This window comes from Nguyenibacter vanlangensis (assembly GCF_038719015.1).
GTDB classification, from domain to species: Bacteria; Pseudomonadota; Alphaproteobacteria; order Acetobacterales; family Acetobacteraceae; genus Gluconacetobacter; species Gluconacetobacter vanlangensis.
Map to the genome: position 1 here is coordinate 2,138,309 of NZ_CP152276.1, position 461,373 is coordinate 2,599,681.

Genomic DNA, 461,373 nt, shown 5'->3' on the forward strand with positions numbered 1-461,373 from the left:
CAGGTCTGTGTGGCGTCGGTGCGTGATGCAAAATGTTCCCGGCGCCACACTTTCTTTTCTTCCGCCCGCGTTACAGCCGCCACAGCAGCGGGGTATGCGACAGGAAGATCACCCCCAGACCGGCGACGAACAGCGTCTTGAGCGCCAGCGGGCCGCCTGCCTCGACCAGTGCGTCCAGGGTCGCGATCCGCATGAACGGATCGACCGGCGGCACGGGCCGGCCGCGCGCGTCGAGCGGCATGGGGCCGGCGGCGCGCACCTGCCATTCCTGGCGCTGGCGGGCCTGCTCGGCGGACGAGATCCGGGCCCGGGCATAGAGCGCATCGACATAGCGATCCAGATCGTCGATCGGGTACAGCGGCGTTCGCCCCAGCCGCCGTGTCGGGCGCGGCCCGGCCTTCAGCATGCCCAGGGCGCGCAGGCGGCGCGCCGGAATCCCCAGATGGGATGCGGCGTCGCGCAGCGGCAGCAGCCGCCGCATCGGAAAGAGGTGGACGGTCGCCGTGCCGTCGTCGGCGTCATCCAGAGGGGTGCGGCCGGTCATGCCCCAACGATGTTGCGGCGAGGCGCGCAAAGTCAATCACAACCTGCCGGGCCGTGCGATGCGCCGTGCATAAGCCTTATGCTTATGCTTTAGCGGCAGATGTGCCGGTTGCCGTCCGCCCCGATATAGGTGCCGGTCAGCGGCTCGAAACAGGCGCTCATCACGCAGCTATTGCCGGAGGCCAGCGGTGCGGGATTGATCCGTGCCGCCACCGCCATGTCCTCGCGCGCCGCGGCGCCGCATAAGGGCGTATCGGCCGGCGCCGACGGGTCATTGACCAGTTGCGCCGCGTTCGCCGGGGGCGGTTCCTCGCCGGTGACGCCGGGCGCGAATTGCAGCGGTGGCCGGCGCGTCGCTGTCGGCGCGGAGCGGGCCACGGGCTGAGGCTGCGCCGCGCAGCCGGCCAGCGCCAGCATCGCGGCTCCGCCCAACAGCCGCGCCCAGAAGCGCCAGGGGAAGCGCAGGGGGGAGCGCACGGAAAGGGGCCGGGGCGCTGCGTTCATGACTGCATCCTTTGTGTCCTCTTGTGTCCTCTGCCGATCTGGCGTCGCGCGATCAGATATCCAATGTTCCTAGATATCCAATGTCCCCTGGCCGTCCCTGGCCGGCCGTTCGGCCCGGACCGGCACCTCGGCATCCGCGAAGGTCAGGACCAGGCGGCCGCCCGGCCGTACCTCGCCCGCGCGCGTCACGGGCGTGCCGGCCGGGTCGCGCACCAGCACATAGCCGCGTTGCAGCACCGCCATCGGCGACAGCGATTCGAGCCGTCCCTCCAGGCCCGTCAGGTGGGCCCGCCGCTCGCGCAGCATGGCGGCCAGCGGCGCCGGCGACAGTCGGGCCCGGTCGGCCCGCGACCGTCCGTCGCGCAGCGCGTGGCGCAGGCCCGATTCCAGCCGGCTGGCCAGCAGGTCCAGCCGCGCCCGCGCCGGGCCGGTCAGCAGCGCCGGCGCGGGCAGCGCCCGCCCGGCCGCCAGCAGCGCCGCCCGTCGCCGCTCGACCAGGGCCGGCAGCGCCAGGCCCAGCCGGTGTCCGCGATCGTCCAGCCGCATCCGCGCGGTGCCCAGCAGCGACGGCAGGTCCGGCAGCCGGCCCGCCGTGCGGTCCAGGCGCAGGCGCAGCATCTGCGTCAGTCGCGCCAGCCCGCTGGTCAGCCGCGCGCCCCGGTGCGCCAGGTCGGCGACCAGTTCCGCCCGGGCCGGCGCCGCCAGTTCGGCCGCCGCCGTGGGCGTCGGCGCCCGCCGGTCGGACACGAAATCGATCAGGGTGGTATCGGTCTCGTGCCCCACGGCGGAGATCAGCGGAATCCGGCACGCGGCCGCCGCGCGCAGCACGTCTTCGTCGTTGAAGGCCATCAGGTCCTCGAGCGACCCGCCGCCCCGCGCGACGATCAGCACGTCGGGCCGCGGGATGCGTCCCTGTCCGTCGATCGCGTCGAACCCGGCGATCGCCGCGGCGATCCGGGCCGCCGCGCCCTCGCCCTGCACCGGCACGGGCCAGACCAGCAGCGGCAGCGGGAAGCGCCGGGCGATGGTGGTGCGGATGTCGTGCAGCACCGCCCCCTGCGCCGAGGTCACGACCCCGATCACCGACGGCAGGAACGGCAGGGGCCGCTTGCGCCCGGCGTCGAACAGCCCCTCGGCCGCCAGTTTCTGGCGCAGCCCCTCGATGCGCGCCAGCAGCGCACCCTCGCCCGCGTAATCCAGCCGGTCGATGATCAGTTGATAGGACGAGCGTTCGCCGTAGGACGAGATCTTGCCGGTGGCCACGACCTCGACGCCGTTCTCGGGCTTCAGCCCCAGGCGCGCGACCGAGCCGCGCCAGACCACGGCGGCGATCTTGCCGCCCTCGTCCTTCAGCGAGAAATAGAGATGGCCTGACGGGTAGCGCTTGAATTCGGTGATCTCGCCGCGCACCCGCACCCGGCCGAACGTGCCCTCGAGCGTGCGGCGGATCGCCCCCGAGATTTCGGAGACCGTGTATTCCGGCACGTTGCCCGGTCCTGCATGACCAGGTCCCGCGTTACCGGGTGTGGGGCCCTGCCCTGGGTCGCGAAGCGTTTCGTCCATCGGGCCAAGGTATGATAGAGACGGCCCGGCCGAAAGGGCGTGGATCGAAACTGGGAGCGAATGAATGCGGGTTCTGCTGGTCGGATCGGGCGGACGGGAACATGCCATGGCGGCGGCGATCGCGCGCTCGCCCAGGCTGGACGCCCTGTTCATCGCCCCCGGCAACCCGGGCACCGCCGCCCTGGGCACCAACGTGGCGATCGCCGCCGACGACGTGCCGGCCCTGGTCGCCCTGGCCCGGGCCGAGCGGATCGACCTGGTCGTACCAGGCCCCGAGGCGCCGCTGGTCGCGGGCCTGGCCGATGCCTGCGCCGCCGCCGGCATCCCCTGCGCCGGGCCCAGCCTGGCCGCCGCGGCGTTGGAGGGCAGCAAGAGCTTCACCAAGGAAATCTGTGACGCCGCGCGCATTCCGACCGCGAAATGGGAACGGTTCGACGCCATCGCGCCGGCGCTGGAGTTCGTCCGCCGCCGGGGCGCGCCGATCGTGATCAAGGCCGACGGCCTGGCGGCCGGCAAGGGCGTGGTGGTGGCGCAGAGTGTGGCCGAGGCCGAGGACGCCATCCGCGCGATGATGGAGGACGAGACCCTGGGCGCGGCCGGCCGGTCGGTGGTGATCGAGGAATGCCTGACCGGCGACGAGGTGTCGCTGTTCGCCTTCTGCGCCGGGGAAACCGCCGTGCTGATCGGCGCGGCGCAGGACCACAAGCGCATCGGCGAGGGCGATACCGGCCCCAATACCGGCGGCATGGGCGCGGTCTCGCCGCCCGCCGGATTCGACCGCGCGACGCAGGACGCGGCGCTGGACCTGCTGGTCCGCCCCATGCTGGCGGAGATGGTCCGCCGTGGCACGCCCTTTCGCGGCGTGATCTTCGCCGGGCTGATGCTGACCGAGGACGGGCCGAAACTGATCGAATACAATGTGCGCTTCGGCGACCCCGAGGCCCAGGCGCTGCTGATCCGGCTGCAATCCGATCTGCTGCCGGCCCTGGCGTCGGTCGCCGACGGCACGCTGGATGCCGCCGACATCCGCTTCTCGGACGAGCATTCCGTCAGCATCGTGCTGGCCGCGCGCGGCTATCCCGGCCGGCCGGCCGCCGGCGGGGTGATCGAGGATATCGAAGCCGCCGCGGCGCTGCCCGGCGTCGCCGTCTTCCATGCCGGCACCCGGCGGGACGATGCGGGCCGGCTGGTCGCGGCCGGCGGCCGTGTCCTGACCGTGTGCGCCACGGGGGCGACGTTGCAGGAGGCCCGCGCGCGTGCCTATGGCGGCGTGGCGCGGATCCGCTGGCCGGATGCGGTCTGGCGCCGCGACATCGGCGTGCGCGCCCTGCGCGCGGGCGGCTGACGCCGGCCCGGCTGCGCCGCGATGGCCGGGATTGGGGAACAGGCGTGATTCGATCCGGCCGGCCGGTCCGCGCGGGCGATCGGTTCGGGCCGGGCGTGCATGGAAGGCGCAATCGCCGGGTCATGTCCCGTCGCCGGCACCGGCCCAGCGCTGGCGCGACGAAAACGTCCCGGCCCGCGCCGCAGCAAGCTGGCCGCTCTCGCGAACAGGGTGATTTTATCACCCCCCGAAGTGGTCGCGGTAATCGCCCGGTGTTGTCGACAGACAACGAAGAAAACCACGCCGAAGGGTTTCCTCTGAACCGAATCCGCACCGTTCGGCGATACGTTTGATGGGGGCGGTTTCGGCCAGCAGGCGACAGGCAGCCTCCACGCGCAATTCCTCGACAGCCCGCAATGGTGTCCGGCCCGTGGCCCGGACATAGTGTCGGCTGAAACTGCGTTCGCTCATGCCTGCCTGTTCAGCCAGGCGTGATAATGTCAGGTCGCTGGCGAGATTCGTCGCCATCCAGCTATGCAGAGTATCGAACCTGCCTCCGCCCATCTGCAGGGCGAGCAGTGTGCTGAACTGGGCCTGGCCACCAGGGCGTTTGAGAAACACGACCAGATCTCGTGCCACCGCCAGCGCGACATCGCGTCCAAGGTCGGATTCCACCTGAGCCAGGGCTAGATCGATCCCGGCCGTAACGCCGGCCGACGTCCATGTCGTGCCGTCCCGAATGAAAATCGGATCGGGCTCGACGCTTATGGCGGGAAAGCGCTGGGCCAGTTCGGCGCAGCGCGACCAATGCGTGACGGCACGCCTGTTGTCGAGCAATCCTGCCTCCGCCAATAGAAAGGCGCCCGTGCAGATCGAGGCCACGCGCCGGGCCGCTTGTGCGCGATTGCGCAGCCAGTTCACCAGAATGGGGTTGGCGGCGGCCTCATTCACACCGATCCCGCCTGCGACCAGGAGCGTGTCGACGGGCAGGGTCATGGGCGGCAACGGTTGCGCCACCAACCCCAGTCCGGAGGAACTGGTCACGACCGATTGCGCCGCGATCATGACCGGGGCGTAAAAAGCGGCCGCACGGCCGGAATGTCTGACGGCGATATTCGCGGATCCAAAGACCTGAAGCGGACCGGTGACGTCGAGCAGTTGCACGTTCGGAAAGGCCAGGATCTCGACACGGCGAGGGAAGTTTGGCGGAAAATGAGGATCATCTGGCATGGCCGCCAGATCCTGCACCGGTAGAGTGATTTCATTCAACCATAGAAAGACATGATCACCATGGCGCTGCGTATTGGATTGATGCTGTTTCCACGGGTACAGCAACTGGATCTGACCGGACCCTATGAAGTTTTTGCCATGCTTCCGGATTGCCAAGTCGATCTGGTGGCGCGAACCATGCAGCCGGTGGCGACCGCAACCGGGCTGACCCTGATGCCGACGACAACATTTGAGACGTGTGGTGCCTATGACGTCCTGTGCGTGCCGGGCGGGGTGGGAATTACACCGCTGCTGAAAGATGGGGATGCCTTGGATTTCGTGCGACGACAGGCTGGGACGGCACGCTATGTCACGTCCGTCTGCACCGGTGCGCTATTGCTGGGTGCTGCGGGATTACTGCGCGGGCGGCGCGCCACGACGCATTGGAATGCGCTGGATCTGCTGCCGCTCTATGGAGCCGAGGCCGTTCGTGAACGGGTCGTGCAGGACGGGAACCTGATTACGGGAGGCGGGGTAACGGCGGGGATCGATTTCGCGCTGACGCTGGCGGGAGAAATTTTCGGACATGAGGCCGCGCAGGCCGTTCAGTTGCAGTTGGAATATGCCCCGGCTCCCCCATACAATGCCGGGACGCCGGACGGTGCGCCCCTGACGGTGGTGGCGAAGGTTCGTGCGCGACTGGAGGGGGTACGGGCGGAACGAGAAGATATCGTGCGACGGAAGCGTCGGCTGACAGATATCATTGAATAGATATTGTTCATTACGTCTTTGCATATGAGGTGTTTACCGCTTTCGCCACCATCAAGAACGCCAGAAGGTCCGCAACGGCCAGACAAGCCACCCCGATTGTCGACGCAGCAAGTTGCGTCACCGGAAAGCAGGAGGTCGAGAGCGAACCCGACAATTGGATGACCAGATATGCGCTCTCACCCGTTGGGCGGGATGAATGCCCAAGAGGCCGGGCGGCCGGACCAAAAGAATGGTCTCGCAACAGAAACGGCCACACTCGACCTCCGGAACGAACACCGACCGGTCCCGACATCTGAAAGCCGGACGGCGTTCGAACTGGGCCATGGGCAAAGGGTCAGAACGCCAGGGACAGCGTCCCGGTTACGTTGAAGCGCGGATAGAGGTAATAGGTCGGCGAACCGCTGGCGGCAATCATGCTGCCACGAACGCCGCGGGTAGCGATGGCATTATTGTCCAGCCCGTTGACGCCAGTGCGAACGAACCCGCCGCCCAGATTGTTGAAGTTCAGCCGGAACGTCGGCGCCTTGACGAACCCGAAGGACGGGAAATGATAACCGATCGCCAGCGAGTCCGTGACGAAACCCGGCATCTTCTCGTCATTCATGAAGGTCGCGTACTGAGAGGACGTGTAATGAACGCCGACATTCCCGAAGAATTTTCCATCGTCATAGGTCAGCCCGAAATTCGCCAGTACGTGCGGCGCCTGGACCGCCGTCTTGCCCCTGGTGGGCAGGTAGTCGGCAATCGTCTGGCCGTTCGCGAGCACCCCTGTCGCCGGCAAATTGGAATCCATGGTCGCGTCGAGATATTCGACCGACGCATAGGGGCTCCAGTGATGGAACGGATGCCCCGCAATCATCGCATCGAAGCCGCGCGCCGTCTGGTTGCCAGCGTTGATCGTGGAACCGATGGACTGGTTGTTCACATAGACGTTTGTCGAAACCAGGCGTTCGGTGATCGCATAGTTGAAGAATTCCAGGTCGGTCATGAAATAACGGTTGTCGTAGCGCCAGCCCAGCTCTTCCTTGATGGAATATTGCGGCTTCGCGTTATAGGGATTCCCGATATATTTGCCGGTTTGCGCATCGAAGACCTGTGACAGCGATCCTGGATCCGGCATGCGATAATCGCCTTCGGCGTTCACATAGATCTGGTTATGCGTGTCGATCTGATAACCGATGGAAAGCTGCGGCAGCGGCACGACGAAATTGCTCTGGACCATCGGCGCCGTGGACGCGAAATTCTGGCTCCAGCGGTTGATCATCGAGACCTTGAAGCCCGCAGTCACCACAAGCTTCTTGTTGAAGAATTTGGACGTATCCTGAAGGAACAGGGAATGATTCTTCCATCCGGAATCACCCTGGTAAGGCATATACCGGGAGCCGTCCTGAAAGAGCCCGGTGGACGCCGCATACGGGAACGGCTGCTGCCCGGTCGCGGACAGGACCGAATAGCGATTGACGACCTGGTTGTCCTGATAGTCGAACCAGTATCCGAGTTCGATGTGATGCTGCTTGCCGATATCGTAGTTGAGCTTGGCGACGGCCCCCGCATGCGGACGGAAGACGCTGTAATAGGACGCAGCCGGCACATGGCCGCTCAAGGCATTCCCATCCGCCCCCAGCGTCACGGGCGTGACGTCGGCGTTAAACAACGTGCCGTTGTAGGTGTAGCCGCCGTTATAGACGTAATAGGGCTTGAAATCGAACGAGAAATTATATGGCAGATGCAGGTGGACCGGCGTCGTGATGAAGACCTGGTCCCACATATTTCCATCAAGGCCGCCGTACGTCGAAGGATTCGACGGATCGTAGGTCGCCTGGTAGTTGTAGGTTCCAAGCCCGTGCTTCTTGTTGAAGAACTGGCTGGCCGTCGGGTAGAGAGGCGCCGCGGTGAACTGATGATTCCAGGAGACGAAAACGTTGACGGAGGACCCGTCATCGAAATCCTTCACCGCGCCGAAATCGAGATGACGCCGCGCGTTCGTCCAGGGACCGGTCCAGTTCCGGGCATGCTCATGCGAGAACGAGAAATAGCCACGAATACCGCTATTGCCGATGTCACCGCTTTCGACGCGCATGAATTCACGCGACAGATTGTTCGTGCCGTACGAAAAATCCATCAGGCCACCGAACTTATGTCCGGGCGTATAGGTCTGCGCATCCATGACGCCGACCGCGGCAGACGTTACGGGCAGTTCGATCGCGGCCGACCCCGGGGTCACCGTAACATGATCCAGATCTTCGGAATCGACATTCTGGTTCAGATAATAAGCGGTTGCGACGGGAACACCGTTGAGCAGGATGCCCATGTCGGAATCGGTCAGGCTGCGGCTGTTGATCTGTCCACCCAGAATACCCGAGGAATCGACGGTCGAGACACTGATGCTCGGCAGATTCTTGACAAGGTCCAGTGCCGTATTCGTCGGACTCTGCATTTCGATATACTGCTTGGTCACGGTCTGCACCGAATGCGGCGCGGTTTCGTGACGCATCATGCCGCCGCCGCCGGAATGGAAGGCGGAAACACTGATTTCTTCTCCGGGCTTGGGCGCCGGCGCCGAGGGTGCGTTCTTATGCGCACTTATCGCAGCAAATCGCCGCGCCTGAGGCGCGTCCGCCTGCGACGCCACAGGCAACATAACGGCACAACCTCCCAGCATTGTTGCCGCGAGCAAGCACACACGAAATCTCTGATCCACCACTCTATCCCCCGTATTTCAAGATTTCAGAGCGCAGCCCAGTGATGCGCCCCGCATGCAAGAAGCTGCCCCGACCACCCCCCGGTCGATCGGTAGCAGTGCCCCTGGGGGGTTATCGCATCCGACGCGATTGCGACTTTTCCCAGTGCTTGCACCATTGGATCACCAGCGCGACAAAGAATCACACGGTGCGGCATCGAAATATGCTGACGTGGAGATGAATTTAGAAGCAGAAAAAACTCAGCGAACCGTTGCGTTAAATGCTACGCCTCTGCGTTTCCGCCGCGCCCGGATTCGCCTAAGACGTCGCGACAGAGTGTTGCAACGATCTGTCGCAAAGGACGCCCGGAAGGGATTATCCCCCGAGCGATGATCGACGCGGGATGAATCGAATGGATCAAGTCGAACAGCATTCCACTACCAACGCCTGGTTGAACCGGACCTTTCGTTTGCCGGCACGCCGCACGGCGGCAATTTTCCCGAATCCATCCCCACGGCATTCATTTCGCCATCCGTGCCCTCATCGCGCGCATCGGTATGGCGAGGCGGCCTGGCTGCTCCCTTGCATCAGGCCTTGCATTCGGGTCATTGTCGGGTCGTTCGACCCGGATGGTTGATCGGCGTTCGGTGCGGCCGGATATCAAACAAAACGAGGTCAAGGGGCCGACGGGACATGATCACGATAGCGCTCCCAATGATCGAGTATTTCCGCGACCACCGGCGCGCCGGCCCGTTCATTGTTGTCGAACGCGACCGCCTGGCCCGGTCCCTCGTCCCCCATGGATTGGGTTACGTCGGTCCCCGGTGGCGGCATGGAGAAATTGGAGCCCGATCGCAGCACCATGATCCGGTTCGCATCCACGAAGCCCAGTGAGGCCAGGGTGCGCATTTCACCCTGACGGGTCTGGCTTTCCTCGTTCGTCATCACGAACAGGCCCTGCCCCTTCGTCCAGAGCTTCACCCAGTTCTCGGCCCAGCGATTGCGCGGCGCGCCGTGCCAGTAGCGTTTCGCCCCCAGCGTCTCGCCCATCAGGACGGATGGCGGCTTCTGCGCCGCCGGGAAGCCCACCCAAGCCTTGCGACGTACCGCGACCTCCGGATCGTCGCTCAGCACGACGGTGCGGCTGATCCGATAGGCCCAGCGTGCCAGCCCCTGGTTCAGCGGATAGGCCTTGCTCAGTTCCGCGACATCGGTCACCGACCCGTAATGGTTGGGATTCGCGGGCAACGTGTCGGGGCGCGAGGCGCCTATCGCATACAGCCCATAGGGCCAGTCCTTCGGGATCGTGCGGTCGTCGATCTCTCGCAGCGCGTCGCCGTCGACCACCCAGCGCGCCCAGGCGACACTGCCGACAGAGGCGACATTCGGATCGACGCCCGAAATCCCGGTGAACAGCCAATAGGTGTGATGAAAGTCGAAGCGTGGATCCAGAACGAATGCCACAAGGTCCATCACCCCATGGCGCAGGACGACTCCATACAGCCCCGCCTTGTTGCGTCGAACGACATCTGGCGCACCCCGGACCGATACCCTCTCGTCAAGGTGTTCCCGCTCCACCCAATTCTGATACTCGCCCGGCGCGTCGCCGCGATCCGCGCCGTTCTCCCAGTTGGCAACGACAACGAACTTCACCTCCTCCGCCGCGTGCGCCGGGGCCGGGGCCGGGGCCGGGGCCGGGGCCGGGGCCGGGGCCGGGGCCGCGCAGGCTGACAAACCCGCCGCTCCTGCAAGAAGGACGGAGGCGAATCGCGTCACGTACCACCCGCTCCGATCTTGTTTGCTCATACGATATTCCGCTTCGTTTTTCCAGATTTTTCATCGCGATGGCGCACTGATGACGCATCAACAGGCGACGAAAAAAGCGTGATGCGCCCCATCAGTCCCCCGCGACCACGGCAGATCCGCAGAGCAGTGCTAGTGACTGTATGACAACATAAAATCGCCGATATCGAACCGCTCGTCCAACACAAAGAAAGTGACAGGTCGTTGCATTTTTGTCGACGCCGGCGCAACCGCCAGTTCGCCTTGACGTTTCTTGATAAAATCCGTCAAGCTGGAATTCGAAACGTGCCGCGTTAAGCCACATACCGTGAACAAGGGTCTCATTAACCAGTCCGATGCCCACTATAAAAACCAGACCACCCGGCAGTCGTAACGCGAGCCGAATTTTTACGTTGTCCCGCTTTTCGATTTATTTCGAGATGGTGGCACAAACGGGTTCCATTCGACAGGCCGCGAGTGCGCTGAACGTCTCGGCATCGGCGGTCAATCGACAGATTCTGGCTGTGGAACAGGAGATGCGGCTCCTGCTGTTTCACCGGCATAGTGCGGGCCTGACCCTGACGGCAGCCGGGGAGTTGCTGCTGGCGGCGATCATGTCGGGAAAACGCGATTTCGAATCGTTCCGCACGCGCCTCGAAGATTTATCCGGTCTTCGCCGCGGCCTGGTGGAAATGGCTGTGGTCGAAGCCGTCAGCGATCGTTTCATTCCGGAAATTCTTCTGGAGGTCCACAAACTCTATCCCCGTGTCGAATTCAACATCCGGACACTGGATATCGCGGAAATCTGGGAAGCGGTCACCAGTAACGAAGTGGATTTCGGCATCTCAATCCGCAAAGGCGCATCGAAGAAGGTCCATACAGTCGCCACCCTCAATTCACCCGTCGGTCTGGTCGTGCGATCCGACCATCCGCTCGCCGACCTGCGGGAAACCAGACTAAGCCATGCGGTGGGATTGAAACTCATTCTTCCCAGCGGCACCTTGGCAATCGGCGCCAATATTCGCGAAACCCTGGCGCGGCATAGCGTCAACCTGCACGCTGCGATCACCAGCAACCGTATCGTCAGCATCAAGTCGCTCGTCAGAAGCGGCCTGGGAGCAGGCCTCCTGACGCTTGCCGACGTCATGAACGAAGTGAAGGCCGGAGAATTCAGCTTCGTCCGGTTGATCGATACCGGCATCACACCCCTGAATTTCTCTCTCTTCTACCATGTCCAACGTAGCATTTCTCCTGCCGCGCAGACGGTGATCGACTTGATCTCGGATAAATTCAACTCAATCCTCGACGATACGGATCAGACGTAACTGCCTCGATCGAGTGCATCGGCACCAAGAAAGGTCGCTCGGGGAAATGCGCAATCGCCTGGCGCAGGATTGGAAACGCCCGCCACGTGAATGGGCCGAGGCCAAAACGTAGTTCGCCATCATCTTCGGCGAATGCTTCACCCTCTGAGTGAAACAGGCCCTGCGCAAAATCCTGGATAAGCTCGAACATGTTTGGAAAAACAGGGACAGGCGATTTTTCGGGCGAGAAAAATGTGTCCTCCACAGCCTGGATCACCGACCGGCCACACCGAAAACCTCGATCTCGGACTTATACCGGTCTCTTGTCCGAGGCGTGATTGCGCATAGCGCATGAGATTCCCCGTTATCTGGTCCCAGTCAAGCGCCTCGCCCGTTCAGACATGGAAGGTTGGACGGATCGTGTTCGGGTTATCCAAGCTCACCGTCATGACGTCGAGTTCACCAGGGGTATCGTCCCGGCGATAGGCCGGAGGGGACCCGCACCGGTCGCTGAAGCTGCGGGTGACGCCGGGTTGAGAGAGGACGACTCGTCACCTGGGTCTGTGAACGAAGAGTCAACTCTGTTGGTACGACGCACGCAATTCGGTGGCAAGGCTTTCAACCGCCAGATCACGGTCTCCGCCCGAACCAAACACCAGCCCGATCGGTAATGATGGAAGGATCGGCACTCCTGCGTCATCATCGAGAACCCGTATATCCTTGGGAATGGAGCAAAGAGGCAATGGAGAAATTGCCAGGCCAGCCCTGACGACCGCAATGAGGCTGGAAATACTCGGGCTGGAATAGGCAATGCGATAGGGACGGCCAGTATGTCCCCAAGCATCCAGTGCCATAGCCCTGCCGATGCAACCTGGCTGGAACAGAGCCAAAGGCACCGTCGGCTGTTCATGAAGAGCATGTTTGGTTGCGCATATCCACCGCATGGGCTCCTTCCGGAGCACTTCCACGCCATGATCGGATCCCGTCGTCGTAACGATGCCGATATCGATCTTTCGGTCGCGTGCCAGTCGGGACAAAGTCCCGCTCGGCTCGCACACGACATCGACCTGCGTATGGGGGAATCTATTCGAGAATGATTCAAGAGCAGAGCCGAGACGATCGCCAACATAATCCTCCGGCACGCCCAATTTTATTTTCGCGGTGCAGGATTTTATCCTCATTTGCATCGCAGCTTCTTCCTGCAAGGTCAGAATCCTGCGCGCATAGGACAGCAGGATTTCACCTCGTTCCGTCAGGATCATACAGCGTCCTGTTTTCCGGAAGAGCGGTGGTTGGCCCACCATCTCCTCGAGTTTTCTCACCTGCATGCTTACGGCGGACAACGTTCGACCGACGCGGTCGGCGGCGGCCGAAAACGAACCGGTTTCCGCAATGGCGACCAGCGTCGCCAGAAGCTGACTTTCAAAGGCGTCCTTCATCAAGGTCCCTTCCCCGAATGCTCCAATTCTATTGAACGAAACGGTTCAAGCCAATTCGATTGTTTATCTACCATCCGGTATCGAAACATAGGGAAGTCATGCGACACCCCTGGCCAGCCTGTCTTCATACGTAAAAACCCCATAGAGAGGAACGTACCATGTCGAATATGCACCATTTTCGGGATACAGACGACAGGACATTCAAGGCGTTTCCGGGTGGCAATTTCTTCAAGGCGAACGCCTCGAACGTTTCAAACGAAATCGTTTGAACGGATGAAGGTGCTCGCCTAAATAATAGTTTAGAGCATTTTCACTGAAACAATACTATCGTGATCCAGAGGGTAACCATGACGGGAACAGGCGACGGAAATGACCTGACATTGAGAGGCGTCTGCATTCTGGTTCTTGTATCATTCATCTGGGGCCTGAACTTTGTCGTCATTCATCTTGGCTTGAGGCATTTTCCACCGCTGTTGTTTTCCGCGCTTCGTTTTTTGTTTTGCGCGCTGCCATGGATTTTTATTGTTCCGAAGCCAAAGATATCGCTGCGATCTCTACTTTCTCTCGGAATTGTTCTTGGAATACTTGTATTCGTGGGACTTTTCGTGGGAATGCATGAAGGCGTCCCAGCAGGAATTGCGTCATTAACGATGCAGGCTCAGGTCTTTTTCACCGTAATTCTCGGGAAATTCTTTCTATCTGAAAAACCCGGACCACTACAGATCCTGTCAGTGTTTATCGGCATGTTCGCCATCTTCGCGATGATCGTTATCCAGGGGACTGTCGGGACCTATGACGGGATAGTTCTGGTACTCGGTGGCGCTTTGTCATGGGGCGTGGCCAACATCATGATGAAGAAACTTCCCCGGGTGAATATGCTCGGTCTGATGGTATGGATCAGCCTGATCCCGCCCGTTCCCTTGTTTCTGATGTCGATCGCCGTCGACGGATGGCCGACGGTTGCGGCCTCACTGAGAGCTTTTGACGCATCCGGCTTCATGGCAGTCGCCTATACCGGCCTGCTATCCACGATATTTGCATATGGAATGTGGGGAAGCATGCTGCAGCGTTTTCCGACCACGTCTGTTGCTCCCTTCGCGCTCCTCGTGCCTGTTTTTGCACTTCTGACAGCCTATCTGTTCCTGGGTGAACATTATACGGCAGTACAACTCTGCGCATCTGCCGTGATCATCGGTGCGCTTGCAGCGAACATCTGGCACAAGAAAATTGAGAAAGCTATTTTAAATAAAAAATTTCCAAAAAATATCATAGATACTGAAACGGCGGGTCATGTAAAATAGATAAAAATCATACATGCGGAATTATATTTCGTTCATCGCTATATCAAGTTTCTTCGTTTGTGGATTTTTTAATCCTGCGCATGGAGGTTCTTGGGATCAATGGTATACAGGATCGTTATTGTCGCCGTCCGGAGCCCTGTTTCATAAAGGTGACATAGCGATAGAGCCGTATTTTTCTATCCAATTGTCAAGCGTATATTTTGACAATACAGGCGGAAGACAAAATGCTGGCAGCCATTCCCAACGTATCTTAAACAATACGCTCTACAAATACGCCATTACCGACAACCTGAGTATACAGACCATACCAGAAATCGCGCTCCGGCAGTCAGACGGAACGCACCGTCATACTGGTTTGTCCCTGGGGGATATGCCTGTCGACGCAGTTTTGAGGTTTCTCGATATCAGGCATGGGATTCTGCATCCGGCTTTCAATCTTTTTATGGGAGTCGGTTTTCCAACGGGACAATATGACAGATTGCGCTCCGCGAGCTTCGCGACCGGGAGCGGAACCTATGTTGCGCGTTTCGCCTTGACGGAACAATCGGCTTATCGCCTGACCGCCAGGCACGAATTACGCATCAGAATGTGGTTGAACCTGCGCCAGCCGCTTGATCGCGTACGGACCAATGATCTGTCCTCTTATGGATCACAGTCCAGTCATGTTATTGTCGGCATGACGGCCGAAGCCGGCGTGTCAGGAGAATTGGCCTTGACGCGACAGTTCGTTCTTGCGTTCGATATCGCTCGTGATTTCTCGGCATCGTCGGTCGTTTGCGCCGACACAACCGATTTTCAGAATCCTGCGCGGCGTCTTCCCCCATCGGTATCGTGGAATATCGCGCCCGCCATTGAATATAACTGGTCATCCCGCTTTGGGATCATCATGGGGTTTTCCGCCACCGTGGCTGGCCGTAATGCCGCCGCGACGATGGTTCCTCAGTTCGCCTTCAACGCTTTCTTTTGACGCTACGGCCTTTTGCCGGGTTCGGCATTCCTCGACCAGAAGCGGAAGGCGGTCCCTCCTGTCTATACCGGACTCTCATTCGGTGCATGATCGCACATAGCTTATAAGCTCCCCCGTTATCTGGTCCCAGTCAAGCGCCTCGCCCGTCCAGACATGGAAGGTTGGACGGATCGTGTTCGGGTTATCCAAGCTCACCGTCATGACGTCGAGTTCGCCAGGGGTATCGTCCCGGCGATAGGTCAAAGGGGACCCGCACCGGCCGCAGAAGCTGCGGGTAACGCCGGGTGACGATATATAGTCGATTGGTGCGCCGCTTGTGTAGCGAAAGCCGGCGGACGGGACGCTGACGAAGGGAAGCCGGGGTGCCGACGCGGCACGCCGGCAGGTCTCGCAATGGCAGATGCCGCTGCTGAGCGGTTCACCCTCAGCGATATAGCGTACGGCTCCGCAAAGACATCCACCCTTCATCTGTCCCTCCTGCGCTGACCAGTTCGCCCATTCGTGCGATCGACCTTTGTCATCGATGAGCATGAATCGTTACAGCCGAAACCGCCACCTCAATTTCCAAGCGGACTCTCCGTCGGGCTATGGGCTCGGGCCGAGTGCCCCGTTCGCACGTGGCTATCCGGCCGAGATCAACCTTGAAAATCGCTTGGCCGGCGGCCGCAACCAGGTGGTTTGCGGCGCCGCGGCATCGGCGAGCGCGTCCTGCGCGCGCGGCTGACGCCGGCCCGGACACCTATTGCGCGTCCAGGGCCTGGGTCAGGTATTGCTCGACCTGGCGCGTCGCGCCTGGACTGGCGATTTCCAGGAATGTCACGCCCTCGATAATGGACAGCAATGCCGCCGGCCGTTCCGGATGGGCGGGATCGGGGACCAGGCGTGACTCGATCCAGGTCAGCCAGTCCGAGACCGCCTTCTGCGCGATCGTACCGTACGGCGCCTCGCCGGCCGCCGTGCGGGCGATCAGTTCGGTCCAGACGCGCATATAGGGGGCGACCGCCGGATCGCGTCCCATCGCCAGCACCTGCGCGACGAAACGTCCCGGCGGCAGGCGCGGGCCGTCGCTATATCTGCCCAGCAAGGATCGGAATTTTTCTCCGACCCTGGCCAGGGTCTCGATGACCAGCGCCTCCTTGGTCCCGAAATAATAGAGCAGCATGCGGTCGCTGGTCTGCAACTGCCTGGCCAGGCCGCGCAGGCCCATATTGCCCAGCCCGTTCTGCAAAATCAGTTCGGCTGCCTGGCCAGCCAATGTCGCGCGCCGCGACGCCTTGTCGCCAGGGGCCGCATCATCCGTCATCAAAATCTGTTGAATCCTCGCCGCAAGGAGATTGTAGCACCCGCTTCATTTCGATAATGTAGCACCCGCTTCATACGGAAGGAAAACAAGGATGCTACGCTTTAGCCAGCTTATCACATGTTCCCTGGTGGCTTTCCTTTTCTGGGCCCTGGCAGCCTGGTACGTGCATGCCGTTCCCCGCAGCCTGACGGGCCTGCGCGGCGATATCGGCTTCCTGACCAGCATTCCGGTCGCGCTGTGCTGTGTCTGGCTGATCTGTCGCCTGGCGCGTCTTCAGGGCAATCAGATCCTGGCCGGCTGCGTCGTGGTGATGGCCGATGCCATGCTGTATGATGCGATCGCCCTGCGGTGGTTTCCCTTCATCTATGCCAGCAGCGACCAGGCCTGCCGTCTCGCTTCCGCATGGCTGCTCTGGGGATACGGCATCAGCGCATGGGGTGCCCTGCTGTTCGCAAACCGCTTCGGCACAATATCCAGGGCGTGACGCCCGCCTGCTCGCCCCGGTTATCGGCGGCCGGGGCCGGCCTGCGGTGCCCTGTTGTTTCTTACTGTCCGGTTCCGGACAGCGCGATGAGTAATTTCCATAAAATTCTTTCCATAACAACACGTTAGAAAATTTCTGTCCGGATGTTACACTCGTCGCAAGGTCATCCGGAAAGGATCTGCGATGTTCGCGAACATGCTGCTGACGTTCGGGCGCCAGTTGCAGCGTCACCGGCTCTATACCGTGCTCAATGTGCTGGGACTGGCCTGCGGCATCGCGACGTTCCTGACGCTGGCCCTGATCGTCCGGTACGAAACATCCTTCGATACCGCCCTTCCCGATGCGCGGCATCTCTACCGGCTGGACATGTCCTGGCACCCCGCCGGTCGTGCGCCGTCCGAAAATCCGGGCAGCAGCTTTGTGCCCTATCCGTTTCTGCAGCAGGATTTTCCCGCCATCGCGCACGCGGTCCGCGTGCTTTCCGCGTCCATGCCCGTCCGGGTCGGGCAGCAACTGGCGGCCGAAACCGTCACCATGACCGATCCGGATTTCTTCTCGGTCTTCGCGCTGCCGATCGTTGCCGGGCCGGCCCGCGGCCGGCATCTGGACGGCCCGAGCATGATCGTCATTCCGGCGCGGATCGCGCGCCGATATTTCGGCACCGTCCAGGCCGTCGGCCGGCAGATGCAGATCGACAACGACCATACGCCCTCGACCGTCACCGCGGTCTATGCCGACCCGCCCCCGAACAGCAGCGTCGATTTCGGCATCCTGACCGTCTTTCCGTCGCAGCAGTACGCAACGCTGCCCTTTACCAACTGGGGCAGCCAGTGGGGCGCGATCTGGATCAGGGTCGACGATCCCGCCGCCGTCGCCGCCATCGGCGTGGGCCTGCATGACTATGTCGCCCGCCACCCGGTCCATCTGCCCGCGACGGCCCTGGCGCAGGATTTCGCGGGGGCGGGCCTGACGCTGGTCGGCCTGCCGGACGTCCATTTTCATGACGCCGCGATCACCGGCAGCGGGACCAGCCGCCAGCTTGTCACCATTCTCGAACTGGTGGGCATCGCGGCGCTTGCGACCGCCATCGTGAATTACGTCAACCTGGCGACCGCCCGCGCCGGCATGCGGGCGCGCGAGGTCGCGATCCGCAAGGTCATGGGCGCGTCACGCGGCGCGCTGGTCCTGCAATTCATGGGCGAGGCCCTGGCCCTGGTCGCGTGTTCCGCCCTCGTCGGGCTGGCCATGGTCGAGGTCGGCCTTGCCTGGATCGACACGCTCAGCGGCTGGACGGTGGCGTTGGACATGTCCTTCGTGCTGCCGCTGATCGTCCTGATCGTTCTGGCGGTGGGGCTGGTGGCCGGTCTCTATCCCGCGCTGGTCCTGGCCGCGTTCCGCCCTGCCCCGGTCCTGGCCGCCAGCCGCACGCCGGCCGGCGGCCGGCGTGCGGCCCTTGTCCGGAACATGCTGGTGGTGCTGCAATTCAGTTTCGCGATCGTCCTGGCGATCTGCACCCTTGTCATGACCCGCCAGGCCGCCTTCGTGCGCGATGCCCAGCGCGGCCTGCGCCAGGAGGGCGTCATCGTCATTCCAGCCCTGGACGACGACAGCCTGCGCCAGCGGCAGGCCGACATCGTCGACCGGCTGCGCCAGGTGCCGGGCGTGGTCTCGGCCACGCGGTCGGACATGTTTCCGCACCATCTGTCCGATTCCGACAATTGGTACCGCGATGGATCGGCCAGCCGCTTTTCGGCGAACTGGGGGTATGCCACGCCCGATTATTTCGCGACCTATCATATGCGCCTGCTGGCCGGCCGTCTGTTCGACGCGGCCCATGGCGACGATTACCCGGACACGGGCAAGAGCGGCGATGCGATCCGCAATATCGTCATCAGCCGCCTGGCCGCGCATGATTTCGGCTTCGCCACGCCGGATCAGGCCATCGGCCGGCTGGTGCGCGAGGAAGGGACGGGCCGTCCGTACCGGGTCATCGGCGTGATCGACGATGTACGCTTCAACGACATGCACAGCCCGGTCGAGGCGCTGATCTTCATTGGTACGCGCCGGCCGATCGATTATGTGGCGGCCAGCATCCGCTATGCCGGCATGCCCCAGCCCGTCGCGATGCGGCGGCTGCGCGCCGCCTGGCGGGCGATCGCGCCCGATGTCCCGTTCGACGGCACCGGCGTCCCGGATATTTTCGCCGCCGATTACCGGGCGGACCTGAATCACGGCAGGCTGTTCGCGATCGGCGCCGCCATCGCGATCCTGATCGCCTGTCTGGGACTTTACGGATTGTCGGCGTTCACCCTGTCGCGCCGGAGGCATGAAATCGCCATCCGCAAGGTCATGGGCGCCCGCGCGCGCGACATCCTGCTGCTGCTGAGCGGGCAATTCATCCGGCCGGTCCTGCTGGCCAACCTGATCGCATGGCCCATCGCCTGGGTGCTGATGCGCGTCTGGCTGGCCGGGTTCGATCAGCGGATCGCACTGGCGCCCGGATTCTTCATAGCCGTCGGCCTGGCCGCCGCGGCAATGGCCCTCATCACCGTGATCGGCCAAACCTTGCGCGTGGCCGGCGCCGAGCCCGCGCGGGCCCTTCGGCAGAATTAGAGCGGATTCCGTTCGAACGGACTCGTTCGAGCGGTGAAGAGGCTCGATCAAACAATAACCTGGAGCGTTCCACCGAACCGATGTTCGGTGGAACGCTCCAGGTCAGATCGCCGGCAGGCGCGCGTCCATCGCCGGGTTGAAGGAGAAATCGCAGGCGCGGGTCCAGTCCGCGTCCGGCGGCAGCAGGCCGGCGGCGACCAGGAAGTCGCGCACCGCGCGGCAGCGGGCCGGCGCCATCGGGCCGATCGGCGTGCCGGCGGCGCCGAAGACCCCCAGCGACAGGAAGATCCCGCGCGACCACAGGATCTGCGCCTCGGACATCATCGGGTTGGCCTTGCGGATCGCGTCATTGGCGGGCGACGGATCATGGGCCAGCCAGTCGGCCCAGCCGCGCATGCTGGCGCGCAGGAACCGGGCGATCGCATCGCGCCTGGTCCCCAGCACCGCCTCGGTGGTCACCAGCGCGTTGCCGTAATTTTCGACGGTGTAATCGGCCAGCATGAAGAATTTATACGGGATGCCCTTCTGCTGCACCGCATAGGGTTCCGAGGTGGCGAAAGCCTGGATCGCCACCCCCGGGTCCAGCACGAAGGGCCGGATGTCATAGGCGTAGGGCCGCACCTGCCCGTCATCGAACCCGAAGCGCCGGCGCAGATAGGGCCATACCGCGGCGCGTACCTCGGTGCTGAGCAGGATCGTGTGGCCGCGCAGGTCCTCCAGCCGGCCGATATCGGCGTGGGCCAGCAGCCCGCCCAGCGATTTCTGGAAGGTCGTGGCGACGGCGGTCATCGGCATGCCGCGGCTGCGCGCGGTCATCGCCTCGTCCGCGCCGCCGATGATCATGTCGTAATGCCCGGCCAGCAGCAATTGCGCGCCGTTGACCTGCGGGCCGCCGGCCTCCATCGTCACGTCCAGCCCCTCGGCGGCGTAGAACCCCTTGGCCGCCGCCTGGTAGAACCCCGCATGTTCGGCCTGCGCGTACCAGTTCGTCAGGAACCGGAACGGCTGGGCCGCCGCGCGGGCCCGTCCGCCCAGCAGGCCGGCGGCGCCGATGCCGGCCATCATGTCCCTGCGCCCGATCCAGCCGCCTGCCATCGTCATGCCTCCACCCGCCCGGCGGATCGTAACGTATTGGCAACAGCATGCAAGCGCATCCTCGGGGCCGGCCGGTTTCAGCCGCCCAGCGGGAAATGGCAGGCGACCGACCGGCCGGCGACCGTGCGCAGGGCCGGCGGTTCCGTCCGGCAGCGATCCTGCGCGATCGGGCAGCGCGTGTTGAAGCGGCAGCCGGGCGGCGGCGACACCGGGCTGGGCACGTCGCCGCGCAGGGGCGGCGCGTGGCCGCCCGCGCGTGTCGTTGCCCCAGGGGACGCTTCAGGGAACGCCACCATGGGAACCGCCGCCAGCAGGGCCGCCGTGTAGGGATGCGCCGGCGTGTGAAGCACCGTGTCGGCAGGACCGATTTCGACGATCGCCCCCAGATACATCACCGCGACGCGGGTCGAGATCTGCCGCACCACCGCCAGGTCATGCGCGATGAAGACGTAGGTCAGGCCCAGCCGGTCGCGCAGGTCGGCGAACAAATTGACGATCTGCGCCTGGATCGACACGTCCAGGGCCGAAACGGGCTCGTCCGCCACCACCAGCCGGGGGGACAGCGCCAGGGCGCGGGCGATATTGATGCGCTGCCGCTGGCCGCCCGAGAATTCGTGCGGATAGCGGGCCAGCGCCGCCTGCGGCAGGCCCACCAGCTCCATCAGCTCGGCCAGCCGGGCGGCGATTTCGGCCGCGCCGCGCCGGCGTCCGTCGGGCGTGCGGTGCACGCGCAGCGGCTCGGCGATCAGGTCGCCCGCGCGCCGGCGCGGGTTGAGCGCGGCCTGGGAATCCTGGAACACCATCTGCATGCCCTGCCGCAGCGGGCGCAGCGCGCGCTCGGGCAGGGCCGTGATGTCGGTGCCGTCGAACAGGACCTGCCCCGCCGTGGGGCGCGCCAGCCGCAGCAGGCACCGCCCCAGCGTCGATTTGCCGCAGCCGGATTCGCCGACCAGCCCCAGCACCTCGCCGGGCTGTACCGCCAGCGACACCCCATCCAACGCGCGCAGCATCTGCCCGCGCCCGACGCGATAGGCCATGTGCAGGCCGCGCGCCGCGATCAGCGGGGCCGTGGCCGGTGGAACGGCCGTCATGCGTGCGCCTCCATGACCGGCCGTGGCGGCAGGGGACGGCCTTCGGCCGGCAGCACGCAGGCCACGTCCTGCATGCCGCAGGCCGCCAGCGGGGGGCGGACGGCGCAGGCGGCATGGGCATGGGAACAGCGCGGCGCGAAGGCGCAGCCGGCCGGCCGGTCGGCGGGCACAGGCGGCGCCCCCTGGATCGAGGGCAGGCGCGGCGGGCGCGGGCCGTGCAGCGGCGGGATCGAATCCAGCAATGCCGCGGTATAAGGGTGGCCGGGTCGGGCGAGGACCGCATCGGTCGGCCCACGCTCGGCGACCCTGCCGGCATACATCACCATCATGCGGTCGCAGGTTTCGGCCACCACGCCCATGTCGTGGGTGATCAGCAGCACCGACGAGCCGTATTCCCGCCGCAGGGTGCGCAGCAGGTCGAGGATCTGCGCCTGCACCGTCACGTCCAGCGCGGTGGTCGGTTCGTCGGCGATCAGCAGCGCCGGGTTGCAGGACAGCGCCATGGCGATCATCGCCCGCTGGCGCAGGCCGCCCGACAATTGGTGCGGATAGCGCCCGGCCACCCGTTCCGGGTCCGGCACGCCCATGTCGCCCAGCAGGCGGATGGTGCGCGCCCGGGCCGCGTGCCGGCCGATCCGCTGGTGGGCGCGGATCTGCTCGTCGATCTGCCAGCCGACGGTATAGACGGGGGTGAAGGCCGTCATCGGGTCCTGGAAGATCATTGCGATGTCGCGGCCGCGCAGGGCGCGGAAGGCGCGCTGCGGCAGGCCCACCAGTTCGCGGCCCTTGAAGCGCGCCGAGCCGGTAACACGCGCGCCCGGCGCGTCGATCAGGCCCATCAGCGCCAGCGCGGTCATGCTCTTGCCCGATCCGGACTCGCCGACGATGCCCAATATTTCCCGCGCGCCCAGCGTGAACGACACGGAATCGATCACGTCGACCATGCGCCCGCCGACGGGCAGCGCCACCGTCAGGTCGCGGACCGACAGCAGAATGTCGGGATCGGCGTCCATCGCGCGCTCTCGCGCGTCAGTGTCCATCGCGCGCCCTCGCGCGTCAGTAACCATCACGCACCCTCGGGTCCAGCAGCAGATAGAGCAGATCGACCACCGCGTTGGCGATGACGACGAACACCGCCGAATACATCACCGTCGCCATGATCAGCGGCAGGTCCAGGTTGGCCAGCGCCTGATAGGTCAGCCGCCCGACCCCCTGCAGGCCGAACACCACTTCGGTCAGCAGGGCGCCGCCGCCGACCAGTTGCGCGAAATCCAGCCCGAACAGGGACACGAAGCTGATCATCGACGTCCGCAGCCCGTGCGCCAGCAGGACCCGCGCCGGCGACAGGCCCTTGGCGCGCGCGGTGCGCATGAAATCCTCGGCCTGCGTCGCGACCAGGTCGGCGCGCAGCACGCGGCTGTAGAGGCCGACGAACAGCACCGCCAGGGTGATCCATGGCAGCACCAGCGCGCGGAACCAGCCCAGCGGATCCTGGCTGAACGGCACGTAGCCCAGCCCCGGCACCCAGGAGAACAGCCAGGTTTCGTGATAGCGGCTCTGGGTGACCAGGTTCACCACCTGCCCCAGCCAGAAGACCGGGATCGAGATCCCCACCAGCCCCAGCATCATCAGGCCGCGATCGACCCAGCCGCCGCGCAGGGCGGCCGCGAGCGTGCCCATCGCCACCGACGCCGCCACCCAGATCACCGCGGCGCCCGAGACCAGCGACAGGGTCACAGGCGCGGCCTGCAGCACTTCCGGCACCACTTTCTCGCCCCGGTTGACGTAGGAGGTCAGGTCGCGGGTGACGAACAGTTTTTCCATCATCCGCCAGTACTGGACGGGCAAGGGCCGGTCGAAGCCGTATTCGACGCGCACCCGCGCCATCGTTTCGGGCGATGCGTTGCGCCCGGCGATGCGCGCCGTGGGGTCCGACCCCGGGGTGGCGAAGAAGACCAGGAAGATCAGCACGGAAATGCCGAACAGCACGAACAGCGTCTGGCCCAGCCGCCGTACGATCGCCATCGCCATCAGCCGCCCCCCCGGCCGGCATCGCGGACGTCCAGCGCATCGCGCATGCCGTCGCCCAGGACGTTCAGCGCCAGCACCACGGCGACGATCGCCAACCCCGGCGCGACGGCCACCATCGGGCGGGTGTAGATCAGCCCCTCGCCGTCCTGGATGATCGTCCCCCACGACGCCGCCGGCGCCTGCACCCCGATCGACAGGAAGGACAGGGCCGATTCCGCCATCAGCGCCAGCGCCATCACCAGCGGCGCCAGCACCACCAGCGTGCCGGCGACGTTGGGCAGGATGTCGCGCAGCACGATGCGATGGGCCGGCACCCCCAGCCCCCGCGCGGCGGTCACGAATTCCGCGCGGCGCAGCGCCATCACCCGCCCGCGCACCGGCCGCGCGACATAGGGCACGTAGACCAGTGCGATGATGCAGATGGGAATCAGCACGTTGTCGCTGGCGATCGTCACCGGCCCCAGGCGCAGCCCCTGGCTGACGGTGACGATGGAGAGCGAGATGGCGAACAGATAGACCGGCACCGCCCACATGATGTCCATCAGGCGCGACAGCACCGCATCGACCACCCCGCCGGCATAGCCCGCGACGATGCCCACCGCCGCCGCCAGCCCGATGCACAGCATGGCGGCGCAGAGGGAGATCAGCAGCGAATTGCGTCCGCCATAGAGCAGCCGCGCCGCCACGTCGCGCCCCTGGCTGTCGGCCCCCAGCAGGTCGGCCGACATGCGCCAGGTCGGGCCGATCGGCGACAGGCCCAGATGCAGCGGGTTGTCGTTGGGCTGCATGATGTCGACCTGCCGCCCGTCCAGCAGCAGCGTGCCGGCGACGTTGGAGGTGAACGGATCGGTGTGCGCCAGGTAGCGGGCGTAGAGCGGTGCGGCCAGGCAGGCCAGGCCGATCGCCAGCAGCACCGCCAGCGAGAGCATCGCCGCGCGGTTGCGCGCCAGGGCGCGCCCCGCCCGCCGCCACGGGCCCGAGGAGCGTGCGGCGAAAGGCTCCGGGAATTGCTGGGGGAATTGCTCCGCGAATGGCGCCGGGGCGTGCTTTGGCGCGTCGTTCATCGCACCCATACCCGTGAAAACAGAAGATGGTACAAGGTGGTATAGAAATATCCCCCGACACGCTTCGAGACAAGGTCGATATAGTTGATGCGGATGATCGGCGCCGCCGGCGCGTCCCGGTCGACCAGGCGCCCGGCCTGTGTCCACAGGGCGGCGGCTTCGGCCGGGTCGGAGGTCTGTTTGGCCCGGTCCATCACCGCCTGCACCCGGGCATTGCAATAGCCCGCGATATTGATCGAATTGTCGCTGCCGGGATGGAAATTCTCGCAACCGAACAGGTCGTCGAGGAAATTCGAGGCCGAGGGATAATCCGCGAACCAGTCGGAGATGCTGATCTGCACGTGGTTGGCGGTGTTCTGGATGTAGCTGAACTGCATGCCGTGCGCCAATGTCTTGACGCTGGCGCGATAGCCGATGGATTGCAGCATGTTGCGCAGCCACACGCCCATGCTCATGTCGATCGCGGTGTTTTCCGCCACCACCGTGACGGCCTGGCCGGCCGTGCCGCTCTGCGCCACCAGGGCGCGGGCCCGCGCCAGGTCCGGCCCCCGCCAGGACGGGGCCGGATCGTCGGGGTCGGCCCCGGCGGTATAGGCGCAGTCGGACAGCGCGCCGGGAATGCCCGGCGGTACCATGCCGCAGAGCGGCCCGGCCACCGCCGCCCCGCCATACAGGATGGTCATGGCCCGCCGGTCCAGCGCGTAGGACACCGCCTGCCGTGCCAGGGGGTTGTCGAAGGGCGGGATGTTCACGTTCATGGGCGCGTAATAGATGCCGTAGAGCGGGCGGATATGGACCTGCGCCGTATGGCGCGCGCCCAGCTCGCCCAGCCGGTCCAGCGGCTTCATGTCGAACATCCAGTCATATTGGCCGTTTTCCACCGCCGTGACCTCGGCCTCGTCCGGCAGGCCGAAATCGTACTGGATCCGGTCGGCGAACCCGTCGGGCTGGGCGTCGGCGCTCCAGACCCGGAAATGGGGATTGCGCACCAGCACGGCGCCCCGGTCCGGGTCGTAGGACGCGAACATGTACGGGCCGGTGGTCGGGGCCGGCACATTGCCCAGATCATGGCCGGGGGTCGCGGCCGGCAGGATCACCGCGTGGGGAAAGGCCAGCTTCTGCAGGAATTCCGCGTCGGGCTGGCGCAGGTGGAAGACCACGCTGCGCGTCGCGTCATCGGTTTCGAGCCCGCCTTGCAAGGTGCAGTGCGCCGGATCGCGCAGACACTGATCGCCGCCGATGATCGCGCCGTAGAACGCCCCCGCCGTCGGGCTGCCCACCCGGAACAGCCGGCGGAACGATGCCGCGACGTCCGCCACCGTGATCGGCTGCCCGTCGGAGAAATGCAGGCCGGCCCGCAGGGTGAAGCGCCAGGTGCGACCGCCATCCTCGGGCGCCGGCACGCGCTCGGCCAGGTCGGCCACCACCGTGTTGCCGGCTTCGCCATCCGCCTTGCGGAAGGTCAGCAGCCCGTCATACAGCACATAGAAAAGCTGTGCGTATTGCGACGTGTAGTTGATCTGCGGATCGACGGTGCCGCCCGAGGACGAGGCGGTCAGCCGCAGGGTGCCGCCCCGGTGCGGGCTGCCCAGGGTGATGCCGTCTCCGACGGTGGGGGGAGCCGTCTGGGCACGCGCCGCGCCGCACGCCGCCCCCGCCAGCAACGCCCCCACCAGCAACGCCCCGGCCGCGGCCAGGCACCGCGCGCGCGCGCCTGCCACTCTTATTGCGTCGCCATCAGGCTGCGCAGGCGGTCGGCGATCTGGCCGGCGGTGGCCGTGGCCTCGACCGTCCCGGCATAGCGGCCCTCGGGCGACATGATGACGATGCGCGGTGACGGCTCCATGGCGTAGTCGCCGTTGGTGCCTGGGTGCCGGACATAGGGGGCATGGTATTCGGCCGTCACGGCCTTGATCATGTTCGGCGCGCCGGTGAGCGCGATGATGTGCGGCCCGAAGCGCAGCGTGTAGGCCCGCAGCAGTTCGGCCGTATCGCGCATCGGATCGACCGAGATGAACAGCGGCGCCACCAGCCGCGCCTGCGCGCCCATCAGGTCCATCGCCCCGGCCATCGCGTGCAGCGTCGCCCCGCATTGCGTGTCCGGGCAATGGGTGTAGCCGAAATAGACCAGCATCCAGCGGCCCAGGAAATCGGTATCCGCCACTTCGCCGTCGGCGGCGCTGATCAGACGGAACGACCCGCCGATCTCGTTGCCGTAGGTCGAGAGGATCGGGCCCATCCGGTCCATGATCCGAAAGGTGCCGTACCCGCCCACCACCGCGGCCAGCGCGATGACGCCCCCTATGATCAGCCGCCGCCTGTCCCTGTCCTGCATCAATGCGCGTCCGCCCAATTCGCTCCGGCCCCGGTCTCGACCACCAGCGGCACCGTCAGGCTGGCCGCCGATTCCATGACCTGTTTCACCAGGGCGCCCAGCGTTTCCTGCTGGTCCGCCCGGACCTCGAACAGAAGTTCGTCATGGACCTGCAGCAGCAGCCGCCCGTCCAGGCTGGCCGCCGCCAGCGCCTGCGGCAGCCGGACCATCGCGCGCTTGATGATGTCGGCCGCCCCGCCCTGCAGCGGCGCGTTGATCGCCTGCCGCTCGGCATAGGCGCGGCGCGCCGCGTTCTTCTCGGCGATGCCCGGCACCCAGCAGCGCCGCCCGAACGGGGTGGTGACATAGCCCTGGCGCCGTGCCTCGTCCTTGATCCGTTCCATATAGTCGCGAATGCCCGGATAGCGCGCGAAATAGGCATCGATATAGGAGCGCGCCTCGCCCGGCGGAATACCGAGCTGCCGCCCCAGCCCGAACGCGCTGATGCCGTAGATGATGCCGAAATTGATCGCCTTGGCCCGGCGGCGGGTCAGGGGGTCCATGCCTTCGATCGGGATGCCGAACACCTCGGAGGCGGTGCGGGCATGGATGTCCTGCCCCAGCGCGAAAGCCTCGCGCAACGCGGGGATGTTGGCCACGTGGGCCAGCAGCCGCAATTCGATCTGCGAATAATCGGCCGACAGCAGCACCTGCCCCGGTCCGGCGACGAAGGCGCGGCGGATGCGGCCGCCTTCCTCGGTCCGGATGGGGATGTTCTGCAGGTTCGGCTCGTTGGATGAAAGCCGCCCGGTCGAGGTGATGGCCATCTGGAACGAGGTATGCACGCGCGCCGTCCCGGGGTCCGCCTGGCCCACCAGCGCGTCGGCATAGGTCGATTTCAGCTTGGCGAGCTGCCGCCAGGCCAGGATCCGCCCCGGCAGGTCGTGCCCCTGGTCGGACAGATCCTGCAGGACCGACGAATCGGTGCCCCAGGCGCCGGATTTCATCCGCTTGCCGCCCGGCAGTCCCATCTCGTCGAACAGGATCTCGCCGAGCTGCTTGGGCGAGCCGACATTGAACGGCCGGCCGGCCAGGCGGTGGATCTCGGTCTCCATCTCGGCCATGCGGGCGGCGAAATCGGCCGACAGGCGGCGCAGTTCGGCCACGTCGATGGCGATGCCGGTCCGTTCCATGTCCGCCAGCACCGCCACCAGCGGCCGTTCCAGTGCCTCGTACAACGCCAGCGAGCGGTGGATGCGCAATTGCGGCCGCAGCGCCAGCCACAGGCGCAGGGTCACGTCCGCGTCCTCGGCGGCATAGGCGGTGGCCCGGGCCAGGTCGACCCGGGCGAAGGGGATGCGGTTGCGCCCGGTGCCCGTTACCGCGTCATAGGGGATCGGGGCGTGACCCAGGTACAGGCGCGACAATTCGTCCATGCCCTGGCCGTGCTTGCCGGCGAACTGGGCGTAGGCGATCAGCATCGTATCGTCGACCGGCGCCGGCTGCGGCGCGCCCGCGCGGGTCAGCACCAGCAGGTCGAACTTGGCGTTCTGGAAGATCTTGAGCACCGACGGGTCCGCCAGCAGCGGCCCCAGCAGCGCCAGCACCAGGCCGGCGGGCAACTGCACCGCCGCCGGGTCCTGCGCGCCGTCCTCGGGCAGCAATTGCGGCTCGGCCTGGTGCGCCAGGGGGATGTAGCAGGCGCGGCCGGGCGCCACCGCCAGCGAAATCCCCACCAGCCCGGCGCGCAGCGGGTCCAGCCCGTCGGTTTCGGTATCCAGCGCGCAGAAGCCGGCGGCGCGCGCCTCGGCCAGCCAGCGTTCCAGCGCCTCGGCGCTGGTCACCGTCTCGTACGGTCCATAGGGCGCCTGGTCGGGCGCCGCGTCCGCAGAGACAGGAGATGAAGCGGAAGAGGATGCCGGAGAAGAGACTAGACTGGGGGCGGGCGCCGGTATCGCCACGCCGACCGCGGCCGCCGAGTCCTTGACCCCCATCCGGTGCAGGATGGAGCGGAACCCCATCCTTTGCAGCCATTCCCCCAGCAGCGCCTCGTCCGGTTCGCGGCAGATCAGCGCGTCCAGCGGCAATGGGCAGGGCGCGTCGGCGCGCAGGGTCACCAGGTCGCGCGACAGCCGGGCCTTGTCGGCATATTCGATCAGGTTGTCGCGGCGCCTGGACGGCTTCATCGCCGCCGCCCCCGCCAGGATCGCGTCCAGCGAGCCATATTCCGCGATCAGCGCCGAGGCGGTCTTGGGCCCGATCCCCGGCACGCCCGGCACGTTGTCGACCGAATCGCCGATCAGCGCCTGCACGTCGATCACCTTGTCCGGGGTCACGCCGAACTTGGCCTCGACCTCCTTCAGCCCGATCGGTTTTTGGCGGATCGGGTCCATCATTTCCACCCCGGGGCGGATGAGCTGCATCAGGTCCTTGTCGGACGACACGACGGTGCAGCGTCCGCCGGCCTCGGTCACGTGCCGGGCATAGGCGGCGATCAGGTCGTCGGCCTCCCAGCCCGGTTCCTCGATCCCCGGCACGCCGAATGCCGCCGTCGCGGCGCGCACCAGGCCGAATTGCGGACGCAGATCCTCGGGCGGTTCGGGGCGGTGGGCCTTGTACTGGTCGTAGATTTCGTTGCGGAAGGTCTTCCGCCCCGCGTCGAAGATCACCGCCAGGTGCGTGCCCGCATGGTCGCGCAGCAGGCGCGCCAGCATGTTGGTGAAGCCGAACACCGCGTTGACGGGCGTGCCGTCGGGCGCGGTCATCGGCGGCAGGGCATGATAGGCGCGGAAGATGAACCCCGATCCGTCGACCAGGATCAGGTGAATCGGGGCGTTGTCGGACATCGTCGTTCGATCAGTGCGCGGCCTCGTCCACCGCGTCGGGATTCAGCACGAACAGGCGCGAGCAATAGGGGCAGAACGTCTGGTGGGCGGCGATGCGCAGCCACACGCGCGGATGGCCCAGCGCCCCCGCGCCCCCGTCGCAGGCCGGGGTGCGGGACTGCACGATCACGGTTTCGACATGCCCCAGTTGGGGCGTCGGCGTCGGATACTGGGTCTGGACCTGCATGATGTTCGCTCCGCCTGTTCTCGTGGCCGATGGCCAGGATGGTCGGGGGATGATACGCAGGATCGCCGTGCTTTCAAACCTCCGCCTGTCACCCCTGCTTCATGCGTCTTTCCGGCTCGGCCTTCTGGCCGCGGTCCTGGCCGGCTGCGCGCTGCGCGACCCGCCCACCCCGGTCCCGCCCGCGCGATGGGCGGCGGACGGGCGCCTGGTCCCGCCCGACCTTGTCCTGGTCCTGGCCGACGGGACGCGCGCGCCCACCCGGCTGTGGCGGGCGCGGGGCCCCGAGCGGGCGGTCGTTCTGGCGCTGCACGGATTCGATGACAGCCGCGACGCCTGGGAGCCGGCCGGACCGGCCCTCGCCGCGCGGGGCATCACCGTCTATGCCCCCGACCTGCGGGGTTTCGGCGGCATGCCCGATCGCGGCGCGTGGGCCGGCGCCGGGCAACTGGTCCGCGACGCGGCGGACGAGGCCCGCCTGGTCGCCGCCCGCCATCCGGGCGTGCCGCTCTATCTGATGGGCGAGAGCATGGGCGGCGCGGTGCTGGTGTGCCTGATGGCGCAGCCCGGCGCGCCGCATGTCGCCGGCACGATCCTGCTGGCCCCGGCGGTGTGGAGGCTGGGCATGGGGACCCGCGCCACGCTGGATCTTTTCGCCGCCGTCGCGCCGTCCTGGCGGGTCACCGGGCATGAATTGCCGGTCCATGTGGTGGCGGGGGACGACATGGCGGCGATGCGCCGCCTGTATTTCGACCCGCTGACCCTGCGCGCGACGCGGATGCCGGCCCTGTCCGGCCTGGCGTCGCTGATGGACCGGGCCGCCGATGCGGCCCCCCGGCTGCGCGGGCCGGCGCTGCTGCTCTATGGCGGGCGCGACCAGTTGGTCCCGCCCGCCGCCATGGCGGCGCTGTGGCGCGGCCTGCCCGCCGCGGTCCGGCGCGACTACCTGCCCGGCGGCTATCACCTGCTGCTGCGCAGCCGCACGCGCGATGCCGCGCTGGCCGACATCGCGCAATGGATCGCCGATCCCGACCGATGGCTGCCCTCGGGCGGCGACGCGGCCCCCGGCCTGGCCGACCTGGCCGGGGAATAAGCCTGGCGAAAATAAATCCCCGGCAGGTCTGGCGCCGGAAAACAACTCGGGCTATGGAGGCGTCTCTGGACTCGTAGCTCAGCTGGATAGAGCGTCGCCCTCCGAAGGCGAAGGTCGAAGGTTCGAATCCTTTCGAGTCCGCCACATATCCTTAAAAAATAGCAGAAAACAGCCACTTTTTTAGAAGTGACGATTTCTTACCCATGACAAAACCCACGATAGCGCATGATACGCTGGGGGTGCTTCAGACTGGGTGAGAGACGATTCGCGCCATTCGCCATCGGGACGGCGGGCATCTGGCAGAAGGATCAGACGGGGTAGCAGCGCGTCGTGCAGCAGGACGCTGGGGTCGCGCAGTTCCAGAACGATATTCCGTTCCTGACTGGTCAGGGTCATGTCCTGCATCCGGTCGGGAACGCGCGCATCTGTTCGTTCATAACGCGCCCTCCCGCCGCTCCAGGCGGACGGTCAGCCGTCCGAGCCGGGCCGCCGCTCGGATTGCCCACGCAGACAGCGGGATCAAGACGAACAGGGCCGCATGGCGCATGAGGCCGCGGATCATGGCTTCGCTCCGGGGTGGGGGTGAGGAAGATCTTGTAACGCTTCGGGGCATGCCCAGACGCATAGAGACAGATCGATAAGGCTTGAATATGCCCTGGAGTGCATATATGTTCCCGCCATGGTCTGGTTGGTCGAGCATACTGATGAGTTCGAAGATTGGTTTGCTTCTCTGACCGAGACTGAGCGCGAGGACGTATACGCGTCAGGGCTGCTTCTTGAGGAGCGAGGTCCGAGTCTGCGACATCCAATGTCGTCAGGTATCAGCGGGTCTCGTCATAGTCATATGCGTGAATTACGGATTCAGAGCGGTGGTAGGCCCATTCGGATATTCTATGCGTTCGATCCCCGCCGTGCCGCTATCCTTCTGATTGGAGGAGATAAAACTGGTGATGACCGCTTTTACGAGCGAATGACGCCAATAGCCGATGATCTATACGACACGCACCTTGCAACCCTCAGACAGGAGAAGCTGATATGACAGATCGCAAAACACTGGCCTCTCTTGGGGCGAAGATGTCGCCGGCGTCTCGGGTACGGGCCGAAGTCAAGGCAAAGGCAATGTCCGATGCCATGGACCTTGCCGAACTTCGGCGCGCTCATGTCATGTCACAAAAGCAGATCGCGGAGCTTCTGGGGGTCAACCAGGCATCTGTCGCCAAGATGGAAAAGCGCGCCGACATGTATATCAGCACGCTGCGCAGCTATATCGAGGCGATGGGGGGTGAACTTCAAATCGTCGCAAGGTTTCCTGACCATGCGGTGCCGATCAAAAGCTTTGCGGAGATCGGCGCCGAGGCGGAGACGTGTCCCGCTTAATCAACTGGACACCTCCAAAAAACCCGTTTTGTTTCTACGGAGGATGATAGATTCCGTCTGGGGCGCTTTGCCCATCCCGAATGGGTTGGATATTTTTTGACGACTGGAGGCTGGCTGGGCTCTTTCAGGTTGTCAGGGCGCTTGTCCTGTGCAGCCAGACAGCGCGGTTCATGTTGTAGACCAAGTTGACCATACCAATCTTCACCGTTGCCCAGGCGAGGTCGATCGTTCGCACGACGAGCCCCATCGGCCCTTTTTCAAAGGCGAAGGCATGCTCGACGCCAGAACGGACCTTCGACTTGCGGCCGTTGGCGCGAGCAATATGTCGCGGCAGGGCCTTCCCTGCCTGCCTTTTGCGGTGGATGCGCGAGCGCAGGCCAAGCGGGTATTTGCCTTTACAGTGATTGAAGCGAAGAACTGCACATGCGGGCGATGACATCCATGAGCCAGGCAACACGTCACTATGATGAGCTTCTGGCTCGGCATTATTCATGGATGAGCGGTCTGACCCTGAATGCAAAAATTGACGAACAGAAATTACTTCTCGCCGAAGCGGGGTTGGATGACGGTCCGAAGGACATAGCCGTCGATCTTGGATGCGGCCCTGGCTATCAATCATTCGCTCTCGCGCGCCTCGGCTACAAGACCGTCATTGCGGTCGATGCGAGCAATGCCCTGCTGGCGGAACTGGAAGCGGCACGGGCCGATGAGCCTATTCGAACGGTTCTTGCCGATCTTCGTAATTTTCCAACGTGCGTTGAAAGCGGCTCTGTGAATGCCATCATTTGCATGGGCGATACTCTGACGCATCTGGATGAGCGGTCCGATGTGACGAAACTCTACCGGGACGCCTATGCGGCACTGGCACCCGGTGGGCGCTTCGTTCTGACCTTTCGTGATCTCTCGCATGAACGCGAAGGGCTCGATCGCTTTCTGCCTGTTCGGGCCGACGAGCGGCGCATCATGACATGCTTTCTGGAATACGAAGCCGACCATGTCGTTGTGAACGACCTGATCCACGTTCGCGACGGCGAAGGATGGACCTTCGAAAAAAGCCGCTATCGGAAGTTGCGGCTTGCCCCGGCGGAGCAGGCTGCCGAACTGGAGCGAATTGGCTTTACGGTCGATTGCGACCGGCAGGCTGGCGGACTGCACATGATTTCTGCCCGAAAGCCATAAAGAGTTCCGGCTGGAACCCCAGTTTTCAGGCTGCCCATTATGTAGCCGTCCACCACGACAGCACGATCATGGCTTCCTGAGCGACGAATTCTCGACGCTCTGATCCGATGGCGCAATTTACGATCTACCGGAACCCCGGACGTAACCGGGACATCTCGTTCGTCGTCCAGATCCAGAGCACTCGCCTGGACCGCAGCGTGGGCCGGGTCGTCATGCCACTCGTCAGACGGTCCGGCAGCGCGCCGCCGGACCGTCTTCTGCATGTCGAGGGAGAGGACATCTTCGCCAATCCGTTCGACCAAGGCCCGCTTCGAAGGTCGGAACGGGTTTTTTAGATTAAGTCCCCGCATAGCAGATCCCTCTTGCAGGATATTAAGAAATTACGCATATTATGAATATTCTGATTACCGGAGGGGGTGATGAGGGAGTTCACAGCAGGAGATCTCACGCGCAGCACGGGTGACCTGTTCGAAGCGGCGACGATCGCCCCAGTGGCGATTACCAAACATCGGAAGCCGCGCTATGTCATCATGTCGATGGAATGCTACAAGAGTCTGACGCAAGGCGTGAGCCGCCAAACTGCGCTGAGCGTAGCTGATATGCCGGACGATCTGGGTGCCCTTTGGGATAAGGGCGTCAAGGATCATTTTGATGGCCGGTGATTTTCCAAAGTCCGGTCAAATCATCGATTATCACTATCTTTGGCTATGGCAGGCCGACCGGGGCGAGACGGAAGGCCGGAAAAAGAGACCGAGTTGCGTGGTTCTGGTCGTCGCAGATCGGGATGGTAATCACGTGCTGTTTATTGCACCGATTACCAGCAAGGAGCCTTCCCTGGAGCGGAAAGCTATCGCGATACCAGAAACCGAGGCACGTCGCGCTAATCTCGATACCCACATCCCCCTATGGGTCATGGTCGATGAGATGAATGCCGACGTGCAGGAATTTTCTTATACATTGGAAGATCGGACGCCCCGCGGGCAATTCAGTTCAGCGTTCACGGATCAAATTATTCGAGGTGTGCAAGCGGTGCGCGCTGGCGGGGGATTGCGCGTCTCAAAACGAACGTGATCGCGCCGAAGCGCAACAAAGGTGAAGAAAAAGCCTATCGTTCTCCCCTTTGGCCCGAGTGACCCGGAAGATGGGGCTGTGGCCCTGGAGGGGATGGAGCGTGGCCAGCGCGCCCGGCTGATCCGCATAACGCGGACTGGCCTGGGTCTGACGCAGGCCGCATTTGCCGAACGTTTCCGCGTGCCGGCGGACGCCCTGCGCGATTGGGAGCGGGCCCGAGCCACGCCTGCCGATTTCGCCATTGCCTATTCGCCATTGCCTATGTGCGGGTGATCGGACAGTTTCCGGATATCGTTGCGGAGGCGGTGGCCTGATGCCAAGCCGGGGCCGGCGGGTGTGTCATGGCGGATCGGTCCGGCCGGGCAGGCGGCAGGTGGCGAAATAGCCGCGTTTCTCGTCGTCGCGATAGGCGGCCAGCAGGCAGCAGACGATCGACAGGCCCAGCGTCACGAAATAGGCGATCGAGCAGGGTACGCCCGGCAGCACCGGAGCGGGTGTGCCCAGCGACAGATAGACCGGCGGCAGCAGGGCGGCGGCGACGTTGCCGGCCATCCAGGCGACGATCGGCAGGGCGCGGGGGCGCGGCGGGGTCATGAGGCGTCTCCATGGGCCAGGGTGGCGGGCGCGGCCTGGCCGGGGGCGGCGTCCGCATCCGCCCGCGGCTGGCCGGTGCCGGCGAACAGCAGGGCGACGCGGCGGGTTTCGGCCGTCCGCTGCGGGACCAGCAGCGACAGGGCGGCATAGGTGGCGGCATTGACCGCAAGGCCGATCACGCCGGAACTCAGTCCCCAGAACCAGCCGGTGGCCGCATGGAGCACCGTTTCCAGCAGGATGGCGGTCAGAAAGCCCGCGATCATTCCGGCGATGCCGGCGGCGGCGGTGCCGCGCCGCCAGAACAGGCCGCCATATTGCGCCACCGCGACCTGGATGATGCCCTGATAGGACAGCAGCGCCAGCACCGACAGGTGCGCGATGGGCAGGCAGGCGATGCCCGCCGCCAGCGCGGTGGCGACGACCATGGTCCCCTTGGCCGTCAGGATCGACGTTCGGTAGGGCAAGACGCGGCCCGCGCCGACGATGTCGTTGGCCACCTGGGTGCCCATCGCCTGGATGATCGCATCCACCCCGCCCATCGTCGCCGCCAGCATCACCGTGCCGGCCAGGCCCAGCCCGACCGGCCCGGCCGCAAGGCCGGCAACCGTGAACCAGGCCATGTCCGGATCGGCATGCAGCGCCGGCAACCCGGCCGCCATCAGCCCCAGCACCACGAGCGCCATCGAGAACAGCAGCGACAGCGGCGCGCTGAACACGCCCGCGCGCAGCATGCTGCGCACGCTGTCGGCGGTGTAGAGCCGCACGAAGATCGGCGGCCAGCACCAGCCGCCGATCGAGCCGGTCAGGATCATCGAAAACAGCGTCAGTGGACCGCCGACCGCCCCCGTACCCATGCTCGTGCTCGTGCCCGGCACGCCGAGCAGCCGGGCGGGCAGGTGGCCGGGAGAGACCCCCTGCCCGGCCAGCCAGGCGATCAGCCCCAGGATCAGCGCGGTGCCGCCGACATAGGCGACCAGCCCCTGATACATGTCGGAAATGACCAGCCCGCGCATGCCCATGCGGATGGTCCAGACCTGCCGCACCAGGATCAGCGCCACGCCGCAGGCCACGGACTGGCCGGGCGTCAGCGCGCCCAGGGACAGGGCGGCGAACATCGCCCCCAGGCTTTTGAAGCCCAGCACCAGCCAGGGCAGGATCGAGATGACGCTGATGACCGACGACGTCACCGCCAGCGCCGTGGAATCATAGCGCAGCCGCAGCAGGTCGGCCTGGGTCTTCAGGTCGTTCGCCGCCCCCCACAGCCAGACCCGCCGTGCCATCACATACATCAGCATCACGGTCAGCAGGCTGTAGATCGGCATGTAGAAGGCCACCACCCCGCTGCCCAGCGCCATGCCGGTCAGCGACAGCAGCAGGCCGCCGGGCCACCAACTGTTCAGAAAGGACATGGATTGCAGCCACGCACCGTAGGACCGGCCGCCCACCGCGTAGTCCGAGAACGACCGGTCCCTGCGGAAGCTGGCCTGCAGCAGCACCACCAGCCCGGCGCAGAACAGCCCGACGATTCCGAACGCGATTCCCATCCGCCTTTCTCCCTATCTTGCGCGGTCTGTCTTGCGCGATCCCCTGTCAGGCCGCCAGGCGTTCGACGATCCGCGAGGGTGTGCTGCGTCCCGCGACCAGCAGCGCCTCGAGGGTTTGGCAGACGCGCATGACCGTCACGTCGTCCTGCCAGCGGCCGGCGACCTGCAGGCCGATCGGCAGGCCCGTGGCCGAGAAGCCGGCGGGGATCGAGGCCGCCGGCTGGCCGGTCATGTTATAGAGGAAGGCGAACCCGCCCCATTCCAGCCAGTCGGGCCACGAGGCGTCGGGCACGGTCCGGCCGGCGGCGAAGGGCAGCACCGACACGCTGGGCGACAGCACCACGTCCACCGCACCATGGACGCGCGCGGCGTCCTGCCGGTAGGCGATGCGGCGCATCTGCGCGTCGATCAGCGTGCCGGTCGGGATTTCCGCGCCCTTGAAGGCCTCGGCGCGGAATTCGGGATCGACCAGTTCCAGCCGTTCGGGCGGCAGGCGGCGCAGCGCCTGCCAGGCGCCGGCCTGCCACAGCGTGCGGTAGGTGGGGCGCCAATCCTCGAAATCCGGCACCGGCACCAGGGTCGCGCCCGCTTGTTCGGCCAGGACGGCCGCGGCGCGGAAGGTCGCGCGGATTTCGGGATCGACGGGCAGGCAGCCGAAATCCTCGGCCACGCCGATGCGCAGGCCGGACAGCGGCAGCGGACCGGCCGCGAAGGCGCCGGGCGGGGCCGGCGGGAAGCTGTACGGGTCCTTGGGATCGTAGCCTTCGATCACCGACAGCATCAGGGCCGCGTCGGCGACCGAGCGCGCCATCGGTCCGTAATGCGCCATGTCGGAATAATGCGGCGCAATGGGCCATTGCGGCACCCGGCCGAAGGTCGCCTTCAGGCCGAAGACGCCGCTGAAGCTGGCGGGGACGCGCACCGACCCGCCGCCGTCGCTGCCCAGCGCCAGCGGCCCGCAGCCCGACGCCAGGGCCGCACCGGCCCCGCCGCTGCTGCCGCCGGGGGTGACCGCCGGATCGTGGGCATTGCGGGTAATGCCGGTCAGCGGGCTGTCGGTCACGGCCTTCCACCCGCCCTCGCACGTCGTGGTGCAGGCATAGATCACCGCGCCCGCCGCCCGCAGCCGCGCCACCGACGGCGCGTCCTCCTGCGCCGCCTGCTGGCCGATCGACAGGCGCGAACCGCGCCCCAGCACCCAGCCGCGCGTCATCGCGGTGTCCTTGATCGACACCGGCACGCCCTCCAGCGGCCGGGGCGGCAGGCCGGCGCGCCAGGCCCGTTCCGAGACCGCGGCGGCCGCCAGGGCGGCATCGGCGTCGATGCGCACGAAGGGGTTGAGCACGCCCTGCATGGCGGCGGCGCGATCCAGCACCGCGCGCGTGACCTCGACCGGCGAGAGCGTGCCGGCCGCATACAGCGCAAGGAGGTCGGTGGCGGTGAGATCGCAGAGATCGGCCGTCATGTCGGTCATCGTGCCATTTCCTTGAGGCAGGCATCCAGTGCGATGCGCAGTGCGGCGACGATGGCGTCGACCCCGTCGCGGTCGATGATCATCGGCGGACAGAAAGCCAGCGCGTCGCCCATGGCGCGGGAGATCACGCCCGCCTGCTGCAGGTGCAGCACGGCACGGCGGCCCAGCGCGCCGGGCGGCCACGCGCCGTCGCCCGCGACGCGCGCGGGCGTCAGTTCCACCGCGGCGATCAGCCCCACGCCCCGGACCTCGTCCACCAGCGGGTGGCCGGCCAGGCCGGCCAGGCGGTCCTGCATCCAGGCGCCGACCTCGGCGGCATGGGCCACCAGGCCGCGTTCCTGGATGATGCGCAGCGTCTCGATCGCCACGGCGGCGGCGACGGGGTGGCCGCCGCCGGTGAAGCCGTGGCCGAACGTGCCGATGGCGTGCGTCTGGTCGGCGATCGGCTCGAACACCCGCTCGTTCAGCAGGATGGCGGAAATCGGCAGGTAGGACGACGAAAGCTGCTTGGACAGCACCATCACGTCCGGACGGATGTCGTACGTCTCGCAGCCGAACATCCGGCCGGTGCGGCCGAAGCCGCAGATGACCTCGTCGGCCACCAGCAGGATGTCGTGGCGCGCCAGCACGGCCTGGATCTTCTGCCAATAGGTGCGGGGCGGCACGAGGACGCCGCCGGCGCCCATCACCGGTTCGCCGAAGAAGGCGGCGATCGTCTCGGGCCCCTCGCGCAGGATCAGATCCTCGAGTTCCTGCGCCAGCCGGGTGGCGAAATCCTCCTCGCTTTCGCCCGGCCGGGCGTTGCGGCGGTAATGCGGCGCGGTCAGGTGCAGGAAGCCGGGCAGCGGCAGGTCGAAGGCGGTGTGGTTGGCGGGGATGCCGGTGAGGCTGCCGGCGGCGACGGTGATGCCGTGATAGGCGCGGTGGCGGCTGATGATCTTCTTGCGCCGGGTCTGGCCCAGCGCGTTGGCGCGATACCACAGCATCTTGATGACGGTGTCGTTGGCCTCGGATCCCGAATTGGTGAAGAACGCCTTGCTCATCGGCACGGGCGCCATCGTCACCAGGCGCTCCGCCAGATCGACCATCGGGCCGTGCCCCTTCTGGCCGAAGGGATGGTAGTAGGGCAGACGCGCCATCTGCCGGGTCGCGGCCTCGACCAGGCGCGGCTCGCTGAAGCCCAGCCCGACGCTCCACAGTCCGGCCATCGCCTCGATATAGCGGTTGCCGGCCAGGTCATAGACATGGATGCCCTCGCCCCGGTCGATGATGAGCGAGCCGCTTTGCAGATTCGCGCGGGCGTCCGTCAGCGGATGCATGACGTAGCGCGCGTCGCGCATTTCAGTTGTCGTGAAATCCTGTGTCATGGAGAGGATACTTCCTGATTTTTTTCAGAACCCGATGGTGACGGCGCCGGCGATCGCGAAGCCGCCGCCGATCTGGTAGGTCGGGCTCTTGCCCGCGATGGTGGTGCCGTACAGCCCTTTCATGGTGCGGGCGTTGGAGGTCAGGCCGGCCGCCTGGGCATAATAGATGTTGTTGCCGATATTCATCAGATTGAGCTGGATCTGCGGCCGGTACAACGCGGTATGGGCGACATGCAGGGTGGGCATCCGGTAGCCGAGCGTGATGTCGGAGGTCAGATAGCCCGGCATGCTCTCGTCATTCATGAAGGTGCTGTAGCGGCGGCCGATATAGTTCAGGTTGAAATTCCCGAAATACGTTCCGTCGTCGTAGGCCAGCCCGATCGCGCCGGTGAAGCTGGGCGTGTTCACCGCCGTCTTGCCCGCCGTGGGCAGCAGGTCGTTGCCGACCCTGAAATCATTGTCGGTCGTGGCATGGACGTACGAGCCCGAGGCATAGGGGCTGAAAAAATGCCACGGACGCAGCCCGACTTCGAGCTGCGCGCCGCGGATCGTCTGGCCGCCCAGGATGATCGGCGCCGTCACCAGCGACCCGCCGACGAAGGCCGTCGACAGCACGTCGTGATTGACCATGTTGTAGTTGAACAGCGCCGCCGACAGATGGACCAGCCCGTTATGGCGGTAGCCCAGTTCCTCGCCGATCGCGTATTCAGATTTCATGTTCTGCGGATGGCCCTGGATCGGGATGGGCGAGGCCGCGTCGTAGATGTCGATATAGGCTTCGCTGCGGTCGGGCGCCTTGAAGCTGGTGGTGCCGTTGACGTAGATCTGGTCGTCGGGCGTGATGTCGAAGCTGGCCGAGAGCTGGGGCAGCGGTTCGACATAGTTCGCGCCGTTCTTGTAGGTCGCGGCGCCCGGGATCAGGTTGCTGACCCAGCGCTGGATCATCACCGCCTTGAAGCCCGCGTTCATCTTCAGCCGGCCGCCCAGGGCATTGTAGGCGTCTTCGAGGAACAGGGCGTTGGTCTGCTGGCGGAACACGATGTCCCAGCCCGACATCACCTGGCCGTCGGCGGTGGTGACGCCGTAGCGCCCCCAGGCATTGGCCGGCAGGCCCTGCGCGCTGGTCGCGGCGTAGTTGGCGCGCTCGGGCATGTCCAGATAGGCGTACCAGTAGCCGGCGCGCAGCGTGTTGTGGCCGTGCGTCCAGGCCAGGTCGGTCATCAGGCTGAGCGTGCGCTGGTGCTGCGGGTCGACGACCTCGACCGTCTGCCGGCCGTTGGCGGCGACGTCGGGCAGGCTGAGCGGCCCCGCCAGTCGCGTGCCGTAATAGCTGTGATCCTGGCTGATGGTCTCGCCATAGTTGGTCCATTTGTCCCAACTGATGAAATAGGGCGTGACCGACAATTTCAGCCCGCTGCCCAAATTGAGACGGACCGGGGCGACGATGGCCAGCACATCGTTGCGCAGCCGCGACAACTGCCAGTAGCTGCCGACGCCGGGCGTGTAGTCGGCATTGTAGTAGAGTGCGGAGGTGCCCAGCTTCTCGAACGCCGCCTTGGTGGGGGTGGCCGCGCCGTTGGCGTTGATGCCGCCGGCGATGTAATGGCCCCACAGGAAAGTCAGGCCGGCGCTGTTGCCGTCGCCCCATTCCTTGATCGCCTTGGCGTCCACATGGTGGCGGGTCAGCGATCCGGGCGTCTGCCAGAACCGGTTGTAGCTCCAGGAATAGGACATGAAGGCGCGGATGCCGGTATGGCCGATCTCGCCGGTGTCGATGCGGGCGAATTCCTTCTTCATGTTCCAGGTGCCGTAGCTGGATTCCAGCAGGCCGCCGAATTTCCGTGCCGGGTCGCGCAGGGTGGTGCGGATCTCGGCGCCCACGGAATAATAGGCCGGACTGCTGATGTCGGGCGATCCCTGGGTCAGGGCCACCGACGACACGTTTTCCATGTCCGGGCTGCCGCCGATCGCGTCGGGGCTGAGATAGACGCCGTCGGTCAGGGGAATGCCTTCCACCAGATAGCCGACCTGCGTGTAGTTCAGGCCGCGCACGACGATCCCGCGCGAAATCTGGCCGTACGGATCGGACCGCGCGTAGGACACGCCCGGCATGCTGGCCAGCATCGCCTGGACGGTGGTGTTGGCCGGTTTCTTGGCGATGAAGTCGCGCGTGACCTCGCTGCGGGATTTCGGCGCGGTCTGCACCGGCATCATGCCGCCGCCCGGCGTGGTGTTGCGCACGCCGGTGGGGGTGGTGATGCCGCCGGTGACGGAAATGCTCTCGCCAGCCGGGACGGGGCGGGCGGCGGGATGAGTGGCTGGATGGGCGGGCGGCGCGGCGTGGTGCGCCTGCGGCGTCGTCGAGGTCGGGGGCGGGGTCGCGGCCCGGCCATCCGGCGCGGGCGACCAGGCGCCGGCACAGGCGATGAAGGTTCCGGAAATCAGCGCTCGTCGTCGTGGAATGGTCGGCAATCGCATGATGGTGACCTCCGGTGGCGAAATGTCCGGCCACATGTCCGGCCTGGACTGGGGATATTTCAGGATATATTTGATAAATGTATTTAAATTTACATTATTGCGTAAATTTATCGGTAAATTCAGGCGACGAATGAGTTTTTTACTTCATTACGATGAACGATATCACCCTACCGAAACGTTCCGGAAGCGACTTTTTCTTCGCGTGTGGAAACCTGAAGTTTCCACACGCGGTGCAGGGCTGCCCGGCCTGTTTTTTTTCGAGGCCGGTTCGGTCGCGCCGGGTGGGATCGACGGTCAGGCGCGTGTTCAGTCGCGGTAATCGGGCTGGTCGCGGTCCAGCTTGCGCCGCAGCGCCGTCCAGACCAGTTGTCCCTTGTCGGCCTCGTTCGCGAACTGGGCGTAGGTGCGGGCCAGCGTCGCGGGGCTGGGCAGGCTGAGCGGCGCGCCGGTCGATTGCGCGGCGATCTGGATGCGGCAGGCCTGTTCCAGATAGTACATGCGATAGAATGCCTCGGCCACCGTACTGCCGATGGTCAGCAGCCCGTGGCTTCCCAGGATCATCGCCGTGTGGTGGCCCAGGTCGCGGACCAGCCGCTCGCGCTCGCTGAGATTGTCGTCGGCGGCGATGCCTTCGTAGGCATGGAAGGCGACATGGCCGGTGAATTCCATGCTGATCTGGTTCAGCGGCAGGATGCCCTGGGTCTGCGCCGCGACCGCCATGCCGGCCAGGGTGTGGGTATGCATCACGCAGGCCGCATCGTGCCGCACGCGATGGATGGCGGAATGGATGACGAAGCCCGCCGGGTTGACGGAGCCGGCGGCCGGCTGGGTCGGATGGCCGTCGGCATCGACCTCGACCAGCGAACTGGCGGTGATCTCCTCGAAGAGATACCCGTACGGGTTGACCAGGAATCGGTTGCCCGCGCCCGGCAGGCGGACCGACAGGTGGGTGTAGATCAGGTCGCTCATGCCGAAGAGGGCGATCAGCCGGTAGGCCGCCGCCAGGTCTTCACGCAGATCTCGGTCGTTCATGGTGTGGTCTCGGTCCGCCGGAAGGGAAGCAGGGATGCCGGCCGGCAGCGTAACGGACGGATGGCGGGACGTGAAAGCGACTTCCTGTTCGCGGGTGGGCACCGTGGGTTTCCAATCGCTTTACAGGAGCCGGGCCGGCCCCGTAGGATTCCGCCAGGATGTCGGATGGGTTTTATCGTGTCGATGAAGAAACGGCTCTCCCTTCCGCCCTTCGGGGCGCTGCGCGCCTTCGAGGCCTATGGCCGCGCCGGCGGCGTACGCAAGGCGGCCGAGCATCTGGGCGTCAGCCACACGATCGTCGGGCGGCATCTGCGCACGCTGGAGGATTGGGTCGGCGTGGCGCTGATCGACCGTGCCGGCGGCACGCTGACGCAAAAAGGCCATGCCTATCACAAGGACATCACCGACGCGCTGGACCGCCTGTCCAGGGCCACCGAGCGGCTGCGCCCGCGGATGGACGATGCGGTGCGCATCAGTTGCGTGTCGGGCTTCGCCTCGCTGTGGCTGGCGGCGCGGGTGGGGGCGTTCCGGCGCAGCGAACCGTCGGTCAACCTGATGGTGCGGCCCTTCGACCGTATTCCGGATTTCGACCGTGACGATCTGCATGCCGACATCCGCTATCTGCGCGACGAGGAGCTGGATGCGTTTCCCGCCGGTTGCAAGAAAATGCAACTGGCGCGGCCGCCGATGTTCCCGGTCGCCAGCCCCGCGCTGGCGGCCGAGGTGTCGGGCCGGGTGCGAAGCATCACCGACCTGCTGACCGAGCCGCTGATCGAGGCCGAAGACAGCCAGGAATGGCATCTGTTCCTGGCCGGCCACAAGGTCAGCCCGGCCTCGTTCGTCCCGTTCGGCCGGCTGGGCCATGCCAGCGTCACCCTGGCGGCCGCGCGCCACGGCCAGGGGATTTCCCTGGCCAACATCTTCCTGGCGTCCGACGATCTGGAACGCGGGACGCTGGTCCGGGTCACGGTGCCGGGACAGGCATTCGATCGGGTCTTCATCGGCGGCTATTACCTGATCGCGCCGGAAAACAACTGGAACCGGCCCCAATTCGCCCGTTTCCGCAACTGGCTGACCGCCGAGGTCGCGTCGTTTCTGGACCGCCATGCGCCGTAGCGTCGGCAGGGCCGCCGCGCGCAATGAACCGCAGACCGGTCCGGAATCGACGCTCGCCACCTCCTCAACGCGATGATGATCTCCGACATACCGAAAATATCGCTTTCGCTGCCGACCCGTTGGCCGCGCGCCATGCGGCCGGGCGGGATCGTCGGCCCGACCGGCGGCGCGCTTGCCCTGCTGCTGGTCGCGCTTGTGCTTCGCTGGCCGACATTCGGGGATCCGATGCTGGGGTGGGACGAGGAATTCTACCTGTTCGTCGGCGGCAGGATGCTGCATGGCGACATCCCGTATGTCGATATCTGGGACAGGAAGCCCATCGGGCTCTTTGCCATCTACGCGTTCTTTCATCTGTTCGGGCCATGGCGGGTCTGGGCCTATCAGATCGGCGCGCTGCTGTGCGTCTGGCTGACCGCGATGCTGGTCACGCGCATGGCGCGCCATGTCGCCCCGCCGGCGGGCGCGTTCATCGCCGGGCTGCTCTATATCGCCTGGCTGAACCAGGCGGGGGGACATGGCGGGCAGTCGTCGGTTTTCTACACGCCGCTGGTTGCCGCGGCCATGGCATGCATCCTGGACCGGCTGCCCAGGCTGGGCAGCGATGCGGCATTGCTGCGGCGCACCGGGGTGCAGGCCATGGGCCTGTTGGGGATGGCGATCCAGATCAAATATACGGTGATCGGAGAAGGCGTATTCGCCGGTCTTCTCCTTCTTGGCCAGAGTGGGCTCGGCCAGAGCGGGCTCGGCCAGAGCGGGCGGGACGTCCGGACCATCCTGAAAAACGGGTCGCTGTGGGTTTTTGTGGCGCTTTTCCCCACGCTGGCGGTCTTCGGCCTCTATGCCCTGGCGGGGCATGGGCGCGCATGGTGGTTCGCCAACATCGATTCCATCTTCCTTCGCGCCGCGCCGGATCCGCGCCGATATGTTCCGGAACTGGCCGGCACGATCGTCGTCCTGGCGCCGATTTTCCTGGCCTTCATGCTGGGCTGGCTGTCGGGCGTCGGCGCGATGAAGAACCCGCGGGACATGGCGTTCCTGCGCCGATGGACCCTGGCCGCCCTTGCAAGTTTCCTTCTGTTCAAGGCGCGTTTCGTCCATTACAGCCTGCCCCTGTTCGCCCCGCTGGCCGTGGCGGCGGCGCCGTTGTGGTTCCGGCGATCGGGGCGGATCGCGCTGCTGCTGCTGCTTGGATGGGCCATCCTGCAGGGCGAGCGGACCGTCTGGCTGAATTTCGGCCGGGTGGACGACGCCGCGCTCATGAACCGGATCATCGAGACGGTTTCCCATCCGGCGGGAGAATGCGTGTTCGTCTATCAGGGGCCGCAAGCCGTGTACGACCGGGTGCCCTGGTGCGGGCTGACCACCCATCCTTTCATGGGGCATCTGTCGGACATCGAGGAAGCGCATGCCACCGGCATCGACGTATCGTCGGAACTGCGGCGCATTCTGGCGGCGCGGCCGGGCTATATCCTGCTGATGCAACATGCGCCTGCCGGACGGATCCCGGAATCGGAACGCATCGTCCATGACGCCCTCGGGGCGGGTTACGTTGCGGTCCGATATGTCCCGGCCGCGCGCGGCCTGGTGATTTTCGAGCGCAGGGATCTGCTTTCGGAGGGGGCGTCAATCCCGCGCGGCGCGATGCCGCCGGCGGAGAGAGGCGCCACTCTTCATGAGAACCGATCGGCGCAGCACGACAGGACAGAATAGGACTGGCGCAATCCGTCCGGCGGTTTTACGAAAATTCATCCTTCCACCCATGCCCGGCGGCCGGTCGCGGCGTTATCGTGCCGCACCCGGAGAGGACTCTGCCCATGGATCGCCTGATCGCCCTGATCACCAGCCTGCTGCTGGGCCTGTTCGGCCTGATCGTCACCGCCATCGCGATGATCGAGCATGTGGTCCGCCAGATCCTGGCCGGCATGGGCATCTTGGGCGAGTTGCAGACGGCGTTGCTGGTGATCCTGCTGGTGGCGCTGATCGTCGGGGCGTTCCGCGTCTTCGGCGGTGTCTTCTCGATCCTGATCGGGACGGTCCTGGTCTTGATCCTGCTGCACGCGCTGCTGGGCGTCGCGGGCGTTCCGCTGCGCTGACGCCGGCGAAACCTCGCATCCGGGCTGCGGCCTTCGCGCGTGCGGCTCAACGCGGCCGGCGAAACGCCACAAGCCGGGACAATTCCTGGGACATGCCGCGGACCGAGGCCATGCAGCGCGGCCATGCCGGTCCCTTGCGCACCGGGCCCCGCGCCGGCCCGCCATGCGGCGTGATGCGCACCGGGCCGTTTCCCGCCAGGCCGCGTCTCTCCATGGCGCCGCCCAAGGTTCCCCCCTGGGCTCCCCCCTGGCGGGCCATCCGGTTCGCGCACCATTCATCGACCAGGATATGACCGATGATTTCCGCGGCGTGAGTCATTGGTTGCAGCCCTCCCTTGCCGGGGTACGGCGGAACAACCGTCAGGCAGGGGCACGGTTCCGCGGCCAGACGGGGAAAAACGCGCTATCCGTGATGCTCGCCATGGCCGCCGCCCCCATGTTCGCCGCCGCCATGGCCGCCGCCGCCAGGCGGGCCCCCATGGAAACCGCCCGGCGGGGGACCGCCATGGAAACCGCCGCCCGGCGGCGGCCCACCGTGAAACGCACCCGGGGGCGGGCCGCCATGAAACGCGCCGGGAGGCGGTCCGCCGTGAAATCCGCCCTGCGGTCCCGGATGGGGGGCCGGTCCGTGGAATTCTGGTCCGTGGAATTCCGGGCCGCGCATTTCGGGTCGGTGCATTTCGGGCCCGCGTTCGGGCCCCCGCATTTCGGGCCCGTGCATCTCGGGACCGCGCATTTCGGGGCCCCGCATCTCGGGTCTGCGCATTTCGGGCCCGCGGAAGCCCGGACCGGGCGGGGGCCGTCCGCCGCCCCAGCGATCATGGCCCCAGCGATCATGGTCCGAATACCAGGGGCGGCCGCGATAATGGGCGCCCCAATAGCTGCCGAACGCGAAACCGAACAGCGGCAGCCCCAGCATCGGGCCATAGGTCAGCAAGGGGCCGGGTGCGTTATTGTAGAGGATCTGCAACCGGCTGGCCGGCGCCCAGCCCCGATAGGGGCCTTCGGCGACGTCGCACCAGCCCCAATCCGGTTCGCAACCGTAGATCTCGACCGGCGCGCCGGGCGGCAACGACCCCACCAGCGGATAATCGGGGGACGGACCGGCGAAGATGTCGGTGCCGCCGACGACGACCCCGGGCGCCGCCTCGGCCGGGGCGGCCATGCAGGCCCCCACCGCCAGAACGGCCGCCACGATTTTCATGTGCTTGTTCATCCGAACCCGCCGCCTCGTTCCCATCGATGTTCCAACGCCGTCCTTGTATCCCGCCGCAGGAATCCCGGAGAGCGGCAGGCCGTCAGGACAGTCTTTCAACCAGGACATTGTTTTATCTGGGCCGGCTATACGGAGAAAATATGGCCGACCGCGCCGCTTTCCAATGGCCGGGCCCGATTTTCCCGCCCGCGGCAAAGGGCCCGCCGCATCGTCCCTGCCCCGGCATCTTTACAGTGCCGGAAGCGCGATGATTAAGTGGGCGTATCCCTGACGCGAACGTGATGGAATCGCCATGAAGCCCGCACGCCCCCCGCGCGCGCGACGCCGCCGCGCGCGCCTCGGCCTCGCCTGTGCCATCGGATGGGCCGGCCTGTCGCTTCCGCCGCCGTCCAGGGCGGCCGATGCGCGGCCGGCCGGCGTCTTCGTGCCCGGCGCGGCCGACCGCGCCTTCGTCGACGATCTGGAGCACCGGACATTCACCTGGTTCTGGGATGCCGCGGACCCGCAAAACGGGCTGATCCCGGATCATTATCCCTCGCCCGATCGCTTCGCCAGCATTGCCGCGGTCGGGTTTGGGCTGACGGCCTATGGAATCGGGGCCGAGCGCGGCTATGTCACCCGCGCGCAGGCGGTGGCGCGCACGCTGGCCACCCTGCGCTTCTTCGCCGCCGCGCCGCAGAACGCGACCGAGGATGGGGCCGCCGGCTATCGCGGCTTCTATTACCATTTCCTCGATCCGCGGCGGGGCGTGCGCTTTGCCCGCTGGTCGGAACTGTCCAGCGTGGACACCACGCTGCTGCTGGGCGGCGTGCTGTTCGCCCAGTCCTATTACGACCGCGACACGCCGCCCGAGCGCGCGATCCGGCGCCTGGCCGACCGGCTGTACCGGCGGGTGGACTGGGCCTGGATGCGCAGGCGCGCGCCCCTGCTGGCCATGGGCTGGACGCCGTCGGGCCGGTTCCTGCGCAATGACTGGGACGGCTATAACGAGGGCATGCTGATCTATCTGCTGGCCCTGGCCTCGCCCACCCATCCGGTGCCAGCCGGCACGTGGCAGGCCTGGACCGGCACCTATGCGCGGCAATGGGGGCGTTTCCAGGGGCAGACCCTGCTGAACTTCGCCCCGCTGTTCGGCCATCAATACAGCGAATCCTGGATCGATTTCCGCGGCATCCGCGATGGGTGGAGCCGCGACCACGATCTGGATTATTTCGAGAACAGCCGCCGCGCGACCTATGCCCAGCGGGCCTATGCCCAGGCCAATCCCGGCGGCTGGCGCGATTACGGCCCCGACATCTGGGGGCTGACCGCATGCAACGGGCCGGGCATCGCGACCCGGACGGTCGACGGGCGCAGCCGCAGCTTCCTGGCCTATAGCGCCCGGGGCGCCGGGCGGGACTATGTCTCGGACGACGGCACCATCGCCCCCACTGCGGCCGGCGGGTCGATCGCCTTCGCCCCGGAAATCGCCCTGCCGGCGCTGGAGGCGATGAAAGCGCGCTATGGCACGCGCGTCTATGACCGCTATGGCTTCGTCGACGCGTTCAATCCCAGCTTCGCCGGCGGCGCGCCGCACGGCGCATCGCCCGGCAGCGCATCTTTCTGGGCGGATACCGAACAATTCGGCATCGACCAGGGGCCCATCCTGCTGATGATCGAGAACTGGCGCAGCGGCCTGGTCTGGACCACGATGAAGAAGAACCCCTATATCCGCGCCGGGCTGATCCGCGCGGGCTTTACCGGCGGCTGGCTGGACGGGTTGCAACGCCAGGCGCGCGGCGACGTGTCCGCCCATGGTCATGGTTAGGATCGGACGCGCCGCCGACCGGCCGGAATTCAGAACACGTGGTACAGGATCGCGACGCAGAGCGCATAGAGCAGCACCCAGGCGACGGCGGTCGAAAACGCGACCACCCAGTAGAGCAGGTCGAAATCCTGACGGTGCCGGGGCCTGTGGCCAGGCATGGCGGCCTCCGACATCACCAAGCCTGTCCGAAAAGCAGGACGGTGGCGTACAGGGCGAGAACGAGGGCGAGCCCCACGACCATCACGGTCCAGTATCCAAGATCATGGGCGGGACGCGCGGGCGGTTTCGGCCCATGGACATTCAGGTGGAACATGGCTGCCTCCAGCTTCAGAAGGCCATGTCATGGAGATGGGTGCGGCGCATGGCCCGGCAATCGGGCGCCGCATCACATCCTGACGATCCGCGCGGCGGGACGGCCGGCCGGCGCGACATCCCCTTGCCGGGGGCGGCCGCGGACTGGCATGGTCGGTCGTCAACACCGTAGAGGATTGTTCCACATGGGATTCCGTCCGTTCCTGGCCGCGCTTTCGGTCGCCGTCCTGATGGGCGCGGCGGCCGCACCCGTCTCGGCCGCCACGCCCTGCCGCGACGCGAAGGGCAAGTTCATCACCTGTCCCAAGCCTAAGCCCGAGAAATGCCGCGATGCCAAGGGCAAGTTCACGAAATGCCCGCCCCCCGCCGCCACGCATTGACACGAGCCGCCTGACGGACGGATGGCCCGGGCCGCGCGCCCGCCGCGATCCGTCCGTCCCTATCGGGATCGCATGCCGGGACGGGGCGCGCCCGGAGCCAAACCGACGGCCCGGGTGACGCCGTTGGCGATTACCCCGGATTCCAGATAGAGGCGGCGGTAGGACGCCCCGGCATGGGGATGGACTGCCCGCCAGACGCCCAGCAGATCCACCATCCCGCACGCCAGCGCCACCAGCGCCAGCCCACCCAGGCGCCCGCGCGCGGCACGCGCCGTGCCTGCCGGCGGCGGGATCGGCATCCCGGAATTTTCAGACAAGCAGGTGCCCCCCTTGCAGCCAGTTCTCGGCCAGGGCGGCGTCCAGGATCAGGCACAGCAGGATCAGCGGCCGGCGCCAGCGGGGCGGGGCGGCGCAGGCCAGGCGCACCAGCAGGATCATGGCGAACGGATTGGCCAGGACGATGCGATGGATCGACATGATGCTGCCGCTGCATGCCAGCAGGAAGGTCGCCAGCACGATCGCGGCCTCCATCCGCCAGCGGATGCGAAATCCCCAGATGATCAGGGCGATTTCCAGCAATGCGGCGATGGCAAGATGCACCCAGCGCCCGCGGGTAAATCCCTTCCAGATCCACAGGACCGGCAGGCGCCATTGATGCCCCCACGCCGCCTGCACATGCGCGAATGCCAGCCCGTCGCCCAGCATCCGGTCCAGGAACAGGATATAGAGCGCCAGCCCGGCCCCGCCCGCCGCGACCACCGCCGCGCCTTCCAGCAGCCGCACCGGCCGGGCGGCCGGCGCGCCGCCGGGAATGGGCGTGCGGGCCAGGCCGTGAAACAGGCCGGCGATCAGCACGCAGATCACCCCGGTCGGGCGGGTCAGGCACAGCGCCGCCGCCAGCAGGGCCGCGCCCAGGCACCATCCCCGCGCCAGCGCCATCACGCACCCCAGCAGCAGGACGGCATAGAGACATTCGGTATAAGGCAGCCGGAACCACAGCCCCGTCGGCAGGACCATCAGCATCGCGATCCGGAATGCCCGGTCGGCCCGGTCGCCGCCGCAGCGCTGGCGCAGATAGGCGGCGGCCAGGGCGACCAGGACCGGAAACAGCGCGGCATTGATGGCGACCCCGGCCGCATGCGCCCCCAGCCCGCTTGCATCCATGACCGCGCGCAGCAGCAGGGGGTAGAGCGGAAAGAAGGCCCAGGCCGCCTGTCCGAGATCCGCCGCGTCCGTGCGGGGCGCGACGCCATAGCCGCGGGTCGCGATCTGTTCGTACCACAGGCAATCCCAATGACACAGGCCGCCTGCCAGCCCGCCCAGCGGCCAGGCCAGTATCGCGAGCGCCAGCAGCAGCATGCCATGCTGCGCCATGATGCCGGCGAACTCGCGCTGCGGCACTCCGACCGCAGGCATGCGCGGCCGTCCGATGACCTCTTCCGTCACATCCTCTTCCCTGCAATCCGGTATCGTGGGCATCATCCGACGCCGCGCGCGTCACGTCCAGCCGCGGCGCCGGCTTTGCCGCGCTTCATAAAACCGTCGCATTTGCCGTCCATGGTGGTCAGGAACCATGACGGAACGAAGGACAGACGCGATGCGGACCATGCGGCACACCCCCCAGGATCACGCCCGGACGGCCGAAACGGGCGACGATGCGCAGTGCCAGGGCTATCCGCCGGTTGCGGATTCGCTGGGGTTCGAAACCGTGCCGCTGGGCGATCCGACCCGCTTTTCCCATCGCCTGACGGAAGAATAAGGAATCGGGCCGGGGATCATGGCGGGATCGTGATTCCGGGGATGCTGGACGGCCGGGATGGCCGGCACCATGTGCATTGCGCAGCAAGGAGGGTGCCATGTCATCCAAAGGCCATCCGCACAAACATGCTCCGGGCCGTCACAAGGCGCCGCATTACGGAGCCGCCCATTACACCAAGACCTCGTCCAAACCGGTCGCCGCCCGCATGCCGGACCAGCGCGAGCCCGCGCCCGCCGGACGCGGCGCCAAGCCGGGCCCCGAGCGCGGCCAGTGATAATCAAGTGCCGGCGACAGAAGTGAGGGAGCGGCCCGTCATGTCATGACGGCGCCGCAACGTGGCGTCGGATCGGAGGGCGCGCCGCCTGCAGGACCAGTCACGGCGAACAGCGACTGCGACCGCGACAGGCTTGTGGGCATGGCAGGATTTGTGCAGCCAGGGCGGAAAAACTGCCGCGGTGAATCTCGTGCATGCTCGCCGCCAGGACCCGGTTGACCGGACGGCGGCGATAGAGATCGGTGTTCGGCAGCGGGGGCGTCATGCTGCCTGCTCTGTCGCACGCGATATCGGGCCGGGCAGCAATCCGTTCGCGAAACGTGGCGGCAAGGACTAGCCGTTCAGCATCTCGTTCTTCGCCGCCGCGCTGGCCGACTGGATGAGATGAACGATTTCCAGCGATCCTTCGCGAGGCTATGCCGGCACGCTCGGCTGGGATGTCGACAAGAATACCAAGCTGTATCTGAGTGCATTCGATTCCGGTCCGGAATCGCCCGCGCTGTCCTATACGATGAATTATTCGCTGAAGAATTCGCCGCCAATTTCCAGGGGGCTCGGCCTATCTGTTCGGCCTGGACGTCACGCTGTAAGCCTCTTCCGGCCGGGTTCGCCCGGCCGGACCCTCCGGCCCCGGGGCGAGGCGCGCCGGCGGCTGGGAAGCGGGCCGGGGATGGAGGGAAGAACGGCGTTTTTCCGCCGTCCGGATCAGTGTATGAAGGGCCTTCCCTCGGCACTGCACCGGAACCCGGCCTTCATGCATCTTTTCAATCGTTCCCTCGGCGGCATCTATAAACTGTTCGACGGCTTCGAAATCTTCGTCAATCTGGTCCTGACCTTCCTGATCATCGTCATCACCTCGGCATCGCTGTACCACCTGGTGATCGAGGTCTTCGTCCTGTTGTTCGGGCGGGCGGAGAATACGACGTCGATCGACCTGATCCAGGGCATATTCGGCATGTTCTTCACCGTGCTGATCGCGATGGAATTCAAGCATTCCATCATCACCACGTCCGACCTGCACCCGGCCGGACCGGCCCGCATGCGCTCGGTGATCCTGATCGGCCTGCTGGCGACGGTGCGCAAATTCATCGTCGCCGATCTGCAGCAGGTCAATGCGATGGACCTCTTCGCGCTTTCCGGCGCGGTGCTGTCGCTCGGCAGCGTCTATTACCTCATCCGGCGCTCCGACACCCCGCCGCAAGGGGCGAAGCGGGCGATTCTTTCGCCCGATGCGGACCATGCCGCCTGACGGATTATCGGCGAACGCAATGCCCCCTCGGCCCCGTCACCGCAGTCCGGTCACCTCAGTCCGGCCGCCGCAGCCCGGTCACCGGGAGGGGGCATATCCGTCTCAACTCTGCGCGAGAGCATGGACGCCGGCCGCCATGCTTCCCAAGTCGGCATCAGTTTCTCGATGTGGGAAGCATCCATGCTCATCCATCAAAAGCCCGTCCCAGCAGAGGCGACCGAACTGGTGCGGCAGCACGGCAGCGAAGCCATCCTGCTGGCCAAGACCCATCTGATTGAAGCCGAGGAGATCGGAGACGACGAGCACGTGGCCTATTGGAAGAACGTGCTGGAAGCGATGCAGACGATCCTGGACGAACGCAAGCCCCATTAGCCGCGGCCGCCGTTCCGGGCCTGATCATTTCCGGGTCTGGCTACTCTGGGCCTGTATTTTTCGGGCCTGTATTTTTCGTTCCGCCGGCGCCAGAATGGCCGCATGAGACGGAATGTCGATATTATTCCACAGGCTGGGGCCCCGCGAGGCTGGGCGGCCGGCCCGCGCCGCGCCACGCTGCTGCTTGGCGTCCTGCTCGCCATGCCGCTGGGCGCCTGCCAGCATGCGGGCCCGTCGCGCCATCGCCACCGCATGATGGCCCACACCCGACCGGGTGCGGACGCCTGTGCCAGATCGGGGGGCCGGCTGGTCGTCCGCACCAGTCCGGGCCAGCAGACCGGTCTCTGCCGGCTGCCGGACGGCAGCACGACCGAGGAATGGGCCTATTTCCCGGGATCGGGCAGCATGCGGTAACAGGGACGACGGCAGGATGGCCGGACGTGCGATGCCCGGACGTGCGATGCCTCTGCGCTCAACGCCCGTGCCAATGCGGGTCCCGCCAGCCGCGGGGGCCTTCGTCGTGCCAGCCGCCATGGCCATGCCAGCCCCGCCAGTAGCCGCGCTCGTCATACCAGCCGCGATGCCCGCCATAGGCGCCGTAATACCACCCCGAGTTCCATCCGGCGGGGCGATAACCGTAATCGCCGTCATCGCCATAGGTCACGCATCCCGCCATGGCCAGGACGGCCACCGCGGCAAGCGCCGTCCGCATCACCGACATGCGCGTTCTCCCTTCGTCCGTGCGCAACGCCGCGTCGCCCATCGGGTTCGTGCCGCGGCCACGGACGAAACCCGGCCGATCCGGGGGGCCCGGGGTCAATCCACCCCGACCATGACGTCCGACGCCTTGACGATGGCCGTTGCCGCCATCCCCATGCCGAGGCCGAGTTCGTCGACGGCCTCATTCGTGATCGACGCCATCACCACCGCGCCGCCGGGCAGCGCGATCGACACATGGGCCGTCGTCGCCCCCTTGTGGATTTCGATGATCGTGCCTTTCAACTGGTTTCGCGCGCTGATTTTCATACTGCCTCCATGATTTTTTTTGACCCCGGCCGCGCCGTGCGGACCGGCGGGGCATCAGCGATCCCGGGCCGGCGGCATGAGCGGGGTACGCCGCCCCACCCAGCGCCAGACGGGCTGCCCCTTGCCCGGGGTCTTGAACAGATCGCTGACCGCCCAATAAAGACGCTGGCCATGGCGGCCGATGAACGGCAGGGCGAGCGGGTCGCCGCCGGCCCAGGGCAGAAACGGATTGGAGCGGCTATAGGCCCAGATCGAGACGCGCACGGTGCTGCGGTCGGTCGTGCTGCGGCGATGGATGCCGCTTGTATCCGCGACCACCAGCGTGTTCGCCGCGACGGGCAGTTTCCGTGCGTCCGGATATCCGAGCCTGCGAATTTCGGCTTCCGAAATGCGAAACGATCCTTCGGCCGTCAGCCGATCGCCGGCATGGCGCGCCGTGCAGGACACGCGGCGTTCCCAGGCCAGCTTGCGCCGGTTGGCGCGATGCGAGCCCGGCACGTAGGCGAACGGCGCGGCGTCGTCATCCACGTCCTGCAGGAAGAACCAGGACTTCACGGTGGGATGGAACGTGTCGGTATGAAAGAAGGACTGAACGTCCTGCGCGCCCCCCGGTGCGAACTGGCTGAAGACGCTCTGCACGTAGAGCGACGGGCGCCGGCGGAACGAGCCGACATAGTTGATCAGGCCGCGATAGGCGGAGCCCTGCAGGACGGCGCGGGCGACGGGCAGCCTGTCCAGGGTCGGGCCGTCGAGGGCAATCAGGCGGGTCAGGGTATCGCCATTCACCGACTCGCGCGCCGGGACGTCGAGCGCCATGATTTCGTTCCGCAAAGCCTGAAAGGTTGCGGGGTCGAGGAAATCCCGCTTCACGATAAAGCCGTCGCGTTCAAAGGCGGCGCGGTCCTCGTCGGACAGCAATCCGGCGAGGCTGCGGCGGCGCATCGCGCCCAGCCTGGCCGCGAGCATGCGACGTCCGATGTGCAGGCCGCGGCGGTTGAGGGTCCGGCTGCCGATGACCGGGTTGGTGTTGAAGGCTTTCGACGCGCTGAAGACGGCCAGCGCATGGAACGGCAGCAGCAGCCTGCCGGCCCAGGATGGCCGGGCATTCCGGACCGGCGATGCGGGCGCGGACTGTTCAGAACCGAAACGAAGAGCCGCTGCATTCTGGCCCATGCCCGCTTGTCTCCTTCAGCCATGACGGTCCTGATGCAACGGGATCAGCAAAGCCGATCGACGCAGGAGCGACAAGGCCTTCTGCCGCGCCGTACATCACAGGTTCGTTCTTCGCCGAAGATCGTGCCGTCCGGACCGCATGCGGCGGGCGCGACGGACGCCGTCTGGCCAAGTTGTCCGACCGGATTTAGGGTGGGCCCGCCGGGGGTGAGGGAAGGACATTCCGACGTGAAACGTGCTTCGTTCCTTGCGATCGCCTTGCTGGCCGTGTCCGGCTGTTCTCATCCGATCGACCGGCGGGACGATCCGCGTGCCGCCCTGTTTCGGAACGTAGGCGTCCCCCCGTTTATGGGCGCGCCGGACGAAACGCCGAATGACGCCAGGATGCATGGGCAGATGACGATGGGCGTCACCTCAAGCCGAGGCCGTGGTGTCGTGCCGATGAGTTCGGCCAACGTGACCAATGTGCTGCCGGGCGTAAGCATCGGTGGTGCGTCATGGGGGATGTAGGACGCGAAAACGGCGACGGTGGGGACCCGTGAAGCCGGCGTACCGTCGTGCGACATGAACCGCCTTCGCGGCAGTCCCGCAGCCAGTCCGGGCATTTCGATCGCCGATGAAAAATAATACGAACACAGAATGAATTAATAAAAATACAAATATTCCGATCGTATCAATGTCGTTAAAAATGAGTAATCTTCCGGTCGGGCAATCTCGCCCGAAGAAGAGATTACGCAAATGTCAACAAAACTTCGTCCATTTCTGGATGCGATTGAAATAAATCATGGTCAAAAAATAGATATTGGCCGCTTCTTTCTAAAACTTTGCGAATCTGCACGTCAGTTGGGCATATCATGGCATATGGGACGCGATTTCGATCGCATGGCAGAAGTCAATCGAATGCATCAGGATACATGGGAGCCGCTTTCACCCATTTATGATCCTGAACTATCCGATATCAATCCGGATAATGTCGTCTATATCGAGGGCCAAGCCGAGGGCGATCCGGTCGTGACGTTGATTCTGCGCCGCTATGATTGGCCAACGAGCACATTGCGGGAGGAATGGGAATCGGGCCGCCTTGCCTATCGCGACCCGGGCACGCAGATGGGTCCGCATGAAAAATGGATCGCGGATGCGCCAATAGCTGCCGAAATTAGCGGGCGAGTCGTCTTCGCCGGTGGTCTTTGGTGTCACCCCAGCTTTCGCCGCAAGCGGCTTCCGGTTCTGACCATTGCCATGATGCGCAGTATTTCGCTTGCGGTTTGGAAGCCGGATTTTACCATCGGTATGGTAGAGCGCGGTCCATTGACACGCACCCTTCTGCCTTTATACGGCAACCCGGCCGTTCAAGGCGGTATGCAAATCATCGGCGCCTGGCGTACCTTCGACTGCAATCTGATCTGGGAAACACCAGATATATTGATCCGCCATATCCGGAATCACTCAATGCATGCGAACCAGCCTGAGTAATGGAACGGAACTGACGAAAATGTCAGATGCGCTCGTCCGCCACGGTAAGAGCAGCCGTTCGTAGCGGGACCAGAACCTGGAGCCATCGGGGTGTGTCACAAGTGCCTCGATGAGTTCCAGGCGAGGGGCCTGGCTGTGCGCCACACCGAAATAGCTGCGGGTGGCGGGAAGGATATATGCGCTGTCGGGCAGGTCCCGTACATCTCGGCCAAGCAGGCTTTCATAAGAAACTTCGCCATATTTCCCGTATGTCTGCGGCCATGCCTCAATCAGGCAGCGGTCTTGTCCCGGCATCCACGCAACTGCCCCGCTTCCGAACGCCGGGTTGGCGGCAATCCTGGAGATGCTCCGCGCGTTGGTATAACGCTTCGCCTCTTTCCAGATTGCAAATGCCGCCTGCATGCTTGCACGCTTCGAATCCCGGAGTCGGTCCAGGGATAGATTCACAATGGTAGGCGATCCGGGCGATTCCTCTTCATCAGGCGTTGCGATCTGGAGTGCCCGGAGGCGGGCGACGGCATCGTTGAGGTTGTGAAGAACTTCCAGCGGCGCGAATAACGTACCGGCGCGTTCGAGGACGATGCGCGGCGGTGCGTGATAGAGGATAATCTCGAGTACGCGTTGCAGACAGGCTGCCGGGAACAACGCTGGCTGAAAGCGGATACGTGTATAACGTGCGAATGTCGCTATGGCTGCGAATCCGAGATTCCGTATAGAATACGAAACCAGGTCACAATCGTGTCCAAAATACCCAAGGTATCCAAATAATTCATTGCTATTCGGATACCATATCCTTCCATCAGGGCCGATCAGAATTTCCATATTGCGTCACTTTTGCACTATACCAATTTTTAATATGACACACGCATTCCGTTTTTGGAAGTGATATCGTTCACATTTCACATTTCTCAATTTTCCATTACTTTCTGAACGTTGGCGGCAGGACGGGCATGAAGGCCGCCGAGGCTTTGCAGGGAGTAGATGGCACACCAGGCTCCGTCGGCATTGACGGCGGGATTTCGTGCCGCGCGCCCTGACATCACCTTTCGCTATTGTGGCGGCACTGGAATGCGACTGCTTGATCAGGTTCAATGCGGTCAATGCTGCGCGACAATCAGGATCGTTGCGCGCGGAAACGATGCCAACACGCGTCTCACGGCGGCTGTGGCCAGAAACAAGGCATCTAAGGCGTTCGGCAGGCTTTACCGAGCGCCTAGTCTTCAGCGATGAAGCCGCTCGGTCCCGCGCGGTTTTCGCAGGAGCGCATTCATGAAGCAACTCAAGGATTTGGCCATCGAAGCCCACGGGGGCCTCGATCGCTGGCGGCAATTCGAGCAGGTTTCCGCCGATCTCATACAAGGGGGCGCCCTATGGCCCTTGAAGGGTCAGGCGCTCACCCTCGAGCACACGAACGTCACAGTGGGTCTCGGGAGAGAGTGGGCATCGCATGCTCCGTTCGGCGCAGGCAACCGACGCTCCCGCTTTGAGCCGGGCCGCGTTGCCCTGGAAGCCGGGAACGGAACAGTGCTCGAAGAATTGCTTGAGCCGCGGGCAAGCTTCGCCGGCCATACACTGCAAACGCCGTGGACGGAGCTGCAACTCGCCTATTTTGCCGGCTGCGCCATGTGGACCTATCTGAACACGCCGTTCCTGCTCGCCTGGCCGGGCGTTGAGACGGAGGAACTGGAGCCCTGGCCCGCCGACGGTGGCGACTGGCGTCGCCTTGCGGTACGATTTCCCGCCGGAATCGCAACGCATAGCACTGTGCAGACACTCTACTTCGACGGCGAAGGGCTGCTGAAGCGCCACGATTACGACGTCGAGATTGCCGGCAACACGCCCGGCGCGCATCTCATCGAAAACTATACGGAAGTTTCCGGCATCAAATTCCCGACGAAGCGCCGGATCTATGCCCGTCAGCCGGACGGCAGTTTCAGCGCCGAGCCGCTCGTCGTTTCGATCGATCTCTCCAATATCCGGCTCAGTTAGCCATTGGCCTTTCGAGACCGGACTCAATGGCGGGAGGCGGTCCGATGGGCCGATGGCGGACGGTTTTCGTGAGTCGCCCCCCTCATGCGGGCATGCCATGGCCGGAATGACGGCATCTCCGTTCTGCCAGATCCCGGTCCCCGCCCATGATCCATCTGTCTTCCTTCAGGAAAGTAACGTCATGAAAGCTGTCGGCTTCCGCACCCCGCTTTCGATCGATGATCCGGCTTCGCTCTCCGATATCGATCTCCCTCGGCCGGAACCCACCGGGCGGGATATTCTGGTCAAGGCCGAAGCCGTCTCGGTGAATCCGGTCGACACCAAGGTCCGGATGCGAGCCCAGGCGGAACCCGGACCGTGGAAGGTGCTCGGCTGGGATGCCGCCGGCACAATCGAGGCGGTGGGGTCCGAGGCGACCTTGTTCACGCCGGGGGATGCGGTGTTCTACGCCGGGGCGATCGGACGGCCGGGAACGAACGCGGAGTTTCACCTGGTCGATGAGCGCATCGTGGGCAGGAAGCCCGCGTCGCTTGGCCTCGCGGAAGCCGCGGCACTGCCGTTGACCGCCATCACGGCCTGGGAGGCCTTGTTCGATCGGCTCGATATTCGCAAAGCCGTAGCGGGCGCTGCGAATGCCCTTCTGATCATCGGTGGCGCCGGCGGCGTCGGGTCGATCGCGACGCAGTTCGCGCGCCAGCTCACCAACGTTACGGTGATCACAACAGCCTCGCGGCCGGAAACGGCCGAGTGGAGCCGCACTCTCGGCGCACACCATGTCGTCGATCATTCGAAGCCGCTCTCGGCGGAGATCGAGAGACTGGGAATCGGGCAGCCTGCCTTCGTATTCTCGACCACCAACACCGGCCAGCATCTCGCCGAGATCGCCAAGCTCATCGCGCCGCAGGGCCGCTTCGCCCTCATCGACGATCCAGAGTCGGTCGAAGTGTCGCTCTTCAAGCCGAAGAGCGTGTCGACGCACTGGGAGTTCATGTTCACCCGCTCGATGTTTGGAACGGACGACATTGCGGAACAGGGAGCGCTCCTCAACGAAGTCGCGAGGCTGGTCGATGCCGGTACCCTGAAGACCACGCTGGCCGAGAGCTTCGGGGTCATTTCGGCCGAGAACCTTCGCCGCGCCCATGCGCTGATCGAGAGCGGACGCGCCAGGGGCAAGATCGTACTGGCGGGCTGGCCGCCCTCGCGTGAGTGCTGAAGAGAGAGCGTCATCCGACCGGATGCACTCATTCGGTCGGATCAAGACGCTCGATGAAACAATGAGCCGGAGCCATATCCGTGAACCGGCGTGAACGGATATGGCTCCAGAAGGCGGCACGAGGAGCGCGCTTCGAGATCGGTGCTTCTCCAGGCGCCGGCTAAAGCGTGGCGAGCGGTCCGGCGTCATTGCGGATGGCTCTCGGAACGTCCCCATGCACCCGGACGAATGCCAAGCGCATCCGCTCCCGGTTCGCAAATCCCACCTCGCGGGCGATGACCTCGATCGGCAACCGGCTCTGTTCCAGCATCAACCGCGCAGCTTCGACCCGCAGCGCTTCGACCGCCTTCGCCGGCGTGGTGCCGGTTGCCGACCGAAACAGCCGCGTGAACTGCCGGGGACTGAGGCACGCGGCCTCAGCGAGGTCGTCGATCGTCAGGCTCGCGGCCAGATTCTGACGGGCGTAGTTCAGCGCACGCTGGACTCTGTCCTCGTTGCCGCCGAGATCCAGCAAGGTGGAATGCTGCGACTGTCCGCCGGAGCGGCGATGGTACATGACCATGCCCTTCCCAACCGAACGCGCGACATCGGGGCCATGGTCACGCTCGATCATGCCCACGACAAGGTCCGTTCCCGCCGACATGCCGGCCGATGTCCAGATCGGTCCGTCGGCGATAAAGATCTTGTCCATATCGACCTCGCAACTGGGGAAACGATCCTGCAGCGTCTGCGCGTAACGCCAATGGGTCGTGGCGCGCCGACCGTTCAGCAGACCGGCATCGCCCAGAACGAACGAGCCCAGGCAGATGGCGGCAACCCGTCGCGCGTCGCGGGCGGCCGCGCGAAGCAGCCGCACCAGCCCCGGCGACGACGTCGGTATCTCGAGGCCCGCGGCGACGATCAGCGTGTCATAGGGCGCATCGTCGAATGGCTCCGTCATGACCTGGATACCGAACGACGAGGCGATCACCCCCCCTTCTTCCGAGAGGACGCGCATGTCGTAGAGCCTTTCGCCGGCCTGCTTGTTGGCGACATCGAACGCCGCGACGGCGCCGAAGCAGACGGGTTGGAAACCCGGGCAAAGGACAAGGCCGATCTTCATGCTTTCTCCGCGACGGCTGCTGCCCGTCCAAATAGGTGTTCGAACGGCGTTTCGCCATGTTCATGGCCGGAATGACGGCATCTACGTCCTGTCAGCCCCGGATAACCACTGATAGGGCTCTGACAGATTTTTCAGATGCCGGAGCTTTCATGTCGAGCCACCCGATAACATACACCGCCGTTCAGGCCATCGCGCCCGGTCAGCTCGAATTGACCCAGAAGCCGATCAGCGCGCCCGGCACCGGACAAGTGCGCATCCGGGTGCAAGCCTGCGGGGTCTGCCATTCCGACGCGGCGACGGTCGAGGGAGCTTTCCCGATCGCATGGCCGCGCGTTCCGGGCCATGAGGCCGTGGGCGTCATCGATGCGATCGGCAGCAATGTCGAAGGTTGGGCGCCGGGGCAACGCGTCGGTGTCGGCTTTCTTGGCGGGAGCTGCGGCCATTGCGGCGAATGTCGCCGTGGCGACCTCGTCAATTGCCGAAACCAGGAGTTCACCGGCATCCACCATGACGGCGGCTACGCGCAATATATGATCGCGCGAGCCAGCGGATTGGTGTCGATCCCGGATAGCCTCTCATCCGAGGAGGCTGCGCCGCTGCTCTGCGCCGGCCTCACCACCTTCAGTGCCTTGCGCAATTCTCAGGCGCGCGCGGGCGATCTCGTGGCCATAATCGGCATAGGCGGACTGGGCCATCTCGCGGTGCAATTCGCCCGGCGGATGGGGTTCGAGGTGGTCGCCATTGGCCGCGGGCCGGACAAGGGCGGGCTCGCCACGAAGCTGGGCGCCCACCATTACATCGACAGCTCGGCGGTCGCGATCGCGACCGCGCTGCAGGAACTGGGAGGCGCCCATCTTGTCGTCGCGACGGCATCGGGCGGCACGGTGGTCGCGGAGGCCGTGAAGGGGCTTCGTCCGCGCGGCCGCATCATCGCGCTCGGCGCATCCTCCGAACCCGTACAGGTTGCGACCTCGGACCTCCTGTTCGGGGGGCGGTCTATCGAAGGTGCGCTGACCGGCGATCCCGCGACGGCGGACACCACGTTGCGCTTCAGTTCGCTGGCTGGCGTAGCGGCCATGATCGAGACGATCCCCTTGGAACGCGCGCCGGAGGCCTATCGCAGGATGATGGCGGGCGAAGCCCGTTTCCGTATCGTTCTCACCATGTAGATACGCCGCCGATCGGCCGGATCGACTCTGCATCGAGCGGTGCAGTTCACGAAGGAACAATCATGTCGCTTGAAACCGCAAGAACAGAATATCTGGACGCCGACAATGTCCGCTTTGCCTTCCGCCGGCTCGGCCCGACGGCGGGGACACCGCTCGTCCTGCTGCAGCACTTCACCGGGACGATGGATGCCTGGGATCCGGCAGTGGTCAACAGCCTCGCGGAAACGCGGCCAGTCATTGTGTTCAACAATCTCGGCATTGGCACCTCGACCGGCCGGACACCCGACACTGTTGAACAGATGGCGGCGGATGCCGAGGCGTTCATCCGTGGCCTTGGCCTGCCTCTGGTCGACCTTCTCGGCTTTTCCCTCGGAGGCATGCTCGCCCAGGTCCTGGCCGCGCGGCATCCTGGCCTGATCCGCAGGATCATCATCGTCGGCGCGGCGCCGCGTGGCGGCGAGGAACATCTGCTCGCCGTGGTGGAGGATGCGTTCGCAAAGGCCGCGCCGGATGTGCGTTTGCCCCTGTTTTTCACGCCCACCGAAGAAAGCCAGCGCGCCGGCCGGGCGTTCGTGGCACGCGCCACGGCACGTTCGGAGGAGCGTGATCCGGACAGCGGCGACGCTGTCAGCGCACCACAGGCCAAGGCGATCATCGGATGGTGTGCCCGCAAGGACGAGGGCGAGGCGACGCTTCGCGCCGTCGCGCAGCCCGCGCTGATCGTCCACGGCAGCGACGACACCATGTTTCCCAGCATCAACGCCTACAACATGTTCAAGGCGATGGGGAATGCGCAGCTCATCATCTATCCGGACTCCGGCCACGGCGCCTTGTTCCGATATCCCGCGAGGTTCGTCGCCCATTGCCGAACTTTCCTGGACGAGTAAGGGGAGCGCTGGCGGCGACTGAGGGTGACTTTTCCCGAGACGATCGTTGGTGTGGATCTCTCGGATTATCGCTTCGAATAACGCCCATTCGCAAAATGGACTGGTTCCAACGGCGGCGGCCTGGTCAAGACGAAATCCGCAGAACTTGTCCGGTGTATCAACCCTCTCGCGAAGCGCGGTCGTGATCGCGTTCCGGCGGCGGCGACAGCGCGGGAATGAAGCCTGTGAGGCAAGAACGATGAGCGAACATTACGACCTGATCGTGATCGGCAGTGGGGAAGGCGGAAAATATCTCGCCTGGACCCTGGCTGGGCAGGGACAGAAAGTGGTCGTGGTTGAACGGCGGTGGATCGGCGGATCGTGCCCGAACACCAATTGCCTGCCCAGCAAGAATGAAATCTGGAGTGCGGAGACGGCGCATAGCGTGCGCCATTCGGCGCAGATGGGCATAGGCGTGGAGTCGATGACGGTGGACATGCGCCGTGTTGTCGAACGGAAGCGCGAGATGGTTCGCGGCTTGATCGACATGCATCTCGATCTCTTCCGGAGCAGCGGGGCCGAGCTGGCGATGGGGCACGCGCAGCTTACTGGTCCACGCCGGGTCCGCGTCGAATTGAATGACGGCGGCAGGCGAGATCTGACGGCGGAGAAGATTGTGCTCAATCTCGGAACGAGCGCGGAAATTCCTGCCGTTCCGGGTCTCGCCGAAGCCATGCCCATGACCCATGTGGAAATCCTCGAACTCGACGCCTTGCCCCGGCATCTCCTCATCATTGGCGCCGGGTATGTCGGGCTCGAGTTGGGCCAAGCCTATCGTCGTTTCGGCGCCGAGGTTACGCTGCTTGAGACGGGAAGCCAGATTGCGTCACGCGAGGATGCCGATGTGAGCGGCGAACTGCGTCGCCTGCTGGAGGCCGAGGGCATCATCATCCACACCGGCGTGAATATCCGCTCCGTCAGAGGGCGCTCAGGTGATGCCGTCGAGGTGAGCGTTGCGAATGAGGACGCGGAATGGTCGATCGGCGCTTCGCATATCCTGGTGGCCGCCGGGCGGCGCCCCAATACGCGCGGGATCGGTCTGGAAGAGGCTGGTGTCGCACTCACGCCGCGCGGCATGATCGCCGTTGATGAACGGCTGGAGACCACGACACCGGGCATTTGGGCCATCGGCGAATGCGCAGGCAGCCCAGCTTTCACCCATGCATCACTCGACGATTTTCGCATTATACGGGATAACCTCGCGGGAGGGAATCGATCCACACGCGATCGCCTCATGCCTTATTGCCTGTTCACCGATCCGCCGCTCGGCCGCACGGGACTGACCGAAACGGAGGCAAAGGCACTAGGACATGATGTGCGTGTCGCGAAGTTGCCGATGGCGCGCGTGCTTCGTAGCCGCACCACGGGTCGCCGTGACGGCTTCATGAAGGCAATCATAGGCCCGGACGATCGCCTTCTCGGCTTCGCGATGCTCGGCGCCGAAGGTGGAGAAGTGATGGCAGCGGTTCATGTCGCAATGCTCGCTGGGCTACCCTACACGGCAATACGGGACGCGATTATCGCACACCCGACGAATGCCGAAGGACTTAACGCGCTCTTCAGTGCTGTTCCCAGGGCTTGAGCAGTGGCGTACCGAGGCGCCGCGTCGGTGCGCCCGCGACGCGATGGGCGTCCTGATGACGCTGTGTAACGCAGTCGCCAAGGTGGGCAGTAAGAGGGGTGTCGATCGAGACAGATCGATAACCACTGATTTTATTGATGAGTTTTCTGAAAATTGGTGGAAGGGGTTGGATTCGAACCAACGTAGGCGCACGCCAGCGGATTTACAGTCCGAGCTTTTGGGGCGCAGAAAGCCGCCATTTTTATATTTCTAATTTTAAATCAATGACTTAAATTCGGCATGACTCGGCTTAATTCGGCAGAAATTGGCACAAGCCGGGGGGCGATTGGCACAAATTGGCACAAAAAATGGCACCGGACGCCAGCGGACTTCGCCCAATTTTCACATTATCGTGAACGCCATTTCAACAGGTATATCGACGGCATCCGGTCAGGTCAGTCCGATGTCGTCGGTTTAATTCCGCAAAAGGCGGCATTTCCCGTTGCCTTTCGTCTCGATGTGGGCTACTGAAATTATTGACGTTTAGGCCGTGCGAACGGTCCGACGCTTGAGCAAGACGTGAACAGGGAAAGCCGGGTGAAAACCCCCGTGCGAGCCCATGTCCCCCTGGCAGACGGTATTGGGGGCTGGGAGTGGGATGGTGGCGACCGTCATGACCGGTCGATAACGCAGCCAGCATCGCCTATAGACTGAAGGCCGCTCAAGCCTCTCGGACACACCTTCTCTGAAAGGAGGGTGGTTCGCCATGCGTATCACGACCACTCTTGACCCCATTGTTCTGACAGAACGTCAAGCCGCCGCCCGCTTGGGCTTAAGCGCGGATTATCTTTATCGACTCCGAGTCGATGGGCCACGCCGCCGTTCGTCCGCCGAACAGCCCCTTCCCCCTGGCCCGACATATCTCCGAATCGGCAGACGAATCGTCTATCGCCCTGCCGACCTAGACGCGTGGTTGGCCGCTCTGGCGGACGGCTCAGTCTACGCGCGGCAGTCGCGCGGTCGAGGCAGGCCGAGGAAGTCCGAATTCGCCGCGCGCCAACAACAGGCGGAGGGCTGAACGATGGCACGCAACCTGCCGCGCACAAGCCCGCACCCATGCCGACAGAGGGCACCCCCCCCCCGAGGCCACAGGTCGCGATTACGTAATCGCGACCTGACGACAGGGCGGTCAATCGAACAGCAAATCAGCAATAAGCCCGCTGTCACCGGCAGCGGGCAACGGGAAAGGTGTATCTAGTGAGCAAGAATAGCTTTCGCATCATTCGAGCAATTGCACTCGATGTTGTTAACGCTGTTGTTAACGTTGTCGTCGGCATCTGCGTCATGTGCGTTGTTCTTCCAATCCTGGCCTTAATCGGATGGTTGACTAAGGACTGGGCTCAACAGCACATGCCCACATCTGGACTGTTCAGTGTCCTGTTTAGGAACTTTCCGCCGGAAGCCTTTGTGCCGTTTCTAATCGTCGTGCTCGCATGCTGCATTTTTTCTTGTGCGAGCAAATTGTTAAGGGCGCGCGTTTGCGCGCAATGCCCCAATCGAATCAGGGAGAACTGAACCATGGGTGCGCAACTGACAGCCGAAGAAATCCGTAGCGTCTCCGACCGCCTGGCCGGAGCCCTGGACTACAGAATTGACATTCGGGACATCGTGCAGGACGACGGAACACCACTGCACGCAGCGGCGACGTTCCCTGTCGGCACACGCCACGAAGAAACATTCGCGTTCAGTGCGGCGGTCGGCGGCGTTCTGGTGAACGGAAGAATGCTCGCGAACGATACCGGCTTCGCTCTTCTTGATGGCGCATGGCGGGCGACGTGCGGCGGGAGAGAAGTCGAACAGAAGGTTGCAGGGACCGGAACAATTGAAGATGCCGAATGGGTGCCGGTGGACTTACACCACCTGCACGGACGGGCGGGCAAGGAGGTGCGGGAATGGCTGGTTTCCGAGGCCGTCAGGTATCTCATCGAGACGCTAGATGCGGAACTTGCCAACCTCGCCTGACACCCAGCAAGCTAGGGTTAAGCGCCCTGGCTAACCCTGCCAGTCAGAAATCATCACAGGAACAGCACGGGAACGTTGAAATCATGCATCCCATGACTGTTCAATATAGAGAAAGCCCGCCCTTCCGGTCATCGGTCCAGCAAGACCTACGGAAAGAGCGGGCTTCAAAGAAGCGCGACGACGACGACGCGATGAGCAGAAGATAACCCCGCCATCGGCCGGCTTTCAACACTCATCGCACCAACGATGGGTGTTTTTTTATGGGTGCGGACAGACGGCAGTTTTGGGTCGATGCGGAGGACCGGCAGCGGTTCGCATCGACCCATGCCGTCCAGGCTCCTGAAATCGAGATTGCCGGCTTTGCTCACAGTCAGGAAAGCGCGACGACCCGCGACATTGATTTGGCGAGACGCATCAAAGAGAAGACCGGCTTTTCATTATTCGCGAGCAACCCTGCCGCAGTTTTCGACGCGGCAAGCATATCGCCATCAAAAATACCGGTATCCGCGCTTCTCGTGCGAAGCCGACTTTTTGAGACGCAAGCGGTGCGCGAAGCGGCGGACTGGGGAAAATGGTTCTCGGCATACTGCTCCGGGAACGAGCGAGCGCGCCGCAACATCAAGCACATTCAGATTCGCATGACGGCAGTTGACCATGCACGTCATTCGGATGGTGTGCATGAAGTCAGACGCTTGCGGGCAGAAGGAAATCGAAATTACGGCTGCATGAAGCAGGCGCTCGACGACATGCGCAGGAAGAGCAAGTTGCTGCATGGCATCGTGTTCCCGCAATATTGCGGGACACACGACGTTTTGGAAAAAGGCGGCTGGATTGTTAAGCGGCATTACCATATCGGCATCGATATCGACATGAGCGAATTGTATACGCCTGAAGATTTTCAATTCATTCTGAACAAAATCAATAAGTATTTGGCCGCCAGAGGTTTTGAAGTTTACGTCCCCGAAAGTGAAGAAGACGAAGAAGAACAGGATGACGGGCGCGCAGGAAAGTATGCCTCGCCGAAGGTGAAGAAATGCGAAGACCTGGACCCCGAAGCTCTTCTTATTTATCATCTGGAAACAAGACAATGTAAGAATCTATACGTGCCAATCGGTGATTATAAGTGCTGGCGGGCAGAAATGAACGACGGCGGGTTTCGGCCAAAATATGGAAAGGGTGGCACCAGCATTGAAATGCAGCCATTGCAGACCCGCGCGCCGAAGACATCATGCCGCCAGCCCGCTGCCCGCGCACTTGTTCACTATCGCGGCGACGGGTCGGAGTTAAGAACGAATCTCATCATCGCGAACAACGGCGGCGTCGGCCTGAACCCCGCCGCGATTGAGGGGTGCGACCTAGACGACGATATCAAGCGCGCCCGCCATCTCGCCGACCAGTCCGTGGGGACGGCAATCCGGCGGTCGGGCGACGATGCGAAGACCGCGCTGGCGGACTGGCTTCGGTCACGTCTACCCAAATCTTATAACAACTCAGGAAATGGTAACGCATGCTGTCCTATCCGTGAAGCTGTCCGCTCCCGGCCTTATGACGTCGCGCAAGTCATGAATGAAGCCCATGGCTATCTACCCGGTATCGTTCGGGCCGTCTCGACCGGCCGCCCAGCAGACGTGAGGGAGCGGCTGGCGGAGGTCGTCCAGGCAGCGCGGCGACGCTGGGCCTTCATCTCATATGTGCGCGAACTGGCGACCGGAGAGACAGAAAAAGAGGCGGTAGACTGCGGAATATCGAGAGAGACGGAGAACGAATGGAGGAAGCGGGCTGGGCAGGTGCTTGATGAAATCATCAATCCGCCGGTCCCTGCCAAGGCCGCCCGGCCTGCTTGTCTGCGCCTGTCGCCCAGGACACCGGCAGACCAGCCGAGCGCAGCGATAAACGAACGCGCCGCGAGCAGCCCGAACGCCGAAGGCGGCGGGAATGATGCAGGCACATGGGCGCGGGTAATCGCCGACCAGCGGGCCGAGCATTCCGCCACCATCGCCGCCCGCCCAGCACCAGCACCGACAGAACTAATCGCAGCATATCGCAAGATGGCGAGCAGGGATTGTCGGGTCGGGTCGAGCGATTGGATGCGCATGCTCTCAGAAGAGACGGAGGCGTTCGAACGAGCCGAAGCAGCATGCCGAGCAGCGAACGACGACGTGCTTTTGAGCGAACTCATGTTCGAGCGCCGGAAGAGCAAGCAAGCGCGACAAGGGTGATGATGAGCAGGAATTCATTTGCAAAGTACAAATAAAAATTCACCTATAAATTGATAAAATCGAGTTTACGCAAAGTTTGCTGTACCAAATTCTATAGAATTTGGTATAATGACATCAGGACAGGACGAACGGGACTTTCCTCGTATCGTTTTCTGTACCGTAACTTCGGGGGCAATTATGATGAGTGAAGCCGAGACTGGTGCGAGAATAAGGCATCACATCAATGAAGCCTGGGTGGTGCTGATGGGGAAAAAGAAGGTGGATTACGGCATGATGAATCATCACGTGGAGCATCACAAGCAGATTGCGGGGGCAATCGCGAGGGACGCGCTGGTGTCGAAGATTGGTCCGGAACGCTTGCAAGAGTGGAAAGACGCGGGAATGGACGCTCTCTCTGCAAGAGAGGACATTGGCAGGACGGCGGACATTGAACAGGAGTTGATAGAAGATGACTGCCCCATGACCGGAGCGCAAAGGCGGGAATGGCGTGAGGATTTGAGAAAAGCGAGAGATGAATACGAGACAAAAAAAGAGCATCTTCGAAATTTGAGGCTAGGCGTGGAAGGTGCCTTCGCGGGATATGGGGTGGATATTGTGGGGTGGGGATTGGGATTCATGTTGAAAGTAGCGGAGGTTAAATTAGAAGAAACGGAGGTAAAAATACGCGTGCTTGCGAATGAGTTTTGTGGCAATCCAAAAGAAGAAGATTTGGACCCCCTCGTAAGTGAGTCTAATAGGAGGAAGGTTGAACTAGACGTTCTGAAAGAAATTGCAGACGAGCGCGAGGAATATTATTTCTTTCCGAATTTCAGGCCGCAGTATGATGAGGATTGACATGACAACATACGGATATGCCCGCGTCAGCACGCCCCGTCAGAACATTACCCCGCAAGTAAAAGCCTTGCGGGCGGCTGGCATCCCGAAAGACCGCATCTTTCAAGACAAATCGACCGGACGCGTTGTGAACCGTCCGGGCCTGAACGGGCTTCTTGCCGCCATTCAGCCGGGCGACATCGTGATGTGTTGGAAAGTGGACCGCCTCGGGCGCACATTCATCGAATGCGCCCAGGTTGCCGCCCGACTGATGGAATGTAAGGTAAATATCAAGGCCCTGACCGGCGGTGCTGACTCAAGCACCCCGGAAGGCCGATTCATGCTGCATGCCCTGCTAGCCGTCGCCGAACTCGAAACAGAACTTCGGGCCGAACGCCAGGCCGCCGGGCTTGAAGACGCCCGCGAGAAGCGCGCAAAGGCAGGCCGTCAAGGCGTCGGGGGTGGCAGACGCCCGACGCTGACATCCCGCCAGCGACAGCATGCAATGCAGATGCGGGCGGAGGGCCGGTCTATCACCGAAATCCAGCGACTTTTCAATGTCAGCCGAGGCGTCGCCCAGCGTGCCGCAGCAGGCCGGGAAACGACGCTTGATGACGAGGACTTCAAGACGCCCGCAGACCGGGAGCGCCTGCGCCGGGCTAACGCGATGCTCGACCGGCTGGAACCTCGGCAGATTGACATTGAAGATGCAATCCGGGCGGCATGAGAATCGGCTTGACTCTTTGTTTACGTACATTTACCGTATGTGTACGTAACCAAAGCGCAGGTGTCCAATGCCTCCAAAGTCAGAACGATTTGAACTCCGCCTAGATGAGTCATTCCTTGCACGGGTAGACGCCTGGCGGCTTTCCCGACCAAGCGAACCATCGAGAGCCGAAGCCGTGAGGTCTTTGGTTGAAATGGGTCTTCAATCATATTCTGCGGATAACATGAACTTTTCCAGTCCGGAAAAGCTAATGACCGTGATGTTGGCTGAAATTCACCGAGCGGTTGTGAAAAAACCCGAGATTGACCCTACCTTCATCATCGAAGCCTTGTGCGGCGCAGATTACTGGGCAATTCCTTTCAGGTATTCGGGGATTTTCCCACCGAATAGCTGCCCTCCGGAAGTCGTAAAGGAGGTCATCGACATTCTGGACATGTGTGACTTTCTAGAGAGTAGCATCCAAAACCTTCCCGAAGGAGAGATGAGGCGTCTAGATGAGCATTTCTCTTATGACTTTGACAAGATATTCGTTGGTTTCGACGGCAATAACGAACATTGGCATATGGGCGTCGTCAGAATGCTTACAGGCCAACTGGAGCGCTTTTCCCGTTTCAAAGACAGGGAACTCAATAGTCATTCTCCGATAACACTTGAAAGATATCGGCGCATGTTTTCGGTATTTGCCCCCCTGCGCCTCGAAAGTATGGGAAGACGGCTTTCTTTCCAGGCACTCGAACGTATTCTAGAGGCTGGCTATGGCAGAACCGTCAAAGGTTGACCGCGTTACCCCCACATACCACATATCCCCAGCGGCTCCCTTGGCTACGCTCAAAGACGCCCTTCCGCCGCTGGGGATATGCTCCGGCTACGCCTACGGCCCTGGCGGGCTGGAATGCGGGGACAACGCTACCCGCTATGTGCCGGGACAACGCAACGCATCCGCGATGCGAAAGGAAGTCAGCAAGCTGACTATTTATCATCGTCTTCACGAGCCGGGCCAGTGCCATTCCTTGCCTTTGCGAACGGTGATTTCCTTCAGCCTTTCGACGGTATCGCGTCCAGCGACGACATATGCTAGCCAGAGCATGTCGAACGCGGCCTCTGAATGTCGGCCAGCTTTTGAGTTCTTCTGTATACGCGACATCAGTGCAGTCGTGTCGTCTGTTGCGACTTCACCCGTAATCACGGCCATGAACTCATCCGTTGCGTCAACTCCATTGTGAAACAGCCGCGTCCACGGTCCGTCAGGCGTCGGGATTACCACGCCATCTGCGCTCAAGCCGTAAACGATTGAGTCTGTATTTAAGCCGCCCGCTCTAATACTGACCGTGCGAAGTTCCCCTTTCTCGTGGACTTGCGGCCGGGAGAGCTTCGCGAATCTTATCCAGTCCAGCGCATCGACCCACTCGCCAGCACTATTCTTGAAGAACAGTGTCGGAATGTCACCGTTCATCCCGCGCATTTCTTCTTTTGTCTCAATCACGCTAAATCTCCCACATCCAGTTCCCCCCAGCCGCCCTCCGCAAAATCCGGCAAGTCCGGCCTGTCTTCCTCGCCAGCCACGTCCACCCCGCCTTCCCGCGCCACCGCATCGAGAGCCCGCAGCACATCCGCCATCACGTCCCCGGCGGTCCGCGCAACCGACGCCCGCACCGCATCATCACACCGAAACCGCACCACGCCGCCCGCGCTGGCCGAGAACAGCGCGGGCAGAATCTCCGGGTCCGCCCCCGGCCAGCCCTTTCCCAGCACAATCGCGAACTCACGATGCGCACCGGCATACAGAACCCCGATTGCGTGCGGCCGGCACAGCGCGTCATCGGCCCATATTTCCAAGAAAATGACGCCACCCGCACCCGGCGGCAGACGGAAATCATGGCGGGGGCGACGGGTTGCGCGCAGTCGTCCGACCGCCGCACTGTCGAACGTCAGCGTTTCCGATGCCTGCCGGGCGGCCTGCTGGACGGCATCGACCAGACCGGTTGCGGCGCAGGGATACAGAAGCGGAGGCGGGCCGGACTTGAGAGAATCAAGCATTCTGCTTCTCACGTGCAACCGCATCCAGCGCCCGCAGAGCGTCGCCCAGCAGGCCGCCGGCTTGTGTGAATGTTCGCCAATCGCCGCCCCTGTCCCTGTCTTCTGCAAGCCTCATTCCACCGGCGTGGTATTCGATGCGGAACAATGCAGGTAACAGATGTGGGTCGCGCCCTGGCCAGCCGCGACCTTCTGTGATGGAGAACATATTGTGGTTGCAATTATATAAAATCCCAACGGTCTCGAACGGGTGGCGTGCGTTGTTGCTCCAAATTTCCAAATAGATGATGGCTGCACCGGAAGGCAGGAGGAAATCCCGGCGTGGGCGGCGGACTGTGCGCAGTCGGCGGATTTTTCCCTCTCCGAACTCATGCGTTTCAGTCACCAGCCGGGCGGCCTTCGTTGTGCCATCTTGCAACAGCTCTTCCCAATGGGTGTGGGCGTGGGCGGGGTCAATCAGCGGCAATCGGCCTTTCTTGATTGTATCGAGCATTGTCATGCGCCGTCCCCTTCCTTGTCATTTCATGAATTATAGTACGCCCGACATGCCATCCGTATGAGAAATCGGCCACGCGCGCTATGCAATCGACCGGATATAGGCCGGCAATTCCACGTTTCTCTATCGTATTTCATACCGGTATCATGCCGTCATCATCACGGCATGCTCACCGCCTGGGCTTGTCGCCCTGGCGGTTGCGCAAGGGCACCCGGCAGGGCGGCGAACCGCCCCGCGTGGCGCGGGTCAGGACGACACTGGGCGTTCGGTCGTCGCCATCCCGCCGCCAGCCCCGCCAGCGCCTTGGCCGCCTTCTTCACTGCCACCCTTTCCGCCCGCACCTTTCTCGCCAACTTTCGCAATACCGTGCCCAGCGCCGCCAGCCGTCCGCCCCACGACCCCGCCGACAAAGTGAGAAGGACTTTCGGTGCGCAGGCTGTCAGAAGCCCATCCGATGATTTTTCCCGCCAGTTCCGGCATGCTGGTCATCAAGCGCAAGCTTGCGGTCGTAATTTTCCACGTCATCCATGCCTCCAAAACCAGCATTACGACCGCCCCGATAATGCCCGGTCCGCTGTCCGCAGTCCCCGCCAGCGCCGCCACGGAGAACGAGCGAGACACCAGCCAGACGCCCGCGTTCATGACTTGCAGCGAGAGAATCAGGCCGAAAACGGTCAGGGGGATTCTCAAGAACAGCGATAGGAGCAGCACATATCCGGACTTCTGCTGTTCGTTGATGAATTCCGACCCATCCATGCGAACGTGCATGAATGCCCAGACGGGTAACACCATGAACGCTTCAACGACGGTAATCAGAATACCGATTGATGCGAACGTAAACTCAACGAACGGCATCATGGGAATAATGTAGGCATGCTCAACACCGACCAGCAGCAGCATGCCGAGAACAATGCCGACGAACGACAGCGGACCAGACGCGACCGCCCCCGCAAGCGCCCCCGCCCCAGCAGGCCCGCCGAGCATGGTGCCCGCCGCCAGCCCGCCCAGGATGACGACCGAAATCGTGTTCAGCACCTCGTTTCCGAAGTCGGCAAGCTGCTGGATAGGCGAACCGTTAGCCGGGTTGATGCCAACTAAGTATTTGTTTCCTATACTAAAAATCTTGTCGAACAGCCATTTTTGGACCCCATGCAGGCTTGCCGTGCTGCCTTGGGTCGAGCCAGCCAGGGCGGCATTCCGCAGGTCCGCAGTGTCGTCGCTGGCGTTCCACTGAATCGTCAGGGGCTGCAAGATGGATTCACCGGCCCTCACGTAGTTCCCGGCATAACTCCATGTTTTCAGGTCGATATGCTCCGACCTGTCAGTGTTCGACATTGGAGGAATGGACACTTGCGGAATATCCGACGCAAGCGAGTATGCGGCGGATTGAAGACGCGCGATGGACATATAGAACATGCCTGCCGTCAGCCACCCATATTTGTTGCCGTCATTCAGAAATGAAGAAACATTACTATTAGTTCCGCCCTGAACATCAATCAATACCTGTCCGTCCGCCTGAAATTCGGTATCAAGGGTGGACTTAGCATCGCTAATTGACTGTATGAAGGCCGTCCGGGCGACATCCGGTATTTGATTCGTCGGCATTTGGCCTTCGTAATTCGCGGGGTTTTTCTGATAGTCGATGAACTGTGCGATGCCCCGGCTGATAGCCGACCGCGCTTGTTCAATCGCGGCAAGCCGGGATTTATCGAACGCCGTAACCGTAGAATCGCCACCGCTGCCGACCGCGAACGTCCCCGAAATCGTGCCGCACACACCGTAATTCCATGTGATGAGATGCCGGTTTGACTGCGCGGAAGACGTCAGATTACCGCCGGTAAACCGGGCGGCCATCGAGTTATACAGATTGCCCAGCGATACCTCGATATTTTCGCCTGTTGTGCCCCCGACCGTCTCGCCCGGCATCGTGGTCGGCAGGTCGAACAGCGGGCCGGTCAGTGCGCCATCGGAAATCAGGGCTTGTCTGCATAGTTCTGCTTCCGTGAAATCGCGCACCAATGCCCCGGTAGCGGGCAGCGGAGGCGCATTCAGAGACGGAGCGACGAGGCCGGTTGAATACGTGGACCAGACGAGATTCCCCAGCGAGCCGCCGTAAAGAGCGACATAGATTACAAGGACTTGTGCGAGACAGACCCCCTTCGCAGCCGGTGCCAGCATCCCGAACCCGAAGCAGAGCCGCAACGGAGCCCACACGGTATGCCAGTTCTGCCCGAGAATCGTGCCTTCATGAGCCGTTGCGACGGTGCCCGAGATGGCGTGCCAGGACAGCATCGCCACGGCGACCGCCGACAGGACGGCGAGGAACCCGCCCGAGGCAGCAAACAACCCCTGCGCCGCCTGGCTTGCGTTGCCATTCAGCGGTCCGACGCCCGGGAAAATGGATTCCAAACTTTGCCGCCACCAGTCGCTTGCGCATGGCGCGGTCAGGGCTTGCGTCAAAAGGGTCCCCGAGGCGCTGCATGTCGCCTCGTCTGCCGTAATCGACGCGGCCGCATGCGCCAGGGCCGGGAACGCGGCGAAAAGGATGGCGATGGAGACAAATTTTTTCATGACTTATTGCTCCGAAATTTTGGCAGCATGTCGGTTCCTAGATACGACCGGAACGACATCAGCGAGCGCGTCCGAAACTGATAGTTTGCAAAGCCGCTTTTGAGCGCCTGGACAGAGCAATAAAGACAAGCCGAGGCCGCGATGATGGCGGTGCTGTAATCGCCGTCACCAGCGCGCGCGCCGCAAAGCCCGAGAAGCGGAAATACGGGCGCAGCAGATAGCCAGAACAGCCACGCCGAAACACGCGTTCTGCGCTCAATTTCGGGGGCACTAATAGCATAGACGCGCGCCGCAACTTTGAACCGTTCGGCAGGGTCATTTGATTCTGTCGGCAGGGTTTGAACCGGCTGCTTTTTGAACATGCTATTGAAGCGTAAAACGGGACCCACGACTTGTCTTTTTATCGCGCCCGCTGACGCAAGAATATCGTCCGCGCCCGTCAGGAATTTCAGATTGAATCGCATCGTCGTCGTCCCCTTTCCTCAGTCCACGATTTCGATGGACGGCATGGCCGGTTCCGGCACTGCGACGATGGACGGTTTCGGCACACGGACCGCATCGGCAACGCGCCTGCCGGAGAGCGTGAAAAGAATGGCGTCAACATCACTCTCCCGGACGATGTAAGCGCGCAGGAAATCGACCACGGCAGAAGCATGATTTCCGTTGCTGTCGTCGTCACAGAATTCGACAATCCCGCGACCGAGCGCACACAACGCCTGTGCTTCGATATTGCGTTTTTCGGCCTTCTTCTTCTTCGTCATGGCGCGCTTGATTTTTTGGACTGCCAGCCGTTCCCGCGCGAGGCGTTCTTGGGCCTTTTTCAGTTCCGTTTCGAGTGAATCAATGTCAGCCATTTTGACCCCCTGTTTGATGATATTTTCAGGGGTAAGCGTACCGTAACCGCATGAAAGAAATCACGTTTTCCGAAAGAAATCTGTACCCATATGCCTGCCGCCATGCTATAAGGGTGTCATCTATTCAATGCCCTGTCGGCATTGATATGCTCGATTATACATTCGCTTCGCGAACGTCATCTCGTAGAGGTCTTCATGTCTGAATATCGTGAACCCCGCCGCGTCAAAGTCGCAAAGGTCCTCTCCTGGCTACCGACCGCCTTTGTTGGCATGGGCCTTTCTGTCGGCGTTGCGTCCGGTGCTGACCTTGCTTGCGCGCTTGCGCTCCCGGTCGGGCTCTATGGCGGTTCAGCTATCATGCGGCACGCAATTCGCACGGGCCGTTTTCAGCCGAAAGCATGAGCCGTGACCCATGAGCAGCACCGCACTCGCACAGACGGAGATTGTTGACCGCCGGATTCATCTGAATTTCGGCATTGCGAATGTCGGCGCTGTGCTGAAAGCGGCTGCATATAATCTGTGCGGAACTATCAAAGACCGGCTGACCGACCAGACCTTCGATTTCAGCCGGAAAGCCCCCGAACACTACGACCATTTTGCGCTATTTCCTGCGCACATTCAGCCGACCGAAAACCTGACTGACCCTGCGCAATTCTGGCGCAATGCAGAGGCCGCAGAGAAGCGGGCTGACGGGCAGGTGGCGAGGCAGGTGCTTCTATCTATTCCGCGAGGACTTCCGAGAGAGCATCACCGCGAATATCTGACCCACATTCTGTCCCCGCTCATTGAAGCCGGGATGGCCGCCCACGCCGACCTTCACGACCCCGGAGCGCGGGACGGAGGCGAGCAGTCGCATGCGCATATAATGCTGACTCTGCGCCGTATGAACGCGGACGGGTCTTTTGATAGCAAAAAAGCAAGGGATTGGAACGCTCTTTTCTTAGCTGGCAAGGGCCGAAAAATGCGCGCGCAGTTCGAGCAGCGCGGCAACCGCTGGCTTGCGGAAAACGGCTACAATATCCGCCTTCGCATCCGTTCAAATGAGGAACTAGACGGCCCCGACGCCCTGCCGCCAGAACCCCAGGTCAGCAGAGCGGAAATCGAGACAACGAAGCGCACACCGGGTAACCCATCTCCGGCAATAATTTCTCTCGAAAAACACCGCGAATTGCATCGGCGCGCAGTAGAATCACAGAGAGCCGTTCGCACGCTTTCTGCCGAGATTGTCAGTCTGGAAACCCAGCGTCAGGAACGCCAGCGGCCCCAACATCAACAACAGGGAGCGCACACGATGGCGAAGACACGAAACGGCTGGCCCGGCGGCACGGACGGCTATGCCGCACTACCGGACAATTTGAAAGCATCCGCGCAGAAATCATATGACCGCTGGCGGGCAAAGCAGATTGAAGAAGGCAAAGATGAGGCAAGCATTTTCAGCCTGCCTGATTACGTCGATTTCGTGCAGGGGCGCCGCCGCGAGGATATGGGCTGGCGCTTCGAACGTCCTGGCGAAAACGCAAACGCAGTCCGCAGCGACAGCGAACCCCCAGCGGCACCCGAAGCCGACATGCCGGACGATGACGGCTGGGACCGCGCAACCCGGTTCCGTGCCCGGCTGCTGGCTGGTCACTACAAGATTTCCGAAAGCAGCCTGACCCCGGCCCAGGTGGCCGCCATCAGCAACATTCGTCTAGACCGCAAGCGCGGCGTGGCGACCATCGAACTCAACAACGGCGACACATTCGAGGATTTCGGAGACCGCATCGTCAGCGCCCGCGACCCCAGCCCCGAGACCGCTTCGCAGCTTGCGGCGGCGGCCCAACGTCATGGCTGGTCGAATGTCCAGTTGACTGGCACCCCGGCGTATCGGGACGAGGTGGCGATTGCCCTGTCGCTGCTGGAACCGCCGGTCGGACACGATTGGGAACTGTCGGAAGCGGCGCAAAAACGGCTGGAAACTGCGCTTGCTGAGCGTCTGGCGGCGGTCGAGAACACGAATGCAATCCGTCCGGTTGAGACCATGACGAACGAGATTAGGCCGGTTGTTGCGCCGGTTGTCGAGGTTGCTGATGTTGCACCTGTGCCGGAATCGGTGGCCGAGCCTGCGCCGGTTGCGGAGGTCGAGCCTGCGCCAACGCCGGTTGAGCCTGCGCCGGAACCGGTGGCCGAGGAAATCGCGACTGATATGCCGGAACCAGCGCCCACCGCCCAGGTGGTCGAGCCTGTGCCGCCCGTTCGCACAGTGTTCGTCACAAGCCCGCGCGATGCCGGGCAGGATTACGATATGGCGGTCATGCGGACGCGACTTGCATCCGACGCACCGAAAATGGCCGCGCTGGACGACGAGGCGCTTGAAAACCGCCTGAAATCATCGTTCCCGCACTATAATCAGACCGGTGACACCGAAGCCGACGCCGCCGCCCGCATCTCTGCCGTCGCGGCATGGCGGGCAGCACAGCAAGCAAAGAAGGAAGCGAAAAATGCGAACGATGAGACGACTGCACAACGCAATGACACTCTCAATCCCGGCGCTGATGGCGCTGTCCATCGGCCTGCCGGTGTCCATGCATCCGGTCAAGGTGGCGCACATGCTGGCGCAGGAATGGGCGATGTTCGACCGCAGCGGTCTGCCCATGATGTTCGTGATGACGCTGGGGCTGGCGGCGCTGATGCACTTCGCCCGGCAGCGGCTGGACGCACGGGCAAACAGGTAATTCTGCGCAAATTGGCAGAAATCCAGCGAGAATACCGGGCAGCGACAGCCGGTGTCCCCGGCATCGACGACATGATTAAGTCGCAGGTCGAGGCGCTGGACGAGGAAATCCGGACGCGCAGGGAGAAGGGACAGCGGCTTGCCGACGACGCTTTTGCGGCGGACACGGCGGCTTTCGGGGACAGCACGAGATACCGCCCCATCAAGCGGTGGCTGGCCAGGAACGAGGCGAGGAAGGCGGGGGCCAAGGGGGCGGAAGAGCGGATTACGGCGGAAAATTTGGAAGCCGGGCGTCCCGAAATCATCGCGGAAGCGCGGCGGATGGCGTCGGAAGAACGCGGAAAACTACTCATTGCCGCGATGAACAAGACGCCGGGACTCAAGGAATCCGTGGAATCTGCTGTCGCCATCACGGGGGCGTTGCAAGCGCGGGATGAGGCAACGGCACTGGCCCTTGAGACAGGGGACTTTGCGGCGGTCACGGCGGCGGCGCAGGAGTGGCGGCAGGCGCAGCATCAGGCAGGCGAACTCGCGCGGAAAATCGAAGCGATTGACCAGAATATTGAGTCCGCGAAAAATGATGCAGCCGTCGCAAGGGAGAAGTGGAACGAGGCAGCAGGTGATGCGGGCCGGCTCAGGAGCCCGCTTGACGGTGCATTCGCGCCGTTCGAGCGCCGCAGACTCATCAAGGCTGAAAAAGAAGCCAGCAAAGTCGAGGGGGCGGCGAGAAGGGCGGCAAGCGAACTGGCGCAGAACCGGGAACAGGCCGTTGCCGACGCAAAGGCCGAAGCCCCGACAGTCATGACGCGCGAGCGGAGGGAGGCCGCATTCCGGGCTGAAATCCTGCGCGCAGAACGGCAGCGGGAAGAAGACCGGAAGCGCAAGGCGGCACTTGAGGCCCAGCAGGGACAGGACAGACCGGCTCACGCGCCGGATTGACGCGCCGGGCCACGGTCAGCAACTAAGCAAAGGTCGGGAAATCGTCGTGGTTCCCGGCCTTTTCTGTATGTTCCGGTTCCGACGCCGCCGCTTCCATCATCGCCGCCAACAAAGCCGCCCGGCCTCGCAGCAGGTCGAACGCCGGGCCAACGCTGATTTTCACTATCCGTCCATCGTCCCGCACGACTGGTGCCAGCGCAGCGAACAGGGCTTCATCCGCCGCCGCAGAACCTTCAACCTCACGCAGCACCCCGGGCATCGCGGCCAGCCGTGCCGCTGCCGCCCGGACATCAGGGCGCTCATCAAATTTAGCAGTTTTCCGCGCCCGGCGGCGATTCATGGTTTCGACGCTGGCGAACTCGGAACGCATCAGCTTATCGCGCCCGGTCGCACGCCAGACCCGCAAATCGTGCCGTGCCGCAGCGATGGCCTTGACCTTCGCTTTGCTTGTCTTGGTCCATCGAAACCAGCCATCTGGAAGGGCCTTCGCCCGGCGGACAGCTTCCTTCAGTTCCGCCGTCCGGGCTGCTTCCTTCATTTCCATCGCATCGAAATCGACTTCTGTGCGGACCGGACGCTTTGCCAACAGCGATTTGTCGGCACTCTCTATCTCGCGCAGGTCAGCGGCAAGCCGACGCATCAGCCGACGCCAGAACGCGGCATCATTCAGATATTGCAGCCGCACACTGTCCGAAATCTCTTTGCCCATGGCAGAAAACTCCCGGTTTTCCGCCAATTATCGCACATGAGACAGTAAGAAAGCCCGTTTTGCGGATGGCGACCGACATGGAGAAAACATGGAGGAAGAATTAACAATGTTCCATTTTGTGGAGTGGTCAGCCGGGTGCGTCGAGGGTCGGGCTTCATGAATTCATGAACGCAGTCATAAATTGCGTCATGTAACTCATAAATCATCATGCCAGATTTCATAAATTATATTGCATGGCGGTAACCATCTATTCTTCACACGTCTTTCTGTGTGTTTGACCGTTCGGATGGGTCGTACTAGCCTGTTCTTATCGCAACCAAGGAGGACGGGCGATGACTGAGGAAGAGATTTGTTTCGTTGCGGACGGCAGCGCGACTTTTTACGCGGAAATTCGGGTTCTGAGACCGGAACCAAAGGTGTTCTCCGGCTTCGAGCTTTGGTTTAACGAGATGCCGCGCGGCCCGCTGCATCGCGAGATTGAAGAGAGGGCGGCGGCCGGAGCGGACGAGGCCGAGCTTGCGCGCTGGCTTGAAAAGCGATTGAACGACGAAAAGCTTGTCGTTTGCATCACCTTCGAGCGCGACAAGTATGCGCCAGAGGACGGAGTGGCGGTCTTTGCCGACATTGCGAGAATCGATGGGATGATTCCGGAACTAGCTGACGCCTGATGAGGATGCCGGGGCGCTATGCCCTGGCCTTCCTTTCTGCCCGTCGCCGTCGCAGTTCAGCGGCCTGGGCGGCGGGCGTCGGGTTATAATATGTTTCGTGCAGGACACGCAGGGTTTTGTGTCCAGTTAGTTTCGCCAGCTCCATCGCTCCCTGATGGTCCTGCGCCAAATCTGTAATCGCGATATGACGCAAGTCATGGAAAGTGATAGCCCGCTTCATCCCGCTTTTCATTGCGCGCTTCACAGCAGCAGCAAAGGCGTTGCTCAACATGCTTTCGGTGAATCCGCCGTCTTCCCCCATTTTTTCAGGGTCGCCGAACAGCCAGTCACCGGGCACCACGGACATGGCTTTCATAGCCGCCACCAGGACCGCTTCGGCTTCAACGGTCAGGGGCACGTCGCGCGGACGAATCGTGCCGCCTCTGGTGTTTTTCGTTTCGGGCAGGTGGATGTGTGTTTTGTGTATGTGGTGCCGCTGAACGCGACGAATTTCACCGGCTCGCATCGCGGTTTCCATCGCAATCAGCACACAGTGAATGAGGTATTCCGGTCCTTCACGGCACGCGGTCAGCATTGCCGCCGCATCGCCAGCCGATAGCGTGACGTGCCGGGGTGGACGGGGCGGGGGTAAGCTGACAAGGCGGCAGGGATTTGGAATGTCGAGATGGAGTTGCGTCCGGGCTTTCGAGAATGCGGACGAAAGGACTGCGACGGCATTGCGGACGGTGGAGGGGGCGGACCCGGTCTTGACGCGCGCATCAATCCAGCCCTGAATTTGCTCCGGCATGATGGATGCCATCGGATATGACTGCCAGTCGGTCAGTCCACGCCAAATCCGCAGCCTGGACGCCTCTTTGTGCCCGCCTTTCTTCCGTGGCATGACGTTCTTCTCGTAGTGGTCAAGGCCATCTGCGAATGTGAATGCCTTGAGTCGCTGACTGTCTTCCCAGGTTCCGCCCTTGATGCGCTCAGCGGCCTTTACACGGGCGGCGATGGCATCTTCGAGTGTTTCTTCAGTCCCGTTCGCGTAGATACCGCGAATTCGGACGCGCCATTGCCACTGTCTGGGGCCACGATATGCGATGCCGGGCGGGAGAGATTTTGTCGTTTTCTGTGCCATTTTCTGTGCCAATCAGACAGCCGATAACTGGCCAGCGTTGGCACAAATTGGCACAAAAAATAAGAGGTATTTTCCCAGGGCCACTTTGGCCTACCATCGTAAACTCGCAGGAAACTGCCGTTTTTTTGATGGTGGAAGGGGTTGGATTCGAACCAACGTAGGCGCACGCCAGCGGATTTACAGTCCGCCCCCTTTAGCCACTCGGGCACCCTTCCGTGTTGGAAAGGGTGGTTAAGGCCATTCGGCCGGCATGTCAACGCCCTGTTGTCATGCCCTGTCGCCATGGCGTGACGCGGGCGGTGGTTCGGCCTATATCGGGCCATGCGCAGCCGCCCTCCGCGTCGTCCGGACGCCCGTCCCGCCAGCCGCCCGCCTGCCCGGGCGGAGAATCCCGCCGCCAGCATGCCCGCCGACCGTCCGGCGCGGCCCAGGGGCGGCGCGCCGCGCGTCGGCACGCCGCCGCGCGGGACCTACTGGCTTTATGGCCTGCATCCGGCGCTGGCGGCCCTGGGCAACCCGGAACGCCGGATCCGGCAGATCCTGGCGACCGAGGAGGGCGAGGCCGCGTTGCGGGCGCGCCTGACCGCCCCGTTGCCGATGCAGCCCCAGCGGACCGACCGCACGCGGCTGGAGGCCCTGTGCGGCCGCGATGCCGTGCATCAGGGGATTGCCGTCCTGACCGATGCGCTGCCCTCGCTGGCGATCGAGGACGTGACCGGGCGCCCCGGGCCGGTGCTGGTGCTGGACCAGGTGACCGATCCGCGCAATGTCGGCGCGATCCTGCGCTCGGCCGCCGCGTTCGGCGCCGCCGCCGTGGTGGTGATGGAGCGCAACGCCCCGGACGAAACCGGCGCGCTGGCCAAGGCCGCGTCGGGCGCGCTGGAAATCGTGCCGCTGCTGCGGGTGGTCAATCTGGCCCGCACGCTGGAGACGCTGAAAACCCTGGGCTTCTGGGTCGTCGGGCTGGATGCGGGGGGCGGCGTCCTGAACGGCGCGGCCTTCGGACAGCGGCGGGTGGCGCTGGTCCTGGGGGCCGAGGGGGACGGGCTGCGCCGGCTGACCCGCGAACATTGCGACGAGATCGCGGGCCTGGCGATGCCGGGCGAGATGGAAAGCCTGAACGTCTCGAACGCCGCCGCCGTGGCCCTGTATGAACTGATCCGCGCGCCGTGACAGGGACGCCCACGCATGTCGAGGAGCACGCCATGCCATCGCTGACCGGCAGTTGCCTGTGCGGCGCCGTCACCTATCGCATCGACGGCGCGCCGCTGGATTTCGTGCTGTGCCATTGCACGCGCTGCCGCAAGACCACCGGCGCCGCCTTCGCCGCCAACCTGATCGCCCGCCCCGACGACCTGACCTGGACCGCCGGGCAGCGCGACGTCGCGCGCTGGGACCTGCCCACCGCCCGCAGCTTCGCCACCGCGACCTGCCGCATCTGCGGCACCCCGGTCCCCCACGCGACGCGCAACGGGCAATTGATGATCGTCCCGGCCGGCACGCTGAACGGCGAGCCGCCCCTGGCGCCCCGCCGGCAGATCTTCACCGGATCGAAAGCCGGGTGGTGCATCGCTGTGCCCGGCCTGCCGGCGGAGCCGTAGCTGCCACGGAGCGAGGAACGAACGGATGTTCAGCCACATCACCATCGGCGTCAGCGACGTCGGCCGCGCGGCCTTGTTCTATGACGCCTTCCTGGCGCCCCTAGTGTCCCGATTCCGAAATTCGCAAGCGAATTTCGGAATCGAAAAGACACTAGAATCAATATTTTAGTGGCCTGCTGATCCGAGAAATTCTCATAAGAATTTCTCGGGCAGGACACTAGGCATCACCCGCGTGTGGACGGCCGAGGACGGCACCTTCGCCTGCTGGCGCAAGGGGCATGACGGCCCGGCGCTTTTCGTCTGCCGGCCCTTCGACGACCGGCCGGCCGCGCCGGGCAACGGCTGGATGTGTGCGCTGAACGCCGAGAGCCGCGACGCAGTTCACGCCGCCTGGGACGCCGCGATGGCGTTCGGCGGCACCGACGAGGGTGCGCCCGGGCCGCGCCCGCACTACGGGCCGACCTATTTCGGCGCCTATGTCCGCGATCCGGACGGCAACAAGCTGTATGTCGTCTGCCGCGCCCCGTAGGGCGTCTTCAGTGGTTTGTCTTGCCCTGGGTCATCCTGCCTTGAGTGACCTGTTCGAACCCGTAGCCCAGGGCGAGCAGCAGCGCCTCGGACCAGGCGGGCCCGATGAAGGACAGGCCGACCGGCAGGCCGCGCACCCGCCCCATTGGCACGCTGAGATGCGGATAGCCCGCCACCGCCGCCAGCGATCCGGCCCCCGTGCCGTCGCCGGGCCGGTCGCCCAGCACCGGGTCGGTCAGCCAGGCCGGCCCGGTGGTCGGCGCCACCAGCGCGTCCAGCCGGTCATGCGCCAGCATCGCATCGATCCCCTGCGCCCCGGCCAGGCGGTGCGCGGTCTGCCGCGCGGCCTGATAGACGGGGTCGGCCAGGCTGGGCGCCTGCGCCGCCTTTTCCAGCAGATCCTGCCCGAACCACGGCATTTCGCGGTCGGCATGCGCGCGGTCGAAGGCGATCAGCGCCGGCAGGTCGCGCACCGTCACCGCCGGCGGCGTCCGCGCCAGATAGGCGTTCAGCCCCACGCGGAATTCCGTCAGCATCGCCGCCATCTCGACCGCGTCGATCGGCTTGCTGTCGAAGGCCGGGATGTCCACCAGCACCGCCCCGCCGGCGCGCAGCCGCGCCAGCGCCGCGTCGAACAGGGCGCGCACGTCCGGATTGTCGCCCTGGGCGAAGCGCATGACGCCGATCCGCCGGCCGGCCAGCGCCCCGGGCCGCAGCCCGGCCAGGTAGTCCGTCCGATGCCGGTCCGCCGGCAGGGTGGCGGGATCGTCCGGATCGGTCCCCGCCATGACGCCCAGCAGCAGCGCCGCGTCGCGCACGTCGCGCGTCATCGGGCCCGCCGTGTCCTGGCTCGCGGAAATCGGCACGATGCGGCTGCGCGACACCAGCCCGACCGTCGGTTTCAGCCCGACGATGCCGTTGACCGAGGCCGGACAGGTGATCGAACCGTCGGTTTCGGTGCCGATCGCCGCCGCCGCCAGCCCCGCCGCCACCGCCACCCCGCTGCCCGCGCTGGAGCCGCAGGCCGTGCGCGCCAGGTCGTAGGGGTTGCGCGTCAGGCCGCCCACCGCGCTCCATCCGCTGCTGGAATGGGCGGAGCGGAAATTGGCCCATTCCGACAGGTTGGTCTTGCCCAGCACGATCGCCCCGGCGGCGCGCAGCCGCGCCACGACCGGCGCGTCGCGATGGCTGACATTGCCTGCCAGGGCCAGCGAGCCCGCCGTGGTGGGCAGGTTCTCGCGCGTTTCGATATTGTCCTTGACCAGGATCGGCAGGCCGTAGAGCGGCCCGCGCACCCCGCGCGTCCGCGCCAGGGCGGCGGCCTGGGCCGGGGCGTCGGGATTGACCGCCAGCACGGCGTGCAGCCCGCCCCGCCCGCCATCCAGCCGCGCGATCCGGCCGCGATAATCCCGCACCAGCGCCTCGGGCGACAGCCGCCCGGCGCGCATCGCCGCCACCAGCGCCGAGGCGCTGCCGGATGCCGAAGGCACGGCGGGGGCGGGTCCGTGCGCCAGGGCCGGCCCGGCCGCCGCCAGCATCAGCAGCCCCCCGACCAGCCCGTATCCTGCCCCGCCTTTGCCCGTCCGCCCGGCCAATGTCGCCTCCATTCCCGTTTTCACCACAGACTGTTACGGCCCCGGCCCGATCTGGCAAGAGGGCGGATCTGGCAAGGAGCGGGCCGGCCAATCGACGGGCTGATAAAAAAGCCTGGGTCCGCGGGGCGGAACCCAGGCTTGACGCGATGCCGGCGGAGCCGGTTCGGGTCAGTGCGCCGTCATGGTGGCAGGCGTCATGGCGGCCGGCGCCATTGCGGCGGTTCCGACCTTGGGCGCCGCCGATCCGGCCAGGTCGTCGTACGGCGTTTCGTCCCGCACGCCGGCGATGCCGCCGGCCGGGGCGGGATGGCGCAACCCGTCATATTGCAGGATCGAGAAGCTCATGGTCTGGTCGGGCGTCGGCAGCAGCCTGTCGTTCCAGCCGCCGCCCAGCGCGCGGATCAGCCCCACCTGCGCCTGGAAATAGCGCGTGGCGACCTGCACCTGCGAGATCTGGGCGTCCAGCGCCGCTTCCTGCGCGATGATCGCGTCCAGGTAGGGCGACAGCCCGCCCTTGTACAGGGTCATGGTCATGTTCTGCATGTCCAGCGCCGCCGAGACCGCCGCCTTCAACCGATCGGTCTCGGCCCAGAGGCGGCTGGTGCGCGACAGCCCGTCCTCGACCTCGCGGAATGCCGACAGCACCGTGGCGCGGTAATGATCGCGCATCTCGCGGTAGCCGGCCCAGGAGGACTGCAACGCGGCCCGGCGCAGCCCGCCCTCGAAGATCGGCATCGAGGCCGAGGCCCCGTAGGACCACATGCTGTTCGCCAGGTTGGCCAGGTCGAACCCGTTGGCGTCGAACCCGCCATTCGCGCTGAGCGCGATATGCGGATAGAACGCCGCGCGCGCCACGCCGATCATCCGGTTGGCCTGCGCCATCTCGCGCTCGGACGACGCGATGTCGGGCCGGCGCTGCAGCAGGTCGGACGGCACGCCGGTCGGAATCGCCGCCCGGGCGAAATCCAGCCGGTCGGACGGGGCGATATGGAAGCCGGACGGCGCGCTGTTGGTCAGCACGGCGATCGCGTGCTCGGTCACCTCGCGCTGGGCCAGGATATCCAGCTCGGCCGCCTGGGTGACGTAGAGCCGGTTCTGCGCGCGCGCCAGATCCAGCCGCGGCGCCGCCTGGTTGGCGAGCTGGGTCTGGGTGACCGACACCGCCTTCTGGTAATAGGCGATGGATTTGCGATAGATCGCGTCCTGCGCGTCATAGCCGCGCAGCGCGATATAGTCGCTGGCCAGTTCGGCCTGCAGGCTGAGGCGCGCCGAGGCGTAATCGGCCGCCTTCTGCTGCGCCGAATATTTCGCCACCCGGACCTGGTTGCGGATTTCCGACCAGAAATCGGGCTCCCACGAGGCCAGGCCGCCATAGAATTCGTCGGTCTGGGTCAGCGCGCCCTTGTAGCGGAACAACCGGTCGGCCGACTGCTTGTTGTCCGACGCGCCGAAGGCCAGGCCGAAATGCGGCAGCAGGTCGGCACGCGCCTGCATGACCATGGCGCGCGCCTGCACGAAGCGCTCGGCGGCCGCCTGCAGGTCGGCATTCGCGGCGGTCGCCTTGTCCTCCAGCGCGTCCAGTTGCGGATCATGCAGCAGAGTCCACCATTTTGCGGGGATCTGCGTATCCGCCGGCGTCGCGGTGGCGAACACGCCCTGGCCATGCCACGATGCCGGCACGATGAAGGTCGGCGGGTGATAGGCCGGGGCCAGGTCGCAGGCGGACAGCGCCGCCAGCGACAGCACGGTGCCCCCGGACAGGGCGGTCCGGCGCAGGGAGGGGACGATCGAACGGACGATCATTCGCCGATTTCCTCCGGCTGGTCATAGCCTTTCGCCGGCGTGACCAGATGCACCTTCTGCCCTTCCAGCAGGTCGGCGGGCGGATTGTTGATGATCCGGTCGGTCGGCGCGATCCCGTCCGTCACCTCGGTCGAGGCGTCGGCCATGCGGCCGACCTGGATATTGTGGAAATGCACCCGGCTGTCGCCGTCCACCGTCGCGACCTGCATCCCGGGCTCCTGGAACACCAGAGTCGCGGTCGGGATCTCATACACGCCCGGGGTCGCCGGCGCCGTCAGCTTGACGGATGCGAACGTGCCCGGCCAGAGCGTATGGTCGTCATTGTCGATGGTGAATTCGGTCACCGCCGTGCGCGTGTTCGGGTCATAGCCGCGAGCGATCGTCAGGAACTGCGCCTTGAACACCCGGTTGGGGAATTGCGGCACGGTCACGTCCGCCGTCATGCCCGGCTTGAGCATGTACGAGAACACTTCCGGCACCGAGACGAACAGGCGCACCTTGTGCATGTCCGCCACGGTGAAGAGCTGGCTGGCATCGCCATCGGTGCCATGCTCGCCCGAGCCGCTGCTGACATAGTCGCCGACATTGATGGTACGCGCCGTCACCACGCCGTCGAACGGCGCGACGATGGTCTTGAACCGTTCCAGGGCCTCGAAGCGGGCAACGTTATGTTCCGCCGCCTCCATGTCCGCCTGGCTGGATTTGCGGTTCGCGTCGGCCACCGACACCGACTGCCCCGACACGGCCTGCGACTTGGCCATGGCATGCCAGCGGTCGGCGCTGACCACCGCCAGGTTGTATTTGGCCTGCGCCGCCGCCAGGTCGGCCTTGGCCTGGGCATATTGCGCGTCCAGGCTGGGCGCGTTGATTTCGGCCAGGACGTCGCCGGCCTTCACCGTGGCGCCGTAATCCTTGTACCACATCTTCACGTAGCCCGACGCCTGGGGATAGATCGGCGCCTGGTACCAGGCGTCGATCGTGCCCGGCAGGGTCAGGGTCAGCGTTTTCGGGCCGGGCTTGGGCTGGACCACCGCCACGTCGGGCACCGCGTTTTCCAGCGTCGCGGCCCGCAGGACGCCGACCGCATGCATGCGCGTGACGACCTGATACCCCACGCACAGGGCCAGCACGCAGGCACCCCCCGCGAGAAGAACTTTGCTTGAAGCCATCAGACCGACTCCTTCCGGCGAGACGCGCGATTGTAAATGATTGCGTAAACACAAGGGACGAACAGAAGGGTGGAGATGGTGGCCACGATCAGGCCGCCGATCACCGCCTTGCCCAGCGGCGCGTTCTGCGAATTGCTGATCGACATCGGGACCATGCCCACGATCATCGCCGACGCTGTCATCAGCACCGGCCGGATACGGCCGAAGCCCGCTTCCAGCGCCGCCTTCAGCGCGTCGCCGTGGATTTCCAGCCGTTCACGGGCATAGGACACGACCAGGATCGAGTTGGCGGTCGCCGTGCCCATGCACATGATGGCCCCCGTCAGCGCCGGCACCGACAGGTGCGTATGCGTCAGGAACAGGCTCCACGAGATGCCCGCCAGCGCGCCCGGCAGCGCGGTGATGATGATGAACGGGTCCAGCCAGGACTGGAAGTTGACGACGATCAGCAGATAGATCAGCAGGATCGAAATCACGAGCCCGCCGATCAACTGGCTGTAGGCGCTGCGCATCGTCGTCGCCTGGCCTTCGATATCCACCGCCGCGCCGCGCGGCACGTCGTGCGCGGTCTGCGCGACGACCTTGTTCACGCCGGACAGGACCGAGCCCAGGTCGGTGCCTTCGGCCGACACATAGATGTCGAAGGCGGGCATCGAGTTGTAGTGCGACACCTCGCCCGGCGTGCCGATGGCGCCCACCGAACTCATGGCCCCCAGCAATTGCAGGTTCTTGCCGCTGGGATCGCCGTCGCCCTTGTCGACCGGAATGGTCAGCAGGTCGTTGAAGTGCGTCAACTGGTCCTGCGAGACGTAGGTGTTCAACTGGAAGGTCACGCCCGTCTCGGGGTCGAACCAATATTGCGGATCGACGGTCGAGCTGCCCGACAGGGTCATCAGCTCGTTATCCGCCAGGTCGCCCGCGGTGACCCCGCCCATGGCCTGGCCGAAGCTGCGGTCGCCCTGCACGAACAGGGTCGGCGTTTCCATCGTCTGCTGCAGCGCCACGTCGGTGGCGCCCGGCACGGCGCGCAGCTTGTTCACCAGTTCGAGCGCGTATTTATAGCTGGCGCGCAGGTCGGGGCCCGCGATCTTGACGTCGATCGGCGAGGGCGATCCGAAATTCAGGATCTTCGCCGTCAGGTCGGCGGGCTGGAAGGTGAAGATCGTGCCCGGGAAGCTGGCCGAGAGGCCCTTGCGCAGCACGGCGCGATAATCCCACACCGGCGATTCCGGGTCCTTCAGCGTGATCGTCAGGTCGCAATCCTGCGTGCCGACGGTCGGCGTCGGGATGAAGGCCTGGTTGTGCGGGCCTTCGGGCAGGCCGCAATTGCTGACCACGTCATCGACCTTGCCCGGCAGCAATTCCTTGGTCCGGTCGCTGACCAGCGCCGCGATGCGGGCGGCCACCTCGATCCGGGTGCCCAGCGGCGCGCGGAAATGCATCTGCAACTGATCGGACATGATTTCGGGGAAGAAATCGCGCCCCGCCACCGTGAACAGCACCAGCGAGAGCACGGACGCCCCCAGGAAGACGAAGACGAACCGGCCACGGATCGCGATCGCCCATTGCAGGAAGCGGCCGTACCCCTCGCGGAAGGCGTTGAAGCGCCGTTCGAATCCGCGCTGGAACCGGGTGAACACGTTGCCGCCCCGTGGGCCACCCTGCGGTTCCGCCGCGTGGTCGACATGGCCGTGCGGCCCATGCACCTGACCGGCCAGCAGGAACTTCGCCATGGTCGGCACCAGGGTGCGCGACAGGATGAAGGACGCGATCATGGCGAAGATGATCGCCTCGGCCATCGGCATGAACAGCCAGCCCGCGACCCCGCCCAGTTCGAACAAGGGCAGCCAGACGATGCAGATGCAGGTGGTGGAAACAAAGGTCGGGATGACGATCTGGTTGGCCGCGTCGATGATCGCGACCTCCAGTTCCTTGCCCATCTCCAGATGGGTGTCGATGTTCTCGATCATCACGGTGGCGTCGTCGACCAGGATGCCGACCGCCAGCGCCAGGCCGCCCAGCGTCATGACGTTGATGGTCTGGCCCGCCCAGTTCAGCCCGATGATCGAGCACAGGATCGCCAGCGGGATCGAGGTGGCGATGATGATCGTCGAGCGCCACGAGCCGAGGAACAGCAGCACCACCAGGCCGGTCAGGAACGCCGCCGTGATCATTTCACGCAGCACGTCCTTGATCGAATCCTTCACGAAGCCCGAGGCGTCGCTGAGCACGCTGATATGCACCGAGGCCGGCAGCACCGCGCGCAGGCGCGGCAGCAGCGCCTTTACCCCCGAGACGACGTCGAGCGTCGAGGCGTCGCCGCTTTTCATCACCACCATGATGACGGCCTGGCGCCCCTGGACCAGCACGACGTTGGTCTGCGGATGCCCGCCGCGATAGACCTCGCCCAGATCATGCACGTAGACGACCGAGTTGCCGACGCGCTTGACCGGGATGTTGCCCAGTTCCTCCATCGTGCGCGGGGTGGCGTTGGTCTGCACCATCCAGTCCGTGGCGCCGATCTTCTGGTCGCCGGCGGGACGCACCGCGTTCTGCTTGTCGAAGACGTTCTGCACGTCCATCGCCGAGAGATGGTGCGCCATCAACTGCTTCTGGTTCAGCGCCACCATCACGAAATTGTCCATGCCGCCATAGGGATGCGGCACGATCGCGCCCGGCACGGTCACCAGCAGGGTCCGCACGCGGATATGCGCCAGCTTGAACAGGTCCGAGGGCGTCAGCTTGTCCGAGGTCAGCTTCAGCGAGATGACCGGCACCGAGGACGCTTCCAGCTTCATGATCATCGGCGCCGGGATATGTTCCGGCAACTGCTGGAGCACGGTCTGCGAGATCGCGGTCACGTCGGCCTCGGCCGAGCCGATGTCGGTGCCGGGCTGGAAGAAGATCTTGACGATGCCGCGGCCATAGAAGGAATCGGCTTCCATGTGCTCGATTCCCTCGACCGTCGAGGTCACGCCCTGCTCGTAGTTATAGATGATGCGGCCGGCGAATTCCTCGGGCAGCATGCCGCCATAGGTCCAGACCACCGCGATGGCGGGGATCCTGATGTTGGGGAAAACGTCGGTCGGCGTCTTGAAGATGGACAAGACACCGAACATCACGATCAGGATCGACAGGACGACGAACGTGTACGGCCGTCGCAGGGCCGTCACTACTATTGCATTCATAAGCGGCCTTTTCCCTGTTCAGGACTTTCTGGCGCGGGGGCGGGGCGGGGCGTCGGTGCCGCGCCTGGCGGACGGACCGTACAGGTCAGGCGCTGTTGCGATATGACGCGGTCATCGAAGACTCCCTGTGGCGGCTCGTGCGCGCAACGGCACGCGATCTCATCACACACGATATAGCGAGGAGTATGTCAAACTATGTATGAAAAGACGTTCATCTGTTTAAAACAATTTTCATTAATGGAATTTCGGGACGATCATTCCGGAAATATCCGCAATCTTACCGATTATTGCGCGACAAATTATTGCGTATCGTAACAAGTACAGGAATAAAATCGATAAGCAACCCATAATGATGCCGTCACTGTACCGAATATTACATCATGGCGGCCCGGACGGCGCGCGGAAATAGCGACGCCCCCGCCTGATTAAGGGCGAGGGCGCACGATACGGTCCTGAATTGTGTTTGGAGCGGGGATCGATCCGTCCCCGGGACCCTGCGTTCAGCGGCGGCGCAACTGGCCGACGTCGCGCACCGCGCCGCGCGCGGCGCTGGTGGTCAGGGCGGCATAGGCCTGCAATGCGGTGGACACCACCCGGTCGCGCCGCGGCTGCCAGGCGGCGTCGCCCTTTTCCTCCATCCGCCGGCGGCGCGCCGCCAGTTCGGATTCGGGCACCGTGGTGCGCAGCACGCGGTTGGGGATGTCGATCTCGACGATGTCGCCGTCTTCCAGCAGGCCGATCGCCCCGCCCTCGGCGGCCTCGGGCGAGATATGGCCGATCGACAGGCCCGCGCTGCCGCCCGAGAACCGTCCGTCGGTGATCAGCGCGCACTGCTCCGCCAGCCCCTTCGATTTCAGGTAGCTGGTCGGATAGAGCATTTCCTGCATGCCCGGACCGCCCTTCGGCCCCTCATAGCGGATGACGACGACGTCGCCCGCGACGATCCGGCCGCCCAGGATCGCGGACACCGCCGCGTCCTGGCTTTCGAAGATCCGCGCCGGGCCGGAGAAGCGCAGCAGCCCCGCCGCCACGCCCGCCGTCTTCACGATCGCGCCGTCCTCGGCGATGTTGCCGTACAGCACCGCCAGCCCGCCATCCCGGCTGAAGGCGTGCGCCCCGTCGCGGATCGCCCCCTGGGCGCGGTCCAGGTCCAGGTCGTGATACCGGCTGGCCTGCGAGAAGGCCTGGGTGGTGCGCACCCCGCCCGGCGCGGCGCGGAACAGCGTGCGCGCGGCCCCGGGCGCGTCGGGGGCCGACACGTTCCAGTTTTCCAGCGCCTGGGCCAGCGAGGGGGCATGGACCATCGGCACCTCGCGGTGCAGCAGGCCCAGCCGGTCCAGTTCGCCCATGATGGCGAAGATGCCGCCGGCGCGATGCACGTCTTCCATATGCACGTCGGCCTTGGACGGCGCGACCTTGCACAGATGCGGCACCCGGCGGGAGAGGCGGTCGATGTCGGCCATGGTGAAGGGCACCGCGCCCTCATGCGCGGCGGCCAGCAGGTGCAGCACGGTGTTGGTCGACCCGCCCATGGCGATATCGACCGACATGGCGTTCTCGAATGCCTGCATGGTCGCAATCCCGCGCGGCAGGGCGGTGGGGTCGTCGTGCTCGTACCATTGGCGGGCCAGGCCGACGATCCGCCGCCCGGCCGCGAGGAACAGGTCGCGGCGGTCGGCATGGGTGGCCAGCAGGCTGCCATTGCCCGGCAGCGCCAGGCCCAGCGCCTCGGTCAGGCAGTTCATCGAATTGGCGGTGAACATGCCCGAGCACGATCCGCAGGTCGGGCAGGCCGACCGCTCGATCGTCTCGGCCTCGGCGTCGCTGACGCGCGGATCGGCGGCCGAGACCATGGAGGTGATCAGGTCCACCCGGCGGTCGATGCCGTCCTGGCTGATCCGCCCCGCCTCCATCGGGCCGCCGGACACGAAGATGGCCGGGATGTTCAGCCGCATCGCGGCCATCAGCATGCCCGGCGTGATCTTGTCGCAATTGCTGATGCATACCAGCGCGTCGGCGCAATGCGCGTTGACCATGTATTCCACGGCATCGGCGATCAGCTCGCGCGACGGCAGGCTGTACAGCATGCCGCCATGGCCCATGGCGATCCCGTCATCCACCGCGATGGTATTGAATTCGCGCGCAATTCCCCCGGCCTCGGCCACCGCGCCGGCCACGAGCTGGCCCAGATCCTTCAGATGGACATGTCCCGGCACGAACTGGGTGAAGGAATTGGCGACCGCGATGATCGGCTTGCCGAAATCGGCATCCTGCATGCCGGTGGCGCGCCACAGGCTGCGGGCCCCGGCCATGTTGCGGCCATGCGTCGTCGTGCGGGAACGATAGGCGGGCATGTTTCTGCCTTTCGGATCATCAGGCGGGTCGTTGCCGGGCGGATACAGGACCGCCCCCCGGAAATCCACCTTTATATGGCATATATGGCATGGCCATATGGGACGGAACACCGCCCACGGCGCATCGGCGCCCATCCGGTCATTCCCAGCCGCCGCCCATCGCCTTGTACAGCGCGACCGCGTCCAGCAGGACCTGGAGGCGGGCCCGCACATCGTCCTGCCGCGCCGCCGCCAGCGCCGCCACGCCGTCCTGCACCGCCAGCGCGTCGCCGATTCCGTCGCGATAGCGCACCCGCGCCAGGTCCAGCCGCCCGGCCGCCACCCCGACGGCGGCCGCATCGCGGGCCTGGGTGTCGCGGTCGGTGCGCAGCGCCGCCAACTCGTCCTCGACCTGCTGCAGGGCCGTCAGCACCGCCTGGCGGTAGGCCAGCGCGGCCTCGCGCTGCCGGGCCCGCGCCAGCGCCACGCCCGCGCGCAGCCGGCCGCCGGAAAACAGCGGCAGCGAGATTGCCGGCCCGAACTGGTAGAACGTGTTGGCCCATTGCGCCAGGTCGGGCAGGGTCAGGCTGCGCTGCCCCACCTGGCCCGACAGGGTGATGTCGGGATAAAGCTGCGCCACCGCCACCCCGGTCTCGGCGGTGGCCGCATGCAGGCTGGCCTCGGCCTGGCGGATGTCGGGGCGGCGGCGGGTGATGGCGGCCGGCAGCGCGATCGCCACCCGGTCCGGCAGCGCGGGCAGCGGCGCCGGGGCCGCCAATGCCGCCTGCAGCGCCGCCGCCAGCGTGCCCGGCGCCTGGCCGGTCAGGACGGCCAGGCGGTTCGTCGCCTGGGCGACCTGCTGATCCAGTTGGGGGGTTTGCGCCTGCGCCTGCAGCAGGGCGGCGCGCGCCTGGTCCAGCTCGGTGTCGTCGGCCAGGCCCTGGGCGCGGCGGATGCGCGTCAGGTCCAGCGCCCGGGCCCGGGCGGTCGCCAGGATGGCGGCCTGCGCGCGCAGCGCCTGCCCGGCGCGCACTTGCAGATAGGCGCGCGCCACGTCGCCCTGCAGGGTCAGCAGCGCGTCCCGGCTTGCTTCGAGCTGGGCCTGCAACTGGGCATGGGCCTGTTCGACCGCCCGGCGGACCCGGCCGAACAGATCCAGTTCCCACGATGCGTCGAACCCGACCTGATACAGGTCCAGCCCCTGGGCCAGGCCGCCGATTCCGCCCGCGAATCCCGGCTGCCCCGCCGCCCCCGGCTGTCCGCTGCCCAGCGCCGTGAACAGCCCCGCCTCGCCCAGGCGCTCGCGGGTATAGAGGGCGGAGCCGGTCAGGGACGGCAGGCCGGCGGCACGCTGCGCCTGTTCCTGGGCGCGCGCCTGGGCGATGCGCGCGATGGTCTGCAGGAAGGCCGGATTGCCCGCCGTTGCACGGGCGACCAGCCCGTCCAGCACCGGATCGCCGAAGCGCCGCCACCAGGCCGGGTCGGCGGCCCGGGCCGCCGCCGCATCGCTTCCCGCCGGATCATGCCACGCGGCGGGTACATCCGGCGCGGGCGCATGATAGGCTGGGCCGACCGTGCAGCCCCCGGCCAGTCCCGCGGCGGCCAGCACCCCCAGCACCAGCATCCCCGGCACCAGCACCCCCGGCATCGGCCGCGCCGCCCGGTGCCTGGAGGCGGGCGGTTTCAATCGAGCGTCTCGCGATAGAAGCGCACGGCCACCAACACGGTGATCGCGGTGAAGAGCAGGATCGGCCACAGATCGGGCAGGATGTCGGTCATGCCGTTGCCCTTGAGCAGCACGCCGCGCATGATGCGCACGGCATGGGTGGTCGGCATCAGCTCGCCGGCATAGCGCGCCCAGCGCGGCATGCCCTGGAAGGGAAACACGAAGCCCGACAGCAGCATGAAGGGCAGCATGGTGAACTGCGCCATCTGCTGCGCCTGCATCTGGTTGGCCGCGAGCGTGGAATAGGTGATGCCCAGCGCGAGGTTGCTGGCGATGAACACGCCCAGCACCCCGAACAGGATCGGCAGCGACCCCCGGACCGGCAGGTGCAGCAGCATGACCGCGATCAGCAGGATGATCACCACCTGCAGATAGCCGATGCCGATATAGGGCGCGATCTTCGCCAGCATGACCTCGACCGGGCGCACCGGCATGGCCAGCAGGTTCTCCATCGTGCCGCGTTCGCGTTCACGGGTGATCGCAAGCGTGGTCAGCATCAGCGTGGACATCATCAGCACCACGCAGATCAGTCCCGGCACCACGTTCAGCACCGTCAACTGCTCGGGGTTGTAGCGGGTATGGACCAGGAAGCGGAAAGGCGGCGCCTGCGTCTGTGCCTGTATCGGCGCCCGCGCCCGGCGCGGGGGCGGCAGGTCGCGCGCCAGCACGTCGCCCAGGCCCGCCAGCGCGGCGGTGGCATAGCCGATCGCCGTCGGATCGGTGCCGTCCACGTCGATCAGGATGGCGGGCGATTCCCCGCGATCCACCGCCCGGTCGAAGCCGGGCGGCACCTGCACGACGAACAGCAGCCGCCCCTGGGCGATGTCCGCCTCGGCCTCGGACTCGGTGCCGATCGTGCGGATGCGGTAATAGCCGGTATTGCGCAGGGCGGTGACGATGGTGCGCTCGTACTGCGAGGGCTGGGCCATCAGCACGCCGGTCGGCAGGTCGTGCGGATTGGTGTTGATCGCATAGCCGAAAATCAGCAATTGCATGACCGGCAGCGCAATGATCAGCCGCAGGGTCATCGGGTCGCGCCGCACCTGCAACCATTCCTTGCGCAGCAGCGCGCCCAGGCGGCGGAACGACAGGTGGGTCATCGCGGTGCCTCCGCGCCGCCGTCGCGGGATTCCCGCGCCAGCAGATGGATGAACACGTCGTCCAGCCGGGGCGGGACCTCGTGCCAGGTCAGGCCCGCGCCCCGGGCGCGGATCGCCGCCTCGAGCGCCGCGCGGTCCATCCCCGCGACATGCAGCACGCGGCCGAACATCGTCGCGGCCTCGACCCCCGGGGCGGCGCGCAGCAGCGGCACCGCCGCCTCGACCGTGGGGCCGGTGGCGTCATAGGTGGTCAGCCCGACATCGCGGATCAGGTCCTCGGCGCTGCCCTGGACCACGATCCGCCCGCCGGCCAGGTAGACGACGCGCGCGCAGCGTTCGGCCTCGTCCATGTAATGGGTCGATACCAGAACCGTCAGGCCGCCGCCGGCCATGTCATGGATCAGGTCCCAGAATTCGCGCCGCGCCCGCGCATCGACCCCGGCCGTGGGTTCGTCCAGCAGCAGCAGCGCCGGACGGTGCAGCACGCAGGCCGTCAGCGCCAGGCGCTGCTTCCACCCGCCCGACAGATGCCCGGCCAACTGGTCGGCGCGGGCGCGCAGATCCATGCGGCCGATGATCGCGCCTACCGCCTCGCGCGGCTGGTCCATTTCGTACAATCCCGCCACAAGCTCGAGATTTTCCCGGACCGTCAGATCCTCGTACAGGCTGAAGCGCTGGGTCATGTAGCCGACCTGCCGCCGGATGCTTTGCGATTCGCGCAGGATGTCCAGCCCCAGGCAGGTGCCGCTGCCGCCGTCGGGCGCCAGCAGCCCGCACAAGATGCGGATGGTCGTGGTCTTGCCGCTGCCGTTGGCGCCCAGGAAGCCGCAGATCTCGCCCCGCGCCACTTGCAGGCTCAGCCCGTCCACCACACGCATGCCGCCGAAATTCTTGCGGATATCGCGTACGTCGATGACGTACTCGGCCTGTTTTTCGACCTGCCGTTCCGCCGTGCCGCTCATGGTACCGCCCTGGTTACTGCCCTGGGTGCCCCCTTGCCCGGCCGGGCGTCCGGCAGGCCCACAGTCACCGGCTGGCCGGGATTGAATTGGCGCGCCTGGCCGGGGCGCGGCCGCGCCTGCAGCAGATAGACCAGCTTGGCGCGGCTCTGGTCGCTATAGATCAGCGGCGGGGTGTATTCGGCCTGCGGCGCGATGAAATCGATCACGCCGCGCAGCCCGGCCGGGCAGCCGTCGCATGACAACGTCACCGTATCGCCGTAATGCAGGTGCGACACCGCCGGCTCGGGCACGAAGAAGCGGATATAGATATTTTCCGGCGGCAACAGCGAAATCACCGGGGCCCCGCTCTCCACGACCTCGCCCGGCCAGGCCAGGATGTCGGCGATGATGCCGGCGGCGGGTGCCGCGACATGCCGCTGGTCCAGCCGCCATTGCAGCGCGGCCAGCGCGGCGCGCGCCGCCGCCGCGTTCGCCGCCTGGGCGCGGATCTGCTGGTCGCGGCCGGTGGGGGCCAGGGCCTGGTCCAGCGCGGCGCGCATTCCCGCGACCCGCGCCTGGGCCGAGAGATAGGCCGCGCGCGCCGCATCGCGGGCCTGCAGGGTCGCGGCCCCCGCCGGCGCCGCGACGTTCAGCCGGCGCAGATCGGCGGCGGCGCGATCCGCTATCGCCCGGGCGTCGGCCAGGTTGGCCCGGGCCTGGAGGATTTCGGTCTCGCGCGCCGCATTCTGCAGATTGGCCAGTTGGCGGCTGCTTTCCTCGAACTGTCGGGCGGCCTGGTCGCGGGCCGCGCGTTCGGCCACGTCGTCCTGGTCGAACAGAGGCTGCCCGGCCGCGACATGCGCGCCCCGCGCGACATGCAGCGCGGTCAGCATGCCGGCCTGCGTCGGGGCGATCCGTACGAAATCCGCATCGGCATAACCCTGCCACGACAAGGGTTGTGGGGAACGCGACAGCCACCACCACGCGCCGCCCCCCGACGCCAGCACCAGCACCATCGCCAGCGCGGCGGCGAAGCGGCGGAATCCCACGCGCGTCACCCGTTCGGCACTCCCCCCGCTGGGCCATCCGCCCCGTCATCGCTACCGTGATCGCCACCCGTCATCGCTAACGGCGCCACGCGGCGACCGGACCCGGCCTCATGAGAATGTTATCGGTCTTTCGCGCGTTTTTCCCGCTTCGGGGTGCTGCATGCGGCAGCCCGGCATACGACATCAGGCGATGCTCCCCCGCCGTGCGGGCAGCAGCGCGGCGACCCGGGCACGATATTTCGGGATCATGATATTTTGGGCATGACAGGATGCACGCGCCGATGACGAACCATGCCGCATCCGTTCCGACCCATGGCCGCCCCGACGGCGTCGCCATCGCGCCCGCGCTGATCGAGGCGCTGCGCCATTATGGACGCCCCCTGCCCGGGCCGGAACAGGCCGGGGAATTCGGTGCCGCCTTCGATCGGTTCGGCCATGCGCGGGTCGTTCTGCTGGGCGAATCCACCCATGGTACCGCCGAATTCTATCGCGCGCGGGCCGCCATTACCCGCCGGCTGATCGAACGGCACGGCTTTACCATCGTGGCGGTCGAGGCCGATTGGCCCGACGGCGCGCGCATCGACGATTATGTGCGCCACCATGCGCCGCGGCCCTGGCGCGGCCCGGCCTTCGCGCGGTTTCCGCGCTGGATGTGGCGCAATACCGACATCGCGTCCTTCGTCCACTGGTTGCACCAGCATAACGCCGAGCAGCCCGATGACAGGCGCGTTTCGTTCCATGGTCTGGATATCTACAGCCTTGGCGAGTCCGTCCATGCGGTACTGACCTATCTGGACCGGATGGACCCCGAGGCCGCGAAGGCCGCCCGCGCGCGCTATGCGCGGCTGACCCCCTGGCAGGACGATCCGGCGCGCTACGGCAACGCGGTGATGCGCCACGGCCATGACAGCAGCGAGGACGCGGTGGTGGCGCAGTTGCGCGAATTGCTGGCGCGGCGGCTGCATGACGTGCGGCTGGACGGCGCGGCCTGGTTCGACGCGGTGCAGAATGCGCGCATCGTCCGCGCGGCCGAGCAATATTACCGCATCATGTATCGCGCGGGGGCGGAAAGCTGGAATTTGCGCGACCGGCACATGTTCGGCACCATCCAGGCGCTGCTGGCGCATCGGGGCGAGGAAGCCAAGGCGGTGATCTGGGCGCATAATTCCCATGTCGGCCATGCCGCCGCCACCGCCATGGGCTGGGAAGGCCAGTTCAATATCGGCGAACTCTGCCGGATGGCCCATGGGGACGAGGCCGCGCTGATCGGCTTCAGCACCGATCGCGGCACCGTCGCCGCCGCCCATCACTGGGATGCCGAGATGGAGGTCATGACCGTCCGGCCGGCCCGCGCCGACAGTTACGAACATGCCTTTCTGCATGCCGGCCTGCCGCGCGCGCTGTTCGACTGGCGCGATGACCGCCATCTGCGCGACCTGCTGCGCGGCCCGCTGCGCGAGCGGGCGATCGGCGTGATCTACCGGCCCGACAGCGAACTGCACAGCCATTATTTCGAGGCGATGCTGGCCGACCAGTTCGATGCCTGGGTCTGGATCGAGAAGACCAAAGCCGTCACCCCGCTGGACCATGCCCTGCCGGTTGCCGGGCAGAACGGCGCGCCGCATCCCGGCCACCCGAGCGGCCTGGACGAAACCTGGCCGTTTGGCCTGTGAGGGAGCGCCCGATGACGCACGGCCCGTGGGAGGAGGCGGATCGCGACATGGCCTGGATCTATCAGGATCGTGCGGAAGCCGGGCGGGACCTGGCCGAACGCCTGCGCCCCCTGGCGCGGCCCCGGCCGCTGGTGCTGGCGCTGCCGCGCGGCGGCGTGCCGGTGGGCGCGGAGATCGCCCGCGCGCTGGAGGCCGACCTGGACCTGCTGTTCGTGCGCAAGATCGGCGCCCCCGGCCAGGAGGAATACGGCATCGGCGCGGTGGTCGACGGCGTGCGCCCCCATGTGGTGGTCGACTGGCCGCGCGCCCGCGCGGCGGGGGCCGACGCGGCCTATGTCGATGCGATCGTGGCCGAGCAATTGCGCGAGATCGCGCGCCAGCGCCGGGAATATCTGCGCGGCCGTCCACCGCTGCCGGCCGGCGGACGGGTGGTGATCGTGGTGGATGACGGCATCGCCACCGGCGCCAGCATGAAGGCGGCGCTGGAGGCCGTGCGCCAGGGAACGCTGGGGGGCCGCCCCGCCCGCCTGGTCCTGGCCGTTCCCGTCGCCCCGCCCGACAGCCTGGCCGAGCTGACCCCGGAATGCGACCAGATCGTCTGCCCCCACCGGCCGGACCTGTTCATGGCCGTGGGCGCGCATTACCGCGTCTTCGACCAGGTGGACGACGATGCGGTGCGCGACGCGCTGGACCAGGCGGGCCGGCGGAATGCCGGCGCCGGGCGGGCCGGGCCCGCTTGATCGGCTGGCCCGCCTGGATCATCCCGCCGGGCGCAAGGGCGGCTCGGCCGGCACGTCCTTCAGGTCCATGCCCTGAAACTTGCCGGTCAATGTGCGCAGGAACGCGGCGATATCCGCCACGTCCTGGTCGGAGAGAGAGCCGGCCGGCGTCTGATAGCGCGCCATGACGCGGATCGCCTGTTCCAGGGTCGCGGCACTTCCGTCATGGAAATAAGGCGGCGTCAGCGCGACGTTGCGCAGATTGGGCACCTTGAAGCGCTGCAGGTCGGCTCGGGACTGCGTCACCGCGAACCGGCCCAGATCGGCCTGGGTCAGCGGCTTGTCGCGATCCTGGAAATAAGGTCCTTCCAGGCCCAGGATCTCGAACGCGTCGCCGCCCACCGCGACGCCGCTGTGGCAGCCCGAGCAGCCGATCTGCTTGAAGCGCGCATAGCCGCGCAATTCCTGCGCGCTGAGCGCCCGGCTGTCGCCTTTCAGATAGAGGTCGAAGCGGCTGTCCGGGGTGATCAGCGTCTTTTCATATTCGGCGATCGCGTTGGTGACGGTCTTCTCGGTCACCGCGTTCGGCCCGTACAGGCTTCCGAACGCCGTCGCGTATTCCGGCACGGCGGCGATGGTCGCCGCGACCGTGGCCCAGTCATGCGACCCCATCTCGACCGGATTGGTCACCGGGCCCGCCGCCTGCGCCGCCAGGTCGGCGGCCCGGCCGTTCCAGAACTGCGCCAGGTTGAACACGGCGTTATAGACGCTGGGCGTATTGATCGGCCCCTTCTGGCCGTTGATGCCGGTCGCGGTCACCATCCGGTCGACCCCGCCGGTATTCAAGCCATGGCAGCTTGCGCAGTTCAGCGTGCCGTCACCCGACAGCCGTTTGTCGAAGAAGAGCTGGCGGCCCAGTTCGGCCTTCTGCCAGTCCACCGGAACGGATTGGGGAATGGGCTGGATCACCTCGCCCGCGAATTGCGGCGCCACGCCGGGGGTGGCGTAATAGCGCCGGCGCTGGTCGGCGATCCAGGCCAGGATGTCCCGCCGCTGGCGCGCATCCAGATAGGCGTGCCAGTGCAGGGCCAGATAGGCCCAGGGCGGCATCCGGTTCTGGATGATGACCTCCTCGATGCGCGAGAGCTGCTCGACCGAGGGCGGCTTGCCCGCCTGGAATGCCGCGATCACCGGTCGGAACTGGAAATGGCGCTGACCCTGCGTCAGGTCGCGCGCCATGATCTGGTTGGCGAAAGGCAGGCTGAAATAGAAAGGCAGCTTCGTGCCGGCGACGTGACAGTAATCGCACCGTGCCTCCTGGAACGCGGCGAAGGCCTTCATCGACACCGGGTCGCGCAGCGAAAGGCTGCCCTGGGGGATCTGCGGCGCGCCCTGATGGTCGAAATGGTCCAGAAACGCGACCGTCGCGCCATAGGCGACCAGCCCCGCCGCCACCAGGCCGGCGACGATTTTTCCGAATGTGCCGCGTGCCACTCTTCAGCCCCCATTGTTTGTCCTGCCACAACGACAGCCGCGCGCAGGGGTTGCACCCGGCCTGCCGTCGCAGGCCACCCGCATGACCGAATCCCGGCAGGATTGATGAGACGGGTTGCGAAGAGCGATATACCCACCCATCGCACCCCGCGACAATCGGGAACGGTCCAACCGGCAGGGACTCGATGGCTGACAATACCGTGACGGATGCCCAGCGGGCGCAATTGCGATCCATCGCCCTTGAGAGCCCTCTTTTGTCCTCGATTCTCGAGAGATGGGAACAAATTGTTCTTCCCGACGCCTGGCTTGTCGGGGGAGCGATTGCTCAAACGGTCTGGAATCGAACTTTCGGCTTTCCACCGACGTACGGCATAAATGACGTCGACATTGTCTATTTTGACGCGGACAATCTTTCCGAGGATGCGGAAGCCTTGCACTCGGCACGCATTCGCGCGGCATTCCCTGATTTGCCTGCTTGGATCGACGTAAAGAATCAGGCCAGGGTACATCATTGGTACGAAGCGAAATTCGGATATTCCATCTCGCCTTACACATCGGCAGGCGAAGCCATCGCGACTTTCCCGACCACAGCGACGACTGTCGGCCTGCGTCCTGGACGTACCGAGCTGGAACTGTGCGCCCCCTATGGACTTTCTGACTTGCTCGGTTCAGTCGTGCGACCCAATAAAAGACAAATCACACGCGAAATATATGAAAGAAAAGTCGAACGGTGGACTACGTCATGGATCGGACTTACGGTCATCGGGTGGAATGAATAACGGCACCATCAACATGTTTTCCTGATATTCTCGCGTCTGTCCTGCCATCGGTCGCCGGGACGGAACGTGGGTCTCATGGGTCGTTCACGCCGTTATGAACGCGCAACGCAGTGCCGAAACCTTGCACCGCGACCCATCGTTACCACGTCCCACTGTCATTACCGGTCCGATCATCGGCAGGCCGAAGCCGTCTATTCACCCCACACTTGCATCACCCCGCACTTGCGTCACCGATGAAGCGCTGAAGGATCGAGGAGACACCCCATGACCATTCCCGTCCTGCATATCCTGAACAGCAAGGGCACGAGCGTCGTCACCGTTCGCCCCCAGGACAGCGTCACGGCGATCGCCAACCTGCTGACCCACCGCCGGATCGGCGCCGTGCCGGTGCTGGACGAGCAGGGCCGTATCGCGGGCCTGGTCTCGGAACGGTCGATCGTCGAGGCCATGGCCCATCGCGCGGACACGATCGACCGGCTGACCGCCGCCGACATCATGACCCGCGACGTTCCGACCGCCACGCGGTCCGAGGACATCGTGTCGGTGGCCCGCAAGATGACCGACCGCCACAGCCGCCACGTGCCGGTGCTGGACGATGCGGGCCGGCTGGTCGGTCTGGTCAGTATCGGCGACATCGTCAAACTACGGCTGGAGGAAGCGGAATCGCTGGCCCGGGAGATGCAGTCCTACGTCATGCAGGAGGGCCACGCCTCGGTCGCGCCGCACCCGTTCGCCTCGTGACCGTTCGCCTGGTGACCGACTTCGTCTTCATCGCCGGGGCCGCGGCCCGGCCCCGGGAACAGGATAGATGTGGATCGTCAGGATCGCGCTGAGCCGACCCTATACCTTTATCGTGCTCGCGCTGCTGCTGGCCGTTCTGGGGCCGCTGGCGGTGCTGAGCATGGCGACCGACATCTTTCCCGCCATCGACATCCCGGTCATCAGCGTCATCTGGACCTATGGCGGCATGCCGCCCCAGGACATGAGCGGGCGGATCACCAGCGGTTTCGAACGCGCCTGCCTGGTCGCGGTGAACGATATCGACCATATCGAATCGCAGTCCCTGACCGGCATGGCGATCGTGAAACTGTTCTTTCACCGCGGGGCCAATGTCGACCTGTCCATGAGCCAGGCGACCGCCGTGTCGCAGGCCTGGCTGAAGCAATTGCCGCCGGGGATCACGCCGCCCTTCATCCTGTCCTACAACGCGTCCAGCGTGCCGATCATCCAGCTTGCGCTGTCCAGCCCCACCATCACCGAGCAGGGGCTGTTCGACCTGGCCAATAATTTCGTGCGCACCCAGTTGGCCGGCGTGGCGGGCGCGTCGATCCCCTATCCTTATGGCGGGCGGCAGCGGCAGATCCAGATCGACCTGGACCAGGCCCGGATGCAGGAGCGCGGCGTCTCGGCCCAGGATATCGTCGACACGATCAACGCCCAGAACCTGATCATTCCCGCCGGCACCGAGAAGATCGGCGAATTCGAATACAATGTCCGGCTGAACGGCAGCCCGCTGACCGCGCAGGCGATGAACGACCTGCCGATCGCCGCGATCGGCGGCACGATCCTATTGCTGCACGACGTGGCGCATGTGCGCGACGGCTCGGCGCCGCAGACCAATATCGTGCGCGTCGACGGGCGGCATGCCAGCCTGATGACGATCCAGAAGACCGGCAACGCCTCGACGCTGGACATCATCAGCCAGATCAAGGGCCGCCTGCCGCAGGTGCGCGCCGCCTCGCCGCCCGCGCTGCGGATCGACCCGATCGGCGACCAGTCGGTCTTCGTCCGCGCCGCGATCGACGGCGTGGTGCGCGAGGCGCTGGTCGCCGCCACCCTGACCGGGCTGATGATCCTGCTGTTCCTGGGCAGTTGGCGCAGCACCCTGATCATCACGATCTCCATCCCGCTTTCGATCCTGTCCTCGCTGATCGCGCTCTATGCGCTGGGGCAGACGATCAACATCATGACCCTGGGCGGCCTGGCGCTGGCGGTCGGCATCCTGGTCGACGACGCCACGGTCGCGATCGAAAACATCAACGCCCATCTGGAAGCGGGCGCCGAGGTCGAACCCGCCATCCTGGCCGGGGCGCAGGAAATCGCGGTGCCGGCCTTCGTCGCCACGCTGTGCATCTGCATCGTCTTCGCGCCGATGTTCTTCCTGGGCGGGGTGGCGCGCTTTCTGTTCGTGCCGCTGGCCGAGGCGATCTGTTTCGCCATGCTCGCCTCGTACCTGCTGTCGCGCACGCTGGTGCCGACCCTGGCGAAATACTGGCTGCGCCGGCATGCCGGACAGGACGGCGATGCCGCGCCGCGCAACCCGCTGGTCCGCCTGCAACGGGCCTTCGAACGCGGCTTTACCGGCGCGCGCGATCGCTACCGCACGGCGCTGGAGGCCGCCATGGCGCGCCGCCGCGCCTTCGTGCCGCTGTTCCTGGGCGGGGTCGTGCTGTCGCTGCTGCTGCTTTTTCCCTGGCTGGGCCGCGATTTCTTCCCCTCGGTCGATAGCGGGCAGATCCGGCTGCATGTCCGCGCCCATGCCGGGTTGCGCGTCGAGGAAACCGCCCGCCTGTGCGACCAGGTCGAAGACGCGGTCCGCACGGTCATCCCCGCCCGCGCGATCGCCAGCCTGGTCGACAATATCGGCCTGCCGGTCAGCGGCATCAACATGACCTATAGCACCTCGGCCCCCACCACGGCCGCCGATGCCGATATCCTGATCACGCTGAAGGACGGGCACGACCCCACGGCGGATTACGTGCGGCGGCTGCGCCTGCTGCTGCCGGCGCGCTTTCCGGGCGTCGGCTTCGCCTTTCTGCCCGCCGACATCGTGACCCAGATCCTGAATTTCGGCACGCCCGCGCCGATCGACGTCCAGGTCAGCGGCTTCAACCTGGCGGCCGACAACCGCTATGCCCAGGGGCTGCTGCGCGCCATCCGGCGCGTGCCCGGCATCGCCGACGCGCGCATCCAGCAAGATTACGACAATCCGGAATTCGACGTGCAGGTCGATCGCAGCCGCGCCCGCGATATCGGGCTGACCCAGCGCGACGTGGCCAATGCGCTGCTGGCCGCGCTGTCCGGCACCTTTCAGATCAATCCCAGCTTCTGGCTGGATCCGGGCAACGGCGTGTCCTATCCGCTGGTGGCGCAGACCCCGCAATACCAACTGGATTCGCTGGATGCGCTGCGCAACATTCCGCTGACCGCCCTCTCGCCGGCTGCGCCGGGCGGCGCCCGGCAAAGCCCGCAACAGATTCTGGGCGCGGTCGGCACCATCACCCGCAATGTCGGCCCGTCGGTCGAGACCCACTACAACGTGGCCCCGACCGTCGATATCTACGCCACCACCCAGGACCGCGACCTGGGCGCGGTAGCCGCCGACATCGACCGCATCGTCGCCCGTGCCCGCCCCGCTTTGCCCCGCGGGTCGCGCGTCGCCGTGCGCGGACAGGTCGAAACCATGACGGAGTCCTTCACCGCGCTGTTCGCCGGGCTGGGCTTCGCGACCCTGCTGGTCTATCTGCTGATCGTCGTCAATTTCCAGTCCTGGACCGACGCGTTCATCATCATCACCGCCCTGCCGGCCGCGCTGGCCGGCATCGTGTGGATGCTGTTCCTGACCCATACGCGGCTGAGCGTCCCTGCCCTGACCGGCGCGATCATGAGCATCGGCGTCGCAACCGCCAACAGCATCCTGGTGGTCAGCTTCGCGCGCGAGCAGATGCGCCAGGCCGGCGCCGACGCCCGCCGCGCCGCGACCGAAGCCGGATTCACCCGGTTCCGCCCCGTGCTGATGACCGCGCTGGCGATGATGATCGGCATGGTGCCGATGGCGCTGGGCCTGGGCGAAGGCGGCGAGCAGAATGCGCCGCTGGGCCGTGCGGTGATCGGCGGCCTGCTGTTCGCCACCGTGGCGACCCTGATCTTCGTGCCCGTGGTGTTCGCGCTGGTGCATGGCCGAGGCACCCCGCCCGGTACCCCGCCCGGCGCCCCGGCGGGTCGGGCATGACCGCCCGCCCGGCCGCCCCCCGTGCGCGCCATGCGCGGCTGTGGCTGGCGCTGCTGCTTCTGCTGGCGGCCTGCGCCGCCCTGTGGGGAATCGTCTCGCGCATCCGCGCCGAACAGGCGCTGCGGCGCGCGACCGACGCGGCGGCCGAGCCCTTCGTCGCCGTGATGCGTGCGCAGGCCGGCCCGGGGTTCGAGGCGGTCAGCCTGCCCGGTACGCTGAGCGCCGCCTACGACACGCCGATCTATGCCCGCACCAGCGGCTATGTGAAGCGCTGGTATACCGATATCGGCACCCGCGTGACCGCGGGCCAGGTGCTGGCCGAGATCGAATCCCCCGAAATCGACCAGGAACTGCGCCAGGCCCAGGCCGACCTGATGACGGCGCGCGCCAGCGACATGCTCGCCCAGGCCACCGCGCGGCGGGTGCGCGCCCTGCTGCCGACGCGTTCGGTCTCAGCCCAGCAGAACGACCAGGCCGCCAGCGACGCCGCCGCCCGCGCCGCCGCCGTGGCGTCGAACCAGGCCAATGTGCGGCGCCTGGAGCAATTGGTGCGGTTCGAAAAAGTGCTGGCGCCCTATGACGGCATCGTCACGGCGCGCGAAACCGACAATGGCAGCCTGATCGACGCGGGCAGCGGCGGCGGGCCGGAACTGTTCCGGGTGGCGGACATCAGTTGGCTGCGCGTCTATGTCCAGGTGCCGCAGGCCTATGCCCCCGCGATCCGGCCCGGCCTGGCGGCCGAGCTGCGCCTGCCCGAATATCCGGGCCGCGTCTTCGCCGCCACCCTGACCCGCACGGCGAACGCGCTGCAACCGGGTCCGCGCACCCTGCTGGCGCAGTTGCGCGCCGACAATCCCCGGGGCGAATTGCTGCCCGGCGGCTATGCCCAGGTGCGGCTGGTTCTGCCGGTCCCCGACCGGGGCGTGCGCATCCCGGCGAACGCCCTGCTGTTCCGGGCCGAGGGGCTGCGCGTCGCCACCCTGGCGCCCGACGGCCGGGCCCGGCTGCATGCGGTGACGATGGGCCGCGATTTCGGCACCAGCGTCGAGATCCTGACCGGCATCGCCCCCGGCGACCAGGTGGTGCTGAACCCGCCCGCCGCCCTGACCGACGGCCAGCCCGTGCGGACCGGCGCCCCGCAATGACCCATGCGCCCGCCGCCCGCGCCGCGATCCGGCTGATGCCGGCCCTGCTGGCCATGCCGGTCCTGCTGGCCGGCTGCGACCTGGCCCCCCGTTACGCTCCGGCCGCCATGCCCGTTCCGGCCGCCTTCAAGGAACAGGCCGGCTGGATACAGGCCACGCCGCAGGACGCGGCGCCGAAAGGCGCCTGGTGGCGCATGTTCCGCGACCCGGACCTGGACCGGCTGGAAGACGCCGTCACCGCCGCCAACCAGGATCTGCGGATCGCCGTGGCCCAGTTCGACGAGGCCCGCGCCGACGCGCGGACCGCCCAGGCCGATTACTATCCCACCCTGGATCTCAACGGCGCGTGGAGCCGCAACGGGTTATCCGGCGCGGTCGCCAACGTCTTTCGCAACCGCACCTTCAACAACTACAGCCTGGGGCTGGACCTGCAGTACGAGGTCGATGTCTGGGGCCGCGTGCGCAACCAGGCCAGGGCCGGCCGGGCCCGGGCCGCGGCCAGCGCGGGCGACCTGGCCAGCGTGGCGCTGAGCCTGCATGCCGAACTTGCCACCGACTATATCCTACTGCGCGGCTATGACGCGCAGCAGGACGTGCTGGACCGCACCGTCCGCAACGACCGCCATGCGCTGGACCTGACCCAGGCGCAATTCGACGTCGGCTATATCGCGCAGCCCGATCTTTCGGCGGCGCAGGCGCAACTGCAATCCGTCATCACCCAGCAGACCGACAACCGGCTGAAGCGCGCGACCCTGGAACATGCCATCGCCGTCCTGACCGGCCAGCCGCCCGCCGTCTTCAGCCTGCCGCCCCGCCCGCTGCCCGCCGATCCGCCCGGCATCGCGCCCGGCCTGCCGGCCACCCTGCTGCAGCGCCGCCCCGACATCGCGGCGGCCGAACGGCGCGTGGTGGCGGCCAATGCCGAGATCGGCGTCGCCCGCGCCGCCTATTTCCCCGCCCTGACCTTCGACGCGCTGATGGGCGTGCAGGCCGCCATGCCCAACCACCTGCTGAGCGCGCCGGCCCAGGCCTGGTCGTTCGGCCCGCAGGCCGTGCTGAACCTGTTCGACGGGGGCCGGCGCGCCGCATTGAACGCCCATGCCGGCGCGGCCCATGACGAAACCGTGGCCCGGTACCGCCAGACCGTGCTGGATGCGTGGCGCGACGTCGAGGACGCCCTGGCCGCCCTGCGCCATTTGGCCGAGGAATCCGTCAGCCAGCACGAAGCCGTCCTGGCCGCCGCCGACGCCACGCACCGCGCCGGGCAACTGGGCACCGGCGGCCTGGCGAATGATTATAGCGTGATCGTGGCGCGCAATATCGAATTGTCCGACCGGCTGTCCGAAGTCGACATCGCCACGCGCCGCCTGGCCGCCTATGTCGCGCTGGTCAAGGCGCTGGGCGGCGGGTGGCGATAAACGCGGGCGGCGCGGGTGGGACACGATCCTGGCCACCGGCGCGTCCGGGCAATATACCGGCTATTCCGTCGCACCGCGGCAATTCTTCCTGGTCCTGACCGGCTGTTTCCGGTCTTTGGCCCGTTCTGATCTTTGGCCCGTGCGGGCCGCGCTCGAGTGCGGCGCGCCTTCTATTCCAGGCTGAGCCTTACCGCCGCTTCGGCATGCAGCGCGGTGGTGTCGTAGAGCGGCAGCGCGCTGTCGTCCGGGCCGACCAGCAGCATGATTTCGGTGCAGCCCAGGATGACCGCCTCCGCCCCCTGATCCGCCAGTCGCCGGATGATGGCGCATACCGCCTGCCGCGATTCCGGCAGGATGGTCCCCCGGACCAGTTCGTCATAGATGATGCGATGCAGCGCCTGGCGATCTGCCGCATCGGGGGTCAGCACCTCCAGCCCATGCATCCGGGCCAGCCGCCCGCGATAGAAATCCTGCTCCATCGTGAACAGCGTCCCCAGCAGCGCAACGCGCCGCCGGCCGTCGGCACGGAGCCTTGCGGCCACCGGGTCGGCGATGTGCAGCAGGGGAACCGCCAGCGCCGCCTGCACCTCATCGGCCATGCGATGCATGGTGTTGGTGCAGATCAGTACGATATCGGCACCGCCCGCCTCCAGCCGCCGGGCCGCGTCGATCATCAGCGCGGTGGCGTCCGCCCATCGTCCGGCGCGCTGCAGGTGCTCGATCTCGGCGAAATCGAACGACCAGAGCAGGCACCGCGCCGAATGCACCCCGCCCAGGCGCTGCTGCACACCCTGGTTGATCAACCGGTAATAGACCGCGCTGCTTTCCCAGCTCAGCCCGCCCAGCAAGCCGATCGTCTTCATCGCACGGCCTCCTGCACCAGGGGATAGAGCGAGGCGACCAGCAGCAGCGCCATGGCCAGGTTGAAGCCGCGCAGCACCGCCGGACGGGACAGGAAGCGCCGCATGGCCGAGCCGAACCCGGCCCACAGGCTGACGGCGGGCACCGTCACCACGCCGCAGATCGCGCTGGCGATCGCCAGATTGACCAGGAAATCCTCGCGCGGCGTATAGGCCGACACCACGCCGATGGCGATGATCCACGCCTTGGGATTGACCCACTGGAATCCGGCCGCCTGGAAAAAGCCGATCGGCCGGCCGGCCCCCGCCGCGCCCCCGCCGCCAGCGGCGGTCGCGATCTTCCACGCCAGCCACAGCAGATAGGCCGCGCTGACATATTTCAGCGCCTGGTACAGCACCGGCAGCCGGTCGAAGACGCTGCCGAGCCCGATCCCGACCAGCCCCACCATGACCACGAAGCCGACCGCGACCCCCAGCATATGCGGCAGGGTGCGGCGGAAGCCGTGATTCAGCCCCGATGCGGCCAGCATCGTGTTGTTCGGCCCCGGCGTGATCGAGGCCACCAGGGCGAAGGCGAACAATGCGCCGAAATCATGCCAGAAGGCGGACATTGCAAAATCTCCGGTTGCGGACGGGCGTCCGGCACCAGTATTGACCATAGGACCGGAACAGAACCGGTACAGTTGATACATATTCCTTCAAACTGTTCCGGAGGCCGGACCATGCCAGTTGCGACCACCCCTTCCCTGGCCACCCTCTCCCCGGCCATCCCGTCCCTGGCCGCCTTTCCGCGCTGGCAGCCGGTGCGCGGCGGCGACCGGACGCTGGTGGCCCAGTTGGAAGACGAACTGGCCGGGCGGATCGCCGGGCATGCGCTGCGCCCCGGCAGCCGCCTGCCCTCGGTGCGGCGCATGGCCGAAAGCGCCTGTGTCAGCCGCTTCACCGTCCTCGAGGCCTATGACCGGCTGGTGGCGCGCGGCCTGGTCGAACCCCGGCACGGATCGGGCTATTTCGTGCGGGCGCGGGCCGGCGTGCCGCCGATCGCCGATGCCGTGCCGGCCCCGCCGGCCGCGCCCGCCATCCCGCCGGCAGCCCGGCTGGATGTGGCCTGGCTGCTGCGCGGCATGTTCAGCGACCGGCCGGCCGAGATTCCGGCGGCGGCGGGGCTGCTGCCCGCCGGCTGGCTGGACGGGGCGCTGGTCAATGCCACCATCCGCGCGGTGGCGCGCAATGCGGGCGACGCAATGCTGGATTACGGCCATCCGCGCGGCCACGCGCCGTTGCGGACGCAACTGGCCTCTCGCCTGCAGGCGCAGGGGATCGCCGCCCATGCCGACCGGAACCTGATGACCATTGCGGGCGTGACCCAGGGGCTGGATTTGATCCTGCGCCTGCTGGTGCAGCCGGGCGATACCGTGATGGTCGAGGATCCGGGCTGGTTCCTGCTGTTCGGGCGGCTGGCCGCCTATGGCACGCGGATCGTCGGCGTGCCGCGCGGGCCGGACGGGCCGGACCTGGCGGCGCTGGAGCGGCTGGCCGCCGCCTGCCGGCCGAAACTCTTCCTGATCAACAGCGCGGTGCACAACCCCACCGGCCACACGCTGGGCGCGGCGGCCGCCCATGACCTGCTGCGCCTGGCCGAGCGGCATGATTTCCTGATCGTCGAGGACGACACCTATGCCGATTTCCATCCCGGGCAGCCGATCCGCCTGGCGGCCCTGGACCGGCTGCAGCGCGTCATCCTGGTCGGCGGCTATGCCAAGACACTGGCCGCCGGCCTGCGGGTCGGGGTGCTGGCGGCCCGGCCCGAGCTGATCGACCGCCTGACGGAACTGAAGCTGCTGGCCGGGCTGACCTGCCCATCCCTGGGCGAGCAGGTGGTGCATCGCCTGCTGCATGAGGGCCATTACGCCCGCCACCTGGCCCGCCTGCGCCAGCGGGTGGACCAGGCCCGCCATCATTGCATCGACGCCCTGGTCCAATGCGGCCTGACCATTGCGCATCCGCCCCATGCCGGCATGTTCGTCTGGGCCGACTGCCATCGCGATTCCGAAACCGTGACGCGCCTGGCCGCCGATCACGACATCCTGCTGGCGCCGGGCGCGCTGTTCTCGCCCACCCAGGCGCCTTCGACCATGCTGCGCTTCACGGTCAGCATGGTCGAACATCCGAAACTCTGGAGCACGCTCCGTTCCATCCTGGGCGAGACGGAAAGCGCGGGATTTCCTCAGCCGCCCGTGGGGTCGTAGCCGGGCTTCTTGTACAGCGTGCCGGGCTTACCCAGGATATCGGGCTTATAGACCGTCTCGACCCAGTCCGCCGGCGCGACGTCCTCGATGCCGACCGAAACCGCCGCTTCCTTGCTGCCGACGGCGGCCATCACCGCCCGCGTGATCTCCTCGGCCAGCCGCGCCTTCTGTTCCTCGGACTTGCCGGCGTACAGCTTCACGATGACATGCGGCATGGTTCATCTTCCGTGGCTTATGTCCGGTACTGATCGTCGCTTACCTTTTCCATCCAGTCCACGGGCGAGCCGTCGAATTTCTCCTGGATCGCGATATGGCTCATCGCCGTGGCGGGCGAGGCCCCATGCCAGTGCTTCTCGCCCGGCGCGAACCACACGACGTCGCCCGGACGAATCTCCTCGACCGGGCCGCCCTCGCGCTGCGCCCATCCGAAGCCGGACGTCACGATCAGGGTCTGCCCCAGCGGATGGGTATGCCACGCCGTCCGCGCCCCCGGTTCGAACGTGACCAGGGCGCCGGTCACGCGGGCCGGATCGGGCGGGGAGAAGAGCGGGTCGATCCGCACCGTGCCGGTGAAATACGCCTCGGGCCCTGTCCCGGAGGGCTGCGAACCGCTTCGCCTGATCTCCATGACGTGTCTCCTCCATGGGCGTCCGGACACGCCGCCATCATGGGCCGCGCCGTCGCACCCGGAAAAATTAGCACGCGCCCCCGCAGTGATTAGACGCTGTTCTCCGTATGGACCTGTGAGTAAAACTTCATAATGAACCGGGACAATCTTCACGACCTGGCGGCCTTCGTCACCGTGGCGCAGGAACGCAGCTTCACCCGCGCGGCGGCGCTGCGCGGCGTGTCGCCCTCGGCGCTCAGCCAGACGATCCGCGCCCTCGAAGCCCGCCTCGGCGTCCGGCTGCTGACGCGCACGACCCGCCGCGTCGCCCCGACCGAGGCCGGGCAGCGCCTGCTCCGGACCCTGGAGCCGCGCCTTGCGGAGATCGACGCCGAACTGGCGGCGCTCGGCGCGCTGCGCGAGCGGCCGGCCGGCACCATCCGCATCACCGCCACCGAAAACGCCGCCGGCGCGGTGCTGTGGCCGGCGCTGCGGCAGTTCCTGCCCCGCTATCCCGACATCAGGGTCGAGATCGCCGTCGAGTACGGCCTGACCGACATCGTGGCGGAGGGATACGATGCCGGGGTCCGCCCCGGCGACACCGTCGCCAGGGGCATGATCGCCGTGCCGATCGGGCCCGACATGCGCATGGCGGTGGTGGGGGCGCCATCCTATCTCGCCCGCAGGCCGCCGCCGGACAGGCCGCAGGACCTGGCGGCGCATGAGTGCATCAACCTGCGCCTGCCCACCCATGGCGGCCTTTATGCCTGGGAGTTCGAGCGGGACGGCCGCGCATTCCGCGTGCGGGTCGCGGGGCGGCTGGTCTTCAACACCTCGACCCGCATCCTCGATGCCGCGATCGACGGCTTCGGCCTGGCCTACCTGACCGAACAGCAGGTCCGGCCCCATCTCGACAGCGGCCGGCTCGTCCGTCTTCTGGCGGAGTGGTGCCCCCCGTTCGCCGGCTATCACCTCTATTATCCCAGCCGCCGCCAGCCCCCGGCCGCCTTCGCCCTGCTGGTCGAGGCCCTGCGCCATCGGCCCCGGCCGGGAAGCGCTTCAGCGCCGTGACCCCAGATGATCGACGAAGAACGCCGTGACGGCCGCGTTGAACGCATGATGAAATGCGACCCGGTCAAAGTCCGGCGCGCTGGCACAGATGGACGGCACGATCCGCGCCAGAGACGCCGAACACGGCGCCAGGAAATCGAAATGCCCGGCATTGGCGACGGCGTGAAATTCCGGCGGACGCGGCAGCGCCCGCCTGACCGCCGCGGCGTAATAATCCGGTGGCAGGACCCGGTCGTCATTGGCCTGCCATAGCTGGACCGGCATTGTCACGCGTCGCAGCCCCTCGGGCGTGAAGGCAAATCCCAGCGCCGGCGCCGCGACGACGATCGCACGGATACGGCGATCCCAGGGAAACGCCGCCTGCCCGGGCGGGGCGTGGTGATCCTGGACCAATCGACAGACGAAGAACGCCGGGTGCGCCCGGCAATGCGGCGCGACACGCCGCAGATCGGGCGTTCCCCCGGCAGCAATCAGCGCCGTCAATCCGCCGGCCGAAAACCCGAACGCGCCGATACGGCCCGGATCCACCGTGCCGGGATACCATGCTGTGATCATATAGTCGGTCACGATTTCCAGTTGGCGCACCCGCCAGGCGGGATCGAGCACACGGCTCTGATCGCGGACATTATCGCCGAGGTAAGTCGGCGCGGCGACGACGAACCCGGCCTGGGCCAGCGCCAGCGCGGTGTCGGAGTGCCCTGCGAAATTGCCCCCGGTGCCATGCGAGATCGTGACCAGCGGCAGATCACGGCCGACCGGACGGCCGCCGGCAACGACCGACTGCCGAAACAGGCCGACCGACGTGGGACGCGGCCGGCCGTCGGACGGGTACCAGACCGCCACTGGGATCGCCGGGCCATCCCGGCTGGGCACCTGCAAGACGGCAAAACCGACCGCACGCGCCCAAAGCGGAGTCCAGATCGCCGCCCCCAGACCCATGCCGCCCGAAAGAAGCAGACAAACCAAGATGTGACCCAAGATGCGACGCATGGCGATCCCCCGTTTCCCTCCCGGTTGGCAGGCAGGCGCGAATTGTGCCAGCCTTGCTTCGCGAAGAGGCGAACGGGCACGCGAACGGACGTCCGGGCCGATGGGGACCAGGAGCGCCGAGATGTCTTACGCACTGGAATTGCCGGAGATGCCGCCCTTATTCGGCAGCGCGCGCGACTGGTCGCGCGAACTGCTCCTGTCCCTCGCCGCCGGAACGTTTCTCGGACTGACCGGCCCGTTCGGCAGCTACCGGAACACGTCGCATCTTGGCGTGCTGGCCTATTGGGTCGGAACCACGCTCTACGGCGCCCTGCTGCTGGGCCTGACGGTCCGCCCCGCGATCGGCCTCGGCCGCCGCCGAGGCTTCCCGCCGTGGGGCACGTTCGGACCGTCCCTCCTGCTGGCGGCGATTCCGCTTTCCCTGGGATGCCACGTCATCGCGGCACGTCTCTGGCCCCAGTCCGTCGCGCGGATCGGCCTGCTGGGGTGGTACGGCCAAACTCTGGTCATCTCCCTGCCGCTGGCGCTCGGCTACCTGGCCGGCACCAGGCCGGGCACGGTTTCTGCCCCACGACCCGCGCCGGTACCGGACGCGACCGCCGGGCCGAAGTCACGATGCGCCATCGCGCCGGCCTTCTGGCAGCGCCTGCCTCCCGATCTCGGCCGAGACCTGGTCGCGCTGCAAATGGAGGATCATTACGTCCGGGTGCATACCGCGAACGGGTCGGCCCTGGTGCTGCTCCCTCTTCGTCAGGCCGTTGCGGAACTGCCGTCCTCGCTTGGCATGCAGACGCACCGGTCATGGTGGGTCTGCCATCACGCCGTGACGGGCACGGTCCGGGACGGCCGCAATCTCCGCCTGCGCCTGAAAACCGGCGTCGAGGCCCCGATCTCTCGCAACAACGTCGCGTCGGTCAGGGCCGCCGGGCTTCTCGCGCCCGAACGGCCCTGACCCGCTCCGTGCGGACGCCCGTTCAGTTTCCGCCGCGCTCGGCGGCGCTGGCCGCGCGAATTGCCGCGAATTCCGACCCGGCCTTCCAATGCGGCCAGGCGTGGGAGAAGGCCAGGTCGCGGCCCACCCGATAGACCAGGGCCGCGTCTTCCGCCGCGCCGCGCGTGTCCAGCGCCGGGCTCCACGCGTCGCAGGCCTGGTGGTAGCATTCCATATAGGCCTTCAGCCATGCCGCGCCGGCCGCGGTGCCGCCGGTTTGCAGGTCGGGGAACCCGGCCATGTCCATCACCGCCAGCACCGGCACCCCGGCCCGGGCGAACGGCAGGTGATCGGCCCGGTAGAACGCCCCGCGCTCGGGCTTCGCCTCGGGCTGCGCGACGCGCCCCTGCGCGCGGGCCGCCGTGGCGAAATCGTCCTGCACGCTGTCCTGCCCCGCCCCGATCACGAAGACATTGCGCGACGGCCCGGCCATCTGCAGCACGTCGATGGTGAAATTCGCCGCCGTCCTGGCCAGGGGCGCCAGCGGGTGCGCCGCATACCAGCTCGATCCCAGCAGGCCGCGTTCCTCGGCCGTCCAGGCCGCGAACATCACCGTCCGTTCGGGCCGCGGCCCCGCCTTGAAGGCGCGGGCGATTTCCAGGATCGCGGCGATCCCGGACCCGTCGTCGATCGCCCCCCGCCGGATCACGGGACGGCCCTGCGCGTCCACCCCCGTGCCGAACGCATCCCAATGCGCGCCGAACATCACCGTCTCGTCGGGATGGCGCGTGCCCGTCAATTTGCCGATGACGTTGCGGCTTTGCAGATGCGCGACCGAGACCGGAATATCGGCCGTGAACGCCGCCCCCGGCAGCGTCACCGGCCGGAACGCCGGATCGCGCGCCCGCACCCGCAGCGCCGCCAGGTCCAGCCCCGCGCGGGCGAACAGCCGCGCCGCCGCGTCGCCCTGCAGCCAGCCCTGCAAGGGCACCGGCCGGTCGGCCGTGCCGGTGCGCGCGATGTCGAACGCCTCGCCGCCCGGCGCGATCACCGTCGTCCACGGATAGGACGCGCCCGGCGTGTCATGCACGATCAGCGCCGCGATCGCCCCGCGTCGGGCCGCTTCCTCATATTTATAGGTCCAGCGCCCGTAATAGGTCATCGTCCTGCCGCCGAACCGGCCGGCGACGGGTTCGCCCGGCCGCGCGTCGAAATCCGGATCATTGACCAGGAAGACCGCGACCTTGCCCTTCAGGTCCACGCCCTTGTAATCGTCCCACCCGCGTTCGGGCGCGTGCACGCCGTACCCGACGAAGACCAGCGGCGCGCCGTCGATCCGGATCCGTGCATCCGGAACCAGGGTCGAAAGATAGATGTCCTTCCCCGGCGCCAGAGGCGTCGCCGCACCGCCGATCGTGACATCCAGCCGCGCGGGAGTGCCGATGCGGGTGCGCACCAGCGGCACCACCTGCGTCCAGCCGCCATGCTCGCCCCCCGGCTCCAGCCCGATCGCACGATATTGCGCGATCAGCCACGCCACCGTCTTTGCCTCGCCCGCCGTCGCCGGCGCCCGTCCCGCGAAGGAATCCGACGCCAGGGTGCGCATCGCCGCCGACATCCGCGCCGGGTCGATCGGCGCCCAAGGGGTCTGGGCCTGGGGGGTCTGGGCAAGGGCAGGTTGGGAGAGGATCAGGGCGGGCAACAGCGCGGCGGTCATGCGGTGCGAGATCGGCAAAACATCACTCCAGTGGCAAAAAGAACCTTCTTTTTCTGAAGAAAAAGAAGCAAAAAGACTTTTATTCGTTTAGGGACTTTGCGTGTGGCCGGCACGTAATTCCTGAACGTCCGGAAGTTTTTTGGTTCTTTTTTTCAAAAAAGAACAGAACCATCCCCCAACGTTTCGTCCAGCAGGGTAAAGAGGCGCTTGAAATGCAGCGCGTCCGCCGCGGGGTTATAAACCGGGGCGTCGGTCGCGGTGAAGCCGTGCAGCGCGCCCTTGTAGAGTTCGGTGGTGAAATGCACGCCGGCCTCGGCCAGGGCGCGGTCCATGGCCGCGATCTGCTCGGGCGGCATCAGCGCGTCGCGGTCCGCGTGGCCCAGATAGACCCGTGCCGCGATGCCGCCGACCGCATGGACGACGCTGTCGGGGTCGTTCCCATCGGCCAGGCGCGCGGCATGGAACGCGGCGGCGGCCCCGACCCGGTCGGGATGCAGCGCGGCCAGGCGCAGCGCGAAGGCGCCGGTCATGCAATAGCCGACCGTGCCGATCGCCCCGTCGGCGAAGGCCGGATCGGCCGCGATCGCGGCCAGCAGGGCCGCAAAATCGCGCGCCTGCGCCGGCGGCGTCAGATGGGCGGCATAGCCCAGCAGCATATTGCGCATGTCCGGATCGCGGAAAGATCGGCCGGCGGGCACGACCTGGCCGGCGGCGCTGCGGTAATAGATGTTGGGCATCAGCACGGCATAGCCGCCATCGGCGATCCGCTGCGCCTTGTCGTGATAGCTGGGACGCAGCCCGCCGATATCGCTGAACAGCAGCACGGCCGGATGCGGCCCGGCGCCGTCCGGGACGAAGACCAGGGCATCGATCACGCCATCCGGCGTGGGAATGGACAGCGGGCGCATGGACATCTCCTGTTTTCTGTTCCCTGTTTTCATGTTTCCTTGGGGGCAAGCGCGGTTCCGCCGGCCCGGTTTTTCTGCACTATGGCCCATCGCGCGCCGATCCGAAACGCACCACCGGCGCGCGCAAGGACAGGAGAGCCCCGATGCCCCACACCCCGCCCGACGGCATGCCGCGCTATCGGCTGTTGACCGGCAAGGACGATGCCGCCTTCTGCCGCCGCGTTTCCGAAGCGATCGAGCTGGGCTACAGGCTCTATGGATCGCCCGCCGCCACCTTCAACGGCGAGAATGTCGTGGTGGCCCAGGCGATCCTCTGGCCGGACGACGAATAGCCGGCGGCGCCGGCCCTACGGCGCCATCGTCCAGCCGGCCAGGGCGATTTCCCGCACCGTGCCCTGGTCCGCCGCGTCGGTGGCGAGACGGACCTGGAACCGCCCGGCCGGCACCCGCCAGCGATCCGCCGCGTCGTCGAAGCGGGCCAGGACGCGGGGCTCGAGCGTGACCGCCACCTGTTGGGATTCGCCCCTGGCCAGCGTCAGGCGCTGCCAGCCCGCCAGCCGGCGTCCGCCGCCATCGGGCAGCGTGACATAGAGCTGCGGCACGGCGACCCCGTCACGGGGCCCGACATTGCGCACGGTGAACCGGGCGACGACATCGTGGCCCGATGCCGCCAGCGTCAGATCGCCCATGCGGAAATCCGTGTAGGTCAGGCCGAACCCGAACGGAAAGAGCGGCTGCCGGCGGCGCGCGTCGAACCAGCGATAGCCGACCTCGCTGCCCTCGTCGTACATGACTTCCTGGTCGGTGTGGAACTGGACGTCGAACACGGTATTGGCCCGCACCCCCGCGATGTCCGGGCGCGGCAATTGCGCTGCCGCGCGGGGGAAGGTCATCGGCAGGTGGCCCGACGGGGCCGCCGCGCCGTAGAGCAGCCGCGCGATCGCCTGGCCGCCGCCCGAACCGGGATACCAGGCCTGCATCACGGCCTGCACCGACTCCAGCCAGGGCATCAGCACCGGATTGCCGGTTTCCAGCACCACCACGACATGCGGATTGGCCCGCGCCACCGCGGCAATCAGCGCGTCCTGCCCGTCCGACAGCGACAGGTCGGGGGAATCGATCGATTCCACCGACCATTTCGTGGCGAAGATCACCACCGCGTCGGCCTGCCGCGCCGCCTGTGCCGCGCGGGCCGGATCGGTGCCCGGGTCATAGGCCAGCTTCTCGCCGGCCAGCGCCTGCATCGCCCGCAGCGGCGCGGAGGGGAAATAGACCGGCGCCCCGGGCCAGGGCAGCGCCTTGTCGTCGGCCGGCACCGCGTTGCCGCCGATGGGCACGACCTGCGCCGAACCGCCGCCCGAGATGACGCCCGCATCGGCATGGCCGCCGATCACCAGCACATGCGCGTCGCGCCGCAACGGCAGGATGCCCCGGTTGCGCAGCAGGACGGCGCCCTCTTCCTCGTCCTGCTCGGCGATCGCCGTGTCGGCCGCCGCGTCGATCGGGGTGATGACCGGCGGATGTTCGGGCAGCCCGACATCATAGACCGCATACAGCACCCGCCGCGCCATGTCGGCGATCCGCGCGCGCGGCACCGCACCCGCCTGCACCGCCTGGGCAAGCATCGGGCCGAAGAACGGGCGCGCATCGATCGTATCGCCCGAGGATTCCTGGTCCAGCCCCGCCAGCGCGGCCCGGACGGTGGTATGGTCCGCGCCCCAGTCCGACATGACGAATCCGGGATAATGCCAGTCCTGCTTGAGGGTTTTCGTCAGCAGATAGGCGTTCTCGCAGGCGAAGAGGTCGTTGACCCGGTTGTAGGAACACATCACCGCGCCCGGATGTCCCGTCTCGATCGCGATCTCGAATCCCAGCAGGTCGCTCTCACGCATCGCCGCCGGGGCGATGTTCGCGCTGAGCGTCATGCGCGATGTTTCCAGGTCGTTCATCGCGAAATGCTTGAGCGTGGAGATGACGTGCCGGGACTGGATCCCCGCGATGGTCTGGCCCACGATCCGCCCGGTCAGCAGCGGGTCCTCGCCGGCATATTCGAAATTGCGCCCGTTGCGCGGATCGCGCGTCAGGTCCGCGCCGCCGGCCAGCAGCACGTTGAAGCCGTTGCGCCACGCCTCGGCGCCGATCATCGCGCCGCCCGCGCGCGCCATGGCGACATCCCACGTGCCGGCGGTAGCCAGCCCGGACGGCAGCGAGACCGCCGGGCCGTTGGGCCGCACATGGCGCGGATCGCCCACCCCCAGCCCGGCATCGGTTTCCTCCAATGCCGGCAGGCCGAGATGGGCGGGCGGCAGCAGGAAGGCCGCCGACCCCAGCGCGCCCCGCGGGATGGCATGCGCCCCGAACCCGCCGCCGTCGCGGCTGAACACCAGGGCCAACTGGTCCTGCAGCGACATGTGCCGCAGCAGCGCATCGGCCCGCTGCGCCGCCGTTGGCGCCCCGCTCTGCGCGCCATCTTGCGCGCCATCCTGCGCCATCAGCGGCTCGACCGGCGCGCCCGCCGCCACCAGGGCGCACAGCCCGCCCCTCACCCAGCCCAGCCGCTTCATGAATCCCCTGATTTCAATTTGATGTCGAAACAATTCAACCGCGGCCCGACATGGGTCCGTGCGTATCGGCGTGCGCGGACCCGTGCCGGGCGGTTGCTGATTCCCGTCGAAGGACGTTTACGAACGGACCCCGCCGAAATGGCCGGCAAACGCGATCTGCGACAGGGGCAGCCGGTCCGAGGGATTTTCGCGGGCGCGCAGGCCCTCGGGCAGGGTGTCGGCCGGGGCCTGGCGGCCGATGGCGATCGCGGCATGAATCGCATGGTCCTGGGGCACGCCCAGCCCGGCGCGGATCGCGTCATGGTCGATGCCGCTCATCGCGTGGGCGGCCCAGCCCGACGCGGTGGCCTGCAGCATGATCTGCGCGGCGGCGGCACCGGCATCGAAGGCATGGGTGGGCGCGGGCACCGGATCGGTCTTGCCCGGCGGCACCATGGTGGTGGCCGACAGCACGAAGACCAGCGCCGAGGCCGAGCCGGCCCAGGACTGGTTGAACGGCACCAGATAGCTGACGAACCGTTCCCACGCGGCGCCCCCGTCCGGCCCACCACGCAGCGCGTAGACGAAGCGCCAGGTCTGCGAATTATAGGCCGAGGCCGCCCAGCGCCCGGCTTCGAGGAAGGACAGCAGCGTCTCCTCGGTCATCGCCGATCCGTCATAGGCGCGCGGCGACCAGCGATCGACGAAAAACCGGTGAACCGGCAGAGTGGGAACACGGGAAGGCGCGGTCGTCATAAGCTATCCACCTCGGTACGGGACGATTCGTTCCGAGCTTAGTGTTCCGTCCGCGAAATGCGTAGGCCAAATTCGCCTAGGCCGGCGCGGCGATGCCGCGCCACACCATATAGGCCGCCACGACGAAGATGATGCAGGCGAAGATCCGGGTCAGCAGGCCGCGCGACGCCGCCAGGTGGCGGGCCGCCCGCGTGCCGCCCAGGCTGCCCGCCACACCGCCCGCGACGAACAGCCCGGCCAGCGGCCAGTCCACCATGCCCGACAGCGCATAGCTGACGCTGGTGCTGAAGCCGAAGCAGGCCACCGCGACCAGCGAGGTGCCGACCGCGTTGAGGATCGGCATGCCGGTCGAGGCCATCAGGCCCGGCACGATCAGAAACCCGCCGCCGATCCCGAAGAAACCGGACAGCAGGCCGGTGGCCAGCCCCGTGCCGGCGATCCGCCCCGCATTGTCGCGGGTGCAGGTGGCCATCGGGTCCCCCGCGCCCGGGCGCGCGCGCAGCATCAGCGCGCCCACCCCCACCATCAGCACGGCGAAGGCCAGCAGCAGGCGCTGCCCGCCCATGATCTTGCCCTCATGCGCGCCCAGCAGCGCGCCCAGCACCCCGGCCGCCGCGAACACCGCCGCGCAGCGCCACCTGACCGTTCGCGCCCGCGCGTGGCTGGCCAGCCCGGCCAGGGCATTGGCGGCGACCGCCGCCGCGCTGGTGCCGATCGCGACATGCGCGTCGCGCAGCCCGACCAGATAGACCATCAGCGGCACCGCCAGGATCGACCCCCCGCCGCCCACCAGCCCCAGGGTAAAACCGACCAGCACGCCCGACAGCACGCCCAGCCCAGCCTGCACGGGTTCCATCGCGACGGCCGGCGCGCTTACAGCGTGTCCAGCGGGATCTTGATATAGCGCGTGCCGTTCGATTCCGGCGGCGGCAGGTGCCCGCCGCGCATATTCACCTGCACCGAGGGCATGATCAGCCGCGGCAGGTCCAGCGCCGCGTCGCGCGTCGTGCGCATGGCCACGAAACTGTCCTCGGCCACGCCGTCATGCACGTGGATATTGCCCGCGCGCTCGGCCCCCACCGTGGTTTCCCATGCGAAATCCGGCCGCCCGGGCGCCCCGTAATCATGACAGAGGAACAGCCGGGTCGCATCCGGCAGCGACAGCAGCCGCCGCGTGGACCGATAGAGCATCCGCGCGTCGCCGCCGGGGAAATCGGCCCGTGCGGTCCCGTAATCGGGCATGAACAGCGTGTCGCCGATAAAGGCCGCGTCGCCGATCACGAAGGCCATGTCGGCCGGGGTATGGCCCGGCACATGCAGGGCGATCGCGTCGATCGCCCCAAGGCGGAACGTCTCGCCATCGGTGAACAGACGGTCGAACTGCGATCCGTCGCGGGCGAATTCGGTGCCCTCGTTGAAGATCTTGCCGAAGACCTGCTGCACGCGGACGATTTCCGCCCCGATCGCCAGCGCCCCGCCTGTCTGATGCTGCAGCCAGGGCGCCGCCGACAGATGGTCGGCATGGACATGGGTTTCCAGATGCCAGGCGACCTGCAGCCCCTCGGCCCGCAGATAGTCCAGCACGGCCAGCGCCGACAGGTGCCCTGTCCGGCCCGAGGCCGGGTCGTAATCCAGCACGCTGTCGACCACCGCCGCCTGCCTGGTCGCCGGATCATGCACCACATGGGTGGCGGTAAAGGTCGCCCGGTCGAAGAAGCTGCGCACCACCGGCGCGTCCGGCCGGCCCGACCAGGCGGCGACCTGTCGGGCGGCGGCATCGCGGGCGGGATCGGCGGCGACGGCTCCGGAGGGGGAAACGGGATCGGCGATCATGGTCCTGCACCCTTTCCTGATGGCGTCAGATTAGCACGCAGGCCCGCTCGCCAGCGATCAATTTCTTACTTTCATAATGTCTGTATTTAATGGCTGATATTGCGTCAAGCCACATGGAATGCGACATCCCTGCCATGTCCGACAGCCCGACGCCCGACCGTCCCGCGCAGCCCGCCCTTCCGGTCCCTGCCGTCCCTGGTCCTGCCGCCCCGAATCCCGCGGCGTCTTCCGGCATCGCGCCGCTGCGGATCGGCGATCCGGCGCCCGATTTCGCGGCCCGCACCACGCATGGCGCGATGCGGCTGAGCGATTATCGCGGGCGCTGGCTGGTGTTCTTCTCCCATCCGGCGGATTTCACCCCGGTCTGCACCAGCGAGTTCGTGGCGCTGGCCCGCGCCGCCGAGCGGTTCGCGGCGCTGGACTGCGCGCTGCTGGGCCTGTCGGTGGACAGTCTGCATGCCCACCTGGCGTGGATCGAGGCCATCCGCGCCCAGTTCGGCGCCCCCGTCCCCTTTCCGGTCGTCGAGGACCCGACCATGGCGGTCGGCCGCGCCTTCGGCATGCTGGACGCCACCGCCCGTGACAGCGCCACGGTGCGGGCCAGCTATTTCATCGATCCGGCGGGGATCGTGCAGGCGATCACCTGGTATCCGATGTCGGTCGGGCGTTCGGTGGCCGAGATGCTGCGCCTGGTCGCGGCGCTGCAGCGCGCGGCGCGGGGCGATGCGCTGACGCCCGAGGGCTGGCAGCCCGGGGCAAACATCGTGCTGCCCGCCGTGCGCACGGCGCAGGACGCCGCCGACGCCGGCCCGGGATGGTTCTGCCGGACCCGGCCGGATGCGGCCCTGTGACCGCGCCCGCCATGTCCTTGGACCGCCCTGGCGCCGAGCGGCTGGCCGAGCGGCTGCGCCATCTGGCGCAACCCCAGCGGCTGATGATCCTGTCGTTGCTGGCGGGGCACGGCAATCGGGGACAGGAATACGCGGTGGGCGACATCGAGGCGCTGACCGGCATCGGCCAGCCGGCGCTCAGCCAGCAACTGGCCGAGCTGCGCCGTGCCGGCCTGGTCGCCACCCGGCGCCAGGGGCGGCTGGTGCGCTATCGGCTGGCCGAGGATGAATGCGGCCGCCAGGCCCGGGCGATCCTCGGGCTTCTCCATGCGGATTTCCGTACGGACGGTCCGGCCGGCCCGGCCTCCGTGGCGACGCCCGAGAGAGCGCCCGAGGGCGCCCCGTCTCGGGACGAAGCGCCCGGCGATGCCGCTGGCTTCGTCGCCATCCTGCCGCGTCCGGCGGCCTGAGCCCGGCCCGGTCCCGCATCAATCCCGGTAATCGGGCTGTTCCCGATCCAGCTTGCGCCGCAGCGCCTGCCAGGCCAGTTCGCCCTTGTCCGCCTCCTCGGCGAATTGCCGTCGGGTGCGGGCGACCTTCTCCGGCGAGGGCACGTGCAGCGCCGCCCCGGTGGATTGCGCCGCCACCTGGATGCGGCAGGCCTGCTCGAGATAATAGGTACGATAGAACGTCTCGGCGATAGTGCGCCCGACCGTCAGCAGGCCGTGATTCTGCAGGATCATCGCGTTCCTGTCGCCCAGGTCGCGCACCAGCCGCTCACGCTCGCTCAGATTGTCGTCGGCGGCGATCCCTTCATAGGAATGGAAGGCCACGTCGCCGGAAAATTCGATGCTGATCTGGTTCAGCGGCAGGATGCCCGCGTCCTGCGCCGCCACCACCATGCCCGCCAGCGTATGGGTGTGCATCACGCAGGCCGCGTCGGGGCGGCTGCGGTGGATGGCCGAATGGATCACGAATCCGGCCGGATTGACCGGATAGAGGGTGGGCTGCGCCGGCAGCCCGTCCGCATCGACCACCACCAGCGACGACGCGGTGATTTCCTCGAACAGATAGCCGTACGGATTGACCAGGAACCGGTGCGCCGCCCCCGGCAGGCGGACCGACAGGTGGGTATAGACCAGGTCGGTCATGCCGAAGAGCGCCAGCAGGCGATAGGCCGCCGCCAGGTCGCGGCGCAGCGCGCCCTCGTCGGGCCGGGTCCCCTCGGCGGGTTGGGTCCCGGTATTTTGCAGATTCTCCATTATGACCCTCCGACAGGCGAAAACGACACGGACGAATAACCGGGATATTAGCGCACCCCACGCCCGGACGCACGGGCGCGACGCGCCGGAAGGTCCGGCGGTGTCGTTCCGGATTAAATATGAAACGATCAAAGTGAAGTTCAGCAATCACGGCGGAAGACGGAAAAATGTCGGTTTTTCAACCTCTTCTCCGTCCACCCGCCATATTGCCCCAGCATGGCCCCGTCGCGTGGGACCGTGATAGGCTGGCGCCGGCGAGCACCGCCCCCGCCATGATGGCGCTTCAGACCCAGCAAGAAGGATGCATGCGTGTCCGGCAGCCGATATGCCACCATTCTCCTGCCGCTCCTGTTCTGGGTGGTGGCCTGCCTGACCGTTCAGGGCGCCCGCGCCCAGGCCCCGGCGGGGGCCGAGGGCCGGCCCGGCTTCGTCCGCGACGGCCGGCTGGTCGTCTGCACCAACCCGACCCTGCCGCCCATGACCTTCATCGACGGCACGTCGGACAGCGACCTGGCGGGGGTGGACATCGACGTGGCGCGCTGGCTGGGCCGGTACTGGCATGTTCCGGTCAGCTTCGTGACGATGGATTTCATCGGGCTGTTCCCCAGCCTGGAGGCCGGGCGCTGCGGCATGGTGATCAGCGGCGTGCTGCGCCAGCCCGCGCGCGAGCTGCGCTTCGACGCCGTGCCGTACCAGCAGACCGGCCTGGTGGTGGTGGCGCGTGCCGGCACGCCGCGCGTCGGCGCGATGGAAGCGCTGTCCGGCAAGGTGCTGGCCGTGCAGTCGGGCACCAGCTATGCCGCGCGGATCGCGCAGGACAACGCCGCGCTGGCTGCCTCCCATCTGGCGCCGATCATCATCCAGCAATACCCGACCGAGGACCAGGTGGTGCAGCAGGTGCTGATCGGCCGGGCCTTCGCCTTCGTCAGCCAGGATGTCGAGCTGTATTTCCGCCAGAAGCAACTGCACGGCAAGGTCTCGGTGATCTTCCAGCCCAGCTATCCGGAATACCGCGATTTCGCGATCTATATCCGCAAAGATTCGCAGGACCGCACGGCCCTGGACGGCGCCGTTCGCGCACTGCACGACAGCGGGCAGTTCCAGCCCATCCTGCAGCGCTGGCAGATCACGCCCTCGGCCGCGGCCTCGGTCCAGGGCGGCGCGGCCGCCGGCGGCTTCAACTGGCGCACGTTCGGCGCGGCGCTGGTCTCGCCCGCCTATCTGCGTGGTGCCGCGATCACGCTGGCCATGGCGGTGCTGTCGCATTTCAGCGCGATCCTGCTGGCCATTCCGATGGCGCTGAAGCTGAACGGGCGCGACGGGCTGACCAAGACCGCCATCCGCTGCTATGTCGGGCTGTTCCGCGCGGCGCCGACCCTGCTGCAATTGCTGTTCGTCTGGAACGCGCTGCCGCAATTCTTCCCGATCTTTCGCGAGGGCTGGTTCACCCCGTTCCTGGCCGCCTGGATCTCGCTGTCGATCAACGAGGCCGCGTACCAGGTCGAAATCAACCGCGCCGCGCTGCAGGCCATCGATCCGGGCCAGGCCCTGGCCGGCGACGCGCTGGGCATGTCGCGGCTGCAGGTCTATCGCCACGTCATCTTTCCGCAGGCGCTGCGCATCGCCCTGCCGCCGACGATCAACGAATTCATCAGCCTGATCAAGACGACGTCGCTCGCCTCGGTCATCTCGCTGCAGGAATTGCTGGCCACCACCCAGATCAACGTGGCGCGCAGCTTCGAATTCACCGAATATTACGCGGCGGCGCTGATCTATTACCTGCTGATCGTGTTCTTTTTCCTCTGGGTCCAGAAGCGCATCGAACGGCGCTTCGCCTGGGCCGACCGACTGAAGGCCAGCCAACATGCCGCAGCCTGACACCTTCCGGCCCGAGGCCGGCATGCCGCTGATCAGCGTGCAGAATGTGCAGAAATCCTATGGCGCGTTCCGGGTGCTGCATAATGTGTCGCTGAGCGTGGCGCGGGGCGAGAAGATCGTGGTCCTCGGGCCGTCCGGCTCGGGGAAGTCCACGCTGATCCGCTGTTTCAACCGGATCGAGCCGCATGATGCCGGCACGATCGTGATCGACGGCGCCACGATCGACGCCGCGATCGAACTGACCCGGCTGCGCTGCATGGTCGGGCTGGTGTTCCAGAACTATAATCTGTTTCCGCACCTGACGGTGCTGGAAAACTGCACCCTGTCGCCGCGCGTGGTGAAGAAGCTGGGCCGCGCCGAGGCCGAAGCCCTGGCGATGAATTTCCTGCACAAGGTGAACATCGCGGACCAGGCAGGCAAATATCCGATCCAGCTTTCCGGCGGCCAGCAGCAGCGCGCGGCCATCGCCCGCGCCCTGTGCATGCAGCCCTCGGTGATGCTGTTCGACGAGCCGACCGCCGCCCTGGACCCCGAGGCGGTGTCGGGCATCGTCGACATCATCGACAGCCTGGCCGCCGACGGCATCACCACCATCGCCGTCACCCACGACATGGGCTTCGCCCGCCGCATCGCCGACCGGATCCTGTTCATGGACCAGGGCCGCGTACTTGAGGACGCCCCGCCGGAAGCCTTCTTCACCACGCCCCAGACCGAGCGCGCCCGTGCGTTTCTGAGCCAGATGCTGCGCTATTGATGGTGCGTGCGATGTGGGGGGATGGCGGTTGCATGGACTTCGGGTATCGCCTTCATGTCGGCTGTTCAATCGGTAGTCATGGCTTTCTCAAAAGACATAACCTGAATGTATCATGCCTGGCCGAACGAGGCCCAAAGCTGATAATTGCCTGCACATCAGTCATCGGCGGGCACCAAATGCGAGCCGAAAAGCCAAGCCTGAAAATACAGAAGCGAGGAAATAATTTGGAAATTTCGCAAACTTCGGCGCAAGCCGAAGGCCGTGCTTGACCCGCCCAAAAATCAGGATCACCAATCCATTCACGGTAAAACCAACTACATTGAGGATGGTCGCAAGGACCAACATTTGCAACATGATCGATCCATGACCCGGAGTAGTGAACTGCGGGAATAGGGCAAGGACGAACAATGCCATCTTAGGATTGAGGAGGTTGGTTGCCAGCCCCTGCAAGAATATACGGAGTTTTGCAACTCTCATCATGGCTTTCGTCGAAACGCCTGACAAGGCATCTGTCCGCAGTGTTTTAACCGCAAGGTAAATCAAATATGCACATCCGACCCAGCGAACGAACTCATAGGCAGTCGGGACAGTCTTGAGAAGTTGCGCAAGGCCGAGTGCCGCAGCGATTGCGTGGCAGTATGTCCCGATTGCTATGCCGAAGTAAGTCAGAAACCCGGATACGCGACCTTGGCTCGCACTTCGTGACGCGATCAGGATCATATCCGGGCCCGGAGTCGCGGTCAGGATCAGCGCGGCGGAAGCGAATAGGATAAGCGTGGAAAAATCCGGCATTGGGTTCCCCTGGAAATAGATGCCGGAATTCTGCCTTGCCATAGCCGAACGAAAACTTCAAGCAGCCGGCCAAAAGCCCTTCATCGCCCTATGCATGATCGCTTTGTCCGCATGGCTGTTGCCAATGATGGCCACATGAATGGCCGCTTCTATGGTCATGCCGCCCGCCAACGGGCGTTCCGCTCACCCCGCACAGGCGACCGTCACCGCGATCCCGCTCGCCTGGCCCTCTCGTAGCGCGCCAGCAGCCGGCTGCGCTTCAGCGGTGACAATCGCTGGGTCCAGAAAAGTCCGTTCAACTGGTCGACCTCGTGCTGGTGGCAGGCCGCGCGGAGGCCGTCGGCTTCTTCGATCTGCCGGTTGCCTGCCAGGTCGTGATACCGCACGCGGATTCGTGCCGCGCGTTCGATGATTTCCACGACGCCCGGCATGGAGATGCTGCCTTCCTCATGCCGGATGGTCTCGTCCGACGACCAGACGATCTCGGGATTGACATAGGTATGCGGGCCGGATCCGTCCGGCAGGTCCAGCACCACCACGCGCTGAAGCACGCCGATATGCGGCGCGGTTATTCCGATCCCGGGTGCGGCGCGCATTGTATCGCGCAGATCGTCCGCCAGCGCGCGCAGTGCGGCGTCGAACGACGTGACAGGCTGGGCCGTCTGGCGCAGGCGCTGGTCGGGGGCCATGACGAGCGGGCGCACGGTCACCAGCCCGGCCCCTCATCCATGTCCGGACCCGCCATCGCGGCCGCATTGTCGCGGCGGGCGTGCTTGAGCCCTTCGGGCAGCGAGACGTTCATCGTGCTCATAATGGCACGATAGGGCCTGTTGGCAAAAGCGGCAGGAGTTTCTTCATCCCTGCGCCCCGCCGTTCAGCCGCCCCGTTCAGGCGCCCCGTTCAGCCGCCCAGGATGTAGAACAGCGCCGCCGCGATCGCGATGGTAATCGGCAGGGTGAACAGCCAGGCCAGGGCGATCTTGACCAGCATGCCGCGATTGATGCCCGAGCCCGACCCCAGCATCGTGCCGGCGATGCCGGCGGTGATGATGTGGGTGGTGCTGACCGGCAGCCCGGTATAGCCCGCGGTGGCGATCAGGCCGGCGCCGACCAGTTCGGCCGATGCCCCCTGGGCGGGCGTCAGGTGGGTGTTGCCGATCTTCTCGCCCAGGGTGTGCACGATGCGGCGATAGCCCACCATGGTGCCGATCCCCAGGCACAGCGCGCTGAGCAGGCGCACCCACCAGGGCGCGTATTCCACCGTCGGCCGCATCCTGGCGCTGATGCCCTTGGCCGTGGCCCGCGCCTCGGCCGTGGCCTGCGGGTTGGCGGCCACCGCCTTCAACCCGGCCACGACCTCATACAAATCGGCGCGCAATTGCGACGGCGCGACATGATCGGCATCGGTGCGCGCCAGCCGCGCGGCCGACGCCATGGCCTGGTCCCGCAGCCCGTCATGGTCGTATTTGTCCAGCAGCGGCGCCGCCGCGATGGCGTGCCGGGCGATGTGCCCGAGCTGCGGCAGCGCGCCCGGATTCAGCGCGAAGGTCGTGGGCAGCAGACCGATGATCGTCAGCATGATCAGGCCGATGCTCTTCTGCCCGTCATTGCTGCCATGCGAGAAGCTGACGCCCGTGCAGGTCAGGATCAGCAGCCCGCGCACCCAGCCCCGCGGCGGCGCGTCGCCCTGCGGCGGTTCGTACAGTGCCTTGTCGCGAACCAGGTGCTTCAGGATGAAATACAGCAGCCCCGCGCCGATCAGCCCGAGGAGCGGGGAAATCGCCAGTGCGCGCAGGATCTTCCAGATCTGCGACCAGTCGACGCTGTTGCCCAGCGCGCGCGTATGCAGCAGCGCATCGCCCACCGCGATGCCGATCAGCGCGCCGATCACGCAATGCGAGCTGGAATTGGGAATGCCGAACCACCAGGTGAACAGGTTCCAGAACAGGGCCGTGCCGAACAGCGCGATCAGCATCGGCACCGCCGGGTCGCCGTTGGGCGGCGACAGCACGTCGGCCGGCAGCAATTCCACCAGGCCATAGGCCACGGAAATGCCGCCCAGCACGACACCGACGAAATTCATCAGCCCCGACCAGATCACCGCCGTGCGGGGCTTGAGCGAATTGGTGTAGATGACCGTCGCCACGGCATTGGCCGTGTCGTGGAATCCGTTGACGAATTCGAACACGCAGACCAGCAGGAAACAGACGATCAGCGCCAGAATGGAAAAAATCGAAAAGGGCTCAAAATGAAGCATGGCACCGCGACCAATTGAGATGACGTGACCTGACTATAGAAATATTGGGGATTTTTCACGAATGATCGGTCCGTTCATGAAATCTTCACGGATCTTGCGCCCGGCGGCGCATCGACGCATGCAATGGCACCGATGCGAATTCGAAAAAAAAGGCGCCCCCGGAACACCGGGGACGCCGCGCCATGCCGGACGGCACGCAACCTGCGTCTTATTGGAAAGGCAGATAGCGCATCGAGAGGAACACCATATTGTCGTCGGTGTGCGGCACGCCGCCCGTGCCGCGGAAGCCCGCGACATTGGTGTAGGAATACTGAGCGCCGAACGACAGGGTTCCGTAATCGCCCTGCAAATAGCGCCACCACATGCCGACCGTGCCCTGGATCACGCGCTGGATGTTCGCCGAGCACGCGGTTGAGCCCTCGGTGTCGCACCCGGTGGTCACGAAGTTCGGGTTGCCGTAGCCGTAGGCCTTGCTGCCGACATTGAAGTAGCGGCCGCTGAGGATGTCTTCCATGCCGCCATAGGCGTACAGGTCGACCGACTTCGCCGGATGGCCGATCAGGCCGGCCAGAACCTGGGCTTCCGGCAGGGCGACCGGCGTGCCGAAGCGGTTGGTGGTCGCGTCCGCCAGGTTGGTGGTGCCGTAACGGCCGATGCCGTTGCCGACCAGGCCCGACGCCTGGAAGTCGAGCTTGTGCTTGATCAGCGGGACCAGCATCGCGCCGCCGCCGCCGCCGGCCACCACGACATGGCTGTTGCCATGGCCCAGATAGCTGACGCGGTCATGCAGGAAGCGCATCATGCCCAGGGCTTCGAAATGGCCGAAGCTGGGATCGGCCGTGCCCTTGACGATGATGTCGGGCGCCACGTCATCCGAATAGGTCGTGCTGGGATTGTCGACCTGCCCGCCGGGATTGTTGATCGTGACCGACGTCGCGCCCGGCGGGACATAGGTGGTGCCGCCCCAGACCGATTGCGGGTTTTCCAGGGCCAGGCCGATATGGTACTCGCCGTGGTTGAAGCCCTTGACGGCGCGGATGCCGGTATTGCGCGTCCAGGTGAAGCCCGGAATATATTGCGCGTCGATCACCAGCGGGATGTTCTCGTCACGCAGGCCCATGCCGTGCTTGAACATCGTCGCCATCGACCACATCTGGCCGCCCGCGACATACCAGTCATCCGGCTTGTCCTGCAGTTCGGCATACATCAGGCGCGACCGCAGCACATAGGAGTTGGACTGGCGCGAGTTCGAGGACGAACCGGCGCCCTGGAAATCCAGCTCGGTATAGCCCGACACGTTCAGGCGGCTGTTCAGGTCGCCCTGCACCAGCGCCGCGAAGCGGCTCTGCCGTTCGGATTGATGGTACTCGTTCATGTGGGCGTTCGGCGAATTCTTCCAGGGAATCGCGCCGAAGTTCGAGCTGATGTCCGCCGTCTCGTTACGGGTACGGAAGATGCCCGCCATTTCGACGAAGCCGCCCAGGGTGATCGTCACGCCGCCGATCGCGAACTGCCCCTTATGGAACGGCGCGGCGGCCGATTTGCGGCCCACCGGCATGCCGGTGATCTGGCCATAGGGCGTGCTGTAGACCGGGGTAGCCAGCGCCGACGGCGTAGCCAGGCCCTGCGCGCCGTTGGCATAGGCGCGGCGCATGGCGTACGGGTTGCTCTCGGCTTCCACACGGGCCTGCTGGGCGGCGGCGCGCGCTTCCTGCACCTCGCGGTCGCGGCGGGCCTGCTGGACCTTCAATTCCTTCAACTGAACCTGAAGCAGGCGGATCTGCTTCTCCATGGTCTCGATCGACGTCTCGGCATGCGCGGACTTGCCGGGAAGGCACTGCGTCCAGACCAGCGCGCTGGTCAGAAAGAGAATGCTCTTCTTGCGTGTAAAGACGGGCACCGTTTTTTTCCCATAAGAGGTGAATGGCCCCAGGTAGAAAATTGCCTCGTGTTAATCCAAAGAAGGTTCTAGGACAGATATGTTAAATTTTTATGACAAAAGTATAAATTTGGCGTATCGATCGATATCGATCACGATATTATTATAATAACTCGTATAAATGTAAATTAACAACAGCATAAATTGTTTATGTCAGACTATGTCAGGAGATACAGATATTTTTATTCTTGTAATATTTGTTCATTTCGCGTTTTTCATGATATGAATACGTAAAATATTGACAAAAATACGTGTTGGCTGGCGAAAATGAACCACGGAGCCGCATGTGCCCCTCAATTTTGTGTCTTTCATGCTACAGTTCCGTTTCGATACCGCTGGTCCCGCAACGCCGCGTCAAAATCGGTCGCTTCCGCGAAAGACATGATTTTTCTGGGTTTTCGGTCATATCGACCATGCGATGATCGATTCCGCGATTTCGTCGCCATGCCGTATAGACATGAATATTCCTGAAGAATATTGGGCCGGACGCAAAAAAAACGGGCGGGGACCAGGGCCCCCGCCCGCGTATCGTCAGTCCGGCCGTGCCGTTTACCAGGCGGCGCGCACCGATGCCTTCACCGAAGCCGGCAGGACGACATAGTCCAGGCCGCGCGCGATGCCGTCGCCATTGTCGAAGGCCCAGCCGAAGAATTTGCGCACCGCGGCGCCTTGCGCCGGGTCCTTCGCCTGCTTCGGCACCAGCACATAGGTCGCCGAGACGATCGGCCATGCGCCCTTGCCGGCGGTGTCCAGCATGTCGACGGCGAAGTTCTTGGCGCCGGCCCAGTCGGCGGCGGCGGCGGCGCGGGCGAAACTGTCCAGGTTGGCGGTGACGAAATCGCCCGCCTTGTCCTTGAGCTGCACCGTCGTCATGTGGTTGCGGCTGGCATAGGCGAATTCGACATAGCCGATGCCGCCCTCGGTGTTGCGGACCGAAGCCGCGACGCCGTCATTGCCGCGGGCGCCGACACCGCCCGGCCAGGCGATCGAGCTGCCGGCACCCGGGCCGTCATGCCACGCCTGCGACGAACGGGCCAGGTAGGAGGTGAACACGAAGGTCGTGCCCGAGCCGTCGGCGCGATGCACGCTGGCGATCGGCAGGTCCGGCAGCTTCAGGCCCGGGTTCAGGGCCGCGATCTTCGGGTCGTTCCAGTCGGAAATGTCACCCGAATAGATGCCGGCCAGCACCTCGCCCGTCAGGCGCAGCGTGTCCGCCGTGACGCCAGGGACGTTCACGACCGGCACGATGCCGCCCATGACGGTCGGGAACTGGAACAGATTGCCCTTCGCCAGCTTGGCCGGGTCCATCGGCGCGTCCGACGCGCCGAAATCGACCGTGCCGGCCAGGATCTGGTTCTGGCCCGCGCTGGAGCCCACGCTCTGGTAATTGACGGTAACGCCGCTGGCGTCACGGCCGGCCGCGCCCCAGGCCTCATAGATCGGGGCCGCGAAGCTGGATCCGGCGCCGGTGATGTCCGCGGCATGCGCGGCGGCAACGACGACGGAGCCGCTTGCGAGCAAGGCGGCGGCAAACAAAATGGCAGGACGGCGCATCGGGTTCCGTATCCCTGAACGAGCGTGAAAAACGTCCCGGCGGACACCGGCGGCGTCCCCGGGCGCCCCCGTCCTAGCCCGGATCGGCGGGCTGAGGGGGTGATGTGTCTGTGACAGTTTCATGACGTTTCGATGACATCGTATCACCCAAAGGAAACCAGACTGTAAAGGCGGTCCCCTGCCCGACCACGCTTTCGATCGTCAGGCGGCCGTCATGGCGGTCGATGATATGCTTGACGATGGCCAGGCCCAGCCCGGTACCGGTGCGCCGGGCCACCGTGCCCTCGACGCGATAGAATCGCTCGGTCAGACGCGGAATATGCCGTGCCTCGATCCCCGGTCCGTTATCGGTCACGCTGAAGGCGATGCCGGTCCGCGCGCCCCCGATGGCCGGCGGCCTGACCGCGCCGACCGAGATCGCCGCCCCGCCGGGCCCGGTCTGCCGCGCCCGCAGGCCGATCCGCACCGCGCGGTCGCTTTCGCCCGAACCGTATTTGATCGCGTTCTCGACCAGGTTCAGCAACACCTGCACGACCTGGTCCGAATCGCCCGGAAAATCCGGCAGCGCGGGCGGCAGGTCGACATGCAGCGTCGCGGGTCCCCCATCCAGCAGCGGCGCGGCCTCGTCGCGCACCCGGGCGATCGTCGCCGCCGGATCGACCAGGCCGCGCGGCTTGCGATGCTCGGTCATCTGCACGCGCGACAGCATCAGCAGGCGGTCCAGCAGGCGCTGCATGCGCGCCGCCTGCCCGGCCATCACGCCCAGGAAACGCTGCTGCGCCGGCGGGTCCTCGGCGGCCGGACCGCGCAGCGTCTCGATGAAGCCGATCAGCGCGGCCAGCGGCGTGCGCAGTTCGTGGCTGGCATAGGCCACGAAATCGGTGCGCATGCGCTCGACCGCGTCCTGCTCGCTCCAGTCCAGCAGGGTGGCCAGCACCACCGATTCCCCCTGCGCGATCCGCACGCGGCGGAACTGGCCGCGCACCGCGCGCCGCACCGGGACGTCCAGCACCAGATCGACCTCGCCGCGATCGCCGTCGCGCAGCCGCAGCAGCGCCGATTGCGACGCCGGATGGCGGATGATGGCGCCCAGGCTGTCGCCGAACAATTCCCACGCCCCGGGACCGGCATGCAGGATGCGCCCGCCGGCATCCAGCACCAGGATCGCCGCCGGCACCAGGTCCAGCGTCTCGATCATCCGCGCCAGCGCGTCGGCCGAGGGCGGGATGGCGCGGGCCGGATCGGCGCCGGCCGGCGCCGCGCCATCGCCCGGCCGGCGGCGCGCCAGGCGCCAGGCCATGCAGGCCGCCGACAGCACCGCGCCCGCCGCCACGAGGTCCTCGACCCTCATGCCGGGCGCAGCCTGCCCGCGCGACCGGGACGGAAAGCAGGAACGATGCCGGCCACGGTCCTGCCGCGCGGCGGTTCAGGCGCGCGGATCATCCAGCGCATAGCCGGCGGCACGCACGGTGCGGATGATGTCGGCCTCGCCCGGCCCGTTGAGGATCAGCCGCAGGCGGCGGATATGCACGTCCACCGTCCGCAGTTCGACATGCACCCCGCGTTCCCACACGCGCTGCAGCAGGTCCTCGCGCGAGAAGACCTGGCGCGGATGGCGCAGGAAGAATTCCAGGATGCGATATTCGGTGGGGCCCAGGGTCAGGGTGCGGCCGTTGCGCTCGGCGCGATGGGCCACCGTATCCAGCGTGACGTCGGCGAAGCGCAGCAGGTTGTCGGCCGGCGGCGCGCGGCGCAGCAAGGCGCGGATCCGCGCCTGCAGCGCCTCGATGCTGCAGGGCTTGGTCACGTAATCGTCGGCGCCGGTGTCCAGGCCGCGAATATTGTCGGCCTCTCCCGCGCGGGCGGTCAGCATGATGATCGGCAGGGTGCGCGTCGCCTCCTGGTCGCGCAGGCGGCGGCAGACATCCAGCCCCGACAGGCCGGGCAGCATCCAGTCCAGCACCATCAGGTCCGGCCGGCGGGCCGCGACGCGGGCCAGCGCCTCGGGCCCGTCCTCGGCCGCGCCGACCTCGTAGCCCAGCTTTTCGAGGTTGTAGCGCAGCATCATCAGCAGCGCCTCGTCATCCTCGACGACCAGGATATAAGGCGCGCGCGCGTTCTCCCGTCCGTCGCCCCTGTCCGTCATTGCCCCCGACACGTCTCCTCCTTCGTCAGATCGTCCGCCAGATCGTCAAACCGCGGGACCGCCGCGCGGACGCACGACGGGCAACTGGTCGCCGGTGGTGGCGTAATAGACGCGCTCGGCGATATTGGTGGCGTGGTCGCCGATCCGTTCCAAATTCTTGGCGATGAACAGCAGATGCGTGCAGGACCGGATGGTGCGCGGATCTTCCATCATATAGGTCACCAGCTCGCGGAACATGGCGGTATACAGCTCATCGACCGCGGTATCGGACTGCCAGACCTCGATCGCCCCCTCGCTGTCCTGCTGGGCCATCGCGTCGATCGCCCGGCGCAGATTCTCCTGCACCATCCGCCCCATGGTGCGCAACCCGCCCACCGACATGCGCCCGTCGCCCGGATCCAGCTTCAGCGTACGCCGGGCGATGCTGGCGGCGCAATCGCCGATCCGCTCCAGGTCGCCGGTGATCTTCATCGCCGACACGATCTCGCGCAGGTCGCCGGCCATCGGCGCGCGCAGCGCCAGCAGCCGGATCGCCAACGCCTCGACGTCGCGTTCCAGCGCATCGACCTGCGGGTCGCATTCGGACGCGGCCATGGCCGCTTCCTCGTCCCGGTCGACGATGGCCGCCATGGCCTGCGCCATCTGGCTTTCCACGATGCCGCCCATCCGCGCCATCATCGCCCGGATCTGCCCCAGCTCCTGCTCATAGGAGCTGACGGTATGCGCCTGTTCCTTGACCACGCTGCCCCTCCTTCCCGTATCAGCCGAAGCGGCCGGTGATGTAGTCCTGGGTGCGGCGCTCACGCGGGGCGGTGAACATGCGGTCGGCATTGTCCACCTCGACCAGTTCCCCCAGGTAGAAGAACGCCACACGGTCCGCGCAGCGCGCCGCCTGCTGCATGTTGTGCGTCACGATCGCGATCGTGAATTCCGCCTTCAGCTCGTCCAGCAATTCCTCGATCCGCGCCGTCGAGATCGGGTCCAGCGCGCTGGTCGGCTCGTCCAGCAGGATCACCTCGGGCCGCGTCGCGATCGTCCGCGCAATGCACAGCCGCTGCTGCTGCCCGCCCGACAGCGCCGTCGCCGACGTCCCCAGCCGGTCCTTCACCTCGCCCCACAGCGCCACCCGCCGCAGCACGTCCTCGACCCGCGCATCCATCTCCGGCCGCGTCAGCGTCTCGTGCAGCCGCACCCCGAACGCGATGTTCTCGTAGATCGACATCGGAAACGGCGTCGGCTTCTGGAACACCATCCCGATCCGCGACCGCAGCACGTTCAGGTCCATCTCCGGCGACAGGATGTTCCGCCCGTCGAACGTCACCTCCCCCGTCGCCCGCTGCCCGGGATACAGATCATACATCCGGTTCAGCACCCGCAGCAGCGTCGACTTGCCGCACCCCGACGGGCCGATCATCCCCGTCACCCGCCGCGCCGGAAAATCCAGCGTGATGTCCCGCAGCGCCCGGTGCGCCCCATACCAGAAATCCAGCCCACGCACCGAAAGCGCCGGCGCCGCGGCATCCGCCGCCGGCACGTCCTGCATCACCCCGTCCCTCATTCCCTGATGTCCCATCGGGCCTTGATATCCCATCGGGCCCTGATGTCCCCTCGGCGCACCGTCCATGGCCCTACTGCCCCGCGCCCAGCCGCCGGTGCCACATCCGCACCACCACGTTCAGCACCAGCACCCCCGCCGTGATCAGCAGCGCGCCCGTCCAGGCCAGTTGCACCCAGTCGTCATACGCCGACCCTGCATATTGATAGATCGCCACCGGCAGGCTGGCCATCGGCGCGTCCAGCGACAGCGACCAGTTCATGTTCCCCAGCGAGGTGAACAGCAGCGGCGCCGTCTCCCCCGACACCCGCGCCACCGCCAGCAGGATCCCCGTCAGCACTCCGGCCCGCGCCGCCCGCAGGCACACCTGCAGCACGACCCGCCATTTCGGCGCCCCCAGCGCATAGGCCGCCTCGCGCATCGTCAGCGGCACCAGCCGCAGCATGTCCTCGGTCGTCCGCACCACCACCGGCACGAACAGCATCGCCAGCGCAACCGCCCCCGACAGGCCAGAAAAATGCCCCACCGGCGCCACCAGCGCCAGATACACGAACAGACCCACCAGGATCGACGGCGCCGACAGCATCATGTCCGACACGAACCGCACCACCGCCACCACCCGTCCGTCGGTCGCGTATTCCGACAGGTAGATCCCCGTCAGCAGCCCCACCGGCGTGCCGATCGCCGCCGCCAGCCCGGTCTGCACCAGGCTGCCCGCGATCGCGTTCGCCAGCCCCCCGCCGCCGCCCGGCGGCGTCATCACCCGCACCAGCGTCCCCGCCGACAGGCCGGGCAGCCCCCGCGCCAGCAACGTCAGCAGGATCGAGCCCAGCGCCAGCAGCACGATCCCCGTCGCCCCCAGGCTCAGCCCCGTCGCCAGACGGTCCGCCAGCCGACGCCGCGCCGCCAGCCGCCCGCCGCGCCCCCAGCCCGCCCCGGACAGCGCCGCGGGCACCCCGGCCAGTTCTCCCGACATCACGTCATCCGACGTCGCGTCACTCGGCGTCGCCTCACCCGGCACCTCGCCGCCGCTCATCGTCCCGTTCTCCCGGTCCGCCATCTCACGCCCCCCGCCGCAGCAGCACCCGCGAGCAGGCCAGCGTGACGAACGAGATCACCATCAGGATGAAGCCCAGCGCCAGCAGCGACGACAATTTCAGGCTGCCCGCCGCGCTCTCGGGAAATTCCAGCGCGATCAGCGACGCGATCGTGTTCCCCGGCGCGAACAGCGACCAGCCGATCCGGTTGGCGTTGCCGATCACGAAGGTCACCGCCATCGTCTCGCCCAGCGCCCGCCCCATCCCCAGCATCACGCCGCCCACCAGCGCCGGACGCGACCAGGGCAGGATCACGCTGCGCATCACCTCCCACCGCGTCGCACCCAGCCCATAGGCGCTCTCGCGGATCTGCGCCGGCATCGCCGTGAACACGTCGCGCATCACCGCGCACACGAACGGCGTCACCATCACCGCCAGCACCAGCCCACCGGTCAGCAGCCCCGTCCCGTAGGGCGCCCCCGTGAAACAGCACCCCCAGCACCGGCACATGCCCAAGATGCCGGTTCGCCCACGGCTGCACCACCCGCGCCATCACCGGCACGATCACGAAGAAGCCCCACATCCCGAATATGATCGACGGCACCGCCGCCAGAAGCTGCACCGCCATGCCGATCGGCCCCGCGACCGACCCCGGCGCCATCTCCACCAGCCAGAACGCGATCCCGAACGCCAGCGGCACCGCAATCAGCAGCGCCAGCACCGTCGTCATCACCGAACCGAACACCGGCGCAAGCGCCCCGAAATGCTCCGACACCGGGTTCCATGCCGTGCTCCACGCAAAGCCGGGGCCGAACGCACCCCATGCCTGCGCCCCGCCCCACGCCAGAACCCCGATCAGACCCCCAAGAAGCGCCAGAAGCGACCACCCGCTCAGCCGCACCGCAGCCGCGAAAACCACGTCTCCGCCGTTTCCGAATCCGCGTCGCCCCGCCGGAACATCGTTCCGCGCGGCCTGGGTCGGCATCCGCTGCATACGTCACTATCCCGATGCCGTGTCCATAACCGAACCACCCATAGCGTTCGGCCCACGCCGCTTCAATCAGCCAGCCCGGCGCGGCCGATTAAGTTTTTATGACAACAATCCGCGGTTTTCCGCCCCCTCCGTGGCGGAAAACCGCGCGTCAGGGGCCGGCCTGACATTGCCAGGCCGCCAGCCAGTGCGGCACCCGCCCCGCGCGCAGCGGCCGCGACATCAGGTATCCCTGCACCACGGGGCACTCCAGGTCGTCGAGCAATTCCAACTGCCGCCGCGTCTCCACCCCCTCGGCCACCACGGTCACGCCCAGGCTCTGGCCGATGCGGATCACCGCGTTCACGATGGAATGGGCCGTGCCGGCCTGCTCCAGCCCGCCCATGAAGCCGCGATCGATCTTGACCTCGCTGAGCGGCAGGTTGACCAGGTTCGCCAGGCTGGAAAAACCGGTGCCGAAATCATCCATCGACAGGCCGACGCCCAGCGCGCGGATGGCATGGGCGGCGGCGATCGTCCGCGCCTCGTCGGCGATCATGCAGCTCTCGGTCATTTCGACCATCAGCCGGCCGGGCGGAATGCCGGTTTCCGCCAGGATGGCGGCGATCACCCCCGGCAGGCGCGGGTCCCGGAAATGGCGGGCCGACAGATTGACCGCCACCGCCGGGACCTCGATCCCCGCGGCGATCCATTCGGCCATCTGCCGGCAGGCCGTGCGCAGCGCCCATTCCCCCAGCGCCTCGACCATCCCGCTTTCCTCGGCCAGCGGAACGAAGCGGGCGGGCGGAATATCCCCCTGCGCCGGGTCGTGCCAGCGGGCCAGCGCCTCGACGCCGTACAGCGCGCCGTCGCGGGGACGGATCTGCGGCTGGTAGACCAGGCTCAATCGCCCGTCCGACAGCGCCTCGCCCAGCGCCCCGGCCAGGATGATCCGGTCCTGCGCACGGCGATTCATTTCCGGACTGAAGAAGCGATACGTATCGCCCCCGGCATCGCGCGCCCGCGATACCGCGATCTGGACATGGCGCAGCACGGTTTCGACCGGCTGCGCCGCGCCGACGGCGACACAGATCCCGATGCTGGCGGTCGAACCGACCGACACGCCGTCGACCGCGAAAGGCCGCGCCACCGCGCGCAGGATCGACCCGGCCAGCGACGCGGCATGGTCGACCGCCAGCACCCCGTCGCGATCCGCGGCCGGCGCGCGTCCAGGCCGCGCCGTCGGCCGGGGCGGCCCGGTCACGACGGTGAACTCGTCCTCGCCGCTGCGGATCAGCAGGTCGTCCCCCCCGATGACCGTCTTCAGCCGCTCGGCCACGCCGATGGCGATCGCATCCGCGCCGCCTGCCCCCAGCGCATCGCCGATCTCGCGGAAGCGGTCGATATCGACCGCGATCAGGGTCGGCGCGTCCCAGCCATCGCCATCGTGCCCGGCCTGCAGGTGCTCGCGCAGCCAGGTGCGGTTCGGCAGGCCGGTCACCGCGTCGTAATGCGCCAGCCGCGCGATGCGCGTCCGCGCGTTTTCCTGTTCCATCGCCAGGGTGCACAGAAGCAGGCAGGCATCGACCACCCGCCGATGCCACAGCGCGGGCTCGCGCCGGGTCCGGAAATACAGGGCCAGGCTGCCGGCCACCGTGCCGTCGCGCATGCGGATCGGCGAGGACCAGCACGCCGCCAGCCCCAGCGGCAGGACCAGGTCGCGCAGCGGATTCGCCCAGCGCGGGTCGCTGCCGATGTCGGCGGCCAGGATCTCGTCACCCATATGGACCGCCGCCCCGCAACAGCCGGTCATCGGGCCCATCGCCATGCCGGCCCAGGCCATGGCCACCGATGCCGGCATGGCATGGCGGCCGGCCATCCAGGCCGACCCGTCCTCGGACCGGACCGTGATCGTGGCGACGACGTCGGGGGTAATGTCCTCGATCAGCCGGCAGATCAGTCCCATCACGCCGGGAAAATCCATCGCCCCGGTCAGGGCGGCCATGACCTCCATGCGCAGGTCGCGCAGGGCCACGTACTGCGTCTCGTCCGTCATCACCACGACGGTCTCGCCCTCGGTCCCCGCGCCGCCCCCGACCGGGCTGGCGGCGGAGCAGAACCAGAGGTCGCGCCCGTCGCGCGCCCGCGCATGCAGGTCGATCTCGAAACTGCGGCGGGCGCCCAGATTGGCGCGGAACTCGCGCAGGGCCGGCATGTCGGCCTCGCGCGCCGACAGCATCACCGACACGTCCCGCGACAGCACCTCGTGCGGCGCATAGCCCAGCACCCGGGTGAAGGCCGGATTGACGAAGACGATCCGGTCCAGCGAATCCAGGATCATCATCGGGCGGTCGCTCTGGGTCACGATGGTGGCGTACCGCCCCGCGGCATCCACCCCGTCCGCCAGGCCGGGCATGTCGCGCGGAGTCACGTCCCTCGGCGGGCGTCGGGACCGGAAGACGGCACGGACGGTCTGTCGAACATCGCCACCTCCTCATGCGCGCAACGTTGTCCCGCATGCATGAAAAATCGCCTCATTTCAATGGCCCGGACCGCCCGTGGCCGGGAAAATTTATTTCTTATCCAAAACAACGAGCGCAATCCTCCCCCGATCGGCCGGCGGGACCTCGTCGCGCGCCGTTCCGCCGGGCCGGGATGCCGAAACATGAGATCAGAAATGATAGAGCGGAATCGTCGGCATGAACGCGCAGGCCAGAATGATGGTCGCGACGAAGCCGACGACGATGGCGGCGGCGACCAGCGCGGTGCGGCGCTCATGCGCGGTGGCGAACGGCGTCTCGACGGTGTGGCCATTATCGTGGTTATTATGCAGAATCCACGTCATGACGTCCTCCTCTGCCCGATATTGGGGCCGATATTGGGGCCGATATTGGGGCCCGATCCGGGAACGGCATGAAAAACGCCCCGGCCTGCCTGTCGTTCATGCCTGGCCCGGCAGGTTCGGCCCGGTCTCACCGAAATGTTCCCGCCGCGCCGCGCGATGCGATAGGCTGCCGGCTCTTCTTTCCCCTTCTCCATGCACAGGGTCCGGCATGCGCACGACGATCGACGGCACGATCCTTCCGGTCCTGCGCGTGATGCTGGAGGCCGGCGAGCGGCTGATCGCCGAGACGGGCGAGCTGTCGTGGAAGACCCCGAACGTCGCCTTGTCCACCACCCTGTCGGGCGCGGGGGCGGGCGGCGTGTTCGGCGCGGTCCGCCGGTCGCTTGCCGGCGGCGGCCTGTTCATGACCGAATTCACCGCCCAGGGCGGCCCGGGCCTGGTCGCGTTCGCGGCCAAGGTACCGGGGCAGATCCTGGAACACCAGGTGGGCGGCGGCAGGGCCATGCTGGTGCATCGCCATGGTTTTCTGTGCGCCACGCCGGGCGTGACCCTGGACCTGGCCCTTCAGCGGTCGCTGGGGGCCGGCATTTTCGGCGGCGACGGATTCCGCCTGCAGCGCGTCGCCGGCCAGGGCACGTTCTGGAGCATGCTGGGCGGCGAGATCGTGCCCCACGACCTGGCGCCAGGCGAAGCGGTGGACGTGCATCCCGGCCTGGTCGGCATGTTCGAAGACACGGTGTCGTTCGACATCACGATGCTGCCGGGCATCCGCAACAAGCTCTTCGGCGGCGACGGATTCTTCCTGGCCAGGCTGACCGGCCCGGGGCGCGTCTGGCTGCAGACCCTGACCATGCCGGGACTCGCCCATACGCTGGCGCCCTATCTGAGGGCGTAGGCGCGGCGCGAACCGGCCGGTCCCCCGGCCGTTATGGCGGAACGGGCGCCGGTTTTCCGGCGCCGAACGGACATGCCATGATGAGCCTGATTTTGCTGATCGTCATCGTCCTGCTGCTGCTCGGGGCGCTGCCTGCCTGGCCCTACAGCCGCCGGTGGGGCTATTTCCCGGCGGGCGGCGTGGGATTGATCCTGCTGATCGTCCTGTTGCTGTACCTGCTGGGCGCCTAGGATGGGGCGGGTGCCGCCATTGCCGCGCGGTTGCAGAGGCCGCTATCATGCATTAGCCACAGGGCTGCATGATGGCCGCATGAGACGGGACATGCCCGGGATGGAAACTGGAGACGGAACGGTGGACGGTCGATGCGTATACTTGTGACCGGCGGATGTGGGTTCATCGGCTCTGCGGTGGTGCGCCACATCATTGGCGCGACGGGACATTCGGTGGTGAATGTCGACAAGCTGACCTATGCGGCGACCGGGGAGTCGACGGCGGCGGCGGCGGCGGACCCGCGCTATGTGCATGTGCGCGCGGATATCACCGACGGCGCGGCGATGCGCGCGATCTTCGCCGCGCACCGGCCCGACGCGGTGATGCACCTGGCGGCGGAAAGCCACGTGGACCGGTCGATCGACGGCCCCGGGGTGTTCATGCACACCAATATCCTGGGCACCTACACGCTGCTGGAAGCGGCGCGTGAGTATTGGTCCGGGCTGGATGCGGACGGCCGCGCGGGCTTCCGCTTCCATCATGTCTCGACCGACGAGGTGTTCGGCGCGCTGCAGCCCGACGATGCGCCGTTCTGCGAGACCACGCCCTATGACCCGCGCAGCCCCTATTCGGCGTCCAAGGCGGCGTCGGACCATCTGGTGCGGGCCTGGCAGCATACCTATGGCCTGCCGGCCTTCGTCACCAACACCACCAACAATTACGGGTTCTGGCATTTCCCGGAAAAGCTGATCCCGCTGGTGACGATCAACGCCATCGCCGGGCGCGGCCTGCCGGTCTATGGCGACGGCGGCAACATGCGCGACTGGCTGTTCGTCGACGACCATGCCGAGGCGCTGGTGCTGGCCGTGGAACGCGGCCGGCCGGGCGAGACCTATGCCATCGGCGCGCGCCAGCCGCGCAGCAACCTGCAGGTGGTCGGCGCGATCTGCGCCGTGCTGGACGAGCTGCGCCCCGATCCGGCCGGGCCGCATGCGCGGCTGATCCACCACGTGCATGACCGGCCCGGCCATGATTTCCGCTATGAGATCGACCCCGCGCACGCCGAATCCGCCCTCGGCTGGCGGGCCCGCCACGATTTCGAGACGGGGATCCGCCGCACGGTGCAATGGTATCTGGACAATCGCGACTGGTGGACGGCGCTGCAGGCCCGCCACGACAGCACGAAACGGCTGGGCGTCGCCCCGGCGGGAGCCGCGGCATGAGCACACCGAAGGTCGAAACGCCCCCGGTCGAAACACCCCCGGTCGAAACACCGATGAAGGGCATCCTGCTGGCCGGCGGCTCGGGCACGCGCCTGCATCCGATGACGCTGGCGGCCAGCAAGCAGTTGCTGCCGGTCTACGACAAGCCGATGATCTATTACCCGCTGTCGACCCTGATGCTGGCGGGCATCCGCGACATCATGATCATCTCGACCCCCGACGATCTGCCGCAGTTCCGCCGCCTGCTGGGCGACGGCTCGGAATTCGGCGTCCGCTTCACCTATCGCGAGCAGCCGTCGCCGGACGGCATCGCCCAGGCGTTCCTGATCGCCGGCGACTGGCTGGCGGGCGCGCCCTGCGCGCTGGTGCTGGGCGACAACCTGATCTTCGCCGATCACCTCGGCCAGTTGCTGCAGGCGGCGGCGCGGCGCCGCCAGGGCGCGACCGTGTTCGCCTATCAGGTGCGCGACCCCGAGCGCTATGGCGTGGTGACGTTCGACGAGAGCGGCCGGGCCGTCGACCTGGTGGAAAAACCCGCCAGCCCGACCTCGCACTGGGCGGTGACGGGGCTGTATTTCTACGATTCCCGCGTTCTGGACCTGGCGCGCGAGATCCGGCCTTCGGCGCGGGGCGAACTGGAGATCACCGACCTGAACAGGCTTTATCTCCAGGAGGGCTCGCTGCAGGTCGAACGGCTGGGCCGCGGCTGCGCCTGGCTGGATGCCGGGGTGCCCGACGCGCTGATGCAGGCCGGCCTGTTCGTGCAGACGATCCAGTCCCGGCAGGGCATGCTGGTCGGATCGCCTTCGGAAGTCGCCTTCCGCATGGGCTTCATCGATGCCGCGCAATTGCGCGCGACGGCGGCACGCATGCACAAGACCGAGCTCGGCCGCATGCTGCACGAACTGGCGGAAGGACAGCACGAGTCGCCCCATGCAGGTTGAACAGCTTTCGATCCCCGGCATTCTTTTGCTGACGCCGCCGCGTTTCGCCGACGAGCGCGGGTTCTTTTCCGAGACCTACAACAGCCGAAGCATGGCGGAGGCCGGCATCGACGCCGTCTTCGTCCAGGACAATCACAGCCTGTCGCGCCAGCGCGGCGTCGTGCGCGGCCTGCATTGCCAGTTGGCGCCCCACGCGCAGGGCAAGCTGGTGCGCTGCACGCGCGGCGCGATCTGGGACGTCGCGGTGGATGCGCGGCAGGATTCGCCCAGTTTCGGCCGCTGGGTGGCGGCCGAACTGAACGCCGAAAACGGATCGCAGCTTTGGATTCCCCCGGGCTTCCTGCACGGTTTTTGCACGCTGACCGAGAATGCCGAGGTGCAGTACAAATGCACCGCGCTGTGGAACCGCGACTGCGAGCGGTCGGTGCTGTGGAATGCGCCGGAACTGGACATCCCCTGGCCGGTCGCGCCGGGCGAGGCCATCCTGTCGGACAAGGACGCCGAGGCGCCGGGTTTCTCGGCCGTACGGAACTGGTTCTGATGGTGTCCCCGATCCTGGTGATCGGCCGGTCCGGCCAGCTTGCCACCGCACTGGCCATGGCCGGGCGTCCCGGCCTGCACCGTCTCGGGCGGCCCGCCATCGATTTCGACCGGCCCGAGACGCTGGACGCCGCGCTGGAGGCGGCCCTGGATGCGGCCGCGCCCGGCCTGGTGGTCCCCGGCCTGGTGGTCAACGCCGCCGCCTGGACGGCGGTCGATGCCGCGGAACAGGAGGTCGCCGCCGCCGAGCGCGCCAATCGCGACGGCCCGGCCCGCCTGGCCGAACTCTGCGCGGCCCGGGCCGTTCCGCTGATCCATGTCTCCACCGACTATGTGTTCGACGGCACCAAGGGCACGCCCTATGCCGAGACGGACCCGACATCGCCGCGCACGGTCTATGGCCGCACCAAGCTGGACGGCGAGCGGGCGATCCTGCAGGCGCATGACCGTGCGATCATCCTGCGCACGGCCTGGGTCTATTCGCCCTATGGCCGTAATTTCGTGCGCACCATGCTGGATGCCGCGACCAAGCGCCCGGTCCTGCGCGTGGTCGGCGACCAGCGGGGCAACCCGACCAGCGCCGACGACCTGGCCGCCGCCATCCTCGCCATCGCCGAACGGATCGGCCGCACCGGCTGGCAGGCCGGGTATGCCGGCCTCTTCCACGCCGCCGGCACGGGCGATACCACGTGGCACGGCCTGGCCACCGCGGCGCTGGAGGACGCGGCCCGAGCCGGACACAAGATGCCCGAGATCCAGGCCATCGCCACCGCCGACTGGCCGACCCCGGCGGCCCGCCCCGCCGATTCACGCCTCGACTGCACCCGCCTGCACGACGTCTTCGGCGTCCGCCTGCCCCTTTGGCGCGACAGCGTCGCCAAGGTCGTCGCCACGCTGACGGCGCCGGCGCCGTAGCGCCGGCCGGAGTTCCGGTCCCGTCCTACGGCTCCAGTGCGGCGATGACCGACCTGCGTACCGCCTCGTCCGAAAAACGGGCCTGGGCAAAGCGGGTCTGCGCATGCGATCGCGCCAGCCAGGCGGCATCGTCATTCAGCATCCGCAGCAGGTCGTCCGCGATGTCCCGCGCCGTGCGGGAGATCGGCAGGATGTCGGGCAATCCGTCGATCCCCTCGGCGCCGATCGGCGTGACCGTCAACGGCACGCCCTGGCGCAGGGCCTCGACCACCTTGCCCTTGACGCCCGCGCCGAAGCGAAGGGGGACGACCGTGGCACGGCTGGCGCCGTAATATTCATCCAGTTGCGCGTCGCTGACCCAGCCGGTGACCGTGACGATCGCACTGGCGAGCGCCCTGACGGCCGGCGAGGGCTGGGACCCGACGAGCAGGAGCCTGGCGTCGGGGCGCTGCGCCAGCACGAGCGGCATGACGTCATTGACCAGGAAGAGCGCCGCGTCCTCGTTGGGGGGGTGGGCGAAACCCGCCACGAACAGGATCGTGCTGCCCGGCGTCACGCGGTCACGATGGGTGAAATCGGCGAAACCATAGGGGACGACGGCCCGGAAATCCCGTTCGGGCTCCAGTTTCCGCGCCGTGTCCACTTCCTCCTGCGACAGATAGATGCTGGTGTCGAACGCTCGCCACATGCGGCGCTCGATCTGCTTCATCTCCTCGGCCGCGCGCATCTGCCCGGCATCGCCCGTCAGCATCGCCTCGCGATGCATCCGCTCGAAATGCAGGTCATGGCCGTAGAAGCACAGACGGGCCCGCCGATGCGCCAGCAGAGGGGGCAGCAGCTCCATCGCCACCGAGGGCCGGCTGACCAGCACGCAGTCCAGCGCGTCGCCGCGCTGCGCCAGCCACGCCCCCAGGTCGTCCGGCCGGCGATGGTCCAGGACCTCGATCCCCATATCCTGCAAAACCGGCGTATAGACCGGCGAATAGGCGCGGTTCTGCGGCCAGAATTTCACGACCCAGCCCGACTCGACCAGACTGCGCAGGACCCCCATGATGGTGCGCGATCCGGCGTCCCGGTCGGGTTCGGGAACATAATGGTCGATCACCAGGATGATTTTCCGGTCCCGCGCCTGGTCATAGGCGCGCACCAGGTCGGCCGCCCCTGCGAAATGGCTGCGGTCCAGCACCTCTGCCCAGCGGGTGCGCATCAGCTTCGCATTGACCAGTTGATGGGCCTTGACCCCCGACGCCAGGTCCGTCCCGTGCGACATGCCCTCGTAATGGACGACGACCGACCGCGGTTCGTAGACCACGCCGAAGCCGCCCGCGCGCACGCGGAACGCCAGGTCGGTGTCTTCATAATAGGCCGGCGAGAAATCGGTGTCGAACCCGCCCAGCGTCTCGAACAGGTCGCGGCGGATCATGATCGCGGCGCCCGAGATGTAATCGACCGGGCGCCGGTAATTATATTCCGGGCGGCCCGGATCCTGGTTCCGCCCGAAGTTCCAGCCGGTCGCATCCTGCCAGATGATGCCGCCGGCCTCCTGCAACAGGCCGTTGGGGTAGACCAGCTTGGATCCGGTCATGCCGATATCCGGGCGCGCCAGCAACAGGTCGGCCAGTGCGTCGATCGCGCCGGGGCGCAACTGGGTATCGTTGTTCAGAAAGAACAGATACTCCCCGCGCGCCAGTTCCGCCGCCGCGTTGCAGGTCCGCAGGAAACCCAGATTGCCGGCGTTGCGGACGATGCGCGCGCCCGCGACGCGCGCCTGCAGGAAAGACGGGTCCTGCCGTTTCGGATATGCGTCGTCCATCACGATGACTTCGATGGCGGCGATCGGCGGATAGGCCGCGATCGACGCCAGGCAGCGCAACGTGAAATCGTCCTGTCCGTAGGTCGGGATGATGACCGACACGCGGGGCGCGTCGCTGGTCCGCAGGCGAATCGGCCCGTCCGGCGTGTCGAGCAAGGGCGGGTCGAAATCCGCCGGGGCCGGCGGCATGAAGGCGGCGCTGCGCGCGCGGTGAAGGCGTCGCAGCCGCAGACGCGCGGGCAATTGCCCGGTCAGGGTCCACCATGCCGCCTTCACGCCCAGCGTCACCACGCGTCCGGTTCGCGGATGGCGTTCGACCAGGCGGCGCACCGGCGCGGTCAGCCGCCAGCTCGTGCTGGTCTCCATCGCCAGCAATCGCGCCTCGGACGCCGCCAGTTGCCGGGACAGGCCGGTTGCGGCGTTCTGCTTGGCGATCGCGTCCGCCGCGCTGAGCCGCGCGGCATTCTCCGCGCTGTCCGCCCGGGCGGACAGCGCAGCCAGGCGCGCCTGCAGGTCGGACAGATCGGCCGCCGCCCGCTCGCGATCCGCCTGGGCCTTCTCCTGTGCCTTTTCCAGCGCGCCCCGCATCCCGATCATCGCCAGTTCGGCATCGGCCCGCACGCGCGGATCGGTATCGAGGTCGCTGCGCTCGATATAGAGCGAAGCGGACAGTTCCGGCAGCGCCGCCGCCGAGGCGAAGGCGATCAGATAAGGGGCCCGCGGCATGTAGTCCGTCGCCTCGAAATACCCCTCCCCCTGCCGGTCGAAGACCAGCGGCGCCCCCCCCTGGCCGGACGGCAGGATGGCCGAACCGATCATCGGCCGCTGGGCCATCAGGGTGACGTTCGGAAAAACCGAACGAAGCGCCGATTCGAACTCGCGCGCGGTCAGTTCGTGGACATGGAACGGGTTGGGCGGCGCGCCGGCGGGGGAATAGACGATCCGGTCGGGCGTACTGATGACCAGCAGCCCGTCAGGGCGCAGGACGCGCCGGATTTCGGCGAGGAAGCGGTTCTGATCGTCCAGATGCTCCAGCGTCTCGAACGAGACCGCGACGTCGATGCTGTCGTCGGGCAAGGGCAGCGCGCGGGCATCCCCCTGAAGGTAACGCAGATTCGGCCGCCCGAAGGATTCGGCGGCATGCGCCACCGACGCCGCGTCGATCTCCACCCCCGTCACCGATGCCGCCACCTGCGCCAGCAGCGCGGCCCCGTACCCCTCGCCCGACGCGACATCTAGGACCGACCGGCCCCGACAGAAGGCCCGCGCCAGCAGGTAACGGTGATAATGCTCGATCGCGATCTGGCCGGATACGTCGGAAGTGAACCGCTCTCCGTTGAATTCGAACGTTTTTTTGGCGGTCTCCCGGCGGATCACTTCACCCATTCTGTCCTCTTACGCGATCCTCGACGGAGCATCGGGGATCCAAGATCAATCCGATCCAGGCCACGGGCGCGCAACCCCCGTGACCGAATCGCTAGCCATATGCTTATAGAGTGAGCACACAATAAGACAATCATATGACATCCCAAGACGCAGCCAACGCGAATGCCAAGGACCGGTTCCGTGACCCTGCCCGCCACGGGATAAAGCCAAATCATACATGGCGCGCCAGCAACAGACAGGCACGATTTTCAATAGATCCGAACCGAGCCTATGATATACGGCGACGAATATAAATTGTAAAAAAGTTTTTACCGATATTTTTTTCCGAGAAGCCAGAACATGACCCGAATTCCTACCCCCTCGATGTGGCAAACAATTCATGAAATTGAAAGCGAACTTGTCGCCAAAGACGCCACGACGGACATCCCACGGCTTCTTGCATTCACGTTATTTTGCCACGTGGCCATATTATTGTATTATGTCGCCGTCGCCAAAGTCTTCAGCGGCTTTTCCTATTCGGCATGCGAATGGGATTGCGGCTGGTATATCGGCATCGCGTCTGCCGGGTACGATCTGCACCCTCACCTCGGCGGCAATGACAACGGGCAGGCAAACTGGGCGTTCTTCCCGCTGTTCCCCTTGCTGCTGCGCGCCATCCATGCCGCTACGGGCTTCAGCTATCAGCTTTGCGGCGTCGTTCTGAACAATGCGCTCTTTCCGTTGATGGCGGTGGCAAGCGCCCTGTACCTCAAGACGAAACGACGCGAGACGAACGCCTATATGACCGTTCTCGTCTTTCTTGCCTCACCGTTCAGCCTGTATTTCAGGGTCCCGTTTACCGAGACGCTCTATGGAATTCTCCTGATCGCCCTTCTGTTCCTGCTCCGTGGCGAAAGGACGTGGCTGGCGTCCGCCGTGGCGGCCTTCTTCACCGCCAGCCGTCCGACGGCGGCGCCATTGCTGGCCGTCCTGGGCGGCGCCCGCATGGTCGCGCATTGTCTGCATGCCCGCGTCCAAGGGACGGACACCGCGCGATCGGTGGCCCGGGCCGTTGCGCAATGCCTCCTTCTGGGTTCGGTCGGGGGAATCGGGCTGCTGGGCTATATGCTCTATCTCCACGTCCATGTGGGGGACGCGCTGGCCTTCAAGCATATCGAAACGGCCTGGGGGCGCCATCCCGGCAATCCGGTGGCGCATATCTGGCACGGGCTCCGCGCCCGCGACCTGACCGCCGCGGCGTTCCTGCCCGGGCATGAGGAAAGCCTGACCTATTTCGCGCTCGCCTGCCTCGTCGCAGCCTGCCTCGTCCTGTGGGCATTCCTGTCGGGATTCGTCTTGGAATCCGTTCTCGTCGCGCTGACGCTTCTGCTCTCGACAGCCACCGGCCTGTGGTCCAGCACGCGATATATCTACGCCAATCCGGTGACGCTGATGCTCGTGTCGGCGTTCCTGCAGAAACTGCCCCGTCCCGTCTTCTCGCTGATCCTGTGCGTCTTTTCCATGGTTCAGGCCCTGTTCGTCATCCTCTGGTACCAGGGCTCCCGGTTCCTGATGTGACGCGCGCCTTTATTTCCCGACCATTCTTCATCTCGCCAGCCGGACCGTCCGAATGACCCCCTACAGCCTAGACGTCGTCATCCCGTGCTATAATGAGGAAGACGCGCTGCCCGTTACGTTGCCGCGGATTCTTTCCTACCTGGACGGCCTGCAATCCGACCCGCGCTTCGCGCTGCGCCATTGGCGCGTCATCCTGGTCGATGACGGCAGTGCGGACCGCACCTGGACCATCATCGCGGCGCACGCCGAGCCGGCCCGGGTCGTCGGGCTGAAACTGTCCCGCAATTTCGGCCATCAGAACGCGATGCTCGCCGGGTTGAGCCATGCGGACGCCGATGCCGTCATCACGATGGATTGCGACCTGCAGGACGACATCAACGCGATCGAGGCGATGCTGCTTGCGTACCAGGGCGGATTCGACCTGGCCCTGGGCGTACGATCCTCGCGCACGAGCGACACGATTTTCAAGAAGGGAACCGCGCGCGCGTATTACAGGCTCCTGACCCTTTTCGGGGTCAATGTCATCGAGGATCATGCCGATTACCGGCTGATGTCGCAGCGGGCGCTTCGCGTGCTTCTGGCGCATAACGAAGTCAATCTGTTTCTGCGTGGCATCATCCCCACAATCGGCTTCAAAACGTCGATCATCCCATATGAGCGACAAGCCCGCGAATTCGGAAACAGCAAATATACGCTCGGGAAGATGCTGGCGCTGGCGATCGACGGCATCACGTCCTTTTCGGTGCTCCCGCTCCGAATGATCGCCGCGTTCGGCGTCGTGGTCTTCCTTGCATCGTCCATTACGGGCCTGTGGGTTCTTCTGGAACGCCTCGTCTTCAGCGCGACCGTCGTCAGCGGCTGGGCCTCGGTGATGCTGCCTCTGCTGGCCCTGGGCGGGCTTCAGATCCTGTCCATCGGCGTGCTGGGCGAGTATATCGGCAAGATCTATCTGGAAACGAAGCGCCGCCCCCGATTCATCGTCGAAACCGTCACGGATTCGCCGCGCTGACGACCGCCGGCCCGTCACACCGGTCATCTGCGCCAATCATCTGCGTCATCTGCGCCGCTCGGGAAGGGCGCCCAGGACCGAACGCGCCAGCGTGCCCGGCCGGAGCAAGGCACGGATTTCGGTTACGCTCCAGCGGTTCCGCGCCTCGACCGGCTCGGCAAGGCTGTCCTCCAGCCGGTTGTAATAGGTCAATAACGGCCGCCATGTCTCGATCGACCGCGCGACGTCGAGGCAGGCCAGGTACAGGTCGCGGGATTGGAGGTCGGCGCGGTCGTCGGCGCAATCGGACAGAATGTGAAACAGTTCGGACACCGCATGGGGGGCGCGGGAATCCCTGGCCAGCTCGCGCAACGAGCCGCGCGAATGCCGGAGCGTTTCATCGAGGAAGGAATTGGAAAATTCCCTGCAGGCCACGGGATCGACCGCCATGCCCAACCGGTCGGCCATGCGGTGCAGTTGCCGCGACGGATCTTCCATCATGCGGTCGTAATCCACGATGACCCGGTTCTTCACGTCCCCGGTGGACAGAACCGAACAGACGACATGTTCCAGCCACAGCATGTAGCCCCGCTCGGCCGGCATCCGCTCCCGCCGTTCGAGCGAACGCACGACGCTGAGCGGATTGCGCAGCGGCAGCACGACGCCGACCCTGCAACCCGATGCCTCCAGCACCGGACGCCAGAAATCCATGAGCCGGCAGGTGCGCGGATCCTTGAAACCCCACAGCCCCCCGCAGGATGCCAGCCGCGCCTTCAGCAGCGCGGCAGCCTCGGCCCGCAATTCGGCCAGGACCGGATGCGGCCAGGACAGCGAACCGACCAGGCCGAGATGGTCATAGGCCGCCTCGATATGCCGCAGCAATGCCTCGTTGACGCGGCACACATCGTTGTCTTCCCAGAATCCCGTCGGGTTGTCGGCCGCCGGCGACATCAGGTTCTCGCCCAGCGAGACACCCAGCACCTGCAGCGCCTTGGTGATCGCGCTGGTGCCGCTGCGGTGCATGCCCAGCACGACGATCACATGACCGGAATTCATATGCATCTGTCGGATCTCTCGCGGCCGGACGCCCTCCGTCATCGGGAAGAGTTCTCGGACGCTCCAATATTTTCATAAGCCCGCATAGGGATACCCACGGGTAGCCGGCAGAGGTCATGCCCCCTAGAGCACGGAAAAACATGATTTTTAGCAAAAGGCGGCTCCCTTCTTCTGAAGACGGGGGAGCGGAATTGATGTTTTATCTTTACGTGCCCGATGCGCCCTTGCCTAATTTCCAATTGTTACATCGCCGCCGATCGGCCGCGTCTTCGCATCCGTGAATTATCTTTTAAGGAATCAAGGATAATTGATCGTCGGACGCGGCGCAGGGCAGGCCGGCCGTCATGCGCGCCATATTTCGGTCGGAATCGGATGGCGAGATCAGGGTCGTGGCGCCGGCCGCGAACACTGGACCCCTTGGCCGGCGCCACGCCCCCACCGCCCCGCCCCAACGCCCCGCCTGGGCTTGCGGACGAACGGGTCAGCGCGCCCGGTTCAACGCGTCCGGTTCAACGCGCCATATCGCCGATGCCGTCCAGCAGATCCGCCAGGTCGGCGACGAGCCGCCGGGTCTCCTCGCTCGCCTCTTCCCCGCGCAGGCGTGCGGCCAGCGACTGCACGCGATCCCTGGCCTCGTCGATCAGCCGCGACAGGGCTTCATTCCCACCGTAATGCGTGGACATGTCCGTGACCTCCCGATCCGCCCGGGCCGAGGATATGGCGCATCGGCCGCGATCGACAAACCGGCCCTGCCGGCCGTCAGGCACACGATGCAATGCACGAATGGAAGAAGAAAAGGGAAATCATGGTGCTGCTGGACAGGATTGAACTGTCGACCTCTCCCTTACCAAGGGAGTGCTCTACCACTGAGCTACAGCAGCAGCGTGGATGGGCGCTTCCTACCGTCTCCGTTCGCAGGTTGCAACCCCTGCCGAACAGAAAGCGGCGGCCCCCGTCCGGGATCAGTCGTCGCGGTGAATTTTTTCCATCCGCTCATGCCGTTCCTGCGCTTCGATCGACAGGGTGGCGATGGGACGGGCTTCCAGACGCTTCAGGCCGATCGGCTCGCCGGTTTCCTCGCAATAGCCATAGGAGCCGTTTTCGACTCGCAGCAGGGCCTGGTTGATCTTGGAAATCAGCTTGCGCGCCCGGTCGCGGGTGCGCAATTCCAGGGCGCGGTCGGTTTCCACGCTGGCGCGGTCGGTGATATCGGCCTCATGAATGCCGCCCTCGGACAGGCTGGCCAGCGTCTCGTCCGCTTCCTTCAGCAGATCGGCCCGCCATTTCAGCAGCTTCTGGCGGAAATACTCCACCTGCAGCGGGTTCATGAAGTCCTCGTCTTCCGAGGGGCGGTAATCGGGGGGAAGTGTTATCATGATGCGCGTCCTTGAATTTCGCCCCCGGACGAGTCCTCGCCGGACAGGGGCCCGCCGCGAAACGGGCGGCTTATACGCTGCCGGCCGCCATCCGCCAACCCCGAAAGGCCGGGGAATCCGCCTTTCCAGCCGATTCCCGGCCGACCGGATCAGGCCGGCGCATGCGCGGGGGTCGCGGCCGGACCGCGCGCGGCCATCGGGACGCGGGCGGGCATCCGTTCGGGGAACGCACTTTCCCACCCGCCGCCCAGCGCGTCGTAAAGCTGCACCAGGTCGCGCGACAGCGCGCCGGTGCTGCCCGTCAGGTCGGTCTGCGCCCCCAGGACCTGCCGTTCGGCATCCAGCACCGTCAGGAACGTTACCATGCCGTGGCGATATTGGTCGCGCGCCAGGTCCAGCGCGCGCTGGTCGGACGCGACCTGCCGCTGCAGGCTGTCGCGGCGCATCTGTTCGTCGCGATAGGCCGTCAGCGCGTCATCGACCTCATGCCACGCCCCCAGCACCGTCCGGCGATAGGTGATCGCGGCCTCCTGCTGGGCCGCGCGGCGCAGTTCCAACTGGCCGCGCAGCCGCCCGCCCTGGAAGATCGGCAGGCTGATCGAGGGGCCGACATTCCACGTCTTTGCGTTCCAGAACCCCAGGTCGCGGAAGGACAGCGACTGGAACCCGAACCCGGCATTGATGGTCACGCGCGGATAGAACTCGGCCACGGCCTCGCCCACCTGGGCGGTGGCCGAGTGCAACTGCGCCTCGGCCTGGCGGATGTCGGGGCGGCGGCGCGCCAGTTCGGACGGTACGCCGACCGGCACGCGCGGGGGGACCGGCGGGATGGCGGTATCCGTCAGCAGCTCACCCGCCAGGGCCGCGGGCGGGGCGCCCAGCAGCAGGCTCAACGCGTTCACCTGCTGGGCGATCTGCTGTTCGGTCTGGGGAATCCGCGCCGTCACGGCGTCGAGCTGGGCCTGCGCGCTCTGCACGTCCAGTTCGCTGACCAGGCCGGCCGCGTTGCGCTGGCGGCTCAGCGCGACCGTCTGCGCCGCGGTGTCGCGATTATCCAGCAGGATGCGCAGCTCGGCCTGGGCCTCGCGCAGCATCATGTAGTCGCGCGCCAGTTCGGCCATCTGCGCGATCAGCACCCCGCGCCGCGCCTCGATCGACGCGTCGAGGTCGGCGGACGCGGCCTCATATTGCCGGCGGACGCGCCCCCACAGATCGACCTCCCACGTCGCGTCGATGCTGTCGCTCCACATATCCAGCACGGGGATGGTGAACTTGCCGGATTCGTCGGCCAGGTTGGTGGTATTGGCCAGCGGCAGCTCGCCCGATTGCCCGATGCTGCTGACGATGCGCTGCAGCACCTTGGTGCTGTATTGCACCCGGCTGTACGATCCGGCGGCGCTCAGCCCCGGATAGCGCTCGGCCCCCGCGATGCGCAGTTGCGAGCGGCTTTGCGCCAGGCGGGCGGTGGCGACGGCGACCGTCAGGTTCTGCGACGCCACGCGGCGTTCCAGCGCCGACAATTCGGGATCGTGGAACACGTTCCACCAGGCCGGATCGGGGGTCGCGTCCGAAATGTCGCTGACCACCCGTCCGGTCGCGGGCCCGGTCGGCGGCACGGCGCCCGACCCGGCCCAATGCGGCGGGGCCCACGGCGCGGGCTTGTGGTAATCGGGCCCGACGGCGCATCCGCTGGCCACGGCCGATACAGCCAGCACCGCGGCCCGCCAAGAATATCCCCTACGCACCAGCCGGCCCCCTTGTCATCCTATGGTTCCCATGCTGCGGCCCCATCCGTGCCGCCCGCCGGCCGCGATCGCGGGCACTATCGACATGGCGGAACACATTGTGACATCATCCAACGCAACTGACCGACCCGTTCGGTCATCGTTCCACACCCTATCGGCTTTCCCCGGCGGGTCAATCCGTCTCCGACGGGGAAAGCACCGGCCGCAGGAGAGCCCCGCGCAATGTCCCCGCTACCGCCCCCCGATGCCCCGGACCTGCCGGGGGCATCCGCCGCCAAGCGGCTGCAGATCATCGAGGGCGCGGCACGAATCTTCGCCGCCCACGGCTATGAGGGCGCCAGCATGTCGCAGATCGCGCGTGAGGCCGGGGTGTCCAAAGGCACGCTGTACAATTACTTCGACAGCAAGGCCGCCCTGTTCACCGCCTTCGTCCGCCGCAGCGCCTGCGAGAAGCTGCCCCTGCTGTTCGAGACCATCGGCGAGAAGCGCACGCCCGAGGAGACCCTGATCGGCATCGCCTCGGCGATGATCCGGCTGACCACGTCGCCCCTGTCGCTGATGCTGAACCGCATCGTGGTGTCCGAGGCCGCCACCTTTCCCGTCCTGGCCGAGACCTTCTGGCAGGTCGGGCCGCAGAGGGCGATCGCGGTCTTCGCCGACTGGCTGGCCGCCCGCACGAACGAAGGCGTGCTGAACGTGCCGGACCCGGTGCTGGCCGCCGAATTGTTCTATGCCCTGTGCCAGACCCGCATCACGGCGCGAAAGCGCCTGCAACTGCCCGTCGCGGCCGAGGCCGAGGACATCGCCCGGATCGCCCGCGCCATCACGCGCGTCTTCCTCAACACGTTCGACGCCGGCAAGGGGCCCCCCGTCCCCGAACCGGCGGCCACGCCCTGAAGGGCGCCGAGGGCCGCCACGGCGCGTCCGTCGCTGGCGTCGCGGCCGGCAACGGTGTACAGCCGCCGCCATGACCGACGCCATCGTCATTCGTCCGGCCCGGCGGGAGGACGCCGCCGCCCTTCCGCTGCTGGAACAGCATGCCGGCGCGCTGTTCCGCACCCTGCCCGACCTGGCCTGGATCGCCGACGACGCGGTGATGACCGCCGAATCGCACGGCGCCGCCATTGCCGAGGAGACGTGCTGGGTGGCGGCCCCCCGGGAATCCCACCGGGAATCCTACCGGGAATCCCCCATCGGCTTCCTGACCGCCCGCATCGCCGTCGAGGATGGCGGCGGCCCCGATGCCGGGCGGAAGGTGCTGCATGTCTGGCAGATGGCCGTGGCCCCCGACCGGCAGGGAAAAGGGCTGGGACGGCGCCTGCTGGATTGCGCCGCACGGCAGGCCGCCGCGCGCGGCATCGCATCGCTGACCCTGACCACCTTCCGCGACGTCGCCTGGAATGCCCCGTTCTATGCCAGGGCGGGGTTCGGCCTGCTGGACCCGGCCGCCCTGACGCCGCGGCTGCGCACCATACTGGCCGCCGAGGCCGCGCACGGCCTGCCCGCCCCTCGGCGCTGCGCCATGCGCCGCGTGCTGCCCCAGATGCTGCCCGGGGCGCTGCCCCGGACGGGCGTGGGCGACGGCCGCGCGCTTTCGTAAACACGCGTCACCATATCCATGCGGCAGCCCCCGATGCAGCCCGGGCCGCCCATGACGGAGCCCACCATGCGTATCACCCTGTTCGACATCCAGGCCATGAAGCGGGACGGCAAGCGGATCGCGATGCTGACCGCCTATGACACCCCTTCGGCGGCATTGGCCGAGCGCGCCGGCATACCGATCCTGCTGGTGGGCGATTCCCTGGGCATGACCGTCCAGGGTCACGACACGACCCTGCCGGTCACGCTGGACGACATGATCCGCCATGCCGGCGCGGTGGTGCGCGGCACCGGCCGCGCCATGATCGTGGCCGACCTGCCGTTCCTGACCTATGCCACCGAATCGGACGCCATCCATTCGGCCCGCCGCATGATGCAGGAGGCCGGCGTCCAGGCGCTGAAGCTGGAAGGCGGCGCCTCCCTCGCGCCGATCGTCCGCCGCCTGACCGAACTGGGCGTGCCCGTCATGGGCCATCTGGGCCTGACGCCCCAGGCCCAGCACACGCTGGGGCTGCGCGTGCAGGCCAGGCAGGCCGCCGCCGCCCGGCGCCTGATGGACGACGCGCTGGCCCTGCAGGATGCGGGGGCCTTCGCCATCGTGCTGGAACTGGTGCCCGCCCCGCTGGCGGCGACCTTGGCGCAGCGCCTGCAGATCCCCGTCATCGGCATCGGCGCCGGGGCCGGCTGCGACGGACAGGTGCAGGTCTGGCACGACATTCTGGGCTTGCTGCCCGGAAAATCCCCGCGCCATGCCAAGCGTTTCGCCGAAATCGGCACGGCGATCGAAGCCGCGCTGCGCGACTATGCAGCCGAAGTGGAATCCGGCGCGTTCCCGACCGCGGCACAGAGCGCCGGCATGGACCCGGCGGAACTGGCGCATGCCCTGAACATGGAGTGACGCGGCGTGAGCATCCTCACCCGTTCAAACGAGTCCGTTTGAACGGGATCTGCTTGAACGGGACCTGCTCTGGCGGCCTGTCCGCGCGGCCAGGCCGTTGACCAGCAGCAACCCGCCCAGCCAGGCGGCATCCAGCGCGAACGGCACGTAAAGCCGGCCGCCCCAGACGATGTCCACGCCGATCGCCAGCAGGAAGGCGATAGCCACCAGATTGCTGAACGGCGCCCCGGGCAGGGACGCGACCGGCGCGGCCCCGTCGCGCGCGGCATCTTCCGTGAGGCGATAGCGCAGATGCGCCACCATGATCGTGCCCCAGACGAAGATGAGCAGGAATGATATGCCCTGCAGGGCATATCCGAACACCCGGTCCGACAGGAAATAGTTCAGCACGACGCCGGCCAGCACCGTGCCGAACGACGCCGCGAACGCCATTGCCGGCACGCCGTTGGCGGTGCGCGCGCCGAACCGGCGCGCCGCCATGCCGCTTTCGGCCAGCGACGCCAATGTCCGGCTGGTCGCATACAGCCCGGCATTGCAGGCCGACAGCGCCGCCAGCACCATGACGGCATTGATCGCCGCCCCGGCCGCGGGCAGGCCCATCCGGTCGAAGGCCAGGACGAAGGGACTGTGCCCCGCATCGGCCAGCGCCCAGGGGACGATCGCCATGATGACCGCCAGGCTGCCGATATAGAAGATGATGATCCGTCCGACGATGCCGTTGATCGCGCGCGGCAGCACGCGCGCCGCGTCGTCGGTCTCGGCGGCGGTCAGGGCCACGATTTCGGTCCCGCCGAAGGCGAACAGCGCCACGGGCAGGATGGCGGCGAACCCGGCCGCCCCATGCGGCAGGATCACCCCCGGCGCCAGAAGATTGGCGAAGGACGCGCTGCCCCCGGCCGGACCGACATGGCCCAGGATCACCGCCAGTCCGCACAGGATCAGCGCGACGATGGCCCAGATCTTCAGCAGCGCCAGCCAGAATTCCAGCTCGCCGAACAGGGCCACGGCGCGCGACCCGACCCCCAGCAGCACGGCCCCCAACAATGCGGCGACCGCCCATTGCGGCATCCCGGGCAGCCAGTAGCGCACGAACACGCCGGCCGCGGTGATTTCCGAGATGCAGACCAGCGTCCAGATCAGCCAGTAGCTCCAGCCCACCAGGAATTCCATGCGCGCGCCCAGATAGCGCCCCACGAACGCGTTGAGGGTGCGGCCGCCCGGGTCGCTCAACGCCAGTTCGGCCGCCGCCCGGCCGATCAGAAAGACGACCAGGCCGCACATGACATAGGCCAGCAGGACCGACGTGCCCGCCTGCTGGATGGCGCTGCCCGACCCCAGGAACAATCCGGCGCCCACCGACCCGCCCAGGGCCATGAACAGGATATGGCGCTGCTTCAGACCCAAGAACCGACTCCTTCCCAAACGCGGCGCCTCCCGGTGGCCGCCGCTTCCGTTCAGCATAGACGCCGGCGCGTGCCACGCAAAACAAAACACCGGCCGGCAATGGTAATGAGAACGGAAACCGGCCCGTCTCTTCATACTCCCTTAAACACGACCTGTATCAATACATCCGCTCCAGCGCGAGGACGTTCCTTTCCAACAACAAGCGAGGAATTGCGATATGCCGAGGCGCCTTTTTCATACTCTGGACGGATTGCGCGGCCTGGCCGCGGCCGCCGTCGTCCTGTGCCACACTCCCCTCATCTTCGCGGCCTCCTGGTCTCCGGTCGGCGGGTATCTGGCGGTCGATCTCTTCTTCGGACTCAGCGGCTTCGTCCTCGCCGACGCCTATTCGGCGCGGCTGGACGCGGGCATGGCGCTGTCCAGCTTCATGTGGAAACGGGTCCTGCGCCTCTGGCCGCTCTATGCGCTGGGGCTGACCATCTCGGCGATGGCGACCGCGCTCGCCATCGCCATGTATCATACGCCGGCATCCAAGCTGGCACCGTTCCTGCCGGCCCTTTTCTACATTCCCTGGTTCGGGTCCGGCCAGTTGCTCTATCCCCTCAACTATCCTTCCTGGTCGCTGTTCTACGAACTGGTCGTCAATCTCGTCATGGCGGCCACGTGGCGAAAGCTGACCAACCGGGTCCTGATCGGCATCGTCGGCCTGTCCGCGCTCGGCCTGGTCGCGACCGCCTATTTCTATCACAGCCTCAATGCCGGATTCTTCTGGACCCAGATTCCCGGCGCGCTGGCGCGGGTCGGCTTCTCGTTCTTCCTGGGCATCCTGCTGTGGCGCGTCCACCCCCGCACCGTATCGTCCAGGCTCAGCGCCTGGGTACCGATGGTGCTGCTGGGGATTGGCCTGGCCCTCCATCCGTCTTTCGTCCCGCGCGGCGTACAGGACGTGATCGAGGTCTTCTTTCTCATGCCCGCCATCATCTGGATGGGCGCCGCCACGCAACCGACGGGCAAGAGCCTGACGATCTTCAAGGCGCTCGGGGCCGCATCCTATCCGCTTTATACCGTGCATGTCCCGATGCTCGCGCTGCTGGGCGCCTTTGCCGTCCACGCCCTGCATATCTCCACCGCCAGCGTTACCCCGCTGCAATGCCTGCTGATCCTGGGCGGCCTGCTGGGCTTCGCCTGGCTGCTGAGCGAACTGGACGCGGCATTTCGCGTGCAACTGGACCGCGCCCTGGCGTCGCTCCGCCAACGGCCCGCCGGGATCGCTCCGCCGATCGAAAGCACGCCCTGATCCGTCTCGGGACGGTATTCCGACCCGGCGGCACAAACGCGGCCGCGCGGGATGTGCGGCGCCCGAGGGCACCGCACATCCCGCGCATTCGGCTTTGTGATTAACGATTCGTATCCGAAACGGGGAACTTACGCGCAATTCGGCAGTTCACCCCGCCGCGAGCGGCACACGCGGACGATCCGCTGTGCCGCATGAGGCGACGAGGAGTGACAGACGTGCCCATATCCGTCGATCCCGCCGTTCCGAACCGCGCCCCGCTGCCGGACGATGATCCCGGAAGTCCCGGTGATCCCGTCATCACCATGTTCAGACGCGTCTGCGTCTTCATTCCGTCGGTCATGGTCGCGATCAGCGCATGCATCCTGGCGCTGCGCCACCTGCATCCCGCCGGGCTGGCCTGGGCGCTCGACAATTCGTATTTCAGCAATAATATCAGTATTCTACGTGATATTCGCCATCTGGCCGGCGATGATTCCTGGACCCCCATGCTGGCGGTACGCGACTGGCTGCAACGCCATCCGGGGGGCGACGCATACGACTATTTCTTTTTCGACATGGGCACCAAGTTTCAGTACCCGCTCTCGTCGCTGCTGGCGATCCAGTGGCTTCCGCTCCAGGGCCGGGACGCGGTGCATGCGCTGAACCTGCTCAACCTGGCGGCCTGGTTTTCGATCTTTCCCGGCATGGCCCTGCTGAACCTGCGTCTGGCGCGAATGTTCGCGGTCCGGACGGCGGCGCCCGGCCCGTCGGCGCGAACTGTCTGGATCGGCGCGGCGTCGTTGCTGACCACGCTGTGTTTCTATCCGCTGATCCGGGGAGTCTATCTCGGCCAGATCCAGGTTCTGCTGGACGCGCTGTTCGTCTTCGCCTGCTATTTCTACGCCAGCCGGCGGTCCGGACTGGCCGGCGTGCTGCTCGGCCTGTCCGCCCTGGTCAAGCCGCAGATGGCGCTGTTCCTGCTTTGGGGGCTGCTGCGCAGGGACCGCGCCTTCGTCACCGGCCTGGCGGCCTGCGCCGGCGCGGGCTATGTCGCCTCGGGCCTGCTCTATGGCTGGTCGTGGCCGCAATCCTATCTGCGCGTGCTATCCTTCATCGGGCGGCACGGCGAAAGCTTCTATGCCAATCAATCGATGAACGGGCTGGTCAATCGCCTGCTCGGCAACGGCACCAACCTGATCTGGGAATATCACCGCTTCGCCCCCTATGACGGCGTCACCTATGCGCTGACTCTGCTCTCGACCGGCCTTCTGCTCGCCGGCGGTCTCTGGAGCGCGCGGACCGCCGTCACCCCGCGTGCCGCGACCGCCTCCCTCATGGTGGCCGGGCTCTGCTTCACCGCGGCGTCGCCCGTGGCATGGGAACATCATTACGGAATCCTGCTGCCGATCTTTTCCCTGCTCTTCTTCTCGTTGCTGGAAATACCCGATGCCTCCGACCGCCGTCGGCGCTGGCTGCTGCTGGGCGCCACCTTCGTGACCGTGGCCAATGTCCTGTCGCCGCTGAACCTCCTGGCGACGACCCGTTTCAACATCCTGCAATCCTATGAATTTTTCGCGGTGCTCGGCGTGCTTCTCCTGGTCTTTCTGTCCAGGCGCGATCTCGGCTGGAGCGTCGGCCATCGGCACGCACCCCATCCGCAGGCCTTTCCCGGCCTGACCGACGTCAGTTGGCGCTGACCCCGCCCGAACGGATATCGGCGTCCCCCCGTCCCGTCTCCGACATCCTTCAGGGACGGGGCCCGATATAGAACGATATTATAAAACGATATTTCAGAACCCCGCATATCCGGGCCATCGGGCCGGCCGCGCGGGACGGATCGCAGGACATGCGCCTGCCGATCGAGCATTTCACAGCTTGTCCCGCGTCCCGGCGCGCAGATGGCCGGGATCCGGCCCCGAGGAGGGTACGATGCGCGCATACCGCCTGACCACCAGCGTCGCCGCCTATGGCGCCCTGGCGATCGCTTTCCTCATGCTCATGACCTGGCTGCAGGTGCACCCGCCTTTTCCCGAACCCCATCCGCTGCCCCTGGGCGATTTCCGCAAGGGCTATTACGCAGCAGGCGAGGCCATTCTGCACCATGGTCCCTCGGCGCTCCTGCCGCTGATCCTCAAGCTCTACTTCGTCAACTGGCCGATCGTCTCCTTCCTGTTCGTGCCGTTCGCGGTCCTGCATCATCGCCTGGGCGAACTCTCGTTCTATCTGCTCAGCTTCGCGGCGATCGGCTATACCTACGTCCTGCTGACCAGGGGATGCACGACCCGCCAGAAATTCCTGGTCCTCTTCCTGTTCCTTCTCAACGGCCCTTTGTGGTACTGCGTCTTTTCCTGCGGCAACACCACGCATTTCGTCCTGCTTGCGCTGACCTGCGCATTGCGGTGTCTGCAGACCAGACGGTTTTATGCCGCGGGCGCGCTGATCGGCCTGGCCGCGATCATCAAGCCGATGATCATGCTCTTCGTCGTCTATTTCCTATCCCGGCGCCTCGGACGCGCCGCCCTGGCCGGCGCGGGCATCGTCGCCGCGACTGCGCTGTCCTCGGTGGCCGTATTCGGCATGGACTTCACCCGCCATTGGTACATGCGGTGTATCGTCGAATTGTCGCGCAATCCGATCGGCGCCTTCAATAACCAATCGTTCGAGGCCTTCCTGCTGCGCCTGTGGTCGGGGCCGACCTATATGTACGACTACGATTACGGTCATGCCCTGCCTCATCCGCTCATGCTTCTGGCGAAATTGCTGCCGCCGCTGCTGCTTGCGCTGAGCGCCTGGACCGCATGGCAGTGGCGACGCACCATGCCGTGGACCGACATCCGGGGTTTCGGTTCGGCCGACGCCGTCGATTTCAGCCTGCTGATCGCGTTCTGCGTGGTGACCAGTCCGGTATCCTGGACCCATTATTTCCTGCTGCTGCTGCTGCCCTGGAGCCTGTATCTGACGGGCCGGCTGCCGCTTCCGGGCGGCCCGGCCACGAAGATCCTGTTCTGGACCAGCGTCATTCTGTGTTCGCTGCCCGTCTTCTATCCCGGTGCCCTGATGACGGGCCGCCTGGCCCCCATCTGGACACGCACGATCGTATCCCCATGGCTGTGCGGCGGGCTGCTCTTTCTGCTGACTCTCTGCCGCAGTTACCTGCGGGCGACACAGACCGACAGGCCGGAGGATATGGTCGGCACGATCGACGAGACGGCGGAAACCGGCCTCGCGCCATAAACGCGGCGGGACGTGCGTGGAGCGCGCCACGTCGCGCGCCCCATCGAACGGTCCGCCCGAAGCCGGAATCCCGGTTTACGCCCGCCATGGCGGGCAGAGACCAAACCCGGTCCGGAACGGTTCTCCATATTTTCTTAAGCGACATCTGAACCAATACATCTTGCCCGGCACGGAGATTCTTCATTTCGAAAAAACAAAGGAAAATCGTGACATGCCAAGGCGTCTCTTTCACACTCTGGACGGATTGCGCGGCCTGGCCGCGGCCGCCGTCGTCCTGTGTCATACCCCCGTCATTTTCGCGTCCACCTGGTATCCGGCCGGCGGGTATCTGGCGGTCGATCTCTTCTTCGGGCTCAGCGGCTTCGTCCTCGCCGACGCCTATTCGGCGCGGCTGGACGCGGGCATGGCACTGTCCAGCTTCATGTGGAAACGGGTCCTGCGCCTCTGGCCGCTCTATGCGCTGGGGCTGACCATCTCGGCGATGGCGACCGCGCTCGCCATCGCCATGCACTATGCCCCGGTTTCCAAGCTGGCGCCCTTCCTGCCGTCCCTTTTCTACATTCCCTGGTTCGGATCAAGCCAGGAACTCTATCCCCTCAATTACCCCGCCTGGTCGCTGTTCTATGAACTGGCGGTCAATCTCGTCATGGCGGCCACGTGGCGAAAACTGAGCAACCGGGTCCTGATCGGCATCGTCGGCCTCTCCGCGCTCGGCCTGATCGCGACCGCACATTTCTATCAGAGCCTCAATACCGGATTCATCTGGCCGGAGGCCCCCGGCGCCCTGGCGCGGCTGGGTTTCTCGTTCTTCCTGGGCATCCTGCTGTGGCGCGCCCGCCCCCGCCTTGTCGCGTTCAAGCTCGGCGCCTGGGTACCGATGGTGCTGCTGGGGCTTGGCCTGGTCATCCATCCGTCTTTCGTCCCGCGCGGCGTACAGGACCTGATCGAGGTCTTCTTTCTCATGCCCGCCATCATCTGGATGGGCGCCGCCACGCAACCGACCGGCAGGAGCCTGACGATCTTCAAGGCGCTCGGGGCCGCATCCTATCCGCTCTATACCGTGCATGTCCCGATGCTCGCCCTGCTGGGCGCCTTCGCCTTCCACGCCCTGCATATCCTTCCCGCCAGCGTCACCTCGCCGCAATGCCTGCTGATCCTGGGCGGCCTGCTGGGCTTTGCCTGGCTGCTGAGCGAACTGGACACTGCATTTCGTGGCTGGCTGGACCGGTCCCTGGCCGTGTTCCGGCAGCCGACTGCCGGAACAACGGCGCCGCCGATCCAGAGCAGCCCGTGACGCACATCGATTGGACCCGCGTGACGAAGCGCCATGTCCTGCCTGCGGAATTCGTACAGGGATTCCACAGGCAGGACGCCGGCGTGCAACGATGATGATTCCGCCTTAACTATGCGGGACAACCATCTTTGCGATATCGGCCAAGGCCGAGCGATAATCGTTGAACAAAGTCGCTATGCCGAAGCACAGATAGAAGGCCAGCGCATAGAAAAGGGCGCGATGGGAAAATTCCCATGCCAGGATCCCGCGTACGATGCGGGAATCCTGAAACGGCCGGGTCGTGACGACCAGGGCGATCCCCAGCATGCCCCCGGCAAGGACATCCGAGGGATAATGCAGGCCCAGATAGATCCGCACCAGGTTCAAAAGCGCCACCAGCGCAAAGGCCACGCGCCCCACGCGGATATTCGCCAGGTACAGGGTGCAGGCCAGTCCGAACGTCACCGCGGCATGGTCACTCGGAAACGACGCCCAGTGATTGAGCGTGTCCGCCTGGACACCGAACGGAATCCTGAAATGAAGCGCCGCGTCATGAAGCGGCCTGTGATGTGTCGGCAGCAGAAGCTGCAGGACACGGCTGATGATTCCTGAAGCAAAGGACATGAAAACGCCGACCAGGATGCCCGCGCGTTTCGCGGCGTCCAGCGTGCCGTACCAGGCATAGACGACGAGTGACAGCAGAATCACGCTGGAAAACATATCCTTCGTCAGGCCGAAAATGGCGTGGTCGAGAATGGCCGACCGGCCGGACAGCCTGTTCAAGCCATGCATGATCATATAATCGACCCCCCGCACACCGCCGAGGGACAGCGATGCGACGACGGCAAAGATCAGGATCGGAATCAGCGCGGATTTCGAGCCCCTCTGAAAGGACGGTGCAACCGTTTCTCCGGACACGAAGACCTCCTTTTATTATTATTCGTTTCCAAAAATATAATTTTCAATACCGAGACGTCCTGCCACCGGTTCCGGCCGCACACGGGCAGGGCCGGCAGCCCACGTCAAAAATTTGAAAAGCAGGCAACACCGCTCCGAAACGCCTGAAAAACATCATTAACATATATTTCAAGAAAAATTCATATTTTGAATCCAAACAGCGTCTTCCCAGGAACGGGACTCATTGTGCTGTTCTCGACATTTTTTCGATCCGGGCAAAAAAAAGCACGCGTCGATCCGACGCGTGCGTCTTTATCAGAACGGGCGGATGATGCCGTGACGCGCGCCGGCGAGACGGATCGGGGCCGTGTTTCAGGCCGCGCGCGCCATCAGGATCACGCCCGATACGATCACAATCAGCCCCATCAGCCGCGCGGGATGAATCGGTTCGCCCAGGAAGACGATTCCGGCCAGCACCGTCAGGACGATGCCCAGCGCCACGCACGGATAGGCCTGCGAGACGTCCAGACGGGCCAGGACCAGCAGCCAGACGACGGCGCTCAGCCCGAAGGCGAACAATCCGAACAGCACCGACGGGTTCAACACGATCGCCGTTACCATGTCCCGCAACGCGGCGCCTTTCGTCATCGCCGCCTGCACGGTCCGGCCGGACATGCCGGTCTTCAGCAGGATCTGGGCCGACGACGAGAGAAGGACACTGATCAGAACAAGGGCAAGCGTCACGGATTTCATGAACTGGAACTCCCTTTCAAGGAACGGAATGCGATCGACATTATCCCGGTTGCGACCCGGGCACGTCATAAACACACAGGCGGCCGAAACGGGCCCTGGGCGCCGGGGCGGCATCCCGAACGCAGCCATCGACCACATAGGACAGACCGTGCCGTGCGGCATAGCGCAGCCGGTCCGTCAGATCGGCCAGGCCCTGGACCTCGGCCAGCCGGGTGTGCCATGTCCAGTAATAGGCGGGCGCCCACATCACGGCCGCCCCCGCCGGGCGCGACACCCAGTCCTGCCGGTGCGAAAAATACGCAAAGACGGAAAACCCCTCGAAAAGCCGGTCCTGTTCGGCCGATCGCGCGGATGCGACGCCGCCGAGCCCGCGCGACGCGCCCGGCGGGACCAGAAATTTGGCGCGTTCGGGCGTGTTCGCCCGCGCCCACTCGCCCAGCGCCTGCCAATCGTCGCGCCGCGCCACAACCGTGCGTTCCCAGGTGACCGCATGATAGATGCGCGCCAGGCCGACCAGCGCGACCCCGGCCAGCAGGACCGGCGCCAGGACAGGCCCCCGGGCCATGGACGGCGCCGGCCACCACCACCGCGCCAGCAGCAGCAGCGGGATCGCCGGCAGCAGGCTTTCCGACGAGCAGGACAAGGCCGCCAGCGACGGCGCCCACAGGCGCCGGTCGGCGGCGCGCGTTGACGATACCCATCGGACCGCCAGCCCCGCCACCGCGATCGCCGCCAGCAGGTGCACGCTGCTGCCGGCCCGCAGCAGATGCTGGTTCAGCAGCATGCGCGCATGCGTGACGAAAGGCAGGACGACCCCGACGCCCCAGACGGCGGCCGCCCCCATTATTGCCTGGGGCAGCAGCGCGCCGGGCACGCGCAGCATGGCGGCCGCGGCCACGCCGCAGCAGCAGACGACCAGGAACTTCCCGATCTCCCCCGCCGGGATCGTCCAGATCAGGAAATGATAGGGGAAGAATTCCTCGAGGAAGGAGACGTAATCGAACCCGGGCACGGGATGGCCGTAGGGGTCGGCCAATACCGTATGCACCACCGGCGCCGCCGCCACGGCGAACAGCGCCAGCCCCGCCGCCGCCTGCGCCGCCAGCGCCCGCGCGGCCCACATCCCCCGGCGCCACTGGACCCAGAGGATGACGGCCAGCGGCGCCGCCGTCCAGACCGCCACGAACGCATTGATGAAGAACGTCACGCCGTTCATGGCGAACGCGGCGGCGACGCGGCGGCGCGCGGCCCAGGCCAGCGACAGCAGCATCGTGCCGTTCGCCAGTTCGGAATGCGTGAAATAATCGATCAGCAGCCCGCCGTCGCCCGCCTGGGAGTAGCCGCGCAGGATCGTGGACAGGGCGATCAGCGTCACGAACAGGAGCTGCCTGCCCCGGGATTCGATCCCCAGCAACGCCGCCCAGGCCAGCATGCCGGCGAACAGCACCAGCCGCGAGAAGATCTGCAGGACGAAGAGCAGCGCATAGACGTCCTGGCCCCGCACCCGTCCGGCCAGCATCTGCCAGAATCCTGACGCGTAGAAGCGCAGGGTCTGCACGAACGGATCGTCGGCGAATTGCGGCTCGTCATACAGACGGGCCAGAATCGGAAAATGATAGAGGTTGTTTTCCTGTCCGCCGGCATATCCGGATATCGCCAGCGACAGGAGCGCGCCGAACGAAACGATCGCGAACGATGCATAATGCCGCAAGGCATATCGTTCATGCGGGATCGCCGTGATCGTGTCGATGCTCGCTTCCATTTTCACCTCGATCCGATTCGTGCGATCGCAAAAACCAAAGACGCGGAGCCGCCTTCGCGGTCATCCCGCGACAATCCACAGCGCCAACCCGTTCCCGCACGGAAAGTTTCATCCGCCCCGGCATCGGCCTGGCCGCGCGAGAGCCACAGCCGTGCAACCCGGCCGCCGTCCGCGCCTTGTTTACGCGGGCATCGGCCGAACGGCCCCACGCGCCGCGCACACGCCAGGAATCCGATCATGAAGAAAAAGAACCTTGCCGCCGTTTCCATCGTTCTTTGCGGCACGGCACTGGCATCCGCTGCATTATGGACCCGTCCCGACCGGGCGCTGCGCATCCTGACGGGCGGCATGGCACATGACATTTGCAGCGAGACATTCGTCAGCCTTGTCGATCCGCGGGAGACCATTGCCGAGCGCCGCACGCCCGGCGGATTGATGGGACGGATCGACAAGGCGATGCGCTACGACGTCGACCACGCTCATCAGACCGTCCGTGCCAGTATTCTCGGCGCCTTTTCCAGCCGTGCGATCTATCGCCCCGGAATCGGCTGCACCCTGGTCTATCCGGGGGAGTCCCTGGCGCCGGTCCGCCTCCCCGGCGTCCAGGCCGACCATCCCGAAGAGAGCGCGCCGGTCGAGACGGCCAGTCCGGCCCTGCACGCGGCGCTGGATGCCAGCTTCGCCGCCTCCGCGCAGCCGGCCCGTCACCCGGTCAAGGCGGTCGTCATCATGCATGATGGGCGGATCATCGCGGAACGCTACGCGCCGGGATATGGCGTCGACACCCCGGTCTTCAGTTTCTCGGTCGCCAAGTCCGTCATGAATGCGCTGGTCGGCATCCTGGTTCGCGACGGGGCGATCTCGGTCGCGGATGCGGCGCCCATCCCTGCCTGGCATGGCGCCGACGATCCGCGCCATGCCATCACGATCGAGAATCTGATGCGCATGGACAGTGGGCTGAACCTGGACGAAGCCGCCGGATGGACGGATCTGCTGCGACCGCGCATCCAGACCATGTTCGCCATTCCCGACCCCTTCCCCGGCGACATTCAGGCCGGGCTGGTCTCGGCCCCGGGCACGCGCTGGGCCTATAGCAGTGCCACGACGCATATCCTGGCCCGCATCGTGCGCGATGCCGCAGGGGGCAGCGGCGCGTCCGTCCAGGATTTCGCGTTTCGGGAATTGTTCCTGCCGGTGGGAATGCGCCACGCGACCCTGGAAATGGATGCGACCGGCACGCCGGTCGGCGCCAGCGGCGTCCTGGCCTCGGCACGGGACTGGGCGCGGTTCGGCATGCTGTACCTGAATGACGGCATCGTGGACGGCAAGCGCATCCTGCCCGCGGGATGGGCGCGATTTTCCGCCACGCCGACCCTGAATGCCAACTATGGCGCCGGATGGTGGACCAACCGCCACGCCCCGGCGGCCGCGCCGCCCGTCGGCATGCCCATCATGGCCGGCGTACCCGACGACACCTATTATGCCATGGGCAAGATGGGCCAGTTCATCGCGATCGTGCCGTCGCGCCGGCTGGTCGTCGTCTGGCTCAGCCGGTCCGACGCGCCGTTCTTCGGCATCCGGAATTTCGGCAGCCTGGTCGCCTCGGCCGTCGCCACCGTACGGGGCGACGGGCATGATGTCGCGGACGATCACGGATAGTTCCACGGTTTCAGTGGATCATACGGCAGCCAGGACGATCAGCCCGGCGAAGACCATGGCGATCCGGCTGGTGCGGTCGCGCAACGCCCAGATGACCGGGTCGTCATGCATGTGGCGCCGGTGCGCGACCATCAGCGCCCGCGCCAGCAGAAACAGCAGTATCGGCGGCAGCAGCCACAAAACATCGGGGTGACGATACATCGCCCTTACGGAATCCGATGCGATATACAGCGAAAACACCGTGACCGCATTGCAGCCGCATGCCGCCGCCAGCGACGCCAGGACCCCCAGATCGTCCTTGCGATATGCCCGGCTGCTGGATTCCGGCAGGTTCTTGTCCAGCCGCACCAGCAATTCGGTATAACGCTTGACGATCGCAAGAGACGTGAAGACGAACAGCGAGAATGCCAGGATCCATTCGGACAGGACGATGCCGGTCGCCGCCGCGCCGCCGACCAGCCGGGCGGTGTAGAGCAATCCCAGCCCCACGACATCGCCCAACTGCTTGCGTTTCAGCCAGAAGGAATAACAGGTGGTCAGGACGACATAGCCAAGCAGCGTGGCCGAAAAGAGCGCCGGCAGCATCATGCACAGGGCGACCGCGCACAGCGCGAGCACGGGAATGGCGGCAAGTGCCGCATGAATCGACAGGCGGCCGCTCGCCAGCGGACGATGTCTTTTCGACGGGTGATGCCGGTCGTCGTCCAGATCGACCAGGTCATTGACCAGATAGATCGCCGAGGCCGTCACGCAGAAGGCCAGGAACGCGGCGATGCTTTGCAGCAGGCCCGGCACGCCGAACGCATGGGCCGCCAGGACGGGCAGAAAGACCAGCACGTTCTTGGCATATTGGTGTACCCGCAGGGCACGCATCCATGTTTTCAGGGATTGTCCCGGCTTTTCCAGAACCGTGACGTTATCGGACGATTTCAGCCTGCGCAGCGAGGCGCCGTCCAGCCCGATCGCCAGCCTGCGGCGCGCATGGCGCCAGATTTCAAGGTCCTGCCGGTGATTTCCGACATAATCGAAACCCTGCTCGCCGAATGCCTCGATCAGCGCCCGCGCCTTGTTGGCGCCGCTGAGATTGGTCTGGGTGTCGCTGGCAAAAACGCCCGAGAAACCGCCAAGATGGCCGGATACCGCGTCGGCGTAGCGCGCATTGCTCGCGGTCGCCAGATAGACCGGACGCCCGGCGGCACGGGCTTCGTCGATCACCGCCAGCACTGCGTCCTGATATGGCAGGGTCGCGGGGTCGATCTCGACACGTCCCGCCAGGTCCTGTTTCAACTGCGCCTTGCCGCGCCACAGCGACGAGAACAGCGCGGGCAGGGAGCTGATCTCTCGCCCGACGCAACTGAAAAAGGATTCGATCAACAGATCCGAGGCAATCAACGTGCCGTCGAGATCAACAACCAACGGATATCGCGTTTCATGAATCAGCGCCGCCGACGTATCCATCTCTCGCCTCAATATATATTATGAAATATCTTTTTAATTTTTGAAATAATCCGGAAATTCTTCAATTTATATTGTTCTTTATATTTTCCCGCGTCTTCAGGAACGCGATGCGATAAAAAGCGCCCTTCGCCGCCCGCGACGTACGATGCCCGGCAAATCCGAACAGCGCATCGTCGGCAAGGCCGTCGCCGGCACCGCAGGTCAGAGCGTCATCCGACCGGGCAGGATCAGCGGTCGGATAAGGATGTCCATGAGAATAATAAGCTAGGTTTTTTGACGTAATTCTGTGTCCGGCCGGCCGCCCGCGTCCGATGACCGATTTTCCGACATCCGGCACATCGGATGTTAATTTTTCGCTCACCGATCGTTAACGTCCGACCGGAAGAGCAACATTCCGCGGCGGCCAAAGTTGCGGACCGCCGACGAAATTTTACCTCGATTTTCTTTTCACGTTTTTCTTTATAGTACGTTTGGGCGCGGACGATCCGCGCCCGTCACCCCAGATCGCGCCACAGATCGATCCCGCCCTCGTGCGCATAGCGATCGATCAGGGTCAGTTCCGCATCGCTGAATGCCAGCCCGTTCAGCGCGTCCAGCGAGTCATCCAGTTGCGCGACGTTGCGCGCGCCGATCAGCGCCGACGTCACGCGCGGATCGCGCAGCACCCAGGCGATGGCCATCTGCGCCAGGCTCTGCCCTCGCGCGCGCGCAATGTCGTTCAGCGCGCGGACATGGGCCAGATTGCCCTCGGTCAGCATCGCGGCGGTAAAGGAATCGCCCGCCGCCGCGCGGGAATCGGCCGGCACGCCGTTCAGATATTTGTTCGTCAGCAACCCTTGCGCCAGCGGCGAGAAGGCGATGCAGCCCACCCCCAGCTCGGCCAGCGTGTCCAGCAATGCGGTCTCGACCCAACGGTTCAGCATCGAGTACGAGGGCTGGTGGATCAGCAGCGGGACGCCTTCGGCCCGCAGGATCTCGGCCGCCTGGCGGGTCCGTTCGGGTCCATAGGAGGAAATGCCGACATAGAGCGCCTTGCCCTGGCGATGCATCTGCACCAGCGCGCCCATCGTCTCTTCCAGCGGCACGTCGGGCGTGGGACGGTGGGAATAGAAGATGTCGACATAATCCAGGCCCATGCGGCGCAGGCTCTGGTCGAGCGAGGCCAGCAGGTATTTGCGCGACCCGCCGGCACCGTAGGGACCGGGCCACATGTCCCAGCCGGCCTTGGACGAAATGATCATCTCGTCGCGATGCGCCGTGAAATCCTTCCTGAGGATCGTGCCGAAATTCTCCTCGGCCGAGCCGTAGGGCGGGCCGTAATTATTGGCCAGGTCGAAATGCGTCACGCCCCGGTCGAAGGCCCGGCGGATCACCGCGCGTCCGGTCTCGAAGACGTCGATACCGCCGAAATTATGCCAAAGCCCCAGCGAGATCGGCGGCAGATCCAGCCCCGACCGGCCGCAGCGGCGGAAGGTCGCGGATCGATAGCGTTCGGGATTGGGTGTCCAAGTCATGACAGGGTCTCCTTCCATGGCGGACGGACGGCATCATGCGCCGCACATCGTCTATGCGCAGACATCCGCCTCGCTGTTGCTTTCGGCGTCGAACATCACGACCTTGTTGCGGCCGCCGGCCTTTGCCAGGTACAACGCGGCGTCGGCCGCGGCAAGCAGCGGACGCAGGCCCGTCAGCCCGTGGCCGGACGCATGCACCATGCCGATGCTGATGGTGACGAAGATCGCAGCACCGCCATCGGTCGTGATCTCCAGCGTTTCGACCCGATGGCGCAGCCGCTCGGCCAGGCTGCGCGCGTCCTGCGGAGCGATATCGAACAGGGTGATGGCGAATTCCTCGCCGCCCATCCGCCCGAACAGGTCGGTGTGGCGCAATTCGCCGGCGATCGCGCGGGTGACCTCGACCAGCACCACGTCGCCGGCGAAATGTCCCATCCCGTCATTGATCTGCTTGAACAGGTCGAGATCGAGCATCATCACCGCGACCCCCTTGAATGACGCGGATATCGGACGCAGCAGCGCCTCCTCGCTCAGTTCCAGGTAGGTCCGCCGGGCCAGCGCGCTGGTCAGGCTGTCCCACGCGACGGCGCGATGCAGTTGCGCGATCAATTGCCGCTGCCGCTCCATGATCGTCGATACCGTCAGCGGCCCCAGCACCATCAGCGTCAGCCCCAGGCGGAACGACGTCGTGACCAGGGTATGGCTGTAGACGTGCGGAATGACGATCAATCCCTCGACCTGCAGGGTGGTGATCGCCGTGTTGAACGCCACCACGACCAGGCTCATGGGAAAGATCGGATAGGCCAGCGCGCACCACAGCAGGGCCGGCACCGGAAAGGCGATGGCGCCCGGACCGCCCAGCAGGACCATCAGCCCGACCGACAGCGCCAATGTCAGCAGCGGCCCCACATGCCGGACATGGCGCCATCCGGGCGTCCAGGACAGCCGCCTGCGCTCGCCCAGCCATCTCTGCCCGGCCAGGCAGACCGTCAGCAGGATGACATAGCGGTTGCATTCCGTGCTGAACCAGACGGCGAAACCGGCCCAGGCCGGCCGGTTGAACATCATGGTGGACAGGCCCGACCCGACCAGCGCCGCAGCGCCCGCCGCGCAGGCGCAGACCACGAACAGGTACAGCATGGCCGATGCCTGGTCCATGCGCCGGCGTTCCGCCCCCATGGCGCGGTACAGGACGTACCCGGTGGCGACCCCCGCCATATTGGCGGCCGTCAGCCAGACATTGACCAGCAGCGTGTCCCCGGCCAGGCCGTCCGCCAGCAGATAGGCCGCCACCGCCGCCAGCCAGCTTCCGGGACGGGCAAGGGTGGGAAAGGCGATGAACAACCCCAGCAGCAGCGCATTGGCCGGCCAGCTTTCCGCCAGCAATCCGAACGGGCGCGTCAGGACGCCGAACATGGCGGCGGCGAACACCGCAAGTCCGACCACGCCGGCTGCCAGCAGGGGGCCAATCGTCCGTTCACGCATCATCTTCCAGCCGCAGCGATTATCGCCAGCCCTTATACAGGCATTTGCGTCAAAAAGCTTCAGCGATGCGGCGCGCCGGTCACCCGCCAGACGACGTTGCCCACGTCGTCGGCCACCAGCAGCGCCCCCTGGCCGTCCAGCGCCAGCCCCACCGGCCGGCCATGGACATGGTCGGTATCGGGCGTCAGGAAGCCGGTCAGCGCGTCGCGCGGCGGTCCGGCGGGATGGCCGTCGGCGAAGGGCACGTACAGCACCTTGTACCCGCTCTTGGGCGCGCGGTTCCACGATCCGTGCTGCGCGACGAACAGGCCGCTGCGCCAGGATTCGGGCAGCGAACTGGCCTGCGAGAACACAATGCCCAGCGACGCCGTGTGCGGTCCCAGCGCATAATCGGGCGCGATCGCCCTGGCGACCAGGTCGGGCCGCTGCGGCCGGACGCGCACATCGACATGCTGCCCGTAATAGCTGTAGGGCCAGCCATAGAACGCCCCCTCCTTCACCGAGGTGACATAGTCGGGGACCAGGTCGCTGCCGATCTCGTCTCGTTCGTTCACCGCCGTCCACAGGGCGCCGGTCTGCGGCTCCCACGCCAGGCCGTTGGGGTTGCGCAGTCCGGTGGCGAAGGGGCGCAGCGCACCGGTGGCGATGTCGAACCGGTCGATGCGCGCGCGCCCCTCTTCCATCGCCATGCCGTTGTCGGCGACATTGCTGTTGGACCCGACCGTGACATACAGCGTCCGGCCGTCCGGGCTGGCCAGCACGTTCTTGGTCCAGTGATGGTTATAGCCCGCCGGCAGGTCCGCCACCTTCGTTCCCGGACCGTCGATATGCGTCGCCCCCGGATGATAGGCGAAGCGCATCAGCGCGTCGGCATCGGCGACATAGAGCGCATCGCCGACCAGGGCCATGCCGAACGGCGAATAGAGATGGTCCAGGAACACGCTGCGCTGGTCCGCGACGCCGTCGCCGTCGGTGTCGCGCAGCAGGACGATGCGGTTCGGGCTTTTCTCGCCCGCGCCGACCGCCCCCATGACGAACCGTGCGATGCGGTTCTTCAGCGTGCGGATATCGGTACCGGGCGAGTTGGTTTCCGCGACCAGGATATCGCCGTTCGGCAGCTTGTACAGCCACCGCGGATGGTCCAGCCCGGTGGCGAAGGGCCGCACCGCCAGGCCGGGCGCCGCGACGGGCGCCTCGGCGCCGTGCCAGCCGACCGGGGTCGCGATATTGACGGTCGGCAGGAAGGTGGGATCGGGCGCGGGCAGCACCGGATGCGGGCCGGTACCGGCCGCGACCGTCTGCGTCGCCTGTTCGGGATGCAGCGCCAGCCGATAACAGCCGGCAGTCAGCAGCGCGAGCAGGACGGCACCGCCCAGCAGCAGCCGGGTAGGAGGGCGTTTCATGGCGAACCTCGACGGGCGGAAGGCCCCGCGGGCTGGCCCGGACCGTCCGGCCCGGCCAAGGGGCCGAATGGAGAGAATCAACGAAAACAAGGCGTGCCCCGAATGTCAGCCCAATCCCCGCCGCCACGCAACCGCGCCCGCCCGTCATTCAAACCGGCCAATGTCCCGCCTTCGCAATCCGCGGGCGCATCCCGGCGATCGGGATCCTTCTAAGCCATTGTTTTATAAAACATCTCCGGCGGACGAACCGCCTGTCATCCTATCACAATAATTTGAGACGATTTGCCCAACATCGGGGCACAGGCCGCCCGTGCCCTTGCGGCCGGCCATCCAGCGGGTTGTAATGGCGGGAAATATTTCGGAGACCATGATGCGACATGTCATTGGGGCTGGACGCGCCCTGTCGATCGGGCTGGGCCTGCTGCTGGCGCCCCATGCGGCGGGTGCCGCCGACGCCAGGATGGGGCTGGAGGGCGTGCCGCGCTATGACAACATCATCGTCATCGAAATGGAAAACCGCCAGTTCGGCCAGATCATCGATGCCCGGCCCGCGACCTCGCCGCACATGACCCGCCTGGCGCATGAATACAACGTCGCCACGCGCTATTACGGCATCACCCATGTCAGCCAGCCCAATTACGTCGCGCTGATGTCCGGCGACCAGCAGGGCCTGGTCGATGACGATCCCTGGTACTGCCAGGCGGACGGCACGCCCCTGCCGCGCGAGACGGCCGTCGTCGCCGGCGAACCCGACCCCATGCCGATGGAAGATCGTTGCGGCGGCCATGCCGCGAAGGGGCCCTATGCCGACCATCATTTTCGGGTTCCCAATTTCTTCGCCCAGCTCGACCGCGCCGGGATCTCGTGGGCGATGTTCAGCCAGTCGATGTATGTCGACCCGAAGACCGGCCGGCCCGCGCCGGAAATGCCCCAATATCCGACCAGGGCCCAGAATCCGGACCTGTATTCGCTTTATGTGGCCAAGCATAATCCGTCGGTCAATTTCGACGATATCCGCGAATCCGCCGATTTCTATCGCCACAACCGCACCGACACCGCCTTCTTCCGGCAGGCCGCCGCCGGCACGCTGCCTCGTTTTTCGTATGTCATTCCCGATCTGTGCCATGACGACCATGGACCCAGGGGCACGCTGCAGCATGCGCCGCAATGCCGGGGAAAAGGATCGGGCCCGTCCCCGCTGCTGACGAGCGGAGACGACTATGTGCAGACGCTGGTCGATGCGGTGCGCGCCTCGCCGCTGTGGCATTCACGACGCAACGTGGCGATCGTCATCACGTTCGACGAGGACGATTACGGCAGCGCCGGCATCCAGGGCTGCTGCGGCTATCACCCCGCCGATCCCAACCAGGGCCGGGTCGGCCCCATCAATCAGGGCGGCGGCCTGATCCCGACCATCGTCATCACCAATCACGGCGTCCGCGGGGTGCGCGACGACACCCCCTATAACCATTATGCGCTGCTGCGCACGATGGAAGACAGTTTCGGGATCGGCACCTATCTCGGCCACGCCGCCGACCATGTCGCGGTCCAGCCGGCGGACGGCGCCTTCCGGCAGACGCCGGTCCTGCCGATGGTCCCGATGTTCCGCATCGCTCCCGGGCGCTGACTTCCTGCCCCTTCCACCCGGGCCTGTTTTATTGCTGGAAGGCGCGGGCGAGGGCGTGCTGTGTTTCGAGCGAGACGGGCAGAGCGGAGGCTGTCAGGGGGACGCCCTGCCATCCGGCGCCGATGGCGGTATAGAGGGCGACGGCGTCCTGCAGCCGCTCCAGCCGGGCGACGGCCTCGGCGTTCTCGGCGGCCAGCGCGGTGCGCTCGGTGGTCAGCACGTCCAGAAAGCCCACCAGCCCGGCGCCATACAGCCGGCGCGCCCGGTCGCTGGCCAGCGCGCTGTCCTGCGCCGCGCGGTGCAGCCATTCGGTGTGTTCCACGTCGTCATGCCAGGCCGCCATCGCGTCCTCGACCTCGCAGAACGCCTGCAGCACCGTCCGGCGATAGGCCAGGCGGCTGGCCTCCGCCGCCGCCTGCGCCGCGCGCACCTGCGCCGTCAGCTTGCCGCCATGCATCAGCGGCAGCGACGCCATCATGAAGAACTGCCAGCTCAGCGCCCCGGTCTCGAACAGCTGATACATCGCCGACGCGTTCGGGTTGAAGCTCAGCGGGATGCTGAAATTCGGATAGAGCTGCGCCACCGCAACCCCGATCCGCGCCGTCGCCTCGGCATAGGCCCGTTCGGCCCGGCGGATGTCCGGCCGGTTGGCCAGCACGACCGACGGCACCGTCGCCGGAAAATCCGGCACGCGCGGCAGCGGCCCCGGCTGTTCCAGCGCCGCCGCGCTGGTGCCGGGCATCTGTCCCATCAGCACGTCCAGCGCATGGGTGATCTGCGCGATATGGGTGCGCAGCGGCTCGCGCGCCGCGATCTGCGTCTCCAGTTCGGACTGCGCCTGCGCGACCTGCAGCGTGGTGCCCACCCCCTGCTGATACAGCCGCTGCGCCAGGTCGCGGGCGTCCTGCGCCACCCGGATGTTGCGCTCGGCGATCTGCAGCCGCAATTGCGTGTCGCGCAGCACCATGTAGTCGCCGGCCAGTTCCGACAGCATGGTCATCAGCACCGCGCGCCGGTCCTCGACCGTCTCCTCCACCGCGCGCTCCTGCGCCTCGACGCTGCGGCGGATCCGCCCGAACACGTCGAGCTGCCAACTGGCGCTGACCCCATAGGACAGGTACGACGCCTCGGGCCGGTTCGCCGGATTGCCCGGCCGGATCGGCCAGTTGTCGATATTGATCGAATAGCGGCTGTCGCCCGCCACGGTGCCGGCGTCGATCTGCGGATACCAGGCCGAGGCCTGGGCATCGCGCAGCGCCCGCTCGGCCAGGATGCGCTGGCCGGCGATGCGCAGATCGTAATTGCCCGCGATCGCCCGGTCCACCAGCCGGTCCAGTTCGGCATCGCCGAAACGATGCCACCAATCCTTCATCTCGGCCGTGGTGCGGGCGATCTCCGCCGGCGTCGCGGCATGGCCGTCCTCGGCAAAGCGCGCGGGGATCGCCATGCGGTCGGGCTGATAGCGCGGCCCCACCGTGCAGGCCGCCAGCAGGCCCGCCGCCCCCAGCAGCAGGCCGGCCCTGCCGGTCCCCTGGTTCTTCATTCTCATCGCGCGGCCCGGCTCACAGATGGTCTTGCAGCCAGGTGGTCAGCCGCCCGCGCTGGCCGGGCGTCTCCGGCCCCACCGTCACCGTGCAGGTCATGCCCGCCGCCAGCGTGACGCTGTCCGGCACCCGGTCGAGGTGGATGCGCACCGGGATGCGCTGCGCCAGCCGCACCCAGGTGAAGATCGGATTGACGTCCTGCAGCCCCAGCCGGTCCGGATTGCCGTTCTGGTCGTTGATGCCGCGCGCGATCGACACGACATGGCCGGGCAGGATCGGCTTGTAGCCCATCAGCTTGACGCGCGCGGCGTCGCCGACATGCACGCCCCACATCTTGGTTTCCTCGAAATACCCGTTCACCCAGAAGGAATCGGCATCGATCACCGCCAGCCGCGGCTGGCCCGCCGTCGCGTAATCCCCCACCCGCAGGTTCAGGTTGGTGACATAGCCGTTGACCGGCGCATACAGCACCGAGCGCTGCAGGTTCAGCTTCGCCAGGTCCAGCGCCGCGCGCGCCGCATCCACCGCGGCGATCTGCGTCGCCACGCCGGAATTGAACCGCTCCTGCTCCTCGGCCGACACGATGCCGCCCAGCCCCATCCGGCGCTTCGCATCGCTCTGCTTCAGCTTCAGTTCCTCCAGCGCGCCGTCCAGCCGCGCCTGCGCCTCGCGCACCGCCAGGTGGAAGCGCACCGGATCCAGCACGAACAGCGGGTCGCCCCTGTGCACGAACTGGTTGTCCACCACCGGCACCTGCACCACCGTGCCCGGCACCTCCGGCGCCACGTCGACGACATAGACCCGCACCCGCCCGTCGCGGGTCCATGGCGCGATCATATACGTGTCCCACAGATCCATCCCCAGCACGATCGCCAGAACGACGACCGCCAGGGTCAGCACCACCCGGATCAGATTACGCAGCAGGGGCATCGCACTCTCTCGAACATCCGCAAAATACCCGGTCAGACATACAAAATCAGAAAACACAGCACGCACGCGTACAGCGCCACCTCGAACAGCGCCAGGTGCCAGAACCACCCCATCAGCCCCGTCCACCACAGCACAAAGCGGATCGCCATCGTCACCGGAAACGCCGCAACCGCATACACCACGATCGGCGCCATAAACACGCCAAACAGGTCAAATTCGCTCAGCATCCCTTCACCCCTCAGCTCCCGCGCGGACCGGCACCGCGGACAGCGGCAGCGCCGCGCCCGCCACCCCCGGGTCCAGTTGCAATGGTCCATGGCGATGGAAAAAGCCCGGGACCGCACGCAGGATATACGCCGCCTGCTGCAGGCACGCGGCCGCGCGCCGCGCCTGCAGCGCGTACCCGGCATCCGCGTGCCCGGCCGCGCGCGACAGCATCGCCTGCGCGCCATCGGCCAGCCCGCGCGCGGTGCCTTCGGGGTCGTCGCGCAGGCGCGCGAACCCGTCCAGCGCGGCGCGCAGGCTGGCGCGGTCGGCATCGTCCAGCACCGGCAGCGCCGCGATGCGCCGCGCCCGCACCACCAGCCGCCCCAGCGCGACCGCCCCCAGCGCGGCGTCGGTATAGGCGTTGCGCTCGCGCACCGCCATGCACAGCGACAACCGCATGGCCAGGCGCATGATCTTCTGGATCTGCACCCCTTCCCAGGTCACCCACGCGCCGGGCGTCTCGGGCAGGACCAGCGCCAGCCGGCGCACCCCCCGGCCGATCGAGGCCACCAGCCGCGCGGCATCCAGCCGGTCATCGGGCGGCAGAACGACGCGAAAGCCCAGCACCAGCAACACGCACGCCACCGCGAAGGTCAGCCAGTTATTGGTCAGGGACAGGTCGTGGTACCGGATTGGATTCGCAACGTCGAGCAGCGCGGTAAAGAACACCGAGTAGCCGAAGGCGCCGATCCCCCAGCGCGGGCTGAACTGCATCCACACCCCGGGCAGCAGGAACAGGCACAACGCGCCCAGCAGAAGCGGAAACCCGTCGATGCGCGGCAGCACCAGCATGTGGCAGGCGATTCCCGCCGGGATCGACAGCAGCGTCCCCCCCGCCATCAGCACGCTGGCGCGCGACGCCGAGGGCGTGGTCGACACCAGGCTGGACGCGGCGACGACATACAGCATCAGCATCGGGCCGGCGCTCCAATGCAGCACGTACCACATCAGCCCGGCCAGCAGCGTGATGACCCCGCCGCGCGCCCCGTTGCGCAGCGCCGTGGGCCAGTCCAGAAACCAGCGCAGCCGCGCATGCCGCGGCGCGTGTTCGGCGGACAGGTACAGCAGCACGCCGTCCAGTTGCGACAGCACGTCGTGCAGGTTGTCGATCGCGGCCAGCACGGCGATGTCGGCCTCGTTGTGCTCGGCCTGGGTCAGGTGCGTCCGGGCGGCGGCGATCAGCGCGTGAATCGGGCGGATATCCTCCATCCAGCCGGGACGGCCGACAATCGCCAGGATCTGTTCCATCAACCCGGCCAGGTGCGCATGCAGGCGCTCCATGGCGGGCGCCGTCACCTCCATGCTGCTCCACAGCGGATGATAGGTCGCGACGACCCCCGCCAGGCCGCTGAGCCCCACGCGCAGCGCGCCGATCCGCCGGCGGATCTCATAGGTATCGGTCGCCGCGTATTCCACCGCCGAGATCAGCGCGCCGATCCGCGACATCAGCACGCCGCGCCGGTCGTACAGCGGCGTGGGCAGGGACCTGAATTCCCCCGTGACCGACAGCGGCGCCGCCTCGGCCCCCGCCACACCACGGCGGAAATTGTGATAGGCCATGGCGTGGTCGACCGTATCGCGCACGATCTGCGCGATCTGCGCCGCCACGTTTTCCGGCCGGCGCATCGTCGTGACCAGAAAGACGACGGCCGTGGCGACGACGCCCACCGTGACCGCCGACAGGCGCGACAGCGCGCTGACGAAGATGCCGTTCGGATCGGCATAGGCGGGCGCTGCGACGATCACGATCGTATAGCCGGTCAGCACGGCCGCATAGGCCCTGAACAGCCGCAGAAAGGTCGCGACCAGACAGGCGAACGCCACGACCACCGCCAGGACCATCATGTACAGCACCGGCGACTGCGCCAGCACGGCCATCATCGCCACCGCGATCGCCGCCCCCAGCACGGTGCCGATCACGCGCCAGATGCTCTTGGACATCAGCGCGCCCACCGTGGGATTGGCCACGATCATCACCGTGGTGACCGAGCTTAACGGCGATTCCAGTTGGAACAGGAACGAACAGAACAGCGCCAGCGCGATCGCCGCGAAGGTCCGCGCGCAGAAGGCCGCGCGCGCCCTTATGTCCTGCCAGCGCGCATCCTCGGCAAAGAGCGCCCACAGCCGGCGCGGCAGGTCCATCGCCCTATGCCTCCGCCCCGGCGCCGTCATGCGTGCGGCGCTCGGCATTCAGCAGGATACGATCCATCACCCGCACCAGCGCGGGCGCCGCATCGGGGTCCAGGCCCATGGTCAGGTCCCGCTCGAGCCGGGCGGCGATCCGGTGGAACTGGCGGCATTTGCGCTGCCCCGCGGGCGTGATGAACAGCCGGTTGGTCCGCCGGTCGGCCGCATCGGGGCGGCGTTCCACCAGCCCCGACGCCTCCAGCAGGTCCAGCACCCGCACCAGGGCCGACGTATCGGTGTCCATCGCCGCCGCCAGGGCGCGCTGGGACGTACCGTCCGGCATCATCATCAGATAGGCCATCGGCCGAAACCCCGCGACGCTCAGCCCGGTGGATTTCAGTGCGCGCTCCAGCCGCGTGCGCCATACCGCGCCCAGCCGGATCACCCGGAACGTCATCGCCACGTCGCGGAACCGGGCTTCATCGATCTGCAGGAAGCGGCGCATTCCCTGCGCTTCCGCATCGTCCTCCGCCCGCCTGTCCATTCCCGCCCCCCTGCATGGCCGGGCGGTTGATTGCCATGACCACTAATTCCATGGCAACAGATATTTTCGGCAAGGCTGCCGCGGGTGATCCGCAATGCTCCGGGCCAGGTCCTGCTTCATCCTCCCTTGACAATGGGTTTTTGACAATCGGCCAGAAATGAAGTCTACCTTGGCAGGTTTCCTTCTCATAATCGCGCGCCCGATGTCCAAGCCCCCGTCCTCCATGCCGGACCCGACCATGTTAGACCCGACCCTGTTAAACCCGACCGGGCCAGACCCGACCGCGCCGGAAGCCCTGGCCATGATGCTGCGTGTCGTGACCGGCAAGCTGAAGCGCCGCCTGCGCGAACAGGCCGCGCAGGACGGCTTCAATCTCTCCCAATTGTCGGTCCTGTCGCGCCTCGAGCGCGCCGGTCCCGCCACCGTCAGCGCCCTGGCCCGCGCCGAGGGCATGCGCACCCAGTCCATGGGGCCGCACATCGCGGCTCTTGAGGCGGCCGGCCTGGTCCGCGGCAGCCCCGATCCCGCGGACGGGCGCCAGACCATCCTGTCGCTGACGGCGCAATTCCGGACCTGGGTCGCCGGCCGCCGCGCGGCGCGCGAGGACTGGCTGGCCGGCATCCTCGCCGCGCACTTCTCGGCCGCCGAGCGCGCGGACCTGGCGCGTGCCCTGCCTTTGCTGGAACGGCTTGCTGAATCCTGATCCGCCCCTCCTGATCCGCCCTGCCCCTGGAACAGCCCCGAAAGGCCATCATCGGCGTGACGCACCTCTTCCGCTCGCTCCGTCATCGCAATTACCGGATCTGGGCGGCCGGCGCGCTGGTGTCCAATATCGGCACCTGGATGCAGCGTACCGCCCAGGACTGGCTGGTCCTGACCGAACTGACGCATCGCGACGCCACCGCGGTCGGCATCGTCATGGCGCTGCAATTCGGCCCGCAGCTTCTGCTGCTGCCGTGGACAGGCTATGCGGCCGACCGGCTGGAGCGCCGCACCTTGCTGATGGCGACGCAGGGCACGATGGGCGCGCTTGCGCTGGGGCTGGGCATCCTGACCGTGACCGGCGCCGTCCGGCTGTGGCAGGTGGATCTGTTCGCCCTGATCTTCGGCTGCGTCACCGCCTTCGATTCTCCGGCGCGGCAGATCTTCGTCTCGGACCTGGTGGATGACGGCGACCTGCCGAATGCGGTCGCGCTCAATTCCACCTCGTTCAATGCGGGCCGCATGCTGGGGCCGGCGGCCGCCGGGCTGTGCATCGCCGCCCTCGGCTCCGGCTGGGCCTTCGTGCTGAACGGCCTGTCTTTTCTGGCGGTGCTGGCGTCGCTGACGGTCCTGCGCCGCGGCGAACCCCATCCGGCGGCGGGCGCATCCACCCGGCAGGCGCCGCGCGGGCTGACGGCCGGGTTCCGTTACGTCTGGCAGCGCCGCGATCTCAGGACGATCATCCTGATGCTGTTCCTGATCGGCACCTTCGGGCTGAATTTTCCGATCTTCATTTCCACAATGGCGGTCGGCGTGTTCCACCTCGGCGCCGACGGCTACGGCTTGCTGAACACCATCATGGCCTGCGGCACGCTCGGCGGCTCCCTGCTCGCCGCCGGGCGGGACCGTACCGGCCTGCGCGGCCTCGCCGCCGCCGCCGCGCTGTTCGGCGCCGGCTGCGCCCTGGCCGCGCTGGCCCCCAACGCCGTGTTCTTCGCCGGGGCCCTGGTCCTGGTCGGCATCTCCGCCCTGACCTTCACCACCGCGACCAACAGCCAGATGCAATTATCCAGCACCCCCGAAATGCGCGGCCGGGTCATGGCGATCCGCCTGGCGGTGGCGCTGGGCGGCACGCCGGTCGGCGCCCCCATCGTGGGGTGGATCGCCAATCATTTCGGACCGCGCTGGGCACTCGGCATCGGCGCCGCCGCCGGGCTTGCTGCCGCCCTCGTCGCCATGCGCGCCCTTGCCCCCGCAGGACGGCGCGCAACGCGCTGAACCCGCCGGCCGGGCCCTTACCAGGGAAAGGGCCGCAGGTCCGGCGCCAGCCAGTCCCACCTGGCCGCCACGCTGAACAGGCGCGGCCGGCTCCAATAGTCCAGCAGCCAGCCCGGCTGCCCCAGCGGCGACGCCACCAGGTCATCCGCGATGCGCCAAAGCGGCGTTTCCCCGGGATAGCGCCGCAGGAAACCGGCCGCCGCCCGCATCGAGGCGACGGTGATCGTTTCATGATACCCGCCCTGGTCGTCGTTCACCCCGCCGGTCGCCACGTTATAGGCCCGGATGATCGCGCCGACCTGCCCCTGCGCGACCAGGCCGGGGCGATGACGCAGCAGCCACAGCGCGGCCGCGAAATGCGCGGCATGGGTCCAGTCGGGCTTGGGCAGGGTGCGATCGAGCAGGCCGCGCCCGATCCGCTCGATGTCGTCGTCACTGGAAAAGATCGTCACGACCCGTGCATCCTTCTGTTCTTTTTTAAAAAAGAACCAAAAAACTTTCCTGATTACGCACTAATTTCAGCCAATTTGAGCAGGCGATAGGGCATGGGCGGGGTTCTGACGGCGGCGTATCCGAGGCGAGGGATCATGGAGGCGAGGTCGAAGCGGCGATTGAAGCGATAAACGAACTCGGCGAGATAGCGCGGCGCATGCTTGTCACGGATAGCACGGTAAAGTACCGGTCATGGCATTCTTGATGTTGGCGAGAGCGGTATTGACCCATTTGAAAGCAGGGTTGCGGCCTGCCTTTGGTCCCGAACCGGTCAGGATGGGATGATGGACGCACCCTGCTTCGGTGACGGCGGCGAAACAGCGTAGACCGTCACTGACCACGCTGCTGGCGGGGTCGAAGCTGTTTTTTGCCATCTTTGCGATCTCGGCCCTACTGAACCCGGCCACCCGGCGGAGTTTCAGGCGGATTGGCTTGCCTTGCGGTGTGGTTTCAACAGCGGCCACGATCGGCGTCTTGCCCGCTGATCCTCGCCCGCGCTTGCCGCCGCCGCGTTCTCCGCCGAGATAGGCGTCGTCCAGTTCGATCCGTCCCTTCAGTCGCTTGCCGGCCTCGCGCTCCATCATTACCTGCGCGAGTTTATGCTTGATCTTCCAGGCCGTGGTCTGCGTCACGCCGAGCCTGCGCCCCAGTTCGATGCTGGAGATGCCGCCTTTGCTCTGGGTCAGATGGTACAGGGCACGAAACCAGGTCCGTAACGGCACCTTGGTTGCCGCGAAGATCGTTCCGGCGATCAGCGACGTCTGCTTCCGACAGGCGCTGCATTGATACTGCCCACGGCTCTGAATGACGCTGTGCTCACGCCCGCCGCAGGCCGGGCATTCAAAACCAGATGGCCAACGCCAGCCAAAGATCACCGCTCGGCACTTCTCTTCGCTTCCGTAAAGTTCGTCAAATTGGGCTTCGCTTAGCCCTTTCTGAAACTGGACCTTGTTGCGAGCCATCGATCAAGCCTCTCGAAAACAACAAATGTTCTCGCTTTGTACCATAAATCCCTGGCTGAAAATAGTGCGTAATCAGGAAAACTTTTGAACGTTCGGGGACTATGTGCCGGGCACGCAAAAAGTCCCTGATATCAGCAGGCCGGCGGAACGCGAAAGAATTCGATCAAATGATCCAGCACCAGCCTGGTCTTGGGCGGCATGCGGCGGCCCAGCGGGATCAGGGCATGCACGGGCGGTCCGTCGGCATCGGCTTCGGGCAGCAGATGCACCAGCGTGCCCATGCAGACATGCGGGTGCGCCATCCAGTCGAAGATCTGCACGATGCCCATTCCGGCGATCGCCGCATCCACCATCGCCCGCCCGTCGGCCAGCACCAGCCCGGCCTTGGGCGCCAGGTCGGACTGATGTCCGCATTCCGTCACCGCCCAGGGGATCGGCCGCCCGGCATGACCGCGATAGATGACCGCCTCCTGCCCGCACAGGTCCTTGATGCTGTCGAGCGGTCCGCTGCGCGCCAGGAAGCCGGGCGAGGCATAGAGCCCGAAGCGCGGCGTGCCCAGCCGGCGCACCAGCATGTCGCCCGTCGCCGGCAGCGCGCCCACCCGCACCACGATGTCCCAGCCATCGGCCACCGGGTCCGACTGGCGGTCATTCAGCGACAATTCCAGCGTCACCTTGGGATGGGATGCCCGCAACGACGCCAGCATCGGCATCAGGAACTGCCCGAATCCGACCGGCAGATCCATCCGCACCCGGCCGGCCGGCTCCGCCCGGCGGGCGGCCAGCGCGACATGCGCCTCGCTCAACCCGTCCAGCGCGGCCCGCGCGGCCTCGAAATAGGTTTCGCCATCCTCGGTCAGCCGCACGGCCCGCGTCGTGCGCTGGAACAGCCGGGTGCCCAACTGCGCCTCCAGCCGCTGCACCGCCTTGCCGACATTCGACTTGCTGGTGCCCAGCCGCTGGGCGGCGCGGGTGAAATTGGCATGCTCCGCCACCGCGACGAACATCCCGATGTCGGACAGGCCCATGCCTTCGCGACTCATGCTCCGCCCCCCTGCCTGCAACGCCCCGCATGAGGCATGATCCCGATTCTCCTCACTCGCGGGCCCCGATATTGTATCCAATACGGATACAGAGTGTCGCCTGACAACCTATTTATCTCCGCCTTTCTTCCGTCGATATTACGGTCAGGCAAGATAAAGAAGCGGCGGCCCCTGCAGGCCCAGAATCCTGGAACCTCGGGACATCCTGGAACCTTGGGACCCGACCGCCCGGCACAGACCGCCTCGCCCGCGTGCCGTACCCGCGCGCCCCCCGATGTCGTACAGTCATGCCGCACCCCCATCGCGGCATGTTGCAAGGATATGCCCGAGATATGCTGACCGAACCGTCCGGCGCGCCGCCGCCCGAACGCGCCCCCGTGTAATCGCGGCCCACCGGCCGCCACCGTCCTCCGACAGACATGCGGGCAAGACCCGCCGTCCCGTCCCCGCGCCTGCGGGCGACGCGCGGCGCCCCTTGCCCGCCCGATCCGAAAAGAACATCCCCATGGGCATAGTGGGCCTGGCGCTTCGGCGCCCCTATACGTTCCTGGTCGCCGGCGTGCTGATCCTGCTGCTGGGCGTCTCGGCCATCTTCCGCACGCCGACCGACGTCTTTCCCGCGATCGACATCCCCGTCGTCACGGTGGTCTGGTACTATGACGGGCTGAACGCGCCCGAGACCGAAAAACGCATCAGCACCTATACCGAATTTTCCGAAAGCTTCTTCGTCAACAACCTCCGCACGATCGAAAGCCAGACGACGCCCGGGCTGGTGGTGCAGAAACTCTATTTCCAGCCCAACGTGAATATCGACCTGGCGGTGGCGCAGACCGTATCGGCCACCAATTCGATCCGCGCCTTCCTGCCCGAAGGCACGCAGCCGCCGATCATCATGCAATACAGCGCCTCCAGCGTGCCGGTGCTGCAATTGGCGCTGTCCTCGGACAAATTGACGGAAAGCGACCTGTACGATTACGGCATCTATCGCATCCGCCAGCAATTGGCGCCGATTCCCGGCACGCTGCTGCCCCCGCCCTATGGCGGCAAGATCCGCCAGGTGATGGTCGATATCGACCCGGCCAAGCTGGCCGGCACGGGCCTGACGCCGCTGGACGTCTCGAACGCGGTGAACGCGCAGAACCTGACCCTGCCGGCCGGCACGGTCAAGTTCGGCGCCACGCAATATGACGTGCGGATGAACGGCATGCCCGACATCGCCGCCCGGCTGAACGACGTGCCGCTGAAACGCGACCCGGCCACCGGCGCGATCCTGCGCATCCGCGACGTGGCGCAGGTGCGCGACGGCACGGCGGTGCAGCAGAACATCGTGCGCACCGAGGGCCGGCGTTCGGTCCTGCTGTCGATCCTCAAAGCCGGCGACGCCTCGACGCTGGACGTGGTGAACGCCATCCGCAACCGCGTGCTGCCCGTCACCCGTGCTGCCGCCCCGCCGGGGATGAAGATCGACGAGCTGTTCGACCAGTCCCTGTTCGTCAAGGCCGCGATCAACGGCGTGGTGTCCGAGGCCGTGATCGCCGGGCTGCTGACCGCGGCGATGATCCTGGCCTTCCTGTCGAGCTGGCGCTCGACCCTGATCGTGGCGATCTCGATCCCGCTGTCGATCCTGTCGTCGATCGCCATCCTGTCCGCCACCGGCCAGACCCTGAACCTGATGACCCTGGGCGGGCTGGCGCTGGCCGTCGGCATCCTGGTCGACGACGCCACCGTCACGATCGAGAACATCCACCGCATCCGCCATGACGGCGCCGAACTGCGCCGCGCGGTGCTGGAGGGCGCGGCCGGGATCGCCCTGCCGACCCTGGTCTCGACGCTGGCGATCTCCAGCGTGTTCGTTTCGGTCGAATTCCTGATCGGCCCGGCGCGCTATCTGTTCACGCCGATGGCGCTGGCGGTGGTGTACGCCATGCTGGCCTCGTACGGCATCAGCCGCACCCTGGTGCCGATCTTCGCCGCCATGCTGCTGAAGGCCGAGGAAAGCCGGGCGGCATCGCGCGCGGCCCGCGGCCTGCCCCCCACGATGCTGCAGCGGTTCGGCGCGCGCTTCGACGCGGGCTTCGCCCGGCTGCGCGACGGATATGCCCATATCCTGCAAGGGCTGATCGAAAGCAACTGGCGGGTGCCGGTCCTGGCTGTGGTGGTGCTGACCCTGGGCGGCGTGCTGTCGACCCAGGTGGGGTCGGACTTCTTCCCCAGCATCGATGCCGGTGAATTCCGGCTGCATGTCCGCGCCCCCGCCGGCACCCGTATCGAAAGCACCGAGCACCTGTTCGACCAGGTCGAGGACACGATCCGCGCCACGATCCCCGCGAACGAGCGCCAGTTGATCCTGGACAATATCGGCATCGCCTTCCGCTATACGATGCCGTTCGACGACGGCACCACGATCGGCCCCAATGACGGGCAGATCATGGTGGCGCTGAAGCCCGACCATCACCCCACGGCGGGGTACATCCGCCGGCTGCGTACCGTCCTGGCGCAGAAATTCCCCGAGGCCGTCTTCTATTTCCAGCCGGCCGACATCGTGACCCAGATCATCGATTTCGGCCTGCCCGCCCAGATCGACGTCCGGGTCATGGGCTATGACGCGCCGACCGACCGTGCGATCGCCCGGTCGATTCTGCACGAGATCGCGCAGGTGCCGGGCGTCACCGACGTGCATATGCACCAGGAAATCGCCGCGCCCGAACTGCGGCTGGACGTCGATCGCGTGCGCGCCAACGATCTGGGCCTGACGCTGAACGACGTGGCGCGCAACGTCATGATCTCGCTGGCCTCGTCCAACACCGTCACGCCCAATTTCTGGGTCGATCCCAACACGGGCATCCAGTATCCCCTGGCGGTGCAGACGCCGCAATACCGGCTGACCGGCCTGCGCGAACTGGGCAATACGGTGGTCGCGGGCCCCGCCGGCGCGGGCGGCGCGCCGACGCTGCTGGACAATGTCGCGGGCATCCGCCGCGACCTGGCGCAGAGCGTGATCTCGCACAGCAACATCCAGCCGGTGCTGGACATCTATGCCAGCGCCGAAGGCCGCGACCTGGGCGCGATCGCCGCCGACATCGACCGCATCGTCGCCCGCCACCGCGCGCAGCTCAGCCCGGGCAACGCGATCGAGGTCCGGGGACAGATCGATTCGATGCGCTCGACCTTCGCCCGGATGGGGGTGGGGCTGATCGTGGCGGCGATTGCCGTCTATCTGCTGATGGCGGTCAATTTCCAGTCCTTCACCGACCCGTTCGTGGTCATCATGGGCCTGCCGGGCGCGATGTGCGGCATCGTCTTCATGCTGTTCGTCACCGGCACGACCTTTTCGGTCCCGTCGCTGATGGGCGCGATCATGAGCGTCGGCGTCGCCAGCGCCAATTCGATCCTGCTGGTCACCTTCGCCAAGGAACGGCGCGGCGACGGCCTGACCGCCGCCGAGGCCGCGCTGGAGGCCGGCCGCGCCCGCCTGCGCCCGATCCTGATGACCTCGCTGGCCATGGTGGTGGGCATGCTGCCCATGGCGCTGGGCCTGGGCGACGGAGGCGAGCAGAACGCGCCGCTGGGCCGCGCGGTGATCGGCGGCCTGCTGATGGGCACCTGCGCCACCCTGTTCATCGTCCCTTGGCTCTATAGCCGCCTGCGCAAGCGCGAAAGCCGCATTCTCGAGGAATACAGCCATGTCTGACATGTCCGCTTCACCCGGCGCGCCCGCCGCGCAGCCGTCCCGTCCGGTGCTGCCGCGCCTGGCCGGCCCCGCCATCGGGCTGGGCGTGCTCGCCGCCCTCGGCTATGGCGCGATCGCCCATGCCAGGCGCGACGCGGCCACCCGGGACCTGGCGGCCTATCGCCAGTCCCTGCTGCCCGAAGTCCGCACCATGCGCGTCGCCGCCAGCGCGGCCCCGGTGCCGCTGGACCTGCCCGGCGCCACCGAACCGCTGGAAACCGCGGCGATCGGCGCCCGCGCCTCGGGCTATGTCGCCCAACGCCTGGTCGATATCGGCACGCATGTGCGGGCCGGGCAGGTGCTGGCCGTCATCCACGCGCCCGAGATCGACCAGCAGGTCCAGCATGCCCGGGCCGCGCTGGCCCAGGCCCAGGCCGACCTGGACCTGGCGCGCGCCACCGCCGGGCGCAGCGCCCGGCTGATCGGCGACGGCGCCGTCAGCCGCCAGAACTGGGATACCGACCAACTGACGCAGAAGGCCCGCCTGGCCCAGCAGCAGGCCGCCCTGGCCGCCCTGGCCGAGGCCACGCAGCACCAGGCCTACATGACGCTGACCGCCCCCTTCGACGGGGTGGTGACCGCCCGCACGGTCGAGGTCGGCGACCTGGTCGGCGCGGACGGCGCCGGCCAGCGGCCGCTCTTCGTCGTGGCGCGCACCGACCGGCTGCGCGTGCGCGTGCATGTGCCGCAGGACTGGGCCGCCAGCATCGCCCTCGGCATGGCCGCCAGCGTCGGCATCCCCAACCGGCCGCACCTGGTCCTTACCGGCACCGTCGCGCGCACCGGCCATGCGCTGGAGGCCGGCAGCCGCACCCTGCCGGTGGAAATCGAGCTGGACAACGCCGACGGACGCCTGGCCGCCGGGCTGTACGCCACCGTGCGCTTCGCCGTCCCGCGCCCGCTGCCGGTGGTGCTGATCCCGGCCGAGGCCCTGATCTTCGACGCCGACGGCCTGTCGGTGGCGACCGTCGACGCCGATCGCCGCGTGACCCTGCGCCCGGTCTCGGTCGGGCGCGATTACGGCGACCGGGTCGAAATCACCGGCGGCCTGCCCGACGGCAGCCGGCTGGTGGTCAACCCGCCCTCTGCCCTGCGCACCGGCAGCCAGGTCATTCCCCATTCCGACGACATGAAAGGGGCCTGATCCCCATGCCCACATTCCCCCGACCGATCGCCGCCAGGCATGGGGGGGCCATGCTGGCGGCCATGCTGCTGGCCGGCTGCACCATGATCCCGGAATATCACCGCCCGGCCGCCCCCGTCGCGGCCGCGTGGCCCCGCGGCGCGGCCTATGGCCCGCCTGCCCCGGCCACATCTCCCGGCGGCGACGCCCTGCCCGCCGACTGGTCCGCCGATTGGCGGCAATTCTACCGCGACCCGGTCATGCGGGCGCTGATCGCGCTGGCGCTGGACAATAACCGCGACCTGCGCATCGCCCGCCAGCAGGCCGAGGCCGCCAGCGCGCAGTTCGACATCGAGAGCGCGTCCCTGTTCCCCACCCTGGACGGCACCGCCGGCGCCAATGTCCAGAAGCAATATTCGCGGATCTGGAGCCTGTCGCAGACCTCGGGCCCGTTCTACATGCGCCAATATGCCGTGGGTTTCGGCATCTCGGCCTATGAGGTCGATCTGTGGGGACGGGTACGCAGCGCCTCGCGCGCCGCCTTCGACCGGGCGATGGGCTCGGCCCTCGACCACCAGGCCCTGCAGATCAGCCTGACCGCCGCCGTGGCCTCGGCCATGCTGGCCTGGGTGGCCGACAACCAGACCGTGCGGATGACGCAGCAGATCCTGGAGAACTGGCGCCATACCGACGCGCTGATCCGGCACACCGCGCAGGTCGGCACCGGCACCCAGTTGGACGTGGCGCAGGCGGACTCCGCGGTGCATGAGGCCGAAACCGATCTGCAGCTTTATACCCGCCAGCGCGCCCAGGCGCTGAACCAGTTGGAGCTGCTGGTCGGCGCCCCGCTGCCGGACGGTCTGCGCGGGGCGCTGGAGGCCAAGACCACCCTGGCCGGTGTGGTGCCCTTTCCCGCCATTCCGGCCGGATTGCCGTCCGACCTGATCGGCCGCCGCCCGGACATCCTGGCGGCCGAGGCGGCACTGCGCGCCGCCAATGACGATATCGGCGCCGCCCGCGCGGAGTTCTTCCCCAAAATCCAGATCACCGCGTCGGGCGGCACGGCCAGCAACAACATCACCCGCCTGTTCGAGAGCGGCATGGGGGCCTGGAACGTCGCGCCGCAGATCACCATGCCGCTGTTCGACGCCGGGCGCCTGACCGCGCAGTTGCACATGGCCCACGCCCGGAAGACGGAAGACATCGCCCGCTACGAGAAGACGATCCAGACCGCGTTCCGCGAGGTCGCGGACGCCCTGGCAGGCCGCGGCACCTATCTGCAGCAGCTCGCCGCCCAGGACGCGCTGATCGCCTCCAATGGACGGCAATACACGCTGGCGCTCGACCGGTTCGAAGCCGGCTACGATACCTATCTGGCCACCCTGACCGCCCAGCGCACGCTCTATGCCGCGCAACTGGGCGGCATTACGACCCGGCTGCAGGACCTGTCGAACACCGTGACCCTGTACAAAGCCCTCGGCGGCGGCTGGCCCGGCACCGTGCCGGCCCGGCCCTTCAAGCTGGGTGATCACATCCTCTGATCATATTTGTTCTTTTTTGAAAAAAAGAACCAAAAAACTTCTGAACGTTCGGGGACTATTTGCCGGGCACGCAAAAAATCCCCGAACGAATAAAAGTCTTTTTGCTTCTTTTTCGGAAGACAAAAGAAGAAGAGGCCCCGCCTCCTCCTGGACGGGCTCAGATCCGGATCAGGAAGGTCGCCCCCGCATCCTCCTCCTGCGGCGCCAACACCAGGCTGCCGCCGTGGTCCTGCACGATCTGCCGCGCCAGGCTCAGCCCGATCCCGGTGCCGCCCTCGCGCAGCGAGAAGAACGGCCGGAAGATCAGTGCCGCCTCCGCCGGGGCCACGCCCGCGCCGCTGTCGCGGATGCCGATCGTCACCTGCTCGGCATCGGCCCGCGCCCACAGCGCCACCCAGGCCGGGCGGCGCGGACCGGCCAGCGCCGCCTGCGCGCCGTTGGTCGTCAGCGCGATCAGCGCCTGCACCAGCAGGTCGCCGTCCAGCCGGGCGACGATGTCGGGCATGGGCGGATGCAGGCGCAGCGCGACGCCCTGCCCCTCCCACATGCTGTGGAACAGCCGTCCGACATCGTGCAGCATCGCCCCGACCGACAGGGCGCGCGGGGCCACGGGCGGCAGGCGCGCCAGATGCCGGTATCCCTGCACGAACCGGTCCAGCCCCTGGATGCGGCGCAGGATGGTCGCCACCGCCAGCGCGGCCTCGGGCATCGCCGCCGCGTCCCCGCCGGCCAGCATGTCCTGCGCGCTTTCGGCCAGCGAGGACACCGGGGTCAGCGAATTCATGATCTCGTGGCTCAGCACCTGCAGGACCTCGCGCAGGGCGTTGGCCTCGCCCGCATTCAGCTCGGCCTCGATATCCGTCAGCGCCACCAGCCGGGCCAGGGGGCCGTGCAGGCTGGCCTGCGCTACCGACAGGGCATAATGGCGCGCCCCGCCCGGACGGTCCAGCCGCACCACGGCCCGGCCCTGCGCCTCGGCTCGCGCCAAGGAGGATGCCAGGGAAGATGCGAGGGAGGCCGCCAGCGCCGCGGGCGGGTCCGGCACCCGGTCATCGGTACCGAACAGCCGCCGCGCCGCGCGGTTGGCGGCGCGCAGCACGCCGTCATGCGTCACGCCCAGCAGCGGCACCGGCGCATGGTCCAGCATGGCGCGCAGCATCGCGGTCTGGTCCGGGCGCGGCGGCGGGGCGCGCAACCGGGCCGCCCGGTTCCGCACCCGCTGTTCCAGCCGCGCCAGCCGCCCCAGCACCAGCGCCCCCAGCAGCAGCGCACAGGCCGACATGACCAGGGCGGCGGCATAGAACCGGTGCAGCACGCACAGCACCACCAGCCCCCCGCACGACGCGACCCCGGCCAGGCAGCAAGCGGCCGGGACCAGCCCCGGCGCGACATGTTCGACATCCCGCGCGCCGCCGGCCGCCATGTCGGCCATCGCGCCCTACAGCCCGTGCCGCGCCATGCGCCGGTACAGCGCCGGACGGGTCAGGCCCAGTTCGCGCGCGGCGTGGCTGACATTGAAGCCGTGGCGGCGCAGCGCGGCCTCGATCATCGTCTTTTCGGACTGCGCCAATGTCAGGTCCTGGACAGCCGAGTCCTGGGCGGCCGGGTCCTGCTCCGCCGCGTCCCCGGCACCTGGCATCGGTTCCGCCAGATCCTCCGGCCCCAGCACCGGCGCCCGCGCCAGCACGGTGGCCCGCTCCATCGCCTGCCGCAGCCCGCGCACATTGTCGGGCCACGGACGCGCGGCCAGCGCCGCCTCGGCCTCGGGCGACAGGCTGCGCTCGGCCACATTGTGCCGCCGCCCGAACAGGCGCAGGAAGTGCCGCGCCAGCACGCCGATTTCCGCGCCCCGCGCCGCGAGCGGCGGCAGGACCAGGGTCACGACCGACAGGCGATGCAGCAGGTCCGGCAGTACCGCCTCGCGCAGCGCGGCGCCGCCCACGCGCGCCGTGGCCAGCAGCCGCGCCCCGCACCCGGCCTGCAGGCACGCCAGCAGGCGCTGCTGCCAGGCCGCCGGCCAGGCGCCGATCTCCTCGGCCAGCAGCGTATCGCCCGCCCCCACGGCCGCCAGCCGGATCGACAGCGCCTCCTCGCCCTCGCCCAGCATCGGGTCCAGCACCACCAGCCGTCCCGCCCGCTGCGCCGACAGGCGATGGATCCGCCGGGCCAGCGCCGTCTTGCCCGCCCCGGCCGGCCCGGTCAGCAGCACGCTCGCCTGGGTCGGGGCCACCCGGTCGGCGCGCTCCAGCACGTCGCGCGTCGCCGCACAGCCGGCGATCATCATCCCGTCATCCGGCCCGGCCGCCTGCGACGGCGCGCCGTCCCCGCCGCCCGCGCCGGAACCGTCCGGCCGAACCGGCAGCCGCGCGGCCAGGCGCCGGCGATGCGTGGCCAGCGCATCCTCGATGGTCGCGACCAGCCGGTCGTTCTTCCATGGCTTCATCACGAAATCCGCCGCCCCGGCCCGCATCGCCGCCACCGCGATCGCCACCCCGCTATGCCCCGTCACCACCACCACCGGCAGGCCCGGATCATGCGCCAGCACCGCGCGCAGGCAGGCCAGCCCCTCCTCGCCATTGGTGGCGCCACGCCGGTAATTCAGGTCCAGCAGCACGGCGGACACCGGCGACGCGGCCAGGGCGCTCAGCGCCTGCTCGGGATTCTCCGCCGCGACCATGTCGAACCCCCGGCGCCGCAGCAGCAGCGACGTCGCCTGGCGGATATCGGCATCGTCATCGACGAACAGGATGCACGGCGCCGCCGAAGACCCGCCCGAAGGCGAAACCGGGGGGTGCGGCACAACGGGGCTTGACGCGGCGTCGGACATGTTCGGATCCGGACAGTGCTGTTCGCTGGCGGACACCAGCCTCGGACATATGCGATAATATCGTTATTATTCAATGATGTAAAAAATGATTCCACAAGAGTTACACTGTTCGGCAGGCAAAGGAAGTCGAATATGCCGGACAGTGTCGCCCCATCATCCGCCAGCCCCTCCGGGGCATCCACGCGTCCCGCACGAGCCGCCGCGGCCGCCGAGCCCGCGTCGTCGCCCGGGCGCGCGCCGGGCGCGGGCATGGACCGCCGCGTCGCGCCCTCGCGCATGCGCCGGCTGCGCCCCTATCTGCGCTATGGCGCCGGCGTACTGGTGCTGGCCGCCGGGCTGGCCGCCTGGCGCCTGGTCCCCGCATCGGGCAGCCTGGCCGTGGCGCAGGACGATCTTGCGATCGATACCGTGCACGTCCAGCCCTTTCTGGATTACCTGCCGGTGCGCGCGACGGTGGCCCCGCTGCACGTCACCTTCCTGGGCGCGGTCCAGGGCGGGCAGGTCGCCTCGGTCGCGGTGCCCGACGGGATTCTGGTCCATCCGGGCGACGTGCTGGCCCGCCTGACCAATCCGCAGCTCGAACTGGATGTCAGCACGCGCGAGGCCGCGATCGCCGGCCAGTTGGGCGACCTCAGCGCCCAGCGCCTGGCCCTGCAGCAATCGCAGACCGGCGAGGACGGCACGATCGCCGAAGCCAGCTACAATCTGCTGAAAGCCGGGCACGAGCTGGCGATCCGCCGGCAGCTTCTGGCCCAGGGGTTCGAATCCGACGCCAACGTCAAGACCTTCGCGGACGAGGACGCCTATTATGCCGGGCGCCTGGCCCTGCTGCGCGCCGCCCGGCAGAAGGACCGCGCCGTCGCCCAGGCCCAGGCCAGGGAACTCGACGGCACGGCGGAACGGCTGCGCCACACGCTGGCGGCGGTCGAGGACAGCCTGTCCTCGCTGACCCTGCGCGCGCCCGTCGCCGGCCGCCTGACCAACTTCACCCTCCAGCCCGGCCAGACGCTGAAGGCCGGCGACCCGATCGGCCAGATCGACAGCGAGGGCGCATGGCGGCTGGATGCCGACATCGACGAATTCTACCTCGCCCGCGTCGCGGTGGGCGAGCACGGCATCGCGCAGATCGACGGCCATGACGTGCCCTTTACGGTGGCGCGCGTCCATCCGCAGATCACCACCGGCCAGTTCCGCGCCGAACTGACCTTCGACACGACGCCCCCCGCCGTCCTGCGCCGGGGCGAAAGCGTGGAATGCCGCCTGACCCTGGGCCGCACCCGTCAGGCGCTGATCGCCCCCAACGGCGCCTGGCTGGACGGCAGCGGCGGCAATTCGGTCTTCGTCGTCTCGGCGGACGGGCATCATGCGACGCGCCGCGCGATCAGCGTCGGCGGCCGCAACCCCGAACAGGTGGAAATCACCGCGGGCCTGCGCGACGGCGAGCGGATCGTGACGTCCGCCTACACGAATTTTCACGATTTCAACCAGCTTCTCATCCGATAGGACCGCGCCATGCTGATCCAGCTTGCCGACATCAACCGCCTGTACCGGTCGGACGAGGTCGAGACCACCGCCCTGCATGACGTGCATCTGACGATCGAGCGCGGCGAATTCGTCGCCATCATGGGGCCCAGCGGCTGCGGCAAATCGACCCTGCTGAACATCCTGGGCACGATCGACCGGCCCAGCAGCGGCAGCTATCGTTTCGGCGATCACGAGCTCAGCACCATGGCCGAGGCCGAGCTGGCGCAGTTCCGCCGCAGCCATCTGGGCTATATCTTCCAGAGCTTCAACCTGATCGACGAACTGACGATCGAGGAAAATGTCGAACTGGCGCTGATCTATCGCAAGATGCCGCGCGCCGAGCGCCGCGCGCGCGTCGCCGCCGCGATGGACCGGGTCAGCATCGGCCACCGCGCGCGCCATTATCCCAGCCAGCTTTCGGGCGGCCAGCAGCAGCGCGCGGCGATCGCGCGCGCCATCGTGGGCGAGCCCGACCTGATCCTGGCCGACGAACCCACCGGCAATCTCGATACCGAGAACGGCATGCAGGTGATGGATATCCTGCAGACCCTCAATCGCGAGGGCGCGACCATCGTGATGGTCACCCACTCGCCCAGCCATGCCGACATGGCCCGGCGCCGCGTGGACATGCTGGACGGCCAGATCGTGATCTCGGTCCGCAACGCCATCTGATTTTCCATCCGCCCCCGGGAACGGAGCCGCCTGATGCTGCTGCATGGAATGCTGACCTTCTGCCGGATGCTGTCGCGCCACCGGCTCTACGCCGTCCTGAATATCGGCGGTCTGGGGCTGGGAATCGCGGTGTTCCTGCTGCTGTCGCTGGTGGTGCGCTACGAATACGGCTATGACCGGTTCTGGCCAGATCAGGCCGACATCTACCGGCTGGACCAGCTCTGGGCGCATTCGGTCGGGGTGCCCGGCGATCGCACGGATTTTTCGACCTATCGCGCCCGCGACGCGCTGCGCGCCGAATTTCCGCAGATCCGCGCCAGCAGCCGCCTGATCCCCCAGCAGGTCACCCTGATCGCGCCGCCATCCGATCTGCGGAACGGCGGCGCGCGCACCATGGGATCGGAGCAGATCCAGTTCGTCGATCCGGAATTGCCGGATGTCCTGGCGCTGCCGGTCATCGACGGGCAGCGCGCCGAGGCCCTGGCCGCGCCGGACCGGATCGTGCTGTCGGCACGCCTGGCGCGCAAATATTTCGGCACGATCCACGCCGTGGGCCGCACGATGCGGATGGTGGTCGACGGATCGGCGCAAACCTATGTGGTGTCGGCCGTCTTTCGCGACCTGCCCCTCGCCTCGACCTACCGGATCGACGCGGCGGCGCCGATACCCGAACGTATCCGCGGCCAGCGCTCCCTGAATCTCTGGGCAGCCGGCACCGGCGTGACCCTGCTGCGCTTTTCCGATCGCATGGGCATGCAAGCCGTCGCGGCGCGTCTGGGCGATTTCATCGCCCGGCACAGCAACGATGCGCCGACCTTGCAATATACCAGGGGTTTTGCGCTGACGCCCCTGGCGGACATGCATTTCCGCGATGCGACGGCCGGCGCCGATCGCGACAGCGTGCTGGCGCTGGGCATCGTCGGAGTCCTCGCGCTGCTGGCCGCGACCATCAATTACGTCAACCTGGCGACCGCGCGCGCCATGCTGCGCGCGCGTGAGGTCGCGATGCGCAAGACGCTGGGCGCGTCGCGCGCCCTGCTGACGATCCAGTTCCTGGGCGAGGCCGTCGCCATGGTCGCGCTGGCCGCCCTGCTGGGCCTGGCGCTGACCGAACTGGCCCTGCCGCCGCTGAACATGCTGTGCGGCTGGCAGGTCGCGATATCCTATGGCTGGCTGCTGCCGCGCCTGGCACTGCTTGTCGTCGTGGCGGGCGTCGGCGCCGGTCTCTATCCCGCCCTGGTCCTGGCCGCCTATGCGCCGGCCCGCATCCTGGCAGCCGCGCGCATGCCGTCCATGGGGCGGATGGGGACGCGGATCCGCGCAATCCTGGTCGGGGCGCAATTCGTCTTCGCCATCGGCTTCGCCATCTGCGCGCTGGTCATCGACCTGCAGGTGGCGCATCTGCGCGATGCCGATCGGGGCTTTCGCCGCGATGGGCTGATCATCGTCAGCAGCATGGCCGACGATGCGCTCCGCCCGCGCCAACAGACACTGCTGGACAGCTTCGCCAAATTGCCGGGCGTACTCTCCGTCACCCAATCCGATCGCGCGCCCGGCAACGACCTCCTGTCGATGCAGTCCGTCTGGCGGCCGGGTGCCGCGAACCGGCAGCAGGAACTGGTCCAACAGCACGTCGGCCGGGATTATTTCCGTACCTATGCAACGCCGCTGCTCGCCGGCCGCCTGTTCGACGACGCGCACGGCACCGACATCGCCCCGGAAGACCGCGACGACCCGCGCGCCAGCAACATCGTCATCAACCGCAGCGCCGCCGCCGCCCTGGGCTTCGCCTCGCCGGACGCCGCGATCGGCCGGCCCGTCACGGCGCAGATCGGGACCGGGACCGCGCCGCGCACGATCATAGGCGTCGTCGCGGATGCCCGCTTCGGGTCCGGCACCAGGCCGGTGGAACCGCAATTTTATTATTATCAGCCCGGCATCATCGGCGGGTCCAACGCCGCCATCCGCTTCGCCGGCCCCACCGAACGCGCGATGCTGGCGGCCCTGGCGCGTGGCTGGCGCCAGCTTGTGCCCGATATCCAGTTCGATGCCGCGTCGGCCGACGACCGTCTGGCACGTTTCTATCAGCCGGACCAGCGGCGCGGGCAGCTCTTCACCGCCGGCGCCGTCGTCGCCATCGCCATATCCTGCCTGGGCCTGTACGGACTTTCCGCCTTCAACGCCACGCGACGGCTGGGCGAGATCGGCATCCGCAAGACGCTGGGCGCCGGCACCGCCGACGTGCTGCGCCTGCTGCTGGTCCAGTTCATCCGGCCGGTCGCAGTTTCGGCGCTGGTCGCGTGGCCCGTCGCCTGGTTGGCCATGCGGACCTGGCTGGCCGGCTTCGACCAGCGCATCGCGCTCTCCCCGCTCTATTTCCTCGCCGTCACGCTGGGCGCCGTGGCGCTCGCGGCCGCGACCGTGCTGGGCCAGACCATCCGCGTCGCCCGCGCCGAACCCGCCCGCGCCCTGCGCCATGACTGATCCCCGTCTCCACCCGTTCCGCGAAGGTCCCCGATCATGCTGATCGCCAATGCCCTGGTCGCCTTCTACCGCTCCACGCTGCGGCACCGGCTCTATGTCGCCCTGAACATCGCCGGGCTGGGCCTGGGAATTGCGGTGTTCCTGGTACTTTCGCTGGTGGCGCGATACGAGTACGGGTTCGATCGCGCCGTACCGGACGCCGCAGACATCTATCGGCTGGACGAAATCTGGAACCTGCCCGGCCGCACGCTGATACATGCCCCGGAAGTCAGCTTCATGGCCTTCGATCCGCTGCGCACCGATTTTCCGCAGATCCGCGCCGCGACCCGGCTGGCCCCACGCCGAGCGGCCATCGATACCGGCCACGGCGATCCGGTGACGATCCCGGTCGATTTCGTCGATCCCGGCTTCCTCGACGTCTTTTCCCTCGCTCTGCGCGACGGCACGGCGGGGGACGCGCTGGCCGCCCCCGACCGCGTGGCCGTCAGCGAGTCCACCGCGCGCCGCCTGTTCGGCACGGTGCGGGCACGCGGCCGGCGGATCTTCATCACCGTCGACGATCGGCGCACGCTCTATACCGTCTCGGCCGTGTTTCGCGACGTCCCCCGTGACCGCACGCTGCGCCCCGACCTGCTGGCCGCCTTTCCACAGGCCATGAAGGACGTCATGCCCGCCTTCCATATCTGGGAGAGCAGCTCGGGCCAGATCTGGCTGCGGTTCCGCTCCGCCGCCGACGCAAACGCGCTGGCGGCCGGCCTGCCGGACTTCGTCCGGCGGCGCGCCAGCATGCCGCCGCAGTTGCAGTCCGGCTGGTACAAGCTGGCGCTGATGCCGCTGCTGGACGCGCATTTCCGCGATCTTCATCTCTATGGCGGCGATGACGACGGCAACAGCGCCGACCGGCGGGTGGTCGACGCGCTGCAGATCGTCGGCGTCCTGGCCCTGGTGGCTGCCGCGATCAATTACGTCAATCTGGCGACCGCGCGCGCCGGACTGCGCGCGCGCGAGGTCGCGCTGCGCAAGGTCCTGGGCGCGACGCGTCCGCATCTGCTGGCCCAGTTTCTGGCGGAATCGATCCTGCTGCTGATCCCCTGCGCCGTACTGGGCCTGGCGCTGACGGAAATCGCCCTGCCGTTCGTCGACGGGCTGGGCGGCTGGTCGGTCAGGATCGATTATCTCTGGCTGATCCCGCGCCTGGTCGCCATCGTGCTGGTGGTCGGCATCGCCGCCGGCCTGTATCCGGCGCTGGTCCTGTCCGGCTACCGGCCGGCCGCCGTCCTGGCGGCCGCGCGCCAGCCGGCGGGCGGGCGGATGGGCCGGCGATTGCGCAATGCCCTGGTGGTGATGCAATTCAGCTTCGCCGTCGCGTTCGCCATCTGCACGCTGGTGGTCAACGCGCAGGCATCGTTCCTGCGCCAGGCCGACCGCGGCTTCCGCCAGGACCGGCTTTTCCTGGTTTCTCTTGAAAGTTCCAGGAAAATCGATGCGCGGCAGCAATCCATCATGGATCATTTCCGCGCACTGCCCGGCGTACGGTCCGTGACCCTGTCCGACCGGCAGCCGCGCCCGAACAGCCAGTCCAACGACACGTTCAAGCGCGCCGACCGCCCGCAGACCGATCCGCTGCTGACGGTCGAATGGGTCGGACGCGACTATGTCCGCACCTATGGCGCCACCCTGCTGGCCGGCCGCTGGTTCGACGCCGCCCATGGCCAGGATACCGCCCTGAAACCCGGCTACGCCGACGGCACGCCCGCCACCGCCAGTATCGTCATCAACGAACAGGCCAGCCGTACCCTTGGCTTTTCCGATCCATCGCAGGCGCTCGGCCATGTGCTGATCAAGGGCCAGATCCGTTTCGTCATCATCGGCGTGACGCGCGACGTCCGCTTCAGGTCGCCGCGCGCGCCGGTGGACCCGCAGGTCTATCTGCGCACCGACGACATGGTTCCCTTCGCCGTCATCGCCGTCCGCGCGGACTCGGTGCCGCCGCAGGTCATGCTGGACCGGCTGCAGGCCGCATGGCGCACATTGGCGCCGGACATGCCGTTCATGGGCGAGGCCGCCGCGACACGCCTGGCCCCCTATTTCCAGCCGGATGCGCGGCGCGGGCAATTATTCACCCTGGGCGCCGTCGTCGCCGTCGCCATCGCCTGTATCGGGCTCTACGGCCTGTCCTCCTTCAGCGCCGCGCGCCGCATCCACGAGATCGGCATCCGCAAGACGCTGGGCGCCAACACGCGGCAGGTGCTGGCCCTGCTGATCGGCCAGTTCCTGCGGCCGGTGCTGCTGGCCAATCTGATCGCCTGGCCGGCCGCGTGGGTCGCCATGCGCGGCTGGCTGGCCGGGTTCGACGAACGGGTGGGCCTGTCGCCCCTGCAATTCGCGACGGTCAGCCTGCTGGCCGCCCTGCTCTCCCTGCTCACCATCCTCGGCCAGACCATCCGCGTCGCCCGCGCCGAGCCCGCGAAGGCACTTCGCCATGAATAAGCGCATCCTCCTGCTGGCGACGATCGCAGCATTCCCGTTCGGCCCGGCCGGCGCCCATGCTGGCGCCCACCCGCGCCCGGCGGCCGAGGCCCCTGCTCCCCAGCAAACCATGACCCGGCAAACCATGACCCTGCAAACCATGACCCTGGAGCAGGCCATGACCCTGGCCTATCGCGGCAATCCGGCCCTGCTGGGCCAGCAGGCGACACAGCGCGCGGCGGCCGAGGACGAAGCCGCCGCCCGCGCCGGCTGGCGGCCGACCGTCACCGCCTACGCGGACGCGTCCTACCAGCAGGGTCCCTATATCGGCGCCTTCGCCCTGGGCTCGGTCCAGAGCAACTATGCCGACACGTATCTCTCGGTCCACCAGCCGATCTATACGGGCGGCCAGGTCGCCAACAAGGTGCGCGCCGCCGACGCCCGCGCCCATGCCGCCAACCATGCCCTGCGCCTGACCGAGGCGCAGATGTTCCAGGCCGTGATCGGCGCCTATATGGACGTGCTGCGCGACCGCGACATCCTGGCGGTACGCCAGGCCGACCTGGGCACGCTGACCCGCCAGGCGGCGCTGACCAGCGCGCGGTACGCCCTGGGCGGCGATGCCGCCCGCCAGGTCACCCGGACCGACGTCGAGCAGGCCCGGGCCCAGCGCAACGCCGCCGAGGTCGCCCTGGCCGCCGCACAGGCGCAACTGACCGCCAGCACCGCCGCCTTCCGCGCCGCCGTGGGGCAGGACCCGGGCCCGTTGCGCCAGCCCGGCGCCCTGCCCGCCCTGCCCGCCGGCCTGCATCAGGCCGTCGCCCTGGCGGTGCAGTCCAACCCCGCCCTGGCCCGCGATCGCGCCGCCGAGGACGCCAGCGCCGCCGATATCGACACCGCCCGCGCCGCCTGGAATCCCTCCATCGGGATCACCGCCAGCCTGGGCGCGATCGGCCCGGCCTCGCCCTTCCACACCAACGCCTATGACCAGGAGGTCACGGGCATGGTCACCCTCTCGCAGCCGCTGGAAAGCGGCGGGCTGTACAGCGCGCAGATCCGCCAGGCCCGCGACCGGTTCGAAACCGCCCGCCAGACGGTCGAGGCCAGCCGCCGCGCGGCGATCCAGAGCGTGGTCACCGCCTGGCAGCAGATGCAGTCCGGCCTGGCGGCCATCCGCGCCGGCAGCGCGCAGGTCGCCTCGGCCGCCGACGCGCTGCGCGGCTATCAGCTTGAATATGGCTATGGCATGCGCAGCACGATCGACGTGCTGATCGCCGACCAGAACCTGCGCGCGGCCGAGGTCGCGCTGGCGCAAAGCCGGCACGACACGATCGTGGCCGAGGCCGGCCTGCTGGCCGCCACCGGCCGTCTGTCGGCCGACATGCTGCTGCCCGGGACGCGCCCCTATGACGCCGACGCCGCCCTGCGCCGCGCCCGCGCGCCCGGCTGGGTGCCGTGGGATGGCGCCGTCGCCGCCCTGGACCGGGTGGGCTGGCGCGATGCATGCCCGTCCGGCAACGCCTGCCGCTGATCCCATGCGCCTTCCATGCCCTCTCGTGCGCATCCCATGACCGGCCGGCCCCACCGGCCCGGCGCGCCCTCGACGCTGACCGACGCGCAATGGGCGCGCATTGCCCCGCATGTCGTCGGCGACGCGCGCTCGCGCGGCCGCACGGGCCGGGACAACCGGCTGTTCGTCGAGGCCGTGCTGTGGATGGTGCGCACCGGCGCACATTGGCGCGACTTGCCCGAGCCCTTCGGCCGCTGGAACAGCATTTTCCGCCGCTTCCGCCGCTGGGGCCTCGGCGGCGTCTGGCACCGCATCATCGCCGCCATGGCGGACGACCCGGATTTCGCCTATCGCATCGTCGCGGAAACCCTGATCTCGACCGATCCGCGCGCTGCCGGCCCCGGCCTGCCGGTCCCGCCGCCGCGCGGGCACGGCACCCCGGACGCGCGGATTTCGGACCCGTCCCGCCGGTCCGGCGCAGCCGCCCGCGTAAAGATCTGAAATGGACATTATGTCTCACACGCCGGGAACCCGCCGGTCCCGCCTTCCGCCGGGAACGGGGAAATACCTTCGCCGCCGCTCCGCCGGCCGCCCGGAATTCTGGAATATATGGTCCACTCGCCCGACATCGGGTCGCACAGGCGTGATCGCACCCGCCGACATCGGCATGCCACCATCCGGCCCGCTCCACGACATGGGAGAAGAGGCGATGATCGATCACGTCTCCATCAGGGTCCGCAGCATCCAGCGCGCACGCGCCTTCTATGACCGGGTCCTGGTGCCGCTGGGCCTGACCTGCACGGTACGGGACGCCCCCGAATATGCGGGTTACGGCCTCGATGGCCGCGACCCTTTCCTGTGGCTGACCCTGCATGACGGGTCATCGGGCCACATCCAGCTCGCCTTCGCCGCGCCCAGCCGCACGGCGGTCGAGGATTTCCACGTGGCGGCCCTCGCCGCCGGCGGCCGCGAACGCGCCAGCCCGGGCATGCAGACCGAAGGGGGCCTTCCCTATTTCGCCGCCTCGGTGCTGGATCCGGACCGCCACGAGATCTCGGCCGTCTGCCGCATCGGGCCCTGACTGCCCCGCCTCCCGGCCGCCGACCCATCGCCGATGAAGACCCCTCGCCGGAGCACCGTCAGGGGACGATACACCCAGTAATGAATCAGCCGCCCTGCCGCCGCGGCACAATATGCGTCGCGCGAAAGCCACGCAGCCCGGCGCGGTGCGCCGCGTAAATCTGCGCCGGCGTGCTGTCGGCCGCGTCCCCTGCCGTGGCGCGCGGCCCAGCCTGCTCTTCAGCGCCCCGGTCTTCAACATCGCGGTCTTCAACATCTGGCGGGCATGGACGGGTATCCCGTGTCCCGAGCAATGGCGGAATTGTGAAACGGCCGGAGCCATTCTGGCCGGCAACGGATGGCGTCAGCATTGCTGCTCTCCGAGAAGGTCCCCCCTTGCATGCCGCATCGGGATCGACCTTCACGAAAACTTAAGCACAAACGCCCCTCCGATAAAGCGCGGATTTCATCCAGCCGCCCTGCATCCGGAACATGGCGCGCACCGGCATCGCAGCCTCCGAAAAGCAAAACCCGCGGCTGCATGCGCAGCCGCGGGTTCCGCCAGGCGGTCAGGCGAAAATCCGGATCAGAAATTCGCGTTGATGCGCCCGTAATAGAAGCCGCCGGTGAACGGAATGCCCGAGGAGTTCTGGTCGTACTGGTTGGCACCCAGATAATTGACGACCAGCGGCAGGCGACGCGGACGGATGTTGAAGATGTTGTTCGCGCCGATGGCGACGTGCCAGTGACGGTCCACGCGATAGCCCACTTCCAGGTCCGTCAGCCACGCCGGCGTATTGGTAAATTGCAGCCACTGAGTGTTCGAGTAAGCCAGACTCCCGGCCTGATCCTCGAAGGTCTGCAGCAGCTTGGTTTCACCATAGCGGGTCTGGCGTACGTTCACGTCCCACTGGCCGACCGTCCAATGGGCTTGCAGGATGATCTTGCTGCGCGGCGCGCCGTTCGTCAGGTAGGACACGGTCTGCGGATTCAGCGCCGCCATGCCGTTGCCCAGCGTGTTGATGTGGCTGACCGTCGTGCGGTTCAGGTTGATCCCCATGCTCAGATCGACATTGCCGTACTCGCCCAGGCGCAGCAGGTAGTCGGACATGATGTCCAGTCCCTGGGTCCGGGTACTGCCGACATTGGCGAAGTAATTCGCCGAGATGTTGGAATAATCCACCGCGCCGGTCTTCGCATCATGCCACGCGTCATAAGAGAGGGTCGCCCCAGTCCCGAGGATCGCGTTATATGCCGCTAGGCCCGTCGTGGTCGCGCCGCCGGAAATGCGGTCGCGGATGTTGATCTGATAGACGTCGGCGGAAATATGCCAACCATCGATCGGTTCCAGCACGATTCCGGCCTCGGCGCTGGTCGAGCGTTCCGGCTTTAAAGGCAGCGCGCCGAGCGAGACGCCCGCGGCACTCGTGGTGGACAGCGTGCCCGACGCGCCGGTCGGCGACACGTTCAGCGAGCTGAAATGTTCTTCCGGCAGGGTCGGCGCACGGAAACCGTTGCTGATCGTGCCGCGGATGGCGATGCGGCGGGTAAAGTCATAGCGGGTCGAGACCTTGCCGTTCTCGGTATCGCCGAAATCGGTGTAGTGCTCGAACCGTCCCGCGAAATCCAGGTCCCAGTGCGGCAGCGGATGGAAATCGCCATCCAGATAGCCGGCCCAGATGTCACGGCCCCACTTGCCCGCGTTCTGCGGCATCAGGCCGGCATAGCCCTGCGTGCCGCCGAGTTCGTACGAGGTCGGATTGCCCGGCCAGATCTGGTACTGCTCCAGACGGTGCTCGGCGCCGAAGGCCACCGTCACCGGCACGACATTGGCGATCTTCAGCCGGCGGCGGAAATCGGCATTGTTCGTCCACTGCGCCAGGGAATATTGCTCGGCCATCGCCTTGGTCGGCGACCAGCCATAGAGCGGCGAGGCGATCATGCCCGGGTTGGCGGTGTTTTTGTTGCCGACGTCGTCGTCGTCCTGACCGTAAGTCGTGCTCAGATCCCAGTCGAAGCCCAGGAAATTGTCGCCCTTCAGGCCCAGGGTCGCGGCGAAGTCGTTTTCGTCGATCGTCTCCAGCGGCGAGAAGCCGTTCGGCCACAGAGTGGGCGCCTTCGTCGGAAGGCGATAGTTTTCGTAGGCCTCGCTGTGACGGTGGGCATAGGTGATCTGCCCGTATCCTTGCACGCCCTCGGTCAGCGTCTTGCCGAAATCGATCAGCAGATTCTCGCGCGTTTCCTCCGGCGTGCTCATGATCATGTTGGAATTGCCGGGGAAGTTCACGCCCTGATAATCCACATTGCCCGGCACCGAGCGCAGGTCATGCGCGCCCGGAGGCACCATGTGGTCGGCATGCATGACCTGGCCGGCTATATGGACATAGCCGTCGTCGCCGAAGCCGAACCCGCCATCGAGATTGGTCTGGTACTGCCAGCCATCGCCGTTATAGGCGTTCGCGCCCGTCTGGCCGCTCAGATTCAGCCCGTGCGCCGTCTTCTTGGTGATGATGTTGACCACGCCCGCGATGGCGTCCGACCCGTACATGGCCGCCGCGCCGTCACGCAGGATTTCGATATGGTCGATCGCGTTCGCCGGCAGCATGTTCAGGTCGACCGGCGTCGATCCCTGCTGCGGGCCCTGGTCGGCATAGATGTTCGCCGTGGTATGGCGGCGCTTGCCGTCCACCAGCACCAGCACTTCGTTCGGGTTCAAGCCGCGCATGCGGATCGACGAGGTCAGCGCCCCGGCGTCGGCGCCCATCGCTTCCTGGGTGATCGACGGGTCCATGCGCGTCAGCGCGTCGGCCAGGTTGACCTGCCCGGTGCGGGTCAGGGTGGCGGCGGAAATCACGGTGATCGGCGCCGTCGAATCGCGCGCATGGCGGTTGAAGGCATGGGTGCCGGTCACGATCACGGCTTCGCCCGAATCAGGCGGCGCATGATAGACGGGCGCCGCAACCGGGGCGACGACGGCGGCAGGAGCAGGACGATTGACGAAATGCGCCCGGGTCGCGGGGCTGACCTGCTGCGCGGACGGCCTGACCTTCTTCTTGGCCTTGCTGACGTGACGATGGGCCGACGCCGCACTCGGGGCGGTGGTGCCGGACGTGGCGCTGCCGGATGGGGCGCTACCGGACGTGGCGCTCTGGGCTAACGCCCCTGAAATATCGCACTGAATTGCCAGGATGGTGGCCGCAATAAGGCTTCGCCTTAGGGTCATTGATGTAACGTGCTCCTGCATACATCATTATTTGAATGGTCCCCAATGGAAACGAAACCGCCCGGGACTTCAATGCCAAAACGCGACCGCACATATCGAATTCGGAATATATGACATTTTTATCACAATCCTCGCGCCGACATCCCGTAACATGTTCATTTAAATAAAATTTTTTCCGAAATTGCTGTTGCAACTCTGACTATTTAAACGGCACGCTTTTTGGAATTTCAGCCTATGAAAGCGGCAATCGGCACGTGTCCATTCCGATCGCCGACCGCAATGGTCCGGGTGGTCGGACATGCTGTTCCAGTTATTCGGCGGGTGCGTGGCAATCCTTTTATGGATGGATCAAATATATTCCTGATTACGCACTATTTTCAGCCAGGGATTTATGATACAAAACGAGAACATTTGTTGTTTTCGAGAGGCTTGATCGATGGCTCGCAACAAGGTCCAGTTTCAGAAAGGGCTAAGCGAAGCCCAATTTGACGAACTTTACGGAAGCGAAGAGAAGTGCCGAGCGGTGATCTTTGGCTGGCGTTGGCCATCTGGTTTTGAATGCCCGGCCTGCGGCGGGCGTGAGCACAGCGTCATTCAGAGCCGTGGGCAGTATCAATGCAGCGCCTGTCGGAAGCAGACGTCGCTGATCGCCGGAACGATCTTCGCGGCAACCAAGGTGCCGTTACGGACCTGGTTTCGTGCCCTGTACCATCTGACCCAGAGCAAAGGCGGCATCTCCAGCATCGAACTGGGGCGCAGGCTCGGCGTGACGCAGACCACGGCCTGGAAGATCAAGCATAAACTCGCGCAGGTAATGATGGAACGCGAGGCCGGCAAGCGACTGAAGGGACGGATCGAACTGGACGACGCCTATCTCGGCGGAGAACGCGGCGGCGGCAAGCGCGGGCGAGGATCAGCGGGCAAGACGCCGATCGTGGCCGCTGTTGAAACCACACCGCAAGGCAAGCCAATCCGCCTGAAACTCCGCCGGGTGGCCGGGTTCAGTAGGGCCGAGATCGCAAAGATGGCAAAAAACAGCTTCGACCCCGCCAGCAGCGTGGTCAGTGACGGTCTACGCTGTTTCGCCGCCGTCACCGAAGCAGGGTGCGTCCATCATCCCATCCTGACCGGTTCGGGACCAAAGGCAGGCCGCAACCCTGCTTTCAAATGGGTCAATACCGCTCTCGCCAACATCAAGAATGCCATGACCGGTACTTACCGTGCTATCCGTGACAAGCATGCGCCGCGCTATCTCGCCGAGTTCGTTTATCGCTTCAATCGCCGCTTCGACCTCGCCTCCATGATCCCTCGCCTCGGATACGCCGCCGTCAGAACCCCGCCCATGCCCTATCGCCTGCTCAAATTGGCTGAAATTAGTGCGTAATCAGGAATATATTTCATTTACACCATGCAATCAGTACCGGACTGTTCCGATTTCCGCGCGCCATGACCGCCCCGCGCCCATCCGCACGCGCCGCTTCCCGGCGCGGCACAGGGCGGATTGCGGCGCGATCCGCCCCCGGCTTTACTCGCCCCGAGACCGGAGACACCGATGACGCTGCCGTCGCCTGCCCGCCCCGCGCCCCGCCGGCGCGCGCTGCTGATTCTCGGCATAGCCGGCGGGCTGGCGGCGCTGGCCCTCATCCTGGCCGGCGGCTATGCCGCGTGGGTACTGCGGTCCAGCCGTCCGGTCCTGGCCGGCAGCCTGACGCTGCCCGGCCTGTCGGCGCCGGTCACCATCACCCGCGACGCCGACGGCGTGCCGACCCTGGTCGCGCGGACCCGCCCCGACCTGGCACGGGCGCTGGGCTTCCTGCATGGGCAGGAACGGTTCTTCCAGATGGATCTGCTGCGCCGCGTGGGGGCGGGCACGCTGTCGGAACTGGTCGGCCCCGCCGCCCTGGAGCTGGACCGCGCGCACCGGCTGCATCAGTTCCGGGCCCGCGCCGCCGCCGTACTGGCACGGCAGGATGACGCCGACCGGGCCCTGCTGGCGGCCTATGCCGACGGGGTGAATGCCGGCCGCGCGGCGCTGGGACATGACCCGTTCGAATACACGCTGCTGCGCGTCCGCCCCGTGCCCTGGACCGCCCGCGACTCGCTGCTGGTCGTCTATGCGATGTATTTCGACCTGCAGAGCGCGGACGGCGCCGGCCAGCGCCTGCGCGCCGCGCTGCGCCGCCGATGGGGCCCGGCCATGGCCGCATTCCTCGACCCGGACCGCACACCGCTGGACGCGCCGGCCGACGGATCGCCCGCCTCGGCACCCGCCATGCCCGACAGCCTGCCCGACGCCGAGGCGCATGCCGGCGCCCCGGCCGCCGGCGCCCTTCCCACACCCACACCCGCCCCCACCCCCGAACGCGGATCGAACAATTTCGCGGTCGCGGGCCGCCTGACCGGCACGGGCGCCGCCATGGTGGCCGACGACATGCATCTGGGCCTGTCGGTCCCCAATATCTGGTACCGCGCGCGCCAGATCGTGCGCGCGCCCATCGTGCCCACCCCTGGCCAGGCGGATCGGGGCGTCCCGGCGCTCGACCTGTCCGGCGTCACCCTGCCCGGCGAGCCGTACCAGATCGTCGGCAGCAATGGCCGCATCGCCTGGGCCTTCACCGACGGCTATATCGAAAGCGGCGACCTGATCACGCTGGACGTCCCGCCCGGCGAGCCGGCGCGCGATCCGGCGCATTACCTGACGCCGGACGGCCCGCGCGCCTTCGGCATGGTGCATGACACGCTCTGCGCCGCCCATGCCGGCTGCCGGCCGCTCGACATCCGCACCACGATCTGGGGCCCCGTGACCGGCCGCGCCCCGGACGGCGCGCCCCAGGTCTGGCGCTGGAGCGCCGAGGACGACAATGCCGTCGCCTATCGCGGCATGCGCGCGCTGGAATCCGCCGTCGGCGTCGACGCGGCGCTGGACGCCGCGCACCGGACCGGCCTGCCGCAGGAAAACATGCTGGTGGGCGATCGCGACGGCCATATCGGCTGGACCATCATCGGCCCGGTGCCCCGCCGCGTCGGGCTGGACGACCAGGTGCCGCATTCCTGGGCCGACGGCAGCCATCGCTGGGACGGATACCTGTCCGCCGCCGAAATCCCGGTCCTGCGCGACCCGCCGGGCGGGCGGCTCTGGACCGCGAACGGGCGGGTGGTCGGCGGCGCGGCGCTGGCTGTGCTGGGCGATGGCGGCTATGCCGACGGGCTGCGCGCCGGGCGCATCCGCGATGATCTGTACGCGCGCGACCATTTCACCGAATCCGACCTGCTGTCCATCCAGACCGACGACCACGCGGTGGTGCTGCGCCCCTGGCAGGCCCTGCTGGCCCGCGCCATCGCCGCCCGCCCCGCGCGGGCCGACCTGGCGGCCATGGCGCCCTATGTCGCGCGCTGGGGCGAACGGGCCCGGCCGGATTCGGTGGGCTACCATCTGGTCCACGCCTTCCGCGCCCATGCGCTGTCGATCGTCTTCGGCGCCTATGCCCGCCCGCTGCCGGCCGGCGCCGCCCCGCCCCGCATGCCGGCCCGCGCCGCCTGGGCGGTCGGGCGGCTGCTGACCGACCGGCCCGCCGGCCTCCTGCCGCCCCCCTGGCGGACCTGGGACAGCGTGACCGATGCGATCCTGGACGCCCTGGCCGCCGATGTCGCCCGGGCGGGCGGGCTGCGCCATTTCCAGTGGGGCACGGTCAACCATGTCGGCATCCACCATCCGCTCGCCCGCGCCGTCCCGCTGCTGGGCCGCCTGACCGACCCGCCGGACCTGCCCGAAGCCGGCGACACGATGCTGCCCCGCGTCGCCGTCCCCGGCTTCGGCGCCTCGGAACGGCTGGTCGTCAGCCCGGGGCACGAGGACACGGCCCTGCTGGACATGCCGATGGGCCAGGCCGCCAACCCGCTGGCGCCCTATTACGGCGCCGGCCAGGCCGCCTGGGTCGCCGGCGCGCCGCGCCCCCTGCTGCCCGGCCCCGCCCGCTGGACCCTGACCCTGGCGCCGTGACGGGCCGCCCTCTTGTTCAGGGCCGAACGAATCGCCTAACAACGAATCGCCTAACAAGACCGTTCACGAACCCGTCGGTCCCGACGCCGCCCCATCCAGTAACGCCGAGCCCCCAGCCGCATGAGTCACGACGCCCCTTCGCCCGCCCCTGCGCCCGCCGGTACCGCCTGCCTGAACTGCGAAACGATCCTGGTGGGCGAATGGTGCCATCATTGCGGGCAGGAGGGCGGTCCCCCGCATCGCACGGTGTGGGAATTATGCGGCGAATTCTTCGAGATGCTGACTCACGCCGACAGCCGCTTCAGCCGCACCATCCACACCCTGGCGCTGGCGCCCGCGCGGCTGACCCAGGATTATATCGACGGCAGGCGCGTCTCGATGGTGCCGCCGATCCGCATGTTCTTCGTCGTGCTGCTGGCGATGTTCACCATCCACGCCCTGCTCGCCACCGGGCATCACGGCGTGCATATCACGGCGACGGACCGCGCTGAACTCGCGCGCGAGATCGGCAACTGGTCATGGGCCGGCCATGAGCGGATCACCGCATGGGTCCGCATGCACATGCTCAACGCCGTCGACAACCCGACCGAAGTGCTCAACGTCATGCGCGAATGGTCGGAACGCTTCATCCTGGTCATGCTGCCGATCTCGGCGCTCATCCTGTGGGGCCTGTATTACTGGCCCACGCGCCGCGCGCTGTACGACCATGTGATCTTCTCGGTCCATTCGCTCAGCTTCGCCTTCGCCGTCTTCACCGTCTCGTCGATCGCCGTCCGCATCGTGGGCCATGCCGGCAACCTGTTGCTGCTGGTTCCGCCCGTGCATCTCTATCGCCATCTGCGCGGCTTCTACGGGGTCGGCGTCCCGGGCACCATCACGCGCATGACGATCCTGTTCGTGGCCTCGCTCGTCTTCAGCCTGATCCTGCTCTCCGCCCTCGGCCTGCTGGGGTTGGAACTCGGGGCCGGCGGCGAGTCATGACCGCACCCGCCGCGCCGCGCGGCGGCCGCTCCGCCCGGCTCGGTGCCTTGTCCCATCCGCATTTCCGCCGCTTCTTCCTCGGGTACGGCCTGTCCCTGCTGGGCAGCGCGATGGTGCCGGTCGCGCTCTCCTTCGCCATCCTGCGGCGCGGCGGCACCGCCCGCGACGTCAGCGCGGTACTGGCCGCGGAAATCGTGCCGCTGGTCCTGCTGCTGCTGGTGGGCGGGGTGGCGGCCGACCGGTTGCCGCGCCGCCGCGTCCTGATGGCCGCCGACCTGCTGCGCTTCGCCAGCCAGGGCATCATGGCCGTCCTGCTGTTCCTGCCCGCCCTGCACCTGCTGCCGCTGATGGTGCTGGCCGCCCTGCTGGGCGCCGGCACCGCCTTCTACCACCCCGGCCGCAGCGGCCTGCTGCCCGAACTGGTCGACGCGGCGGATCTGCAGGGCGCCAACGCCCTGATGTCGCTGGGCGATTCCGGCGCCAACCTGCTGGGGCCCATCCTTGCCGGCCTGCTGGTGCAGACAGCCGGCGCCGCCTGGGCGATCGCCATCGATTCCGCCAGCTACGCCATCGGCGCGGCCCTGCTGCTGGGCCTGCCCGACGGCGCCGTTCCGGCATCCGCGCCCGCCGGAGGCACCATGCTGCGCGACCTGCGCGAGGGCTGGCGCGAATTCACCGCCCATCTCTGGCTGTGGACCGTGATCGTGCAGGTCTCGCTCTTCTTCCTGCTGGCCTTCGGACCGCTGCAGATCTTCGGGCCGCTGCTCTTCGCCCATGCGCCCGACGGACCGGCGCGCTGGGGCGGGCTGCTGTCGGCGCAGGGCGCGGGCGCGATCGCGGGCGGGTTGCTGACCCTGCACTGGACGCCCCGCCACCCGATCCGGGCCACCCAGTACCTCTTCCTGCTGCTCGCCCTGCCCATGCTGGCACTGGGCCTGTGCCCGTCCTACGCGGGACAATTGGCCGGATTCCTGCTCGGCGGACTGGGCCTGGCGGCCTTCAGCGTGCTGTGGCACACGACGATGCAGCGGATCATCCCGCCGGAGCGGCTGGCCCGCGTGACGGCCTATGACGCGTTCGGCTGCCTCTGCCTGCTGCCCGCCGGCTATCTCTGCGCCGCCCCGATGGCCGGCTGGATCGGCCAGGCCCCGGCGCTGATCGCCGGCGCGGCCTATATCGCGCTGTCGACCGGCGCCATCCTGCTGCTGCGCCCCGTCCGCATGCTGACCCTGCCCAGACCGCCGGCGGACTGACCCGGGCACTGGTTCACAAAAAAGCGAAACGAAGAATGTGACGGCCGGCGCGAAAAACCGCGACGGTCTCACTGCTTTCCATCCGACGTGAATACAAAATATTTACCACGATAAATGTAATCATACACGCGGGTCAGCCAGGAGTGAATAAAATGTCCATTCCCTTGGAAGAAACAAACGTCCTGTACCGTGTCCCGGCCTCCTCCGCCGCCCCGGACGTCGCCGTGAACGCGACCGAACCCCCGCTGTTCCCGCCTCTTTCGGACGCAAGCATCGACGCGCTTTTTGCCGACATCAACCGCAACGGTTTCGGCGTGATCCGCGACTGCGTCCCGCCCGCGCAGCTCGCCGCGATGCAGGATTTCGTCCAACGCCAGGTCGCGGACAATGGCGGACAATATCTGTCCCTCGCCGGGCCGGATTCCGTCTCGGGCACTTATCTGCAGGCGCTCTCGGCGTCAGCCGAATTCCGGCGCGTCTGCCGCGCGCTCTGCGGCAAGGCGACGGGCACGATCGTCCCGGATACCGGCTTCTACCAGGTGCTGCGCTGCCTTTCGGGCACGAAGGGCGCGCGCCATTCCTATTTCTTCCATTTCGATTCCTTCGTCCTGACCGCCCTGGTGCCGATCCTGATCCCCGCCGAGGGGCCACCGGGCGACCTGCTGATGTTCCCCAACGTCCGCCCCGTGCGGTCCAGCTATGTCGGAAACCTGCTCGACAAGCTGCTGCTCGATAACAAGCTGACCCAGATCCTGCTCAAGCGGGGCGTCCTCGCCAACATCCTGCACCCGGTGAAGGTGCGCATGGACCCGGGACATATCTATCTCTTCTGGGGCTATCGCTCGGTCCACGCCAACGAACCCTGCGAACCCGACAAGATCCGTTCCACCGCCCTGTTCCATTACCTGAACCCGCACGCGGGCAGTTCCCTGCGGCGCGCGCTGCGCTGATGCTCCGAATCTGAAATCCAGCGGCTTTCAGATTCGGAACATTGGATGGAACACGATCTCATCATCCTGCCTTCTCATCCTGCCTTCGAAATTCATGCATGGATTTCGAAGGCAGGACACCGGCCGTTCCGCCGCCCTCATGCCGCCTGCATCTCCTGCAGCAGCGCCGCGACATCCTCGCCCCTCGGCGTCCGGCCATCCACCGCCAGCCAGTTCTGCCGGCTGATCAGGCCATAGGCCTCGTCGGCGATCGCATCCCACAGATCGACCGCCATCCGCCGCACCCCGCCCCAGGTGAAGACGTGCCACCAGCCGGGCTCATACCCGACGATCGCAATGCAGTGTCCCCCCAGGATCGTCTGGTCCCCGCCGTCGTCGCGCCTCCAGTCGCCGTCCGCCCGCATCAGGTAGGCCGGCACCTGGATGCCCGCATAGACGCCGCCCAGATAGGCCACCGCCCGCCGGAGTCCGTCATGGTCATGCAGGTCGATCGTGCCGAACGCCGTCAGATAGTCGCGGGTCTGGCCCGGCCGCGCATAGCCGGCACGCCGCCACCGTTCCAGCGCGTCCAGCAGCACGGTCCCGTCATCATTCGCCCCCGTCGCCGGGTCGAAGCCGGTGCAGGCCGCGTAATTCTCCAGGCACATCGTCGTCGTCAGCAGGACCTCGGCCTGCGCGTTCTTCGTCCATGTGCCGATCAGCGCCGCCATCGCGGCAAAGGCGCAGTCGCCATATCGATCATTGCCCCACATCGCATAGGTCACGTGGCGCGACCATGCGACCGAATCGGGCACGGCGGGCAACCAGGCCGCCAGCGACGGCGACAGGCGGCTGGTGCGCGGATCGCGACGCGGCGGACATTTCCCAAATTTTCGCGTCAGAATCGTCATTGTCATGAAACCCATCGCCATCGGACCAGTTTGTGCCCCGAGGGCCGAATTATGCCCCGGTTCCCGGAACGGTTTGCATTTCAGCAAGGTTTTTTTAAACACGGACGGCGGCGGCGCTCCCGGACTCATCCTCCGGCGGTGCCGCCGTCATTCCCGTCAGGGTCCCCGATACAGCGCCGCCCGTATCGCCGCCGCCGGCACGCTCCCCCGCATCGGCACCGCCTGCGTCAGCCCCGCCGCCTGTTCCAGAACCGGTATGATCTGCTCCGCCGTCTGGATATAGGGCGCGACCGCGGGCGCGCAGGACGCGACGACCGGCGCCGCGATCACAAGCATGGTCCGGAACGCCGACACCAGCGCCGATGCCCAGCCCCTGCCCGTCTCGAGGGCGATCGTCCCCGCCGACGCTGTCCCCGCCGATGCTGCATTGATCTCGGCCGTGACCGCGCGGATCTGCGCCAGGGCCTGCTGCACCGACGCCGCCTGATCCGCGGTCAGATGCGCGGCCAGGCCCGGCACGGCTTCGATCGCCTCGGCCGCGAACGCGACCGCCCCCGCATCCGCCGCCAGTTCGGCGGCGTCGATCGCAACCATGCCGCCCGGCATGCCGCAACCCGACAGGGCCAGTCCCCCCGCCAGCAGCATCCCCGCCACGGCCAGGCCCAGCACGGGCGGCGTATCGCGCCGCGTCTCGCCATCCCGGCCTTCCGGCGGAGCGGCCGGACAAGCTCGCGCCTCTTTGCCACACGCCGGATCGCACGACACCGCCGCGCGACCCGGCTGCGCCAGGTTCGCAACATTGCGGAAATTCTGCGCCGCCAGGTTCAGAACGGCATAAAACCGGCCATAGGGCGATTGCGCGCTCCCGGGCAGCGGCAGCCACGGCATGACCGCCGCGCACACCCCGCACAGGGCCGCGACATCGACCAGATACCCCACCGGCACCAGAGACAGCACTGTGTGAAAGATCGTCGCCTGATCCATGATATTCCCCATCCGTTAAAATTCATGACCCGCGGGAACGCCGATCGTCACGCCGCGATCGCGGTGGCGAAGGCCGCGACATGGACGCTGTCCACAACTCCGGCACCCAGGGCGGTGTTATAGACACGCTTCCAATACGCGCAGAGATTTTCGGCACTCTTCGCGTCCGGCAACGGACCCGGATCGAAACGGTATTTCACCCGCGCCATCGCGCAGGCATAGCGCAGATTGCCGATAAGCTGGCGCATGCGCGGAATGTCCGAACAGGTCATGCGCCGCAGCCGGGTTTCCAGCTCGGCATGCGCCGCGTCGTCCGTCAGCATGCGCCACAGCGCATCATGCGTCGCGGGCTCCATCTGCCACAATCCCAATGCCGGGCCGCCCCCTTCCTGCACCAGGCGCGCCGCGCGCGATTCCACCAGCGCCGTGCCGGTCAACAGATTGACCGCCGCCGGCCCGCCCAGGCCCAGCCGGTCCAGGGTCGGCGCCACGACCCGCCATTTCAGGTCCGCCGCATCCAGTCCGCCCATCACCACCCCCGCATCAACCGGTCCAGCCAGTCCGAAAAGGGCTGATAGCCCAGCAGGGCCGACACCACGCCCCCGACGGCAAGACCGATATTTCGAATCAACTTCACGCCGCCTGCGATTTCCGCATTCATGCGGATCAGCGTTCGCTGCGATTCCGCCAGCGGCGCCGTGGTTTCGGCGATCGTCGCGCGCATCTCGCGGCGCAGTTCGACGATCGCCTGGCGCGTCTGCTCCACGTCACGATCGGCGCGACGGTCCTGATGCGCGCCGCGCGCGCGCCCCTCGGCCGAAATCTCGGCCAGCTTCATCATCATGTCCTGCTGCCCGTGCTCCAGGCGCCCGATCCGCGCGTCATGCCGGCGCAGCGTCTCGGCTGTCCCGGCCGGGTCCGGGACCGGATTTCCCCCATCCATCGCCTCTCCTTGCTTTTTTGCGGCCATCCCGTCTGGCGCCTATCCGCCGACGCCGGTATAGATGATCTTGTTCAGCATCATGGCTGGCGGCATATTCTGACTGTTGCCCGATCCAGCCGTAGAAATCGAAATCCCGGTGGTGCCCGGCCCGATCGTCACCCCCGTGCCGGACGGCGTCGTCTGGCCGGTCGCCGTCTCCTCGACATCGCCGCCGCCGGCAAAGATCGCCGATATTTCCCCACCCGATCCCTGCGGTACGACGAAGCCCGATCCATGATTGGGCTTGTGGTCATGGCCCGGATCGGTGATCGCATGGCTATGGCCCGGGTCGGCGACCGCGTGGCTGTGCGCCGCCGCCATCTGACTGCCGCCCGCCGCCCCCAGTTGCACGCCATTGACGCCCGACCCGGCCATCGTGACCTGATTGGCGGCGCTGCCTCCCATATTATCGACGCCGAAGCTCGCCCGGCCGCGCAGATCCGGCAGAGCGAAGCTGGTCACCCCGTCACCAGCTCCGAAAATCGTGCCGATCGCGGCGAACAGGGCCGCATAGGTCGCGCGGCTGATCGTCTGGCCGTAACAGAGTAGCCATCCGGGCGGCGCCGCCGCCCCGGCGAAGTCGCACACGGCCCCGACCGGCACCGCCCCGGCCACGCCGGCCGAGGCCCCGACCGGGTCCATGGTCCAGACCTGGTTGCCGTTCGCATCCGCCAGGACCACCGCATAATCCGGGGCGCCCAGCAGGAAGATATTGCCGAACTGCCCGCTCGAATCGGCGATGACCGGATTCGGATTGGGAATGGTCAGGCCCGCATCGGCATAGGTCGCCTGCGGCGTCGTGGTCCCGGTCTGATAGAACGACAATTGCGCGCCCGCGCGGGGCAACCCCGTCGCATCGACACTGAAAACATTGGGCCACACAAAGCGGGCGGCTGAACCGGGCATGCACCAGACTCCCCACACACCCCATACGGCCGGGGCGCGGATTCATGCGGGCGGTGCCTGTGCCCTGATGACCGATCCTAACCGATCGCGATATCCTCAGGCAATTCCACATCTCATCCGAAGACGTCGTACCCTCCGCCATTGTCCGCCCCCAGCCCCAGCACATTTCCCAGCACGCCCGGACCAGTGGAGCCGCCACCCAGCAGGGCCAGCGCATTGCCCAGCCCCGACATCAGCGCCGCGTTCGACGTCGTGGCGCCGCGCGCCTGGGCCGCCCCCATGCCGCCCAGCGCGTTCAGCATCGTGGTCGCGGCCGCATTGCCCTGGCTGCCGATCTGCCCCGCGGCGGCGCTGCCCATCCCCGCCAGACCCGACAAGGCGTTCATGTAGTTGCCGAACTGCTGGCCGGCATAATTCTGCGCATAGCGTTGCAGCGCATTCATCTGCCCGCCCGACAAGGCCAGGCCCCGCGCCGCCGCCGACTGGTCCAGCGCCTGCTCGCCCTGCTGCAGGGGAAACTGGTAGTACGGCGTCTGGCTGAAGGCCTGGTACGCCGCCGCCGCGCCGTCTCCCTCGCCGTCTCCCTGGCCGCCCGGCCCGCCCGGCAATCCCAGCAGGCCGGCGAGGCTATACAGCGCATTCGTCCCCGCCCCGACATAAGGCGACAGGTTCTGTTCCGTCTGGTTATAGACGTTCTGCTGGAATTGCTGCGCCTGGTTATAGGCGTTCGCCTGCGCCCGCGCCGCGCCCGACGCCGCATCCGCCCCCGTGATCCCGCCCGCGATCGAGCCCAGGGCCGACAGCCCCCCACCGATTGCCGTCACCATGATCCGATCCACTTCCCGAATTGACGTTCCATTTCCACCCAGCCCAGCCGCCGGAAGATCGGGCCGACATCCAGCGATCGCCCGGTCGGGCCGACATGGATCTTCGTGCCCGCGATCATTCGCCGCACGCCGCGCGCCGCCAGCGTCCGTTCCGCCTCGCGAAACAGGCGAATCCCGGCCGTCCAGCGCCGATAGGCCGGACGCACGTAATACAGATCGAAAAAGGCGTGGCTGGTGCCCCGGTGATGCAGATGCGGCCAGACCAGCGCCACCAGATAGCCCGCCAGCACCCGCCCCTCGCGCATCGTCAGCACGTGCAGCGCGCCGGCCTGTTCCAGCCGGGCATAGGTCTCCAGGTCCGGGTCCAGCGGCACGCGCTCCTGCTCCAGCGCGACCTCGCGGAAATGCGCCTCCCACAGGCTCCGCATCTCCGGCAGGACCGCGCTCCACGCCTCGACGCCATACCGGGTCACGACAGCACCACCTGCAGCCCGCCGGCCGTGATCGTCAGCGCGTTCGCCGCACCGGCCAGCACGGCGATCGCATCGCCCGGGCCCAGCACTTTCCCGATTTCGTTCGGGCTGTTCCAGGTCTGCCCGGGCAGAACGGTCTGGTTGAAGGTCGTGGCATTGGCCGGGCCCGCGCCGGCGCCCGACGGCACCAGATAGATGCTGGCCTGCACCACGACGACGCCGGTATTGCAGATGCTCAGGCTGTCGATACGCGAATACACGCCCGCCGGGGACGTATAGATCGGCGTCGTCGATGCCGGAACATATTGGGCGGGAATCAGGGCAATCGGCTGAACGGACATGGCACCGCAATCCTGCGTCGCATCCCCGAAGGGGATATCGGATGGAGGGCGGTGCCTATGCCCTGATTTCGAATAATCTAGTCCATAAATGGCGATAGTTCAATAACATGAAAAGGATGCAGCTCGCCGTCCTCGCTTACCCGCAAAAAGCGATCGACGCGGACAGAACATTTCCGTTCGACCCGTTGAACGTCAGCGTCTGCATGGTCCCCCGGGAGGCCGCGCTGAAATTATAGAAGGTCGCGTTATTGGAGGCATTCCCGCCCTGCTGCACGACATTGGACAAGCCCGGCGTCGCGCTCTGGTAGGCAATCGCATTTCCCGATCCATACATGCCGTAATAGGCGCATCCGGCGGGCGCGAATGTCGGGGCGGTTTCCGGGTTCCCGGAATAATTCGTCCCCTCCGTGACATATATGTTTCGAAGACCGGAAACCTCCACAAGCTCGATGTTATAGTTTCCCGATGTTCCGTTGACCGTGATGGATGTCTGCGCACTCGTCACCGGCGCGGCCATGACGACGAACGACACCGCCGGCAGGCTGCTCCTGTCCAGGAACACCGTCTGGCTTCCATTGAAGTTCGGCGCGGCGCTGCCCCCATATCCGATCGCCACGACGGTATTGCCCACGGTCGTGGCTTGCGGCATCGTAACCGTTATGCTGCCGGACGACGACCGGCCATAGGCCCGCTGCACCTCCGTCGGCGCGACGCTTCCCCCGCCCGGCGGCGCGGCCCAGCTCCCGTCGGCGCGCAGGTAATTCGCCGTGCCGCCGCCGCTGGCCGGCACCGCGCCCGACAGGCCGGCGGTAAAAGGCTGCATCAGCGCGGTCAGTTGCGCGGCGCTCAGCGCACCGGGCACGGCGCTGCCGCCGCCGACATTGCCCAGCACGCTGTCATTGGCGATCGCCCCCAGCGACAGCGTCACCGTGCCGGACGTACCGCCCCCCGCCAGGCCCGTGCCGGCCGTCACGCCCGTCAGGGTCGCGGGATTGCCGTCGCTGGTCCCGCAGGAAAACATCCCCGTCGCCGGCACATAGTTCAGATGGTTGCCCCCGCTGTCGGGGCAGGCCGGCAATTCCCCATGCCCGACCGGCCCCACGATCTGCGCGCGGGCGGGAACGGCCGGCACCAGGCCGGCCAGGATCAGCAGGATCGACAGGATCGTTTTCATTCCGAATACCATTGCGTTGTCGTGTTCTGCCAGAAGGTCGCGCCCCCGCCGGCCAGGATCGTGACGGGCACGTTCGCCACCTCCGCGTCGATCGCCCCGCCCGACGGCGGATAGACCAGCAGCGCCGCCGCCCCCCGGTTCAGCACCTTCTGCCAGGTGCCGGCCGGACCGGCCGTCAGCACCGCCCCCGTCCCGGCCGCCACGGTGGTGAACAGGTTGACGTCCGCCGCCAGCACGGCGGCCGAGCCCTGCGTGGTGCCGGCACCGGTCAGCGACCCGGCGAAGCTCTGCGGCGGCGGCGCCCAGGCCTGCCACGCCCCGTCCCAGGCATAGACCTGCCCGACATCGGTGGCGTAATAAAACCCCAGGCACCCGCTTGGAATATTCAGCGACGCCGGACGATCCGCCGCCGTGCCGTATCCGAAATAATCGGTGATCAGCGTGCTATGTCCCATCAGATCGGCACCCCGATTGCCTGCCCCGTCGGATCGGACAGAATCCCGATCGGGGCGATATCGCCATTGACCAGCGGCAGCACGCCGCCCGTCCCCCCGCCGCCCGACACCCAGCCCTGGGCGGTGCCGGCGCCGGACTGCTTCGACCACAGCGCCCCGGCCGGGCCGCCATCGCGCTGCAGGTACAGATCGCCGATCCACCCCACCACCAGCCCGGCCGGCGCGCCGAACCCGTCGATCACCCGCGCGCCATGATGCAGCACCACGATATCGGCCACCCGCGGCCCCGGTGCCGGCAACGCCGCGCGCGGCGGCCAGGGCGGCCTGGGTGGCGGCGGCATCCCGGGCGCCCCCCGGGCCGGCCGCGGCACCGCCGCCAGCATCGCCAGCAGCCGCGCCGCATTCACCGGGCCGGCCGCCGCCCCGCTGGGCCCGGCAGGCGGAAACGACGCCGGCAGTGTGACGGCAACCGGCCCCTCGGCCGGAATGCTGGCCACCGGCACGCCCAGCGCCTCGGCGATCACCTCGACATTGCGCGCGGTCGCCTGCCCGGCATCGCCCAGCCGCGACAGGAACTGATAGGCCGCCAGGGTCAGCCCCAGCGTGCCGGCGGTGACGAACGGGCGGTCCCCGGTCGGCAGGGTCTGGCGCGGCGCGGACGGCATCACTCCATCCCCGATTCGGTATCCAGGTAGAACCCGATCAGGTTGCGCCGCACCGGGTCCGTCACCTGCAGCCGCAGCACCCGCTGCCGCGCCTGGCCCAGCTTCAGCCAGCGCAGCCGCGTCAGATACGCTCCCTGCGCCCCCATGGACCGGCACAGCCGCAACGCGCTCCAGGTCCGAGCCCCGTCATCCGACCAGTCCAGCATGATCTGCGGATCGGCCCCCGGCGGCGTGTCGGCCGACCCGCTGACCGGCTGCGGATAGGTCCCGCCCGCCGGGTTCGACTGCGCCGGCAGGATCGTCCCCGTCACGTCGAACGCCCCGCCGGTCCCGCCATTCCCGGCGAAGGCCGCCACCGCCGCCCCCGGCGCCACGGTCAGGAAGACCGGCGGCGCCACCCCCAGCACCCGCGATCCGTCCGACCCCAGATATTGCGCGCCGCCCGCGCCGTTCAGGAACAGCGCCCGATTAGCCGGCTGCGACAGGTCGAAGAACCCGCTCGGCGCGGCCAGGAACAGATCGGCCAGTTGCGCCACGGCAAAGCTCAGCGACCCGAAGCGCGTGCAATATTGCGCGCCCTGCGGATTCGGATAGGCGTCGGCATACGATGCCATGTTTCCGAAAATCACCACCGACGTGCCGTCCAGATAGGCGACGGCATTCGTGTCGGCCCAGGCCCCCAGGGTGAAGCCCGACCAGTCGGCCGCCGCATAGGCCTCGCCCGAAACCGCGGGGCCAAGCTGCGTCGCCGTGCCGCCGGAATAGTGAAACACCCGCACCGTGTCCCACACGCTGGCATTGCCCCGATTGGCGGCAGCGTCCGACAGCCCGACCAGCAGGAAGGTCACCAGCCAGTCCGAGGAGCCGGGGATCGGCGTCAGGGACGGCTGGCCGGCATAGACGTCGGTGCCGCCCGGCTGCCCGGTGGCGATGTAATGATATTCGTCCGCGAACGGGATCTGCGCCGCCCCCGCCTGGTCCACCCAGTTCGCATTGTCGATGCTGTACATCGGCATCGTGCCGGTGAACTGCGTGGCGCCGTTCCCCGCGAAATGCGCGCCGACCAGCGCGTCATAGCTGACCGCCCCCATCGCGATCTTCACCATCGCGCCGTTTGGATAAGCCGGCCCGATCACCGCCTGCAGCTCCGGATTGGCGTTGGTGCCGGCCGCCGCGTTCGCCGCCATGTCGCCGCGGCTGAAATACAAATAATGGTTCGTGCCGCCCTGCCCGTCCGGCAGGAAGAACCCGACATTGCCGTTATAGCCCGCCTGGCGCAGCAGGTTGCTGCCCAGTTGCGCCGGATAGCGATATTCGATGACCGGCACCTGGCACGGCCCCCAGCCGGCCGTATTGCCCAGTTCCGGATACAGCCCGTTAAGGCCGCCGGAGACCGCCGCGCCGCCGACGATCTGCGCGATGCTCGGATAGACCATCACCACGCGCGGCACGTTGGGATATTCGATCTGGTAGCACAGGATCGGATCGTCGATCGTCTGGTCGCCGGCCAGGAAGCACTGGTTGGCGCCATAGATCGGCCCCGGACCGTTGACGTAATAATAGACGAACCCGCGAAAGCGCGGCGCCGCGCCGCTATTGACCTGATACAGCGCGATCCCCTGCCATTGGGCGCCGGACCCCACGCCGGCGGCCAGATACTGGCCCTGCATCAGCACCGAAGCGGCATTCAGGACATAACTCGACATGGTCAGCCCCGGCGCCACCGACAGGATGTCGGACTGCACGGTGCCGGACGCCAGGCTCCACGCCACCGCGCCCGCCTGCGACACCGCATTGACCGTGCCCCCGCCGATCGACAGCATGTTGCCGAACTGGTCGATCTGCACCGACGCATTGTCATATCCGGTGCCGGTGCCCGCGGTGTGGCCGCCGAATTGCGGCGCGGCCAGCACCCCCACCGGATCGGCCGTGCCGTTCGACGGCGCGACGCTCCAGCCCTGGCCGGACGGATTGCCGATCGGCGCCTGCGACGCCCAGTCCAGCGCGGCCGGCGCCAGCGCCGCGCCATTGGCATAAAGCTGGATCGTCCGGCCGGCCGGCGACACCGACAGCAGGACATTCACCCAGCCGCCCCACCCGGCATAGTCATAGGACGCCGTCACCACCGGATCGCCCAGCACGTCCGCCGCCCGCACCAGGATCTGCGCCGCCGGCGCCGTCCGGTCATTGACCAGCGTCAGCGAGAATCCCGGCCCGCTTCCGCCCGGCGCATTGCCCAGCACCACCCCGCGCGGCGTCCCGTCATCGGGCAGCAGCACCCACAGGCTGGCCAGCAGGTTGGTCAGCGCCACCGCCATGCCGCCCGGCGCCACGACCCGCGCCAGCGCCGACGGCGCCGCCAGCATCACCCCGGTGGGCTGGTACGGCACCATGACGGTGGACGAAGCCGCCGGCAGCCCCACCCCGGTTTCCACATCCAGCTCGAAGCGCCGCATGAACACCCGCCGCCGCGCGTCATGGACCGGCGGCGCGGCCAGCAGCCCGCGCATCGTCGCTCCCAGCTCGGTATAGACCGCGAAATTCAGTTGCCCGACCGTGCCGCTCAGCCAGTCGCCGATCAGGATGCGGTCATAGGCCATGATCGCGCCATTGCCGCGCCACCGCCCGATCGAACTGTCGGCGCCGGCCCCGGTCCAGGATTCCCGCTCGTGCCACAGCCCGGTCGCCACGTCATAGACCCAGCTCGCCGGCGCCGAGGGGAACAGCAGGTTGACGAATTTATGCCCCTCGAGCGTATAGCTGAAGCAGCGCGCATCGGCCCGCGTGGCATAGGACTGCCACGCCCCCTCGGTCGCATGGGTCGAGATCCGCTCGGGCTGGAATCCGTTCAGCCGGTAGAACATCCCGTCATCGCCCAGGAAGAAGACCGTATTGTCCTCCAGGCACTGCGCATGCGGCCCGGCGATGCCGCGCTGGATGAACGCCCCGTCGAAGCGCTGGAACGGGAAGGTCGGCGGCGCATTGCCCGCGTCGTACCACACCTCGGTCCGCGCCGCGCCGAACAGCAGCAATTGCTCGTGGGTGTTCACGATCGCCAGCAGCGGGTCCGCCGTCGCTTCCTTCGACGCGAACATCGTGCCGTCGAACGGCACCACCGCCCCCTGCGGCGAGAGGAAGAATTCCTGCGTCCCCGACCGGTTGAACACGAAATAGGTGTCGAAATAGACGACGCTGTCCGCCGGATGGAAATTCGGGTCGGTGATCTGCTGCACCCCGCCGGCGACCGAGTACGACCAGCCGGATTCCCCATCCACCCAGACCAGGTCCGTGCCGTTGGTGTCCATCGACACCGGCCCCGTCACCCAGGTCGCGCCCAACTCGGCCGACGACCCGTCCGGATCGACCCGATACAGCGCCTGCCCCGACACGACATACAGCACGCCGCCCATCAGGCACATGCCCTGCACCGGGCCCGCGCCGCACTGCGCGAAGGCCACCATCCCCGGGCAGCCCCACACCGGCACCGGCGTCTTGGCCCCCTTGGGCGCGAACTCGGCATAGAAATTGACGCAGCGCTGCGCATCCAGCGCCACCGACCGCGCCTGATAGGATTGCGCCGCGAAGGGCACCTGCTGCACCACCATCGCGCGCTACCCCGACCGCCCGGCCGGGCCCATGCCCGCGCCGAACAGCACCGATTGCGGCTCCCGGTCCCAGCCCTGCGCCATCAGCAGCTTGGCGGCGGCTTCCTGCTTCAGCAGCGCATATTGCCCCGGATTGCCGCCCGGCCTGGCCGACCCGTTATATTCCGGCCACAGCTCGGCCGCGAGGTTCCAGCGCAGCGCCGCCAGCCATTCGTCGGGGAAATCCGGCGCCGATTCCAGGCCGGCAAACGTCGTCAGCGGCCGCTGCGCGGTAAAGCGCAGCGCGCAGCGCGCATCCGACGGCGCCGGCCAGACATTCAGCACCCCCGAGCCCAGTTGCGGGTCATAGAAGAACTGCGTCACCGTGCCCGGCGTCGCCTTGTTCGGCAGGTTGGCGTAATCGATGCGCGACATCGGCACCAGCGGCACCTCGATCGGCTGCGCCCCCTGCGCGGCCAGCACCAGCCGGCGCCCGGCCGGCATGCGCAGCGGCCGGACCAGCGCCGCGGCATAGGACGCCGCCATGGCACCCCCCGAAGCCTGCGACGGCAACGGCGCCGCCAGGCTCAGCACCGCGCCCGCCACCGCCGTCACGCTGGTCCAGAACACCGTCCCGGCATCCAGCCACACGCCCAGCATGCTCCCCGCCGCGATCCCGGCGGCATCGGCCAGCGTCACGCCGGACGCCCCGGCCACCGCCGTCGCGGCCAGCCAGGTCAGGCCGGTCCCCGCCGTGGCCGCCGCATTGTCCGCCGTCGCCCCGCCGAGCAGATAGCGGATCTGCCCGGGCTGCAGGAACACGGTCACGTCCTCCTCGGCCCAGACATGAATGCCCGAGGCCTGCCAGGCCTGCACCATCGCGTTCAGCGCCGTGAACGCATTCTCCACCAGCCCCAGCCGCGGTACATCCTGCGGCCCCACCGCCCCGCAAAGGCGCAGCGCGCCCGCGATCATCTGGTACAGCGGCTGGCCGAACGGATAGGTCGTGGTGCCCTGCGCTTCCACGTCCCATCTCTGAACCACGGCCAGCGCCTCGTCGGCCTGCACCTTCAGCGCCTGCGCGATCTCGGGCGGCGTGCCGTATTCGGCCGACAGCCGCCATGCCAGTGTCAGGCGCAGCGCGTCCAGCCATTCGGGCGGGAAGTCCAGATCATCATTCAGCGTCTGGACGCCCAGAAGCTGCCGCTGGGCCGTGAAATGCACGGTCGCGGTCGCGTCGGCCGGCGCCGGATAGAGGGATATGATCCCGCTATCGACCTGCGGGTCATAGAAGAACTGGACCGGCACCCCCTGCACGGTCTTTCCCGACAGATTGGCGTAATCCAGCCGCGACATCGGGATCAGCGGCGTCTCGGTGCCGGAGGCCGACACCAGCCGCATCCCCACCACGCGGAGAGGACGCGGCGACGCGACGGTGTATTGCGCCTGCCCAACCGTCAGCGCCTGCGTCATCTCGGTCTGCGTCCAGACATGGATGCCGTTGGCCTGCCATCCCTGGATCACGGCATTCAGAGAATAGCGCGCATTCTCCACCTGCCCCCATGTCGGCAGATTCTGAGGCGCGCACCCGCCGCACAACCGCAGCGCGCCCGCGATGATCTGGTAGACCGGCTGAGCGAATGCCGAAGATGTGGTGCCCTCTCCCTCGACGTCCCATTTCTGGACCCCGGCGAATTTCTCCGCCGCCATCGCCTTCAGCATCTCGAAGCGCGGGGCCGGGCAGTCATATTCCGGCGCCAGTTCGACGGCGAGCGCGAAGCGCAGCGCCGAGACCCATTCCTGCGGCACGTCCGCGGTGTTCGCGGCATTGGCGACATCCTGCAGCGGCCGCTGGCAGGTGAAGGTCACCGCCGTCAGGCCGTTCGACGGCGCCGGGAACAGGCTCAGCACCCCCGATCCCAGTTGCGGATCGTAGAAATACTGGGCGGGCGGCCCGTTCGGCACGGTCTTTCCCGACAGGTTGGCGTAATCCAGCCGCGACATCGGGATCAGCGGCGTCTCCACCCCGGTCGCCAGCGTCACCGCCCGCGCGCCGATCACGCGCAGCGGCCGCGCGAACGGAGCCGCATAGGCCACGACCTGCGCCCCGGCGCTGGCCTGCGACGGCAGCGCGCCGGTCAGCGTGACCGACGATCCGGCCACCGACGCGATGGCGGACCAGAACACCGCCCCGCTATCCAGCGCCACCCCGATCGTATCGCCCACCGACAGGCCGGCCGCCGACACCACCGACAGAACGGCCGCACCCGCCGCCGCACTGGCGCTGCTCCGGGTCGCGGCATAGGTCTCGGATGCATGGTCCGTGCCGGCCACGCCGATCACATAGCGTGCCTGCCCCGGCTGCAGGAACACGGTCGCCTCGGTCTGGGTCCAGACATGCACGCCCGAAACCTGCCACGCCTTGATCAGCCCGTTCAGCGCATCCAGCGCGTCCTGGAATTCATTGTCCGGCGGCGTCTCTCCGCTGGCGATCGCCCCGATCAGCCGCAGCGCGCCGTTGACGATCGAAACCGTGCCGGGGTTCCAGCCTGCCGTGCCGCTCGTCGTCATGCCGCCCCCGGCCAGTTCAGCGCCGCCCCGGGCGCGCTCAGATCCAGCACCTGGTTCTGCGGCGGGTCGCCCAGCATCCCGACAGCGCCCGGCAGCGGCGCGGTCAGCGTGACCGAAGCCCCGGCCACCGAGGCCACCTGCGCCGTCACGTTCACCCCGCTATCCAGCATGATCTGCAGCCAGTCCCCCGGGCCGATCCCCGCCGCCGACTGCACCACGATCACGCGCGCCCCGGCCTGCGCCGGCGCCGCGATGGTGGTGCCCACCATCATGAAGCGGTTCTCCTGCCGCGGCCGCGCCAGATCCACCGTCTGGTCGTCGGCGATCCCCACCGCGAAATCCTGCGGCTGCTGCGGCTCCCACCTTGCGCGGTCCACCACCGCCTGGCCGGTCTGCCCGCCCGGAATGGTCCGCGTCTTCGACCGCCGCACCTTGAAGCCCGACAGGTCGTCCAGCACGTAATGATCGCCGGGATTGTAATACCAGGGCTCGCTCACCCCATCCTCCCATCAGAATTGTGGAACACCCTTGATCATCTCGAGATCGAGCGTGAACGTGGCATTCGCCGCCGCCCCGATCGTGCTCAACAGGATCGACCCCGTCGCCCCCGCCGCCCGCGGATTGGGAATGCCCTGGAAACGCCGGAAATCGAGATGCCCGAACCCCGACAGCGTCACCAGGTCCACCGGCTCGGTCCCGTCCCATTGCAGCCGCACCGCCATGTCATGAACGTCATAGACGATACGGACCAGTTTCAGATGCACGCCCGGCACCTGCCCCCGCACGGCAAAGGCCGGGCTCTGCGCGTCGACGATCTTCACCGCGCTCAGCCCCGTCCCGTCGCTGACATCCGTCATCCGCACGATCAGGTTGCGCGGACCATTCGCGATTACCTGCGTGGTCGTTACGTCGGCCATCGTCCGTCCCCCCGCAGCCCGCGCCTACGCCGCGCCGGGCGTAATGCAGACGATGGCATAGGTTTCGCCCGATGCCGGCGTGACCGGCGCCGCCGTCACGTTGGCGAACGTCACCCCCACGCTGCCCGCGCCCGCCACCCGCATGCCGACGATCCCCAGCCCCGCCTGGGCGCCGGGCTTGTTGACCGCCAGCACGACGTCCCCGGCCGCGACGCCCGGCACCGGCAGCATCTGCTCGGCCGTGCTGTTCGCCGCCACGGCGCCCAGCACCGGCACGACCGCATAGAGCGTCAGCGCCGCGACCCGCGACACCGCCCCGATCTGGATCCCGGCCGCCGCCGCGATCCCTTCGGGAAAATTCGTCGGATTCCACTCGGACATGTCACATCTTCCCCTTCATCCCGCCGGAGCGCGGCGGCCGGGCCCTGCCGGCCGCCGCCCAACCCGTTCAGCCGCCCCGCGTCTCCTTGCGCACGCGCGGCGTCCGCCGCCCCGGCGCCACCTTCGCGGGCGGCTTTGCGGGCGATTTTTCAGGCGACGGGGCCACGCCATGATAATGATGGTGCACATGCACCTCGCCCACGCGCGGCACGGTTTTCATGCGGGCGACGGAATTTTTTCGTTCGGACATGATACGGCCTTTCGTTTTTCAGATCCGGGGCTTTGCCCCGGACCGCGATTCGTTCAGACGCCGGGCGTTCCGTACAGGCCGCGCCAATCCGCCCAATAGCCGGAATAGCGCTCGTAACAGGCCGCCTTGGCGTTCTTGGTGTCGAAATCGTTGTCCTGATCGAAGGAAATCGGGTCGCGCTCGAAATAGGTCAGCGAATTCGGCACGTTGGTGCGGATGAACCACGCCGTCTGGCTGGTGAAGTAATGGTTCAGCTTGATCCCTTCGGGGAACGCGTTGGTCGCGCGCAGCACGTTGATCGCATTGTTCGCCGTATCGTTCTGCAGCACCGAATTGCACACCCGGTTCGCCTCGAACCACAGCGCCGACGGTACATTCAGCGTGCGCGGCAGGGCCGAGATCCGCATGCCGCGATTATTCTGGCACTGCATGATCTGGATGGTCAGGTCCTCGATCGCCGCTTCCGACAGGTCCGCCGCCGTCGCCAGCAGGTTGGACTGCATGCCCGACAAGGTCGGGTGCAGGTTCGAAATCAGCGACGCCCCGTCCCCGCCGGGGGCCGAGGCCGAGAAGGCCATGTTATAGATCCCGGCCAGCACGTTCTCCTTCGTCTGGCGCATCGAGAACGCCAGTTGCGCCGCCCGCCGCTTGGACACGGTCTCGTACAGATTGTCGCGCAGCTCTTCATAGGTTACGATATAGCCCAGCGCATAAGCCACATGTGTGAACCGGCTGACCGATCCCTGCGATTCCACGTCGTAATAGATCTGCTGCCCCTGCGGCTTCACCGGCGCCAGGCCGAATCCGGTGATCTCGACCTCTTCCTCATACGCCTTGTCCGAGGTCTGCCTGTCGAACAGATCCAGATATTCCACGCGATGTTCGTCATAGCTGCGCCCCCACCAGGCCTTGATGCCCGGCCACAGCGCCTTCGGATGCGCGCCTGTCGTAATGACGGCCATGATACAGCCTCCTCAGATACCGGTGGTGCTGGTGATCGCATGCAGATTGATGCGGCACAGCCACCTGGCGTTCGCACCGATCGCATTGTCGATCGACTGATAGGCCCGCAGGATCCGCATCTGCCCGCCGGCCGCCGTGCCCAGACTGCTCGATTGCAGTTGCCAGCCCGACAGGCTGGACACGGTCGACCCGGCCCCGGCCACCAGGCTGGCGTTGCTCGACGCCGCCCCGGCCGGCAGCGCCCCGCCGATCGAATCCTCCTGCACGGCAAAGACCAGGTTCGGATCGTCCGCGACGTAGATATAGGCCGCCTGCCCCGCCGGCAGGTACGGCGTCTGGTTCTGCAACACGGGCAGCACCGTCTCGCCGGCATTATTGGCGATGCCCTGCATCACCCCGGTGATCGGGCCCGACGCCCCGGCGGCGGCGATCCCCACCGCCGGCACGCCGCTGGCATCGGCGGCGCCGCCCAGCGCCAGCACCGGATCGCCCAGGAACAGGGGCGTCGCGTTGGACGCGGGCACGTAATAGACCTGCACCCCGCCGCCATAGGGCGCGCCGGACGCATAGGCCATCGGCCGCAGGCCGAATGGAGAATTGGCATTCATCTGGCAGAACCTCTGCAGGATTGAAAGGACGGCCCGCTGTACAGGGGCCGGTCGTCATTGCCTGGTCTGCCTGAACCGGCCCGGCGCCGTCCTGGCGCGCCGAACCGGATATGATGCGGGGCGCTCCCCGCCTTGCCTCACGCCCGCCTCAGCGCCGTTCCTCGCGAATGGAAATGCCCATGTCACGCGGCACATATTGCGCGTTGCGGTCCGCGCCGGTCGGCCCGCCGGGCACGCGTCCCTCGCGAATCTGGGCCATCAGGTCCTGGTGGCCCGCTTCCTGCGCCGCCATGTCCTCCCGATACCATTCGACCGGGACCTCCATCAAGTACGCAATCAGCGGACCGCCCCCGCGTGCGACACCCACCGTCATGCACACGGGTTTTCCCGAATCGTCCATCACCTGGGCATAGCCCGCGTCCTGGGCGCGCGCGATGCGCCCCGGCTCGTCGTTGAACCAGTGCCGGTGATATCCCTCCCGGTCGGGGTAGGCCAGTTTCTGCTCGCGCAGGCCGAACGGCCGGCGCGACGGCGCGCGGCGCCCCCGGGCCACGGCGGCCGCGCGCGCCGTCTCCTGCTGCGGCATCTTTCCGCCCTTCTCGTCGCTCATGCTTCGTTCTCCCAGTAATATCCGGCCCATTCCTCCTTGGTCAGCGGCTTGCCCTTGCCCGACAGGGCACGGGCATAGCGGTCATATTCCCGCTTGACCTCGGGCGGCAGCGCCTCGAACCCGCGCGGGTTCGCGCCCCGCCCCGCCTCGCCGCGCGACGGGCTGACCGCTGCCGGCGTCTCGCGCCGCCGGTTCTCGAACAGCGCGGGATGCAATTGCCGTATCTTGCGCCGCGTGATCTCCAGCCGCTCCGCCAGGCTCAGCCCCGCATGCTGCCGGTCCACCGCCGACTGGATCGCAATCGCATCCTGCCGCGCCTCGTCATGCGTGCCAAACCAGGGATTCGCCTGAAGGAAGGCCAGGATTTCGGGGGCCGGCGCAGCCTGTGCCTGCGGGGCCGCCCCTCCCTCCGCCGGCACGGGCGCCGCGCGCGGCGGCGCGCTCTCGCGCAGATCCTGCAATTCCCGGTCGGCGGCGGCGAACGCCCCGGTATCCCCGCTGGCCACCGCCGCCTGCCGCCGCGCCTCGATATCGCGCACCGCACGCTGATAGGCGCGCTCGTCCGCCCGCCGCGTCCGTTCCGTCAGGTCCGCCAGCGCCTTCTGACTGTCGCGCAACTGCGCCTGCATGCTGGCATAGCGCCCGTCCAGCGCGCGATATTGCTGCTGCAGGACCGGCAGCAGATTCATCCCCCGATCCAGGAAATCCCGTGCCGGACGCCATTTTTCCACATCGCCGCGAAATTCCCCACGCGGCAGCCAGCCCATGCGCCGCGCCTGGGCCTCGATTTCATCCGTCGCGGATGCCGCCAGCCCGCCATCCTCGCCCGCGCCGCCTTCCGGGATATCCCCAGCCGGCCCGTCGCCCGCCGGCATGCCGTCACCCGGCATATCCCGAACCGACGGGGTCTCGTCCGCCCTGTCCGCATCCCGCATCGCGTCACGCTCCAGCATGCGCCATCTCCTTTCCGTCCTGTTCCGTATTTCCCGCTTCGGCATTCCCCGCTTCGGCGGCCACGCCGATCGCGGCGATGCAGCGCTGCGACATCAGCCGGTACAGCCGCCCATCCTCGCCGCGCAGCAACTGCCCGGCATAACGTTCGAAATAGACCCGGTCCCCCGGCGCGGGGATGCGCCCCACCCATTGCCGCGTGCCGTCGTCGTTCCAGCGAAAGGCCGCCGGCCCCACCGCGATCACCGTGCCATGCTCGGCGGCCAGGGTCTGGCGCTCGACATAGCCGGCGGGCAGTTGCACCGCGCCGCTGGTCATCTCGGCATGCACGTCGGCCAGCACCAATATCTTGTCGTCCAGCGGCACATAGCCCGCCCGGTTCACCCCATCCCAATCCGACATCACATATTCCTGCTGGTCGAATTTCAAAATCCGCCCCTCACGCATCGCCTGCCTCCCGTCCATAGAACGCCATCATCGCCTCCCAGCGCAGTTCCGCGATCTCCTCCGCCACCGCGGCCCGCCCCCGTGCCTCGTGCTCCTCCGCCAGCACGATCGTCCCGGCCCGCCACTGCTCCAGCATCCGCTGCGCGACGCTATCGCGGTAATCCATCAGGAACAGCAGCACCGCCCGCGTCACCGGATGGTGGCGCCACATCCGGAACGCGTCCTCCGTCAGGTCGCCCAGCATCTCCAGCCGCCGCGCCCGCAAATCCCGCGCCGCTTCCGGCATCTGGTCCGCCCGCTCGGTCATCACCTCCCTCCTCCTCCGAAATCTCCCGCGCCATCCGCGCGATCTCCTGCACGTCGCGCAGCGCCTGCCCGTCGGCCCGCCGCGCCTGCGCCAGGTGCAGCACGGCATCCGCCAGGGCCGCGACCCGCTGCGCCTGCTGCTGCCCCGCGCGGATCTCCATGTCCCCGGCCTCGCGCCGCGCCCGCAATTGCAGCTCCGCCAGCCGCGCCATCGCCTCGGCGTCCGGCGCCGGCGCGTCGCGCAGCACGTGCTCCACCTCGCCGATCGCGGCGGCGGCAAAGGCCCGCCTGCGGATCTCGCGCCCGTCGCACCAGGGATCGTCCTTGAATCCCAGCAGGAAATTCGCCCGCGCCATCTGCTGCATGTCGGTCACGATCTCGGGGTCCGAGACCGGTTCCACCCCGCCGCCCTGCGCGTAATCCGCCCGCCCGACCCGGAAATAGGACGCGCCGATCCGAAACCCCACCTCGTCGGGCAGATAGATCCGGTTCAGCCGGTGCAGCTTGCGAAATTCCTGTCCCAGCGCGCGATGAATCCGCTTGAAGATGGCGCTGAACACTTTCAGTCCCTGCTGGATCACCGCCAGGCCCAGAATCCCCGGCACGTTGCTGCCCGGCATCGCGCCCGACAGCACGTCCTTGACCGACGCGATCTCCCGTCCGGCATCGACCAGAAACCCCAGCAACTGAAACAGGACCGGATTCGGGCCGGGAAATTGCAGCGGCACCAGGTTTTCCCGCAAGGCCGCGCCCGGCGCGTTCACGACCTTGTATTCCCCGACCTGAAAGCGCACCGCCCCGCCATTCAGCGACATCCCCGATCCCACGAACCCGCCCCCGGCATTGGCCAGGTGCGCGGCGTCGAACATCTGGTTCAGGCTGGTATTCACCGCCGCGTTCAGCGGATGCAGCAGCGCGCCGAATCCGATGTCGTAGATCACGGAATCCGGCGACGGGATAAACGAATATTTCGTGTAATACCCGATCGCGTCGATCCGGCGTACCCGGTGGTCGTCGCGGCCGAACATCACCCCCTCGCGGTCGAACCCCGCGACGATCCGCGCCAGCCGGCCGGAATCCCGCGCGATCGTCACGATATAGGGTTCGGCATACCCGTCCCCGTCCAGGTCCAGCCGCCGGTGCTGTTCCAGGAACGTCACCGGCGCGTCCCCGTCCTCGCCCGCATCATGGTTGGCGCCATACTTCGCATCCAGGAACAGTCCCGCGCGGATCCGCTCCTCGACCTCCCACGGATACAGGTCGATCTCCTCGGTGATGCGCGGCGCCGTGGCGAAGGATTTCGCCCGGTAGTCGATGCATAGGCGCAGCGGGTCCACGGTCTCGCTGACATTGCGCTGCAGCGCCGGGTCGAAGTAGGTCTTGCGGAACATCGTGCCGACGATGGACAGTTGCAGCAGCAGCGTGTCGGTCTGCTCCTCCCAGTCCGGCATCTCGTCCAGCAATTGCCAGCTCATGTGCCGGCCGATCGCATCCGCCCGCGTCCGCTTCGCGCCCGGCGGCACCAGCCACAGCGGCGCGCCGTCCGGGCCGCGCAGCACCTGCCCCGGCCGCGACGGATCGCGCAGGGGCACGCCGGAATCGTCGCCCAGCACCGTGCCCCGCACCACGTCCCGGTCGCGCACGATCCCCGGATAGGCCCGGGCCGCGAACTGCACCGCCGCATTGGCCAGCAGCGGATAGATCACGTTCGATGCCCCCGGCCAGGGATAGGTCTTGGGCTCGCTCACCTGCCGCGCCAGGTCCAGCCAGCGATGGCAGCTCTCCTTCCACGCCGCGCGGCTCTCCTCGTCGGCGCGATAATCCCGCGCCACCCGGTCCGCCACCTGCCCGCACGTCGCCTCGTCCAGTTCCACGGCGATGTTCGGGCTGTCGATCCACCGCGCCAGACGATGTGCCAGCGCCATGTCCGGCATGTCGGACAGGCCCCCCGGCCCGTCCCAGGGCCCGTCCTCATGTCCGTCCTCATCTATCGTCCCGCTCATCGCCCCGCCGCTCCGGCCGAGAATTCGCCGCATACATGCTCGGGCACCACCGGCGGAAAGGTGGCGAATGGCTGCGGCGCCAGTTGCCCCGCGCGCGGCGCGCCCCGCGGCACCAGCACCACGGTCACCTGCGGCGGAAAACGCCGGCAGACGATATCCATTCCCTCGACGCCATGATGGCGGCACTGGCGGCACGTCCGCCGCGCCGGGCCCAGATGGGCCGGAATCACCAATCCTGCCATGTCAATATCCCGTAATGTCCGACCGTGTCCGGTCATCCGGCGCCGGCGGGCCGTCTCCCCCCGCGCCGTCCCCACCCGCCCCGTCCGCCCCGCGCAGGCCGGGGCCGAACAGCCGCGTCGCGGCGTATTGCAGCGCGTCCGTCACATGCGACCAGCGGTTCTTCTCCGGCCGGTCGGCATAGCGCTCGCCGCCGACCCGCATGCGCCGATACTGGTATCCCCCCATCAGCGCCCGGCGCAGGACTGCGCAGCGCGGATGCAGCACGAATCCGGGCTCCGCCCCGTCCAGCAGGGTCCGCAGCGGCCGCCGCACGCTCTCCAGGCGGATCGCCAGGCCCTGCATTCCCGCCTCGATCGCGATCCCCTGCGCATGCAGGATCTCGAAACAGGTCCGCTCGTCGGTCTGCGCCCGCTGCATGCCCGCCGGATCGCCGACGTCGACAAAGCGCGTATGCGGAAAATGCTGCGCCGAATGCCGCGCCACCCGTTCGGCGAACCGCGCGACCCCCATCGCCGTCGCCACCAGCTCGTCCACCACGATCCACTGCCCCGACGGCAGCAACTGGCTGAACACGCAGGCCGGCGTCAGCCCGAAATCCCAGCCGCGATAGACCGGCAGGCCCGGCACCGTGCGGCATGCCCGGCAATGGAAACTATCGCTGTATTCGCCGAAAACCGGCCGCCCCTCCATGACGAAGCCATAATCCCCGTCGATATAGACCTTGATCCATTCGTCGCTTTTCCCTACCGCCAGCCGCTGGTAATAGGCCGGCGGCAAATTCTCCAGGTTCTCCGCCTGCGCCGAGCGTCCCCCCGGCTGCTTGAAGATCCGCGCGAACCGCGCGACCGTCATGTCCGGCACGATCCCGGCCATCGCCGCCACCGCCGGCCCATGATCCTTTTCCTCGAAGAACCGGTACCAGTCCGATTCCGCGTCGGGCGGGTTCGTGTCCATCAGCACGCCCGACCAGCTCGCCCCGCCGTCGCGCCGCGCCGGATAGCGCCCGACACGCCCCTGCACCGCCTCGATGATCGCCCACGGCACCTCGCGCGCCTCGTTCACCCACGCGCCCGTCAGCTCCAGCGACAGCAGGTTGCCGACCTGGTCCGGCCGGTCCAGCGCCCGGAACAGCAATTCGATCTCCGCCGGCGCCTCGTCCCCCTCCGCCACCATCCGGTCGATGACATAGGAATGCTCGGTCGGCTTCCACCGCCCGAACCGCGCGGGCGGAAACCATTGGTGCACCGTGCGGATGGTCGTATCCTCCAATTGGCGGTACGAATTGCGGATCACCGCCCAGCGCGTGCGCCGCACCCCGTCCGGCCCGGGCGCCTGCCGCAGCCCCCGCACCACGATATCCCAGACGCAGCCCGAACTTTTCCCCGACCCGAACGGCCCCATCAGCCCCCGGATGAACGCATCCGATTCCATGAAGCGCCGGATCGTCGGCACCGATTCCCGGTTATAGGTCAGCGCCGCCATGCCGGCCGCCCGCGCCACCCCTATCGCCGCGGCCCCGGGCTCCCGCCATGCGGCCCGTGATCGGCCGCCGGCGTCGATGCCATCCGCCCGCCGCGCGGCGCGCCGTGGCACGGCACCGCCCGCGCCGTATCCTCCAGCATCTTCGCCCCCGCATCCGCCCCCACATCCGCCCCTGCGTCCGCCGCTGCGTCCCCCCGCGCACCCGGCGCGCCACGCCTGCCGCTCACCCGCGCCAGGGGAACCACGCCGAACGCCCCGTCCTCGCCCGGCACGCGCCCGGTTTCCGCCATCTGCTTGTGCTGTCGCATACGCGCAACTCCCCCTTCACGGCCGCGCATTGCGCGACCCATGCCAAGAAAACCGATTATTTTATCACCAATGGTGAAAGGTCGCGCTTCAGCGCACCACCACCGTAAACAATGCCGGCGGATCGGCCGGCCTGCCGTCCCGGCCCAGATGCTGCCGCACGTCCTTCAACATCCCCAGATGCCGCGCCAGAAGATCCAGGCTCGGCGTCCGCGGCGCCAGGCGCACGGTAAAATGCCCCGCCTTGTCCCACGACCAGCCCAGCACCGCGCAGCGCACGTCCTCCGGCAGGCGCGCCACGTCCTCCGGCCCGTCCAGCCTGTGCGCCGCGATCACCCCCACGTCATAGAAGGCCAGGCGCATCAGTTCGGTAATCACCCGATCCTGCCGGACCTGTACCCGATCCAGCCGCGCCGCCTTGCCTTGCGCGATCGCCGCCTTCACCCGCGCTTCGCCCAGCAGCCGCGACCCGTACCGGTCCGCCGCCTTCGGGTCGTAGCCCGCCCGGATCGCCGCCCGGGTCGCATTCAGGTCGATCAGATATTCCGCGACGAACCGCTCCTGCCGCGGCGTCAGCCCACGCGTGTCGCCCGCCTTCGGCATCCCGCACCCCCTGCGAAAATTCCCGTTATCGACACTATAGAGTTCAAAACGGGATGCCGGATATCCTTATTCTCGAACCGCGGAGGGCACGGCGGGCCGGACGGCCCCGTCCGCCGTGATCGGGCCAGGACGGCCCAGGAAATAGCCCTGCGCCTCGGTGCATCCCTCGACATCCAGGATGTCGAGCTGCACACGCGTCTCCACCCCTTCCGCCAGCACCGGAATGTTCAGGCTGCGCCCCAGCGCCAGGATGGCGCGCAGGATCGCCTTGGATTCCGGCGTGTGCTCCACCTCGGTCATGAAGCTGCGGTCCAGCTTGATCTTGTCGAACGGAAAGGTCCGCAACGTATCCAGCGACGAATACCCCACCCCGAAATCGTCGATCGCGATCGACACGCCCAGCGCCTTGATCTGCCGCAGGGTGCGCAACGACCGAACCTTGTCCGTCACGATGGCGGTCTCGGTCATCTCCAGCTCCAGCCGGCGCGGGTCCAGCCCGGTCTCCGCCAGGATGGCGCCGACATGCGCCGCCAGATGCTCGTCCCCCAGTTGCACGGCCGAGAGATTGACCGCGATCTTGTAGGGCCGGGTCCAGCTCGCGGCCTCGCGGCACGCCGCGCGCAGCACCCATTCCCCGATCGGCACGATCGCCCCGCATTCCTCGGCCAGCGGGATGAACCGCATCGGCGGCACCAGGCCCCAGTCCGGATGCCGCCAGCGCAGCAGCACCTCGAATCCCGTCACTTCGCCGCTCGATACGTTCCGCTGCACCTGGAAATCCAGATGGAACTGCTCGCGCTCCACCGCTTCCCACAACGCGGCGGCCAGCGCGCGCCGGCTGCGCGCGGCCTCGTCCATCTCGGCCTCGTAGAAGCAGATCCGCTCGCGCAACGCCGCCTTGGCCCGATACATCGCCAGGTCGGCATTGCCCATCAGCGCCTCGGCCGTCCGGGCATCCTGCGGAAACAGCGACACGCCGATGCTGGCATCCGGCCGCAGTTCGAAGCCGTCCAGCGCGATCGGCCGCGACAGGCAATCCTCCAGCCGGCCGATAAAGCCGTGCAGTTCGGCAATGTCGTCGAACCGCTTGGCCGCCGCGAACTCGTCGCCGCCCAGCCGCGCCACCAGTTCGTCAACCGCCCGCACGCCGCGGATCCGCTCGGCCAGGATCACCAGCACCCGGTCGCCCACCGCATGGCCGCGCTGGTCGTTGATCTCCTTGAACTTGTCCAGGTCGATGCCGATCACCGCCAGCCGCGCCCCGTCGCGCTCGGCCAGCGCCAGTTCGCGCCGCAGCGCCTCGTTGAACCGCGCCCGGTTCGCCAGCCCGGTCAACCCGTCATGATGCGCCAGATAGGCGATGCGCGCTTCGGCCCGCAGGCGCTCGGTCACGTCCTCATAGGTCGCGACCCAACCGCCATCCTCCATCCGCCGCACGGTCACCTGGACCGCCATCTCCTCCCCCAGGCGCAGTTGCAACTGCCCGCCCTGCCTCTGTTCCTGCCCCTGTTCCTGGCCCTGCTGCAGCAGCGCCATATGCCGCGCATGGGCGTCCTCCACCCGCCGCCGCCGCTCCGCCTCGGGCAGGCCCAACCGTGCATGGATCGCCTCCAGCAGCGCGCCATGGTCCATGCCCGGCCGCATGTCCCGCTCCGCCAGGCCGAACAGCGCGGCACAGCGTCCGTTGGCCAGCACCAGCCGCCCGTCCGCCCCGAACAGGCACAGGCCCTGCGACATGTTCTCCAGCGCGATGTCCAGATTGCGCGTCACCCGCGCGATCCGGTCGGCATCCTCCTTCCCCCTGGTCTGGTCGCGGGTGATCGTCGCAAAACCGATCAGCCCGCCCTCCTCGTCCCGCACCGGGTCCAGCGTCACCGACGCCCAGAACGCCGTCCCATCCTTGCGATAGCGCCATCCCTCCCGCGCCACCGCTCCGGCACGGGCCTCGGCCAGCATGCGCCGCGGCACGCCTTCCGCCCGCTCCGCGTCCGAATGGAACTGCGCGAAATCCCGTCCCAGGATCTCCGCGGCCGCATAGCCTTTCAGCCGCTGCGCCCCGACATTCCACGTGCTGACCCGCCCCAGCGGATCCAGCATGAAGATCGCGTGGTCCCGCACCCCTTCGACCAGCAGCCGGAACCCCAGGTCGCTCCGCCAGACCGCGCGCTCGGCCCGCAGGGCGAAGAACGCCGCCGCCGCCCCGACCGACAGCAGCGCCAGCGCCGCCGCCCCGATCACCAGGATCATGACCGTCGGCGATGCCGCCGGCCTGTGCGCCGCCATCGCCATGTCCATCGCCATGTCCATGCCCGGCATGGCCCGCATCGTGACGGCGCCCATGGCGGTGAAATGCAGCCCCGCGATCGACAGGGCCAGCAGCGCGGCCGGCATCACCCGTCCCAGCGGCGTATCGCCCGCGCGCCGCTGGGACACGAACGCCGCGACCGACAACACCCCCCCGACCAGCAGCGACGCCACCACCAGCCGGGGGTTCCAGCACATCATTCCGGGAACGCGCACGGCGGACATGCCCAGGAAATGCATCGCCGCGACGCCCAGGGCGAACATCGTCCCCGCCGCGACGCCGCCCGCCAGATGGCCGCCCCGCGTCTCCGCAGTCCCCGCCATGGTCCCCGCCGTGGTCCCTGCCGTGGTCCCTGCCGCACCCCGCGCCATCGTCCGCGCCGAGATGCTGACCGCGATACCGGTCGCCAGCACGGCAATCAGCAGCGACGCCAGGGTCGGCCCCAGCATGAAGGACAGCGCCATGCCCGGACGATAGGCCAGCATCGCGATGAAATGCGTGGCCCAGATCCCGAACCCGCCGGCAATCCCCGCCGCCCCGATCCAGATCGTCCGCCCCAGGCCGGCGCCCCGCCGCGCCCGATGCAGCAGCATCATGGCGGCATAGCAGCTCGCCAGGCACAGCAGCACCGCCAGGCCCGTCCCGAACACTTCATGTTTCAGAACGACACAAGTCAGGATCCGCGACATCGAACGCCCCAAGTCAAGGCACCGCCATGCCCGCCATCCCCCGCCGGCGCGAAACGGACCGGCACCGCGCGGGAAGATCGGGGCACGCCCAGGCTTCAGGATACGAAACAGTCTCGTATCGTACCTCGCAATATCGCGTCCGCCCCGCTTGCGCCAGTGCGGGCGCCGCTCCGGATCAGCACTCGGCCCGGCAGACCGGACACAGCCGCAGAAACGGCGACGGCGCCTGGAACCCCACCCGGCAATTCAGGCAGGACCGGTCGATCAGGGCCGGCGGCGGGGGCTTGCGCTCCCGCGCCCGCTGCGGCGCCCGCCTGCGATAGCTCAGCCGGTCGCGCAGGGTCTGCGCCTGCATCTCCAGCACCCTGGCCACCTGCACGATGCGCATGCCCTCGGCCAGCATCGCATCCACCTGCGGATCGATCCGCTGCCAATCATATTTCGACGGTCTCATGCCCCCTCCCGGCGTGATGGGACCGTCCTGCCGCCGCTCCGCCGCCGCCATGGCCCGCGCGGCCTCCAGATAGGCCGCGACGCGCGCGCGGGTCGCCCGGCGCACCTCGCGCCCGGCCCGCACTTCATGGACGAAACGCGGATCATTCACCGCCCGCAGCCCGAAGGCGCTGGCCGACAGGCCGCTTTCGCCCAGAAACGCCTCGATCACCCCCAATAGGGGATCAAGAGGATCGGAAACAGGATCATCCCTCATGGATAGGCAAATTAATAGGATATTTCCTGCCGATCAAGCGGCAATTTCCTATTGGGAATTCCCTATTTGCAGCGCCATAATAGGCACATGCCGATCCTCACCCCCTCCCGTTATGCCCTGCTCCGGCTGATCGCCAAGGCGGGCAGCAATCTGAAGGCGGAATCCCTCGCGCTGGGCCGCAACCACGCCTATCTGCAGCAATATATCCACAAGGGCACGCCCCAGAAGCTGCCCGAGGACGTGCGCGACGCGCTGGGCCGCCGCTTCGGGGTCAGCCCCAACATCTTCCGCGAGGACACCGACCCGAACTGGGAACCACCCGATCCCGCGCTCCTGCCGGGCACAGGCCATGCGCACGACGCCGGCGCGGCCGCGTCCGCCGGCCGCCCCCGCTTCGCCACCCCGCACACCCCGCTGGCGCCGCCGCTCGGTTATGCGCCGTTCCATCCGGCGACGCGCCCCTTCGCGCCGGTCGACATCTCCGCCGCAGACATGTCCCCCAAACGGGCATCGGCCCCCGATCGGAATCAGGACCGGGATCGGGATCAGGACCGGGATCGGGATCAGGACCGGGATCGGGATCAGGACGCGCCGTCCCGCGACGGCCAGTTCCGCATTCCCGAATACAATGTGGCGCCACAGGCGGGTCCCGGCGCCATGCCCGCCCATATCGCGACCGAGGACGGCCCCCAGCCCACCGACCATTGGTCGCTGCCGCGCCGCTTCCTCAGCGCCCACACCGACAATCCCGAGGCGCTGGTGGTGCTGCGGGTCGCCGGCGACAGCATGGAGCCCGACTACCAGGCCGGCGAACGCGTGCTGGTCGATACCGCGCACCGCACGCCCTCGCCGCCCGGGGTCTACGTGCTGTGGGACGGGTTCGGGCTGGTGCTGAAGCGGCTGGAAATCGAATATGGCTCGGACGATCCCGTCACCGTGCGGATCATGAGCATCAATCCCGCCTATCCGACCTATACCCGCTCGCTGGACGAGGTCCATATCAACGGCCGCGTGGTCGGGAAATGGGTCTGGAAATGACCCCCCTGCTCTTGCCCCAACTCTTGCCACGATCCTGTCGCCAGACTGAACAGGCGGGGCCCGGAAACCGGAGATCCAGGAAGCCCCGATCCCATCAGGAGGAACCCGATGACCCTGCTCCGACCCGCCTGCCTGCTGCTGGCGCTGGCCACGCTCGCCGGCTGCGTCTATGAACGCCCGCCCTATCGCGGCTGGCATCACGGCTATTATAACGGCCATTATGGCTGGTACGACGAACGCGGCGGCTGGCGCGGCGATTATCGTTATCGCTGACCCATCCATCCCTTGAACCGAGAATCCCGGCCCAGGCCAGCCGCCGGGATTCTCCACCCGGTTGCTCCTTCATGCCCATTGCGATCCTGCCCGGCCTCACGCTGCCCGATTCCGAGGTCACGGTCAGCTATATCCTCGCCTCGGGACCGGGCGGGCAGAACGTGAACAAGGTCGCCACCGCCGCCCAGCTCCGGTTCGACGCCGCCCGCTCGGCGGCGCTGCCCGAACGCGTCCGCACCCGCCTGCTCGAACTCGCCGGCAGCCGCGCGACCCAGGACGGCGTCATCGTCATCACCGCCCGGCGCTTCCGTACCCAGTTGCGCAACCGGCAGGACGCGATCGAGCGCCTGGCCGAACTGATCCGCCAGGCCGCCCACCGCCCCGCTTTCCGCGTCGCCACCCGCCCCGGCCGCGCCGCGCGCGAACGCAGGCTGCAAGGCAAGGCCCACCGCGCCGGCATCAAGCGCACCCGCACCACCCACTACGACGAGTAGGCTTGCGCAATCGCAATTGCATCCCGCCCCAGCCGCGCTCTATCGTTTCATCCATGTCCCGCACCGGATGCATCGCCGCGCCCCGCCGGCCGGACGCGCGAATTACCCGCCCGGCCTGATAAATCAGGCCGGCCGTCGCGATTCCACCATCCCGGCGCGCCCCCGCGCGCCAAGACCACGGGACCATCCCCATGCCGGACATGGACGCAACGATGCTGACGCATGCACGTTCGACCCTCCTGGACACAGCACGGACCCATTTCATCGCCGAACCGGGTGTCGTCGGCCTCTATCTCAGCGGCACGCTCGCCTCCGGCGACGCCGAGCCGCATTCCGACATCGACCTGCGCGTCGTCACCGAACCCGCCGCCCATGCCGGCTTCGTGGCCCGCCGCCGCGATTTTCCCCGGCTGTGGGACGGGTTCCTGTTCAACGAATGGCTGCCCGGCGCGCAGCACTGCGTCTCGCATTTCCGCCCCTTCACCAAGATCGACATCTTCTATCTGAACGCCGACGACCTCCGGCCCTCGCCCTGGTACGCCCTGCCCACCATCGTGCTGCACGATCCGGCCGGCCGGATCGCCGCCCTGCTCGCCGCCTCGCGCGACCTGCGCTTCACGATCACCGAAGACGATGTCGACTTCTCGATCAGCAAGGCCCTGGCGGCCGCCCACGAAGCCTATCGCCGCATCCGGCGCGGACACTTGCTCTATGCCGCAGCACTGCTCGACGAAATGCGGCTGCACATGATGCAGGCCGACGACTGGTTGAACGACCGGCCCACGCTCGGCATGGTCCAGTCCAAATTCGACCGACGTCATTCCGGGATGCAGATGATTGGGCGCATCCCGGGCGACGGCGCGGACCGCAATGCCGGTATCGACCTGCTGCGCGGCCTGTCGATCCTGCTCGTGGTGATCCACCACCTGGCGCTGCGCATTCCGCTGGCCCGCACGGCTCTCGCCGCCATCCTGCCGGCCACCCTGCTGCACGCGCTGAACTGGAACGGCTATTCCGCCGTCTTCCTCTTCTTCGTGATCTCGGGCTTTCTGATCACCAGCCACAGCATCCGGCGCTGGGGCACGCTCTCGGCCGTCGACGCGCCCGCCTTCTATCGCCGCCGCGCCATGCGCATCCTGCCCTGCCTCATCGTCCTGGTCGCGATCCTGTCGCTGCTCGATCTGGCCCACGTGCCGTACTACACGATCACCCATCCCGACCAATCGCTGCCGCGCGCCATCCTCGCCGTCTTCGGCATGCACCTGAACTGGTACGAGGGCCACACCGCCTATCTCCCCGGCGGCTGGGACGTCCTCTGGTCCCTGTCGATCGAGGAAGCCTTCTATCTCGCCTTTCCCCTGTTCTGCCGCGCCACCGCCCGGCACGCCGTCCTGCGCGCGATCCTCTTCGCCGCCCTGGCGCTCTCGCTGCCCGCCGACTATGCGCTGCTGTCGCATGCTCCCGAAATCTGGCGGGAAAAGGCCTATCTTCCCGGCATGGCCGCAATCGCCACCGGCATCTGCGCCGCCCTGATCGCCCCCCGCGCGCCCTTGCGCCACGTCCCGGCACTCGGCATCCTCGGGGCATCCATGCTCGGCGCAATCCTGCTCTGGCAACCGGCGATCCGCCAGGCGCTCGGTCACGCCACCATGCTGCTGCTCACGCTCGGCAGCGCGATGCTGCTGATCGCCTTCGACCGGGGCTGGGGCCGCGCCACCCTGCCGCGTATCCGCGCCCTTTTATGGCTGCGCGCCTATGGCCGCCTCAGCTACGAAATCTACCTGACGCACATGTTCCTGGTCTTTCCCGCCATCGCCCTGTTCCACGGCCTGGGCGCCCCGATCCGGTACGGCTGGCTCTGGTTTCTGCCGGTCGTGCCCCTCGCCTGGCTGCTCGGCCACGCCACCGAACGCCTCGTCACCAGCCCGGCCGAACGCCGGCTGCGCAGCCGCTTCCCCTTCGACCCCGCCTCTATCCGGCCCCATCCGGCAACGCGATAGTCCCCCGATCCTCCACCTCGCCGAAATACGGGCGCAACGCCGCGCTGGCCACACGCACTCCCGCACCGGACGCGCCAGGTGGGCCCGCGCCTCCGCCAGCCCCCGTCTCACTCTCACCCTCACCCGCTGAAGAAGATCAGCGCCGTCGCGGCGCCGAACCCCAGGGCCAGCAGCCCGACCGCGAAAACATCCCAGAAATTGGACGGTTTCACCGAATCCGCGCCATGACTCAGGCGCTGATAGAACCCGAACATTCCAGCCTCCGGGCCGGAAGACATCCTTTCCTCCGACCGGCTGGAATATGGGTATGCCGGCCCCCGCCAGCCAGGCCGCCGGCCGACGGGCAACCGCCCGACCCATGGCGCGGCCGCAGGGCTCGCGCGGCCGCGTTACATCGCGCAACCCTCCGTCACATTCCGCCGCCGGCCCGGCCTTTATCCGGACACCGAACGCGGCGACACTGCACCGCATGCCGTCGACATGATGTGAGACGAGGCCAGGATGCAGACACAGGCGATGCAGGCCATGATCCGTTTCGGACTGGGCCGCCGGGGCCGGGAACCCCTGCCCGACGACCCGGCGGCCTGGCTGCGGGAGCAACTCGCCGCGCCGGACGGCGCGCGCTTTCCCGCCGGCCTGTCCGACAGCGCCGACGGGCTGATCCGCCTTCGCACCCAGCGGCGCACGAAACAGCCCGGCGACCCGCTGGTCGGTCCGGCCTTCCACGCCGACCTGCTGGCGCAGATGACGCAGTGCCTCGCCAGCGACCAGCCGTTCCGCGAAAGGCTGGCCTGGTTCTGGACCAACCATTTCACCGTCAGCCTGCGCCAGGGCGGCACCCGCGCCGTCATCGGCCCCTATGTGCGCGAGGCGATCCGCCCCCACGTCACCGGCCGGTTCTCCGACATGCTGCTGGCGGTCATGCGCCACCCGGCCATGCTCATGTATCTCGACAACGTCTCCTCGATCGGGCCCGACAGCCCGGCCGCCCGCCGCGCGGCCCGCCACGGCCAGCTCCGCGGCCTGAACGAGAACCTGGCCCGCGAATGCCTGGAACTGCACACGCTCTCGCCCGCCGCCGGCTATACCCAGCAGGACGTGACCAGCTTCGCCGCCATCCTGACCGGCTGGACGATCGACATGCGCGCCGACCGGCCCGGCTTCGCCTTCCGCCCCGACGCCCACCAGCCCGGCGTCAAGATCCTGATGGGCCGCGATTTCCCGCCGGGCGAGGCCGGCGGCGTCCAGGCCCTGTCCTGGCTGGGCACGCACCCCGCCACCTATGCCCATCTGGCAACCCGCCTGGCGACCCATTTCATCGCCGACGTCCCGCCCCCCGCCGCGATCCACGCCATCGCCGCCGCCTTGCGGCAGAGCGGCGGCGATCTCGGCACCGCATCGCATGCCCTGATCGCACGGCCCGAAGCCTGGCGCCCGGGCACCAAGCTGCGCCAGCCCTTCTTCTACGCCGTCGCCGCGCTGCGCGCCCTCGACCCGCCCTTGCCCGGCCACGCTGCGGACGGCCCGGCCCCCGATTCCGGGGCCGCTCCGCATCCTCCCGCCGCCTGGCTGCTGGCCGACGCCACCCGCACCATGGGCCAGCCGCCGTGGGACGCCCCGCTGCCCAACGGCTGGTCCGACCGGGCCGCGGACTGGGCCGCCCCGGCCGACCTGATCGCCCGCGCCGAATGGGCCTACCGCCTGGCCGGGCACGATGTCGCGGCCGAGGCCGACCCGCTGGCCATCGCTCAGGCCGGCCTGGGCCCGCTGCTGCGCCCGGCCACCCGCGCGGCGATCCGCCATGCCGGATCGCGCCGCGACGCGCTGACCCTGCTGTTCACCGCCCCGGAATTCCAGAGGTGCTGACATGTCCCGCCCCCCGATCCCGGCTCCGCCCGTCCTGATCCCCCGGCGCACCGCCCTGCTGGGGCTGGGCGCGGCCTGGACGCTGGGCTCCGCCTCGCTCGCCCTGGCGCGCCCGCCCGGCCCCGCCCGGCGGGACGGCCGGCTGGTCGTCGTCATCCTGCGCGGCGCGCTGGACGGCATGGCCGCCGTCATCCCCTATGGCGACCCCGCCCTGGCCGCCCTGCGCGCGCCGCTCGTCCCCCCGCCCCCGGGACAGCCCGGCGGCATGCGCGATCTGGGCGGATTCTACGGCCTGCATCCGGCCCTGCCGGTCCTGCACGGCTTCTATGCCCAGGGCAGCCTGCTGCCGATCCACGCCGTGGCCGGCCATTACCGCAGCCGCTCGCATTTCGAGGCCCAGGACTATATGGAAAGCGGCGCCGACACCCGCCTGACCAGCGGCTGGCTGAACCGCGCGGTGGGCGCCATGGGCGGGCTGCCGCACGGCCCGGACGGCGCGGGCCTGTCGGTCGGCCTGTCCACCCCGCTGCTGCTGCGCGGCCCCACCCCGATCGGCAGCTTCGACCCGCTGCAGGCCGCCCGTCCGGACGACGACCTGCTCGCCCGCATCGCGGCGCTGAATGCGCCCGACCCGCTGACCGGCCCCGCCCTGCGCGCCGGCCTGCGCGCCGACACCTATTCCATCCGCGCCTTGTCCGCCCGCGAACGGGCCGACGCCGCCTCGTCCGGAATGACCGCACCTGGTGCCCCCCGCCCGGGCACCGCGCGCCCCGACCCGTTCCTGGTCCTCTGCCATACGGCCGGCACCCTGCTGGCCGCTCCGGACGGCCCCCGCGTCGCGGCGCTGGAAATCGGCGGCTGGGACACGCATGCCGCGCAGATGGGCCGCCTATCCGGCCCGCTGCGGCGGCTCGATGCCGGGCTGGGCGTGCTGCGCGACGCGCTCGGCCCCTGCTGGGCCCACGGCGCCGTGCTGGTGATGACCGAATTCGGCCGCACCGTCCGCATCAACGGCACCGCCGGCACCGATCACGGCACGGGCACGATCACCCTGCTGGCCGGCGGCGCCGTCGCCGGCGGCCGGGTAGGCGGCACCTGGCCCGGCCTGGCCCGGGGACAGCTCTTCGAAAACCGCGACCTGGCCCCCACCACCGACCTGCGCGCGGTCGCCATGGGCGTGCTGCGCGACCATATGGGCGTCCCGGCCCACGCCATGCCCCGCATCTTCCCCGGCAGCGCCGGCATCGCCCCGCTTGCCGGACTGATCCGCGCCTGACACGCCCGCCACCCGCCGCGATCGGCAAAACCCGACGAAATGAGTCCCCCCGGCCAGGCATCCTTCGTCGGCGAGCGGCGTTCCATGCAAACGGGATGGCCCGGCGGGGCGCGAACCGCCATCCCGCACGCCCGGCACGGCACGGCCGATTGCCCGCGTTGCCGAACGCGTCGCTTTCATACCCATGAATCGCAAGACCGGGATGCGCCGCGCCCCAGCCCCCGGCGGTCACATGGAGGACGAAATGCTCAGGACCATCCTGCTGATCGTGCTCATCCTGCTGCTGATCGGCGCATTGCCCACATGGCCCTACAGTTCCGGCTGGGGGTACTACCCGGCCGGCGGCTTGGGGCTGATCCTGCTGATTCTCATCATCCTGGTGATCGCCGGCGGCATATAGGGCGGCGCGGGCGTGGCGATACCGCGAAAACATAAAGACGCCGGGAAAACATAAAGACACCGGCATCCCGCCAGGCCGGGTTTTCACGGCGTCGCCGTTTCAATCTCCATCGGCGCAGGCCAGCGCGTCGCCCAGGGCCCGGGCGAACATATCGGCCTGTTCCTCGGTCGCCGCGGCGAACCCCACCAGAATCCCCCGTCCCGGCACCCCCGGGTTCGGCCCTGACGAATGCCGGCCGGACAGGTACAGCCCGGACAGAAACGGCACGCTATACCCCGCCCGCGCCAGCCGCGCGGCCACGGCCCGGTCGTCCCGGTCCGGCGCGAAGCGCACCAGCACCTGCAATCCCCCGACCGGCGGCGCGACCACGACCGCGTCGCCGCAGCGCGCGCGGATCGCCCGCACCATCTCAGCACCCCGTGCGCGATAGACGCCGCCGATATGGTCCAGATGCCGGTGATAGCGGCCGCTGTCGATGAAGGCCGCCAGCGCCGCCTGGGCATGCACGTTGGCCATCACTCCAAGGTTGGCCTGCGCATGGGCCAGCCGCGCCGACAGGGCGGGCGGCGCGACGAACCAGGCCAGGCGCAGCCCCGGCAGCAACGATTTCGCGACGGTGCCCAGGGTGATCACCTCCCCCTGTTCCGCCAGCGCGCCCAGCGCCGGCACCTGCCGCCCCTCCCACAGGAACTCGCTGTCGTAATCGTCCTCCAGCACCAGCGCCCCGGCCCGCCGCGCCCGGGCCAGCAGCGCCAGCCGGCGCGGCAGGCTCATCCGCACCCCGGTCGGGTACTGGTGCGACGGCGTCACATAGACCAGCTTCGGCACCCCGGTCAGGCGGGACGCGTCCGCCCCCTCCGCATCGACCGGCAGCGGCACCAGCCGGCCATGCCCCAGCGCCGCCCGCGCGCCCAGATAGCCCGGCTCCTCGATCCAGACCGTCTCGCCTTCATCCAGCAGGCACCGGCCCAGCATCGCCAGCGCCGACTGCACGGTGGGCACGACATGCACCTGCTCCGGCATCACGGGCAGCCCCCGGCGCGCCGCCAGCGCCTCCGCCAGCACCCGCCGCAAATCCGGCAGCCCCTGGACGTGGCCATACAGCAACCCGTCGCCCGACAAGGTCCGCACCGCCCGGCGCATCGCCCACGCCCATTCGTCCCGGGGGAACAAAGCCGGGTCCGGATGGCCGGGGCGCAGCCGCCCGCCGCGCGCGACATAATCCGCCTCATGCCGGTCCCGCGCCAGCGCCGCACCCTGCCGCGACAGGCGCACCGCCGCCGCCGGACCGGCCAGCGGGGCGGAAAACGCCTCCGGCACCGCCAGCACCGGCGCCGCCCCCGGCCGCGAGACGATCAGCCCCTCGCCCCGCAACAGCTCATAGGCCGCATTCACCGTGTTGCGCGACACGCCCAGCCCCCGCGCCAGCACGCGCGAGGAGGGCAGCCGCCGATCCCCCGGCGCCCGCCCGGCCCGCACCGCGTCGCGCACCTGGCGATAGATCTGCTCGGCCAGCGGCACCGCGTCCGCCCGGTCCAGTGCCCGGTCCAGGCTCAGCCATCCGTCGAACAAACTGGCCCTCCCAATTCCGGAAAACCGGATCTTTCACTAGTCCACCCGCACGCGCAAGATGCCCTCCGGCCACCCTATCGATCGGGCCGCCACCCGATCGGACCACCAGACCACCGACAGGAACCCACCGATGACGTCCGACCACGACACCCCGGCCCGCCCCGCCGGCCTGCCGCCCTACGCCATCGCGCGTCAGGGACGGCGCGCCCGCTACGACGCGGCGAGCGTGCATGCCATTCTCGACGCCGGACTGGTGGCGCATGTCGGGTTCGTGGCCGACGGCCGGCCGATGGTGATTCCCATGGCCTATGGCCGCGACGGCGATACGCTGTTCATCCACGGCGCGACCACCACCCGCATCATCCGCGGCGTGGCCGAGGACGTGGCCGAGGACGTGGCCAAGGACGTGCAGGTCTGCCTGACCGTCACCCTGATCGACGGCATCGTCGCCGCCCGCTCGGCCTTCCACCATTCGGTGAATTACCGCAGCGTGGTGGTCCATGGCGCCGCCCGCCACGTGACCGACCCGGCCGAACACGACCACGCGCTGCGCGTCATCACCGAACATCTGCTGCCCGGCCGGTGGGACGAGGTCCGGCCGATGCTGGCCAAGGAACGCAAGGCCACCGGCGTGCTGGCGGTGCGCATCGCCGCGGCCTCGGCCAAGATCCGCACCGGCGGCCCCGTGGATGACGACGCGGACTACGCCCTGCCGGTCTGGGCCGGCGTGCTGCCCGTCACCACCGCCATCGGCCGGCCCATCGATGACGGCCGCGTCGCCGAAGACACCCCGCCGCCTCCCTCCCTGGCCGCCGCCCGCCGCAAATTCGCCTGAACCGCACCCGGAGCAGCTCGCGATCCTGGTCCTGATCCGGCCCTGTCATGCCGGGTCAGGCACCGCGCCCCGCCTCAGTCCGCGCCTCAGTCCGACACCAGGCGATAGCCGACCCCCGTCTCGGTCACGATATGCGCCGGCCGCTCCGGGTCCTGCTCCAGCTTCTGGCGGATCTGCCGTATATAGACCCGCAATTGCTGCACATCCCCGCCCGCGCCCCAAAGCTGCCCCAGGATGTGCCGGTGGGTCAGCACCCGCCCGGCATGGTTGACCAGCAGGCGCAGGATGTCCCATTCGCGCGGCGACAGGTGCACCTCCTCGCCGCCGCGCATGATCCGCCGCCGCACCAGGTCGACGCTCAGATCGCCCGAGGCGAAAACCGGCGGCGTGCCCTCGCTCTGCAGGGCATGGCGCAGAGCGGTGCGCAGCCGCGCCGCCAGTTCGGCCATGCCGAAGGGCTTGGTGACGTAATCATCCGCCCCCAGCTCCAGCGCCGCCACCTTGCCCCGCTCGTCGTCGCGCACCGACAGCACCACGATCGGCAGCGTGGATCCCCCATTGCGCAGCAGGCGGATCACCTCCAGCCCGTCCCGGTCCGGCAGGCCCATATCCAGCAGCATGACGTCCGGATCGCTGTCCGCCGCCCGCTTCAGTGCGCCGGCGCCGTCCGCCGCCTCGACCACCCGCCACGACTGGGCGGTCAGGCTGGTTCGCAGCAGGCGGCGGATCGCCGGCTCGTCATCGACGACCAGCACACAGGGGTCGTTCACGCCCACTCAGCCCTCCAGGGTCTCGTTCGCCGCCGATCCTATCGTTTTTTCCCGTACCGCCTCACCCTGTTTCATCTCGGCGGCGGGAAAGCGCATGGTAAAGATCGCGCCAGAGCGGTCGGTGCGGCTGGCCGCCGCGATCGTCCCCCCCATCGCCTCGACGAACCCGCGCGCGATCGCCAGCCCCAGCCCGGTCCCCGGGCGGGTCCGATCACCGGCATGAAAGCGGGTGAATTTGTCGAACACGCGCTCGGCATCCTGCACCGCCAGGCCCGGCCCCTCGTCGGTGACGCGCAGCCACAGCCATCCCGCCTCGCCCCCGACCGCGATCGCGACCCGCGATCCCGGCGGGGTGTATTTCGCCGCATTATCCAGCAGGTTGAACACCGCCTGTTCCACCAGCACGTCGTCCAGCATCGCCAGCTTCAGGTCCGGCGCGACCTCCAGCGTCACACTGTGATGCTGCAGGATCGTCGCCGCCCGCGCCAGCGCGCTGCCGGCGATCTCGCCCAGGTCCGCGGGCACGCGGCGCGGTGCCAGCGCGCCCGCCTCCAGCCGCGTCATGTCCAGCAGGTTGGCAACGAAACGGTTCAGCCGCTCGGCCTCCTCGCGGATGGTCGCCAGCAATTCGCGCCGCCCCTCGGCGTTCAGCAGCGCGTCATAACTGTCCAGGCTGCTCGCCGCCCCCAGGATCGAGGCCAGCGGCGTGCGCAGATCGTGGGAAATCGAGGTCAGCAGCGCCGCCCGCAGCTTCTCGGTCTCGGCATTCAGCCGCACCCGGTCCAGGTCGGCCGCCAGGCGGATCCGCTCGATCGCCAGCGCCGCCTGGTCGTTCAGCGCATCCAGCAGCCGCTGCTGCTCGGGGTCCAGCAGCGGCCCGCTCCGGTCCGTATCCAGCCCGACAACCGCGACCGGCCCGTGCGCCGTGCGCAGCGGCACGAACAGCCGCCGCGCCCCCGGCAGATTGTCCGACCCGCGCCCCGCCCGGCGATTATGCTGCCAGCTCCAGGTGGCCGCCGCCAGGTCGGACGGCGCCAGCGCGTTTTCGGGCGGATAGCCCGCCTTCACGCTGAGCGTGCCGTCGGCCGGCAGCAGGATGACCGCATTCATGTCCAGCATGGTCGCGATCTGGTGGCAGGTGGTCCAGAGCAGGTCGTCCATCGCGACGATGCCGGCCAGCTTGCGGCTGAAGCGGTACAGCGCCTCGGTCACCTCGGCCCGGTGCCGCGCCACCATCGCCTGGTTGCGCACCCGCGCCCCCAGATGGCTGGCAATGATCGCCGTCGCCAGAAAGAAGAACAGCGCGACGATATTGTCCGGCGCCGCGATGGTGAAGGTATAGAGCGGCGGCAGGAAGAAGAAATTGAAGCACAGCATCGCCAGCAGCGAGGCATAGAGCGACGGCCACAGCCCGTACGCCACCGCAATGCCCAGGATCGCGGTCAGGAAGGTCAGCGAAACGTTGCTGACCGCCAGCCCCTGGCGCAGCAGCACCCCGACCGCCACCGACGCGGCAATCGCCCCGGTACTGACGACATAGGGCCCCAAGCGCGGCCGCGCGCGGGATACCGGCGCCTCCCGCGGCGCCCCACGCGCGGCTTCGTCGGGTGCGGCCTCGCCGACCACATGGATCGGAATCCCGCCCGCCGCCGTCATCAGCCCCCGCGTCACCGACACCCACGCCCAGGGCGCCACCCAATCCGCCCAGGGCCGGCGCGACGGCCGCCCGGCCACGATCTGCGTCACGTTCCGCTTGCGGGCATAGGCCAGCGTGTCCGCCGCCACGTCCTGGCCGGGAATCGTAACGGTCTCGGCCCCCATGGATTGCGCCAGATGCATCAGCCCGGCCATGCGCTGGCGCATGCCGGGACTCATGTCCCGGCTGGTCTCGACATGCAGAACGATCCACGCGGCATGGAACCGCTCGGCCAGCCGCCGTCCGTAGCGCAGCAACCCAGGCCCGGCATCCTGCAGGGTCAGGCACACCAGCACGCGCTCGCCCGCCGCCCACGGGCCGACGATCGCGCTCGCCTTCATGTGGTCCAGCAACTGGGCATCGACCCGCTGCGCGGTCTGCCGCAGCGCCAGCTCGCGCAGCGCCGTCAGATTCCCCGGCGAGAAATAATGCAGCAGCGCCCGCCCCGCCATGTCCGGGGCATAGACCTTGCCCTCGCGCAGCCGCTGCAACAGGTCGGCGGGCGTCAGGTCCACCAGTTCGATCTCGTCGGCCCGATCGATCACGTTGTCGGGCACCGTCTCGCGCACCCGCACGCGGGTGATGCTGGCCACCACGTCGTTCAGGCTTTCCAGATGCTGGATATTGACGGTGGTCAGCACGTCGATGCCCGCCGCCAGCAATTCCTCCACATCCATCCACCGTTTCGGATGGCGGCTGCCCGGCACGTTGGTATGCGCCAGCTCGTCCACCAGCGCCAGTCCCGGCCGCCGCGCCAGGATCGCGTCCAGGTCCATGTCCTGCATCACCTGGCCGCGATAGGCGACATCATGGCGCGGCACGACCTCCAGCCCCTCCAGCAGGGCGGCGGTCTCGGCCCGGCCATGCGTCTCGGCCACCCCCACCACCACATCGACACCCTCGCGCCGGTTTCTATGTCCGACGGTCAGCATCTCGTAGGTCTTGCCCACGCCGGGGGCCGCCCCCAGGAAGATCTTCAGCCGCCCCCGCCTGCGCTCCGCCGCCTCGCGCTCGGTCCGGCGCAGCAACGCGTCGGGGTCGGGCCTGTCGTTCCGTTCGTCCATGCCTTACCGCTGCTGCAGGCGATCCAGCGCCAGGTTCAGTTCAAGCACATTCACCCGCGGCTCGCCCAGCCAGCCCAGCAACGGCTGCGCGGTCATCCGGTTCACCAGCACGCGCACCTGCCCTTCCGGCAGGTTGCGCGCACGGGCGACGCGCGGCACCTGGAACAAGGCGGCCTGCGGCGAGAGATCCGGGTCCAGCCCGCTGGCCGACGCCGTCACCAGGTCGGCCGGAATCGGCAATCCCTCCCGCACCGCGTCGGGATTGTCCGCCTTCAGCGCCGCCACCCGCGCCGCCACCGCATCGCGCAGCGCCTTCGATGTCGGCCCCAGATTCGACCCGCCCGACGCGGCGGCGTTATAGGGCGCGCCCGCCGTCGCCGAGGGGCGCGGATGAACATAGCGCGCCTGCGTGAAATCCTGCCCGATCAGCGCCGAGCCCACGGCGCGCCCCTGCGCCACGACCACGCTGCCCCGCGCCTGGTGCGGCAGGATGATCTGCGCGATGCCGGTCAGCGCCAGCGGATAGATCAGCCCGGTCAGCACCGAAAACGCGGCCAGCAGCACCAGGGCGGGACGAACATGACGGACCATGACGGGATCCTTTCAAACCAGATGCAGCAGATTGACCAGCAGGTCGATCAGCTTGATGCCGGCGAACGGCACCGCGATCCCCCCCGCGCCATAGACCAGCAGATTGCGCCGCAACAGCGCCGCCGCCCCCACGGGCCGGTAGCGCACGCCCCGCAGCGCCAGGGGAATCAGCGCCACGATGATCAGCGCGTTGAAGATGATCGCCGACAGGATCGCGCTCTGCGGCGTGCCCAGCCGCATGATGTTCAGCGCCGCCAGTTGCGGATAGAACCCGATGAACATCGCGGGAATGATCGCGAAATACTTGGCCACGTCATTGGCGATGGAAAAGGTCGTCAGCGCCCCGCGCGTCATCAGCAACTGCTTGCCGATCCCCACGATCTCGATCAGCTTGGTCGGGTCGCTGTCCAGGTCGACCATGTTCCCCGCCTCGCGCGCCGCCATGGTGCCGGTATTCATCGCCACCCCGACATCCGCCTGCGCCAGGGCCGGCGCGTCATTGGTGCCGTCGCCGCACATCGCCACCAGCTTGCCCGCCTCCTGCTCCTTGCGGATCAGCGTCAGCTTGGCCTCCGGCGTCGCCTGAGCCAGGAAATCGTCCACCCCGCTTTCCGCCGCGATCGCAGCGGCGGTCAGCGGATTGTCGCCGGTGATCATCACGGTGCGGATACCCATCCGCCGCAATTCGGCGAAACGCTCGCGAATCCCGCCCTTCACCACGTCCTTCAGATGCACCACCCCCAGCAGCCGCCCGGCATCGATGACGGCCAGCGGCGTCCCGCCGCCCTTCGCGATCGTCTCGGCGATCTCGCGCACCGCCTGGGCAGCGGGATCCTGGGCAGCCGGGTCCCGCGCTGCCCGATCCTGCGCTATCTGGGCCAGCACGCTGTCCACCGCCCCCTTGCGGATCTGCCGCCGCCCGATATCGACGCCGCTCATCCGCGTCTGGGCGGTAAAGGGCACGAAACGCGCGTCCAGCGCATGCATCTCGCGCCCGCGAATGGCAAAGCGCTCCTTGGCCAGCACGACGATCGACCGCCCCTCGGGCGTCTCGTCGGCCAGCGACGCAAGCTGCGCGGCATCCGCCAACTCCAGCGGCGTCACCCCGGGCACCGGGACGAAATCGGCCGCCTGCCGGTCGCCGATCGTGATCGTCCCCGTCTTGTCCAGCAGCAGCGTATCCACGTCCCCCGCCGCCTCGACCGCCCGGCCCGACATGGCCAGCACGTTGAAACGCACCAGCCGGTCCATCCCGGCAATGCCGATCGCCGACAGCAGCGCACCGATCGTCGTCGGGATCAGGGTGACGAACAGCGCCACCAGGACCAGCACCGAAATCCGCCCGCCGGCATAGGCGGCAAAGCTGGGGATCGTCGCCACCGCGAAGATGAAGATCAGCGTCATCCCCGCCAGCAGGATGGTCAGCGCGATCTCGTTCGGCGTCTTCTGCCGCTGCGCGCCTTCGACCAGCGCGATCATCCGGTCCAGGAAGGTCGCGCCCTGCGCGGCGGTGATCCGCACAATGACCCAGTCCGACAGCACCCGCGTGCCCCCTGTCACCGCCGAGCGATCGCCGCCGCTCTCGCGGATCACCGGCGCCGATTCCCCGGTAATCGCCGATTCGTCGACCGAGGCGATGCCCTCGATCACCTCGCCGTCGCTGGGGACGAAATCGCCCGCCTCCACCAGCACCACGTCCCCCGGCCGCAGCAGCGGCGCAGGCACGGATTCGCATATTCCGTGCCGCGACCAGCCGCCGTCATGCTCGGGCGTCAGGCGCCGCCCCAGGGTCTCGGTCCGCGTGCGGCGCAGGCTCTCGGCCTGGGCCTTGCCCCTGCCCTCGGCCAGCGCCTCGGCGAAATTGGCGAACAGCAGGGTAAACCACAGCCACAGATTGATCTGTACCGCAAAGCCGGTCTGCGGCGCCCCCCGCGCCAGATCGCGCGCCAGCAGGATGGTCGTCAGCACGGTGACGATCTCGACCACGAACATCACCGGGTTGCGCCACAGGATTCGCGGATCGAGCTTGCGGAAGCTGTCGACGATGGCCGGCCCGATCAGTTCGGGCCGCATCAGGCCGCCGGACGGCCGATGCGGCCGCCCGTGCATGTCGGGCGCCAGCCTGGGTTTGGGAACATGAATGGTCATCGCCTGTCAGCCTGCCAGCAAGGAAATTCGGGGAGGGAAATTCGGGGGAAGGATATCCAGGGAAAGAAAATCACGAGAGTACGCCGCGCAGCATCGCCAGGTGCTCGACGATCGGCCCCAGCGCCAGCGCCGGCAGGAAGGTCAGCCCCCCGACGATCAGGATCACGCCGCAGACCAGCCCGATGAACAGCGCCCCCTGGGTGGGAAACGTGCCGGGCGAGGGCGCCAGCGTGCGCTTGGCCGCCATCGCCCCCGCGATCGCCAGCGCCGGCACGATCACGAAGAACCGCCCGACCATCATCCCGATGCCCAGCGTGACGTTCCAGAACGGATTGGCCGTCAGCCCCGCGAACGCGCTGCCGTTATTCGCCGCCGCCGAGACATAGGCATACAGCGCCTCGGAAAATCCATGCGGACCGCCGGTCGACAGCGCGGCCTTCCCCGGCGCGACCACCACCGCCAGCGCGGTCAGGCCCAGCATCATCAGCGGCAGGCACAGCACCGCCAGCATCGTCATCTTGATCTCGCGCGCCTCGATCTTCTTGCCCAGATATTCCGGCGTCCGCCCGACCATCAGCCCGGCCATGAACACGGCGATGACGGCGAACAGCACGAAGCCGTACAGCCCCGACCCCACGCCGCCGAAGATGATCTCGCCCAGCATCATGTTGACCATCGGCACCATGCCGCCCAGCGGCAGGAAACTCTCATGCATCGCATTCACCGCGCCGCATGACGCGTCGGTGGTGACGGTGGCGAACAGCGACGACGCCGCGATGCCGAACCGCACCTCCTTGCCTTCCATGTTCCCCAGCCCCGGATTCACCCCCAGCGCGGCGAAGGCCGGGTTGGCATGCGCCTCGGACCAGTACAGCGCCGCGACCCCGATCAGGAACAGCGCCGCCATCGCGGAAAACACCGCCCAGCCCTGCGCCTCGTCGCCGACCATGCGCCCGAACAGGTTCGTCAGCCCCGTCCCCAGCGCGAAGATGCACAGCATCTGCAGGAAATTGCTCAACGCGGTCGGATTCTCGAACGGATGCGCCGAATTGGCGTTGAAGAACCCGCCGCCGTTGGTGCCCAGCATCTTGATCGCTTCCTGGCCGGCCACCGGCCCGACCGCGATCGTCTGGTGCGCGCCTTCCAGCGTGGTCACGTCCACCGAGCCGGCCAGGGTCTGCGGCACGCCCTGCCAGACGAACAGCAGCGCCAGCACGATGCAGGCCGGCAGCAGCACGTACAGCGTCAGGCGCACCAGATCGACCCAGAAATTGCCGATGGTCGCGGCCGACCGCCGGGCAAAGCCGCGGATCACCGCCACCGCCACCGCGATCCCGGCGGCGGCCGACAGGAAATTCTGCACCGTCAGCGCCAGCATCTGGCTCAGATGACTCATCGTCGTCTCGCCGGCATAGCTCTGCCAGTTGGTGTTGGTCAGGAAACTGACCGCGGTGTCATAGGCCAGGTCCGGCGCCACCGCCCCACGGCCCAGCGGATTGAGCGGCAGCACGCCCTGCAGCCGCAGGATCAGATAGACCGCCAGGAAGCAGAACAGCTTGAATGTCAGAACGGCCATGGCATAGCCGCTCCAGGACTGCTCCTCCGCCGGGTCGATCCCCGCCAGCCGGTACAGGCCGCGCTCCACGCCCCCCACCAGTTTCGTCGGCACGATCCGCTCGCCCGCCGTCACCCGCGCCAGATACCCCCCGATCGGCCGCGTCATCGCCACGACCAACAGGAAAAAGACGAAAATCGTCGCCCAGCCCGCCACGGTCATTATTCAGAACCTTTCAGGACGGACCAGCACCAGGGTGACATAGGCCAGCAGGCCGACCGTCACCGCCGCGCCCAATATCAGATCCAGGCTCATGGCTCAGATCCGCCGGCAGAACGAGACGAACCCGGCGCAGGCGGCAAATCCCGCCAAACCGAGCCCCAGATACAGAACGTCATGCATGTCGCCTCTTCTCCGCGATGGATGATCCTGCGGTCCACGCCGCGCCACACCGATTATCCGACGACCGCCATAGGAATGAGAGAGGGACCGCCGCCCCGCCGCATAGGAATCTCATAGGAATGCGCGCCCAAATGCACGCATCGCCGCCGCGCGGCATGGCGTTCCGCGAACGCCTCGGGCATGGTCCCGGCGGAGGCGTTTTCTCCTGTCCCGCTTTCTCCCTCCTGCGAAAAAGAAAATAAAATTCTTTTCCATGACACAAAATATCGGAAATCTCTCTTTCTGGCGCCCGGCCGGCTGCGCCCTGCTCGCCCTGCTCGGCACGTGGTCACACATGCCCTCACAAGCGCGGGCGCAGGGGGCGAAGGACTGGTTCGACGCCATCACCGTCAGCGGCCAGGTCGAGGGCGGCATCGACGCCAACCCGGCGCGCCCCGCCGACGGCAATAATTTCGGCCGGCTCATCGGCGACCGCGCCACCCAGGCCCTGCTCGACCAGATCACGATCACGATCGCGAAGACGGTCGACCAGACATCCTCGTCCTATCAGGCCGGCTTCCTGCTGCGGGGCCTGTACGGCGCCGATGCGCGCTATTACAACATCGCCGGCATTTCCGACCGCGCGCTGACCGGACGCAACCAGGTCATGCCGGCCCAGGCGCATCTCGACCTGCACCTCCCCTGGCTGATCCGTCACGGGCTGGACATGCAGGCCGGCATCCTCGCCGCGCCGATGGGGGTGGAAACGCTCGATCCGGCGATGCGGCCGTTCTACACGCTGGCCTATACGACGGAATATTCCACGCCGTTCGAACATGTGGGCGCGATGGTCCAATTTCATGCCACCGACCGATGGGACATCCTGTTCGGCGTCGATACCGGCAACCAGGTCTCGTTCGGGCGCGGCGACGACAACGATGCCGCCGCGGGTTATTTCGGCCTGGCGGGCAACGGCCTGGCCGGCGGCAGACTATCCCTGCTCTATCTGTCCCGCGTCGGGCCCGAGGACGCGGTGCGCGCCCTGGGCCCGCGCGCCAACGGCGCGCAGCGCTTCTGGAACGATCTCGACATGACCTTCAAGGTCGATGACCGCCTGTCCCTGACCGGCGAATTCAACGCGATGCATGACGAAGGATTGCGCGCCGATACGGTCAGTTTCGTCGGTTTCCTCGGTTATCGGCTCACGCCGACGCTCACCGTCAATTATCGCGGCGAGATCTATCGCGACAATACCGGGCAATTCGTCACCAGCTTCCTCGGCGACGCCGCCTATATGCGCGCCCTGCTCGGCGAGCCCGCCGCCACCCGGACCGCCCCGCCCACCACCTATGGCGCGCTCACCCTGGGCGTCACCTGGCACCCCACCCTGGGGCGCCCGTTCAAACTGTTCGAGATCCGCCCGGAAATCCGCTTCGACCGCTCCCTGAACGGCACCACGCCCTTCAACGGACTGCGCAACGCCGGCATGTTCGCCTTCGGCGGCGACGCGCTGCTGGGCTTCTGACCCCGCCCCCGGATTTCCGACGCCCTGCCGCGCGCCTCTCTCAGGTCAAACCATATGAAAATCCAAACAGGACTGCGTTCTTGCATCTATCATCCACGACATGCACGAACCTGAAGGCATCCCGCGCGCTATAGACTCCGTCACGGCGCGACCGTTCACGGAATGGTCACCCGTTTCATTTCCGGATGCATCAACTTTGTTCTTCCGATAAGCGATTATGCGACGTGATATTCCCGCCAACGGCTCAAGGCCACCGGCTCAAGAAGGAAACCGGCGTCATGGCGAGGCGTCTCTTTCACACGCTGGACGGGCTGCGCGGTCTGGCAGCCGTGGCGGTCGTACTGGTCCATATGGGTAAAGTGTCGTTCCCGACGATCTGGTATCCTGCCGGGGGCTATCTCGCGGTGGATCTCTTCTTCGGGCTCAGCGGCTTCGTCCTGGCCGAGGCATACGCCGCCAGGCTGGATGCGGGGCTGTCCCTGGCGGCCTTCATGCAGAAACGCATCGTGCGCCTGTGGCCGCTCTACGCGCTCGGGCTCGGGCTCGGCGCGGCCGCCGCGGCCTTGCGGATCGCATCCCATCACGCGCCGCCCTCAGCCCTGGCCCCTTTCCTCCCGGCGCTCTTCTACTGCCCATGGTTCGGATCGGACGGCGTGCTCTACCCGCTCAATTTTCCGGCCTGGTCGCTCTTCTACGAACTGCTCGCCAATATCGTCATGGCGGCGGCGTGGCGCAGGCTCGACAACCGGACGCTGATCGGCCTGGTGTGCCTCTCCGCGCTCGGTCTCGTGGTGTCGGCCCGTCTCCTGGGCTCGCTGAACGCCGGAATGATCTGGAGCTGGGCGCCGGCCGCCCTCGCACGCGTCGGTTTCTCCTTCTTTCTCGGCATCCTGCTGTGGCGCGCCGGCCCCCGCCTCCTGAACGTCAGCGTCCCCCCGAACGTCAGCGCATGGGTGCCGATGGGGCTTCTCGCCCTCGCCCTGGCCGTCGATACGCACCACATCCCGCGCCCGCTGCTGGACCTGTCCGAGGTCTTTTTCCTGCTGCCGGCGATCATCTGGCTCGGCGCATCGACCAGACCAACGGGCGCCAGCCTGATGATGTTCGAAGCCCTCGGGGGCGCGTCCTACGCCCTCTATGCCGTTCACGCACCGATCCTCGGCCTTGTCGCCGCCTTTCTGAACAGCGGGCTGCATATCCCCCCGAACACCGCATCCCCCTGGCTCTGCCTTGCCATACTTGCCGGACTCGTCCTGCTCGCCTGGTCGCTGAACAGGCTGGACGTCGCATTCCGCGCCCGCCTCGATGCGCCCGCGCGATGGGTGACGCAACGCGCCGCCAGGGCGCAGCCCGCCGACGAGGCCATCCGGGGCTGACCTTGCCGGCGCGCGGCACGCGGCCACCGGGTTCCCGGCCGGCACGCGATGGGATAATTTCCCGGAATAGTTTCCTGGAATAGTTTCCCCTGCCGCACCCGCACCGACAAGGGCCGCCCCGCGTGACCACCCCGCCTCCCTATACCGCCCACTGGTCCCCCGCCGTCCCCGATCGCGGCCGTCCGCACGGCGATGCCCCGGCGGCCTATCCGGCCCGCTATCCCGTCCGGCTGCGCGACGGCTCCTGCCTCGACCTGCCCCTGCGGCCCCTGCCGGGCGGCGAGAAAGCGGTGGCCCTGCTGATGGCGAACCAGACCGGCTTCGCGGTCGAACGCGCCCTGGCCGACCGCCTGACCGCCCTGGTCGGCGACGCGACGCGCCAGGCGCCCGTCCAGGCCGTGGCCGGCGTGCCCACCATGGGCCTGGCCTATGCCCGGCCGGTGGCCGAAGGGCTCGGCCTGCCCGATTACGTGGCGCTCGGCCATTCCCGGAAATTCTGGTACGACGACGCCCTGTCCCAGCCGGTCAGTTCCTATACCAGCCCCGACCAGACCAAGCGCCTCTATCTCGACCCGGCCCTGGTCTCGCGCGTGCAGGGGCGGCGCGTCGCCCTCGTCGACGACGTGCTCAATACCGGCCACACGATCGCCGCCGCCATCCGCCTGCTCACGCGGGCCGGCGCCGAGATCGTCGCGGTCGCCGCCATCCTGACCGAAGGCTGGGACTGGCATGCAACGCTGGCCGCCCTCGACCCCGCCCTGCCCGCCCAGGTGCGCGCCCTGGGCCATATCCCACTCTTCACCCGGACCCCGGCCGGATGGGCCCCCCTCCCCGGCACCGACCGGCAACACGGCCCGACCGCCCGCAACCCGGCCGCCACCTGACCAGCCCGCCCACCGCCATGCCAACCACACCCTCCGCCACGCGGCGACGGACCGCCATCGGCCTGTCCGCCCTTCTCACTGTCCCGTTCCTCCGCCCGGCGCGGGCGACGACAGCCGCCGCCCCGGCTGCTTCCGCCTCGGGTATTGCCGCCTCGCATATTGCCGCCTTGGCCGCCATCGAAAGCCGGCATGGCGGCCGGCTGGGCGTGTTCGCCCGCGACACCGCGGGCGAAGGCACCCTGGCCTGGCGCGCCGACGAACGTTTCACCCTGTGCAGCACCTTCAAGGGACTGCTCGCCGCCCTCATCCTCGCGCGGGCCGCGGCCGGGCAGGACGATCTCGCCCAGCCCATCGCCTACACGGCCCGGGACCTGGCGCGCGCCGGCTATCCCGATTTCGCCTGCCCCGTCACGGCCGCCCGCCTCGGTGACAGGCCCCGGGAATCGATGACGGTGGGCGAACTCTGCCAGGCGGCGGTCGAGGCCAGCGACAATCTCGCCGCCATCCTGCTGATGCGCCGCGCGGGCGGCCCCGCCGGCCTGACCCGCTTCGTCCGTACCCTGGGCGATGCGACCACGCGCATCGACCGCTACGAACCGGACGCCAACGCCTATCGGGGCGCGCTGGACACGACCACGCCACGCGCGATCGTCGCCACCACCCGCGCGATCCTGCTCGGCAACGCGCTTCCCCCGCCCGCCCGCGCCCGGCTGGAATCCTGGATGGTCGCCGCCCGCCCCGGCCGCAACCGGCTGCGCGCGGCCCTCCCGCCGGATTGGATCGCCGGCGACCGCCCCGGCACCTACGGCCCCGAGGAAACCAACGATATCGCCCTGGTCCACCCGCCCGGCCGCGCCCCGCTGCTGGTCGCAGCCTATTACCACGCCCCGACGGTGCCCCCCGCCGAACGCGAAGCCGTGCTGCGCCAGGTCGGCGCCGTCTTCGTCGACTGGGCCGTATCGTCCCGGTAAGATGGCGGCGTACCCGTTCTTTTTTGAAAAAAAAGAACCAAAAAACTTTCAAACGTTTGGAGACGATGTGCCGGGCACACACAAAGTCCCTTAACGAATAAAAGTCTTTTTTCTTCTTTTTCTTCAGAAAAAGAAGAATAACCCTTTCACCACCCCGCGCCCCCTCATTTCAATAGCCATGCCCCTCATAACCATAGCTGCCGCGTGCCCCGGTCGCCGTAATCCGGCCCGCAGGCCGCCAGCAGCAGCAGCCCCGCCAGGGGCATGAATTTCAGCATCCGTATCATTCTCTATCTCGTAAGCATGAGCTGATCCCTACTCTTGCGTCCTGCGGAGTGGGTTGATTCAATTCCTACCGCAGAATTCCTTGTATTTTTTTTTGGAACTTGACAGACAACGCCGCCGAACGCAGCCTGCGCGGCATCACCTCGGGAAGGAAAGCCTGGCTGTTCGTCGGCTCGGATCGCAGCGGGCGACACGCAGCCGACATGTGTTCCCTCGTCGTAACTGCCAAGCTCAACGACATCGATCCCCAGGCCTGGCTCGCCTATGCTCTCACCCAGATCAACGACCAGCCGGTCTCACGCCTGCATGAACTCCTCCCCAGAACTGGAAGGCCTCAACACAACCCCATCTTACTCAAGCTGCCTGACTATGCCCGCGTCTCTCGCCAAATGCTTATGGTTCAGTGTCACACCAACTCCTATCAAAACTGCCGATAGCTACCTCAGCAACTCATCCCGCTCCCACACCACGCCTCAGGACACAGCCTCCTTAAGGTTCCTCCAAAAATCAGGGATTATCCTTCCGAACGACAAAACGTCCGTCACCGAAAGTATACTCTTCCTACACCCCTGCAGCATGGCGATGACAAGTTTGCAACGCTCGCTGGTCGTTGCCTATGAACTCATCGCTACCCGAATTCCGTGGAACACGCACGGAGGTAAAAAAAATCGACGGCCTTGTAATTCTGCGTCGCTCTGCGATCGCGTCACCAAAGGAAGTAAAGTTGCTCCGTCGCCAGATTGTCCGCCGCTCAGCCGAGCCAATACCGATCGTATCAGCATTTCTGAGCAACACAGCGATTTTATCTATGTCCTCAGAACAAACGGCCTCGAAGAACTGATGCCGAAAATTTTCTTGACTTTCGTCCAAGGCGTCAAGGAAATGCAATGTGTCCAATTTGGCCAGAAGTCGCGCCGCCTTACCTCTAACAGAGGTCTCTGCATTATTTCGCAAATCAAGGATAGGACGAATATTTTCACCCTTAAACGGGCCGTGATTTCCAGTAGTGTAATCCATGAACCGAAGGATTTGGGCTCCCCCAATTCCAACACCGTCGACTCCGGTGTAAACAACCTTTTCAAGGTTATGCATACGAAAGCCGGCACTAAAATAGGTGAGAAGGCCACGCTCATGTGCTTCATGGACAAGAGTTGCCGACTGCCAGAATTCGATCTGATCAATGACACACTTACTGGGATAAGAATCTGCAGTTCCATCCCACGTCACTTTTTCGAAATGACCATCAATAACTATATCGATCCCAAGGCGCCCAACTTCAAATGGATCGCTGACTGTCCTCGGGTTATTGGCATCTCGATCATCGATAATTGGAACATTGATACAAAAAGCACCAGATAAAATCTGATTCTCCGCTCGACGAGTATTCGCCACCATAGCCCGCATGAACCGCACGGCCTGCGTATACGTCATTCCCTCAATAGCCACCTTGCACTCTGTGACCCCGGTACCGAAGAACTCACTACAAGCCGCCGCAAATGTATGGACAGTTTTCAGGAATGAATTGTCAAAGGTCCCTTCGAAAAGGGGACGTCCAACGTAAGTTGAGACAGGCGCGAAGCGTGCGGCCTGCAAGCAGATGCGCGGAACGATCCGCGGCATGGGGATGCGGTACGGCTCGACCTCCGCCCGAGGAATGGCGACCCCACGTTCAAGATGCTCGATATGGACGATCACCCCTTCCATGTGAGCTAGGTCCGTAACCGTGTCAAAGAGATGTCCTGGACCGGGGTCCGTGACCGACATAACCGACTGATGTTTCCGGAAACCTGGCATTCCCCATGAAATCGGCACAATTGGCAGCCTGTAACCTCCGTCGAGCAGATTCCCAGCGATCAGAACCGCAGCGCGTTCAGTAGGAAGAAGAGCCTCCCCCTTGATAACAGCGTTCTCCGTCATCCGTTGAACTGTACGAACAAAATCCGTCTCGCCTGCCCCTTCAGCAATGCTATATGTAACTAAATTCCCGTCAGAAGATATGACAACCGACGACGGCCTTGCCGGCAGTATCGCGTCGGAAATATCGTCAAATACATTGAATATTTCTAGGTATTTTTCAACGACATTCTCATCTAGGCTCTCAATCGCAGCGTTAATGGCTGCACTAATTTTGTTCAACTCTATCGCCGTAAGGATTCCTTCCGCTTGTAACTCATCAATATGCCGCAGCAACATAGGCAAGACCTCGGCCGCGTCACCAGCAAGAACCGGTTCGAATGATTCTCCCTTAGTAAAGGCTTCATCACCGACACCGCTCTGACAAATTCGCTCGCACCACAGTCGATACACAAGCGCATCCGCGTGCTCACATATACGGGTACGAAAATTCGTTACTTTAAGAGAAAATATAGCAACCATTTCAGCTTCCTTTCAATAAATGTTCCATTGATTTTTATATCGCGAATACGACATCACCGATCATAGACGACCAATATATTATTCATCTGTGAATCATACGTGCATTCAGCAACATAGTTTCAAGTTCGCAACCTAACAATCTAAACAGTCTGCTAATCTGGACACTCTCCGCATTGAGTCCTTCTTGTCGGAAAAGAAACCGCGATTATCGCTTCACATTGTGTCATGTTCGTTGTTGGACGACTGATTTTGTGCTTACTTGATCCGTGTTTGCAAGTACGCACAATTTTCTCTTGTAGTATCAGAAAGGATACCATAATGGTCCATAAGATTCCTCCGCGTTGGCGGCGTCATATCTCTCCCGGGGGCCCTGCTTGCTCAGTCGAAGCAACACTTTCTCTCATTGACGGAAAATGGAAAGGTGTTGTTCTCTGGCACCTTCTTGATGGAACACTCCGTTTCGGCGAGCTTCGCAGAAGGATTCCGCGCGTAACGCAAAGAATGTTGACCACTCAGTTAAGAGAACTCGAAGTAGACGGGCTAGTTGAGAGACAAGTTTATCCTGTCATTCCTCCTAAAGTCGAGTATTCTTTAACTGATTTGGGCGCATCGCTTGGCAACGTACTTTTTGCGTTAAAATTATGGGGCGATGAGCACTGGTCGCTTTGGCAGGATGTTACTCACAACAAAAAAAATCTTGTAGAAAAGGACGTGCCCATTGAATCTTATGCTAAGCAATGATCAACGTCGACTCTGATTATTTTGATGTGAGAGGATTTTATTTATGACAGCGACAATGAAGCAGGACGATTATTCTGCCTCCAATCCGAATGTCCGTCTATGAACATATTGGTGCAAGTGAATCGGTCGATATGACCGCAGCAAGCTACGTTATCCCCGCAACCCGACGAATGGGCGGCGGTGACAGCACAATTGCACGTCGATCGACTGCACCATGCGCTCTATGCCCGATGCAGAGACAGGGTGGGACGCGAGGTCAGCCCGACAGTGGCGATCATCGGCAGCCGGTCAAAAGCGCGAAAAGAAAGATCTCAGACCTGGCTGGTTTCGACGCCAGCAAGAAAACAAAGGCAAGAATGATCACATCCTGGTCGACACATAAGGCTTGCTGACACGCACCATCGTCCACGCCTCCGACATTCAGGATCGCGACGGCGGCGTGCTGCCGATGGTGGAGTTTTCGGCTCGTCTTCCTTCCTGCCGTACCATCAACGGCAAGATCGTGAAGCGATCCGATATCGGAAAGTTCGTCGTTCTGCCTACGCTGGATTGTCCAGCGCACGATCACATGGCTCAATCGATGCCCAGGTTGGGTAAGGATTGAAAGCAGATGAACCGAAACGCATGCACCTTCCTCAGTTGGGCATCAGTCAGACAGATGGTGCGAAAGATCTGTCAGGTCACAATATGATCGTAGGTAATCACTTAATATCTAATGGAGATCAACCACTAAACGCCCATGGACTTTTCCCTCCAACAACGCCGACGCGTTATGAACAACGTCTTGTAGGGTAATATCAGTCGCCAGCGCATCCATGGACTGAGCATTTACCAGTTCCTCTAAGCGGCTCCACGCAAGCTGCCGCTTATCACGCGGACAATAAACACTGTCGATCCCGATCAGCGAGACGCCGCGCAGGATAAAGGGCGCCACCGTGGCGGGAAAATCCATGCCGGCCGCCAAGCCACAAGCCGTCACCACGCCACCGGGCAATATGCCCGCGCACAAATTGGCGAGTATTCGGCCACCTGCAACATCGACGGCACCCGCCCAGCGCGCACGCTCCAAAGGTTTTCCGGCTTTGGCGAATGCATCGCGCGACAGAATCGTAGCGGCACCCAGCCCCTTCAAATAGGAGCTTTCCTCCAGTCGCCCCGTTATCGCTTCGACAGTGTAGCCCAGACGAGAGAGCAACATCACCGCGATGCTGCCCACACCCCCCGAAGCGCCGGACACCACGACCGGCCCAGCATCCGGCCGGATGCCTTCGCGCTCTAGCGCCATGACACAGAGCATCGCGGTATAGCCGGCGGTACCGATCGCCATCGCCTGCCGGTTCGAAATGCCACGAGGAAGCGGCACCAGCCAGTCCCCACGCACACGAGCCTTCCCGGCTAATCCACCCCAATGTTTCTCGCCCACGCCCCAGCCGTTCAGCACGACCCGATCTCCCGGCGATAGTGCGGGGTCGTCCGAACGCGCAACAATGCCCGCGAAATCAATCCCCGGAATCATGGGAAACCGGTGGACAATCGGCCCCCGGCCGGTGATCGCCAATGCGTCCTTGTAATTCAGGGTCGACCATTCGACTTGCACCGTCACATCGCCTTCCGGCAAGGCGTCCTCGTCCATCCAGCGCACGGCGACATGTTGTTCGCCGGTCTCACTCTTTTCAATCAGTAGAGCCTGAAACTGAGAATTCATAAGGTTTCCCCCGATTAGACTGATCGTCTATAAAATGACGAAAATAACTCGACCCACTGTGATAGTGATGCTTACGACACCTCAATCAAAGCCATAAATCCATCCTCGAAGACCCGCAGTGGGGCAACGCTGCGCTCCAGTCGCGCGCGCAAAACGGCCCCTTCCCACCCCGTCCAGAAGAATCGTGCCCAGCCCCGCGCACGGTCGGAATCAATCGGAAGGAGGCAGTCTGTCAGCCTATTTTCCCATCCATTCAGCACATCCCGGAGCGCCGTTCGATAGTCATCTGGCAAAGCACCCAGTTCCTGGCCGAGATTTCCGATCAGACACCCACGCCGGAACGCATGTCGCTCCATTCCCTGGCATGCATCCGCGATGAAGTTGCGAAGCCTTTCGACCGGCACCGTACTCTCATCCTTCAACCAGCGATCCAGTTTCGCATTAAAGTAGGCAGCATATGCCTCGATCAGAACGAGACCGAACGCCTCCTTGCTGGGAAAATAGTAATAGAACGAACCCTTCGGTACCTGGGCTCGTGCCAGAAGTTCCTCCAATCCGGACGCGATGAAGCCTTTTTCGGTCAGAGCCGCAACGCCTTCCCTGATCAGTTTTTGCCGGGTCGCCGAGTACCCATCCTCCGACTTCGGAGGCCGGCCACGACGCCGTTGTTGAGCCACGGAATTCATGAAACCTTTTATAGACCGATCGTCTCGGAAATTAAGCGCCATTTCCCAGACATGATGTTCACATCATCGTCAGCGTCATCAGTCAAGGCGCCTGTCGGCGCCCGCGCCGTCAACATGCGCAGGGTGACGGTCGGCAGACGCTTTCGGAGGGAGTTGAAGCGCGTGGTTCCCCGCAAAAGATGGAAAAGAGTCACCTCCTTCCACTCCCATCGATCAGTTCGAGCGTCGCTTCCATAGTTGTTCGTGACGAATAAGGGGCATGACGGTATCATTTCCGATACTATGAGCGTTATATGTGCGTTCTTGTGCATGCCGAATATGACGCCCCATCTTCCCTCCATTCAGCAATGGAGAGAAAACTATGCGTGCCGTTGGCTATCAATCCCCCCTTCCGATTGGCGCCCCCGATTCGTTACAGGACATCGAACTCCCGAAACCCTTACCGAGCGGCCGCGATCTCCTGGTCGAAATCCGGGCTGTTTCGGTCAATCCCGTTGACACCAAGGTGCGAATGAGCGCCCCACCCGAACCCGGCCAATGGCGTGTTCTTGGATGGGACGCAGCAGGCATCGTGACGGCGACGGGACCAGACGTCCGCGACTTCACGATCGGGGATGAAGTCTTCTATGCCGGATCGCTGCACCGTTCGGGAACAAATGCCCAGTTCCACCTGGTCGATGAACGGATCGTGGGCCGCAAGCCGAAATCGCTGGACTGGGCGCAGGCCGCCGCGCTCCCGCTGACCGCGATCACGGCATGGGAGATGTTGTTCGACCGGATCGATATCCGGCGACCTGTCCCCGGAGTTGTCCCGTCCCTGCTGATCGTCGGCGGCGCGGGCGGCGTCGGCTCGATCGCGATCCAGCTTGCCCGTGTACTGACGGACCTGACCGTCATCGCCACGGCGTCGCGCCCCGAGACACAGGAATGGGTGCGAAACCTTGGCGCGCATCATGTGATCGACCACAGGAACTCCCTCGCGGGACAGGTGGCACGTCTCCCGACCGGCGCACCCGGCTTCGTCTTCTCCACGACACAAACGGATCAACACGTCGCCGATATCGTGGAGTTACTGGCACCACAGGGACATTTCGGGTTGATCGACGATCCGAAGGAACTCGACGCGTTGCCGCTCAAGCGCAAGAGCCTGTCGTTGCATTGGGAATTGATGTTCACCCGTCCCATGTTCGAAACAGCCGACATGGCCGAACAGGGGAAGCTCCTGAATGAGGTTTCCGCTTTGGTGGACAGCGGACGGATTCGTACGACGCTCGGGGAGAATTTCGGTCTCATCAATGCGGACAACCTGCGCCGCGCGCACGCCCTGGTCGAGAGCGGACAGGCAAAGGGCAAGATCGTTCTCACCGGCTTCGGTGAATGAGGAGACTCGACATGAACGAGACACCATCGGATCTGGTGCGGCGCTGGTATGCGACCGGCGACACGTCCTTGCTGGATGATGACATCGTGTGGGTCGTACTCGACAGTTTTCCAGAGGGCGGCCGCTATGTCGGCCGGGAAGCGGTCACGGAACGCTTTTTCCCCGCCGTGAAGGCCCATTTCACAGAATACGTCGCCCAGCCGGAAACCTTGCTGGCCGATGCAACCGACGTCGCGACGACCGGGTTTTATCGGGTGCGCACGCCGCTCGGAAGGACGGGCGAGATCGCCTTCGCACATTTCTGGACGATTCGGAACGGAAAAATCGCCGCATTTCACCAGGTGGCGGATACCGCGAAATTACGGGATCTCCTGATCGATGGGAAGAAGGGGTCATGAGCGCCGATAACGCGTCTTCGGCAAACGCAGGCGGCGGCCGCTTCGACCTCAACGCCATCGCCGCATCGTTTCCGGACTCGTCCGACACGATGCTGCTGGACACATATCTGACGGACTCCGCGTCCCGCAGTATCCGGGTTTTTCGCGTCTATCGTGGTGTACCTGCCCATTATCACACGCAATGCGACGAAATCCTGCATGTGCTCTCAGGCGAGGGGACTTTCTGGATCGATAACCCGGCCACCGAGGCGGCCTTCGTGCCGGGTCAGCTTCTCGTTTTCCCCAGACGCGCCGTCCATGCCCTACCGCGTATCCTGCGTGCCCCTGTCATATTCCTCGCCATCGACACACCGCGTCGGGCACAGGATGACATCACCTTTGTCGATCCCGAGGACGGTACCCCTGCCGAATTCATTGCGAAGATATGACACTATGAGCCTTCCCGAACCAAAGCTTCGACACTCGCGTCGCCGCGGGCATTCTTTCCCCCTTATAATAGCGGCAAGCCTGTTTCTGTGCGTCTCGACCGGAAACATGGAGATGGCTCATGCGCGATCTCTCCGCATCGAAGCCTCGAATTCAGTCCTGAACTGGAACGCGGTCGCCCTGGCCGCCCATCATGTGTTCGTAGGAGGACCACGCTGGACTGGCTTTTCCGGCCCATCTGTCGCCGTTTTGACGACAGGAGGCTTGCTCCGCCCCTTTCCGGATTCGATATGGAACGGGTGGAAACCTGGCCTTGACGCGAAACGGCGTTTCGTTAGCGTCAACGCCCTTCATATCGATCCCGAAGGCAAACTCTGGGTGGTCGATACGGGAACGCCGCTGTTTGGCCGCCCACCCGTCAAGGACGGTCCGAAACTGGTGCGCCTCGACCCGGCGACGGGGGATATCCTCCGCGTCTATCCGCTTGATCCGGTTATGGCTCCGCCAGGGAGTTATATCGACGACATCCGCTTCAACGGACCGCACGCCTATTTGACCGACGCTGGAAAAGGCGCAGTTCTGGTTCTCGATATCGCAACGGGCGTCTGTCGTCGCGTCCTCGACGGTGCCCCTGCCACACAGGCACGACCGGATCGACCGATCGTCATCGACGGACGCATCGTCAGGAACGGCAATGGTACGCCGCTCCTGATCAACGCCGACCCGCTCGAAGTCAGTCCCGACAGGAAGTACCTATATTTTGGGCCGCTCGAAGGGCCATGGTCGAAGGTGCCGACCGCGCTTCTGGATGATCCCGCGACACCTCCAGCGGTGCTTGCCGCGTCGGTTACTCCCTGGGCCGATCTTCCTCCGATCGGCGGCAGCGCGATGGATGAACGCGGAAACCTTTATTTCGTCGCCTTAAAAAATGAAACGGTTTATCGGCGTGATCCAGCGGGGAGGATCGTATCCCTCGCGTCGGATCATCGCCTGCACTGGGCAGATGCGCCTTTTCTCACACGCGATGGGCGGCTGTGGCTTCCCGTCGCCCAACTCGACCGACTGGCACAGTTTCAGCATGGTATATCGCGTGTCCAGTTTCCCTTTCTTCTGCTCTCTCTGAGCACGCAGCCATGAGCGAGTGTGTCATGGGCAAGCAGTCACGCACATAATCATGAATATCCGGTATCTGGCGTCACGAAAAACAATGAGCTAGAGCAGATCCCGTTCAAACGGACTCGTTTGAACGGGTGAAGATGCTCGATAAAATAACAACCTAGAGCCATATCCATGAACCGATATGAATGGATATGGCCCTGATGAAAGCATCGTAGCGCGCGAAACATCTATGATCGGGTCAAGCGCGTCAACCACCCCGCGCCCCCTCATTTCAATAGCCATGCCCCTCATAACCATAGCTGCCGCGTGAATTATTGCCGACATTCCCATAACCATCGCCACGGTACTGCCGCGTGCCCCGGTCGCCGTAATCCGGCCCGCAGGCCGTCAGCAGCAGCAGCCCCACCAGGGGCATGAATTTCAGCATCCGCATCGTTCTCTATCTCCACATCCGGCGCAACACACCGTCGCGCAGCACCAGCGCGTGATACAGCGCCGCCGCCGCATGGCCCAGTGCCGCGATGATGATCACCCAGGCCAGCCAGCCATGCAGACTGCCGAGGCGCTGATGCGCCACTGGCGACATCAGCGCGAAGGGGAGCGCGAAGGGCGACGCGATCGGCACCCCGAAGGCCACCACCGGCTGCCCGGCCGACCAGCGGGCCAGATATCCTAGGGCGATGACGCCGCCCAGCAGGACATAAAGCCCCCCATGGGCCAGGGGCGCCAGCCGCGCGCCCGGGGCCGGACCGGCGGCGAAGCGGATCGCCCGCCCACCCGTCAGCCGCCAGGCCACCCGGGTCACGAACAACGCCGCCAGCAGCACCCCCAGCGACAGATGCACAGATACGATCGGCCCATGCCAGGCATGGGGCACCCTGTGCATCAATTCGCCCAGCACGAACTGCGCCAGGATCAGCACGGCACAACTCCAATGCAGCCAGCGCGTCTCCGCACCATAGCGCACCGGCGCCGTCGGCGCCCGCACCGCGTCGATCACCTCGAACCCGCTCATGTTCCCTCCACCGCTGTTCCCTCCACTGCGCCACGCACCGGCACCCCGTACAAACCCGCATCTCCGTCGCGCCGGCCATCAGCACCGGGCCATCAACGCCGAGCCATCAACGCCGGGCCATCAACAACGTCATCACCGCATCGCCGAACCCGGCCGGATCCCGCCGCGCCGCCGCCAGGTCGGCCGCGTCCCAGCGACAGGCCACCGCGCCGCCTTCCAGCATGATGGCGGCGGAACAATGGGCCGCGACGCTCTCCAGCGCATGCGTCGCCAGAATCACGCTGCACGTTCCCGCCCGCACCCGCGCATCGATTATCCGCCGGACCTGCCAGGCGGCCAGCGGGTCCAGCCCGTTCAGCGACTCGTCCAGGATCAGCAGGCGCGGACTACCCAGCAACGCGGCCAGGATCGCGAATTTCGCCCGCGTGCCCAGCGAACAGGTCTCCAGCGGCACATCCATCCAGCGCGCCAGGTCCAGCACCACCACCGGGTCGTCCGCGCCCCAGTCGTCGGGTCGCCCCCAATCGGATCGCCCCCAGTCCGGCCGCGCCAATCCCTTCGCCGAGGCCACCAGCCGCAGATAATCCCGCCCGCTCAGCACCATCGGCAGCGCCGCGGGATCGACGGCATATCCCAATGCCCGCCGCGCCCGCACCGGATCGGCCAGCACATCCACCCCATCGATCGCCACCTGCCCGGCCAGCGGCGGCACCAGTCCGGACACGGCGCGCAACAGGGTGGATTTGCCCGCGCCATTCGCGCCCAGCAATCCCAGCCACTGCCCCGGCGGCAGCACCAGGTCGATCCCGCGCAGCACCACTTGCCCGCCATACCCCACCGTCAGGCCGGATACCGCCAGCACGGCATCCATGCGCGCAGCATCCGCCGCCCCGCTCATCGCACCCCCTCCCCGTCCGGCCGGCCAAGGCGCCCGGGCGTCCCGCCATGATGGAACATCCGTGCCGCGCGGTGCCACAGCCAGGCCAGCAGCAGGGCGCCCGCCGCCGCCTCGGCCATTCCCAGCCGGGCCCAATTCTCCGCCGCCGCATACAACCCCGCCCCATGGGCCAGAGCCGCCAGGCCCGGCCGCCCGACAAAATTCACGGCCATCGCCAGATAGACCGCATCCAGCCCCAGCAGGGCCAGCACCGCCGGCAGCACCATCCGCCCGGCACCCGGGCAGAACGCCAGCCCGACCGCCGCCGCCGCCAGCATGCAGCCCAGCGACAGCACCCCCGGCCCGCGCACCAGCGCCCACACCGCCCGGCCGAAGCGCACCGGCAGCACCCGCAACGCCACCGCCCCCAACGGCGCGCTGCGCAGCATGACGACGAACAGGACATGCCCCACGGCCACGCCGCTCATGACGGCCAGGGCGGCATCCCGGCGCACCGCCGCCGCTCCCAGCGCCGCCGCCAGCACCGGCCCTCCGGCCAGCCCCATCCCCAGCCAGGACCGCCGGGCCAGCAACCGCATCCCCCACAGGCCCAGCCCGAACGGCCGCGCCAGCACCAGCCAACGCACCGGCGACCACCCACCCCAGGCCGGTCCGATCACGGCAGATCGCCGGGGCGCGTCGCCCGATTCCCTGCGCGCCCCTTCGCCGGGCACCTCTTCCCTGGGCGCCCCACCCGCCAACCCGCGCGCCACTCCCACGGGCAGGCAGGCGAACAGGATCGGCATCACCGACACCCCCGCTCCCCACCCGGCCACTCCCGTCAAAAAACCCGCAAAGAAGATCGCCAGAAAGCCGGATGCCACGGCGCCGGTCAGCACTGCCATGCCCATCGCATCCATCCACAACGCCCGCCGCCAATCCCGGGGCGACAGCGGCAGCACGCGCAGCCAGTCCATGGCGGCGTCCCGCCGGGCGGCATTCCCCGCCATCCGGCCAAGCCCCAAACCGACCGCCGCGTTCACCAGCACCGACAGCAGCAGCGCCGCCGCGCCATGCGCCGCCCATTTGCGCAACGCCACGCCGCCATCCCACGCCCCGCCGGCCAGCAATCCCAGCAGGACCATTATGCCCACCGGAAACAACACGGCATCCGACCGCCGCCGCAGCAGCCGCCACGCCACGACCCGGCACAAACCCCGCCAGCGTGCCCCGATCAGCACACGCGACGCCGGCACGCACGACGCCTCACGCATCACAATGCCTCACGGATGGTCCGCGCCGCCACGATATCGTAACCCGCCGCCCATGGCTGCCTTACGATGGGATTGAGTGGTTGGTAACTTCACGTCGTCAATGACGTCGTTATTGACGTCGTCAGGAGGCGAGGATGCGGCAGGAGATCCTGATTGGCGTGGGGCGTCGGCGGCGCTGGTCCGATGAACACAAACTGCAGGTTACCGATACTCTCACGCTGTGCAAGCAGGAGATCGTTCTTCTCGGCATCGGTCAGATCATGAAGGAGGGACGGCGCCATGCGTAGGATGAATCAAATTCCCGCACGCGCCGCAAGCCCTTCTACCAACCCAGTGAGCAATTCCGACACCATTGCCGGGGTTAAACCCGGCAATGGTGTCGGTCAGCAACAGCGAGAAATCGGCGGCACAGCAACACCGGGCGATAGCGTCTTCAACCCGCAGATCCGTCCGAATGAATGGGGCTACCTCTCAACAACTGACACCTAATCGCTATTAGCCAAATCCCCATCACTCAAAGCTCGTGCGCCCTGTGCAAATGCAATTCCCAACATGACGCAAATTACGACAATACTACCACCGACAATCGCTTGATCGGTCGGCCGCATCCCTAGTATTAACCAGGACCAAACAGGCGTCATCGGTGCATCTAAGACATCTATTAATGCCGCCTCCCCCGGTGGAATTCGGCGGGCTCCGATAATAAGAAAGACGCGTCCCAATCCAAGTGTCACTGTGCCGAATAGCGCACATGTAGCAATTGATGAGAGATCATTCGGAATTGAAGCCATAAATGGGAATGCAATAACGCTACTTAGCAAGCACGCAATCATAGAGGCGACCAACATCGGTGTTGCCTTGTAATTTCTGGCTATCACAATTACTCCCGCAACGCAAATAGACATCAAAAATGCGAGAAGCATAGCAATATAATTGGACGAATTTTTATCCCGCCACATCATGATGGCTACACCGATTGCCACGCCTATACCGGAGTACCATAGCGATGTCGACTGTTCTTCACGCAAAAATACCTTTAAGAATATGGCAACAATGATTGGAGTCGTGGCATAAACCACCGCAACGTTGGCTACGGCCCCAATTCTGTAGCCAGCTACAAGACTGACCATCCCGACAGTGAATAACGTAGCGACCAAAAGCGACGGCCAGGTATAACTTTTTCTGTCGGTGACTCGCTCTTTAGTTAAAAGGCGAGCAACAACCCATATCGCGGCCGCGCCGAAAATACCGCGAACAAACAAAACGTCCGATAGAGGAAGCTTCACTATCTCGGTGAAAATACCGATTGTACTAAAGGAAACCGCCGACCCCAACATCAGGATTCGACCCGACCACCTCGCCAATTTCTCGTCTTGAATTCGCATGTCTTTTCTCTATTTGACGCCAAGACGATCCACCTCTTCGTGCTGCAAACTCTGCAATCGCAGATAATGGCCTCGGATGGACTCTCAGGGCCTTCGCAACGCGCGAGCCGATTCCATACGGGCAAGGCGAAGCGTCTGCCCGATAACAATAAGCGCGGCAAATCCGAGTGTTAAGCCGATTACGACGAGAAAATACGCCGGCGAAAGCGCGATTCGCTGAGAAAAAGTCGAGAGCCATGCGCGCATCAGACTCCACGCGAACGGGCATGCAATCATGCAAGCAAGCGATACCGGAAAAAGAAAGCCACGCAGCATCAAAATAATGATATCGCCAACTCGGGCACCAAGAGCTTTGCGGATGCCTATTTCATGCCGACGTTGCACGCTGGAAAGTGAAGCCAAGCCATAGAGACCTATGCCCGCGATCACAAAGGTCATTATTGACCCAGCTATAGCCAACTTTCCTTGGCGTTGCCCATTCATATAAAATTCTGATGTCCGGTCGGCCACAGTCTCAAAATTTCCCTCGGCGTCGGGGATCAATCTATTCCACACAGTTTTGAGGCGCTCCTGCATGTCGCGCGACGCGACGCCAGCGAAACGTATCGTAATAACCGCAGCGGGAATATTCTGCCTGGACTGAAGTACAACCAGGGGCCTTACCTTCTCATGGGGCGAGACAAATCGCATATCGTCTTCGACCCCTATAATGTAAAGCCTAGTGGATCCAATCGTTAGAGATTGTCCAATGGCTGCAGCAGGCGATGCAAATCCCGCCGCTGATACGGTGCGGGAATTGATAATGATATTATAAGGCCCAGGACTGGCTAAAAGTCCGTCCCAACCTTGGCTGTTGTCCTGCCCATGGAAATTGTCGAACCAGCGTCCAGCAAGAAGGTGAGGAAGATAGACGACGTCATAGCCCCGCGAAATGACATCCGTGAGAACATGGATATTTTCTCCACGTGCCGTCTTGGCATCAAAATAGCTGACGGTGGAAACATTTGGTTCCAGGACCGACAGCGTCGCAGCGGTGACGCCTGGGATTGCCCTCACAGCGTCGAGAAGCTGATGCTGCACATTTGCATCGCTGGCTGGAATCTGAGGACTGACCAGCAGCCCCTTTGCCGTATAACCCTGATCGGAGGTCCGGATAAAATTGGCCTGCTTATTAACGACTAAAGTGCATATCGCAATTACAGAGGCGATAGAAAACTGGACCAGAATCAAGACTTTTCTCACCTTGCCTTCAAGCCGCCCCCCAGACGGCAGGGCCGCGGAGGAGAAGATTATCGCCGGACGATAGGCCGAAAGCACCAATGCCGGATACACTCCGGCGGCAATTCCGGTCGCGACCGCGGAAATTAATAGAATTAATATTGTATGTTCATAATCAACATTAAGTTTAACACCCACCATGGATGAAATAAACGGTGATACCAACTCGAAGAAGCTCAATGCCAACACAGCGGAAATCAATGCTTGTAGGATGGACTCTCCCATAAACTGCATGAATAAAGCGGACCTGGTCGCTCCCAATGTCTTGCGTATCGCGACTTCCCGGGCACGTAACGCGCTCCGCGCGGTAGACAGATTGACAGAGTTTCCTATGGCCAGGATCAACACAAAAATGCCGGTGAGCCCAAGGCTATCCACGACACCGCGATCAGCACCGTCAGACTTATCTTCCACGACTATATCATGAAAATGGGTTTCCGAGAGCGGTACGAATGTCAGCAGGCTTGTCTTCTCTGGATGTACACCAAGATTACGATCGTCGTTACCACTATCCGGCCCACTTGCTCGACGGCTCAGAAACGAACTCGTCTGACTCTGAGCGAGGGCCATATCAGATGGCCCCCGAAATCTTACGTAGATACTGCCTATTGAGGAACGCCAGCGCGTAAATGCATAGCTCTTTTCCCGAACCCACTGCGGGATGATCATCACCGCCTCGGGGTCGATCGTTGTCGCAACCGTTGGCGTCGAAAGAACGCCTGTGACGGTAAGGGCCACCTTTACGCCTTCTTCCATAACTATAATCGATCTTCCCAGGACATCACTCTTTCCGAAGATCGCCTTCGCCAGCCTGTCTGACAATACGATACCATCAGGCCGATCCAACGCGTGCGCAGGATCCCCTTGCTCAAGGGGCAGGGGAATCGTTTTGAAAAACTCGCTGTCAGTTTGCTCGATCGTCCGTGAAAATCGTCGATTGCCTGCTTCGAGTAATACCGACACGGGGCGATCCAGTGTCGATGCAGCGAGAAAAGGAAAATCCGCTCGTAAGAACGGCAGAGCGGCGAATGAGAGAATTCCGCTTTCGATAGGTGCATGCCCCGGCACCTTATAGGTAATATCGACTCGCGCGATTGTTTTTGCATCAGGAACGTTATCATTGAAGCTGTATTCGAAACAAACATATTGCGCCGAGATTATAAAGAAGCATAACCCTACCGCCATTCCCAAAATATCTATGAAAAAATACCGAGGATATTGACGCGCTTGACGAATAGTAGCACCGAAGATTGTTTTTAACATAGGATAACTCCTCGCCGCTCCTCAAATTTCTGCGCCAGCATTCAGCGTTTGGAAAAATTCTCGTACTGTACGCAATGATACATGAAAATGGCGATCGAGGAAGCCGATGACGGCAGGTGTTTCATATGTGACGATCACTATCGTTTGATATTTATTCTTTGATTAAAAATGTATTTATAAAGTAATCTTGGACATCCTCCATTCAAAGGCGTAGCCGGCTCATAAAAAGATATTATATTTGCTCCGAATATTAGGAATCTTGCCAGCGGCCCTGGATTACGATGTCTCACCCATGATGTCCGACCCACGCCGCGATCGCGGCAGCGCACCGCTCCGGCGCCAGGTCCGTATTGTCGAACCATCGCCGATCGGTCGCGCCGTCATCGAACAGCACGCGCGTGGCCATCGCGGCGGCCAGCGCGGCCGGGTCATGCATCTTGTCCGCCGCCACGCGCCCCGCCGTTCCCAACCGCCGCGCCCGCGCCTCCGGCGAACAGGTCAGGGTCGCCGAAAACAACGCACACCCTCGTAGCGCGGCAAGATCGATGACCGCCCGCCAGGTCTCTTCCGGAAACGAACTGCCGCCACCGCGCGTCACGACATTCGTCAACACCACCGGAACCTCGGGCGGCAGTTCCAGGATCCGCGCAAAGGCAACGGCCCGGACCGCGCGCACGGTCTCGTAAAAGGCCGCGCTGCCGCGCTCGGTCACCGCATAGCCCACGTTCAGGATCGTATGATTATCGAGAAGCCGCGCCCCCAACAGCCCGGCCAAACACCGCCCCACGGTCAGCTTGCCCGATCCGGGCCAGCCATTCAGATGAATCAGCATCGTCACGTCCCCCGCGCCCGCCCGGATCTCCCCGGACTCCAACGTCGACGAATACCAAAAAGGGCCGATCCATACCGGACCGGCCCTGCACGAGCGCCATATCCGATCAGATGATTCCACCCGATCGGATGATGCAGGAACGTTCAGAACTCCGTGCTGATCGTCCCGAACAATTCGCGCACCGACCCACGCTCGAACGATTGGTAATCCCCCGTCACCGGGAAGCCGTTCTCACCCATCATCGCGATATATTTGGTGTTGTTCAGGTTGTAGATGTTGAAATCGGCGGTCACATTCTTGAAGAACCGGAAATTGCCGAACTGGTACCGCACCCCGCCATTCACCAGCCAATAGCTGGGAATCCACGTATCGTTCAGGATCGAGAAATAACGCTTGGACAGGTAATTGGCATCGATATGCGCGGTAAACCCATGGAACGTATAGGACGCCATCGCCTTGTACATGAATTTCGGATAGCCATCCATGACATTGCCATAAATGTCGTCGTAATTCCCGTTGCCATCCTGGATCTGGGTATGCGCGCCCCAGGTGAAATGGTTATAGCTGAACGAGTTATAGATCGTCAGCCCCCGAACCGGCGTCAGCGTGGCCGAGATGTCGGCCCCGTACATCGTCGCCACCCGCGTATCGACGACCGAGGTCAGCGGATTGTTCAGCGACCCGACCGAAGCCGACAGCAACCGGTGCGAGATATAGGTATAATACCCGTCCGTCGCCACGATAAGGTACGGCGAGGTGTAGCGATAGCCCAGCAGGAACGTCCAGTCGCGCTCCGGCGACAGGCTGTGCTGCAATCCCTTGAAGATCGACTGCCCCGTCACGGCCCATGGCGAGGTCGCGCCGCCGGTCGGCGCCACCGTGAAGGGGCGCATGTTCTCGGCGATATCGACATACAGGTCATGCTGCGGCCGCGGATGCCAGTCCAGGTTGACATGCGGCAAGAACCCGTTGGCCGAGGTCATGCTGCCGTTCGGCAGGTCCGCTGTGCCATAGACATCCGCATTGCCGTAATAGGCACCGCCCGACGTCGTCTGCAGCAGGGACTTGAACCCGTATTCCAGCGTCAGGGTCGGCATCAGGCGCCAGGTATCCATCACATGCGCCTGGAACGTATTGGTGCTCCACTGGAATCCATAGGCCTGGGCGAAGGCCGGACCATAGGTATCATAGGGCCCGATCGTCTCCAGCGGCAGCCCCTGGCCCAGAACCGGCTCGTTATACCAGTACTGCGCCTCGGCCTGGTTGTTGTTCTCGTACCAGAACCCGGCATTGATATGGTGCCGCGCCAGCGTGTAATCGAGCGCGGTAGTAAAGCCATAGCGTTCCTGCCGCGGCTGCCACACCTGCTCCGACAGCGGCGCCCCGGTCGTCGATCCCATGAACGGATCGCCATAGGTCGTGTACTGGGTATCGCTATGGCCATAGAGCGTCGACAGCCAGCGCAGCCGCTCGTTCAGCGTGATGTCGAAATTCAGCCCGCCGACATAATCGATCGATTGCTGCCCGCCGTCATAATAGGCCACGCCCGCCCCCTCGGCGGTATTCTGCCATCCGTTCGGCACCTGGTTCGGTCCGCGCAGGGCAAAGGGCTGGCCGGTCGTGGGGTTGATCGTCCCCGCCCCGCCCGTGCAGCTCGCCGCCGGGCTCGACCCGGTGTCGCAGATCCAGTTCCATTGCGCGGCGGCATAGGCCCCGGCATAATTCGGATAGAACGCCCGCGTGCGCCAGCCGACATTCTGCAGGATATCCAGCGACAGGTCCGGATAGTTCCAGGCCTGCGCGTTGCTCCAGTTGAAGAACGCGGTCATCGTGCCGCGCTGGCCCAGCGGCTGGATCAGCTTGGCGTCCACCCCCTGCTGGAAATCCGGGCTGGGCGAGCTGTATTTCTCTTCGTAATTGCGGTCATAGGCCACGAAGAACTTGGTGCCGGACGGGTTCAGGATCCCGCTGTCGAACCGGAAATAGCTATGCTCCATCTTATAGCTTCCGAACCCCTGGGTGATCTTCCCACCCATCTTGTCCGTCGGGTCGCGGGTCCAGAACTGCAGGGTCCCGCCCAGATTGGTGTTGGACGGCAATTGCACCGCGCCCGCGCCCTGCGACACCGATTCCCGCGCGATGTCGTCGGGAATCGCCGCATCGGCGACATTGACGCCGTTCAGGTTGGAATAGGACTGGTCGTTCAGCGGAATCCCGTCCAGGGTCACGCCCAACTGGTCCATGAAGAACCCGCGGACATAGAGATTCGCCCCCCAGGTATCGATGCCCAGCGCGTCGGTCGAACTGTAATTGACCCCCGGCACCATCTGCAGCGAGCGCAGGATATTGGTGCCGGGCACCTGCTGCTCCATGAAGGCCCGCGCCACGACCGTGTCCGCATTGTGCGAGACGAAACGATGGCCCGTCACCGCGACATTTTCATCCGATCGGGCCTGCAGGCCCCCCGCGCCACCCCGCCGCCGCGCGCGTCCCCGCGTCCTGACCGGGGTCTGGGTCTGGCCCGGGGCCTGCTCCGCGGCGCCGGACGCGGCATGCTTCTTTCCGGCGGGCGCATGGTGACGGTGCGCCGTGCCTGTCGCGCTGTCCGCCAGCGCGGCGCCGGGCACCGGTCCGAACGAGGTCGCAGCCATAAGAGTACATAAAAATACGTTATGACGACACCGCATTATTGACTCTCGTCCGGTTCATGGTCGTCAAAAGGATATCCGCTCCCCTCCGATCGTTCAATGTTTCGTTGCCGGTTCGATGTGGGGCAGCGCGTTTTCCGGTGCCTTTCGGGCACCGGTGCCCAATCCGCACCGGCTATCCGCGCCGCCGGCGCAGCACGTCGACCGAAATCCGCGCCGCATCCAGGATATGCCGCCGCGTCAGCGCCCCGATCCCCTCCGCGTCCCGGCTGCGACAGGCCGCCAGCAGCGCCAGGTGCTCGGCATCGGTCTCGGCCTTCCGCCCGGCGATCTCCAGATGCGCGCGGATATAACGATCGACCCGCCGATGCACGCCCTCGATCATCTCCAGCAGGCGCGGCCGGCCGCAGGCCGCATAGATCGCGCCATGGAACGCCCAGTTCAGCGGACCCGACCGCGCCATGCCATCCGGCGCGTCGCTGGTTCCGGCGACGAACGCCTCATACGCGTCCTCGACCCGCGCCAGGTCGACCCGCGTCATCCGCCGTACCGACTGCGTCGCCGCCATCTCCTCCAGCGACGCACGGATCTCGGAAAAATCGATGATGTCCTCTTCCGACAGGCCGATCACCGTGGCGCCGCGATTCTGCTGGAACGCCACCAGCCCCTCGACTTCCAGTTGCTTCAGCGCCTCGCGCACCGGAATGGTGCTCACCCCGAACGCGCCGGCCAGCTCCGACTGCCGCAGGGACTGCCCGTCGGCCAGGTGCCCATCCAGGATCGCCTGGCGCAGCGCATTGCCCACCCATTCCGAAGCCAGGCCCCGCGGCTCCTCCGTAGCACGGATGAACAGGCTCTCCGGCAACATGATCTTCTCCCTCCCGCTCTGATCGCCCCCCAAACTCGCCCTCCGCCCGGCCCGATGCAAGATCACCCTGTCACGCACCCATCATAATCACGCACAAAATCATATACGCACTTGCGAATCATATATGATCTGTTAAGCAGCGGGAACGATCCCTTCACCTCCCCCCTTCAGCAGCCAAGCCGCGCCCCGCCATGACCCAGCCCGTCCCGGACCCGTCCTCCTTCCCGCCCCCGACCGCGGCGCTGGCCGCCGCCCTGCCGACACGCGATCCCCTGCGCGCGCGTATCGCCGCCGCCATCCGCCAGGCCGAGCCGGACTGCGTCGCGGCCCTGATCGACGACGCCACCCTGTCGCCGGAACAGGCGGCCCGGGCCGACGCCACCGCCCGAACCCTGGCCCAGGCCCTGCGCACCGGCCGCCGCCCGGGCGGTGTCGAGGCCCTGGTCCAGGAATTCTCCCTCTCCTCGCAGGAAGGCGTGGCGCTGATGTGCCTGGCCGAGGCTTTGCTGCGCATCCCCGACGACGCCACCCGCGACGCGCTGATCCGCGACCGGATCGGCGGCGGCGACTGGCTGGCCCATGTCGGGCGCGGCCGCCCGCTCTTCGTCAACGCGGCGGCCTGGGGGCTGGTGATCACCGGCCGGCTGGTCGGGCCGGAACGCTGGCACGGGCTGGCCGGCGCGCTCCGCCGCCTGCTCGCGCGCGGCGGCGAACCGCTGATCCGCCGCGCCGTCGACGTCGCCATACGCATGATGGGCGAACAATTCGTCTGCGGCGAGACGATCGACGCCGCCCTGCGCGCCAGCCGCGCGCGCCATGACCGCGGCTTCCGCTATTCCTTCGACATGCTGGGCGAGGCCGCGCTGACCGAAGCCGACGCCGGCCGCTATTTCCGCGACTACGAAACCGCCCTGCACGCCATCGGCCGATCGGCGCAAAACGCGACCGCACGCGATATCCTTGACCGCGACGGCCTGTCCATCAAGCTCTCGGCCCTCCATCCCCGCTACGCGCGCGCCCAGCGCGACCGGGTGATGGCCGAACTGCTGCCCCGGCTGCTGCACCTGGCCCGCCTGGCCCGCCGCTACGATATCGGCCTGAACATCGACGCCGAGGAAAGCGAAAGGCTGGACCTGTCGCTCGACCTGCTCGACGCCCTCTGCGCCGATCCCGGCCTCGCGGGCTGGAACGGCATCGGCTTCGTGGTCCAGGCCTACGGCAAGCGCGCGCCCGCGGTGCTGGACTGGATCATCGCCCTCGCCCGGCGCACCGGCCGCCGCATCATGGTCCGGCTGGTCAAGGGCGCCTATTGGGACAGCGAAATCAAGAAGGCCCAGGTCGACGGCCTGGCGGACTTCCCCGTCTATACCCGCAAGTGCCACACCGACATCAGCTACCTCGCCTGCGCGCGGAAAATGCTGGCGGCGGGCGACGCGCTGTTCCCGCAATTCGCCACCCATAATGCCCGCACCGTCGCCAGCATCCATGCCATGGCCGGCGACGGCTTCCGGCACGGCGACTACGAATTCCAATGCCTGCACGGCATGGGCGAATCCCTCTACGACCACGTCGTGGGCGCCGCGAACCTCGATCGCCCCTGCCGCATCTACGCGCCGGTCGGCTCGCACGAGACCCTGCTGGCCTATCTGGTGCGCCGCCTGCTGGAAAACGGCGCCAATTCCTCCTTCGTCAACCAGATCGGCGACGCCGCCATCCCGCTGGACCGGCTGGTGGCCGACCCGGTCGCCACCGCCCGCGCGCTGGCCGCCGCCGACGGGCTGCCGCTCGGCGCGCCGCATCCCGGCATCGCCTGCCCGCCCGCCCTGTTCGGCACGGCGCGGCGCAATTCGGCAGGCGTGGACCTGGCCGACGAACCCACTCTCGCCGCCCTGGCCCGGGGCATGGCGGACGGCCCGCAAAGCTGGCACGCCGCCCCGATCCTCGCCACCCCGATCCTCGCCGACGGCGGCGCGACGTCGGCCGCGCCCCCCGAACCCGTCCCCAACCCCGCCTGTCCCGACGACAGTCCCGGCACGGTCCGCGCCGCGACGCCCGGCCTGGCGCCCCACGCGGTCGATTGCGCGCTGGCCGCCCTGCCGGACTGGTCCGCCCGCCCCCCCTCGTCGCGCGCCGCCTGCCTCGAACGCGCCGCCGCCCTGCTGGAATCCCGTCAGGCCGAACTGATCGGCCTGACGGTGCGCGAGGCCGGAAAATCCTATCCCAACGCCGTGGCCGAACTGCGCGAAGCCGTGGATTTCCTGCGCTACTACGCGGCCGGAATCCGCGATTTCGACAATGCGACCCACCGGCCGCTGGGCGTGGCGGTGTGCATCAGCCCCTGGAACTTCCCGCTCGCCATCTTCATGGGCCAGGTATCGGCGGCGCTGGCCGCCGGCAACGTGGTGCTGGCCAAGCCGGCCGAGGAAACGCCGCTGATCGCCGCCTGCGCGGTGCAGATCCTGCACCAGGCCGGCATCCCCGCCGGCGCGCTGCAATTCCTGCCCGGCACGGGCGAAATCGGCGCGGCCCTGGTCGCCGACCGCCGCATCGGCGCGGTGATGTTCACCGGCTCGACCGAGGTCGCGCGCCTGATCGCCGCCCAACTGGCCGGCCGCACCGGCGCCAACGGGCAACCCGTGCCGCTGGTCGCCGAAACCGGCGGCCAGAACGCGATGATCGTCGATTCCTCGGCCCTGGCCGAACAGGTGGTCACCGACGTCATCGCCTCGGCCTTCGACAGCGCCGGCCAGCGCTGCTCGGCGCTGCGCGTCCTCTGCCTGCAGGACGACTGCGCCGATCGCGTGCTCGCCATGCTGCGCGGCGCGATGCAGGAGCTGCATGTCGGCGACCCGGCGAAGCTGCACACCGATATCGGCCCCGTCATCACCGAACGGGCCCGCGCCGGCATCGCGGCGCACATCGCGCGCATGCGCGAAAACGGGGCGCGCATCTTCGCACCCGCCATCCCCGACGCGGTCCCGGGCGGCCACTTCCTGCCCCCCACCCTGATCGAAATCGACGATATCGCCGAAATCGGGCGCGAGGTCTTCGGGCCCGTTCTGCACGTGCTGCGCTGGCGCCGCCAGGATCTCGACCGGCTGATCGACGCGATCAACGCCACCGGCTACGGCCTGACCTTCGGCCTGCACACCCGCATCGCCGAGACGATCGACCATGTTACCGGACGGATCGCGGCGGGCAATCTCTATGTCAACCGCAACACGATCGGCGCGGTGGTCGGCGTGCAGCCCTTCGGCGGGCGCGGCCTGTCCGGCACGGGCCCCAAGGCCGGCGGCCCGCTGACCCTGCGCCGCCTGCTCGCCGCCTGCCCCCCTTTCATCCCGCCCACGCCCCCCGAAGGCACGCCGGTCGACGCCCGCCCCGACATCCTCCCCGGCCCGACCCTGCACGGGCTGCAAATCCCCATGCCCGGCCCGGTGGGCGAGACCAATCTCTGGTCGCTCCATCCGCGCGGCACGGTGCTGTGCGTGGCGGATACGCTGGCCGCTGCCCACCGCGCTACCGGCCTGGCGCTGGCCGCGGGCAACACCGTGCTCCTGCTGGCACCCGCCGCCGCCTGGCCCCGCGATCTCCCGCCCAGCCTGCAAGCCCGCGTGCGCGCCGTGCCGGATCCCGACGCCCTGGCCACGCTGCTCGGCACACCAGGCTCCACCCTCCCCGCCCTCATCCTGGCCGAGCCCGGCAGCCCCACTCTTCCGGACGCCCTGGCGACCCTGAACCGCCTCGGCGGCGACAGCGGCCCGATCGTCACCATCCATACCCTGACGCCGGACGGCCCCCTGCCCGAATGGCTGCTGGAAGAACGGCTGCTCAGCATCAACACCGCCGCCGCCGGCGGCAACGCCTCGCTCATGACGCTGAGCTAGTGTCCTGCCCGAGAAATTCTTATGAGAATTTCTCGGATCAGCAGGCCACTAAAATATTGATTCTAGTGTCTTTTCGATTCCGAAATTCGCTTGCGAATTTCGGAATCGGGACACTAGAGCAGATCCCGTTCAAACGGACTCGTTTGAACGGGTGAAGATGCTCGATGAAATAACAACCTGGAGCAGATCCTCACGCAAACCCGTGAACGGAATGGAGGATTTTTTAACCTGCGGCCCCTCCCCGCTCAGGCACCATCGTGGGCACCATCGCGTCCAGGAGGTCCCACATGACAGCACGCACCCGCATGGCCATGCGCGCCCTGCCATTCGCCCTACTATTCGCCCTACCATTCGCCATGACATCCCTGGCCGCCCCGGCCCACGCCCAGACGGTGGCCACCGGCCATCGCGACATCCTGCTGCAGGCCGATCATTCCTGGAACGGCACCGCCTACACCCATTACCCGACGACACGGCCGCAACTGACGATGATCCGCCTGATCATCCCGCCGCACACCGCCCTGCCCTGGCACGAACATCCGGTTCCCAATGCCGGCTACGTGCTCGAAGGCCAACTGACCATCACTGACCGCGAAACCGGAAAATCCCGGATATTCCATACCGGGGAATCCTTTGCCGAATCCGTGAACGACGTCCATCGCGGCGCGTCCGGCGACACACGCACGGTGCTGCTCATCACGTATTCCGGCACCCCCGGCACCCCGACCTCGATCCCGGCAAAGGGCGAGAAACCGGAATATTGACGCCCCGTCCGGCGGACATGCGCTCCACCCGCCGGCTCCCGCTCGCCGGTCATTTACCGTTCCGGCTGGACGAAATGCGCCGGATGGCCGCCGCCCCCATGGGCCATCCCAGCATGGGCCGCCCCTCCATGGACCATATCGCCATGGACCATATCACCATGGGTCATGCCACCGTGCATGAAGGGACGTCCCACCATGCCACGATGTTCGAACCGTTCGAACCGCTCATGCTCGCGCGGCACGATGACCACGAACGGCCCGGAACCATAAGGCCAATACCCGTAAGAATAGTACCCGTACGGCCAGTACCCGTACGACCAATATCCCGGCACCCCCTCATAAGTCGCTGCATCATAATTGTACCAGACCGTCTCCGGCCCATTCTCCGCACAGGCGGCCAAGCCGGCCATCAGCGCGAGGCACAGCGCCGCGCGCAAGGACCGCTTCTTCATCATGCTTTCCAAAAAACGGGCATTCCCGATGCCCGAACCACCACCCTCAAGCCACCGGGGCGTCCGCTAGCCCAGGAACAGCAACAGGATCACGCAGCCGATGGTAAACAGGATCAACAACGCCATGCCGACCTGATCGAGCATGGACGGCACCGCCCGCCGTTCCCATTTGAACGCGCGATGCGGCTCCATAAGTTGCAACACGGCCAACCTCCCCAGCCCGAGATACGGCCGAGATGTAATCCACACCCCGCGCCGTTAAAGATCCGCCCCCCGGCATCACGCGAAAGAGACAAGAGAACCGCCGGGATTTCGAAAAACCCGAATGGAATCGCAACGTCGTTCACGCCGCGCTTGACACCGGCCACGGCGGCTGATGGCATCACGCCATGATCGAAACATCCCGGCTGATCCTGCGCCCGCACCGCATCGCGGATTTCGAAGACTGGTACGCGATGTTCCGCGACCGCGACCTGTTCCGCTTCATCTCCGCCCCGGCCCCCACGCGTGAGGACGCATGGAATCGCCTGCTGCGCTATGCCGGCCATTGGGCGTTGCTGGGCTACGGCCTGTTCGCGGTCACCGACCGCGCCGACGGCCGCTTCCTGGGCGAGGTCGGACTGGCCGATTTCCATCGCGGCCTCGGACCGGACTTCGACGGCGTACCCGAGGCCGCATGGATCATGACCCGCGCCACCCACGGGCGCGGCCTGGCGCAGGAAGCCGTCCGCGCCGCCCACGACTGGCTGGCGCGCACCCACGCGCCGGCACGCACGGTCTGCCTCATCCAGCCCGACAATGCCCCATCCCTGCGCCTGGCCCAGCATCTCAGCTACCGGATCTTCGGCCGGACGACCTATCGCGACGTGCCCTGCCTGATGCTGGATCGTCCCGGGCGCTGACCGCCCGACGCCTCCTCCGGCCGCCATGCAACCGCCATGCGCGCCGATGGTTATGCCCCGACACGGCCGAGACCAAAAAGAAGGCGCACATGATCATTCTGGCGACCATTCCCCTGTCGCGCATGCGCGTCACGCCCGACCTTCTGGCCACGCCGGTCGGCACGCTCCTGGTCACCTCGGAAACCGGCTCGGACACCCAGCGGATCGTGGTGCGCACCCGCCTGCTGCAGGACAGGAAGCCGCGCCCCGGCCTGATGATGCTGCAGGGCGACGCCGCCGGCTATTTCGTGCCCGACGAGCAATGCAACGCCTTCGTCCGCCATGCGATCGACGCCACCGAACTCCTCACCCCGGTGCTGAAGGACATCGTCCCCGGCTTCCGCCATGCCGAACATGCCTGCCTGCGCGGCGACATATGGCACCTGCGCGACGAGGTCGGGACCCTGTTCACCGGCATCGCCGCCGGCTCCGCGCTGATCGAAACCGCCATCACCGGCTATGCCCGCATCCTGGAAGGGCATATCGGCGACATCGTGCCCGCCACCCGCCTCGCCTATCTGGGCCGCCTGGGGTTCACCGCCCTCTCCAGCACCTCCAGCGCCCCTACCGTCAGCGCCCTCGCCGTCGGTTCCTGACCCGGCACCGCCAGGCGCCGTGCCGCTCAGATGGACATCGGCATGGCCGCATCCGTCATCGGCTGCACCGCGACCAGATGATCCTCGACCGCCACCACGCCGCGGGTATTTTCCGCCGCCACGCGGGCGGCCGTGCGCAGCCGCTCGTCCATGATGGTGCCGGTCAGTTCGACCACGCCATTCTGCACGCTGACATGCACGAAATCCTCGCCCGCCCATTTGGCCTGGCGCTGAAATTCCGCGACGATCTCCTGCTCGATCTCGGCATCCGTCGCCGCACCCGGCTCCCGCGGCACCGTCCGCAGCAGGGCGCGCAGCACATCCGCCCGGGACAGGATTCCCACCACCCGGCCATCCTCCACCACCGGCAGGCGCTTCACCCGGCGGCTGCTCATCACGTCCACCGCCTCGCGCAGGCTGGCGTCCGGGGCGATCGTCACCGGCTCGTCCGTCATCACGTCGGCCACGTGACGGCTGTGGGTATGCACATATTCCGCCGCCGCCCGCCCGGGCGAGCGCAGCAATTCGCCCAGCCAGGAATGGCTGGGCTCGGTCTCCAGCTCGCTGCGCCGCAACAGGTCGCCCTCGGTCAGCATGCCCAGCAGCGCGCCGTCCTCGGCGATGACCGGCAAGCCGCTGACCCCGCGCGACAACATCACCGACATCGCCTTGTCGATCGTATCGGTCGGCGCGATTCCGATGACCGAAGATGTCATGATGTCCCTGGCAAGCATGACACGCCTCCCCTCCAGACAATGATGCCGGGGCAGATGTTCACCCCCGCCCCGCCCCGCAAGCCCGCCGCTCCGGGGCGATACGCCGCGCCGCGCCAGGTCGTGCGAATGTGATGGCCCCGGCCCCCGATGACCCCGGACCACGACGGCCCCGCCCCCGCGCGCGGGATCACGTCCGCGCCGGCGCGCCCTCGGCGCCGGCCCGGACGATCTCCCGTGCCGCCGCCAGCGCCGGATGCAGCGACGCGAAATTGGCATGCGGGTCCTCAGCCGCGATGATCCGATGCCGCTCCATGTCGGCGCGCAGATAGGGGCTGACCCGCCCGAACAGCACCGACACGCCCTGCCCGCGCAATTCGGCCAGCAGGTCGCGCAGCGCCCCGGCCGCCGAAAAATCGATGTCGGTGATCGCGCTGGCATCCACCACCAGGCAGCGCACCGGCACGGGTGCGTGGTCGACCAGCAGATGCACGTCGTCGGTGAAGCGCGCGCAATTGGCATAGAACAGGTCGGCGCCGAAGCGATAGGCTACCAGGCCGGGCGCGATCTGCCCGTCCGCCGTCACCGGCGCCGGCTCCAGTTGCCCCGTCTCCGGGTCCTGGCGCAGCACCATCGTATGCGGGCGATAGGAATGGCGCACATGGCGAAACAGCGACAGCGCGATCGCCAGGAAGATCCCCTGCTCCACCCCGATCCCGACCACCGCGGCGGCGGTCATCATGGCCAGGCGGAACTCCCCCGGACTTTCGCGCCGGATCGCCCACATCGCCCGCCAGTCGATCATGCCGATCGCCACCGTGAAGACGATCGCGGCCAGCACGCAGCGCGGCAGGTCGCGCAACGGCCCCGTCAGCATCAGCAGCACCAGCAGGGTCGCCAGCGCGAAGACGATCTGCGCCCGCTGGCTGCGCGCGCCCGCCCGCACCGCCATCGCCGTCTGGGTCGGGCTGCCGTTGACGACGAAGGCCCCGCTCAACGCCGCCGCCGCGTTGGCGGCACTCAGGCCCAGTATGTCGGCATTCTCGTCCAGGGTGTCATGGAACCGCAGGGCGAAGGCCCGCGCGGTGGCCGCGCTCTGCGCGATGACGACGAAGACGCAGGACATCGCCGCCGGCAGCAGCCCGATCGCCTCGTTCCAGTTCACGTCCGGCACGCCGAAAGCCGGCAACCCGCCCGCGATCGGCCCGATCACCGCCACCCCGCGCCCCGCCAGGCCGAACGCCCGGCTGGCCGCGATTCCCCCGATCACCGCCACCATCGCCAGCGGCGCCCGCGGCGCCAGCCTGTCGCCCGCCAGCAATATCGCCGCCACCAGGGCCGAGATCGCGGCGGTCAGCCCCTGCGCCCGCGGCAGCGCCCGCGCCACCTGCACCAGTTGCAGCAACGGGTCATGGGCCGGCGCCGCCACCCCCAGCATGTCGCGGCTCATGGCGATGCCCACCTGCACCCCCACCCCGGCCAGAAACCCGACCAGCACGGTGCGCGAGAAAAAATCCGCCAGGAACCCCAGCCGAAACAGCCGCGCCACCAGCAGGAACCCCGCGCACAGCAGGGTCAGCATCCCCACCAGCGCCACGTAATGTGGACTGCCCGGCGCGGCCATCGGCGCCAGCGCGCTCGAGAAGATCGCCGCCGTCGCCGAATCCGCCGCCACCACCAGGTGGCGCGACGATCCCAGCACGGCGAACGCGACCAGCGGCAGCAGAACGGTATACAGGCCCGTGACGGCCGGCATGACCGCGATGCGCGTATAGCCCAGCACCTGCGGAATGTTCATCGAGGCCAGGGTCAGCCCCGCCAGCGCGTCCTTCGCCCAGGCGACCCGCATCTCTCCGGCGGCCCGCATCCCCCCGGAGCCCCGCGCCGCCAGGCCCCGCATCAGGTGCGTCAATCGCGCCCCCAGCATCCCCATCGTCCCCGGGCCGCCGGTCAGGCGGCCCCGGACCAGGCGGGCAGCCGTCCAGCCGCGATCGCCTCCTTGAACAGGCTCCAGTCCCGGCGCGTCTGCTCGGCATACAGCACCGAGAACGCGCCGATCGCCTCGGCGAAAGCCCGCCCCCGGCCCAGATAGGCCGACAGCATCACCACGTCGCCGGTGCGCGCGTGCGCCCGCGCCAGGGTACGGCCGCACAGCGGCGCGTAATCCGGCAGCGAATCCGCGACGAACTCGGCGCCCACCGCCGCCAGCCGCGTATCCTTCACCCGGCGGACATAGAATTGCCGCCCCGCCCCCGATAATGAATGGCTCAAGGAATGGCCCGACGAACGGACGATATCCTCCGCCTCGTCCTGCTCGGCACTGTGGGTCCAGCCTAGGAACGCATCGGCCGCCGCCTGCATGATGCGCTGGCCCGTCACCACCCGCTGCCCCTGGTTGCGGAAATTCGACGCCCCGGCGAACGGCGCCAGCACCGAATCCTGCGCCTCCTTGATCTGCAGCAGCAGCGTGTCGCCGTCCGCGGTGGCGAACAGGCCGATGGCGCAGAACGTCCCCACGCTGCCCACCCCGACGACCTTGAAGATCACATCCCGCAGCCGATAGCGCGACAGCAGGATCCCGCGCTCGGGCGGCTGGGTGGCGACATAGCGGGCAAAGGCCCCCCGCACCGCGTCGTCATTCTCCGGCAGGCGCATCACCAGCGGCGGCTTCTCGCGCAGCGAAGGCGCCCCCCGGTCGTCGGCCACCAGCCCGAAATGAAGCGTCGCGCTCTCCAGCCGCGCCTCCAGCAGCGCGCGCACCCGCCGCCGCGCCTTCCGGTCGGAAAAATCGTCGATCGCCGCCATCAGGTCGATCCGATTGGTCCAGATCTCCATCGGCGTCAGCGGCGCCAGACGCTCCATCTCCCCCGCATAGGCCCGCGCCGCCGCCTCGGCCAGGCCGCGCGCCTTGTCCTCCGACAGCCCCGCCTCCAGCCCCGCCAGCACCAGCGAGGCCCCCAACCGCTTGATATCCCATTCGAACGGCGCGGGCAGCGTCTCGTCGAAATCGTTGAGGTCGAAAACCGGCTGCCCCTCGGGCGAGGCATAGCTGCCGAAATTCGCCAGATGGCAATCCCCGCAGCTCTGCACGCGCGGCCCGGCCCAGGCGGTATGCGCCAGGTCCGCCGCCATCACCGCCGCCGCCCCGCGCAGGAACGCGAACGGCGAGGCCGCCATGCGCGCATAGCGCACCGGCAGCAGGCTGGCGATCCGCCCGGCGCCCTGACGCTCCAGGATCGCCACCGGGTCGCCCCGGTCGCCGGCCGGCGCCCATTCCGCATGGCCCCGGCGCGGCAACGTCTTGCGCAGGGCCATGCCCCTGGCATGACGCTCTTCGCGGGTGGCAAGAGCCCCGTTGGGATTCAGGGCAGGCAGATCGGCATGATACACGCTCATGGCCGCATCTTTGACCGCTTGCACCTCGGCCGTCACGCCCCAAAATCGTGCGGCGCCCCGGCCGCATCCCCCCTGCCGACCAGTCCTTTCAGCCCTAGAGCATCATCCGACCGGATGGACTCATCCGGTCGGATAAAGATGCTCATTAAAACAAAGAGCTAGAGCCATATCCGTGAACCATTGTGAATGGATATGGCTCTAGCCGGGCCGCACCGCGTAGATCACGCTCTCCCACGGCCGCAGCGCCAGCACCCCGCCCACAGCCGCCGCCGGGTGCGGCAGGTTGCCGATCAGCACCCGCTCCGCCGCCATGCCGTCCGGCAGCGCATAGCGCGCCGCCGCATCCGAAAAATTCAGCACCACCAGCGCCGCCCCGGCCTCATCCCGCCGCAGATAGGCATAGAGGCCCCCGGTGCGGCCCCCCGGACGGTCCACATCCCCCTGCCGCCCCTCCGGACTCACGTCCTGGTAACGTCCCGTCGCCAGGCAGGACTGCGCGCGACGCAAGGCGATCATCCGCCGATAGAAGGACAGGACCGACCCCGCCACCCCCTGCTGGGCCGCGACATTGACCCGCACATGGTCGGGATTGACCGCCAGCCACGGCACCCCGGTGGTAAAGCCCGCATGCGCCGACCCGTCCCATTGCATCGGCGTGCGCGCATTGTCCCGGCTGCTCTGCGCCAGATTGGCCAGATAGGTCGCCGCCGGCACCCGCCCGGACAGCACCTCGTCGCGCCAGCCTTGATGCGCGGCCACGTCGCGATACTGGTCGATGGCGGTGAACGGATAATTGGCCATGCCGATTTCCTGGCCCTGATAGATGAAGGGCGTACCCTTCAGCGACAGCAGCATCGTCGCCAGCAGCATGGCCGACCGCTCGCGGAATTCCGGCCGCGCCGAACCATAGCGCGACACCGCCCGCGGAAAATCGTGATCCTCCAGATAGACCAGCGGCCAGACATGCGGATCGTCGTCGAACGCATTGTCGGCATTGAAGGCGCGCATCGCCTCCAGCCGCCACGGCGTCTTGCGCCAGCCCCTGATGTCCTGCAACTGCAGGTCGAACCGAAAGGCCGAATTCAGCCCGCCGCGCCGGTCGTCGGTCATCGCGGCAATGGCCGCGTGCGGCGCGCCCCACGCCTCGCCCACCGTATACAGGTCGGTCCCGGCAAAGACATGCGTGTACATGTCGTGCAGATACCCCTCCAGGCGCGGCCCGATCTCGGCGAACGCGCCCGAACCCGCCCGCTGCGCCGGCGTCAAGTCGCGCATCGCCGACGGCTTGGCCAGGCTGGTAATGGCATCGAAACGGAACCCGCTGACCCCCTTCGCCGCCCAGAAGCGCAGGATATCGTACAACGCCGCCCGGACCTTCGGATTCTCCCAATTCAGGTCGGGCTGCTTGGCCACGAAGGTATGCAGGTAATATTGCCCCGTCCGCGCGTCGAACTGCCAGGCCGGACCGCCGAACGCCGCCTGCCAGTCGGTGGGCGGTCCGCCGTCGCGCCCGTCGCGCCAGATATAGAAATCGCGATACGGGTCGTCCCGCGACTGCCGGCTCCGCACGAACCATTCATGCTCGTCGCTGGTATGGTTGAACACCATGTCCAGGATGACATGGATGCCCCGCGCCCGCGCGCGCGACAGAAACAGGTCGAAATCCGCCATCGTGCCGAAATCGGGCATGATCCTGCGATAATCCCGCACATCATACCCGTTGTCGGCATTGGGCGAATCGAAACAGGCCGCGACCCACACCGCATCGACGCCCAGGTCGGCCAGATGATCGACCCGCGCGGCCATGCCGCGAAAATCGCCGATCCCGTCCCCGTTCCCGTCCTGGAAGGACCGGGGATAGATCTCATAGGCCACCGCCCGCTTCCACCACGGCACGGCCGCCCCCCGCGCCGCCCGCACCCCCGCCGGCGCCAGCAGCAGGGACGCCCCCAGTTTCGCGACATCCCTTCGCGATATCACCAAATTCTTCGTCCTCCGGTCCTATGGAGCCAACCGTGAAAGTCTCTTCTTTTTCTGAAGAAAAAGAAGCAAAAAGACTTTTATTCGTTTTGGAGCTTTGCGCGCTCCCAGCACATTCTCTCAAATGTCCAAAAGTTTTTTGGTTCTTTTTTTCAAAAAAGAACAAGACGCACCCGCCACCCCCATCCTTGCGCGCCCGCAAGCACTCACCACATCCGCCGCACCACCCCGTCCCGCCGGACCAGCCCATGCCACGCCGCCGCCAACCCATGTATGCCGATCAGCGCCAGAAAGACATAGGCCACGACATGGCTGTGGATCCTGCTGGCCAGGTCGACCACCGCCGGATTCCGCGCCGCCGGGGCCGGCAAGGTCCAGAACGCGATTTTCGCCGACGCCCCGAACAGCGCCCAGAGCAGGCCGAAGACCGGCAGCATCAGCAGGAACCCGTAAAACACGCCATGCAGCATCCGCGCCGGACGCGCCGTCCCGCCCGCCTTGCGCAGCCCCAGCCGCAGCCCCAACCGCAGCAGCGTCAGCCCGAAGACCGCGCATCCGGCCAATTCATGGCTCTGCAGCCAGAATTTCCGGATCGCGCTGCCATGCGCACTTCCCTCGCGCAGCCAGTTCGTCGCGAACAGACACGCCACCAGCCCCGCCGTCAGCCAGTGCACCGCCCGCAGCGCGGGCGGATGCCGCTCCGCCTCACCGAGGAATCGCACCCCGCTCATTTCACCAGCGGGACGCCCAGCACGTCATTGCCCTCGGTATGGAACGCATGGACATGGTCGATCAGCGGCTTGAAATTCGGATCCCGCGCCAGTTCGGCCCGCACCTTGGCCATTTCCGCGTCCCGCTGCCCCAGCGCGGCCAGGTCGCGATATTGCAGCAGCAGCAATTCGTCCCACCGGTCGCCGGAATCATAGCGGTTGGTATACATCCGATAGCTGATCAACGCCTTGTCGTGGATCCAGCCATGCATCTGCGGCAGCCCGTACCCCTTGAAGGAAACGTCCCACTTCTTCCAGTTCTCGTCGTTCCCCACAGTGTAGTTGATGATGTAATAGATCCCCCGGTTCGGATCGCCGCCCCCCTCGGTCCAGCGCAGATCCAGCGAATAGGTCTGCACCGGCCGGGCCAGCGCCAGCCCCGCCGCATCCAGCCCGCCCGGCGCGGTCTGCTCGATCGCCTGCCACTGCCCCACCTGGGCATAGGACGGAAACTCCAGCAGGGCCGCGGCATCCCAGGTCTCGGAATCCACATAGGGATTATACAGGATCTGGTAATTCTTCAGCACGCCGCCCTTCTTCCACGCGGCCAGCCGGTCCAGTTCGCGATCCAGCAGATAGCGGCGAAAGGCCGGCCGGTCCGCCGGCTTGGCCCGATAGAAGATCGCCAGCGTGGTCGGCCCGTCCTGATGGATTTCATCGGCCCGGGCGGACGAGACCGCAGACCACATGGCGGGCGACGCGACAGACGCCGCCAGTCCGGCGACACACGCCAGGGCCCGCATCCGTAATATCCAGCTCATGAACAACCTCGTGATGTTTTTGTGTTTACGTACAAGGGAAAGACCTGGCCGTTTCTATTCGACGGGCCGGAATATCATCACCTTCGCATAGTCGGTCGGAAAACCCAGATGCGGCACCGAGACGAACAGGCGATCCGCCACCGGGTCGAAATAGCTGGTCTTGGCCATCACCGACGTCTCCACATCGTCGGCCTTCCGATACTGCCCGCCCGACCGCCCACCCGGGCCCGAAACGCCCGAGGCGGCGTCATCCGGGGTATAGACATAGGTCTCCACCACCCCGTCGCCCGAGGAATCGACGATCCGCCGCCGCTTCTCGTCCAGCCACAGACTGTCGATCCACCCGCGCGACGGCAGCACCTTGCTGACCGCCCCCGTCTTCAGGTCGAACGCGACGATCACCCCGCGCATCGAACTGTTGCGGCAGGCGACGAACAGACGGTTCCAGGCGCGCGACAGGGCGACCGACATGTTCCTGCCGCAGGACGGCACCGCCCATTGCGCCGCGATCCGCCCGCTTTTCAGGTCGATAACCGCCAGCGCGGCCTTCATCGGCAGGTTCAGATACATCCGCCCCTCCGCATGATCGATCACTCCCTGCTCCAGCACCGGGGTCGGAAAAACCCAGTCCGCCACCACCCGGTCCAGGTCGGTGTCGATCACCGACAGATGCGCCGTCGCCTCGCCCGCATCGTCGCCGCCATTGGCGACATAGATCCGTCTCTTGTCCTGCGGGTCATAGACGACGCCATCCACCCCCGGCCGCAGCGCGATGGTCTTCAGGTGCGCATAGCTGGCGCCGTCATACACCTCGATTTTTCCCGCCCCGTCCGACACATAAAGCCGGTCCGTATCGCCGCGATAGACCACGCCGTGCGGGTTGCCGAATCCGGGAATCACCTTGATCACCTTGTCCGATTCGTAATCGGACACCACCACCTCCTTGCTGGCCTGCATGGTCGTGAAGACGCGGTGCCGCCGCGTATCCGTCGTCACGTAATCCGAATAGGGCCCGCTTTTGACGTCCGGAAACGCGACTTCCCCCGCCAGGCGCCAGGCGGCATCCCGTCTCGCGGCAAAGGCAGGTCCGGCGGGGGCGGCCCACCCCGCCGGCCCCACCCCTGCCACGCCGGCCAGCATTCCCAGCGCCACCCTCAGCCCAATGGACGATTTCCGCATCATGCCTTCTCCTCTCTCCCCTATGGCTCAGAACGAGGTCGAAATCGTGCCCAGCATGGCAAAGCCGGGTCCGACATAGTACGACGCGCTGCCCGCCGCGATCTTGCCGCCATAGATGCCACGCGCGCCCCTGGCGGTCGCCACCGGGCTCGCCACGCCCGACAGGTAATGCGCATCCCCGACATTGATGAAGTTCAGCCGGAATTCCGGACGCTTCAGCCATCCCCAATCCGACCCGCGCACCCCCACGCTCATATTGACGTTGGTATAGGCGGGCATCTTCTCGTCATCCATGAAGGTCGAATATTGCGACGCGATATGTTTCAGGTTCATGTCGCCGAAGAACATGCCATCATCATAGGCCAGGCCCAGCGCCGCCTGCCATTTCGGGCTGCGCACCGCGATCTTCCCGGCCGACGGCAGGTAATCCACCAGGCCGCTGGTCGCGATCGCGCGGATATTATTGTCCTCGGTGGCGTGCAGATACTCGCCCGAGACATAGGCCGTCACGTGATGGAACGGCCTGGTCGCCACCTCGCCGTCCACGCCGCGATTGGTCTGGCCACCGCCGCTGACCGTGCCCGAAATCTGGTTGGCGTTGATGATGGTCACGATCTGGCGGTTGGTGATGTTGGTGTTGAAGAAGGTGACCGACGCCAGCACCGGCCCGTTATAGCGATAGCCCACCTCCTCGCCGATCGCATATTCGTCCGGCCCCGCGGCGCCCTGATGGGCGATATGCCCGTTATTGATGTTATAGGAGGTAAACAGATTGTTCCCCGGCGAAACTCGGAAATTCGTCGTCGCGTCGATGAAGAACTGATGCGTGTCGTTCAGCCGCCAGTTCAGCGACACGCGCGGCAGCGGATGCGCGCTGTTGGCATGGACATAGGCCGTGCCCGGAATCTGGTTCTGGGCATCGCGGCTCATCATCACCTCCTTGAACCCCGCATACAGATCCAGGTGATCGGGAATCAGGCCGATCTTCTCGGACACGTACAGCGCATTGGTCTGCGTCGTGATGTTGCCGAGCTGGTTGGACAGCCGCACCCCGTTGGCGAAGGTGATCGCCTTCTCCCCGGTCGGATCGGGCGCGATCCCGTTCGCGCCGACCCCCTGGTAGAAATAATCCATATGCCCGTTGTCGAAATTGTACCAATAGCCGAACAGCGTCTCCGACCGCCCGTAATGCGCGGTCAGAAAGGTGTTGAACCCGGCATAGGTATCCTGGATCACGTTTGTGCTGATGGCGTTGAACTGGGTATGCGCGGCGTTGGTCGGCGCAAAGCCCAGATTCTCCGGATAGAAACTGCGGCCGTAGTAATTCCCCGCCACGTTCAGCAGCGTCCCGGCCGGCGCATAGCCCCGCGCCCAGGACATATAGGGCGTGACGTTCAGGCGCAGATGCCGCGTCAGCCGCAGGTCCGACGGCATGCTGACGACGATCGCCTGCCACACATTGATGAAGTTCTTGTAATAGGTCGTCTGCCCCGGGGTATAGGTGCCCGGATAATTGTAGTTCACCCCCTGCTTCAGCCATTGCGCCATCGTCGGCTGGGTATAGGCCGATTTCAGCAGATCGTTATAGGTCACCGCCAGGCTGGTATGGCTGTCGGCGGACCAGTCCTTGACGGCCTTGAAATCGACGTGCCGCCGGTGGTTCGGCCCCAGGCCGCGCCAGTTCCGCACCATCATGTCGGAGAACGAGATATAGGCCTTCACCCCGCTATGACCGATATAGCCGCTATCCAGCCGCACGAACTCGCGATGCATGTCGAAACTGCCATAGCTCGCATCGAACGCGCCGCCGAAATTGTCCGCCGGATCGCGCATGCCCGCCCGCAGCAATCCCCCCACCTCGCTGAAGGTCGGGTCCTGGATCTCCGACGCCCCCTGGGCGAAGGAAATCCGCGCCATGTTCTCCGAATCCGCCCAGGCCGTGGTGTTCGGGTTGCCGGTCAGCGAGAAATTCAACGGCACCGATTCGAAGATATAGCCGATCTCCGGCTGGTCCACGCCGCGCGACGACATGTCCGCCTGGTCGGTGGCCGACATCGGATCGGCCGCGGCGAAATTCACCCCCGGCATCATGGAGACAAGCGTCAGCGCGGTGGCGCTCGGGCTCTGCCGTCCGATATAGGCCTGCGTCACCGCGCTGATCGCCTTGGGCGCGGTCTCGCGCGACATCAATCCGCCGCCCGTGTGGCGATAAATGGCGCCCCGCACATCGACTTCCTCGACCGAAGGCGCAACCCGCGCCCCCGTCCCCGTCCCGGCCGGATTTCCGGACGGCACCTTCTTCACCGCCGGTGCGGCCGGGGCCGCGCTGCCGGGCGGGGGCTGGCTCGCCCCCCGGGCCGGCCCGGCCGGCGCCATCGCGGCGGTGGTCACAAGGGTGGCCGCAATCGTGGTGGCCAGCAACTGGTCTTTGCGCATCGCTCTCTCCTGCATCACGAACAAGGTCATTTAATTGTTATATCGTAACATTTTAACGTTCCGGCCGGCGCGTGCCCCAGAGCGCATGCCCCAGAGCGCGTGCCCCAAAGCCCATGCCCGCTACCGGGACTCAGTCCGGATCACGGCCCGTCCGTCACGCGCCCGAACGGGCACATTCGGCGCCACGCATCCGCGGCCGCCGCGCGGGCAGGCTGGCCAGCGCCGCCAATCCCATCAGCACCCCGCCCAGCACGAAGAAGGACGGCGCGATCTTCAGCCCCGACACCCGGACCAGCCAGGTGACGATGAACTGCGCAAAGCCGCCGACCAGCAGCACCACCACATTGTTCATCACCGCCAGCGCCGTCGCCCGCGCCTCGCGCGACACCAGCTCGACCAGAAAGGTGCAGTAGGTGCCGAGGAACATGCCGCTGGTGACCGACAGCGCGATCTGCACCACCACCAGCCGGGCGATCGACGGCGCGGCCACCAGCCAGGCATAGAGCGGCAGGGTCATGACGGCATAAAGCAGCAGCGACGCCGTCATGATCGTCCGCCTGTCATACAGGTCGGACAGATAGCCGCTGAACGGCACCACCAGCACCATCGCGCCCGCCGCGACCAGTTGCACCTGATAGGAATGGGCCATCGGCAGGTGCAGGATCGTCGTGGCATAGGTCACGACATAGGCATAGATGATATAGAACGACACCGTGCTGGCCGCGACCAGCCCCATCCCGGTCAGGATCTGCCGCCGCTGCCCCAGCAGGCTGGCCAGCGCGGTGCCCGCCGAGGCGCCGGCATCCGCCGCGAACGCACCCGCATGCCGCCGGGCCGCCCCCAGGCGCCGCAGCACGAACACCAGCGGCAGGATCGCCAGGCCGAACAGGAACGGAATACGCCAGGCATAGGCATAAAGCTGCGCATGGCTGAACAGGGTCGTGACGGCATATCCCAGCGCCGCCCCCATGATCTGCGCCAGCACCTGTCCCGTCATCTGCCACGACCCGAAGAAACCCCGCCGCCCCGGCGGCGCCATCTCGATCAGGCTGGTGGTCGAGGTCGCGAACTCGCCGCCCACCGAAAACCCCTGCAGCAGGCGCGCCACGACCACGATCGCCACCGACACGATTCCCCCGGTGCGATAGGGCGGCGCGAAGGCCATCAACGCCATCGCCGCCGCCATGATCACCATGCCCAGCACCATCGCCCGCTGATGCCCATGGCGGTCGCCATACAGCCCCAGCACGATCCCCCCCAGCGGGCGCGTCACGAATCCCACCCCGAACAGCGCGGTGGTCAACAGCACGACGGTCGCCTCGCCCAGTTGCGCCTTCGGAAGGAACAGCGCGCTGATCACCGGCGTCATGAAACCGAAGGCACCGAAATCGTACCATTCGAAGGCATTGCCCGAAATGGCGGCCAGCACGGCCAGCCCCCGGCCACCCTGCCTTCCGCCACCCGGTTTCTCGTTATCCGACGTCGCTCTCATAACCCCACCACAAACTGTGCAATACGCCTATATCGGCATTATACTCGGGTCAATATGATTTATTTTGATTATACTATTTAATTCAGTGATTAATCAGACCCCGGCGCCCGGCCGGGTCGATTTATAAAACATATACCATATACAACGAACAATTATGTTGCGTTATCGTTATAAAATGGATGCGGCGCCGCAAGGTTTTTGCACTCCAGCCCGATCCTGCGGAACGAATCCGCCGCCTTTCCCCTCAAACGCGCATCGCTGCGCCATCCTCCCGGCCCGCAAAGATCGGCGCGGGCCGACCGAACCTCTCCTTCATGCCTCCTGCGGCAGCGGCGCATCCACCCATTCATCGCCCTGCAGTTCGGCGACCGAAAAACTTTCCAGATTTTCGTAGTGTACGGCGCGATCTTCCACGAACAGGCTCCTGACCACCTGCCGCGCCAGCCGGTCGGCCCCCTCGCTGATCGCCGGAATATCCCCGCTGACCTTGCCATGCGACAAGGTCGCCGGGAAACAGAAACAATGAATATATTTCAGGAACGGACAGCATCCTTCCTCGCGCTCCTGAAACGCGAACCCCGGCCCCAGGTCGGGCGATCCGGCCAGTTCCGCATTCAGCCCGCCCGATGGCATGTCCGCCGCCTCCGGCCGGAACCGGTCGCCCCACAGCCGGACCTTGTCGGCAAAACCGGCGAATTCCGGGCGCCGTCCCATATCGGCGGCAAAGCCGGTGGCCGCGATGATGAAATCCGCCCCCAACGTCCCGCGCGACGTCTCGATCCGCAACGCCCCGTTCTCGACGGCAATCGCGCGCAGCGCGCAATTCAGATGAAAATGCGCGTTCTCGTGGCGCGACACGCGCAACGTGCTCGGCCGGGGCGGCGGGGTCTGCGCCGCCAGCGTGTAGTCCAGGAACCGCCATTTCCACGCATCCGGCAGCCCGACGAATCCGTGTACCACGCCGGCGCTGCCGATTCCGGTAAATTTGTTGACACGCGGCAGATCTTTCCGGCGGATCAGCAGATCCACCCGCGCCGCGCCCATCTCCAGGGCGGTCGCCGCATTGTCCATCGCCGACGCGCCGGCCCCCACGACCACGACCCGCCGCCCCCGCAGCGCCGCGAAATCGATCGGCTCGGACGAATGCGCGTAGCAGGCCCGCGGCAGGGCGGCGATGACCGGCGGCACATAGGCGCCGCCCAGCCCGTCCCGTCCGGTCGCCAGCACCAGGTGCCGGCACAGGACGCGCTCCTCCACGCCGGCCCGCCGCACGGTCAGCGCCAGCAAGCCGTCGTCATGCGCCGCGACCCCGGCCAGTTCCGTCTCGTTCTGCACCGGCAATTCCAGAATCCGCCGCAGCCAGCCCAGATATTCCATCCAGGTCTCGCGCGGGATCCGCGTCAGCGCGATCCAGGCATCGGCGCCGAACCGCGCCTCGTACCAGGCGCGAAAGGTCAGTGACGGCAGGCCCATGCACGGCCCCGGCAGGGTCTTGGGCGAGCGCAGGGTGCGCATGCGGGCATAGCGCACCCATGGCCCCTCGCGCCCCGCCGGTTCGCGGTCATAGACGATTTGGTTCCGCACGCCATAGCGCAGCAACGTGCCCGACACCGTCAATCCAGCCATGCCGCCGCCGATGATGACGACGTCGCGCACCACCTGTCCCTCCAGGCGCCGTTCCGGCACCCAGTTCTTCGCCGGCAGTTCCAGCCAGTCCAGGTCCTGCCGTACCCGCTCTTCCAGCCGGTCCAGACCGCCTGCGATCTCCGCGGGGCCGCACGGCTCCGCCATCATGGTCGTCATGGAATTCTCTACTCTTGCACAGGATGTTCGCCGTACAGAGCATCTTCCAGCAGGTCGGCGCTCAATGTCTCATGCAGGCGAAAATCGGGAAGAAGCCGCTCGGCCGCCGCCAGGACGGCATCGGAAAACATCGCCAGGGCCGGCGACAGGGGACGCGACGCCCCCGCGATGGCCCCGAAGAAAAACGGAATCCGCGCCTCCAGCGGGCGCAGCACCAGGTCGCGGAACGGCATGCCATAGGCCGTCGCGGGATCGACGATCGCCACCCCCAGCCCCTCGCGGGCCAGCGCCAGCGCCGCCGCCCCGGTATTGGTGTCCAGGATGGTCCTGGGCACGATCCCCGCCGCCTCGAACACCCGGTCGATCCGATAGCGCAGCTTGAACGGATTGGACATGGTGATCAGCGTGCGGTCCAGAAAGGATGCAAGCGGAATCACCATTTTCCTCGCCAGCGGATCGTCCCGGCGCAGCGCCGCCACGCTGGGGGACTCGCCGATCCACTTCACGTCCAGCCCCGGATAACTCAGCGGAAAGCTCGCCAGGCCGAAATCCGCCGCCCCGGCCGCGACCGCCTGCGTCACCCGGTCCACCACCGTCACCTGCACGTGCAGGGCCTGCGGCATCATCTCGGACGGAATGCAGGCCAGCGCCGGCGGCACCAGACTGACGGCCAGCGACGAAATGGCGCTGATCTCGAAGGACGGCGCCCGTCCCCCCGCGATCGCTTCCGCCCGCTCGCGGACATGGCGGAAGGCACTGACCAGCCGTTCCGCCTCCGGATGGAACTGCAGCGCATGCTCCGTCGGCGAAATCCGCGGACCGTTGCGCAGGAACAGCGTAAAGCCCAGCACGCTTTCCAGTTCCTGGATCAGGCGCGACACGTTCGGCTGCGACCGGCCCAGCAGCCGCGCCGCCCCGGTGATCCCGCCGGTCGACATGACCGCGCAGAACGCTTCCAGTTGCTTGAAATCCAGCGTGTCCATCGTCATGGGCCAAGCCTATGTCCATCGCCGGCCGCGCCGCAAGCCGAAAATGCCCATACGGCATGATTATTGCATTGCTATCCATTTTTGGAATGATAAGCTGACCCCGGACGTCACAGGGCCCGATCAGCGATGACCATTCCGGATCTCCCGCCCCATAGCCGCCGCCTGCAACAGGACCGCCCCCATGCTCGACGAACGTGACAGGCAGATCCTCAGGATCCATCAATCCGATGCCTGCATGCCCCTGTCCGAACTGGCCGAACGGGTCAACCTGTCGCAGGCCGCCTGCTCGCGCCGCCTCGCCCGCCTCCGGCAGGACGGCTATATCAGGGGCAGCCTGCTGCTGCTGAACCAGGCGCGCCTCAATTTGCCCACCACCATGATGGCGGTGATCAAGGTCGCCAATCATACCAAGGACTGGCCGGACCGGTTCCGCAGCGCCGTCAGCGACATCGACGAAATCGTCGAAGTCCATCGCGTCACCGGCAATTTCGACTATATTCTCAAGATCGTCCTGCCGAACGTCGAATATTATGACACGATCTACAAAAACCTGATATCGCGCCTCGAGATCCACGAAATATCGGCCTATATTTCCATGGAGACGATCAAGGACCGGAAGAGCCTCCCGGTCACCCACCTCCCCTCCTCCTGACGGCCGGGCCGCGCTTCAGTTCGGCTCCCGACGTTCCGCCCGCCCCGGTTTCGGTCCCGGCCCCGGTCCCACGCACGGAAAAGGCTTCGGAGTGCCGGATAGAGCAGATTCCGTTCAACCGGAATCGTTTGAACAGGAGAAGGTGCTCGATAAAGTAACAACGCAGAGCATGTCCGCCGAACCGGCGCTCAGTGGAAATGCTATGGGAAAATGCCCTGTATGGATGGATGGATGGATGGACGGCCGGACGGATGAACGAATGAATGACCGCAACGGGCCGGGCGACAGCCGGAAGCCCATGTCCCTATGCAGGCGGCGCTTCATGGCGGCGGGCATGATCGGCCTTGCCCCGCCCGCATGGGCGGGGCCGGCCGCGCCATCCGCCCTTGCGGACTACGAGCACGCAAGCGGCGGCCGGATCGGCGTCTATGCGCGGAACATGCGCACCGGCGCCGAACTGGCCTGGCGGGCGGACGAGCGGTTCGTGATGTGCAGCACCTTCAAGGCGTCGGTCGCCGCCTGCACGCTGGCGCGCGTGGACCGCGGCGAAGACAGCTTGGCCGCCCGCGTTGCATTCGGCCCCGGCGACCTGCTCGAATACGCCCCCGTCGCGCGTAAAAACCTGGCACGCGGCGCATTGCCGGTCGGCGAGATGTGCCAGGGCGCGGTCGAGTGGAGCGACAATACATGCGCCAATCTCCTGCTCGCCCGGATCGGCGGCCCGGCGGCCCTGACCCGCTTCTGGCGTCAAGCCTGCGGCGACACGATCAGCCGCCTCGATCATAACGAGCCGATGCTGAATCGTGCGCCGCCGGGCGATCCGCACGATACCACCACCCCGCGCGCGATGGCCGGAAACCTGCATCGCCTGCTGCTGGGGGACGTGCTCACCCCGGCATCGCGCGGACGACTCGCCGAATGGATGGAAAATTGCCGGACGGGCGCCAACCGGCTGCGCGGCGGCCTGCCGGCCAACTGGCGGATCGGCGACAAGACCGGCAATAACGGTCATGACGCGTTCGGCGACATCGCGATCGCATGGCCACGGCCGGATACGCCCATCGTCATCTGCGCCTATACCCAGGGCGGCCACCCCGCACCGCAGGAGGTCGCGACATTGTTCGCCGCGATCGGACAGGCCGCGGCAAGGCTCGCAACCACCTGAAAAGCCCCACCTGAAAGGTCAGCCCCGCAAAGGCCCACTCCAGCCGGTTTCGTCATGACGACGCACAACCGGCCCCCTTGGTTCAGGCCGCCCACCTGCCCCATGGACCGGCCAAGCGGCCGTGCGACAGGCTCTCTTGTCCCGGACCCGACATCCTGTGGATGCCTACCCGCCCTCGCCCGGCGCCATGCGCAACGCCCGCGCGGCATGCAGCGCAACCACGCCGCCACGCCCTGGGCCACCACGCCCCGGCCCCGCCACTTGGTCGATCGCCACTTGGTCGATCGCCACCTGCTCGATCAGCGCACCGGAGTCCTGCCGCGCCACCACCCGCAGGCTGCTTGCCAGCCCCTCGACCATCTGCGCCAGGATGCGTGTGCGCCGATGCATATCCGATACCGGATATTGCTCAAGCTGCGCAGCGATCAGCGCCACGTTTCGCTCCAGCGTCTCCAGGCGCGTTTCCAGCGACGCATGCTCCATCACACCCTGCATGGCTTCCCCCATTCCCGTTCACCGTCGATTAAAGCGGAAAAGTTACTTTAAAATAAACAAACTCAATATCGCGCTATATAAATTCGATATCGAAAAAATAGATGGATCCGGCCGTGAAAAGCCGCGCCTTTGCCAACAGAACGAACAACAGGCAGTATCCGTAGCGGCTCCGCCATCCAGGACATAACGTCGCAAAATGACAGGCCGGCCAACCGGGCCAATAGACGACCTGATCGCTGACAATCCCTATTATCCTCATTTGTCCATCGTTTGTCTGTCTCAAAAACAGGGCGACAAGACAATTTTTTTTCACCATGCAGCACAAATTGTCTTGCAATCTGTCACCACAGCCGGATCAGACGGGATGATCCGTCTTATCCACCCCGCTCCATCCGCCGCCCGCCTCCGCCCCGGCCCGGGCATCCTTTGCTTTACGGAAACAATCGACGCGAATCGCTGAAAGAAATTTCAGCCGGCCCACCGTCATGTCACGCGGCCGCCACAGAGCACGCTGGCCAGGCCGCCGACCCAGGTGAATTTCAGACCAAGGTCGCAGCCGATGACATTGACATAGGTCACCCATGCCCGAATCGGCGAGGTCTCCCCCCCATAGAGGCTAACTTAGCGGTGGACGGCGGGAATCGGTTTATGATTCATCAGGGGGATGGACTCCGAAAACCCATCCACATTTTGACTTTGCGTGGCAGGAATTGCTGTCGCGACCGCCGATGTCGGGCAGTTGAAGCGCCTCAGAGGGGCGAGCGACTGGCTAAGCCATGTCGCCGCATCTCTGTTGACGAGAGATGGTTCGGCTCGGCGAACGCCGGCTGCGGATCGTGGATGGCAGCGTGATCCGTTCGAACGGCAAGGACGGCACCGATTGGCGTCTGCACGCAGCCTATGATCCGGCAGGAGGCCCGTTCAGCCAGCTTGAGATCAGCGATAATCACGGCGGGCAGAGCCTGTCGCGTCACAGCTTCGAGAAGGGCGATCTGATACTGGCCGACCGGGGATATGCCAGGGCAGGGGATATGCCAGGGCGCCTGGATTGCTGCATGTGCCGGAATTGGGGGCGGACCTCATCACCCGGATGGGTTGGTCGGCGATCCGGCTACTCACGACGGACGGCGCGGCTTGCCCGCTCCTGGCTCGCCGCCCATCTCATCCTTGGGCTGTTGATCGACGAGGCCGTCGCCGGCAGCCTCGCTTTTTCCCCCTCCGTCGCCGGTGCGACGGGGCGCGCACCTGTCGCTGTGGCGCCTGCAAAGATTCCTCCGCGACATACTCCCTGTCGCAATCCTTGATGAGCCGCGCATTTCCCGGCTTGGTCAAAGCCTTGCCGCGGCCGCCCGAAACCTGTTCGAGCCACCACGACGAAGGATATCCCAGTTCGGACAACTGCACGCTCCGGCCGGCTATGCTGTGCGCTGAAACGGCTGTCAGGCGAAGTGAGAAAGTGACCCCCTGTCGCAATGAGGAACTGACCCCCCTTCGTTTTTGAAAGGGGCACCGATGACGGAAGAAAAGAGCATGATTTCCGCATTGTCTGGAACGATGCGGGGAACGGGGATGCTGCAACCCGAGGAGGTTGCCGCGATGATGCGGCTGCACGGGCTTGGCTGGGGAGCCAAGCGGCTGGCGCGGGAGTTTGGCTGTTCGCGGAACACGGCGCGACGATATGTCCGTGCTGGCGGGGCGATCGCGTATCGGCAGCCTGAGCGGCGGTCGGCGTTCGATGGTCTGGACGATTGGCTTCGGGAGCGGTTCTTCCGGCACGACGGCAATGCCGACGTGATCCGCCAGGAACTGGCGAGCGAGCATGGGATCGTCATTGGGCTTCGCTCGGTCGAGTTGAAGGTCCGGCCGTGGCGGCGGGAGTTATTGGCCCGGAAGCGGGCGACGGTTCGCTTCGAGACGCCGCCTGGGCGGCAGTTGCAGATCGATTTCGGCGAGACGCGGGTGTGGATCGGCGATGAGCGGCTGCGGGTGTATCTGTTCGTGGCGACGCTCGGCTATTCGCGCCGCCTGCATATCCGCGCGTCGCTGAGGCAGGGACAGGCGGACTGGTTCGCGGGCATGGAGGGCGCATTCCTGCGGTTCGGCGGGGTTCCGGCGGAGATCCTGCTCGATAATGCCAAAGCTCTGGTCGAGCATCACGACGCGACGACGCGGGAGGTTCGTTTCAATGGGCGGCTGCACGCCTTTGCGCGGTATTGGGGCTTTGCGCCGCGTGCCTGCGCGCCGTATCGCGCCCGGACCAAGGGCAAGGACGAGCGCGGGGTCGGCTACGTCAAGAAGAACGCGGTCGCGGGACGGCGTTTCGCGAACTGGGCGATGTTCGAGGCGCATCTTGACCAATGGACGCGCGAGATTGCCGACCGGCGCGTGCATGGCACGACGGGCGTTGCACCGTCGGAGCGTTTCGCCGGCGAGGCCGAGGCCCTGCGCCCGCTCGGTGGACGCGCGCCGTTCGGCCAGTTGCGCGATCTGGTGCGCAAGGTTCAGGCCGATTGCGCGATCGACCTGGACACCAACAGCTACTCCGTGCCGTGGCGGCTGATCGGCGAGAGCGTCCAGATTGTGGTGCTGGGCGGACGCGTCGTCGTGCGTCATGCCGGGCAGGTCGTGGCGGATCATCCGCTTTGCGCGGGACGCCGGCAGCGGATCGTCGATCGCTCCCATCTCGCCGGCGTGGTCGGCGGACCGGCCGCGAACGGCCCATCACTTGCCGGGCTACCGACCCCGTTGCCCGACCTGCTCCGGCCGCTGGCCGAATATGAGGCTGTCGCGGGAGGGGCCTGGTGATGGCGGGCGTGGACCATGCGGCATTGGTCGGGATGCTGGACCGGCTCAAGCTGACGGCGATCCGCGACCAGCTGGACACGCTGCTCGACGAGGCGGCGCGCTCGGACATGACGTTACGCGAGGCACTGGCATTCCTGGTCGGGCGCGAGATCGCGCGACGCGACGAGCGCCGCATCGCCATGGCGAGCAAGATGGCGCAGTTCCCGTTCGTGCGGGAACTCGACGGCTTCGAGTTCGACGCCCAGCCGTCCCTCGATCCCCGGCAGGTCCGCGATCTGGCCGAGTGCCGCTGGGTCGCGCACGGCGATACGATCCTGCTGCTGGGGCCGCCGGGAACGGGGAAGACGCATCTGGCCGTGGCGCTCGGGCGCGAGGCGATCCGGCGAAACTACAGCGTGCAGTTCGTCACCGCCGCGACATTGGTCGCCATGCTGGCCAAGGCGCATGCGGACGGCGCGCTGGACAAGCAACTGGCGCTCCTATCGCGACCGAAGCTGCTGATCATCGACGAACTGGGCTATCTGCCGTTCGAAGCCAACGCCGCGCATCTGTTTTTCCAGCTCGTCTCAAGGCGCTACGAGCGCGGCTCGATCCTGCTGACCTCCAATCGCTCGGTCGGAGAATGGGGCGAGGTCTTCGGCGACCCGGTGGTGGCCACCGCCATCCTGGACCGCCTGCTGCACCATTCCACCGTGATCACCATCCGCGGCGACAGCTACCGTCTGCGGGAGAAACGACGCTCCGGCCTTCTGCAGAAGGCCGGAGCGTCCATCAGAGAAGCCGAGACAACCACATCATGACGGGGTCAGTTCCTCGCTTCGCCAAAGGGGTCAGTTCTTCAATTCGTTTGACAACTAGAGCCATATCGGTGAGAGGCAGACCGAACAGGCCCAAACGATCGATCGGCATGGACGGGACAACCTGCCGGCGAGCGGCGCCATGAGGATGAAAAGCATGGTCAGTCCAGTATCCTGAGGGCGCGTGCGACGAAGATTTCGCCATCCTCGGTGAACTCACCTGCCTTGCCGACAACGCGCATGCCCTGCAGCAGAGCGAGTAGAACCGTGGCTATCGCGCAGGCATCGCCCTTCGCCGCGATCGATCCGTCACGTTGCCCTTCTTCAACCAGCCGGCTCAGCATCGTCCGCCGTGAGGAGATTTGCGCACGCAGGATGTCGGCTGCCTGGCCGACCTGATCGATATCGGCGATCCCGGCGACGATCAGGCAACCCAGCCTGCCGTCCCGGCCTTTACTGAGATCGACATAGAGCCTGAGGAGGCCCTCGATCCTGGCGCGGGCATTTTCCGCCTGTTCGAAGATCGTCGCGATATGGGCCTCGCGCAGCGCGATATAGTGTTCGAGCGCTTTGGCGAACACGCCCTCCTTATCCTGATAGGCCTTGTAGACGCTGCCGACCGTCAGGCCCGTCGCCTTGGTCAATTCGCTGATGCCGACGCCTGAGAAGCCGGACGCACTGAACAGCGCGATCGCGCTGTTCAGGAATTCCGCTTCATCGAAGGCGCGCGGGCGCCCCCGGTTTCCCGCTCGAATGTCCTGTGTCATGTTACCGCCGGATTAGGAAACGATCGTTTCCTAAATAGCAGCTTCACGAACGGAGTCAAGCGCGCTCGGGCATGATCGGGATGATGAAAAAGCGGGCTGCAGAGAGGCTATGATGACCTGAAGTCGTTCGTTACCGGCTTTGCTTTTCGACCAAAGCGCGCGAACGTCTACGCGATGCCTTTGCCGCCGGTGACGCCATAGACCTCGCCATTGATGAAGCTCGCTTCCTGTGACGCAAGCAGCACATAGACCGGGGCCAGTTCCACCGGCTGCGCCGGACGTCCGAAATCGCTGTTCTTTCCGAAATTCTCGACTTTGTCCTCCGGCTGGCCGCCGCTGGGCTGCAGGGCGGTCCAGACCGGGCCTGGCGCCACGACATTGGCACGGATGCCTTTTTCGATGAGTTGGCCGGCCAGCGCCTTGGTATAGGCCACGATGCCGGCCTTGGTGGTCGCATAATCGAGCAGGTTTTCCGATGGATGATAGGCTTGGACCGACGCAGTGGCGATGACCGACGCTCCTGGTGGCAGGTGCGGCATCGCCGCCTGGGTGATCCAGTACAAGGCATACAGATTCGTCTTCATTGTTCGGTCGAAATCCTCGCTCGAGAGCGCTTCCAGCGTCTCGCGGAATTGCTGCCGGCCGGCATTGACCACCAGGATATCCAGGCCGCCCAGCCCCGCGGCTGCCCGGTCCACCAATTCCTGGCACCAGGCTTCATGCTGGATATCGCCGGACAACGCCACCGCCCGGCGGCCTTCGGCCTGAATCAGGGCCATGACCTCTTTGGCATCGGCATCCTCTTCCGGAAGGTAGGCAATCGCCACATCCGCGCCTTCTCGCGCATAAGCAATGGCGGCGGCACGCCCGATTCCGGAATCTCCTCCGGTTATCAATGCTTTGCGGCCCAACAATCGGCCCGTCCCCCGATAGCTCTGCTCACCATGGTCGGGAATGGGATCCATCTTCCCCGTTAATCCCGGCCGGGGCTGAGGTTGCCTGGGAAACGGCGGCGACGGGTATTGCGCACGCGGATCCTGCATTGTCAGACGGTCGGCCATGACGTGCATCTCCTTCGATCGGGGCGCGAGAGAAAGCTGCCGCTTCCGGACGGACGGCTCGGGGCGGTCGTCATGCGACCGCCCCGGTGGTCGTCACCGGCCCGCCGGGCAGTATCCGGTGCCTTTCGCACGCTCCCTGAACGACTTGCTCTTTTTACTCGCCCTTATGGGATGCGTGGCCGCCCTTACGGCCGGCTTCTACCGCTTTTTCATGATCCTGGGCAAAATTGCCGGGATTGTGCTCGGCACCGCCGCCGCCATGGCTGTGCTGGCCGCCCTTGCGGCCGGCCTCTGCCGCCTTTTCGCGATCCTGAGCGAAATTGCCGGGATTATGCTCGGCACCGCCGCCGCCATGGCTGTGCTGGCCGCCCTTGCGACCGGCCTCTGCCGCCTTTTCGCGATCCTGGGCGAAATTGCCCGGGTTATGCTCTGCACCGCCGCCACCGCGGCTGTCGGCCGCGCGCGCGATGGGCGAATGGTAAATTTCCGTGAAATTCATGACATGCTCCATTTTTTTGAAAAGGGAGCCTCGCATTGTGCGACGGTCACCATGGACTCGCTGCCCCCTAGCCGCCCGACATGCCGCATCGGGCGAAATCCCAGATAATGCCTCCAAGATTTCCTACACGGTCATCGCTTATCAACGATTCGCGAGCTATATCCCAAGATCATGATATTTCGAAACTTCCGTGTCCCGGCGTTCTCATATCGACGCCTTGAGGCCCGTTGCCGGATTTCAGATCGTGCAACTGCCAGGCAGCGTCAAGCTTTGGCGGAAACCGGGCTATGGCGGCCCCTGGAAATCATTGCGGCGTGAAGGACGACGCGTGGCCATTGGCGGAACTCTGTCCGTTTTTACAGGACAATGCGGACGTACTGGCCGTCTTCATCGCCAGGTCAGGCAGCTTTTCGCTCGGCAATCGGCCGCCGGCGCAGGCTTGCCTGCTTCACTGCCGGCGGCTGGTAATTCGCCTCGTTCACGCCGATATCGGCACCCGGCGGCACGACTTGATCAATCTGATCCAGAACGTCATCGCTGAGCCGAACTTCGGCGCCGGCCAGCAGGTCATCGAGCTGCTGTTGGGTGCGGGGACCAAGGATCGCCGAGGTGACGGCGGGATGCGCCATGACGAAGCCAAGGGCCATATGAGTCAAAGACAGGCCCGCCCCCTGCGCGATCGGGATCAGCTGCTCGATCGCGTCGAGACTGCGCTCGTCGGACATTTGCTTGGGGAAGACTTTGACACGCAGGGAGTCGGGGAGCGGCTGTCCCTTGCGATAGCGACCCGTGAGCATCCCCTTCGAGAGCGGACTCCAAACCAGGACGCCCATGCCGTAGCGCTGGCAGGTGGGGAGCATGTCCCGCTCGATGCCGCGATCCAGGATGGAGTAAGGCGGCTGCTCCGTACGGAAGCGGCCAAGCCCGCGTCGCTCGGCGACCCACTGGGCCTCGACGATTTCGGATACGGGAAAGGTCGAGCTGCCGATCGCGCGTACCTTGCCCGCGCGCATCAGATCGGTGAGAACCGACAGGGTTTCCTCGATATCAGTGTCCGGCGCCGGGCGGTGAATCTGGTAGAGGTCGATATAGTCGGTCTGCAGGCGGCGCAGAGAGCCCTCCACCGCGGAGGTGATCCACCGCCGCGAGTTCCCCTGCATATTCGGATCGTCGCCCATCGGGCCATGCACCTTGGTGGCGAGCACGATGCGGTCACGCCGTCCCTTGAGGGCTTTGCCAACGATCTCCTCGGATTCTCCAGCGCTGTAGCGATCGGCGGTGTCGATAAAGTTGATGCCGAAATCCAAGGCCTTGTGAACGATCTGGATGCAGTCATCGTGATCGGGATTGGCCAATTTTCCAAACATCATCGCGCCCAGGCAGTAGGGGCTGACCTTGATCCCGGTGCGACCGAGCGTGCGGTATTGCATGGCGTTCTCCTGTGGCTGCGATCGTTTGGCGGCGACCGCCGATCCGTGATAGCCAGCATAACCGGAACGGCGTTCCGGGTTTATACGGAACGATGTTCCGTTTTTCAACCGGATTCTATGATGAACGAGGAAGCAGACGATCAGACCGGCGGTTCGAACCGCGAACGCCCAGCCGAGCGCCGCCCGCGCGCCGATGCGCAGCGCAATCTCGACGCGTTGCTTCGCGCGGCGAAGGCGGTGTTCGCCGAGTCGGGCGTGGACGCACCCGTCCGCGAAATCGCTGAGCGTGCCGGTGTCGGGGTAGGCACCGTCTATCGACATTTCCCGCAGCGCGCCGGCCTTGTCGCCGCGGTCTGCCGTCAGGAAATGGATGCCTGCGCCGACGCGGCGCCGCTTCTGGCGAACGAGAACCCGCCGTTCGAGGCATTGATGAAATGGTTGCAGCGATACGCGGCCTGGGTTGGAACGAAGCGTGGGCTCGCAAAGGCGTTGCATTCAGGCGATCCGGCATTCCAAGCCCTGCCCGCATATTTCGAGCAGCACCTGCGGCCTGCCTTCCGGACGCTCTTCTCGTCCGCCGTCGCCGCCGGCGTGGTTCGGGCGGACGTCGATCCTGACGACCTTCTTGGCGCGGTTGCGAGCCTGTGCATGTCTGCGCACAATAGCTCGGCTGATCACGCGGGACGCATGGTAGCGCTTCTTGTGGACGGACTGCGCTATGGATGCGTCGCGCCAACGGCGCAGGTGGCCGGTCGGCCGCGGGAGTGAAAAGAGCCGACTCGGGCCCGGGTCTGTGTTTGTTATTTTTGAACTATTGTGGCTATCTGCGTCATTCCGCAGCATATTTCAATCCGGTGACAATTCTCACGCGTACGTCAGAAGGGGCTTGCCACATCATGCGTTCGTGAGTATTTCAGAATGTAGCCGACCGAATGAACTTAAGCGGTTCAGGGCGCATGGCCGCCGGGTGGATCCGCTCGATCCGTCCCGGTATTTCATATGACGGCGCCTCCGGTGATTTTACGGATATTGCGGCCGGTATTATGGTTCTTCCGTCTCTTCGTTCCCGGGCGCGGGGAGCGGGATGCCGATGGCATCGGTGCGTGATTTTGTAGAAATCGATATTCCACCATTTCTTTTCATCACGTGGATGCGCGGCGTTATCGTGCGGCCGGCAGGTCCCTATGGGCCCCGTGTGGCGGCGTATGAAGGAAGAGTGCGTGAACGAATCCCATCGCGCGTCCGGCGCCTTTGCGTCCGCGCGTCCGGCGCCCGATCCGACATCCCCTGCGGCATCCGATCCGGCAACGGCGCGCATCCAGGCCGCCATGGCGGCGGCGCGCCATCATGGGCTCGACCTCGACCCGCGCGATTTCGCCCGCGAGCCGGGGGAGGACACGCCCTCGCCCGCGACCCTGGCCCGCTGGCTGACCGAACAGGGCGCGGTGGCGCGGGGCATGCGGCTGACATGGCCGCATCTGATCCGGCTTCACAACACGCCGCCGATCGTCTTGATGTTTCGCGACGGCGCCGCGGCGCTGATGGTGCGCGCCGATCCCGCGCGCGGCCTGGTCTGGCTGCGCGATCCGATGGCGGCGGCGTCCGATTCCCCCGTTCCGGTCGATGAGACCCATCTTTCCCAGCTCTGGACCGGCGACGTGCTGCTGGTCAAGCGTGCGCGCGACGCGACCGAGGCCGACGCGCCGGTCAACGCCGCCTGGATGCTCCGCATGGTCCTGCGCGAGCGCGGGCTGCTGCGCGATATCCTGCTGGCTTCGGTCATCCTGAGCGTCCTGGCCGTCTTTCCGGCGCTTCTGGTCATGCAGGTCATCGACCGGGTGGTCAATTACGCGTCGATGGCGACCCTGTTCTCGATCACCGCGCTGATGGTGATCCTGTCCGGATATGAAATGCTGCTGTCCCATGCCCGGCGCGAACTCACGCTGGTGCTGACGACGCGCATCGACACGCGGATTTCGCTGCATGCCTTCAATCGGCTGCTGTCGCTGCCGCTGGATTTCTTCGAGCGCGAGCAGGGCGGCCAGGTCATCGGCCGCGTCATGGCCATCTTCAAGGTGCGCGACTTCCTGACCGGCCGGCTGCTCAGCACCTTCCTCGACCTGTTCACCCTGATCGTCATCCTGCCGGTGCTGTTCTATCTCAGCGCCACCCTGGCCTGGATCACGCTGGCCGCCGCCGCCCTGATCGGCCTGATCGTCCTGGTCTTCATGCGGCCGATGACCCGTCTCTATGGGCGCGTCATCGGGGCCGAGATGGCGCGTAACTCAGTCATGCACGAATCGGTCGCCGGGATCCGCACGATCAAGACCCTGGCCCTGGAATCCGCCCGGCGTGAGGAATGGGACGACCGCACGGCGCAGGTCGTGCGCTGGCGCCTGGCGGCCGGCCGGCTGGCCAACTGGCCCGCGACATTGTCCGCGCCGCTGGACCAGTTTCTCAATCGCGGCATCATGCTGGTCGGCGCGTGGCTGATCCTGACGGGCCATTCCGGGCTGGCCGCCGGCGGGCTGATGGGCTTCATGATGCTGGGCGGCCGCGTCGCCGCGCCGCTGGCCAGCCTGGCCCGCCTGCTGGAGAACCTCAACGAGGTCGCGTCCTCGCTGTCCGAGGCCGCGCTGGTCCTCAACCAGCCCACCGAAACCCGCGCGCTGACCACCGGCATGCGGCCGCAGATCCATGGCGCCCTGTCCTTCGGCAATGTCGATTTCACCTATCCCGGCGCGACGGTCAAGGCGCTGGACGATGTCAGCTTCGCGGTGCCGGCCGGCACCATGCTGGGCGTGGTCGGCCGCAGCGGCTCGGGCAAATCGACCATCACCCGGCTGCTGCAGGGCGTCAGCCGCGCCTATACCGGCCAGCTACGGCTGGACGGGGTCGATCTGCGCGACATCAACCTGACCCATCTGCGCCGGTCCTGCGGCGTGGTGCTGCAGGATAATTTCCTCTTCCGCGGCACGATCCGCGACAACATCACCGCCGGCCGTCCCGGCCTGACGATGGACGACGTCGCCCGCGCCGCCCGCCTGGCCGGAGCCGACGAATTCATCGAACGCATGCCCGGCGGCTATGATACGTGGATCGAGGAAGGATCGACCAATATTTCCGGCGGCCAGCGTCAGCGCCTGGCGATCGCCCGCGCCCTGATCGCCGACCCCAGGCTGATGATCCTGGACGAGGCCACCTCGGCCCTCGATCCGGAAAGCGAGGCCCTGGTCAACGCCAACCTGCAACGGATCGCCCGCGGGCGGACCATGGTCATCGTCTCGCACCGCCTGTCCTCGCTGGTCCATTGCGACCAGATCCTGGTGATGGATCGCGGCGCGGTGGTCGATATCGGGCCGCACGCGGCGCTGCTGGACCGCTGCGCGCTCTATCGCGGACTCTGGATGCAGCAGAACCGCCATGCGCCGGTCGTCGCGCGGATCCCCGCGACGGCCGCGCGGGCGGAGGGGCGCTGAACCATGAGCCATTCCGACGCCACGTCTCCGGCAGCGCCCTTGGCGGCCCCCCTTGCCGCCCCCCTGGCGGCGAACGACCCGTTTTCGCCGCGCGACCTGCCGCCCGCGCTGCTGGAATTCCACTCGCCCAGCACCGCGCTGATCAACCTGCCGCCCACCGCGTCGGCCCGGCATACGACCTGGGTCGTCGTGGCCATGGCGGTGGCCAGCTTCGTCGCCATGGGCGTCTTTCCGCTCGACCGGGTCGTTTCCGCCGGTGGCCATCTGGTCTCGACCGATCCCACCCTGGTCGTCCAGCCCTTCGATACGTCGATCGTCCGCTCCATCGACGTGCATGAAGGCGATTTCGTGCGCAAGGGACAGGTGCTGGCGCGCCTGGACCCGACCATCAGCACCGCGGAGCTGGAGAATCGCCGCGCCCAGGTGGCCAGCTACGCGGCCGAGGTCGCGCGCCTGACGGCCGAGGCCGAGGGCCGCCAGTACGCCCCCGACCCGCGCAATCCCGCCTCGGTCCAGGAGGCGGCGACCTTCCTGCGCCGCCGGCAGGAATACCAGGCCAAGATCCAGGATTACGACCACCAGATCGCCGGCCAGCAAAGCGCGCTGCAGGGGGCGCTGGCCAATGCCGCCATGTATGCCGCCCGGGCGCGGGTCGCATCGAGCGTGCTGTCGATGCGGCGTACCCTGCAGCGCGACCAGGTGGGCAGCCGCCTGTCCACCCTCGGGGCGCAGAACGACCTGATGGAGGTCGAGCGTGCCCAGATCGCCGCCCGGCAGGACGCGGCGGGCGCGCGCGACAAGATCAGCGCGCTGACCGCCCAGCGCGCGGCGGTGATCAGCGACTGGAGCGCCGCGACCCTGCAGCAATTGTCCGAGGCCGAACATCACCTGTTCGACGCCCGCAGCGACTATGCCAAGGCGCAGTTGCGCGGCAGCCTGGTGGAACTGCGCGCCGACCGCGACGCGGTGGTGCTGACCATCGCCCGCATCTCGGTCGGCGCGGTGGTCAATACGGCGGACCGGATGATGACCCTGGTGCCGGTCGGCAGCGGGCTTGAGATGGAAGCCGTGCTGCGCGGCGCCGATGCCGGCTTCGTGCGCACCGGCGACAAGGCGCTGCTGAAATTCGCGACCTTTCCCTACGACCAGTATGGCGGCGCGGATGCCACCGTGCGCACGATCAGTGCCGACTCCTTCTCCGCCGGCGCCGACGACCAGGAGCAGCGCGGGCACGACGCCGCCCCGGCCGCCGCCGACGGCCAGCACATGTTCTATCGCGTGCGCCTGCGGATCGACCGCATGACACTGCGCGGCGTGCCGTCCTTCTTCAGGCCGCGCCCCGGCATGCCGGCGACGGTGGACATCAAGGTGGGACGGCGGACCATCCTGCAATATCTGTTCAGCCGCATCGCGCCGCTGGCCACCGAGGGCATGCGCGAACCATGACGGCGCGCGCTCCATTCGCGGCGCTGCGCCGGCACGTCGCCGCGCGCGTCTCGCCCCAGGCGCGATGCGCGCGCGCCGTCGCGCTGCTGGCGGCCGGGCAGGCGGTAAAAGCCGCCGCCCTGTTCGGCCGGCTGGCGCAATCCGGCCATGCCGAAGCGCAGTTCCGGCTGGCGCGCGCCTATCTGGATGGTACCGGCGTGCCCCGCCGCGTGGACGAGGCCGCGCGCTGGATGCGCCGCGCGGCCGAAGGCGGCTGGACCGAGGCGCGTTTCATGCTCGCCACCCTGTATCTGCGCGGCCTGCCGCCGGATGACGACGCGCCCGCCCTGCCATGGGCCGCCCGCGCCCCTGCCCCGCCCGCCGCGCCGGACCCGCGCCGGGCGCTGCACTGGGCGCATCTGGCCGCCCAGGCCGGCTCGGCCGATGCCCAGGCGCTGGTTGCCCATATCCTGGCCGACGGGCCGCCGGACCTGCGCGATCCCGACGCCGCGCCGGAGTGGTACCGCCGCGCGGCGGCCGGCGGCAGCGCGCAGGGCCAACTGGGATGGGGGCTGGCCCTGCTGCGTGCCGCGCGCGACGAACGGGACCGCGCCGAGGCCGCCCGGATGGTGCGACAGGCCGCCGACCAGGGAATGGGCAGCGCCTTCTACGTGCTGGGCACGTTGGCCGAGCGCGGCGAGGACGCCGAGCCCGATCCGATCCGCGCCGCGGCGCTCTATCACCAGGCGGCGGAGCGGAACGTGCCGACCGCGCAGTTCCGCTATGGCCTGGCCTGCCTGCACGGGCGCGGCGTGGCGCGGGACGTCGCGCGCGCCGAAACCTGGCTGCGCCGCGCGGCCCTGGCGGGCGAGACCGATGCCGCCGCACTGGTCGGCGACCTGAATGCCGGCCACGCCGGCATGGCCCCGAACCCTGTCGAAGCCGCCGCCTGGTACCGCCGCGCGGCCGAAGCCGGCCATGCCGGCGCCGCCTGCGCGCTGGGGCAAATGTTTCTGTCCGGCGCCGGTGGCGTGCCCGACAGGGCGCAGGCCACGCACTGGTTCCAGCGCGCGGCCGCGTCGGGCCACGCACAGGCGATGTTCTGCCTCGGCCTGCTTCACGACCAGGCGGGGGACGGGCCGGACGATCGCCGGCGGGCCCTGGATTTGTTTCGCGGCGCGGCGGAACGGGGATTCGCGCCCTCGCAATGCATGCTCGGCCGATATCTGGCGCGGGGGCTGGCGGGTGCGGCCGACCCGGCGGAGGCCCGGCTGTGGCTGCACAAGGCCGAGCAGCAGGGGGAAAGGCAGGCCAGCGTGGAACTTTCCTGGTTGGATCGGACGGAGTCGGAATTGATGGGCGCGGGAGGCTGACGGCATGATGGACCGACGCACGGCGTTTCGCGCCGTCCTGCCCATGGCGGCGCTGTCCCTGCTGTCCGCCTGTTCGGGAATCGGAAAATTCGCGTCCGATACGATAAGTTTCCCGGGCAGTTTCCCGGGCGCCAATCCGAATGCGCCGCACGGCGCGGCCGAAAATCTCCGCCGTGTGCGCGGCGAGACGGTCGCGGCCGCGCCGATTGTGCCCGAACCGGGCAATATCTGGCCCTCCGCGTCCGAGATCCTGTCCGGCGCCGGGGGGCCGGCCATGGCCGGGCCGGCGGTGCAGGCCGAACTGCAGCCCGGCGAAAGCCTCAGCCTGGGCGAGGACGCCGAGATCCGCAACGGCGTGCAGATCGCGACCAATCCCGTCCCCAGGACGAAAACGCCCGATTTTTCCGACGCCGGCCATGCACCCGCCGCCGGACGCGCCGTCATCATTCCCAACGGTGACGGCACGAGCACCGTCATTTCGCCCACCGGGGCGGTGCGAACGATAAAGGACAAGATATATCAATGACCGATCGGAACAGGACGATACATCCCTCTCCTTCCTGACCTTCACGCCCCCCGCGCCCCGTCCGGACGGACGGACGCGCCGCTGCCGGAAATTATACAAATACAAATAAAATAACGACGAATCAGGACAGCCCGCAGGATGCGGGACGTTCGGTGCTGGAATACGAATCCGGATATGAAGAAAGTTAAAAATATAGAATAATAAAGTAAATTTCCAAAAATTATCCGATACGTGCTTTTACTGTCGCGAAATGTCCGATACCATTTCCCCGCCGGACGTGGTTCCGGATACCGTATCCAGCGCGAAACGGTACAAGGACAACTGCACAGGGAACAGTGTCGTGTCTGACAATACAAATGACCAGTTTACACCAGCGGATTACACGCTTGACGGCATGGCCTACGTGAACGCGGCCGATTTCGTCGCAATGGCGGCGGGTCCCGAACCCGTCGCGACCGACGCGACGCCGTCGGGCATCGGCTTCAACTATCTGGCGCCGGCCGCCGGTTACTACACGTTCGATTTCTCCTACCAGAACACGGCCGATGCGCCGGCGTACCAGCAATTGACGATCAACGGCAAGGACGCGCCCGGACTGGTCGAATTCGACCAGACTCCGGGGACCTCGACCGGCGGCGCCACCACCACGGTCTATCTGAACCAGGGTCTGAATGCGATCTCGCTGAGCAACCGGACCGGCGATACCGTCAACGGCCTGACCGCGGTGCCTGAATCCGCCCTGCAGGCCAGCCCGGCCTTCACGCTCGGCACCACGACGATCACGCCCGGTTCGCAGCCGTCGCAGGAAACTTCGGCGCAGTCCCTGGCGATGAACAACATGACCGACCTGCAGGCCTTCGTGCAGGGCGAGAGCATGGCGCCGGAACAGCAATGGACCTTCGGCCCCAGCCTGTCGGAATTGCACGTCGGCAGCAATGACGAGCTGAACCAGCTCAACTACAACGCCATCTGGTTCCGCGACGTCACCCCCGGCGATACGGCGCAGACCTATGCGCCCTATTTCAAGTCGAACGAAAGCTTCGACCAGAACGGCGTCCTGCATGTCAATTACGGCGCCTATTCGCCGACCGGCCAGGCCCTGCCGGTGCAGATCCAGGCCGCCTATGCCACCGTTCCGAACCAGGACCTGATCGTCGAGCAGCTTTCGCTGACCAACGAACAGGCCACCGGCACCCAGCCGCTGGTATGGGACGTGATGAACGCCACCGGCCTGAACGCCGGCGAGCAGGAAAGCGCCACCTGGGATTCCGCCCACAATGCCTGGATCGTCCAGGAAAGCCAGGGCAGCGGCAAGGCGCCGCTCTATATGGCGATCGGCGCCTATCAGCCGGACGGCGCCCAGCATGCCGCCGGCACCGACGGCACCGATGTCCGCGGCGACTATCAGCTTGCGTCCGGCGCCAGCGGCAATCCGTCGCTGAACGCGCCCGACCAGGGGATCGTCGGCGGGTTCGAAAATAACGGCACGATGCTGGGCAGCGACAGCAGCGCGTCCGGCACCGGGATCTCGGTGGGCGAATCCTCGGCCGACGTCACGCTGAATGCGGGCCAGACGGTCACGCTGGATTACTACATCACCACCGCCACCAGCCTGAGCCAACTGGACGCGAACCTGGACCTGGCGACCAATCCGGCGGGCACGTCCGCCCCGGCGACTTCCCAGCTTACCGACCAGTCCGGCACCGCCGCCGCCAATTCCTGGATCACCCAGACCGCCAATGCCTGGGACCAGACGCTGAATCAGGCCTATAACCTCGCCGGCTCGTCCTCCGACGTCGCCGTCGGCGGCCAGGCCGCGACCGCCGTCGACGGCCAGACGCTCAATAATGTCGACAGCACGTCGCTGCGCGATGCCTATCGCAGCAGCCTGATCAACATCCTCCAGGCCCAGAGCCCCGAGTTCGGCTCGTTCATGGCGGCCACCAATCCGTCCTATCAATACAAGGTCTGGGTGCGCGACAGCGCGGCCACCGCCATCGGCCTGGACGATGCCGGCCTGACCAGCGAGGCCGACAAGTTCTGGCGCTGGATGGCGTCCGTTCAGCAGAACGGCATGAACGCGACCTATAGCGGCAACGCGGCGGGCACGTTCTCGACCAATTACGGCGAATTCGACCAGAACCTGCCGATCGGCTTCGTCGCGCCCGAAAACGATTCGCAGGGCCTGTTCCTGATCGGCTCCTACCGCCATTACGAGCAACTGCTCTCCCAGGGCGACACGGCGGCCGCGCAATCCTTCATCACCGACCCGACCGTGCGCCAGGCGCTGGTCAACTCGGCGAACTGGATCAGCGAGAATATCGGCGCCAACGGTCTCGGCCCGGCCGACTATTCGATCTGGGAGGATATGTACGGCTATCACACCTTCACGCAGGTGACGTATGCCGAGGGCCTGAACGCCGCCGCCCAGATGGCGTCCGCCCTGGGCGAGGGCAACCTGGGCCAGAGCTGGGCCACCGGCGCGCAGACGATCCAGCAGGCGATCCTCCGCCCCACGACCGCGGCGCAGCCCGGCCTGTGGAACGCGCAGGAAGGCCATTTCGTCGAAATGCTGAATCCCAACGGCACGGTCGACGACACGATCGACGCGGATACCAACATCGCCGCGGTGCTCGGCCTGGTCTCGCCGACCAGCACCTATGCGGTCGAGAACGACGCGGCGGTGCAGAATGCGCTGACGCAGGACAATTACGGCATCTCGCGCTATCAGAACGACACGTTCTACCAGTCGTCGCAATGGAGCCCGGGCGGCACGTACGAAGCCCATGGCCTGTCGCCGTCCTGGCCGCAGATGTCGTCCTATGCCAGCATCCTGTCGCACGACCAGGGCGACCAGACCTATACCAGCAACAGCCTGGACTGGATCGACCAGGCCTATGACAATGGCGGCACGCCGCCGGGCGAATCCTATGACTGGGCGACCGGCCAGCCGATCGAGAGCACCTCGTCCGAACCCGTCACCGCGAGCTGGTACGTCCAGGACATCCTGAACGACACCAACCAGACCAGCACGCTGATGCCCGCGATCACCGGCCAGGCCCCCCAGGCCCCGGCCCAGACCACGGTCGGCGAAACGGTGCAGGGCTTCGGCAGCTATTCGGTGGGCACCGACGCCAGCGGCAATCCCCAGGCGCAGGACATGGTGCTGACGAGCGCCCCGGGCAGCAGCGGCAACACCGCGATCGTGACCAACGCCGCGCCGGCCGGCACGGCGGAAACGATCGATAACAGCGGGGGCGACAACAGCGGGGGCGGCAACAGCGCGGGCGTGCAGAACCTGGTCGTCAATGGCGGCGCGGGCGACACCAGCGTGCTGACCGGCGACGCCGACAGCATGATCGTCAACAACGCCTCGGGCGATACGGGCAGCCTGCAGGTCGCCGAATCCAGCGGTGCGACGACGACCATCCTGGGCGGGGCGATGACCGGCATCGCCGCTGCCGGCACCACCAACCTGACCCTGGGGTCGGAACCCGGCACCAGCAGTTCCTATGCCTATATCACCGGCGGCACCTATGATTCGGCCGACCAGGTCAACATCACGGCCGAAGGCGGCGCGGGCAACCTGGACAGCGTGGACAACCAGGGCAACGCCCATGCCGACGTGACGGTCTCGGGCCAGACGGACCTGCTCTATACCGGCCGGGACACCACGCTGAACCTGGGCGGAGCGGGCCAGACGACCACCATCAATTCGCTGGGCAACGACGACATCCATATGAACGGCGCCGACGTCAACGTCGCCTCGACCACCGGCGGCTTCGACACGTTCTATGGCGGCACCGGCACCATGACGATCGATGCCAGCCAGTCGATCGGCTGGACGGCCGAAACCTATGTCGGCAGCCAGCAGAGCGGCGGTTCGCTGACCTTCACCGGCGGCGCGGCCACCGACTACATCACGCTGGGCAATGAAAGCAGCGCCGCGATTACGGCCGGCGCCGGCAACATGGACCTGACGGCAGACGACCCGACGGGCGTCTGGGCCAACGTCGCCGCATCGGCCGCCGCCGACCTGAATTTCGGCTCGGGCCTCGGCAATTCGATGATCTACGGCTTCGACGGCGCCAAGGACATGGCGACCATCCAAGGGGTCACCGGGATGTCCATCTCGGGCGGCAACCTGGTGCTGGACCTGCAGAACCAGCACACGATCACTTTCTATAACGTCGATTCGACGCAGGGCATGACCATCGCGGCCTGATCCGGCGGCGGGACAGGGGGAAGGGCGCCTTCGGGCGGCCTTCCCTTCGTCGCCCAATCGCGCGGATAATCCCCCAATGGTCCGCCGCGTTCGTCGCGGCGGTTTTTTTGTCCCGCCCGCATGAAGGGCGATTGACGGGCCGGACGCGCTTCTCTACATCACAGCCCGCTGTGGCGGACGTAGCTCAGTTGGCAGAGCGCCAGGTTGTGGTCTTGGATGTCGCGGGTTCGAGCCCCGTCGTTCGCCCCAGCGTTTCCCTTTGAACGCATCTCTTCATGACCGGTCCGCACGGGCGGCCCGGCCGAACAATTGCGCCAGCCCGTCTTCCAGGCCGATCGGCACGACGCCCAGTTCCCGCACCATCGCCTCGGTCGAAAACGCCTTGTCTTCCAGCAGGCGACGGATTTCCGCGCGTCCGACCGCGGGCAGGCCGGGCAGGATGCGCGTGGCGCGCGCCGCCGCCATCATCGCCCAGGCCGGCACCGTCAGCACCGGGCGGGGACGCAATCCGGCGGCGCGCGCCACCAGTGCCGCGAACGCGCGATAAGACAGGGCCGTCCCCCCCGCGATCACCAGGGCATGCGGCCCGTCCCACCGCCGTTCGAGCGCCGCCAGCAGGCTGCGCGTCACGTCGTCCTGATGGATCGGCTGCACCAGGGCGCGCCCGCCCCCGGGCAGCGGAATCACCGGCAGGCGGCGCAGCAGCGCGGCCAGGCGCTGCACATTGTTCTCGCCCTGCGCGCCATAGATCATGGTGGGGTGCAGGATCACCCCCGCGCGGCCCGATCCCAGCAATGCGGCCTCGCCCGCCAGCACCCCGTCGCCGTGCGCGTCGGGCCAGCGGGTGAATTTCCGCGTACTGCCGAGGCAGGCCAGCATGGCGCCCCGCGGCATCGCCGCCAGCAGGGCCGGGACATGGCGGGCATGGGCCGTGCCGGCCACCCGCGCCGCGTCCTCCAGCGCCCGGGCCAGCGGCGCCGGCGGGCCGGCCAGGTCGGCCACGCGCGGCTCGCCCGGCAGGCCGGTGGTCCGCCAGCGCGCAGCGTCGCGCACCACCGGCACGAACGGCACCCGCCGCGCCAGCAGGGCGCGGCACAGCGCGGCGCCCGAGCGCCCCGACGCGCCCACCACATGCACCGGCCCCGCCGGCGCCGCCGCCGCCGGAGTCACGGCGTGCTGGCCGACAGGCCCAGCATCCCGGCGGTCGCCGGGTCGCCCGCCATCGACAGCGCCACGCCCAGCATCAGCAGGTTCAGCGGCCGGGGCGGCCGCAGCGCGATCCGCAGCCTGCGATCGGGGGCGGCCAGGAACCGGCCCAGCGCCTGCATCGAGGGGTCCGGCGACGCGTCCAGATTGCCGATGACCTGCCGGCGATAGGCATCGGGTTCCATGCCGCGGCTGCGGGCCAGCCCGTCCAGCACGTGGCCGGCCAGGGATCGGTCCTGCCAGTCGATCGTCGCCGAGACGATGCGCGCGGTGTCCATCAGGCTCATCGGGTCGTCGACCGGGATCTGGTCCAGGTCGGCCAGGATCGTCACGCGCCCCATCCCGGGGGCGTCGATCACCAGCGGGTGCAGGCTCATCTGCCCGCTCTGGCGCTCGACGGTGGTCAGGGCGTGGATCATTCCGGCAAAATGGTCATAGCCGATCATGTGCAGCACGGACTGGTCCCGCGGCGGCATCGGCCAGGCGGACAGGTCCGTCACCGTCGTCTCGACCTCGTCCTGGTTCGCCGTCGCCTCGTGGTCGATGAGCAGATGCCCGATCCGCAGCAGCGGCGCCGCCGCGTCGACGGCCAGGCCCGACACGTCGAAATGGCGGTGGCCCACGGCATGGACCATATGGCCGCTCTGCACCAGGCTGGCGATCTGCCCGGCGAAATCCGGGCCGTCCACCCGCAGACGGCCGATCGCGACATGGCGGCGCGGCGCCAGGTTGATCTGCAGCGACAGCGCGTTCAGGTCGAGATGCGACATGCGGCCCAGCCCGTACTGGGCGATCGCGGCCCGGTCGATCGTCAGGTCGAGCTGGCTGGCCGGCGCCGCCACGTGCAGGCCGCGCATCCCACCCTTGTCCAGCAGCACCGAATCCAGACGCGGCGGCGCTTCCGACCCGTCGGGCCGGGCGGGGCCGCCATTGGGCAGCACCAGCCCGTCCAGTTCCAGCAACGCGATCGTCGCGGTCACCCCCGGCTGCATGACCTGGACGTCATGCAGCAGGATATGGCCGAAGCGCTGGCCGCCCAGCGCCGTCCCCGTCACCCGCCCCACCACGGCGTCGGACGCGGTCACCGTCACGGTCGGATCGCGATAGCTGACCGAGGTGAAGCGCGCGCCCAGGGCCAGCATCCGCGGAGTCGCGGTGGCGTAGGTGAAGCTGGCGTTCGGGCCGATGGCGGTGCGCAGGTCGGCAATGGCCGATTCCATCCGCCTCTGGGCGAAATGCCGCAGGCCCAGCCCCCCCACGATCAGGATGATGATCAGCAGCAGCAGGGCAGAGAGAAGTTTTTTCACCGGTACGTCATCCGCTCATGGATCCGCTAATGGCCTGTCAGGTGTCTTCTAGCAATTTCATCCGCCCGGGCAACGCCCCGGGCACAATGCGGTATTGGGATACCGTCCGCGAAAACCCCGAAAAATCGGCGCAAAAATCCGTTTTAATCTTGACTGGGCGCCCGACGCCTAGGATAACGCGCCACCCGTTACCGCTCCTATTATCAGACGGAACACATACAGATGAAGACCACCCCCTCGCTGAAGCCCGCGGAGGTGACACGGGACTGGATTCTGATCGATGCCGAAGGGCTCGTTCTCGGCCGTCTCGCCGCCATCATCGCGCAGCGCCTGCGCGGCAAGCACAAGCCGCAATTCACCCCGCACGTCGATTGCGGCGATAACATCGTCGTCATCAACGCCGAGAAGGTGCGCCTGACCGGCAACAAGGTCGGGCAGAAGCTGTTCCACTACCACACCGGCTATCCGGGCGGTATCAAGGAGCGCACGATCACCCAGCGCCTGGAGGGCAAGAACCCCGGCCATGTGGTGACCAAGGCGGTCGAGCGGATGATCACCCGCGGCCCCCTGCAGCGCCAGCAGATGAAGCATCTGTACGTCTATGCGGGCACCGAGCACCCGCATGCCGGCCAGCAGCCCAGGACGCTGGACGTCGCGGCGCTGAACCGCAAGAACACCGTCAACTCCCAGAAGATCGGGGCCTGAGCATCATGTCCGAAACCCAAGAGCGTACAGGCACGCTGGCCGACCTGAAGGGCGTCGTCGCCTCCGGCCAGGTCGCCGCCACGCAGGAAGCCCCGGTCTATGAGCCCAAGCGCGACGCGCAGGGCCGTTCCTACGCCACCGGCCGCCGCAAGGACGCCGTGGCCCGCGTCTGGATCAAGCCGGGCAAGGGCGACATCACCGTGAACGGCCGCCCGGTCGGGACCTATTTCGCGCGTCCCGTCCTGCGCATGCTGATCACCCAGCCCTTCCTGGTGGCCGACCGCTACAACCAGTTCGACGTGTATTGCACGGTCACCGGCGGCGGGCTGTCGGGCCAGGCCGGCGCGGTCCGTCACGGCATCAGCCGCGCGCTGACCCATTACGAGCCCACGCTGCGCGGCATCCTGAAGGCCGCCGGCTTCCTGACCCGCGACCCCCGCGTGGTCGAGCGCAAGAAGTACGGCCGCGCCAAGGCCCGCCGTTCCTTCCAGTTCAGCAAGCGCTGATCGGGGACCGGCGGGGTCCACCCCGCCGGATCCGCAGCGTGCGGGCCGGTCCGTTGTTCAGCCGCATTGCGGCGCGCAACGGGCCGGCCCGTTTTTTTGGGGCAAGGGTGCCGCGACGGCGCAGCGGGTTTCAGGCCGGCAGCGGCGCGTGGCGGATGATCGCCCCGCTTTCGACGATCTGGCGCGGCGTTGCCGGCCGTCCCAGGAAATAGCCCTGGACCGCGTCGCATCCTTCCGCGCTGAGGATCGTCAATTGCCCGGAGGTTTCGATCCCTTCCGCCAGGATCGGAATATTCAGGCTCTTGCCCAGGGACAGCACCGCCCGGACGATCGCCGTCGCCTGCGGGTTGGTTTCCAGGTCCTGGACGAAGGACCGGTCCAGCTTGATCCGGTCGAACGGAAAGGACCGGAGCGTATCCAGCGACGAATAGCCGGTGCCGAAATCATCCAGCGCGATGGTCACGCCCATCGCCTTGATCCGCCGCACGGTCAGCAGCGCGCGCGCCTTGTCCACCACGATGGTCTCCTCGGTCAGCTCCAGTTCCAGCCGCGACGGGTCCAGGCCGGTCTCGGCCAGGATCGCCGCGATCTTCTCGGGCAGATCCGGATGGACGAACTGCGACGGTGAAAGATTGACCGAAATCTTGTAGGGCGGGTTCCAGGTCGCGGCCTCGGCGCAGGCGGCGCGCAGCGACCAGTCGCCGATCGCGACGATCAGGCCGTTCTCCTCGGCCAGGGCGATGAATTCCGCGGGGGCGATCTCGCCCAGTTCCGGGTGGTACCAGCGGAGCAGCGCCTCGTAGCCGCAGATCTCGCCGGTCGGCACAGCGGTCTGCACCTGGTAGTGCAGGGTGAATTCCTCCTGCTTCAGCGCCGTCCGCAGGTCCGACGCCAGGCGCTTGCGCAGGCGCGCCGCCTCGTCCATCTCGCGGTCGTAGAAGCAGACGCGCCGCATCGGGTCCCTCTTGGCCCGATACATCGCCAAGTCGGCGTTATGGATCAGCGCCTGCGCGCTGGCCGCATTTTCCGGATAGAACGCGACGCCGACGCTGCCCCCGGTGGCCACGTCGCGGTCGTCGACGCGGATCGGCTGTTTCAGCGCCGCATCGATCCGCGCCAGGAAATCCTCCAGCGTCGCCTGATCGGGGACATGCAGGATCGCAGCGAATTCGTCCCCGCCGACCCGGGCGACGAATTCCCCCGGCCGCAGGCAGGCCCGCATGCGCTCGGCGATCAGCCGCAGCGCGTCATCGCCGGCCGGATGCCCCCAGACGTCGTTGATCTCCTTGAAGCGGTCCAGGTCGATGGTCGCCAGCGCCAGCCGGCCGCCGGTCAATTCGGCCTTTTGCAACGCGCGTTCCAGGGCCTGGGTGAAGCTGGCGCGGTTCGGCAGGTTGGTCAGGCTGTCGTTCAGCGCCATCTTCAGGATCTTGTCGTACGATTCGGCGCGGGTGGAATCGTCGATCAGGTTGCAGGCCAGCGCCGTGCCGAACACGCCGATCGCCCCCATCGTCACGGCCACCGCCAGCGCCTGGAACGTGCCCGGCTTCATGGCGCCGCCGGGTGCGGCCGCCGGCACGATACGCAGCGCATCGATGCTGAGGACATGCAGGCCGATCAGCGCGCCACCGACCAGGAGGCTGGCGATCAGGCGGCTGGTCCGCCCGGACCGCACGGCAAAATGCAGCGCCCCCGCGCTGCAGGTCGCGGCCAGCAGCACCGACAGCATCACGCGCGGCAGATTCCAGATCTCCGTCCCCTGGACCTGATAGGCGCGCAGCCCGGTATAATGCATCCCCGCGATCGCCAGCCCCATCCCGATCCCGCCGATCAGGGGCATCGCCGGGCCGGACGCCATGCTGGCGATGACGAACCCCAGCCCCGCCCCCAGCATCGCCAGCAACAGCGACAGCATGGTCAGGTCGGTGTCGAACGTGACCGGAACGCCGGGATTGAAGGCCAGGATGGCAACGAAATGCGTGCACCAGACCGTGGTGCCCGCGGCGATCGCAGTCAGGACCTGCCATGCCGCCTGGCGCGTGCCGTTCGTCCGGGTGGCCCGGTCGAACAGGCTGATCGACGCCCAGGACCCGTTCGCGCAGACCAGCGACGCCATCAGGACCAGCCACAGATCGTGAACGGATAGCAGTTTGTTAATCATCGGCTACCGTCGTACCACGATCCGGCCATTCGTCCAGTAGGCCCGGCGGGGCCGTCACGCGGCGGCGCGCGCCACGTCATGCGCCGCTCGGGCGTTTCGACCCCAGGACAGCCGGTTCCGCGCCCGGCTGCTCTCCGGCCGGCCGGCCGCTTCGCGATCGCGGCAGGAACAGGGCGGCGATCATCGCCATCACGACCAGCGCGAAAGACCAGCGGAACGTATGGCCGAATGCCGGGCCCAGCGTCACCGGGTCCGCCCCGTGCCCGTCGCGGCCGCCCATCTGCTGCGTCAGGATCACGGTCAGCAGCGCGGTGCCGATCGATCCGCCGACCCGCTGCACCACGTTCAGGCCGCTCGTCGCCCGGGCGATTTCGTGGTGCTGCAGGTCCGCGAGCGCCGCGCTCATCGCCGGCATCATGGTGGCCCCCATGCCCAGCCCGCTGACGAACAGGGTCGGCTCGATCCACCAGAACGGCGTCGTCCCGGCGATCCCGGCCAGGCTCAGCATCGCCAGCCCCACCAGCGCCAGCCCGGCCAGAACGACCTTGCCGGGGCCGATCCGGTCCACCAGCCGGCTGGCGATGGGCATGGACAGCATGGCGCCGAAACCCTGCGGCGCCAGCAGCAGGCCGGCATCCAGCGCCGGCGCCCCGCGCACCAACTGGAAATACAGGGCCAGTATCAGGGAAATGCCGAAAAATGCCGTTCCGAACAGAAAGGTCGTCAGCGCCGCCGCGCCGAAGGTCCGCCGGCCGAACAGCCGCATGTCGATCAGCGGGTCTTCCCTGCGCAGCGCATGCAGCACGAAGCCGCCGATCAGGACCAGCCCGAGGGCGACGCATCCGTCGCCGGACAGGCCGGACAGGTTTCCCGCCGCGGTGACCCGCGCCAGGCCGAAGACGAAGATCGCCAGCCCCGGCGATACCAGCAGCAGCCCGGGCCAGTCCAGCGCGTGGCGCGCCTTGGATTGGTCGGGCGGGAGGATCCGCGCCGCCGCATACAGCCCCACCGCGCCGATCGGCAGGTTGATGAAGAAGATCCAGCGCCATGACGCGTCATCGACCAGCCAGCCGCCCAGGACCGGCCCGAAGATCGGCCCCAGCAGCATCGGCACGCCGATGATGCCCATCAGCCGCGCGATCCGCCGCGGCCCCGCCGCATGGCGCAGGATCGTCATCCCGGCCGGGGTGATCATCCCGCCGCCGAATCCCTGCAGCACGCGGAACAGGATCAGCGTCGCCGGCGACCATGCCGCGCCGGACAGGGCCGATCCGGCCAGGAACAGCAGGATCGACGTCATGTACAGCCGCTTGGTGCCGAACCGGTCGGCCGCCCAGCCGGTCAGCGGAATCACGGTCGCCAGCGCCAGCATGTAGCCGGTCGACACCCACTGCATCGTCGCCAGCGAGACGTCGAAGATCCGCGCCAGATCCTTGATCGCCACATTGACCACCGTGGTATCCAGGATCGACATCACCGTGCCGATCACCACCACCATGGCGATGCGCAGCAGCGGCGCATCCAGCCTGGTCGGCGCGGCCGGGTCTTGGGCCGAGTCTGGGGCCGGGTCTTGGATCGCGTTCATTGCCTGGCCCCTTTGCATCCGCATCATGATGCGGGCATGGGGCGTGGCGATCAAGGGCGGGCCGGCACGCTTATGCGGCGCCGGGGTCGTCGTCCAGCCCGATATCCAGCGCCCGCACCGTATGGGTCAGCCAGCCCACCGACAGGATATCCACCCCCGTCGCGGCGATCGCGGGCGCGGTGTCCGGGGTGATCCCGCCCGACGCCTCGGTCAGGGCGCGGCCATCGACCATCGCCACCGCCCGGCGCAACTGCGCCGGCGCCATGTTGTCCAGCAGATACGCATCCGCCCCGCCGGCCCGCAGCGCCGCGTCCAACTGGTCCAGCGTATCGACCTCCAGCTCGATGCTGACCAGATGTCCGGCCCGTGCCCGGGCCGCCGCCAGCGCGCGGCCGACATCGCCGCCGGCCAGGGCGATGTGGTTGTCCTTGATCATGATCGCGTCGTCCAACCGGAACCGGTGGTTGGACCCGCCGCCCGCCCGCACGGCATATTTCTGGATCGCCCGCAGCCCCGGCAGGGTCTTGCGGGTGCAGCACACGCGCGCCCGGGTGTCCGCGACGGCGCGGACGATCCCGGCGGTGGCGGTGGCGATCCCGGACAGGTGCGACAGGAAATTCAGCGCCACCCGCTCGCCGCCCAGAACCGCCGCCGCCGGGCCGCTGATGCGTGCGATGCGCGTGCCCGGCGCCACGGCGCTGCCGTCCGGCCGCTCGACGGCGAAGCGGACCGACGGGTCCAGCAGCGTAAAGGCCAGCCGCGCCAGCGACAGCCCGGCGACCACGCCTTCCTGCCGGGACACCAAGGCGGCATGGGCCATCCGGCCCGGCACCGCCAGCGCATCGGTCGTCAGGTCGCCGCCGCAGCCCAGATCCTCGAGCAATCCGGTACGGACCAGCGGCTCCAGCATCAGGTCGGGCAAGGGGGACAGGAGGGGAGACGAAGGGAGAGACACAGGCATCATGGCACGAGCATTCCATCGGCAGGCTGTTCGGATTCCGCCAAGTCGGATTCCGCCAAGTCGATCGGCATCGCGGCCGGCATCGCGACCAGCATCGCCATCGCCTCGTCCAGCGTCAGGCGGGTATGGACGGCGCGTGCCGCCGTCATGGGGTAATCGCGGCGGCAATGCGCGCCCCGGCTTTCGCGCCGCAGCAGCGCCGACAGGCACAGCATCGCCCCGACCAGCGCCCGGTCGTCGTGCGCCGCGTGCGGCGCCAGCGCGCGCGCCGCCCGCGCCAGCCCCCCGGCATCGCGCAGGATGCCGGCGGCCCGGCCGATCCCGGCCCGGATATCCGCCGGTTCGATGCCCAGGGCCGCCGGCGGGCCCGCCGGGTCGTCCGTGCCGGCCGGCAGGTGCGGCGTCTCCAGGTGCTGCGTCTGCAGGATGGCGCCGTCGAGGTCCCGCGCCACGAAGCCGCCGCAGACGAAGGCTTCCAGCAGCGAATTGCTGGCCAGCCGGTTGGCGCCGTGCAGCCCGGTCGACGCCGCTTCGCCGCACGCCCACAGGCCGGGGACGGTGCTGCGCCCGTTCAGGTCGGTCTCGATCCCGCCCATATGGTAATGCGCCGCCGGCCGCACCGGGATCGGCTGCCGGTCGGGGTCGATGCCCCGCGCCAGGCAGGCCCGGGCGATCGCCGGGAAATGGGCGGCGAACCGCCCGCCCGTCGCCGCCCGGGCGTCCAGCATCACACGATGTCCGGCGGCCAGGTGGGCGGCGATCGCGCGCGCCACCATGTCGCGCGGCGCCAGCTCGTCGGTAAAGCGCGCGCCGCTTTCATCGACCAGGATCGCCCCCGCGCCGCGCACCGCCTCGCTGACCAGCGGGCGCGCGCCGCCCGCGTCCTCCGCCCCGGCCGCCAGCGCCGTCGGGTGGAACTGCACGAATTCCAGGTCGCGCAGCACGGCCCCGGCCCGCGCCGCGCAGGCCAGACCGTGCCCCAGGCCGCCCGGCGGGCTGGTGGTCACCGGGAACAGGGCCCCCACCCCGCCGGTCGCGATCACGCAGGCGCCGGTCGGCAGGACGGCGTCGCCCCCCGCATGGGCGATCCGCACGCCCGCGACCCGCCCCCCCTGCACCAGCACGCGCCGCAGCGCGGCACCTTCGAGCACGGTGATGCGCGGCGTGGCGCGCACTTGCGCCGCCAGGGCGCGCATGATCTCGGCGCCGGTGCCGTCGCCCGCGGCATGGGCGATGCGCGGGCGGGAATGCGCGGCCTCGAGATGCAGGTCCGGCGCCCCGTCCGCGCCCACGTCGAAGATCACGCCCAGCGCCTGCAGAGCCGCGATCGCCCCCGGCGCGGCGGCGGTGACCGCCGCGACCACGGCCGGGTCGCACAGCCCGGCGCCGACCGCCAGCGTGTCGCGCGCATGCAGCGCCGGGCCGTCGCCGGGGCCGATCGCCGCGGCGATCCCGCCCTGGGCCAGCGTGCTGGCGGCGTCGCGCGCCAGCGGCGCCGGCGACAGCAGGATGCAGGGCCGCCGCATCCGCAGGGCGACCGCCATCCCGGCCAGCCCCGCCCCGGCAACGACCACCTGTCCGGCCAGGCCGGACGGGCCGGGCATGGTGCCGCCGGTCATGCGGCCAGCATCCGTTCCACGGCGCGGCGGCCCCCCGCGACCAGATGCGGCGGGATGGTCACCTCATGACCCATGGTTTCCAGCGCCCGGCGGATCGCCGGCAGGGTGATCCGCTTCATATGCGGGCACAGATTGCATGGCCGGACGAAGTCCACCGCGGGGTGCGACGCCGCCAGATTGTCGCTCATGGAACATTCGGTCACCAGCAGCACCTTGCGGTGCGTGCCGCGCGCCACGAAATCCGACATCGCGGCGGTCGATCCCGAGAAATCGGCCTCGGCCACCACCTCGGGCGGGCATTCCGGGTGGGCCAGCACCGCGACGTCGGGGTTTTCCTCGCGCCAGGCGCGGATCTCGCCGGGGGTGAAGCGCTCATGCACCTCGCAATGCCCGGCCCAGGTGATCATCTCGATCCCGGTTTCCTTCTGCACGTTGCGGGCCAGGAATTCGTCCGGGATCATGATCACCCGCTCCACGCCCAGGCTCTCGACGATGCGCCGAGCATTGGCCGAGGTGCAGCAGATGTCGCTTTCGGCCTTCACCTCGGCCGAGCTGTTCACATAGGTCACGACCGGCACGCCGGGATGGGCGCGGCGCAGGGCCCGGACATTCTCCGCCGTGATCGAATCCGCCAGCGAGCAGCCGGCCTGCAGCGACGGGATCAGCACCGTCTTTTCCGGGTTCAGCAGCTTGGCCGTCTCGGCCATGAAATGCACGCCGGCCATGACGATCACCTCGGCGTCCAGTCCCTGCGCCTCGCGCGCCAGGGCCAGGCTGTCGCCGCGGATGTCGGCGATGCAGTGGAAGATCTCGGGCGTCTGGTAGTTGTGCGCCAGGATCACCGCGCGGCGCCGGCGCTTCAGCTCCAGGATGGCGGCGATATCGTCGGCGAACAGCGCCCATTCCATGCGCGGCACGACGCGGGCGACCCGCTCGTACAGCAGGTCCAGCCTGGATGGGGCAGCGAGGCTATCGGGAACGAGGCTATCGGGCATGATCGGCTCCTTCATCATTTATACTCCATATGAGTATAAATGGGCCACAACGACGCACGCGTCTTGTTTCCCCCGATATGCCCCTGCGTCAAGCCGATTGCAGGGGGCGGGCGGCGTCCTTTCCGCCCCGCGCGTGGAAACATGACCGTTTCCAATGGATTGTCATCGTGAACATATCCGTGAGCATCCGGGCTAATTTCCCCGGGCCTATTTCCCGGGGCCTATTTCCCAGGGCCTACCTCAACGGGCTTAGCGGCAGCTTCGACCCGGTGATGCGCCGCGCGCCGATCACCTCGCGGCGGAACCGGAACAGCCTTGCCGGCCGGCCCCTGGTCTCGGGAGCGAACTCCGCCGTTTCCTCCACCAGGTCCTGCTGGGTGATCAGCCGGCGGAAATTCTGCTTGTGCATGGCCTGGCCGGCCACGGCCTCGACCGTGCGCTGCAGGTGCAGCAGCGTGAAACTGTCCGGCATCAGTTCGAAGATCACCGGCCGGTAGCGGATCTTGGCGCGCAGCCGCGCCATCGCCGTGGCCAGGATGCGCCGGCTGTCGCCCGCCATGCCCAGCCCGGGCACCACGGCGCCGCCGGGCGGCGCGGATTCCGGCACCATCCCGGCCTCCCACAGCAATTCATAGCGCTGCAGCACCAGTTCGTCGTCCCAGCCCAGCCCCTCCAGGCCGAAGGTCAGGGCGATCCGCTGCGACCGGGGCTCGCGCAGCGCCGGCGGTCCCTGCCGCGCCCAGTCCGCCAGCCGCGCGGCGATGCGCGCCACCAGGGCCCTGCCCTCCGGCGCCCGCTGGTCCTCCCAGGGGAAATAGGCGTACCAGTCGCGCCACCCGGGCTCATCGCGGTCGATCCGCGTCAGTGCCAGGTAGGAAATCAGGATCGTCCGGTCGGCCGGGGCATCGACGCCTGGGGTATCAGCACCTGGGGTATCAGCACCTGGGGCATCGGCAAACGTGTATAATTGCTCGACATGGCCCAGCACATGGCCGGTCTGGCGCTCGACCCACAGACGCAGCCCGGTCTGCAGCGAGCGGTGCCCCGCTTCCAGCGGTCCCGCCGGCAAATGCCGCCCCGCGCCCAGCGTCAGCACCATCGGCCGGTCATCGCTGACCGCGATCAGCACCGCGACCAATTCAGAAGCCATCGCGTTCGGTCATGCCGCCCCCTGGTCGCTCCCCCCCTGTCGGCGCCCGTCGCCGTCCCCTATCATGCCGCCGCCAAGAGGCACTCCATGGGGCAGTCTATGTCGAATGTGTCGGAATACGAATTCCTGGTCTTTCTCGTTCTCGCCATCTTCGTGCTCGAACTGCTTGCCCGCCGGGCCCGCCTGCCGCCGGCCGGCGCCTTCATCCTGGGCGGCATCGCCCTGGCCCTGGTGCCGGGCGCCCCGGCCCTGACCATCGATCCGGACCTGATCCTGCTGGTCTTCATGCCGCCGCTGCTGATGCACGGCGCCTATTTTACCGTCTGGCGCGAGTTCCGCGCCAACCTGACCGGCATCCTGCTGCTGGCCTTCGGCGCCGTGGCCTTCACCACCCTGCTGGTCGGGCTGGCGGCCCACTGGCTGGTGCCGGCCCTGCCGTGGGCGGTCTGCTTCACGCTGGGAGCCATCGTCTCGCCGCCCGACGCGGTGGCGGCCGGCGCGGTGCTGGAACGGCTGGCCCTGCCGGGGCGGATCAGCGCCCTGTTGCAGGGCGAAAGCCTGCTGAACGACGCCAGCGGCCTGGTCCTGTTCCGCCTGGCCCTGACCGCGGCGCTGACGGGCAGTTTCAGCGCGCCGGCCGCGTTCGGCGCGCTCTGCCTGCTGTCGGCGGGGGGCGTGGCGGTCGGCTTTGTGGTCGGCCATGCCGGCCTGCTGGTGCTGCGGCGGCTGCGCGACAGCGAACTGACCATCACCGCGACGCTGCTGCTGGCCGTCGCCTCGTATATCGTGGGGGACCGGCTGCATGTCTCGGGCGTGCTCTCGACCGTGACCGCCGGGCTGGTGCTTGGCTGGCACCAGCACGAAATCATCAGCGCCGCCACCCGCGTGCGGGCCCAGGCGTTCTGGAAGGTCATGGTCTTCCTGCTGGAATCCATCCTCTTCATCCTGATCGGCCTGTCGCTGCGCGGCGTGCTGGAACGGGTGGATACCCATCCCCAGGCCCTGCGCGCGCTGGCGGCGCCGGTCGCGGGCGTGGTCGGCGCGCTGATCGTCTCGCGCTTCCTGTGGATCTTCGGCACCGACCTGCTGCATCGCGGCGCCCGCCGCTTCGGACGGATGCGCCAGGCCGAACCGTCCTTCGCCACCGCGACCCTGCTGAGCTGGGCGGGGATGCGCGGCGTCGTCACCCTGGCGGCGGCGCTGTCCCTGCCGGTGTCGCTGCCGGGGCGCGACATCGTGCTGATCTGCGCCTTCGCCGTCATTTTGGTTACCGTGCTGCTGCAGGCCCCGACGCTGGCGCCGCTGATCCGCCTGCTGCGCGTCAGCGGCGCCAGCGAACTGATATTGCGGCGCGACAGCGAGGACCTGGCCTGGCTGCGCATGGCCCAGGCCCAGCATGCCCGGATCGCCGCCCTGTCGCACCAGCCCGACGGGACCGAACGCCATCCCCGCCTGCTGGAACAATATGGCCACCGCGTGCGGGTGGCCGCGGCCTATCGGGCCGACCGCGACGCGCACGAACCCCGGCGCATCGACCATTTCAACGCGATCATCGCCGCCATCGCGGCCGGCCGGCTGGCGGTATTGCGCATGCACCGCGCCGGCGAAATCGACGACCGCGTGCTCCGCACCCTGGAATACGAACTGGACCTGCAGCAGATGGCGGCCGAAAGCCAGACCGAGGACGAAGCCTGAACCGGGCTAGCAGGCCACTAAAATATTGATTCTATTGTCCTCTCGATTCCGAAATTCGCTTGCGAATTTCGGAATCTAGGCGCCCCCCAGCCCGATTTCGTCCCTGCGTTCGGGGCCCTCACGCTCCGGGTCTCCGCGTTCCAGGCAATGCAGCAGGCAGTCCGGCACCGGTTCGCAGGCGACGGCATCGAATTTGCGATGCAGCGTCATACGGACCCAGTGATCGAAGAATGCCGCATTCACGGGATTATCCGAACCAATATACCCCAATGTCCGCCTCCGGCGCACGCCACCATTTCGCCCGCATGATTAAAAAGGAATTGGAAGTCGCTGGTTCTGTTGACATTTTTGTGACGGGCCACCGGCCGCGGAAAACCGCCATCCTGCCGCCCCCGCAGCGCGCCGGCGGGCGGAACCGCCCCTCTGCCGGGCCGTTCGCCCAATGGGCCCACATCCCATGGCAGGCCGCGCCACGGTCGCAGCAGGACTCCCTTCATGCCGAATCCCGATCCCGCGCCTTCCGGCCCCCCTTCTGCCGATTCGTCGCATTCCGATTCAGCGCATTCCGATTCATTACGTTCCGACGCCGCGCATTCCCTGGCCCTTACCCGGCGCACCGCATGGAAGCTGCTCGGCGGGCTGGGCAGTGCGGCCACCCTGGCGTCTACCCTGGCGCCACCCCTGGCCGCCGCCCGGCCGGCGACGGCTCCGGCGGCCCCTTTGCCGGCGGCCTCCAGACCGCATCCGCCAGCCGCGGCGGCCGGCATTCCCGCCCCCGCCCGCGCGGGCGAAGGCGGCAGCCTGCCCACCGGCATGCTGCGGCTGGACGGCACGGGCATGACCCTGCTGCTGATCCGCCGCGCCACCGGCCTGCCCGAGATCGCCTACTGGGGCGGCCGCCTGCCGGATCATCTCGACGCCGCGGCGCTCTACGCCGTCCGGTCCCCGGACACGCCCGATAACGGGCCCGACCAGTGGCAGCCGACGATCACCCTGCTGGATACGATCGGCGCCTGGAATTTCGACCTGCCCGGGCTGGTGGCCGCCCGCCCCGACGGACGCGACTGGACGGCCCTGTTCCAGGTCGACGCCATCCGACAGACGCCGGATGAACTGGTCATCGACGCGTCGGATGCGCTCTCGGCCATCGGCCTGCGCATTACGCTGCGCTGCGCCGATAACGTGCTGGCCGCGTCGATGCGGCTGAGCAACCGGGGCGATACGCCCCTGCTGGTCGAACGGCTGGTCTCGGGCACCTTCCTGCTGCCCGCCGAAATCGCGGCGCTGGGCGTGCTGCATGGCGCGTGGGCGCATGAATTCGCCATCGCGCCGATGTCCCTGGCCGAGGGCGGCATCGTCATCGAAAGCCGCCGCAACCGCACGCACGACCATTTTCCGGGCATCGTCGCGGGCCTGCCCGCCACCAGCCGCAATGCCGGGCCCGCCTGGGCCGCCCAACTGGGATGGAGCGGCGGCCACCGCCTCTGCGCCGAACGGATGGAAGACGGGCGGATCCGCCTGACGGTCGGCGAATATCTCCATCCCGGCGAAGGCACGCTGGAACCGGGCGCCGGCCTGGACACGCCGACGGTCTATGCGACCTATTCCGCCGATGGCTTTGCCGGCTGTGCCCGCGCCTTCCACGCCTATGCGCGGCGGCACCTGCTGCGCTGGCCCACCGGGCAGATGAAGCCCCGCCCCGTGCTGCTCAACAGTTGGGAGGCCAACCAGTTCGACCTGGCCGAGGACCGGCTGCGCCAGCAGATCGACATCGCCGCCCGGCTGGGCGTGGAACGGTTCGTCCTGGATGACGGCTGGTTCGGCGCCCGCCGCAACGACCGCGCGGGCCTGGGCGACTGGACGCCCGCCCTGGCGCTGTTTCCCCAGGGGCTCTGGCCGCTGTCCGACTATGTCCATGCGCGGGGCATGGAATTCGGCCTGTGGTTCGAGCCCGAGATGGTCAATCCCGACAGCGACCTCTATCGCGCCCATCCGGACTGGGTGCTGCAGGTGCGCGGCCGCCCGCTGCTGACCTCGCGCAACCAGCTCGTCCTCGACATCTCGCGGCCGGACGTCGCCGGCTATCTGCTGCGCGTCATCTCGGAGCAGGTCGTCGACGCGCGCATCGACTATATCAAATGGGATTTCAACCGCGACCTGCTGGCCGCGGCGGACGAGGGCGGCCGTCCCGCCTATCGGCGGCAGGTCCTCGCCCTCTATGCCCTGTGGGACAAGCTGCATGCCGTCCATTCCGCGCTGGAAATCGAAAGCTGCGCCTCGGGCGGCGGCCGGGCCGACTGGGGGGCGCTGGGCCATGTGCAGCGGGTCTGGACCTCGGACAATACATCCGCGCCCGACCGCCTGCTGATCCAGGATGGCGCCTGGCATTTCCTGCCGCCCGAAATCACGGGCTGCCACATCTCCGCCAGTCCGAACTGGCTGGACCATCGCGCCACGTCGATCGATTTCCGCGCCGCCGTGGCGCTGTTCGGCCATCTGGGGCTGGAACTGGACCCGACCCGCCTTTCCACCGACGAGCAGGACCGGCTGGCCGCGTGGATCGCGCTGCACAAGCGGCTGCGCCCCGTCCTGCATCACGGCCAGATCCAGTTCGGCGAGGCGACGCCCCACCGGATCGTCCGCGGCGTCACCACGCCGGACGGCGGGACCGGCATCTACCTGGTGGCCCAGCGCGACTGGCCGCCCGCCCGCATGCCGTCCCCGGTCCTGCTGCCCGGCCTGTCGTCCGACCGCCGCTATCGCGTGACCATGCCCGGGCCGCAGGCGCTGGGCGGCCATTGGCCGTCGCCCGCCCAGCAGCGCCTGGTGCGTGACGGGCTGGCGATCGACGGGGCGCTGCTGCGCGATGCCGGCCTGTTCCTGCCGCAGATGCCGCCGCAAAGCGCCGTCATCCTGGAATGCCAGGCCCTTTGACCGCGCCCGTTTCCCCGCCCGACTTTTATCCCCCGCGGCGCTTTTGGCGCCCCGGGTGCTTGACAGCGCGCGCGCAAGCCGAAGGATGGCGCAATAACAATCCTATCCGCCCCTTCCCCGGCGGTCCCCATGCAAGGACGATCGACACCATGGCGCCAGCCGCGCAGAGCCGACTCCCTTCCCGCTATGTGATCGCTTTCGCAACGACCTCGTGGCTCGCGCTGTCGGCCGTTGCCGTGCCGGGCGTGGCGACGGCCGACAGCGTCGCGGCTGGTCCGGCCGCCGTGGCGCAGGCCCTGCCGTCGGGCATGGCATGGCGCCTGGGCGATATGGTGCTGCAGCTCACCGCCCTGCGCGACGACGTGGTGCGGGTGCGGGTGGGACGGAACGGGTCGTTGCCCGAGGACGCGTCCTGGGCGGTGCTGCCTGCCGCCCGCCGCGCCTCGGTCGCGGTCACCGGGTTCTCGACCGCCGATGCGGTGGGGTTCTCAACCCGGGCGCTGAAGGTCGCGGTGTCCCGCAGGGATGGCGGGGTGACGGTGACCGATCGCACCGGGCGGGTGCTGCTGTCGGACCTGGACGGCGCAATGGTGCCCGACCGGCGCGGCGACGGCTTCACCATGACCAAATCCATCCCGGACGACGCGCATTATTTCGGCCTGGGCGACAAGTTCGGCCCGCTGGACCGGCTGGGCCGCAGCTTCGTCATGTGGAACACCGACAGCTACGGCTACCAGGAAGGGCAGGACCCGCTCTACAAGGACATCCCGTTCTTCATCGGCTATACCAAGGGCGGCTATTACGGGATGTTCCTGGACAATAGCTGGCGCACCAGCTTCGATTTCGGCAAGACGCGGCGCGGCGAGCTGGCGATCGGCGCCGATGGCGGCCCGGTCGATTACTATGTGCTGGCCGGCCCCGACCCCAAGGACGTGGAGCGCGCCTATGCCTGGCTGACCGGCACGCCTTCCATGCAGCCGCTCTGGACCCTGGGTTTCCAGCAATCGCGCTGGGGCTATCCGACCGAGAAGGACGTCCGGGCGATCGTCGCCCGCCTGCGCCGGGACCGGATTCCCACCGACGCGATCTGGCTGGATATCGACTACCAACAGCATTACCGGCCCTTCACGGTCGATGCGAAGACCTTTCCGACCTTCGGAAAAATGGTGTCGGACTTCACCGCCCAGGGCGTGCATACGGTGGCGATCACCGACCTGCATATCGCCGACCTGCCGAACGCGGGCTACGCCCCCTATGACAGCGGCATGGCGCAGGACCGGTTCGTGAAAACCGCCGACGGCAAGCCCTATGTCGCGCCGGTCTGGCCCGGCCCGACCCTGTTCCCGGACTTCACCCAGGCGGCCACCCGCGCCTGGTGGGGCACGCTCTACCGGCAGTTCTACCTTCAGGACGGGATTTCCGGCTTCTGGAACGACATGGACGAACCGGCGATCTTCGACACGCCGACCAAGACCATGCCGCTGGACAACCGCCACCGGATCGACGAGCCGGGGTTCGCCGCGCGCGTTGCAAGCCATCGCGAGATCCACAACCTGTATGGCATGCAGAACCATCGCGCGACCTATGAAGGGCTGCTGGCGCTGAAGCCGGACGAACGGCCCTTCGTGATGACCCGCGCGTCCTATGCCGGCGGCCAGCGCTATGGCGTCACCTGGACCGGCGACAACAGCTCCACCTGGAATCATCTGCGCCTGACCATTCCGATGCTGGAAAGCCTGGGCCTGGGCGGGTTTACCTTCTCGGGCGCCGATATCGGCGGCTTCGCCGGCTCGGCCTCGGCGGACCTGCTGACGAAATGGATCGAGGTGGCGATGTTCACCCCGATCGCCCGCGACCATAGCGACGAGCAGAGCCTGCCGCAGGAGCCCTGGGTCGGCGGCACGGCGCAGGAGGACATCCGCCGCCGCTTCATCGAGGCCCGCTACCGGCTGCTGCCCTATCTCTATACCGTGGCGGAAGAGGCCGCGCGCACCGGCATTCCGATGATGCGGCCGCTGTTCATGGAATTTCCCGCGGGCCTGCTGGACGGCACGCCGCTCGACCTGGCCACCGACAGCCAGTTCATGCTGGGGCGCGCGCTGATGGTCGCGGCGCCGCCCAGCCCGGAATCGCCGGGGCCGTACTCCGTCACCCTGCCGGCGGGCGGCTGGTATGATTACTGGACCGGCAAGCCGGTCACCAACCTCAAGCCGCTCAGCCTGTGGGGGGCGGGCGGGTTGTTCATGACCCTGAAGGATACCGGCCCCACCGCGCCGCATACGCTCGGCATCACGCCGCGCCTGGACCAGTTGCCGGTGTTCGTCCGGGCGGGTTCGATCATCCCGCGCCAGAATCTGGTGCAGAGCACCGGCGAAACGCCGGAGGGACCCTTGCAGTTGGACGTCTATCCCGGCGCCGACTGCCAGGGCAGCCTCTATGCCGATGACGGCCACAGCTTCGCCTTCCGCCACGGCGCCTATAGCCGCACCGCCCTGTCCTGCACGCTGGAGGCCGATCACGGCGTGACGGTGACGATCGGCCGGCCGGAGGGCAGCTTCCAGCCGTGGTGGCACAGCTATCGCATCGTCGTCCATGGGCTGGCGCATGCGCCGCGCGGCGTTGCCGGTGCGGCCTATGACGGCGCGGCGGGCAGCGCCAGCTTCGTCGTTCCCGCCAACGGCACCGCCGCGACCTATCGCCTCCGATAGGCGCGCAGGCGCGCCGGGCACGGCGATGCCGCGTCGTGTTCCTTGCGGTATTTGAAACGATGGATGAGATCCGGCCCGGCGGTCATGCGGGCGCGGGCGCCGCCGACCTTGCCCCGCGCCTGCGCGCGATAGTAGGACTGTCCCAGCCCCCTCCCCTTCGATCCGGTTGCGTCTCCGGATTGTTCCCCATGCCCCAGCGCTGGGGAAACCGAAAACGGACCGGATGATGAATTACGTGACCCCGCCCCCTGTTCAGCGCGCCGCACCGGACGGGCTGACGGCCGTTCAGCGCCTGCGGGGCATCGTTGCCGGGTCGGCGGGCAATCTGGTCGAATATTACGACTGGTACGTCTATTCCGCCTTCTCGCTCTATTTCGCCCATGTCTTCTTCCCCGAGGGCGATCCCACGACCGAATTGCTGCACACCGCGGCGATCTTCGCGGTGGGCTTTCTGATGCGTCCGATCGGCGGCTGGCTGATGGGCATCATGGCCGACCGCCATGGGCGCCGCGCGGCGCTCAGCCTGTCCATCCTGACCATGAGCCTGGGTTCGATGCTGATCGTGCTCTGCCCCGGCTACGACCGGATCGGCGTCGCCGCGCCGGTCGTGCTGGTCGTCGCCCGGCTGATCCAGGGGCTGAGCCTTGGCGGCGAATACGGCGCCAGCGCCACCTACCTGTCCGAGGTCGCGCCCCCCGGGCGGCGCGGCTTCTATTCCAGCTTTCAGTACGTCACGCTGGTGATGGGCCAGTTGCTTGCCCTGCTGGTGCTGCTGGCCATGCAGTTCGCGCTGCTGACCCCGCAGCAGATCGCGGCCTGGGGCTGGCGGGTGCCGTTCGGCATCGGCGCGCTGCTGTCGCTGTCGGTGCTGTGGCTGCGCCGCGACATGCACGAAAGCACGCAATTCACCCGCACGCGCGCCACCCGACAGCGCGGCGGCCTGCGGGCGTTGATCCGGCATCCGAAGGCGATCCTGACCGTGTGCGGGCTGACCCTGGGCGGCACCGTCGCCTTTTACACCTATACGATCTACATGCAGAAATACCTGGTCAACACGCTGGGTTTTCCGCGCGAGCGCGCGACCCTGATCGCCGCGTCGGCGCTGTTCGTCTTCGCCCTGGCCCAGCCGGCCTTCGGCGCGCTGTCCGATCGCATCGGCCGCCGGCCGCTGCTGATCGGCTTCGGGCTGCTGGGCACGTTCGGCACCGTGCCGCTGATGCGCGCGCTCTCGGCCGCCCACGGCGCGGCGGGCGCCTTCGCGCTGCTGACCCTCGCTCTGCTGGCGGTCTCGGGCTATACCGCGATCAATGCCGTGGTGAAGGCCGAACAATTCCCGACCCGCATCCGCGCCCTGGGCGTGGCCTTTCCCTATGCCATGACGGTCTCGCTGTTCGGCGGCACGGCGGAATATATCGCGCTGTGGTCCAAGCAGGCCGGGCACGAGGACTGGTTCTACTGGTACGTGTCGGCCTGCGCGCTGTGCTCGCTGCTCACCGTCCTGTTCCTGCTGCCCCGCCGGGGCATGATCGACGGGGATGGAACGAACCCCGCGCGATCTTCCGTTCAGACCCCCGTTCAGACATAACCGCCGGTCCGGTCGGCCTGCCGCCGCGCCGCCGTGCGCGCCGCCGGGTCGCCCAGTCCGCCGCCGCCCGGCGTCATCACGACCACCCGCTCGTCCGCCGCCACGACATGCAGCCCCTTGCCCGCCAGCCGGCGGCCCGACGCCGTCCGCAGGCAGCCCGGCGCGCCGTCCGCGCCGCCCTGCGCGCCGCGCGGCGGATGATCGATCCGGTCGAACGCCGCCAGCAGGTCGAACGGCCGCGCGTCAAGCGTGCCGATTTCCATGACCTGGCCCAGCCCGCCGCGGGTTTCGCCGTCGCCGCCGCTGCCGGGGCGGAACTCCTTGCGCCAGAAGATCAGCGGGCACTGGATTTCCGCGATCTCGACCGGCGTGCCGTGCACCCCGGACGGGAAGGCGGTGGCCGACAAGCCGTCCAGCCCCGGCCGCGCCCCCGTGCCGCCATTGGTGGTGATCGCCAGCGCGAAGGCAAGCGGCGCCGCGGCGCCCGGCGGCACCCATTCCCCGCGCACGGCGATATTCCACAGGCAGGACGTGCCCTCGGCCGGAACCCGGTCCGGCAGGGGCGTGCGCAGGCAGCCGAACACCATGTCCGGCAGCATCTGCCCCACGATATGACGCGACGACACGGGCGCCGGGCGCTGCGCGTTCAGCACGCAGCCGGCCGGCGCGGTGACGTGGTAGGCCGACAGCGACCCCGCGTTGTTCGGCACGTCGGGCGCGATCGCGCAGGCCAGTCCGAACACCGTATAGGCCCTGGTATAGGCCAGCGGCACATTGATCCCGCGCGACACCGCGGGCGCGGTGCCCGCATAATCCACCGTCACGCCCGCTTCATCGACGCGCAGCCGCGCGCGCAGGGGCAGCGGCGCGTCATAGCCGTCCACCGTCATCTCGTACGACCAGCAGCCCCGGGGCAGCGCCGCGATCTTCTCGAGCACCGCCGCGCGCGACCGCGTGATGATGAAATCCGCCAGCGGCTCCAGCGTGTCGATGCCGAATTCGTCCATCATCGCGCGCAGCGCGCGCACGCCCACATCGTTGCACGCCGCCAGCGAATAGGTATCGCCCTCGGTATCGACCGGCAGGCGGGTATTGGCGCGGATCATCGCCATCAGCGTCTCGTTCACCCGGCCCTGGTCGATCAGCTTCAGCATCGGGATCGACAGGCCTTCCATCAGCACGTCCGTCGCCTCGGGGCCGTTGCCCAGCCCGCCGATATCCATCAGGTGGCTGGTACAGGAAAACAGCCCGACCAGCCTGCCGCGAAGGAAGGCCGGCGTGGTGATGACAAAATCATTCAGGTGTCCCGTGCCCATCCACGGATCGTTGGTGATGTAGGCATCGCCTTCCTTCATCGTCTCGATCGGGAAATGGCGCAGGAAATGCCCCACCGATTCCGCCATCGAATTGACATGGCCCGGCGTGCCCGTCACCGCCTGGGCGATCATCCGCCCCCGCAGGTCGAAAATCCCCGCCGAGATGTCCTCGCACTCCCGCACGATGGGGCTGAAGGCGGTGCGGATCAGCACCTGCGCCTGCTCGCCCACCACGGCGATCAGGCGGTTCCACATGATCTGCAGGTCGATCGCATTCCGTGCGTCCATCACGCCGTCTCCTTCATGTCCATCACGATATTGCCGCCGCCGTCGATATGGGCATCGAACCGCGCCGGGACGTAGGTCGTGGTTTCCTGCTCGACGATCAGCGCCGGCCCCGCGACCGCGTCGCCCGGCCGCATTTCGGCGCGCGCATGGACCGCCAGTTCAACCATGCGGTCCCGGCCGCCATCGAACAGCAGGCGGGTGCGCGCCGCCGCGACCGGCCGGCGGGCCGGCGTGGGCGGGAAGGGCGCGGGCTGCTCCGCCCGGGTCGACACCGTGACCGACCAGTTCAGGATTTCCACCGGCGCGCCGGGAATGATCCGTGCGAACTGGCGGGCATATTCGGCCTCGAACGCCGCGCGCATGGCCGGCAGCGCGGCCTGGTCCAGCGGGCCGTCGGGCAGCGTCACGGCGATTTCATGCCCCTGCCCGACATAGCGCATGAAGGCCCCGCGCCGCACCGTCAGCGACGCGGCGCGCGCGTCATCCTGCACCATGCCGCGCGCGGTCGCGGTCATCTGGTCCAGCAATGCGGACACGGCCGCCCCGTCGAACTGCGCATCCAGCCGCGCGGGGTGGGACCGCACCAGTTCGAACGAGACCGGCGCGGCCAGGAATCCCACCGCCGATCCCACCCCGGCATTGGCCGGCACGACCAGCCGCCGCACCCCTAGCTTCTCGGCCACGCGTCCGGCATGCAGCGGCGCGGCGCCGCCGAAGGCGATCATGGTATGGGTGCCGATCACCGCCCCGCGCTCGGCGGCATGGACCCGGGCCGCGCTGGCCATGGTCTCGCACACGATCTCGTAGACCGCATGGGCCGCCATCTCGGGCGACAGGCCCAGCGGGCCGCCGATCGCCGCATCCAGCGCCGCCGCCGCCCGTTCGGGCCGCAGGGTCATGCCGCCGCCAGCGAACCCTTCGGGCTGGAGCAGCCCCAGAACCAGGTCGGCATCGGTCACCGCCGGCCGCGTGCCGCCCAGTCCGTAACAGGCCGGCCCCGGCACCGAAGAGGCGCTTTCCGGCCCGACCACAACCCGCCGCATCGCGTCCAGATGCGCGATCGACCCGCCCCCCGCGCCGATCTCGACCATCTCGATCACCGGAATCCGCAGCGGCAGGCCCGATCCTTTCATGAAGCGCGCGGTGCGATCCACCTCGAAGAAACGCGAGGAGGCCGGCTGCCCCCGTTCGATCAGGCAGATCTTGGCGGTGGTGCCCCCCATGTCGAAGGACAGGACCCGCCCCTCCGACAATTGCCCGGCGCATTGCGCGGCGAAGATCGCCCCGCCGGCCGGGCCGGATTCCACCAGCCGCACCGGAAATTGCCGCGCGGCCTCGAGCGACGTCAGCCCCCCGCCCGAGGTCACCAGATAGAGCGCGCCCCCGAAGGCGCGCCCGTCCAGCGCCTGGCGCAGCCGGCCCAGATAGCCGGCCATCAGCGGCTGGACATAGGCGTTGGCCACGGTGGTCGAGGTCCGCTCATATTCGCGTATTTCCGGGCAGACCGCGCTGGAAATCGAAATCGGCACCTCGGGCAGCGCCTCGGCCAGCAGGTCGCGGGCCCGGCGCTCGTGCGCCGGATTGGCATAGGCGTGCAGAAAGGCGATCGCGATCGCCTCGGCCCCGGCGGCGCGCAGATGCGGCACCAGGGCGCGCACCGCCGCCTCGTCCAGCGGGCGTTGCACGCGCCCCAGGGCATCCATGCGTTCGGGCACGGCAAAGCGGTGAGGCCGCGCCACCAGCGGCACGGGCTTGCGGATCATGATGTCGTACTGGTCGAACCGGCTTTCCGTGCCGATTTCCAGAATGTCCCGGAATCCCTCGGTACCGACCAGCATCGTCCGCGCGCCGCGCCGCTCGATGATCGCATTGGTCGCCAGCGTCGTGCCGTGCACGAAGACCGCGACATCGGAAAAATCGAGCCCGGCATCGGCCAGCACCAGGCCGATGCCGGTCATCACCCCGTCCTCGGGCGCGGCGGGCGTGGTCAGGACCTTGCGCGTCCGGCGCCCCTGCGGCGTTTCCAGCACGATGTCGGTAAAGGTGCCGCCGATATCGGCCGCCAGGCGAACGGATGATGGGGGGGACATGCCATGCCTCCAGCTTCGGGTTAGGATAGGGCCAGGCGCCGGCTGACGGCACCGGACCGACAGCAGCGAGGCCGCCCATGACCAAGACGAAATCCCCCCGGCGCATGACGGACGACCACGCGGCGGATTCGCGCGCCACGGCCACGGAACGCGCCTTCATCGTCTCGTCCTCGCATCTCGCCAGTCCGGGCCATGAGGATCTCAGCGAATTCGAATTCGCGCTGACGGTGGTCAATCACGCCTTCCAGCGCTGGGTGGTGCGGGGCATGGCGGCGGCGGGGCTGCCCGATCTCTCGCCGCTGGATGCGCTGGTCCTGCACAGCGCCAATCACCGCCACCGGCAGAAAAGCATCTCGGACCTGATGTTCACGCTCAATCTGTCCGAACGCCATTCCCTCAACTACGCGATGAAGAAGCTCGACCGGCTGGGCCTGATCGCCCGCCGGCGCGACGGCAAGGAGGTCTTCGTCGGCACGACCGACAAGGGCCGCGCGGTGTGCGAGGAATATGCCCGCATCCGCCGGATCTGCCTGCTGGAACTGATCCCGCCCGACCGCAGCCCGGGCGGCAGCAGGATCGGCGACGTCGCGAAAGCCCTTCGCGTGCTGACGGGCTTTTACGAACAGGCCTCGCGCTCGGCCTCCTCGCTCTGACGGTCCGATTCGGAAATTCGCATGCGCGTGTCTCGGGCGGGACATTGGCTGCGGCCGGCGCGGCTCATTCATGGCGGATCGCGAATGCCGGGGCGTGATAGCCGATCGGCGCGCCATCCGCCGCCAGGACGGCCTGCACCACGCCGTCGCGCGGCGCGACGATCGGCAGCAGCGCCGGACCGATTTCCACGAAGCCCAGGATCATCCCCGCCGCGACGCGCGCGCCCACCGCGCCGTCCCCGGCATGCCCCGCAGTCACCGCCCCCGCAATCACATTTCCCTGGCGGAACACCCCCATTTCCGGACTCGGCACCTCCGTCACGGCTGCGTCCTCTGGCGCATCCTCCGGCGCGTCCTCCGATTGGGGCGCGTCCGTCCCGGGTGCCGCGAGGCGGACGGTCAGCGTCTCGGCGCCGTCCGCCAGCGACAGGCTGCGCATGTCCTGGCGCCGCATGGCCGCCACCAGACGCGGCAGCGCGTCCAGCAAGGTCATGGCGCGTCCTTCCGTGGCGTCATCGTCTCCAGATCCAGTGACTCCAGGTAATGGACGCCGACCCCGCCGGTCCGGAAATCCTCGGTTTCCATCAGGCGGCGATGGAACGGCGCGGTGGTGGCGATCCCTTCGATCGCCATTTCGTCCAGCGCCGCGCGCATGCGTGCCAGCGCGTCGGCCCGGTCGGCCCCATGAACGATCAGCTTGGCGACCAGCGAATCGTACTGCGGCGGCACGCGGTACCCCGCATGGAGATGCGTATCCACCCGCACCCCCGGTCCCCCCGGGGGATGCCAGGCCCGCACCAGGCCGGGGCTGGGGACGAAATGCAGCGGGTCCTCGGCATTGATCCGGCATTCGATCGCATGCCCCCGCGTCGCGATATCCGCCTGCGTGAGTCCAAGCGGCTGCCCGGCCGCGATGCGCAACTGCGCGCGCACGATATCGATGCCGGTCGTCATCTCGGTCACCGGATGCTCGACCTGCAGGCGGGTATTCATCTCGATGAAGAAAAATTCCCCGTCCTCATACAGGAATTCGAAGGTTCCCGCCCCTTCGTACCCCATGTCCAGGCAGGCCCGGACACAGGCCGCGCCCAGTTCGGCGATCCGCCCGGGGGCGATCCCGACCGGGGGCGCTTCCTCGACCAGTTTCTGGTGCCGCCGCTGGACCGAGCAATCCCGCGCCCCCAGCCAGACGGCATGCCCCGCCCTGTCGGCCAGCACCTGGATTTCGACATGGCGCGGATGCTGCAGAAACCGCTCGGCATAGACCGACGCGTTTCCGAAGGCCCGGCCGGCCTCTTGCCGCGCGGTCTCGACCGCTTCGCGCAGCGCCCCGGCCCGATGCACCACCCGCATGCCCCGTCCGCCGCCGCCGCCTGCCGCCTTGACGATCAGCGGATAGCCCAGCGCGTCGCACAGGCGCTGGGCCGCCGCCATGTCGTCCGGCAGCGCGCCGTCCGACCCGGGCAGGCACGGCACGCCCGACCGCCGCATCTGCCGTTTGGCCGCGATCTTGTCACCCATCATGCGCATGATCGCGGCGGACGGCCCCACCAGCACCAGGCCCGCCCGTTCGACCGCGGCGGCGAAATCGGCGCTTTCCGACAGAAAGCCATAGCCCGGATGGATCGCATCCGCCCCGGTCAGCGCCGCCGCCCGCAGGATGCGCGCCCCGTCCAGATAGCTGTGCGACGCCGCCGCCGGCCCGATGCAGATCCGCTCATCCACCAGGCGCAGATGCGCCAGCCCGGCATCCGCCTCGGAATAGACCCCCACGCTGCGCAGTCCCAGCAGGCGGCAAGCCCGGGCGATGCGCAGGGCGACTTCGCCCCGGTTGGCGATCAGGACGGTGCGGATCTCAGCCATTCCGCGCCTCATCCAGCCGCGTGATGGCAAATAGCGGCGTGCCCGGCTCGACCGCCTGTCCGTTCGCGCACAGCGTCTCGCGGATTATGCAGGCGAATTCCGCCTCGATCCGCGTCAGCGTCTTCATCACGTCCAGGACATAGAGCGGCTGCCCCGCCGCGACCCTGTCCCCCACGCCGACGAAGGGCGCGGCATCCGGGGCGGGCGCGGCATAGAACTGCCCATACATCGTCGCGGCGATCACCTCGGGCGTGGCGGCGGGCTTATCCCCCATCCCGTTCCGCGTCGCGGCCGGCGGCGGAGCCAGCGGCGGGGGATGTGGAGCGGTCGCGTCGTCGTCCCGCACCAGGCGGATCTGCTGGTCGCCATGCCGGTATTCCAGCTCGGCGATGCCCAGCGCGCGCATCCGGGCCATCAGCGCCTCGATCTGCTCCAGCGTCAGCATCATGGCCGCCGCCTTTCAGGTCAGCGCGCGCAGGGCGATGCCCGCCGCTTCCAGCCGCGCACGTGTCAGGCGCGCCACCGTGACGGATTCGGCGTTGTCGCCATGCACGCAGATCGTATCGATCTGCGTCGGCAGCATCCGGCCCGACACGGTCTCGATCGCGCCCGCCCGCACCATGCGCACCACCCGGTCGGCGGCGAACGCCGCGTCATGCAGCACGGCGCCCGGTTCCTTGCGCGGCACCAGGTGCCCGTCCTCGGTATAGGCCCGGTCGGCGAAGATCTCGGAAAAGATCGTCATGCCCCGCGCGCGGCCGATCCGCTCCAGATGGCTCAGCGCGATCGCCACCACCGGCAGCGCCGGATCGACGCGCCGTACCGCCTCGATCACCGCCTCGGCCACCGCCGGGTCGCGCTCGGTCAGGTTGCCCAGCGCGCCATGCGCCTTCACATAGGTCATGCGGTGTCCGGCATAGGCCGCCAGCGCCCGCGCCGCGCCGACCTGATAGGCGACGATCCGCTCGATCTCGCCGGTGGAAAACGGCATGACCCGCCGCCCGAACCCCCACAGGTCCGGAAAGCCCGGATGCGCCCCGGCCGCGACCCCCTTCGCGCGCGCCAGGGCAAAGGTCGCGGCCATCACTTCCGGGTCGCCGCCATGGAACCCGCATGCCACGTTGGCCGAGGTCACGACATCCAGCATCGCCGCGTCGTTGCCGATCGTATACTGGCCGAAGCTCTCGCCCAGGTCGGCATTCAGGTCGATCGTCTTGCGTCCGGTCATGGCATTCTTCTCCAGCAATCGGGACTTACGCCGGGATCGGCATGTGGCGCAGAGCGGCGAATTCCGCCTGTCGCCGGGCCTGGCGCGCCGCCGCGTCCCGCAGGGCCGCGACCGCCTCGGCCCGGCTGGCCTCGACGAAGCGGATGCGCCCGTTCACCGGCGTCTGCGCCAGCAGGCGCAGATCGGGCGCGATCACGGTCGCGATCTTCGGATAGCCGCCGCAGGTATTGGCGTCGGCCATCTGCACGATCGGCTGCCCGGCCGGCGGCACCTGCACCGTGCCCGGCACGATCCCGTGCGAAAACAGGCTCATCGCCCGTTGCAGGGCCAGGGGTTCGCCCTCAAGCCGATAGCCCATGCGGTTGGCGCTGGGCGTGACCCGCCAGGTTTCGGCGAGGAATGCGTGCCGCGCCGCCGCGGTGAAATCGCCGAATTCGGCGGCCGGCAGCACCCGCACCCGCGTTTCCCCAGCATCGGGCAGCGGGCAGCGTTCCGCCAGGCCCCAGCCGCAGCGCGGCGGCCCCGGCTCCGCCGCCGGCCCGCAGCGCAGCACGTCGCCCCGCTGCAGCGCCCGCCCCTCCAGCCCGCCAAAACCGCCCTTGAGATCGGTGGCCCGCGCGCCCAGCACCAGGGGCACGTCGATCCCCCCCGCCAGCGCCAGGTAAGTGCGGCATCCTTCCGCCGGGGGACCGATCTCCAGCACCTGTCCGGGCGCCGCCCAGCACGCCCAGTCGGGCGGGAGCGCCAGGCCGTCCAGCCGTACCGGCCCGCGCGCGCCCGTTACGGCAAAGGCCAGCGCGGCCAGGAAGCGCACCCGGAAGGGAAAGAACGCGATCTCGATCCCCGCCGCGCCCGCCGGTTCGCCAGAATCGCTTGTCCGATCGCTTGTCCGATCGCCTGTCCGATCGCCTGTCGGATTGCCCAGCAGCATGTTGCCGCAGGCCAGGGCCGGCCCGTCCATCGCCCCGCCGCGCGCCACGCCCAGGGTCATGGCGCGCGGCCGCCCCTGGTCCTGGATGGTGTTCAGCGCCGACCCGGTCAGGATCTCGATCATGCGGCCCCCATTGCCCGGTCCGTCACCCGGCCTGCGTGAAACGCACGCGGTCGCCGATCCGCAACAGTCCAGGTTCGGCGCGCGCCGCATCGAACAGCACCGCGTCGGTGCGCCCGATGATGTGCCAGCCCGACGGCGCGGTACACGGCATCACGCCCGCATGGCCGCCGCCCACCATCACCGCCCCGCGCGCCACCGTCAGGCGCGGCGTGTCGCGGCGCGGGATCGCCAGACGCGGGTCCAGCCCGGTCAGGTAGGCAAAGCCCGGCATCGCCCCGATGGCCGCCACGCTGTATTCCCCCGCAAGGTGCAGCGCGATCGTCTCGTCTTCCGAGAGGCCGGCATGCGCCGCCACCAGTTTCAGGTCCTCGCCGAACGCGCCGCCATAGGTGACCGGGATTTCCACCAGGCGCGCCGGCACCGGCTCGGGCGATGCCGCCTGCCAGCATGCGCGGACCCGTTGTTCGACATAGTCGGGCTCGGTCCGAAGCGCATCGAACGTCACCAGCAGGTTATTGACCCCCGGCACCGCCTGCACCACCGCCGGATCGGCCGCCAGCGCCCGCGCCGCCGCCCAGACGCGGCGCTGCGCCGCCGGGTCGAACGCGCCGTGGGCCACGTCCAGCAGCACGGCCCCCGTGCCGGCCATGCTGAGCCGCGCCGTCACGCCCCGTCCCCCTGCCGGCGCGCATGGAACATGCGGCGCGGCATCGCCCAGGCGGCGGCGGCCCCGCACAGGATGATCCCGGCGGTGATGTAGAACACGCCGTGGAAATTGCCGGTGGCCTGCAGCAGATAGCCGGTCATGATCGGCGCCAGGATTCCCAGCCCGTTGCTGAAGGTCAGGGTCAGCCCGGTCACCGCGCCCAGAATGTCGTGCTCGATGACCAGGTCCGCCAGCAGCGCCATGTTGGCGCCGGTCCCCGCCGCCACGAAGGCCATCGACACCGCCAGCAGCGGAATGATCGTGCCTGCCGTCCCGCACAGCGGCAGCAGCCCCATCAGCGCCGCCAGGATCAGATAGGCGCACACCACCTTGCGCCGCGCGCCGTGGGCCAGCGACCGGCCGGCCATCAGCCGCTCGCCGAGCTTGCCCGCGGTGATCGAGATCACCGCCGCGCCGCAATAGCAATAGGCCGTATAGGCGCCTGCCTGCACCATGCCCAGATGCAGCACCTGCCGCAGGATCAGCGGCAGCCAGGACATCAGCAGGAAATTCGCGTAATTGGCGCAGCATTGCGCAATCACCACGCCCCAGAAACTGGACGAGCCGAACAGCACGGGCACCGACAGGGTTCCGCGCCGCGCCGGCGACGGGTCCCGGTACGGCTGCGGATGCTGCCCGGGGTGCTGCTCGGGATGGATGAACCACCAGCACACCGACCAGACCAGCCCAAGCGCCCCCAGCATGCCGAAGGCCGGGCGCCAGCCGAAATGGGCGATCAGCCACGCCCCCGCAGCCGCCCCGCCGGCCAGCCCGATCGGAATCCCGCAGACGAAGGCCGTCATCATCACGCCGCGCTCGGTCGGCGGCGCCCAGGCCCGCACGACCTTGTTGCCCAGCGAGAAGGTCGGCGCCTCGCCGATGCCCAGCAGCACGCGGGTGGCGATGAAGGCCGCAATCCCGGCCGCCAGCCCGCCCAGGATCATCGCCAGCGACCACAGCGCCACCGCCAGCGCGCCGACCCGCCGCACGCCCAGCCGGTCCAGCAGGATCGCGCTGGGCAGGTTCAGGATGAAATAGGACCACAGGAAACTGGACAGGACCCAGCCGATCTCGCCCGATGTCAGGCCGAATTCCCGCGCGATCGCCGGCATGCCCGCCGACAGCGCCGCCCGATCGCCATAGCAGATCACGCACATCGCCACCGTCAGCGCATAGATCACGAAGCGGAACGGCCGCGCCGTGGCCGGGTCGCGGACGGCATCGGGACGGACGAGGATCTGTGCGGGGTGCTGCAACGGGCGTGCTCCGTCAGAAGGTGAAGGCCGTCTGCACATAATACATGCCGCCATTGAACCCGTATGGCGAATAGTACGAATATTTATAGGCGTTGAACAAGGATTTGATGATCGGCGGCGGAACGCGGGTCGGGTATTTGTTTCCCAGATTGTTGGCCCCCGCCGTTACCGTCCAGCGCGGCATGATCTGGTAGCTGACCGAAAGATTGGTCAGGAACGCCGGATTCTGCGCCACGGGCGGCGAGGTCGGGCTGGCCAGGAAGATCGTCGAGCCGAATCGCTGCTCCTGGACGAAGAGGTTCCATTTGCCGAAAGTCCAGCCGACCGACAGGTTTTCGCGGTTCTTCGGCGCGGAATGCAGCAGCATCTCCGCGGCATAGGTGTTGAAGCTGCTCAGCCCCATCGCGCTGAGCACCGGGGGCGTCCTGTTGTCGCTGCGGATCTCGTTGTCCGAATAATTGAAGCTGAAATCGAAGCGGAACGTGCCCGAGGCGTTTGTGTGCAGGGTGTAACCGGTCTCGATGTCCCCGCCATAGGTGTGCGTGTTCACCGGGTTGGTGTAGTACGAGGCATAGGTGACGTTATGCAGCCCCGACGCCTCCAGGATCCGCGCCACCTCCGGGCCGCCCAGCGTGGTCGTGCTGGCCAGCCGGTCATTGATGGAGATATAGTACAGATTGCCCGTCAGGTGCCAGTTTTCCAGCGGCGTGGCGTCGATCCCGATACTGTAGCTGGTCGAATATTCGCCCTTGATGCTGCCCGCGCCCAGCGCCTTGGCGGCCGGGCTGCTGTTGGGCAACTGGTCGACCGAATAGGTCGCGAACGGCGCGCTGTAGAAATAGTAGGTCTGTCCCAGGGTGGGCGGGCGATAGCCGGAATTGACGCCGGCGCGGATCGCCCAGTTGCGGTTGAAATTATAGCGCGTGCCGATCGACCCGGTCTCGACCGTTGCCAGGTGGGTATAGCTGACGGCCCGGCCGCCCAATGTCCATTCCCAGTTCCGCGTGGCGTACAGATCGAGATTGACGTTGCCGTCATAGACGTCGCGCCCGCGCTGGGTCGCGGCCATCGGCACGTTGCCGGCATGGTCCGTCGCCCCCAGCCCGATCCAGGACGCGGTTTCGCCCTCGGTCATCTGGAACGTGTCGCGGCGATATTCCCCGCCGAAGCGCAGGGCGACCGGCCGGGGCAGCAGCGCGGTGTGGAACAGCCGCGACCCGCGCAGCCCGGTCGAGAATTGCCCGGTGATCGCGCTGCCGTCGCGGAAATCCCGTGGACTGGCGTCGCCCAGCGTGATGTTGTTGCTGTGCACGGTGGAATAGGCCTGGTCGTCGCGGCCGTAATTGGCATACAGGTCCCAGGCGAAGCCGAATTTCTCGGCCTTGATCCCGTTATCCGTCTCGAAATCGTACTGGTCCATGAAGATGTACGGAATCGCCCCGTACGGCCACAGCGTGCTGTTGGTCAGGCTGTTGGCCGCGCTGCGATAGGTCTCGGCCACATCCACCCGCCGATGGCCGAAGGTGGAGGTGCTGTACAGGCTGGCATTGCGGTCCAGCGGGAGCGACATGGTCTCGCTCAGCGTCTCCATGGTGGATTTCGGAATCCCCAGGATGCGCTGCACGTCGCGGCTGGCCGTCGCGTTCAGCGGGTTGCCGACGGGATAGAGCTGCCCGACGAACAGCCCGGTGCGGTTGGTGGGCTGCTGGTGCGTCACCTGCGCCGCCAGATCCAGATAGCCGCCGTTCCTGCCCAACGCGAAGGCATAGTCGCCGTATCCGTTCAGCCCCTGGCCGTCCCCGGCGTAATAGCCGCTGTTCTGCAGGTTGACCAACCCGCCATGGGTCTTCTGCTTCAGCACGATATTGACCGCGCCCGCCAGCGCGTCCTGGCCGTACAGGGCCGACGCGCCCTCGGTTATGACCTCGATATGGTCGATGGCGGAGATCGGGATCAGCGAGATGTCGACCGGCTCGGTGCCCCAGTTCGGCCCAGCATTGGCGTTGAAATTCGCCCCGATATGCCGCCGGTGTCCGTTGACCAGGATCAGCGTGTCGTCCGCCGACTGGCCGCGCAACTGCATGGTCTGCACGAAGGCGTTGTTGCCCACCCCCGGCTGCGGCGGCGCGGTGATCGCGGCCGAGGCCTGGGCCAGCGCGCTCATCACGTTCGTCTGCCCCGTCGCCATCAATTGCGCGCCGGATATCACCGTCACCTGCATCGTGCTGTGCTGCCGGGTCGCGGTCGACAGCACCGAATCCCCCGGCGCCGCCGCCGCGGTCACGCTGACTTCCTCGGCCCGCGCCGCCGGCAACAGGGGCGTGTGGCGCGGCCGTGCCGGGGATTGCATGGCCGGGGATTGCATGGCGGGCGCCGCCGCCACGGTCCGCGCGTCCGGGCCCTGTCCATGCGGGGCATGCGCGTGGCGCATCCGTCTGTTGACGGTGGGCTTGTTGACGGTGGGCGTGCTGACGGCGGGCCTGGGGGCGGCATGCGGCGGGCTTTGTGCCGGGACGTCCTGCGCATGGCCGGGCGTCGCCCGCATCATCAACGCCCCCAAGGTCAGCGCCTCCAGGGCGGCGCCACCTAGCAGCCAAGTCCTTACCCCGAAAAATCCGGGCATCGTCGTCGCTCCTGAATGCGTGGGCGGCGGGCGGCCGCGTTCATGTGCATATTATGTCCAAATTATACATATAACGATGTCGGAACCAAACGATTTGTTATCGTCCTGTTACCCTTTGGCAGGCGGGTCGGGCCGGAAATTCGTTAAGAGACTTGAAAATCAAAAAATGGCGGGCGCCACAGCGCGCACCGCCACATGGATCCGATCGTGGAAGGTGATGGCCCCGAGCCGCGCGGCGTGACGCGCGGCCTGCCGGCTTCAGAAGCCCAGCACCGCGTCGCCACCGAAGGTGAACATCCCGGTATTCCGCCCGTCATTGAAGGGCGACGTCCCGTTCAGCGAGCGGTCGAAGCGGATTTCCGGCCGGATCTCGAAGACCCGCACATGGTGGCCCAGCGTGGGGTGGTAGGTCACGCCCAGGGTCAGCTCGCCATACGTCGTCGGCGGCGCGGTTTCGGCAGGCGCGGGCAGGCCGGCGATCGCCTGCATATAGGCCCGGTTGGTCAGAAAGCTGGCGACGAACAGACCGGTATTGTCGCGATAGATTTCACCCCGGTAATTCAGGGTCAGGACGGGACTGATCTTGTAGCTCAGGAAGCTGACGAAGCTGGTGGTGTCGGCCCGCAGCCCGTCATCGTGCAGGTAGTTGAATTCGCCGGTGACCGACAGCCTGTCGCTGATCGCATAGGTCGCGTTGATATCGTTCCAGAATCGGTTCTGGTGATTGGCCGCCGGTCCCAGCACCCGCACCGGGTCTTCGGGGCCGACGCGGCTCAGCTCGACGATGGTCAGCTTGCCGTGCAGCAGGCTGTTCAGGTTGAACCCGAAATACCCCGCCGGGGCGTCGTTGTTGTCGCTGGCGCCGAAGGTCGTCTGGTTGCCGGTATCGATGCCGAACGTCACGTCGACGATATCGCTGACATGCCATTTGAACATCGCGCCGATATGTTCGAACGGCACGGAATATTGCGACGTATAGGCCAGCGTATAGAAGGGGCGGGTCGTCGGGTCCAGCGTTTCGACCCCCATCGGGGCCTGCAGAATGCCTGCCTGCATGTCCAGCCCGCCCTTGGTCAGCCACGGCAGATGGACGTCGATATGGGCCTGGGCGGGTATGAGCTGATAGCGGGTCGAGATCGCCTGGTCGGAAATGCCCAGCAGGTGATAATAGCGCGCATCCGAACCATACAGCGCTTCCAGCGTGAAGCCGATCTGGTATTCGTGCCTGGTCGGGTCGATGGCGCGGGCCAGCGTCAGCGCAAGCTGGTTCAACTGGGCCTGATTTGCATGATCGCCCAGGAAGTTGCCGAAATTGATCCCGTTATCCGGCCGCGCCGGATTGGCATCGATCCCGCCATCGATCTGCCCGGTCAAGGTAACCCCCTGCAGCCAGGTCTGGAATTCCGATGCCGGATGCGGATTGGGAAAGAGCGTGACCTGCGCCCGCGCCTGTCCGGACAAAGCGCCGCATGCCAGGCCGGCGCACAGTAACGCCACGCCAGTACCCTTGATCGAATTCATGCAAATCACCTCGAACAAGACATCGTTCATAAGCGATACGAGGTATTTTTATCCTGAATCGGATATTTATTGGTTACAGATCGAATATAATGCATGTATATTAAACAATCATGAAACGCATGATGTTTTATTATTGTTATTTTTGACGAATTTACTTGGGTCCGCATTCGTAAATATTTATTGCGGCCCCAATCCGGAAGGCGGGCGAACGTCCCATTGGTCCGGACCTGAAATCCGTCAGGTCCGGACCATGGTAATGCCCCCGACACCCCGTCACCCGCCGGGCGCCCCGGCGAAACCGGCGGCCGGGATGCCGGCACGCAAAAGAATGTTGCCTGCCCTTAGCTGATCCTTTCGCCATGCAGCGCCATGTCCAGTCCTTCCTGCTCCTGCTCGGACGAGACGCGCAGGCCGACGGCCAGGTCGACGATCTTGAGCAGGATGAAGGTCACGACGGCGCACCAGACGATCGTCACGCCGACCGCCTTGGCCTGGATGACGAACTGCGCGAACGAGCCGCTGATGCCGGCGGGATTGGCGTCGGTGACCGAGAGCGGGCCGTAGGCGAACACGCCCGTCAGCAGCGCGCCCAGGATGCCGCCCACCCCGTGCACGCCGAACGCGTCCAGGCTGTCGTCATAGCCCAGCGCATGTTTCAGCGACGTCGCGGCGAAATAGCAGATCACTCCCGCCGCCAGTCCGATGGCCAGCGCGCCACCCGGCAGCACGAAGCCGGCGGCCGGAGTGATGGCGACCAGCCCCGCCACGGCGCCGGAAATGATGCCCAGCACCGTCGGCTTGCCGGTGCGCGCCCATTCCGCGACCATCCAGCCCAGCGCGGCGGCGGCGGTGGCGATCTGGGTGGTGGCCATGGCCATGCCGGCGCGGCCGTTCGACCCGACGGCCGAGCCGGCGTTGAAGCCGAACCAGCCCACCCACAGCAGCGACGCGCCGATGACGGCGTAGGTCAGGTTGAACGGCGCCAGGTCCTCGGTGCCGTAGCCGCGGCGCCTGCCCAGCACCAGGGCGGCCACCAGCCCGGCGATGCCGGCATTGATGTGCACGACCGTGCCGCCGGCGAAATCGATGGCGCCGAAGCCCGCGACCCAGCCGATCGGGCTCCAGACCCAATGGGCGATCGGGGCATAGACCAGCAGCGACCACAGGACGGTAAAGACGCACAGGGCGCTGAATTTCATGCGGTCGGCGAAGGCGCCGGCGATCAGGGCCGGGGTGATGATCGCGAACGTCATCTGGAACATCATGTAGACGCTCTCGGGGATCGTCATCACCGTGGGGTTGGACGAGCCCTGGCCGAGCGTGAAGCCGATATCGGCGCCCTTGGCGATATGCGCGCCGATGCCGTTGAGCATGACGCGCGACAGGTCGCCGATATAGGGCGTGCCGGTCGAGAAGGTCAGGCTGTAGCCCGCGACCATCCAGACGATGGTGATGATGCAGCAGATCGCGAAGGACTGCATCAGCGTGGCCAGCACGTTCTTCTTGCGGACCATGCCGCCATAGAACAGCGCCAGGCCCGGGATGGTCATCATCAGCACCAGGGCGGTGCTGGTCAGCATCCACGCCGTGTCGCCGGTATCGACGGCCGGAGGGGCGGCAAAGGCAGCGGACGGGGCGGCGGCAAGCACCGGCGCGGCACACCAGGGCGCCGCCTTCCGGAAAAGCAGACGAAACGCGTGCTTACTCACAAAGCAATCTCCCCGATTTCATTGGTGCGGATGCGAACGGCCTGCAGAAGATCGAGAACGAACATTTTCCCGTCTCCGATGGTGCCGGTATAGGCGGCAGCCCGGATGGCATCCAGTGCCTGGTGCTCCAGCGCGTCGGCGACCGCGACCTCGATCTTGACCTTCGGCACGAAGGCCACCTGATATTCGGCGCCGCGATAGATCTCGGTATGTCCCTTCTGCCGCCCGTATCCCTTGACCTCGGTGACGGTGATGCCTTCGATCCCGATCTTGCCCAGCGCCGCACGGACGTCATCAAGCTTGAACGGCTTGACGATGGCGATGATGAACTTCACTCGTTCCTCCAGAGAAATATTTATTCGCCGTGTTGATGAGAACCGTTACGCTGTTGGCAGCCTCAAATCCAATCAAGAAAAAGAGTTTTTTCTTTCCAACGGATTAAAAGCATCAAAAATGCAACCGTTTGGAAATATATATTTGCGGCCTGCTTGAAACCGGCATGTTGCGGCCGGTCGACGTCCGTTAACGATTACTCAATAATATTGAGTCGATGTCGAAAAAATACGAAAGGCCGAACGTCATCGGGGCAGATGCGTGCGGGCCCCGCCATATTCTCCATGGACCTGGCCGACAGCGACACCGCCACATCCCGCAGAGTTTGAAATGTATTGCTGCGTGACGGACCAGGGGGGCGTCGCCATGGCCATTGCGCCTTTTCATAATCCTGCCATACACCTGATTTAGCTTGCAGTTCATAGATACGCGGATCGACAGCATGTTGGGTAGTATGTACAGAAAATCGATAGCGGCCTTTCTTCTGTCGGGAATCGCGCTTGGGTCGTCTCCCGCACTGGCCGATCACGGCGACGGCAGGGGGCATGAAGACCGTGGCTGGCATGGTGATCGGGGCTGGCATGGCGGCCATGGTCCGGACCATGGGGGGCGGTATCGCGAATGGCATCGCGGGGACCGCTATGTCGGGCCGAATTGGCGCGTCGATGACTGGCGCCGCTATCGCGGGCTGTATGCGCCGCCGCCCGGCTATTACTGGGTGCGGTACGGCGGCGGATTCCTGCTGACGGCCGTGGCCACCGGCATCATCGCCAACGTGATCGCGGAGTCCTATGCGCCCCCGGGCGCGATGGGTCCGCCGCCTCCGCCCCCGCCGCCCTATGGTCCGGCCATGCCTTACCGGCCCTGATGCCGCAGGCGGCCCGCACGCGGAGTGATATGATCCGCGTGTTCGTCTTTTCAGCGCTTGAAATGGAGTTCCGTCATGGACGTTCAGACGATCGACCAAGCCTATAGCCAGTTGCAGATGCAGGCGCAGCAAACGGCGCAGATGCTCCAGACGCTTGGCGGCAAGCTGCAGGCCGCCGCGAATGGCGGCGACATGCAGGCGCGGGAATGGATGCTCGACCTTCGCGAACTGGCGCTTGCCTTCCAGTCCGAGCAGCAGCAGGTCGCCGGCCTGCTCCAGGCGCTCCACGCCGGGCTTGCCAGCCAGGCCCAGCAGGTGCCGCAATCCTATGACCCGGTGCAGCCGCAATATGTTCCGGCGCCGCAACCCGCGCCGCCGCAATCCGGGGGCTTTCTCGGCAGCCTGCTCCATTCCGGGTTCGGCCAGGCCGCCGCCGCCGGCGCCGCGTTCGGCATCGGGGACGATCTGATCAAGGAACTGTTTTAAATCGTTATTTTATCGCGCCTCTTTACCCGTTCAAACGAGTCCGTTTGAACGGCGGCCGATCGCCCCTTATCGCCCCGGCTGGTTCTGGGCGTAGTCGTTCATCCCCCACAGACGATTCCTGACGGCGTTGTAATACGCCGTCTCGTCATAGAGCGGGACGTTCAACTGCAGGTCCGAGGCCGTCAGCCGGCCGATCGCCGCCGCGACGCCGTAGGACGCGGTGACCAGGTTGCCCAGCCCCTGGACCAGCGTGATCTCGGATTGCAGCAGGGCCTGCTGCTGCTGCAGGACTTCGAGCGTGGTGCTGACGCCTTCCAGCGCCTGGCGCCGCACCCCGTCGCGCGCCGCGACATTGGCCGTGATCGCCTGCCGGTCGCTGGCGACCGCCGCGCGGTCGGCGGCGAGCTGCCGCCAGGCGGACGAGGCGAGCTGGACCGCCTGCCGCCGCTGGGCATCGACCGCGCGATGCGCGGCCTGGGCCTGCTGCCGGGCCTGGCGGATGCCCGCATATTCCGACCCGCCCTGGTAGACGGGGACCTGCATCGTCAGTTCGGCATATTTGTTTTCGGTGAACTGGCCGCCAAGTCCCTGGTTGACGCCGCGCTGATAGGCAAGCTGGGCGCTGACGGTCGGCATGAGTGCCGCCACCGCGACATCGACGTTATCCCGCTGCGCGGATTCGGAAAAAATGGCGTTGATGACGTTGGGGTTATTCTGTTCGGCCAGCGTGTCGGCGCCCTGTTCCGACGTGACCGGCAGGGCCAGCGGCTGGGGCGGCGCCAGGTCGGCGGCGGCGGGAGCGCCGACGACCTGCAGATAGGCCGCGCGGGCGGCGTCCAGCGTGCCCTGGGCCTGCTGGCGCTGGGAGGTGGCCGCGGCCAGCGCCGCCTGGGCCTGGGCCACGTCGGTCCGGGTGATTTCGCCGTCGCGGAAGCGCGTTTCGGTCGCCCGCAACTGGTCGGCCAGCACCTGTTCGTTGCCCTGGTTGATCTTGAGCAGCGCCGTGTCCTGGACCACGCCGACATAGGCGCCGACCACGTCCTGGAAGACTTTCTGCTCGACCGAGATCAGGTTGGCCCGTTCGGCCATGACCTTGTTGACCGCCTGATGGGTCGAGGCCGTGGTCTTGCCGCCCTGGTAGATCGGCTGCTGGATGCTGGCGCCGGCCGTGTAGCCCGGCGTCGAATAGGTGCGGGAATAGCCGAGAAACGCGTCATTTCCGCGATAATTGCTCTGCCCGCTGAAATAGGTCGCGCCGACCTGTCCGGAGATCTGGGGCCGCCAGCCCGCGAGGGCCTTGGGCACGTCCTCGTCCTGGGCGCGGAGGGTCGCGCGCTCCTGCTGCAGGGTGGGATTGGTCAGGTAGGCCGCGGCCAGAGCCTGGGCCAGGGTGTGGGGCACGAAACCGGCCGGGACGGGGCCCGCGTCCACGGACAGGCGCGCATCGGCGCCCGACGGGGACAGAAGGGCGACGGCGGCGCCGAAAGCCGCGGCGAAAGGAGCTTTCATTCGGTTTTTCACGACCCTATCCACGTCACGGCGCAGGTATCATCCTGTGAAGACATTCATTTGCGAGACATCGGCAATTTGCGGGACATCGGCGGCGAGACCCGATCCACCGGATGCGGACCAGGCTGACGGATACGCGGATTTCGGCAAGCCCGTCAACGATCGGCCGCGCCGGAGGCGGGACGATGCCGGGCCGTCAGGCACCGGCCTGCAGCAGGCCGGGCAGGCCGGCATGGATGCGCGCGACGGCTTCGGTCAGGATCGGCTGTCGTTTGCAGAATGCGAACCGCACCAGATGGTCCGGCGGGTCCGCACTGTCATAGAAGGCCGAGACCGGGATGGCGGCGACGCGGCAACGTTCGGTCAGCGCGCGGCAGAACGCGGCGTCGCTGCCCGCAAAGCCGGCCGAGCGGATATCGGCCACGACGAAATAGGAGCCGTCGCAGGGCAGCACGGTGAAGCCCGCCGCGCGCAGCCCGCGGGACAGCAGGTCGCGTTGGGCCTGCATGTCGGCCGCGAGCGTGGCGAAATAGGCATCGTCCTTGTCCAGCCCCATCGCGACCGCGCGCTGCAGGTTGGGCGCCGTGGTGAAGGTGAGCAACTGGTGGGCCTTGGCCACGCAGGCGGCGATCGGCGCGGGCGCGGTGACGTAGCCGACCTTCCATCCGGTCAGCGAGAAGCTCTTGCCCGCGCTGCCGATGCGCACGCAGCGCGGACGCATGCCCGGCAGGGTCATCAGCGGGATGTGGCGCGCCGTGCCGAAGGTGAGATGTTCGTACACCTCGTCGCAGATCGCATAGACGTCGTGGCGGGCCAGCAGGCCGGCGATGAAGTCGAGTTCGTCCAGGTCGAAGACCTTGCCGGTCGGATTCATCGGCGTGTTGAGCATCAGCGCCTTGGTCTTCGGCCCGAAGGCGGCGGCCAGTTCGGCGCGCGGCAGCGACCAGTCCGGCGGCGTCAGGCGCACCGGGCGGGGGATGGCACCCAGCGCGCGGATGACCGGGGCATAGGTGTCGTAGAGCGGTTCGAGGAGGATGACCTCGTCGCCCGGATCGACCAGCGCCATCAGCGAGGCGGTCAGGGCCTCGGTCGCGCCGGAGGTGACGACCACCTCGCTCGCCGGGTCGACCGCCAGGCCGTAGAAGCGCGCGTTCGACCGCGCGACGGCGCCGCGCAGTTCGGGCAGGCCGGTCAGCGGCGGATACTGGTTGCGCCCGTCGCGCAGGGCGGCGCAGGCGGCCTCGATCATGTCGGCGGGGCCCTCGGTGTCGGGGAAGCCCTGGCCGAGATTGATGGCGTCATGCTGGACCGCCAGGGCCGACATGACGGTGAAGATGGTCGTCGGCAGGCCCGACAGCATGCTGTTCGGCGATTTCATGTCTTTCTTCCCCGGGATCCGCGACGTGGGGATTCCCGTTTCTGTCGTCCCGAAAAGGCGCTCGGGGCCCGATTTGCCCCTTCTGCCGCCCGATCACGCGCAGATGTGCGGAATATGCCGCCTTTTTGCAATCCGATCCGATTGCCCGGCGGCGCAACCCGTGCAACGGTAAGGTGGCAACGGGCCCCGGGTGATGCCGGGACCGCAGCGAGGACGTGACGACGCGGCATGAAGAAAATCGAAGCCATCATCAAGCCGTTCAAGCTGGACGAGGTAAAGGACGCCCTGCACGAGATCGGGCTGATGGGCATTACGGTGACCGAGGCCAAGGGCTTCGGCCGCCAGAAGGGCCATACCGAGCTGTATCGCGGGGCGGAATACATCGTCGATTTCCTGCCGAAGGTGAAGCTGGAGATCGTCTGCGCCGACGACATGGTCGAGCGCGCGGTCGACACCGTGATCGCGGCGGCCCGCACCGGCCGCATCGGCGACGGCAAGATCTTCATCCTGCCGGTCGAGGAAGCCATCCGCATCAGGACCGGCGAACGGGGCGAGGAGGCCATCTGATCCCCAGCCAGCGCGTCCTATCCCCTTTCCTTTTCCGCCCGGCGGGTCCGGCGGCCCATCGGGCCGGCGCACCAGGGCCGGCGGGCACGCGGGCCCGGCAGGCTATCGACAACGGCGCCCCATTTTCGTAACCGTTTCACCGCCGTGTCGAGCGGCCCCACCAGTTAAGGCAGGTAAATCAGAATGGCCAAGAAAGCCCCGAGCGCAGTTCCGACGACGACGCCCACCTATTCCGCCGAGGCTGTCGCCAAGGTGTTCAGCCTGATCCAGGAGCATTCCGTCGAGCTTGTGGATCTGCGCTTTACCGATCCGCGCGGCAAGTGGCAGCACACGGCGCAGCATGTCTCGACGATCGAGCAGGACACGTTCCGCGACGGGTTCATGTTCGACGGGTCGTCGATCGCCGGCTGGAAGGCCATCAACGAGAGCGACATGATCCTGCTGCCGGACCCGGCGACCGCGGTCATGGACCCGTTTTCGGCCAAGCCGCAACTGATCCTGATCTGCGACATCATCGAGCCCTCGACCGGGCAGTTCTATAACCGCGACCCCCGCGCGACCGCCAAGCTGGCCGAGGCCTATCTGAAGTCGACCGGGCTGGGCGACACCGCCTTCTTCGGTCCGGAAGCCGAATTCTTCGTCTTCGACAGCGTCAAGTTCGGCACCGGCCCGAATTTCGGCATTTACCAACTGGACGGCATCGAGGGACCGGGCGCGTCTCTGAAGGATTATCCGGAAGGCAACATGGGCCACCGTCCGGTGGTGAAGGGCGGCTATTTCCCGGTGCCGCCGGTGGACAGCGAGGCCGACCTGCGCGCCGAGATGCTGTCGACCATGGGCGAGATGGGCCTGCCGATCGAAAAGCACCATCACGAGGTCGCGCAGTCCCAGCACGAGCTGGGCACCAAGTTCGCCACCCTGGTGAAGTCCGCCGACTTCATGCAGATCTACAAATACTGCGTGCACAACGTCGCCCATTCCTACGGCAAGACGGCGACCTTCATGCCCAAGCCGATCTATGGCGACAACGGGTCGGGCATGCACGTGCACCAGTCGATCTGGAAGGGCGGCAAGCCGGTCTTCGCCGGCAACGGCTATGCCGACCTGTCCGACCAGGCGCTGTATTACATCGGCGGCATCATCAAGCACGCCAAGGCGCTGAACGCGTTCACCAACCCCTCGACCAATTCCTACAAGCGGCTGATCCCGGGCTTCGAGGCGCCGGTGCTGCTGGCCTATTCGGCCAGCAACCGCTCGGCGTCATGCCGCATTCCGTATGCGACCAGCCCCAAGGCCAAGCGGGTGGAAGTGCGCTTCCCCGATCCGACGGCGAACCCGTACCTGGCGTTCTCGGCCATGCTGATGGCCGGCCTGGACGGCATCAAGAACAAGATCCATCCGGGCGACGCCATGGACAAGGACCTGTACGACCTGCCGCCCGACGAACTGAAGCAGATCCCCACCGTCTGCGGATCGCTGCGCGAGGCGCTGCTGGCCCTGGAAGCCGACCATGAGTTCCTGCTGGCCGGCGGCGTGTTCTCCAAGGACCAGATCGACAGCTACATCGCCATCAAGTGGCAGGAAGTCTACAAGTTCGAGCACATCCCGCACCCCGTCGAGTTCGAGATGTATTACTCCGTCTGATCCGGCCGGGATCGACGAACATGGAAAGGGTGCCGGGCCGCGGGGGCCGGCACCCTTTTTCTTTGGGACGTCGCGCCGTTCAGAGCCGGGCGTGGAGACGGCCCTCGCCGGCCAGTTCGCGGCGGGTGCGGTCCAGTTCCTCGCTGTAGCGGCGCAGGGCGTGCTGTTCGGTCAGCATGCCCAGGACGATGCGGGACTCGGCGCTGTCGACCACCGCGAGGGCGTCGCTTTCGGACTGTTCGAAGCGGGCGATCGCCTCGCGCACATTCATCTGGGGCAGCAGGATGACGTCGCGATATTGCGCGAAGCGGGTCAGGTCGCCGGTTCCATCCGCATCTTCGGCATGCAGGTCGGGGGCGTACAGGTCGGGCACCTGGAGCAGCCCGACATAGCGCCCGCCGCCATCGACCAGGACGATGCGCTGGGCCGAACCCAGCGGATAGGCATGGCGGGCAGCCTGTATGGTGGTGGTGGCGCAGAGGGATTTGACGTCGCGCCGCATCATCCGCCCGACCGTCAGGGTGCGGATCCAGCCGACATCGACCGCCGAACGGATGGATTCGCCACGCAGATGGAAGCGCCAGGTGGCGAAGGAATAGCCGAAGGTGCGGCGCACCGTCAGGCCGGAGATGACCGAGGCGACCAGCACGGCGACGGTCAGCGGCAGGCTGCCGGTCATTTCCAGCGCCAGGAAGACCATGGTCATGGGCGCGCCGACGACGGCCACGGCCATCGCGCTCATGCCCACCAGGGCGCAGAGTTCGGTCGAGGGGGCGGCGGCCGAGACCAGCGCCAGGCCGCCGCCGAAGGCCGCCCCGGTCAGCACGCCGAGATAGAGCGAGGCATAGAACAGGCCGCCGCGGAATCCGGCGCCGATCGACACCGACGAGGCGACGGCCTTCAGCGCCAGCAGCACCAGCACCCACCCGGTGGGGTGGCCCCGTTCCAGCGCGATGCGCATCGCCCAGTGGCCCGAGGACAGGACCGAGGGCGAGACCAGCGCCATCGTGCCGATGACGGCCCCGCCGACCGCCGGATGCGACCAGGCCGGCAGGCCCGAGCGGCGGAACAGGCTTTCGGCCAAGGTGACGCAATACATCAGCGCCACCCCGAGCAGGGCGGCGACGATGCCCAGCGTGGCCACCGGCAGGTAGTCGTTCAGATGCAGGCTGGCCGGCAGGGTGACCGACACGCCGGGCGCCGCGCTGTGCAGCAGGTGCGTCACCCCGATGGCGCAGATCGAGGCCAGCGCCACGGGGGCCAGGTTGGCCAGCGAATAGGTGCCGATCACCAGTTCGAACGCATAGAATGCCCCGGCCAGCGGCGCGTCGAACGCCGCCCCGATGGCGCCGGCGGTGCCGCATCCGACCAGCAGGCGCAGATCCTCGCGCCGGACGCGGAACATGCGGCCGATACGCGAGCCGGCGGCGGCGCCGATCTGGCTGAAGCCGGCTTCGAGTCCCACCGAGGCGCCGACGCTGTTGGAGAATACGGTCTGGATGGCGACGATGGCGCTGTCCCGCAGGGACATGCGGCCGCCATGCAGGGCGTTGGCCTCGATCGGGTCGACAGGACGCCCGGGGACGTACCGGGCGATGAACACGCCGAGCCCGCCGAAGGCCAGGCCGCCCAGGACGGGCACGAGCACCGCGCGCAGCGGTTCGAGGCGGTCCAGGCCGGAGATCCGTCCATCGCCCGTGGCCATGAAGAGCAGGCGGTGCGCCAGCAATGTTGCGTGGGTCATGGCGGCGACCAGCAGCCCGGCTCCCGCGCCCACGCATGCCGCCAGCATCACCAGCCAGATCTCGTCGGCGCGGACCAGGGCGCGCAGCAGGCGTGGCGCGTGGGAGACGGGAATGGCGGGCCGGTCGGCGCGGGCGGAACCCGGCACCGTCCCCGCCCGCGGCGCGCGCTGACGGCGCAGATGGTTCAGCAGGCCGGAACTGGGAGACGGCACGGCAAATACTTTCGCGCGGCGCCAGCGGCGGCAAGGCGCCCGTGCCGCCTATTTGAAGTCATGTCCCCCCCAGATCAACCGAAATATCGGCCGAAATATCCGCCGAAGAACGCGGGCGGACCCCGAACCCGGACAACGCCCCGCGCACGGCGGGCGTTCCTGAGGCGGCCTTTGCGCGCGGCGCGGAAGACCATAAGCTGCATCCCGACCCGCGGAATCGGGGACCGATGACGGGCCCGGTGCGAGACGCGGAAGGAAGGATGGTGCTGCCGTGCTGCTGAACGTGATCGCGCGCGAGCCCGAGCAGGAGGGCGGCATGGCGCGCCCGCCCATCGTGCTGCTGCACGGGCTGTTCGGCCGGGCGCGCAACCTGGGATTCTTTCAGCGGCGCCTGGCGCGGACGCGGCGCACCCTGGCGATCGACCTGCGCAACCATGGCGACAGTCCGCACGGGCCGATGGATTACAACAGCATGGCGGCGGACCTGCTGGAGACGCTGGCCCATCATGCGGCGCTGCCGGCGACCCTGGTCGGCCATTCGATGGGCGGCAAGGTGGCGATGACCCTGGCCCTGACCCGGCCGGGCATGGTGCACAGCCTGCTGGTGGCCGATATTCCGCCCGCCAGGACCGGCCATGGCCAGTTTTCGCTGGGCGAGCAGATGTTGCGGGTGAAATTCCCGCCCCATCTGAACAGGGCGGAAGCCGACACGCTGCTGGCGCGCGACATTTCCAATACCGACGTGCGGGCGCTGATGCTGCAGAACCTGCGGCTGGGCGACAATCCGGGCTGGACCATCGGGCTGCGCGACATCGTGTCGTCGATGACCAATATCGAAAGCTGGCCCTATATCCCCGAGGGCTACTCCTATCCCGGTCCGACCCTGTTTCTGGCGGGGGGCAATTCGCCCTATATCCGGCCGGAACATTACGGGGTGATGCGGCGGCTGTTTCCCCGTTACCGGCTGGAGCTGATCGAGAAGGCCGGGCATTGGCTGCATGTGGAGAACCCGACGCGCTTCGCCGCCCTGCTGGAAGATTTCGTCGAGCAATATTGAGGGCGCGGCGGGGCCCGGGCCGTCAGCCGGTCAGGATGTTGGCCTGGACCGGCCGCCGGCCCTCTTCCGCCGCGCGCCAGAGATACCAGGCGGCGGCCGAGCGATGGGGGCTCCAGGCACGGGCGATGTCGGCGAGCGCCCTGGGTTTGGGCTGGGCGTCGAGATGTTTCAGCACGCGCCAGCCCTCGCGCACGCCGAAATCGTCGACCGGCATGACGTCGGGCCGGCCGAGCGCGAAGATCAGCAGCATTTCCACCGTCCAGCGCCCGATCCCGCGCAGGCCGACCAGTCTTGCGACCAGTTCGTCGTCGGAGAGGGCGACGGCCTGCGCCCGCGACGGGACGGTGCCGTCGAGGCTGGCGCGGGCCACGCCCTGCATCGCCGCGATCTTGCTGCCGGACAGGCCGCAGCCGCGCAGGGCTTCGACCGGAAAGGACAGCAGGGCTGCCGGATCGGGCAGCGTGCCACCCGCGAGCGCCACCAGCCGCCCCAGGATGGCCTGTGCCGCCTTGCCGTGCAGTTGCTGGTGGGCGATGGCCTCGAGCAGGGCGGCATAGGGTTCCTGGGCGGCATGGACGCGCAGGCGGCAGGGGCCGGTGCGGGCGATGAGGGCGGCGAGATCGGGGTCGGCGGCCGAGAGATGGCGGCGGATGGCGCGGTCCCGGGCGGGCGACAGGCCGAGCATCGGCGGTTCCGCCGCCGGCGGGAGGGGATCGGCCAGAGTGCCGGGCGGGGTATCGGGCCGGGTGTCGGGCGGGGCGGGGGGCATGACGCCATGCCAGCAGAGTCCGGGCGGCAAGACAATCCCGCCCGACCGCCCCCATGGCGCGGCATTGCGCGCGGCATTGCGTGGCGCCGCGATGGGGCGCCGTGACAGTGCGGAACATGACAACGGGATTGCCGCAGGCTAGTGTAGCGTGCGAGAGAGTCGCCCGGGATTGGGACCCGGGACTGGACCCCCGGGACTGGAACATTGTCCGACGGCATCGTTTCGGGCCATGATCGCAACGGAGTGCGCCGCAGGCGACCACGCGGAGAATCGCGGCTTTTCATGACGGTGACACTCAGCCCTTCCTCCCGCTATCGCCAGGCCGAGGAGCCCGTCCTGATCCCCCGCACCCCGGGTGCGGGGCGCGGGCCGCACCGCCGCCATCCCCACCCGCCGGTCCGGCCATCGCAGGGACGCGAGGGCCTGCGGCCCGTGCCGGTCGCCCGGCCGGACGAGTACCGGCCGCTGCGCCGCGCCGGCGCGCCGATGATCCGGCCGGATACGCTGGAAGAGCCCGGCGTGGCCACCGTCCTGGTCCTGTCGGCGCTGGCGCATCTGATCCTGCTGGCGGTCCTGATACAGGCGGCGCGGCACCAGGCGGGCGCGGCGGCGGCCCCCGAGAACCCGTCGGTCGAGATGGTCTTCGCCCCGCCGGCGTCGAGCGGCCTGCAGGGGCGCAATTCGCCCGACCTGGCCGGCGGGTCCGGCGCGCGGCCCAGCAAGCCGACGCCGGACGTGCCGCGCCCCGACCAGCCCCAGACCACCGATTCCGCGCCGTCGCCGACCGTGCCGACGCCGCAGACGCCCGCGGCCCCGCCTTTGCCGCGCACGCCGTCGGACGAGACGCTGCCGGACCAGCCATCGACCGCGATGCCCAATCCGGCGCCGGTGACCCCGGGCCACGCCGCCCGGCCCTCGCCCCGGCCGACGCCGCGCCATGCGCGCGCGACACGGCCGCGGACGCCGACGCATGCGCCCTCGCCGTTCGATTCGCCGATGGATTTGTCCTTTGCCCCGTCGCCCGGGCCGGTGCGCCAGCGGCGCGGCCGGGCCGGCGGGTCGGGCAGTCCGATCGACCTGTCGGTCGGGCCGATGGTACGCAACGGGCAACTGAACGCGCCCTATTCCACCCAGACCCAGATCCGCGGGGTGAGCGAGGATTACGGCGAGGAGATCGATCGCTGGATCCGCGCCCACATGTACTACCCCGAGGAAGCGGCCCGTGCCGGGGAGGAGGGTCCGTCCTCGGTCCATGTGGTGCTGGATCGCAGCGGGCGGGTGAAGGCGGTGCGGCTGACCGGGCAGTCCGGGTCGTACTACCTGGATGCCGCCACCACCGGCATGTTCCATGGCGCCGAACTGCCGCCGGTGCCACCGGACATGACGGGCGACCATTTCGATATCGACCTGACGATCAACTATATCCTGATCCGGCGTTGATGATCCGTCCGGACGGGACGACGGCAGACAGGCCGGGAGGGGCGCCGGGACAGGGCGCCGGATAGGGGGCACATGACCGAGGACATGGCGGCGATCCGCGACCGGGTGGGCACGGATTTCGAGGCGTTCACCGATGCCGCCGAGGCGGTGGAGCGGATCAGCGAGATCTACGAGGCCGGGGTGCATGCCCTGCGCGCGGCCTTCGCCGGTCGGCAGGGCGGCATGCAGGCCGTGCCGACCTATCCCTACCTGGCCTTTCCGGTCGACCGGACGCCGCCGCCCGAGGAGACGCGTCCGCCCTTCGACGTGGTGCTGGAGCCGGGATTCTACGGCACCACCCTGACGCGGCCCGCTTTGTTCCGCGATTACTGGCGCGAGCAGATCGACATCCTGCTGCGCCATTACCGCCAGCCGGTGCTGGTGGGAAAGTCGCGCCGGCCGATCCCGCTGCCCTATGTGATGGAAGAGGCGGTGACCGCGATCACCGAGGACGACCTGCGGGCGCTGCAGCGGCATTTCGCGCTGCCGGACCTGCACGCCACCGACGACCTGATCGCCAATTGCGCGCTGATCCCGCAGCCGGGCGAGCCGCGGCCGCTGGCGCTGTTCACCGCCGAGCGGACGGATTACTCGCTGGCGCGGCTGCATCATTATACCGGGACCTCGCCCCGCCACGTGCAGCGCTTCATCCTGCTGACCAATTACCAGCGCTATGTCGACGCGTTCCGCGAATATGGGCGCGCGCAGGTCGACCGGGGGGAGGAATATGACCGGTTCGTCGAGCCGGGCGACCTGGTCCATCGCCGGGGCGACCCGCCGGCCCCGCACATGTCCGGCAGCCTGCCGCAGATGCCGGCCTATCACCTGTGCCGGCCGGACGGGGACGGGATCACGCTGGTCAATATCGGCGTGGGTCCGGCGAACGCGAAGACGATCACCGACCATCTGGCGGTGCTGCGGCCGCATTGCTGGCTGATGGTGGGGCATTGCGCCGGGCTGCGCCGCACGCAGCGCCTGGGCGATTACGTGCTGGCCCACGGCTATGTCCGCGACGACCATGTGCTGGACGACGACCTGCCGCCCTGGGTGCCGGTGCCGCCGATCGCCGAGGTGCAGGTGGCGTTGCAGGAAGTCACCGCGCAGGTGACGGGGCTGCGCGATTCGGAACTGAAGACGCGGCTGCGCACCGGCACGGTGATGACGACCGACAACCGGAACTGGGAATTGCGGCTGAATGCGCTGTTCACCCAGATAAACATGTCGCGATCCATCGCGGTGGACATGGAGTCGGCGACCATCGCGGCGAACGGGTTTCGCTTCCGGGTGCCGTATGGGACGCTGCTGTGCGTGTCGGATAAGCCCTTGCATGGTGAGCTGAAATTGCGCGGCATGGCGAATGCGTTCTATCGCGAGCGGGTGGCGCAGCACCTGACGGTGGGGATCGAGACCATGCGGCTTCTGCGCGCGCAGGGGGTGGACCGGCTGCATTCGCGCAAGCTACGCGGGTTCGACGAACCGCCTTTCCGCTGACCCGCGTTTTCGGCCTTCGGGCCGTGCCAGGAGCCTGCCCGCGTGACCTTTGCAAGCACCGCCACCCTTGACGACCCCGCGCCGGCGGCCGGACGCCCGACCGTGCCCCCCACGATCCGCGTGGTGGCGATGCCGGCGGATGCCAATGCCGCGGGGGATATTTTCGGCGGCTGGCTGATGTCGCAGATGGACCTGGCGGCGGGGACCACGGCGGCGCTGCGGGCGGCGGGGCGGTGCGTGACGGTGGCGATCGACAAGGTGGTGCTGCACCAGCCGGTGCTGATCGGCGACGAGGTCAGCCTGTATACGCGCATCATCCGCACGGGGCGCACGTCGATGTCGATCCATGTCGAGACCTGGCGGCGGGCGCGCCATTCGCACGAGACCGTCAAGGTGACGGAAGGGGTCTTCACCTTCGTCGCCATAGACGACCACCGCCGGCCGCGTCCCCTGCCCCCGGAGCAGCCGGCCGGATAGAGCGTCCTTATCCGTTCAGACGATTCCGCCTGAACGGAATCCGCTCTAAAAATCCGGCGTGGTCGGGGCCAGCAATCCGCCCATGCGCAGCGGCGCCACACGGCGGGCGAGGCCGGTGGCGTCATCGGTCTCGACCATGATGCCGGCCAGGCTGGCCTGGCCCTCGGCCGGTTGCAGGCGTTCGCCGGGCATGCGGCGGAGAAAGCGGGCGATGGCCGCGTCCTTGCCCATGCCGATCACGCTGTCATAGTCGCCGCACATGCCGGCATCGGTCTGGAATGCCGTGCCGCCGGGCAGGATGCGATGATCGGCGGTGGGGGTATGGGTGTGGGTACCCACCACCAGCGAGGCGCGCCCGTCGAGCACGTGGCCCATGGCCCATTTCTCGCTGGAGGCCTCGGCATGGATGTCGACCACCACGGCCTGCACCGTGACCCCCAGGCGATGGCGCGCGAGGATGTCGGCCACGGCGCGGAAGGGATCGTCGAGGGCGTCCATGAACTGGCGGCCCATCACGTTGATCACCAGCGCCTTGCGTCCGTCCACCAGCGTGACCAGGGCGCTGCCCTGGCCGGGGGTGCCGGGCGGGTAATTGGCGGGACGGATGATGCGGGGCTCGGCATCGATATGGCCGATCAGGTCCTTGCGGTCCCAGGCATGGTTGCCCAGGGTGACGATATCGGCCCCCGCGGCGAACAGGTCCTGCGCGATGGCGGGGGAGAGGCCGAAACCGTGGCTGGCATTTTCGCCGTTCACCACCACCAGATCGAGCCGGAGGGTGCGCCGCAGGCCCGGCAGGGATGCCATCACCGCCTCGCGCCCCGCGCGTCCGACGATATCGCCCAGAAACAAGATCCGCACCCGGCCCTTCCCCTTTTCCCGTCATCCATATGCTGGACTCTGGTGGGTAGACCCGAACGGCATCCCCGTCCATCGCCGCGGCCGGGTTTGCCGGCTTTATCGTCCGCAGCGGATCGTTTCGTGCTCGGTCACGATGACCGGCAGGGGGATATCGTGCGGGCCGACGGGCACGGCGGGCACTTCCTGCGCCGCCAGGCCGTATCCCGCCGCCGGCACCGCGCCCCCGGATACCGTGCCCCTGGACACCGCCTCCCTGGGGCCTGCCGGTTCGGCGCCCGATCCGTCCCATGTTCCGACGCCGAGTTCCGCCAGGGTGCGGTCGTAATAGCCGCCCCCATAGCCCAGCCGGAAACCGCGCCGGTCGAAACCGAGCAGGGGCACGAACACGAAATCGGGCCGGGCGACGGGTCCGTCCGGATAATGGGTGCCGAAGCGGCCGGGATGCATCGGCGTGCCGGGATGCCAGCGGCGGAAGCGCAGCGCATGGCCGCGCGGCAGGGTTTCGGGCAGCAGCACCCCATAGCCGTCGGCATGCAGGTCGGCGCACAGGCCGCGCAGATCGATTTCGCCCGGCAAAGGCCAGGTTGCGGCGACCAGCGCGCCGGGCCGCAGGTGCGACCGCACCCAGCCGGCCATGCGCCGGCACAATTCGCCGGTAGCATGGGCGGCCGGCGGATGGGCCCGTACCGCACGGAGGCGGTGGCGGAGCACCGCCTTGGCCTGCGCCAGTTCGGGCGGGTCGGAGAGAGCGGAAGCGTGCGGAGCCACCATGGCCGTTGGTCTTTTCAGCCCTCCCGGACCTGCAAGTGCAGGTGGGCGCCAGGTAACATGACCAGGATCACGTCAGAGCCAGCTCCCTTTGGAAGTGCTTATCGGCCCAGGGGTTGAGTTGCCTGACGAGCCCGGCAGCCCCGCCCCTGATATCTAGTCGCGTTCCAGCGCCGCCGCAATGGTTTCGGCCCGTTCCACCAGCAGGGCGAGCTGTTCGCGCCGCCGGTCGTTCTCGATGCGGATCTGGCGCGCCTCGGCCAGTTGGCGCGACGTGTCCTCGGGCATCTTTTCGGCGGTCAGGTCGTGGATCTCGTCAGCCATCAGCAGCGCGGCCAGGGCGAGGATCCGGCCCTCGCCGCTCTGGCCGCCGATGGCGCGGATGCGCTCGACCCGGCGCTCGACCTCCTGCGCCATGGCCTGGAGGTGGCGTTCCTGCCCGTCCTTGCAGCCGACGACGTAGGAATAGCCGTTAATGCGGACCGTTACCTGTGCCATGGCTCAGCGTGCCTCCGAATCCCGGCCGGCATCCGGGGCGTCCTTGTCCCGGTCGTCTTCGGGACCGAGCACGTCGCGGATGCGGGCGATGAGGATGTCGATATTGGCGGCCAAAGTCTGCAGATCGGGGGCATGCGGATCGGGCGCCGCCTGCGCGGCGTCGTCGCGCCGGCGGTCCAGCGCGAAGGCGATCCGGTTCAGCGCCTGCTCCAGCCGGTCGGCGGGTTCGCTGCCCCGGGTATCCTGGGGGCCGGCCGGCATATCCGATCCTTCCGCATGCGCCACGTTCTGAATCCCGCCTGTCGACAATCTTCTTGAACAGATCGCTCGGGCGCGGTTCAACGTCAAGCAATGATCGATGATCCGGCCATTTCGCGTGTCATTACCGTGGCTTCGGCCACGGAGCTGCGGAGCGTGCAGGACGTGCTGCGCCGCATGGACACCCCGCCGCCCTGCATGCTGCTGTCGCCGGACGGGGCGGGATGCCTGCTGGGGCCGGCCTGGTGGCGGGCCCTGCTGGCGCAGACCGGCTGTGTCCTGCCGGCCTTCCTGGATTGCGGGGCGTCGGCCGGCCGGGCCGTCGAGGCGCTGGGGCTGGGGGTGCGTCATATCCTGCTGGATGGGTCCTGCCCGCAGGCACGGACCGTCGGGCTGCTGGCCGGGGAGCTGGGGGCGGTCTGTCTGGGCGCGCGGCCGGTCAGCCACCGGCTGGACCTGGATCCCGCGCCGATCCGGCTGGAACGGTACCTGCGCGGGCGCTGATCCGCGACGGCGCGCCGTGCCCACTGTCGCGGCGCGGCGGCAGGCCGTATGATCGACGCGCGATGAATGAATGCCAGCTTTATCTGATCACGCCGCCGGTACCGGATCCGGCGGCGTTCGCCCCCGACCTGGCCCGCGCCCTGGATGCGGGACCGGTGGCCGCCGTGCAATTGCGGCTGAAGGACGTGCCGGACGACGCGATTTTGCGCGCGATCGACGTGCTGCGTCCGGTGGCGCAGGAGCGCGGGGTCGCCTTCATCCTGAACGACCGGCCGGACCTGGCCCGGCGCGGCGGCTGCGACGGCGCGCATGTCGGGGCCGAGGACATGGCGGTGGCCGACGCGCGCTTCGCGCTGGGTGACGACCTGCAACTGGGCGTGTCGTGCTATGACAGCCGCGACCTGGCGATGCGCGCGGGCGAGGCCGGGGCGGATTATGTGGCGTTCGGCGCGTTCTTTCCGTCGGTGTCGAAGGAGACCGAGATCCGGGCCGAAGCCGAATTGCTGTCCTGGTGGGCGACGATGATGGAATTGCCGGTCGTGGCAATCGGCGGGATCACGCCGGCCAATTGCGGGCCGCTGGTGCGCGCCGGGGCGGATTTCCTGGCGGTGATCAGCGCGGTGTGGGGGCACCCCGACGGCCCGGCGGCGGGTGTGCGGACGATGAACGCGGCGATCGCGGCGGCGTAGGGCGACGCCGCCGCGACCGGTGCCCGTCAGCAGCCGTCGCCGCGCATCGTCCAGCCGTTGACGCGGCCGCCGATCAGTTCGAACGTGGTCTGGCACGAGCTGGTATAGACCGACCCGCCCCAGCCGCCCCAACCCGGACCCCAGGCGCCGCCCCAGCCACCACCCCAACCGCCGCCCCAGCCGCCCCAGCCGGGGCCACCCCAGCCGGGTCCGTAGCCCCATCCCCAGCCGCCGCCCGGCGAATAGCTGGTTTCCCTGTCGATATAGGCGAGGAACGTGTGGCCCTGGGCCTCATACGACCGGGTGGGGACGCCGAAGGTGCGGATCACGTCGACTTCCTGCCGTCCGACCATGGAGTTGAGCAGCCTGCGTTGCTCGGGCGACGGGACTTCGCAGGCCGTCAGGGCGAGCAGGGCGGCAAGCGGTAGAAGCGAAGCATATTTCATGACACGAATACCGAGCTGAAGGGTAAAAATTGCAGCAATGTCAATATAGCATGCCCGGGATCGGCCGCGCCTGCGCGCCAATGTTACAAATAATCAACTCGATCATTCAACCCGGCCATTGCCCCCTCTTCACACCATTGCCCCTTCTTCGAGCCATTGGATGTCGCCGATGCGCGCCGTGCCGGCGGCCAGCATGACCAGCCGGTCGAACCCCAGCGCGATGCCGGCGCAGGGCGGCATGTGGCCGAGCGCCGCCAGCAGGGCCTCGTCCATCGGCCAGGCCATATCGGGACCGGCGCCGTAGAGCGACGCGCGGCGCGCCCGGTCGGCGGCGAAGCGCCGGCGCTGTTCCACCGGATCGGTCAGTTCCTCGAACGCGTTCGCCAGTTCGATGCCGGCGGCATAGAGTTCGAAGCGCAGGGCGGTGCGGGGATCGGCCGGGTCGCGCCGGGCCAGCGCCGCCTGGCTGGCGGGCCAGTGGGTCAAGAAGCACGGGCGGTCGCGCCCGATCGCGGGTTCCACCCGTTCCATCAGCAGGCGGAAGAACAGATCCTCCCAATCCTCGCCGTGGCGCAGGGCGCAGCCGGCGGCGGCGGCCAGGGAAGCGGCGTCGCCCTCGGTGGGCAGCAGGTCGATGCCGGCATGGCGGGCGAAGGCCTCTGCCATGGTCAGCCGTTCGAACGGGACGTCGATACGCAGCGGCCGGGCCTCCGCCAGGCCGGGGGGGCGCTGCAGGACGGGCGGCAGCACCGCGCGCAGCAGGGATTCGGTTTCGTCCATCAGCCCGGCCAGCGTGGCGCCCGGGCGGTACCATTCCAGCATGGTGAATTCGGCGGCGTGCAGATGACTGCCTTCGGCGTTGCGCCAGACGCGGGCGAGCTGGAAGATCGGCTGGCCGGTCGCGGCCAGGATCCGCTTCATGGCGAATTCGGGACTGGTATGCAGGAACAGCGCCCGGCGCGTGCCGTCATGATGTTCGCGTTCGGTGCGGAAGACGCGCAGATGCACCTCTTCGCCCGGGGTGGGGACGGCGTAGGGGGTTTCGACCTCGAGATAGTCCCGCGCATCGAAGAAGGCGCGCACGGCCCGCGCCACCAGGGCGCGCCGGCGCAGCAGCGGCAGGCGTTCGGCGATGCGGTCGGGATCGGGCGGGGTGGAGGCGGGGATGATGGGGCCGGTCATGCGCGACTCCTGTGTTGCAGGACGAAAGGCGGTCGAGTAGAGCCAGCCGATGACACAATCAGTCAAACAGATGGGGGCGGTCAAACAGACGGGGGCGCTCAAACAGGCGCGCCCCGCCTTGCGCCCCACCTTGCGGACGGTGCGCGAGCTGGTGGCGGCCGGGCTGGCGGCGCCCGACGCGGCCGCAGCGCTAGACGCGGTGGAGCGGCAATACGCCACGGCGATCCCGCCGGCGTTCCTGGACCTGATCGAGCGGCCCGACGACCCGATCGGGTTGCAGGTCGTGCCCGATGCCGCCGAGCTGACGACCGCGCCGCATGAACGCAGCGACCCGATCGCCGACGACGCGCTGTCGCCGGTGCCGGGCATCGTGCATCGCTATGCCGACCGCGCGCTGCTGAAGCCGCTGCTGGTCTGTCCGCTTTACTGCCGGTTCTGCTTCCGCCGCGAACATGTGGGGCCGGATGGCGGGGTGCTGGACGACGCGGCGCTGGAGCGCGCGCTGGACTGGCTGCGCGCGCATCCGGCCATTCGCGAGGTGATCCTGACCGGGGGCGACCCGCTGATGCTGTCGCCGCGCAGGCTGGGCGCGATGGTGCGCGCGCTGGGCGAGATGGCGCACGTGACGACCATCCGCATCCACAGCCGGGTGCCGGTGGCGGCGCCCGAGCGGCTGACCGAGGCGCTGGCCGACGCGATGGAGACCGACCGGGCGATGTGGCTGGTGGTGCATGCCAACCATGCGCGCGAATTCACCCCGGCCGCGCGCGCCGCGCTGCGCCGCGTCCAGGCGCGGGCCATTCCGGTGCTGGGGCAGTCGGTGCTGCTGCGCGGGGTCAATGACAGCGTGCCGGCGCTGGAGGGATTGCTGCGCGCGATGGTCGAGGCGCGGGTGAAGCCGTACTATCTGCATCAGTTGGACCCCGCGCCGGGAACCGCGCGCTTCCACGTGCCGATCGCGGAGGGACGGCGGCTGCTGGCCGGGCTGCGCGGCCGGGTCACCGGCCTGGCCTGGCCGACCTATACGCTGGATATTCCGGGCGGGCACGGCAAGGTGCCGCTGGGCCCGGAGTATCTGGAGGCAGACGGGCTGGAGACGGGCGGGCCCGAGCCGGGGGGACGCAGGGTCGTGGTGCGCGATCCGGCGGGCGGCGCGCACAAACTGGCGGCTGAATCGGCCGCCAACCTTGCCCTCGACGCCCGGGGGCGTTAGAAGCCCGCCTTCCATTCCCCTTCCATTCCCATAGTTGAGACAGGCCCCACCATGAAGCAGCAGGCGAACCTGATCCGTGCCGGACAGGTCATCGAGCACGAAGGCCGTCGCTGGACCGTCCTGAAGCAGCAGATCATCACCCCGGGCAAGGGTGGCGCGTTCATCCAGGTGGAAATGCGCGACCTGAAGACCGGCAACAAGACGAACGAGCGCTGGCGCACCGCCGATACGGTCGAGCGCCTGATGACCGAGGAACGGGAATATACCTATTCCTACATGGACGGCGACAATATCGTCCTGATGGACCCCGAGACGTTCGAGCAGACGCTGCTGCCGCTGGAACTGCTGGGCGACCAGGCGCCGTTCCTGCAGGACAACATGACGCTGGTCGTCAACCTGGTGGAAGGCGACCCGGTGGGCGTGCAACTGCCGGCGCAGGTCACGCTGGAGGTCGTCGAGGCCGATCCGGTGGTGAAGGGCCAGACCGCGAGTTCGTCCTACAAGCCGGCCAAGCTGTCGAACGGCGTGAAGACGATGGTGCCGCCCTTTATCGAGGCGGGCGAACGCATCGTCGTGCGCACCGAAGACGCCAGCTATGTCGAGCGCGCCAAGGGCTGAGGCCCGTCGCGCACCGCCCTTCCGACCATCCCCAACCCGCTGAACCAGACAGGACCGACCATCGTGGCCATGCGACTCTCTCCCCACATGACGGTGATGCAGAACGCGGCCCAGAAGGCCGCGCGGCGCCTGCTGCGCGACTTCAACGAGGTCGAGCAGCTTCAGGTCAGCATCAAGGGGCCGGGCGATTTCGTCTCGCAGGCCGATCTGCGCGCCGAGACCGCGATCCGCGAGGAACTGGCGCGCGCCCGCCCCGGCTACGGCTTCCTGATGGAAGAGAGCGGGGCGTCGGGCGGCGATGGCTGGACCTGGCGCTGGATCGTCGACCCGCTGGACGGGACCACGAACTTCCTGCACGGCATTCCGCACTGGGCGATTTCGATCGGGCTGCAGCGCCGCATGCCGGACGGCGGCGTCGAGATGGCCGCGGGCCTGGTCTATAACCCCGCCGCGAACGAGATGTTCTGGGCCGAGAAGGGGGTCGGCGCCTTTCTGAACGAGCGCCGCATCCGCGTCTCGGCGCGGCGCGACATGCTGGAGGCGCTGTTCGCCACCGGTATTCCGTTCGCCAAGGTGCCGGCGCAGCGCCGCCTGCCCTTCGCCCGGACGCTGGGTGCGCTGATGCCGCAGGTGGCGGGCATCCGCCGGTTCGGCGCGGCGGCGCTGGACCTGGCGTGGGTGGCGGCCGGCCGGTACGAAGGCTATTGGGAACTGGGGCTGAAGCCGTGGGACTGCGCGGCCGGCCTGCTGCTGGTGCGCGAGGCCGGCGGCTATGTCACCGATCCCGAAGGGAACGAGCTGGACGATCTGGGCGACACCGTCAACATCGTCGCCGGCAACACGCACCTGCACGCGCCGCTGCGCGAACTGGTGGCCGACAGCCTGACCGCGCGCGCCTGAGCTTGCGGGCCCCAGGCTTGTGGGTTCGGGCCTTGCGGGTTCTGGGCTTGCGGGTTCTGGGCTTGCGGGCGATCACCCACCCGGCGCGCGGGGATGCGCCCCGGCGCGATCTGTTCTAGGCTGCCCGGATCATGCCTCATACCGTCCGCCGTCCCTTCGCGTCCGCCCTGGCCGCGCCCTGCATCCTCGCCGCCCTGACGGCCGGTCCCGTCGTCCCGGCGAGCGTGGCGCGGGCGCAGGTCGTCACCAACGATACCGCGCTGTCGACCCTGGGCGCGGCGCACGGGACGACAACGCACAAGGCGGCCGCCGCCGCGGGCCATAGCGGCCATGCCGCCCGCCCGCCTGCCCGGAGAGCGGCGCCGGCCAGGACCGAACCGGCGGGCGGGAAAGCGGCCAGCGGATCGGCGGCCGGTCACGTACCGCCCGCCCCCACGATTCCGGCCGCGCCGCCACCGCCGCCGATCATCCGGCCGCCGGTAGTGGACGTGCCGCTGCACCCGCCGCCGCCGCCGCCGCCGACACCGGTGGTGGCGGACGCGAAGGGGGTGGCAACCGACCTGCCGGGCGGCCTGCGCCTGACCTTCGCGGCCGGCAGCGCGGACATGAATGCCGCGATGATCGACCGGGTGAAGCAATTTGCCGCCGGCCTGCTGCGGACGCCCGATGCGCGGGCGGAAGTGGACGCCACCGCGTCGGGCTCGCCCGACGACGTCTCCACGCCGCGGCGGGTGTCGCTGGAGCGGGGGCTGGCGATCCGGTCGATCCTGGTTCATGCCGGGGTGGCGACGACGCGGATCTATGTCCGGGCCATCGGCCTGCCGTCCCCCGGCGTTGCATCCGGCGGCGTTACATCCCTGGGGGCTGCGAACGAAACGGTACCCGATCATGTTGACGTGACCCGGTCGGATATGGTGGCCTCGACGTCAAAGCCCCCAGCCCCTTCGGAGCCACATCCCGCGCCGTGACCCAACCGACGACCTATCTGCTGCGCATCGCCGCGTTCCTTGCCGCCGTGGCCGTGGTGGCCACCCTTCTGTCGCGGACGCTGTTCGCGGCGTTCTTCAACAATCCGATCCTGGACGGGCTGATCCTGGCCATCCTGGCCTTCGGGATCATGTGGAACATCCGCATGGTGCTGCGGCTGCTGCCGGAGGTGCGCTGGGTCGAGACGCTGCGCCAGCCGCGCGCCGGGCTGACCCCGCCGACGCCGCCGCGCCTGCTGGCGCCGATGGCGTCGATGCTGGCGACGCACGGCCGCACCGACCGGCTGGTCCTGTCCACCCCGGCGATGCAGTCCATGCTGGACAGCCTGTCGTCGCGGCTGGACGAAGGGCGCGAATTGTCGCGCTACATGACCGGCCTGCTGATCTTCCTGGGCCTGCTGGGCACGTTCTACGGGCTGCTGCTGACCGTGGGGTCCATCGCCGACGTGATCGGGAGCCTGTCGATCGGATCGGGGGACCTGAACGTGATGTTCGGGCAGTTGAAGAGCGGGCTGGCCCAGCCGCTGCACGGCATGGGCACGGCCTTTTCGGGATCGATGTTCGGCCTGGCGGGCGCGCTGGTACTGGGCTTTCTGGACCTGACGGCCGGGCAGGCGCAGAATCGTTTCTTCAACGAACTGGAGGAATGGCTGGCCGGGCTGACGCGGATCAGCCCCGGCCTGGCCGGCGCGGACGGCGGCGATGCCAGCGTGCCGGCTTATGTCCAGGCGCTGCTGGAACAGACGGCCGAGAACCTGGAAAAGCTGCAGACGCTGATCGCGCGGGGCGAGGATGGCCGCGTGCAGCAGCAGGCGCTGCTGAGCAGCCTGAACGAGCGGATCGGCGTCATGACCGAGACGATGCGCGCCAGCCATGCGCTGATGCAGCGCATGGCCGACGACTCCGGCCATGGGCATTTGCGCGGGATCGAGAGTTTGCTGACGCGGATGCTGACCGACATGGAACAGGGCCGCGCGCAGGTTTCATCCGACATCCGCAGCGATCTGCGCCTGCTGGCCCGCACGGTCGCCGCGTCGGCGCCGGCCGGCGCGCGCGCGCCCTGACCGCAGGGGAACGCGCATGGCACGCCGCCGCCGCCAGACCCATGCCGGGCTGGACGCCTGGCCGGGATATGTGGACGCGCTGTCCACCCTGCTGATGGTCGTCATCTTCGTGCTGCTGGTGTTCGTGCTGGGGCAGGCGTTCCTGTCGGTGGTGCTGAACAAGCGCCAGCAGGCGATGGAGCAGCTTGCCCGGCAGGTCGCCCAGTTGAGCGAGATGCTGTCGCTGGAGAAGAGCCACAACCAGTCGCTGCAGCTTTCGGTCGCGTCCCTGCAGAGCGCACATGCGAAGGACCTGGCGATGGAGACGTCGCTGACCGCGCAGGTGGCGCAGACGGCCGCCGAGCGCGACAACCAGGCGCGGCTGGCGCAGGCCAGCGCGCAGCAGGTGAGCGCGCTGGGCGCGCAACTGGACCAGTTGCGCCAGCAATTGTCGGCCGCGACGGCGATGCTGGATATCTCGCAGAACGAGATCCGCGACCGGGACCGCAGGATCGACGATCTGGGCCTGAAGCTGAACGTGGCGCTGGCCGACAAGGTCGAGCAGTTGCAGCGTTATCGTTCGGAATTCTTCGGCCGGCTGCGTGACATCCTGAAGGACCAGCAGGGCGTGCAGGTCGTCGGCGACCGGTTCGTGTTCCAGAGCGAGGTGCTGTTCCCGCCGGGCAGCGCGGATTTGTCGCCCAAGGGCGTGGCCGAGATCCGCACCCTGGCCCGGACGTTCCGCCAGGTGTCGTCGCAGATTCCGGGGGGGATACCGTGGATCCTGCGGGTGGACGGGCATGCCGACCGCCAGCCGATCCATACGGCCTTCGCCAGCAACTGGGAATTGTCTTCGGCCCGCGCGATCACGGTGGTGAAGCTGCTGATCGCCGAAGGGATCAGCCCGCATCACCTGGCGGCGACCGGTTTCGCCGATTTCCAGCCGCTGGACGCGCATGACACCCAGGCGGCCTTTGCCCGCAACCGGCGCATCGAGTTCCGCCTGACGGACCGCTGACGCCCCCGGCTCCGAACCCGTTCGTGGATTTCGGAGCCGGCCAGGGCGTCCCACGGCGTCGGGATATCGAGGCGATTGAAGGGCGTGGCCGCGGTGCATAGTTATGAGAATATCATAGCCTGAGCCGCGCGGCCGGAGGGCGTCATGACCGGTCTGCTGATCCTGCTGAATCGTCCCGACCAGGTGGCGGCGTTGCTGGATGCGGCGCGGGATGTGGCCGGACGGCTGGCCGTGCGCCGGCTGGACGTGGCCGCGGCGCGCGAGCCGCCCGACGATACGATCCTGCCGACGGAAGAAATCCTGACCGAAGCCGACCGGGCGCGCATCCGCGCCGCCCAGCGGGCCTGGGCCGGGGCCCTGCATCGCCAGGTTGTGGCGTGGGCCGATGCGCTGCGGGCACGGGACCCGGCGGCGCTGGCGCCGGACGGGCTGGCGCTGAACTGGCTGGACCCGGAGATGTCGGCCGCGCGGCTGATCATGCTGCATGCCGCGGACGATACCGCGATCGTCACCGGGTTCCCGCACCCGCATGACGGCGACCAGGCGCGGCGCGGGCTGCATGCCGCGCTGTTCGATTCCCGCCGGCCGGTGCTGCTGGTGCCCGAGGGCTGGCATGCCGGGGTGGGGCGGCGCATCCTGCTGGCCTGGACCGACATGCCGGCCTGCCACCGGGCCGTGGCCGCCGCGCGCCCGCTGATCGCGCAGGCGGAGCAGGTGGCGGTGCTGGACCGCGACGGCAGCGCGCCGCCCGCGAACGTGCCGGGCGGGCGAATCCTACCCTCGCCGCCCCCCGACGGATCGGCCGCCGAACAGGCCGACGCCATCCTGGCCGCCGCGGGCGCCGCTGCCAGTGACCTGCTGGTCATCGGCGGCTATACTCATGGCGTTTTGCATGATCGCCTGCGCGGCAGCGTGACGGACCAGATCCTGGCACATGCCGCGATACCGACCTGGATCCAGCATTGATGCCGTGGTCGACGTCAGGATTGCGACCCAGGCGGGCGCAGCGGCACAGGATGGAATGGTGGACAGGTTTCTGACGACGATGGCCATTGCGGCGGGCGGGGCCCTGGGCAGCGTGGCCCGCTACTGGGTGGGAATCGGGCTGGCACGCTGGAGCCAGGCGATGCCGTGGGGCACGATGCTGATCAATGCCAGCGGGTCGTTCGCGATCGCGTTTTTCGGGACGCTGACCCTGTCGAGCGGACGCTATCCGGCCTCGGACCTGGCGCGGCTGTTCTTCATGGTCGGAATCTGCGGCGGGTACACTACATTTTCATCTTTCAGCCTGCAGAGTTTCGACCTGCTGCGCGGTGGGGCGGCGGGGCGGGCGGCGTTGAACATGGTACTGTCGGTCGCGATCTGCATGCTGTGCGTGGCCGCGGGCCACTGGGCGGCGGAGATGCTGAACCGTGCCCAGGCGGAGGCAGTGCCCTGAACCGCCCCCTGCGCTTGCCGCGTGGGGGGTGAGGGCGTATCAGGGGGGCGAACAGGATCGGGAATGCGGAAGATGAGCGTCGGTTACTCATGGCGCGCGGTGCGCCCATGAGCAGTCGTGGCGCGGGACTGATGGCCCGGATTCTGCGCAATACCGGGATCCTGCTGGGCGGCAAGGGCATGGCCGGCGTGATGGGCCTGGCCGGCACCGCGCTGGCGGTACGCGCGCTGGGGCTGCACGATTTCGGGATTCTGCAACTGGTCCATACCTGCGCGTCGCTGTTTTCCGTGGGCACGCGCTTTCAGTCCTGGCAACCGCTGCTGCATTTCGGCAGCGCGCTGTTCGCCCAGGGGGAGCGGACACGCTTCCAGGCGCTGCTGCGCCATTGTTTCCTGCTGGACATGATCGGGGCCGCCGCCGGAATGGTGCTGGCGCTGTGCGGGGTGGCCGGGTTCGGCACCGTCTTCGGCTGGCCGGCGGGCTGCCAGCACGCCGCGCTGGTCTATATGACCACGATCCTGTTCATGAACACGTGCTGCGCGTTGGGGGTGCTGCGGCTGACGGACCGGTTCAAGCAATCGGCCATCGCCGACCTGGCGAGCAGCGTGACGCGGGTGGGCGGCACGGTCCTGGGCCTGTGCCTGCATTGGCACCTGCCGGCGTTTCTGGCGGTGTGGTACGCATCGAACATGGCGTCGTTCGCCGCCAACAACCTGTCGGCCTGGCGCGCCATCCGCCATACCGCGAGCTTTGCCGGGTTCCGCGCGCTGGGTGGGCGCTGGCTGTCCGGGCTGGACGGGATCTGGCGGCTGACGCTGGCGACCAGCGGCAACCAGGCCGTGGCGGCACTGACCTCACGCATGGGGGTGCTGCTGGTGGGCGCGGCGCTGGACCCGGCGGCGGCGGGGATCTACAGCGTGACCTGGCATCTCTGCGACGCGCTGGCCCAGCCGGCGCAATTGCTGACGCCGGCGCTGTATCCCGAGCTGATCCGGCTGCGCGACGGCAAGGATTGGGTATCGATGCGGCGGGTGATGCGCCGGATCTTCCAGGCGCTGGGGGTCTTTTCGGTCGTCGCGCTGCTGGTCGCGTTCTGTATCGGGCCGTTCCTGTTCCGCACCCTGCTGGCGATCCACCGGCCGGACACGCTGTCGCTGCTGATGCTGCTGAGCAGCGCCGCGATCCTGGATCTGTGGGACGTACCGCTGGAACCGCTGCTGGTCTCGCTGGGCTGGGCGCAGCATCTGTTCGCCGGACGGGTGGCGGCGACGGTCCTGTGCATGCCGGTGCTGTACGGACTGGCGCATCTGTGGGGCGTGGACGGCGCGGGAGTGGCGACCCTGCTGGCCGAGGCGCTGATCCTGGCGACGCGTTTCGTGCCGTTCCGGCGCCTGCAGCAGCTATAGACCCATCGAGGCCCGTTGCTGCCGCCGGCCCCGTCGCCCGGGGCGGGCGGCCAGGCGGGGCGACGGTCAGGCGGCCTGCTGGGGGCCGCGATAGCGGTCGAACATGCTCATCTGATGCACGCAACTGAGCGTGCAGGTGGGGGCGCAGGATTTGCTGGCATGGTATTCGCGGCGGATGTCGGCGGGGCCGTATTCCAGCAGCGGGGTGCCCGGATAGCCGCGCTGCTGCGAGCACCAATGCACCATCCCGTCTTCGGTCACGTAGAGGTAGCGGGCGCCGGCGCGGCATTTCCAGTCATTCGGCTGCCCATGCATCAAATTCTTCTGGAACAGCCGGTAATTCAGCGTATGGACCAGCGAGGGCGAGATTTCGGTCACGCGCCGGTAGGCCTGCATCTGCGCGTCGCTGAGCGCCTTCAGCGCCCCGTGATCATCATGCAGCACGCCGACCGAATGCTGCAATCCGTAGCGGGCGGCCGTCTCGGCGATGGTGACCACGTCCTGGGTGCGCTCGCCGGTCACGCCTAGGACCGAATTCACGTTGACCTTGAAGCGGGCATGCTGCTGCAGCAGCGCCAGCCGCCCCTCGACCGAGGAGAGGCTCTTCATCGAGACCTCGTCGGGGGTCAGGTTGTCGATGCTGACCTGCATGCCCTGCAGGCCGGCCGCGTTCAGCCGGTCGATCCAGCCCCGCGACAGGCGGAAACCGTTGGTGATCATGGTCACGATCATGCCGTGGTCGCGGGCGATGCGCACGATCCTGTCCAGGTCCGGATGCAGCAGCGGCTCGCCCCCGGTGAAGGTGATCGAGGCGGTACCGAGCCCGGCCAGGTGATCGACCCGGGCCTTGAGGTCCGCGAAGGGAACCGGGGCCGAGAAATCGTCGTACTCGTTGCAGTAGCCGCAGGCGAGGTTGCAGCGGCGCGTCACCACCACCTGGGCCAGCAGCGGCGTATAGCGGGTGCCGATGGCCTTGGCCGCGAAGCGCGCGCCGGCACGGAGATTTTTCAAGCGGGAGGCCAGGGACATGTCGTTCATCGCTGCATCGGCGCCCGGAGGGCGAGGAAAAGGGGCGCATCATAGGCAGGGTTGCGACCGAGCGAAAGCCACGATCGGACATCAGGCCGCGCCATGCCCGGTCGTGGCCGTGGCGCCGGCCGCATGCTCGGCGATCAGCCGGTCGTACCAGTCTTCGAGCAGGCGCGTCTGGCGGTGCAGGTCGAAACGGTCGGCGACGAAGGCGCGGGCGTGGCGCCCCATGGCGGCGCGTCGTCCGGCATCGGCCAGCACCGTTTCGATGGCGGCGGCCAGGGCCTCGGCGTCGCGGGGCGGGACGATCAGGCCGCTGCGCCCTTCGTCGATGGTTTCGGGGATGCCGCCGACCCGCGCGCCGATGGACGGGACGCCGGTGGCCGCGGCCTCCAGCGCCACCATGCCCAGCCCCTCGACGCGGCCGGTGGCGGTTTCGAGGCTGGGCACGACCAGCATCGCGGCGCGGCGCATATGCGCCAGCACGACGTCATGCGGCTGCGGGCCCAGGAAGGACACGCGGTCGGCGATGCCCAGCGCCGCCGCCTGTTCCATCAGGCGGCCCTTGAGCGGGCCATCGCCGATGATGGCGAGGCGGGCCCGGCCGTGCCGCGGCGCGAGGCGCGCGAAGGCCCGCAGCAGGTACGTCGTGCCCTTGAGTTCGACCAGCCGGGCGACATGCAGGATGGTGGGGGTTTCCTGATCCGGCGCACGCGGGCGGATGGCGGCGCAATCCACCCCGATATAATGCACGTGCGTGCGCTCGGCCGGAAAGCCCAGCGCCAGGGCGCGGGCATGCAGGAAATGGGAATTGCACAGGAAAAGCTGCCCCTGACGGGCCAGCGCGCGCCGATGGAGCGGATAATTCGCCCAGGCGGGCGAGCGCAGGAAATGCGCGGTCGCGAGCGTGACGTCGAAACCGTGGAAGGTGGTGACCAGCGGCACGCCGAGACGGCGCGCCAGCGGCAGGGCATAGACCCCGTCCACCCCGAAATGCGCATGCACCAGGGCGGGGCGATGCCCGGCCAGCAGCCGCAGATAGGGCGCGGGACTGCGCGTGAGCATCTGGGCGCCGATGCGGGGATAGACCAGATGGCGCAATCCTTCGGACAGCAGCACGGTCCGGGCGCCGTCGGGTCCGAGGCCATAGCGCAGGCGACCGGTATAGAGGGGCGCATGGCGGCGCAGGGCCTGGGCCTGCTGGACGATGAAGGTTTCGGACAGACGAAACAAATTCTGACGAAAGAGAACGATGTCGCGCAATACGGCCCCCTGTTGGCCTGGTGCGGCCGGGTGGCACCCTACAGAAACGGCGGGACGAGGCGAAGGGGGCGCGATCGGGTCTGGACAGGCGCGGTCCGGGGCCATAACCCGTAGCCTGTCCCCCTCCCTTTTTCTGCGGCGCCCGCGGGCGCCCGGCGCCGGATGCCATGACGATACCCGCCCGCGTGCATTTCTGCTGGATCGGCCCGACCCTGCCCTGGGCCTATGTCTTCGCCGTCCTGTCGGCGGCAGCCCGGAGCGGGATGGACGAGGTGATCCTGCACCATACCGACGCACTGGCCGAGGGACCCGAAATCCGGGCGCTGCGGGCGGCGGCGCGGGTGCGGCTGTCGCGGATCGACCCGGCGGCCTATCTGGCGGCGGTCGAGCGGGCGGCGGGGATCACGGAGGGGCGACTGAGCGCGTTCTACCAGTCGGTCCCGCGTCCGGTGCAGCGGGCGGATATCCTGCGCGTGGCGATCCTGTATCGCGAAGGCGGCGTGTATCTGGACCTGGATACGATCACCGTCGCGTCGTTCCGGCCGCTGCTGGGGGCCGCGCAGTTCGTCGGCACCGAATTCATCGTCTGGCCGCAGGCGGTGTGCGCCACACGCGACCGGCGCATCCGCGCGCGGCATACGGCGCTGGCCGTGCTGCGCAGGGTGCTGCGCACCATCCCGCTTGGCTGGAAACTTTTCCGGCGGGTTACGCATCTTTACTGCCGCGGGATGAACAACGCGGCGATGGGCGCACAGGCGGGCAGCCCGTTCTTTGCGACCTGCCTGCGGCACATGCTGGCGATGTCGCCGCAGGAGCGGGTACGGCCCTATGCGCTGGGGCCGCATCTGCTGGACGCGTTGGCGGCGTGCGGGGAAAGCGGCACGTTGACGGTGCATGACCCGGCAATCTTCTACCCGATGCCGCCCGAGATTTCCGAACATCTGTTCCGCCGCGGCCGGCATGTCCGCGCGCAGGACGTGCTGCAGCCCGGAACCTGCGTGGTGCATTGGTATGCATCGGTGCGCACCAAGCAGCGCGTCGCGCGGATTACCCCCCGATCGGTCCAAGCCGACCGGGAGCGGCAGCTATTCAGCGCGCTGGTGAGCATGGTTCTGGAAACCTTGCCCGACGAGGACTAGGCTTTTTCACTGAACACCGGTTCGACAGAAAAGCTCTATTGTCCTGATTCCGAAATTCGCAAGCGAATTTTAGAATCGAAAGGACAATAGAATCAATATTTTAGTGGCCTGCTGATCCGAGAAATTCTCATAAGAATTTCTCGGGCAGGACACTATGTTGTTATTTATCGAGCATCTTCACCCGTTCAAACGAGCATGCCGCCACCATCGACGACGAGCACCTGCCCGGTCGAAAAACCCTGTTCCATCAGGAAAAGATAGGCCTTGGCCAAATCGGCGGCTTCGCCGATCCGTCCGACGGGCAGGGCCTGGGCGGCGGCCTGATACATGGCCTGGCGCTGGGGGTCGGGCATGTCGCGCCAGAGCGGCGTGCGCACGAAGCCGGGCGAGACGATATTGACGCGCAGCGGCGCCAGTTCCACCGCCAGCGCGCGGGTCAGGCCCTCCATTGCCGCGCAGATGCTTGCCCCCAGGGTCCAACCCTGCTGAGGCGGGCGGGCGCCCGCGATGCCGGATGTCAAAACGATCGAACCGCCCGGCCGGATTGCGGACGCGGCAAATTTCGCGGCAGCCAGCGCGCCCCAATAACGGATTTCGAAGAAATCGCGTGCGCTGTCCAACGTGAGATCGGACAGCGTGCCGCACAACAATGTTTCGCCCGCGGTGTAGACGAGGTGGTCGAATGGCCCGATCCGGGTGAACAGGTCGCGGATCTGGTCCGCGCTGCGCAGGTCGGCGACGTGGCCCTGGGCGTTGGGCGGCAATTGCGCCAGCGTGGCCCGCACATTTTGCGGATTGTGCGATACGACCAGCGGCACGCCCCCGGCACGGGCCACATCCCGGGCGACGGCCTGTCCGATACCCGACGTGCCGCCCAGAATGACGACCTGCTTGTTCTCGAGAGTCATGTCCATGCTCCATCCCTATGACCGGATGACCCGGCAAAGGGAGGATCGCGCTGGACACAGCATGATTCGAGCGCAATCATGTCACTATAAGCATGACGGACAATCATGATGGACGCGCGGTTGCTGAGCGGAATCGGAACGATGATCGCGGTGGCGGAAACCGGAAACTTTGCCCGGGCTGCGGAAAGCCTGGGCTTGACCCCGTCGGGTGTCAGCCGGGCGATCGGGCGGCTGGAGCAGCGCCTGGGCGCGCGGCTGTTCAATCGCAATGCCCAGGCCACCGTCCTGACCGAAGCGGGGCGGCAGTTCGTGGCCGAGGTGACACCGCTGCTGGCCGGGATTGCCGATGCCGCGGCCCGGACCGGCGGCGAGACGCAGGCCGTGCGCGGTCGGTTGCGCGTGAATTGCGATTCCTGGTTTGCCAGCCTGATGCTGGCGCCGAAGCTGCAATCCTTTCTGGATGCCTATCCTGCGCTGACGCTGGATCTGGTCGTACGCGATACTCTGGGCGACCTGGTGTCGGACGGATTCGACGCCGCCATCCGATTCGGCGTGCCGCAGGCGCCGGGGCCGGTGACGCGCAGATTGCTGGAGACACGGATCCTGACCTGCGCCGCGCCGTCCTACCTGGCGCGGCATGGACGGCCGAACCACCCGTCGGCACTGGCCGATCCGGCGCATCATTGCCTGTTGTTCCGCGACCCGGCGACGGGACGGCCCTTCGACTGGGAATTCCATCGTGCCGGCGAAATCCTGAGGGTTTCCGTGCATGGACGGCTGGTGCTGAACGATGTGGCGACGTCGATCGCGGCCTGCATGGCCGGATTGGGCATTGCCCAGCCCATGGCGCTGGGCATCGACGCGGCGCTGCGCGACGGGCGGCTGGTCGAATTGTTTCCCGACTGGAACGGCGAATATTTTCCGCTGCATGCCTATTACCCGTCGCGCCATCTGCCGCCGGCCAAGGTACGGGCCTTTCTGGATTTCGTCCTGGCGGAGGTGGCGTAGCGGGTCAGGCCGGCGGCATGGTCAGGTCCAGCACCCAGGTTTCACCCTGGAGCGGCAGGCCGAACACGGTGTGGGGAGCGGTTTCCGTCAGGCGGAAGCCGTTTCGGGCATAGAGCCGGCGGGCGCCGTCCAGCACCGTGTGGGTCCAGAGGGTGAGCCGATCATAGCCGCAATCGCGCGCAAACGCGACGCAACGTGCGATCAGTTCGCCGCCGATGCCGCGGCCGCGGGCGAAGGGTTCGACATAGAGCAGCCGCAGCCGCGCAATGCCGCCGCCTTCGTCCGTCAGCATGACGGAACCGGCCGCGACGCCGTCCAGTTCGGCCACCCAGCATTGTTCGCGCCCCGGCTTGAAATCGCGCAGGAAGGCGGCGGCGGCGTCCAGCACCGCGACTTCGAGCCCCCTGCCCCAGCCATTTTCCTGCTGGTAGAGCAGTGCCTGCCGCGCCGCGATCTGTCCCAGATCGCCGGCGCGGAAGGGACGGATGGCGACCGCACCGCCCGAAGCCGGGTCCAGCCGCAGCCGGGCCAGGGCCAGGGATTGCGCCACATCCCGGCGGCCCCAGCCGTCCTGATCGGCCAGCATGGCGCGCGTGGCCTCGGCCTGGCGTTCGTCGACCGCCTGGAAGGCCGCCTGGCCGGCCGGAGAGAGCGAGAGCGGGCGGGCGCGCCCGTCGGTGCCGTCGCGGTGGCGGACGATCCAGCCGCGGGATTCGAACCGTGCCAGCATGCGGCTGACATGCGCGGGGTCCATGTCCAGAAGGCGGCGCAGATCGCTGGCCAGCACGCGGCCGGCCCGCGCGATTTCCAGCAGCATCCTGGCCTCACCCAGGGTCAGGTCGGTGCCGAGGAAGCGCGTATTCAGCGCCCCGACCCGATGGGTATAGAAACGGTTGAATGTCCGGACGGACGTAACGGTCTGATCCATGCCGACACCACAGCATGGATGATTGACGGCGTCAACAAATGCGATTGATATCGTCAACCATCTGGATGGCGCGCGTCGGCCGTGTCGGGGGGGGGGCCCGCGTCAGGGGGTCGGTGTCAGGGGGCTCGTGTCAGGGGGATGTTGAGTTGGGCCAGGCGGCCGACCCATTCCTCGTCCAGGCCGGAATCGGTAAAGACCCTGGACACCTGGTCCAGTTTTCCGACGCGATAGGTCGAGTGGCGGTTGAACTTGCTGCTGTCGGCCAGCAGATAGCGTTCGGTGGCGTGCTTCAGCATGGCCGCGTTCAGGCGGGCTTCGTCGCTGTCGGGGGTGGCGATCGTATTGTCGGGCTGCACCGCGCTGGCGCCCAGATAGAGCTGGTCGAACCACAGCCCGTCGATCACCTGTTCGGACAGGACGCCGACCACGCTGCGATTGCCCGCGCGCACGCGGCCGCCCAGCAGGATGACCTGCACCTGGTCCATGCCCATCAGCGCCTCGGCCACCGCGATATTGTTGGAGAACACCGTCAGCGGCATCGGATCGAGCCGCAGGCGGTGCGCCATCTGCAGCACGGTCGTGCCGGCATCGAAGAACACCGCCGAGCCGGGACGCAGTTGCGCGAAGGCGGCATCGGCGATCGCGCGCTTGTCTTCCAGACGCTGATGTTCACGCGCCTCGAAGGCGATTTCCATGCCGACCGTCTCGGCGATCGCGGCGCCGCCATGGGTGCGGATGATGACGCCCTGTTCTTCCAGCCGCTGGAGGTCGCGCCGGATCGTGGCCAGAGAGGCATCGACCTTTTCCGCCAGTTCGTGGATGCCGGTCATGCCGTTGAGATAGAGGTAGCGGCGAATCTGCGTCAGGCGGTCGGGGGGCACGATGTTTCTCCCATCGAACGAAGGATTTCACCCGATTTCACTGGAATCAATATTTTAGTGACCTGCTGATCCGAGAAATTCTCATAAGAATTTCTCGGGCAGGACACTAGGGCGTGCGGGCGCTGCCGGCAGGATGATGATGGCACGGCCGGAATCTAGACAGGCGCCGGAATGCGGTCAATGCGGCGGCGATGACCGGCACGGCAGGAGAGGAGACGATGTCCGTGGGGGGTGAACGATCCTATAACGTCATATTCATGATCGCATAGCGCAAATTTTTGGCGAATTTCGTGAAAGAATTTCGCTCTTCGATCCAATTTCAATCATAAACGATCATATTATTGAATTGATATGAGGGGTTTCGGCTCGGAATCATTGACGCATGCGGCGACGCCCGACGGCTGGAGGAGAGAACGTGCGGCACGATTCCGGGACGCCCTGCGTGCTGGCGCTGGACGGCGGCGGGTCCAAGACGCTGGTCCTTCTGGTCGGACGGGACGCCGCGGTGCTGGCGGTGCGCCAGGCCGGCGGATCCAACCCGTTCGACCGGCCGGACTGGCGGGCGGTGATGGCCGGATTGCTGGCCGGCCTGCCGGACGGGATCGAAGCGGCGGTCTTCGGCATGGCGGGCTATGGCGAAAGCCGCGACGCTGAATGCGCGGGGCGTATCGGCCCGCGCGGTGCCGGGCAATGAATGGACGCGGCGGCGGGGCGATTACGTCCCCGCCGCGATGAAGCCGCATGTCGTCGCCCTGTCGCGCAGCGGCGAGTCGACCGAGACGGTGGCAGCGGCCCGAGACCACCCGGGCGGCGGAGACGCTGCTGAACACGGCCGATCCGCACCTGAAGAGCGTGATCGCAGGACGGTCGCACTTCGTGTTCCTGGGGGCGGGGGCGCTGTACGGCGTGGCGCGTGAGGGCGCGCTGAAGCTGCGGGAAATGAGCCTGAGCCAGACCGAGGCGCATCATCCGCTGGAATATCGCCACGGCCCGGTCAGCCTGATCGACGAGCGGTCCTGCGTGATCGTGCTGTACCATCCGGACACGATCGCGGAGGAAGCGCTGGTCGCGCGTGAGGTGATGGCGAAGGGCGCGCGCGTGCTGGGCCTGGGCGGCCCGGGCACCGTGGAACTGCCCATTGCCGGGCCGGCCGACGTGCGGCCGCTGGTCTGCCTGCCGGTGCTGCAATTGCTGGGCGAATATGTGGCGCGGATGCGCGGGCTGGACACGCTGGCGCCGCGGCACCTGACCAAGGTCGTGACGATCGGCTGACCGGGCGCGGTAGAAGGAGGCGACCTGCAACTAGTGTCCTGCCCGAGAAATTCTTATGAGAATTTCTCGGACCGGCAGGCCACTAAAATATTGATTCTAGTGTCAGTGGTCTGGCGCTGGCGCTGCTGGTCATGGCATTCTGCGGCGGGGCGGTGATGCCGCAGCTTTATGTCCGGCTGAAGCCGGTGGCCGGGTTCCGGGGCGTGTTCGCGGCGGCGATGCCGCCGTCCTATCTTGCCATTCTTCTTTACGTTTACGGCCGCCATTTCGGGCGCGAGCGGCCGCCGACACCGGAGCGATGATGACCCAATTGCCGGAACTGGATGGCCAGATCGTCCTGCCCGAACGGATCCTGCCGGGGCGCATCGCCTTCGACCGCCGGATCCGTGCCCTCGCGGCGCGGCCGGACGCGCCGCGACGCTATATCCTGCCGGGCTTTATCGACGGGCACGTCCATGGCGGGGACGGCGCCGACACGATGGACGGGGTGGCGGCGATCCATCGCCTGTCGCGTTTCCATCTGGCGCACGGCACCACGACGATCCTGCCGACCACCATCACCCGCCCCTGGCCGGACGTGATGGACGCGCTGCGCGCGGTCGCCGACGTGTGCCGGACCGGCGTGACGGACGGACCCGCCATCCATGGCGCGCATCTGGAAGGGCCGTTCGTCAGTCCGCACAAGCTGGGCGCGCAGCCGCCCTTCGCCATCGCCCCCAGCCCCGACAAGGTGCGCGAGGCGGTGGAGACCGGCATCGTGCGCGTGGTGACGCTGGCGCCGGAGCTGGAGCATGCCGAAAGCGCCATGCAGACGTTCGCCGAGGCGGGCGTGCGGGTCAGCCTGGGTCATATGACGGCCGATTACGACCAGGCGGAGCGGGCCATCTGCACGATCTGCGCGGCGGGCGGCACGGTGGGGGCGACGCACCTGTTCAATGCCATGTCGCCCATCGAGGGGCGCAGGCCCGGCCCCGTCACGGCGCTGATGTGCAGCGACGTGGCCTATGCCGAGATGATCTTCGACACGCATCACGTCCACCCGGCCACGTTCCGCCTGGCATCGCGGATGATGGGCAGCCGGCTGCTGTTCGTGACCGATGCGATGCGCGGCGCGGGCCTGCCGGACGGGCCGAGCCAGTTGGGCGGGCAGGACGTGACGATCAGGGACGGGGTGGTACGGCTGCCGGGCGGATCGCTGGCGGGCAGCGTGCTGACCCTGGATGTCGCCCTGCGCAACGCGGTGGAAAGCGGCGGGATGTCGCTGCCGCGCGCGGCCGGACTGGTCAGCTTCAATGCGGCGCGTTACCTGGGCCTGCATGACCGGGGCGTGCTGGCGGTCGGGCGCCGGGCGGATTTCGTCGTGATGGACGAACGGCTGCGGGTGCAGGAGGTGTGGGTCGAAGGCAGGCGGGTGGTGTGACCGCGCTCGGCCCCCGGGCGTTCGCGCCGGGCCCGAGCGACGGGGGACCGATCGCCGGGGAGCCGATCGCCGGTCGCAGGGCTTGCGATGCAGCCCCTTACGGGGCGGCGTCGACCAGGGCGCGTATGCCGGGGACGATGGCGATCAGCAGACCGCCGGGGGGCAGCGGATTGGCGTCGGACGCGGTGAGATGGGCGCAGGATTCATAGGCCCGGTCCTGTACCGCGAATTGCCGTGCGGCTTCGGCCCGCCAGGCCTGGCCATGGCGCCCCGGTTCCATCGCCTCCAGCCCCAGCAGCGCCAGCGCCGCGAGTTGCCGCGACACCGGGCGGGCCGCCTGGAGGGCCGGCGTGGTGGCGATCCGGGCATAGGCCATGTCGTTGCCGGCATAGGCCATCAGGCGCGCGCGCAGGGTATCGGCCACTGCATGGTCGCCGGCGGCGTAGCGGGCGGCCAGGCCGTTGAAATCCATGGCCGCGAAACTGTCGGGGGCGGCGATGGCGGCCGGGGCCTTCAGCATGGCGTCGCCGCTGTGGGCGGCCAGGCGGTTCAGCCCGTAATTGCGCACCGGCACGGTCACCGAGGCCAGGACCGTCAGCGGCGTCACGTCGGCCGGCGTCAGCAGCGCGATCATCCGGTCGGTGTTGGTACCGGCGGCCAGGCCCGTGGCCTCCAGCTCGTGCTGTATGGCGGGCAGGCGGCGTTCCATGTCCGCGACGTCATGCACGCCGGCCGGGGACCAGAACCGTTCCGCGATGGCGGCCGAGCGGGGCCAGAGCCGCGCATCGACCATTTCGTCGGAAACGACCTCGCTCCAGAGCGGGGCCTCGCCGCCCAGCACCAGCGCCTGCTGCGCCGTGTCCAGCGGCGGCGCGTGGGGGTCGATGGTGAATGCGTCGACCAGAGCGCCCATTTTCGGCCGGGCCGCGATCGCGTCCTGCGGGGACAGGCCGTCGGCCTTGGGATCCATCGGATCGACCCGGTAATGCTGGGCCGAAGGGCGGAGCAGATCCAGGTAATAGCCGGAGGAGACCACGACCGGGTGGCCGGCGCGGGTGGCCGAAGCGATCCATTTCGAGCTGCGCCAGGCCTCGACCACCACGTTCTTGGGGATCGGGGCCTCGCTGACCTCGTCCCAGCCCATCATGATCTTGCCCTGGGCGGCCAGCACGTCCTGCACCTGGGCGGTGAAGGCGGCCTGCAGGGCGGGGGCGTCGGCGAAGCCGTGGGCCTTCATATAGGCCACGATCCTGGGATTGGCGGTCCATTGCCGGGACGAGACCTCGTCCCCGCCCGAATGGAAATAGCGGTCGGGAAAGAGGCGCCCCATTTCGGCATAGAGCGCGCGGGCGAAGCGCAAGGTCTGTGGCCGGGTGGGATCGAGGGCGGGATTGTTCAGGTTGATCGTCTTCGCGCAGCTTGCCGTCGTTTCGCCCGAGGCGGATTCGGTGGCGCAGGTCTGGTGCCATCCGGGGGTCAGCGGCACGGGCTGCTGGGCGGCAAGTTCGGGATAGGCTTCCAGAATCGCCAGCGTATGGCCTGGTATATCGAATTCGGGCACGATGCGGATGCCGCGATCGGCGGCATAGGCGACCACCGCGCGGATCTGCGCCTGGGTGTAATATTGATGATGGCCGCCGATCTGCTGCAATTTCGGGAACAGGCGGCTTTCGACCCTGAAGCCTGTGCCGTCGCTGAGATGCCAGTGCAGCACATTCAGCTTGGTCAGTTCCATCGCGTCGAGCTGACGCTCGATCGTGTCGACCGACATGAAATGGCGCGATACGTCGATCATGAGGCCGCGCCAGAGGAAGCGCGGCGCGTCGTCGATGCGGGCCATCGCCAGCGAAGCGCCGGCGGAAGAGAAGGACGCGGGCTGGACCAGTTGCAGCAGCGTGGCCAGGCCGTGGATGACCCCGGCGGGGCCGTCGGCCGCCAGCGATACGCCATCCGCCGCCACCGACAGGCGATAGGCTTCGCGCGCCCGCACCGAGAGCCATGCGGGATCGTGCCCGTAGCGGATATGCAGGATGGGCGTACCGGCGGGGGGCGTGCCGGCCAGGACGACGGCACTGCCGGACAGGGCCTGCAGGCGACGGGAGAAGCGGGCCAGGGCCCGCCGCAGCAGCGGCGTCGCCGGGGTCTGCCAGTCGACCGCGATCCCGCCCGCGATGGGGAGAGACTGGCCGGACACGCTGGCCGATTGCGGCATCGGCATCAGGGCCGGCTGGGCGCGGGCGGCGGTCGCGGCGAGCAGGCCGGCCCCCAGCAGGGCCGCGCGGCATGCCGCGCGCCGGACGGCATGGCGGGCGGTATGATGGGCGGCATGATGGGTGGGCACGATCCGAAGACGATCCGTTTCCATGGATGACCTTTTGTCCGGGAAGAAGGGGGCGCCGGGGCGGCGGGGTGCCGCGACCGGCCGGTAGGATGGTTTCGCCATCGGGCATGGACATACTGGCCCATGCGCCATGAATGACGAGATGGCACGGGACACGAAACGTTCTGGATTGTCACCATTCTGTAAGGGAGCGCGCATGTGCGCAAGAGGAAAGATCAGATATGATCGTATTTTATGCGTTAGATTGATTGAATAGCGCCATCCAGTCAGGTCGACCACATGCGCGCGGCGGGATTTCGGCCGATATTCGCGGAACGATCGACCAACGCACGCGGAATCCACGCCCATTTGGGCGGAAGAACATGATCATGTTCATGCTTGTGTATGATGGGGACGGGCAGAGCCCTGGGCGTGGCGCCGCTGCGCCAGAGTTCGATCGTCAGCGTTCGATCGCCAGCGCCACGCCCTGGCCGCCGCCGATGCACAGGGTGGCCAGTCCCTTGCCGGCGTTGCGACGGCGCATTTCATGCAGCAGCGTGACCACGATGCGGCAGCCCGAGGCGCCGATCGGGTGTCCCAGCGCGATGGCGCCGCCATTGACGTTGACCCGGGCGTCATCCCAGCCGAGTTCCTGGCCGACTGCCAGCGACTGCGCGGCGAAGGCCTCGTTCGCTTCGACCAGGTCGATATCGGCCAGGCGCCATCCGGCGCGGTCCAGGCAGCGCCTGGTGGCCGGCACCGGGCCGATGCCCATCATCGCCGGATCGACCGCGGCGCCGGCATAGGCCGCGATGCGGCCCAGCACCTCCAGCCCCATCGATTCGGCGCGATCGCGGTGCATCAGCAGGATTGCGGCGGCGCCGTCATTCAGGGTGGACGCGTTGCCGGCGGTGACGCTGCCGTCGGGGAGGAAGGCCGGGCGCAGGGCGGCCAGGCGCTGGGGCGTGGTGTCGGGACGGATCTGCTCGTCATGGTCGAAGCGCAGGTCCGCGCCTTTCTTCCGCGGCAGGGTCAGGGGCGCGATTTCATCGGCGAAGCGGCCGCCGGCGGCGGCGGCGGCGGCGCGCCGTTGCGAGCGGGCGGCGAAATCGTCCTGCGCCGCGCGCGAAATCGCGTATTGCCGGGCGATGTTTTCCGCCGTGACCCCCATGTGGCAATCGTTGAACGCATCCCACAGCCCGTCGCAGATCATGCTGTCGCGCAGTTGCGCATCGCCCATGCGCAGGCCCGCCCGTGCCTTGGGCAGGAGATGCGGCGCGAGGCTCATAGTCTCCATTCCGCCGGCGACGACGATCTCGGCATCCCGGCAGGCGATGGCCTGCGCCGCCAGGTGGATGGCCTTCATGCCCGATCCGCAGACCTTGTTGACGGTCATCGCCGGGACGGCGTGGGGCAGTCCCGCGCCGATCGCCGCCTGGCGCGCCGTGTTCTGCCCGGCGCCGGCGGTGAGCACGTGGCCCATGATGACCTCGTCGACCCGCGACGGGTCGAGCCGCGCGTCGCGCAAAACCGCGCCGATGACATGCGCTCCGAGCCCGGCGGCGGGGATTGCGGCCAGGGTGCCCAGGAAACTGCCGATCGCGGTGCGCCTGGCCGCGACGATGACGACATCCTGCATGCTTTTTCCTTCCGACCAGGCCATGTCTGGCGGGATCTTATGCGCGCCGTGGCGCGGATGGTCCATCGTTCCTGCGGCGGCGGCTTGATCCGGGACGGGCAAGATGGTCCAGTTCGGGCATCAATCGCGCCGGCGGGAGGCATGCATGACGAAATCGGCCCTGGTCCTGGGCGGCGGCATGGTGGGGGTGTGTACCGCCTGGCACCTGGCGCAGCGCGGGTTCGACGTGACCCTGATCGAGCGGGGCGAGCCGGGACGAGAGACGTCGTACGGCAATGCCGGGCTGATCCAGCGCGAGGCGGTCGAACCCTATGAGTTTCCGCATGACCTGGGGACCCTGCTGCGCGTCGCGGTGGGAATCGGCAACGACGTGGCGTGGCGGGCGCGCGACCTGCCCGCCATCGCCCCGCGCCTGCTGCGCTATTGGTGGCATTCCTTTCCGTCGCGCTATCGGGCGATCGCCCGGTCCTATGAGGCGATGATCCGCCATTGCCTGGACGAACACCAGCGGATGATCGCGGCGGCCGGCGCCGACAACCTGGTCGCGCGCAATGGGTGGAAGGCGCTGTACCGAACCGGCCGGGCTTTCGAGGTCGGGATAGGCGAGGCGCGCGACCGGGCGCAGCGCACGGGTATTCTGTCGGAGATTCTGGATGGCGCGGCGCTGGCCCGGGCGGAGCCGGTGCTGCTTCACCCCATGGCGGGCGCCATCCACTGGCGCGACCCGTGGAGCGTGAGCGACCCGGGCGAACTGGTCGGCCGCTATGCCGCCCTGCTGGAGGCGGCCGGCGGGCGTATCCTGCGCGGGGATGCGCGCAGCCTGACCCGGCACGCCGGCGGATGGCGGGTCGAAACCGCGCAGGGCCCGGTGGACGCGGCGCAGGCGGTCATTGCGTTGGGGCCGTGGTCGGATATGGTCGCGCGGACCCTGGGTTATCGGTTACCGCTGTTCGTCAAGCGCGGCTATCACCGGCATTTCGCGTGGCCGGGCGGGCTGGCCACCCCGGTGCTGGATACCGAGATGGGGATCGCGATGATCCCGATGGCGCGCGGATTGCGCGTGACCACCGGCGCGGAGTTCGCCCATCGGGACGCGCCGTCCGGCACGCGGCAGATGGCGCGCAGCGAGCAGATCGCCCGCGCCCTGCTGCCGCTGGGCGCGGCGGTGGAGGCGCAGCCCTGGCGGGGCGCGCGGCCCTGCATGCCGGACATGCTGCCGGTGATCGGGCCGGCCTGGGATCATCCGGGATTGTGGTTCCATTTCGGCCATGCGCATCAGGGCTTTACGCTGGGCCCCACGACCGGGCGGCTATGCGCCGAGATGATGAATGGGGAAACCCCGTTCATCGATCCGGCACCCTATAGCCCCGCGCGTTTCCGGCGGGCGTGAAGCCCGCTCCGCGCTATTGCGCGGGGGCGCCGTCGGCGAAGATGGCGACGTGGGAGATCCCGTCGCGTCCGATCCAGGCCCGGTACATGCCGCTGGTATTGAACGGCGTCGCGATATTTCCCTGCGCGTCGACCAGGATGGCGCCGCCATTGCCGCCCAGGGCGGGAATTTCGTGGTTGATGACGTCGTCCGCCGCGTGGGCCAGCGGTTCATGCAGCAGGGTGACGCGCATGCAGATCTCGTGCGCCGCCACCGTGCGGATATAGAACTCGCCCCAGCCCGTCCCGGACATGGCGCAGCCCGCATTGGCATAGGTACCGGCGCCGATCAGCGGAGAATCGCCGACGCGGCCCCAGAGTTTGTCCGTCATGCCGCCCGTCGAAGTGCCGGCGGCCAGATGCCCGTCCCGATCCAGCGCCACGGCCCCGACCGTGCCGAAATGGCGGTCGGTCGTTTCGTCCGCGTGCCGGACATGGGCGGCGTCTTCCCGCAGGGCCTTCTGCAACTGGTCCCAGCGCCGCCGGGTCCAGAAATAGGACGGATCGACCAGGTCGATGTCCTGCGCCCTGGCGAATGCCTCGGCCCCCTGCCCGATCAGCAGGACATGTTTCGAATGCTCCATGACCGCGCGGGCCAGGGTGATCGGGTTGCGGACGTGCCGCACGCCGGCCACCGCCCCGGCCTGCAGGGTCGCGCCGTCCATGATGGCCGCATCCATTTCGTTGTGCCCGTCATGGGTGAAGACGGCCCCCTTGCCGGCATTGAAGTTCGGGTCGTCCTCGAGCACGCGGATGGAAGCGACCACCGCGTCCTTGGCGGGCTTGCCGGCCTTCAGCACCGCGTATCCGGCATCCAGGGCGCGGGCCAGGGCCGCCTTGACGATCTTCTGGCGCTCGGGCGACATGTCGGCCTTGATCACGCCGGCTCCGCCATGGATGACCAGGACGGGTATCGCCTCGGCCCGTGCGGCGGCAGGCCGCAGCGCCGCCGACAGGGCCATGACAGCCAGCAAGACCGTCGATAACGACGCTGGAAGCAGTCTGCTGGTGGCCTGCCGATCCGAGAAATTCCCGTGAGAATTCCTCGGGCAGGACACTGGCCGGGTCATCGTGAATCCGCGCATGTCGCTCCCTTCGTTTCGCGCAGATTAACACCGGGGCGGCGCCGGGCAAGGGGAAACGGGATATTCGATATTTTCGTTAAATCTTCCGGATATTTCCTGCAAGGAGTCGCGTTGACTTCCTTTTTGTTCCGAACGTAGAATGTTGCCAATGCATTCGTTTCGTACCGGAGAGCGCATCATGAGCGGCCTGATCACGGAGGAAGGTCAAGACGACCTGCTGGAACGCGGATATTCGCGGCGGCAGTTCGGCCGGGTGGCCGCCCTGCTGGGCATGCAGTCGGCGGCGATCGCCGCTGCATTCCCGCATCTGCTCGGCGCGGCCGAGGCGCGCGAGATGCCGGCGGACCGCGACAAGTCGGGCATGATCCGCATCGGCAGCAACGAGTGCTGGACCGGGCCGTTTCCGGCCGGCATCGCGGCCGGCGAGGCGGCGGTCCGGCTGGGAAATCGTTACGAACCCACCCATATGCGCCGAACCCTGATCGAGAACGTCGCCGCGGTCGAGAACGTGCCGGCGTCGCATATCCTGCCGTGGCCGGGTTCGAGCGATCCGCTGTCGCGGGTGATCGTGACCTTCTGCTCGCCGACGCGCGGCCTGGTGACGGCGAACCCGACCTATGAAGCGGCATGGCGGACCGCCGACTGGCTGCAGGCAAAATCCACGACGGTGCCGCTGAAGGCCGCCAATCGTTACGCCGTCGACGTGCGGGCGCTGCTGGCGGCCGATCCGCATGCCGGGGTCTATTATATCTGCTCGCCCAACAACCCGACCGGGACCCTGACGCCGATCGCGGACATCGCCTGGTTGCTGGACAACAAGCCCGCGGGCTCGATCGTGCTGGTCGACGAGGCCTATATCCATTTCGCGGGGACGCAGAGCGCGGCTTCGCTGGTGACGCGGTCCAAGGACATCATCGTGCTGCGGACATTTTCCAAATTGTTCGGCATGGCGGGTCTGCGGCTGGGGCTGAGCCTGGCGCATCCGGAGACGCACCAGAAAATGATGCGCTATGACGGCGCGAACCAGAGTGGCACGCTGTCGATCGTGGCCCTGGCCGCCGGCGGCGCCAGCGTATTGCGGGCGCAGGACATCGTCGCGCGCCGCAACGAGATGATCGCCGCGCGCGAGGAGACCTTCGCCTTTCTCAAAAAACGGGGGGTCAGCTTCATTCCGAGCCAGGCGAACATGTTCATGATCGACTGGAAGAAGCCTGCGGCGCCGATCAGGCAGGCCTTTGCCGCGCAGAATATCGATATCGGCCGGTCGTGGACACTCTGGCCGAACTGTTCGCGCATCACCGTCGGGTCGGCGGCGGACATGAAGGCGTTCTGCGGCGCGCTGGACAAGATCGTGGCCTGAGAACCCGGCGGCGCGGTGATCGCGGTCACGGCGTGAGCGGGTGCGTCAGAGGGCCGTGCCGCGCGGCAGGAACCGTTCGACGAGTGCTGCGAACAGGGCGGAGCCGTAGGGAATCGCCGCGTCATTGAAATCGTAGCGCGGGTGATGCAGCCCTTCGCCGGGGCCGTTGCCGATCCGCAGGAAGCTGCCGGGCACGCGGTCGAGCATGTAGGCAAAATCCTCGGACCCCATGACGGCGGGCGCGTCGGGATCGACCTGGTCGGCACCGACCAGAGCCATGGCGGTCTCGGCCGCGAAAGCGGTCTGGCGGGGATCGTTGCACAGGGGAATGAAGGTCGGCCCGAATGCGAGAACCGCCGTCGCGCCGAAGGCGGCGGCCACGTTTTCGGTGATGCGGTGCATCGCGGCCTGCATGTCGGCCAGCACCGCCTTCGACATGCCGCGCAGCGTGCCGCCGACCCGGGCAGTCTGCGGAATGACGTTATGCGCGTCGCCCCCGACGATCTTCGTCACGCTGATGACCGCCGGCTCGCGCGGCGACACGGTGCGCGAGACGATGGATTGCAGGGCGGTGACGATATGGCACGCCACCAGGACGGGATCGATGCCGGCCTCGGGGCGGGCGGCGTGCGCGCCGACGCCGGTGATCGTGATGTCGAAGAAGCCGCCACCCGCCATGGCCGGTCCGGGCGTCAGGCGGAATTCGCCGACCGGCAGGTCCGGCTGGTTGTGCATGCCGAAGATCGCATCGCAGGGAAACCGCTCGAACAGCCCGTCCTGCAGCATGGCCAGTGCTCCGCCGCATCCTTCCTCGCCCGGCTGGAAGATGAAATGGACGGTTCCATTGAAATTGCGGGTCCGGGCGAGGTAGCGCGCGGCGCCCAGCAGCATGGTCGTGTGTCCGTCATGGCCGCAGGCATGCATGCGGCCCGCGATCTGGCTGCGCCACGGGGCGTCGCCTGCCTCGTGCATCGGCAGGGCGTCCATGTCGGCGCGCAGGCCGATCGCGCCGGCGCCGTTGCCGGCGCGCAGCACCCCGACGACGCCGGTCTGACCGACGCCGCGATGGACCTCGATCCCCCATTCCTGCAGAAACCTTGCGACCTCGGCCGCGGTGCGATGTTCGACCATGCCCAGTTCGGGATGGGCATGGAGGTCGCGGCGGATGGCGGTCAGTTCATCGGCATCGCGGGCGATGGCTTCGACGAGGGACATCGGATGATCTCCTGTTGCGAGAGGATCAGGCCGCCTGTTCGACGACCAGCGGCGGCTGCACATCGGCCGGAATGGGGCTGACATAGGGCTGGCGCTTCAGGCGTTCTGCATGATCATGCTTCGCGCGCGCCAGAAGCGTCTCGTCGCGCAGCACGTCGGCGGCCGTGGCCGCCATCACTTTGGCGACATGCACCATGCCCTTGTGGGCCAGGGGGGACTTGCCCTGGGCGGTCAACTGCCAGGAATGGAAGGGCGTCCCGATCGCGCAGGTGGCGCCCAGGGCCTGCACGGTGGGCACGACCCAGCTGACATCGCCGACATCGGTCGAACCCAGCATCGACCGGCCGCGCGTCTCGGACCAGGGAAGGATCGTGTCACAGAGCGGCTTGTCCGGATCCACCGGCAGGTCCATCGCCTTGAAGGCGGCAGCGATTTCCTCCTTCGTCAAGGTCGCCCGGATGGAGGTGGCGAAAATCCGGTCGGCCTCGTCGAACGGGGGTGGGCCGAGACGTTCGAGATTGGCCTGCATGGCGGCTTCGAGTGGAGGATTGCCCAGCAGGTTCGCCATGCCGCTGATGACCTGGCTGGTCACGGTGGTTTCGGTCATCAGCGCCGCACCGTCGGCGATCTTGCGGACCCGGTCGGCCAGGGCGAGCATGTCGTCGAGTTCGGTCGCGCGGACGGTGTAGCGGATGACCGTCCTCGATTGGACGACGTTGGGCGCGACCCCGCCGGCATCCTGATAGGCGTAGTGGATGCGCGAGCTGGGCAACATATGTTCGCGCAGGTAATTCACCCCGATATTGAGCAATTCAGCGGCATCCAGGGCCGAGCGGCCGAGGAAGGGAGCCGCAGCGGCATGCGATGCGCGGCCGGTAAAGGTGAAATCGATCCGCAGATTCGCGAGGGAGGCCGGCGGGAAGATCGTGGCGAAATGCGATGGATGCCAGGTGATGGCGACATCGACATCATCGAACACGCCCGCGCGGACCATGAAGCCCTTGCCGGCGCCGCCTTCCTCGGCCGGGCAGCCGTAATAGCGCACGCGTCCGGGCGTGCCGGTGGCGGCCAGCCAATCCTTGACGGCGGTCGCCGCCAGCAGGGAAGCCGAGCCGAGCAGGTTATGCCCGCAGCCGTGACCATTGCCGTCGCCCGCCAGGGGCTGGTGCGCAGCCACGCCGGCTGCCTGGCTGAGGCCCGGCAGGGCGTCATATTCGCCGAGGAAGGCGATGACCGGGCCGCCGTCGCCGGCCTCACCCATCACGGCGGTCGGCAGGCCGCCGACATCGTGCGCGACACGGAAGCCTTCGCGCCGCAATGCCTCGGCGTGCAGGGCGCACGAACGGAATTCGCCGTAATTCAATTCGGGGATATCCCATACCGCATCGCTCAGTGCGATCATGGGCTGATGCCGGGCTTCGACGAAATTCCAGATGGTATCGGTATTCTTCATTCAGGTTCTCCACGATGATCCGGCCATGCGGCGATACGCGTCATGGCGTGTTGCGACGCGGCAATCCGCGCTCGACGATTCGGGCATAGAGCGCGGCGCCATAGGGTGTTGTTTCGTCATTGTAATCATAAAGCGGGTGATGGGGCGCCGCGCCGTCTCCGCCGCCGGCCAGGATGTAGGCGCCGGGCACTTTTTCCAGCATGAAGCCAAAATCCTCGGACCCCATGACCGGCTGGGCGTCGCGATCGACATGGGTCTCTCCGACGAGTTCGGCCGCCGCGTCCGCATAGTCTTGGGCGTGGCGCAGGTCATTGACGGTAGGCGCGAAAATGAGCCGGAAATCCAGTTCGGCCCTGGCGCCGAACGCGGCGGCGATCCCGTCTGCCGTGCGCGCGATCAGCGTCTTGATCTGCTCCATGATGGACGATTTGAAACAGCGGACCGTGCCGCCGATGGTCACGCTGTGCGGAATAACGTTATAGGCGTCGCCGCCGCTCATTTTCGTCACGCTGACCACCGCGACGTCGGCAGGCGGCACGTTGCGGGAAACGATCGATTGCAACGCCGAGATCAATTGCCCGGCGACCAGGACGGGATCGATACTATCCTCGGGGCGGGCGCCATGTGCGCCCTTGCCGGTAATGACGACGTCGAAAAACGCGCCGCCCGCCATGGCCAGTCCCGGCGCGATCGAAAAGGCGCCGACCGGCAGGCCCGGCCGGTTATGCATGCCGAACAGGGCGTCGGACGGGAACCGTTCCAGCAGGCCGTCGGCCAACATGGCCAGGGCGCCGCCGACGCCTTCCTCGCCCGGTTGGAAGATGAAATTCACGGTGCCGTCGAAATGCCGGGTTTCGGCGAGATAGCGGGCCGCGCCCAGCAGCATGGTCGTATGGCCGTCATGCCCGCAGGCGTGCATGACGCCCGGCTTCGTCGAGCGATAGCTGAGCTGGCTGGCTTCGTGCATCGGCAGGGCATCCATGTCGGCCCGCAAGCCGATCGAGCCGGCGCCGTTCCCCGCGCGCAATACGCCGACGACGCCGGTACCGCCGATACCACGGTGCACTTCGATTCCCCATTCGCCGAGCTTGCGCGCGACGAGGTCGGACGTGCGGTATTCCTGCATCCCGATTTCCGGATGCGCGTGCAGGTCCTGCCGAAAGGCCGCCATCTCGTCGTAATGTCGTTTCATGAATGCGAGAGCCGACATGGGTTCTTCCTGCTGGATGGGGTCGGTTACAGTTCGACTGCGAGCGGCACGGGATCGGGACGGGCGGACCGCGTGCCATGCGCCACCCGCCGGTTCAGCAGCAGCAAGGCCGCGACGTAGAGCGGGCTGGCCGCGATTGCCACATAGGCGGGAACCATGACATCGCCGGTCCTAGCGATCAGCCAGGTCACGAAAGGCTGTGTCGAGCCGCCGAAGATCGACACGGCCGACGCATAGACCACGCCGAAGATGAACGCACGCCGATGGTCGGACAGGGCATTCATCATGATTTCGAAGGCCGGCCCCGTGGTCACGCCCGCGGACGCGAACATGAAGACGTTCAGCAGGACCTGGCTGGCCATTCCGGGGCAGAACACGGCGAAATGATAGAGCGGATAAGCCATGACGACATTGGCGAATCCCGTGGAGATGAGCACCCGGGCGGGCGGCCTGTGGGCCAGAAAGCGGATTCCGACACCCATGGCGCCGATGCCGGCGGCCAGGCCGAGGCACATGCCCAGCATGCCTGTACGCGGGGGCAGGTGCAGAACGGCGATCGCGTAGCTGACGCCGAACTGACGCAGGTAATTGGTGATGGTCCCGCTGGTGACCGCCAGGAACAGGAAAAGGACGATGGCGGGGTCCGTTCGTCGCTCGTCGATTGCCGATCCGGCCGGGCGAGCGGAAGAAGCGGCCATGGGCGGCAAGGCGCGGCGGAAGAAAAATCCGATGGGTACGATCGCCAATCCCAGGGCAAAGGGTACCCGCCACCCCCAGTCGTAGAGTTGCTGGTGCGACAGGGTCAGCGAAAGGATCAGGCCAAGCAGGACCGCGGCAAGGGAGGCAAGGAGCTGGGTGACATATTGCATGGAGGCCAGGGCGCTGGCCTGTCGTCCGCTGCCGAGCGAAAACAGCAGATCCGTTGCCGGACCGACTTCTCCTCCTTCGGAAAAGCCCTGTAGAAGACGGGAGACCAGGATCAAAGCCGGCGCCATGATTCCGGCCGACCGATAGGTTGGCGTGAAGACCAGCAGCACCGATCCCAGCGCCATGAGGAGAAAGGACAGCATCAGCGATCGCCCCAGACCCGCACGGTCCGTATAGAGGCCGATCACGCACGCGCCGAGCGGCCGCATGATAAAGCCGGCCGCAAATGTCACGAGGGCCAGGAGCAGCGCCATAAGATGGCCGCCGGCGGGAAAGAAGGCCTGGCCGATCATCGGCGCGAAGAAGGCATAAGCCATGAAGTTGTAGAATTCGAGGAAGTTCCCGACACAGCCGGCGGCAATGTGCTTCGCCCTTGTGCCGGAGACGGACAGGCGTGGTTTCATGTCGGCCTCCGTGATCTGGGATCCTGGTCTGGGGTCTGGCGGCATCTTGCCGAGCTGGAGAATCGTCGCGCCTTCCGGAATATGTGCCGTGGGGAAGGACGCATGAAAAATCCGATCGTTCAGAAATTCAGGCTGAATCTTCCGCCGATGAAGCGCGGCGGACCGGGAATCCAGAAATAGGTCGTCGTGGCCTGGCCACCCGCAACGAAATACTGACGGTTCAGCAGGTTGGAGGCGTAGATCGTCGCCGACCAGCGATCGGAAACGGGGCGGAACGTCATGTGGGCGCCCATCAGGAAATAGGATGGCAGGCGATAGGCCCCAAGTCCGCCGGCGATCAGCGCCTGCGAGTCGCGGTACATCCAATCCAGGCCGGTTTCGAGTTCGTACGCATGAAACGGGTTTATGCGATAATCCGCGCTGCCGTTCAAAGTCAGTTTGGGAATACCGGAATCGACCCCGTCGAAATCCGTATAGACGGCCTGCCACACGCCGTGCGTCGTGTAGTAGGCGTTGGTCGCCGAGGAATTGAGCGCCTGGAATTTCTGATATTTTCCGCGTTCGTACCCCAGATTCTGCGTCAGGTACACATGCGGCAGGGGATGCAGCTCGGCGCTGAATTCGATACCCCATATTTCAGATTTCGGAATGTTGACGAACATTCCCAACGGGCCATAGCTCGGCACCAGGTACGAGCTGATATATTGCTGACCGTGATAGTCGTAATAAAATGCGGCGGCGTTCAGACGAAACATGTTGGGAACCAGGTCGCTTTTGAACCCTGCCTCGTAAGCGAGGACGCTTTCGGGTCCGAAGGGCGTCAACTGCGCCTGAACGACCGTATTGTTGCCGGTAAAGCCGCCGGGCTTGAATCCTTTGCTCATCTTGTAATACAGGAGAAGCGTCCGCGTTGCCTGCCACTGGACACCGACTGTACCGGTAAACTGATTTGCGGCGGCCCCTTCATTGTGGAAATTCAGGTCGTTGACCCCGAAATGCACCGTGCGCAGGCCGATCAGTTGACGATCGTCGGCTTCGTGATTGATGCCGCCGAAGACCGTCACCCGATAAGGCAACCTGTAGGAGATATGCGCATATTGCGTAAATGTCTGTTGGCTCTGGTTGAATGACGTCTCGGACAGATAACCGCGCAGCGGCTTGTAATCGGTGAAATCGAAATAGAATTGCTGCAACATGCGTACGCGATTGTAATACATGCCGGCCACCCACTGCAAAGGCTTCTGGCGATCGCGGGATTTCAGGCTCAGTTCCTGCGAGAACGCGTTCGCGACGATATTGCGGTATTGATCTCCTGACGCGTAGATTGTGCCGTCCTGATCGGTATATTCGCCCTCGCGCTCGGTTTCGTAGGCACTGGTGCTTTGCAGCGTGCCGAAACCAAGATCGCGCGAAATCTTGAGGTCCGCGCCCCAGAATGTATTATGCTCGGAGGGCATCGTGTCGGGCGAGCGGCCGATCAACCTGGCGAATCGAGGCCGGAGGTCCCAGTCTGCCTGCTGGTATCCCAATGTCGGAATATGCTGTACGGCCGGTAGAAAATTGACGACCGGCTTGCCGACGACCACACCGGAATTGTCCTGTACCCAATGCCCGGTCAACAGGACATCCGTCTTCTCATCGGGGTGCCAGCGCAGCTTGGCGCGCAATGCGCCCTCGTCCGCGTTGCCGAGATGGGTATCGTTTGCCGGACTGGTCTGCCAGCCGCCGCCATGCATGGTCTGGCCGGCGATGCGAAATGACACCGTATCCGCCAGAGGACCGGATACGTACAGATCCGTGCGGCTTCTGGCGTAACTGGCGATGTCCTGTGTCACGCCACCATGCCAGGTCGCTGTCGGGTCCGCGGTGTGGATATCGACCTCACCCCCGGAATCCGCCAGTCCGTGCGTCGTGCCTGTCGGCCCCGGCTGGATATCCACCCCTTCCACGTCGAACATCATGCCTGCGGCCATGGTACTCAGTGGGAAGGCGACGCCATCGATATAGGTCATGACCGACGAGGTATTATTCTGCGTATAGTCGTTGAAGCCGATTCCCCGGATGAAGAAATTCGTGCTGGCTGTTCCCATCAGGCTTTGGATCGTGACGTTCGGCGCCAGATTCTGCAGGTCGGTCAGTCCGACGACCCCCTTTCGAACGAGAGTTTCGGCGGTAATGCGCGTCGTGGAATCCGCGATATGCTGAGCAGCGGCGAAATGGAAGGCCCGTCGGGCCCCATTGACCATGACGGCCTCGGCATTGGCGGGAATGACGGGGTGCGCACGCGTCGATGTCGATGCCGGCGCCGGTGCGGCCGGCCGGTTCGCGGGATGGAGCCGATGGCGCGGCGTGGCGGCGCGCAGGGAATGCGTCAGGCCGGTGCTTGCCAGCATGCCGAGGAGGAGCACCGTACCGGCCGGCCTTGCACGGCGCATCATGCAGGCAAGAGCAGAGACGCCACGATGCCGGACGGAAACGATCATGTGCGGTTTTCCGATAATGCATTGAGCCGAGAGCGCATGTTTCCGCGCCGGGAATGACAGGCGGCCTATCGCTCTCGTCTGCCCGTTTCTGCCGCTGGTCAACATGGTGTCATGCCGGAGCGCGCCTTATGTCATCGTGCCTGCAGGGAACTATGTGCAATCGCCAACCATTTCCGAAGCGAAATTAGGTTGCACCGCGTCAACCAAATGGTTGATCCATGTCAGGAGACGTGACAAAATTATGTCCATGTCGCGAGGTCGGTGCCGCCCGGATATCAGACGTCTTCTGAAGCTTCGGCATTTCAGGATGGTCGAGGTTCTGGACAGCACACGCAGCATGCGAGAGGCCGCGGCGCGGCTTGGCATCTCGACAGCCGCCGTATCCAAATCCTGTATCGAAATCGAGACGATCATCGGCGCCAGACTGTTCGAGCGCGTAGGCGGCCGTCTGGAGCCGACCCATCTGTGCCATCGGGTCCTGACGGCGGCGCGACGTGTTGACGCCGAATTGATCGCGTTAAACACCGACCTGCAGTATCTGGACAAGAGCCTGCGCGGGAAAGTCACCATCGGCTATCAGGCGCCGGCGTTGCATGCCTGTCTTCCGACATGGTGTTCGATCATCACGCAGGCCCATCCCTATCTGGCCCTGAGATGCGAATACGGGATGAGGCGCCACCTGCTCATGGGACTGGAGGCGAATAAATTCGACCTTATCCTGGCGGATCTGCATGGTATCGAATCCTGGCCGCGGCTTGCCAGCCAGGTGCTGGCTGTCGAATGGTGCGCAGTCAGTACCTGCGACCGGGATATGTGCTTTTCGGAGGTCCTGGATAACTGGAAGATCTATCAGGACCGGCTGTGGATGCTGCCGGTGCCGGGAATGGCGATGCGCGAGCGGTTCGATTCGACCCTGAGGGCGCGTGGCTTGAAACCTCCGGAGAGAATCATGGAAATAAACTCTCCCATTTATACCCGACAGATCCAAATGGCGACGGATGCGTTGGTCCTTTCGCCGCTTTCGATGCTGGAGCGACCCCATGAATTGAGATTCGACCGGTCCGGCACGGCGTCGGAAATCGTCATGGAATTGGGCGTGGTCTGGGCGCGCGACAAACGCGTGACGCCGCCCGTGCAATTTGTCCTTGATACGATCCTTAGGAATGCGCCCAGGCGAGCATAAATCAGCCACATGGATTTGAGAGCGCATTGGGGACCGGATGGGTCGTTTCACGACGAAGTTGAGGTGCGGGGAATGGGCGCCTCCTATACGGGTGAAGCTGTAGACCCTGAGGAGCCATCGTCATGCCGTATCGTCCCCGGTGCGCCTTCGTAACCATCGGCCAGACCCCGCGGACCGATATCCTGGACGAGGTGCTGCGGATGGCGCAGGCGGCGGATCTGGATTTCGACGAATATGGAGCGATGAACGGCCTGGACGAGACCGATATCGGTGCGCAACGGCCCAGGGAGGGCGAACGTGGTTTTTACACCCGCCTGGCCCATGGCGGCTTCGTCTCGGTGCGTGCGAGCTTTATCGAACAGCGGTTGCGCCGCCTGATCGAAATGGTCGATCGACGCGACTATGACCTGATTGTCATGCTGAGCACGGGGATTTTCGAAACATGGGACACGCGGGCACGGCTGATCCATAGTCAGAAACTGACGGACCTGTGGATCAATGCGCTGATTGCGGGACCGGGGCCGATCGGCATCATGTACCATCTGCCGACCGCTTTCGATTCCAATTTGGCGGTCAATACGGCCCTGGTGCAGACCACGCGGATGGTCAAGGTGGCTGGAGAATCGCCGTCGTTGGACGAGGCGGCCCGCCTGCTGCGCGATACGGATATCATCGTGATGCATTCGCTGGGATATAGCGATGCCCACGCGGTCATGCTGGCCGGATTGGTGGAGCGCCCGGTCGTGTCCGTTCGCCGATTGGTCGCCGGCGCGTTACGGACCGCGCTGGATGAACTGCACCACGATGCACGGCATCCGCCGGCGGGCGATCGTCAGGCTGGACCCGACGTTCTGGACAAATTGCCCGATTCAGCCGAACCCTTGACGCCACGTGAGCAGGACGTCCTGCGCGCCGCGTTGACGGGGCTGTCAAACAAGGAAATCGGCCGGAATCTGGCCATCAGCCACCGGACCGTGGAAATTCACCGAGCGCGCGCACTGGCCAAGATGCAGGTATCCTCGACGACGGAATTATTGCCCCGCGCGCTGGTAAAGCATGGCGGATAGACGACGATATCCGTCACCTTGCGGCCATCCCGGCGGCCAGAGGACGTCATGAACCAGGGTTCTCCTGGACGATCAGATCGATTGCCGCGGCGATCACGCGCCGGGGTATAAGGACCGGACATTTGTACCGATGCTGCAGCATCATGCGGATTTCTTCGGAGAAACCCACGCAGTGCATGACGATCAAATCGACGCCGAGCAGCACGGCGTCCAGTCTTTCCGTCCAACCGGGGTCTTCTTGAGCGTAGGTGTACGGCGAAAGCCAGGATGTGACCGTCTCGAGCCCTTCATAGGATCGGTGCGTGACGGCCTGGCAGGTGGGAAAAATAACCGCGACCCGGCATAGGCCGGTCAGCAGGCCGACGGCGGAAGCATCCATGAGGCGTTGAGGTTCGATGAACGGCGTGCGGAGATTCAACGCGCGCAATTCCGGAATATGGCAGGTACAAAGTGGAACGACCAGATCAAAACCCTGGCGGTCGATCGCCTCCAGCATATCGAGCAGGCAGAGGGTGGTCAGGGCCTTGTCCAGATATATTTCATGACCCGAGCGCAGGCGCGATACCAGCCTTGGCGCGGCAGGCCCGGGCGCCATCGCCGCGAGCGCGGCCTGATCCAGATTATCCAGCACGCCGAACTGGGTCGCGCGGATCGGGGTGCGCGCACGGTCCAGGATAGAGGGCACGATGTCGTCGCGCGGCGATTGGCCGATCGTGACAAAGGCGACTTCCGTCGGCATATGACCCCCGATTTGGCGCGATATCGCAGTCTGCAATATCATCGCCGTTGCGACGCACGCCATAAGGGAGACTACGTACCGGCCGGTGCCGTTTCCCTGCGGCGCAGTTCCATGCCGCCAAGCGGTCCGGCCAGGGCTGGGGCACACGGATTTCAACGATCCGACGCAGGCCCTGAACAATTACTGGAAGGACAATTGACGACCACTGGAACCAGGTCTTCCTGTCCGCGCCGGTGCATGCCGTCCTGACCCGCCGGCTGAGCTTCGACCTGACGCCGTACCTGTCCTTCGGCCAGGGGTGGGACCGCTGGGCGCGACCGGCGGGTTCCTGGCCCCGGCGAACATTTATTTCCACGCCGACGGCACGCCGGTTCCGGCCGGGCAGCAGATGACGCCCTATTTCCAGGCGAACGAGTCCCGCCAGGTCGGCGCGACCGCCAGCCTGAACTATGGCCTGGACCAGCATAACCAGCTTCGGCTGGGCTACTGGTACGAAAACAATATCCTGAATTTCGCGCTGCCGACCAGCGTGACGATGGCGGACGGCACCAATCCAAGCCCGAACTGGGCGGCGTACCAGGCCTTCGTGGTGAACGGTGCCACGGGAAAGCTGGCGCACAGCACGATCGGAAGCGACAGCGGCTATGAGCTGCACAGCCTGTTCCTGCAGGATACCACGAAATATCTGAATGACAGGCTGACCGTCACGGGTGGCTTCAAGTTCGTCATGACGAATTACTGGGACAAGGTCGCGATCCAGAGCAACCATTTCGTCACCGGCGAGATATCTGCACGCAACGCAGGATTCGAACATTCCGTATGGCGATTCCTTCCTGCCGACCAAAGGCAAGGACGCGGTCATGGCGCCGCACGTCATGGCGAATTTCGGCCTGACCTATGACGATTCGCATTTCTTCGGCTTCACCAACCTGACCGGCGCGATGGTGCGTACGATGCCCAACGGCATCACGACCAACCTGCATCCCGTCACGCTGATCGACGGCGAGGCCGGACCGGGCGCCACGGGGGGCACCCAGTTCTACACGATGCCGCGCTTTACCATGACCGGCACGATCTCGACGACCTTCTGAGACGGATCGGCATGGCCGGAGGCGGCGCGGGTGCGCGCCGCCTCCGGAGCACGGCGCGGAAATCCGGTTCCGCTTCAGAAATCCTGGGGATTTTCCAGGACATGCTGCATATACTGGTCGTAAAGAGACCTGAAGACCGGGCCGGGCCGGCCGTTCGCCACGGGCCGGCCATCGATGCGCGTGACCGGAATCGCGATCGTCGACGCGCTGGTATAGAACGCTTCCGCCGCCCCCAGCGCCTCGTCGCGCGTGAAAGGCCGTTCGGCGAGGGCGAGACCGGCCTGGTCGGCGATCCGCATGATCGTCCGCCGCGTGACGCCGGGCAGAATGGCGGGCGACAGGGTGCGGGTCACGAGCCTGCCGTCCGGAGTCACGATGAAGGCGGTCGACGAGGCGCCTTCGGTGATATGGCCGTCGCGGGTCATCCAGACCTCGTTGGCATTTGCCTGGGCGGCCGCGCGTTTGGCAAGGACCTGCGCGAGCAGGGACGTCGACTTGATGTCGCACCGTGCCCAGCGCTGGTCCGGCAGCGTGATGACGGCCGCGCCCTTTTCGATCAGCGGATTATGCTGAACGCGCCTGTTCTGCGCGAACAGCACGACGCTGGGCGCCAGGTCGGGCGGAAACAGGAAGTCGCGCTCGGCCACGCCGCGTGTGACCTGGATATAGATCAGGCCGTTATCGAGCGCATTGCGGCGCATCAGTTCGCATTCGATGCCGATCCATTCTGCGCGGTCATAGGGGTTGGCGATGCCGATTTCGCGCAGGGACCGGTCGAGGCGATCCAGGTGCGGCCCGTTATCGACGAAGCGCCGTTCGATGACCGCGGTGACTTCATAGACGCCGTCGCCGAAGAGGAAGCCCCGATCCATCAGCGGAATCGTCGCGGTGTCGCGCGGCACGAACTGGCCGCGCACGAATGCGATGGGGGTTTCCGGGGCTGAAGCCATATCTCTGTCCATCCGATCGAAGGCCGTGAAAGCGACCGCGCAGGTCTAAAGTCGCGCCTGGCGGAAATCACGCGCGATCTTCGCGCCGGCTATTCAGGGTGCTTATAGGCGGCGGCTGCGCCGGACGGGGACGCCCTGAGCGGCACGTGCCGGACGACGTCGCGCACGCGGTCCAGAAAGAACCAGGACAGGCGGGAGAGCGCGCGGTTTTCCGCCCAGACGACCGACGCCGCCACGGGGGTTTCGGGCAGGAAGGCCCGGACGGCGAGCTGGAAACGGTTGGTCGCCGCCGTCAGCGGGTCCACGATCGCGACGCCGGCGCCGGCTTCGGCCAGCACGCAGGCGGTATTGCCGTAGCGGACCTCGCTGGTGAATTCGAAGGGTTCGCCGGCCTGGGCGAATGCGTCGCGCGTGGCCTCGCCGAGCTTGGTTCCGCGTTCCAGCGCGATGAAGCGATGGCGCCCGAGATCGGCAGGTGCGATGGCCGCCTGGCCGGCCAGCGGGTGGCCGGGGTGCATGACGCAGACCATCGATCCCTCGAACAGGGTCTCGGCGCTCAATCCCGGCTGGGGACTGAAGCCGAGCACGAACCCCAGTTCGGCATGGTGCGTCTCGACGCTGGCGATCACGCCCTCGTAGCGCCGCACGTCGAAATAGGTGCGGATCTTGGGGCGCAGCGCCTGGGTGTCGCGGATCGCGGCGGCCACGACGCCATAGCCCAGGGGCGGCGTCGCGACCAGGCGCAGATGGCCGGCACGGCTGTCGCGCAGGTCGCGGATGCGGCCGACGAACCTGTCATGCATCTCGAAGATGGCTTCGGCGTCCTCGGCCAGGATCTTCGCCTCGGCCGTCGGGTAGATCCGGTTGTTGACGCGCTGGAACAGGGCGAAGCCGGCCTGATCCTCCATCGTCTTGATCGCGTTGCTGACGGCGGGCTGGGACAGGCCCAGCGCCCGGGCCGCCGCCACCGTCGTGTTGTAGCGGATGATGGCCCGGAGGATCTCGATCTGCCGCAGGTTCATCCATAAATCCGATGAATAGAGGTAGGGGATTTTTTATCGTCGATATAATTGAGACCCCTGGTACAGGATGGCAATAGCTTTCGAAGCGACAACGAATGATCGTGCGACGCGCGGCGGATGCGACGATTTGCGATGAGGTGACGATGAGCCGGATGATTCGGGTGGCGGCGGCGCAGATGGGCCCGACCCAGAAGGACGATCGCCGGGCGGATACGCTGGCGCGCATGATCGCCCTGCTGGAAGAAGCCGCGCGCCTTGGCGCGACGCTGGTCGTCTTCCCCGAACTGGCCTTTACGACCTTCTTCCCGCGCTGGCTGCTGGAGGGCGAGACGCTGCTGGCCCATTACGAACGCGCGATGCCCGATACGCGGACGCGGCCCCTGTTCGACCGGGCGCGGGCGCTGGGAGTCGGGTTCTATGTGGGCTATGCCGAGCTGACGGCCGCGGGGGAGAGATTCAATACCAGCATCATCGTCACGCCGGCCGGCGAGATCCTGGGGAAATATCGGAAGATCCATCTGCCGGGATCGGTCGAGCCCCGCGCGGGCGCGCGGTTCCAGCAGCTCGAGAAGCGCTATTTCGCCTATGGCGACCTGGGCTTTCCGGCGTTCCGGGCCGGGCCGGAATGGTCGGAGGCCATCATGGGGATGCTGATCTGCAATGACCGGCGCTGGCCGGAAGCCTGGCGCAGCCTGGCGCTGCAGGGGATGGAATTGCTGTGCGTCGGGTATAATTCGGCGGCGTACGACCCGAACGGCGGAGAGACCGAGAGTGCGGCATTGCGGACCTTCCACGCGCAACTGGTCGTCCAGGCGAATGCCTATATGAATGCGTGCTGGGCGGTGGCCGTCGCCAAGGCGGGCGAGGAAGACGGGTCGGGGCTGATCGGCGGGAGTTGCATCGTCGATCCGAACGGCGTGATCGTGGCGCAGGCGCAGACACTGGCCGACGAGGTGGTCATGGCGGATTGCGACCTGGATCTGTGCGCCCAGGGCAAGAGCAAGATGTTCGATTTCGCCGCCCATCGCCGCCCGCAATGGTATGGACGGATCACCGCGCAGACCGGGGCCATCCTGCCTGAGGCCGGGATCTCCTGATGGCGGCCCGGCCGAGTCCCTGGCCGCGCGCCGGGCGCGGCGCGCTGCTGCTGGCTGCGGCCTTGCTGGGCGGCGTGCCGCGCGTGACGCGCGCCGCGCCGCCGGCGTCGGCCGGCGCGGCCGTCCTGCGCATTGCCGCCAACCCGATCTATCCGCCGCTGGAGTTCCGCGACCCGCTGACCGACAGGCTGACCGGTTTCGACATCGCGCTGGGCGAGGCGCTGGCGCAGCGCATGACCATGCGCGCGGTGTGGCAGGAGACGTCCTTTCCGCAGATGATCCCGTCGCTGCAAAGCCAGCGGACGGACATGATCCTGAGCGGCTTTTCGGACCTTCCGTCCCGCCGGGGCGCCCTGGATTTCGTGCGCTATCTGAAATCGGGCGCGCAGGTCCTGGTGCTTCGGGACGATCCGATCCACCGGCCGGAGGATTTGTGCGGGAAATATGTCGCGGCCAGCCGCGCGACGGCCTTTCCGGCGATGATCCGGGACTGGAGCCGCGTGCATTGCGCGCAGGCCGGGCACCCCGACATGGTCGTCTATCCGTCGGAGAGCGGCGCCGATGCGCGGACCCAGTTGCTGCAGGGGCGCGTGTCCGCCATGGTCCAGGGCAGCGAGACGGTGGGGTATTTCATCGACATCACGCACGGCGCGTTCCGCCGCCTGGGGACGCCGCTTTCCATGTCCTATCTGGCCATGGCGTTCGCCAAGTCGCGGCCCGACCTGCGGGAGGGGGCGCGGGCCGCGCTGGGCGCGATGATCGCCGACGGGACCTATGCCCGGCTGCTGCGCCGCTGGTCCCTGCAGGAGGACGCCATCGAGATGCCATCCGGAGATACCGCGCCATGACCATCCGAACCGATCCCGTCACGATCGCGGACGCCGCGCGCCTGGTCGGGCTGCGCCGCGTCAGGGCCGTCGCGTGGGGACATGTCGGTTCGGCGGTGCTGATCGTCGGGTTCGTGCTGTGGGTGGCGCGGGCCTTCGCGCTGGGCCAGATCGGCTGGTCCTATGTCGGGGAATTCCTTTTCGTGCCGGCGATCCTGCGCGGGGTCTGGGCGACATTGCTGATGTCGGTCTGCGCCATGGCGCTGGGCATGGCCGTGGGGCTGGTGCTGGCGGTCGGGCGGTTGTCCCCGGCCGTGGTGCCGCGCGTCGCGTCCGGTGCCTATACGTGGCTGTTCCGCGGCGTGCCGGTCATTCTGCAGCTTCTGATCTGGTTCAACCTGGCGCTGATCTTTCCGCATATCGTCCTTCCCGGCGTGCGGACAATCCGCACCGTGGACCTGATGACGCCGTTTCTGTCGGCGCTGCTGGGCCTGGGGTTGAACCAGGGGGCCTATATCGGCGAGATCCTGCGCGCCGGCCTGCAAAGCATCGACCGGGGGCAGTACGAAGCCGCCGAGATGGTGGGGATGACGCGGATGGTCGCCCTGCGCCGGATCATCCTGCCCCAGGCCCTGCGGGTCGTCATTCCGCCGCTGGGCAACGAGTTCATCAACATGATCAAGCTGACTTCGCTGGCGAGCATGATCCAGTATCCCGAAGTGCTGCATAATGCCGAGACCATCTATTATGCGAACACGCGGGTGATCGAGCTGCTGATCGTGGCGGGGTTCTGGTACCTGATGATCGTCACCGTGCTGTCGCCCCTGCAGCATATGCTCGAGCGGCGCCTGGCGAAGGGAACGCACTGATGGCGGCGGCACCCGTGATATGGATGCGCGACGTCCATAAATCCTTTGGCGGCAATGCGATCCTGCGCGGCGTTTCGCTGGAGGTCGCGCGCGGTTCGGTCGTCTGTATCCTGGGGGGATCGGGGTCCGGCAAGACCACGCTGCTGCGGTGTCTGGCGCAGCTGGAGATGCCGGAACATGGCGTGATGGCCGTGGATGGCGAGATCCTGGGCCATGTCGAGGCCAAGGGCGGGCTGCACCGGCGTTCCGCGCGGGACGTCGCGCGGCAGCGGCTGCGCACCGGCATGGTGTTCCAGCGTTTCAACCTCTTCCAGCACATGACCGCGCTTGAGAACGTCGTCGAGGGGCCCGTCACGGTGCAGAAGCGCCGCCGCGCCGCGGTCGAGGCCGAGGCGCACGCGCTGCTGCGGCAGGTGGGGCTGGCGCACCGCGCGGGCCATTATCCGGCCCAATTGTCCGGCGGGCAGCAGCAGCGCGTGGCGATCGCCCGCGCGCTGGCGCTGAGGCCGTCGGTGATGCTGTTCGACGAACCCACCAGCGCGCTCGATCCGGAATCGGTGGGCGAGGTACTGAACGTCATGCGCGCGGTCGCGGCGACGGGCGTGACGATGCTGGTCGTGACGCACGAGTTGGCCTTTGCCCGCGAGGTGGCGGACCGGGTGCTGTTCATGGATGGCGGCGTGATCGCCGAGGACGCGCCGACCGAGCTGTTTTTCAACGCGCCGCGGCAGGAGCGCACGCGCGCCTTTCTGGCCGCGGTCCTGGGCCAAGCCAGTGATCTGTCCGGAAACACGACATGACGATACGCAGCTATGACGAGGTGCCGGTACGTCCGGCGAACATGGCGGGACCGGCGCCCGAATTCCCATGGCCCGACGGCAAGCGCGCGGCGATGATGCTGTCCTTCGACATCGATGCCGAAAGTGCCGTCACCAGCAAGGACCCGGCCCATGCCGAGAAGCTGGTTTCGATGTCCTATGGCGGCTACGAAGCGCGGGTCGGGACGCCCAAAGTGCTGGAACTGCTGCGCGAACTGGGTCTGAAGGCCACCTTCTTCACCACCGGCTGGGCGGCGGACGCGCATCCGGCGATGGTCGAGGCCGTGCTGCGCGACGGGCACGAGATCGGTCATCATGGCTATCACCATCTGCTGCCGGACCCGGGGTCGCCGCATATCGAAGACGAGCTGCTGCGCGGATTCGAAGCGCTGAAGCGGGGGTTCGGCGTACGGCCCGTGGGTTATCGCGCGCCCTATGGCGAGAGCTGCGACGAACTGCGCACGGCGCTGAAGCGCGAGGGCATGCTGTATTCCAGTTCGTGGCGCGACGATGTGCGGCCCTATCGGCAGGTGCTGCCCGACGGGTCGCCGGGCGTGATCGAACTGCCGCCGACATCGAGCTATGACGACTGGATGCATGGGATGAGCACGCGGTTCGGCGCCCGCCCGATCTTTCCCAAGGAGCACGTGCTGTCGATGTGGCGCGACGAGCTTGACGAGACGCGCGCCTGGGGGGCGATGGTGGCGACGGTGCTGCACCCGCTGGTCAGCGGACGCCCGATGCGGCTGCGCCTGCTGCGGCATTTCCTGCATTATGCGATCGAATGCCGCGATGTCTGGATCGCCACCGGCGAGCAGATCGCGCGCCATTTCGAAACCTGCGAGCGCGCGGCCTGATGGCGGGGCGACCCTACCGGATCGCCGGCCTGGATTGGGCGGTGCTGTGGGATGAGGCCGCCGGTACCCATGTCTATGTCCGCGATGCAGACATCGTCATGCTGGGCGGCAGGATCCTGTTTGCCGGCAGGGCGGCCGAGCTGCCGGCCGAATACGCGTCGCTGAAGGCCGATATCGACGGAAGCGGGCTGATGGCCATGCCGGGCCTGGTCGACGTGCATTCCCATCCCGCGACCGAACCGATGAATCGCGGGCTGTTCGACGAGCTGGGCTCGCCCGGGCTCTATTACTCGTCGCTGTACGAATACATGCCGGTCTTTCGTTCGGACGCCGCCAGCAAGCCGGACTGCGCCCGCGTGGCCTATGCCGAGATGCTGCTTTCGGGGGTGACCACGGTGGTCGACCTGTCCACGCCGTGGGCCGGGTGGCTGGATGTCGCGGCCGAGAGCGGGCTGCGGGTTTGCCTGGCACCGATGTTCCGTTCGGCGTCGTGGACGACCACCAACGGCCACACGGTGACGTATTCCTGGGACGAGGCGGGCGGACGGCGCGCGCTGGCCCAGGCGCTGGACCTGATCGATGCCGCCGCCGCCCATGGCTGCGGACGCCTGACGGGCATGGTGGCCCCCGCCCAGATCGATACCTGCACGGCCGAACTGCTGCAGGATTCCTTCGCGGCCGCCGCACGGCGCGGCGTGCCCTGGCAGGTCCACGCGGCGCAATCCATCGTCGAGTTTCACGAGATCACCCGGCGGCATGGCGTGACGCCCGTGCAGTGGCTGGACAGGCTGGGCGTCCTGGCGCCGCACAGCATTGTGGGGCACGGGATCTTTCTCGACGATCATCCGTCCACGCCCTGGCATACCAAGACGGACCTGGCCGTGCTGGCCGGACGGGACGCGGCGATCGCGCATTGTCCCACCGTGTTCGCGCGGCGTGGCTATGCGCTGCGGGATTTCGGGCGATATCGTGCGGCGGGCGTGCGGATCGGGATCGGCACGGACACCTATCCGCATACCATGCTCGACGATCTGCGCCTGGCGGCCTATCTGGGCCGTATCCAGGCCGGCACGCCGGACGCGGCGTCCACGCGCGCGGTGTTCGAGGCCGCGACGGTCGCGGGCGCGGCGATGCTGGGGCGGCGCGACATCGGGCGGCTGTCGGCGCAGGGCCGCGCCGACCTGGTATTGGTCGATCTGGGGCATCCCATGATGCGCCCCGCGATCGATCCGGTACGTTCGCTGATCTTCTCCTGCGACGATCGGGCGATTCATTCGGTCTATATCGACGGACGACAGGTCGTGGCGCGCGGCAAGGTTCTGACGATGGATTACCAGGCCGCGACCGACCGGCTGGTCGCCGAGCAGGCGCGTATCGTCGGGTCGGCGGCGCAACGCGACCGGCTGGGCCGGACCGCCGACATGCTGATCCCGTCCACGTTCGCGATCCGCCAGGCGTGACGCGTGCCGAAGTCCTGCTCATGACGGTGCTGTCCGCGATGGGCATGCTGCTGTGCCTGCCCGCGCCCGTCGTGGCGCGGACGATCGCGGTGGGCCTGTACCCCAGCTATCCGCCGCTGGACATGCGCGACATGCGGACCGACGCGCTGGAAGGGTTCGATGTCGATCTCAGCGCGGCATTGCTGCAGCGGATGGGCATGGCGGGCCGCGTGGTGGAGACGTCGTTCGCGCAGTTGATTCCGTCGCTGGAAACCGGCCGTATCCAGATGTTCTTCAACGGCATGATGGATACGCCGGCGCGCCGGCAGAGCATCGCATTCGTCGATTATCTTCAGTCCGGCGTGCAGTTCCTGACCCTGAGCGACGAGCCGCATCGTCCGTCGGACCCGCAAGACATGTGCGGCCGGATGGTGGCGGCCAGCCGGATCACCAGCGAGCCCGCGCATTTGCTGCACTGGAGCGAACGCATTTGCGTGGCGCGCGGCCTGCCGCCCATCGTGCTGTTCGCCGCCGAGAATTCGGCCGACGCGCGCCTGCAACTGATGGAGGGACGCGTGGTCGCGACCCTGCAGGACAGTCTGACGACGCCCTGGATCATCGCGCGAAACCATGGGCGGTTCCGCGCATTGGGCGCGCCGTTCGACATGGCGCCGCTGGGCATCGGGCTGTCGAAGGACGATCGCGACCTGGCCTGCCGGGTACAAGGGGCCTTGAACGGCCTGCAGGCGGATGGCAGCTATCTGCGGCTGATCCGCAAATGGGGGCTGCCGCCCGAAAGCGCCCTGCCCCGCACATCCGGAGCATTGTCATGTCCCACGTAACGGCGGAGCGGCTGCTTGTCATCAATCCGAATTCCTCGGCGGTGGTGACGCGCGCGATCGATGTCGCTGTCGATCCGCTGCGCGCCAGAAGCCCGTTTGCGATCGACGTCATGGGATTGCAGGGCACGCCCGCGGGCATTGCAGTGCAGAGCGATGCCGACCGGGTGGCGCCGGACGTGCTGCATGCGATGCGCGCGCATCCGGCCCGGGGCTATGTCGTGGCCTGCTTCAGCGATCCGGGCGTGCCGGGCGCGCGTGAGGAACTGGGCGGCACTCCGGTCCGGGGCATCGGCGAAAGCGCGATCCTGCATGCCCTGATCGTGGGCGATCGCTTCGGCATCGTCGCGCTGTCGCGGAGTGCGATCCTGCGGCAACGGCGCCTGGTCCGCGTCATGGGCGTCGATGCGCGCTATGCCGGCAGCAGGGCCATCGACGCCCGCGCCGAGGAAACGACCAGCGCATTATTGCTGGACCGCATGAGCGAGGCGGCCTGCGGGCTTGTGTCCGACGGGGCCGATACGATCATCATGGGATGTGCGGGCATGGCGCATTTCCGCGAGGAGATCGAAGGACTGTGCGGCCGTCCCGTCATCGAGCCGACCCGGGCCGCCGTGGCCGCGCTGATCGGTGATTGCCTGCTGCGGAACTGACCGGGCCGAACGGGGACACAGGGTCGCCGCCGGGACATACATATCGGCACCTCCTATAAGTTTCGATGATAGGAACAGCGAAATACCGATAAACCATTCCGATGATGATACGAGCGGGCGAACGCGCGCCGTGTTTATTCTCTTTCGGAGATTTCATGGAATCCCGCCATGTTTCCGGAAGGACACCGACCATGACGCGCCATTCACGCGCCCGCCTTTTCCTGAGGACAGCAACCTGTGTCGTCCTGGCCCATTCCATTCAGCTTGCCCGCGCGGAAGATATCGTCAGCCCCCTGCAGGACCGCGAGGAGCGGATTACCGTCACGCGCGGCACGGCCAGCGCCAACGGGGTGACCAATACGACGCCCGGCGGCGGGCTGATGCCGCGGCAGACCGCCGCCAAAACCATCAGCGGCGTCACGCGTGACTTCATTGCCAAACAATCGCCGACCACGAATGCCCTGACCCTGCTGAAGGCGATGCCGGGCGTGATCGTGTCCAGCGTCGACCCGCTGGGAACGTCGGACCGCATGAACGTGTCGATCCGCGGCCTGAACCAGACCGAGATCGGCACCACGTTCGAAGGCATGCCGGTCGGCGACAGGCTGTACTACAGCCCCTTTACGTCCGAATGGGCGGATACCGAGAATCTGGGCTTCGTCGACGTGGCGCAGGGATCGCCGGACATCAGTGCGCCGGTCTATAATTCGGTCGGCGGGCAGATCAATGCCGGGCTGCGCAACCCGTCGGATCATTTCGGAGGGCTGATTGACGCCGCGGGCGGGTCCAAGGCCACCAATCGCGCATTTCTGCGGGTCGATACGGGCCGGCTGGGGGCATCGGGCATCAAGGGGTATGTGTCCTTTTCCCATAGCGGCAACGACAATTGGCGCGGCACGGGCGGCCAGACGCGCGACCATGTCGATGCCCGCTTCGTGAAGGAATGGGGCGACGGCAACAGGATTGCCCCCTTCCTGGCCTGGAACCTGGTACGTGCCGACCTGTTCACGAATCCGACCCTGGCCCAGTGGAACGTATCGGGGGATTCGTACAATTACGCCGGAAATTATACGTTCGGCAATACGATGTATCAGAAATTCCATTTCTACCGCCGGCAGACGGTCATGATGGCCGTTCCGTCGAACGTCGCGCTGACAGCGGCGCTGAAATTGTCGGTCACGCCTTATTTCATGTATAATCACGGCATCATCAATGGCGGATCGGTGCTGAACGACGACAACGTGTTCTACGGCAACCGGCCGGCGAGGCCGCTGAACCTGCCGTACAGCGTCAATGGTCAAGCGACCGTCGAGAATGTCGATCCCTACACGCAGTTTTCTGCGGGACAGAACGCCTATCTGACCTGGACGCGGGGGCATAACACCCTGCAGTTCGGGTATTGGTACGATTATTTCGACCATAACGAGGCGACGTCGTTCGCCGTTGCCGATTTCGCCGGGAACGTCGCGAATTCATACGGCCATGCGCCGGTCCTGACGGCGGGCGGCGACGTGCTGCGATCCTTCGACGGTCATATCATCCAGCAGATCAATGCGCTTTTCATCAGCGATACGCTGCGTTTTCTGGACAATCGCCTGACGTTGAATGCGGGATTCAAGGATGTCATGGTATCGCGCAGCGCGACGAGCCTGATTCCGGGATCGCGCTACGCGGTGACGGCGAACGATGCGGTGCCGTTGCCGCAGGTCTCGGCGAGCTACAGGATCACGCCGAACGACCAGATCTATCTCAACGGCACGACGGCCTTCCGCGAGCCCGCTTCGATCAACTCCTATGTCGACATCTTCAATGTCGCCACGGGAAAAATGTCGAACACGCACAGCACGAACCTCAGACCGGAATATTCGATCTCGGAGGAATTCGGTTATCGCCATTACGGCCTGGTGAATGTCTCGGCGGCATTCTTCAATTACAACTTCACCAATCGTCAGGTCTCGACCAGCGCGCTGGTGAACGGTACGCCGGAGACGTTCTCGCTGAACGCCGGTGGACAGACGTCGCGCGGCGTCCAGGCGGAAGTCGGCCTGCGGCCATGGCATCATGTCAGCCCCTATCTCTCGGGACAGTATCTGCATGCGACGATCGACAATAATTTCGCGCGCAGCGGCGACCTGCTGCCGACGAAGGGCAAGACCGCGGTGCTGAGCCCCGAATTTTCCGGAACGATCGGCCTGTCCTATGACGACGGCGCGGCGTTCGGCAATTTCGCGATGACCTATGTGGGGTCGCAATATACGACGTTCATGAACGACCAGCATATTCCGGGCTATGAGACGGCGAACGTGACGCTCGGCTATCGCTTCCATACCCTGGGACCGGCCAGGCATCCGCAGGTGCAGGTCAATCTGATCAATATCGGAAATGAGAAATATCTGTCCGGCGCCTATGGCGTGACACCCAATGCCCGGACGATTCGGGGTGTCTACGGCACCAGCCTGGCCGGCAGCAGCCCGGCCTATTATGTCGGCGCGGGTTTTGCGGCGGTCATATCCCTGAGTACCGGATTCTGACGGGCCGAAAGCGGACCCGCGACCAGGAGGGTCTTCCGAGACGCATGCCGGGGAGGCCGGCCGGCCCCCCGGCGGAATGGTCAGCCATCGACCGCGATGCGGCCGAGGGCCGGATCGTCGGTGAAGAAGCCGTCCAGCCCCAGATCCAGATAGCGCCGGATTTCGGCGATCGATCCCTGGGGATTGCGGGCATTGTCGCCGGCATCGTTGCGGAGTTGGCGAGGCAGGAAGCGGTTTTCCGGCCGGCAGGTGTAGGAATGGACCAGGAGGCCGGCGCGGTGGGCGTCGGCGATCAGGGTCGAGGGCGCGAGCCAGGCGCCGGCGGCATCGCGGGGGATGATGTCGGTATTGGACGGGCCGATCACGTCGGCGAAGGCCCGTACCTGGCGCAGTCCGTCCGGGGTCATCAGGTCGCCGAAGGTCGTGCCGCCGCCGGCGGCGGCGAGGTCGGGGACGCGTTCGCCGCGCTCGCCCATCAGGAACAGCAGGCGCGCCTGCGGGTTGATCGCCTGTACCTTGCCGTACAGCCGCCGGAGATTGCCGGTTTCGAAGGATTGGACTTCGAGCGGCGCGAAGCGCGTATAGTCGTGCGCCGCGATGATGCGCAGGAAACTGTCCTCGGGCGTGTGGCCCAGGCGGTGGAAATGGGTGGAATTTTTGATTTCCGGGATCAACCCCACGACCCGGCCGCGCGCGGCGGATTCGGCGGCGACGAAATCGATGATTTCCTCGAAGGTCGGGATGTCGAAATGCCCGTCATAGCGGGTGTTCTGCGGCCGCACCTGCGGCAGTCTTTCGCAGGCGCGCAGCGTCTTGAGTTCGGCCAGGGTGAAGTCGGTGGTGAACCAGCCGGTTTCCTGCGCCCCGTCGATCACCATGGTGCGGCGGCGCGCGGCGAATTCCGGTCTTGTGGCGACGTCCGTCGTGGCGGCGATATTGCTTTCATGGCGGGCGACCAGCACGCCGTCGCGGGTCGGCACCAGGTCGGGTTCGACATAGTCGGCGCCGTCGGCGATCGCCTTGGCGTACGAGGCCAGCGTATGTTCCGGCCGCAGGGCCGAAGCGCCGCGATGGCCGATCACCAGCGGGCGCGGCGCCAGCGACGGCGCGGCCCGCGCGCCGGCGGCGGGCAGGATGGCGGCAGGCAGGATGGCGGGGACGGTCGTCGCAACCCCCAGCAATCCCCCCAGCCGGCCCATGGCGGATCGGCGTGTCAGCATGTGCGGTACCTCAGAAATTCGCGCTGAGCGTCAGGAAATACATCCGGGGCGCGATTGGGAAGGCGGTATATTGGCCCGAAGCGTTGCTGATGTTCAAGGTGGACCAGCCGCGCGTGCCGGTCAGGTTGGTGATGTTGCCCTGCACCTTCAGCCCGCGCACATGCGGAATGAAGTGGATCATGTAGCCGGCATTGAGGCTGAACAGCGCATAGGCGCCGGCCGACAGGTCGTTGGTGTAGGTCGCATAGCGCTTGCCGATCACGTCGCCGATGAACTGGGCCGAGACATCGCCCCAATTGGCCGACGCCACGAATTTTTCGGTCCAGTCGGGCACGCCCGCCACGTTCCTGCCGGCGGTATGCACGACCGTGGTGCCGTTGGCGTAATTGTCGTTATAGACCGACTTGTTGTAGGACAGGGCGTTATAGAACGAGAAATGCGGCCCGAACTGCGCGGTGAAGGAGAGATCCATGCCGTCGGTCGAGACCGAGCCGACATTGGTCAGGATGGTCGCGCTGCCGACGATCGAGGCCAGGTTGGGCGAGGACGATACCGCCAGCAGGCGGTTCGAGAAATGCACGTGGTAATATTCGAGCTGCCCGCTGATATGGGTCAGCGGCCCCAGATCGACCGGCCGGTTGGTGCGCAGGCCGGTTTCATAGGTCCAGGCGGTTTCCGGTTCGCCGTGATTCTTGAAATCCTCGAACGCCTGCTGGCTGGTCACGCCCCAAGGCGTCGCGTTGCCGTAGCCGGTCGCCTGGAACGCGCGCATGTTTTCCTGGATGTTGGCGAACCATTGTTCATGCGGCGTCAGGTTCCACAGCGCACCGAAGGCCGGCAGGAAGGGACGCGTCGCGGCGATGGTGCCGCCGGGCACCGTGGCGGCCGTCCTGGGCGACAGCGATCCGGGCAGGCCGGCCACCGGCAGGATGCCGTTGGTATAGACCAGTTCGGACTTGAAACCGGCATTGAGCGTGACATGCGGCGAGATCTGCCAGCTATCCTGCAGGTGGGTCGTCCAGGTATTGGTATAGAAATAGTTGGTATACTGGTCGATCAGCGCGCCCTGCTGGCGTTCGTACGGCGTGGTCGGATTGTTGATGTCGAACGGATACCAGCGCCGCGCCTGGGTGTTGTTGTTGCGTTCGTACCAGCCGCCCAGTTCGATATGGTGATGGCCGCGCTGGTAACGCAGGGTGGAGGTGAGGCCGCCGCGATTGTCCCAATATTCGGTGGTGCGGGTGGCCATGCCTGATCCGCCGAAGACCTGCGAGAGCTGAGAGGCGGAATAAGTGGGGAAATACGCCGAGAACAGCGTGGGCAGGCCGGCGGCGGTGATCGGTCCGGCGACCACGCCCTCGCCCAAATCATGATGGTAGTAGAACAGATTGTCCCAGTGCAGGCTGGCACTGAAATCATGCGACCATTTGACGTAGGACAGGAAATCCTCGCGCTGCGCATCCGAATAGTAGTTTCGATAGTTCAGGCCCGCCGCCTTGTACGCGGGAGAGTTGTCGTAGTAGCTTACGGCCTCCTGCAGGTTCGGATACATGAAGGGACGGACATAGAGGCTGCCGCCGTTCGGTTCGACGATACCGTCCTCGTTCGGTTCGACCTTGTCCGACCAGTCGAAGAAGCCGGTGATGCGGTCGTTGTCCGACTGGTGGACGAATTTCGCATTCACCTGGTTGCCGCCCTGGTGCCCCGCGAAATCCCACGCCCGCGCGTCCTGGCGGGCCCAGGAGACATAGGCCGAATTGCCGTTGCCGAAATCGCCGGTATCGATGCGGGCGAAGGTGCGGAAGGTGGACCAACTGCCGAAGGTCTGGGCAAGCTGGCCGCCCGCGCGACGGGACGGATCCTGAGTCAGGAATTCCAGCGTCCCGCCCAGATTGCTGGTCGATGCCGTGCCCAGCGCGCCGGCGCCGGTGGATACGTTGGCCGCGGCGATGTTTTCGCTGATCGCGGCGCGCTGCGGCGACAGGCCGTTGAAATTGCCGTACGCCTGGTCGCCCAGCGGCACGCCGTCCAGGGTGAAGCCGAGCTGGTTCTGATTGAAGCCATGGATGAACAGCGAGGAATTCTGTTCGTTATTGCCCCAGGGATCGGCGTTCTCGAACACCACGCCGGGCAGGATTTCGAGCGCCTTGACCGGGTTGATGCCCGGCAGGATGCGCTGCATTTCGAGATGCCCGACACTTTGTTCCGAACGGGTGCGGCGGGCGGTTGTCATGATCTGTTCGGCGGCAGGCGCGGGCGACGCGGCCGGCCGGCGGGATGCCCCATGGTGGGCCGTACTGGCGCGGGTGGGCGCCGCCTGACCGGGGGTTGCCTGGGCATGGGCTGGCTGGGCGGCCGGCAACGCGGGGACGCAGGCAACGGAGAGAACCAGGAGCGCGCGGCGGGAGAGAGGCGAGGAGCGGCGATGGAGCATGAGCGAAGAGGCCGTTTTTGCAATGTTAAAATTTCGCCAACGTCCCTATCCGCTGAGCGCACCGATGCCCCGTGAAACTTCGGTGACGATGCACGCTTACAACAGTCCGGAAGAAATATTCCTGAAATAATAAGAAATAACCGCCATGAAGCATGTTCCCATGGGCACCCGGGTGGAACATCGGGCGCCGCCGCCGGCGGGAATGCCGTATCGGTGTCGTCTTTTCTGCAACAGTCGATCGGTTTTTTGCTCTGGCATATGCGCCGTGCTGGGGCATCCGCATCTTGACCGTCGACAACCCGGCCCGGGATGTGGTTTACGGCGGGACGTCTTATCGTGTCGAAATTGAATTGAGTGGGGATCTGAGCGATGGAACAGGGATTTCGTGCGTGCCTGCTGGTGGCGACGATGCTGGCGGGCGCGTTGACCATCGTGCCAGCCGCCCGAAGTGCGACGCCGGTCGAGAAGAAGACCGGCGCGGAGCAGAAGAAGCAGGGGGACGCCCCCGGGGACGCCCATGCGCCGCACGCCGAGGAAGTGAGCGTGACGGGCCGGACGGCGCGGACGCGGGCGCCCGGCGGCGGATTGATGCGGGTCGAGACGGCGACCAAGGCGGTGCAGACCATCACCCGCGACTTCATTGCCAAGCAATCCCCCACCACCAACATCCAGCAATTACTGCGGATGCTGCCGAGCGCCAACGTCCAGGACCAGGATTCCTATGGCCTGTTCTCGGGGGCGACCGAGGTCCGCGGGCTGGACCAGACCAATATCGGCTGGACTCTGGACGGCATGCCGCTGAGCGATATCGGCGGCGGCCAGTTCTATTCCAACGAGGTCCTGGAAGCCGAGGACCTGGAAACCGTGTCGCTGCAGCCGGGTTCGGTCAATCTCGACAGCCCGGTCGTCAGCGCGGCGGCGGGCCTGGTTTCCGCCACCATGAGCAATCCGACCCATACGCGCGGCGGCCTGCTGGATATCTCGTTCGGTTCGTTCGACATGACGCGCGAGTTCCTGCGCCTGAATACCGGCGATATCGGGTCGAGCGGCGTGCGGGCCATGTTCTCGTTCAGCCATACCCAGGCCAACAACTGGCGCGGCCCCGGCATGGCCGACAAGTACCATTATGATTTCAAGCTGATCAAGGATTTCGAGAACGGCAGCCATACCGGCCTGACCGTGTCCTATAACGACCAGGTCAATGATTCCTTCCTGAACCCCAACCTGGCGCAATACAAGGCGAACGGATACAGCAACAACTACCTGCCGTACTATACGGGCGTGAATAGCAACGGCACCAATTTCTACAAGCTGCACGTCAATCCCTTTGCCGACGTGGTGGCGGTTCTGCCGACCCATGTCGTCGTCACCCCCGATTTCTCGATCGACGATACGGCCTATTTCTGGCATGGCATCGGCAACGGCACCGGCGCCAGCCTGCTGACCCAGGGCAGCACCTATTATGGCGGCCAGCCGGCCGCCATCGACCTGGGGGCCAAGCAGGCCGTCGCCCTGACCCCGTCGAACCAGGAACAGTTCCGCCCCGGCAACACGCTGAAATTCAATTACCGCCTCGGGTCGCATCATCAGTTGACGGCCGGATGGTGGTATGAATATGCCAACCTGCTGCAATATTCGCCAGTGAGCTATGTCAACCAGGTGACCGGCGAGCCGGCGAATATCTGGGGCGTTTCCAGCCTGTACCAGCTTCCCGGCGGCCAGCCCTGGAAATATCGCAACTTCCTGAGCCTGTCGCAGGTCAACATGCTGTTCATCGGCGACAGCATGGATTATTTCGACAAGCGGCTGCATATCGACCTGGGCTTCAAGGAAGCCATGATGACGCGGCGTATCTACAACTACGTGCCGAACACGGTCTATAACCGCAATCTCAGCGCGTCCGAGCCGCTGCCGCAGGTCGGCATAAGCTGGAATTTCGACCGCCGCAACCAGATCTACGTCAGCGGCGCCACGAACTTCAAGATGCCGCAGAATACCTCGCTGGTCGATTACTACAGCAACACCTCGCCGGCACAGACGCAGCGCGGCGGCGCGTCGGCGCCGCAATATTCGATCTCGGAAGAAGTGGGCTATCGCTATAACGGCGACCTGCTGGTCGGCAGCATCTCGTTCTTCAACTATAATTTCACCAACCGCCAGCTCAGCCTGAGCTTCTATCAGAACGGCGCGCCCTACAGCCAGACGGTCAATGCCGGCGGCCAGACCAGCCGCGGCGTCGACGTCCAGCTTGCCACGCGACCGATCTGGTTCCATCTGCGGCCCTATGTCGCGTTTGAATATCTCGACGCGCGCATCGACAACAATCTGGCTGCAACCGGCACGCTGCACGGCAAGACGGTGAATGACTATCTGCCCACGGCGGGCAAGACCCAGATCGAAAGCCCCAAGGTGCAGGCCAGCCTGGGCCTGGATTACGATGACGGCTCGCTGTTCGCCGGTGTCCAGTTGAAATATACCGGCAAGCAGTACGCGACCTTCATGAATGACAGTTCGATCCCGCAATTCATCACCGACAACGTCAATGTCGGCTATCGCTTCCATTCGGTCGGATTCATGAAATCGCCGCAGATCCAGCTGAACATGTCGAACCTGACAAATGCCAAGCTGCGCAGCGGGATCTATACCTTCCAGACCAATGCCAACACCACGACCGGCGTGTATGGCAGCACCGTTAAGGGCGGTCTCCCCGCCTATTACCTCCAGGTCCCCTTCACCGCCGTCGTCACGATCTCAACCGGGTTCTGATGGCCTGAATGGGCGCGCTGCCGGACGTCCGATGGTTCGGACGTCCGGCCGATCGGCGCCGTCGGCCCTGGGGAAAGGAAAGCGTCAGGCGGTCGTCCTTATGCGAATCCTTCCAGAACGATCTTGCCCTTGGCCTTGCCGCTTTCGAGCAGCATATGGGCCTTGCGGAGATTGGCCGCGTTGATCGTGCCGAAATGATCCGCCAGGGTCGTACGGATGCGGCCGGCATCCACAAGTGATGCGATTTCGTTCAGCAGCGCCCCCTGTCCGGCGAGGTCCGCCGTGCCGAACAGGGGGCGGGTGAACATGAATTCCCAGTGCAAAGACAGGCTCTTGCGCTTCAGCGGCAACGCGTCGAGCCGGGCCGGATCGTCGATCAGGCCGAAATGCCCCTGCGGCGCGAGCAGGTCGATAATGTCGCCGGCATGCTGCTCGGTCTGCGTGGTCGAGAAGGCGAAGCCCGGCGCGCCCGTGGGCAGGGCCGCGACCTGCGCGGCCAGGGGGGCGGTGTGATCGACGACGTGGTGGGCGCCCAGGTCGCGCACCCAGGCCTGCGTTTCGGGGCGGGACGCCGTGGCGATGACGGTCAGGTCCGTCAGCGCGCGAAGAAGCTGGATGGCGATGGATCCCACGCCCCCCGCGCCGCCGACGACCAGGATCGACGGTGACGCGCCCGGCACGGCGCGCCGGACGTCGAGACGGTCGAACAGCATTTCCCAGGCCGTAATCGCCGTCAACGGCAGGGCTGCCGCTCCGGCCCAGGACAGTGATTGCGGCTTGTGCCCGACGATGCGCTCATCGACCAGATGGAATGCGGCGTTGGTGCCCGGGCGCTGCAATGCGCCCGCATAGAATACCGGATCGCCGACCGAAAAGCCGGTTACCTGAGGGCCGGTCGCGACGACGATCCCCGAGGCGTCCCAACCGAGCACGCCCCACGTTCCCCCTTCGGGCGCCGCGTTCCGACGCATTTTCGTATCCACCGGATTGACCGAGACGGCCCGGACTTCGACCAGCAAGTCGCGACCCTGCGGCACCGGGCGCGGCAGGTCGATATCCTGCAGCGCATCGGGATGATCGATCGGCAGGGGGGTCAGGTAACCGACGGCACGCATGGCTTCTGCTCCGTTGTCGTATGGGCTGTTGTATGGGCAGAAGATGGGGGTCTATGATCGAAAGCCGCAAGAACGCACATATAACACCCATAGTATCGGAAATGATACCGTTATGCCCCGTATTCGTCACAAGGCCCTGGATTGCAGTCCCGGCTGCACCGTTGAGGCGACGCTGGAACTGATCGGCGGCAAGTGGAAGGGAGTCATTCTCTATCACCTGCTGGACGGGACGCTGCGCTTCAACGCGATCCGCAAGCGCCTGACCAATATCACGCAGCGCATGTTGACGATGCAGCTTCGTGAACTGGAGGAGGACGGCTTCGTCACACGCACCGTCTATGCGGAGGTGCCGCCGAAGGTCGAATACAGCCTGACCGAGCGGGGACGCAGCCTGGAGCCGGTCATCATGGCGCTGAAGGTTTGGGGCGATGCGCACACAGGGCCGGCGCGGTCCATCGCGCCGGGGAGCGGGACCGCGCGTTCATCCTGATTCTCGGCGCCCTGAACGGAATCAGAATTCGTGACGATTTTCGTTACCAGCCTTTATAAGTCGCGACATTTTTGCGATCGACCAGTTGCGGCGGCAGAAGCGTCACGTCCTGCGCCGGCTTCTTTCCGTTCATGAGGTCATAGCCCGTCCGAACGCCCAGGGACCCCTGCTCTGCCGGATTCTGGCTGGCGGTGGCCTGGATCAGGGTATCGGTCTTCAGCGCGTCGACCACGTCCGGGGAGCCGTCCACCGAGGTTATGACGATGCCCCTGCGCCGCAATTGCCGGGCCGCGAGGTTGGAGCCGATCGCCTGGGGGTCGGCGACCGTGAACAGTCCCTGAAAATCAGGGAAGCGTGTCAGATACCCCATCATGACGTCCAGCCCCCCGTCGCGGGAGATCTTGCCGTTCTGGTTGTCGGACAGGATCCGGATGTCCGGATGCTTGGCCAGGGATTCCTTGCATCCGTCGACACGCTCGATCACCGACGATGTCTGCGGGCCGTTTTGGATGATGACGGCGCCCCTGCCCCCGATGGCGGAGGCAAGAAAGGCGCATGACAGCCTGCCCGCCTGCTTGTTGTCGGTCTGGATGGTTGCGTCGGCGCCGTCCGCTTCCACATCGACGGCAACCACCACGATCCCGGCCGCCTTCGCCCGCTTCACCGCCGCGCCGATCGCATGCGGATCGGCGGCTGCCAGCAGGATAAGATCCACGCCCGACGCGATGAAATTGTCGATTTGCGACGATTGCTTGCCGAGGTCGTAATCGGACGACACCGCGAACACGCGCGCGTCCGGATTGATCGCGTGCGCGCTGTCGGTAGCCCCCTTCACGAGGGACAGGAAATACGGATTGCCGAGAGAGCCGACCGAGATGCCCACGGCATGCAGGTCCTTGGCATATGCCGCATGCGCGCCGAACGCCAGGCCACAAGCCAGCAGCGCACCGGGCAGCGCGGCCTTCTTCAGATATTTCATGTCTTTCTCTTATTTTTGGCACCGCACGGAGGCGGCGCGGGAGGGATAGCGCGATGCGGCGGTTCGGAGCGTCGACGATTCAGAGTGTCTTGAGCATGCCGCCATCGACGAAATAGGTGGAGCCGACACTGTAGGTCGCCTTGTCGGAACACAGGAACACGAAGAAATGGGCCAGTTCCTCCGGCGTGCCGAAGCGCCGGATGGGCGCATGCTCGTCCGCGACGCCCTGCAGATAGGACTGCCAGTCGCCGCCCGAACGCGCGGTCAACTCCTTGGCGGTCTTGATCCAGTCCGGCGTCAGGATCAGGCCGGGATTGACGCAATTGACGCGGATATTATCCCCGATCAGTTCCGTGGACAGCGTCTTGGAAAACATCTGCAGCGCCGCTTTCGTGACGTTGTAGATCGGCTCGTACCACAGAGGCTGCGCGGCGCAGATCGACGCGTTATGCAGAATGACGCCGCCGCCGCGCCTTTTCATGCCCGGTGCGAGGCCCCGCGCCAGGCGCACCGCCGCCATGACGTGCAGGTCCCAGTAGAATTGCCATTTCGCGTCATCGGCCTGCATGATCGTCTCGTTGGAGCCCGTGCCGGCATTGTTGATCAGAATGTCCGCGCCGCCGAACCCGTCATCCACGCGCCGCAGCACCGCATCGACGCCGTCCGCCGTGGCTATGTCCGCCGCCACGCCGACCGCCCGCACGCCGCATTCCGCCGACAGCCGTCCCGCCGCCTCGTCCAGGCGATCCTTCTGCCGCGCCACCAACACGAGATCGGCGCCTTCTGACGCCAGTCCCTTGGCCACGGCCAGGCCGATACCAACGCTGGCGCCGGTAATGACCGCGACTTTACCCTTCAGTCCCAGATCCATGATCTTTCCCCGTTTTTCATGGTTATGCGTGGCATCCAGGCGCCTCGGCCGCTTCCGACGTGCCCTCGTGACGGATCAGGCGGCGGACATCCCGCCGATAGCGTGAGGGAGTCGTCCGGCGAACCTGAAGAAACTGCCTATTGAAATTGGAAAGGTTGCTGAATCCGATCGTCGCGCTGATATCGGCGACCGATGCGTCGGTCGTCGTCAGCAACTGGCACGCCCGCCCGATCTTCAGCTTTTTCATGAAAGACACGAACGTATCGCCGGTGGCGCGGTGGAATTGCCGCGAGAAAGCCGACGCGGACAGCCCGACCTCTCGCGCGATGTCGCACTGACGATGGAAGATTGTATTATTTTCCATGATTCTTCTGATAATTCGGTCTATTTTCTCCATCTCCATGTCGTCCGAAGAGAGAGTCAGGCCGGCGCCGCACAATGTCCGCCGCGGGCACCGGGACAGGTCGAGCAGCAGGTCAATGATGGCCGGGATCCGTGCCGCGTCGTCCATCGTACCGATTCCGGCGAGACGCGCGCCGAGGCGCGCGACTTCCGGCCCCAGGAATTCGACCCCATGGCGCGACGCGGCCAGAAGCTCGTGCAGGACGTCAAGTTCCGGGCAGAGCGTCATCAATCCCTGGAACCATGACCCGTCGACCTGCAGGACCACGTCACGCCCCGGCACCACCTCGTCCGGCCCCATGTCGCTGAACCAGCCATGCGGCACGTCGGGTCCGATCAGAACGAGATGTCCCGGCGTGAAGAAACCGAGATAGTCGCCGACAATATAATGTCCGCATCCTTTGGTGATCAGGTGCAGTTCGTATTCGGGGTGGTAGTTCCATCTCGCGCACGGTGCCGGATAGTCGTGCGTATGCCAGACGAAGCTGCTGCGCGGTTCGCGCCGCACGATCTCGAAGACCGGTGTCGCCACACGCGTCTTGCGGGCCGAATGCGTGCCGTGGGCCATGATGTCCGTTCTTCTTGGTTTTTGTTCTTCTTGACGGAACGCAGCCAGGCGTTCGACCGGTCTATGCCATCCGGATCTGCAGCTTGACGTCGGTCGGCCGCGCGGAGGCCGCACGTTCGAACGCCGCGATCGAATCCGCGAAATCGTAGGTTCCGGAAATCAGCGGCTTGAGATCGATTTTTCCCGACGCGATCAAGGCGATCGCACGATCATAGACATTGGCGTAGCGGAACACGGTTTCGATCGTGATTTCCTTGGCCTGCGCCGCGACGATGTCGAATGCGACCTTGTCGACCGGCATGCCCACCAGGACCAGCGTGCCGCCGGGCCGGACGACGGCCAGCGCGTCGTCATAGACGCGGGGGCTGCCGCTGGCCTCGAACACCACGTCGGCGCCCCAATCCGCTCCGCATTCCGCACGGACGGCGTCGCGCAGCGTGGTCTGCGTGACATTGACCGGCAAGATCCCGTGGTAGCGGGCCGCGATGTCCAGCTTGGGGGCCGCGATATCCGAAATGATGACCTTGCCGGCCCCGGAACCGAGCGCGGCCAGCGCCACCATCATCCCGATCGGCCCGCAGCCGGTCACGACGCAGACGTCACCGGGCTTGATCCGGGCCTTCACGGCCGCCTGCACGCCGATCGCAAACGGTTCGACCATCGCACCTTCGGCGAAGCTGACATTGTCCGGCAGGCGATAGGTGAACGCCGCCGGATGCACCACCAGGGGGGTCAGGCATCCATGCACCGGCGGCGTCGCCCAGAAGGTCACGGCGGGATCGACATTATAGATCCCGAGCTTGGACGCGCGCGAGGTCGGATCGGGGATCCCCGGTTCCATGCACACGCGATCGCCGATTTTCAGGTTCGTGACGGCGGCGCCGATTTCCACCACCACGCCGGATGCCTCATGACCCAGCACCATCGGCTGCTCGACCACGAAATGACCGATGCGGCCATGCGTATAATAATGCACGTCACTGCCGCAAATACCGACCGTCTGGATCCGCACCCTGACATCGCGCGGGCCCAGAGTATCGGGAAGGTCGATATCGCGCAGCGACAGCTCACGCTGGCGTTCGAGAACGAGAGCAACGGGCATCGTCTTTTCCCCCGGCGGATCTCCCGATTGGTCGGGGAGCCGCTTCTTGTTGCCCCGATTAAGACGTGCCGCATCGCACGCGTCTAGGTCGTTTTTTCCCTTCGGCCGATACTCTTTTGCGTACTATCCAAGACGTGATCGGGCCAAGACGTGATCGGACGGGGTGGGCGCGCCGTCGCTTGCGCCTCTGGTTCAATATCCGGCGGCGCGGTCGATCTCGCCCACCATTCTCTCGCCGTTGCGGTGGCGGCGGATATTGGCGATCACCATGTCGACCCCGCTCTCGGCCTGCGACGAACTGGCGATATGCGGCGTCAGCATCACGCGCGGATGGTCCCAGAACGGATGGCCGGCCGGCAGCGGCTCGGGCTCGGTCACGTCCAGCACCGCCTGCGCCACCTGTCCGTCGGCCAGCGCCTCCAGCAGGTCCGCCTGCACCAGATGCCCGCCCCGGCCGCAATTGATCAGGCAGGCCCCGCGCGGCAGCCTGGCGAACAGGTCGCGGTTCAGAATCCCGCGCGTCTGTTCGGTCAAGGGCATCAGGCAGACCAGGATGTCGGCCCCGGCCAGGAAATCGTCCAGTTCCGCCGCCCCGGCAAAGCCGGCGACCCCGTCGAGCGGCCGCGGGGTGCGACTCCAGCTCCGGCAGGCATAGCCGCGCGCGGCCAGCGCCCGCAGCACCGGCCCGCCCAGCGCCCCCGCCCCCATCACACCGACGCCGATCCGGCCGGCGGCGCGGTTGGGCGCGCCGCTCCAGACGTGCTGGCGCTGCCGTCGTGCGTAACTGAACATGTCGCGATGGCAGGACAGCACCGCCCACAGCACATATTCGATCATGCCGTCCACCAGGCCCGGCTCGACCATGCGGACCACCTTCACCTGTCCGGGCACCGAGGCGAGATTGAGCTGGTCGATCCCGGCCCCCACCGAAAACAGGACCTCGAGATTGGGCAGCAGCGCGCCGATCCCGTCCGGCACCTGCCAGGCGGCCAGATAGCGCACGTCCTCCGCCGGTCCGGTTTCGGGCCAGGCATGGAAGGGCAGGTCCGGCAGTTCGGCGGCGAAGCGCGGTTGCCAGACGATGCGGCGCGCGTCGGTGGATTTGAAGACGAAGGACATGGCGGCCCCTATCCGATGGCCTGGCTGGTCAGGGCATAGTAGCACGGGCCGTCCGGCGCGGGCGTCATCGCATCGGTGGACATCGTGTTGACGGTGTCGACACGGATCAGCCCCATGTCATCCAGCCAGGAGGAGAGGCCGCACGCGGCGGGGATATCCACCCGCAGGAATTCGCCGCCATGCGTGCCGATCCAGTGCGCGATCAGGGCGCGTGCCCCGATCGGCGTGGCGGCGGCGACCGGACCGATCAGCCAGCCCCAGCCGAATTTCCGGCAGAAGGAATAGCCGACGATGCCGTCCCCGGTATCGATCACCACCCCCTTGGCCGTCGCGACCAGGTCCTCGATCAGGCGTGCGCGGTCCATACCCGTCGCCGCGCCGTCCAGTGCCGCCAGTTCCTGCAGGTCCTGCTGCACGACGGGCCGCAGGCGATGTCCGGGTTCCAACGGGACGATCGGCGCGGACACGCCGTTGCCCTGGTGCTGCTCGACGATCCCGGTCGGGATGAAGCCCAGTTTTTCATAGAGCGGCTGGCCGGCCGGCGTGGCGTTCAGATACAGCGAATAGCCCGGCAGCAGGCGGCGCACGGTGGCCAGCAGCGTCCGGCCGATCCCGTGTCCCTGCCAGGCATTCGCCACGATCACCAGCCCCACCGTGGCATAGCGCGTGCCGAACGGCCACCACAGGATGGTACCGATCACCGCGCCGTTTTCCAGCGTGGCGACCAGCCCGTGGCCCTGCCGCAGCATGAAGTCCCAGTCCTCCAGCCGGTGCGGCCAGCCCAGCGCCTTGGACAGCAGGGCGGCATCGGGCAGGTCGCCGGACGTCATGGCGCGGATGCCGATTTCCGCCCTTCCGTCCCTGCTCGGGATCTGTTTCACGCTTGTCGGAATCATCACGAACGCTCCTGCGGGGCCGTCAGGTTCTCGACCAGGAAGGCCGGCTTGATGATGGGGGATTTGATGACGATGTAGCTGAAATATTTCTCGATCCCGATATTCTGGTCCAGCAGGGCCTCGATCGTCTCCTGGTAATGTTCGACGCTGCGGACCATGAATTTCAGAAGATAGTCATATCCCCCGCTGATCAGGTGGCATTCCACGACCGGGTCGACCCGCAGGATCGCAGCCTCGAAGCGCGAGAAATCGTCACGCCGATGGTCCGACAGCGTCACTTCGGTAAAGACCGTCAGCACGCTGGCGATCTTCTGCAGCGCGATCTGCGCCCCGTAGCCGACGATATAGCCCGCCGCCTCCAGCCGCTTGACACGGATCAGGCACGGGCTGGCCGACAGCCCGACGCGGTTGGCCAGCTCCACATTGGTCAGTCGCCCGTTCTTCTGCAATTGGGCAAGGATTTTCAGATCGATGCGATCCAGCTTGGGCAAGGGTGCCATGGAATCCGTCGTCTCTTCGCTGGGATGCCGCCCTACGCGCCCGCCAGGGCGACATGGAGGGTTTTCAGTTCGAGGAATTCCTCGATGCCGACACGCCCGCCCTCGCGGCCCAGCCCCGATTGCTTGACGCCGCCGAACGGCGCCGTCGCCGTCGAGATCGTGCCTGTATTCAGGCCGACCATGCCGAAATCCAGCGCCGCGCCGACCCGCCAGGCGCGGTCGAGGTCGCGGGTGAAGAAATAGCTGGCCAGGCCGAACGGCGTGGCGTTCGCCTGAGCCACCGCCGCCTCCTCGGACGTGAAACGGAACAATGGCAGGACCGGACCGAACGTTTCCTCGCAGGCGATGCGCATGTCGGCGGTCACGTCCGCCAGCACCACCGGATCGACGAAGCGCCCGTCGATCGCGAACGGGCGGCCGACGATCCGCGCCCCCTTCGCCAGCGCGTCCTCGACATGGGCCTTCACCTTCGCCACCGCGGCGTCGTTGATCAGCGGGCCGATCTGCACGCCGGGCGCGAGCCCGTCGCCCACGGTCAGCGCCGCGACCTCGGCCGCCAGGCGCGCGGCGAAGGCGTCATAGATCCCGTCCTGGACATAGGCGCGGTTGGCGCAGACGCAGGTCTGGCCGGCATTGCGGAACTTGCTGGCCATCGTTCCGGCCACCGCGACGTCCAGATCGGCGTCGTCGAAGACGATCAGCGGCGCGTTGCCGCCCAGTTCCAGGCTGAGCCGCTTGATCGTATCGGCGCACTGGCGCATCAGCAGCGCGCCCACCGCCGTGGATCCGGTAAAGGACAGTTTGCGGACGATCGGGTTGCCGGTCAGTTCCGGCCCGATCTCGCGCGCATGGCCGGTGACGATCGACAGCAGGCCGGGCGGCAGGCCCGCCCGTTCCGCCAGCACCGCCAGGGCCAGGGCGGAATAGGGCGTCAGTTCCGACGGCTTGATCACCATGCTGCATCCCGCAGCGATCGCCGGGCCGCATTTGCGCGTGATCATCGCCAGCGGGAAATTCCATGGCGTGATCGCGGCCGTCACGCCCACCGGTTCCTTCATCACCAGGATCCGCCGGTCGGCCGCGGGCGCCAGCGTTTCGCCCTCCATCCGTTCGGCCTCGGCGGCGAACCATTTCAGGAACGAGGCGGCATAGACGACCTCGCCCTTCGCCTCGGCCAGCGGCTTGCCCTGCTCCAGCGTCATGATGCGCGCCAGGTCGTCGGCATGGCGCATCATCAGCCCGTGCCAGGCCGTCAGGATTTCGGCACGCTGCGCGGCCGGGGTCCGCCGCCACTGCGCCTGCGTCGTCGCGGCGGCGGCGATCGCATCGCGGGTATCCTGCGCGGTGCAGGCGGGAATGGTGCCGATCACGGCGCCCGTCGCGGGATTGTCGACGTTCAGCGTCTCGCCGTTCGACGACGCGCGCCAGGTCCCGCCGATCGCAGCGCGTTCGGAAAACAAGGCCGGATCGGCCAGGTCTGGCATCGTGTTCGTCATGCTTCGGTCTCCGGGAACTGGGTCGGTTCGAGATGGCAGGCGATTTGCGCGCCGCCGGCCGTGCGGCGCACCGGCGGCGGCAGGCGGTCGCACAGGCCGGGAATCCGGTCGGCGCAGCGGGGATGATAGCAGCAGAGGCCCGGGGGCAGCGACGGGCCGGGCGCCAGGTCCTGCGCGGCACGCCGGGCCCGCGTATCCTCCAGCCAGCCGGGGCGCATGGACGGGACCGAATCCCGCAGCAGGCGCATATAGGGATGATGCGGACCAGCATCCAGCGATGCCGCCGGCCCGCATTCGACCACCCGTCCGGCATACAGCACGGCCACCCGGTCGCAGATCGCGCGCAGGGCGTGCAGGTCGTGGGTGATGAAGATGAAGGACAGGCCGAGATCACGCTGCAGACCGGCCATCAGATCCAGGATCGCCGCCGCCACCACCGTGTCCAGCGCGGCGGTGATTTCGTCGCACAGCACGATTTGCGGCCCGGCGGCCAGGGCGCGGGCGAAATTGATCCGCTGCTTCTGCCCGCCCGACAATTCCGACGGCAGGCGCGCCGCCAGGGCGGGGGACAGACGCACCATCTCCAGCAATTCGGCCACCCGCCGGTCGGCGGCAGCACCGCGCAGCCCGTCATAGAAGGCGACGACGCGCCCCAGCGTCGCACCGATGGTCCGGGCCGGGTTCAGCACGCCGTCGGCATTCTGCGCCACCATCTGCAGCCGGCGCCGTTGCGCGGCCGTACGATCCTCGACCCGGCCCGCCAGCTTTTGCCCGTCCAGCAGGATATCCCCCGCCGCCCAGGGTTGCAGGCCGGCGATGGCGCGCGCCAGGGTGCTCTTGCCGCAGCCGGACTCGCCGATCACCCCCAGCGTGCTGCCCGGCGGCACCGCGAAGGCCGCGCGATCGACGACGACCGTCGCGGGGAGAACCATCCCTGGCGGGCCGGACGCCGGACCGCGCCCATAGCCGACGACCAGGTCGCGTACTTCGAGCACCGGGCCCTCGATCACCGGGCGCGCGGCTTCGGCGACGGGGCCGTCCGCCCGCCGCGCACGCGGCTCGGCCGCCGCCAGCAGCCGGCGGCTGTAGTCGTCGCGCGGCGCGGTCAGCACGCGCGCGACCGGCCCCGTCTCGCGGACCGTGCCGTCCTTCAGGACCACCGCCTGGTCAGCGATCTGGGCCACCACCGCCAGGTCGTGGGTGACATAGACGCCGGTGACACCCTGGTCGGCCAGCGCGTTCTTGAAGGCGGCCAGGACCTCGATCTGCGTCGTGACGTCCAGCGCGGTGGTCGGCTCGTCGAAGATCACGATTTCCGGGCCGGCCATCAGCGCCATCGCGGCCATCAGGCGCTGCAACTGCCCGCCCGACAATTCACCGGGATAGCGGGCGCCGATCCTCTCGGGCTGCGGCAGGGCCAGCGCGCGGAACAGGGCGACCGCCCGGCCCTCGAGGTCCCGCCGGGGCATGACGCGATGGATCAGCGCCGGCTCGATCACCTGCCGCAGGACCGGCAGGGCGGGGTTGAAGGCGCTGGCGGCATTCTGCGCCACGTAGCTGACCACCCGGCCGCACAGCGCGCGGCGTTCCTCGGCATTCATCGCCGCGACGTCGTACCCGGCGACCGAGACCCGTCCGCCGGTGATGCGGCAGCCGGGCCGCACATGCCCCATCAGCGCCAGGGCGATCGTCGTCTTGCCGGACCCGGACTCGCCGATCAATGCCAGCATCTCGCCGCGCCGGACCGAAAAATCCACCCCGCGCACGATCGGGGTTTCCGCGCCGCGTCCCCGGCGCCCAGCGATCCGCAGGCCCTCGACATGGATGATCGCCGTCATCTCAGCGCCTCCGTCCGGTGGAATCGAGCGCGAGATTGACGCCGATCGTCAGAACGGCAATGGCGAGTGTCGGCGCGATCATCGCATAGGCGCCATAGACCACGCCCAGCAGGTTTTCCCGTACCATGGACCCCAGATCGACCCCCGGCAGCTGGACCCCGATGCCGAGGAAGCTGAGATTGCTCAGCAGCAGCACCGCGTAGATGAAGCGCAGCCCGACATCGGCCAGCATCGGGCCGGCCATGTTGGGCAGGATTTCGTGCAGGATGATATAGGCCCGCCCCTCGCCCCGCGCCCGCGCCACGGTGACGAAATCCAGCCTGGCGATCCGCTGGGCCAGGGCGCGGCTGGTCCGGTAGGCGCCGGGCATGTAGATCACCGCCATGGTCAGGACCAGCGTCGGTACCGAACTGCCGAACGCGGCGATGACCAGCAGGGCCAGCAGCAGGCTGGGAATCGACAGCAACCCGTCCACCAGCCGGCCGGCCAGCATTTCCAGCCAGGGACGGGAGATCACCGTCGCGATCCCGACGAACGCGCCCGCCAGGCAGGACAGCAGGGTCGAGGCCAGGCACAGCAGCACCGTGTGCCGCGTACCGTCCAGCAGCCGGGCCAGTGTGTCGCGCCCCAGATAGTCGGTGCCCAGCGGATGCGCCCGGGACGCGCCGGCGAACACCGTGCCGCTGACGACCTGCCCGGTATCATAGGGCGTAAGCATCGGGCCGATGATCGCCACGACCAGCCAGAAGCCGATGACGGCCAGC

The 461,373-nt window shown here is 66.8% G+C and carries 412 protein-coding genes, 4 tRNA genes, 1 other RNA gene and 6 pseudogenes (1 of these 423 running past the window's edge); 182 read left to right on the forward strand and 241 right to left on the reverse strand.

Translation table 11 applies throughout. From position 1 onward, the window contains the following. Positions 1–70: 70 nt before the first annotated feature. The 3 genes from AAC691_RS09940 to xseA form a co-directional block, all read right to left on the reverse strand. A complete protein-coding gene (locus tag AAC691_RS09940) occupies positions 71–544 on the reverse strand; it encodes a DNA-binding protein (protein ID WP_323992316.1) in 474 nt (157 codons plus the stop codon). Between the two features lie 89 nt (positions 545–633). Continuing rightward, on the reverse strand, positions 634–960 hold the full coding sequence (locus AAC691_RS09945; protein ID WP_408904619.1) for a hypothetical protein: 327 nt from the start codon (positions 958–960) through the stop codon (positions 634–636). A 156-nt stretch (positions 961–1,116) separates the two neighbouring features. Next, the gene (xseA, locus tag AAC691_RS09950; protein WP_408906076.1) at positions 1,117–2,610 is read right to left on the reverse strand and encodes an exodeoxyribonuclease VII large subunit; all 1,494 of its coding nucleotides are present in this window, start codon (positions 2,608–2,610) and stop codon (positions 1,117–1,119) included. A 64-nt stretch (positions 2,611–2,674) separates the two neighbouring features. Here xseA and purD point away from each other — a divergent pair, with 64 nt between their 5' ends. Then, positions 2,675–3,955, forward strand: coding sequence for a phosphoribosylamine--glycine ligase (gene purD / locus AAC691_RS09955; RefSeq protein WP_342629929.1), 1,281 nt, complete (start codon positions 2,675–2,677; stop codon positions 3,953–3,955). Between the two features lie 219 nt (positions 3,956–4,174). On the opposite strand, the gene AAC691_RS09960 is transcribed toward purD, so the two are convergent. After that, positions 4,175–5,182, reverse strand: coding sequence for a GlxA family transcriptional regulator (locus AAC691_RS09960; protein WP_342629930.1), 1,008 nt, complete (start codon positions 5,180–5,182; stop codon positions 4,175–4,177). 33 nt (positions 5,183–5,215) lie between these two features. Between AAC691_RS09960 and AAC691_RS09965 the strand changes: the two genes are divergently transcribed. Then, positions 5,216–5,914 carry a DJ-1/PfpI family protein gene (locus AAC691_RS09965; protein WP_342629931.1) on the forward strand — a complete coding sequence of 233 codons (699 nt, stop codon included), beginning with the start codon at positions 5,216–5,218 and terminating at the stop codon, positions 5,912–5,914. A 334-nt stretch (positions 5,915–6,248) separates the two neighbouring features. On the opposite strand, the gene AAC691_RS09970 is transcribed toward AAC691_RS09965, so the two are convergent. Further along, positions 6,249–8,411, reverse strand: a complete 2,163-nt coding sequence (locus tag AAC691_RS09970; protein WP_342629932.1) for a TonB-dependent receptor domain-containing protein — start codon at positions 8,409–8,411, stop codon at positions 6,249–6,251. Positions 8,412–9,270: 859 nt separating this feature from the next. Next, the gene (locus AAC691_RS09975; RefSeq protein ID WP_342629933.1) at positions 9,271–10,401 is read right to left on the reverse strand and encodes a purine nucleoside permease; all 1,131 of its coding nucleotides are present in this window, start codon (positions 10,399–10,401) and stop codon (positions 9,271–9,273) included. Positions 10,402–10,790: 389 nt separating this feature from the next. Here AAC691_RS09975 and AAC691_RS09980 point away from each other — a divergent pair, with 389 nt between their 5' ends. Next, on the forward strand, positions 10,791–11,702 hold the full coding sequence (locus AAC691_RS09980; RefSeq protein WP_176640197.1) for a LysR family transcriptional regulator: 912 nt from the start codon (positions 10,791–10,793) through the stop codon (positions 11,700–11,702). On the opposite strand, the gene AAC691_RS09985 is transcribed toward AAC691_RS09980, so the two are convergent. Together AAC691_RS09985 and AAC691_RS09990 are read right to left on the reverse strand one after the other, a co-directional pair. After that, a complete protein-coding gene (locus AAC691_RS09985) occupies positions 11,668–11,958 on the reverse strand; it encodes a hypothetical protein (protein ID WP_342630315.1) in 291 nt (96 codons plus the stop codon). The two genes, AAC691_RS09980 and AAC691_RS09985, sit on opposite strands and share 35 nt — an antisense overlap. Positions 11,959–12,256: 298 nt before the next feature. Further along, positions 12,257–13,120 carry a LysR substrate-binding domain-containing protein gene (locus tag AAC691_RS09990; RefSeq protein WP_342629934.1) on the reverse strand — a complete coding sequence of 288 codons (864 nt, stop codon included), beginning with the start codon at positions 13,118–13,120 and terminating at the stop codon, positions 12,257–12,259. Between the two features lie 347 nt (positions 13,121–13,467). On the opposite strand from AAC691_RS09990, the gene AAC691_RS09995 reads away from it, so the two are divergent. Then, positions 13,468–14,421, forward strand: a complete 954-nt coding sequence (locus AAC691_RS09995; protein WP_342629935.1) for an EamA family transporter — start codon at positions 13,468–13,470, stop codon at positions 14,419–14,421. Between the two features lie 13 nt (positions 14,422–14,434). Continuing rightward, positions 14,435–15,388 (forward strand): transporter, encoded by a 954-nt coding sequence (locus AAC691_RS10000; RefSeq protein WP_342629936.1) that lies wholly within the window; start codon positions 14,435–14,437, stop codon positions 15,386–15,388. 75 nt (positions 15,389–15,463) lie between these two features. Here AAC691_RS10000 and AAC691_RS22315 read toward each other — a convergent pair whose 3' ends face one another. Together AAC691_RS22315 and AAC691_RS10005 are read right to left on the reverse strand one after the other, a co-directional pair. Beyond that, the gene (locus AAC691_RS22315) at positions 15,464–15,919 is read right to left on the reverse strand and encodes a GFA family protein (protein WP_408906077.1); all 456 of its coding nucleotides are present in this window, start codon (positions 15,917–15,919) and stop codon (positions 15,464–15,466) included. Positions 15,920–16,127: 208 nt separating this feature from the next. Beyond that, positions 16,128–16,691 carry a TetR/AcrR family transcriptional regulator gene (locus AAC691_RS10005; RefSeq protein ID WP_342629937.1) on the reverse strand — a complete coding sequence of 188 codons (564 nt, stop codon included), beginning with the start codon at positions 16,689–16,691 and terminating at the stop codon, positions 16,128–16,130. A gap of 91 nt (positions 16,692–16,782) precedes the next feature. Between AAC691_RS10005 and AAC691_RS10010 the strand changes: the two genes are divergently transcribed. Together AAC691_RS10010 and AAC691_RS10015 are read left to right on the forward strand one after the other, a co-directional pair. Continuing rightward, positions 16,783–17,175, forward strand: a complete 393-nt coding sequence (locus AAC691_RS10010) for a DUF5367 family protein (RefSeq protein ID WP_342629938.1) — start codon at positions 16,783–16,785, stop codon at positions 17,173–17,175. Positions 17,176–17,358: 183 nt separating this feature from the next. Next, positions 17,359–19,788: an ABC transporter permease gene (locus AAC691_RS10015; protein WP_342629939.1), complete on the forward strand. Its 2,430-nt coding sequence runs from the start codon at positions 17,359–17,361 to the stop codon at positions 19,786–19,788. Between the two features lie 102 nt (positions 19,789–19,890). On the opposite strand, the gene AAC691_RS10020 is transcribed toward AAC691_RS10015, so the two are convergent. From AAC691_RS10020 to AAC691_RS10060, 9 genes are all read right to left on the reverse strand, one after another. Beyond that, positions 19,891–20,889, reverse strand: a complete 999-nt coding sequence (locus tag AAC691_RS10020; RefSeq protein ID WP_342629940.1) for an ABC transporter substrate-binding protein — start codon at positions 20,887–20,889, stop codon at positions 19,891–19,893. A gap of 71 nt (positions 20,890–20,960) precedes the next feature. Further along, complete coding sequence (locus AAC691_RS10025) at positions 20,961–21,974, reverse strand: ABC transporter ATP-binding protein (RefSeq protein ID WP_342629941.1); 1,014 nt, start codon at positions 21,972–21,974, stop codon at positions 20,961–20,963. Further along, entirely contained in the window at positions 21,971–22,987 is a 1,017-nt protein-coding gene (locus AAC691_RS10030; RefSeq protein ID WP_342630186.1) for an ABC transporter ATP-binding protein, read from the reverse strand. Before AAC691_RS10030 ends, AAC691_RS10025 begins: the two co-directional genes overlap by 4 nt. A gap of 43 nt (positions 22,988–23,030) precedes the next feature. After that, a complete protein-coding gene (locus AAC691_RS10035) occupies positions 23,031–24,005 on the reverse strand; it encodes an ABC transporter permease (RefSeq protein ID WP_342629942.1) in 975 nt (324 codons plus the stop codon). Beyond that, positions 24,005–24,934 carry an ABC transporter permease gene (locus AAC691_RS10040; RefSeq protein WP_323993297.1) on the reverse strand — a complete coding sequence of 310 codons (930 nt, stop codon included), beginning with the start codon at positions 24,932–24,934 and terminating at the stop codon, positions 24,005–24,007. Before AAC691_RS10040 ends, AAC691_RS10035 begins: the two co-directional genes overlap by 1 nt. Positions 24,935–25,065: 131 nt before the next feature. Next, positions 25,066–26,790: an ABC transporter substrate-binding protein gene (locus tag AAC691_RS10045; protein ID WP_408906078.1), complete on the reverse strand. Its 1,725-nt coding sequence runs from the start codon at positions 26,788–26,790 to the stop codon at positions 25,066–25,068. Positions 26,791–26,792: 2 nt separating this feature from the next. Further along, positions 26,793–27,404, reverse strand: coding sequence for an SCO family protein (locus tag AAC691_RS10050; protein WP_342629944.1), 612 nt, complete (start codon positions 27,402–27,404; stop codon positions 26,793–26,795). Next, the gene (gene polA / locus AAC691_RS10055; RefSeq protein ID WP_342629945.1) at positions 27,404–30,229 is read right to left on the reverse strand and encodes a DNA polymerase I; all 2,826 of its coding nucleotides are present in this window, start codon (positions 30,227–30,229) and stop codon (positions 27,404–27,406) included. The genes AAC691_RS10050 and polA overlap by 1 nt, the downstream gene beginning before the upstream one ends. Before the next feature lie 10 nt (positions 30,230–30,239). Next, positions 30,240–30,455 (reverse strand): zinc-finger domain-containing protein, encoded by a 216-nt coding sequence (locus AAC691_RS10060; protein WP_323992395.1) that lies wholly within the window; start codon positions 30,453–30,455, stop codon positions 30,240–30,242. Positions 30,456–30,504: 49 nt separating this feature from the next. Here AAC691_RS10060 and AAC691_RS10065 point away from each other — a divergent pair, with 49 nt between their 5' ends. Both AAC691_RS10065 and AAC691_RS10070 read left to right on the forward strand, forming a co-directional pair. Continuing rightward, positions 30,505–31,545 (forward strand): alpha/beta fold hydrolase, encoded by a 1,041-nt coding sequence (locus tag AAC691_RS10065; RefSeq protein ID WP_342629946.1) that lies wholly within the window; start codon positions 30,505–30,507, stop codon positions 31,543–31,545. 67 nt (positions 31,546–31,612) lie between these two features. Further along, positions 31,613–31,689 (forward strand) — tRNA-Arg (locus AAC691_RS10070). 36 nt (positions 31,690–31,725) lie between these two features. Here the strand turns inward: AAC691_RS10070 and AAC691_RS10075 are convergent. After that, positions 31,726–31,941, reverse strand: a complete 216-nt coding sequence (locus tag AAC691_RS10075; RefSeq protein ID WP_342629947.1) for a hypothetical protein — start codon at positions 31,939–31,941, stop codon at positions 31,726–31,728. A 37-nt stretch (positions 31,942–31,978) separates the two neighbouring features. After that, on the reverse strand, positions 31,979–32,107 hold the full coding sequence (locus AAC691_RS10080; protein ID WP_281362781.1) for a hypothetical protein: 129 nt from the start codon (positions 32,105–32,107) through the stop codon (positions 31,979–31,981). A 117-nt stretch (positions 32,108–32,224) separates the two neighbouring features. On the opposite strand from AAC691_RS10080, the gene AAC691_RS10085 reads away from it, so the two are divergent. Beyond that, complete coding sequence (locus AAC691_RS10085; RefSeq protein WP_176640125.1) at positions 32,225–32,584, forward strand: type II toxin-antitoxin system RelE/ParE family toxin; 360 nt, start codon at positions 32,225–32,227, stop codon at positions 32,582–32,584. After that, the gene (locus tag AAC691_RS10090; protein WP_176640124.1) at positions 32,581–32,922 is read left to right on the forward strand and encodes an XRE family transcriptional regulator; all 342 of its coding nucleotides are present in this window, start codon (positions 32,581–32,583) and stop codon (positions 32,920–32,922) included. The genes AAC691_RS10085 and AAC691_RS10090 overlap by 4 nt, the downstream gene beginning before the upstream one ends. A 124-nt stretch (positions 32,923–33,046) precedes the next feature. Here the strand turns inward: AAC691_RS10090 and AAC691_RS10095 are convergent. Next, a pseudogene (locus AAC691_RS10095) lies at positions 33,047–33,301 on the reverse strand (IS5/IS1182 family transposase); the annotation flags it as partial. 116 nt (positions 33,302–33,417) lie between these two features. Between AAC691_RS10095 and AAC691_RS10100 the strand changes: the two are divergent. The 4 genes from AAC691_RS10100 to AAC691_RS10115 all read left to right on the forward strand — a co-directional run bounded on the left by AAC691_RS10100 (position 33,418) and on the right by AAC691_RS10115 (position 35,172). Beyond that, positions 33,418–34,101, forward strand: coding sequence for a class I SAM-dependent methyltransferase (locus tag AAC691_RS10100; protein WP_342629948.1), 684 nt, complete (start codon positions 33,418–33,420; stop codon positions 34,099–34,101). A gap of 107 nt (positions 34,102–34,208) precedes the next feature. After that, positions 34,209–34,436, forward strand: a complete 228-nt coding sequence (locus tag AAC691_RS10105; protein WP_342629949.1) for a CcdB family protein — start codon at positions 34,209–34,211, stop codon at positions 34,434–34,436. A gap of 84 nt (positions 34,437–34,520) precedes the next feature. Continuing rightward, positions 34,521–34,763, forward strand: coding sequence for a type II toxin-antitoxin system prevent-host-death family antitoxin (locus AAC691_RS10110; protein ID WP_342629950.1), 243 nt, complete (start codon positions 34,521–34,523; stop codon positions 34,761–34,763). Continuing rightward, positions 34,753–35,172 carry a hypothetical protein gene (locus tag AAC691_RS10115; RefSeq protein ID WP_342629951.1) on the forward strand — a complete coding sequence of 140 codons (420 nt, stop codon included), beginning with the start codon at positions 34,753–34,755 and terminating at the stop codon, positions 35,170–35,172. The genes AAC691_RS10110 and AAC691_RS10115 overlap by 11 nt, the downstream gene beginning before the upstream one ends. A gap of 339 nt (positions 35,173–35,511) precedes the next feature. On the opposite strand, the gene AAC691_RS10120 is transcribed toward AAC691_RS10115, so the two are convergent. The 5 genes from AAC691_RS10120 to AAC691_RS10140 are packed head-to-tail and all read right to left on the reverse strand — an operon-like array spanning position 35,512 to position 42,629. Further along, a complete protein-coding gene (locus tag AAC691_RS10120) occupies positions 35,512–35,766 on the reverse strand; it encodes a hypothetical protein (protein WP_176640118.1) in 255 nt (84 codons plus the stop codon). Next, the gene (locus tag AAC691_RS10125) at positions 35,763–37,310 is read right to left on the reverse strand and encodes a sodium:solute symporter family transporter (RefSeq protein ID WP_342629952.1); all 1,548 of its coding nucleotides are present in this window, start codon (positions 37,308–37,310) and stop codon (positions 35,763–35,765) included. The genes AAC691_RS10120 and AAC691_RS10125 overlap by 4 nt, the downstream gene beginning before the upstream one ends. 46 nt (positions 37,311–37,356) lie before the next feature. Continuing rightward, the gene (locus AAC691_RS10130) at positions 37,357–38,784 is read right to left on the reverse strand and encodes an amidase family protein (RefSeq protein WP_342629953.1); all 1,428 of its coding nucleotides are present in this window, start codon (positions 38,782–38,784) and stop codon (positions 37,357–37,359) included. Next, positions 38,781–40,151, reverse strand: a complete 1,371-nt coding sequence (locus tag AAC691_RS10135; RefSeq protein ID WP_342629954.1) for an aminotransferase — start codon at positions 40,149–40,151, stop codon at positions 38,781–38,783. Before AAC691_RS10135 ends, AAC691_RS10130 begins: the two co-directional genes overlap by 4 nt. A gap of 24 nt (positions 40,152–40,175) precedes the next feature. Further along, positions 40,176–42,629, reverse strand: a complete 2,454-nt coding sequence (locus tag AAC691_RS10140) for a TonB-dependent receptor (protein WP_342629955.1) — start codon at positions 42,627–42,629, stop codon at positions 40,176–40,178. Here AAC691_RS10140 and AAC691_RS10145 point away from each other — a divergent pair. Further along, entirely contained in the window at positions 42,628–42,948 is a 321-nt protein-coding gene (locus AAC691_RS10145) for a hypothetical protein (RefSeq protein ID WP_342629956.1), read from the forward strand. The genes AAC691_RS10140 and AAC691_RS10145 overlap by 2 nt on opposite strands. Here AAC691_RS10145 and AAC691_RS10150 read toward each other — a convergent pair. Further along, positions 42,936–43,661, reverse strand: coding sequence for a class II aldolase/adducin family protein (locus tag AAC691_RS10150; protein ID WP_342629957.1), 726 nt, complete (start codon positions 43,659–43,661; stop codon positions 42,936–42,938). The two genes, AAC691_RS10145 and AAC691_RS10150, sit on opposite strands and share 13 nt — an antisense overlap. Positions 43,662–43,826: 165 nt before the next feature. Here AAC691_RS10150 and AAC691_RS10155 point away from each other — a divergent pair, with 165 nt between their 5' ends. The 3 genes from AAC691_RS10155 to AAC691_RS10165 all read left to right on the forward strand — a co-directional run bounded on the left by AAC691_RS10155 (position 43,827) and on the right by AAC691_RS10165 (position 46,870). Next, positions 43,827–44,777 (forward strand): LysR substrate-binding domain-containing protein, encoded by a 951-nt coding sequence (locus AAC691_RS10155; protein ID WP_342629958.1) that lies wholly within the window; start codon positions 43,827–43,829, stop codon positions 44,775–44,777. A gap of 72 nt (positions 44,778–44,849) precedes the next feature. Beyond that, positions 44,850–46,487, forward strand: a complete 1,638-nt coding sequence (locus AAC691_RS10160) for a hypothetical protein (RefSeq protein ID WP_342629959.1) — start codon at positions 44,850–44,852, stop codon at positions 46,485–46,487. Positions 46,488–46,591: 104 nt separating this feature from the next. Beyond that, a complete protein-coding gene (locus tag AAC691_RS10165) occupies positions 46,592–46,870 on the forward strand; it encodes a hypothetical protein (protein ID WP_342629960.1) in 279 nt (92 codons plus the stop codon). A 46-nt stretch (positions 46,871–46,916) separates the two neighbouring features. On the opposite strand, the gene AAC691_RS10170 is transcribed toward AAC691_RS10165, so the two are convergent. Beyond that, a complete protein-coding gene (locus AAC691_RS10170) occupies positions 46,917–47,189 on the reverse strand; it encodes a hypothetical protein (protein ID WP_342629961.1) in 273 nt (90 codons plus the stop codon). A gap of 84 nt (positions 47,190–47,273) precedes the next feature. Continuing rightward, positions 47,274–48,074, reverse strand: a complete 801-nt coding sequence (locus AAC691_RS10175; RefSeq protein WP_342629962.1) for an SH3 domain-containing protein — start codon at positions 48,072–48,074, stop codon at positions 47,274–47,276. Positions 48,075–48,378: 304 nt separating this feature from the next. On the opposite strand from AAC691_RS10175, the gene AAC691_RS10180 reads away from it, so the two are divergent. Next, positions 48,379–49,893, forward strand: coding sequence for a glucoamylase family protein (locus AAC691_RS10180; RefSeq protein WP_342629963.1), 1,515 nt, complete (start codon positions 48,379–48,381; stop codon positions 49,891–49,893). 29 nt (positions 49,894–49,922) lie between these two features. Here the strand turns inward: AAC691_RS10180 and AAC691_RS10185 are convergent, their stop codons facing one another. Then, complete coding sequence (locus AAC691_RS10185; RefSeq protein ID WP_323992449.1) at positions 49,923–50,051, reverse strand: hypothetical protein; 129 nt, start codon at positions 50,049–50,051, stop codon at positions 49,923–49,925. Positions 50,052–50,065: 14 nt separating this feature from the next. Next, on the reverse strand, positions 50,066–50,206 hold the full coding sequence (locus AAC691_RS10190; RefSeq protein WP_176640841.1) for a hypothetical protein: 141 nt from the start codon (positions 50,204–50,206) through the stop codon (positions 50,066–50,068). Positions 50,207–50,390: 184 nt separating this feature from the next. Between AAC691_RS10190 and AAC691_RS10195 the strand changes: the two genes are divergently transcribed. Continuing rightward, a complete protein-coding gene (locus tag AAC691_RS10195; RefSeq protein WP_176640842.1) occupies positions 50,391–50,585 on the forward strand; it encodes a hypothetical protein in 195 nt (64 codons plus the stop codon). Between the two features lie 59 nt (positions 50,586–50,644). Here AAC691_RS10195 and AAC691_RS10200 read toward each other — a convergent pair whose 3' ends face one another. Continuing rightward, positions 50,645–50,902, reverse strand: coding sequence for a hypothetical protein (locus AAC691_RS10200; protein WP_176640843.1), 258 nt, complete (start codon positions 50,900–50,902; stop codon positions 50,645–50,647). After that, positions 50,895–52,001, reverse strand: a complete 1,107-nt coding sequence (locus AAC691_RS10205; RefSeq protein ID WP_342629964.1) for a hypothetical protein — start codon at positions 51,999–52,001, stop codon at positions 50,895–50,897. The genes AAC691_RS10200 and AAC691_RS10205 overlap by 8 nt, the downstream gene beginning before the upstream one ends. A gap of 181 nt (positions 52,002–52,182) precedes the next feature. On the opposite strand from AAC691_RS10205, the gene AAC691_RS10210 reads away from it, so the two are divergent. The 5 genes from AAC691_RS10210 to AAC691_RS10230 all read left to right on the forward strand — a co-directional run bounded on the left by AAC691_RS10210 (position 52,183) and on the right by AAC691_RS10230 (position 54,653). Then, the gene (locus AAC691_RS10210) at positions 52,183–52,344 is read left to right on the forward strand and encodes a hypothetical protein (protein ID WP_218064473.1); all 162 of its coding nucleotides are present in this window, start codon (positions 52,183–52,185) and stop codon (positions 52,342–52,344) included. A gap of 97 nt (positions 52,345–52,441) precedes the next feature. Then, positions 52,442–52,618, forward strand: a complete 177-nt coding sequence (locus tag AAC691_RS10215; protein WP_342629965.1) for a hypothetical protein — start codon at positions 52,442–52,444, stop codon at positions 52,616–52,618. Between the two features lie 712 nt (positions 52,619–53,330). Continuing rightward, a complete protein-coding gene (locus AAC691_RS10220; RefSeq protein WP_342629966.1) occupies positions 53,331–53,867 on the forward strand; it encodes a phosphate-starvation-inducible PsiE family protein in 537 nt (178 codons plus the stop codon). Between the two features lie 180 nt (positions 53,868–54,047). Next, a complete protein-coding gene (locus tag AAC691_RS10225) occupies positions 54,048–54,239 on the forward strand; it encodes a hypothetical protein (protein WP_342629967.1) in 192 nt (63 codons plus the stop codon). A 102-nt stretch (positions 54,240–54,341) separates the two neighbouring features. Next, complete coding sequence (locus AAC691_RS10230) at positions 54,342–54,653, forward strand: DUF333 domain-containing protein (RefSeq protein WP_342629968.1); 312 nt, start codon at positions 54,342–54,344, stop codon at positions 54,651–54,653. Positions 54,654–54,711: 58 nt separating this feature from the next. Here AAC691_RS10230 and AAC691_RS10235 read toward each other — a convergent pair whose 3' ends face one another. From AAC691_RS10235 to AAC691_RS10245, 3 genes are all read right to left on the reverse strand, one after another. Beyond that, a complete protein-coding gene (locus AAC691_RS10235) occupies positions 54,712–54,960 on the reverse strand; it encodes a hypothetical protein (protein ID WP_342629969.1) in 249 nt (82 codons plus the stop codon). 95 nt (positions 54,961–55,055) lie between these two features. Next, the gene (locus AAC691_RS10240; protein WP_176639696.1) at positions 55,056–55,265 is read right to left on the reverse strand and encodes a molybdopterin-binding protein; all 210 of its coding nucleotides are present in this window, start codon (positions 55,263–55,265) and stop codon (positions 55,056–55,058) included. Between the two features lie 54 nt (positions 55,266–55,319). Continuing rightward, positions 55,320–56,438 (reverse strand): phytanoyl-CoA dioxygenase family protein, encoded by a 1,119-nt coding sequence (locus AAC691_RS10245; RefSeq protein ID WP_342629970.1) that lies wholly within the window; start codon positions 56,436–56,438, stop codon positions 55,320–55,322. Between the two features lie 228 nt (positions 56,439–56,666). Here AAC691_RS10245 and AAC691_RS10250 point away from each other — a divergent pair, with 228 nt between their 5' ends. Beyond that, complete coding sequence (locus tag AAC691_RS10250) at positions 56,667–56,948, forward strand: hypothetical protein (protein ID WP_342629971.1); 282 nt, start codon at positions 56,667–56,669, stop codon at positions 56,946–56,948. Positions 56,949–57,176: 228 nt separating this feature from the next. After that, positions 57,177–57,911 carry a hypothetical protein gene (locus AAC691_RS10255; protein WP_342629972.1) on the forward strand — a complete coding sequence of 245 codons (735 nt, stop codon included), beginning with the start codon at positions 57,177–57,179 and terminating at the stop codon, positions 57,909–57,911. Here the strand turns inward: AAC691_RS10255 and AAC691_RS10260 are convergent. Beyond that, a complete protein-coding gene (locus AAC691_RS10260; protein ID WP_342629973.1) occupies positions 57,885–58,733 on the reverse strand; it encodes a hypothetical protein in 849 nt (282 codons plus the stop codon). The genes AAC691_RS10255 and AAC691_RS10260 overlap by 27 nt on opposite strands. A gap of 447 nt (positions 58,734–59,180) precedes the next feature. Between AAC691_RS10260 and AAC691_RS10265 the strand changes: the two genes are divergently transcribed. Next, on the forward strand, positions 59,181–59,900 hold the full coding sequence (locus AAC691_RS10265) for a hypothetical protein (protein ID WP_342629974.1): 720 nt from the start codon (positions 59,181–59,183) through the stop codon (positions 59,898–59,900). Between the two features lie 181 nt (positions 59,901–60,081). Next, positions 60,082–61,113: a zinc-binding alcohol dehydrogenase family protein gene (locus tag AAC691_RS10270; protein ID WP_342629975.1), complete on the forward strand. Its 1,032-nt coding sequence runs from the start codon at positions 60,082–60,084 to the stop codon at positions 61,111–61,113. A gap of 160 nt (positions 61,114–61,273) precedes the next feature. Here the strand turns inward: AAC691_RS10270 and AAC691_RS10275 are convergent, their stop codons facing one another. Further along, entirely contained in the window at positions 61,274–62,215 is a 942-nt protein-coding gene (locus tag AAC691_RS10275) for a GlxA family transcriptional regulator (RefSeq protein WP_342629976.1), read from the reverse strand. Between the two features lie 149 nt (positions 62,216–62,364). Between AAC691_RS10275 and AAC691_RS10280 the strand changes: the two genes are divergently transcribed. From AAC691_RS10280 to AAC691_RS10320, 10 genes are all read left to right on the forward strand, one after another. Then, positions 62,365–63,384 carry an alcohol dehydrogenase gene (locus AAC691_RS10280; protein WP_342629977.1) on the forward strand — a complete coding sequence of 340 codons (1,020 nt, stop codon included), beginning with the start codon at positions 62,365–62,367 and terminating at the stop codon, positions 63,382–63,384. 62 nt (positions 63,385–63,446) lie between these two features. Beyond that, positions 63,447–64,271, forward strand: coding sequence for an alpha/beta hydrolase (locus AAC691_RS10285; protein WP_342629978.1), 825 nt, complete (start codon positions 63,447–63,449; stop codon positions 64,269–64,271). A 238-nt stretch (positions 64,272–64,509) separates the two neighbouring features. Then, entirely contained in the window at positions 64,510–65,892 is a 1,383-nt protein-coding gene (locus AAC691_RS10290; protein ID WP_342629979.1) for an FAD-dependent oxidoreductase, read from the forward strand. 279 nt (positions 65,893–66,171) lie between these two features. Then, positions 66,172–66,402, forward strand: coding sequence for a hypothetical protein (locus AAC691_RS10295; protein WP_342629980.1), 231 nt, complete (start codon positions 66,172–66,174; stop codon positions 66,400–66,402). 235 nt (positions 66,403–66,637) lie between these two features. Further along, positions 66,638–66,949, forward strand: coding sequence for a helix-turn-helix transcriptional regulator (locus tag AAC691_RS22320; protein WP_408906079.1), 312 nt, complete (start codon positions 66,638–66,640; stop codon positions 66,947–66,949). A gap of 500 nt (positions 66,950–67,449) precedes the next feature. Further along, positions 67,450–67,893, forward strand: a complete 444-nt coding sequence (locus AAC691_RS10300) for a hypothetical protein (protein ID WP_342629981.1) — start codon at positions 67,450–67,452, stop codon at positions 67,891–67,893. A gap of 260 nt (positions 67,894–68,153) precedes the next feature. Further along, positions 68,154–70,112 carry a hypothetical protein gene (locus tag AAC691_RS10305; protein ID WP_342629982.1) on the forward strand — a complete coding sequence of 653 codons (1,959 nt, stop codon included), beginning with the start codon at positions 68,154–68,156 and terminating at the stop codon, positions 70,110–70,112. Between the two features lie 177 nt (positions 70,113–70,289). Then, the gene (locus tag AAC691_RS10310; protein ID WP_342629983.1) at positions 70,290–70,946 is read left to right on the forward strand and encodes a hypothetical protein; all 657 of its coding nucleotides are present in this window, start codon (positions 70,290–70,292) and stop codon (positions 70,944–70,946) included. Position 70,947: 1 nt separating this feature from the next. After that, complete coding sequence (locus tag AAC691_RS10315) at positions 70,948–71,652, forward strand: recombinase family protein (RefSeq protein WP_342629984.1); 705 nt, start codon at positions 70,948–70,950, stop codon at positions 71,650–71,652. 250 nt (positions 71,653–71,902) lie between these two features. Beyond that, positions 71,903–72,430, forward strand: a complete 528-nt coding sequence (locus AAC691_RS10320) for a YfbU family protein (protein ID WP_342629985.1) — start codon at positions 71,903–71,905, stop codon at positions 72,428–72,430. Positions 72,431–72,637: 207 nt separating this feature from the next. Here the strand turns inward: AAC691_RS10320 and AAC691_RS10325 are convergent, their stop codons facing one another. From AAC691_RS10325 to AAC691_RS10350, 6 genes are all read right to left on the reverse strand, one after another. Continuing rightward, positions 72,638–73,135, reverse strand: a complete 498-nt coding sequence (locus AAC691_RS10325; RefSeq protein WP_342629986.1) for a hypothetical protein — start codon at positions 73,133–73,135, stop codon at positions 72,638–72,640. After that, entirely contained in the window at positions 73,132–73,689 is a 558-nt protein-coding gene (locus AAC691_RS10330; RefSeq protein ID WP_342629987.1) for a hypothetical protein, read from the reverse strand. Before AAC691_RS10330 ends, AAC691_RS10325 begins: the two co-directional genes overlap by 4 nt. After that, positions 73,682–74,185, reverse strand: coding sequence for a hypothetical protein (locus tag AAC691_RS10335; protein WP_342629988.1), 504 nt, complete (start codon positions 74,183–74,185; stop codon positions 73,682–73,684). Before AAC691_RS10335 ends, AAC691_RS10330 begins: the two co-directional genes overlap by 8 nt. 243 nt (positions 74,186–74,428) lie before the next feature. After that, entirely contained in the window at positions 74,429–76,753 is a 2,325-nt protein-coding gene (locus AAC691_RS10340; protein WP_342629989.1) for a DotA/TraY family protein, read from the reverse strand. Next, on the reverse strand, positions 76,750–77,217 hold the full coding sequence (locus AAC691_RS10345) for a hypothetical protein (protein ID WP_342629990.1): 468 nt from the start codon (positions 77,215–77,217) through the stop codon (positions 76,750–76,752). Before AAC691_RS10345 ends, AAC691_RS10340 begins: the two co-directional genes overlap by 4 nt. A gap of 18 nt (positions 77,218–77,235) precedes the next feature. Next, a complete protein-coding gene (locus AAC691_RS10350; protein ID WP_342629991.1) occupies positions 77,236–77,607 on the reverse strand; it encodes a hypothetical protein in 372 nt (123 codons plus the stop codon). Between the two features lie 412 nt (positions 77,608–78,019). Between AAC691_RS10350 and AAC691_RS10355 the strand changes: the two genes are divergently transcribed. Beyond that, positions 78,020–81,259: a MobA/MobL family protein gene (locus tag AAC691_RS10355; protein ID WP_342629992.1), complete on the forward strand. Its 3,240-nt coding sequence runs from the start codon at positions 78,020–78,022 to the stop codon at positions 81,257–81,259. A 22-nt stretch (positions 81,260–81,281) separates the two neighbouring features. Here the strand turns inward: AAC691_RS10355 and AAC691_RS10360 are convergent, their stop codons facing one another. Continuing rightward, a complete protein-coding gene (locus AAC691_RS10360; RefSeq protein WP_342629993.1) occupies positions 81,282–81,968 on the reverse strand; it encodes a hypothetical protein in 687 nt (228 codons plus the stop codon). A 332-nt stretch (positions 81,969–82,300) separates the two neighbouring features. Between AAC691_RS10360 and AAC691_RS10365 the strand changes: the two genes are divergently transcribed. Further along, the gene (locus tag AAC691_RS10365) at positions 82,301–82,636 is read left to right on the forward strand and encodes a hypothetical protein (protein ID WP_342629994.1); all 336 of its coding nucleotides are present in this window, start codon (positions 82,301–82,303) and stop codon (positions 82,634–82,636) included. Positions 82,637–82,652: 16 nt separating this feature from the next. Here the strand turns inward: AAC691_RS10365 and AAC691_RS10370 are convergent, their stop codons facing one another. Continuing rightward, positions 82,653–83,756: a tyrosine-type recombinase/integrase gene (locus tag AAC691_RS10370; RefSeq protein WP_342629995.1), complete on the reverse strand. Its 1,104-nt coding sequence runs from the start codon at positions 83,754–83,756 to the stop codon at positions 82,653–82,655. Between the two features lie 129 nt (positions 83,757–83,885). Next, positions 83,886–83,971: transfer RNA gene (locus tag AAC691_RS10375), tRNA-Tyr, on the reverse strand. 106 nt (positions 83,972–84,077) lie between these two features. On the opposite strand from AAC691_RS10375, the gene rlmB reads away from it, so the two are divergent. The 3 genes from rlmB (at position 84,078) to AAC691_RS10390 (ending at position 85,886) form a co-directional block, all read left to right on the forward strand. Next, the gene (rlmB, locus tag AAC691_RS10380) at positions 84,078–84,929 is read left to right on the forward strand and encodes a 23S rRNA (guanosine(2251)-2'-O)-methyltransferase RlmB (RefSeq protein ID WP_408906080.1); all 852 of its coding nucleotides are present in this window, start codon (positions 84,078–84,080) and stop codon (positions 84,927–84,929) included. After that, complete coding sequence (locus AAC691_RS10385; RefSeq protein ID WP_317135313.1) at positions 84,926–85,357, forward strand: GFA family protein; 432 nt, start codon at positions 84,926–84,928, stop codon at positions 85,355–85,357. Before rlmB ends, AAC691_RS10385 begins: the two co-directional genes overlap by 4 nt. Positions 85,358–85,580: 223 nt before the next feature. Continuing rightward, positions 85,581–85,886, forward strand: a complete 306-nt coding sequence (locus AAC691_RS10390; RefSeq protein WP_342630189.1) for a VOC family protein — start codon at positions 85,581–85,583, stop codon at positions 85,884–85,886. Positions 85,887–85,893: 7 nt separating this feature from the next. Here the strand turns inward: AAC691_RS10390 and AAC691_RS10395 are convergent, their stop codons facing one another. The 9 genes from AAC691_RS10395 to AAC691_RS10435 form a co-directional block, all read right to left on the reverse strand. Next, positions 85,894–87,492 (reverse strand): amidase, encoded by a 1,599-nt coding sequence (locus AAC691_RS10395; protein WP_342629996.1) that lies wholly within the window; start codon positions 87,490–87,492, stop codon positions 85,894–85,896. 156 nt (positions 87,493–87,648) lie between these two features. Continuing rightward, positions 87,649–89,283, reverse strand: a complete 1,635-nt coding sequence (locus tag AAC691_RS10400) for an efflux transporter outer membrane subunit (RefSeq protein WP_342629997.1) — start codon at positions 89,281–89,283, stop codon at positions 87,649–87,651. Beyond that, positions 89,280–90,452 (reverse strand): efflux RND transporter periplasmic adaptor subunit, encoded by a 1,173-nt coding sequence (locus AAC691_RS10405; RefSeq protein WP_176639777.1) that lies wholly within the window; start codon positions 90,450–90,452, stop codon positions 89,280–89,282. The genes AAC691_RS10400 and AAC691_RS10405 overlap by 4 nt, the downstream gene beginning before the upstream one ends. Next, positions 90,452–93,640: an efflux RND transporter permease subunit gene (locus tag AAC691_RS10410; protein WP_342629998.1), complete on the reverse strand. Its 3,189-nt coding sequence runs from the start codon at positions 93,638–93,640 to the stop codon at positions 90,452–90,454. The genes AAC691_RS10405 and AAC691_RS10410 overlap by 1 nt, the downstream gene beginning before the upstream one ends. Positions 93,641–94,140: 500 nt before the next feature. Beyond that, a complete protein-coding gene (gene ilvD / locus AAC691_RS10415) occupies positions 94,141–95,994 on the reverse strand; it encodes a dihydroxy-acid dehydratase (RefSeq protein WP_342629999.1) in 1,854 nt (617 codons plus the stop codon). A gap of 139 nt (positions 95,995–96,133) precedes the next feature. Further along, complete coding sequence (locus AAC691_RS10420) at positions 96,134–97,660, reverse strand: efflux transporter outer membrane subunit (RefSeq protein WP_342630000.1); 1,527 nt, start codon at positions 97,658–97,660, stop codon at positions 96,134–96,136. Then, positions 97,657–98,799 (reverse strand): ABC transporter permease, encoded by a 1,143-nt coding sequence (locus AAC691_RS10425; protein ID WP_342630001.1) that lies wholly within the window; start codon positions 98,797–98,799, stop codon positions 97,657–97,659. The genes AAC691_RS10420 and AAC691_RS10425 overlap by 4 nt, the downstream gene beginning before the upstream one ends. Then, on the reverse strand, positions 98,796–99,761 hold the full coding sequence (locus AAC691_RS10430) for an ABC transporter ATP-binding protein (protein WP_342630002.1): 966 nt from the start codon (positions 99,759–99,761) through the stop codon (positions 98,796–98,798). Before AAC691_RS10430 ends, AAC691_RS10425 begins: the two co-directional genes overlap by 4 nt. After that, positions 99,758–100,798: an HlyD family efflux transporter periplasmic adaptor subunit gene (locus AAC691_RS10435; protein ID WP_342630003.1), complete on the reverse strand. Its 1,041-nt coding sequence runs from the start codon at positions 100,796–100,798 to the stop codon at positions 99,758–99,760. Before AAC691_RS10435 ends, AAC691_RS10430 begins: the two co-directional genes overlap by 4 nt. A 272-nt stretch (positions 100,799–101,070) precedes the next feature. Between AAC691_RS10435 and AAC691_RS10440 the strand changes: the two genes are divergently transcribed. Then, positions 101,071–102,462 carry an erythromycin esterase family protein gene (locus AAC691_RS10440; RefSeq protein ID WP_342630004.1) on the forward strand — a complete coding sequence of 464 codons (1,392 nt, stop codon included), beginning with the start codon at positions 101,071–101,073 and terminating at the stop codon, positions 102,460–102,462. A gap of 11 nt (positions 102,463–102,473) precedes the next feature. Beyond that, on the forward strand, positions 102,474–103,202 hold the full coding sequence (locus AAC691_RS10445; RefSeq protein ID WP_342630005.1) for a phosphoribosyltransferase family protein: 729 nt from the start codon (positions 102,474–102,476) through the stop codon (positions 103,200–103,202). 18 nt (positions 103,203–103,220) lie between these two features. On the opposite strand, the gene AAC691_RS10450 is transcribed toward AAC691_RS10445, so the two are convergent. Next, complete coding sequence (locus AAC691_RS10450) at positions 103,221–104,675, reverse strand: cytochrome c peroxidase (protein ID WP_342630006.1); 1,455 nt, start codon at positions 104,673–104,675, stop codon at positions 103,221–103,223. Positions 104,676–104,860: 185 nt separating this feature from the next. Between AAC691_RS10450 and AAC691_RS10455 the strand changes: the two genes are divergently transcribed. The 5 genes from AAC691_RS10455 (at position 104,861) to AAC691_RS10475 (ending at position 112,029) form a co-directional block, all read left to right on the forward strand. Continuing rightward, positions 104,861–105,454, forward strand: a complete 594-nt coding sequence (locus AAC691_RS10455; RefSeq protein ID WP_342630007.1) for a nucleotidyltransferase family protein — start codon at positions 104,861–104,863, stop codon at positions 105,452–105,454. A gap of 264 nt (positions 105,455–105,718) precedes the next feature. After that, a complete protein-coding gene (locus AAC691_RS10460) occupies positions 105,719–106,195 on the forward strand; it encodes a CBS domain-containing protein (RefSeq protein WP_342630008.1) in 477 nt (158 codons plus the stop codon). Positions 106,196–106,262: 67 nt separating this feature from the next. After that, a complete protein-coding gene (locus tag AAC691_RS10465) occupies positions 106,263–109,466 on the forward strand; it encodes an efflux RND transporter permease subunit (RefSeq protein WP_342630009.1) in 3,204 nt (1,067 codons plus the stop codon). Next, positions 109,463–110,611, forward strand: coding sequence for an efflux RND transporter periplasmic adaptor subunit (locus AAC691_RS10470; RefSeq protein WP_342630010.1), 1,149 nt, complete (start codon positions 109,463–109,465; stop codon positions 110,609–110,611). The genes AAC691_RS10465 and AAC691_RS10470 overlap by 4 nt, the downstream gene beginning before the upstream one ends. Beyond that, entirely contained in the window at positions 110,608–112,029 is a 1,422-nt protein-coding gene (locus tag AAC691_RS10475) for an efflux transporter outer membrane subunit (RefSeq protein ID WP_342630011.1), read from the forward strand. The genes AAC691_RS10470 and AAC691_RS10475 overlap by 4 nt, the downstream gene beginning before the upstream one ends. Before the next feature lie 170 nt (positions 112,030–112,199). Here the strand turns inward: AAC691_RS10475 and AAC691_RS10480 are convergent, their stop codons facing one another. Continuing rightward, positions 112,200–112,892: an aspartate/glutamate racemase family protein gene (locus AAC691_RS10480; RefSeq protein WP_342630012.1), complete on the reverse strand. Its 693-nt coding sequence runs from the start codon at positions 112,890–112,892 to the stop codon at positions 112,200–112,202. Then, complete coding sequence (locus AAC691_RS10485; RefSeq protein WP_342630013.1) at positions 112,889–113,500, reverse strand: LysE family translocator; 612 nt, start codon at positions 113,498–113,500, stop codon at positions 112,889–112,891. The genes AAC691_RS10480 and AAC691_RS10485 overlap by 4 nt, the downstream gene beginning before the upstream one ends. A 111-nt stretch (positions 113,501–113,611) precedes the next feature. Here AAC691_RS10485 and AAC691_RS10490 point away from each other — a divergent pair, with 111 nt between their 5' ends. Next, positions 113,612–115,138 (forward strand): PLP-dependent aminotransferase family protein, encoded by a 1,527-nt coding sequence (locus AAC691_RS10490; protein ID WP_342630014.1) that lies wholly within the window; start codon positions 113,612–113,614, stop codon positions 115,136–115,138. Here AAC691_RS10490 and AAC691_RS10495 read toward each other — a convergent pair. Next, entirely contained in the window at positions 115,117–115,353 is a 237-nt protein-coding gene (locus tag AAC691_RS10495; RefSeq protein ID WP_342630015.1) for a tautomerase family protein, read from the reverse strand. The two genes, AAC691_RS10490 and AAC691_RS10495, sit on opposite strands and share 22 nt — an antisense overlap. A 17-nt stretch (positions 115,354–115,370) precedes the next feature. After that, the gene (locus AAC691_RS10500; RefSeq protein ID WP_323992531.1) at positions 115,371–115,766 is read right to left on the reverse strand and encodes a cupin domain-containing protein; all 396 of its coding nucleotides are present in this window, start codon (positions 115,764–115,766) and stop codon (positions 115,371–115,373) included. A 132-nt stretch (positions 115,767–115,898) separates the two neighbouring features. Between AAC691_RS10500 and AAC691_RS10505 the strand changes: the two genes are divergently transcribed. Next, entirely contained in the window at positions 115,899–116,816 is a 918-nt protein-coding gene (locus AAC691_RS10505) for a LysR family transcriptional regulator (protein WP_342630016.1), read from the forward strand. Here AAC691_RS10505 and AAC691_RS10510 read toward each other — a convergent pair. Beyond that, complete coding sequence (locus AAC691_RS10510) at positions 116,805–117,782, reverse strand: dienelactone hydrolase family protein (protein WP_342630017.1); 978 nt, start codon at positions 117,780–117,782, stop codon at positions 116,805–116,807. The genes AAC691_RS10505 and AAC691_RS10510 overlap by 12 nt on opposite strands. 145 nt (positions 117,783–117,927) lie before the next feature. On the opposite strand from AAC691_RS10510, the gene AAC691_RS10515 reads away from it, so the two are divergent. Further along, complete coding sequence (locus tag AAC691_RS10515) at positions 117,928–118,758, forward strand: LytTR family DNA-binding domain-containing protein (protein WP_342630018.1); 831 nt, start codon at positions 117,928–117,930, stop codon at positions 118,756–118,758. A gap of 22 nt (positions 118,759–118,780) precedes the next feature. On the opposite strand, the gene AAC691_RS10520 is transcribed toward AAC691_RS10515, so the two are convergent. Together AAC691_RS10520 and AAC691_RS10525 are read right to left on the reverse strand one after the other, a co-directional pair. Beyond that, complete coding sequence (locus AAC691_RS10520; protein ID WP_342630190.1) at positions 118,781–120,454, reverse strand: M28 family metallopeptidase; 1,674 nt, start codon at positions 120,452–120,454, stop codon at positions 118,781–118,783. 152 nt (positions 120,455–120,606) lie between these two features. Next, positions 120,607–121,362 carry a dienelactone hydrolase family protein gene (locus AAC691_RS10525; protein ID WP_342630019.1) on the reverse strand — a complete coding sequence of 252 codons (756 nt, stop codon included), beginning with the start codon at positions 121,360–121,362 and terminating at the stop codon, positions 120,607–120,609. Between the two features lie 143 nt (positions 121,363–121,505). Here AAC691_RS10525 and AAC691_RS10530 point away from each other — a divergent pair, with 143 nt between their 5' ends. Further along, positions 121,506–121,694, forward strand: coding sequence for a DUF1737 domain-containing protein (locus AAC691_RS10530; RefSeq protein WP_342630020.1), 189 nt, complete (start codon positions 121,506–121,508; stop codon positions 121,692–121,694). A gap of 15 nt (positions 121,695–121,709) precedes the next feature. On the opposite strand, the gene AAC691_RS10535 is transcribed toward AAC691_RS10530, so the two are convergent. The 4 genes from AAC691_RS10535 to AAC691_RS10550 all read right to left on the reverse strand — a co-directional run bounded on the left by AAC691_RS10535 (position 121,710) and on the right by AAC691_RS10550 (position 126,494). Continuing rightward, complete coding sequence (locus tag AAC691_RS10535; RefSeq protein WP_342630021.1) at positions 121,710–123,926, reverse strand: glycoside hydrolase family 3 C-terminal domain-containing protein; 2,217 nt, start codon at positions 123,924–123,926, stop codon at positions 121,710–121,712. A gap of 117 nt (positions 123,927–124,043) precedes the next feature. After that, positions 124,044–124,661 (reverse strand): nitroreductase family protein, encoded by a 618-nt coding sequence (locus tag AAC691_RS10540; RefSeq protein WP_342630022.1) that lies wholly within the window; start codon positions 124,659–124,661, stop codon positions 124,044–124,046. 76 nt (positions 124,662–124,737) lie between these two features. Continuing rightward, complete coding sequence (locus AAC691_RS10545) at positions 124,738–125,517, reverse strand: sulfite exporter TauE/SafE family protein (protein ID WP_342630023.1); 780 nt, start codon at positions 125,515–125,517, stop codon at positions 124,738–124,740. Positions 125,518–125,534: 17 nt separating this feature from the next. Next, entirely contained in the window at positions 125,535–126,494 is a 960-nt protein-coding gene (locus AAC691_RS10550; protein ID WP_342630024.1) for an MBL fold metallo-hydrolase, read from the reverse strand. Between the two features lie 134 nt (positions 126,495–126,628). Between AAC691_RS10550 and AAC691_RS10555 the strand changes: the two genes are divergently transcribed. Next, the gene (locus AAC691_RS10555) at positions 126,629–127,345 is read left to right on the forward strand and encodes a peroxiredoxin (RefSeq protein WP_342630025.1); all 717 of its coding nucleotides are present in this window, start codon (positions 126,629–126,631) and stop codon (positions 127,343–127,345) included. Then, entirely contained in the window at positions 127,342–127,794 is a 453-nt protein-coding gene (locus tag AAC691_RS10560; protein WP_408906081.1) for an ArsR/SmtB family transcription factor, read from the forward strand. Before AAC691_RS10555 ends, AAC691_RS10560 begins: the two co-directional genes overlap by 4 nt. Before the next feature lie 18 nt (positions 127,795–127,812). On the opposite strand, the gene AAC691_RS10565 is transcribed toward AAC691_RS10560, so the two are convergent. Beyond that, the gene (locus AAC691_RS10565) at positions 127,813–128,586 is read right to left on the reverse strand and encodes a class II aldolase/adducin family protein (protein ID WP_342630026.1); all 774 of its coding nucleotides are present in this window, start codon (positions 128,584–128,586) and stop codon (positions 127,813–127,815) included. A gap of 309 nt (positions 128,587–128,895) precedes the next feature. On the opposite strand from AAC691_RS10565, the gene AAC691_RS10570 reads away from it, so the two are divergent. Both AAC691_RS10570 and AAC691_RS10575 read left to right on the forward strand, forming a co-directional pair. Continuing rightward, entirely contained in the window at positions 128,896–130,464 is a 1,569-nt protein-coding gene (locus tag AAC691_RS10570; RefSeq protein WP_408906082.1) for an ABC transporter substrate-binding protein/permease, read from the forward strand. Further along, a complete protein-coding gene (locus AAC691_RS10575) occupies positions 130,451–131,218 on the forward strand; it encodes an amino acid ABC transporter ATP-binding protein (RefSeq protein WP_342630027.1) in 768 nt (255 codons plus the stop codon). The genes AAC691_RS10570 and AAC691_RS10575 overlap by 14 nt, the downstream gene beginning before the upstream one ends. A 159-nt stretch (positions 131,219–131,377) precedes the next feature. On the opposite strand, the gene AAC691_RS10580 is transcribed toward AAC691_RS10575, so the two are convergent. From AAC691_RS10580 to AAC691_RS10640, 13 genes and pseudogenes are all read right to left on the reverse strand, one after another. Then, positions 131,378–132,010, reverse strand: coding sequence for a LysE family translocator (locus AAC691_RS10580; RefSeq protein ID WP_342630028.1), 633 nt, complete (start codon positions 132,008–132,010; stop codon positions 131,378–131,380). Between the two features lie 203 nt (positions 132,011–132,213). Further along, on the reverse strand, positions 132,214–132,720 hold the full coding sequence (locus AAC691_RS10585) for a peptide deformylase (RefSeq protein ID WP_342630029.1): 507 nt from the start codon (positions 132,718–132,720) through the stop codon (positions 132,214–132,216). A gap of 190 nt (positions 132,721–132,910) precedes the next feature. Further along, positions 132,911–134,266, reverse strand: coding sequence for an inorganic phosphate transporter (locus AAC691_RS10590; protein ID WP_342630030.1), 1,356 nt, complete (start codon positions 134,264–134,266; stop codon positions 132,911–132,913). Between the two features lie 208 nt (positions 134,267–134,474). After that, entirely contained in the window at positions 134,475–136,166 is a 1,692-nt protein-coding gene (locus AAC691_RS10595; RefSeq protein WP_342630031.1) for a hypothetical protein, read from the reverse strand. Positions 136,167–136,754: 588 nt separating this feature from the next. After that, complete coding sequence (pstS, locus tag AAC691_RS10600) at positions 136,755–137,759, reverse strand: phosphate ABC transporter substrate-binding protein PstS (protein ID WP_323992569.1); 1,005 nt, start codon at positions 137,757–137,759, stop codon at positions 136,755–136,757. Positions 137,760–137,832: 73 nt separating this feature from the next. Further along, on the reverse strand, positions 137,833–139,110 hold the full coding sequence (locus AAC691_RS10605; RefSeq protein ID WP_342630032.1) for an ATP-binding protein: 1,278 nt from the start codon (positions 139,108–139,110) through the stop codon (positions 137,833–137,835). A 75-nt stretch (positions 139,111–139,185) separates the two neighbouring features. Next, on the reverse strand, positions 139,186–139,905 hold the full coding sequence (gene phoB / locus AAC691_RS10610) for a phosphate regulon transcriptional regulator PhoB (protein ID WP_342630033.1): 720 nt from the start codon (positions 139,903–139,905) through the stop codon (positions 139,186–139,188). A 45-nt stretch (positions 139,906–139,950) separates the two neighbouring features. Then, the gene (gene phoU, locus AAC691_RS10615) at positions 139,951–140,646 is read right to left on the reverse strand and encodes a phosphate signaling complex protein PhoU (RefSeq protein ID WP_176640802.1); all 696 of its coding nucleotides are present in this window, start codon (positions 140,644–140,646) and stop codon (positions 139,951–139,953) included. 19 nt (positions 140,647–140,665) lie between these two features. Beyond that, positions 140,666–141,448: a phosphate ABC transporter ATP-binding protein PstB gene (gene pstB / locus AAC691_RS10620; protein ID WP_342630034.1), complete on the reverse strand. Its 783-nt coding sequence runs from the start codon at positions 141,446–141,448 to the stop codon at positions 140,666–140,668. Between the two features lie 85 nt (positions 141,449–141,533). After that, positions 141,534–142,436 (reverse strand): phosphate ABC transporter permease PstA, encoded by a 903-nt coding sequence (gene pstA / locus AAC691_RS10625; RefSeq protein ID WP_342630193.1) that lies wholly within the window; start codon positions 142,434–142,436, stop codon positions 141,534–141,536. An 85-nt stretch (positions 142,437–142,521) separates the two neighbouring features. After that, a pseudogene (gene pstC / locus AAC691_RS10630) lies at positions 142,522–143,491 on the reverse strand (phosphate ABC transporter permease subunit PstC). Between the two features lie 148 nt (positions 143,492–143,639). After that, on the reverse strand, positions 143,640–145,898 hold the full coding sequence (locus AAC691_RS10635; protein WP_342630035.1) for an EAL domain-containing protein: 2,259 nt from the start codon (positions 145,896–145,898) through the stop codon (positions 143,640–143,642). 240 nt (positions 145,899–146,138) lie between these two features. Further along, entirely contained in the window at positions 146,139–146,312 is a 174-nt protein-coding gene (locus AAC691_RS10640) for a hypothetical protein (RefSeq protein ID WP_342630036.1), read from the reverse strand. A 208-nt stretch (positions 146,313–146,520) separates the two neighbouring features. On the opposite strand from AAC691_RS10640, the gene AAC691_RS10645 reads away from it, so the two are divergent. The 6 genes from AAC691_RS10645 (at position 146,521) to rfbD (ending at position 151,039) form a co-directional block, all read left to right on the forward strand. Then, positions 146,521–147,207 carry an AIM24 family protein gene (locus AAC691_RS10645; protein WP_342630037.1) on the forward strand — a complete coding sequence of 229 codons (687 nt, stop codon included), beginning with the start codon at positions 146,521–146,523 and terminating at the stop codon, positions 147,205–147,207. Between the two features lie 80 nt (positions 147,208–147,287). Further along, positions 147,288–147,437, forward strand: a complete 150-nt coding sequence (locus AAC691_RS10650; protein ID WP_323993317.1) for a DUF3309 family protein — start codon at positions 147,288–147,290, stop codon at positions 147,435–147,437. A 132-nt stretch (positions 147,438–147,569) separates the two neighbouring features. Beyond that, the gene (gene rfbB, locus AAC691_RS10655) at positions 147,570–148,640 is read left to right on the forward strand and encodes a dTDP-glucose 4,6-dehydratase (protein ID WP_342630038.1); all 1,071 of its coding nucleotides are present in this window, start codon (positions 147,570–147,572) and stop codon (positions 148,638–148,640) included. Beyond that, on the forward strand, positions 148,637–149,584 hold the full coding sequence (rfbA, locus tag AAC691_RS10660; protein ID WP_408906083.1) for a glucose-1-phosphate thymidylyltransferase RfbA: 948 nt from the start codon (positions 148,637–148,639) through the stop codon (positions 149,582–149,584). Before rfbB ends, rfbA begins: the two co-directional genes overlap by 4 nt. After that, the gene (gene rfbC / locus AAC691_RS10665) at positions 149,574–150,125 is read left to right on the forward strand and encodes a dTDP-4-dehydrorhamnose 3,5-epimerase (protein ID WP_342630039.1); all 552 of its coding nucleotides are present in this window, start codon (positions 149,574–149,576) and stop codon (positions 150,123–150,125) included. Before rfbA ends, rfbC begins: the two co-directional genes overlap by 11 nt. Continuing rightward, positions 150,125–151,039, forward strand: a complete 915-nt coding sequence (gene rfbD, locus AAC691_RS10670) for a dTDP-4-dehydrorhamnose reductase (RefSeq protein ID WP_342630040.1) — start codon at positions 150,125–150,127, stop codon at positions 151,037–151,039. Before rfbC ends, rfbD begins: the two co-directional genes overlap by 1 nt. Before the next feature lie 25 nt (positions 151,040–151,064). Here the strand turns inward: rfbD and AAC691_RS10675 are convergent, their stop codons facing one another. After that, the gene (locus AAC691_RS10675) at positions 151,065–154,238 is read right to left on the reverse strand and encodes a methyltransferase domain-containing protein (protein ID WP_342630041.1); all 3,174 of its coding nucleotides are present in this window, start codon (positions 154,236–154,238) and stop codon (positions 151,065–151,067) included. 459 nt (positions 154,239–154,697) lie between these two features. On the opposite strand from AAC691_RS10675, the gene AAC691_RS10680 reads away from it, so the two are divergent. Continuing rightward, complete coding sequence (locus tag AAC691_RS10680; RefSeq protein WP_342630042.1) at positions 154,698–155,795, forward strand: hypothetical protein; 1,098 nt, start codon at positions 154,698–154,700, stop codon at positions 155,793–155,795. Positions 155,796–155,847: 52 nt separating this feature from the next. Further along, positions 155,848–156,804, forward strand: coding sequence for a glycosyltransferase family 2 protein (locus AAC691_RS10685; RefSeq protein ID WP_342630043.1), 957 nt, complete (start codon positions 155,848–155,850; stop codon positions 156,802–156,804). Between the two features lie 45 nt (positions 156,805–156,849). On the opposite strand, the gene AAC691_RS10690 is transcribed toward AAC691_RS10685, so the two are convergent. The 5 genes from AAC691_RS10690 to AAC691_RS10710 form a co-directional block, all read right to left on the reverse strand. Further along, entirely contained in the window at positions 156,850–157,845 is a 996-nt protein-coding gene (locus AAC691_RS10690; protein ID WP_342630044.1) for a hypothetical protein, read from the reverse strand. Between the two features lie 503 nt (positions 157,846–158,348). Then, complete coding sequence (locus AAC691_RS10695; protein WP_323992591.1) at positions 158,349–158,522, reverse strand: hypothetical protein; 174 nt, start codon at positions 158,520–158,522, stop codon at positions 158,349–158,351. 123 nt (positions 158,523–158,645) lie between these two features. After that, positions 158,646–158,720, reverse strand: a tRNA-Thr gene (locus AAC691_RS10700). Between the two features lie 81 nt (positions 158,721–158,801). Continuing rightward, the gene (gene dksA / locus AAC691_RS10705; RefSeq protein ID WP_176639938.1) at positions 158,802–159,215 is read right to left on the reverse strand and encodes an RNA polymerase-binding protein DksA; all 414 of its coding nucleotides are present in this window, start codon (positions 159,213–159,215) and stop codon (positions 158,802–158,804) included. 149 nt (positions 159,216–159,364) lie between these two features. Beyond that, entirely contained in the window at positions 159,365–160,930 is a 1,566-nt protein-coding gene (locus AAC691_RS10710) for an efflux transporter outer membrane subunit (RefSeq protein WP_342630045.1), read from the reverse strand. Positions 160,931–161,182: 252 nt separating this feature from the next. Here AAC691_RS10710 and AAC691_RS10715 point away from each other — a divergent pair, with 252 nt between their 5' ends. The 3 genes from AAC691_RS10715 (at position 161,183) to panB (ending at position 163,457) form a co-directional block, all read left to right on the forward strand. Further along, the gene (locus AAC691_RS10715) at positions 161,183–161,857 is read left to right on the forward strand and encodes a TetR/AcrR family transcriptional regulator (protein WP_323992594.1); all 675 of its coding nucleotides are present in this window, start codon (positions 161,183–161,185) and stop codon (positions 161,855–161,857) included. Between the two features lie 70 nt (positions 161,858–161,927). Continuing rightward, positions 161,928–162,560 carry a GNAT family N-acetyltransferase gene (locus AAC691_RS10720; RefSeq protein ID WP_342630046.1) on the forward strand — a complete coding sequence of 211 codons (633 nt, stop codon included), beginning with the start codon at positions 161,928–161,930 and terminating at the stop codon, positions 162,558–162,560. A 66-nt stretch (positions 162,561–162,626) separates the two neighbouring features. Next, the gene (gene panB / locus AAC691_RS10725; RefSeq protein ID WP_342630047.1) at positions 162,627–163,457 is read left to right on the forward strand and encodes a 3-methyl-2-oxobutanoate hydroxymethyltransferase; all 831 of its coding nucleotides are present in this window, start codon (positions 162,627–162,629) and stop codon (positions 163,455–163,457) included. A 24-nt stretch (positions 163,458–163,481) separates the two neighbouring features. On the opposite strand, the gene AAC691_RS10730 is transcribed toward panB, so the two are convergent. Beyond that, positions 163,482–164,861 (reverse strand): amino acid permease, encoded by a 1,380-nt coding sequence (locus tag AAC691_RS10730; protein WP_342630048.1) that lies wholly within the window; start codon positions 164,859–164,861, stop codon positions 163,482–163,484. Positions 164,862–165,078: 217 nt separating this feature from the next. On the opposite strand from AAC691_RS10730, the gene AAC691_RS10735 reads away from it, so the two are divergent. The 4 genes from AAC691_RS10735 to AAC691_RS10750 all read left to right on the forward strand — a co-directional run bounded on the left by AAC691_RS10735 (position 165,079) and on the right by AAC691_RS10750 (position 170,665). After that, on the forward strand, positions 165,079–166,158 hold the full coding sequence (locus tag AAC691_RS10735) for an acyltransferase (protein WP_342630049.1): 1,080 nt from the start codon (positions 165,079–165,081) through the stop codon (positions 166,156–166,158). Between the two features lie 215 nt (positions 166,159–166,373). Continuing rightward, a complete protein-coding gene (locus AAC691_RS10740; protein WP_342630050.1) occupies positions 166,374–167,834 on the forward strand; it encodes a glycosyltransferase family 87 protein in 1,461 nt (486 codons plus the stop codon). A 232-nt stretch (positions 167,835–168,066) separates the two neighbouring features. After that, the gene (locus AAC691_RS10745; protein ID WP_342630051.1) at positions 168,067–169,371 is read left to right on the forward strand and encodes a glycosyltransferase family 87 protein; all 1,305 of its coding nucleotides are present in this window, start codon (positions 168,067–168,069) and stop codon (positions 169,369–169,371) included. A gap of 211 nt (positions 169,372–169,582) precedes the next feature. Continuing rightward, positions 169,583–170,665 carry an acyltransferase gene (locus AAC691_RS10750; protein WP_342630052.1) on the forward strand — a complete coding sequence of 361 codons (1,083 nt, stop codon included), beginning with the start codon at positions 169,583–169,585 and terminating at the stop codon, positions 170,663–170,665. A 105-nt stretch (positions 170,666–170,770) separates the two neighbouring features. Here the strand turns inward: AAC691_RS10750 and AAC691_RS10755 are convergent, their stop codons facing one another. The 3 genes from AAC691_RS10755 to AAC691_RS10765 all read right to left on the reverse strand — a co-directional run bounded on the left by AAC691_RS10755 (position 170,771) and on the right by AAC691_RS10765 (position 174,056). After that, the gene (locus AAC691_RS10755; RefSeq protein ID WP_323992610.1) at positions 170,771–171,562 is read right to left on the reverse strand and encodes a phosphatase PAP2 family protein; all 792 of its coding nucleotides are present in this window, start codon (positions 171,560–171,562) and stop codon (positions 170,771–170,773) included. Positions 171,563–171,913: 351 nt separating this feature from the next. Then, on the reverse strand, positions 171,914–172,294 hold the full coding sequence (locus AAC691_RS10760) for an EamA family transporter (RefSeq protein WP_342630053.1): 381 nt from the start codon (positions 172,292–172,294) through the stop codon (positions 171,914–171,916). Between the two features lie 40 nt (positions 172,295–172,334). Further along, the gene (locus tag AAC691_RS10765) at positions 172,335–174,056 is read right to left on the reverse strand and encodes a hypothetical protein (RefSeq protein ID WP_342630054.1); all 1,722 of its coding nucleotides are present in this window, start codon (positions 174,054–174,056) and stop codon (positions 172,335–172,337) included. 237 nt (positions 174,057–174,293) lie between these two features. On the opposite strand from AAC691_RS10765, the gene AAC691_RS10770 reads away from it, so the two are divergent. Next, positions 174,294–175,715, forward strand: coding sequence for a serine hydrolase (locus AAC691_RS10770; RefSeq protein ID WP_342630055.1), 1,422 nt, complete (start codon positions 174,294–174,296; stop codon positions 175,713–175,715). Between the two features lie 18 nt (positions 175,716–175,733). Here the strand turns inward: AAC691_RS10770 and AAC691_RS10775 are convergent, their stop codons facing one another. The 5 genes from AAC691_RS10775 to AAC691_RS10795 all read right to left on the reverse strand — a co-directional run bounded on the left by AAC691_RS10775 (position 175,734) and on the right by AAC691_RS10795 (position 181,575). Beyond that, the gene (locus AAC691_RS10775; RefSeq protein WP_342630056.1) at positions 175,734–177,173 is read right to left on the reverse strand and encodes a UbiA family prenyltransferase; all 1,440 of its coding nucleotides are present in this window, start codon (positions 177,171–177,173) and stop codon (positions 175,734–175,736) included. A gap of 61 nt (positions 177,174–177,234) precedes the next feature. Continuing rightward, a complete protein-coding gene (locus AAC691_RS10780; RefSeq protein WP_342630057.1) occupies positions 177,235–177,534 on the reverse strand; it encodes a hypothetical protein in 300 nt (99 codons plus the stop codon). 133 nt (positions 177,535–177,667) lie between these two features. Continuing rightward, complete coding sequence (mgrA, locus tag AAC691_RS10785) at positions 177,668–178,687, reverse strand: L-glyceraldehyde 3-phosphate reductase (RefSeq protein WP_342630058.1); 1,020 nt, start codon at positions 178,685–178,687, stop codon at positions 177,668–177,670. Between the two features lie 51 nt (positions 178,688–178,738). Beyond that, entirely contained in the window at positions 178,739–180,175 is a 1,437-nt protein-coding gene (locus AAC691_RS10790) for a diguanylate cyclase (protein WP_176639684.1), read from the reverse strand. A 56-nt stretch (positions 180,176–180,231) separates the two neighbouring features. After that, on the reverse strand, positions 180,232–181,575 hold the full coding sequence (locus AAC691_RS10795; protein ID WP_342630059.1) for a sorbosone dehydrogenase family protein: 1,344 nt from the start codon (positions 181,573–181,575) through the stop codon (positions 180,232–180,234). A gap of 367 nt (positions 181,576–181,942) precedes the next feature. Here AAC691_RS10795 and AAC691_RS10800 point away from each other — a divergent pair, with 367 nt between their 5' ends. Then, on the forward strand, positions 181,943–183,202 hold the full coding sequence (locus AAC691_RS10800) for an alkaline phosphatase family protein (RefSeq protein ID WP_342630060.1): 1,260 nt from the start codon (positions 181,943–181,945) through the stop codon (positions 183,200–183,202). 28 nt (positions 183,203–183,230) lie between these two features. On the opposite strand, the gene AAC691_RS10805 is transcribed toward AAC691_RS10800, so the two are convergent. The 5 genes from AAC691_RS10805 to AAC691_RS10825 are packed head-to-tail and all read right to left on the reverse strand — an operon-like array spanning position 183,231 to position 188,614. Further along, positions 183,231–184,751, reverse strand: a complete 1,521-nt coding sequence (locus tag AAC691_RS10805; RefSeq protein WP_342630061.1) for an efflux transporter outer membrane subunit — start codon at positions 184,749–184,751, stop codon at positions 183,231–183,233. Positions 184,752–184,764: 13 nt separating this feature from the next. Continuing rightward, entirely contained in the window at positions 184,765–185,676 is a 912-nt protein-coding gene (locus tag AAC691_RS10810; protein ID WP_176638747.1) for an HlyD family secretion protein, read from the reverse strand. Positions 185,677–185,708: 32 nt separating this feature from the next. Beyond that, positions 185,709–185,903, reverse strand: coding sequence for a DUF1656 domain-containing protein (locus AAC691_RS10815; RefSeq protein ID WP_176638746.1), 195 nt, complete (start codon positions 185,901–185,903; stop codon positions 185,709–185,711). A 4-nt stretch (positions 185,904–185,907) separates the two neighbouring features. After that, the gene (locus AAC691_RS10820) at positions 185,908–188,085 is read right to left on the reverse strand and encodes an FUSC family protein (RefSeq protein WP_342630062.1); all 2,178 of its coding nucleotides are present in this window, start codon (positions 188,083–188,085) and stop codon (positions 185,908–185,910) included. 4 nt (positions 188,086–188,089) lie between these two features. Beyond that, positions 188,090–188,614: a MarR family transcriptional regulator gene (locus AAC691_RS10825; RefSeq protein WP_342630063.1), complete on the reverse strand. Its 525-nt coding sequence runs from the start codon at positions 188,612–188,614 to the stop codon at positions 188,090–188,092. Positions 188,615–188,852: 238 nt separating this feature from the next. Between AAC691_RS10825 and AAC691_RS10830 the strand changes: the two genes are divergently transcribed. Together AAC691_RS10830 and AAC691_RS10835 are read left to right on the forward strand one after the other, a co-directional pair. Next, the gene (locus AAC691_RS10830) at positions 188,853–189,317 is read left to right on the forward strand and encodes a MarR family transcriptional regulator (RefSeq protein WP_342630064.1); all 465 of its coding nucleotides are present in this window, start codon (positions 188,853–188,855) and stop codon (positions 189,315–189,317) included. A gap of 56 nt (positions 189,318–189,373) precedes the next feature. Beyond that, complete coding sequence (locus AAC691_RS10835; RefSeq protein WP_342630065.1) at positions 189,374–190,594, forward strand: MFS transporter; 1,221 nt, start codon at positions 189,374–189,376, stop codon at positions 190,592–190,594. Positions 190,595–190,611: 17 nt separating this feature from the next. Here the strand turns inward: AAC691_RS10835 and AAC691_RS10840 are convergent, their stop codons facing one another. The 3 genes and pseudogenes from AAC691_RS10840 to AAC691_RS10850 all read right to left on the reverse strand — a co-directional run bounded on the left by AAC691_RS10840 (position 190,612) and on the right by AAC691_RS10850 (position 193,091). Further along, positions 190,612–191,046 (reverse strand): hypothetical protein, encoded by a 435-nt coding sequence (locus AAC691_RS10840; RefSeq protein WP_342630066.1) that lies wholly within the window; start codon positions 191,044–191,046, stop codon positions 190,612–190,614. A gap of 53 nt (positions 191,047–191,099) precedes the next feature. Beyond that, positions 191,100–192,048: pseudogene (locus AAC691_RS10845) on the reverse strand (IS1595 family transposase). 131 nt (positions 192,049–192,179) lie between these two features. Further along, on the reverse strand, positions 192,180–193,091 hold the full coding sequence (locus AAC691_RS10850; protein ID WP_323992641.1) for a LysR family transcriptional regulator: 912 nt from the start codon (positions 193,089–193,091) through the stop codon (positions 192,180–192,182). A gap of 505 nt (positions 193,092–193,596) precedes the next feature. Here AAC691_RS10850 and AAC691_RS10855 point away from each other — a divergent pair. From AAC691_RS10855 to AAC691_RS10865, 3 genes are read left to right on the forward strand one after another with little or no spacing between them, the layout of a single operon-like run. Continuing rightward, on the forward strand, positions 193,597–196,782 hold the full coding sequence (locus AAC691_RS10855) for an efflux RND transporter permease subunit (RefSeq protein ID WP_342630067.1): 3,186 nt from the start codon (positions 193,597–193,599) through the stop codon (positions 196,780–196,782). Next, positions 196,775–197,965 (forward strand): efflux RND transporter periplasmic adaptor subunit, encoded by a 1,191-nt coding sequence (locus tag AAC691_RS10860; protein ID WP_342630068.1) that lies wholly within the window; start codon positions 196,775–196,777, stop codon positions 197,963–197,965. Before AAC691_RS10855 ends, AAC691_RS10860 begins: the two co-directional genes overlap by 8 nt. A gap of 5 nt (positions 197,966–197,970) precedes the next feature. Next, the gene (locus tag AAC691_RS10865; RefSeq protein ID WP_323992647.1) at positions 197,971–199,485 is read left to right on the forward strand and encodes an efflux transporter outer membrane subunit; all 1,515 of its coding nucleotides are present in this window, start codon (positions 197,971–197,973) and stop codon (positions 199,483–199,485) included. 157 nt (positions 199,486–199,642) lie between these two features. Here the strand turns inward: AAC691_RS10865 and AAC691_RS10870 are convergent, their stop codons facing one another. Together AAC691_RS10870 and AAC691_RS10875 are read right to left on the reverse strand one after the other, a co-directional pair. Then, on the reverse strand, positions 199,643–200,917 hold the full coding sequence (locus AAC691_RS10870) for a HAMP domain-containing sensor histidine kinase (protein WP_342630069.1): 1,275 nt from the start codon (positions 200,915–200,917) through the stop codon (positions 199,643–199,645). Between the two features lie 6 nt (positions 200,918–200,923). Next, on the reverse strand, positions 200,924–202,312 hold the full coding sequence (locus AAC691_RS10875) for a response regulator (protein ID WP_342630070.1): 1,389 nt from the start codon (positions 202,310–202,312) through the stop codon (positions 200,924–200,926). 132 nt (positions 202,313–202,444) lie between these two features. Between AAC691_RS10875 and AAC691_RS10880 the strand changes: the two genes are divergently transcribed. From AAC691_RS10880 to AAC691_RS10910, 7 genes and pseudogenes are all read left to right on the forward strand, one after another. Continuing rightward, positions 202,445–203,815 carry an efflux RND transporter periplasmic adaptor subunit gene (locus tag AAC691_RS10880; RefSeq protein WP_342630071.1) on the forward strand — a complete coding sequence of 457 codons (1,371 nt, stop codon included), beginning with the start codon at positions 202,445–202,447 and terminating at the stop codon, positions 203,813–203,815. A gap of 9 nt (positions 203,816–203,824) precedes the next feature. Then, positions 203,825–204,508 (forward strand): ABC transporter ATP-binding protein, encoded by a 684-nt coding sequence (locus AAC691_RS10885; RefSeq protein WP_342630072.1) that lies wholly within the window; start codon positions 203,825–203,827, stop codon positions 204,506–204,508. Positions 204,509–204,541: 33 nt separating this feature from the next. Continuing rightward, the gene (locus tag AAC691_RS10890) at positions 204,542–206,992 is read left to right on the forward strand and encodes an ABC transporter permease (RefSeq protein ID WP_342630073.1); all 2,451 of its coding nucleotides are present in this window, start codon (positions 204,542–204,544) and stop codon (positions 206,990–206,992) included. Positions 206,993–207,028: 36 nt separating this feature from the next. Continuing rightward, entirely contained in the window at positions 207,029–209,482 is a 2,454-nt protein-coding gene (locus AAC691_RS10895; RefSeq protein ID WP_342630074.1) for an ABC transporter permease, read from the forward strand. Next, a complete protein-coding gene (locus tag AAC691_RS10900; RefSeq protein ID WP_342630075.1) occupies positions 209,475–210,992 on the forward strand; it encodes a TolC family outer membrane protein in 1,518 nt (505 codons plus the stop codon). Before AAC691_RS10895 ends, AAC691_RS10900 begins: the two co-directional genes overlap by 8 nt. A 36-nt stretch (positions 210,993–211,028) precedes the next feature. After that, positions 211,029–211,370, forward strand: a pseudogene (locus tag AAC691_RS10905) (transposase); the annotation flags it as partial. A gap of 244 nt (positions 211,371–211,614) precedes the next feature. Further along, complete coding sequence (locus AAC691_RS10910) at positions 211,615–212,052, forward strand: VOC family protein (RefSeq protein WP_342630076.1); 438 nt, start codon at positions 211,615–211,617, stop codon at positions 212,050–212,052. A gap of 85 nt (positions 212,053–212,137) precedes the next feature. Here the strand turns inward: AAC691_RS10910 and AAC691_RS10915 are convergent, their stop codons facing one another. Both AAC691_RS10915 and AAC691_RS10920 read right to left on the reverse strand, forming a co-directional pair. Beyond that, positions 212,138–212,401, reverse strand: coding sequence for a hypothetical protein (locus AAC691_RS10915; protein ID WP_342630077.1), 264 nt, complete (start codon positions 212,399–212,401; stop codon positions 212,138–212,140). 215 nt (positions 212,402–212,616) lie between these two features. Then, positions 212,617–215,253 (reverse strand): TonB-dependent receptor, encoded by a 2,637-nt coding sequence (locus tag AAC691_RS10920; RefSeq protein WP_342630078.1) that lies wholly within the window; start codon positions 215,251–215,253, stop codon positions 212,617–212,619. 436 nt (positions 215,254–215,689) lie between these two features. Between AAC691_RS10920 and AAC691_RS10925 the strand changes: the two genes are divergently transcribed. The 5 genes from AAC691_RS10925 to AAC691_RS10945 all read left to right on the forward strand — a co-directional run bounded on the left by AAC691_RS10925 (position 215,690) and on the right by AAC691_RS10945 (position 222,437). Beyond that, positions 215,690–216,637, forward strand: a complete 948-nt coding sequence (locus tag AAC691_RS10925; protein ID WP_342627419.1) for an IS1595 family transposase — start codon at positions 215,690–215,692, stop codon at positions 216,635–216,637. A gap of 168 nt (positions 216,638–216,805) precedes the next feature. Further along, positions 216,806–219,253, forward strand: a complete 2,448-nt coding sequence (locus AAC691_RS10930) for a penicillin acylase family protein (protein WP_342630079.1) — start codon at positions 216,806–216,808, stop codon at positions 219,251–219,253. Positions 219,254–219,373: 120 nt separating this feature from the next. After that, complete coding sequence (locus tag AAC691_RS10935) at positions 219,374–220,234, forward strand: DUF3667 domain-containing protein (protein WP_342630080.1); 861 nt, start codon at positions 219,374–219,376, stop codon at positions 220,232–220,234. Then, on the forward strand, positions 220,231–221,487 hold the full coding sequence (locus tag AAC691_RS10940; protein WP_342630081.1) for an MFS transporter: 1,257 nt from the start codon (positions 220,231–220,233) through the stop codon (positions 221,485–221,487). The genes AAC691_RS10935 and AAC691_RS10940 overlap by 4 nt, the downstream gene beginning before the upstream one ends. A gap of 152 nt (positions 221,488–221,639) precedes the next feature. Further along, positions 221,640–222,437 carry a hypothetical protein gene (locus AAC691_RS10945; protein WP_342630082.1) on the forward strand — a complete coding sequence of 266 codons (798 nt, stop codon included), beginning with the start codon at positions 221,640–221,642 and terminating at the stop codon, positions 222,435–222,437. A gap of 137 nt (positions 222,438–222,574) precedes the next feature. Here the strand turns inward: AAC691_RS10945 and AAC691_RS10950 are convergent, their stop codons facing one another. From AAC691_RS10950 to AAC691_RS11095, 30 genes are all read right to left on the reverse strand, one after another. Then, positions 222,575–223,333 (reverse strand): hypothetical protein, encoded by a 759-nt coding sequence (locus AAC691_RS10950; RefSeq protein ID WP_342630083.1) that lies wholly within the window; start codon positions 223,331–223,333, stop codon positions 222,575–222,577. 150 nt (positions 223,334–223,483) lie between these two features. Further along, the gene (locus AAC691_RS10955; protein WP_342630084.1) at positions 223,484–224,311 is read right to left on the reverse strand and encodes a hypothetical protein; all 828 of its coding nucleotides are present in this window, start codon (positions 224,309–224,311) and stop codon (positions 223,484–223,486) included. A gap of 47 nt (positions 224,312–224,358) precedes the next feature. Further along, positions 224,359–224,841: a hypothetical protein gene (locus AAC691_RS10960; RefSeq protein ID WP_323992684.1), complete on the reverse strand. Its 483-nt coding sequence runs from the start codon at positions 224,839–224,841 to the stop codon at positions 224,359–224,361. Further along, positions 224,841–225,254: a hypothetical protein gene (locus tag AAC691_RS10965; RefSeq protein WP_342630085.1), complete on the reverse strand. Its 414-nt coding sequence runs from the start codon at positions 225,252–225,254 to the stop codon at positions 224,841–224,843. Before AAC691_RS10965 ends, AAC691_RS10960 begins: the two co-directional genes overlap by 1 nt. A gap of 39 nt (positions 225,255–225,293) precedes the next feature. Further along, complete coding sequence (locus AAC691_RS10970) at positions 225,294–226,199, reverse strand: phage tail protein (protein ID WP_342630086.1); 906 nt, start codon at positions 226,197–226,199, stop codon at positions 225,294–225,296. Positions 226,200–226,312: 113 nt separating this feature from the next. Beyond that, entirely contained in the window at positions 226,313–227,026 is a 714-nt protein-coding gene (locus AAC691_RS10975; protein WP_176640327.1) for a hypothetical protein, read from the reverse strand. Continuing rightward, positions 227,020–227,499, reverse strand: a complete 480-nt coding sequence (locus AAC691_RS10980) for a GNAT family N-acetyltransferase (protein ID WP_323992693.1) — start codon at positions 227,497–227,499, stop codon at positions 227,020–227,022. The genes AAC691_RS10975 and AAC691_RS10980 overlap by 7 nt, the downstream gene beginning before the upstream one ends. Further along, positions 227,496–227,840 (reverse strand): hypothetical protein, encoded by a 345-nt coding sequence (locus tag AAC691_RS10985; protein ID WP_342630087.1) that lies wholly within the window; start codon positions 227,838–227,840, stop codon positions 227,496–227,498. The genes AAC691_RS10980 and AAC691_RS10985 overlap by 4 nt, the downstream gene beginning before the upstream one ends. A gap of 136 nt (positions 227,841–227,976) precedes the next feature. Further along, the gene (locus tag AAC691_RS10990) at positions 227,977–229,014 is read right to left on the reverse strand and encodes a hypothetical protein (protein ID WP_342630088.1); all 1,038 of its coding nucleotides are present in this window, start codon (positions 229,012–229,014) and stop codon (positions 227,977–227,979) included. After that, complete coding sequence (locus AAC691_RS10995; protein ID WP_342630089.1) at positions 229,011–229,469, reverse strand: hypothetical protein; 459 nt, start codon at positions 229,467–229,469, stop codon at positions 229,011–229,013. Before AAC691_RS10995 ends, AAC691_RS10990 begins: the two co-directional genes overlap by 4 nt. Next, the gene (locus tag AAC691_RS11000) at positions 229,469–230,134 is read right to left on the reverse strand and encodes a hypothetical protein (RefSeq protein WP_342630090.1); all 666 of its coding nucleotides are present in this window, start codon (positions 230,132–230,134) and stop codon (positions 229,469–229,471) included. Before AAC691_RS11000 ends, AAC691_RS10995 begins: the two co-directional genes overlap by 1 nt. Continuing rightward, positions 230,134–233,739 carry a hypothetical protein gene (locus AAC691_RS11005; RefSeq protein ID WP_342630091.1) on the reverse strand — a complete coding sequence of 1,202 codons (3,606 nt, stop codon included), beginning with the start codon at positions 233,737–233,739 and terminating at the stop codon, positions 230,134–230,136. Before AAC691_RS11005 ends, AAC691_RS11000 begins: the two co-directional genes overlap by 1 nt. A gap of 6 nt (positions 233,740–233,745) precedes the next feature. After that, positions 233,746–236,289, reverse strand: a complete 2,544-nt coding sequence (locus tag AAC691_RS11010) for a hypothetical protein (RefSeq protein ID WP_342630092.1) — start codon at positions 236,287–236,289, stop codon at positions 233,746–233,748. Beyond that, positions 236,286–236,786 carry a hypothetical protein gene (locus AAC691_RS11015; protein WP_342630093.1) on the reverse strand — a complete coding sequence of 167 codons (501 nt, stop codon included), beginning with the start codon at positions 236,784–236,786 and terminating at the stop codon, positions 236,286–236,288. The genes AAC691_RS11010 and AAC691_RS11015 overlap by 4 nt, the downstream gene beginning before the upstream one ends. Positions 236,787–236,798: 12 nt before the next feature. Then, positions 236,799–237,206, reverse strand: coding sequence for a hypothetical protein (locus AAC691_RS11020; RefSeq protein WP_342630094.1), 408 nt, complete (start codon positions 237,204–237,206; stop codon positions 236,799–236,801). Positions 237,207–237,230: 24 nt separating this feature from the next. Then, complete coding sequence (locus AAC691_RS11025) at positions 237,231–237,587, reverse strand: hypothetical protein (RefSeq protein ID WP_342630095.1); 357 nt, start codon at positions 237,585–237,587, stop codon at positions 237,231–237,233. Positions 237,588–237,654: 67 nt separating this feature from the next. After that, a complete protein-coding gene (locus AAC691_RS11030; RefSeq protein ID WP_342626913.1) occupies positions 237,655–237,837 on the reverse strand; it encodes a hypothetical protein in 183 nt (60 codons plus the stop codon). Between the two features lie 53 nt (positions 237,838–237,890). Continuing rightward, entirely contained in the window at positions 237,891–238,799 is a 909-nt protein-coding gene (locus tag AAC691_RS11035; RefSeq protein WP_176641390.1) for a hypothetical protein, read from the reverse strand. A 12-nt stretch (positions 238,800–238,811) separates the two neighbouring features. Beyond that, the gene (locus AAC691_RS11040; protein WP_342626914.1) at positions 238,812–239,408 is read right to left on the reverse strand and encodes a hypothetical protein; all 597 of its coding nucleotides are present in this window, start codon (positions 239,406–239,408) and stop codon (positions 238,812–238,814) included. A gap of 148 nt (positions 239,409–239,556) precedes the next feature. Next, positions 239,557–240,018 (reverse strand): hypothetical protein, encoded by a 462-nt coding sequence (locus tag AAC691_RS11045; RefSeq protein ID WP_342626915.1) that lies wholly within the window; start codon positions 240,016–240,018, stop codon positions 239,557–239,559. Beyond that, positions 240,015–240,971 carry a hypothetical protein gene (locus tag AAC691_RS11050; protein WP_342626916.1) on the reverse strand — a complete coding sequence of 319 codons (957 nt, stop codon included), beginning with the start codon at positions 240,969–240,971 and terminating at the stop codon, positions 240,015–240,017. Before AAC691_RS11050 ends, AAC691_RS11045 begins: the two co-directional genes overlap by 4 nt. Further along, positions 240,958–241,416 carry a co-chaperone GroES gene (locus tag AAC691_RS11055; RefSeq protein WP_342626917.1) on the reverse strand — a complete coding sequence of 153 codons (459 nt, stop codon included), beginning with the start codon at positions 241,414–241,416 and terminating at the stop codon, positions 240,958–240,960. The genes AAC691_RS11050 and AAC691_RS11055 overlap by 14 nt, the downstream gene beginning before the upstream one ends. Further along, positions 241,409–241,627 carry a hypothetical protein gene (locus AAC691_RS11060; RefSeq protein WP_342626918.1) on the reverse strand — a complete coding sequence of 73 codons (219 nt, stop codon included), beginning with the start codon at positions 241,625–241,627 and terminating at the stop codon, positions 241,409–241,411. The genes AAC691_RS11055 and AAC691_RS11060 overlap by 8 nt, the downstream gene beginning before the upstream one ends. Then, positions 241,566–243,725: a co-chaperone GroES gene (locus AAC691_RS11065; protein WP_342626919.1), complete on the reverse strand. Its 2,160-nt coding sequence runs from the start codon at positions 243,723–243,725 to the stop codon at positions 241,566–241,568. Before AAC691_RS11065 ends, AAC691_RS11060 begins: the two co-directional genes overlap by 62 nt. Then, positions 243,722–243,967: a hypothetical protein gene (locus tag AAC691_RS11070; protein ID WP_342626920.1), complete on the reverse strand. Its 246-nt coding sequence runs from the start codon at positions 243,965–243,967 to the stop codon at positions 243,722–243,724. The genes AAC691_RS11065 and AAC691_RS11070 overlap by 4 nt, the downstream gene beginning before the upstream one ends. Before the next feature lies 1 nt (position 243,968). Beyond that, complete coding sequence (locus tag AAC691_RS11075) at positions 243,969–245,468, reverse strand: hypothetical protein (RefSeq protein ID WP_342626921.1); 1,500 nt, start codon at positions 245,466–245,468, stop codon at positions 243,969–243,971. 2 nt (positions 245,469–245,470) lie between these two features. After that, the gene (locus AAC691_RS11080; RefSeq protein ID WP_342626922.1) at positions 245,471–245,758 is read right to left on the reverse strand and encodes a hypothetical protein; all 288 of its coding nucleotides are present in this window, start codon (positions 245,756–245,758) and stop codon (positions 245,471–245,473) included. 88 nt (positions 245,759–245,846) lie between these two features. Next, positions 245,847–246,359: a terminase small subunit gene (locus tag AAC691_RS11085; protein ID WP_342626923.1), complete on the reverse strand. Its 513-nt coding sequence runs from the start codon at positions 246,357–246,359 to the stop codon at positions 245,847–245,849. Positions 246,360–246,425: 66 nt separating this feature from the next. Further along, positions 246,426–249,353 (reverse strand): EAL domain-containing protein, encoded by a 2,928-nt coding sequence (locus tag AAC691_RS11090; RefSeq protein ID WP_342626924.1) that lies wholly within the window; start codon positions 249,351–249,353, stop codon positions 246,426–246,428. A gap of 175 nt (positions 249,354–249,528) precedes the next feature. After that, positions 249,529–250,062, reverse strand: a complete 534-nt coding sequence (locus AAC691_RS11095; RefSeq protein WP_342626925.1) for a hypothetical protein — start codon at positions 250,060–250,062, stop codon at positions 249,529–249,531. Positions 250,063–250,149: 87 nt separating this feature from the next. Between AAC691_RS11095 and AAC691_RS11100 the strand changes: the two genes are divergently transcribed. The 4 genes from AAC691_RS11100 to AAC691_RS11115 all read left to right on the forward strand — a co-directional run bounded on the left by AAC691_RS11100 (position 250,150) and on the right by AAC691_RS11115 (position 253,867). After that, positions 250,150–251,100: a S24 family peptidase gene (locus AAC691_RS11100; protein ID WP_342626926.1), complete on the forward strand. Its 951-nt coding sequence runs from the start codon at positions 250,150–250,152 to the stop codon at positions 251,098–251,100. 108 nt (positions 251,101–251,208) lie between these two features. Beyond that, on the forward strand, positions 251,209–251,373 hold the full coding sequence (locus AAC691_RS11105) for a hypothetical protein (RefSeq protein WP_176641574.1): 165 nt from the start codon (positions 251,209–251,211) through the stop codon (positions 251,371–251,373). Between the two features lie 71 nt (positions 251,374–251,444). Continuing rightward, positions 251,445–251,867 carry an alternative ribosome rescue aminoacyl-tRNA hydrolase ArfB gene (gene arfB, locus AAC691_RS11110; protein ID WP_342626927.1) on the forward strand — a complete coding sequence of 141 codons (423 nt, stop codon included), beginning with the start codon at positions 251,445–251,447 and terminating at the stop codon, positions 251,865–251,867. A 191-nt stretch (positions 251,868–252,058) separates the two neighbouring features. Continuing rightward, the gene (locus tag AAC691_RS11115) at positions 252,059–253,867 is read left to right on the forward strand and encodes an acyltransferase family protein (RefSeq protein ID WP_342626928.1); all 1,809 of its coding nucleotides are present in this window, start codon (positions 252,059–252,061) and stop codon (positions 253,865–253,867) included. A gap of 119 nt (positions 253,868–253,986) precedes the next feature. Here AAC691_RS11115 and AAC691_RS11120 read toward each other — a convergent pair whose 3' ends face one another. Then, positions 253,987–254,145 (reverse strand): hypothetical protein, encoded by a 159-nt coding sequence (locus tag AAC691_RS11120; RefSeq protein WP_323992746.1) that lies wholly within the window; start codon positions 254,143–254,145, stop codon positions 253,987–253,989. 223 nt (positions 254,146–254,368) lie between these two features. On the opposite strand from AAC691_RS11120, the gene AAC691_RS11125 reads away from it, so the two are divergent. From AAC691_RS11125 to AAC691_RS11135, 3 genes are all read left to right on the forward strand, one after another. Further along, positions 254,369–255,733 carry a DUF1800 domain-containing protein gene (locus AAC691_RS11125; RefSeq protein WP_342626929.1) on the forward strand — a complete coding sequence of 455 codons (1,365 nt, stop codon included), beginning with the start codon at positions 254,369–254,371 and terminating at the stop codon, positions 255,731–255,733. Position 255,734: 1 nt separating this feature from the next. Continuing rightward, positions 255,735–257,009 carry a DUF1501 domain-containing protein gene (locus AAC691_RS11130; RefSeq protein WP_342626930.1) on the forward strand — a complete coding sequence of 425 codons (1,275 nt, stop codon included), beginning with the start codon at positions 255,735–255,737 and terminating at the stop codon, positions 257,007–257,009. Between the two features lie 244 nt (positions 257,010–257,253). Continuing rightward, a complete protein-coding gene (locus AAC691_RS11135) occupies positions 257,254–257,409 on the forward strand; it encodes a DUF3309 family protein (RefSeq protein ID WP_176640092.1) in 156 nt (51 codons plus the stop codon). Positions 257,410–257,508: 99 nt separating this feature from the next. Here the strand turns inward: AAC691_RS11135 and AAC691_RS11140 are convergent, their stop codons facing one another. After that, entirely contained in the window at positions 257,509–258,981 is a 1,473-nt protein-coding gene (locus AAC691_RS11140) for a PLP-dependent aminotransferase family protein (protein WP_342626931.1), read from the reverse strand. Between the two features lie 130 nt (positions 258,982–259,111). On the opposite strand from AAC691_RS11140, the gene AAC691_RS11145 reads away from it, so the two are divergent. Further along, positions 259,112–259,816: a pyridoxamine 5'-phosphate oxidase family protein gene (locus tag AAC691_RS11145; RefSeq protein ID WP_342626932.1), complete on the forward strand. Its 705-nt coding sequence runs from the start codon at positions 259,112–259,114 to the stop codon at positions 259,814–259,816. A gap of 86 nt (positions 259,817–259,902) precedes the next feature. On the opposite strand, the gene AAC691_RS11150 is transcribed toward AAC691_RS11145, so the two are convergent. From AAC691_RS11150 to AAC691_RS11175, 6 genes are all read right to left on the reverse strand, one after another. Continuing rightward, on the reverse strand, positions 259,903–260,586 hold the full coding sequence (locus tag AAC691_RS11150) for a response regulator (RefSeq protein WP_342626933.1): 684 nt from the start codon (positions 260,584–260,586) through the stop codon (positions 259,903–259,905). A 6-nt stretch (positions 260,587–260,592) separates the two neighbouring features. Further along, a complete protein-coding gene (locus AAC691_RS11155) occupies positions 260,593–263,346 on the reverse strand; it encodes a sensor histidine kinase KdpD (RefSeq protein WP_342626934.1) in 2,754 nt (917 codons plus the stop codon). A gap of 3 nt (positions 263,347–263,349) precedes the next feature. After that, the gene (gene kdpC, locus AAC691_RS11160; protein ID WP_342626935.1) at positions 263,350–263,937 is read right to left on the reverse strand and encodes a potassium-transporting ATPase subunit KdpC; all 588 of its coding nucleotides are present in this window, start codon (positions 263,935–263,937) and stop codon (positions 263,350–263,352) included. A gap of 12 nt (positions 263,938–263,949) precedes the next feature. After that, the gene (gene kdpB / locus AAC691_RS11165; protein WP_342630195.1) at positions 263,950–266,046 is read right to left on the reverse strand and encodes a potassium-transporting ATPase subunit KdpB; all 2,097 of its coding nucleotides are present in this window, start codon (positions 266,044–266,046) and stop codon (positions 263,950–263,952) included. 109 nt (positions 266,047–266,155) lie between these two features. After that, complete coding sequence (gene kdpA, locus AAC691_RS11170; RefSeq protein WP_342626936.1) at positions 266,156–267,862, reverse strand: potassium-transporting ATPase subunit KdpA; 1,707 nt, start codon at positions 267,860–267,862, stop codon at positions 266,156–266,158. A 3-nt stretch (positions 267,863–267,865) separates the two neighbouring features. Further along, positions 267,866–267,955 (reverse strand): potassium-transporting ATPase subunit F, encoded by a 90-nt coding sequence (locus AAC691_RS11175; RefSeq protein ID WP_323992760.1) that lies wholly within the window; start codon positions 267,953–267,955, stop codon positions 267,866–267,868. A gap of 421 nt (positions 267,956–268,376) precedes the next feature. On the opposite strand from AAC691_RS11175, the gene AAC691_RS11180 reads away from it, so the two are divergent. The 5 genes and pseudogenes from AAC691_RS11180 to AAC691_RS11200 all read left to right on the forward strand — a co-directional run. Further along, positions 268,377–269,546 (forward strand): outer membrane beta-barrel protein, encoded by a 1,170-nt coding sequence (locus AAC691_RS11180; protein WP_342630196.1) that lies wholly within the window; start codon positions 268,377–268,379, stop codon positions 269,544–269,546. 278 nt (positions 269,547–269,824) lie between these two features. Continuing rightward, on the forward strand, positions 269,825–270,922 hold the full coding sequence (locus AAC691_RS11185; RefSeq protein WP_342626937.1) for an acyltransferase: 1,098 nt from the start codon (positions 269,825–269,827) through the stop codon (positions 270,920–270,922). A 122-nt stretch (positions 270,923–271,044) separates the two neighbouring features. Further along, complete coding sequence (locus AAC691_RS11190; protein WP_342626938.1) at positions 271,045–271,806, forward strand: phosphoribosyltransferase; 762 nt, start codon at positions 271,045–271,047, stop codon at positions 271,804–271,806. 17 nt (positions 271,807–271,823) lie between these two features. Further along, positions 271,824–272,777: a class A beta-lactamase gene (gene bla, locus AAC691_RS11195; RefSeq protein WP_342626939.1), complete on the forward strand. Its 954-nt coding sequence runs from the start codon at positions 271,824–271,826 to the stop codon at positions 272,775–272,777. A gap of 386 nt (positions 272,778–273,163) precedes the next feature. After that, positions 273,164–273,429: pseudogene (locus AAC691_RS11200) on the forward strand (transposase domain-containing protein); the annotation flags it as partial. A 194-nt stretch (positions 273,430–273,623) separates the two neighbouring features. Here AAC691_RS11200 and AAC691_RS11205 read toward each other — a convergent pair. Then, positions 273,624–275,438, reverse strand: a complete 1,815-nt coding sequence (locus AAC691_RS11205) for a hypothetical protein (protein ID WP_342626940.1) — start codon at positions 275,436–275,438, stop codon at positions 273,624–273,626. A gap of 318 nt (positions 275,439–275,756) precedes the next feature. Between AAC691_RS11205 and AAC691_RS11210 the strand changes: the two genes are divergently transcribed. Both AAC691_RS11210 and AAC691_RS11215 read left to right on the forward strand, forming a co-directional pair. Then, positions 275,757–276,179, forward strand: coding sequence for a helix-turn-helix domain-containing protein (locus AAC691_RS11210; protein ID WP_342626941.1), 423 nt, complete (start codon positions 275,757–275,759; stop codon positions 276,177–276,179). 385 nt (positions 276,180–276,564) lie between these two features. After that, positions 276,565–276,783 (forward strand): hypothetical protein, encoded by a 219-nt coding sequence (locus tag AAC691_RS11215; RefSeq protein WP_342626942.1) that lies wholly within the window; start codon positions 276,565–276,567, stop codon positions 276,781–276,783. Between the two features lie 108 nt (positions 276,784–276,891). Here AAC691_RS11215 and AAC691_RS11220 read toward each other — a convergent pair whose 3' ends face one another. The 3 genes from AAC691_RS11220 to AAC691_RS11230 all read right to left on the reverse strand — a co-directional run bounded on the left by AAC691_RS11220 (position 276,892) and on the right by AAC691_RS11230 (position 278,911). Then, positions 276,892–277,884: an MDR family oxidoreductase gene (locus AAC691_RS11220; RefSeq protein WP_342626943.1), complete on the reverse strand. Its 993-nt coding sequence runs from the start codon at positions 277,882–277,884 to the stop codon at positions 276,892–276,894. 71 nt (positions 277,885–277,955) lie between these two features. Continuing rightward, complete coding sequence (locus tag AAC691_RS11225) at positions 277,956–278,570, reverse strand: TetR family transcriptional regulator C-terminal domain-containing protein (protein WP_342626944.1); 615 nt, start codon at positions 278,568–278,570, stop codon at positions 277,956–277,958. An 8-nt stretch (positions 278,571–278,578) separates the two neighbouring features. Beyond that, a complete protein-coding gene (locus AAC691_RS11230; protein ID WP_342626945.1) occupies positions 278,579–278,911 on the reverse strand; it encodes a winged helix-turn-helix transcriptional regulator in 333 nt (110 codons plus the stop codon). Positions 278,912–278,931: 20 nt separating this feature from the next. On the opposite strand from AAC691_RS11230, the gene AAC691_RS11235 reads away from it, so the two are divergent. The 4 genes from AAC691_RS11235 to AAC691_RS11250 all read left to right on the forward strand — a co-directional run bounded on the left by AAC691_RS11235 (position 278,932) and on the right by AAC691_RS11250 (position 281,912). Next, on the forward strand, positions 278,932–279,951 hold the full coding sequence (locus tag AAC691_RS11235) for a zinc-binding alcohol dehydrogenase family protein (RefSeq protein ID WP_342626946.1): 1,020 nt from the start codon (positions 278,932–278,934) through the stop codon (positions 279,949–279,951). 11 nt (positions 279,952–279,962) lie between these two features. Then, positions 279,963–280,349, forward strand: coding sequence for a nuclear transport factor 2 family protein (locus AAC691_RS11240; protein WP_342626947.1), 387 nt, complete (start codon positions 279,963–279,965; stop codon positions 280,347–280,349). Further along, positions 280,346–280,777: a cupin domain-containing protein gene (locus AAC691_RS11245; RefSeq protein ID WP_342626948.1), complete on the forward strand. Its 432-nt coding sequence runs from the start codon at positions 280,346–280,348 to the stop codon at positions 280,775–280,777. The genes AAC691_RS11240 and AAC691_RS11245 overlap by 4 nt, the downstream gene beginning before the upstream one ends. A gap of 112 nt (positions 280,778–280,889) precedes the next feature. Beyond that, complete coding sequence (locus AAC691_RS11250) at positions 280,890–281,912, forward strand: L-dopachrome tautomerase-related protein (RefSeq protein ID WP_342626949.1); 1,023 nt, start codon at positions 280,890–280,892, stop codon at positions 281,910–281,912. Between the two features lie 253 nt (positions 281,913–282,165). Here AAC691_RS11250 and AAC691_RS11255 read toward each other — a convergent pair whose 3' ends face one another. The 4 genes from AAC691_RS11255 to AAC691_RS11270 form a co-directional block, all read right to left on the reverse strand. After that, complete coding sequence (locus tag AAC691_RS11255) at positions 282,166–282,327, reverse strand: hypothetical protein (protein WP_342626950.1); 162 nt, start codon at positions 282,325–282,327, stop codon at positions 282,166–282,168. 6 nt (positions 282,328–282,333) lie between these two features. Next, complete coding sequence (locus AAC691_RS11260; protein WP_342626951.1) at positions 282,334–282,909, reverse strand: cytochrome b/b6 domain-containing protein; 576 nt, start codon at positions 282,907–282,909, stop codon at positions 282,334–282,336. 106 nt (positions 282,910–283,015) lie between these two features. Beyond that, positions 283,016–283,807 (reverse strand): ABC transporter ATP-binding protein, encoded by a 792-nt coding sequence (locus AAC691_RS11265; RefSeq protein ID WP_342626952.1) that lies wholly within the window; start codon positions 283,805–283,807, stop codon positions 283,016–283,018. Continuing rightward, positions 283,804–285,060 (reverse strand): hypothetical protein, encoded by a 1,257-nt coding sequence (locus AAC691_RS11270; RefSeq protein WP_342626953.1) that lies wholly within the window; start codon positions 285,058–285,060, stop codon positions 283,804–283,806. Before AAC691_RS11270 ends, AAC691_RS11265 begins: the two co-directional genes overlap by 4 nt. 134 nt (positions 285,061–285,194) lie before the next feature. Between AAC691_RS11270 and AAC691_RS11275 the strand changes: the two genes are divergently transcribed. Beyond that, positions 285,195–285,347, forward strand: a complete 153-nt coding sequence (locus AAC691_RS11275) for a hypothetical protein (RefSeq protein WP_342626954.1) — start codon at positions 285,195–285,197, stop codon at positions 285,345–285,347. Continuing rightward, on the forward strand, positions 285,340–285,549 hold the full coding sequence (locus AAC691_RS11280) for a hypothetical protein (protein WP_342626955.1): 210 nt from the start codon (positions 285,340–285,342) through the stop codon (positions 285,547–285,549). Before AAC691_RS11275 ends, AAC691_RS11280 begins: the two co-directional genes overlap by 8 nt. On the opposite strand, the gene AAC691_RS11285 is transcribed toward AAC691_RS11280, so the two are convergent. The 5 genes from AAC691_RS11285 to AAC691_RS11305 form a co-directional block, all read right to left on the reverse strand. After that, positions 285,546–286,445: a DMT family transporter gene (locus tag AAC691_RS11285; RefSeq protein ID WP_342626956.1), complete on the reverse strand. Its 900-nt coding sequence runs from the start codon at positions 286,443–286,445 to the stop codon at positions 285,546–285,548. The two genes, AAC691_RS11280 and AAC691_RS11285, sit on opposite strands and share 4 nt — an antisense overlap. Positions 286,446–286,529: 84 nt before the next feature. Further along, on the reverse strand, positions 286,530–288,986 hold the full coding sequence (locus tag AAC691_RS11290; protein WP_342626957.1) for an ABC transporter permease: 2,457 nt from the start codon (positions 288,984–288,986) through the stop codon (positions 286,530–286,532). 286 nt (positions 288,987–289,272) lie between these two features. Then, complete coding sequence (locus AAC691_RS11295) at positions 289,273–289,818, reverse strand: hypothetical protein (protein ID WP_342626958.1); 546 nt, start codon at positions 289,816–289,818, stop codon at positions 289,273–289,275. Between the two features lie 143 nt (positions 289,819–289,961). After that, positions 289,962–292,469 carry a TonB-dependent receptor domain-containing protein gene (locus AAC691_RS11300; RefSeq protein ID WP_342626959.1) on the reverse strand — a complete coding sequence of 836 codons (2,508 nt, stop codon included), beginning with the start codon at positions 292,467–292,469 and terminating at the stop codon, positions 289,962–289,964. 172 nt (positions 292,470–292,641) lie between these two features. Next, entirely contained in the window at positions 292,642–293,334 is a 693-nt protein-coding gene (locus AAC691_RS11305) for a GntR family transcriptional regulator (RefSeq protein WP_323992785.1), read from the reverse strand. Between the two features lie 191 nt (positions 293,335–293,525). On the opposite strand from AAC691_RS11305, the gene putA reads away from it, so the two are divergent. Together putA and AAC691_RS11315 are read left to right on the forward strand one after the other, a co-directional pair. Next, positions 293,526–297,221, forward strand: a complete 3,696-nt coding sequence (gene putA, locus AAC691_RS11310; RefSeq protein WP_342626960.1) for a bifunctional proline dehydrogenase/L-glutamate gamma-semialdehyde dehydrogenase PutA — start codon at positions 293,526–293,528, stop codon at positions 297,219–297,221. Positions 297,222–297,532: 311 nt separating this feature from the next. Beyond that, entirely contained in the window at positions 297,533–297,985 is a 453-nt protein-coding gene (locus tag AAC691_RS11315; RefSeq protein WP_408906104.1) for a cupin domain-containing protein, read from the forward strand. 53 nt (positions 297,986–298,038) lie between these two features. Here AAC691_RS11315 and AAC691_RS11320 read toward each other — a convergent pair whose 3' ends face one another. Continuing rightward, positions 298,039–298,440, reverse strand: a complete 402-nt coding sequence (locus AAC691_RS11320) for a hypothetical protein (RefSeq protein ID WP_342626961.1) — start codon at positions 298,438–298,440, stop codon at positions 298,039–298,041. A 63-nt stretch (positions 298,441–298,503) separates the two neighbouring features. After that, complete coding sequence (locus AAC691_RS11325; RefSeq protein WP_342626962.1) at positions 298,504–298,641, reverse strand: hypothetical protein; 138 nt, start codon at positions 298,639–298,641, stop codon at positions 298,504–298,506. Positions 298,642–298,826: 185 nt separating this feature from the next. On the opposite strand from AAC691_RS11325, the gene AAC691_RS11330 reads away from it, so the two are divergent. Together AAC691_RS11330 and AAC691_RS11335 are read left to right on the forward strand one after the other, a co-directional pair. Further along, positions 298,827–299,339, forward strand: a complete 513-nt coding sequence (locus AAC691_RS11330) for a GNAT family N-acetyltransferase (protein WP_342626963.1) — start codon at positions 298,827–298,829, stop codon at positions 299,337–299,339. 89 nt (positions 299,340–299,428) lie between these two features. Continuing rightward, positions 299,429–299,974 (forward strand): hypothetical protein, encoded by a 546-nt coding sequence (locus tag AAC691_RS11335; protein WP_176640544.1) that lies wholly within the window; start codon positions 299,429–299,431, stop codon positions 299,972–299,974. 26 nt (positions 299,975–300,000) lie between these two features. Here the strand turns inward: AAC691_RS11335 and AAC691_RS11340 are convergent, their stop codons facing one another. The 11 genes from AAC691_RS11340 to AAC691_RS11390 form a co-directional block, all read right to left on the reverse strand. Then, positions 300,001–300,708 (reverse strand): CBS domain-containing protein, encoded by a 708-nt coding sequence (locus AAC691_RS11340; RefSeq protein WP_176640545.1) that lies wholly within the window; start codon positions 300,706–300,708, stop codon positions 300,001–300,003. Between the two features lie 169 nt (positions 300,709–300,877). Continuing rightward, a complete protein-coding gene (locus tag AAC691_RS11345; RefSeq protein WP_342630197.1) occupies positions 300,878–302,554 on the reverse strand; it encodes a SulP family inorganic anion transporter in 1,677 nt (558 codons plus the stop codon). A gap of 83 nt (positions 302,555–302,637) precedes the next feature. Next, the gene (locus AAC691_RS11350; protein ID WP_342626964.1) at positions 302,638–304,083 is read right to left on the reverse strand and encodes a DUF2252 domain-containing protein; all 1,446 of its coding nucleotides are present in this window, start codon (positions 304,081–304,083) and stop codon (positions 302,638–302,640) included. Between the two features lie 198 nt (positions 304,084–304,281). After that, complete coding sequence (locus AAC691_RS11355; RefSeq protein WP_342630198.1) at positions 304,282–306,063, reverse strand: alpha-glucosidase; 1,782 nt, start codon at positions 306,061–306,063, stop codon at positions 304,282–304,284. A gap of 206 nt (positions 306,064–306,269) precedes the next feature. Further along, the gene (locus AAC691_RS11360) at positions 306,270–306,785 is read right to left on the reverse strand and encodes a cytochrome b/b6 domain-containing protein (RefSeq protein WP_342626965.1); all 516 of its coding nucleotides are present in this window, start codon (positions 306,783–306,785) and stop codon (positions 306,270–306,272) included. A 5-nt stretch (positions 306,786–306,790) separates the two neighbouring features. Beyond that, the gene (locus tag AAC691_RS11365; protein ID WP_342626966.1) at positions 306,791–307,594 is read right to left on the reverse strand and encodes a hypothetical protein; all 804 of its coding nucleotides are present in this window, start codon (positions 307,592–307,594) and stop codon (positions 306,791–306,793) included. A gap of 54 nt (positions 307,595–307,648) precedes the next feature. Beyond that, on the reverse strand, positions 307,649–308,776 hold the full coding sequence (locus AAC691_RS11370; protein ID WP_342626967.1) for a hypothetical protein: 1,128 nt from the start codon (positions 308,774–308,776) through the stop codon (positions 307,649–307,651). Between the two features lie 24 nt (positions 308,777–308,800). Continuing rightward, positions 308,801–311,209 carry a TonB-dependent receptor domain-containing protein gene (locus tag AAC691_RS11375; protein ID WP_342626968.1) on the reverse strand — a complete coding sequence of 803 codons (2,409 nt, stop codon included), beginning with the start codon at positions 311,207–311,209 and terminating at the stop codon, positions 308,801–308,803. Positions 311,210–311,363: 154 nt separating this feature from the next. Then, positions 311,364–312,701, reverse strand: a complete 1,338-nt coding sequence (locus AAC691_RS11380) for an MFS transporter (protein ID WP_342626969.1) — start codon at positions 312,699–312,701, stop codon at positions 311,364–311,366. Positions 312,702–313,013: 312 nt separating this feature from the next. Continuing rightward, a complete protein-coding gene (locus AAC691_RS11385; protein WP_342626970.1) occupies positions 313,014–314,504 on the reverse strand; it encodes an NAD(P)/FAD-dependent oxidoreductase in 1,491 nt (496 codons plus the stop codon). Between the two features lie 8 nt (positions 314,505–314,512). Beyond that, a complete protein-coding gene (locus AAC691_RS11390) occupies positions 314,513–315,493 on the reverse strand; it encodes a LysR family transcriptional regulator (RefSeq protein WP_342626971.1) in 981 nt (326 codons plus the stop codon). Between the two features lie 181 nt (positions 315,494–315,674). Here AAC691_RS11390 and AAC691_RS11395 point away from each other — a divergent pair, with 181 nt between their 5' ends. Together AAC691_RS11395 and bla (AAC691_RS11400) are read left to right on the forward strand one after the other, a co-directional pair. After that, positions 315,675–316,145 (forward strand): Lrp/AsnC family transcriptional regulator, encoded by a 471-nt coding sequence (locus tag AAC691_RS11395; RefSeq protein WP_176639383.1) that lies wholly within the window; start codon positions 315,675–315,677, stop codon positions 316,143–316,145. 259 nt (positions 316,146–316,404) lie between these two features. Further along, positions 316,405–317,310: a class A beta-lactamase gene (bla, locus tag AAC691_RS11400; protein ID WP_342626972.1), complete on the forward strand. Its 906-nt coding sequence runs from the start codon at positions 316,405–316,407 to the stop codon at positions 317,308–317,310. A 165-nt stretch (positions 317,311–317,475) separates the two neighbouring features. Here bla (AAC691_RS11400) and AAC691_RS11405 read toward each other — a convergent pair whose 3' ends face one another. Continuing rightward, positions 317,476–317,805, reverse strand: a complete 330-nt coding sequence (locus tag AAC691_RS11405) for a hypothetical protein (RefSeq protein WP_342626973.1) — start codon at positions 317,803–317,805, stop codon at positions 317,476–317,478. An 803-nt stretch (positions 317,806–318,608) separates the two neighbouring features. On the opposite strand from AAC691_RS11405, the gene AAC691_RS11410 reads away from it, so the two are divergent. The 3 genes from AAC691_RS11410 (at position 318,609) to istB (ending at position 321,410) form a co-directional block, all read left to right on the forward strand. Continuing rightward, a complete protein-coding gene (locus tag AAC691_RS11410) occupies positions 318,609–319,109 on the forward strand; it encodes a hypothetical protein (protein WP_342626974.1) in 501 nt (166 codons plus the stop codon). Between the two features lie 208 nt (positions 319,110–319,317). Next, positions 319,318–320,610 (forward strand): IS21 family transposase, encoded by a 1,293-nt coding sequence (gene istA, locus AAC691_RS11415; protein WP_176639677.1) that lies wholly within the window; start codon positions 319,318–319,320, stop codon positions 320,608–320,610. Beyond that, positions 320,610–321,410 (forward strand): IS21-like element helper ATPase IstB, encoded by an 801-nt coding sequence (istB, locus tag AAC691_RS11420; RefSeq protein ID WP_342626975.1) that lies wholly within the window; start codon positions 320,610–320,612, stop codon positions 321,408–321,410. The genes istA and istB overlap by 1 nt, the downstream gene beginning before the upstream one ends. Positions 321,411–321,568: 158 nt before the next feature. Here the strand turns inward: istB and AAC691_RS11425 are convergent, their stop codons facing one another. From AAC691_RS11425 to AAC691_RS11440, 4 genes and pseudogenes are all read right to left on the reverse strand, one after another. Beyond that, the gene (locus AAC691_RS11425; RefSeq protein ID WP_342626976.1) at positions 321,569–322,174 is read right to left on the reverse strand and encodes a TetR/AcrR family transcriptional regulator; all 606 of its coding nucleotides are present in this window, start codon (positions 322,172–322,174) and stop codon (positions 321,569–321,571) included. A gap of 167 nt (positions 322,175–322,341) precedes the next feature. Next, a pseudogene (locus tag AAC691_RS11430) lies at positions 322,342–323,262 on the reverse strand (SDR family oxidoreductase); the annotation flags it as partial. 127 nt (positions 323,263–323,389) lie between these two features. Then, positions 323,390–323,734 (reverse strand): KGG domain-containing protein, encoded by a 345-nt coding sequence (locus tag AAC691_RS11435; RefSeq protein WP_323989729.1) that lies wholly within the window; start codon positions 323,732–323,734, stop codon positions 323,390–323,392. 398 nt (positions 323,735–324,132) lie between these two features. Beyond that, a complete protein-coding gene (locus tag AAC691_RS11440) occupies positions 324,133–325,164 on the reverse strand; it encodes an aldo/keto reductase (protein WP_342626978.1) in 1,032 nt (343 codons plus the stop codon). A 117-nt stretch (positions 325,165–325,281) separates the two neighbouring features. Between AAC691_RS11440 and AAC691_RS11445 the strand changes: the two genes are divergently transcribed. The 7 genes from AAC691_RS11445 (at position 325,282) to AAC691_RS11475 (ending at position 336,441) form a co-directional block, all read left to right on the forward strand. Continuing rightward, positions 325,282–325,932 carry a helix-turn-helix domain-containing protein gene (locus AAC691_RS11445; protein WP_342626979.1) on the forward strand — a complete coding sequence of 217 codons (651 nt, stop codon included), beginning with the start codon at positions 325,282–325,284 and terminating at the stop codon, positions 325,930–325,932. A 560-nt stretch (positions 325,933–326,492) separates the two neighbouring features. Beyond that, positions 326,493–328,643, forward strand: a complete 2,151-nt coding sequence (locus AAC691_RS11450; protein WP_342630199.1) for a peptidase domain-containing ABC transporter — start codon at positions 326,493–326,495, stop codon at positions 328,641–328,643. Between the two features lie 3 nt (positions 328,644–328,646). After that, the gene (locus tag AAC691_RS11455) at positions 328,647–330,089 is read left to right on the forward strand and encodes an HlyD family type I secretion periplasmic adaptor subunit (protein WP_342626980.1); all 1,443 of its coding nucleotides are present in this window, start codon (positions 328,647–328,649) and stop codon (positions 330,087–330,089) included. Beyond that, entirely contained in the window at positions 330,086–331,441 is a 1,356-nt protein-coding gene (locus AAC691_RS11460) for an SEL1-like repeat protein (protein ID WP_342626981.1), read from the forward strand. Before AAC691_RS11455 ends, AAC691_RS11460 begins: the two co-directional genes overlap by 4 nt. Before the next feature lie 4 nt (positions 331,442–331,445). Further along, positions 331,446–331,967 (forward strand): hypothetical protein, encoded by a 522-nt coding sequence (locus AAC691_RS11465; protein WP_342626982.1) that lies wholly within the window; start codon positions 331,446–331,448, stop codon positions 331,965–331,967. Positions 331,968–332,307: 340 nt separating this feature from the next. Then, positions 332,308–336,192, forward strand: a complete 3,885-nt coding sequence (locus tag AAC691_RS11470; RefSeq protein WP_342626983.1) for a glycoside hydrolase family 15 protein — start codon at positions 332,308–332,310, stop codon at positions 336,190–336,192. 173 nt (positions 336,193–336,365) lie between these two features. Then, positions 336,366–336,441, forward strand: a tRNA-His gene (locus AAC691_RS11475). A gap of 24 nt (positions 336,442–336,465) precedes the next feature. On the opposite strand, the gene AAC691_RS11480 is transcribed toward AAC691_RS11475, so the two are convergent. Both AAC691_RS11480 and AAC691_RS11485 read right to left on the reverse strand, forming a co-directional pair. After that, positions 336,466–337,362: an NADH-ubiquinone oxidoreductase gene (locus AAC691_RS11480; RefSeq protein WP_342626984.1), complete on the reverse strand. Its 897-nt coding sequence runs from the start codon at positions 337,360–337,362 to the stop codon at positions 336,466–336,468. Then, positions 337,359–338,705, reverse strand: coding sequence for a hypothetical protein (locus tag AAC691_RS11485; protein WP_342626985.1), 1,347 nt, complete (start codon positions 338,703–338,705; stop codon positions 337,359–337,361). The genes AAC691_RS11480 and AAC691_RS11485 overlap by 4 nt, the downstream gene beginning before the upstream one ends. 222 nt (positions 338,706–338,927) lie before the next feature. On the opposite strand from AAC691_RS11485, the gene rplM reads away from it, so the two are divergent. Together rplM and rpsI are read left to right on the forward strand one after the other, a co-directional pair. After that, positions 338,928–339,410: a 50S ribosomal protein L13 gene (gene rplM / locus AAC691_RS11490; protein ID WP_176640225.1), complete on the forward strand. Its 483-nt coding sequence runs from the start codon at positions 338,928–338,930 to the stop codon at positions 339,408–339,410. Between the two features lie 5 nt (positions 339,411–339,415). After that, on the forward strand, positions 339,416–339,916 hold the full coding sequence (gene rpsI / locus AAC691_RS11495) for a 30S ribosomal protein S9 (RefSeq protein WP_176640224.1): 501 nt from the start codon (positions 339,416–339,418) through the stop codon (positions 339,914–339,916). Between the two features lie 130 nt (positions 339,917–340,046). Here the strand turns inward: rpsI and AAC691_RS11500 are convergent, their stop codons facing one another. From AAC691_RS11500 to AAC691_RS11525, 6 genes are all read right to left on the reverse strand, one after another. Continuing rightward, entirely contained in the window at positions 340,047–342,077 is a 2,031-nt protein-coding gene (locus AAC691_RS11500; RefSeq protein WP_342626986.1) for an EAL domain-containing protein, read from the reverse strand. Positions 342,078–342,153: 76 nt separating this feature from the next. Beyond that, entirely contained in the window at positions 342,154–343,662 is a 1,509-nt protein-coding gene (locus AAC691_RS11505) for a DHA2 family efflux MFS transporter permease subunit (protein WP_342626987.1), read from the reverse strand. A gap of 70 nt (positions 343,663–343,732) precedes the next feature. After that, the gene (gene nadC / locus AAC691_RS11510) at positions 343,733–344,626 is read right to left on the reverse strand and encodes a carboxylating nicotinate-nucleotide diphosphorylase (protein ID WP_342626988.1); all 894 of its coding nucleotides are present in this window, start codon (positions 344,624–344,626) and stop codon (positions 343,733–343,735) included. Next, positions 344,623–346,242 carry an L-aspartate oxidase gene (locus tag AAC691_RS11515; RefSeq protein WP_342626989.1) on the reverse strand — a complete coding sequence of 540 codons (1,620 nt, stop codon included), beginning with the start codon at positions 346,240–346,242 and terminating at the stop codon, positions 344,623–344,625. The genes nadC and AAC691_RS11515 overlap by 4 nt, the downstream gene beginning before the upstream one ends. After that, a complete protein-coding gene (nadA, locus tag AAC691_RS11520) occupies positions 346,239–347,237 on the reverse strand; it encodes a quinolinate synthase NadA (protein ID WP_342626990.1) in 999 nt (332 codons plus the stop codon). The genes AAC691_RS11515 and nadA overlap by 4 nt, the downstream gene beginning before the upstream one ends. A 235-nt stretch (positions 347,238–347,472) precedes the next feature. Continuing rightward, positions 347,473–348,387, reverse strand: a complete 915-nt coding sequence (locus AAC691_RS11525) for an NrtR DNA-binding winged helix domain-containing protein (protein WP_342626991.1) — start codon at positions 348,385–348,387, stop codon at positions 347,473–347,475. Positions 348,388–348,474: 87 nt separating this feature from the next. Here AAC691_RS11525 and AAC691_RS11530 point away from each other — a divergent pair, with 87 nt between their 5' ends. Next, positions 348,475–350,082, forward strand: a complete 1,608-nt coding sequence (locus tag AAC691_RS11530; protein WP_342626992.1) for a Na+/H+ antiporter — start codon at positions 348,475–348,477, stop codon at positions 350,080–350,082. A gap of 75 nt (positions 350,083–350,157) precedes the next feature. Here AAC691_RS11530 and AAC691_RS11535 read toward each other — a convergent pair whose 3' ends face one another. Continuing rightward, entirely contained in the window at positions 350,158–350,325 is a 168-nt protein-coding gene (locus AAC691_RS11535; protein ID WP_176641530.1) for a hypothetical protein, read from the reverse strand. Positions 350,326–350,577: 252 nt separating this feature from the next. On the opposite strand from AAC691_RS11535, the gene AAC691_RS11540 reads away from it, so the two are divergent. The 3 genes from AAC691_RS11540 to AAC691_RS11550 all read left to right on the forward strand — a co-directional run bounded on the left by AAC691_RS11540 (position 350,578) and on the right by AAC691_RS11550 (position 357,309). After that, complete coding sequence (locus tag AAC691_RS11540) at positions 350,578–353,016, forward strand: alpha-galactosidase (RefSeq protein WP_342626993.1); 2,439 nt, start codon at positions 350,578–350,580, stop codon at positions 353,014–353,016. Positions 353,017–353,165: 149 nt separating this feature from the next. After that, the gene (locus AAC691_RS11545; protein WP_342626994.1) at positions 353,166–355,724 is read left to right on the forward strand and encodes a TIM-barrel domain-containing protein; all 2,559 of its coding nucleotides are present in this window, start codon (positions 353,166–353,168) and stop codon (positions 355,722–355,724) included. Between the two features lie 274 nt (positions 355,725–355,998). Beyond that, positions 355,999–357,309: an MFS transporter gene (locus AAC691_RS11550; protein WP_342630200.1), complete on the forward strand. Its 1,311-nt coding sequence runs from the start codon at positions 355,999–356,001 to the stop codon at positions 357,307–357,309. Here the strand turns inward: AAC691_RS11550 and AAC691_RS11555 are convergent. Both AAC691_RS11555 and AAC691_RS11560 read right to left on the reverse strand, forming a co-directional pair. Beyond that, the gene (locus AAC691_RS11555) at positions 357,300–358,913 is read right to left on the reverse strand and encodes a hydantoinase B/oxoprolinase family protein (RefSeq protein ID WP_342626995.1); all 1,614 of its coding nucleotides are present in this window, start codon (positions 358,911–358,913) and stop codon (positions 357,300–357,302) included. The two genes, AAC691_RS11550 and AAC691_RS11555, sit on opposite strands and share 10 nt — an antisense overlap. Next, positions 358,913–361,003 carry a hydantoinase/oxoprolinase family protein gene (locus AAC691_RS11560; protein ID WP_342626996.1) on the reverse strand — a complete coding sequence of 697 codons (2,091 nt, stop codon included), beginning with the start codon at positions 361,001–361,003 and terminating at the stop codon, positions 358,913–358,915. Before AAC691_RS11560 ends, AAC691_RS11555 begins: the two co-directional genes overlap by 1 nt. Before the next feature lie 77 nt (positions 361,004–361,080). Here AAC691_RS11560 and AAC691_RS11565 point away from each other — a divergent pair, with 77 nt between their 5' ends. After that, a complete protein-coding gene (locus AAC691_RS11565) occupies positions 361,081–361,656 on the forward strand; it encodes a winged helix DNA-binding protein (RefSeq protein WP_246285772.1) in 576 nt (191 codons plus the stop codon). 64 nt (positions 361,657–361,720) lie between these two features. On the opposite strand, the gene AAC691_RS11570 is transcribed toward AAC691_RS11565, so the two are convergent. From AAC691_RS11570 to AAC691_RS11620, 11 genes are all read right to left on the reverse strand, one after another. Then, complete coding sequence (locus AAC691_RS11570; RefSeq protein WP_342626997.1) at positions 361,721–362,149, reverse strand: hypothetical protein; 429 nt, start codon at positions 362,147–362,149, stop codon at positions 361,721–361,723. Continuing rightward, positions 362,146–363,519 carry an acetyl-CoA carboxylase biotin carboxylase subunit gene (gene accC / locus AAC691_RS11575; protein WP_342626998.1) on the reverse strand — a complete coding sequence of 458 codons (1,374 nt, stop codon included), beginning with the start codon at positions 363,517–363,519 and terminating at the stop codon, positions 362,146–362,148. Before accC ends, AAC691_RS11570 begins: the two co-directional genes overlap by 4 nt. Further along, the gene (locus tag AAC691_RS11580; protein ID WP_342626999.1) at positions 363,512–363,967 is read right to left on the reverse strand and encodes a biotin/lipoyl-containing protein; all 456 of its coding nucleotides are present in this window, start codon (positions 363,965–363,967) and stop codon (positions 363,512–363,514) included. The genes accC and AAC691_RS11580 overlap by 8 nt, the downstream gene beginning before the upstream one ends. A gap of 12 nt (positions 363,968–363,979) precedes the next feature. Beyond that, complete coding sequence (locus AAC691_RS11585; protein ID WP_342627000.1) at positions 363,980–364,747, reverse strand: 5-oxoprolinase subunit PxpA; 768 nt, start codon at positions 364,745–364,747, stop codon at positions 363,980–363,982. Between the two features lie 25 nt (positions 364,748–364,772). Continuing rightward, positions 364,773–365,801, reverse strand: coding sequence for a biotin-dependent carboxyltransferase family protein (locus tag AAC691_RS11590; RefSeq protein WP_342627001.1), 1,029 nt, complete (start codon positions 365,799–365,801; stop codon positions 364,773–364,775). Positions 365,802–365,823: 22 nt separating this feature from the next. Continuing rightward, positions 365,824–366,468 carry a 5-oxoprolinase subunit PxpB gene (pxpB, locus tag AAC691_RS11595; RefSeq protein ID WP_342627002.1) on the reverse strand — a complete coding sequence of 215 codons (645 nt, stop codon included), beginning with the start codon at positions 366,466–366,468 and terminating at the stop codon, positions 365,824–365,826. After that, positions 366,465–367,763: an MFS transporter gene (locus AAC691_RS11600; RefSeq protein WP_323989698.1), complete on the reverse strand. Its 1,299-nt coding sequence runs from the start codon at positions 367,761–367,763 to the stop codon at positions 366,465–366,467. The genes pxpB and AAC691_RS11600 overlap by 4 nt, the downstream gene beginning before the upstream one ends. A 13-nt stretch (positions 367,764–367,776) precedes the next feature. Beyond that, positions 367,777–370,128 (reverse strand): TonB-dependent receptor plug domain-containing protein, encoded by a 2,352-nt coding sequence (locus tag AAC691_RS11605; protein WP_408906106.1) that lies wholly within the window; start codon positions 370,126–370,128, stop codon positions 367,777–367,779. Between the two features lie 516 nt (positions 370,129–370,644). Further along, positions 370,645–371,907: an outer membrane beta-barrel protein gene (locus tag AAC691_RS11610; protein WP_342627003.1), complete on the reverse strand. Its 1,263-nt coding sequence runs from the start codon at positions 371,905–371,907 to the stop codon at positions 370,645–370,647. A 341-nt stretch (positions 371,908–372,248) separates the two neighbouring features. Next, a complete protein-coding gene (locus AAC691_RS11615; RefSeq protein ID WP_342630202.1) occupies positions 372,249–373,595 on the reverse strand; it encodes an ammonium transporter in 1,347 nt (448 codons plus the stop codon). Positions 373,596–373,612: 17 nt separating this feature from the next. Then, positions 373,613–373,951, reverse strand: a complete 339-nt coding sequence (locus AAC691_RS11620) for a P-II family nitrogen regulator (RefSeq protein ID WP_323989695.1) — start codon at positions 373,949–373,951, stop codon at positions 373,613–373,615. Between AAC691_RS11620 and AAC691_RS11625 the strand changes: the two genes are divergently transcribed. The 3 genes from AAC691_RS11625 (at position 373,932) to AAC691_RS11635 (ending at position 375,303) form a co-directional block, all read left to right on the forward strand. Further along, positions 373,932–374,108 carry a hypothetical protein gene (locus AAC691_RS11625; protein WP_342627004.1) on the forward strand — a complete coding sequence of 59 codons (177 nt, stop codon included), beginning with the start codon at positions 373,932–373,934 and terminating at the stop codon, positions 374,106–374,108. The two genes, AAC691_RS11620 and AAC691_RS11625, sit on opposite strands and share 20 nt — an antisense overlap. A 283-nt stretch (positions 374,109–374,391) precedes the next feature. Then, positions 374,392–374,817, forward strand: a complete 426-nt coding sequence (locus AAC691_RS11630; RefSeq protein ID WP_342627005.1) for an RcnB family protein — start codon at positions 374,392–374,394, stop codon at positions 374,815–374,817. Between the two features lie 75 nt (positions 374,818–374,892). Further along, positions 374,893–375,303 (forward strand): hypothetical protein, encoded by a 411-nt coding sequence (locus tag AAC691_RS11635; protein WP_342627006.1) that lies wholly within the window; start codon positions 374,893–374,895, stop codon positions 375,301–375,303. A gap of 66 nt (positions 375,304–375,369) precedes the next feature. On the opposite strand, the gene AAC691_RS11640 is transcribed toward AAC691_RS11635, so the two are convergent. Together AAC691_RS11640 and AAC691_RS11645 are read right to left on the reverse strand one after the other, a co-directional pair. Next, the gene (locus AAC691_RS11640; RefSeq protein WP_342627007.1) at positions 375,370–376,812 is read right to left on the reverse strand and encodes a TolC family outer membrane protein; all 1,443 of its coding nucleotides are present in this window, start codon (positions 376,810–376,812) and stop codon (positions 375,370–375,372) included. Between the two features lie 196 nt (positions 376,813–377,008). Beyond that, the gene (locus tag AAC691_RS11645; protein ID WP_342627008.1) at positions 377,009–378,190 is read right to left on the reverse strand and encodes an aminotransferase; all 1,182 of its coding nucleotides are present in this window, start codon (positions 378,188–378,190) and stop codon (positions 377,009–377,011) included. Between the two features lie 228 nt (positions 378,191–378,418). Between AAC691_RS11645 and AAC691_RS11650 the strand changes: the two genes are divergently transcribed. Beyond that, positions 378,419–378,757, forward strand: a complete 339-nt coding sequence (locus AAC691_RS11650) for a P-II family nitrogen regulator (protein ID WP_176640408.1) — start codon at positions 378,419–378,421, stop codon at positions 378,755–378,757. A gap of 183 nt (positions 378,758–378,940) precedes the next feature. After that, complete coding sequence (gene glnA, locus AAC691_RS11655; protein ID WP_342627009.1) at positions 378,941–380,401, forward strand: type I glutamate--ammonia ligase; 1,461 nt, start codon at positions 378,941–378,943, stop codon at positions 380,399–380,401. Positions 380,402–380,480: 79 nt separating this feature from the next. Here the strand turns inward: glnA and AAC691_RS11660 are convergent, their stop codons facing one another. Next, positions 380,481–382,358 (reverse strand): chloride channel protein, encoded by a 1,878-nt coding sequence (locus tag AAC691_RS11660; protein ID WP_408905994.1) that lies wholly within the window; start codon positions 382,356–382,358, stop codon positions 380,481–380,483. Positions 382,359–382,629: 271 nt separating this feature from the next. Here AAC691_RS11660 and AAC691_RS11665 point away from each other — a divergent pair, with 271 nt between their 5' ends. Next, entirely contained in the window at positions 382,630–383,415 is a 786-nt protein-coding gene (locus tag AAC691_RS11665; RefSeq protein WP_342627010.1) for an alpha/beta fold hydrolase, read from the forward strand. 22 nt (positions 383,416–383,437) lie between these two features. Here the strand turns inward: AAC691_RS11665 and AAC691_RS11670 are convergent, their stop codons facing one another. Further along, positions 383,438–384,100, reverse strand: coding sequence for a DNA-3-methyladenine glycosylase 2 family protein (locus AAC691_RS11670; RefSeq protein WP_342630204.1), 663 nt, complete (start codon positions 384,098–384,100; stop codon positions 383,438–383,440). Positions 384,101–384,466: 366 nt separating this feature from the next. On the opposite strand from AAC691_RS11670, the gene AAC691_RS11675 reads away from it, so the two are divergent. From AAC691_RS11675 to AAC691_RS11685, 3 genes are all read left to right on the forward strand, one after another. Further along, entirely contained in the window at positions 384,467–385,624 is a 1,158-nt protein-coding gene (locus AAC691_RS11675; protein ID WP_323989686.1) for a TonB family protein, read from the forward strand. A gap of 72 nt (positions 385,625–385,696) precedes the next feature. Further along, entirely contained in the window at positions 385,697–387,154 is a 1,458-nt protein-coding gene (locus AAC691_RS11680; RefSeq protein ID WP_176640476.1) for an AMP nucleosidase, read from the forward strand. A 129-nt stretch (positions 387,155–387,283) separates the two neighbouring features. Next, complete coding sequence (locus AAC691_RS11685; protein ID WP_176640479.1) at positions 387,284–387,631, forward strand: acyl-CoA thioesterase; 348 nt, start codon at positions 387,284–387,286, stop codon at positions 387,629–387,631. A gap of 45 nt (positions 387,632–387,676) precedes the next feature. Here AAC691_RS11685 and AAC691_RS11690 read toward each other — a convergent pair whose 3' ends face one another. The 5 genes from AAC691_RS11690 to AAC691_RS11710 form a co-directional block, all read right to left on the reverse strand. Then, a complete protein-coding gene (locus tag AAC691_RS11690) occupies positions 387,677–388,492 on the reverse strand; it encodes a YmdB family metallophosphoesterase (RefSeq protein WP_176640477.1) in 816 nt (271 codons plus the stop codon). A 96-nt stretch (positions 388,493–388,588) separates the two neighbouring features. Then, positions 388,589–389,263: a 5-formyltetrahydrofolate cyclo-ligase gene (locus tag AAC691_RS11695; RefSeq protein ID WP_342627011.1), complete on the reverse strand. Its 675-nt coding sequence runs from the start codon at positions 389,261–389,263 to the stop codon at positions 388,589–388,591. Then, positions 389,250–389,407, reverse strand: a non-coding RNA gene (ssrS, locus tag AAC691_RS11700) — 6S RNA. The genes AAC691_RS11695 and ssrS overlap by 14 nt, the downstream gene beginning before the upstream one ends. 9 nt (positions 389,408–389,416) lie before the next feature. After that, positions 389,417–389,758 carry a cell division protein ZapA gene (locus AAC691_RS11705; protein ID WP_176641629.1) on the reverse strand — a complete coding sequence of 114 codons (342 nt, stop codon included), beginning with the start codon at positions 389,756–389,758 and terminating at the stop codon, positions 389,417–389,419. A gap of 3 nt (positions 389,759–389,761) precedes the next feature. Further along, on the reverse strand, positions 389,762–390,019 hold the full coding sequence (locus AAC691_RS11710) for a hypothetical protein (RefSeq protein WP_342627012.1): 258 nt from the start codon (positions 390,017–390,019) through the stop codon (positions 389,762–389,764). Positions 390,020–390,109: 90 nt separating this feature from the next. On the opposite strand from AAC691_RS11710, the gene AAC691_RS11715 reads away from it, so the two are divergent. Both AAC691_RS11715 and thiE read left to right on the forward strand, forming a co-directional pair. Next, entirely contained in the window at positions 390,110–390,520 is a 411-nt protein-coding gene (locus tag AAC691_RS11715) for a hypothetical protein (protein ID WP_342627013.1), read from the forward strand. 62 nt (positions 390,521–390,582) lie between these two features. Beyond that, positions 390,583–391,209 (forward strand): thiamine phosphate synthase, encoded by a 627-nt coding sequence (gene thiE, locus AAC691_RS11720; RefSeq protein WP_342627014.1) that lies wholly within the window; start codon positions 390,583–390,585, stop codon positions 391,207–391,209. A gap of 26 nt (positions 391,210–391,235) precedes the next feature. On the opposite strand, the gene AAC691_RS11725 is transcribed toward thiE, so the two are convergent. Then, the gene (locus tag AAC691_RS11725; protein ID WP_342627015.1) at positions 391,236–391,655 is read right to left on the reverse strand and encodes a hypothetical protein; all 420 of its coding nucleotides are present in this window, start codon (positions 391,653–391,655) and stop codon (positions 391,236–391,238) included. Between the two features lie 129 nt (positions 391,656–391,784). Next, entirely contained in the window at positions 391,785–392,837 is a 1,053-nt protein-coding gene (gene epmA, locus AAC691_RS11730) for an EF-P lysine aminoacylase EpmA (protein WP_342627016.1), read from the reverse strand. Between the two features lie 70 nt (positions 392,838–392,907). On the opposite strand from epmA, the gene AAC691_RS11735 reads away from it, so the two are divergent. The 9 genes from AAC691_RS11735 (at position 392,908) to AAC691_RS11775 (ending at position 401,459) form a co-directional block, all read left to right on the forward strand. Then, positions 392,908–394,050, forward strand: a complete 1,143-nt coding sequence (locus AAC691_RS11735) for a lysine-2,3-aminomutase-like protein (protein WP_342630205.1) — start codon at positions 392,908–392,910, stop codon at positions 394,048–394,050. Positions 394,051–394,101: 51 nt separating this feature from the next. Beyond that, positions 394,102–394,668 carry an elongation factor P gene (efp, locus tag AAC691_RS11740; RefSeq protein WP_176641216.1) on the forward strand — a complete coding sequence of 189 codons (567 nt, stop codon included), beginning with the start codon at positions 394,102–394,104 and terminating at the stop codon, positions 394,666–394,668. Between the two features lie 69 nt (positions 394,669–394,737). Beyond that, the gene (locus tag AAC691_RS11745; protein ID WP_342630206.1) at positions 394,738–395,568 is read left to right on the forward strand and encodes an inositol monophosphatase family protein; all 831 of its coding nucleotides are present in this window, start codon (positions 394,738–394,740) and stop codon (positions 395,566–395,568) included. 131 nt (positions 395,569–395,699) lie between these two features. Beyond that, positions 395,700–396,536 carry a hypothetical protein gene (locus AAC691_RS11750; RefSeq protein WP_342627017.1) on the forward strand — a complete coding sequence of 279 codons (837 nt, stop codon included), beginning with the start codon at positions 395,700–395,702 and terminating at the stop codon, positions 396,534–396,536. Continuing rightward, on the forward strand, positions 396,533–397,618 hold the full coding sequence (locus tag AAC691_RS11755) for a flagellar motor protein MotA (protein WP_342627018.1): 1,086 nt from the start codon (positions 396,533–396,535) through the stop codon (positions 397,616–397,618). The genes AAC691_RS11750 and AAC691_RS11755 overlap by 4 nt, the downstream gene beginning before the upstream one ends. 16 nt (positions 397,619–397,634) lie before the next feature. Next, positions 397,635–398,615: a peptidoglycan -binding protein gene (locus AAC691_RS11760; protein ID WP_342627019.1), complete on the forward strand. Its 981-nt coding sequence runs from the start codon at positions 397,635–397,637 to the stop codon at positions 398,613–398,615. Between the two features lie 144 nt (positions 398,616–398,759). After that, positions 398,760–399,581, forward strand: a complete 822-nt coding sequence (locus AAC691_RS11765; RefSeq protein ID WP_342627020.1) for a universal stress protein — start codon at positions 398,760–398,762, stop codon at positions 399,579–399,581. 55 nt (positions 399,582–399,636) lie between these two features. Continuing rightward, positions 399,637–400,053 (forward strand): fluoride efflux transporter CrcB, encoded by a 417-nt coding sequence (gene crcB / locus AAC691_RS11770; protein WP_342627021.1) that lies wholly within the window; start codon positions 399,637–399,639, stop codon positions 400,051–400,053. 107 nt (positions 400,054–400,160) lie between these two features. After that, on the forward strand, positions 400,161–401,459 hold the full coding sequence (locus AAC691_RS11775; protein ID WP_342627022.1) for a lipopolysaccharide biosynthesis protein: 1,299 nt from the start codon (positions 400,161–400,163) through the stop codon (positions 401,457–401,459). A gap of 66 nt (positions 401,460–401,525) precedes the next feature. On the opposite strand, the gene AAC691_RS11780 is transcribed toward AAC691_RS11775, so the two are convergent. Continuing rightward, the gene (locus AAC691_RS11780; protein WP_176641584.1) at positions 401,526–402,497 is read right to left on the reverse strand and encodes a radical SAM protein; all 972 of its coding nucleotides are present in this window, start codon (positions 402,495–402,497) and stop codon (positions 401,526–401,528) included. 81 nt (positions 402,498–402,578) lie between these two features. Further along, positions 402,579–403,751: a glycosyltransferase gene (locus tag AAC691_RS11785; RefSeq protein ID WP_342627023.1), complete on the reverse strand. Its 1,173-nt coding sequence runs from the start codon at positions 403,749–403,751 to the stop codon at positions 402,579–402,581. 167 nt (positions 403,752–403,918) lie between these two features. On the opposite strand from AAC691_RS11785, the gene AAC691_RS11790 reads away from it, so the two are divergent. After that, on the forward strand, positions 403,919–404,890 hold the full coding sequence (locus AAC691_RS11790; RefSeq protein WP_176640362.1) for a glycosyltransferase: 972 nt from the start codon (positions 403,919–403,921) through the stop codon (positions 404,888–404,890). A 185-nt stretch (positions 404,891–405,075) separates the two neighbouring features. On the opposite strand, the gene AAC691_RS11795 is transcribed toward AAC691_RS11790, so the two are convergent. After that, entirely contained in the window at positions 405,076–405,798 is a 723-nt protein-coding gene (locus AAC691_RS11795; RefSeq protein ID WP_342627024.1) for an SDR family oxidoreductase, read from the reverse strand. Positions 405,799–405,903: 105 nt separating this feature from the next. Here AAC691_RS11795 and AAC691_RS11800 point away from each other — a divergent pair, with 105 nt between their 5' ends. Further along, a complete protein-coding gene (locus AAC691_RS11800) occupies positions 405,904–406,806 on the forward strand; it encodes a LysR family transcriptional regulator (RefSeq protein ID WP_342627025.1) in 903 nt (300 codons plus the stop codon). Positions 406,807–406,810: 4 nt separating this feature from the next. Here AAC691_RS11800 and AAC691_RS11805 read toward each other — a convergent pair whose 3' ends face one another. Then, complete coding sequence (locus tag AAC691_RS11805; RefSeq protein WP_342627026.1) at positions 406,811–407,734, reverse strand: bifunctional helix-turn-helix transcriptional regulator/GNAT family N-acetyltransferase; 924 nt, start codon at positions 407,732–407,734, stop codon at positions 406,811–406,813. A gap of 116 nt (positions 407,735–407,850) precedes the next feature. Further along, positions 407,851–408,615 (reverse strand): DeoR/GlpR family DNA-binding transcription regulator, encoded by a 765-nt coding sequence (locus tag AAC691_RS11810; RefSeq protein ID WP_342627027.1) that lies wholly within the window; start codon positions 408,613–408,615, stop codon positions 407,851–407,853. Between the two features lie 415 nt (positions 408,616–409,030). Here AAC691_RS11810 and AAC691_RS11815 point away from each other — a divergent pair, with 415 nt between their 5' ends. The 4 genes from AAC691_RS11815 to nagA all read left to right on the forward strand — a co-directional run bounded on the left by AAC691_RS11815 (position 409,031) and on the right by nagA (position 411,307). Then, positions 409,031–409,309, forward strand: a complete 279-nt coding sequence (locus AAC691_RS11815) for a hypothetical protein (protein WP_176640427.1) — start codon at positions 409,031–409,033, stop codon at positions 409,307–409,309. A 47-nt stretch (positions 409,310–409,356) separates the two neighbouring features. After that, positions 409,357–409,887 carry an SIS domain-containing protein gene (locus AAC691_RS11820; RefSeq protein ID WP_342627028.1) on the forward strand — a complete coding sequence of 177 codons (531 nt, stop codon included), beginning with the start codon at positions 409,357–409,359 and terminating at the stop codon, positions 409,885–409,887. A gap of 131 nt (positions 409,888–410,018) precedes the next feature. Further along, positions 410,019–410,189 carry a hypothetical protein gene (locus AAC691_RS11825; protein ID WP_342627029.1) on the forward strand — a complete coding sequence of 57 codons (171 nt, stop codon included), beginning with the start codon at positions 410,019–410,021 and terminating at the stop codon, positions 410,187–410,189. Then, the gene (gene nagA / locus AAC691_RS11830; protein WP_342630207.1) at positions 410,189–411,307 is read left to right on the forward strand and encodes an N-acetylglucosamine-6-phosphate deacetylase; all 1,119 of its coding nucleotides are present in this window, start codon (positions 410,189–410,191) and stop codon (positions 411,305–411,307) included. Before AAC691_RS11825 ends, nagA begins: the two co-directional genes overlap by 1 nt. A gap of 97 nt (positions 411,308–411,404) precedes the next feature. On the opposite strand, the gene AAC691_RS11835 is transcribed toward nagA, so the two are convergent. Together AAC691_RS11835 and AAC691_RS11840 are read right to left on the reverse strand one after the other, a co-directional pair. After that, a complete protein-coding gene (locus AAC691_RS11835; RefSeq protein WP_342627030.1) occupies positions 411,405–413,672 on the reverse strand; it encodes a family 20 glycosylhydrolase in 2,268 nt (755 codons plus the stop codon). A 415-nt stretch (positions 413,673–414,087) separates the two neighbouring features. Then, the gene (locus tag AAC691_RS11840) at positions 414,088–415,266 is read right to left on the reverse strand and encodes an acetyl-CoA C-acetyltransferase (RefSeq protein WP_342627031.1); all 1,179 of its coding nucleotides are present in this window, start codon (positions 415,264–415,266) and stop codon (positions 414,088–414,090) included. A 145-nt stretch (positions 415,267–415,411) separates the two neighbouring features. Between AAC691_RS11840 and AAC691_RS11845 the strand changes: the two genes are divergently transcribed. Then, positions 415,412–416,656, forward strand: coding sequence for an FAD-binding oxidoreductase (locus tag AAC691_RS11845; RefSeq protein WP_342627032.1), 1,245 nt, complete (start codon positions 415,412–415,414; stop codon positions 416,654–416,656). A 13-nt stretch (positions 416,657–416,669) separates the two neighbouring features. Here the strand turns inward: AAC691_RS11845 and AAC691_RS11850 are convergent, their stop codons facing one another. Continuing rightward, positions 416,670–417,656 (reverse strand): isoaspartyl peptidase/L-asparaginase, encoded by a 987-nt coding sequence (locus AAC691_RS11850; protein WP_342627033.1) that lies wholly within the window; start codon positions 417,654–417,656, stop codon positions 416,670–416,672. A gap of 301 nt (positions 417,657–417,957) precedes the next feature. On the opposite strand from AAC691_RS11850, the gene AAC691_RS11855 reads away from it, so the two are divergent. Then, the gene (locus tag AAC691_RS11855) at positions 417,958–419,139 is read left to right on the forward strand and encodes a pyridoxal phosphate-dependent aminotransferase (protein ID WP_342627034.1); all 1,182 of its coding nucleotides are present in this window, start codon (positions 417,958–417,960) and stop codon (positions 419,137–419,139) included. A gap of 45 nt (positions 419,140–419,184) precedes the next feature. Here AAC691_RS11855 and AAC691_RS11860 read toward each other — a convergent pair whose 3' ends face one another. The 5 genes from AAC691_RS11860 to AAC691_RS11880 form a co-directional block, all read right to left on the reverse strand. Then, positions 419,185–420,354: a M20 aminoacylase family protein gene (locus AAC691_RS11860; RefSeq protein WP_342627035.1), complete on the reverse strand. Its 1,170-nt coding sequence runs from the start codon at positions 420,352–420,354 to the stop codon at positions 419,185–419,187. A 25-nt stretch (positions 420,355–420,379) separates the two neighbouring features. Further along, positions 420,380–421,807 carry a M20 family metallopeptidase gene (locus AAC691_RS11865; RefSeq protein WP_323989651.1) on the reverse strand — a complete coding sequence of 476 codons (1,428 nt, stop codon included), beginning with the start codon at positions 421,805–421,807 and terminating at the stop codon, positions 420,380–420,382. 40 nt (positions 421,808–421,847) lie between these two features. Then, entirely contained in the window at positions 421,848–423,017 is a 1,170-nt protein-coding gene (locus tag AAC691_RS11870) for a M20 aminoacylase family protein (protein WP_342627036.1), read from the reverse strand. Between the two features lie 26 nt (positions 423,018–423,043). Next, complete coding sequence (locus AAC691_RS11875) at positions 423,044–424,348, reverse strand: MFS transporter (RefSeq protein ID WP_342627037.1); 1,305 nt, start codon at positions 424,346–424,348, stop codon at positions 423,044–423,046. Positions 424,349–424,467: 119 nt separating this feature from the next. Further along, positions 424,468–426,831, reverse strand: a complete 2,364-nt coding sequence (locus AAC691_RS11880; RefSeq protein WP_342627038.1) for a TonB-dependent receptor domain-containing protein — start codon at positions 426,829–426,831, stop codon at positions 424,468–424,470. Between the two features lie 247 nt (positions 426,832–427,078). Here AAC691_RS11880 and AAC691_RS11885 point away from each other — a divergent pair, with 247 nt between their 5' ends. Both AAC691_RS11885 and AAC691_RS11890 read left to right on the forward strand, forming a co-directional pair. Continuing rightward, positions 427,079–428,014: a LysR family transcriptional regulator gene (locus tag AAC691_RS11885; protein WP_342630208.1), complete on the forward strand. Its 936-nt coding sequence runs from the start codon at positions 427,079–427,081 to the stop codon at positions 428,012–428,014. A 122-nt stretch (positions 428,015–428,136) separates the two neighbouring features. Then, positions 428,137–429,081 (forward strand): AroM family protein, encoded by a 945-nt coding sequence (locus AAC691_RS11890; RefSeq protein WP_342627039.1) that lies wholly within the window; start codon positions 428,137–428,139, stop codon positions 429,079–429,081. A 46-nt stretch (positions 429,082–429,127) separates the two neighbouring features. Here AAC691_RS11890 and AAC691_RS11895 read toward each other — a convergent pair whose 3' ends face one another. Continuing rightward, the gene (locus tag AAC691_RS11895) at positions 429,128–429,820 is read right to left on the reverse strand and encodes an AroM family protein (RefSeq protein ID WP_342627040.1); all 693 of its coding nucleotides are present in this window, start codon (positions 429,818–429,820) and stop codon (positions 429,128–429,130) included. 298 nt (positions 429,821–430,118) lie between these two features. Between AAC691_RS11895 and AAC691_RS11900 the strand changes: the two genes are divergently transcribed. Further along, positions 430,119–430,721, forward strand: coding sequence for a hypothetical protein (locus AAC691_RS11900; RefSeq protein ID WP_342627041.1), 603 nt, complete (start codon positions 430,119–430,121; stop codon positions 430,719–430,721). Continuing rightward, the gene (locus AAC691_RS11905; RefSeq protein ID WP_323989641.1) at positions 430,681–430,911 is read left to right on the forward strand and encodes a hypothetical protein; all 231 of its coding nucleotides are present in this window, start codon (positions 430,681–430,683) and stop codon (positions 430,909–430,911) included. The genes AAC691_RS11900 and AAC691_RS11905 overlap by 41 nt, the downstream gene beginning before the upstream one ends. A 74-nt stretch (positions 430,912–430,985) precedes the next feature. Here the strand turns inward: AAC691_RS11905 and AAC691_RS11910 are convergent, their stop codons facing one another. Both AAC691_RS11910 and AAC691_RS11915 read right to left on the reverse strand, forming a co-directional pair. Beyond that, positions 430,986–431,861 carry a D-amino-acid transaminase gene (locus AAC691_RS11910; protein ID WP_342627042.1) on the reverse strand — a complete coding sequence of 292 codons (876 nt, stop codon included), beginning with the start codon at positions 431,859–431,861 and terminating at the stop codon, positions 430,986–430,988. A gap of 89 nt (positions 431,862–431,950) precedes the next feature. Beyond that, entirely contained in the window at positions 431,951–432,883 is a 933-nt protein-coding gene (locus AAC691_RS11915) for a LysR family transcriptional regulator (RefSeq protein WP_342627043.1), read from the reverse strand. Between the two features lie 143 nt (positions 432,884–433,026). Here AAC691_RS11915 and AAC691_RS11920 point away from each other — a divergent pair, with 143 nt between their 5' ends. The 9 genes from AAC691_RS11920 to AAC691_RS11960 all read left to right on the forward strand — a co-directional run bounded on the left by AAC691_RS11920 (position 433,027) and on the right by AAC691_RS11960 (position 442,813). Further along, positions 433,027–433,980, forward strand: a complete 954-nt coding sequence (locus tag AAC691_RS11920) for an N-carbamoyl-D-amino-acid hydrolase (protein WP_176639209.1) — start codon at positions 433,027–433,029, stop codon at positions 433,978–433,980. After that, positions 433,980–434,828, forward strand: coding sequence for an ABC transporter substrate-binding protein (locus tag AAC691_RS11925; protein WP_342627044.1), 849 nt, complete (start codon positions 433,980–433,982; stop codon positions 434,826–434,828). Before AAC691_RS11920 ends, AAC691_RS11925 begins: the two co-directional genes overlap by 1 nt. Further along, positions 434,825–435,676 carry an amino acid ABC transporter permease gene (locus AAC691_RS11930; protein ID WP_342627045.1) on the forward strand — a complete coding sequence of 284 codons (852 nt, stop codon included), beginning with the start codon at positions 434,825–434,827 and terminating at the stop codon, positions 435,674–435,676. The genes AAC691_RS11925 and AAC691_RS11930 overlap by 4 nt, the downstream gene beginning before the upstream one ends. Continuing rightward, positions 435,676–436,476 (forward strand): amino acid ABC transporter ATP-binding protein, encoded by an 801-nt coding sequence (locus tag AAC691_RS11935; RefSeq protein ID WP_342627046.1) that lies wholly within the window; start codon positions 435,676–435,678, stop codon positions 436,474–436,476. The genes AAC691_RS11930 and AAC691_RS11935 overlap by 1 nt, the downstream gene beginning before the upstream one ends. Continuing rightward, positions 436,473–437,351 (forward strand): polysaccharide deacetylase, encoded by an 879-nt coding sequence (locus tag AAC691_RS11940; RefSeq protein ID WP_176641001.1) that lies wholly within the window; start codon positions 436,473–436,475, stop codon positions 437,349–437,351. The genes AAC691_RS11935 and AAC691_RS11940 overlap by 4 nt, the downstream gene beginning before the upstream one ends. Continuing rightward, positions 437,351–438,811 carry an amidohydrolase family protein gene (locus AAC691_RS11945; protein WP_342627047.1) on the forward strand — a complete coding sequence of 487 codons (1,461 nt, stop codon included), beginning with the start codon at positions 437,351–437,353 and terminating at the stop codon, positions 438,809–438,811. Before AAC691_RS11940 ends, AAC691_RS11945 begins: the two co-directional genes overlap by 1 nt. After that, positions 438,808–439,632 carry an ABC transporter substrate-binding protein gene (locus AAC691_RS11950; RefSeq protein WP_323989629.1) on the forward strand — a complete coding sequence of 275 codons (825 nt, stop codon included), beginning with the start codon at positions 438,808–438,810 and terminating at the stop codon, positions 439,630–439,632. Before AAC691_RS11945 ends, AAC691_RS11950 begins: the two co-directional genes overlap by 4 nt. Beyond that, positions 439,620–440,282 carry an aspartate/glutamate racemase family protein gene (locus AAC691_RS11955; RefSeq protein WP_342627048.1) on the forward strand — a complete coding sequence of 221 codons (663 nt, stop codon included), beginning with the start codon at positions 439,620–439,622 and terminating at the stop codon, positions 440,280–440,282. The genes AAC691_RS11950 and AAC691_RS11955 overlap by 13 nt, the downstream gene beginning before the upstream one ends. Positions 440,283–440,473: 191 nt before the next feature. Further along, positions 440,474–442,813: a TonB-dependent receptor plug domain-containing protein gene (locus tag AAC691_RS11960; protein ID WP_342627049.1), complete on the forward strand. Its 2,340-nt coding sequence runs from the start codon at positions 440,474–440,476 to the stop codon at positions 442,811–442,813. Positions 442,814–442,893: 80 nt separating this feature from the next. Here the strand turns inward: AAC691_RS11960 and AAC691_RS11965 are convergent, their stop codons facing one another. Both AAC691_RS11965 and AAC691_RS11970 read right to left on the reverse strand, forming a co-directional pair. Continuing rightward, positions 442,894–444,033, reverse strand: a complete 1,140-nt coding sequence (locus AAC691_RS11965) for a glycerophosphodiester phosphodiesterase (protein WP_342627050.1) — start codon at positions 444,031–444,033, stop codon at positions 442,894–442,896. A 10-nt stretch (positions 444,034–444,043) separates the two neighbouring features. Then, on the reverse strand, positions 444,044–446,467 hold the full coding sequence (locus tag AAC691_RS11970; protein ID WP_342627051.1) for a TonB-dependent receptor domain-containing protein: 2,424 nt from the start codon (positions 446,465–446,467) through the stop codon (positions 444,044–444,046). Here AAC691_RS11970 and AAC691_RS11975 point away from each other — a divergent pair. Beyond that, positions 446,466–446,597, forward strand: coding sequence for a hypothetical protein (locus tag AAC691_RS11975; protein ID WP_281362743.1), 132 nt, complete (start codon positions 446,466–446,468; stop codon positions 446,595–446,597). The genes AAC691_RS11970 and AAC691_RS11975 overlap by 2 nt on opposite strands. A 239-nt stretch (positions 446,598–446,836) precedes the next feature. Continuing rightward, the gene (locus tag AAC691_RS11980; protein WP_342627052.1) at positions 446,837–449,233 is read left to right on the forward strand and encodes a TonB-dependent receptor; all 2,397 of its coding nucleotides are present in this window, start codon (positions 446,837–446,839) and stop codon (positions 449,231–449,233) included. Between the two features lie 98 nt (positions 449,234–449,331). Here AAC691_RS11980 and AAC691_RS11985 read toward each other — a convergent pair whose 3' ends face one another. Beyond that, positions 449,332–450,348 carry a zinc-binding alcohol dehydrogenase family protein gene (locus tag AAC691_RS11985; protein WP_342627053.1) on the reverse strand — a complete coding sequence of 339 codons (1,017 nt, stop codon included), beginning with the start codon at positions 450,346–450,348 and terminating at the stop codon, positions 449,332–449,334. 112 nt (positions 450,349–450,460) lie between these two features. Here AAC691_RS11985 and AAC691_RS11990 point away from each other — a divergent pair, with 112 nt between their 5' ends. Next, positions 450,461–450,838: a helix-turn-helix domain-containing protein gene (locus AAC691_RS11990; protein WP_342627054.1), complete on the forward strand. Its 378-nt coding sequence runs from the start codon at positions 450,461–450,463 to the stop codon at positions 450,836–450,838. A gap of 43 nt (positions 450,839–450,881) precedes the next feature. Here the strand turns inward: AAC691_RS11990 and AAC691_RS11995 are convergent, their stop codons facing one another. The 10 genes from AAC691_RS11995 to AAC691_RS12040 all read right to left on the reverse strand — a co-directional run. Continuing rightward, entirely contained in the window at positions 450,882–451,817 is a 936-nt protein-coding gene (locus tag AAC691_RS11995) for an ABC transporter substrate-binding protein (protein ID WP_176639533.1), read from the reverse strand. A 79-nt stretch (positions 451,818–451,896) separates the two neighbouring features. Then, positions 451,897–452,688, reverse strand: a complete 792-nt coding sequence (locus tag AAC691_RS12000) for an SDR family oxidoreductase (protein WP_342627055.1) — start codon at positions 452,686–452,688, stop codon at positions 451,897–451,899. Between the two features lie 22 nt (positions 452,689–452,710). After that, positions 452,711–453,658: an AraC family transcriptional regulator gene (locus tag AAC691_RS12005; protein WP_342627056.1), complete on the reverse strand. Its 948-nt coding sequence runs from the start codon at positions 453,656–453,658 to the stop codon at positions 452,711–452,713. 61 nt (positions 453,659–453,719) lie between these two features. After that, on the reverse strand, positions 453,720–454,760 hold the full coding sequence (locus AAC691_RS12010) for an NAD(P)-dependent alcohol dehydrogenase (protein ID WP_176639530.1): 1,041 nt from the start codon (positions 454,758–454,760) through the stop codon (positions 453,720–453,722). Between the two features lie 192 nt (positions 454,761–454,952). Then, positions 454,953–455,879 carry a glyoxylate/hydroxypyruvate reductase A gene (locus tag AAC691_RS12015; protein WP_342627057.1) on the reverse strand — a complete coding sequence of 309 codons (927 nt, stop codon included), beginning with the start codon at positions 455,877–455,879 and terminating at the stop codon, positions 454,953–454,955. An 8-nt stretch (positions 455,880–455,887) separates the two neighbouring features. Continuing rightward, a complete protein-coding gene (locus AAC691_RS12020; protein WP_342630209.1) occupies positions 455,888–456,775 on the reverse strand; it encodes a GNAT family N-acetyltransferase in 888 nt (295 codons plus the stop codon). Then, on the reverse strand, positions 456,775–457,275 hold the full coding sequence (locus tag AAC691_RS12025) for an Lrp/AsnC family transcriptional regulator (RefSeq protein ID WP_176640752.1): 501 nt from the start codon (positions 457,273–457,275) through the stop codon (positions 456,775–456,777). The genes AAC691_RS12020 and AAC691_RS12025 overlap by 1 nt, the downstream gene beginning before the upstream one ends. 32 nt (positions 457,276–457,307) lie before the next feature. Beyond that, positions 457,308–458,771, reverse strand: a complete 1,464-nt coding sequence (locus AAC691_RS12030) for an NAD-dependent succinate-semialdehyde dehydrogenase (RefSeq protein WP_342627058.1) — start codon at positions 458,769–458,771, stop codon at positions 457,308–457,310. After that, entirely contained in the window at positions 458,768–460,609 is a 1,842-nt protein-coding gene (locus tag AAC691_RS12035; RefSeq protein WP_342627059.1) for an ABC transporter ATP-binding protein, read from the reverse strand. Before AAC691_RS12035 ends, AAC691_RS12030 begins: the two co-directional genes overlap by 4 nt. Position 460,610: 1 nt before the next feature. After that, positions 460,611–461,373: the 3' portion of an ABC transporter permease gene (locus AAC691_RS12040; RefSeq protein WP_342627060.1), read on the reverse strand. It continues 44 nt past the right edge of the window; only the last 763 of its 807 coding nucleotides appear in the window; its start codon lies beyond the right edge, outside the window — the gene reads right to left on this strand; its stop codon occupies positions 460,611–460,613.

Bases quoted from the DNA above. Each gene is read 5' to 3' on its own strand.
- AAC691_RS11590 (WP_342627001.1), bottom strand. From the start codon at position 365,801: ATGATCGAGATCCTGACCGGGTCGGCGCTGAACACCATCCAGGACCAG.
- AAC691_RS11835 (WP_342627030.1), bottom strand. From the start codon at position 413,672: ATGGAAACGGATCGTCTTCGGATCGTGCCCACCCATCATGCCGCCCAT.
- AAC691_RS09940 (WP_323992316.1), bottom strand. From the start codon at position 544: ATGACCGGCCGCACCCCTCTGGATGACGCCGACGACGGCACGGCGACC.
- AAC691_RS10575 (WP_342630027.1), top strand. From the start codon at position 130,451: ATGCCGCAGCCTGACACCTTCCGGCCCGAGGCCGGCATGCCGCTGATC.
- AAC691_RS11395 (WP_176639383.1), top strand. From the start codon at position 315,675: ATGCTCGACGAACGTGACAGGCAGATCCTCAGGATCCATCAATCCGAT.
- AAC691_RS10210 (WP_218064473.1), top strand. From the start codon at position 52,183: ATGCGGACCATGCGGCACACCCCCCAGGATCACGCCCGGACGGCCGAA.
- AAC691_RS10955 (WP_342630084.1), bottom strand. From the start codon at position 224,311: ATGGATCAGGCGACGATCTTTCACACAGTGCTGTCTCTGGTGCCGGTG.
- AAC691_RS11025 (WP_342630095.1), bottom strand. From the start codon at position 237,587: ATGTCCGAGTGGAATCCGACGAATTTTCCCGAAGGGATCGCGGCGGCG.
- AAC691_RS10900 (WP_342630075.1), top strand. From the start codon at position 209,475: ATGAATAAGCGCATCCTCCTGCTGGCGACGATCGCAGCATTCCCGTTC.
- AAC691_RS10350 (WP_342629991.1), bottom strand. From the start codon at position 77,607: ATGGCTGACATTGATTCACTCGAAACGGAACTGAAAAAGGCCCAAGAA.
- AAC691_RS11250 (WP_342626949.1), top strand. From the start codon at position 280,890: ATGGCTCATGCGCGATCTCTCCGCATCGAAGCCTCGAATTCAGTCCTG.
- AAC691_RS10035 (WP_342629942.1), bottom strand. From the start codon at position 24,005: ATGGCGATGGCGATCGTACGGCGGCTGGGCCAGACGCTGTTCGTGCTG.
- AAC691_RS11565 (WP_246285772.1), top strand. From the start codon at position 361,081: ATGACCAAGACGAAATCCCCCCGGCGCATGACGGACGACCACGCGGCG.
- AAC691_RS11375 (WP_342626968.1), bottom strand. From the start codon at position 311,209: ATGCGCAAAGACCAGTTGCTGGCCACCACGATTGCGGCCACCCTTGTG.
- AAC691_RS10120 (WP_176640118.1), bottom strand. From the start codon at position 35,766: ATGACCCCGCCGCGCCCCCGCGCCCTGCCGATCGTCGCCTGGATGGCC.
- AAC691_RS10155 (WP_342629958.1), top strand. From the start codon at position 43,827: ATGGGTTTTATCGTGTCGATGAAGAAACGGCTCTCCCTTCCGCCCTTC.
- AAC691_RS11210 (WP_342626941.1), top strand. From the start codon at position 275,757: ATGGTCCATAAGATTCCTCCGCGTTGGCGGCGTCATATCTCTCCCGGG.
- AAC691_RS10685 (WP_342630043.1), top strand. From the start codon at position 155,848: ATGACCCCCTACAGCCTAGACGTCGTCATCCCGTGCTATAATGAGGAA.
- AAC691_RS11570 (WP_342626997.1), bottom strand. From the start codon at position 362,149: ATGACCTTGCTGGACGCGCTGCCGCGTCTGGTGGCGGCCATGCGGCGC.
- AAC691_RS11820 (WP_342627028.1), top strand. From the start codon at position 409,357: ATGTCGTCGCCCTGTCGCGCAGCGGCGAGTCGACCGAGACGGTGGCAG.
- AAC691_RS09990 (WP_342629934.1), bottom strand. From the start codon at position 13,120: ATGAAGGACGCCTTTGAAAGTCAGCTTCTGGCGACGCTGGTCGCCATT.
- AAC691_RS10445 (WP_342630005.1), top strand. From the start codon at position 102,474: ATGACGCACGGCCCGTGGGAGGAGGCGGATCGCGACATGGCCTGGATC.
- AAC691_RS10100 (WP_342629948.1), top strand. From the start codon at position 33,418: ATGAGCGGTCTGACCCTGAATGCAAAAATTGACGAACAGAAATTACTT.
- AAC691_RS10465 (WP_342630009.1), top strand. From the start codon at position 106,263: ATGTGGATCGTCAGGATCGCGCTGAGCCGACCCTATACCTTTATCGTG.
- AAC691_RS10310 (WP_342629983.1), top strand. From the start codon at position 70,290: ATGATGAGTGAAGCCGAGACTGGTGCGAGAATAAGGCATCACATCAAT.
- AAC691_RS10830 (WP_342630064.1), top strand. From the start codon at position 188,853: ATGTTAGACCCGACCCTGTTAAACCCGACCGGGCCAGACCCGACCGCG.
- AAC691_RS10160 (WP_342629959.1), top strand. From the start codon at position 44,850: ATGATGATCTCCGACATACCGAAAATATCGCTTTCGCTGCCGACCCGT.
- AAC691_RS11260 (WP_342626951.1), bottom strand. From the start codon at position 282,909: ATGAGCGGGTTCGAGGTGATCGACGCGGTGCGGGCGCCGACGGCGCCG.
- AAC691_RS10025 (WP_342629941.1), bottom strand. From the start codon at position 21,974: ATGACGGCCGTTCCACCGGCCACGGCCCCGCTGATCGCGGCGCGCGGC.
- AAC691_RS10515 (WP_342630018.1), top strand. From the start codon at position 117,928: ATGTCTTACGCACTGGAATTGCCGGAGATGCCGCCCTTATTCGGCAGC.
- AAC691_RS10645 (WP_342630037.1), top strand. From the start codon at position 146,521: ATGCGCACGACGATCGACGGCACGATCCTTCCGGTCCTGCGCGTGATG.
- AAC691_RS10470 (WP_342630010.1), top strand. From the start codon at position 109,463: ATGACCGCCCGCCCGGCCGCCCCCCGTGCGCGCCATGCGCGGCTGTGG.
- AAC691_RS10735 (WP_342630049.1), top strand. From the start codon at position 165,079: ATGCCGAGGCGCCTTTTTCATACTCTGGACGGATTGCGCGGCCTGGCC.
- AAC691_RS10030 (WP_342630186.1), bottom strand. From the start codon at position 22,987: ATGGACGCCGATCCCGACATTCTGCTGTCGGTCCGCGACCTGACGGTG.
- AAC691_RS11155 (WP_342626934.1), bottom strand. From the start codon at position 263,346: ATGGACGAACGGAACGACAGGCCCGACCCCGACGCGTTGCTGCGCCGG.
- AAC691_RS10005 (WP_342629937.1), bottom strand. From the start codon at position 16,691: ATGACGGATGATGCGGCCCCTGGCGACAAGGCGTCGCGGCGCGCGACA.
- AAC691_RS11680 (WP_176640476.1), top strand. From the start codon at position 385,697: ATGACCGAGGACATGGCGGCGATCCGCGACCGGGTGGGCACGGATTTC.
- AAC691_RS11860 (WP_342627035.1), bottom strand. From the start codon at position 420,354: ATGTCCCTCGTCGAAGCCATCGCCCGCGATGCCGATGAACTGACCGCC.
- AAC691_RS11985 (WP_342627053.1), bottom strand. From the start codon at position 450,348: ATGCGTGCCGTCGGTTACCTGACCCCCCTGCCGATCGATCATCCCGAT.
- AAC691_RS11340 (WP_176640545.1), bottom strand. From the start codon at position 300,708: ATGCTTGCCAGGGACATCATGACATCTTCGGTCATCGGAATCGCGCCG.
- AAC691_RS11065 (WP_342626919.1), bottom strand. From the start codon at position 243,725: ATGAGCGGGACGATAGATGAGGACGGACATGAGGACGGGCCCTGGGAC.
- AAC691_RS10195 (WP_176640842.1), top strand. From the start codon at position 50,391: ATGGGATTCCGTCCGTTCCTGGCCGCGCTTTCGGTCGCCGTCCTGATG.
- AAC691_RS11450 (WP_342630199.1), top strand. From the start codon at position 326,493: ATGGCGGCGGCGCGCCATCATGGGCTCGACCTCGACCCGCGCGATTTC.
- AAC691_RS10770 (WP_342630055.1), top strand. From the start codon at position 174,294: ATGAAGAAAAAGAACCTTGCCGCCGTTTCCATCGTTCTTTGCGGCACG.
- AAC691_RS10365 (WP_342629994.1), top strand. From the start codon at position 82,301: ATGACTGAGGAAGAGATTTGTTTCGTTGCGGACGGCAGCGCGACTTTT.
- AAC691_RS10970 (WP_342630086.1), bottom strand. From the start codon at position 226,199: ATGCCCGGTTCAGCCGCCCGCTTTGTGTGGCCCAATGTTTTCAGTGTC.
- AAC691_RS11605 (WP_408906106.1), bottom strand. From the start codon at position 370,128: ATGCAATCCCCGGCCATGCAATCCCCGGCACGGCCGCGCCACACGCCC.
- AAC691_RS10805 (WP_342630061.1), bottom strand. From the start codon at position 184,751: ATGAGAATGAAGAACCAGGGGACCGGCAGGGCCGGCCTGCTGCTGGGG.
- AAC691_RS10125 (WP_342629952.1), bottom strand. From the start codon at position 37,310: ATGGGAATCGCGTTCGGAATCGTCGGGCTGTTCTGCGCCGGGCTGGTG.
- AAC691_RS10890 (WP_342630073.1), top strand. From the start codon at position 204,542: ATGCTGCTGCATGGAATGCTGACCTTCTGCCGGATGCTGTCGCGCCAC.
- AAC691_RS11225 (WP_342626944.1), bottom strand. From the start codon at position 278,570: ATGAATTCCGTGGCTCAACAACGGCGTCGTGGCCGGCCTCCGAAGTCG.
- AAC691_RS10760 (WP_342630053.1), bottom strand. From the start codon at position 172,294: ATGAAATCCGTGACGCTTGCCCTTGTTCTGATCAGTGTCCTTCTCTCG.
- AAC691_RS10945 (WP_342630082.1), top strand. From the start codon at position 221,640: ATGTCCATTCCCTTGGAAGAAACAAACGTCCTGTACCGTGTCCCGGCC.
- AAC691_RS11050 (WP_342626916.1), bottom strand. From the start codon at position 240,971: ATGCTGGAGCGTGACGCGATGCGGGATGCGGACAGGGCGGACGAGACC.
- AAC691_RS11055 (WP_342626917.1), bottom strand. From the start codon at position 241,416: ATGCGTGAGGGGCGGATTTTGAAATTCGACCAGCAGGAATATGTGATG.
- AAC691_RS10475 (WP_342630011.1), top strand. From the start codon at position 110,608: ATGACCCATGCGCCCGCCGCCCGCGCCGCGATCCGGCTGATGCCGGCC.
- AAC691_RS10440 (WP_342630004.1), top strand. From the start codon at position 101,071: ATGACGAACCATGCCGCATCCGTTCCGACCCATGGCCGCCCCGACGGC.
- AAC691_RS10220 (WP_342629966.1), top strand. From the start codon at position 53,331: ATGAAGGGCCTTCCCTCGGCACTGCACCGGAACCCGGCCTTCATGCAT.
- AAC691_RS11850 (WP_342627033.1), bottom strand. From the start codon at position 417,656: ATGGCCCTGTCGGCGGCGCTGCGGCCTGCCGCCGCACGGGCCGAGGCG.
- AAC691_RS11685 (WP_176640479.1), top strand. From the start codon at position 387,284: ATGCCGGCGGATGCCAATGCCGCGGGGGATATTTTCGGCGGCTGGCTG.
- AAC691_RS11970 (WP_342627051.1), bottom strand. From the start codon at position 446,467: ATGCTCCATCGCCGCTCCTCGCCTCTCTCCCGCCGCGCGCTCCTGGTT.
- AAC691_RS11425 (WP_342626976.1), bottom strand. From the start codon at position 322,174: ATGACACAGGACATTCGAGCGGGAAACCGGGGGCGCCCGCGCGCCTTC.
- AAC691_RS11315 (WP_408906104.1), top strand. From the start codon at position 297,533: ATGCGCGCCCTGCCATTCGCCCTACTATTCGCCCTACCATTCGCCATG.
- mgrA (WP_342630058.1), bottom strand. From the start codon at position 178,687: ATGACTTGGACACCCAATCCCGAACGCTATCGATCCGCGACCTTCCGC.
- AAC691_RS11875 (WP_342627037.1), bottom strand. From the start codon at position 424,348: ATGAAACCACGCCTGTCCGTCTCCGGCACAAGGGCGAAGCACATTGCC.
- AAC691_RS11870 (WP_342627036.1), bottom strand. From the start codon at position 423,017: ATGTCGGCTCTCGCATTCATGAAACGACATTACGACGAGATGGCGGCC.
- AAC691_RS11890 (WP_342627039.1), top strand. From the start codon at position 428,137: ATGCCGTATCGTCCCCGGTGCGCCTTCGTAACCATCGGCCAGACCCCG.
- pstS (WP_323992569.1), bottom strand. From the start codon at position 137,759: ATGCGCCGTCCTGCCATTTTGTTTGCCGCCGCCTTGCTCGCAAGCGGC.
- AAC691_RS10880 (WP_342630071.1), top strand. From the start codon at position 202,445: ATGCCGGACAGTGTCGCCCCATCATCCGCCAGCCCCTCCGGGGCATCC.
- purD (WP_342629929.1), top strand. From the start codon at position 2,675: ATGCGGGTTCTGCTGGTCGGATCGGGCGGACGGGAACATGCCATGGCG.
- AAC691_RS10920 (WP_342630078.1), bottom strand. From the start codon at position 215,253: ATGACCCTAAGGCGAAGCCTTATTGCGGCCACCATCCTGGCAATTCAG.
- AAC691_RS10490 (WP_342630014.1), top strand. From the start codon at position 113,612: ATGCCAGTTGCGACCACCCCTTCCCTGGCCACCCTCTCCCCGGCCATC.
- AAC691_RS11645 (WP_342627008.1), bottom strand. From the start codon at position 378,190: ATGAAATCGCCGAACAGCATGCTGTCGGGCCTGCCGACGACCATCTTC.
- AAC691_RS10315 (WP_342629984.1), top strand. From the start codon at position 70,948: ATGACAACATACGGATATGCCCGCGTCAGCACGCCCCGTCAGAACATT.
- AAC691_RS11145 (WP_342626932.1), top strand. From the start codon at position 259,112: ATGACGTCCGACCACGACACCCCGGCCCGCCCCGCCGGCCTGCCGCCC.
- AAC691_RS10790 (WP_176639684.1), bottom strand. From the start codon at position 180,175: ATGATGCGTGAACGGACGATTGGCCCCCTGCTGGCAGCCGGCGTGGTC.
- AAC691_RS11010 (WP_342630092.1), bottom strand. From the start codon at position 236,289: ATGACGACGAGCGGCACGGCAGGCTGGAACCCCGGCACGGTTTCGATC.
- AAC691_RS10295 (WP_342629980.1), top strand. From the start codon at position 66,172: ATGACTCGGCTTAATTCGGCAGAAATTGGCACAAGCCGGGGGGCGATT.
- AAC691_RS11885 (WP_342630208.1), top strand. From the start codon at position 427,079: ATGTCGCGAGGTCGGTGCCGCCCGGATATCAGACGTCTTCTGAAGCTT.
- kdpC (WP_342626935.1), bottom strand. From the start codon at position 263,937: ATGGTCCGTCATGTTCGTCCCGCCCTGGTGCTGCTGGCCGCGTTTTCG.
- AAC691_RS10915 (WP_342630077.1), bottom strand. From the start codon at position 212,401: ATGCTGACGCCATCCGTTGCCGGCCAGAATGGCTCCGGCCGTTTCACA.
- AAC691_RS10340 (WP_342629989.1), bottom strand. From the start codon at position 76,753: ATGAAAAAATTTGTCTCCATCGCCATCCTTTTCGCCGCGTTCCCGGCC.
- AAC691_RS10480 (WP_342630012.1), bottom strand. From the start codon at position 112,892: ATGAAGACGATCGGCTTGCTGGGCGGGCTGAGCTGGGAAAGCAGCGCG.
- AAC691_RS11670 (WP_342630204.1), bottom strand. From the start codon at position 384,100: ATGCTCGGCCTGTCGCCCGCCCGGGACCGCGCCATCCGCCGCCATCTC.
- polA (WP_342629945.1), bottom strand. From the start codon at position 30,229: ATGTCCGACAACGCCCCGATTCACCTGATCCTGGTCGACGGATCGGGG.
- AAC691_RS11705 (WP_176641629.1), bottom strand. From the start codon at position 389,758: ATGGCACAGGTAACGGTCCGCATTAACGGCTATTCCTACGTCGTCGGC.
- AAC691_RS10875 (WP_342630070.1), bottom strand. From the start codon at position 202,312: ATGTCCGACGCCGCGTCAAGCCCCGTTGTGCCGCACCCCCCGGTTTCG.
- AAC691_RS11435 (WP_323989729.1), bottom strand. From the start codon at position 323,734: ATGAATTTCACGGAAATTTACCATTCGCCCATCGCGCGCGCGGCCGAC.
- AAC691_RS10015 (WP_342629939.1), top strand. From the start codon at position 17,359: ATGTTCGCGAACATGCTGCTGACGTTCGGGCGCCAGTTGCAGCGTCAC.
- AAC691_RS11980 (WP_342627052.1), top strand. From the start codon at position 446,837: ATGGAACAGGGATTTCGTGCGTGCCTGCTGGTGGCGACGATGCTGGCG.
- AAC691_RS22320 (WP_408906079.1), top strand. From the start codon at position 66,638: ATGCGTATCACGACCACTCTTGACCCCATTGTTCTGACAGAACGTCAA.
- AAC691_RS10810 (WP_176638747.1), bottom strand. From the start codon at position 185,676: ATGCCCCTGCTGCGTAATCTGATCCGGGTGGTGCTGACCCTGGCGGTC.
- AAC691_RS10580 (WP_342630028.1), bottom strand. From the start codon at position 132,010: ATGCCGGATTTTTCCACGCTTATCCTATTCGCTTCCGCCGCGCTGATC.
- AAC691_RS11945 (WP_342627047.1), top strand. From the start codon at position 437,351: ATGGCGGGGCGACCCTACCGGATCGCCGGCCTGGATTGGGCGGTGCTG.
- AAC691_RS11920 (WP_176639209.1), top strand. From the start codon at position 433,027: ATGAGCCGGATGATTCGGGTGGCGGCGGCGCAGATGGGCCCGACCCAG.
- AAC691_RS10285 (WP_342629978.1), top strand. From the start codon at position 63,447: ATGTCGCTTGAAACCGCAAGAACAGAATATCTGGACGCCGACAATGTC.
- AAC691_RS11725 (WP_342627015.1), bottom strand. From the start codon at position 391,655: ATGAAATATGCTTCGCTTCTACCGCTTGCCGCCCTGCTCGCCCTGACG.
- AAC691_RS10355 (WP_342629992.1), top strand. From the start codon at position 78,020: ATGAGCAGCACCGCACTCGCACAGACGGAGATTGTTGACCGCCGGATT.
- AAC691_RS10085 (WP_176640125.1), top strand. From the start codon at position 32,225: ATGGTCTGGTTGGTCGAGCATACTGATGAGTTCGAAGATTGGTTTGCT.
- AAC691_RS11175 (WP_323992760.1), bottom strand. From the start codon at position 267,955: ATGAGCCTGGATCTGATATTGGGCGCGGCGGTGACGGTCGGCCTGCTG.
- AAC691_RS11280 (WP_342626955.1), top strand. From the start codon at position 285,340: ATGCGTAGGATGAATCAAATTCCCGCACGCGCCGCAAGCCCTTCTACC.
- AAC691_RS11135 (WP_176640092.1), top strand. From the start codon at position 257,254: ATGCTCAGGACCATCCTGCTGATCGTGCTCATCCTGCTGCTGATCGGC.
- AAC691_RS11930 (WP_342627045.1), top strand. From the start codon at position 434,825: ATGACCATCCGAACCGATCCCGTCACGATCGCGGACGCCGCGCGCCTG.
- crcB (WP_342627021.1), top strand. From the start codon at position 399,637: ATGGTGGACAGGTTTCTGACGACGATGGCCATTGCGGCGGGCGGGGCC.
- AAC691_RS10895 (WP_342630074.1), top strand. From the start codon at position 207,029: ATGCTGATCGCCAATGCCCTGGTCGCCTTCTACCGCTCCACGCTGCGG.
- AAC691_RS10855 (WP_342630067.1), top strand. From the start codon at position 193,597: ATGGGCATAGTGGGCCTGGCGCTTCGGCGCCCCTATACGTTCCTGGTC.
- AAC691_RS10885 (WP_342630072.1), top strand. From the start codon at position 203,825: ATGCTGATCCAGCTTGCCGACATCAACCGCCTGTACCGGTCGGACGAG.
- AAC691_RS11745 (WP_342630206.1), top strand. From the start codon at position 394,738: ATGCGACTCTCTCCCCACATGACGGTGATGCAGAACGCGGCCCAGAAG.
- AAC691_RS11610 (WP_342627003.1), bottom strand. From the start codon at position 371,907: ATGAATTCGATCAAGGGTACTGGCGTGGCGTTACTGTGCGCCGGCCTG.
- AAC691_RS10140 (WP_342629955.1), bottom strand. From the start codon at position 42,629: ATGCGATTGCCGACCATTCCACGACGACGAGCGCTGATTTCCGGAACC.
- AAC691_RS10765 (WP_342630054.1), bottom strand. From the start codon at position 174,056: ATGGAAGCGAGCATCGACACGATCACGGCGATCCCGCATGAACGATAT.
- AAC691_RS11460 (WP_342626981.1), top strand. From the start codon at position 330,086: ATGACGGCGCGCGCTCCATTCGCGGCGCTGCGCCGGCACGTCGCCGCG.
- AAC691_RS11035 (WP_176641390.1), bottom strand. From the start codon at position 238,799: ATGGCCGTCATTACGACAGGCGCGCATCCGAAGGCGCTGTGGCCGGGC.
- phoB (WP_342630033.1), bottom strand. From the start codon at position 139,905: ATGACGGACAGGGGCGACGGACGGGAGAACGCGCGCGCGCCTTATATC.
- AAC691_RS11265 (WP_342626952.1), bottom strand. From the start codon at position 283,807: ATGAGCGGGGCGGCGGATGCTGCGCGCATGGATGCCGTGCTGGCGGTA.
- AAC691_RS10850 (WP_323992641.1), bottom strand. From the start codon at position 193,091: ATGAGTCGCGAAGGCATGGGCCTGTCCGACATCGGGATGTTCGTCGCG.
- AAC691_RS10795 (WP_342630059.1), bottom strand. From the start codon at position 181,575: ATGAAACGCCCTCCTACCCGGCTGCTGCTGGGCGGTGCCGTCCTGCTC.
- AAC691_RS11840 (WP_342627031.1), bottom strand. From the start codon at position 415,266: ATGCAGGATGTCGTCATCGTCGCGGCCAGGCGCACCGCGATCGGCAGT.
- efp (WP_176641216.1), top strand. From the start codon at position 394,102: ATGAAGCAGCAGGCGAACCTGATCCGTGCCGGACAGGTCATCGAGCAC.
- AAC691_RS11515 (WP_342626989.1), bottom strand. From the start codon at position 346,242: ATGACCGGCGGCACCATGCCCGGCCCGTCCGGCCTGGCCGGACAGGTG.
- AAC691_RS11960 (WP_342627049.1), top strand. From the start codon at position 440,474: ATGACGCGCCATTCACGCGCCCGCCTTTTCCTGAGGACAGCAACCTGT.
- arfB (WP_342626927.1), top strand. From the start codon at position 251,445: ATGCCCATTGCGATCCTGCCCGGCCTCACGCTGCCCGATTCCGAGGTC.
- istB (WP_342626975.1), top strand. From the start codon at position 320,610: ATGGCGGGCGTGGACCATGCGGCATTGGTCGGGATGCTGGACCGGCTC.
- AAC691_RS11380 (WP_342626969.1), bottom strand. From the start codon at position 312,701: ATGAGAGCGACGTCGGATAACGAGAAACCGGGTGGCGGAAGGCAGGGT.
- AAC691_RS10010 (WP_342629938.1), top strand. From the start codon at position 16,783: ATGCTACGCTTTAGCCAGCTTATCACATGTTCCCTGGTGGCTTTCCTT.
- AAC691_RS10260 (WP_342629973.1), bottom strand. From the start codon at position 58,733: ATGGAAATTCTGATCGGCCCTGATGGAAGGATATGGTATCCGAATAGC.
- AAC691_RS11295 (WP_342626958.1), bottom strand. From the start codon at position 289,818: ATGCTGATTCATCTGAATGGCTGGCCCGGATCGGGCAAGCTGACCGTG.
- AAC691_RS10640 (WP_342630036.1), bottom strand. From the start codon at position 146,312: ATGACGTGGATTCTGCATAATAACCACGATAATGGCCACACCGTCGAG.
- AAC691_RS10290 (WP_342629979.1), top strand. From the start codon at position 64,510: ATGAGCGAACATTACGACCTGATCGTGATCGGCAGTGGGGAAGGCGGA.
- AAC691_RS10165 (WP_342629960.1), top strand. From the start codon at position 46,592: ATGGATCGCCTGATCGCCCTGATCACCAGCCTGCTGCTGGGCCTGTTC.
- AAC691_RS11365 (WP_342626966.1), bottom strand. From the start codon at position 307,594: ATGAGCTGGATATTACGGATGCGGGCCCTGGCGTGTGTCGCCGGACTG.
- AAC691_RS10605 (WP_342630032.1), bottom strand. From the start codon at position 139,110: ATGAGGGTCGAGGACCTCGTGGCGGCGGGCGCGGTGCTGTCGGCGGCC.
- AAC691_RS22315 (WP_408906077.1), bottom strand. From the start codon at position 15,919: ATGCTCATCGATGACAAAGGTCGATCGCACGAATGGGCGAACTGGTCA.
- AAC691_RS11320 (WP_342626961.1), bottom strand. From the start codon at position 298,440: ATGATGAAGAAGCGGTCCTTGCGCGCGGCGCTGTGCCTCGCGCTGATG.
- AAC691_RS11060 (WP_342626918.1), bottom strand. From the start codon at position 241,627: ATGTGGCGCCACCATCCGGTGACGCGGGCGGTGCTGCTGTTCCTGATG.
- AAC691_RS11000 (WP_342630090.1), bottom strand. From the start codon at position 230,134: ATGCCGTCCGCGCCGCGCCAGACCCTGCCGACCGGGGACCGCCCGTTC.
- AAC691_RS11270 (WP_342626953.1), bottom strand. From the start codon at position 285,060: ATGCGTGAGGCGTCGTGCGTGCCGGCGTCGCGTGTGCTGATCGGGGCA.
- AAC691_RS10520 (WP_342630190.1), bottom strand. From the start codon at position 120,454: ATGACCGCCGCGCTGTTGCCCGCCCTGATCCTCTCCCAACCTGCCCTT.
- AAC691_RS10540 (WP_342630022.1), bottom strand. From the start codon at position 124,661: ATGACGACCGCGCCTTCCCGTGTTCCCACTCTGCCGGTTCACCGGTTT.
- AAC691_RS10090 (WP_176640124.1), top strand. From the start codon at position 32,581: ATGACAGATCGCAAAACACTGGCCTCTCTTGGGGCGAAGATGTCGCCG.
- AAC691_RS10975 (WP_176640327.1), bottom strand. From the start codon at position 227,026: ATGGTGACGGCAATCGGTGGGGGGCTGTCGGCCCTGGGCTCGATCGCG.
- AAC691_RS12035 (WP_342627059.1), bottom strand. From the start codon at position 460,609: ATGACGGCGATCATCCATGTCGAGGGCCTGCGGATCGCTGGGCGCCGG.
- AAC691_RS10870 (WP_342630069.1), bottom strand. From the start codon at position 200,917: ATGGCCGACATGGCGGCCGGCGGCGCGCGGGATGTCGAACATGTCGCG.
- AAC691_RS11545 (WP_342626994.1), top strand. From the start codon at position 353,166: ATGGCGCCAGCCGCGCAGAGCCGACTCCCTTCCCGCTATGTGATCGCT.
- AAC691_RS11040 (WP_342626914.1), bottom strand. From the start codon at position 239,408: ATGAATGCCAATTCTCCATTCGGCCTGCGGCCGATGGCCTATGCGTCC.
- AAC691_RS11180 (WP_342630196.1), top strand. From the start codon at position 268,377: ATGCCCTCACAAGCGCGGGCGCAGGGGGCGAAGGACTGGTTCGACGCC.
- AAC691_RS10965 (WP_342630085.1), bottom strand. From the start codon at position 225,254: ATGGATGGGGGAAATCCGGTCCCGGACCCGGCCGGGACAGCCGAGACG.
- AAC691_RS10650 (WP_323993317.1), top strand. From the start codon at position 147,288: ATGAGCCTGATTTTGCTGATCGTCATCGTCCTGCTGCTGCTCGGGGCG.
- AAC691_RS11795 (WP_342627024.1), bottom strand. From the start codon at position 405,798: ATGACTCTCGAGAACAAGCAGGTCGTCATTCTGGGCGGCACGTCGGGT.
- AAC691_RS11630 (WP_342627005.1), top strand. From the start codon at position 374,392: ATGTTGGGTAGTATGTACAGAAAATCGATAGCGGCCTTTCTTCTGTCG.
- AAC691_RS10935 (WP_342630080.1), top strand. From the start codon at position 219,374: ATGAGTCACGACGCCCCTTCGCCCGCCCCTGCGCCCGCCGGTACCGCC.
- AAC691_RS10460 (WP_342630008.1), top strand. From the start codon at position 105,719: ATGACCATTCCCGTCCTGCATATCCTGAACAGCAAGGGCACGAGCGTC.
- AAC691_RS10960 (WP_323992684.1), bottom strand. From the start codon at position 224,841: ATGGGCGGACTGGATGCGGCGGACCTGAAATGGCGGGTCGTGGCGCCG.
- AAC691_RS10330 (WP_342629987.1), bottom strand. From the start codon at position 73,689: ATGCTTGATTCTCTCAAGTCCGGCCCGCCTCCGCTTCTGTATCCCTGC.
- AAC691_RS10135 (WP_342629954.1), bottom strand. From the start codon at position 40,151: ATGACACAGGATTTCACGACAACTGAAATGCGCGACGCGCGCTACGTC.
- AAC691_RS11555 (WP_342626995.1), bottom strand. From the start codon at position 358,913: ATGGACGCACGGAATGCGATCGACCTGCAGATCATGTGGAACCGCCTG.
- AAC691_RS11845 (WP_342627032.1), top strand. From the start codon at position 415,412: ATGACGAAATCGGCCCTGGTCCTGGGCGGCGGCATGGTGGGGGTGTGT.
- AAC691_RS11235 (WP_342626946.1), top strand. From the start codon at position 278,932: ATGCGTGCCGTTGGCTATCAATCCCCCCTTCCGATTGGCGCCCCCGAT.
- AAC691_RS11525 (WP_342626991.1), bottom strand. From the start codon at position 348,387: ATGGCTTCTGAATTGGTCGCGGTGCTGATCGCGGTCAGCGATGACCGG.
- AAC691_RS10020 (WP_342629940.1), bottom strand. From the start codon at position 20,889: ATGACGATGGCAGGCGGCTGGATCGGGCGCAGGGACATGATGGCCGGC.
- AAC691_RS11120 (WP_323992746.1), bottom strand. From the start codon at position 254,145: ATGTCTTCCGGCCCGGAGGCTGGAATGTTCGGGTTCTATCAGCGCCTG.
- AAC691_RS11240 (WP_342626947.1), top strand. From the start codon at position 279,963: ATGAACGAGACACCATCGGATCTGGTGCGGCGCTGGTATGCGACCGGC.
- AAC691_RS10820 (WP_342630062.1), bottom strand. From the start codon at position 188,085: ATGGACCTGCCGCGCCGGCTGTGGGCGCTCTTTGCCGAGGATGCGCGC.
- AAC691_RS10525 (WP_342630019.1), bottom strand. From the start codon at position 121,362: ATGCGCCCGCTGTCCATTCCCACGCCGGATGGCGTGATCGATGCCCTG.
- AAC691_RS11020 (WP_342630094.1), bottom strand. From the start codon at position 237,206: ATGGCCGACGTAACGACCACGCAGGTAATCGCGAATGGTCCGCGCAAC.
- AAC691_RS11640 (WP_342627007.1), bottom strand. From the start codon at position 376,812: ATGAAAGCTCCTTTCGCCGCGGCTTTCGGCGCCGCCGTCGCCCTTCTG.
- AAC691_RS09995 (WP_342629935.1), top strand. From the start codon at position 13,468: ATGACGGGAACAGGCGACGGAAATGACCTGACATTGAGAGGCGTCTGC.
- AAC691_RS11335 (WP_176640544.1), top strand. From the start codon at position 299,429: ATGATCATTCTGGCGACCATTCCCCTGTCGCGCATGCGCGTCACGCCC.
- AAC691_RS11465 (WP_342626982.1), top strand. From the start codon at position 331,446: ATGATGGACCGACGCACGGCGTTTCGCGCCGTCCTGCCCATGGCGGCG.
- kdpB (WP_342630195.1), bottom strand. From the start codon at position 266,046: ATGCACGGGCGGCCGCATCGGCCGTCCGGCGGCCTGATGCGGCCCGAA.
- AAC691_RS11070 (WP_342626920.1), bottom strand. From the start codon at position 243,967: ATGGCAGGATTGGTGATTCCGGCCCATCTGGGCCCGGCGCGGCGGACG.
- AAC691_RS10345 (WP_342629990.1), bottom strand. From the start codon at position 77,217: ATGCGATTCAATCTGAAATTCCTGACGGGCGCGGACGATATTCTTGCG.
- AAC691_RS11230 (WP_342626945.1), bottom strand. From the start codon at position 278,911: ATGGAGGGAAGATGGGGCGTCATATTCGGCATGCACAAGAACGCACAT.
- AAC691_RS11750 (WP_342627017.1), top strand. From the start codon at position 395,700: ATGCCTCATACCGTCCGCCGTCCCTTCGCGTCCGCCCTGGCCGCGCCC.
- AAC691_RS10930 (WP_342630079.1), top strand. From the start codon at position 216,806: ATGACGCTGCCGTCGCCTGCCCGCCCCGCGCCCCGCCGGCGCGCGCTG.
- AAC691_RS11560 (WP_342626996.1), bottom strand. From the start codon at position 361,003: ATGTCCCCCCCATCATCCGTTCGCCTGGCGGCCGATATCGGCGGCACC.
- AAC691_RS11995 (WP_176639533.1), bottom strand. From the start codon at position 451,817: ATGAAATATCTGAAGAAGGCCGCGCTGCCCGGTGCGCTGCTGGCTTGT.
- AAC691_RS10990 (WP_342630088.1), bottom strand. From the start codon at position 229,014: ATGAAAACGATCCTGTCGATCCTGCTGATCCTGGCCGGCCTGGTGCCG.
- AAC691_RS11880 (WP_342627038.1), bottom strand. From the start codon at position 426,831: ATGATCGTTTCCGTCCGGCATCGTGGCGTCTCTGCTCTTGCCTGCATG.
- AAC691_RS09975 (WP_342629933.1), bottom strand. From the start codon at position 10,401: ATGAGCAAACAAGATCGGAGCGGGTGGTACGTGACGCGATTCGCCTCC.
- AAC691_RS11385 (WP_342626970.1), bottom strand. From the start codon at position 314,504: ATGACGACCATGATGGCGGAGCCGTGCGGCCCCGCGGAGATCGCAGGC.
- glnA (WP_342627009.1), top strand. From the start codon at position 378,941: ATGGCCAAGAAAGCCCCGAGCGCAGTTCCGACGACGACGCCCACCTAT.
- AAC691_RS10430 (WP_342630002.1), bottom strand. From the start codon at position 99,761: ATGAGCGGCACGGCGGAACGGCAGGTCGAAAAACAGGCCGAGTACGTC.
- AAC691_RS10360 (WP_342629993.1), bottom strand. From the start codon at position 81,968: ATGGGCAAAGAGATTTCGGACAGTGTGCGGCTGCAATATCTGAATGAT.
- nadA (WP_342626990.1), bottom strand. From the start codon at position 347,237: ATGCCCGATAGCCTCGTTCCCGATAGCCTCGCTGCCCCATCCAGGCTG.
- AAC691_RS11115 (WP_342626928.1), top strand. From the start codon at position 252,059: ATGCCGGACATGGACGCAACGATGCTGACGCATGCACGTTCGACCCTC.
- AAC691_RS10530 (WP_342630020.1), top strand. From the start codon at position 121,506: ATGCCCCACACCCCGCCCGACGGCATGCCGCGCTATCGGCTGTTGACC.
- AAC691_RS11540 (WP_342626993.1), top strand. From the start codon at position 350,578: ATGCCGAATCCCGATCCCGCGCCTTCCGGCCCCCCTTCTGCCGATTCG.
- AAC691_RS10455 (WP_342630007.1), top strand. From the start codon at position 104,861: ATGGCTGACAATACCGTGACGGATGCCCAGCGGGCGCAATTGCGATCC.
- AAC691_RS11530 (WP_342626992.1), top strand. From the start codon at position 348,475: ATGGGGCAGTCTATGTCGAATGTGTCGGAATACGAATTCCTGGTCTTT.
- AAC691_RS10000 (WP_342629936.1), top strand. From the start codon at position 14,435: ATGCGGAATTATATTTCGTTCATCGCTATATCAAGTTTCTTCGTTTGT.
- AAC691_RS11925 (WP_342627044.1), top strand. From the start codon at position 433,980: ATGGCGGCCCGGCCGAGTCCCTGGCCGCGCGCCGGGCGCGGCGCGCTG.
- AAC691_RS10225 (WP_342629967.1), top strand. From the start codon at position 54,048: ATGCTCATCCATCAAAAGCCCGTCCCAGCAGAGGCGACCGAACTGGTG.
- AAC691_RS10065 (WP_342629946.1), top strand. From the start codon at position 30,505: ATGATACGCAGGATCGCCGTGCTTTCAAACCTCCGCCTGTCACCCCTG.
- AAC691_RS12015 (WP_342627057.1), bottom strand. From the start codon at position 455,879: ATGTCCTTCGTCTTCAAATCCACCGACGCGCGCCGCATCGTCTGGCAA.
- AAC691_RS11760 (WP_342627019.1), top strand. From the start codon at position 397,635: ATGGCACGCCGCCGCCGCCAGACCCATGCCGGGCTGGACGCCTGGCCG.
- AAC691_RS11405 (WP_342626973.1), bottom strand. From the start codon at position 317,805: ATGCAGGGTGTGATGGAGCATGCGTCGCTGGAAACGCGCCTGGAGACG.
- AAC691_RS10695 (WP_323992591.1), bottom strand. From the start codon at position 158,522: ATGTCCACGCATTACGGTGGGAATGAAGCCCTGTCGCGGCTGATCGAC.
- AAC691_RS10130 (WP_342629953.1), bottom strand. From the start codon at position 38,784: ATGACCGACATGACGGCCGATCTCTGCGATCTCACCGCCACCGACCTC.
- istA (WP_176639677.1), top strand. From the start codon at position 319,318: ATGACGGAAGAAAAGAGCATGATTTCCGCATTGTCTGGAACGATGCGG.
- AAC691_RS11675 (WP_323989686.1), top strand. From the start codon at position 384,467: ATGACGGTGACACTCAGCCCTTCCTCCCGCTATCGCCAGGCCGAGGAG.
- AAC691_RS12020 (WP_342630209.1), bottom strand. From the start codon at position 456,775: ATGATTCCGACAAGCGTGAAACAGATCCCGAGCAGGGACGGAAGGGCG.
- AAC691_RS11330 (WP_342626963.1), top strand. From the start codon at position 298,827: ATGATCGAAACATCCCGGCTGATCCTGCGCCCGCACCGCATCGCGGAT.
- AAC691_RS10150 (WP_342629957.1), bottom strand. From the start codon at position 43,661: ATGAACGACCGAGATCTGCGTGAAGACCTGGCGGCGGCCTACCGGCTG.
- AAC691_RS11080 (WP_342626922.1), bottom strand. From the start codon at position 245,758: ATGCGACAGCACAAGCAGATGGCGGAAACCGGGCGCGTGCCGGGCGAG.
- AAC691_RS10170 (WP_342629961.1), bottom strand. From the start codon at position 47,189: ATGACTCACGCCGCGGAAATCATCGGTCATATCCTGGTCGATGAATGG.
- thiE (WP_342627014.1), top strand. From the start codon at position 390,583: ATGAATGAATGCCAGCTTTATCTGATCACGCCGCCGGTACCGGATCCG.
- AAC691_RS12000 (WP_342627055.1), bottom strand. From the start codon at position 452,688: ATGGATCTGGGACTGAAGGGTAAAGTCGCGGTCATTACCGGCGCCAGC.
- AAC691_RS11855 (WP_342627034.1), top strand. From the start codon at position 417,958: ATGAGCGGCCTGATCACGGAGGAAGGTCAAGACGACCTGCTGGAACGC.
- AAC691_RS11350 (WP_342626964.1), bottom strand. From the start codon at position 304,083: ATGAGCGTGTATCATGCCGATCTGCCTGCCCTGAATCCCAACGGGGCT.
- AAC691_RS11130 (WP_342626930.1), top strand. From the start codon at position 255,735: ATGTCCCGCCCCCCGATCCCGGCTCCGCCCGTCCTGATCCCCCGGCGC.
- AAC691_RS10565 (WP_342630026.1), bottom strand. From the start codon at position 128,586: ATGGAGAATCTGCAAAATACCGGGACCCAACCCGCCGAGGGGACCCGG.
- AAC691_RS10075 (WP_342629947.1), bottom strand. From the start codon at position 31,941: ATGACCCTGACCAGTCAGGAACGGAATATCGTTCTGGAACTGCGCGAC.
- AAC691_RS09965 (WP_342629931.1), top strand. From the start codon at position 5,216: ATGATCACCATGGCGCTGCGTATTGGATTGATGCTGTTTCCACGGGTA.
- AAC691_RS10535 (WP_342630021.1), bottom strand. From the start codon at position 123,926: ATGAAGCGGCTGGGCTGGGTGAGGGGCGGGCTGTGCGCCCTGGTGGCG.
- AAC691_RS11500 (WP_342626986.1), bottom strand. From the start codon at position 342,077: ATGATTAACAAACTGCTATCCGTTCACGATCTGTGGCTGGTCCTGATG.
- AAC691_RS10280 (WP_342629977.1), top strand. From the start codon at position 62,365: ATGTCGAGCCACCCGATAACATACACCGCCGTTCAGGCCATCGCGCCC.
- AAC691_RS11910 (WP_342627042.1), bottom strand. From the start codon at position 431,861: ATGGCTTCAGCCCCGGAAACCCCCATCGCATTCGTGCGCGGCCAGTTC.
- AAC691_RS10775 (WP_342630056.1), bottom strand. From the start codon at position 177,173: ATGGATACGTCGGCGGCGCTGATTCATGAAACGCGATATCCGTTGGTT.
- AAC691_RS11765 (WP_342627020.1), top strand. From the start codon at position 398,760: ATGACCGGTCTGCTGATCCTGCTGAATCGTCCCGACCAGGTGGCGGCG.
- AAC691_RS10230 (WP_342629968.1), top strand. From the start codon at position 54,342: ATGAGACGGAATGTCGATATTATTCCACAGGCTGGGGCCCCGCGAGGC.
- AAC691_RS10925 (WP_342627419.1), top strand. From the start codon at position 215,690: ATGGCTCGCAACAAGGTCCAGTTTCAGAAAGGGCTAAGCGAAGCCCAA.
- AAC691_RS10860 (WP_342630068.1), top strand. From the start codon at position 196,775: ATGTCTGACATGTCCGCTTCACCCGGCGCGCCCGCCGCGCAGCCGTCC.
- AAC691_RS10320 (WP_342629985.1), top strand. From the start codon at position 71,903: ATGACCGTGATGTTGGCTGAAATTCACCGAGCGGTTGTGAAAAAACCC.
- AAC691_RS10995 (WP_342630089.1), bottom strand. From the start codon at position 229,469: ATGGGACATAGCACGCTGATCACCGATTATTTCGGATACGGCACGGCG.
- AAC691_RS11005 (WP_342630091.1), bottom strand. From the start codon at position 233,739: ATGGTGGTGCAGCAGGTGCCCTTCGCGGCGCAATCCTATCAGGCGCGG.
- AAC691_RS11935 (WP_342627046.1), top strand. From the start codon at position 435,676: ATGGCGGCGGCACCCGTGATATGGATGCGCGACGTCCATAAATCCTTT.
- accC (WP_342626998.1), bottom strand. From the start codon at position 363,519: ATGGCTGAGATCCGCACCGTCCTGATCGCCAACCGGGGCGAAGTCGCC.
- AAC691_RS10410 (WP_342629998.1), bottom strand. From the start codon at position 93,640: ATGAATGCAATAGTAGTGACGGCCCTGCGACGGCCGTACACGTTCGTC.
- rfbB (WP_342630038.1), top strand. From the start codon at position 147,570: ATGCGTATACTTGTGACCGGCGGATGTGGGTTCATCGGCTCTGCGGTG.
- AAC691_RS11695 (WP_342627011.1), bottom strand. From the start codon at position 389,263: ATGGTGGCTCCGCACGCTTCCGCTCTCTCCGACCCGCCCGAACTGGCG.
- AAC691_RS12010 (WP_176639530.1), bottom strand. From the start codon at position 454,760: ATGCCCGTTGCTCTCGTTCTCGAACGCCAGCGTGAGCTGTCGCTGCGC.
- rlmB (WP_408906080.1), top strand. From the start codon at position 84,078: ATGCGCAGCCGCCCTCCGCGTCGTCCGGACGCCCGTCCCGCCAGCCGC.
- AAC691_RS11220 (WP_342626943.1), bottom strand. From the start codon at position 277,884: ATGAATTCTCAGTTTCAGGCTCTACTGATTGAAAAGAGTGAGACCGGC.
- AAC691_RS10500 (WP_323992531.1), bottom strand. From the start codon at position 115,766: ATGGAGATCAGGCGAAGCGGTTCGCAGCCCTCCGGGACAGGGCCCGAG.
- AAC691_RS11650 (WP_176640408.1), top strand. From the start codon at position 378,419: ATGAAGAAAATCGAAGCCATCATCAAGCCGTTCAAGCTGGACGAGGTA.
- AAC691_RS11345 (WP_342630197.1), bottom strand. From the start codon at position 302,554: ATGCGGGCCGCCGGAGAGATGCGGGTCGCCTGGGCGAAGGACGCGCTG.
- AAC691_RS10145 (WP_342629956.1), top strand. From the start codon at position 42,628: ATGATGGTGACCTCCGGTGGCGAAATGTCCGGCCACATGTCCGGCCTG.
- AAC691_RS11185 (WP_342626937.1), top strand. From the start codon at position 269,825: ATGGCGAGGCGTCTCTTTCACACGCTGGACGGGCTGCGCGGTCTGGCA.
- AAC691_RS11445 (WP_342626979.1), top strand. From the start codon at position 325,282: ATGATGAACGAGGAAGCAGACGATCAGACCGGCGGTTCGAACCGCGAA.
- AAC691_RS10060 (WP_323992395.1), bottom strand. From the start codon at position 30,455: ATGCAGGTCCAGACCCAGTATCCGACGCCGACGCCCCAACTGGGGCAT.
- AAC691_RS12025 (WP_176640752.1), bottom strand. From the start codon at position 457,275: ATGGCACCCTTGCCCAAGCTGGATCGCATCGATCTGAAAATCCTTGCC.
- AAC691_RS10400 (WP_342629997.1), bottom strand. From the start codon at position 89,283: ATGATCGTCCGTTCGATCGTCCCCTCCCTGCGCCGGACCGCCCTGTCC.
- AAC691_RS11030 (WP_342626913.1), bottom strand. From the start codon at position 237,837: ATGTCCGAACGAAAAAATTCCGTCGCCCGCATGAAAACCGTGCCGCGC.
- AAC691_RS10590 (WP_342630030.1), bottom strand. From the start codon at position 134,266: ATGCTTCATTTTGAGCCCTTTTCGATTTTTTCCATTCTGGCGCTGATC.
- AAC691_RS10395 (WP_342629996.1), bottom strand. From the start codon at position 87,492: ATGGAGGCGACATTGGCCGGGCGGACGGGCAAAGGCGGGGCAGGATAC.
- AAC691_RS10270 (WP_342629975.1), top strand. From the start codon at position 60,082: ATGAAAGCTGTCGGCTTCCGCACCCCGCTTTCGATCGATGATCCGGCT.
- AAC691_RS11990 (WP_342627054.1), top strand. From the start codon at position 450,461: ATGCCCCGTATTCGTCACAAGGCCCTGGATTGCAGTCCCGGCTGCACC.
- AAC691_RS10720 (WP_342630046.1), top strand. From the start codon at position 161,928: ATGACCGACGCCATCGTCATTCGTCCGGCCCGGCGGGAGGACGCCGCC.
- AAC691_RS10865 (WP_323992647.1), top strand. From the start codon at position 197,971: ATGCCCACATTCCCCCGACCGATCGCCGCCAGGCATGGGGGGGCCATG.
- AAC691_RS10485 (WP_342630013.1), bottom strand. From the start codon at position 113,500: ATGTCCGCCTTCTGGCATGATTTCGGCGCATTGTTCGCCTTCGCCCTG.
- AAC691_RS10815 (WP_176638746.1), bottom strand. From the start codon at position 185,903: ATGCTGAGCGAATTTGACCTGTTTGGCGTGTTTATGGCGCCGATCGTG.
- AAC691_RS10750 (WP_342630052.1), top strand. From the start codon at position 169,583: ATGCCAAGGCGTCTCTTTCACACTCTGGACGGATTGCGCGGCCTGGCC.
- nadC (WP_342626988.1), bottom strand. From the start codon at position 344,626: ATGATGCCTGTGTCTCTCCCTTCGTCTCCCCTCCTGTCCCCCTTGCCC.
- rpsI (WP_176640224.1), top strand. From the start codon at position 339,416: ATGTCCGAAACCCAAGAGCGTACAGGCACGCTGGCCGACCTGAAGGGC.
- AAC691_RS11715 (WP_342627013.1), top strand. From the start codon at position 390,110: ATGATCGATGATCCGGCCATTTCGCGTGTCATTACCGTGGCTTCGGCC.
- AAC691_RS11625 (WP_342627004.1), top strand. From the start codon at position 373,932: ATGGCGATGATGAACTTCACTCGTTCCTCCAGAGAAATATTTATTCGC.
- AAC691_RS12030 (WP_342627058.1), bottom strand. From the start codon at position 458,771: ATGACGAACACGATGCCAGACCTGGCCGATCCGGCCTTGTTTTCCGAA.
- AAC691_RS10715 (WP_323992594.1), top strand. From the start codon at position 161,183: ATGTCCCCGCTACCGCCCCCCGATGCCCCGGACCTGCCGGGGGCATCC.
- AAC691_RS11965 (WP_342627050.1), bottom strand. From the start codon at position 444,033: ATGCTGACACGCCGATCCGCCATGGGCCGGCTGGGGGGATTGCTGGGG.
- panB (WP_342630047.1), top strand. From the start codon at position 162,627: ATGCGTATCACCCTGTTCGACATCCAGGCCATGAAGCGGGACGGCAAG.
- AAC691_RS10800 (WP_342630060.1), top strand. From the start codon at position 181,943: ATGATGCGACATGTCATTGGGGCTGGACGCGCCCTGTCGATCGGGCTG.
- AAC691_RS11585 (WP_342627000.1), bottom strand. From the start codon at position 364,747: ATGACCGGACGCAAGACGATCGACCTGAATGCCGACCTGGGCGAGAGC.
- AAC691_RS11940 (WP_176641001.1), top strand. From the start codon at position 436,473: ATGACGATACGCAGCTATGACGAGGTGCCGGTACGTCCGGCGAACATG.
- AAC691_RS10110 (WP_342629950.1), top strand. From the start codon at position 34,521: ATGAGGGAGTTCACAGCAGGAGATCTCACGCGCAGCACGGGTGACCTG.
- AAC691_RS10690 (WP_342630044.1), bottom strand. From the start codon at position 157,845: ATGCATATGAATTCCGGTCATGTGATCGTCGTGCTGGGCATGCACCGC.
- rfbA (WP_408906083.1), top strand. From the start codon at position 148,637: ATGAGCACACCGAAGGTCGAAACGCCCCCGGTCGAAACACCCCCGGTC.
- AAC691_RS11095 (WP_342626925.1), bottom strand. From the start codon at position 250,062: ATGAGGGATGATCCTGTTTCCGATCCTCTTGATCCCCTATTGGGGGTG.
- AAC691_RS10040 (WP_323993297.1), bottom strand. From the start codon at position 24,934: ATGCTCTCGCTGGCGGTGCTGCTGGCGATCGGCCTGGCCTGCCTGGCC.
- AAC691_RS10190 (WP_176640841.1), bottom strand. From the start codon at position 50,206: ATGTTCCACCTGAATGTCCATGGGCCGAAACCGCCCGCGCGTCCCGCC.
- AAC691_RS09945 (WP_408904619.1), bottom strand. From the start codon at position 960: ATGCTGGCGCTGGCCGGCTGCGCGGCGCAGCCTCAGCCCGTGGCCCGC.
- AAC691_RS10825 (WP_342630063.1), bottom strand. From the start codon at position 188,614: ATGGACAGGCGGGCGGAGGACGATGCGGAAGCGCAGGGAATGCGCCGC.
- AAC691_RS10495 (WP_342630015.1), bottom strand. From the start codon at position 115,353: ATGCCGCATGTCATCGTGAAGCTGTACGCCGGCAAGTCCGAGGAACAG.
- AAC691_RS12005 (WP_342627056.1), bottom strand. From the start codon at position 453,658: ATGGCCCACGGCACGCATTCGGCCCGCAAGACGCGTGTGGCGACACCG.
- AAC691_RS11085 (WP_342626923.1), bottom strand. From the start codon at position 246,359: ATGCCGAAGGCGGGCGACACGCGTGGGCTGACGCCGCGGCAGGAGCGG.
- AAC691_RS10745 (WP_342630051.1), top strand. From the start codon at position 168,067: ATGCGCGCATACCGCCTGACCACCAGCGTCGCCGCCTATGGCGCCCTG.
- AAC691_RS11635 (WP_342627006.1), top strand. From the start codon at position 374,893: ATGGACGTTCAGACGATCGACCAAGCCTATAGCCAGTTGCAGATGCAG.
- bla (WP_342626939.1), top strand. From the start codon at position 271,824: ATGCCAACCACACCCTCCGCCACGCGGCGACGGACCGCCATCGGCCTG.
- AAC691_RS11905 (WP_323989641.1), top strand. From the start codon at position 430,681: ATGGCGCCGCACGTCATGGCGAATTTCGGCCTGACCTATGACGATTCG.
- AAC691_RS11045 (WP_342626915.1), bottom strand. From the start codon at position 240,018: ATGAGCGACGAGAAGGGCGGAAAGATGCCGCAGCAGGAGACGGCGCGC.
- AAC691_RS11205 (WP_342626940.1), bottom strand. From the start codon at position 275,438: ATGGTTGCTATATTTTCTCTTAAAGTAACGAATTTTCGTACCCGTATA.
- AAC691_RS10545 (WP_342630023.1), bottom strand. From the start codon at position 125,517: ATGGAACCCGTGCAGGCTGGGCTGGGCGTGCTGTCGGGCGTGCTGGTC.
- AAC691_RS11300 (WP_342626959.1), bottom strand. From the start codon at position 292,469: ATGGCTGCGACCTCGTTCGGACCGGTGCCCGGCGCCGCGCTGGCGGAC.
- AAC691_RS10115 (WP_342629951.1), top strand. From the start codon at position 34,753: ATGGCCGGTGATTTTCCAAAGTCCGGTCAAATCATCGATTATCACTAT.
- AAC691_RS10675 (WP_342630041.1), bottom strand. From the start codon at position 154,238: ATGGGTGAAGTGATCCGCCGGGAGACCGCCAAAAAAACGTTCGAATTC.
- rfbD (WP_342630040.1), top strand. From the start codon at position 150,125: ATGGTGTCCCCGATCCTGGTGATCGGCCGGTCCGGCCAGCTTGCCACC.
- AAC691_RS10550 (WP_342630024.1), bottom strand. From the start codon at position 126,494: ATGATCGCCGATCCCGTTTCCCCCTCCGGAGCCGTCGCCGCCGATCCC.
- AAC691_RS11305 (WP_323992785.1), bottom strand. From the start codon at position 293,334: ATGTTGCCGGAGAGCCTGTTCATCCGTGCTACGGAGGAGCCGCGGGGC.
- AAC691_RS10335 (WP_342629988.1), bottom strand. From the start codon at position 74,185: ATGACAATGCTCGATACAATCAAGAAAGGCCGATTGCCGCTGATTGAC.
- rfbC (WP_342630039.1), top strand. From the start codon at position 149,574: ATGCAGGTTGAACAGCTTTCGATCCCCGGCATTCTTTTGCTGACGCCG.
- nagA (WP_342630207.1), top strand. From the start codon at position 410,189: ATGACCCAATTGCCGGAACTGGATGGCCAGATCGTCCTGCCCGAACGG.
- AAC691_RS11390 (WP_342626971.1), bottom strand. From the start codon at position 315,493: ATGACGATGGACACGCTGGATTTCAAGCAACTGGAAGCGTTCTGCGCG.
- AAC691_RS11955 (WP_342627048.1), top strand. From the start codon at position 439,620: ATGTCCCACGTAACGGCGGAGCGGCTGCTTGTCATCAATCCGAATTCC.
- AAC691_RS11245 (WP_342626948.1), top strand. From the start codon at position 280,346: ATGAGCGCCGATAACGCGTCTTCGGCAAACGCAGGCGGCGGCCGCTTC.
- AAC691_RS11710 (WP_342627012.1), bottom strand. From the start codon at position 390,019: ATGCCGGCCGGCCCCCAGGATACCCGGGGCAGCGAACCCGCCGACCGG.
- bla (WP_342626972.1), top strand. From the start codon at position 316,405: ATGAATGACCGCAACGGGCCGGGCGACAGCCGGAAGCCCATGTCCCTA.
- AAC691_RS10080 (WP_281362781.1), bottom strand. From the start codon at position 32,107: ATGATCCGCGGCCTCATGCGCCATGCGGCCCTGTTCGTCTTGATCCCG.
- AAC691_RS10405 (WP_176639777.1), bottom strand. From the start codon at position 90,452: ATGGCTTCAAGCAAAGTTCTTCTCGCGGGGGGTGCCTGCGTGCTGGCC.
- AAC691_RS10050 (WP_342629944.1), bottom strand. From the start codon at position 27,404: ATGCAGGACAGGGACAGGCGGCGGCTGATCATAGGGGGCGTCATCGCG.
- xseA (WP_408906076.1), bottom strand. From the start codon at position 2,610: ATGGACGAAACGCTTCGCGACCCAGGGCAGGGCCCCACACCCGGTAAC.
- AAC691_RS11440 (WP_342626978.1), bottom strand. From the start codon at position 325,164: ATGCAATACCGCACGCTCGGTCGCACCGGGATCAAGGTCAGCCCCTAC.
- AAC691_RS10505 (WP_342630016.1), top strand. From the start codon at position 115,899: ATGAACCGGGACAATCTTCACGACCTGGCGGCCTTCGTCACCGTGGCG.
- AAC691_RS10950 (WP_342630083.1), bottom strand. From the start codon at position 223,333: ATGACAATGACGATTCTGACGCGAAAATTTGGGAAATGTCCGCCGCGT.
- AAC691_RS10240 (WP_176639696.1), bottom strand. From the start codon at position 55,265: ATGAAAATCAGCGCGCGAAACCAGTTGAAAGGCACGATCATCGAAATC.
- AAC691_RS10180 (WP_342629963.1), top strand. From the start codon at position 48,379: ATGAAGCCCGCACGCCCCCCGCGCGCGCGACGCCGCCGCGCGCGCCTC.
- AAC691_RS10940 (WP_342630081.1), top strand. From the start codon at position 220,231: ATGACCGCACCCGCCGCGCCGCGCGGCGGCCGCTCCGCCCGGCTCGGT.
- AAC691_RS11090 (WP_342626924.1), bottom strand. From the start codon at position 249,353: ATGTCGCGGATCCTGACTTGTGTCGTTCTGAAACATGAAGTGTTCGGG.
- AAC691_RS10265 (WP_342629974.1), top strand. From the start codon at position 59,181: ATGAAGCAACTCAAGGATTTGGCCATCGAAGCCCACGGGGGCCTCGAT.
- AAC691_RS10300 (WP_342629981.1), top strand. From the start codon at position 67,450: ATGGGTGCGCAACTGACAGCCGAAGAAATCCGTAGCGTCTCCGACCGC.
- pstB (WP_342630034.1), bottom strand. From the start codon at position 141,448: ATGCAGGACGTGCCGGCGGCGGATGCCGCGGCGCCGGCGCTTTCGGTG.
- AAC691_RS11125 (WP_342626929.1), top strand. From the start codon at position 254,369: ATGCAGACACAGGCGATGCAGGCCATGATCCGTTTCGGACTGGGCCGC.
- AAC691_RS11805 (WP_342627026.1), bottom strand. From the start codon at position 407,734: ATGGATCAGACCGTTACGTCCGTCCGGACATTCAACCGTTTCTATACC.
- AAC691_RS11455 (WP_342626980.1), top strand. From the start codon at position 328,647: ATGAGCCATTCCGACGCCACGTCTCCGGCAGCGCCCTTGGCGGCCCCC.
- AAC691_RS11505 (WP_342626987.1), bottom strand. From the start codon at position 343,662: ATGAACGCGATCCAAGACCCGGCCCCAGACTCGGCCCAAGACCCGGCC.
- rplM (WP_176640225.1), top strand. From the start codon at position 338,928: ATGAAGACCACCCCCTCGCTGAAGCCCGCGGAGGTGACACGGGACTGG.
- AAC691_RS10205 (WP_342629964.1), bottom strand. From the start codon at position 52,001: ATGCCTGCGGTCGGAGTGCCGCAGCGCGAGTTCGCCGGCATCATGGCG.
- pstA (WP_342630193.1), bottom strand. From the start codon at position 142,436: ATGTCGGGAGAACTGGCCGGGGTGCCCGCGGCGCTGTCCGGGGCGGGC.
- AAC691_RS10245 (WP_342629970.1), bottom strand. From the start codon at position 56,438: ATGGGCCAGAATGCAGCGGCTCTTCGTTTCGGTTCTGAACAGTCCGCG.
- AAC691_RS11410 (WP_342626974.1), top strand. From the start codon at position 318,609: ATGGTTCGGCTCGGCGAACGCCGGCTGCGGATCGTGGATGGCAGCGTG.
- AAC691_RS11255 (WP_342626950.1), bottom strand. From the start codon at position 282,327: ATGCGGATGCTGAAATTCATGCCCCTGGTGGGGCTGCTGCTGCTGACG.
- AAC691_RS10185 (WP_323992449.1), bottom strand. From the start codon at position 50,051: ATGCCTGGCCACAGGCCCCGGCACCGTCAGGATTTCGACCTGCTCTAC.
- AAC691_RS11915 (WP_342627043.1), bottom strand. From the start codon at position 432,883: ATGAACCTGCGGCAGATCGAGATCCTCCGGGCCATCATCCGCTACAAC.
- AAC691_RS11780 (WP_176641584.1), bottom strand. From the start codon at position 402,497: ATGAACGACATGTCCCTGGCCTCCCGCTTGAAAAATCTCCGTGCCGGC.
- putA (WP_342626960.1), top strand. From the start codon at position 293,526: ATGACCCAGCCCGTCCCGGACCCGTCCTCCTTCCCGCCCCCGACCGCG.
- AAC691_RS09970 (WP_342629932.1), bottom strand. From the start codon at position 8,411: ATGATGCGTCACGAAACCGCGCCGCATTCGGTGCAGACCGTGACCAAG.
- AAC691_RS10555 (WP_342630025.1), top strand. From the start codon at position 126,629: ATGTCCGACAGCCCGACGCCCGACCGTCCCGCGCAGCCCGCCCTTCCG.
- AAC691_RS11580 (WP_342626999.1), bottom strand. From the start codon at position 363,967: ATGATGCTGACGCTGGAGCAGATCGAGGCGCTGATGGCCCGGATGCGC.
- AAC691_RS10305 (WP_342629982.1), top strand. From the start codon at position 68,154: ATGGGTGCGGACAGACGGCAGTTTTGGGTCGATGCGGAGGACCGGCAG.
- AAC691_RS11105 (WP_176641574.1), top strand. From the start codon at position 251,209: ATGACCCTGCTCCGACCCGCCTGCCTGCTGCTGGCGCTGGCCACGCTC.
- AAC691_RS11775 (WP_342627022.1), top strand. From the start codon at position 400,161: ATGAGCAGTCGTGGCGCGGGACTGATGGCCCGGATTCTGCGCAATACC.
- AAC691_RS11825 (WP_342627029.1), top strand. From the start codon at position 410,019: ATGGCATTCTGCGGCGGGGCGGTGATGCCGCAGCTTTATGTCCGGCTG.
- kdpA (WP_342626936.1), bottom strand. From the start codon at position 267,862: ATGACCGTGGCGGGCTGGGCGACGATTTTCGTCTTTTTCCTGTTGGTC.
- AAC691_RS11865 (WP_323989651.1), bottom strand. From the start codon at position 421,807: ATGAAGAATACCGATACCATCTGGAATTTCGTCGAAGCCCGGCATCAG.
- AAC691_RS11735 (WP_342630205.1), top strand. From the start codon at position 392,908: ATGGGGGCGGTCAAACAGACGGGGGCGCTCAAACAGGCGCGCCCCGCC.
- epmA (WP_342627016.1), bottom strand. From the start codon at position 392,837: ATGACCGGCCCCATCATCCCCGCCTCCACCCCGCCCGATCCCGACCGC.
- AAC691_RS11100 (WP_342626926.1), top strand. From the start codon at position 250,150: ATGCCGATCCTCACCCCCTCCCGTTATGCCCTGCTCCGGCTGATCGCC.
- dksA (WP_176639938.1), bottom strand. From the start codon at position 159,215: ATGATAACACTTCCCCCCGATTACCGCCCCTCGGAAGACGAGGACTTC.
- AAC691_RS10215 (WP_342629965.1), top strand. From the start codon at position 52,442: ATGTCATCCAAAGGCCATCCGCACAAACATGCTCCGGGCCGTCACAAG.
- AAC691_RS10370 (WP_342629995.1), bottom strand. From the start codon at position 83,756: ATGGCACAGAAAACGACAAAATCTCTCCCGCCCGGCATCGCATATCGT.
- AAC691_RS10255 (WP_342629972.1), top strand. From the start codon at position 57,177: ATGTCAACAAAACTTCGTCCATTTCTGGATGCGATTGAAATAAATCAT.
- AAC691_RS10985 (WP_342630087.1), bottom strand. From the start codon at position 227,840: ATGTCCGTTCAGCCGATTGCCCTGATTCCCGCCCAATATGTTCCGGCA.
- AAC691_RS11285 (WP_342626956.1), bottom strand. From the start codon at position 286,445: ATGCGAATTCAAGACGAGAAATTGGCGAGGTGGTCGGGTCGAATCCTG.
- AAC691_RS10175 (WP_342629962.1), bottom strand. From the start codon at position 48,074: ATGAAAATCGTGGCGGCCGTTCTGGCGGTGGGGGCCTGCATGGCCGCC.
- AAC691_RS11790 (WP_176640362.1), top strand. From the start codon at position 403,919: ATGACGATACCCGCCCGCGTGCATTTCTGCTGGATCGGCCCGACCCTG.
- AAC691_RS11275 (WP_342626954.1), top strand. From the start codon at position 285,195: ATGCGGCAGGAGATCCTGATTGGCGTGGGGCGTCGGCGGCGCTGGTCC.
- AAC691_RS11370 (WP_342626967.1), bottom strand. From the start codon at position 308,776: ATGATGCGGAAATCGTCCATTGGGCTGAGGGTGGCGCTGGGAATGCTG.
- AAC691_RS11800 (WP_342627025.1), top strand. From the start codon at position 405,904: ATGATGGACGCGCGGTTGCTGAGCGGAATCGGAACGATGATCGCGGTG.
- AAC691_RS10235 (WP_342629969.1), bottom strand. From the start codon at position 54,960: ATGTCGGTGATGCGGACGGCGCTTGCCGCGGTGGCCGTCCTGGCCATG.
- AAC691_RS11975 (WP_281362743.1), top strand. From the start codon at position 446,466: ATGAGCGAAGAGGCCGTTTTTGCAATGTTAAAATTTCGCCAACGTCCC.
- AAC691_RS11290 (WP_342626957.1), bottom strand. From the start codon at position 288,986: ATGTTAAAAACAATCTTCGGTGCTACTATTCGTCAAGCGCGTCAATAT.
- AAC691_RS11895 (WP_342627040.1), bottom strand. From the start codon at position 429,820: ATGCCGACGGAAGTCGCCTTTGTCACGATCGGCCAATCGCCGCGCGAC.
- AAC691_RS10105 (WP_342629949.1), top strand. From the start codon at position 34,209: ATGGCGCAATTTACGATCTACCGGAACCCCGGACGTAACCGGGACATC.
- AAC691_RS10275 (WP_342629976.1), bottom strand. From the start codon at position 62,215: ATGAAGATCGGCCTTGTCCTTTGCCCGGGTTTCCAACCCGTCTGCTTC.
- AAC691_RS10425 (WP_342630001.1), bottom strand. From the start codon at position 98,799: ATGACCCACCTGTCGTTCCGCCGCCTGGGCGCGCTGCTGCGCAAGGAA.
- ilvD (WP_342629999.1), bottom strand. From the start codon at position 95,994: ATGCCCGCCTATCGTTCCCGCACGACGACGCATGGCCGCAACATGGCC.